Here is a 443,268-nt window from a genome sequence, read left to right on the forward strand (position 1 = left end):
CGCAGCGGCGGTGAAGGTGATCGCGGCCGTCAGGGTGGTCTTGCCGTGGTCGACGTGCCCGATGGTGCCCACGTTCACGTGGGGCTTGGTCCGCTCAAACGTTCCTTTTGCCATGTTCTGTTCCTCCTGAAAGGGGATGCCTCTGGGACAAGCCAGCCTGCACAGCATACCGGCCGGAGCCGGGGGCATGTAACCCGGTGACGTAAGGAAATGCGGCCCGCTTGGTTAAGCAGGCCGCGTTCCCGGCTGGAGCTCTTGGTCGGGATTGAACCGACGACCTCTCCCTTACCAAGGGAGTGCTCTACCACTGAGCTACAAGAGCGGAGAAAAAAGCGGGAAACGAGACTCGAACTCGCGACTTTCAGCTTGGGAAGCTGACGCTCTACCAACTGAGCTATTCCCGCGTGTGGTGGGCAGGGGCGGATTCGAACCGCCGTACACTTTCGTGAACAGATTTACAGTCTGTCGCCTTTAACCACTCGGCCACCTACCCGTCCTGCTCGTCCCGGCCCTGATTGTCACAGCCTAAGCCGTGTGGAGCCACCCAGGAGAATCGAACTCCCAACCTTCCGATTACAAGTCGGGTGCTCTACCAATTGAGCTAGGGTGGCAGCCCTTCCCGGAACCGGTGGAGACAGATTTCTGCCCCTGAGTGCGGAGGTTTCGCGCTTGCCGCGCTGACTTCCGGCTGTGAATAGTAGCACCGGCCCCGAAAGGTGTCAACACGACCTCTAAGGTGCCGCTGGGTCCAGGTTCTGGCGCTCGTTTGGACAAGCCCTGCCGGTGAAGCCAAGCTGAAGGGCGGCCCCACCCGACCTCCGCCATATCGCGCATTTGCCGCCAGGCCCATCGGCGTAGACTGACGGTTCTCCGGCCCATCTGGGTTGCCGAATTTGCCCGCCCTTCCGGCTTTTTCGTCCCTTTCTCCCTTAGAGGTACCCCTCCCTTGGACAGTTTGCGAACCCTCTGGCCCTACCTGCGGCTGCACCGCCGCCAGTACGTGATCGGTTTGATCGCGGTGGTGATCGCCAACAGCGTGAACCTGCTGCCGTACTACTTCATCCGCCTCACCATCGACGGGGTGACCGGCCAGACCGACGCGGACGCGGCGACGGCGGGCATCACCGCGACGCAGGTGGGCCTCTATGCCCTGGGCATCGTGGTGGCCTCCGCAACGGCAGGCTTTTTCATGCTGGTTATGCGCCGGATGATCGTGATCGCCTCGCGGCAGACCGAGTATGAGATCCGCCGCGACATCTTCGGCCACCTCCAGACCCTCGACAAGCCGTACTACGACCGCGCCCGCACGGGGGACCTGATGAACCGCCTGACCGGGGACCTCGGGGCCGTGCGGGAAATGCTGGGCTTCGGGGCGTGGCAGATCGTCAATATCGTGTCGGGGTTCATCACGGCCTTTGCGGTGATGTTCAGCCTGAGCTGGCAGCTCACGCTGATCGTGCTGGCGCTGCTGCCGATCATCGTGGGGCTGCTGACCTACATGGCGCGGCAGATCAACAAGCGGCACACCCACGTGCAGGAGCAGAACAGCCTGATCGCCGCCAAGGCGCAGGAGAACTTCAGCGGGGCGCGGGTAGTCAAGGGCTACGCCATCGAGGACCGCGAGATCGAGGACTACCGTGCGATGAACCTCGAACTCCTGAAGCGCAACATCTCGCTGATCAAGGTAGATGGGCCGCTGCGGTCGGTCATGAACCTGCTGCTCGGGATCGCGTTCGGGCTGATTCTGCTGGTCGGCGGGCGGCTGATCCTGAATGGCGACGGCTCCTTCACGGTGGGCATGTTCACCCAGTTCGTCGGGACGTTGGAGCGCCTCGCCTTTCCCATGCTGATGGTGGGGTGGATCACCGGAATCACGCAGCGCGGCCTGTCGTCGTGGTTGCGTCTGCGCGAGCTGTTCGACGCCCGCGCCCTGGTGCGCGACGAGCGCGGTCGGGTCAACCCCGGCATCCAGACCCTGCGGGGCGACGTGGAGTTCGACCACGTGACCCTGCGCTACGGCGAGCGCACCGTGCTGGAGGACGTGAGCCTGAAGGTGCCCGCCGGGACCTTTCTGGGCATCACCGGGCCGACCGGGAGCGGCAAGACGGTGCTGGGACAACTGCTCACCCGCTCGATGGACCCCACCTCGGGCGTGGTGCGGGTGGACGGGCACGACGTGCGGACCATTCCCTTGCGGGTGCTGCGCGACCACATCAGCGTGGTGCCGCAGGAACCGTTCCTGTTCAGCGACTCCATCGCCAACAACATCGGCTTCGGGCTGGGGAACCGTGACCTGCCGGAGGTGCCCACCGGGGTCAGCGTGGTCGGCGCCCCACCGCCCCCCGACATTCCCCCGAACCCCGACATGGACCGGGTGCGCGACGCCGCGCGGCTCGCGGGCCTCGCCGGGGACGTGGAGGACTTCCCGCAGGGCTACGACACGGTGCTGGGCGAGCGCGGGGTGACCCTCTCGGGCGGGCAGCGGCAGCGCACGGCGATTGCGCGGGCCATCGTGCGCGACCCGGCCATCCTGATTCTGGACGACAGCCTCTCGGCGGTGGACACCGAAACCGAGCGGCGCATCCTCGACGGGCTGCGCGAGGTGGCCCAGGGCCGCACGGTGATCCTGATCGGTCACCGCATCAGCACCCTGCGGCACGCCGACCAGATCATCGTGCTGGACAGCGGCCGACTCGTCGAGCAGGGCACCCACGACGACCTCGTCGCCGCTGGGGGCCACTACGCCGAGATTGAGCGGCTCCAGCGTCTCGCCTCCGATCTCGACGCCGACGACGAGCCGATCCGCGACGCGGAGGTCGCCGCCGACGTGCTCGAACACCAGCCCATGCCCCAGGAGGCCGTGAAGTGACCGCAGGTGCTCCCCTTCCCCCCGAGCCGAATAAGGCGGCTTTCGACGCCGACCTCACCCGGCGCATCTTCCGCTACCTCAAGCCGTATCTCGCGCTGGTGGTGGGTGCGGTGCTGCTCTCGCTGGCCTTTTCGGGCATTCAGCCGCTGTTCGGCCTGATTCAGCGCTACGCCATCGACAACGCGCTGACGCCCTTCGTGAACGGCGTGACCGCCGATCGCGAACCGCTGCTGCAAACGCTAACGGTGGCGGCCCTGACCTATATGGGTCTCAAGGTGCTGGAGTTCGCCGTGCAGTACGGCTCGATCATGACCATCGGGTACCTGGGCCAGAACGTGCTGCGCGATATCCGGGCGGACGTGTTCACCAAGCTCCAGCGGCTGCACCTCGCCTTTTTCGACCAGAATCCGGTGGGCCGCCTGATCACCCGCGTGACGAGTGACGTGGACGCGATCAACCAGTTCCTGACGGGCGGGCTGGTCAGCCTGATTCAGAGTGCGTTTCTGATCGTGGCCTATGCGGTGATCATGCTCAGCGTGGACTGGCGGCTGGGACTGGTCAGTTTCGGCGTGCTGCCGTTCATGTACCTGGCGTCCAACTATTTCCGTGGGCACCTGCGCGACGCCTTCCGCAGCAACCGCTTTCAGCAGGCGGTGGTGAACTCCAAGCTCAACGAGAACATCACCGGGATGACGACCGTCCAACTGTTCGGGCGGCAGCGGCGCACGGCGCTGGACTTCGACCACGCGAACCGGGCGCTCCTGACCGCCAACGAGAACTCGGTGAAGTGGTTTTCGCTCTTCATGCCCGTGATGGCGGTGCTGGGGCAGATCGGCATCGCGCTGGTGCTGTACTTCGCGGCCACCCGCCTGCTGAATCAGGACGCCGCCGGGGTCGCCGCCACGACGGGCGTGACGGTAGGCACGCTGGTCGCCTTCATCGGCTGGACGACCAACCTCTTCCAGCCCATTCAGGATCTCGCGGACGTGTTCAACAACCTGCAAGCGGCGATGGCGAGCAGCGAGCGCATCTTCGAGGTGCTCGACACCGACGAGAAGATTCAGGACAAGCCAGGCGCGGCGACGCTGGAGCCTTTCGAGGGCCGGGTGACCTTCGACGGCGTGTGGTTCGCCTACGACCAGGAGGTAACGGCGAACACGCCCGACAGCGACGACCGCTGGATTCTGCGCGGCATCGATCTCGACATCCATCCCGGCGAGAGCGTGGCGCTCGTGGGGGCGACTGGAGCAGGCAAGACGAGCGTGACGGCACTGGTCAGCCGCTTCTACGACGTGCAGCGCGGGGCGGTACGGGTGGACGGCCATGACGTGCGGGACCTGGAACAGCACGACCTGCGGCGGCATGTGGGCGTGGTCTTGCAGGACGTGTTCCTGTTCGCGGGGACCATCGAGGGCAACCTGACCCTGAACAACCCGGCCATCTCGCACGAGCGGGTGGTGGAGGCGTGCAAGTACGTGGGCGTCCACGACTACATCGTCTCGCTGCCCGAGGGCTACCAGACCGAGGTGCGCGAGCGCGGCGCGACCCTCAGCACCGGGCAGAAGCAACTGCTGGCCTTTGCCCGCGCCCTGATTCAGAACCCCGACATCCTGCTCGTGCTGGACGAGGCGACCGCCAACGTGGACACCGAGACGGAGCTGCGGATTCAGCAGGCGCTGCTGAAGGTGATGGAGGGCCGCACCTCCATCATCATCGCCCACCGCCTCAGCACCATTGAGCACTGCGACCGGATCGTAGTTATGCGCAAGGGCCGCATCGTGGAGCAGGGCAGCCACCGGGCGCTGCTGGACAAGGGCGGCTACTACGCCCGGCTGCACCGCCTGCAATACGCGCAGGGGGACGCGGCGGACTGAGGAGGAACGTGGGGTGTGGAGCGTGGATCGTGGGAGGAGAGAAACCCTCTACGATCCACGTTCTACGCTCTTGACCTTCCGCTGACACGCCGGTGACGCCGCCCTGACGTGGGGGGGGCACCCTGGGGCCATGCAGAAGACCTTTCTCCTGGGCCTCGCCCTGGTCATGACCGGAACCGTCAGTTCCGCCGCCGCGCAGAGCCTCACCGGGGCGGGGGCCTCCTTTCCCTACCCCCTCTACTCCAAGATGTTCGCGGAATACCGCAAGGACACCGGCGTCAGCGTGAACTACCAGTCGGTGGGCAGCGGCGCGGGCCAGAAGCAGATCACCGAGCGCACCGTGGACTTTGCGGGGTCGGACAACCCCATGAGCGACGAGGCGATGAAGGCGGCCCCCGGTCGGCTGCTGCACGTCCCCACCGCCATCGGCGCGGTCGTGCCCGCCTACAACGTGCCCGGCGTGACGCAGCCCCTCAAGTTCACGGGGCGGGTGCTGGCCGACATCTACCTGGGCAAGATTCGCACCTGGAACGACAAGGCGATCACCGCCCTGAACCCCGGCGTGACCCTGCCCGGCCTGCCCATCACCGCCGTGCGCCGCAGCGACGGCTCGGGCACCACCTACGTGTTCGCGGATTATCTGAGCAAGGTCAGCAACGAGTGGAAGAACAAGGTGGGCGTGGGCAACAGCCTCCAGTGGCCCACCGGCACGGGCGCCAAGGGCAACGACGGCGTGGCGGGCGTGGTCAAGAGCACTCCCGGCGCGATCGGGTACGTGGAGCTGGTGTACGCCAAGCAGAACAAGCTCCCCTACGGCAGCGTGCGCAACCGCGCGGGCAAGGATGTGCTGGCCGACAACGGACCCGCCGCCGCCGCCGCGCAGGGCGTGGTCATCCCCGCCGACACTCGCGTCAGCCTGACGAACAGCGCGAACGCGGGCGCCTACCCCATCGCCAGCTTTACCTACGTGATCTTTTACAAGGAGCAGAAGTACGGCAACCGCACCCAGGCTCAGGCCAAGGCCCTTAAGAACCTGTTGAGCTGGATGGTCACCACCGGCCAGGGCTACAACGAGGCACTGGACTACGCGAGGCTGCCTTCCACGGTGGCGAGCAAGGCGCGGAACATCATCAACTCGATGACCTACGGGGGCGGCAAGCTCTGATCGTCTGACCTTCAAAGCGGGCGGCCCTCCGAGGTGGGGCCGCCCGCCGCCGCTGCTCTGTGCTCCGCGACCCTTCCCGCCCGTCCCGGCCCTGACGTGGCCCTGACGCCCCCGCGCTGAACTGTCCCCCAGAGGTCATGACCCCATGAGTGAACCCCTGCGTCCCCGTTCCTCGCCCCGCGCCGCCCTGTCCGGCCGCAGCGACCGCACCTTTCAGGGCCTGATTCTCGCGCTCGCCTCGGTGATCGTGCTGGTGTTCGTGCTGAGCGTGTACCAGCTCGGGCGCGAGTCGTGGCCCGCCCTGCGCGAGTTCGGGCTGAGCTTCTATACCGAGCGCACCTGGAACCCGGTGACGGGCGAGTTCGGGGCGGCCCAGATGGTGATCGGCACGCTGGTGACCAGCCTCGCCGCGCTGGTGCTGAGTGTGCCGCTGGCGGTGGCGAGTGCCCTGTTCGTGGCCGAGTACGCCCCGAAGTGGCTGGCGAACCCGGTGGGCTACCTGATCGAGCTGCTCGCTGCCGTGCCCAGCGTGGTGTACGGGCTGTGGGCCTTGTTCGTGATCGCGCCGATCCTGGGCCGCTGGCAGCAGGGCTTCTTCGCGGACCCGGCCAATCTGGAGGTCTATACCCGCTGTCAGGACATCTGGAACAGCGGCCAGACCACCCTGCAATGCTTTTTCGTGCCCAGCGCCTTCGACGGGCGGGGGCTGGCGCTCGCCATCCTGATCCTGACGGTGATGATCCTGCCCTACACGGCGTCGGTGGCGCGGGACGTGATCCGGCTGGTGCCGCAGGACCAGCGCGAGGCGATGTACGCCCTGGGCGCGACGAAGTGGGAGGTCATCTCGCGGGCCATCCTGCCCTATGCCCGCGCGGGCATCCTGGGCGGCGTGATTCTGGCGCTGGGCCGGGCGCTGGGCGAGACGCTGGCGGTGGCGATGGTGATCGGGGACAGCCAGGACATCATCAAGAGCCTGTGGGGTGGGGCCAGCACGATGGCTTCCGTGATCGCCAACCAGTTCGGTGACGCGCAGGAGAGGCTGCACCGCTCCAGCGTGGTGGCGCTGGGCCTGGGCCTGTTCTTCCTCAGTGTGCTGGTGAACTTCATCGCCCGTATGGTGATCGCGCGGCTGACGCCCAAGGGGATTCAATGACCGCCCGCAGCTCGGCCCTCCCTGCCCGCCCCCGGCCCCGGCTCAGCCCGGCCCGCCGCGCCCGCAACCTGATCATGGGCGCTTTGATCGGCCTCTCGACCGTCATCGTGGTCGCCCCCCTGATCCTGATCTTTGCCTACCTGCTGCGCGAGGGGCTGGGAGCGATGAATCTGGAGTTCTTCACCCGGACGCCCGCGCCGGAAGGGGAGACGGGCGGCGGCCTTCTCAACGCGATTGTGGGCAGCCTCCAGATGCTGCTGATGGCGAGCGTACTGGGCGTCGGGGTGGGGGTGGCGGGCGGCATCTTCCTGGCCGAGTATCCCCGGCACCCGCTGATGCCCACCGTGAGGATGCTCAGCGACGTGCTCGCGGGCATCCCGGCCATCGTGATGGGACTGGTGGCTTACGGGCTGATCGTGCTGTATTTCGGCTTTTCCGGGCTGGCGGGCGCCATCGCGCTGGGCTTCCTGATGATTCCCATCGTGGTCCGCACGACCGAGGAGGTCCTGAAGCTGGTGCCCGTCACCGTGCGCGAGGCGGGCCTGAGTCTGGGGCTGCCGCAGTGGCTGGTCATCCTGCGGATCGTGCTGCCCGCCGCCGCCGGGGGCATCGTGACAGGCGTGATGCTGGCCCTGGCGCGGGTGGCGGGCGAGGCCGCGCCGCTGCTGTTCACCGCCTTCGGCAACCCGCTCGTGAACCTCGACCCCACCAAGCCCATGAGCGCCCTGCCACTGGAAATCTACCGGGGGGCGACCAGCGCCTACGACGAGAACCAGCGCCTCGCCAAAGCGGGAGCGCTGCTGCTGATCCTGATCATCTTCGCCACGAGTCTGCTGGCGCGGTGGGCGAGTCGGCGGCGCTAAGCCTCCCCGCCCCCGTCGCCTGTCCGTCCAAGGAGTCCCCACCCATGTCCACCCCCCTCCTCACTGCCCAGAACGTGAGCATCTATTACGGCGACAAGCAGGCCGTCCGCGATGTGGACCTCAGCGTGCAGCGCGGCACCGTGAACGCCCTAATCGGCCCTTCCGGGTGCGGCAAAACCACCTTCCTGCGGGCGATCAACCGGATGCACGACCTGACGCCGGGTGCCCGCGTCACGGGCCGCATCGTGCTCGACGGCGAGGACGTGTACGCCCCCGGCGTGGACGCGGTCGCCATGCGCCGCCGGGTCGGAATGGTCTTCCAGAAGCCCAACCCCTTTCCCACCATGAGCGTGTTCGACAACGTGGTGAGCGGCCTGAAGTTGACCGGGGTGCGTGACCGCGCCCGCTTGATGGAGGTGGCCGAGCGCTCGCTGCGCGGGGCCGCCCTCTGGGACGAGGTCAAGGACCGTCTCAAGACCCCGGCGACGGGCCTTTCGGGCGGTCAGCAGCAGCGGCTGTGCATCGCCCGTGCCCTGGCCGTCGAGCCAGAGCTGCTGCTGATGGACGAGCCGACCTCAGCGCTCGACCCCGCGAGCACGGCCCGCATCGAAGACCTGATGACCGGACTCAAGCAGGTCACCACCATCCTGATCGTCACGCACAACATGCACCAAGCGGCCCGCGTGAGCGACACGACCTCCTTTTTCCTGAATGGCGACCTCGTGGAGCACGGCGTGACCGATCAGGTCTTCACCAGCCCGCGCGACGAGCGCACCGAGGCGTATGTGACGGGCCGCTTTGGTTGAGTCTGGCCGTCCGGTCGCCGCCGGAGCCGATACTGGGGCCATGACGGTGGGTGGAGTGGGGGTCGAGGGGGCGGGCAGCGTGACCGCCCGCTTTCTGCGGATGCTTAGCCTGGCGCTGGAGGAACTGGAGGCCGTCCGCGACGCCGCCCGCCGCGCCGAGTACGCCGGACTGACCGCCCGCGCCGGGAGGCTGGAGAGCGAGACGAACGCGCTGGAGCGCGAGCTGGAGGACGCCTGCCTCGCCGCCTTCGCCCGCCCGCTGACCCCGGACGACCTCGCCTTTCACCTGCTGGTCTTTCGCAGCCTGACCAATCTGGAACGGGTGGGCGACTACGCCTTCGGGGTGGCCCGCGACCTCGAACGGCTGGCCCCGCGCACCCGCTCGGCCACCCTACAAGACGTGCTGCCCCTGATCGGACTGCTGACCACCATGCTCGACCGCCTCGCCTACGCCTTTGCCGAGCGCGACGCGGCAGCCGCCCGCGAGGTCATCCGGCTGGACGCGGAAGAGGTGGACGTGCTGTACGAGCTTTTGCAACGCGCCAGCCTGACCCGCCTGCATGAGCGCCCAGACGACGTGGAGGTCGCGCTGGCCGCCAACCGCATGGCCCGCAGCTTAGAACGCCTGGGGGACCATCTGGTCAACGTGGCCGAGCGGGTGCTGGCGCTGGTGGAGGGGCCAGGGGCGGCGAGAACGGTGGCGGAGTCCCCCTCATAAGCCATCTGGCCGAGGTCCGTCCCCGGCCCCTCGCCTGCTAGCCTCCCCCCATGACCACCACCGAATCCCGCGAGCTGCCCCGCTGGCGCACCGACGATCTGTACGCGGGTCTGCAAGACCCTCGCCTCGCCGCCGACTTGGCTGCCGTGCGAGACGAGGTAACCGCGCTGGAAGCGACGTTTGACCGTTACGGGGTTCGCAAGGACGGCGACACCACTTCCCCCGAGAGTTTGGAAGCCGTGTTGGGGGGCCTGAACGCGCTGATGACGCGCCTGACCTCGCTGCGGGGCTTCATCTCCGCCTTCGTGACGACCGACAGCCGTGACGCCCTCGCCCAGCAGAAGATGGGCGAGCTGACCACCCTGACCCTTCCGCTGGGGCCGCTGCGCTCGCGCCTGACCGCGTGGCTGGGCGGGCAGGACGTGGAGGGGCTGCTGGCCGCGTCCGAGGTCGCCCGCGAGCACGAGCACCTGATTCGCCGCAGCGCGGAGCGGGCGCGGTACCAGATGACCCCGGAGGAAGAAGACCTCGCCGCCCGGCTGCGGCCCAGCGGGGCGGGTGGTTGGTCCAAGCTGCACGGCAACGTCTCCAGCCAACTGCGCGGCGAGTTCCGGGGCGAGTCGCTGCCCGTGACCGCCCTGCGTGCCCTGGCGACCGACCCCGACGAGGGCGTGCGCCGCGACGCCTACGAGGCCGAGCTGAAGGTCTGGGAGGGCGCGGAAGTCGTCCTCGCCGCCGCGCTGAACGGCGTCAAGGGCGAGGAAGGCACCCTCGCCGCCCGCCGGGGCTTTCCCGACGCGGTGGCCCCCAGCCTGCTGACCCACGGCATCGACCGCGAGACGCTGGAGGCCATGCAGGGCGCGGTCGTGCGCTCCTTTCCCGACTTCCGGCGCTACTTCGCGGCGAAGGCGCGGGCGCTGGGCAAGCCGAAGCTGGACTGGTGGGACCTCTTCGCGCCCGTGGGCCGTTCGCAGACCGAATGGACTTACGAGGCCGGGACCCGCTTCGTGGAGGAGCAGTTCCGCTCGTACTCGGACAAACTTGGCGACTACGCCGCCCGCGCCTTTACCGAGAGCTGGATCGATGCCGGGCCGCGCGACGGCAAGCGGGGCGGGGCCTTCTGCATGGGCTGGCAGGGCGACGAGAGCCGCATCCTGATGAACCACGACCCCAGCCTCGACAGCGTGTCCACCCTCGCGCACGAGCTGGGGCACGGGTACCACAACCTCCTCAAGGCGCCGCGCACCCCCCTGCAACGCGAGACGCCGATGACGCTGGCCGAAACGGCGTCAATCTTCTGCGAGACGATCATCCAGAACGCGGCGCTGGAGCAGGCGACGGGCGAGGAGCGCCTGTACGTGCTGGAGACGCAACTGCTCGGACACGCGCAGGTCGTCGTGGACATCCACTCGCGCTTCCTGTTCGAGCGGGCCGTCTTTGAGGGGCGGGCGCAGCGGGACCTGACGCCGCAGGAGATCAATGACCTGATGACTTGGGCGCAGCGTGAGACCTACGGGGACGCGCTGGCGAGCACCCACCCCTACATGTGGGCTGTGAAGCCGCACTACTACAGCCTCAGCTTCTACAACTACCCGTACACCTTCGGGCTGCTGTTCGGCCTGGGGCTGTATGCCCAGTACCAGGCGGCCAAGGAACGCGGCGAGGCCGCCGACTTCCAGCGCAGCTACGACGAGCTGCTGTCGGGCACCGGCCTGGCCGACGCCCGCACCCTGGCGGCTGGATTCGGTATCGACCTGCACGCGCCCGATTTCTGGGAGGGCAGCCTGAACGTGATTCGGGAACAGATCGCGGCGTATGAGGCGGCGCTGGCCTGACGCTCAGCCGAGAGTGGAAAGGGAGAGGCGGCGCGGAATGGCCGCCTCTCCTCTTTGCCCTGCTTGATCTTGACTACCTGCGCTCAATCTGCACGTCCGTCAGGGTCACGGGCACCCCGACCCGGAGCGTGTTCTGAATCTCGGCGACCCGGTCGGTGTGCAGCAGCAGCGCCTGCACCTCGGCCTCGTCGTGCGGCGCTGCGACCCGGACGCGGTAGGTTACGTTCCGGGCGGGTTCACCCTCGGCCCCAAAGTCGCCCGAGACTTCCACCTCCACCCGCTCCACCGTCAGGCCGCGCTTGGCCGCCTCCCGGTACACGTCGTTGCAGTAGCAGGTTGCCAGCGCCAGAAACAGCAGCTCGCCGCCGTTGACCCCCGAGCCCACGCCACTGGGCCGGGGCGGGACGGCGAGGGCCTGAATGTGCCCGTCCGTCCGCAGGGTGACCTCGTGGTGGCCTGCGCTGCTTTGCACCAGGGCGCTGATTTTCATGGCGCACCTCGGGCGCGGGTTACCGCACCTTCACGTCCTGATCAAACCACGTCAGCACCCGCTCGCGGCCGAAGGGCCACACGGACACGCGGGCGGCGTCGGCGGCTTCCTGCGCGAACTCGGGGAAGGGGCCAGTCTTGGCGGGGGCGGCATTCCAGGCGGGGGCATCGTGGGGCAGGCCCGCCAGCTCGCGGGCACGTGCCAGGCCGGTTTGCAGGTCGCCCAGCTCGTCGATCAGCCCCAGCTCCAGCGCGTCCAGCCCGCTCCAGATGCGGCCCCGGCCGATTTCGTTGACGCGCTCGGTGGTCATCTTGCGGCCCTCGGCCACCCGGCTGACAAAGCGGTCGTAGACCTCTGAGATGCCGCGCTTGACGTGCTCGCGCTCGTCTTCCGAGAAGGGACGCGAGGCCGTGTACATCAGCGCCCGCTCGCGGCCCACCGCCTCGGGCTTCAGGCCGTGGCGGGCGTTGAAGTCGCGCAGGACGGGCTTGCCGCTCACCACGCCGATGCTGCCCGTGAGGGTGTACGGGCTGGCAACTACATGTTTGGCATGGGTGAGGACGTAGTACCCGCCGCTCGCCGCGTACTCGCCCATCACGGCGACGACGGGCTTGTCGGAGGTCGCCACCTCGCGCCAGATCAGGTCGGAGGCCAGGGCTGAGCCGCCGCCGCTGTCCACGTACAGGACGATGGCCTTGGTCGTCTTGTCCTTCTTGGCGTGGCGCAGCGCCGCGACCACGGTGTCGGACCCCGCCTGCGGGCCGCCCAGCAGCGGCAACGGGAGGGGGTTGGTCTTGCTCTTCCCGGTGACGATGGTGCCCACCAGGGGCACGACCGCGACCCGCCCGGCCTTGGGGTTGCTCGGCTTCCTGGGCATCAGCAGGTCGAGGACCGCCGCCATGGGCCGGGTGCCGGGACCAATCAGGTCGTCCTCGTAGGCGACGCGGTCGATCAGGCCCGCGTCCCGCGCCGCGTGGGCACTCGTGAGGTCGCCCGTGAGCCAGGTGCGGGCCACGTCCTCGCTGACCCCCCGCGCCGCTGCCAGGTCACGCGCCCAGGCCGACTCCAGCCCGTGCAGGTAGGCGGTGAGCTGCTCGCGGTTGGCGTCGTCCATGTGGTCCTGCGAGTAGCGGGTCAGGGCCGCCTTGTACTCGCGGATGCGCAGGTTCTCGAACTCGATGCCGCTCTTGCGCAGGAACTCGCCCAGGAAGGTCTGCTCCAGCCCGAAGCCCGGCACCATCACGTCCGCCGACTCGGGCGAGACGAGTTCGCCCGCCCCGCTCGCCGCGATCAGGCCCGTCATGGTGAGCTGCGGCAGAAAGGCCACCACCCGCTTTTCCGCCGCCAGCCGCGAGAGGATGCCCCGGATCGCGTGCGCGGTCGCGGGCGAGGCCGTGAACTCGGAGAAGCGCACGAGGACGCCGTGCAGCCACTCGGCGCCGCGCAGCTTCTCGGCACGGGCCTCTAGCGCCTCCAGCGTCTCGGTGCGGCTCAGCAGCGCCTGAAGTGCGCCCGCAGGTTGCCGCGCCGGGTAGCTCCCGTGCAGGTCGAGGACCACCCAGGTCGGCCGGGTCACGCCGTCCGGCAAGGGATCGCCTGAGCGGGGCAGAAAGGGAATGTTGACCATACCCCCTAGCCTACGCGCCCGGAGCGGGGACGGTTCCCCAGCCGCTCCCCCATCGCCCCGGCACGGGCCAGCAGGAGGTCGGCGGCTTCCGGCGGGAGGTGCGCCCGCGCCGCCTCTCCGAACAGAGCCAGCCAGCGCTCCAGATGCGCTCCCCGGATGCCCAGCCCCGCGTGAACGTGGTTGAGGTTGCCCCGCCACGCCGGACCGCCCCCCAGCATCGTGACCCAGAAGGCCGTCACCCGTTCCAGGTGGGCGTCCCAGTCGGTGACGTGCGCCGCGAAGGTCGGCCCCAGCACCTCGTCCGCCCGTGCCCGCGCGTAGAAGTCGGCCAGCAGGGGGCGCAGCGCCGCCTCCCCGCCGACCGCTTCCAATGGGTTGGCTGGGAGACGGGGAGGAGCCTCTTCCAACACCGCCAGAAACGCCGCTTTGCGTTCGGGCGGGAGGGTCGGCCCGGCCCAGGCCGTCAGGGAACCGTGGGTCCAGTGGAGGGGCAGTTCTCCCTCCCAGGCGTGGACGACCGCTCCACGCGGCGCCTCTGTCCAGTCCCCGGCGGGGCCGCCGTGCCGCACGTGTGCGCCCAGCACCCGTCCCGCGAGCGCCGCGCCCGTGCCCCAGGCGAGGGTGGGCACCCCGCGCCGAAGGGCCTCCGATGCCAGGGTCAGCCGCGCCCAGCGGTCGGGCCTCTCCCGCACGTCGGCCACCGGCTCGCCGTCGTGGGGGAGCAGCAGGCCCGCCGCACCCGGCAGCGCCTCCGGGGTGGCCAGCTCGGTGCGCCAGTCCGGCAAAGGGAGGGGGGAGAGCAGGGCATCCGGCATGGGGCCAGCATAGGGAAGACCCCCGGCGCACGGGGTCCGGGGGTCACCTTCAGGTGTGGGATTACTCGTTCGTATCGGTCGGGGGGGTAGGCGTCCCCTCGTCCGCGCCGCCGCCCTCTCCCTGCTGCCCGCCGGTCTGCTGCCGGGGCGGCGCCTCGTTGTCGTCGCGGTTCTCGCCGCCCAGCGTGTCGGCGATGTCGGCCGCTTCCGAGTCCTCGACCGTGGGGTTGGCCGCGCTGGACTTCTCAACGTTGGAGGCGCCGGTCTGGCCCACCTCGGTCTGCTCGTCGCCGCCCTCGGGCGCGGTGGGGGAGGGCACGCCACTCGTCTCTTCCTGGCCGCCCACGCCGTCCCCCTCGGGGGTGGACTCCTCGGTGCCGCCGCTCTCCTGACCAGCGGGGGCCGCCACCGCGCCGTTCTCGCCGGACTGCTCGCCGCCCAGTGACTCGGGGCGGGTGTCGCCCTGCGGCTGGGTGAGCTGGTCGGAGCCCTGGGTCGCGGCGCTCTTGGGCGAGGGGGCGTCCTCGCTCTTCACGTCCTGCGTGGTGGGGTCACCGATGCCCTCGGCGCCCGCCTTGGCTTCCTCCTCCTCGGCGTGGTGCGGGGTGGTCGCGATGCGGTACCCGGCATACGAGCCGCCCAGCGTGAGCGCCAGCAGCAGCGTCATGGTGACGGCAAAGGTGTTCTTCATATCACCCCAGCCTACCATGCGGTCAGGGGCCTTTGGCCCGCGCTCAGCGGGAAAGCGGTGAGGATTGGCCCGCGCCGCCTTCACCCTTTTTGGGTGCGGCCCTCCCGTCGGCTGAAGGTGCTGGGCGGGACTTTGCCTGGGCTACCCTGGGGCGTGCGCCTCGCTTCCCTGACCGCCTCCAACTCGGACATCCTCGCGGCCCTGGGCGCGGCGGGACAGGTCGTCGCCGTGGACAGCCACAGCGACGCGCCCGGCCTGGAGGGGGCGATCCGGGTCGGCCCCGACCTCGATATAGACGTGGCGGCGGTCGCGGCAGCGCGGCCCGACCTCGTGCTCGCCAGCCTCAGCGTGCCGGGGATGGGACGGGTGGTGGAGGGGCTGGAGCGGGAGGGGCTACCCACCCTGGTCCTCGACCCGGTGAGTGTGGAGGACACCCTGGCCGACATCCGCACCATCGGGGAGGCAATTGGCTACCCGGAGCGCGGCGCGGCGGTCGCGGGGGCGCTGAGTGCCGAACTCTCCCGCCTCGCCCGCCCCTTCGCCCGGCCTCCCTGCGTCCTCGTGGAGTGGTGGCCTCGGCCCATCATCGCGGCGACCCGCGACTCGTGGGTGACCGACCTGCTGGCCGGGCTGGGGGCGGTGAATGCGCTGGGGGAGCGGGCGGGCCGCAGTTCGCCCCTCACGCTGGAGGAGGTGCGGGCGGCGCGGCCCGACCTGATCGTCTGCTCGTGGTGTGGGGCGAAAAAGCTGCGCCCGGAGGTGATCGAGGCGCGGGGGCTGGGCGTGTCGGTGGTCGCCGTGCCCGAAAGCGGGCTGGGGCGCCCCGGTCCCCGGCTGCTGGAGGGAGCGCGGCAGATCGCGGCGGCGCTCGCGGTCCTCAAGCTGGGGGAAGCCACCCCAGCAGCGCCCGCAACCCCCGCAGGCACTCGGCCCGGTACGCCTCTAGGTCAGGCTCCGGGTCGGCCAGAAACCGCACGCTGAGGCCCTCCACGAGCGCCCGCAGCAGCCGCGCCCGTTCCTCAGCGTCCTTCTCCCCCCCCAGCCGCGCGAGTTCGAGGTCGAGGGCCAGCGTTTCGCGCAGGAAGTCGCGCTGAACGGCCATCAGCTCGGGGTCGCGGGTGGCGGCGGCGAGAAAGTCGAGCGACACCGTGTAGAAGCGCCGGGTGTTTTCCACCCCGTAGAACTGGTTGTCCACGTACGAGCGCAGCTTGGCCTCGGGGGAAGGGGCCTGCCGCAGCGCCCGGCGGGTGGCGACCGTGACGGTGCGGGTAAAGCGGCGCATCACGGCGGCGAGCAGTCCCGCCCGGCTCCCGAAGTGGTAGGCCAGCGTGCCCTTGCTGACCCCCGCGTGCCGGGCGATATCGGCCAGCGTCACGCCCGCGTATCCGCTTTCGTAAATGGCAAAGTACGCGGCCCGCTCCAGGGCAGCGCGGCGGGCGCGGTCCTGAATGGGGTTGACGCGGCGGGCCATGAGGGGCAGGGTAGCGGGTCCGGCCGGGTGGACGCCCCTGCCCGCTACTTTGCCCCGTGCCGCAGGAACTCGCGCATCTCGTTCACGCAGGGGCTGGCCTCGTGCTGGGCGCTGCTGCCCGTCACGGTCCGCAACAGGCCCGCGTCGCTGAGGTAGAGCTGGCTGATGCGGTAGGCCACCCCGTTCGCCTCGTGGGTGTAGGCGGCGAGCACACTCCAGGTACCGTTCCGCTCCACCGGCTGGGTCACCACCTCGGACACCGTCTTCTGGCCGCCCAGCGTGCGCTGAAGCCGCACGGCAAAGGTGCGGGCCGCCGCCTGGGTGCGAAAGGTGGGCAGCGCCTGACCGTGCCGTTCCTCGCGGATCAGGCACGCGCCCGAGGCGTCGGCCCAGACGTTGGCATTGCCGTTCACCGGGGTCCAGCCTTTCATCGGGACCACCAGGGCCAGGGCGGGGAAGGCACTCAGGGCGAGGGCCACGCCGAGCACGCGCAGGGGGGCAGGCATGCGTCAGTGTACCCGCACGGCCCTCACCGCGAGGCCAGCCGCGCCTCCAGCCCCGCCCGCACCTCCGGCCACTCGCCGCGCAGCACGCTGAACATCACGCTGTCGCGGGCAAAGCCGTCGGGGCGCACCTGGTACTGCCGCAGGATGCCCTCACGCACGGCGCCCAGCTTCTCCATCGCCCGCAGGCTGCGGGTATTGCGGGCGTCCACCTTGAACTGCACGCGGTTCGCGCCCAGCACGTCAAAGGCGCGGCTCAGCAGCAGCAGCTTGGCTTCCGGATTGGCGGCGGTGCCCTGCGCGGCGGGCACCAGCATCGTGCCGATCTCGACCCAGCGGTCAGCGGGCCGGACCTCGCTGTAGCTGATGCGGCCTGCGGCGCGGCCCCCCACCAGTACGGCCCAGTTCAGGCGGGCGGGCAGGGCGTTCAGCCGGGAGATGTACTCCGCCCAGCCCTCCACCGTCTGCGGGTCGGGGCCGCCGCGCGACAGCAGCGCGTAAGTCCCTTCGTCTGCCCCGGCGTGGAGGTCGGCGGCGTGCGCCTCGGTCAGCGGCACCAGCGTGACGTGCCGCCCGGAGAGGGGCACGGGCCGGAACCACTCGTCGGTCGGGGCGGGCGTCACCGGGGCGTCCATCCTCCCACCGTACCCGGTCCAGAGGAAAACCCCGCCGGAAGGGTCCGGGCGGGGCAGGGGCGAGGCGGGTCAGAAAGGGGCAGGAGACGGCTCGGGTCCTTCGTCCTCGGGCTTGCGGGGTACGGGCGGCGCGGCCTCGCTCACCCGGCGCCGTCCGCTGAGCGCCCGGCCCAGCGTGACCTCGTCGGCGTATTCCAGCGCCCCACCGACCGGGAGGCCGTAGGCGATGCGGCTCACGACCGCGCCCAGCGGTTCGAGCAGCCGTTGCAGGTACAGCGCGGTGGCGTCGCCCTCCACGGTGGTCCCGGTCGCCAGGATGACCTCCATGCCTTCCCCCACGCGCGGCAGCAGGGGGCGGATATGCAGGCGCTCGGGGCCGACGCCGTTCATCGGACTCAGAACCCCGTGCAGCACGTGGTAGAGGCCCCGGAACTCGCCGCTGCGCTCGATGGCGATCACGTCGCCGGGTTCCTCGACCACGCAGATCACGCCCTGGTCGCGCGAGGGGTCGCTGCACACGTCACACCGCTCGGCATCGGTGATGTTGAAGCAGACCGGGCAGGTGTGCAGTTCCCGCTTGGCCGAGAGCAGCGCCCCGGCCAGCCGCTCGATGTCCTCGCGCGGCTGCTCGAACAGGTGAAAGGCCAGCCGCTGGGCACTCTTCGGCCCGATGCCCGGCAGACGCGACAGCTCGCGGATCAGGGCGACCAGACTGGGCGGATACTTCATGCCTCACCCCGCGGATGGCGGATGGCGGAAGGCGGAAGGCTCCCCATCAGAAGCCGGGCAGCCCCAGCCCGCGCGTCGCGTCCTGCTGGAGGGCGTCGGCCTTGGCGCTGGCGTCTTGCAGCGCCACGAGCAGCAGGTCTTCCAGGGCCTCCACGTCGTCGGCGTCCACCGCTTCGGGCTTGATCTTCAGGGCGGTCACCTTGCCGTGCCCGTTCATGGTGACGGTCACCAGACCGCTCGCGGTGCCCTCCACCGACTGCGCGGCGAGGTTTTCCTGAATCTTGGCGGCGGCGACCTGCGCCTGCTGCATCTGCTTCATGAGCTTCTTCATGTCCATAGCTGTGGTCCATTGTACCGGCGGGGGTCGCCGGGGACCGTGCCCGGTAGGGGATAGCGAGGTGCCCGGAGTGGAGCGAGCGGTGCTGGAGGGTCACGGCACCTTGTCACAGCCCTTCCCGTCCCCGTCCCGGTCGCGGCTCTTGTTGTAACTGGCCTCACCTGGTTGCAGGTCGCGGAGCCCCACGGCGATCAGCTCCGCGCAGTTGCCCTTGCCATACACCTGAGAGCGGGGGACGTATCCAGTCTTCTTCTGTGCGGTGACCTGGCACCAGCCTTTCAGTCCGGCCGTGCAGGTGCGGATGTCGAGCGGCGTATCGGCTTTCAAGGTCAGCAGCACCGCGCTTCCCGCGTCCGGCTTGGCATGGAGCCGAGCCACAGCCCGCGTCTCGCCAGGAAGAGCGAGAGCAGATGGAAGGAGGAAAAGGGTGGACAGGGCAAACAGCGTTTTTCTCATGGCCCAGCGTACTGTTTGCACCCGTGACACCAAAAGCCCCCGGTCTTCCGCTTCCAGGCCCCTGGTCCTCACAGCGCCGCCGCCCGCGCCCCCTTCGCCCGGCGGTAAAGCTGCGCGGGCCGCCCCACCCCGCTGCGCCGCTCGCCGCTGGCGACCAGCAGCCCCTGCGCCAGCAACCGCTTGCGGAAGTTGCGCTTGTCGAGGGGCCGGTCGAGAATCGCCTCGTGGACCCGCTGAAGCTCGGGCAGGGTGAAGGTGTCGGATAAGAACTCCAGCGCCAAATGCGCGTATTCCAGCCGCACCCGCAGCCGCCCCAGCGCTCGCGTCAGAATCGCGGCGTGGTCGAAGGCGAGCGCGGGCGGGCGGTGCGCCGGGAACCAGCCCGCCCCCAGCGTGTGCCCACCGCCCGTCACGTCCACCGCGCCGTGCGCGAGGACCGCCAGATGCGCGACCGACACGATGCGCCCGCGCGGGTCCCGGCCCGGTGCCCCGAAGGTATAGAACTGCTCCAGATGCCGGGGCTCCAACGTCACTGACGTCTCGGTCCGCAACTCGCGCAGGGCCGCCTCGTGCAGATCCTCGCCGGGGTGGACGAAGCCGCCGGGCAGTGCCCACGCGCGGGCGTGGGGCAGCTCGCCGCGCTGCACCAGCAGCACCTGCAACTCGCCCCCGTGCATGGCGAAGGCCGCCACGTCCACCGCTAGGCCGACCTGGGTCGCCTGGGGCGGCAGGGCTAGTGTCTCCATGACACGAACTGTAGGCCCTGGATAGGGGACCGTCAAGGACATAAGTGTGTGCGGGGGGAGGCCGTCCACCGGGTGTCAGACGGCCTTTCCGCCGGACTTAGGGGCCAGATGCCTCCCGCTCCGCCCGCGCCACCGCCACGTGTGCCCGCAGCAACTCGGCCACGCTCCAGGCCTGGAAGGGGCAGCCGCCGGGCCGCAGGCTGCCGCCGGAGAAGACCTCGCTGACGTGGCCCACGCCCGCCTCCCCCACATGTCCGGTCAGCCCCCGCAGCGCGGCGCGAGCACGGTTCACCTCGCCCCGTGAGAGCAGCAGGTCGATATAGGCGCCCAGCGGCCAGGGCCAGACGGTGCCCTGGTGGTAGGCGGCGTCGCGCACGAGCTGGTCGCCGCCGTAGTTGCCCCGGAAGCGCGGATCGAGCGGACTGAGGGTATGCAGCCCCAGCGGGGTCAGCAATTCGGCCTCGGCCCGCCGCACAGCGGCGTCTACCTGCGCGGGCGAGGCGGGCGTACCGGGCAGGGCCAGGGCGATCAATGCATTCGGGCGGATGCTGGGGTCGGGTTCGCCCTGCGGGGAGAGGGCATCGGCGGGAAAGCCATCTGCCAGGAACGCCGCGAAGCTGGCCCGCGCCTGGTTAAGCAACTCACCGTATTCGGGTGGCTCGCCCAGCAGACGCGAGAGCCGCCCCTCGGCCCCCAGTGCCGAGAGCCACAGTCCTTGAATTTCCACCGGCTTGCCGTGGCGGGGGGTGACTACCCAGTCGGCGATCTTCACGTCCATCCAGGTGAGCTGCACGCCCGGCTCCCCGGCAAGGAGCAGGCCGTCCCCTGGGTCCACCCGGATGCCGTGGTCGGTGCCGCGCACATGCCACTCCAGCAGCTCGCGCAGGCGGGGCAGCGCCTCCCGCGCGAAGGCGAGGTCACTCGTCGCCCCCACGTACCGTTCCAGCGCCACGGCCAGCCACAGTGCCCCATCCACCGTGTTGTACCCGGCGCCCGTGCCGTCCTCCAGAAAATTGTTGGGAATCAGGCCCCGGCGCAGGGTGGTCAGGAACGTCTCCAGCAGGGCGCGGGCCTCCGCATGTCGCCCGGTCGTGAGGGTCAGCCCGGTCAGCGCGATCATGGTGTCGCGTCCCCAGTCCGCGAACCACGGATAGCCCGCGATCACGCTCAGCCCCGCCCTCCCCCGCCGCACGAGGTAGGCGTCGGCAGCCACGGCGAGGGTGGCGACCAATTCGTCCCCATGCAACCCCGTCGCCTCCCACGCCTGGTTCACCAACCCCAGACGCCGCGCCGCTTCCGCGTCGTGGGCGGCCCAGGGGTCGGGCACGTCCCCCTCCAGGCCCCCCACAACCAGGGCGACCTGTCCCCCGCCCGGCGGCAGCGTCACCTGCCACAGCGCCGCCCCCACCCCCCGCTCGTGGTCCGGTTCGCCCCGTGCCTCGTCGTGACGGAAATAGACGCGCTGGGTAAAGGGCTGCGGGGTCAGGCCCTCCACCGCCGCACCGGGGGCGTGCAGGCTCACCCGTGTCTCCCGCGTGCCGCGCACCTTGGCCCGCGTCCCTTCCACCCCGAAGGTCAGCTCCGGCGCCCGCCTGTGCGCGTGGTGCGTATCCCGGTCAGCGAAAAAGCCGCCCAGAGTCAGCGTGACCGCCTCCCGTGCCTCCACCTCGTACAGAAAGGCGACCGCGCCCGAGTGCCGGGGCATGAAGGTCCGTCGCCGCACCCGCACGTCGCCCACGAGTTGCTCGCGTTCGGGCAGCAGGTCGCGCAGGGTCACCCCGACCAGCCAGGTCAACCCGTCTCCCTCGAAGACATTGGGCGCCAGCTCCAGCGCGTGCAGGGTCACCTCGCCCCGGCCCGTGCTGACCCTCTCCAGCGGCGAGACGAGGTGCTGCCAGCGGCCCACCGGGGGCTGGTGACTCACCGCCAGCCCGGAGTAGCAGCGGGTGGGCACCCCGGCAAGGCTGCCTAGCGCGAAGCTGCCCAGGCCGTCGGTGAGCAGCACTTCGAGGTCGGGGTCGCGGGCCTGAAGAGGACCATAAGACTGGAGGGTGGCCGGTGAGGATGACATGGGCCTCAGCATGCCGGGCGCGGGGGGGCCGCGTGGTAGACTGATCTGTCACGCCGGACAGGTGGACAACAGCCGTTTTCTCGCCAGCGTGTGGGAAGGCGTGCGGAGGTGATGAAAATAGCGAAAGAACACAAGGTCAACGAGCAGATTCGCGTCCGCCAGATTCGTCTGATCGGCGCGGAGGGCGAACAGATCGGGATCATTGACACGCGCGACGCGATGGCGATGGCGCGCGAAAAGGGCCTCGACCTCGTGATGGTCAGCCCGCAGGCCGTGCCGCCCGTCTGCCGCCTCCTCGATTATGGCCGCTTCCGCTACGAGCAGCAGCAAAACGAGAAGGAAAATCGCAAGCGTGCCCGTGCCCAGGAAGTCAAGGCGATCAAGTTCCGCGTCAAGATCGACGACCACGACTTCAACACCAAAGCCGGGCACGTGCGCCGCTTCCTCGAAGAAGGCCACAAGGTCAAGGTCACCATCATGTTCCGTGGCCGCGAGCGCACCCACCCCGAACTCGGCGAGCGCATCCTGCACCGCGTGGCCGATACGCTGGCCGACGTGGGCACCCCCGAGGGCATGCCCTCCATGATGGGCATGGACATGAACATGATCATGGCCCCCAAGGCGGCCCCCAAGGCCAAGCCCAGTGAGGGCCGCTCCGAGGACACGCAGGCCGCCGAACCTCCGGCCCCCGCCGGGGAAGCTCCGGCCAGCCCGGCCCCGAGCGCGTAACCTCTCCCGCCTTTCCAGCGGCCTGCCTTCCGGGGTGGGCCGCTGCCTTTTGCCGACTGGAGCCAGGGTTGAGGGCCGGTCCACCTTCTCCCGGCCTCAAACGGGCTAGGCTACGGCCCATGATCAAGATGTACACGACGAGCTGGTGCCCCGATTGCGTGGCGGCCAAGCGGGCGCTGACCCAGAAGGGAATCGCCTACGAGGAAATCAACATCGAGCAGGACGAGGGGGCAGCCGAGTACGTCATGAGCGTCAACGGCGGCAAGCGCAGCGTGCCCACGCTCGTCAGCGGCGACGTGGCCCACAGCCTCAGCGGCTTCCGCCCGCAGAAGCTCGACGCCTTCCTGGCCGAAGCCGGGTTGTAACGTCTGCTCCGGGTGATAGGGGGAGGGGTCCGCGCGGCCGCCTCCCCATGTTCGCAGCCACGGCCCCGCGCGGTTGCCCCCGGCCCACCCCGCCCGCTATCCTGCCTCCCATGAGTCTCCTTGCCCGTCACTCCGGTCTGGTGATAGGGGCAGGAGCGTCCCGGCGACCGCCGATGCCCGGCCCAGTCACGCGAACTCCCAGCGCCTGAGACCCCACGCGGCTCTCAGGCGCTCTGCTGGATTCGCGGCCAGACCGGGTCTTTTCTTGCCTTTTGCCAGGCTTATTACAAGGAGTTCTCTATGCACGTCACCCTGCCCGATGGAAAACAACTCGATCTGCCCCAGGGGGCCACGGCCCTCGACGCCGCCCGTGCCATCGGCCCCCGCCTCGCGCAGGACGCTTTGGCCGCGACCGCCAACGGCGACCTCGTGGACCTGATGTCCCCGCTGCCCGACGGCGCGAGCATCACGCTGATCACCAAGAAGAACCCCGCCGAGGCCGCCCCCCTCTTCCGGCACTCGCTGGGGCACGTGATGAGTCAGGCGGTGGGCGAGTTCTACAAAGCGAAAGGTTACGGCCCGCAAGACATCAAGCGCGGCGTCGGCCCCGCCATCGAGAACGGCTGGTATCAGGACTTCGACCTGCCCGAGCCGCTGCGCGAGGAAGACCTGCCGGAAATCGAGCGCCTCATGCGCGATATCCTCTCGCGTGGGCTGGACTTCTCCCGCCGCGAGGTCAGCAAGGACGAGGCCCTTGCGCAGTTCCCCCACGACCCCTACAAGGCCGAACTCATCCGCGAACTGCCGGAGGGCGAAGCGATCACCCTCTACCAGCAGGGCGACTACGTGGACCTCTGCCGGGGACCGCACTTCCCCAACACGGGCAAGCTCCCCGCTGCCTTCAAGCTGATGAGCACGTCGGGCGCGTACTGGCGCGGCAACGAGAAAAACCCCATCCTTCAGCGGGTCTACGGGGTGGCCTTCGCCACGCAAAAGGAGCTCGACGAGTACCTCGAACGGCTGGAGGAGGCCAGGCGCCGCGACCACCGCAAGCTGGGCCGTGAACTCGAACTGTTCACCATCGACCCGATGGTCGGCAAGGGCCTGCCGCTGTGGCTGCCCAACGGCACGGTGCTGCGCGAGGAACTCAGCCGCTTCCTGCGCGAGCAGCAGTTCCAGCGGGGCTATCAGGGCGTGGTGACACCGAACATCGGCAACCTCGACCTGTTCCGCACGTCGGGCCACTACCCGTACTACGCCGACAGCCAGTTCAACCCCATCGACGTGGATGACGAGCAGTACATGCTCAAGCCGATGAACTGCCCCTTCCACGTACGGATCTACGCCAGCAAGCCGCGCAGCTACCGCGACCTCCCGGTGCGGCTGGCCGAGTTCGGCACGGTGTACCGCTACGAGATGAGCGGCGAACTCAACGGCCTGACGCGCGTGCGCGGTTTTACTCAGGACGACGCGCACATCTTCGCCCGGCCGGACCAGCTCAAGAAGGAATTCCTCGACGTGCTGGACCTCACGGTCCTCGTTCTGAAGACCTTCGGCATGGAGGACGTGCGTTTCCGGGTGGGCGTGCGCGACCCCGAGTCCGACAAATACGTGGGTGACCCCGCCCAGTGGGACCGGGCCGAGGCGCAGATCATGGAGGCGGTGGAGGAGGTCGGCTTGCCGTACACGGTGGAACCCGGCGACGCGGCCTTTTACGGCCCCAAGCTCGACTTCGTGGTCAAGGATGTGCTGGGGCGCGAGTGGCAGCTTGGAACGATTCAGGTGGACTACAACCTGCCCGAGCGCTTTGACATCTCGTACACCGGTGAGGACGGGCAGGACCACCGCCCGGTGATGATCCACCGTGCTCCCTTCGGCAGCCTGGAGCGCTTCGTGGGCATCCTGATCGAGCACTACGGCGGCGACTTCCCGCTGTGGCTCGCGCCCCGGCAGGTCATGATCATCCCCATCGCCGACCGCCACATTCCCTACGCCGAGACGCTCGCCAACGAGTTCAAGGCCGCCGGAATGCGGGCCGAGGTGGACGGCTCCGCCAACCGCATGAACGCCAAGGTCCGCACGGCCGAGCTCTCCAAGATCCCCGTCATGCTCATCGTCGGGGATCAGGAAGAGGCGCGGCGCGAGGTCAGCGTGCGCGAACGCACCCCGGAAGGCCACAAGGAGCGCAAGGGCGTGGACTTCGCGGCGCTGCTGGCCGAGTTGCAGGAACGGGTGCGGACGCGGGCGTAAGGATAAGGAACAGGCAGGGGAGAGGGGCCGGTTACGTCCACCGGCCCCTCTCCTCTTGGTCAGCGGTTCGCCGCTTCCTCTGTCAGTACCGTTTTCAGCAGGTCGGGCCGGTCCGTGATGATCCCGTCCACCCCCATCCGGATCAGGCGGCGCATCTCGGCGGGGTCGTTGATCGTCCAGATCTGCACGGCCACGCCCCGCGCATGCATGGCCCGGACGAACGCGGGCGTGACCACCTCAATATTTCCGGCTCGCACCGGCACCTGCGCGACCCGGCCCGGCAGCGGTGCGAGGGCTGAGAGTCCTACCTTGCCCAGCAGCACGGGCAGGCGCAACTCGCGCTCGGTCATGCTCGTCATGACCTCGGGGCAGGCGGCACGGAACTCGTTCAAGGCCCGGTCGCTGAAGCTCGCGGCGATGACCCGTCCGGTCGCGCTCGCGTCACGCAGCGCCTTGCAAAACGGCGCGGCGATGCTGGGCGACTCCTGCTTCAGCTCGATGACCATCGGCAGGTTGGGAAACTCGGTCAGCACCTCCGAGAGCAGGGCGACCTGCACGCCCTGACCCCGGTAGGGGAAGGTCTGGCCCCCGTCGGGCGAGAAGGCGTACCCCGCGTCGGCGGCCTGCACCTCCGCCAGCGTCAGGTCGGCGATGCGCCCCCGCGTGTTCGTCAGGCGGTCAAGCGCCGCGTCGTGCGACAGCACCAGCACGCCGTCCCTGGTGGCGTGCATGTCCATTTCCAGCAGGTCCACGCCGAGTTCAGCGGCGTGGCGGTAGGCGGGGAGCGTGTTGCTGGGACGCAGAAGTTCGCCGCCCTGGTGGGCAATATTGAGGGTGCGGCCCTGCACATAGGGGTTGGCGGGCGGGGAGCTGGGGGCGCAGCCGACGAGAAGCGCGGCCAGCAGGCCGACGGGCAGCAATCTGGGCATGGTGCCTCCTACTGTAGCCTGCGCCGCCGTGCGCTTTACAGCCTGGGGGGGCCGTGCTAACATTCCTTCCGCTGGGAGAGGAGTGCCCTCCAGCCCCGCCCCAAGGCGCTGTAGCCAAGTGGTAAGGCAGAGGTCTGCAAAACCTCCACCACCGGTTCGAGTCCGGTCAGCGCCTCCAAGTTTTACCCCGCAGTCCTCACTGCACGCAGAACCGTAGCTCAGGGGTAGAGCACTACCTTGACACGGTAGGGGTCAGGGGTTCAAATCCCCTCGGTTCTACCAGATGGCCCTCGCTCCGGCGAGGGTTTTTCCTTTGTGTGACCGCACAACAAGGCCCCCGGTACAGGTCCGGGGGCCTCGGCAGTTGGGCGGCTTACTCCTTCACACCCCCGGCCACGGTCCCACCCACAAAGTAGCGCTGGAAGCCGTAGAAGAGGGCCACGATGGGCAGCGCCCCCAGGGTCGCGGCGGCGGCAAACACGCCCCACTGGGTCGAGAACTGGCCCTGGGTGAAGCTCAGCAGCATCACGCCGACGGTCCACTTTTCCACGCCGGTCAGCAGCACGTTCGCCAGGATGAACTCGGCGTAGGTGCCGATGAACTGGTTCAGGAAGATAAAGGCCAGCATCCCGCCCGAGAGCGGCAGCACCACCCGGAGGAAAGTCTGCCAGCGGGTCGCGCCGTCCACCATCGCCGCTTCCTCCAGCGACTCGGGCAGGCTCTCGACGTAGCCCTTGAAAATCCAGGTGTTGAAGGCGATGGCCCCGCCCGAGTAGGCCAGGATCAGCCCGGTGAAGGTGTTGGTCAGGCCCAGCGTCACCATCAGCGCGTAGACGGCGACGAGCGCCAGAAAGACCGGGAACATCTGGATAAAGATGTAAAAAAGCAGCATCTGGAAGCGGCCCGGAAAGCGCAGCCGCGCCATCGCGTAGCCGGAGGTGGTCGAGAGCAGGATCGCCAGCACCCCCGTCAGGCCCGAGACCAGCATGGTATTGCGCACCGACAGCACGAAGCGGCTCTCGTTGTCGGGGCCGGTGAACTGCGCCGGGGTCATGAAGATCACCAGCAGCGCGAGCGCCCCGATCAGGGCGTACATCGCCCACGACCGGGCGCGGCTCAGGCCCGCGTTCTCGCGGCCCAGGCGACCGGCCAGCGCGAACAGCAGCACCGCCGCCAGCGCCGCCCCCACGATGCCTGCCAGCAGCAGTTGCCAGCCCGGCAGCGTGATGCCGTTAAAGAGCCGGGTGAAGTTCTCCAGGCTCAGCACGTCCAGGTTGGGCAGCAGGCCCGAGCGGTAGAGAATGTTCGGGTTCTCGAAATCCGGGAAGGCGAAGAGGCTGTTGCGCGGATCGAAGGCGGCCAGCAGCACGTAGAAGAGGGGATAGATCGCCACCAGCACAACCAGGATCAGGAACAGGTGCGTGAGCTGATCGCCCAGCACGGCGAGGTAGCTGATGCGGCGCCCGGTGCGGGCCTGCCCGATACGTTGCCCGATCAGGCTGGTCAGGGCCAGCACGCCGCTCGCCGCCAGCAGGAAGAGCAGGAAGCGCACCCAGCCGTTTTCCACGAAATAGATCGTGAAGCTGCGCTGCCGGTCTTGCATGCTCTGCACGAGGTAATAGGCCAGCACGCCGAAACCGACTAGCAGCGCGGCCAGCGCCAGCCAGGGCAGGGCGCGGCGCAGAAAGCTAGGCTCCTTATGGACGTAGCCGCCGGGCGGCAGATTCTGGTCACGGGGCGCCGTGGTCATCGCCGGGCCTCCTCAAAGACCCCAGCCGCCTTGAAGTTCACCAGACTGATGGCGAGGGTCAGGAAAAAGACGATCAGCGCGATGGCGCTGGCCAGGGCGTAGTTTTGCCCCCCGCTGGCCGCGAAGGCCGTGTTGTAGCCCCACGACAGCAGAATGTCGGTGCTCTGCGCCGTGGCGTCACGGCCTTCTTGGGTCGGCCCGCCCTGGGTGAGCAGATAAATGATGCCGAAGTTGTTGAAGTTGAAGGCGAATCCCGACAGCAGAATCGGCGTGAACGAGTTACGCAGCAGGGGCAGCGTGATGTTCTGGATCTGCTGCCAGCGGCTCGCGCCGTCGATGCTGGCCGCCTCGTAGAGATCGTCGTTGATGGTCGCCAGCGCACTGATGGTGGCCGTCATCATGTACGGAAAGCCCAGCCACAGGTTGACCAGCAGCACGCTGATCTTGGCCCACAGCGGGTCACCCAGCCAGGGAATCGCCGCGATGCCCAGCAGGCCCAGCGACTTGTTCACGATGCCGAACTGCTGGTTGAGCAGCGCCTTCCACATCTGCACGCTGATCACCGCTGGAATCGCCCAGGGCAAGAACAGCAGCGTGCGGTAGATGTTGCGGCCCTTGAGCCGCTTGTTGTAGAGCAGGATGCCCAAGATCAGCCCGGCGATGGCATTGATCACCACCGTGGAAAAGGCGAACACCACCGTCCACACGAAGACCGGCCACAGCGCACTGCTCGCCCGTGCGAAGATCTCGCGGAAGTTGGCGAGCCCCACAAACTCGTAGCGGTTGAGGCGCGTCACACTGACGGGCTGGAACGTCTCTGCGACGGGGGCGGTCAGGGTGACGCTGCGGCCCTCCACCGAGGCGATCTGTGCCCGTACGGGCGTGGAGGCGTCCTCGTCGTACAGCACCGCCGTGTCGCCCACACAATTGGGGTTGGCGCAGCGCAGGAACTCCGCCAACGAGTCCCCCTCGGGAATCTCGGCCAGCGTCAGGGTCCGGCGGTCCGGCGAGAGCGCGGCTTCCGTCCGCACGCCGGTGTCCGGGTTGCCGCTGTTCTGCCCGCTGTAGTTGGTAAAGGCGTAGTTCACCGTCAGCACGATAGGCAGCACCGTGAAGGCCGCCAGAAACACCAGCGACGGCACCAGGTAATACCAGCTCACCATCCAGGGAAAGAGCCGCGCGACCACCGGCATGCCCAGCAGCAGCGCCCCCACGGTGAACACCAGGATCAGGTAAGGAGGCGCTTCCGGGAAGAAGCGGGCGGTCAGGCCCGAGAGCAGCCAGCCAATCAGCACGGCCCCGCCCAGCAGCACGGCCAGAATCAGGATCGCCAGCAAAAAACCGCGCACGCCGTCCGGGGGAGCGGCGCTGCGCGGGCGGGAAGGAGCAGCGGTCAAGGTCATAGGGTAAGAGGCCTCCTCGCAAACAGGGGTGGGGCGGGTCAGAACCGCAGGCGACGCAGCAGGCAGGTGGTTTCCACCATACTCCTCCACGCGAGCGGCGGACGAGCCCGCTGCCCGTCCGCCGAAGTCCAGCAGAAGAGGAGAGGCGCGGTGCGGCTCGCCTCTCCTCTTCTGGAATTACTTGATGTTCTTGTTGATCTCTTGCACGGCCCGGTCAAGAATCTGGCTGTAGTTCTGGTTGGGCTTCTGCACGCTCTGGCCGATGGCATTGGTCCAGGGACCCCACACAGCACCCATCTCCACGACGTTCGGCATCGGGGTGCCCATGCTGATGGTCTTGCCGAAGCCGACGACCACCGGGTCACTCTTGAGCTTGGTGCGGGCCGAGAGGCTCACCGGGATGCGGCCACCCGCCTTGTTGAAGGACACCTGCGCGTCGCTCTTGACGATCTCGCGGGCGAACTGCGCCGCCGCCGCCTTGTTCTTGCTGTAGGCGTTGAGCATCACGCCCTGCACGCCCACGAAGGGGCTCCACTTGCCGCTCGCGCCGGGAGGGGTGGGGAAGGGGGCGATGCCGAAGTTGATGCCCGCCTTCTTGATGTCGCCCATGTTCCAGGGACCCGTGACGATCATGGCCGCCCGGCCGTCCAGGAAGGCGCTCTTGACGGCGTCACCCGTCACCCCCTCGGGAACGAGGTTGTACTTGTAGCGCAGGTCGTTCAGGAACGCGCTGGCCTTGTCGGCACCCGCGTTGGCCAGGCCCACGTCCTTGGGGTTCAGCGTGCCGCCCGTGTTCCTGAACACGTAGCCGCCGTAGGCGCTAATGATGCCGTAGTTGCTGTACGCCTCGCCGATGTCCGTCAGGAAGCCGAAGCGGCCGCTGCCGGTGTTCTTCTGGGCGACGCTGAGAAACTGCGACCAGGTGGTGGGGGCGTTGGGAACCAGCTTCTTGTTGTAGACCAGCGCCACCGACTCGGCAGACATGGGCATACCCATCAGCTTGCCCTTGTAGGTCATCGCCGAGAGGGCCGTCCGGTCAAAATCGCTGCGGCTGGTCACGTAGCGGTCCATGGAGTCAATCACGCCCGCCGCAGCAAGCTGCCCAAGGCGGTCTTGCGGCAGGGTCAGCACCAGATCCGGCCCCTGACCCTTGGGAGCGCTCTGGATGAGCTTGTCCGGAATCTGATCGAAGGGAACGCTGACAATCTGGATGTTGTGACCCGTCTTCTTCTTGAAGGCGTCGGCCTGGCTACGCAGCCAGGTCAGCTCGGGGCCACCAAAGTGAGTCCAGACCGTCAGGTTGGCCGCGCTGGCGCTTCCCAGCAGGGCGAGGGACAGAACCGTCAGAGCTTTTTTCATGGAATCTCCTGGGGAAGCTGGTGTCTGAACCGCTTCCAGCGGGGGAACGTGCGTTCGGGCCACCTGGGAGGTCGGGCAGAGCCGGGACAATTTTCAAACTTTGCTCCGGTGGCTGAGAATCAGTATAGGCAAGAAGGCCTAAGTTGACAAGGGTAGACTCAAGGTTGCGTTTTAACGCTCTGGTCAGAAGAAAATCACCTTTCTTGTACCGACTTCAAGGGCCGTGGTGACGGTGCAGTGGGGGTCATTTGGTCCTGACCGACCGGTCAGGGGTGGTGCTAGAGTGCGCCCATGACTGCCGCCCCCGCCCGCCCACGCGGCCCGCTCTCGCCCAAGCTGATCCTGTTCCTGACCATCTTCGTCGCCATGCTGGGCCTGAGCGTGCTGTTTCCCATCATCGCGCCGTTGGGGCGGGAACTCGGCCTCTCGGTGACGCAGATCGGCTGGTTCTCGACTGCCTACAGCCTCGCGCAGTTCGTCTTCTCGCCGATCTGGGGCAGCCGCAGCGAGCGGGTGGGACGCAAGCCGGTGCTGATTCTGGGATTGGTTGGCTTCTCGCTGAGCTTCGGGCTGTTCGGGGTGCTGGCGGTGCTGGGGGCGCAGGGGGTGCTGGCCGGGGGCCTGCTCTTCGTCCTGCTGGTGCTCTCGCGCGTGGTGGGCGGCGTGCTGTCGAGCGCGACCCTCCCCACCGCGCAGGCGATGATGGCCGACCTCAGCAGCGAGAAGGACCGCGCCGCCGCCATGGGGCTGATCGGTGCGGCGTTCGGGCTGGGCGTGGTGTTTGGTCCGGCGCTGGGAGCGGCCCTGTCAGGGTTCGGACTGACCACCCCCATCTTCTTCAGCGCGGGGTTGGGGCTGGTTACGGCGCTCGCCGCGTGGCGCACCCTCCCCGAGACGCGCCGGGCGGACGCGGCTCCGGCCCCGGCTGGGGAACGACGTGCCCTGTTGGGGCGGCCGGGCATCCTCCTCTTTCTGGCGGTGAGTGCGCTGTACACCCTGGCGAGCGTGGGCATGGAGCAGACCATCGCCTTTTACGTGCAGGACACCCTGCGCCTGACCCCGGAGGGTACGGCGCGGACGGTGGGGCTGATGCTCGCGGTCTTCGGGCTGCTCGCGGCGGCGGTGCAGGGCGGGGCCATGCGGCCCCTGAGCCGCAAGTTCGCGCCGGGACCCCTGATTTCGGTGGGGCTGCTGGTGATGGGAGCGGGCATGTTCCTGCTCCCGCTGGGACAGAGCTTCTGGCCCATCACGGCGGCGCTGGCGGTGATCGGGGTGGGCAGCGCGGTCCTCGGCCCCAGCCTGAGCGCGGCCCTCTCGCTGAGCGCGGGGGCGGGGCAGCAGGGTGCGGTGGCGGGATTGAACAGCAGCGCCCTTGCCCTGGGCCGGATGACCGGACCCCTGATCGGCACCGGGCTGTACCAGGGCGTCGGCCACGCGGCGCCCTACTTCCTGAGCGGCGGCATCCTCCTCGCCCTGCTGCTGTGGACCCTGATCGCCCGGCCCCAGGTCCGCCCGGCGCAGGGGGCGAAGATCTGATCCTGCCAGCCGGGACGGAGCGCACCCCCCAGCCCGCTCTATGCTGCCCCCCATGACGGCTCCGCGCCCCATCTTCAATCCGGCCCGAGCGCTGGCTGTTCGCGTCCTGATGCGCGTGCTGGCAGGCGAGACGTTCGCGGCCCCCGCGCTGGACAGTGCGCTGGCCGCTGCCCGGCTCCCGACCCGCGACGCAGGCCTCGCCACGCACATCGTCTACGGCACCCTGCGCCACGCGCCCACCCTAGAGGCCGCGCTGACACCCCTGCTGCGCGGCGAGACGCACCCCAAAACGAGGGCGTTGCTGCTGGCCGGGGCCTTCGAGAAGCTCGTGCTGGGCACGCCTCCCCACGCGGTCGTCAGCGAATACGTGGGGCTGGCGCGGGGGGCACGGCTGGCTCCGTCCGGCCTCGTGAACGCGGTGCTGCGGCGGATGGACCTTCCCCCCGTCACCGAGGAGACGCGCTTCGCCCTGCCCGGCTGGCTGATCCAGATGTTCCGGGCCGCTTACGGCGAGCGGGCCGAGGCGGTGATGGCCGACCTGCTGACGCCCCAACCGCTCTGGCTGAGCCTCTCGGAAGAGGGGGTCAGGGCGCTGGAAGCCGAGGGCAGCGCCGTGGAGCCGGGGCCGAACGGGGTGGACCGGGTCACGCTGGCGCGGCCCCTGCGCGAGAGTGGCGCCTATCAGCGGGGGCAGGCGCAGCCCATCAACCCAGCCAGCCTCGCGGTCGTGGACGCGCTGGGCGAGGTGGCGGGGGCGAGGGTGCTGGACCTCGCCGGGGGAGCGGGGATCAAGGCCGCCATGCTCGCGGCGCGGGGGGCGCAGGTCACCAGCGTGGACGTGGAGGGGCGCAAGCACGCCGCCGCCCGGCAGAATCTGGCGCGGCTGGGGCTGAGCGCCGACTTCGTGACCCACGACCTGACCGGGCCGCTGAGCCTGCCCCCCGCGCCCCTCGTGCTGCTGGACGCGCCCTGTACGGGGACGGGCACCCTCCGCGCCCACCCCGAGATCAAGCTGCGGCTGACCCCAGAGGCGATAGGGGAGATGGCGGCCCTCCAGAGCCGGATGCTGCCGAACGCCGCCGCGCTCGTGCAGCCGGGCGGTCTGCTGGTCTACAGCGTGTGCAGCGTCGCGCCGCAGGAGGGGGCAGAGGTCGTGGCCGACTTCCTCGCCGCACACCCGGAGTTCTCGCCCGAGCCGCTGCCCGATCTGGACTTGCCCACCGCCCCGGCCGGAGACGGCATGTTGACCGTCATGGAGGACGGTATAGACGGATTTTTCATCGCCCGGCTGCGGCGGAAGCCGTAGGAACCGTCCCAACACGAGAGGGAGGCGAGCGCGTTGGCACTCGCCTCCCTCTCGTGTTGGATTACTCCCGGTCTTACAGCCCTAGTGCGGCGTCCAGCGCCACCTCGATCATCCCGTTGAACGTCATCTGGCGCTCCTCGGCGGTCGTTTCCTCCCGCGTGACGAGGTGATCGGAGACGGTCAGGATGGTCAGCGCCCGGACCCCGTGTTTGGCGGCGAGGGTGTACAGCCCAGCGGCCTCCATCTCCACGCCCAGCACCCCGAAGTCGGCCCAGATTTTGTACTGGTCGAAATCGTCGTGGTAGAAGGTATCGCTCGACATGATGTTGCCGACGTGCGAGGTGAAGCCCCGCTCCTGCGCGATCTGGTAGGCCCGGAGCAGCAACCCGAAGTCCGCGATGGGCGCGTAGGTCTTGGCCCCGAAGCGGATGTTGTTGATGTTCGAATCGGTGCAGGCCGCCTGCGCGAGGATCAGGTCGCGCACATGCACGTGCGGCTGGTACGACCCGCAGGTGCCCACCCGGATCAGGTTCTTGCAGCCGTAGCCGGTGATCAGTTCGCTGACATAGATCATCGAACTGGCGATGCCCATGCCGGTGCCCTGCACGCTGACGCGCTGGCCCTTGTAGGTGCCGGTGTACCCGTGCATGCCGCGCACGGTGTTGTGCAGCTCGGGGTTTTCAAAAAACGTCTCCGCGATGTGCTGGGCGCGGAGGGGGTCGCCGGGGAGCAGCACGGTTTCGGCGATCTGGCCTTCTTTGGCGTTCAGGTGAACCGTCATCGGGGACAGGGTAACAGAGTCAGGTGCCCACCCACTCGGCCGCGAGCCACCCGGCATGGGGAAGGCCGCTGGCGAGAATGCCCTGCTGCACGGCCCGCACGTCGTAGGGCACGGTGCGGAAAGTGACCTGCCCGTCTGCACCGAGCAGCAGGTAACTGGCCTGGGCGAGGTTGACATAGCGGTCGCCTCGCCGCTCGTAGGGGAGGCCGATGCTTCCCGGATTGAGGAGAGTCCAGCCGTCCAAGGTTCGCAGCAGAGGCTTGTGGGTGTGGCCCCCGACCCAGATGGGGTGCTGCCCAGAGGCGGTCCGCAACGCTTCCAGCCGCGCGTCTGGAGTCTGTGCGCTCAGCGTCTCGTCGTCGCGCTCGGGGCTGCCGTGAAATCCCAGGAGGCCGGGCAGCTCCGCGACGGGAAGATAGGTTTCTACAAGGCGGCGGTCGGCTGGCGTGAGTTGAGCGTGTCCCCAGGCGTCAATCTCGTGCAATTTCTCCTCGTCCGGGAAGCCGCGTGGGGAAAAGGGTGAGACAGGCTCCAGCAGCATCCGGTCGGCATTGCCGCGCACCACGGGGCAGCCCAGCGCGGCGACCTCGGCCAGACAGTCACGCGGCCAGCCGCCGCCGAGGGCCACGTCTCCCAGACAGAGGAAAGCGTCGGCCCCCTGTGCCCGCATGTCGGTCAGAGCGGCGTGGAGGGCCGGGAGGTTGCCGTGGATATCCCCGAAGACGGCGAGGCGCATGGGTCAGGATAGCCAGGCCCACAGCAAAGGGGCCGAGGCGTTGATGCCCCGGCCCCCTCCCTCTGTCCTCAGACCATCTGCAACGGGCTGCTCAGCGCCGCCGCTTCCGGGTTGAAGCGCGGCAGCTCGGGCAGGTCCTGACCGTCTTCCCCGATCAGGCGGCCATACAGCATGTGCGGGGTGGCGTGTTCAATGCGGGCGCGGTAGAGGCCCGCCCCCGTCGCCCCGAGCGCCTTGGGCACCACCGTGGGGTGGTTGCCGCGCGTGTGACCCTCCAGAAAGCCCGAGTCGTGGGCGTCGCCGCGCAGCAGCAGTTCCTGAACGGTGCCCACCTTTTCCGCGTTCTTGCGGGCGCTCCATTCCTTCTGCCGCACGATCAGGCGCTGCAATCGCTCGGTCTTCAGCTCGCGCGGGAGGTCCTGAAAGTGTTTGTAGCTCGGCGTGCCGGGGCGCGGCGAGTAGATGAACATATAGGCCGAGTCGTAGCCCACCTCGTCGTAGAGGCTCAGCGTTTCCTGAAAGTCTTCCTCCGTCTCGCCGGGAAAGCCCACGATGATGTCGGTCGCCAGGACCGCGTGCGGCAGGTGCTTGCGGATGGTGGCGATGTGCGAGAGGTACTTCTCGCGAGTGTACTCGCGGGCCATGCGGCGCAGCACCCGGTTGGAGCCGCTCTGCACGGGTAGGTGCACGAACTCGCACACGGCGGGCGTCTCGGCCATCGCGGCGGCCACGTCCTCCGTGAAGTTCATGGGGTGGCTGGTCGTGAACTTGACCCGGCGCACGCCCGAGCGCCCCACCTGCCGCAGCAGGTCGGCGAAGGAGGGGTATCCGGCGAGCCTCGCCCCCTGGTCCACCCCGTAGGCGTTCACGTTCTGGCCCAGCAGCGTGACCTCCTGCACCCCGGCGGCGAGTTGCAGGTCCAGTTCGCGCAGGATGTCGTCGGGGTGGCGGCTGACCTGCGGCCCGCGCGTGGTGGGCACGATGCAGTAGGTGCAGTGGTGGTCGCAGCCACGCATGATCGTGAGGTGCGCTTGCAGCTTGCCCGTGGGGGGCGGCGGGATGTGCTCATGCAGCTCGTCCTTGAATTGCAGGCCCCAGAAGCGCTCGTTGCTCTCCAGCGCCTTGCCGATATCGAGCAGGCTGCCCGGCCCCAGCAGCACGTCCACCTCGAACTTGCGGGCGATCTGCTGGCCTTCTTCCAGCTGCGCGAGGCAGCCCATCATGCCGACGACGAGGGGCCGCTGCTGCTTTTGCTTGCGCAGGTCGCCCAGCACCGAGCGGACCTTGTCCACGGGTTTGCCGCGCACCGCGCAGGTGTTGATCAGGACGAAATCGGCCTCGTCCACGCTGGCGACCATGTCCGCGCCGAAGCTGACGAGTTGCGACTCGACCAGATGGGTGTCGTACTCGTTCATCTGGCAGCCGTAGGTGATCAGGTGTGCCTTCACGTTCATTCTCCTCGGCCTGACGGAGGGATTCCGGGGCCTTCTGTGGTGCGCCACGCTGCACTGAGCGCGGGCCGGGCGCGAGTCTAGCAGGGGTGGGTACGCCCGTGACTCAGGGCTGCTCCGACTCCTTCAGCGGGTAATTCGTACTTTCAGCCACCCGCACGCGGCCCTCGGCGGGGGCGTAGGTGGCGTCGATCAGCTCAGGGCGGTGCTGGCGAAACCAGTCGCGCAGGGCGGAGGATTTGGCGAAGACCCGCGTCCGCAACACCTCCTCGGCCTGGGCACCCTGTCCGGCCAGGATCATGTTGGCGTAGTAGCCACCCAGCCGCGCTTTCAGGTTGGTGAGGTGATCGTCCTTGCTCAGCCCGGCGAGCAGGTCGCCCAGGTTGCGGGCCGCCTCCTGCGCGGGGACGTAGGCGTAGGCACGGGTGCGGTCGGCCAGCCGCACCCCGTCCCAGGCCAGCACGGTCAGCAGGGCAGGACTGGCGGCATACGGCCAGTCGTAGTAGGCGAGGCTGTCATTCGCAAACAGCAGCTCCTTCGTGCCGTCGCCGCGAAGGTCCACAAAGCGCAGGCCGTAATTGCCCCCGTCGATGATGGCGAGGTTCTCCACCCGGCCCGCGTCCTGGGTAAAGGCGTAGTACACCGAGCAGCAGTGCGCCCCGCCGGAGAAGGTGGTCAGGACGAGTTCGGGCAGGCCGCCGGGCCGCAGGGGTTGCAGCTCGGCCGCCACGTTCCAGCCGCTGACGGTCAGCACGGTGCGGCTGCCGTTGCGGACCACTGCCCGCGCTTCTCCCTCCACCGTCCCCTCCGGGCGGGGCGTGACCGTCACGGTCAGGGTGCCCCACCGCAGGACTTCCGCGTGGGCGGGGGAGAGCAGCGTGAGCAGTCCGGCCAGCGCGAGGCACGTCTTCATGCCCCAGGCTACTCCGGCGGGGGTCAGGGGCTCTGGGGAGAGGCGGGCGTGGCCCCGGTCGCCTGCCTCTCCAGCGTGAGGTTGTAGGTCAGCAGTTCCCGGCCCAGCAGCACGGTGCGGAGGGTGCCCGTCACCTTGCCCGCCCCCAGCTCGGCCCGCAGGGTGCCGCGCAGGGCGTCGCCGCCCTCGTAGAGATTCACCTCGATGCTGCCGCCCGCCGTGCCCACCCGCTGAAAGGTGCCGCTGACCGCGTACGCCTTGCGGCTTTCCAGATTGGTCAGCACGCCCGTCGCGCGGCCCTCGCGCTCCTGCACGCTCAGCAGCAGGCGGTAAGGGACCCGGCCCGTCAGCCCGGTGCCGGTACCCTCGTACACGCCATTCATCGCCCGCTCCAGCGCCGTGCTCGCGGCGATATTCGCCCCCAGCGCACAGCCGGGAAGCAGCAGGGGGGCGGCCAGCAGCGGCAGAAAATGAAGGGCACGCATACCGGCGAGCTTAGGCCGCTCTCATGAAGGGGAACTGATGGAGGGGCATGAAAAAAGCTCCCACGTGGGGAGCCTTTCTGGGGTGCCGGGTGGCCTCAGGCGACCTTGACGCCCTGGCTCTTGAGGAGGCGGCGGGCGGTCTGGGTGGGCTGGGCGCCGACCGAGATCCAGTAGGCGGCCCGCTCGGCGTTGACCTTGAGGTAGGTCTCGCTGGTCTTGCGGGGGTCGTAGTGGCCCAGGTTCTCGATGTAGCCGCCGTCACGGGGGCGGCGGGAGTCGGTCACCACGATGCGGTAGTGGGGGTTGTGGGCAGAACCGAAACGGGACAGGCGAATCTTGACCATGACAAAAAACCTCGGGTTGGAGTGGTGAGGGTGGGGCTACCCGCCTAGGTCGCGGGATTCATGCGCCCGCAGCAGCCAACCGGAAGCGCACCGAAGGAGAGTAGCAGAGGGCGGGGGGCTGTGGGAAGGGGGGCTCAGAAGGGCGGGGGCACCGGCCGACGCGACGCCCCCGACACCTCGTTGAGCTGAAAGGCCATCCGGCCGGGGCCGAAGATGGGACTGCCGCCCACGGTGCCCAGAGCCGTGCCCGCGCCCACCCGCGCCCCGATCTCGACGGCGGCGTCCTGAAGGCCGAAATACGCGGTGACCTTCGCCCCGTGGTCGAGCAGCACCACCCAGCCCAGGCTGGCGTAGTAGGTCGTGGCGATCACGTTGCCCGGCAGCGAGGCGACGGCCTGGGTGCCCTCGGCGGCTTCCAGCACGCTCCACTGGGCGCCGTTCGAGCCGTAGGGCTGGCTGACCCGGCCCCCCGGCAGCGGAAACCCCAGCGGGCCGGGCGAGGCGGGCAGCGGCGCGAGGGCCTGGGTCGTGGCCGCGACCGCCTGCTGGGTCTGCCCCTGGCGCTCGCGCAGGGCCGCCTGTTCCTGGGCGACCCGCCCTTCGCGTTCGCGCTGGGCCGCGAGCGCCGCCTCGCGCTCGGCCTGTTCGCGGGCACTCTGCTCGGCCTCGCGGGCACGGGCCTCGGCCTGGGAGCGGGCGATGGCGTCAGCCTGCTGGCGGGCGCGGGCGGCGGCTTCGGCCCTGGTGCGGGCTTCGGCGGCGGCCCTGGCCTGGGCCTCGGCGCGGGCCTTCGCTTCGGCCTCGGCCCTGGCCCTCGTGCGGGCTTCAGCTTCGGTTTTGGCGCGGACGGCCGCAGCGGCCTTTGCCTGAGCTTCGGCCCTGGCTTTCGCTTCAGCCCTGGCGCGGGCGCGGGCGGCGGCCTCTGCACGTGCTCTGGCTTCCGCTTCCGCCTTAGCGCGGGCGGCAGCCTCGGCGCGGGCCTTGGCCTCCGCACGGGCGCGGGCTTCGGCACGGGCTTTGGCCCTCGCCTCGGCCTCGGCTCTGGCTTTCGCTTCGGCCTCGGCGCGTTCGCGGGCGATGCGGGCCTGCCGCTCCTGCTCAGCGCGGATGCGGGCGAGGCGTTCGGCCTCCAGCCTTGCGCGTTCCCGTTCCTCGCGGATGCGGCGCAGCTCGGCCTCGCGGCGGCGGCGTTCCTCCTCCAGCCTGCGGCGGCGCTCGGCCTCCAGCCGGGCCTTTTCCTTGACGACCGCGCCCACGAGTTCGTCGATGGTGCGGGCCGTCTCGGCCTGCTCGGCGCGGGTGCGGGCAGCCAGGGTGCGCTGGCCCTGCTCGTCGCGGCGCAGCTCGGCCAGCAGTCGGCCCGTCTCGGCGCGGCTCTCCCGCAATTCCTCCAGCCGGGCGAGCTGGCGGGCTTGCAAGCCCTCCAGGGTCGCCTTTTGCGCGGCCTGCTGCTCGCGCTGGGTCTCCAGCGTGCGGACCTCACCGCGCAGGTCTTCCAGCACCGTGACGTGCTGCTCGCCCGAGAGGTTGGCGTAGCGCAGCCGGATCAGCAGGTCGGAGAGGCTGCCCGACTGCGACAGCAGCCGCAGGTATTGGCCGCTGCGCTCACGGTAGAGGGCCTGAAGCAACTCACGCAGATCGGCCTGAAGGCGGGTCACGCGGGCCTGGGTCACCTCACCCGCCGCCGTCGTCTCGGCCAGCACCCGTTCGGCCCTCTGCACCTGCCGGGCGAGGTCGGCCGTCTCGTTTTCCAGCTCGGCCACCCGCCCGGACAGGGTCTCCAGCCGCTCCAGCGTCTCGCGGCCCTGCGCGGACAGACGGGCGATGTTGCGGCGCAGGTCGGCCAGTTCGCGGCCCTGCTGAACACTGAGCCGCCGCTGCTGCGAGAGTTCGCGCTGAAGCTGCTGGAGCCGCTCACTGGTCTCCTGCGCTCCGGCCAGCAGCGCTGCCGAGAGCAGAACAAGAGCGGGCCAGCGCGGGTTTCTCCTCACTCCAGCTCCCGCAGGTAGCGCCGGGTGGCAAAGAGACTCCCGGCCAGCCCGGTCAGGATGCCCAGCATCGCCACCGCGCCCAGCAGGGGCAGCAGCGTGTCGAGGTCGCGCACGACCGGAAAGACAGGCGCAAAGGTCGCCACCCGCTCGGCCAGCGCGAGGTAACCGGGCGCCAGCACCGAGAGCGCGAGCACCGAGGACAGGGTGCCCAGCAGCACGCCCTCGATCACGTGCGGGGTGCGGATAAACCCGCGCGTGGCCCCCAGCAGCCGCATCACGCTGATCTCCTTGCGCCGGGCGTACATGGCGACCCGCACGGCGTTGAGGATGCTCAGCAGCGTACCCGCGAACAGCAGCGCCACCAATCCGTACCCCGCCGCCCGCACGGTGGTCAGCGTCCGCACGGCCTGGTCCACGTACCCGGCCCCGTACTCCACGTCCTCCACACCGGGCAGTTTCGCCACCGCCTCGGCCACCGGGCGCGAGTCCTCCACCCGGCCCACCCGCACCCGCAGCGTGTCGGGAAAGGGGTTCCCGACCAGCCCGGCAGCCTCGGCGGTGGAGGGGTAGTCGCGGGTCATCTCCGCGAGGACAGCCTCGCTGGACACCAGCCGGGCCTCGCGCACGCCGGGAAGCCCCTCGACCTGCCCCAGCAGGGCCGCCCCGTTCGCGCCGCTCTCCAGAAAGGCCGCGACCTCCACCTGCGATTCCAGCCCTTCCAGGGTGCGGTTCACGTTCAGCGTGAGCAGCAGCACGCCGCCCAGCATCAGCAGCGTCAGGGTCATGGTGGTCAGCGTGCCCAGCGTGGCGGTGAGGTTGCCGCGCATGGCGAGCAGGGCCTGGCGGAAGTGGTAGGTCATGGGCAGCCCCTCACAGCGCGTACCCCCCCGCCGGATCGTCCCGCACCAGCCGCCCCTGGCGCAGGGTCAGCGTGCGGTGACGGAAGGTCTCCACCAGGTCGCGGGCGTGGGTGGCGAGAACCACCGTGGTGCCGCGCAGGTTGACGTGTTGCAGCACCCGCAGCACCTCGCGGGCGTGGTCGGGGTCGAGGTTGCCGGTCGGTTCGTCGGCGAGCAGCAGCGGCGGGTCGGCGACGATGGCGCGGGCGATGGCGACCCGCTGCTGCTCGCCCTGCGAGAGCTGCACCGGGTGAGCGTCGGCGCGGCCCTCCAGCCCCACCGTCCGCAGCGCCGTGCCCACGCGGGCGGGCCACTCGCGGGCCGGAACGCCGGTCACGCGTAGGGTAAAGGCCACGTTGTCGTAGGCGCTGAGGTGCTCGAGCAGCAGGTTGTCCTGAAAGACGGTCCCGATGCGGCGGCGCAGCAGCGCGGTGCGGCGGCCCCGGTAGCGCGAGAGCGGCTCCCCGGCGACCTGCACCTCGCCCCGGCTGGGCAGCGCCCGCTTGATCACCAGATTCATGAAGCTGCTCTTGCCCGCGCCCGAGTGCCCCACGAGGTACACGAACTCGCCCTTGTGGACGCGGACATTCAGGTCGTCGAGGGCCAGCGCCCCGCTCGCCGGGTAGGCGAGGCTCACGTTGCGGAAGACGATCACGCGCCGCAGCCTCCGGGAGCGCGGCCACGGGGAAAGGTGGGCAAGTTGGTCATGCTCGCGGCCCAGCATAGCCCAGCCTGTCCCCACGCGGAAAAGTCCCCCTGGAGGGCCAATGGGTGAGGTCGCCCTCAAACCGCCTTCACACGGCGCACTATCCTGCGCGGGTGAACCGGAAACGCATGATGCTGGTGGCGGGGTCCCTCGCCGCGACCGCTGCCGTCGGCTACGCGCAGCTCGGCGGCTATACCCAGGCCGACCTCACCCGCACGGACACGGGCCGGGCCTTCTTGCAGGTGCTGGGTGAACTCCAGCGCTCGTACCTGTACCCCATCGACCAGGAAAAGGTGCTGCGCGGCGCGATTAACGGGGCGCTCGGCAGCCTGGACGACGAATTTACTTACTACTCCGAGCCCGCCGACACCGCCATCGACGCCCAGAACCTCCAGGGCGAGTTCGGCGGCATCGGCGTGACGCTGACCGCCGCCAACCCCGACGGCACCGGCGGCAAGATCGAGAACGTGTACAAGGGTCAGGCCGCTGCCGACAACGGCGTGCAGATCGGGGACGTGTTCGTCAAAATTGGGGACACCGACGTGATGACCGCCAAGCTCAATGAGATCGTGCGGTTGGTGCGTGGCCCCGTGAACAGCACGGTCAATGTGACCTTTGCCCGCAACGGCAAGCCCTACACGGTCAAGATGGAACGCCGTAAGGTGACCATCGTGGACGTGGAGCAGACCATCCTGCCCGGCAACATCGGCTATATCGCCCTGAACACCTTCTACAACGAGAAGGTCAGCGACCAGTTCCGCGCGGCCATCGCCTCCATGAAGGCCAAAGGCGTGCAGAAGCTGATTCTGGATATGCGCAACAACGGCGGCGGCCTGCTCAACGCGGGCGTGGACGTGGCCGACCAGTTCCTGGGGTCGGGCAACATCGTGAGCCTCAAGGACCGCTCGGGCCGCGCCCAGGTGTATGGCCGCGCCGCCAACCGCCCGACCGATTACACCGGCAAGCTCGTCGTGCTGGTCAACAAGAACAGCGCCAGCGCGAGCGAGGTCGTGGCGGGCGCCCTGCAAGACATGAAGCGGGCGACCGTGATCGGGGAGCAGACCTTCGGCAAGGGGGTGGCGCAGATCCCGGTGGACACGGTGGACGGTGGCAAGGTCGCCATCGTGAACAGCGCGTGGCTGACCCCCTCGGGCCGCGAGATTCACAAAAAGGGCATCACGCCCGACATCGCCGTCAAGGACACCCTGAACGCCACCCCCTTCAACTTCAGCGGCAGCGGCCTGGCCCCGGACGCCAAGGTCACCCTGACCGTGGAGGGCAAGCCCGTGACCGTCACCGCCGACAAGGACGGCAAGTTCACCTACACCGCCGAGGTCAAGCGTCCGGTGCGCTCTGCCGTGCAGGGCGAGGCGACGGTGGACCTCGCCGGGGACGCGATCCTGCGGCGAGCGGTGGAGACGCTGAGGTAGAGCGGCCAGCCGCCAGCTTCCAGCGACCAGCGCAGAGGGCCTCAGCTTCGGCTGGGGCTTTTTGCCATGTGGTGCTGTGCTGGCGGCTGGCCGCTGGAAGCTGGCTGCCCCTAATCCCACTCCCACTCCCGCCAGTCGCTGGGTTTCGCCTCGCGGCTGGCCGCTTTCTTCTCCTGCGGGGCCGGGTACCAGGGATAGGCGGCGGCGAGGGCCGTATGCAGGCGTTCCAGCAAGCGGGCGCGGAGTTCGGCTTCCTCACGTGGGGTGACCTTCTCTATCTCACGCATCAGGCGCGAGAGGGTGTCTTCCAGCCCCGGCAGGTACGGCTCACGGGCCTTGCGAACCGACCCCTTTCGCAGCGGTTCCGGGTGCACGGCGGGCACGTAGCTCTCGGCGGCGGCGTCCAGCAGGGCGGCCCGTTTCGCGGCCCGTTCCTCGCGGGCACGTTCAGCGCGGGCGCGGGCATCGGCAGCGCGGGCCTGACCGACCAGAAAGGGCTCCTGGCGCTCGGCGTCCAGCACCCGGTCCTCGCGATAGAGCTTGACGGGGGGGAGGCGACGGCGTCCCATCTTCAGCCCGTTGGGGCGGGTGTCGTCGTGCTCACCGAGAAACTTGCGAATCAGGCCCGGCGTCCAGCCGCGTTCCTTGAGGTCCTGGGTCGCCAGGAAGCCGGGCGGCGTCAGGGGTTTCTCGCGGGTGGGGCGGGGCTGTTTCTTCGTCATGGCCGGGCACTCATGGCTGGGGCAGCCCGCGCCACTCCCCGCGCAGCAGGTCCAGTTGCACGCTGTCGTAGCGCACGCCCTCCCACAGCCGCGCCTGCCGCACGCGGGCGCACTCGCGGAAGCCGAGCCGCTTTCCGAGGCGCAGCATCCGCTCGTTGCCGCCCCAGGTGGTCACGGTCAGGACATGCGCGTCGGTCCAGTCCAGGGTGTCCTGCACCCACAGCCCCAGCGCCCGCGTGCCCACGCCGCCGCCCCAGTACGCCGGGTCGTAGATCAGGATGCCGAGGTCCCACCAGCCGCCGCCCTCCGGTTCCTCCTCCGAGCGGTTGACCATGCCGACCACCACGCCGTCCACGTCAATGACCTGCTCGTCGGCGTCGGGACCGTGGGCCGCGAGGTAATCGGCATACGCCTCCATCGTGCGGGTGGTGCCCGCCGCCGGAAAGTACGGCGCGTCCCAGCGCCGCCACTCGGCCGCCGGGTCGGTCAGCCAGCGGGTCAGGATGGGCAGGTCACTGGTCCGGCGGTCGCGCAGCGTGACCGGGAGAGAGGGCAGGGCAGGGGTCACGGCGCGGAGTATAGGGTGAGGTGTCGTCAGGCGTCAGGCTGCCGGGCCAGTCGCGTGTACGGGTGCCCTGCGAGGTTCTGCCGTCCCACCGCCACGAAGCCGCTGCGGGCGTAGAGCCGCGCCGCCGGGTTGCCGTCCTCCACCAGCAGGGTCAGCGGGAGGCCGAGTGTTCGTGCCCGTTCCGCACAGGCGGCGATCAAGGCCGCGCCCACCCCCCGCCCCCGCGCCTGGGCGACCGTGGCGAGGGTGTCGAGGTACAGCTCGCCCGCCCCTGCCTCGGTGGGAATGGCCGGGTCTAGCCCCAGCGAGCGGCGGTGCTCGCGGAAGGGCGCGTCGAGGGCCTGCGCGAACTCGCCCGGATAGAGCACGGCGAGGCCCACCGGACGGCCCCCCTCCCCCTCCGCGATCAGCGTGTGCGTGAAGCTCAGCCGGTTTCCCCGCGCCATGAAGAATTCAGCGATGACGTGCGCGGCGTCCTCGTCGGTCGTGGTGCCCGTCAGGTGGTGGCCCACCCGCCCGATGGCCTCCTGAATCAGCGGGGCGGCGAAGGCCGCGTCAAAGGTCTGGGCCGGGCGAATGCGGGGGGGCATGCCGCCCAGTCTCCCACCCGCGCCGCAACTGGGCGAGTCGCACGCTGTCCCAGCGCTGTCCGTGCCACGCCCGCGCCTCCGGCACCCGCCCGCACTCGCGGTAGCCCACCCGCTCGGTGAACTCCGCCAGCGACAGGGGAGAGGCAGGGCGGGCGGCGTGGAAGTACGGCGCGTCCCAGCGTTTCCATTCCGGGTCGGGTTCGGCGTGCAGCCAGCGGTGGAGGGTGGGGAGGTCGGCAGGCGAGCGCTCGCGGAGGGTGAGGGTCGGCATTCGCCCCAGGCTGACAGGTGGCCCCCCGTCCGGGCATCCGCCGCATGGCCTGTGGGCAAGCGGTGAAGAAGCCCTGACTAGCGCCCGCCCCCCGTGCCGCTTACGGTAAACCATGCCCCTGAAACCCGAGATCGATCACCCCGAGTCCGAGCGCCGCCGCGTCGGGTACGCCATCGTCGGCATCGGCGAACTGACGGCCGGAGAACTCATTCCCGCCGCCCGGACCAGCGACCACGCCTATGTCGCCGCCCTCGTCACCAGCGAGAAGGACAAGGGCGTGGCCTTCGCGCGGGCCTATGACCTGACCGAGGAGGACGTGTACAGCTACGAGGACTTTGAACGCCTCAAGGAGCGCGAGGACGTGGAGGCCGTCTATATCGTCCTCCCCAACTCCCTGCACCGTGAGTACGTGGAGCGGGCCGCCCGGATGGGCAAGCACGTCCTGTGCGAGAAGCCGCTGGGCGTGAATGCCGGGGACGCGCAGGCGATGGTGGACGCCTGCCGGGAGGCCGGGGTCCTGCTGATGACCGCCTACCGCTGCCAGTACACGCCCCAGCACTGGGCTGCCCGCGACGCCGTGCAGGGCGGCAAACTCGGCCCGGTCAAGTTGGTGGACGCGATTCACGGGCAGGTCGAGGACGACCCGGAGGCGTGGCGCCTGAAGCGCGACCTCGCGGGCGGCGGGCCGTTGCCCGACGTGGGCATCTATTGCCTGAACACCATCCGCTTCGTACTGGGGCAGGAACCCGAGTGGGTCTTCGCGGCGCTGCACCAGCCGCAGGGCGACGAGCGCTTCCGCGAGGTGGAGGAATCGCTCAGCTTCATGCTGGGCTTTCCCGGCGGCGTGATCGCCAACGGCCTGACGAGCTACGGCACCCAGAAGACCGCCACCCTGCGCGTGCTGGGCGAGAAAGGCACCGTGCTGATGGACCCCGCCTACACCTATCAGGGCCTGGAGCTGACCATCTCGGACGGCGAGGGCGACTTCCAGCCCAAGCTCCCCGACGAGGACCAGTTCGGGCTGGAGATGGACCACTTCGCCCAGCGGGTCCGCGACGGCAAGGAGCCCTGGACCCCCGGCGAGGAGGGCGTGCAGGACCACCGCATCATGGACGCGATGTACGAGAGCGCGAGGACCGGGCAGGTCGTGCGGCTGGAGCGTGTGGAGGGCAAGGACGCCTTCCGGGGCACCGAGCCGCAGGTGCCGGGGCGGAAGTGAATCGGGGAGCGGGTGAGGTCAACGTCGTTTGGCAGGGCCTGAACCCTGGCCGTCCCAGCCTCGAACACCTCCGGCTGATCCCTTGGGTAGAGGCGACAGGAACGGTCGTCGGCGTCAGTGAGGGACGACCTTTCACCCTGCTCTACAGACTTGATCTCGGAGGAGACGGTTCTCCCATACGCCTGCGTTGCCATCTTGATGGTGGGCAACATCTGGACCTCTCCCGGTCGGGAGAAGGCGAATGGACCACCGCCGAGGAAAAGCCGCTCCCGCTCTTGCGAGGCTGCACCGATGTGGACCTCCGCGTCACACCGTTCACCAACACCCTCCCCCTGCGCCGCCTGAACCTGCGCTTTGGGGAGGGCCAGGAGGTGCATGTCGTCTGGGTCGATGTCCCTTCACTGGATGTGCAGGCGGCTCGCCAACGTTACACGCGGACGGACGAGCGGACCTATCGATACGAGAATATGGACAGTGGGTACAGCAATGAGGTCACCGTAGACGGAAAAGGCTTAGTGACGCTCTACCCGGACGCCTTTGAGCGGTTGGCCTAATCCTCAGCCGCAGCGGAAGGGAATCGGAATCGGCCCGATGCAGCACACGCCGCGCGTCTCCACACTGGACCCTAGGGCGAGCGGAGAGCCGCCGTGAATGACGTTATGCGCCTCCCGGCACGCCCCGAACCGGGCGACAATCCGGGGCCGTCCCCGCACCAGACCGTCCTCCCGCACGATGCGGGCCACCGCCGCCGAGCACGACTCGCCCCCGTGCAGCGCGGCGTGGGCGCAGCGAAAGCCCTTGCGCGGCGAGAGCTGCCGCTGGTAGAGGCGAATGCCGGAGAGGGTCAGGCGGTCAAGGGGAGTGGGCATGGGGGGAGCGTAGGCGGTCGCGGCGGGCTTCCTTGCCGGAACGTATGAAGACGGCTTGGGCCTTGAGGAGCCGTCCCCGACCCGCAGCATTCCTTACAGCCTGCCCCGACCCCGCCAGACCAGAATGCCCGCCATGTCGCCGGGGCCGCAGGATGTGTGCATCGTGGGGGGAGGCCCGGCGGGCATGATTCTGGCGCTGCTGCTGGCGCGGCAGGGCATCCCGGTCACCGTGCTGGAGGCGGCGGGCGACTTCCAGCGCAACTTCCGGGGCGATACCCTCCACCCCGCCATCATGGAACTGCTCGCCGGGCTGGGGCTGGCCGCGCCCGTCCTGGGGTTGCCGCACACGCGGGCGCACCAGGCGCGGCTCGTGCGGGCGGGAGACGTGCAGGTCATCGCGGACTTCTCGCGGCTGCGGACGCCGTACCCCTTTCTCACGGTGATGGCCCAGTCGCGCTTCCTGACCTTTCTTGCCGCCGAACTGGGGCGCTTTCCTCACGCGCGGGTGCTCATGGGCGCTCGGGTGGAAGGGCTGCTGGAGGAGGGCGGCGAGGTCCGGGGCGTGCGCTACCGCCGGGCCGGGGCGCTGCACAGCCTCCCCGCCGCGCTGACGGTGGGGGCCGACGGCCGCTTTTCCAAGGTGCGCGACCTCGCCGGGCTGAGGTTGCGGCGGCTCGCGCCGGGGCAAGACGTGCTGTGGTTCTCGCTGCCCCGGCACGCGGACGATCCCGGCGGCACCATCGACCTGCACCTGCGCGGCGAGCACTGCATCGTGACCACCGACCACGGCGAGCGCTGGCAGGTGGGCTACTCCATCCGCAAGGGGGGCTACGCCGAGGCGCGGGCGGCGGGCGTGGCCCCCATCCGCGAGGCCGTCGCCGCCACGATTCCCTGGCTGGCCGGGCGGGTGCAGGCCCTGACCGAGTGGCGCGACCTGCACCTCCTCGCCGTGGAAGTCGCCCGCGTGCGGCGCTGGTGGCGCCCCGGCCTGCTCCTGATCGGGGACGCGGCCCATCCCATCTCGCCGGTCGGCGGCATGGGCATCAACATGGCCGTGCAGGACGCGGTGGCCGCCGCCAACGTGCTGTGCGGCCCCCTGCGCTCGGGGCGGCTGCGGCCCCGGCACCTCGCCCGCGTGCAGCGCCAGCGGGCCTGGCAGATCGCCGCCTTGCAAACCCAGCAGGTGATCGAGGAGCGGGAGGTCGAGGGGCTGGACGGTGCCCAACCGCTGCATGTGCCCAGCCTGCTGCTGCGGCTGCTTCAGGGGGTGCCGGGCCTCCAGGGGGTGCCGGGGTATGTGACCGCCTATGGCCTGCGCCCCGAGCGGTTGCGGGCGCGGTGGCGGACGGCGCGGCTGTAGCCTGCGCCATGGCCCGACATGCCCGCTATGCCCAGGCGCAGTTCGCCCTCTGGCCCGACGAGGGGTTGCTGGAGGCGGTGCGGTCGTTTCCCGGCGACTGGATCAACATTCTCCGCACTGACCTGAACCATGCCCAGGGCTCGCTGACCGTGGACCTCGCGGACGAGTTCTACCGGGCTTCGGAAGCGGACGGCTGGCAGGTGGGACCGGACGGGAAGCGCGACCCCCGGCACCACAGCCGCCTGCTGCGCCTGACCTGGGAGAGCCGCTGGGAGGGTCACGTCCACTTCCCTAATCAGGTCTTCGCCCTGGAAAGCTACGATGAGTTCTACGCCGGGCCATACGGCACCTTCCACCCGATGCGTCAGGGCCTTCCGCAGTCCTGGCTGTACGAGGTGATCAACGACCCCAGCCCCTGGATCACGGAGATGCTGGAGGAGAACGACGACACCGACGTGTTCCCGATGTACGGCGTGCCCGTCGCCGTCAGCGAGCGCGAGCAGAAGCTCAACCCCCACCTGAAGCCGACCGGCCGCTTTTTCCCCGAGGACGCGACGCCCGAGGACACCGGCCGGGGCACGGATTTCGTTCTGCTTCGTCCGCAACCCCCTACCCCGGAAGAGTTGGCTGAGGCGCAGGCACAGTTCAGGCAGGTTCAGCGGGCGCAATGGGAGGCCACCCGCCGCCGCCCGCGCTACCGCCATCTCCTGATCGCGTCCAACAGCCACATTCTGGAAGTGCTGTGCGAGAGCCTCCCCACCTGGGAATGGGTCAGCGGAAGCTGAAGCCCTCGCCATCTGCGTCCACCGTCACCGCGCCGCCGCCGCTGAGCCGCCCGAACAGCAGCTCGTCGGCCAGGGGGCGCTTAACCTGTTCCTCGATCACGCGGGCCAGGGGCCGTGCCCCCATCTGCGGGTCGTAGCCCAGCAGCGCGAGCCGGGCGCGGGCGGCGGGCGTGACCGTCAGCGAGACGCCGCGCTCGGCCAGTTGCCCATCCAACTGCCGCAGGAACTTGTCCACCACGTTTCCCATAATCTCCCGCGAGAGGGACCGGAAATGAATCACGGCGTCCAGGCGGTTGCGGAACTCGGGGGTGAAGGTGCGCTTGACCGCCTCGGCCTCCTCGCCCATGCGGCCCTCGCGCGAAAAGCCCAGGGCGGGGCGGCTGGCGTCGGCGGCGCCCGCGTTCGTGGTGTAGACGATCAGCAGGCCGCGCCCGTCCACCTTCTTGCCGGTGTGGTCGGTCAGGGTGCCGTGGTCCATCAGTTGCAGGAAGAGGTTGTACACGTCCGGGTGTGCCTTCTCGATTTCGTCGAGGAGCAGCACGGCGTGCGGGTTCTTCGCCACCGCGTCGGTGAGCAGGCCGCCCTGGTCGAAGCCCACGTAGCCGGGAGGCGCCCCGACCAGCCGCGCCACCGTGTGCGCTTCCTGATACTCGCTCATGTCGAAGCGCAGCAGCTCCACCCCCAGGCGGTCCGCCAGCGCCCGCGCCAGCTCGGTCTTGCCCACCCCGGTCGGCCCCGCGAAGAGGAAAGCCCCCTGCGGCTTCTGCGGGTCGCGCAACCCGGCGCGGGCCAGCTTGACGGCGCTGGCGACAGCGTCCACGGCGGCGTCCTGCCCGAACACGCGGGCCTTCAGGTCGGCGTCCAGTGTGGCGAGCGAGCGCACCTCCTCGGCCTTCACCGCGCCGACGGGCACGCGGGCCATTCGCGCCACCGTCGCCTCGATGTCCGCCTCCCCGATCTCGCCGCCCCGCCCCGCCGAGGACCGGGCCGCGCCCGCCTCATCCAGCACGTCGATCGCCTTGTCGGGCAAGAAGCGGTCGCGCAGGTGCCGGGCCGAGAGCCGGACGGCGGCCGAGAGCGCCGCGTCGGTGTACGTCACCCCGTGGTGCGCCGCGTAGCCCGGCGCCAGCCCGCGCAGAATGGCGAGGGCGTCCTCCTCGGACGGCTCGGGCACCTCCACCGTCTGAAAGCGCCGCCACAGCGCCCGGTCACGTTCGAGGTGGCGCAGTTCGGCGGGCGTGGTCGCCCCCAGCACCCGCAGCTTGCCCCGCGCCAGTGCGGGTTTGAGGAGGTTCGCCGCGTCCACGCTGCCGCCCTCGGTGGCCCCGGCGCCGACCAGCGTGTGCAGCTCGTCGATAAAGAGGACCGCGTTCTGCCCGTCCAGCGCGGCCAGGACCGCCTTGAGCCTTTGCTCGAAGTCGCCCCGGTACCGGGTTCCGGCGAGCAGCGCCCCCAGGTCGAGGGCGTACACCGAGGCGCCCCGCAGGAAACCCGGTGCCCCCCCATCGGCCACCCGCTGCGCCAACCCCTCGGCCAGCGCCGTTTTGCCCACGCCGGGCTCGCCCACCAGCACGGGATTGTTCTTGGACCGCCGCGCCAGGATATGCACGGTGCGCTCCAGCTCGGCCTCGCGCCCGATCACCGGGTCGAACTCCCCGGCCCGCGCCTGCGCGGTGAGGTCGGTCGCGTAGGCTTCCAGCGGGTTCTGCTCGGCGGCCTCCGCTTCCGGCGCCTCGCCGTCCACCCCGGTCACTCGGCGCTCGCGCTCGCGTCCGGCGACCTTCGCGGCCCCGTGGGACACGTAGGCGAGTACGTCCAGCCGGGTCACCCCCTGCGCCTCCAGCGCAGCGCGGGCGGGCGAGTCGTCCTCCTCCAGCAGCTCGGCCAGCACGCGGGCGCCGTCGGCCTGCTCGTGGCCCTTGCCGCTGGCGTGCAGTTGCAGCACCGCGCCCTGCACCACCCGGTGCACGCCCAGGGTGAAGTCGGGTTCGGCGTCGTCCACACTCTCCAGCCCGTCGAGCAATTCCTGAAGGTCGTCGCGCAACCGCTCCACGTCTGCGCCGACGGCCAGCAGCGCTTCCCTCGCCTCCGGGTCGTGAGTCAGGGCCAGCAGCAGATGCTCCAGCGTGACGTATTCGTGCCCGGCCTCCCGCGCGTAGTCGGCGGCGCGGCCGAGGGTGACTTGGAGATGATCCCCGATCATTCGCCCGCCTCCGGTTCGGCCACCAGCCGCAGCGGATAGCCGTGCTGCCGGGCCTCGGCGGTCACCTGCGCCACCTTCGTCTCAGCCACGTCGCGGGTGTACACCCCGGCGACGCCCTGCCCCTTGTGGTGGACCGCCAGCATGATGAGCTGCGCCTCCTGCTCGGACTTGCGAAAGTGGCGCTCCAGCACCATCACCACGAAGTCCATCGGCGTGTAGTCGTCGTTGAGCAGCAGCACCCGGTAGAGCCGGGGCCGCTGGGTCTGCGTGCGCTCCAGCGTCTGCGTGCGCCCCTGCGTGGTGGGGTCGGCGTCCCTGCGCGTCATGGGGCCGAGTCTAGCGGGGGCAGGGGAGGGGAGCCGGGGCGGGGCTCACGGTCAGGTGGAGAAAAAAGAAGACCTCCCCGCGTGGGGAGGCTTCTCGGGGTCCCAGGGGGACGAATTACATCTTGCGGTTGGCGTCCTTCACGTCGCTGCGGACCTCATCGGAGGCCTTCTTCGTCTCGTTGAGGGCCTGCTGCACGAGACGCTGCATATCGCTGGCGCCCTCCTGAGCGTCGGCTTTGGCTTGGGCTCCGGCCTGCCCGGCGCCCGCGCCCCGGTCGGCGGCGGCGTCACGCACCTCGGCCTTCATCTGTTCGGCGCCCTGCTGTGCGTCGCGCTTCACGTCCTGGGCCTTGTCCCGCGCCTGCTCGGCGGCGTTCTGGGCACCCTGCTTGACCTCCTGGGCCGTGCCCTTCATCTGGTCCGCGGCCTGGTTGGCTCCGGCCTTCATGTCGGCGGCGGCGTCCTTGGCGTCGGCCTTCACCTGGTGCGCGGTCTGCTGTGCGTCGCGCTTCAGTTCCTGGGCCTTGTCCTGGGCGGCCTCTTTGGCCTGATTCACGGCCTGCTTGGCGTCGCGCTGGGCGTCCTGGGCCGCGTCTTTCAGCTCGCCGCCCACGTCCTGGCCCTCGCGCCCCACAGTCTGGGCCACGTCACGGGCGGCGTCCCCAGCCTCGGCGGCGGCGCCCTTCACGGCGACCCCGGCCTCGCCCGCGACTTCCTTGGCCCTGTCCACGGCAGCTTGCACGCCGCCCTGCTGCGCGGCGTCCCTGACCTCCCCGGCTTTGTCCGCGATCACGGCTCCGGCACTGGCGGCGGCGTCCTTGGTCTTCTCCCAGCCCTGGCTGACCTTCTCGCCGACATTTTCGGCGGCGTCCTTGAGGCCAAGTTCGGCCAGCTTGGCGTCTAGCGCCTTGCGGTTTTGTTCGCGGCTGAGGTAGTAGGCCCCGGCGCCAATCAGGGCTCCGAGCAGCAGGAGACGTTTGGTGGGAAGGTGACTGTTCTGCGACATGAGATCAGCCTAGGCCGCCTTCTCTCATGAGCGGATGAGGGGGGCCTCAGCCCGGATTCACCCCGCCGCGCTGCTGAGCAGCCCCAGCCGCCGCGCCAGCCCTTCCTCCAGCAGCCATTCCTCGGGTTCCTCGGTGCCGGTCACGCGCACGAGCACGCACCCCCGGTCGAGGTAGAAGGCGACGATCTTGGCCCAGGCCTCCTCCTCGTCTCCCGCCGTTTCCTCGATGTCTTCCAGGGTGCCCCACACGTCGCCGTCCACCTCGGCGCTGCGCAGGGCCTCGGCGTGGGCGCTCAGGACGTAGGCGTCCACGTCTTCCTCGGGGGGGTAGGGTTCGCCGGGGGTGCGCAGGTCCAGCCGCTCGCCCCGCTCGTAGAGGCGGGCCAGGAAAGCGTCCCAGTTGTCGGGGGACAGGGTGAGGGCGGGGGGGGCAGAGGCGTTCATGGGGGCAGTGTAAGGGGGAGGCGGACGCCACGGGTTCGCCCCTCGTCCTAGACTGCGCCCATGCCGAAACAAGCTGGGCCGAACCAGGCAGGTCTGTTTGCCGCCAGAAGCTCCTTGCGGGCGGCGCTCCCCTTCGCCGCGCTGCTGCTCGTCATGGTCGCCGCGCTCGTGCTGCTGGGCGAGGCGGCGGCGCAGTCGGGCGGCGGCTTCGGGGGCAGCAGCAGTGGGGGGGGCTTTGGCGGAGGAAGCAGTGGCGGCGGCAGCTTCGGTGGCGGTGGGGGATATGGAGGCGGCTACGGTGGGGGGTACGGCGGTGGGTACTCCGGCCCGATCATCATCGGCGGGGGCGGCTTCGGGCCAGGCTATATCGGCGGCGGGGGCGGTTTCGGAATCATCGGGCTGCTGCTCTTCGGCGTGGTCGTGATGGGTGTGCTGGGCTTCATGCGCAGCAGCATGGCGGGTGGGGCGCGGGGGCTGAGCGGCGCGGGCAGCCTCAGCGGGACCGCGCAGGCCGTCAGCGTGCAACTCCTGCTGGCCGAGGGCGACGAGGTCAAGCGCGACCTGCAGCGGGTGGCCCGCTCGGGCGATCCCGACACCAACGAGGGCCTCGCCCGGATGCTGCAGGAAGCCGCCCTCGTGCTGCTGCGCCATCCCGAGCGCTGGGTCTACGGCGAGGTGCAGCGGGCACAGGGCTCGGCGGGCTCGGCCGACAGCCAGGTGGGGGCCTGGGCGACCGAGGCCCGCGCCGCCTTCACCGTGCAGACCACCAGCAACTACCAGAACCGGGACGTGAACACGGGCTTCGAGCAGCGGGGCGACTACACCTTCCAGCCTGACGGCACCGACCTCTACCTCGCCGTGACGATCGCGGTCGCCGCCCACACCCTGGGCAACCTGCCCCCGGCGGGCGTGACCACCGCCGCCGAGGCCCGCGCGGCCCTGTCCGCCATCAGCGCGGTGGCCCCCGGCGACCTGATTCGCGCCGAAGTGGTCTGGAGTCCCGACGCGGAAGGCGAGTTCCTCTCGGAAGACGAGGCGATTCGTAAGTATCCGGGGCTGACCAAGCTGTAAGTGGAGAAGGGGCTGGAGGGAGTGGGGGCGGGGGCACATGCTCCGGCCCCACTTTCCTTTTCCCCCTCGCCACCCTCGTAACGCCCCACCCGTTCCCCCGGCGTCAGGGACGGCATCATCGGCGGGTGGCCCGACGCCGTCCCGAGTCCAACTGGCCCCCGCCGCCCCGCGCCCCCGAGGTCTGCGGCCTGTGCGGGCGCGAAACCCCGGTGCTGACCGAACACCACCTCGTGCCCCGGTCGCAGGGGCGGCGGCAGGGGGTCAAGATTCACGAGCTGCCCACCGTGATGCTGTGTCCCGCCTGCCACAAGTTCCTGCACCGGACCTTCAGCAATGCCGAACTGGCGGGCGAATATTCCAGCATGGAGGCCCTGCTGGCGCACGAGGATGTGCGCCGCTTCGTGGCGTGGGTACGCGGGCAGCCCGCGAGCAAGGCGGTGCGGGTGCGCTGAGGGGCTTTCAGGGCATCCGGCTCACGTATTCGGCCAAAGCCCGCAATTCGTCGTCGGTCACGGGGCGCAGGGCGATGCGCATGGCCTCCGGGTGGATGAGGCCGCCAAAGGACGGCGCGTTCTTGAGTTCGCGCAGCACGGCCAGGGCGTAGCCCGGCGACTGGTGCGTCACGCTGGCGACCCCGAGCCGCTCGTTGCCGCGTCCATCCGCTCCGTGGCAGATCGCGCAGGCGATGACGTTGCGGGGGGCGTCTCCACGCTGGAAAAGGGCCTCGCCCCGCGCCCGGAGCGCCGCGTCGCCGCCGGACCACGCCGGGCCGACGGGCTGGGCCGCGAAGTACGCCGCAAGGTCGGCGATGTTCTGGTCGGTGAGGCGTGCGGCCACGCCCTGCATCACCGGGCTGGGCCGCAGCTTCGCCCGGAAGGCGGCGAGCTGGAAGCGCACGTAGCCCGCGTGCTGACCGGCCAGCCGGGGGGTGTCGGGGGTGGTGCTCACGCCCCGCGCCCCGTGGCAGCCCTGACAACTCGCCGCGAGGGCCTGCCCCCGCGCCGCGCTGGGGGCGCTGTACTTCAGTTCCAGGGCCGCCGCCGGGGACGCTCGGGGCGGGGCCTGCTGGGCCACGGCGGCCAGCACGGGCGCCGCGACCGCCAGGGGTGCGGCGAGCCACAGCAGGGGCCGAACAGGCGACGGGCGGCGGGGGGGGCGTCCAGTGGCGGAACCCTTCATGGTGACCTCCTGAACGGAGAGAGGAGTCTCTCAGTGTACGCCTTCCGGGGGCCTGCCGAGGCGCGTCCAGCGTGGGCCTCTAGACTGTCCGCATGTCCACCCCTGTGCCGCTGGCCCCCGCCGAGGCCCCGCCCGCGCTGCGCCTCGTGACGCTGGGCGTGCCGCTGCTGCTGGCGGGAGCCGCCTTTCTGCCCGACGAGGGCCGCCCGCCGCCCCACCCCGAACTTCTCGCCGTGGCCCTGCTGACGGGCCTGGGCTTCTGGCTCGCGCCGCGCCGGTTGGGCTACGGGCTGACGGGCGACGGCCTCGTCATTCAGACGCTGCTGGGCCGGACCCTGCTGCCCTATGCCGGACTGCGGGCGCGGCGCTCGGCGGGGCGGCTGGGGCTGCGGACCTTCGGCACCGGGCTGCCGGGGTACCTCACCGGGCACTTCACCTTCGGGCCGGACCCGGCGGTGCGGAACGTGCGGGCGGCGGCCACCCGCACGGGCGGCGGGGTGCTGCTAGAGTCCGGCGGCCGGACCTACTTCCTGACGCCCGCCGACCCGGAGGGCTTCCTGGCCGCCTTGGCCCGGCGCGGCGCCCGGGTGGAGCCGTGAGCCTCGTCCTGCTGCCCGACCTGGGCGACCTGCTGCGGCTGCACCCCCAGCTCAACGCGGGCACGCTGGTGGAGGCGCTGCGCTTTCTGGCGGTGCGCGGGGTGCTGTGGGCCAGCGGCTCCGACCCCGACCACCCGCTGCGCGACGCGCTGCCCGCCGCCGGATTCGGGGTGGAGGACCTTCCCCTGCCCGATTCCGCCCCGGCCGCCGCCGAGCACGGGCAGCTCGTGGGCTTCCTGAACCAGTACCCCCAGGGCCGCGAGCGTTTGCGGGCGGCGGGCCGGGCCGAGGCCGAGTTCACGGCGGTGCTGACTGCGCCCCTGACGTTGCCTGGGGTGCTGGCACCGAACATGGAGGAGGTCGTCACCCGCTACCACGCCGCCGTCCGTGACGCGCTAGACGAGGGACCGGGCACCCGCTGGCGCGAGCGGCGGCTGGAGGAGGTGGCGCGGGAGCTGGCGGGCCGTTCCGGGGCCGTCCTGGTGCCGCTGGACGACCTCTTCGCGCTGCGGGACCGGGTGCCGGGGGCCGCCCTGCCCGACCTCAGCGGCTTCGCGCCGGGCGAGACGTCGCGGCGGCGGGCGCTGGCCGACCGGGCCTGGCAACTGCGCGAGGAGGACGATCTGGAGGCCCTGCTGTCAGCCCTGGACCGCGAGGAAGGGGACGCGGTCACGCCGGGAGCCGAGCTGCTCGCGGCGGGGGCGGGCCTGTGCCTCGCGGTGGGGGACCTGGACGCCGCCCGCACCCGGCTGGAGCGGGCCGCGCACGCCCTGCGCGGGGACGAACCCCGCAGCCTGCCGGGCCTGGTGCTTGCCCGGCTGGGCCAGGTCCGCGACGCCCAGGGGGACCGCGAGCTGGCCGAACGCACCTACCGCGCCGTGCTGGCCCTCGGCTACGCGCCCGCCGTGGCCCGCGAGACGGCGGAGGCGGGGCTGCGCGAGCCTTTCCGCATCGAGGTGTAACTCAAGGGGGTGGGCCGGGAGGGCGAACCCGCGCCCCTCCCGGCCCACCCCGCCCCACGTCGGGTTACGCCCGCTTGCGCCGACGCAGGCGCTCCATCGCCGATTCCAGGCTCAGGCGCATGCGCTCCAGGGCCTGCGCGAGGTCGCCGATCTCGTCGTTGCGGTCGGCCCGCACCGGCTGGGCGAGGTCGCCCATGCTGATGGCCTCGGCGGACTTCACGAGGCGTTCGATGGGCTGCACGATGCGGCGGGTGGCCCGCAGGGTCAGGGCGGCGGCGGCCAGCGCGGCGAGCAGTGAGATCCCCAGCACCAGCAGCAGGGTGGTCCGCAGCCGCTGGTTTGCCTCGGTGCTGTCCACGCCCACCGCGATGCGGTAGAGCAGGTCGCCCGGGCGCTCGGAGGCGTCCACCGGGGTGCGGACCCCGTCCCGGCCCTCGACCACGCCCAGGCGGCTCACGATGAACGTTTCGTTGCCGCCGCGCTGGTTCTCCTCGTCCCCGGCCAGGGCACGCAGCTCGCGGGCCTGGGCGGATTCGCCCGCGCCGACTTCCTCGAGTTGCGCGAGCTGCTCGCGGTAGGCATCGGCCGGGGTGCCCCGGTTCACGAAGGTGCCCGTCTGGGGGTTGGCCTTGATGAAGTCGGCCACCCGGCCCTGCAGGCTCCCGTCCAGGCCGGGATTCTGGCTGCGGAAGTAGACGGTGCCGTCGGGCAGCTCCACCTCCACGAAGCCCACCGCCGAGCGCCTCAGCAGGGCGTCGAGCTGCGCGTTCACCGTCTCCTGGTCGCGGGTGTCGAGGCTGGTGCCCACCGCGACTGCCACGGCTTCGGCGTTCTGGCGGATCAGGCGCTGCTGCGCGGCGGGCAGCAGCACGGCCAGCGAGAGCAGCGAGAGGCCCGCCGCCACGCCCAGCGGCGCGACCGACGCCACGATGAGCTGCTGCGCGAGGCTGCGCCGCCGCCCCGCCGGAGCCGCACTGCCCTCGGCCGCCACCGCGCTCAGGAACTGGTCGGTGTCTGCCCCGGTCCCCGCCGCCGGGGTCTGGGTGGCCGGAGCCGCCGGAGTTCCGCCCACCGTGAGTGCCCCGGTGAAGTCCGTCCACGAGTCGTCCCCGGCGGACACGGGAGTGGAGGCAGGCGTGGTGTCCCCACCCGTCACGCGCGGGGCGGGCGGATCGGGCGAGAAGACAGTCGTGCTGCCTCCCAGTCCACCCAGGCCCACGCCGCTGAGCGCTCCGGCCCCAGCCAGCCCGGCCGCCGCCAGCACCGGCTCGCGGGCCGCCTCGGCACCGACGGGCACGGGCACCGCGAAGGGGTCGGCGTCGAGGCCAGGAATGCCGCCCAGCCCGCCAAAGGGGTCGGCCGCGCCGCCCAGGGGTGCGGCGGGGGCGAGTTCCACGTCGTCCATTGCCCCGGCGCGGGGCGCGGGGGTCAGCGGGGCCGCCCCCTCGAAGGGGCTCACGTCCAGCCGCGTCTCGTCGCGCACCTCCTCGAGGGCCACGGCGGCGCCGACCTCCTCGAAGACGCGCAGCAGCAGCTCGGCGCGGGGGCGCCCGCTGGGTTTCATCAGGCGGCCCGAGCGCCGGGACGCGAGGCGGGCGGCCTGCTCGGGCGAGAGGCCGAAGCGGGAGACGAGCTGCGCTTCGAGTTCGGGGCGCACCCCGTCGGGAACAGGCTGGCGAATCACGACCGTGTACTTCATGGGAGTCCCTTCCGGGCCGCGCCCCAGGCGGGCCACCGGTGCCGCGTGGGCAGGAGAGTGGGCAGAGTGAGGGGGGTGGGCATGGGCAGAGGAGAGGAAGTCATGCGAGGTCCCGCGCCCGCAGGTGGCGCACGAAGACCGGCACCTGCGCCTCGCCGAGTTGCCGGGCGAGAGCGGAGAGCAGGGCGCTGAGGGCAGGGCTGTCGCCCAGTTCGTCCAGCACGTCGTCCACCATGAATTCGCCCATCGGCCCGACGGCCGCGATCACGCAGGCGGTCACGGCGTCCAGCACCTCGTCCGTGACGGGCTGGGTGCGCTGCGCCGCCCGGCGAACCCAGGCGTCGGCCTGCGCCACGGCCGCTCCCACATCGGGCGCGTTCACGCGGGCGAGCGCGGCGACCTCGGCCGCGGTGCGCACGCCGTCAATGTGGTGCAGCACCCGCCACAGCACGAAAGGCAGCGGCAGCTCGTCGCGCAGGCCCTCGGGCCAGGTCGGCACCCCCGCCGGGGCGCTGCCCGCCAGCGACGCGGCGGTCACGCGGCCCCCAGCCCGGCCGCCTGCCACTCGGGCCGGTCCGGCAGGGTGCCCAGCGGCAGATCATTCAGCGGCTGCCCCAGCCGCGCGAGGCTGGCACGGAAGGCGGTCAGCAGGGCCGGGTGCAGTTCGTGGGCGGGCACACCAGGTTCCACCATCAGGTGGCCTCCCTGCACCGTGACCTCCCGCGCGAAGGGGTCGAGGCAGGCGTGCTCGGCCGCGAGCCGCACGCACACGCTGCGCCACGCCTCGTCCAGCGGCGCGTGGCTGTGGGTCGCCGCGATCAGGTCCTTCCAGAAGACCAGCATCGCCGCATCGGAGGGCGCCTGCCTCAGTTCGCCCAGCAGCTCGCACGCGGTGCCCGGCTCCGGCAACGCCCCGCCGAGGAGCCGCCCGCCCTGCCAGTAGCTGCACGCCCCGTTCGCGAGCAGCACGCCCGAAAAGCGGCCCCCCTCCAGTCGGGCACGGCCCCCCGGCCAGCCCTCCTCCAGCGGCTGCGGGCTGTGGGTATGGGCCGCCCAGAGGGTCTCGGCGAGGGCGGGGGGCAGCGGCGTCAGGGTGACCTGGGCGCGGGGCAGCCCGGCCATCGCCTGCGGCCACCCCACCTCGCCACGGGCGGTGAACCCGCCGCGCAGCGCCCCGCCCACCCATACGAAGCGTGCCCAGTGCGGCCCCTGCTGCGCGTCGAACACGGCGCTCAGGCCCTGGCCCTGACGGGTCAGCAAATCGGTCGTGACCTCGGTCCAGGGATAGTGGTCGGTGTGCAGGCCGCTGTATACGGCGGGTTCAGGCGGAAGGGGAAGCCGGGGCTGGGGCATGGGGGGTCACCTCGGAGACAGGAGAAGGGCACGTGGAGGGTCACGCTCAGGTCCCCATCACACCTCAGTCCCTCTTACCGTTCGCTTACACCCCCCTCATCCGGCGGGCAGAGCAAACCCGCCCGGCGTGGCGACCGGGCGGGCGGAAAGGGACGGCTTAGCCGAGTTCGTTCAGCAGTTCCTGGACACGGCCGCGCAGGTCACCGCGCTCCTGGGGGGCGCCGAGCTGGTGCAGGCCGCCGTGGTAGGCGTCGGGGTCCCCGAACAGGCGCGAGAGCAGCTCGAACTCGCGCTGGCTGCGCAGGGAAGCGTCGTCGCGGAAGAGGGTCACATACTGGTCCTGGAAGGCCCACTCGTTCAGTTCGCCGTTCAGGAAGGCCCGCATCAGGCGGCGGTAGGGCTCCACATTGTCGTCGGTCGCCACCGTGCCCGTGCCCTCGCGGGCGGGCACCTGCTGGCTGAACACGGGTCCCAGGGCTTCCGGCGTGATGTCCCAGTTGTTCACCTCGAACTGCGGCTGGCCCTCGCGGAACAGGATGAACTGCGGGCTGTGGTGCTGAATGCCAGTCAGCTCGGCCACATGGTTGCTCGCCGGACGCCAGTCCACCACCCGGATAAAGCCCACGGGCAGCTCGTGGCGCTGGAGAAAGGTTTCCACCACCCCGAAGCCCTGCATCGTCTTGTGGCAGGTCCCGGCCTTGAAGACGGCGGCCAGCGGGTACTCCCGCAGGAACTGGTCCACCTCTTCGGGCGTCGTCAGGGGCACGAGCACCTGGGTCTGTTCGGTCGCGTTTGCAGTCATGGGGACAGGATACGCCCCACTTTGGAAAACGAAGTGACCCGGTCCACAAGGGAGGAGGAAAGTAGGCTGCGGCATGGAAAAGGCCACCGAGTTTCTCAGCTTCACCCTCGGCAACGTGACCCTCAGCGGCTTCGTGACGCCGGAGGAACTCGCCCGCATCGAGTCGGGGGAGGTGGTAGATGTGCTTCTGCGTGGGGTCATCGCCGTGCATGGCGATGTGGGCGAGGATGTGCCGCTGGGCGACGTGGCCTGCACCTTTATCGGCGGAGAGCTGTCGCCCTTCGCCCCACCGCGCGGGGGGTGACACTCAGTCCAGCGCCCACACTCCGGCCTTGAGGTGAACCGCGCCGGGGTAGTCCTCGCCCGCCCCCAGCCGGGTAAGGAGTTGACCCCGCCGCCCGGCCTCCGCCAGCCCTGCCGCGACCATCCGCTCGAAAGCCGCGCCGCTCAGTCCCGCGTGGTTCGTCACGGCGAGGACCCGGCCCCCCGGTGCGGTCACTACGGCGGCCAGCGCCGCCAGCCGGGCGTAGTCGCGCTCCACCCGCCACACGCCCGCCTTGCCCCTGGCGAACGACGGCGGGTCCAGCACCACGAGGTCGAAGCGGTCGCCCCGTTTCCGCAGCCTGCCGAGCCATTCGAACACGTCCCCGTACAGGAAGTCCGAGTCGGGGGCCGGAAGGCCGCTCAGCGCATAGTTCTCCTGCCCCCACGCCAGCACCTTGCGCGAGAGGTCCACGTTCTTGACCGTGCCCGCCCCCCCCAGCGCCGCGCTCAGGCCGAAGCCGCAGGTATAGGCGAAGGTGTTCAGCACCCGCCCACCCTCCGGCACGTGCGCCCGCACCCAGGCCCGCAATGGCCGTGCATCGGAAAAGAGGCCGATGCTGAGGTCGCCGCCCGGCCGGATCAGGAAGGGCACGCCCGCCTCCAGCGCAGTCACCTCGGGCCGCGCGTCGCCCCAGACCGGCCCCGGCGGCGAGAGCTGCTCGCGGGCCACGTTCGCCGCGTGCCGGGCCTCCACCGGACGGCGCTTGAGATACACGCCCGCCACGCCAGGCAGGGCACCGCAGGCCGCCGCCAGTCTCGCTTCCTCCCCCGCCGACAGGTCCGCGTACAGGCTCAGCACCGCCGCGTCCCCCGCTAGGTCCAGCGCGAAGAGGCCCCCCGTCTCGGTCGTGTGGGCCGCCCGGTAGACGGTCGTGCCCCCCGCAGGCAGGTGGGCGCGGCGGGCGAGGAGGGCCGGGAGGTCGGGCAACTTCACCCGGCAAGTGTAGAGGGAGGCAAAGCAGGAGGCGGAAGCCGTCGCCTCCGCCCCTCCGGGTTCTTTCTATTCCCTACGGTCTGCCGCCCAGAATCCACCACACCGCCGCCGTCGCCACCGCCGTGACCACCCAGAAGCGGGTGGTGACGTGGGTTTCAGGCCAGCCGACCATCTCGAAATGGTGCTGAATCGGACTCATCTTGAAGACACGCTTGCCCCGCGTCTTGAACGACACGACCTGAATCACCACGCTGAGCACGGCGACCACTGGGATAATCGCGGCGAGGGGCAGCAGCCACACGTCCGCGTACAGCACGTAAGCTCCCGCTGCCACCGCCCCGATGGCGTGGCTCCCCATATCGCCCATGAAGACCCGCGCCGGGTGCGCGTTGAACCACAAGAAGCCCAGCAGCACCGCCACCATCAGCGCCGAGACGGGCGACACCGCCAGCAGCGGCAGCAGCACGATCATGGCAACGCCCGCCAGCAGTCCGTCCAAGCCGTCCGTGAAGTTAAAGGCGTTCACTGCCCCCACCATCACCAGCGTCAGCAGGATCACGTCGAGGACTGGCCCTAGGCTGGGCAGGACCTCGTGCGAGGAAAGGGGCGCGGCGAAGAAGGCGAAGACCAGCCCCACCAGGAATTGCAGCGGAAACTTCTCGCGGGCCAGCAGCTCCTTTTTGCCCCTCCCGCGCATGCGTGAGACGATCTTGAGCCAGTCGTCGATGCCGCCGATCACGCCCATCGCCAGCGCCGCGAGCATGATCAGCAGCTCTCGCTCGCCGCCCGCGTTCCCGGTCAGGTACAGCGGGAAGAAGACCAGCGCCAGCGCCAGCACAAAGGCCACGCCGCCCGCCGTGGGTGTCCCCTCCTTTTTCAGGTGCGTCTGCGGCCCGTCGGCCCGGATGGGCTGGCCCCACCCCCGCGCCCGGCTGACCCGGATAAAGAGGCCCACGAGAAACCACGAGAGGAGGGCCGCCACGACGGTCATGGGCGGCTCCGGCGGGGGGCAGGGGACAGGCAGGGGCGCGGCATCTCAACCGGGGAGGGTAGCACGGAGGGGCGCGGCGTCCGGCCGTCAGGGGTGGACATACATCAGGCAAAGGCGTTTTGGCCCCCTTTGAAGGGAGCTGGCCTCGAAGCAGAGGGAGGGGTGCTTCTCATCGGCGGCAGACTCCACTGCACTTCGCCCCCGCCATGAGAAGAGGCCGGACCCGTCCTGGCATCCGGCCCCTTTTCTGCGCAGCCTTACAGCCGTGCGATCACCGCGTCGGTGAATTCCTTCGTCCCGGCGGTGCCGCCGAGGTCACGGGTGCGCGGCCCCTCGGTAAGCACGGTGTTCACGGCCTCGTCGATGCGGCGGGCCACGTCGTGCGCCCCGATGTGGTCGAGCATCAGCACCGAGGCCAGCATGGTCGCGGTGGGGTTGGAGATGCCCTGCCCCGCGATGTCGGGGGCCGAGCCGTGCACGCTCTCGAAAATGCCGAACTGGTCGCCCACGTTCCCGCTCGCGGCGATCCCCAGCCCGCCGACGAGCCCGGCGGCAAGGTCGGAGAGGATGTCCCCGAACATGTTCGTCATGACCATCACGTCGAACTGCGAGGGGTTGCGGACAAGCTGCATCGCCGCGTTGTCCACGATCATGGTGTTCGTGCTCAGGCCGTCCACGCCCTGCGTCTGCTCCAGCACGCTGTCCATGAACAGGCCCTGGGTCACGGGCAGCACGTTGGCCTTGTGAACCACCGTGAGCTTGCCCCGGCGCTTCAGGGCGAGGTCCACCGCGAACTTGCCGATGCGGTCGCTGGCCTCCTTGGTGATCACGGTGTCGGCGATGGCTGTGTCGCCGTAGCGCCGCTCCTGCTCGACATAGAGGCCCTGGGTGTTCTCGCGCACGATCACGAGGTCCACGTTCTCGTAGGCGCCGGGCACCGGGCGGGTGCGGGTGGGGCGCACGTTGGCGTACAGGTTGTACTTGCGCCGCAGGTGGCGGATCGCGCCGAAAAAGCCGTCGGGCTTCTCGCCGCTGGGGCTGGTCGCCGCGCCGAACAGGGTCGCGTCGGTATTCTCCACGGCCTCGTAGGTGGCCCCCGGCACGCTGGTGCCGTGGTCGAGGAAGTACTCGTAGCCTGCCTCGGCCGTCACGTACTCGGCGTCAAGGCCAGCGGCTTCCAGCACGCGGCGGGCGGCAGGGATGACCTCGTGGCCGATGCCGTCTCCCTCAATCAAACAGATGCGGTACTTCGCCATAACCCCGCCAGTGTAAGCGGTGGATGTGCCCCCTGTTACCTTGCCCCCATCCTCAAAACGTCACCCGCGACGTGACGCGCCAGCAGCGGCCCCAGCAAAAAGCCCTTGCTGCCCAGGCCGGAGAGCCGCCACACGCCGTCCGGCTGCCGCCCTGCCACCAGCCCAGAGAGCCGGGTGCCGCTCCAGCGCCCGGTCACGTGCACCCCACGCAGGTCGGTCAGCGTGTCCCCCCGGTTCAGCAGCCAGCGGAGTGAATCGGCGGGCAGGGTCGGGTCCTGCCACGTCGGCGTCGGGGCCTCGAACGTCGCCCCCAGCACGCCTGTCCCCCCCGCCCCCGGCGCGAGGTAGGCTCCGAAACTCACGGGGAGGGTGGTCGCGGGGCAGTCCAGCGTGAGCAACGTGCCCGCCCGGTGGGTTCCCGCCTCGCCCGCCCGGCCCGACCCCACCGCGCCGCCGCACCACACCACCGCATCGCCCTGCCGCCGCGAGCCGTCCTCCAGCGTGACCGAGTGGGTATCCCAATCCGTTGCTCGCCCCCGCACGACCTCTGCCCTGCTCGCGTTCAGTAGCGCCGCGCAGAAGGCCGCGCCGTCCAGCCAGCCCCCTTCCGGGATGAGTAGCGCATGCGGCCAGCCAGGGGAGAGAGGGACCGGGAACTCTCCCGGCATCAGCCAGCGGTGGGGGAGGGCCGGGGGAAGGTTCCGAGCGAACTTGGCCCGCGTGCGCTCGTCGGGCACCGGGCGCAGCACGCCCTCTTGCCCGTGGGGAATGGACCAGCCTGCTGCCTCCAACTCGCGCACCAGCGCCCAGGTCAGCGCGAGGCCCTCTACTGCCCGGCCGTCCACCTGGCCCGATTGCCCGCGCACCGGGTTGAGCAGCGCGGAAGGCACGTGGCTCGCCGCGTGAACCCCGGCGTCCATCACCGTCACCTGCGCCCCGCCCCGCGCCGCGAAATACGCCACCGCCGCGCCCGCGACGCCGCCCCCCACGACAAGCACCCTCACCGCCGCACCGCCCGCAGGTGCTCGCGTTTGCCGGGGGGACCGGGACGGCGTTCGACCTCCAGGCCTGCCCCTGTCAGCGCCCGGCGCACATGCCCGGCGGCGCTGTAGGTCGTCAGCACGCCCCCCGGCGCGAGGGCCGAGGCCAGCCGCCCCACCACCTCCGGCGTCCAGACCTCCGGGTTGCGGGCGGGTGAGAACCCGTCAAGGTAGAGGGCGGTGGCCCACTCCCGAGGAAGCTGCGCCGTCCGGATGTCCTCGCACCGGACAGTGAGGGAGAGGCCGGGCACCCGAACCGTCAGAGGGGCCGGTCCACCCCATCCCGCCAGCAGCTCCTCCCAGGCGGAATGCTCTGAGCCTTCGCCACCCTCGGCCACCTCCCGCAGCAGGTCCACGGGCGCGGGGTCGAATTCGTAGGCCACGTATTCGAGCGGAGCGCCGCGCCGCGCACACTCCGCCAGCGTCGCCCGGAAGTTCACGCCCAGCCCGAAGCCCACCTCCAGCACGCGGGGCGTGGGGTGTGCGTGCGTCCCGCTTCCCTCCACGAACACGTGCCGGGCCTGCGCCGCCGCCCCGTGCCGCGAACCGTACGCCTCGCCGTAGCGGGCACTCACGGCGGTGCGCGAGCCGTCGGGCGTGAGCAGGATGGCCCCGGCGGGGGAAGGGTCGGCGTCGGTCATCGGCCCGCAGGATAGGGCCTGTCCCCACGGCAAACCGCCCCCGGTGGAATCCGGCGGGCGGCAGGGGAACGGCGGGTCAGAGCGTCGGGTCTGGATCGAGGGGCGAGGGCATCGTCCGCTCGCGCACCAGCCCCTGGGGGTCCTCCACGGCGAGTTCCTCTCGGCGCAGGGTGATTTCCTGGGTCTGGGTGTAGACGCGGGCTTCCTTGGCGATTACCACGTCGTTCAGGGGGTAGATCTGCTTTTCGACCAGCGCCCGCTCCTCGTACAGCGGAAGCTCGTAGACGCGGCCTACCTCCAGCACCTCGCCGTTGAGGGTGGCCTGCCCCCCGGTGTTCTCGCGCACGGTGATTTCGAGGTGCTCGCGGTGCAGGGTGATGGGCACGTTCTCCTGCCGCTCGGTGACCACGCGGCGGATGGTGACGGCGCCAACCGTCTCGGGCACGACTTCCACAAGGGCGCGTTCCTCGTGCAGGCGCAGGCGCTCGATCAGTTCGCGGCGCTCCTCGCGCTCGCGCAGGGCCGCGTCGGTCAGGTGGTCTTGGTCAGGTCTGTGGTCGTCCATGAGGGGTCCTTTCCGGCCTGGGAAGCCTGGTGGGATGAGCCAAGAAGGAGGCGGGGTTGCCCCCGCCTCCGCCCCCGCACCTGAGTGGCGGAGGGTCCTGGCTGCTCAGCGGCGACCGTTGTTGCGGTCGGTGTCGGTCATGGTCGTGCTGGTGGTGGTGTCGCCGTCCTGCAGGCGCACTTCACCCGTCTTGTTGACGTCCAGCACTTCACGGCCCACGGTCTCGGTCACGGTCTGGGTGTCGGTCACGGTGCGCTTGCCGATCTCGACTTCCTCGACCACGTAGGCCTGCTTGTCGACGTTGGCCCGCTCGGCTTCGAGGTCCACACGCACCGTCGCGCTGTCGGCGCCCAGCACCGCGCCCTCGACGGGACGGGCCTCGGTCACGGGGTGACGCTCGATGACGACTTCCTCGCGCTGCAGGCCCACGTTGACCTGCTCCTGACGGGTCTCGACATGCTTGCCAATCTCGACGGCCCCGGCCTTGAAGCGCTCCTTGTTGACGACCAGGCGCTCTTCGAGCAGCTGGAGGCGGTCAGGCGTGCGGTAGGCCCGCTCGCGGTAGGTCGTCTCGTCGGTGTCGGCGGCGCGGAGCACGCGCTCGTTGTTCTGCTGGAAGGTGGTGTCGGTGTAGGTCTGGTCGTAGCGGTACTCGTCGAGGTTCTTGACCTGTTCCTTGGTCAGGTTGTCGAAGTACACGCCGTTGTCGTCGAAACGGGCGTCGCCCACGGGCACGACGACTTCCTTGGAGGAGAACCAGCCGCCCACGTCGAGGATCAGGTAACGGATGCGGCCGCTGCTGGGGTCCACCAGCGCGTCGCGGACGGTGCCGATCTTCTCGTTGTTGTACCCGTAGGCGGTGTTGCCGCTGGGGTTGTAAACGCCCGCGTTGTCGTACATGTTGTCGCGGCTCAGGTCGGACAGGCGCATCAGGTTCATCTGGGTCATGGGGTGCCTCCGTGAATGAAGTGGTGTTGCTCGGCGTGCAGGGCGAGGGGTTCGCCCCTACCCGTAGCAGTTTCGCTGGGGGCCTTCCGGCGCGGCTGAGGACCGTCTAAAGCCGCCCCTGGGCAGACCTTGAGCTGAACGTTATGTTCGTCACGCTGCGGGTGTATGCTCGGCCCATACAGAAGAAGAGATGGTCGCGGTGGCCGTTCGCCCGCCTGTTCGTGCGCTCCTTCTGCTCGCCAGAACGCGCCCTCCGAACGAAGGTCAGGTGGTTTGTCCGTGCAAGACGGGAGACAGGACATGCCGGTCCGTGTGGTCAGCTTGGTGGGCCACAGCGGATCGGGCAAGACGACGCTTTCCGAAGCCCTGCTGGTGCGCAGCGGGGCTTTGTCGCGTGCGGGCCGGGTGGAGGACGGCACCACCCAGAGTGACCACACCGACGCGGAAAAGGCCCACGGCTTTTCCATCACGACCGGGGTGCTGCGCCTGACCCACGCGGGCACCGACCTCACGCTGCTGGACACGCCGGGCTATGCCGACTTCGTGCGTGAGATCCGGGGCGCGATCCGGGCCGCCGACTCCGCCCTGGTGCTCGTGAGCGCGGTCAGCGGCGTGGAGGTCGGCACCGAGCGGGTGTGGGCCACCGCCGACCGCTTCGCCATGCCCCGGATCGTGCTGATCTCCAAGATGGACCGCGAGCGGGCGAACTTCTCGGCGGTGCTGGCGGACATCCGCGCCAGCCTGAAGGGCAACGTGGCGGCGGCCTTCCTCCCGGTGGGCGAGGGGCCAGACTTCCGGGGCGTGGTGGACGTGCTGGGGACCGACCCGGACCACCCCGATCTCCCCGCCGAGGTCCGCAGCGCCCTCCCCGAGGCCCGCGAGGCGCTGATCGAGGCCATCGCCGACACCGACGACGGGCTGATGGGCCGTTACCTCGAAGGTGAGGAGTTGACCCAGGAGGAACTGCGCTCGGCCTTCCTGCGGGCAGTGCACGCGGGCACCCTCTTCCCGGTGCTGCCCGTCTCGGCGGCGACGGGGGGCGGGCTGGACGAGTTGCTGGACCTGATGGTGCGCGGCCTGCGGAGTGCCCAGGAGCGCGGCGTCCTGACCGGGGTGGACGGCCAGACCCGCGAGCCGACGCCGGATGCGCCCTTCAGCGCCCGGGTGTGGCGGGTCAGTGTGGACCCCTTCGTGGGCAAGCTGGCCCATATCCGGGTCTGGAGCGGCACGCTGCGCCCCGGCGACCCCCTGCGCAACACCACCCGCGGCGCGGACGTGAGGCCCGCCCACCTCTATGTCATGAGCGGCCACGACCTCACCGAGGTGCCCGAGCTGCGGGCCGGGATGCTGGGGGTCCTGACCAAGCTGCCCGAACTGCACACCGGGGACACCCTCGCCGATCCCGCCCAGCCCATCGAATATGACCCGCTGGTGCTGCCCGACCCCGCGCACACGGTCGCGCTCGTGCCGCGCACCCGCCAGGACGAGGACCGCCTCGGCGCGGCGATGACCCGCCTACTGGACGAGGACCCCACCCTGCGCTTCTCGCGCGAGGAGCAGACGGGCGAACTGCTGCTCGCGGGCATGGGCGACATGCACACGACCATCGCGGTGGAGCGCCTCGCCGCGCTAGGGGTCAACGTGGACACCCACCTGCCGCAGATTCCCTACCGGGAGACCATCCGGGCGTCCGCGCAGGCGCAGGGCAAGCACAAGAAGCAGTCGGGCGGGCATGGGCAGTACGGCGACTGCCATATCCGCCTCTCGCCGGGCGCAGGCTTCTCCTTCCGCTCGGAGGTCGTGGGCGGCGCGATTCCCGGCAAGTACCTCCCCAGCATCGAGAAGGGCGTGGCCGACGCGATGGAAAAGGGACCGCTGGCGGGCTACCCCATGCAGGACGTGCAGGTGGCGGTAACCCACGGCTCCTACCACGACGTGGATTCCAGCGACCTCGCCTTCCGCACCGCCGGGGCACTCGCCTTCCGGAGCGCGGTGGAGGAAGCGCGGCCCACCCTTCTTGAACCCGTGGTGCTGCTGCGGGTGCGGGCTCCGGCGCAGTTCACCGGGGACCTGATCGGGGACCTCCAGACCCGCCGCGCCCGCGTGCAGGGCATGGAGCCGGAGGGCACTGTCATCACGGTCACGGCGGTCGTGCCCCAAGCCGAACTCCAGACCTACAGCGCCGACCTGCGCTCCCTGACCGGGGACCGGGGGGCCTTCAGCGTCAAGCCTCAGGGGTATCAGGACGTGCCTGAGCATCTGGCGAAGAAGATCGTGGAGGCGCGGAAGGCGGCGGCGGGGTAGGAGGGCGAAGGGGAGGCCGGAAAGGAAGTTGCGACCGCGCACCGCGCCCGGCCTCCCGCGTACCATTCTCCCCATGACCGTCGCCCCTCCCCGCGTCCTGGCCGACCTCCGTTCCGACACCGTCACCACGCCCACCCCCGAGATGCGGGAGGCGATGGCGCAGGCCCCGGTGGGCGACGACGTGTACGGCGAGGACCCCACCGTCAACGCGCTTCAGAGTGAACTCGCCCGCCTCGCCGGATTCGAGGCGGGCCTGTTCATGCCCTCGGGCACCATGACCAACCAGGTCGCCATCGCCCTGCACACCCGCCGGGGCGAGGAGGTCATCTGCGCCGAGGGGTCGCACATCTACGAGTGGGAGCTGGGCATGATGGCGACCTTTTCCGGCGTGGTGCCCCGCTTCGTGCCCGCGCCACTGGGCGTGCCCGACCCGGAGGCGGTGCGGCTGGCCGTGCGCCACAGCGTCCACCAGTCGCCCACCGGACTGATCAGCCTGGAAAACACCCACAACAAGGCGGGCGGAACGGTGCTGCCGCTGGAGGTGCTGGCCGCCATCCGGGGGATGGCCGACGAGGAGGGGCTGCCCCTGCACCTCGACGGGGCGCGGGTCTTCAACGCGGCGGCAGCGCTGGATGTGCCCCTCTCTGAGATCACCCGGCACTTCGACACCGTGAGCATCTGCCTGAGCAAGGGCCTGGGCGCCCCGGTCGGCAGCGTGCTGCTGGGCAGCGCCGCCGCCATGAAGCAGGCCCACCGCTACCGCAAGATGATGGGCGGGGGGATGCGTCAGGCCGGGGTGCTCGCCGCCGCTGCGCTGGTCGCCGTGCGCGACGGCCCCGCCCGCCTCAAAGAAGACCACCGCCGCACCCGCCGCCTCGCCGAGGCGCTGCTGGACGCCGGATACAGCGTGAATATGGCCGCCGTGCAGACCAACATCATCTATGTAACCCTGCCCGACGCGGCGGCGCAGGTCGCTCGCTGGGCCGAGGCGGGGGTGCTGGCGAGTGCGCTGGGGCCGGACTCGGTGCGCTTCGTGCTGCACCACCAAGTCGGGGACGAGGCGCTGGAGGACGCGATCCGGGTGCTGACCGCCTGAACCCGCCTGGGCGCGGCATACTGCCCCTCATGACCGCCCCGGACCGGCCCGTTTCCCCCAGCATCCCGGAGGCTCCGGGCATCCGCGCCGTGGACGGCAACCGCGCGGCTCTGACCCTCCTGATCGCGCAAAACGTCTTCTCGGCGCTTGCCATCGGAGCGGGCTTGCCGCTGGGAACGGCGCTGCTGCTGTCCTTCGTGGGGAATGCGGCGCTGGCCCTGACCGTCTTCCGGCGGCCCATGCAGGCGCTCTTCCGCGACTCGCGCTGGCGTACGCCGCCCTCGTGGGGGTTGTCGCTGGCGGCGTTCGTGCTGGCATTTCTGGCGTCGCGGGCCTTTGTGCTGGTGTACGTGACGCTGGTGCCGCAGTCGGCCGACGCCATTCCGCAGTTCGTGAGTCAGGGACCGGACCTGTGGGTGTTGCTGCTCGCCGCCGGGCTGCTGATCCCCTTCGCGGAGGAGGTCGCCTTCCGGGGGCTGATGCTGCGCGGGCACGAGCGGGCGGCGGGCTTCACGGTGGCAGCGGTGACGACCTCGCTCGCCTTCGGGATCGCGCACGGGGTTCCGGCGAGCGTGGTGGGTATCATTCCGCTGGCTTACGCGCTGGCCCGCCTGACCCAGCACAGCGGCAGCCTGTGGAACGCGGTGATCGTCCACGCGATCAACAACACGCTGGCGGTGGCGCTGGGCAGCGTGCTCGCCGGGCGACTTCCCGAGAGCACCGAGCAGGCGAGCGACCTGCTGAGCAATCCCGCGCTGGCCGTGCCCGTGGCCGTGGGCGCGGGCCTGTTCGGGATCGCGGTGATGGTTGTGCTGCACCTGTGGCTGACTCCAAAAGCCGACCCGCAGGAACGGCAGGCGCGGGGACCGTGGCTCAGCGCGGCGTATGTCGGCGTGGTGCTGTTTGGGGTGGTGGCCGCCGCCCTGACCCTGCCCGCCGTGCAGCAGACGGTCGCTGACCTGCGCGGGCTCATGCCGTAGCGCGGTGTTGGACCGCCCGCGAACTTTGGCCCGGTGGCTGAAAGCCGACCTGCTGGCCCCGCCCGTTCCCGCCTCCGCGCTCAACCCGGTGGACCTGATTCCTGGCCCCCTCCCGGTGTCGAGCCAACTCGACGACCTGCTGCCCCTCCCAGCGGGGCTGTGATTGGCTCTATGTCACCTGCGCTATGGGGACTCTGGCACCTGGGGTCACCCGTTCCGGCTCAGGGGGCTAAAGTGCCCCCGATGGCCCGCTCGCGCCCCACACCTCCCCCACCGCCCCCTACGGCCCCCCTCGCTGCTGAATTGCTGAGCGGCCCAGCGGCCTTTTTCGAGCGGTTGCGCCAGGTGCCGCCCCTGCCCTGGCGCTACGCCCTGCCGCCCGTGCTCGCGGCCCTGCTCGGCGGAGTGGTCTACGCCCTGCTGCTGCGGCCCGTGGTGGGGGCGACGGCCGAGGGGGCGGCAGCCTTTGCCTCGTACGCGGTCAATGTCTTTGGGACTTTCTTCCTGACCGTGGTGGGCGCGGCGCTGATGACCGGACTGGGCCACCTGGGAGCCGGGCGCGAGGGCCGTGCGCCGGAAGTCTACGGCGTGTCCTTCGTGCTGCTGCCGCCGCTGTATCTGGCGTTGACGGTGCTGCTGCTGGTGTCGGGAACAGACGTGGCCGTGACCTCTGCGGACGCCCTCTCCCAGCGCGAACTGCTGGTAGGGGCGATGCAGGGCAGCCTCGCCCGCGTTACCGTCCTGCTGCTGCTCCTCGCCCCGCTCGCGCAGTTCTTTCTGGCCTACCGGGGCTTCCTAACCCTGACTGGCGACCGCCGCCGGGCGCTCCTTGGAACCTTGCTGCCTCTCCTCCCCGTGCTGGCGGTGACGGCGTTGGGGCTGGCGCCGCTGCTGGCGGCCTGGTAAAGCCGTCAGCAGAAAGGCCGGAGCCTCTGCCCCGACCCTCCTGAATTCCCGCTCAGCCGAAGATGCTCTTGCTGGGGTCCCAGAGGCGCGACAGCTCGTAAATCCCGATCAAGAGGTGCAGCACCAGCTTGGCGGCGATCCCGGTGAGCAGCCCCAGCAGGGTGCCCCAGGCAGCGCGGGTCGCGTCCAGCACAGGCTTTCGCACGACGAACAGTTCCGCGATCAGCGCCCCGGCGAGCGGCCCCACGATCAACCCGACCGGAATGAAGATGCCCACCAGCCCGCCGATCAGCGCTCCCCACCCCGCCTGCTTGCTGCCGCCGTAGCGCCGCGCCCCCCACGCCGAGGCCACGTTGTCGATCATGGAGATCAGGAAGGTGATGACCGCGAAGGTCAGCAGAAAGGGCAGGTCCGGCCAGGGCTGAAACCCGTCGATGAAGGTAGCAGCGACCGTGCCCGCAAAGATGATCAGCGTGGCGGGCAGCGCGGGCACGAAGGTGCCGACCATGCCGACGAGCCAGGCGACCAGAAAGACCAGAAAGGCGAGACTCATACGCCCCTGGGATACGCGGGGCGGAGAAGGGGAGTTCCCCGGCGGTAAGCTGTCCCCATGACCACAACCCAGCCGCCCACCGACGAGCGCCGTATCTCCTACCTCCCCGTCCCCGACGCCTCCGGGGTGCCCGAGGGCGTGAGCAAGCTGTGGGCCAAGGCTGAGGCCAACATGGGCTTCGTGCCCAACGTCTTCCGCGCCCAGGCGGTCAACGGCGAGCAGTTCCAGGCATGGTGGAACTACTTCAACCTGCTGCTGAACAAGGAGGGCTACCTCTCCAACGCTGAGCGTGAACTCGTCGCCGTGGTCGTGAGCAGCGTCAACCGCTGCCTGTACTGCGCCGTCTCGCACGGGGCGGCCCTGCGCCACTTCAGCGGCGACCCGCAAAAGGCCGACGCGGTGGCCGTGAACTGGCGCCACGCCACCCTCACCGAGCGCGAGCGCGTCCTGTGCGAGTACGCCGAGAAACTGACCCTGCGCCCCGCCGAGGTCACCGAAGCCGACCTCCAGCCCCTGCGCGGGGTGGGACTGGACGACCACCAGATCATGGAACTCGTGCAGGTGATCGCCATGTTCAACATGACCAACCGCGTGAGCAGCGCCCTGGGATTCCAGCCCAACGCCGAATACTACGCGCAGAGCCGCTGAGGAGGCCCGCCATGACGAAGAACGACGAAGGCCGCGACCGCAGGCCCCAGCCGCACGACGAGGAACACGAGCAACTCTCCGAGTCGGCGCAGGACACGCCCCAGCCCTCCCCGGAGGACGAGGCGAGCGGCGACGGCAAGCATGGCCGCCCCAGCGACGACTCCGATCCCGGCCACAGCTAGCAGCCAAAACAGGAGGAGCCAAAGCACTCGCCCCGGCTCCTCCTTTCCCATAGGCGCTCAGTAGCTGTAGAAGCCCCGCCCGCTCTTGCGCCCCAGCAGCCCGGCCTGCACCATCTTCCGCAGCAGCGGCGAGGGTCGGTACTTGTCGTCCCCCAGCCCCTGGTGCAGCACCTCCATGATGGCGAGGCAGGTGTCCAGCCCGATAAAGTCGGCCAGCGTCAGCGGCCCCATCGGGTGATTCATCCCCAGCTTCATGATCTGGTCGATGGCTTCCGGCTCGGCCACGCCCTCCATCACGCACTGGATGGCCTCGTTCAGCATGGGCATCAGGATGCGGTTGGAGACGAAGCCGGGGAAGTCGTTGCACTCCACAGGCGTCTTGCCCATCGCCCGCGCCGCTTCTGTCACCTTCTGCGCCGTCTCGTCGCTGGTGGAGTAGCCGCGAATGACCTCCACGAGCGCCATCAGCGGCACCGGATTCATGAAGTGCATCCCGATAAACCGCTCGGGCCGCCCGCTCACCGTGGCAAGGCTGGTGATCGGGATGGAGCTGGTGTTGCTCGCCAGAATGCCGTCCGGCTTGACGATCTCGCCCAGTTGCCGGAAGAGCTGCGCCTTGATCGCCTCGTTCTCCACGATGGCTTCCACCACGAGGTCGCAGTCGGCAAAGTCGGTCAGTTCGGTGGTGAACTGGATGCGGCCCAGCACCTCGTCCGGCGTGCCCATCAGCCTGCCCTTCTCGTGCAGCTTGGCGAGGCTCTTTTCAATGACGGCTCGGCCCCGGTCCAGAAACTCCTGCTTCACGTCCTGAACGACCACGGTAAAACCGCTCTGCGCGGCGACCTGCGCGATGCCGCCGCCCATCTGACCTGCTCCGATGACTCCGAAGTTCATGGGTTCTCCCTCTCTCTGTCGTGTGATTTAAGGTTCAAGCCATTTGCGGTGAGGGAGGCCTGCAACCGTTGCATGACCCGAGGCCCCACGCCGTGCAGGGTCCGTATCTGCGCGGGCGTGTAGGCCGTCAAATCTTCCAGCCGGGTAATGCCGAGGTCGCTGAGGGCACGTCGGGCAGGAGCGCCCAGCTTGGGCAGCTCGGTCATCCCTCCACCAGCGGCACGCCGTCCAGCATCAGCGCTCGCCCCCGCTTGACGGGCGTAAACGGCGTGTAGCTGTACTCCGAGCAGCCCTCCAGCACGAAAGGGTCGTCCCGGAAGACCTCCTCAAGCTGCTCCTGGCTCTCCGCCTGCGCGAGCAGCACGCCGCCCGTGCCGTCCACCTTGCGGCCCGACACGAGGAAGAGGCCCGAGCGGTAATGCTGGTCCAGCCACTCCCGGTGCCGGGGCGTGACGGCGGCGAGGTCGTCTCCGCTCTTGAGGTAACGGCTCTGAATCACCCACAGGGTCGGCGTTTGCGTCATGAGGCCCAGCTTACGAGAGCCGCTTGACCGACAGCGCGAGGCCGTTGCCGCCGCCCATGCACAGGGTCGCCACGCCCGTCTCCTTGTCCTGCTGCCGCAAGGCGTGCAGCAGCGTGACGAGGATGCGGGCGCCGGAAGCGCCGATGGGGTGCCCCAGCGCGACCGCGCCGCCGTTCACGTTCACCCGCTCCGGGTCCAGCCCCAGCTCGCGCTGCACGGCGAGGCTCTGGACGCTGAAGGCCTCGTTCAGTTCCCACAGGTCCACGTCGCTCACGCTCAGGCCGCTCTTTTCCAGCAGCTTCTTCGTGGCGGGAACGGGCGTCATCATCACCCACTCGGGGGCAAGGCCGCCCGTGGCGTAGGAGGTGATCTCGGCCATCGGCGTCAGCCCGTGCGCCTGCGCCGCTTCCTCGGACATGATCAGCAGGCTGGAGGCGCCGTCGTTCAGGCCGGGCGCGTTGCCCGCCGTGACGGTGCCGTCCTTCTTGAAAGCGGGCTTGAGGCGGCCCAGCGTCTCCGGGCTGGTGTCCGCACGCGGCCCCTCGTCGGTGTCCACGATCACGTCGCCCTTGCGGCCCTTGACGGTCACGGGGGCGATCTCGTCGCGGAAGCGTCCGGCTTCGGTCGCGGCGATCGCCTTCTGATGGCTGCCCGTCGCGTAGGCGTCCTGCGCCTCGCGACCGATCTCGTACTTCTCGGCCACGCGCTCGCCGGTCAGCCCCATGCCCTCGCCGTTGATGGAGCACCACAGGCCGTCCTGGGTGTTGGCGTCCAGCACCTGCGCGTGCCCCAGGCGGTAGCCCTTGCGGGCGCCGGGGAGGAGGTGCGGCGCGTTGCTCATGGACTCCATGCCGCCCGCCAGCATGACTGTCTGGTCACCTGCACGAATCGCCTGCGCCGCCAGAATGACGGCCTTGAGGCCCGAGCCGCAGACTTTGTTGACCGTCAGGGCGCCGACCTCGTTGGAGAGGCCTGCCTTCAGCCCCGCCTGCCGCGCCGGGTTCTGCCCGCTCCCCGCCTGCACGACCTGCCCCATAATGACTTCCTCGACGAGTTCGGCGGGAATCCCGCTGCGGCGCAGGGTTTCGCGCAGGGTGATGGCTCCCAGCTCCACGGCGGTCACGTCCTGCAAGGCCCCCAGAAATTTGCCCGTCGGCGTGCGCGACGCCGAGACGATCACAGCTTTGGTCATGGGGGAGAGGATAGCGCGGGGCGACTAACGGGCGTTAGGTTCGCGGCCCGGCAGCTCCAGCCAGACGCACCCGGCGAAGCCCCCACGCTCTGCGGCCTGCTGCGCCCGCAACCGCTCCAATTCCTTCGGCGTCAGGCCATGCCAGGCCGCCAGCGCGTGCAGCACCTCCAGCACGTCTGCCAGTTCCTCCATCGTGCCGTCCGAGAGGTACTCCCTGACCTCCTCGGTCAGCTTGGCCCGCAGCGCCTCCCCGTACTCGGCGGCGTCCAGCACACGGTAAGTGCTTGTGGGGAAGAGGCGCGGAATACCGTCGCGGACGAGTTTGCCCCTGGGGACGGGCGGCACGAAGTCGCTCACGTCCCCATGCTAGCCTCGACCCATGTTTGAGGCGCTCGGGAACAAGTTGCAGGACATCCTCGACCGGGTGGGCCGCGAGAGCAAGCTGACCGAGAAACAGGTCAAGGAGGCCATGCGCGAGATTCGCATGGCCCTGCTGGAAGCCGACGTGAACTTCACCGTCGCCAAGGACTTCGTGGCCCGCGTGACCGAAAAGGCGGTGGGCCAGGAGGTGCAGGGATCACTGACCGGCGGGCAAACGGTCGTCAAGCTCGTCCACGACGAACTGATTCAGACCCTCGGCGGCGAGACGCAGCAGCCCACCCTGAAAAACGAGGGCAACGTCTGGTTCATGGTGGGCCTTCAGGGGGCGGGCAAGACCACCAGCACGGGCAAGCTCGCCGCCTTTTACAAGGGCAAGGGCCGCCGCGTGCTGCTCGTCGCCGCCGACACCCAGCGCCCCGCCGCCCGCGACCAGCTCGAAGTGCTGGCGAATCAGGTCGGCGTGCCTGTGCTAAAGGTGGCCGACGGCGAGACGCCCCAGGAAACCAGGCGCCGCCTCGACGAGTACCTGAAGACCGACTTCCGCGACCTCGTGATCGTGGACACGGCGGGCCGCCTCCAGATCGACGAGGCGCTGATGGACCAGCTTGCCAACCTCCAGACCGAGTTGGCGCCCACCGAGACGCTGCTCGTCGTGGACGCGATGACCGGGCAGGAGGCGCTGAACGTGGCCCGCGTGTTCGACGAGCGGGTGCACCTTTCCGGCCTGATCATCACCAAGATGGACGGGGACGCCCGTGGCGGGGCGGCCCTCAGCGCCCGCAGCGTGACAGGAAGGCCGATCTACTTTGCGGGCGTGAGCGAGAAGATCAGCGGCCTCGAACCCTTCTACCCCGACCGGGTGGCGGGCCGCATCCTGGGCATGGGCGACGTGCTGGGGCTGATCGAGCGGGCGCAGCAGGCCGATCTCAAGGCGATGGAGGTCAAGAAGCCGGGCGACTTCGACCTCGAGGACCTGCTGCTGCAACTGCGCCAGATTCGCAAGATGGGACCGCTGGGCGACCTTCTCAAGCTGATTCCGGGGATGAGCCGGGCGCTGCCGGAGGGCTTCAACGTGGACGAGAAGCAGATCCAGCGCATTGACGCGATGATCTCGTCCATGACGGTGAAAGAGCGGCGCAACCCCAAGATCATCGACGGGCGCCGCCGCAAGCGCATCGCGGCGGGCAGCGGCTCGACGGTGCAGGACATCAACCGCCTGCTGAAGATGCACGAGCAGATGAAGGAGATGATGAAGGTCTTGCAGCGCATGAGCGGTCCCGGCGGCATGGGCAAGGGCATGAAGCCCCCCCGCATGCCCCCGATGCCGCCCGGCATGAAGCGCTGACCTCGCGGCCCGTCTGATTGCCCGGCGTTGACGTGGGTGGGGGGGCTGCCTATACTCAGGCCCGCTGCGAACCCCGCAGCCCCCGCCTCCCACGCGGGTCGTTAGCTCAATCGGTAGAGCAGCTGACTTTTAATCAGCGGGTTCCGGGTTCAAGTCCCGGGCGACCCACCAAGGAAAACCCCGCCTCCGCGCGGGGTTTTCTCGTCGGCTCCGCCTAGCGGCCTTCCCGCGCGTCTTGCATGACCTCGCCCGCCAGCGTCAGGGCCGCCGGACCCAGGGGACTACGCGTTACCCCCAGCAGGGTGCCCAGCTTGTCGCGGCGCGGACTGCTGAGGTAACTCCAGCGCTCCAGGTCCGTACGGTGCAGCCGGGCCGCCTCGTCGCGCAGGAGCCGCACCGCGCCGTCGTAGTAGCCCGATTGAAAGGCGGCGCGGGCACGCTTTTCGTGTTCGACCATGCCCAGACCCCGTGTGGCGAGCAGCACCCGGCGGGCCTCTTCCTCGCCGCCGAAGCCGTAGAGGCTGTCGAGGTGGTGGATCGCCTTGGGGAAGCGCAGGCCCGCCGCTGCCCGCCACGCGTGGGGCAGCCGCAGCGGGAACTCGGGCCAGCCGTGGATGTGGGTGAGCAGCGCGGGGTACAGCAGTTCGACGGCCACCGTCCGCGCCTCGGCCAGCGCGAGCAGTTGCTCCTGCACGCCGTGGCCGGGGCCAGTCAGGGTGCGGCGGGCCGTGTCTAGGCGCTCGGCGGCGCGGCCCAGCAGGTCCTCGCGGTGCCCGGCGAGGCGCTCCTCGTTGAGGGTCCAGAGGGTGCGCTGAATGCGGCCGTAGTGCCCGGTGGGGTCGTAGACCACCCGGCTGGTCGCCAGCAGCGCGACTGGGGCTTCCTCGCGGGCCACGTCCCAGTCGCGCCAGGCTTCTAGCTTCTCATAGGGGTAGCGTTGCAGGGTCACGCCCGCCCGCGTCTCGCTCTGTGCCGAGAGCAGGCCGCGCTCGAAGGCGACCAGTGTCGGCTGGCTGCCCGCCCAGGCGTCGTCGGTGCCGTAGCTGCCCGCCTGGGCGACCGCCCGGACCTTGCGGTCGGCGACCAAGCGGTCCTGAACTTTCTCGAGGTCCTGCAAACATGCCTCCAGGGCCAGCATAGCGGCGAAAATGGGGGATTCGGATCCGGGCCGTCCCTGGGGCTGCGCCCGGTTCCTTAACCCCGGCGGTCCGGGTCGGGTCAGGGGGCCGGGGGAAGGTCCAGCAGCAGCCGGGGCCGGAACCGCAGCCCGTCAGCCGCCACCAGGTGCGCCGGAATCCCCGCCCAATGGCGCAGCGCCCGCTCGGGGGGGACCCCATGCAGGTGTCCGTACACGATCAGGTCGGGCCGGGCGGCCTCAATCACCTCGGTGAGGGGGTTGGGTGGGTAGGGCGGGCTGGCGGGGGGGTAGTGCAGCATCAGGATCAGCACGTCGCCGGGCTGACGCAGCCGCGCCGCCGCCGCCGTGCTCAGGCGCAGGCGTTCGGCCTCGCGCCGCAGGAGGCGGTCGTCCTCGGCCCCCAGCGGCTCGTAGCCTGGCGTGAGCCAGCCGCGCGTCCCGCACACGACCACCCGGCCCACCCGCAGGGCGTCGTTTTGCACGGCCAGCATTCCCGGTGGCAGCGCCGAGCGCAGTTTCGACAGTCCCGGCCACCAGTAGTCGTGGTTGCCGCGCAGCAGCACCTTCGTGCCCGGCAACTCGGCCACCGGCGCCAGATCGGTCAGCGCGTCGGGCAGCCGCATCGCCCACGAGAGGTCGCCCGGCAGCAGCACGAGGTCCCCTTCCCGCACCACCTCGCGCCACTGCGTAAAAATCGCCTCCGGATGCCCCGCCCAGTTCGGCCCGAAAACCGTCATCGGTTTGGGCGTGACAGAAGCGAGGTGCAGGTCAGCGATGGCATAGACGCGCATGAGGGGCTCCGGGGCGGGGGACAAAGGGGGAGAGACAAGAAAAAAAGGAGCCTCCCGGTGGGGAGGCCCTTCATCGTGGTCGGGGCGAGAGGATTCGAACCTCCGACCCCGTCGTCCCGAACGACGTGCGCTACCAGGCTGCGCTACGCCCCGCCGAACCACGGCACCTGGGGCCTGAAAAAGCCCGCTTTCGGTGCGCCCGGTAGTCTACGCGGGGGGTCAGGGGGTGTCAAGCGAGCGGGAACCGCCCGGAGCTACTCTGCGGCGGCGTCTTCCGGCGGGTCCTGCTGCGATACCTCGCGGATGGCGGCCCAGATCGCCGCGCCCCCGAAGCCCCGCCGGGCCAGAAAGGCGTAGGCACTCGCGCGGGGGTCGCGTTTGCGGGCCAGGGCGGGCCAGCGCCGTTCCAGCAGCTCGCGGGCTTGCTCAGCTTCCTGGGCGGGGTCGCGGGCGGCAAGGGTCTCCTCGATCAGTCCCTCGGACACGCCCCGGCGCTTGAGGGTCTGGCGCACCCGGAAGCCGCCCACCCCCCGGCGGTTGCCCTCGGCGCGGGCCACGGTGTCGTCGTTCTGGTAGCCCAGTTCCTGCACGCGGGCCAGGACCTCGGCGGCCAGCGCAGGGTCGTCGGTGCGGCGGGCGAGGCGGGTCCGCAACTCGGCTTCCGTGAGCGCCCGGCCCGCCAGCGCCCGGAAGGCGTAGGCGAGGAGGTCGTCCCGCGCCTTCTGCCGCTCGGGGTCGGGGGGGAGGAGCGCGTCGTCGGTCACCGGCCCAGTATGCCGCTTGCGCCGGGGTGCCGGGGGGCGCTAAGCTTCCTAGGTTGCCCCCATCCTTTTCGGGGTGGGGCGGCCCCGGCCCCGTCATCGGCGGCAGGCCCGGGAGCGCCGAGGCCCGGCGCGTCGAGTTCCCCGCGTGAGACTCACGGGTGGGGACCGCCCCGCGAGAGCGGGAGAACAAGGAGAATCCTCATGGCCCTACGTCACAAGTCTGCCCAGAAGCGTCACCGCCAGAGCCTCAAGCGCCGCATGATCAACCGCAGCCGCAAGAGCACCATCAAGACCTTTACCAAAAAGGCCATCGCCGCCGTGACCGCCGGTGAGGACGTGGCCGCCGCCCAGAGCAAGGCCGAGAGCCTGATCGACAAAGCCGCCAAGGGCAGCACCCTGCACAAGAACGCCGCGGCCCGCAAGAAGAGCCGCCTCGCCAAGGCCATCAACCGGGCCAAGGCCGCGCAGCAGGCCTGAGTTTTCCCTTCCAAAGCCGCCTCCCGTGTGGGGGCGGTTTTGTTGTGGACGGTGCTACTCCCGCGTCTCGGAGAGATCGAGTAGCCCGGTGTAGGCGTCAAGATCCACCACGAGCTGGTAGCGCCCCGGCTGCCCCCCGCCCACGAGGTGCAGGGTCCACTCGCCCCGGTCACCCACCTTCTGACAGGTGCGCCCCACGAGTTGACGGCCGTCAGGGGCGAGGAGCCGCACCACGGCCCGCCCGCTCTGCACCTCGCAGCGGCCCCGGTAGCCCACCCGCTGCCCCTCGTCGTAGACCTCCATCACGTAGCGGTTCTGGCCGTTGGCATTGAGCAGCCAGGTCGGGGTCAGAGTCACGTACCCGAAGCGCAGGCCCAGGGTCACGTACAGCAGCGCCAGGGCGGCAACCAGGGCAATCAGCAGGAGGCGCACTCCGGTAGTGTAATGCGGCTCACCGGGAAGTGTCGACGGAGTTTCTCGCGTTCGGGGCCATCGCCCGTGCCAGCCGCCCCACGCCTGCCCGCAGCCGCTCGGGGGTCAGGTGCGCGAAGGCGAGCAGCACGGCGGGCGGACGCGGCAGCTGTGCCAGTGGCCCGGCCGGAGTCAACGCGACCCCGGCAGCGGCGGCCTGCTGAATGACCTCCGCCTCGGGCAGGCCGGGGGGCAGGGTGAGGTGGACATGCAGCCCAGCCCGCGCCGGGGTGACCCTCCAGCCGGGCAACTCGGCGTCCAGGGCCGCGAGCAGCACCTCGTGGCGGTGCCGGATCGCCTGCCGCGCCCCCCGCAGGTGCCGGGCATAAGCCCCCGAGGCCAGCACGTCGGCCAGGGCGCGGGCGTCCAGCGTGGCGGGGGCGCGGTCGGTCAGGGGCCGGGTGCCCGCCAGCACACGGACCACCTCACGCGGGGCCACGAGGTAGCCGCTCCGGGTCACGGGGGCGAGGCTCTTGGAAAAGCTCCCCAGCAAGATCACCCGCTCCGGCGCGAGGCCCTGCATCGCCGCTGGGGGCCGCCCGCCGTGGTGCAGGTCGGCGGCGTAGTCGTCCTCCAGCACGAAGGCGCCGGAGCGGGCCGCCCACGCGACCACCTCCGCCTGCCGCGCGGCGGGGAGCAGCGCCGTCGTGGGGTACTGCGCTCCCGGCGTGAGGTACAGCAGCGTAGCCTGCCTGGGCAGGGCGGCGGGGTCCAGCCCCTGCTCGTCTACCGGCACGGGCCAGAGGGTCGCCCCCGTCGCTCCCAGCGCGGCGCGGGCGCCGGGGTAGGTGGGGTCTTCGAGCGCAGCGACCCGCCCCTCCTCCAGAAAGACGCGGGCCAGAGCGTCCAGGGAAGCCTGGGTGCCCCCCGTCAACATCACCATGTCGGGGGTCACGCGGGCTCCGCGCTCGGCATTCAGGTATGCGGCGAGTGCCCGGCGCGTCTCCAGCGGGCCGAGTTCGGCGTCGGGGTCGGGGGGAAGGGCGTATTCGGCGGCGCGGGCCTGCCGCGCGAGGGCCTGCGCCCAGGCACCCGCCGGGTACAGCTCGGGCACGGGTTGGCCGACCCGGAAGTCCACCACATAGTCCCCGCCCACGTCAGGCACGGCCCCCGCGAGGGCACGGCTGGCCCACGCGCTGAGGGGCAGGGGAGAGGGTGGGGCATCGGCCGGGGGCGGCGCGGGCACGGCCACACGGGTGCCGCTGCGCGGGCGGGTCTGGAGGTAGCCTTCGGCCTCCAGTTGCTCCAGCGCGTCCACCAGCGTGTTGCGCGACACCCCCAGCCGCCCGGCGAGGGCGCGGTGGCCCGGCAGGCGGGTGCCCTGCGGCAGTGTGCCCGCCACGATGGCCCCCCGCAGGGTGCGGGCCACCCGCGCGTGCAGCGCCTCGCCGGGCAGGGGCGGGGGCAACTCGGTGGGCAGCCCGGCGTCGGCCCTCACGGCCGGGCGAACTCCCGCTCCAGCCAGGCCGGGTCGCCCCCCTCGGCGGCGAGGGCCTGGCCCGCCAGCGTCAGGAAGCGGCCCACGGCCTCTTCCGCCTCCTCGGGCGTCACCCCGTGCGCGGCGGGGTCGGCCCGCACCTCGCGCAGCAGCGCGAAAACGGGCGCGTCGGGGTGCCGGGTGCCCGCGACCGTCACGTCGGTTCGCCACTTCAGGAGGTAGTCCAGCGCGTAGGGGCCGGGTTCCACCACGCAGCCGCCGGGATAGGGGATGCGGCCGGGAGCTTGAAAGGTGATGGCGGGGGAGGGCTGGGTCATGACTGCATGATGCACCGCTGATCTGCGCCCCGGCCGTGACGCCCGGCGCCTATCATGGCCCCCATCATGGACAGCGAGCTGCTGCGGGCCTACGAGGTCAACCTGCCCCATTACGAGCAGTTGCGGGACGCGGTGGTGGCGCACACGACCCGGCTGCTGACCGAGCGCGGCCTCAAGATTCACCATGTCACCGGGCGGGTCAAGAAACGCGCGAGCCTCGCGGACAAGCTGCGGCGCAAGCCGGGGCGCTACCGCACGCTCGCGGACGTGACCGACCTCGTGGGGGTGCGGGTGATCACCTACTTCGCCAGCGACGTGGACGTGGTGGCCCGGTTGATGGAGGAGCACCACGTCGTCGACTGGCACAACTCCAACGACAAGTCGCGGATGCACGACCCCGACCGCTTCGGGTACCTCGGGGTGCATTACGTGCTGCGGGCCGAACCCGACCTCGTGCCCGAGCTGCCGGGGCTGACCTACGAGGTGCAGATTCGCTCCATCCTCCAGCACGCCTGGGCCGAGATCGAGCACGACCTCGGGTACAAGAGCCGCGAGGCCGTGCCGCGCGAGGTCCGGCGCCGCTTCTACCGTCTCGCCGGGCTGCTGGAGATGGCCGACGAGGAATTCATGGCGCTGGACCGCCTCAGCCGCGACTACGCCGCCACCCTGCCGCGCCGGGTCGGGGAAGCGCCCGACAGCGTCTTTATCGACGCGCCCAGCATGACCTACCTCCTGGGTGCCCCGCCGATCCACGACCTGGACACCCGGATTGCCGCCGCGCTGGGGGTGCCGCTGCTCTCAGGCTGGCCCGACCCCGAGCGCCCGCAACGACTGGCAAGCCTGCTGCACCATGTGGGGGTGCATTCGGTGGGCCTGCTCCAGAAGGAACTCACGCGGAGTGGGGACGACGTGGTGCGCTTCGCTGCCGCCCTGCTGCCGCACCTGCGCGAGCTGTGGCGTCCGGCGGGCGGCCTGCGCCCCGGCAGCAGCGTGGTGAACTACGGCCTGCTGCGGGCCTGCGCCAACCCCGACACCGACCCTGCCGAGATCGTGAATCTGCTGGACCTCAGCGGCTCGGCGGCGCAGATGGCGGACACGGTGCGGGCGGTGTACGCGCGGGAGATGGTGGGGGAGCCGTCAGCGACCCAGACGAGAAGTGCCGAGGACTAGGAAGGCCAGTGGATGACCACAGCGGTTGGTCCATCTTTCTTCTGAGGACACCCGGCCTCCCCTCAAGGCAGAAGGGCAAGGCTTTCGGCCTTCTGCCCTACCGCCGCTCGCGGTACCACCGAATCAGCGCATTCGTGCTGGAGTCGTGCCGCAGCTCCGGCTCCGAATCGGCTGTCAGCTCCGGCACGATCTGCCCGGCAAGCACCTTACCGAGTTCCACGCCCCACTGGTCAAAGGAGTTCACGTTCCAGACCACGCCCTGCACGAAGACCTTGTGCTCGTAGAGGGCGATCAGGGCGCCTAGCAGACGGGGGGTGAGGCGCTCGGCCAGCAGGGTGTTCGTGGGGCGGTTGCCCTCGAAGACGCGGTGGGGAGCTAGTTCCTCCGGCACGCCCCCGGCCAGCACTTCCTCCCGCGTCTTGCCGAAGGCGAGCGCCTCGGTCTGGGCGAACACGTTGGCCGTCAGCAGATCGTGGTGGCTCGGCCCCTGCGCGGTGGGCAGGGGGTTGAGGCTCTGCGCGAAAGCGAGAAAGTCGCAGGGAATCAGCGTCGTGCCCTGGTGAATCAGTTGGTAAAAGGCGTGCTGCCCATTCGTTCCCGGCTGTCCCCACACGACGGGGCCGGTGTCGTAGTCCACGTCTTGCCCGCTCAGCGTGACGTGCTTGCCGTTGCTCTCCATGTCAAGTTGCTGGAGGTAGGCGGGGAAATACGCGAGGTACTGGTCGTAGGGCAGCACCGCGTGCGTCTGTGCCCCGAAGAAGTTGCGGTACCACACGCCCAGCAGCCCCAGCAGCACCGGGAGGTTGTCCTCCAGCGGCGCCGTCCGGAAGTGCTCGTCCATGTCGTGAAAGCCCGCCAGCAACTCGCGGAACTGCCCCGGCCCCACCGCGATCATCAGGGAGAGGCCGATCGCGCTGTCCAGACTGTAGCGCCCGCCCACCCAGTCCCAGAAGCCGAACATGTTGGCGGGGTCGATGCCGAACCCCTGCACGGCGTCCGCGTTGGTTGAGACGGCGACGAAGTGGCGGGCGACCGCGCCCTCGTCCCCCAGCCCCTCAATCAGCCACGCCCGCGCACTCGCCGCGTTCGCCATCGTCTCCTGGGTGGTGAAGGTCTTGGACGACACGATAAACAGCGTCTCGGCGGGGTCGAGGTCACGCGTCTTCTCCACGAGGTCGGTGCCGTCCACGTTGGAGACGAAGCGCAGGGTGAGGTCCCGGTCGGCGTAGTGCTTCAGTGCCTCGTAAGCCATGACTGGGCCGAGGTCCGAGCCGCCGATGCCGATATTGACGACATTGCGGATGGGCTGGCCCGTCGCGCCCCGCCACTCGCCGGAGCGCACTGCCTCCGCAAAAGTCGCCATGCGGTCCAGCACCTCGTGGACGCCGGGGACCACGTTCTCGCCGTCTACCAGCACCACCGCGTCCTGTGGTGCCCGCAGCGCGGTATGCAGCACGGCCCGGCCCTCGGTCACGTTGATGCGCTCGCCCGCGAACATCGCGTCCCGCCTCTGCTCCACCCCCACCTCCCGCGCGAGGTCCAGCAGCAGGTCCAGCGTCTCGTCTGTCACCCGGTTCTTGGAGTAGTCCAGCCGTAGCCCGGCGCCCTGGGCCGTCAGCCGCTCGCCCCGCTGCGGGTCAGGAGCGAAAAGGTCGCGCAGGTGCAGGCCCGCGACCTCGGCGTGGTGGGCCGCGAGCGCCTGCCACGCGGGAAGTTGCGTTCTGGAGGGAGCCGGGCGGGGGGCAGGGTCGCTCATGGCGGGAGCATACCAACGGCCTTCGGCAGTCTGGCAAAGCCGCTGTTGGGCGAAGGTTGGGGGACTGGCACGGCCAGAGGTGGACCGCACGACCTGGCAAGTGGCAAGCACTCCGCTGTCCGGCCCTCCGTTCCCGGCTGGAAATCGCCCCGCCTTCCGCGCTTGAATGGCGGGCGATTCGTCCGCTGTTCCTCTTGCTCCTCTCCGAAAGGAAGTGCCCCTGCATGTCCCCAGCCTCCCCAGCCCAACCCTTGCAAGACCGCGATGTGGTCATCGTCTCTGCCGTCCGCACGCCCATCGGGGCGATTCGCGGCTCGCTCTCTACCGTTCGCCCTGACGACCTCGCCGCGCAGGTGATTCGGGAGGCCGTGGCGCGGGCGGGCGTGTCTCCCGACCTGATCGAGGAGGTCATCCTGGGCTGCGCGAACCAGGCGGGCGAGGACAACCGCAACGTGGCGCGAATGGCCGCGCTGCTCGCCGGATTGCCAGACACGGTGGCGGGACTGACCGTCAACCGGCTGTGCGCCTCGGGCCTGTCCGCGATCAATACGGCGGCCCGCGCCATCCGCAACGGGGACGGCGACGTGTACGTGGCAGGCGGGGTGGAGAGCATGACCCGCGCCCCGCTCGTGATGGGAAAGGGCGCCCAACCCTTCGCCAACGGCAACGTGACCGCCTACGACACCACGCTGGGCTGGCGCTTTCCGAATCCCGCGATGGAGGCCCTGTTCCCGCTGGAGGCGATGGGGGAAACGGCCGAGAACATCGTGGAGCGCAGTCGCGCCGGGGGGGTCGCGGGCGGTGAGATCACCCGCGAGGAGCAGGACGCCTTCGCGCTGGAGTCGCAGCGGCGGGCGGTCGCGGCCCTGAACGCGGGCACCTTCCGGGGGGAGATCGTGCCGGTCGAGGTCAAGGGGCGAAAAGGCGTGACCGTATTCGACACCGACGAACATCCCCGCTACAAGCGCGAGGGCGACACCTTCTCCCTCGCCACCGACGAGGCGACGCTGGCGGGGCTGAAGCCCGCCTTCCGCAAGGGCGGCAGCGTGACGGCCGGGAACGCGTCGGGCCTGAACGACGGCGCGGCGGCCCTCGTCCTGATGAGTGCGGGGAGGGCCCATGAACTGGGGATTCAACCGCTCGCCCGCTGGGTGGGCGCGGCGTCGGCGGGAGTGGACCCCCGCGTGATGGGCCTCGGCCCGGTGCCCGCCACCCGCAAGCTGATGAAGCGGCTGGGGATGGAATTGGCCGACGTGGACCTCGTGGAACTCAACGAGGCGTTCGCGGCGCAGGCTTTGGGCTGCATCCGTGAGCTGGGGTTGGACTCCGAGCGAGTCAACGTCAATGGCGGCGCCATCGCCCTGGGCCACCCCCTGGGCATGAGTGGGGCGCGGCTGGTGACCACCCTGACGCACGAGCTTCGGCGGCGCGGCGGTCGCCTCGGGCTGGCGACCCTCTGCGTGGGCGTGGGCCAAGGCGAGGCGGCCCTGATTGAGCGGGTGGAGGCGTGAAAACGGTCCCGGTCCTCTCCCTGGAGGAAGCCGCCCGCCTCGTCAACCCCGGCCAGACCCTCCTCGTCGGCGGCTTCGGCATGACGGGCAACCCGGTCCACCTGATGCACGCGCTGGCGGAAACAGGCACGGGCGAACTCACCTACGTCGCCAACAACGTGTCCGAACCCGGCCTCAGCGGGGGGCGGCTGCTGCGGAATGGGCAGATCAGGAAGGCCGTCGGTTCCTACTTCACCTCCAACCCGGAAGCGGTCAAGGCATATCAGGCGGGTGAGCTGGAGGTCGAACTGCTCCCCCAGGGCACCCTCGCCGAAGCGCTGCGGGCGGGCGGGGCCGGAATCGGTGGCTTCTACACGCCGACGGCGGCGGGAACAGTCATAGCAGAGGGGGCCGACGTGCGCGTGCTGAACGGACGCGAGATGGTCTTCGTTCCGGCCCTGCGCGGTGACGTGGCGTTGCTGCGGGCGTGGCGGGCGGACCGGGCGGGAAACCTCCAGTACCGCCTAACCGAGCAGAACTTCAACCCGCTGATGGCGACCGCCGCCGACCTCGTGATCGTGGAGGTCGAGGAGATCGTGGATGTTGGCGAAATCGCGCCCGAACACGTCCACACGCCGGGGCTGTACGTGGATTACCTCGTGCAGGCCAGCCTGACTCCCGACGACCTGGGCAGCAGCGCCGACGTGAAGGGCGGCGCGAAGAAGGTGGACGAGTCGCGGTTGCATATGGCCCGCCGTGCCCTGCAAGAACTGCGCCCCGGCGACGTGGTGAACCTCGGCATCGGGATTCCCACGCTGGTGGCCGACCTGATCACCCCGGAGCATGGGGTCATCCTCCACACCGAGAACGGCATGCTGGGCGTCGGCCCGGCCCCCGAGGGCGGCGGCGCGATGGAGTACCCCGTCAACGCGGGCAAGATTCCGGTGACGGCGCTGCCCGGCGCGAGCTACTTCGACTCGGCCGCCTCCTTCGGCATGATCCGGGGCGGGCACGTGGATGTGGCGGTGATGGGCGGCCTCCAGGTGGACGAGGCCGGGAACCTGGCGAACTGGGCGGTGCCCGGCAAGCCGCTGCTGGGCGTGGGCGGCGCGATGGACCTCGCCAGCGGCGCCCGCCGGTTGATCGTCACCATGACCCATACCGAGCCGGGCGGCGCTCCCAAACTGGTGCCCGAATGCACCCTGCCGCTGACCGCACGGGGCCGGGTGGACATGGTAATCACCGACAAGGCGGTCTTTGAGTTCGTGGACCGCCAGCTCACCCTGACCGGGTTGATGCCGGGGGCCACGCTGGAGGAGGTCCGGGCGACGACGGCGGCGCGGTTCGTGGAGCGGGTGGGCGAGCTGACGCCCTAAACCGTCGTGTCATAGGAGCCGTCTGGGGCGTTTCCCTGGACGGCTTCTGGCTACCTGCCCGCTCCCAACTGCCCCGCCAGCCACTCGGCCCCCTCGTCCACTGCCCCCGACGGCACCGCGTGGCCGCCGTCCCACCAGCGCAGGTCCTTTGGGCCGGAGACAGCGGCATACAGCCGCTCGGCCTGTTCAGGCCGGATCACCGGGTCGTGCCGCCCGTTCAGCATCAGCAGGGGGCGAGGTCCCAGCTTGCGGGCCGCCCGCAGGGGGTCGGCCACCGTCCGCGCCACCGCCGTGAGGGGGGTGCCGCCGGGCAGGTCGCCGCCCGCCGCGAGGACCACCGCCGCGACCTCCGGGCGTCCGGCGGCCAGCACGACCGACAGGAACGAGCCCAACGAGTACCCGACCACACCCACCCGACCGGCCTCGCCCCGCAGGAAGTCCACGCCCGCTCCCGCCTCCCGCAAGGCGAGCCGCCACAGCCGCGCGAGTTCCAGCGGGTTGCGCAGCGCCTGAAGCTCCAGCGGATTCCCGCGTGTGCCGTGCAGGGGGAGGTCGGGGGAGAGGGACGCCACTCCCCGGCGCAGCAGCGCCCGGCCCACCGCATCTGCCATCACGTCTCCGCGCGATGAAAAGCCGTGCAGCAGGAGGGCGGCGGGCTGGCCGGGGGCGGGTGCGCCGGGCCGCAGCCAGACGGCGGGCACCCTCTCGCCCCCGGCAGGGAAGGTCAGGCGGGTACGGGTGCCATCGGGAATGGACGTGGCGGCGCTCACCCGCCGAGGCTAAGGCCCCGGTCGCCGCGTGTCCGTGACCCCATTGCCCGAGTGGGTGGGCGGCGCGAGCACGTCCCCGGCGCTGACGCCCGGCGCAAGTGCCCCGTGCAGGATCAGGCTGAAGCGGTCCTGCCAGTCGCGCAGCACCTCGCGCTGGTCGCGGTGCCCGCCGTGCAGCAGCGCGAGCAGGCAGGCGTCCACCAGCAGGGCTCCCGCCATCCGGGTGTCCACCCCGTCACGCAGCACGCCCCGGTCGCGCATGGCGATCAGGACGGGTTCGACGAGGGCCACCAGCGTGACCGCCGTGGTCATCGCGTCCCGGTCGGCCTCCGCCTGGCCGTTCGCGGGCGGCCGCGCCCCCAGCACCGCCTGCCCCACCGCCCCGACGAGGTGGCGGTAGCGCACTCCCAGGTCGGCCATCCGGGCCGTGACCTGCGCCCACACCTGCTGCGGATTGGCCCCGGCCCGCAGGCGGGCGACCGCGTCGTCGCGGCTGGCCTGCACCGCCTTCTCGAAGTGGGCGAGCAGCATATGTACCTTGGAGGGGAAATAGCGGTAGAGGTTGGTGCGGCTGACATACGCGGCGCGGGCGATGTCCTGGGCGCTGACCTCGTCCAGCCCGCCCCGCGCGAACAGCTCGAACGCCACCCGCGCGATCCGCTCGCGCCGGGCTTCGTCCTGCTCGTGGCGGTCGACTTTCACGTCCCCCAGGGTAGCGTGCCCAACCTGACGGCGCCGTGTCGGGGCGTACCGCCACGCTGAGGGGGTCTTCATCTGGCTGGGGTCACCCGGCCCCCATTCCGCGCGGGCCGATGCACTATCCTGCCGGGCGTGCAGGTCCCCCCCGACAGCGGCCACGACGCCCTCAGTCCGGACGAACAGCGTCCGGTGTCTGTGCCCCGGCTTGCCCCCGACACGGACGACCACGGCATGTCCGAATTGCGGACCTTGATCGCCGACCGCCCCGAGGCCGAGCGGGAGGCGGTCGAGCGGGCCTACGTCTTCGCGCGGGACGCCCACGCCGGGGTTTCCCGCAAAAGCGGCGAGCCGTACATCACCCATCCGGTCGCGGTCGCGGTCATCCTGGCGCGGCTGGGCATGGACACCGAATCCCTGATGGCCGGACTGCTGCACGACACCGTCGAGGATGTGGACGGCGTGACCTTCGAGATCATTGAGCGCGAGTTCGGGGAAGGGGTGCGCCGCATCGTGGAGGGAGAGACGAAAGTCTCCAAGCTCTCCAAGCAAGGCAGCCAGCAGGCCGAGGTGCGCGACACCGGCCGCGACATGCAGGCCGAGAACCTGCGCCAGATGCTCGTCGCCATGACCGGGGACATCCGCATCATCGTGGTGAAGCTGGCCGACCGCCTCCACAACATGCGGACCCTCGGCTCGATGAAGCCCGAAAAGCAGGTCCGGATCGCCCGCGAGACGATGGAGATTTTTGCCCCCCTCGCGCACCGCCTCGGCATCGGGCAGATCAAGTGGGAACTCGAAGACCTCGCCTTCCAGTACCTCCAGCCGGACGCCTACGCCTACCTCCAGACCCGGCTGCGGACCCGGCAGGAGGAGCGGCAGCAGCTCATCGAACAGGCGGTCGAGCAACTGCGCGAGGCCCTGGAAGACGACCTCGAACTCCCCGAGTGGGTCAGTGACATCGACATCGCGGGCCGCAGCAAGCACCTCTGGAGCATCCACAACAAGATGCAAAAGGAGGGCAAGGCGCTCGAGCAGATTTTCGACCTCCTCGCCATCCGGGTGATGCTGACGCCAAAAGAGCTCACCATCCCCCCCGGCACCGACGAGAAGAGGCGCGAGCGGGCCGAGGAAACGCGCGAGAAACGCATCTGCTACCACACCGTTTCCATCGTGCATTCGATGTGGACGCCGCTGCCGGGCCGCTTCAAGGACTACATCGCGGTGCCCAAGCCCAACGGCTACCAGAGCCTGCACACCACCGTAATCAGCCAGAGCGGCCAGCCTATCGAGGTGCAGATTCGCTCCCGCCGGATGCACGAGGTCGCCGAGTACGGGGTCGCCGCCCACTGGATGTACAAGCAGGGGAGTGCCCTGGCGCAGCGCGACCGCGAGAACTGGATCGCGCAACTGCGCGAACTGCAAAACGAGATCAACGACGCCTCGGACTACATGGACGCGGTCAAGACCGACATCCTCTCGCAGCGGGTGCGGGTCTTCACGCCCAAGGGCCTGGCGATCAGCCTCCCAGCGGGCAGCACCCCGGTGGACTTCGCGTACCACATCCACACCCGCATCGGGGAGACGACGGTGGGGGCGCGGGTCAACGGCTCGATCGTGCCGCTGTCGCACAAGCTGCAAAACGGCGACATGGTCGAGATCGTGACCTCCAAAAACAGCAAGCCGAACCAGGGCTGGCTGAACTTCGTGGTGACGCGCTCGGCCCGCGCCAAGATTCGCCACTACTTCCGGCAGCAGGAGCGCGACGAGGCCCTGGAGCGCGGCCACGACCTGCTGGAGCGCTACCTGCGCAAGCGGCACCTGCCCGTGCGCCAACTGATGCGGACCAAGCTGCTCGAAGACGCCGCGCAAAAGCTGCTGGGCACCCGCAACCCCGACGACCTGTACCTCGCCCTGCACGCGGGCAAGCTGACCCCCAGCGTGGTGGGGCGGCTGCTCTCGCCCAGCCTCGCGCAGGAGCAGGCCGACGCGGTGGCCCGCCGCGCCGCGCCCTCGCCCCGGCCCCCCACGCCCGGCGGCGTCTACGTCGAGGGCCTGAGCACGACCACCAAGCTCGCCAACTGCTGCAATCCGATCCGGGGGGACCAGATCATGGGCTACCTGACGCGGGGGCGGGGGGTCAGCATCCACCGCATCGACTGCCCCAACATGATCCGGCTGCTCAAGGACGAACCCGAGCGCTGCGTGGCCGCCTCCTGGGATTCGGGCACGCCTGGAGGCACCATCGTGGACCTTGACGTGGTGGCCCCCGACCGGCAAGGCCTGCTGGCCGACGTGCTCGGGGCGATCGCCGCCGAGAAGCGCAGCCCGATGAAGATCGAGGCGGGGGTGGGGGCGGACGGCGTGGCCCACATCCTGCTGCGGCTGGCCGTGACCGGGCAGGCCGATCTGGAGACGGTGCGGGAAGCGGTTCGGCGGGTGCCGGGCATCACCGATGTGGTGAGGCTGGGGAAAAGTGGGGGGCGTGGCCGGGCGAGTGCTTGAGGCCGATGTGGTGAAGCATTTCAATCGGCTGCGACTGGGAAAGATGGCGATTGGAGCAGAATGGACCCCTCTCCTACAGGGAGAGGGGCGTTGCGAAGCAACGGGGTGAGGGGGCGTGTGACCAAGCTCTTCGCAATCAAGCCCCCGCTGACCGCCAATCACGGACGGCTGAGGGCCACCCCTACGCCCGCCGCAGCCAGCGCCCCAGCAGCAGCGGCGCTCCCTCGGCCGCGACCCAGACCAACGCGGCGTAGCGCAGCGCCCGCACGAGTGGCAGGTCGCTCAGACCCCCCAGCAGCGCCGCCAGCCCGAAATACACCGCGAAGACGATCAGCAGGCCCAGCAGGGCGACGATCAGCCGCCCGGCCCAGTCACGCGGCGGCTGGTAGGTCGGCCGCACGAACCAGAACCCCGCCGTGAGGCCCAGGGCGACCGCGTACTCGCGCGGCGTCCCGGCGGGCAGCAGGGCCGTGACCCCCAGGAACAGTGCCGGAATCAGCCAGCGGGCGGCCCCCGGCTGCGCGAAGTGCCCCCGTGCCGCGAGCGCCGCGAACGCCGCGCCCAGCCCCAGGCCGACGATCACGTCACTCGGGTAATGCACGTTCAGCGCCAGCCGCGAAAAGGCGATCAACCCGATCAGGACCAGGGCGACCACCCAGGCGCCGGGTCGGCCCATCTGCGCGGCGATGCCGCCCCAGAGGGTCGCCGCCATCTGGGTGTGCCCGCTGGGTAGGCCGGGGCCGCCCGCCGTGGCCCGCGCCGCCTCGCTCGCTGCCGCGCCGTTGTCAAAGGGGCGGGGCAGATCGAAGCCGAACTTCAGGGCCGTATTGACCAGATACGACAGCGCGAAGGCGACGCCCAGATTCCGCCCGCCCCAGGGATTGACCAGCCAGGTATAGAGCGCGAGGACGACGATAAAGACCTCGTCACGGCCGAGGTTCGTGACAGCCAACCAGAATGCTTCCATGCCCGCCTATTGTGACGCCTGCCGCGTTCCGGGGGGGCGGGGTCCGGGCCGCTACACTGGGGGTATGACGGTCTCCTCCCCCGACGTGCTGCACGCCGCGCCGCACCGCTCCGAGTCCGCGCTGGAGCTGCGCGGGATCACCAAACGCTTTCCCCTCGTGCTCGCCAACGACAACATCTCCATGAACGTGAAGTGGGGCAGCGTCCACGCCCTGTGCGGCGAGAACGGCGCGGGCAAAAGCACGCTGATGAAGATCGTGTACGGCGCCCAGCCCCCCACCTCCGGCGAGATCGTCGTGGACGGCGAGGTCGTGAACTTCACCGATCCCTCGCAGGCCATCGCGCGGGGCATCGGCATGGTGTTTCAGCACTTCATGCTGGTGGACACCCTGACCGTCACCGAGAACGTGATTCTGGGTGCCGAGCCGACCTCGGGCGGGGCCATCGACTATGCCTCGGCGCGGCGGCGGGTCGCGGAGCTGATCGCGCAGTTCGGCTTCGCGCTCAACCCCGACGCGCTCGTGGGGGACCTCCCGGTGGGCCTTCAGCAGAAGGTCGAGATTCTCAAGACCCTGTACCGGGGCGCCCGCATCCTGATTCTCGACGAGCCGACTGCCGTGCTGACTCCCAGCGAGACGGACGAGCTGTTCGACTTCCTGAAACACCAGTACGCGGCGAGCGGCAACGCCGTCATCTTCATCAGCCACAAGCTGCACGAGGTGCTGCACATCTCGGACACCATCTCGGTCATCCGCGACGGCAAGATGATCGGCACGATTCCCGCCCAGGGGGCCACCACTGAGACGCTCGCGCAGATGATGGTGGGCCGTGAGGTCAGCCTGCGCGTGCAAAAGGCCCCCGCCCAGCCCGGCGAGGTCGCGCTCGACGTGCGCGGCGTGAGCGTGGCGGGCGAGCACGGCTTCGCCGTGAAGAACGTGTCCTTTCAGGTTCGCGCGGGCGAGATCGTCGGGATAGCGGGCGTGGAGGGCAACGGCCAGAGCGAACTCGTGGAGGCGATCACCGGCCTGACCCCGGTCGCGGGCGGCGAGATCACCTACCTGGGCCGCCGGGCACACGGGGTGCGCGAGGTCGAGGCGTCCGGCCTCTCACACATCCCCGAGGACCGCAACGAGCGTGGGCTGGTGCTGGACATGACCACCGCCGAGAACTACATCCTGGGCGAGCACGACCGCGCCCCCTTCGCCGGGCCGATGGGTTTCCTGCGGCTGGACGTGATCGAGGAGAACGCCAGGCGCCTCAGCGAGCAGTACGACGTGCGCCCCCGCAGCCCCAGCCTGCGGGCCGGGCAGTATTCCGGCGGCAACGCCCAGAAGCTGATCGTGGCCCGCGAGATGCGCAAGGGGCCGAAGATTCTGGTCGCCTCGCAACCCACGCGCGGGGTGGACATCGGCGCCATCGAGTTCATCCACGCCCGCATCGTGGAGGCACGGGACCAGGGCCTCGCCGTGCTGCTGATCAGCGCTGACTTGGGCGAGGTCATGAACCTCTCCGACCGCATCTTGGTGATGTACGAGGGCGAGGTCGTGGGCGAGGTCCCCGCCAGCGAGGCCACCGAAACGGGCCTGGGCCTGCTGATGACCGGCAGCGGCGGCACGAGCGGCCGCAGCGGCGAGATCAGCGAGACGTTGCAAACGGGCGAACGCTAAGCGCGGAGGGGAAACAGAAAAAGGGCCGTCTCCGGAGTGGGGGTGGCCCTTCAAGTTCTCCTTACAGGCAGTCTACTACAGGGAAAACATAGTTGGACATCTGCACGCTGCCCAATACGCCTTGCGCATTCGTCGCTTGTACTCCCAGACGGGTATATCCCTTAATGGTCACATTGTTGACTGGAGTGACAATGATGGATTGGGGTTGGACACCGTTCAGGCTTTGTGGTGCAGTGAATCGGTTGATGGTGAATGGCAGAGTCGCACTTCCACCCGTGTTGGGGTTAACTTGATAGGTAGCAAGATTGCGGCCCTCGCCGTAATACTCGCCATAGGCCAGCAGATTCAAAGCACTCGTCCCAGCCAGCCAGTTAACATTCAGTTCCACATCAGTGTCCCGATTATCACAAATGACATAAGTACCTTTCGGAAGGGTACGTCCAGTCTCTGTGTCTCTCACGTCTGTTGCTAGTTGAAACTCGCTGCGAATTCCCCGATTGTTGTCAACTGCAGCCCCCCCACAACTCGCCAGCACCACGCTCATGCCGACCGCTCCCAACAGCATCTTTTTCATGCCTCTCACTCTCGCCTCCCAAACTGACTCGGGGGTGACTTTCTCTTGAGGGAACGTGAGGGCAGCACAAATCTTGGCGGGCGGGGTGACAGACGCCCCTGCTGAGGCCGTCAGGATGAAGCCATGAGCGATCTCATCCGTCCGCTGACCACCGCCCTCGCTGCCGCTGCCCTGCTGGCTGGGGGCGCGGTGGCCCAGACCGAACCGGCCCAGGCGGCCCCGGCACAGCCCGCTCAGGTCACGGCCGCCTCGGCCCCCACGCTGAGCCTGAGCCCAGCGGTGTCCGGCGAGCGCCGCTTCCTGACGCTGCCGGGCTTCGGGCGCGTGGCGTACTACGCCGACCCACGTGGCACTGGGCGCCCCCTGATCCTGACCCACTCGGTCAATGCGGCGGCGAGCGCCTATGAGATGAAGCCGCTGTGGGACGCCTACGCAGGCACCCGCCCCCTCTACGCGCTGGAGTGGCCCGGCTTCGGGAGCAGCGACCGCCCCGACATCGCCTACACCCCCGAGCTGATGGCCTCGGCGCTGACCGCACTGGTGGCGGAACTCGGGCAGGAGGTGGACGTGGTGGGCCTGAGCCTGGGCAGCGAGTTCGCGGCGCGGGCGGCCCTCGCAGAGCCGCGCATCCGGACCCTGGCCCTGATCAGCCCCAGCGGGTTGGGCGAACCTCGCAACGGCACCCAGGAGGCCAGCGAGCGCGACGGCGGCACCCGCCTCTACCGCACCCTGGACGCGGTGGGCACGCCCCTGTACGCCCTGTTGCGGACCCGGCCCAGCATCGAATACTTCCTGAGCCGCTCCTTCCGGGGGCCGGTGAACGAGGGGCTGGTGGCCTACAGTCTGGAAACGACTCGCCAGCCGGGAGCCAAGAACGCGCCCCTCTACTTCATCAGCGGGGTGCTGTTCACGCCGGACGCCTACCGCGACCTGTACAGCAAGCTCGGGGTGCCCGTGACCGTGCTGTACGACCAGGACGGCTTCGTGAGCTTCGAGCGGCTGCCCCTCTTCGACGCGCAGCCGAACGTGACGGCGGTGCGGATCGAGGGCACCGACGGCCTGCCGCACTTCGAGAAGCTGCCCGAGGTCCGGGCGGCGCTGGACGCCTTCTGGGCGGTGACCCGCTGAGCGGCAAGTTCGCCCACAAGCCCTCCGAGGACGTGTCACCATGCCCTCCATGACCGATGATGCCCACGCCCAGGCCAACGCCGATCAGGTCCTCCTGCTGCGCGAAGCCCTGGCGGTGGAGCTTCCCTCCATCCCTGCTGGTGCGGTGCCCGAGGAGTCCGCTCCCGCAGACGTTCCGGTCACCGCTCCGGAAGCCTCGCCTTAAGCAACCCGTTAGGGCCGGGACCTGCCCTCCGCCGGGGCCGTATGCTGCCGGGCAAATCCACCCCAGGAGGCCCCAGCATGACCCGAGACGAGCGCAACGACGAGAGCGGCACCAAGCAGAACGCGACCGGCGACATCCAGCCCGATACCGGCACGGACCTTACCGATCAGGAGGCCGCCAAGCTGAACGCCAACCCCGGCCGGGGGGCGCGGCAGGAGCCCGGCGCTGAGCCTTCTGACGAGTACGTCGAGGAACACGTCGAGCGGAGGGCGAGTGGCACGCCGGACATCCCGGACATTGACCCTGGCACCGGCAAGCCCTGAGTTCAGCCAATCCAAAAGGGAAGGTCCCACCCCGCCAGACGGCACGGGTGGGACCTTCCCTTTTGGAGTCAGGCTTCTGCTTGTCCGTCCAGAATCAGGGCATTTTTGACTGCAAAGAGGTAGTCCTCCTCCGAAAGTTCGTCCTTCTGCCCTTCCTCAATGAGTTGCCGCAGCCGGGCTTTCCTGACTTCGAGGTCTTCGTTGCTCTGGGGCGCGGTCTGATTCTGGGTGTCCATACGGGCATTGCAGCAGCGGGAGGTGAGGCGGGGGCGGCTGCCAGCCCAAGCGGCCTTGAGAAGAAGATGACGTGCATACAAGAAGCGGCCCCGCCCTTGCCTGTTGGGCGGGGCCGCTGTACTGGGCCTTACTTCACGACGATATTGATGATCCGCCCCGGCACGTAGATCTCCTTCACCGTCGCCTTGCCCTCCACGAAGCGGGCCACTTCGGGGTTGGCGCGGGCGGCGGCCAGGGCTTCTTCCTGGGTGGCCGTCTTGGAAATCTCGACCTGACCACGCACCTTGCCGCTGACCTGCACGCCGACCGTCACGGTATCGCGGGTGGCGGCGGCCTCGTCCACCTCGGGCCAGGACTGGACATGGACGCTGCCCGCCCCGCCGCGCTCGGTCCAAATTTCCTCCGCGATGTGGGGCACGATGGGGGCCAGCATCCGGTTAAAGATATCCAGCGCCTCCTCCCAGGCAGGGGTCCCGAAGACGGGCGAGCGCTTGGCCTTGACCAGCGTGTTCGTCAGTTCCATCAGCGAGGCGACGATGGTGTTGAAGCTCAGGCGGTCGAAGTCGCCCGTCACCTTTTTCAGGGTGGAATGGACCCCGTAGCGCAGGTCGGCTTCGGTGACCTTCTCCTCCGGCCCGACCGCCTTCTCGTCAAAGTACAGCGCCCAGACGCGGCTCAGCCACTTGGCGGGGCCGTTGATGCCCTGCGGGTCCCAGGGGCCGCCCAGCTCCCAGGGGGCGATGAACATCAGGTAGGTGCGGACCGTGTCCACGCCGTACTCGCGCACCAGGTCGTCTGGGTCGACCACGTTGCCCCGGCTCTTGCTCATCTTGTCGCCGTCCTCGCCCAGGATCATGCCCTGGTTGCGCAGCCACTTGAACGGCTCGCTTTGCGTGGTCAGGCCCATGTCGCGCATCACCTTGGTCCAGAACCGCGAGTACAGCAGGTGCAAAATCGCGTGCTCGATGCCGCCCGTGTACAGGTCGACGGGCAGCAGCCCGGCCTGGGCGGGGTCGAAGGGATGCGCCTCGTCGTGCGGCGACAGGTAGCGGTACATGTACCAGCTCGAATCCACGAAGGTGTCCATCGTGTCCGTGTCGCGCTCGGCGGGGCCACCGCACACCGGGCAGGTCGTGGCCGTCCACTCGCGGTCCAGCTTTAGCGGACTCTGGCCGGTGGGGGTAAACTCGACATTCTCGGGCAGCCGGACGGGCAGCTCCTCCGCCGGGACCGGCTGTGCCCCGTGCTCGGCGCAGTAGACGATGGGGATGGGCGTGCCCCAGTAACGCTGGCGCGAGACCAGCCAGTCGCGCAGGCGGTAGGTCGTGCGGGCCTGTGCCACGCCCCGAGCCTCCAGCCGCTCGATAATCTGGCCGATGCTGGCCTTACCGCCCGGCAACCCATCAAACTCGCCGGAATTCACGATCAGGCCCTCCCCGACGTAGGGTTCCTGTGGGTTCTCGCCCATGCCCTCCCCGCCCTCCGGCCGGATGACCTCGCGGATGGGCAGCCCGAATTTCTGCGCGAAGGCGAAGTCGCGCTCGTCGTGGGCGGGCACGGCCATGATCGAGCCCGTGCCGTAGGTCACCAGCACGTAGTCCGCGACCCAGATGGGCAACGGCTCGCCGCTGACGGGGTGGGTCGCGTAGCTTCCGGTGAACACGCCCGTCTTCTCGCCCTCCTGCTGGCGCTCCACGTCGGTCTTGCGGCCCGCTGCCTCGACGTAGGCCCGCACGGCGCCCTCCTGCTCGGGGGTGGTCAGCGCCCCCACCTTGGCGTGCTCGGGGGCCAGCACCAGGAAGGTCGCGCCCATCAGGGTGTCGGGGCGGGTGGTAAAGACCGTCTCCGGCCCGGCAGGGGTGGGGAAGGTCACCTCCGCGCCCACCGACTTGCCGATCCAGTTGGTCTGCATCAGCCGGACGCGCTCGGGCATGTCGGTGTCCGAGAAGTCCAGCAGTTCCTCGGCGTAATCGGTGATCTTCAGGTACCACTGGCTCAGGTTGCGCCGCTCGACCGGGGTGCCGCAGCGCTCGCACGACCCGTTCACGACCTGCTCGTTCGCCAGTACAGTCTGGTCCTTGGGGCACCAGTTCACCAGCCCGCCCTTCTTGTAGGCCAGGCCGCGCCGGAAGAACTCGGTGAAGAACCACTGGTTCCAGCGGTAGTACTCGGGGTCGCAGGTGGCAAAGCTGCGGCTCCAGTCGATCATCGTGCCCATGCGCCGGAACTGCCCGGTCATGTGCTCGATGTTGGAATACGTCCACTGCGCCGGGTCGCGCCCGTGCTTGATCGCCGCGTTCTCGGCGGGCAGGCCGAAGGCGTCGAAGCCCATCGGAAACAGCACGTTGTAGCCGCGCATCCGCATCCAGCGGGCGCGGGCGTCGGGGGCGACGTTGGCGTACCAGTGACCGATGTGCAGGTTCCCGGAGGGGTAGGGGAACATGGTCAGCGCGTAGTGCTTGGTCTTGGAAGGGTCCTCGCGAAAGGTGTACAGCCCCTCCGCCTCCCACCGCTCCTGCCACTTGGGTTCGGCGGCGTGGGGGTTGTAACGCTCGGCGCGGGGTTCCTGAATGTCGGGTTTCTGGGTGGGTTCGGTGGTCATGGACAGGCTCCTTGGAAGGCGGTCAGGCCAAAAAATCGCCCCGGCTCAGACGCAGCCGGGGACACACGCGCAAGCTTTGGGCTAGGCGAGGTGTCCCCAGAGGCTAAGCGCAGAGCGGATCATGGGGTCAGTGTAATACGGATCGGGCCTCCGGGGGCCAGAGTCACGGGGCCAGCCGCGCCACCATATCCACCCGGTCCAACCCCGGCCCGTACCCGTCCGGCACCCGCCGCACCTCCCGGAAGCCGGAGCGGGCGAAGAAGGGGGCGCTGTGCTGCGACGTGTCGAGGTGGATTTCGGTGGCCCCCAGCGCCCGCAGCCGCTTCAGCCGAAACTGGAGGAGCGCCGAGCCGTACCCCCGGCGGTGGGCTTTCCGCGCGACCATGCCCCAGCTCAGGCCCGCCGGACGCCCGCTGTTCTGGGGATCCAGCCACACGCCGCCGCAGGCCATGACCTGCCCCCGGTGCTCCAGGACGAAGTATTCCCCGTACTCGCCGGAGTCGAAGGGCTGCCCCAGCCATTGCCCGAACTCCGCCCGCTCGTGCGGGAGAAAGAACTCGGGCATGTTGGAGTCAAAGAGAGCCAGGCAAGCGGCGCGGTCCTCCGGTTGAAAGGGGCGGATGGACATTTCGGCAGCGTAGGTCACCCCGCGCCCCGTCAGTACTGCCGCCCGAAGATCACCCGCTTGTCATACGCCCCCGGCTGCCCGCAGCGCACGCAGGGGCCGCTTTCCTTCTCGGCGAAGAACTCCGCGTCGTCGAGGGGCACGTTGCGGGCGGTCGCCTTGGTGTCCTCCTTGATCGCCTTCTCGCACTCGGGCTGCCCGCAGTGGTGCGCCCGGACCCAGTTCCCGTCCTCGATGGCCTGCCGGAAGGTGCCGTAATCGTCCGCCGTCACCGTGTGCGAGAGCATGAAGTCGGTCGCGCGGGTGAGCAGCCAGTCGTGGACGGCGTCCAGGCGGGCCGCCATGCCCGAAACCGCCTCGGCGCGGCTCAGCGTCTCCTTCTCCTCGCTGTGGCGGTTCTTGACGACGACCACGCCCGCCTCCAGGTCACGCGGCCCCAGCTCGATGCGGACGGGCACGCCCTTGAGTTCCCAGTCGTTGTACTTGAAGCCGTTGGTCACGCCGTCGCGCTTGTCCACCTTGACGCGCAGGCCCCCGGCGCGAAGTTCGGCCGCCAACTTCTCGCCTTCCTCCACCATCTGGTCGAAGTTGTCCTTGCGGCCCACCGGAATCACCACGACCTGAATGGGCGCGATGCGCGGCGGCATGATCAGCCCAAAGTCGTCGCCGTGCGTCATGATGATCGCCCCGATAATCCGGCTGGAAATCGCCCACGACGTGGTGTGCGCGTACTCCTCTTTTTGCTCGCGGGTCTGGAACTTCACGTCGAAGGCCCGGGAGAAGTTTTGCCCCAGGTAATGGCTGGTGCCCGATTGCAGCGCCTTGCCGTCGCGCATCATCCCCTCAATGGAGTAGGTGGCGACCGCCCCGGCAAATCGCTCGGAGGCCGTCTTCTCGCCGCGCACGACGGGGAGTGCGAGCACATCGCGGCAGAACTCGTGGTAAAGGTCAAGCTGCTGGCGGACCTCGGCGCGGGCTTCCGCCTCATCCGCGTGGGCGGTGTGCCCCTCGTGCCAGAAAAACTCGGAGGTCCGCAGGAAGGCCTTGGTCCGCAGCTCGGCGCGGAACACGCTGCCCCACTGGTAGTGCAGGAAGGGGAGGTCGCGGTAGGAGTTCAGCCACCCCGCCCACATGTGCCCGATGATGGTTTCACTGGTGGGGCGCATCACGTAGGGCTCGGCCAGTTCCTCGGTGCCGATCTTGCTCACGGTGAACAGCTCGGGTGCAAAGCCCTCCACGTGGTCGGCTTCCTTGGTGATAAAGCCCATCGGAATCAGGGTAGGGAAGATCAGCGACTCGTGCCCGGTCGCCTTGAAGCGGTCGTCGAGCCAGCGCTGAATGTTCTCCCACAGCGCCGTGCCGTAGGGCCGCACGACCATCGCGCCCGCGACGGGGGAGTTGTCGGCCAGGTCTGCCTTCTTGACGACCTCATTGTACCAGTCGTTGAAGTCTGCGCTCTGGGGCGTCACGCCGTATTGCTGCGCCTTCTTGTCCTGCTTGCCGCCGTCTTTCGTCATCGCCCGACAGCATAGTGGGCCGGGGCGTATGCCGCAGAGGGCCAGGTGGCCTAGAGCGGGACCGAGTGGAGGGAGATGTGGCGCTGGACAGTCCTCACGGCCCCCACGCGGCCCGCCCGGAGGTCTTCCAGCGCGGCTTGCGCGTCGGGCAGCAGGGGAGAGGGCCATTCGTCCAGCGCACACCACGCCAGGGTGCTGAGTTCCTGTGGAGCGGCCAGGGTGGGTTCACCGGAGACGATCCGCCCCGCGAACACATACGCCTGAATGTCCGGCCAGCCCCCGCCCTGAAGCAGGTAGAGGCCCACGACCCCCTCGAGCGCGACCTCCATCCCCACCTCCTCCTGCGTCTCCCGCATGGCGGCCCCCAGAGGTGTCTCGCCAGGGTCCACGACGCCACCGGGCAGGCCCCAGAACTGGCCCCCGTAGGCCTGCCGGACCAGCAGCGCCTCGCCCCGCCCGTTGGTGAGGAGGACGGCGGCGCACTGTCGCGGCTGAGGGTGGCTCATGACGGCGAGCATACCGGGGTCGCCGAATGACGGTTCGCCCAATGTTCGGTGCCCTGGCATGCACCGTCCTGTCATGTGCCGCGCACGGCGGACGGCCTACGCTGGCCCCATGACCCAGAACGACGCCGGAGAGATCACCCGCCGCATTGAGCAGGACCTGCGCGAGCGCCTGGAAGCCCAGGGCGAGCATATGCAGGTCAAGGACGTGAACGGCGAGCATGTCGGCACCGTGGACCACGTGGAGGGCGACCAGCTCAAGCTAACCCGCACCGACAGCCCCGACGGGCAGCACCACTACGTTCCCCTCTCCCAGGTGGAGAGCATGGACGACGTGGCGGTGTATCTGAACGTCGAACGCAGCGCCGTGCAGTAAAAGCATCTGTCACCTGGGGCGGTGGGGACGACCTCACCGCCCTGTTTCCCAACCTGCTGGAATCGGTTCCACCCTGACCCTATCCTGGGGGCGTGCCTGCCCCCGGTTTCCCCACTCTGCCCCTCGCCGCCTTCACCGACGAGCGCGACGCCGACACGTTCTCGCTGCGGCTGGAGCGGTATGGGGACGATCTGCTGGCGAGCCTGCGGGCGGTGTATGGGGACGACCTGGGCGATCTCCCGGCGCGGCTGCTGGAGGTGCTCACACGCGGCTTCCGGGACCGCCCTACCGACCTGCGGCGATTGGACGAGGCCCGGCTGCTGCGCCCCGACTGGCTGCAAGGGCCGGAGATGGTGGGCTACGTCGCCTACGCGGACCGCTTCGCTGGAACGCTGGCGGGGGTGGGCGAACGGCTGGACTATCTGGAGGGCCTGGGCGTCCGCTACTTCCACCTGATGCCGCTGCTAAGGCCCCGTGAGGGCGAGAACGACGGCGGCTACGCGGTGGCCGACTACCGGGCGGTGCGGCCCGACCTGGGGACGATGGACGACCTCGCCGAGCTGGCGCGGGGGCTGCGGGGCCGGGGCATCAGCCTCGTGCTGGACCTCGTGCTCAACCACGTCGCCCGCGAGCATGACTGGGCGGAGCGGGCGCGGGTGGGCGAGGAGAAGTACCGCGCCTATTTCCACATCCACCCCGACCGCACCCTGCCCGACCTCTACGAGCGCACGCTGCCGGAGGTCTTTCCCGACTTCGCGCCCGGCAACTTCACCTGGGACGACGGGGCGGGGGGGTGGGTCTGGACCACCTTCAACGCCTACCAGTGGGACCTGAACTGGGGCAATCCGGACGTGTGGCTGGAGTTCGTGGACCTGATCCTGTTCCTGGCGAATCAGGGGGTGGAGGTCTTCCGACTGGACGCCATCGCCTTCCTGTGGAAGCGGCTGGGCACGGCCTGTCAGAACGAGCCGGAGGTCCACCACCTGACGCGGGCGCTGCGGGCGGCGGCCCGGATCGTGGCCCCGGCGGTCGCGTTCAAGGCCGAGGCCATCGTCGCCCCCGCCGAGCTGATGGGGTACCTGGGGCGCGGCGTACACCACGGGCGCGTCTCGGACATGGCCTACCACAACAGCCTGATGGTGCAGCTCTGGTCCAGCCTGGCGAGCCGCGACACCCGCCTCTTTGCCGAGGCGCTGCGGGCTTTCCCGCCCAAGCCGACGAACACGACCTGGGGCGTCTATGTCCGCTGCCACGACGACATCGGCTGGGCGATCTCCGACGAGGACGCCGGCCGCGCGGGGCTAGGTGGTGCAGCACACCGCCACTTTCTCTCTGACTTCTACAGCGGCGAGTTTCCGGGGTCCTTCGCGCGGGGGCTGGTCTTCCAGCACAATCCGCAGACGGGGGACCGCCGCATCAGCGGGTCAGCGGCCAGCCTCGCCGGACTGGAAGCGGCGCTGGAGGCCGGGGACGCGGGCCGGGTGGACGACGCGGTGCGGCGCCTGCTGCTGCTGCACGCCGTCATCCTGGGCTTCGGCGGGGTGCCATTGCTGTATATGGGGGACGAGCTGGCGCTGCTCAACGACCACGGCTACGCCGACGTGCCCGACCACGCCGCCGACAACCGCTGGGTGCATCGCCCCCGCATGGACTGGGAGTTGGCGGAGCGGGTGCCGAGCGAGCCGGACACCCCGGCGGGCCGGGTCAATGCGGGGCTGCGGCACCTGATCGCCACCCGGCAGAGCCTGCCCCACCTGCACGCCAGCGTGGAGAGCGGGCCGATGCCCAGCCCCGACCACCGCATGCTGCTGCTGCGGCGCGACCATCCCCTCGGCGTGATGGTGCAGGCTTACAACTTCAGCGAGGCCGAGGTCGTGTTGCCCGCCTGGGCCTTGCGCGAGGTGCTGGGCGCGGAGGCGGTGGACGCGCTGACCGGGAGTCGCCTGCACCTTGACCGTCCTACGCTGCGGCTGGAGGGGTACCGGGCGCTGTGGCTGATGGCGACTTGATAGAGTCGGAAGCACCATGAAAACGCGGCCGAAGGTTCCTCGCAGCGGGGTCGAGGCTGCTCTGAACGCCTCCCGCCGGGTGGCCGAGCGTCTCGCTCACCTTGCCCGTGACCCGGAGGTTCGCCGGGAAGCCCAGGCGACGGCGGAAGCCCTGGGACGGCTGCTGGGGGCCGTCCGCCGTGCAGGGTCTGGCCGGGCGGGGCAAGGGTCGGCCGGGTGAAGGAGTGGACCTCCCCTGATGCTCCTGCCCGAAGACCTGTCGCCAGGGGCAGACTTCCAGCAACGCCGACCACCCTGCGGCCCTCCGCACCTTTGACATTGCAGCGCCGCGTCAAGGTCTAACAATGGAGCTTCTCCTGTTTGTCACGGCATTGCTGGGGGGCCTGCTCTGGTTCGTGGGAGCACGATCAAAGCAAGTGAGCACCCGTGTCGGCGGGCAATTCCTGGCCTTTTTCTCCCTGTTGGGACTGATCGTGCTCTACGGAATGGCCTACTACTACGGGTCCATTTACAGGTAGCTGCTGGAACTGGATCACTTGGAGGCCGAGTGGCTCAGGTTTGGAGTCGTCCAGCCCGAGCTAGGCCGATTGGCCTGCTCACGGCAGATCGGCCAGAGGGGGCGGGGGCCGTCGCGTAGGCTGCCCGCATTCCTGCTGCACCCCCGGAGGTCTCCATGACACGAACTGCCCCTACCGCCCACGCCGGACCGTCCACCCGCCCCTCGGTCACCGCGAGCCGTCCCTGAGTTCAGCGCTGACGCCCGCCTGGTGACCTGCCGACCGAGGTCACCCCTTGAACACGTACACGATTGAAACGCCCACGCTGGACACGCTCTCCGACTATCTCGCGCTGCACCCCGACCCGCTGGACGTGGCAAAGCGTCTCCCCATCCTGCGCGAGAACGTCGCGGCGGGCCGGGTTCGGCTGGAGAATGTGCTGGTCCTGTGCTCCGAACGGGGCATAGAGGGCACGGCCCTGATCTCAGCCGCCCCACAGGTGCCCGTCTTTCCCCGCTTTCGCCCGGACGTGGCCCCGGCAGGGATGACAGCGCTGGCCCACGCTCTCCGCGAACGCGCCGAGCCGGAGCGGAAGCTGCTGCTTCAGGACGACCTCGCGCCGCTGCATCAGTCTGATGCCGTGCTGGTGGCTGGCTGGGTCAGTGATGCCCCCGTCCATATGATGTACGAGACCGACCTCCAGGCCCGTCCCTACTCTGTTGTTTCGGGGGCGGTGGAGGGTGGCGACGAGTTACGGCAGCGCCCTGACATTGCCGCGCTGATGGACACCCTCGGCCACTCGGACTGGGAATGGGCAGAGGGTTGGACACTGGTGGCCCTCTCCGACGCTTCCGGGCAGCCCATCGCCCTGGGAGCTTTCGGCCCCAGCACCCGCCCCGGCCGGGCCAACCTGAACATGATTGGCGTCCACCCCAGCGCACGCGGCCAGGGGTATGGCACCCGCCTGCACGCGCACCTGCTGGCCCGCGCCGCCGAGTCATTTGCCATGCATGGGGGCGGCACCGAGCAGGGCAACCACGCCATGCGCCGCATCTTTGAGAAAAACGGCAGCCGCCACGTCGCCACCCAGATGTATTTCCGGCCTGCCTGACCCCTTGCCCCGCCCCGCCCGGCTCGCGTATAGTGCTCCCTTGGTCAAGTGGGGCAGGGCGACCAACAGTTTCTGAAAAGGAAACGGCCCGCACCCCAGACGGAAGCCCTGCCCAGGCAGGCGCGACCGGACTAAGGAGAGCAGACATGCCCAAGATGAAGACCAAAAAGAGCATGACCCGCCGGGTGAAGGTCACGGCCACCGGCAAGGTCATGGCGTTCAAGAGTGGCAAACGCCACCAGAACACCGGCAAGAGCGGCGACGAGATTCGCGGCAAGGGCAAGGGCTTTGTCCTCGCCAAGAGCGAGTGGGCCCGCATGAAGCTCGGGCTCGTTGCTGGGAGGAAGTGAGTTAGATGCCACGCGCCAAGACCGGAACGATTCGCCGCCGCCGCCACAAGAAGGTGCTCAAGCGGGCCAAGGGCTTCTGGGGCAGCCGCTCCAAGCAGTACCGCAACGCCTTCCAGACGCTGCTCAACGCCGCGACCTACGAGTACCGCGACCGCCGCAACAAGAAGCGTGACTTCCGCCGCCTGTGGATTCAGCGCATCAACGCGGGCGCCCGCCTGCACGGCATGAACTACTCCACCTTCATCAACGGCCTGAAGCGGGCCGGGGTGGACCTCAACCGCAAGAGCCTCGCGGACATCGCCGCCCGCGAACCCGAAGCCTTCCGCGCCCTCGTGGACGCGGCCAAGGGTGCCCGCAGCCAGTAACCCCCAGGGTTGATGAGCAAGCCGCCTCCCGCGTGGGGGCGGTTTTTTTGGCTGCCTTCCCCGGACAGCCTCCCGCTCTTTGTTACCCTGTATCCCATGAGCGTGATCCTGGGCATCGATATCGGCGGCAGCGGCATCAAGGGTGCGCCCGTGGACACGCGGACGGGGCAGCTCACGGCCGAGCGGCACCGCATTCCCACTCCTGCGGGCGCCCGGCCCGACGACGTGAAGGAGGTGGTGGCCGAACTCGTGCGGCACTTCGGGCATGAGGGGCCGGTGGGCGTGACCTTTCCCGGCGTCGTGCAGCACGGCAAGACCCTGAGTGCGGCCAACGTGGACGACGCCTGGATCGGGCTGGACGCCGACGCCCTCTTTACCCAGGCCACCGGGCGCGACGTGTACCTCGTCAACGACGCGGACGCCGCCGGAATCGCGGAAGCGCAGTTCGGGGCCGCGCGGGACGTGCCCGGTGTGGCGTTCGTGCTGACCTTCGGCACCGGGATCGGCAGTGCGCTGATACATAACGGGGTGCTGGTGCCCAACACGGAACTTGGGCACCTGCGGCTCAAGGGTGACAAGCACGCCGAGAGCTGGGCCTCCGACCGTGCCCGCGAGCGCGACGACCTGAACTGGAAGAACTGGGCCAAGCGCGTCAGCACCTATCTTCAGCACCTCGAACACCTCTTCTCGCCCGAGCTGTTCGTGATCGGCGGGGGGGTCAGCAAGCGGGCCGAGAAGTGGCAGCCCCACCTCCAGACCGCCCGCACGAAGGTGGTCCCCGCCGCCCTCCTGAACGACTCCGGCATCGTCGGCGCGGCGATGATGGCCGCCGGGCGTCACCACGGGGAGCTGACCCCGGAACCCTCCTGACCCCCGCCCCGTACTGTGACCCGTATGGGATTTCTGAAACGGATGATGGCGGCGGTCGGCGTCGGCGGAGCACGGGTGGACGCGCGGGTGCAGAACCCGGCGGTGCGGGTGGGTGAGAGTGTCTCGGGCGTGATCCTGGTCGAGGGCGGCAGCATCGAGCAGAAGATCGAGCGCCTGAACCTCGGCCTGGCGACCCGCTACAAGAGCGACGACAGCTACGTCACGCACACCCTCTTCTCGCAGCCGGTGGTGCCGGGCTTCATCCTCCAACCCGGCGAGCGCAAGGAATATCCCTTTCAGCTTCCCGTTCCTGCGGGCACCCCGCTGACCCTGCGCGGCACGGCGGTGTGGCTGGTCACCGACGCCGACATCGCGGGAGCGGCCGACCCCGGCGACACCGACCAGCTTCAGATTCTCCCCAGCCGCGAGATGGAGGCCGTGATCGGGGCCGCCGAGCGCCTGGGCTTCTCGCTGGCGGGCAGCGAGGTCGAGTACCACCACGGGCGCATCGTGCAGGAGCTGAGCTTCCGGCCCCCCTACGGGCAGTACCGGATTCAGGAGCTGGAGATGATGATGCTTCCGGGTTCGGGCGGCGGCCTCGACGTGATTCTGGAGGTGGACCGCCGCGCGACCGGCCTCGCCAGCCTCTTTACCTCCGAGTTCGAGCAGCGGGGGAGATGGCACGTGCCCGCCGCGCTGCTCGCCGGGGGGCCGGACGCGGTGGCCCGCGAGCTGGCGGTGCGGGTGCAGGCGCTGGCGTAGGTGGGGAGGGGCGCGGCACAATGCCCCCCATGTCTGCCCCCGCCGACCCCCACCTCCCCGAGCTGCTCACCGCCGACGTGCTGTACACGGGCGTGGGGGGCGGGCACGCGCCGGGCGGGGTGGTGGTGTCCGGGGGGGTGATCGCGGCCACCGGGGACCCGGTCACCCTGCGGGCCAACTTTCCCCATGCCCGCGAGCGCCGGGCCGGGGCCGTGATCGCGCCGCCGCCGGTCAACGCGCACACCCACCTCGACATGAGCGCCTACGACTTTCAGGCGCTGCCCTACTTCCGCTGGCTGCCGGAGGTCGTGATCGCGCAGCGGCACAAACGCGGGGTGGCGGGGGCGCTTGCCGGAGCCGCTGCCCTCGCCCGGCAGAGAACGGGGGCTGTCGGCGACATCGTGTGGGCCGCCGATGTCATGGACGCGCTGCTCCCGCGTGAGGACCTGACCGGGGTGCTGTATTTCGAGGTGCTGGGCACCTTTCCCGAGCGAGCCGACCTGATCTTCGCGGAGGTGCGCGATCGGGTGGAGCGTTGGCGGCAGCTGGAGCGCCCCGGCGGGCTGCGGGTGGGCCTGACGCCGCACACGCCCTTCACGGTCAGCCACCGCCTGATGCGGCTGACGACCGAATACGCGGCGAGTGAGGGCCTCCCCCTCCAGATTCACGTCGCCGAGCACCCCGCCGAACCCGAACTTTTCCGCACCGGGGGCGGACCGCTGTGGGAGCACCGCCTCCCGGCCCTGTACCCACGCACCTTCGCGGAGGTGATCGGGCGGGAACCGGAGCCGGATCTGACTCCGGTGCGGTACCTCGACGGCCTCGGCGTGCTGCGGGCGCGGCCCACCCTGATTCATATGGTGAACGTGACCCCGGAGGACATTGCGCGGGTGGCCGCCTCGGGCTGCGCGGTGGTGAGCTGCCCGCGCTCCAACGCGCACCTCGACTGCGGCACCTTTCCCTGGGCGGCGTTCGCGGCAGCGGGGGTGGAGATCGCGCTGGGCACCGATTCGGTCGCCAGCGGCGGCAGCCTCAACGTGCGGGACGAGGTGGCCTTCGCCCGCACCCGCTACCCCACCCTGGACCCGCGCGTGATCGTCCGGGCCGCCGTCAAGGGGGGGCACCGGGTCACCGGCACGCGCCCGCCCCTGCTGCGGCGCGGGGACGCCTGGGACGAGCGCTTCGTCTGGTGACGTGCTATGCTTCTGCGGTTGCCCGTCACGCACAACGACGTGACGGAGGAGGTTCAACATGAAGAAAGACATCCACCCCAAGGCCGTGCCCACCAAGATCATCTACCAGGGCAAGGTCGTTATGGAAACCCTCAGCACCCGTCCCGAGATTCACGTGGACGTGTGGAGCGGTGTGCACCCCTTCTGGACCGGCGAGGAGCGCTTCGTCGACACCGAGGGCCGCGTGGACAAGTTCAACAAGCGCTTCGGCGACAGCTACCGCACCAAGAAGAAGTGATCGCCGCCCCGAACGGGGCCAAGCAGAGCGAGCAGCACATGACCCCCCCAGGCCATCCTGGGGGGGTGCTGTTTTTGCTGTTGGTTGGGTCGCCCTGCCCGGCGTGGTGGGTATGCTCCCGAGCTGGGCTCAGGGCGTCAGGGTGAAGGGCAGAAGCTGACCCCCGATCAGCCACCGGTACTGTCCGGGCTTGAGGTGACTCATCTTCGTGAGGGGGAAGCTGGGGAAAGTCAGCGTCTGGCCCGGCAGGATCAGGGCCGAATTCAGTTCCTCGGTGCAGCCCACGCCGCTGTGTTCGGGAATCACACGGCCCGTGCGGTCAGCCACCTGGACCGGGAGGCTGCCGCCGCAACTGAAGGTGAAGAGGAGCGGTGCCCCGGTGGGATTCGTGACGCGGACCTGGAGGCGTGGGACGGCCTGAGAGGGGTCTTTCGCCGCCCGGACTGCCGCGAGGCTCACCGCGCGGGGCTGCACGTCGAAGCGCACGCGGGGCGCCCTCGCGTACTCGTAGGCGGATTCGACGAACCTCTCCACGCCCGCCGCCCTCGCAATGGACCGCAATACACCCGCTGGGGCGTACACGGTGACCCGGTTCAGGGTGGTGTTCACCCGCACGGTCAGGTCCGGGCGGCGTTTTTTCAGGGCCTGCGCCGCCTGAACGAGCTGCACGCCGCTGTAGGGCACAGGCTGGACCCCGCGCATGACCCCCAGCTTTCCCGCCCCGACCTTCTTCCAGAAGGGGTCTGCCTGAAGCCAACGCCGGGCCTGTTCCTCCCGGCCCGGATTCGTCAGGGCGGGAACCAGCACCCTGGTCCCCTCGACCGGAACGAACGCCAGCCCCGCGAATCCGGGGACGGCTCGCGCGGCCCGCAGCAGGTGGGGCCACTGGTCCGGGGCCAGTTCGTCCACGCGGGACTCGGCGTGCGCCGCGCCAGCGAGCAGAAGGGACATCAGGAGGAGGGCGCGGCGCTTCATGCCCCGAGGCTACCCCGCACCCCTGACCTGCGCATGACCCTCTGACCTTCCCGGCCCTGCCGGGTGGCATACTTCCTCCCGTGCTGAAGTCCCCCTACCACGGCGGTCACCTCGAAGTCATCGTCGGACCGATGTTCAGCGGCAAGAGCGAGGAACTGATCCGGCGGGTGACGCGGGCGGTGATCGCCCGGCAACGGGTGGCGGTGTTCAAACCCGCGCTGGACAGCCGTTACCACACGGCGCACGTCGCCAGCCACGCGGGTCGCAGTCTGGAGGCGGTCGCGGTGCCCGGCGCGGCGGCCATCCGGGCGCACCTGCTGGGCGAGGGCGACCTGCTCTCCGACCCCGGCCTGACCCTGCCCGACGTGGTGGGGATCGACGAGGCGCAGTTTTTCGGGCCGGAGCTGGGGCCGCTGGTGCTGGACCTTGCCGACCGGGGGGTGCGGGTGATTCTGGCCGGGCTGGACCTCGACTTCCGGGCCGAGCCCTTCGGGTGCATGCCCGACCTGCTCGCGCGGGCCGAGAGCGTGGAGAAGCTGACCGCCATCTGCACCGTGTGCGGCGCCCCGGCGACCCGCTCGCAGCGCCTGATCGCGGGAGAGCCCGCCCGCTCCGACGACCCGGTCGTGCTGGTCGGTGCCCAGGAAGCCTACGAAGCCCGCTGCCGGGTTCACCATGCGGTGCGGCAGGCGGCCGCGTCCCCGGCGTCTTCTCATGAGTCGGGGGTGTGCCGAGATTGAGCCCACGGGTTGCCAGGCCGAGTCTGACTGAAGCTCAGCCAGCTCTCTAAAGGCACGCGGACCAGCAGAAACCGCACAATAAGCGCACAGGACACGTTGCCCACCTACCCCCTGTCCCCGGTCTTCTGGAGGGCCTGCATGAGCCAACCCGGTTCCGATCCCGCCGACCCGCTGGCCTGGGACCACACGGCGCGGACGCAGCGGCGGATGTTCGGGCAACTGGCCTGGGTAGGCACACTCGCCTGCCTGGGAACGCTGGCCTTCCAGTGGCCGAGCCCCACCCCGCGCGACCTGATCGCCCTGCCGCTGCTCACGGCGCTGCTGCTGGGGCTGCTGCTGTGCGTACGGCGGCGCTGGATCGGTCTGATTCCGGCGGCGCGGGGGGCGCTGCTGGGGCTCACGGTCTACTTTCTGGTGGGACTGTGGCCCTGGCCGGGCAGTGGGGGCGGGTACCTCTCGCTGCTCAGCGAGAGCACCTACTGGTTCCCGGTGCTGTACGCCGGAGCCTACCTGCTGTTCGCGCCCCGCGAGGCGCTGCAGTGGTCGGCGGTGACGTACCTGTTGGCGCTGGCGATCTGCCTCTACCGCCTCTTCTGGGGTCCGGAGGCCCGCAGCGTGGACCTCGCGGCCTCAGTGATGCAGTTTCAGATCGTCGGGCTGATCATGATCCTGATGCAGGCGACCTTCGGGGCACAGCGCGGGCAACTGCTCGCGGCGCGGCAGGCGGCGCGGCAAGATCCCCTGACGGGCCTCGCCAACCGGCGTGCCGGGGAGGAGCGGTTGGCGGAACTCGCTCACGCGGGGCGGCCCTTCATTCTGGTGGTTTTCGACCTCGACCATTTCAAGGCTGTCAACGACACCCACGGCCACGCGGTGGGCGACCGGGTTCTCCAGATGACGGCCCGGCTCTCGCGTGAACTGCTGCCCCCCGGCGGCGTGGCGACCCGCTGGGGCGGTGAGGAGTTTCTGCTTATCCTGCCGCCGCTGGAGCCCGGAGCACTGCGGACCCTGCTCGCCGCCCTGCGCACGCGGCTGGCCCAGGAGCGGGTGGACGGGGTAAGGGGGGTCACGGCGTCGTTCGGTGTGGCCGTCTCCATGCCAGGAGAGGCGCCCGAGCGGGTGGTGGCCCGTGCCGATGCGGCCATGTACGCGGCCAAGGCTCATGGCCGTGACGGCGTGCAGCACGCGGAGCCGTCGCCCGCGGGGCAGGTCGGTGCAGGCCTGGACGCTTGATCCAGGGGGCGGACGGCCCAGCCGGGGACTGCCCGGTCCGGGAGTGGAGGGGGACGGGACTACGCCGAGCCGCGCACGACCAGCCGGGGCTCGAAGCGCCGGGCGCGGGCCGGACCCCGGTAGCCGCCGAGCCGCCCGAGGAGCAACCCCGCCGCCTCGAACCCCATCGCCTCGACCGGCTGGTGCAGGGTGGTCAGGTCGCGGGCCGCCGCCCACGGCTGGTCGTCGAAGCCGATGACCCGCACGTCCTCGCCGATCTTCAGGCCCCGTGCGTGGACCTCGTCGAGCAGGGCGCCCGCCAGCAGGTCGGCGGAGGCGAAGACCGTGCAGGGCAGCGCCGCCGCGTCGAGCAGGCCAGCGGCGACCGTCCGGGCCGCGAGAGGATCGAAGCTGGCGGTGAATTCGCCGTGCAGGGGGCGCCCCGCCGCCGCGAGCGCCTGCACGAATCCGCTGCGGCGGTCCTCGAAGACGCGGGTGGTGAAGAGCTGGTCGAGTTCGGTTTCGACCCAGATCGCGTACAGGTCGCCCGGTAAGGTCGCCGCGTACTCCCCGGCGAGGCGCCCGCCCGTCCGGTTGTCCATGTAGGCGCAGTCCACTCCCTCGGCATAGGCGTCGACCAGCACGGTGGGCTGCCCGGTGCGGACCCGCCGTTCGGCAAGCAGCGAGGTGAGGTTGTAGGTCGCCATCACCAGCCCGTCGGCCTGGTACGCCAGCGTGTGCGAGCCGAGGTAGCGCTCCAGCCGCGAGCGGTCGAGCAGCGGAAAGATCGCCACGTCGTAGCGGGCGGCCTGAAACGCGTTTTCCAGCCCGTCGAGCAGCCGCACATAGAACTCGGTGGTCACGACGGGCAGCAGCACGCTGATGGTGTAGCTCTTGCCCCCCGCGATCCGGCGGGCGTGCGGATTGGGCGTGTAGTCGAGGTCGGCGATGGCCCGCAGCACGCCCTCGCGGGTGGCGCCGCGCACCGACGGATGGTTGTTCAGCACGCGCGACACGGTGCCGACCCCCACCCCGGCCTGCCGGGCCACATCCTGAATCGTGGGTTTGCGCGTCACGTTGCCTGCCACCATAGCGCAGCCCGGTCACTCCTCCCGCGCCCATATCGCGCCCATGTGCCCCCCGGAGGCGGGGACAAAGGGCCGACCCCCCCACCCTAGACTGCGGGCATTGCTGGCCCCCCGCTTCCTCCCGCGCCCTTTTCCGGAGGCCCCCACCCCCCATGTCCAGACCGACCCCCCTGCTCCTTTCGCTGGCGCTCGCCGCCGTCGTGATTCCCGCCGCCGCGATTCGCAGCCAGGCGGGACAGGCTCCTTCCTCCCCGGCCCACTCTGGTCATACGGCGGCCGCCCCGGCCTCCAGCTCCACCCAGCGGCTGCCCCTCGGCGTGCAGGGGGCCAGCGTGATCGCGGTGCCGCCCGGCGCGACCGAGACGAGCGCGGGCATGACCCTGCGGAACCCCGGCAAGACGCCGGTGGTGCTGACCGCTGCCCGCAGCAGCGCCGCCGGACACGTCATGCTGATGACCACCCGGCGCGACGCGCAGGGGCGGGTCGGCATGAGCGGGGTGAAGAGCCTGACCGTTCCGGCGGGAGGCCAGCTCGTTCTGAAACCGGGCGGCGACCACCTGATGCTGATGGACCTGAAGCGCCCGCTGAGGCTCGGCGAGCGCGTTCCGCTGGTGCTTGTGGCGCGGGATGGCCGTACTCTGAGCGTCTCCGCCACTGTTCGCCTGCCCTGACCCCCCGAGGACTCTGCCCATGACTGACCCCACCCCACTGCCCATTGCCCCCCGCCCGCGTCCCTGGTACCTCTCGGCGCTGCTGGCGGCCCTGGCGGTGGCGCTGGTGCTGGGGGGCGCGTGGGTGTACGCCCGTGTGCAGAGTCCCTTCCCCTACTACGGCACGGCCTACACGCCTCCGGTGGCGGCCGCCACCTTCCGGGGCACCGACCAGAACGGGCAGCCCTGGACCTTCACGCCAGGGGAGTCGGGCCGGGCGACTGCTCTTTTCTTTGGCTTCACCCACTGCCCCAACATCTGCCCGCTGACGCTGGCGTACCTGGAGCGGGCGCGGCAGGCGCTGCCCGAGGCGGACCGTGACCGGGTGGACGTGGTGCTCGTCAGCGTGGACCCCCAGCGCGATACGCCCGAGCGCCTGAAGGCCTACGTGGAATACTTCGGGAAGGCGACCGGGGTGCGCGTGCCCGCGCCTGCCCTGCCGGAGGTCGCCCGCGCCTACGGGGTGGGCTACCAAAAGGCCGATGTGAAGGGACCGGACGACTACCAGATCAACCACACCACCGCCACCTACCTGATCGACGCGGGCGGACAGCTCCGCGTGCTGTGGGACTATACCCAGCTCACCGATGTGGAGCGGGTCACGCGCGACCTCACCCACGTTCTGGAGAACCCGCTGCCATGACCCTGCCCCTGATGGCCCCCCTTTCCATGACCCTGGCCCCCGCCGACCTCAACCCCGGCCTGGCCGAGCTGCTGGCGCTGCGTTTCGACCCCCTGGTGTGGCTGCCCGTGCTGGCAGTGACGGCGCTGTACTTCTGGCAGTACGTCCGCGCCCGCCGCACCCCGGAGGGCCGCTCGAACTGGCCGGTGTGGAAGACGGTGCTCTTCGGTCTCGGCATGGTGCTGCTGATTCTCTCGACCCAGTCGGCGGCGACGAACTGGACCCTGAACAGCATGGCCCTGTACATGGCCCGGCTGATGGTGCTGGCTGAGGTGGTGCCCCCGCTGCTGGTGCTGGGGCTGCCGCGCGGGATTCAGATTGACCCGCGCCGTCCCTTCGGGCGATTCCTGAGCGTGCTGCTGGACCCCTGGGTGGCGCTGGCAGTGTGGAGTGCGGTCATCATCTTCTGGAATGTCCCGGCAGGCTTCAACGCCTCGGTGGTCACGAATACGGCCGCCGCGCTGCTGCCCGCCCTCTACCTGCTGAGCAGCCTGCTGGTCTGGAGCGTGGTGCTGCGTCCCCTGCCCACTGTGCAACCCGCGCATATCGGCTCGCGCGGGTGGTTCGGCCTGCTCGCCGCCCTGCCCATGATGGCGGTCGCCAGCGTGTGGCTGTACTCGCGGCAGGTCCTGTACACGCCCTACGTGGGGGCGCTGTGCCTGTGGGACCTCAGCCCGCTGCAAAACCAGCAGATCAGCGGCTGGATTATGATGCTGGCCGGACTGCCCGCGATGGCTCTGGCGCTGGTGCAACTGATGATGTGGCTGATCAAGCTCGCCGACGGGGAGCAGGGGGGGACGCCGCCCGCGGTGGGGGACTGAGCGGCCAGCCGCCAGCAACGACAGAAGCCCTGGCCTGTGCTGGGGCTTCGCTGCTGTGGCTGGCCGCTGGAAGCTGGCTGCCCTACCGCCCCGCCCGCTGCCCCGCCACGAACGCCAGAAACTCGGCCTGCGAGAGCGTGTTCACCACCTGCGCCGAAGTCAGCCCCGCTTTCCTCGCCATCGCCACCCCGTAACGGGTGTCGCCCAGGCCGCCGGGGACATGGGCATCGGTGTTCACCGCGAAGGTCAACCGCTCGCGCCACCGCAGCACGTCCCGCCAGTCCAGATCCAGGCGGTAAGGGTTCGCATTGATCTCCACAACTGTCCCGTTCGCCGCGCACGCCTCCAGCACCGCGTCCAGGTCCAAGGCGTAACCGGGGCGGCGCAGCAGCAACTTCCCGGTGGGGTGCCCCAGGATCGTCACTAAGGGGTGCGAGGCCGCCTGCACCAGCCGCTCGGTCTGCCGGGCCGGGTCCAGGGTGAAGTGACTGTGGACGCTCGCCACCACGTAGTCCAGGGTCAGCAGGTCCTCGTCCGGGTAGTCCAGCGAGCCGTCGGCCAGGATGTCCACCTCTGCCCCCGCCAGGATGGGCAGCCCCGCGCCCTGGAGGGCACGAATCTCCTGCACGTAGGCCCGCAACCGCTCCAGGCTCAGGCCATTCGCGTAGCTCGCCGCCCGCGAGTGGTCCCCGGTGCCCAGGTAGGCGTGCCCCAGCGCCTGCGCCGCCGCCACCATCTCCGGCAGGGTCGCTGCCCCGTCCGACCACACCGAGTGGGTGTGCAGCATGCCCTGAATGTCCGCCACCGCGACGAGTTCCCCCGGCGGCGGCAGCGTCTCCCATACCGCGTCGTGTTCCGGCTCGCGGTACTCGGCGGGGCGCAGGGGCAGGCCCAGTTCGCGGGTCACGTCTTCTTCTGTCGGGGTGGGGAGGAGGGTGTCGCCCCGCCGCAGCCCCCGCCCGCTGAGGTCGAAGCCCTTCGCCTTGGCCTCGGCCCGCAAGGATTCGCGGTAGGCGGTGCTTCCGCCCAGCATCAGGTCGAGGGCGCCGCGCACCTCGGCAGGCGCGTAGCCGACTTCCACCGGAACACCGTCCACCCGGCCCGCCAGGAGCGGCTTGCCCTCCAGCGGGGCGAGGCCCTCGACGACTTGCTCCAGCCGCGCCCGCACATCGTCGGCCGTGCCCGTCACCGTCACCCGCGCTGTCCGCACCGTCTCCAATCCCCGGCGCACGTCCCCAGCGGGGCGGGGGTCGAGGCCGCCGAGCCGGGCAATCAACCCCTCCACCACGGCCTGCCCAGTGGAGAGGTGCTGGCGGTCCTGGGCGCCCAGCGCGAACTCCACCGCCTCCAGAATGGTTCCGGCACTCTTGGCCCCGAAGCCTTTCAGCGCCGCGACCCGGCCGTCGCGGGCGGCCTCGCGCAGCCCTTCCAGCGAGTCGATTCCGGCGTCCCACAGCGACCGGATCTTTTTCGGCCCCAGCCCCCGCACCCGAAATAAGCCCAGCACCCCGGCAGGCACCTGGCTCGCGGCGTCCTCCAGCGGCCCGAAGCTCCCGCCCCCGGCGTAGGCGATCAGGTCGGCGGCGATGCCCTTGCCCACCTTTGGGACGCCCTCGAAGCCCGACGCGAGCAGCGTGGGCACGTCGGTGTCCAGCGCCTCCAGGCTGCGGGCCGCTCCCCGGTACGCCTGTGCCCGGAAGGGCTCCTCGCCCAGCACGTCGAGAAGGTCAGCGGTGGATTTGAGGGCCGACACCAGCGCCTTGCGGGTGACTTCAGCCACGGGCCTGCCTCCCCTGGAAGGTGACGACGCGCCCTCCTGCTTCCGTAATCTGCGCCAACGCATCCCCGAAGCGGAACCCCACCTCACCCGGCGCGTGGGCGTCCGACCCCAGTACAAAGGGGATGCCCCGCGCGGTGGCCTCCCGCGTCAATTCGGGCGAGGGATACGCCTCCGCGACCGGCTTGCGCCACCCCGCCGTATTGAAATCCAGCGCCAGCCCCAGCCCCGCCACCACGTCCAGCACGCGCAGCAGTGCCGAGTCGTCGGGGGCGCGGTGTCCGAACTTCTTGGGCAGGTCGAGGTGCCCGATGGCGTCGAACAGGCCCGTCCGCGCCGCTCCCTCCACCAGCGCGGCATAGTGTCGGTAAAGCTGCCCCAGGTCGCGGTCGTCATACTCGGCCAGGAACTCGGGATTGTCGAAGCCCCACGCGCCCAGGTAATGCACGCTCCCGATCACGTAGTCCCAGTCGTGCGCGGCGAGCACCCGCTCCACGAAGCGCTCGGTGCCGGGGTGGAAGTCGGCCTCCAGGCCCAGCCGCACGTCCAATCGCCCGGCAAACTCGGCCTGCACCTCCCGCACGGTGTCCACGTACTCCGAGAGTTGATCCAGCCGCATCCGCCACGGCGCGTCGTACCACGCGGGCATGGGCATGTGATCGGTGAAGCACAGCCCGGCGAGGCCCGCGTCCAGCGCCGCCTGCGCGTACTCGCGGGGATGCCCGGTCGCGTGCCCGCACAGCGGCGTGTGCATGTGCGAGTCGTAGAGGCCAGAGGGAAGACTCATGGAGGACAGGGTACGCGGTCGGCAGACGGTCCTACCGCACCGGGCGCACCGCCAGCCGCGCCCCCACCCGGCCCCCCAGCACATGCAGTACCAGCCCCGCCAGCACCAGCCCGGCTCCCAGCAGCTTGAGCGCGGGAAACGCTTCCCGGTAGAAGACGGCGCTCGCCAGCATCCCGAACACCGGCACCAGCAGCGAGAGCGGCGCGATCCGGGCCGCCCCATGCCGCTGGATGAGCCAGCTCCAGACCCCGAAGCCCAGCACGGTGTTGCCCAGCCCCATGAACAGGACGGCGGCCCAGAACGCGGTCCCCGACCCCGTCAGCGTGCCCACCACTGCGCTCCAGCCCTCGGTCAGCACGGCCAGCCCCGCGAGCGGCAGCGGCGCGATGAGGCTGCTCCAGACCACCAGCGCAAAGACGTTGGCCCCGCCCGACGCCCGCACGAGCAGGTTGCTGATCGCCCATCCCAGCGCCGCCACCAGCGTGAGGCCCAGCCCGACCAGGGTCACGTCCCCCCCTGAGGCCGTCCCGATCACGGCCATTCCCCCGAAGGCCAGCGCCATGCCCAGCATCTGCGGCGGCGTGATGTGTTCGCCCAGAAAGCGGGCGGCGAGCAGCGCCGTGAAAAAGGCCTGCGTCTGCATCAGCAGCGACGCCACCCCCGCACTCATGCCGAGCTGCACCGCGAGGTACAGCAGCCCGAACTGCACCACCCCCACCGCGAGGCCGTAGCCCCACAGAATCCGCCCCGGAACCTGCGGGCGCCGCACGAACAGCACCGCCGGAAACGCGGCCACCGCGAAGCGCAGCGCGGCGACGAGCAGCGGCGAGGCGTCCGAGACCGACCACTTGATCACCACGAAGTTCACGCCCCAAATGAAGGTGATCAGCAGGGCCAGCAGCAGGCTGCGGAGGGGCAGGGGAGAGGGGGCAGGGGGCATCGGCTCCGGAGTGTACGGCGTAAGGAGACGGAGAGGCCCCGAGTCTGCATCTTCTTGCAGGGGCGCGTATACTTACTCGCCATGACGCCGGACGCCCCCACCCGCCTGACCCCCGACACGTTGCCCGCCCCGGTGATGGCCGGGCGCGACTTTCTGAGCAACCTCGACATGACGCCGGGGGAGCTGCGGGCCGTGCTGGACACCGCCCACTCCATGCGCCGGGGCGAGTGGCGGGACGTGAAGCCGCTCGCGGGCCTGAGCCTCGCGCTGATCTTCGAGAAGGCGTCCCTGCGGACCCGCACCACCTTCGATGTGGGGATGTATCAGCTTGGCGGGCACGCGATCACGCTCAGCAATCAGGAGATCGGCCTCGGGACCCGCGAGCGCGTGAGCGACGTGGCCCGCAACCTCGAACGCTGGGTGGACGGGGTGATGGGCCGGGTGTACCTCCAGCAGACGCTGCACGAACTGGCCGACCACGCCGCCATTCCGGTCATCAATGGCCTCAGCGACATGCTGCACCCCGCGCAACTGCTGGCCGACTACCAGACCATTGAGGGGGAGTTCGGCACCGACTTGCGCGGCCGCCGGGTCGTGTATATCGGCGACGGCAACAACCTCGCCAACAGCCACATTCACCTCGGCATCCTGACGGGCACGGACGTCACCATCGTGACCCCGGTGGGCTACGAGCCGAATGCGGGCGTGCTGATGGACGCGGTGAAGGCGGGCGTGAGCGTCACCCTGACGAACGACCTTGCCGCCATCGAGGGCGCCGATGTGCTGTACACCGACGTGTGGATCAGCATGGGTCAGGAGGCGGAGGCCGACATCCGCCGCCGCGCCTTCCGGGGCTATCAGGTCACGCCCGCGATGCTGGAGACCATCGCCCCGCACGGCATCTTCCTGCACTGCCTGCCCGCCCACTACGGCGAGGAAACGGTGCCCGAGGCGACAGAGCACCCCAAGAGCCGCGTTTTCGACCAGGCCGAAAACCGCCTGCACGCGCAAAAGGCGCTGCTCTACCACGTCATGGGGGAGATGAAGCCCCGCTGGTGAGAGAATCGGGCGCATGAACGACGTGGAATGGCTCGACCTCGTGAATGAACGCGACGAGGTGATCGGCAGCGTGACCCGCGACGAGGCGTGGGCGCGGAGCCTCCCCGTGCGGGGCGTCAACGCCTTTCTCGTCAACTCGCGCGGCGAGCTGTGGATTCCGCGCCGCACCCCCACCAAGCGGATGTTTCCGGGATGCCTCGACATGAGCGTGGGCGGGCACGTGGAGCGCGGCGAAAGTTACGAGGCCGCCTTTCGCCGTGAAACCCAGGAGGAGCTGAATCTCGACGTGGACACGCTGCCCTGGCGGGAGATCGGGGCCTTTACTCCTCGCGACGCGGGCCTGAACATCTTCATGCGGGTCTATGAACTCCGCACGGATGCGGCCCCGGCCTACAACCCCCACGACTTCAGCGGGGCCGAGTGGCTGACGCCTAACGCCCTGCTCGCCCGCATCGCCGCAGGTGACCCGGCCAAGAGCGACCTCGCGCCGCTGGTGTGCCTGTGCTACGGAGACCGACTGACATGACCCCCCGCATCTTTATCGACGGCGAGGCTGGAACCACCGGCCTGCAAATCCGAGCCCGGCTGGAAGGCCGCACGGACCTCGACCTCCTGAGCATCGACCTCGCCCGCCGCAAGGATCCGGAGGCCCGGCGCGAACTGCTGAACAGCGCCGAGGTCGCCATCCTATGCCTGCACGACGACGTGGCGCGGGAGGCCGTGGCGATGATAGAGAATCCGGCCACGCGGGTACTCGACGCCAGCAGCGCCCACCGCACGGCGGAGGGATGGGCCTACGGCTTCCCCGAACTGACCAGACAGAGCCGCGACGAGATTCGTGCCGCCCGCCTCGTCAGCAATCCCGGCTGCTACGCGACGGGGGCGATTGCGCTGCTGCGTCCGCTGACGAACGCGGGCCTGCTGCCGCCCGACTTTCCCCTCAGCGTGCAGGGCTTCTCCGGGTATTCGGGCGGGGGCCGGGCGCTGGTGGACGCGCACGAAGGCCGGGGAGAGCATCCGATGGCCGGGCCGTTCAAAAGCTACGCGCTCTCGCTCACCCACAAGCATCAGCCCGAGATGGCGCGGCACGGTGGGCTGACCCAGCCGCCCCTCTTTACCCCGCACGTCGGCGGGTGGCGGCAGGGGATGCTGGTGCAGATTCCGCTGCATCTGGGACCGCTGGGTGTCACGGCGGCGCGGCTGCACGAGGCCCTGGCCGACCACTACGCTGGGGAGCGCTTTGTCCGGGTGAGGCCCTTCGAGGGCGGCCAGCCCGCTGACCCCATCCTCGACCCGCAAATCCTGAACGGTACCAACGAGCTGGAACTCTTCGTGTATGCCAGCCCCGGCGGGGAACACGCCCTGCTCGTTTCGCGGCTGGACAACCTCGGCAAGGGCGCGAGCGGCGCGGCGGTGCAGAACCTCGACGTGATGCTGGGGTTGGAGGGGGCAGGGCACAGCTACGGGGTGCCAGAGGGGGTCTGACGGGTCAGTCTTCCGCGAGGTGCGACACCACCTGAATCTCGCCATAGCTCCCCTCCTGCTCTACGCTGAAGGCCCCCTCCTTCACGCCCTCCAGCAGCGCGGCGAAGTAGGTCGTGCGCTCACCCCAGTCCTGGGTCGGGACGCCGCCGAACGTGAAGGTCCGCAGCCGCCGCCCGAAGGCCCGCAGCGCCCCCAGCGCGTCGGCCAGGGTCAGGCGCTCGCGCGACAGCAGCGGTACCTCGACCTGCCGCACGGCGTTCTGCGCGGCCTTGACCAGCCGGGCGAGGCTGCGAGCAGGCTGCGCGGGACGCTCGCGCCGGGGGAGGTTGAGCGGGACCGGGCGGGCCGGAATCAGCCCCTCGCGCTCGCGGCGGCGGGCGGCCAGAAAGCCCACCAGCGCGTCGAGTTCGGCCAGCGCCTCTACCCCTTCCACGAGGCCGTCCAGTGGGTCCGTGTCCCAGTCCCCGTCGGGCGCGGGGTCCGGCTCGGGGGAGGGAAGCAGCAGCCGCGCCTTGAGCGCGATCACACCCGCCAGCGCGGGGAGAGCCTCCGGGTGTCCCTCCACCCCCTGCGCCCGTGCCCACCCCAGGACCTCGCGGGTGAGGTGCAGCAGGCCCACCTCACCTGGTTCGACCCGGGCCGTCCGCAGGGCCGAGGCCAGCTCCGCGAGGCTGCCCTCGAAAGCCGGGAGCCGCACGACGAAGCCCGTCGGCGTGGGCGGGGCCAGGATCGTCACGGCTCTAGCGGGCCTTCAGGAAGCCGACCTTCTCGCGCACTTCCTCCATGACCGGGCGGGCGATGGCGCGGGCTTCCTTCGCCCCCTGCTCCAGCGCGTCGCGCACGAGGTCGGGGTCGGCACGGAGGTCGGCGGCCCGTGCTTGCAGCGGCTCCAGTTCGCGGCGCACTCCCTCCATCAGCATCTTCTTGCAGTCCACGCAGCCGATTCCGGCGGTGCGGCAGCCCGCGTAGACCGTCTCGATGGTGGGCCGGTCGGAAAAGAGCTTGTGGTAATCCCCGATCAGGCACTTGTCGGGGTCGCCGGGATCGGTGCGCCGCACGCGGGCGGGGTCGGTGGGGGCCACCCGCACCTTCTGCCAGATGGAGTCGAGCGGTTCCAGAATGCCCAGCGTACTCGTCTCGCCCTTGCTCTTGCCCATCTTGCCGTGGCCGTCCACGCCGGGAATCCGCAGGGCGTCCTTGGCGTACACGGCCTTCGGCTCGGGAAAGGTGTCGCCGTAGGCGTGGTTGAACTTGCGGGCGATCTCGCGGGTCAGCTCGATGTGCTGGGTCTGGTCCTCGCCGACGGGCACGGTGTCGGCCTTGTACAGCAGGATGTCGGCGGCCATCAGCACCGGGTACATCAGCAGGCCCGCCGGAACACTCTCCAGTTGCTCCGACTTGTCCTTGTACTGGGTCATGCGCTCCAGCTCGCCCACCGGGGTTAGCGCCGTGAACACCCAGCTCAGCTCGTGATGCTCGGGCACCTGCGACTGCACGAAAAAGGTGACCTTGGCGGGGTCGAGCCCGGCCGCGAAGTTGGCAACCGCCATCTCGAAGGTGCGCTCGGCGAGTCGGGCAGGGTCGTAGGCGGCGGGGTTGGTGATGGCGTGCAGGTCCACCACGCAGTAGATGGAGTCCTTGCCGTACTCCTCGCCCAGCCGCACATAGTTCTTCATGGCCCCGAAGTAGTTGCCGATGTGGGGGTCCCCGGTCGGCTGGATTCCTGAAAACACGCGCGGCATATCGGGAGGGATTCTAGCGGGCGGGAGCCGGGCGCCGCCTGCGCTGTCTGGCGGAGTATGGGAAAGGGGCGGCCCCCCTACGGAGAGCCGCCCCGGTTGCTGTGGGTGCGAGGGATTACTCGGTGGCCGGTGCCCCGGTTTCGGCGGGGGTGTCGGTCTGCGTCTCGCCCTCAGCCGGAGCTTCTGTCTGCGCGTCGGTGCCCGCAGCGTCGTCGGCGGGAGCAGCCGCATCTTCGGCAGCGGCGCCTTCGCCCTGGGCCGCGTCCTCCTCGCTGCCCCCGGTCTGCCCGGCGGGGGCGGGGGGCGGAGCGGCGGCCGCCACGCGCTTCTCCTGCGCGTCCAGCACGGCCTGAAGGTTGTTCTCGGGCTTAAGCTTGGCAACCTCGTCGGTCAGGAACTTCTGCCCGGCCTCCGAGCGCTTGGTCGCCAGCACCTGCTCGCGGATCTGGTCGCGGACCTCGGCCAGCGGCAGCACGACGGCGGGCGTCAGGCCCGTCACGTGGGCGACCACGTAGCGCTCGCCCACCTTGACCACGTCGCTGACGCGGCCCTGTCCAGCGGCCTTGAGGTTCTCGGCCCCGAAGACGGCAGCCTCGACTTCCTCGCCCAGGGTGCCGCTTCCGGCGCTGACCTCGCCGCGCTCGGAGACGGCGCCGCCCGCGCGGGCCGCCGCCTGAACGGGATCGCCACCCGCGAAGCTCTGGCGGAAGGCGGTGGCCTTCGCCTGATCGGGGAAGCTGACTTCCGCGACGGTGGCGCTGGCGGGGGTCTCGAACTGCGAGCGGTTCTGGGTGTAGTACGCCCGGACCTCGGCGTCGGTCACTTCCACGTCGCGCCCGCCGTAGGCGACCAGTCCGGCGGCCTGCTCCTGACGGGTGCCGGTCAACGCGAGCTTGAGGTTCTGCGCGACCTGCGGGGCGGCGTAGGCCTGAATCAGCTGGTCGGTGATCTGCGGCTTGAGCAGGCTATTGACGAGTTGCCCGGCCTGTTCGGCGGGGACCTGCCCCAGCAGCGAGGTGAACTGCTCGTTTTGCACGACCTGTTCGACCACCGCCGAGTAGGGAATCTCCTGCCCGGCCACAGCCGCGACCGTGGGGTTCTCGGTCTTCCAGTTGGGGTCGGTGACTTCCACCTTGATGTTCTTCTCGATGCCGCTGAACCATTCCTCGACGGCGCGGTTCTTCTTCTGCTCGGCGACCGTCTTCTGGGCGTCGGCCTTGGCCTGCTCGAAAGGCTTGACGGCGGGCGCGAGGTAGTCCTCGACCTGCACGATATAGAACTTGCCGCCGCTTTCCACCACGTCGGTCACGCCGCCCTCCGTGAGGGCGAAGGCCGCCGCGCCCACCTCGCTGGGCAGCGCGACCTGCGCGACCGGGCGGGGCTTGCCGTTCTCGACCGGCCCCAGAGCGCCGCCCCGGTCCTTGAATTCCGTGCTGTTGGCGCTCGCCAGCCCGGCGAAATCGGCCCCGCCGCGAATCTGACGCAGCAGGTCTTCGGCCTTGGCCTTGTCGGACACCACGATCTGACGGCCCACGATGCGGGCGTCGGTCTGGTAGCTCTCCGGGTTCAGGTCGTAGTGCAGCCGCACTTCGGCGTCCGAGGGGGCGGGGGCCGCCGCCTTGATCTCCTCGACCTTGCGGTTCACGGCGAGCTGGTCGCGGACCTGCTCCCGGAAGGTGGCGTCGGTCAGGCCCAGCCCCTGCAGGGCGTCGGTCCAGGCCTTATTGTCGGTCAGGCCGTTGGACTCGCGGATCTTGTCAACCTCCGCGTTCACGTCCGCGCGGCTCACGTCAATGTCCTGGGCCGCCTGCCGCAGCGCCACCTGCCGGGCCTGTTGGGCGACCACGTAGGTCTTGAAGTCGTCGGCCAGCGTGCCGCCCTGGGCGCTCGACAGCACCGGGTTGCTCTGGCGCAGCGCTTCGAGGTCCTGGACGGTCACCGTCTCGCCGTTGACGGTCATGGCCGGGGTTCCCTTGTCCCCGCCGCCGAACAGCGAGCCCACGTTGGGCGTGAACTGGTAGGCCATCCCGACCACCAGCAGCAGCGCGAGGACGCCCAGCAGGACGTTGAGGGCTTTTTTGTTCTTCACTTGATCTCCTTGTACGAAGGTGCTAGGTTACCTGGGCTATGCACTCGTAGCTCAGGTGGATAGAGCGTTGGCCTCCGGAGCCAAAGGCCACAGGTTCGAGTCCTGTCGAGTGCACCACAACTGCCCAGCACCCTGCGGGCATCCAGACGCCACCCTGTGGGGTGGTGTTTTTGTTGTAGCCCGGTCCGGTTAATCCGGCGGGAGAAGGCGGAGGTCCGGAAACACACGCGGGCGAGTCTAGCATGTTTGATTGAGGTCGCATGAAGCCGAAAACGCCGCTGTGGGCGACGTTTTCCCGCCGCCTCTCATGCCCGGTGTACCCTGGGGGCATGGACCTGCTTTCCCTGCTGACCCGCCTGCCCGGCTCTTACGCCGGACCCACCCAACCCGAACCCGGCCCGCACGGCCTGATCGGGGTGGGGGAGGGAGCACTCGCCGCGCACCTCGCGGCCACCCTGATTCCCGGCACCCTGACCCGCACGGGAACGCAGTTTGTCGTCTCCAGCGCCGACACCGCCGATGCCGCCCGCGACTACGCCGACCTCGCGGAGGTGGCGGGGGCCGGGGTGCGCCGGATCAGCACCGGGGGCGTGCCCGACGACGTGGACGTGCTGGTGCCGGGCGGCCTGCCCGCGACCTACCACGCGGCCCAGTACCTCGCCCACGCTTCCGGCCACGCGCAGGAGGCCGCCGAGGCGGAGACACTGCTCGCCACGCTGCGCGACCAGTGCGCCCCGGAGGTCACGGAGGGCAACCCCGCCCGCGACCTCGCGTGGTCGCTGTGGGGCCGCACGCCGCTGCTGCTCGCCGCCCCCGACGCCGAGGCGCTGCCGCACGCCTGGCAGTCGCTGCTCGCACGGGCAGGCAAGACGCTCGCCGTACCCGTGCTGGGCGACCCGCTGGCGGTGGCGACCGGGGCCTTCGAGGCCCAGCACGAGAAGGGCGACGCCAAGGTGGCCCTGATTCTGGGCGACCCCGACCCCACCCTGCATGTCGTGCGCGAGGTGCTGGAATCGCGCATCGACGAGGTGCTGCACGTGCCCTTCCCCTACGGCGAGGGCGGCGCCCCTCCCAGCGGGTACGCGGGCAGCCTCGCCCTGTGGTACTTCGGGGCCTGGGTCGCGGCCTACCTCGCCGAGCGCTACGGCGTCCAGCCCGCCGACCCCCCCGTCCTGGCCCGCGCCCAGTCGGTCCTGGCCGGGGAGGAAGACCCCGCCGCCCTCGGCCTGGGCCGCCCGGAGGACGTGCGCCGCACCCGCGTGGAGGACGACGAGGACTTCGCGGAGGGATTCGATGACGAGGACGACCTGGACGGGGAGTAAAGGCCGTAAGAGACAGGGGCGGGGTGCTGGAGAAGGCCCCGTTCCCCTGTTTAGAGCATTGGGCAGGATTGCGGCCCCCGGGGAACAGCGCCCCAGGTGCCTCCCCAAACGCCCAATGCTTTCCCTGAATACGCTCGCTCTGCCCAGCCAACGAGTGCGGGACACCACCCCATTCTTACGGCAAATGCTCTAGTCGGCGGCGGCGAGTTCTGCCGGGGCGGCGGCGGCCGTCGTTGACCGCCCGGCCAGGCCCAGCAGGTGGTGCACGGCGGCACTCCATCCCCCGTCATCCAGCACCCGGTAGAGGTGCGCCCACTGCCAGCGGCGGTAGGCGTCGGCGGCTTCGGCCATTCGCGTCTCGTCCGTAACGGGTTGGAGGTGCCGGGCGCTGAGGCTGCCTTCCAGTTCGCCCAGCGTTTTAGGACCGAGGGCAAAGGCGACCTGGCCCCCCTTTACCCAGGCCCGCAGGCTGGCCTCGTCGGGGAGGGCATAGAGGATCAGTTCACCGCCGGGGTGCGGCTGCCCGGCCTCCACCAGACTCAGCCCCGGCACCTGACCCGCCAGGTACGCCGCGACCGGGCCGTCGGCATAGGCACTCGCCCCAGTTCGCAGGTGGTTCATTGCCTCGCGGGGGTCGAGGCGGGGGACCGGGGTGGGAGCGGATTCACCGTCAAGGCCCAAAAGGCCGGGGGGCCGCAGCGCCTGCCCCTGCCACTCCAGCCGTGTCCGCCCGCGCCACTCGTCTTGCGACAGGTGCGTGGCGAGGTCGTGGTCGCCGTCCGCCGCCCGCGTCTCCCCGTGCTTGATGCCCCGCAGGCCCCCCGCCTGGAATTGCAGGCTGGTGCCGCGCCCGCCCACCAGCCGCGTGCCCGAGAGCGGCGAGCGCACATGCCACAGCGGCGGTGTGTGTCCGGTCCCGAAGGGTTCGAGGGCCGCCGCCTGCTGCGCGAGGTCCGGCGTCGCGGCCAGTGGCGGCAAGGGCGCGTCCAGCCGCCAGGCCGGAACCGGGCGGGGAAACTGGCGCACGTAACCGTGAATCCGGTCCCGCAGCGCCGCGAAGTTCGCCTCGTCCAGAGAAAAGCCCGCCGCGCCGGGGTGACCGCCGAAGCGCCTCAGCAGGTTCTTGTTCTGGGAGAGCCCCTCCACCGCGCTGATCCCTGGCGTGGAGCGCACCGAGCCCTTGCCCTGCGCGACGATATACACCGGGCGGTAAAAGGCTTCCACCAGTTTGCTCGCCACGATGCCCATCACGCCCGCGTGCCAGTCGGGGTGCGTGAGCACCAGCGCGGGATCGGCGGGGTCAGCGAGCGCGAGGGCCTCGGCGTACATGCGGTCTTGCAAGACCCGGCGCTCGCCGTTGCGTGACTCCAGGTAGGTCGCCAGCGTCTGCGCCTGGTGCTCGCTCTCGGTGGTCAGCAGCTCCAGCGCGAGGTCCGCTTCGCCCAGCCGCCCCGCCGCGTTCAGCAGCGGCGCGAGCAAAAAGGCCACGTCGCGGGCAGTGGGGCGCTCGACCTTCTTGGCCTGAAGCATGGCCCGCAGCCCTGGAATGGCCGAATGCGCCAGTTCCTCCAGCCCGCGCCGGACCAGTGCCCGGTTCTCCCCGACCAGGGGCGCCACGTCCGCCACCGTTCCCAGGGCGGCCAGCGCCGCGAGGGGGGTCGGGGCGGGCAAGCCCAGTTCCTCGTGCACCGCCCACAGCAGGTGATAGGCCACGCCCGCCCCGGTCAGGTTGTGGACCTCCGGGTCATAGTTCGTCGTCTCATGGGGGTGAACGACCAAGGTCGCGGGGTAGCCGGGACCCGGCGCGTGGTGGTCGGTCACGATGACCTCCACGCCGAGCGCCAGCAGCGCCCGCACCTCCTCCAGATTGGTGACCCCGCAGTCCACCGTGACCAGCAGGTCGCAGGCGGCGGCGTGTTCCTCCACCCGGTCTGGGTGGATGCCGTAGCCCTCGTTGAGGCGGTGGGGAATAAAGCCGTGGACCTCGGCTCCCAGCGCCCGCAGCCCCCGCACCAGGATGGCGGTGGCCGTCACCCCGTCAGCGTCGTAATCCCCGTGGATGCGGAGGCGCTTCCTGACCCGCACCGCTCCCACCACCCGCCGGGCCGCTTCCCGCAGCGCCGGGTTGGGGGTCGGCCGCAACGCCGGGTCCAGCCGGTCGGGGGTCAGGCCGCGCCCATGCAGCACCTGGGCCAGAGGCGCGGAGACTCCCCAGGTCCGCATGGTGCCCAGCAGGGCCTCGCGGCTCGCGGGCGGGGCCAGCAGCCAGCGGGCTTCCGGGGGAGTGGGGGCTGGGCGGCTCACGTATCCTCCGGGGCCGGGGTAACCGGGGGCACGGTTCCCAGCCGGGCTTGCAGGGCGGCCGTCAGGCGGCGCTCCAGCAGTGCCCTCTCGCGGCGGCCCCGGCGCCCCCGCCACGCCGAGCTCCACAGCGGGGGCAGCAGCAGGAGGGCCATATAGGCGGCTCCCAACGCGGCGAACAGCACCACCGCACTTCCCAGCGGCAGCAGTGCCTCGCCCTGGCCCAGCGGCAACGGAAGCCGCACGGGTACCGGATTCTCCAGCGCGACGAGCAGCAGGTACCCTCCCAGCGCGAGCAGCAGCAGCACCTGAATCAACTGCACGAGTCGCATACCCTCAGAGTCTACCGCGCGGCCCGGCCACACACGGCAATGAAAAAAGGTCCCCCGCAGGGGACCCCGTTCAGCGGTGGCTGGATTAGAAGTAGAACTTCAGACCGGCGCGGACGGCGGGCACGAAGCCCCGGTCTTCCACGTTGTCGCTGCCCTGCACTGCACCCGTGCCGTTGTTGCTCAGGTAGTAGCGGCCATTTCCTTCCACGAAGGCGGCGATGGAGTTGGTCACCTGGAAGTCCACGCCCACAAGCGCGTTGACGTAGGTGTCGGTCGCGTTGGAGGTGGGGTTCGGGGTGGCCGTGGTGGGGCGGGCAGTGCTGCTGGTCAGGCCCAGACCCACGCCCGCGTAGGGCTGGATGTTCGTGCCGGTGTTCAGGCCGATGGTCGCGTTCACGTCCGCCGAGATGGCGTTACGGCCCGGCTTGTAGTCGGCCGAGACGCGGGCGCCGAAGGGACCGATCAGCGAGGTGGTGCCCACCATGCCGCCGAAGCTGGCGCAGTAGTTCACCGCGCGGCCGTCTGCGTTGGGGATGTAGCAGGGCGCGTCGCCCGCCGTGCTGGCACCCACCGAGACACCCGCGTACAGATTGCCGCGCGTGACGCCGTTGGTGGTGTCAGTGGGCGTCTCGCCGATCACGACGGTGGTGGGGGGCGTCACGATGGTCGTGGTGCCGCCCGTGGTGGTGTCGGGCTGGGCCGCGCGGGCTTCCAGGGCCGCGATGCGGGCTTCCAGGGCGGCGGTGTCGGCCGCCGCTCCGGCGGGGCCAGCGGGGCCTGCCGGACCCGCGGGACCCTGAGGACCGGCGGGGATGTTGCGGATCGCCGTTTCCAGCGCGTCGATGCGGGCAGTCAGGGCGGCCGTGTCGGCGCCTGCGGTCCCGGCCGTGCCCAGCGCGTTGATGCGCTCTTCCAGGGCCGCGATGCGGGCCTGCTGCTCGGCGTTCAGGCGCTCGAGGTCCGTCACGCGGGTGCTGATGGCCGCCAGCTCGGTGGCGACTTCCTGCATCCCGGCGGTGATGGTGGCGAGGTCGCTCTGGCTGAGGGTGCTGTTACTCAGCGAGCCGGACTGCAGCAGGCGGAAGAAGATCAGCGCCGCCTCGTAGCGGGTGATGTTCTGGTTGCCGCGGAAGGTCCCGTCCGGGTAACCCTGAATCAGGCCGCGCTGCACGAGGAGGTCGACCGCGTCCTTGGCCCAGTGCCCGGCAGGCACGTCGGTGAAGGTCACGACCTGGGCTGGGGCAGCCGTCGTCGTGGTGGGGGTCGTCGTCGTATCGGTCTGGGCGCTGGCGGCACCCAGGGCCAGGGCCAGGGTCGAAGCGAGGGTCAGGGACTTGCGCATAGTTCTCCTTTGAAACGCGGGTAAAGCGGCTGATCCGCCCCGCTGCACGGCCTCACCGTAGGAGGATGCCGTGAGGACGCCATGAACTGTAACCCCTCCCGCCATCCATGACATGACTGTTTCTTCTCAGAAACCTCAAGGGGGCGCCCTCGCTAAATACCGTGTGAGAGAGAGGCGTCCTCCGATGAGGAATCTGACGGGGTTCTCAGGGAAGAGGAGGGATGGGGCGCCCTGGCCTCTCCCGGTCCGCCGACCCGGACCGGTTGTTCGGGGGCGCCTCCCTATACTGCCCGCCATGAGTCAGATTCACCTGCGGGCAGAACCGGGCGACGTGGCGGAGTACGTGCTGCTTCCGGGCGATCCGGGCCGGGCGCGGCGCATCGCCGAGACGTATCTGGAAGATGCCCGCCTCTACACTGAGCACCGCCAACTGCTGGGCTTCACCGGCACCTATCAGGGCGTGCGCGTCAGCGTGCAGACGACCGGGATGGGCTGCCCCAGCGCGGCCATCGTCGCGGAGGAACTCGCGCGGCTGGGGGCGAGGACGCTGATCCGCGTCGGCACCCTGGGCGGCGCGACCCCCCGCGTGCAGCCCGCCGACCTCGTGGTCGCCACCGCCGCCGTGCCCAACGACGGGACCACCCGGCAGATGCTGGGCGGCGCCCCCTACGCCCCCGCCGCCAGCTTCGAGGTCGTGGAGGCGGCGGTCGCCTCGGCCCGCGAGCTGGGAGTGCCCCACCACGCGGGGCTGATCATGACGGAGGACGCCTTTTACGCGAGCACGCCCGAGCACGCCCGGCTGTGGGCCTCGCGTGGAGTGCTGGGCTTCGAGATGGAGGCCAGCGCCGTCTTCCTCGTTGCCGCCCAGCACGGCCTGCGGGCGGGGTGCCTGACCGCGTGCAGCAACGACATCGGGGACCCGCAGCTCGTGCCCGACGAGGTGCTGGCGCAGGGGGTCGACCGGATGGTGCGGGTGGCGCTGGACGCGGTGGTGCGGCTGGCCGGGGCCGAAGCCCACTGACCCCGGCTGCCGGGCGTGGCAGGATGAGCCCATGACGATGCTCGACGAGATTGAGTTCAACCATATCCAGCTCGACCAGCACGGTCCGCTCGCAGTGCTGACCGTCAACCGCCCGAAGGCGCTGAACGCGCTGAACGCCGATACCCTGGCCGAGATCAGCGTGGCCCTCGACGCGGTCGTGGACGTACCCGAGATCGGCGCCCTGATCGTGACCGGGGGCGGCGACCGCGCCTTCGTGGCGGGGGCCGACATCAGCGAATTGGCCGAACTGGAGGACGTGTATCAGGGCCGCGAACTCGCCCTCGCCGGGCAGGACGTGATGCAGACGGTGGCGAACCTCCCGATCCCGACCATCGCCGCCGTGAACGGCTTTGCCCTGGGCGGCGGGCTGGAACTCGCGCTGGCCTGCGACGTGCGGGTGGCCTCACCGGGGGCCAAGCTGGGTCTGCCCGAAGTGTCGCTGGGTCTGATTCCCGGCTTCGGGGGCACCCAGCGCCTCGCCCGGCTGATCGGAGCGGGTCCGGCCCTCGACCTGATGCTCACCGGGCGGCAGATGGCTGCGGAGGAGGCCCTGCGCCTGGGACTGGTGAACTACGTCGCGGACGATCCCCTGCAAAAGGCCCGCGAGGTTGCCGAGCAGATGGTGCGGCACGCGCCCATCGCGCTCTCGCTGGTCAAGGAGGCAGTGCGCCGGGGGCTGGACACCTCGCTGGAGGCGGGGCTGGAGATTGAGGCCGACCTCTTCGGGATGCTGGTGGCGACCAAGGATTTCCGCGAGGGCACGTCCGCCTTCCTGGCCAAGCGCAAGCCGGAGTTCCAGGGTGAGTGACCCCCGGACGCCGCCTGAACCGGAACGCTCCGGCCGGGAGCGGCTGGAGCATGGGGCGGGCGACTCCAAGTTCACCCTCAGCGTGGCGGGGGGGCACCTTCAGGACGTGGAGGGCCGCCACAGCGAGGGGGCTGAGGGAACGCCGGACGCTCCGCCGCCCCCACCCGCCGACGTTCCGGCCGACGGGCGCGTTGTCGAGTTCACCACCCCCCGCGCCAAGCTGATCGCGGAAGCGCACGGGGCAATCCACGCCGATCTCCAGGCCTATCCCCGTGCGCTGGCCGCCTACGAGGCCCTGCGCGGCGATCCCGAGGCCCTGGCCCACTGGGACATGGCGAACTACATCACCATGCGCAAGCTGGGCTACAACGACCACGGGCGGGTCCATTCCTTTATCACGGGCGCGGCCAGCATGGCGATCACCGAGCTGCTGCTGGAGGCCGGGGTGCGCCCGGACATCATGGAGTCGGGGGTGGGCGACGCCGACGACGTGTTCCTGGCGGTGATCCTGGGCACCATGCTGCACGACATCGGCAACCAGATTCACCGGGTGGGGCACGAGGCGCACGGCGTAGCCCTCGCGCTGCCGATTCTCGACCGCATCCTGGGGCCGATCTACCCCGACCCCTTCAAGCGGACCAAGGTGCGCTCCTTTATCCTGGGGGCGATCAACTGCCACGACCTCAGCCCCGTGCCCTTGACGCTGGAGGGCGGCATCACGGCGGTCGCGGACGGCACCGACATCACCAAGGGGCGCGGGCGCAAGGCCTTTGCGCTGGGCAGCGTGGACATCCACTCCATCAGTGCGCTGGCCGTCGATCAGGTCGTGATCGAGCGCGGGCGCGACAAGCCGGTGCTGATCAATGTCACCATGAACAACTCCGGCGGCATCTTTCAGGTTGAGGAGGTGCTGGCCCCCAAGGTCATCCGCACGCCCATGAGCCGCTACGTGGAGCTGCGGGCCACCACCCGCGCGGAGGGGGACGAGCAGATTCTGCGCCGGGTGCGGCTGGACGGCGACCACTTCGTGATGGACCTGGAAGGGGGCGAGCGGGTGGTCACGCCCGTGGTAGACCGCCGGGAGCAGGTGGCGCAGGCCGTGGCCGAGGTGCTGGACGCGGGAACGCAGGGACCTTAACCGTTCCCCGCCCCCACATCTGCAGCCCGGCCCCCGCCGCTACACTGACCGCGTGACGAGGGGTTACGCCATCGCTGTTTCTGCCGCCGCCTTGCTGGGCGGCGCACTCGCTATGGGCCTCGCTGCCGGGGACACCGGACGCCTCGCGCCGGGGCTGGTCGTGGGGACCGTGCCCGTCGGTGGCTTGACCCCCGCCGAGGCCCGCGCCCGGCTGACCGGGCAGCCGGTGGCCGTCCCGCAGGTGACGGTGCAGGCTGGAAAGAAGACCTGGACCGTCCCCGCCACCCGTCTGGGCTGGAGCGTGGACCCGGCGGCGAGCGTGGCGGCGGCGGTGCGGGCGTCCGGGGACCGCGACCTGTGGCAGAAGGTGCGAGGCATGGTGGGGCAGGCCCCCACACAGACGTTGCCCCTGGTCACGCGGGTGGATGAGGCGCGGGCGCGGGCGGCCCTGGAAGCCCTGACTCGCGACCTCGCCACCAACCCGAAGAACGCGGCCATCTTCTTCGACAAGACGGCCCGGCGCTACGCCCTGAAGCCCGACCAGCCCGGCCGCCGTCCCAATGCGGCGGCAGCGGCCCGGACCTTTGCTGCCGACCCTGGCCAGACGCGCCTCTCGCTGCCCATCACCGAGTGGCCCGCCCAGCACACCGCCGCCAAGCTGCGCCCCCACGTCGAGCGCGGCAACCGCCTGATGCGCCCCCTCGCTGTGAAGTTGCAGGGCACCGACCGGGGCGGGGCGCTGACGGCCCTCCAGGTGGCCGATCTGTACTGGGTGCGCGAGAGCGGCATCGAACCCGACGAGAAGACCCTCCGCGCGGCCTTCGACCGCCTGACGGGTGCGGTGGACCGCCCCGCGCAGAACGCCCGCTTCCGGCTGCAGGGGGGCAAGCTCGTGAAGGTGAAGGAGGAGGCGGGCCGCGTCACCGACCGCCAGGCCGCGCTCGCCGCCTTCCGAAAGGCGGTGCTCGACCCGGCGGCGACCTCGGTGGTGTTCGCGTCCAAGGCGAGCCGTCCCAGCCTGAAGCTGGCCGGCCTCCCCATCCCCGACCAGCTCGAACTGGTCGCCTCGGGGACCAGCACCTACCACGGCAGCAGCGCCGAGCGCCGGACCAACGTGGCCGTGGCCGCCGCGAACATCCACGGCTACGTGGTGCCCGAGGGAGGTGAGTTCAGCTTCCTGTCGGCGCTGGGCAGCATCACCCCCGAAAACGGCTTTGTCGGCGGCCTGATCATCAGCGGGGGCCGCACGGTGGAGGGCCTGGGCGGGGGCGTGTGCCAGGTGTCCACCACGGCCTTCCGGGCGCTGTACCAGGCGGGCCTGCCCGTTACCGAGCGGCACCAGCACTCCTACCGGGTGGGGTATTACGAGCCGGAGGTGGGGTACGAGGCCGCCGTGTACGATCCCGGCCTCGACCTGCGCCTGAAGAACGACACGGGCGGTCCCCTGTTCATCAAGGCGGTCAACGACAACGCGAGGAGCCGTCTGGAGGTGCAGGTCTGGGGTATCAAGCCGGAGCGCACGGTCACGGTGAGCCCCGCCGTCATCCACCGCTACACGCCGCACCCGCCCGCGCAGTACGTGGTCAACCGCACCCTCGCCCCCGGCGCCGTGCGGCAGGTGGACTGGGCCAAGGACGGCTATGACCTTTCCATCACCCGGACGATCAAGGACGGGAAGGGGACGCGCACCGACCAGACGAGGACGAGCTACAAGCCTTGGCGGGCGGTGTACGAGGTGGGACCGCAGTAGGGGGAGAGGTTTCCCTTCCTACAGTCTCTCCCAGAACCCCCGCAGGTCCGGCGCGAGCGGCGCCTCCGCCGCGAATTGCGTGCCCCCCCAGGGAAAGGCGATGCGGGCCGCGTGCAGCGCCTGCCGGGGCAGCAGCAGCCGCGCGGTCAGCTCGGGCGTCTGCCCCCCCTCCATGAAATCGAGGAACGCCTGCGGGTCGCGCCCGTAGATCTTGTCGCCCACCATCGGCAGCCCGAGGTGCGCGAGGTGGGCGCGAATCTGGTGCAGCCGCCCAGAGCGGGGATAGGCCTCCAGCAGGGTGAAGCCGCCCCGGCGCTCCAGCACCCGGAAATCGGTGATGGCAGGCTTGCCGTCCGGCACGACCGCCTGTCGAATCACGATGCGGTTCGCGCCCCCCAGCCCCAGATCGCCCAGCGGGGCGTCGAGCGTGGTCCGCTCCCACTCCGGCGAGCCGTGGACGATGGTCTGGTAGGTCTTGCCGACCAGATGCTCCTTGAACAGGGTGAAAAAGCGCCGCGCGGCGTCCGCGTCGCGCGAGAGCAGTTGGGTGCCGCTCGTCTCGCGGTCGAGGCGGTGCGGGGGCGCGAGGTCCGGCTCGCCCGTCTCGGCCCGCATGAAGCCCAGCACGTCGGGCACGTCCACCCGCGCCCGCACCGGATGGGTCAGCCACAGCGCGGGCTTGCGGATCACGTAGAAGTCGGGATGCTCGACGAGCACGCGCGGCTTCTCGGTGGGGGGGAGGAGGGGGGCACGGGCCGCCGGACGGGTCACGGTCAGACCTCCCACACCGAGCGGTAGGTCCGTCCCCGCAACCGCTGAGAGAGGTCCACCGCCCGCTCCACTACGCGGGTCAGCCGTTCTGCCAACCCCTCGCCGGGCACGCCGTCCCCCACCCAGTCGGCCCCGGTCGCGTACACAAAATGCGGATTGACCACGCAGCGGAAGTCGGTCATCAGCCCGAAGGCGAAGGCCCCGTGGCTGAGGTACCCGTGCGGGAGGCCGCCCGACACCAGAAAGGTCACCGGCTGGTCGAACCACGCCCCGTGCAGGCCCCGGTCGGGATCGGTGCTGCCGGTCAGCTCGACGAGGGCCTTGGCGCCCGACCCCAGCCCCCAGTTGTAGACGGGGACGGCCAGAAAGATCCCGTCCGCCTCCCGAATGGCGCGGTGGTAGACCTCGGCGTTCGGGTGGGTGTAACAGGTGTCGTTGTCGAAGGGCGGTAGGGGCGTCCCCCGCAGGTCGAGCAGGGTGACCTGGTGGCCCCCTGCCCGGAGCTGCTCCGCCGTCAGGCCCGCCAGCCAGCGGCTGCGGCTGACGGGGTCGAGGCTGGTGGAGAGGACCGCGAACTTCACGCCCGGCAGGCTAGCAGAGGGTGAGGGACATTCCGGAGGGGGCGGGGCGTAGGCTGAGGGCGACGGGGCGAGGCCAGCCGACCGCGCCCCTGTGAGGAGGGGTGCGAATGCGCTTACAGGACAAGGTGATCGTGGTGACCGGGGCTGCCTCGGGGATGGGGCTGGCGATTGCCCAACTGTTCACGCGGGAGGGCGCGAAGGTCGTGGCCGCCGACTGGAACGGCGAACGGCTGGGGACGGCCGTGGAGGGCATCCGCGCCTCGGGCGGCGAGATCACCCCGTCGCAGGGGGACATCTCCGACCAGGCGAGCGCCGAGGCCCTGGTCGACCTCGCGGTCTCCACCTACGGGCGGCTCGACGTGCTGGTGAACAACGCCGGGGTGATGGACTACATGGCGGGCGTGGGCGAACTCACCGACGAGGTGTGGACACGGGTGCTGGGCATCAACCTCAACGGCCCGATGTACACCAGCCGCCGCGCCGTGCGGCAGATGCGGGAGCAGGGGGGCGGCTCCATCGTGAACGTCGCGTCCACGGCGGCGCTCAGCGGGGGGGCGGCGGGCGCGGCCTATACCGCCTCCAAGCACGGGCTGATCGGCCTGACCCGCTCGACGGCATGGATGTACGCCCAGCAGGGCATCCGTTGCAACGCGATCTGCCCCGGCGCGACCAAGACCAACATCGCGGAAACCATGCCGCAAGACCGCCTTGACCCCGCCGGGGCCGCCCGCGCGGGGGCCTTCGCCGCGCTCGTTCCGGCCTACCTCGACAGCCTGGACATCGCGCAGCTCGCCCTGTTCCTGGCCTCCGACGAGTCGCGCTACATCAACGGAGCGATCATTCCGGCGGACGGGGGGTGGATGGCGCTCTAGAACCTGGGTTCCGGTGACGGTGGCGTACCCGCGTGCCGGAATCTGGAAGTCGTCCGGTAGGCTGCGGGGCGGAGGTCTTCCCTCATGGTGTCCCGCTTTCGCGCCGTGCCCGTTCACGTCCGCCTGTCGTGGCTGTTGCCGCTCGCCTTTGTGCTGGCCGCGCTCGCCCTCGCCGTCACGTCGCCGGGCGAGCCACGCGCCCGCTTCGCGCACCTTGCCCTGGTGGACGCCACGGTCAGCACCGCGCTGATCGTCCTGCTGGTCACGCCCGCCGCCCAGCGGGGCTGGCACAGCCTCCTTGGCGTGGGGCTACGGGGCGTGGCCCTCACCGCGCTCGTCTTTCCGGAGGTGCGGGCATACCTGTGGCTGGACCTGCTCGGCCTCCTGGTGGGGGGCGTGATGCTGCGGCGGGGCTTCCGGACGCCGCTTCCGGAAGGCTACGCCGAACTCGACGACCTGGAACGCCTCTACGCCTTCTGGGGCCGGCTGAGCCGCAGCCCCAGGCTCGCCCGCCTTCCCCTGTACGACCTGCTGCTGTTTCGTCACCTGGTGGTGCGTCCGCGTCTGCCGGAGGGCCAGCACTTCGGCACCCGGCGGGGGGCGACCACCGGGGCCACCTTCACCCTGCTCGTGTTCGGGAGTGGGGTGGAGGGGCTGCTTGCGCACGTCCTGCTGGAGCGGTGGAACACGGCGGCCGCTTGGATCTGGACGGGACTCAATGGACTGGGCCTGCTGTGGCTGCTGGCTTATGGCCGCGCCCTGGCGACCCGGCCCGTCACCGTGGGGCGTCGGCGGCTCTACCTGCGTTCCGGCCTGCACTGGACCGGCAGCACGCCACTGGCGAATGTCGAGGAGGCCGTGCCCTACGACGCAGAGCGGGATGCCGGTGCGCCCTGCATCGCCATCGACGTGAAGTCCAACGTGACTCTGCGTTTTGCTCAGCCCGTGCGGCTGTACGGCGTTTACCTCACCGAGCGCGAGGTGGAGCGGGTGGCGCTGCATCTGGACGACCCAGCCGCGTTTCTGAAGGCCCTGGGCCGTTAAGCCAGCCCCAGCCCCGCCCGGATCTGAGCCTCGTCCGCCTCCGCGCCCACCAGCACGCGCTCGACCTGCCCACCGGGGCCAGTCACCAGCAGGGTGGGGAAGACGTTGACCCCGTAGGCCCGGCGCAGCGTGCCGTCCCGGTCCAGCAGCAGGGAGCCGCCGTAAACCTGTTCGGGCACCTCACCCCGCCGGGCGTCCACCACCCGCAGGTCGAGGTCAGAGGACGCCGCCAGCTGCCCGATAAAGAGGTCGATGCCGTCACAGGGGGCGCACCCCTCGCTCTTGAAGTACAGCAGCGAGCGCCGGGTCAGCCCCAGCGCGGGCGGCGGCGCGACCGTCTGCCCGGCCTTCACCGCCGAGCGGGTCAGCAGGCTGCCGAGGGCGCGGCCGAGAAAGGCGGGAAGCCGCAGCCGAATCTGCCGGGGTGGAGTGGACATGGTGCCGGGAGGTACGGGGCGGGCGGGGCCGGGGTTCCCCAACCCTCCTCTAAGCCACAAGGCCCACGTTCCCGCTCCCCCACCGTTGTTATGCTCCTCCACGACATGCCGTTCGACTCCCGCGCCCTGACTGCCCTCGATTTTCCGCGTATTCGTGACGCCCTGTCACAGCGCAGCGCCACGTCGCTGGGGGTGGAGCGGGCGCGGGCGCTCTCGCCCTCGGACGACGCCGGGCGCATCGCCCGCGAACTCGACGAGGTCGAAGACGCCCTGTTCGGGGTCAGCCTCAGCCTGGGCGGGATTCAGGACATCCGCGAACTGCACGCGCGGGCGGGGGAAGGGCGCGTGCTGGCGGGGCAGGAACTTCTGAACGCCGCCTACTCGCTCGACGGCGCGATGACGGTCAAGCGGGCGATCAACACGAACTCGCGCGGTCCGCTGCGCGACGTGGCGCTGGGACTGGGCGAACACAGCGAACTCGTGCGCCGCTTCCTTTCCTCCCTGGACCGCGATGGCGGCGTGCGCGACGACGCCTCGCCCCGGCTGCGCGACCTGCGGAGCCGCATTGACCCCCTCCGCAACCGCATCCGCGAGCGCGTGACCGCCACACTGGAGAAGTGGGCGGAGGTCTTGCAGGAGCACATCGTCACCATTCGCCGCGACCGCTACGTGCTGCCCGTGCAGGCCAGCCGGGTGGGGCAGGTACAGGGCATCATCGTGGACGCTTCGGCCTCGGGGCAGACCTATTTCGTTGAACCCGCCACCATCACGCCGCTGAACAACGAACTCGCCCGCCTGATTCTGGACGAGGAGGCCGAGGTCCGCCGTATCCTCACCGAGCTGTCGGGCCTGCTGGCGCAGGACGCGGATATCCCCATGACCCTCGCCACGGTGGGCGAACTCGACCTGATCGCGGCGAAGGCGCGGCTGGCCCGCGACTGGCACCTCAACCGCCCCGAGCAGGTGGGGGACCACACCTACGACCTGCGGGAAGCGCGGCACCCCCTGATCGAGAACCCGGTGCCCAACGACATCAGCCTGGGCGACACCAAGATGCTGCTGATCACCGGGCCGAACATGGGCGGCAAGACGGCCACCCTCAAGACGCTGGGCCTCGCTGTGCTCATGCACCAGTGCGGGCTGTACGTGGCGGCGGCCTCGGCGCGGCTGCCGGTGGTGCGCGACGTGCTGGTCGATATCGGGGACGAGCAGAGCATCGAGGCCAGCCTGTCCACCTTCGCCTCGCACCTCAAGCACCTCCGGTTCGTGCTGCGGCACGCGGCCCCCGACACGCTGGTCCTGATCGACGAGCTGGGCTCCGGCACCGACCCTGCCGAGGGCGCGGCGCTGGCGCAGTCCTTGATCGAGACACTGCTCGCCCAGGACGCGCGGGGCATCATCACCTCGCACCTCTCGCCCCTCAAGCTCTTTGCGCTGGAGACGCCGGGCCTGAAAAACGCCAGCATGGGCTTCGATCTGGAGGCGCTCGCGCCCACCTACCAGTTGCAGGTGGGGCAGCCGGGCCGCTCCTACGCCCTCGCCATCGCGCGGCGGATGGGCCTGCCGGGAGATGTGCTGGCGCGGGCCGAGGCGTTGCTGGGACCGGACGCGGGCCTGATGGAGCGGATGCTGGAGGGGCTGGAACGCGAACGCTCGGACCTCGCGGGCGAGCTGGAGCGGGCCACCAGTGCCCGCCGTGAGGCGGAGGCCGAACTCGGGCGCGTGCGGCAGGAACGCGAGACGCTGGAACAGCGCCGGAACGAGATGATCGCGGAGGCCGCTCAGAAGGCCGAGACGCTCTACGCCGACGCCATCGAACGTGTCCGCTCGCTGCGTGCCCGCGCCCAGGAGGACAGCGCCCGCCCCCGCGTGATGCAGGAGCTGCGCGAACTGCGCACGGCGGCGCAAAAGGCCCGTCCGGCCCCGCCCGCCCCCCGCGAAGACCGGGGCGACCCCATCCGGGTGGGCAGCCGGGTGGACGTGCCCGCCTACGGGGCGCAGGGGCAGGTGCTGGAGATGCGCGGCGACGACCTCGTGGTGCAACTCGGCGTGATGAAGGTGGGCGTCAAGCGCCGTGACGTGCGCCTCAAGCCCGAGCCCCAGGTCAAGGCCCCCCGACCCACCTTCGCCGGGACCGCGCCCAGCCGTTTCGAGAACGAGCTGCAACTGCGCGGCCTGGGAGTGGAGGAGGCCGTGGAGGAGCTGCGGACCGCGATCAGCGAGGCCCACGCCCTGAAAGAAAGCCCGCTGCGGGTGGTCCACGGCAAGGGGCAGGGCGTCTTGCGGCGACTGCTGCGCGACTACCTCAAGACCGACAAGCGGGTCGAGTCCTTCCACGACGCGGAGGCCAACCAGGGCGGGCACGGGGTCACGGTGGTGAATATCAAGCGCTGACGGACAGAGGCCAGTCAGACTTCCGCCAGCTGTGAGCGGGCACAATAGCGGGGTGAAGTCACTCCGCTCGTGTCTCCTGGGTTCACGTCTCCTGGCCCTGGGTCTGCTCGCCGCCGGAACGGCCGGTGCCCAGTCCTCGTCCTTCATGGGCTTTCAGATTCCGCCCAACTACCTCTCGCGCTTTGCCAGCACCGAACTCGTGATCTCCACCGAGGCCGGGTACGGGGTGCGGGCCTTTCCGCTGCTGTTCCCGCAGGACATCCGCGTGTCGGTGGTCAAGGCGCCAACCTACTGGGACTACAACGTCAGTACGCGGGTGCAGGACACCACGCTCGCGGCGGGCGTCTTTTACAACGTGCCCCGGCTGGAGGTCACGCACGACCCCCCGAAGGGCCTGCAATTCGGCGGGCTGATTCAGGGCGGGGGCAACCTGACGAAGTTTTCGGCGGGGTACGCGCACCTGCTGTGGGAAGACCGGGCGCGGCTGCTGGGCAATGTGGGCGTGGCCTTTGTGGGCGGGAACGGCGTGCCCTACGCCCAGACGGAGGCGACCGCGGGGTATGGCCGCAGCTTCGGCAAGCTCAACACCTACGTGGGCGGCGCGGCGCGGCTCTTCGCTTTCCCGGTGCAGCGGGACGCGCAGGGGAGCGTGGACGCGGTGGTCGTCCTGAACACCACGCCGCTGCCGGGCCTGACCCTGGACGCAACCCACTTCGAACGCTTCGTGACCGGCGAGGTCGCGGTGCCCGCCTTCAGCCTGGGCCGCTACAACGAGACGAAGGCGGGGGTGACCTACCGCCTGCCGGGCGACCCCGCCCTCGGCCTCGGCGCCATCCGCACCCGCCTCTCGCACGCCTGGCAGAGCGACGTGACCACCGTGTGGGGTGACGTGCTGCTGCGGCTGAATGTCCTTCCCAGCCTGGTCGGTCCCTCGGTGGGTTACCAGTGGACCCCGGACGGCAAGGGGCGCTGGCTGATCAGTCTGGTGACTCTGCCCAAGTGACCCCCGCCGAGGCCAGGGCACGTGCTACGCTCCCCCACCGATGAGCGCCGTGCCCGCCCCACCCCGCCTGACCGCCTCCCTGCTCGCGCCGGGGGCGGTCGCCTTTCTGACCCTCGGCGTCTTGCAGGCGATGTATGGAGCCGCCTTTCCCCTCTTTCAGGAGCGCTACGGGGTCGGGGCGGGCGTGGTGGGTTGGGTGGCGAGCGCCCACTTCCTGGGGTCGGCGTCGGCGCCGCCGCTGGTCGGGCTGGCGCTGGGGCGCGTCAGCGTGCGGGCGATGACCGTGGCCGGGGCGCTGGTCCTGGCGCTGGGGGTGCTGGGGGTGGCGGTGGCCCCCACCTGGCCGCTGGTGGTCGCGGCCGCGCTGGTGGGTGGCCTGGGGCTGGGCGCGGTCAGTGCCGCCGTCAACGCCGCCTACGCGAGTATCGGCACCCGCGCGGCGAACCTCGTCAACGCGGTCTTCGGGGTGGGAAGCATCCTCGCGCCGCTGCTGGTGCTGTGGCTGGGCGGCGCGTCGCTGGCGTGGCCCTTCGTGGTGGTGGCGGGCCTGAGCCTGCTGACCATCCTGGCCACCCGCATCTGGGGCGTGCCGGGGCTGCGGCCCCCCGCCGCCGGGACCCAGGCCGCCCGGCCGGGGCCGCTGCTGGTCCTGTTCGCGCTGGTGCTGGGACTGTACGTGGGGCTCGAGGTGGGCTTCGGGGCGTGGCTGGCGCGGCACCTGGGCAGCGTGGGCTTCGCGGCCCCCGCACTCATCCTCAGCGGGTACTGGGGCGGGCTGACGCTGGGGCGGGTGCTGACCGGGCTGGTCGGGGGACGGATCGCTCCGGCGAAGCTGGTGCTGGCCTCCGCCGCGCTGGCGACCCTGGCGGCGTTGGCGGCGACCATTCCAGCCCTGGCCCCCGCCGCCTACGTGCTCGCGGGCCTGAGCCTGGGGCCAGTGTTCGGCACGACGCTGGCGTGGACGGCCTCGCGCCTGCCTGCCCGGCAGGTCCCTTACCTGCTGGTGGCGGGGTCGGCGGGCGGGGTGCTGGCCCCGGCGGGACTGGGTGCCCTCGTCGCCGCCTTCGGCGCGGAGGCCGTGCCGCTCGCGCTCGCCGCGCTGGGGCTGGGGCTCACCGGGGTGGTGGCCCTCACGGCGCGGGTCTCGGCGCGGTCCCGGCCCGCCTGACGGACGCCCCCAGTGGTCCGCGTTGCCGCTCCGGCGGGCCTGTGGCACAATGCCGGGCGATTCTCAGAAATCCCGTTCCCGACATCACCCGTCCCCCACACAGCGGAGGTCCCCAGTGGTTCAGGCACCCCGGCAGGTCAAACTCACCCGCGAAGGCTTTGAACGCCTTCAGCGCACCCTCGCCCAGGAACAGGCCCGGCTCGCCGAGGCCACCCGCATCCTGCAAGAACAGATGGAAACCAGCGCCGACACCGAGGACACCGGCCTCGAGGACGCCAAGCGCGAGAAGATGGGCATCGAGGCCCGCATCGAGGAACTCGAAGAGACCCTCGCCCGCGCGTCGATTATCGAGGACCATGAGAACGACGGCCGCGTCGAACTCGGCGCTGTCGTGACCCTCGCCAACGAGGCGACCAAAAAGGACATGCGCGTGCAGGTCGTCAGCGCCCCCGAGGCGACCGTGCTGGGAGGCGGCCTGCCCCGCATCTCGGAAGACAGCCCGGTCGGCAAGGAACTGATGGGCCGCAAGAAGGGCGAGGCCTTCGTGGTCAACCTCGACAACGGCAAGCAGGTCAAGTACCGGGTGCAGAACATCGAGTACTGAGGGCGGGAGAAATCCCAACGGCCGGAGGCTGGGGCATGTCCCCGGCCTCCCTTGTTGCTCTGCCCCGCGCCCAGCGGCCCTCTGCTACTCTCGCCCCCATGTCGGACCCCGCCCCCACCCCGGACCCCCGCCAGGGCCTGCACGAACAGACCCTCAGCCGCCTGAACAACCTCCAGGCCCTGCAAGAGGCGGGCTTCGAGGCCCATCCCTACAGCTACCCGCGCACCCACCACACCCGCGACGTGCTCGGGGCGCACCCTGCTGAGCCGCTGGAGCCGGGGCAGGAGTGGCCGGAGGAGACGTACGCCCTGGCAGGCCGCGTGACCCTGCTGCGGCACATGGGCAAGGCGGCCTTCGCGGACCTGCAAGACGAGTTCGGCCGCCTGCAACTGCACTTTTCCCGCTCGGACACCGAGACCTTCGAGGGGGTCAAGAAGCTCGATCTCGGGGACATCATCGGCGTGCGCGGTTTTCCCTTTGTCACGAAGACCGGGCAGCTCACCCTGCGCGTGACCTCCTGGCAACCCCTGGTCAAGAGCCTGCACCCCCTGCCCAGCAAATTCCACGGCCTGCAAGACGAGGAACTGCGGGCGCGGCGCCGTTACCTCGACCTGATGGTGACCGAGGGAGCGCGGGAGAAGTTCCAGGCCCGCAGCCGCATCATCCGCTACCTCCGCAACGAGTTGGACACGCGGGGGTTCATGGAGGTGGAAGGCCCGACCCTCCAGGTCACGGCGGGCGGCGCGGAGGCCCGGCCCTTCATGACGCACCACAACGCGCTCTCGCACGACTTCAAGCTGCGCATCAGCCTGGAGCTGTACCTCAAGCGGCTGCTCGTCGGCGGTTTCGAGAAGGTGTACGAGATCGGGCGCGTGTACCGCAACGAGGGCATCGACCGCACCCACAACCCTGAGTTCACCATGCTGGAGCTGTACTGGGCCTACGTGGACTACTCGGCCATCGCCGGGCTAGTCGAGGAGCTGCTCAGCGGGCTGGCGCAGGAACTGCATGGGGACTACCGCTTCGAGTACGGGGGCAAGACGCTGGACTTCACGCCGCCCTTTGCGCGGGTGGACTACGTGGGGGCGCTGCGCGAGCACGTGCCGGGGCTGGACTTCGATCCGCTGGACCTGGACCGCCTGCGCGAGTTCAGCGACGCCCGCTTCCCGCAGTGGAAGGCCGTGCCCGCCTATAAGCTGCTGGACAAGCTGTTCGGGGAGTTCGTGGAGCCGCTTCTGACCAACCCGACCTTCGTCATGGACCACCCGGCGGTGATCAGCCCGCTCGCCAAGGAGCACCGCACCCGCCCCGGCCTGACCGAACGTTTCGAGGTCTTCTGCTCCGGCTTCGAGCTGGCGAACGCCTTTTCCGAGCTGAACGACGCCTTCGACCAGCGTGCCCGTTTCGAGGCCCAGTCGGCCCGCCGCGCCGCCGGGGACGACGAGGCCCACGCCCAGGACGAGGATTTCCTGCTCGCGTTGGAGTACGGCATGCCGCCTGCCGGGGGCCTGGGGATCGGCATTGACCGCCTCGCCATGCTGCTCACCGATTCGGACTCCATCCGGGACGTGCTGCTGTTTCCGCTGCTGCGGCCCGAGGGCACCGGGGGAGCGAAGGTGGACGGGGAGGACGCGGCCTCGCCAGGTTGACCTCTCTCTCCGTGCTTCTGGGGAACCGTGGCTGCCAGGCCCGGTTCCTCTTGTTCTGTCTCAGTGCGGAAGTGAGGCGCGGCAGGAGTTAATTGGTTCATTTGACAAACAAAATTGGGCACGCGCACGATAGACGCCTCAGACAGCCCATTCGGGGTGCCCGCAGGTGGGGCGCCGACTCCTTCACCCCTGCCGGGAGGCGCCGTGCCGTCATCGTTTCATCCCTCCATTCCCCTTGATCTGGCGGCCATCCGGGCACGGCACACCCTGCTGCTGGTCGGGCGGCTGTGGGAGGGCGACCGGGCGCGGGTGGACCTCGCGCGGGAGCTGGGGCTGTCGCGCAGCGCGATCAGCTCCATCGTGGCGGAGCTGATTGAGGCGGGGCTGGTGGAGGAGGCTGGGCAGCGCGGAGGCGGACAGGTCGGCCGCCGGGCCACCCTGCTCGCGCTGCGGGCGGGGGCGGCGGGGCTGCTCGCGGTGGACCTGGGCGCGAGTCACCTGCGGGTGGAACTGCTGGACCTGCGCTGCGAGCCGCTGGCGGGCCGTGAGGTCGCCCACGACGTGCTCGCCGGACCGGGGGCGACCTATACGCGGCTGGCCGACCTCGCCGCCGAGGTGCTGCGCGAGGCCGGGATGCCGCGCGAGCGGGTGGCCGGGGTCGGGGCGGGGGTACCGGGGCCAGTGGACCACGCGACAGGCCGGGTGGTGGCCCCCCCCAACATGCCCGGCTGGGACGGCGAGGACGTTCGCGCTGGGCTGGAGCGGGCGCTGGGGCTGCCCGCCTGGGTGGACAACGACGCCAACCTCGGTGCGCTGGCCGAGACGCGCTTCGGGCAACACCGGGGAGCGCGGGACCTGATCTACGTCAAGGTGGCGACCGGCATCGGGGCCGGGGTGCTGCTGGGCGGGCGGCTGCACCGGGGGGTGCGGGGCGGCGCGGGCGAGATCGGTCACATCAGCATCAACGAGCAGGGGCCTATTGGCCGCAGCGGGAATCCCGGCAGCCTGGAAAGCTACGCGGCGGCGCGGGTGCTGCTGGACACCGCCGAGGCCCTCCGGGCGGCAGGGGCCGTGACCACCCTGCCCCGGCCCCTCACCCTGGCGACCCTGATCGCGGGGGCGGGCAGCGACCCCCTCGCTCGCGAGGTCTGGACCGGGGCCGGGCACCACCTCGGGGTGGCGATCAGCACGGCGCTGAACCTCTTCAACCCGGCGGCGGTCGTGCTGGGTGGGCGGCTCTCGCAGGCGGGCGACGTGCTGCTGCAGGCCGTGCGCGAGAGTGCCCTGCGCCGCACCATGCCCGTCAACGCCGACCCCACCTGCATTGACCTGGGCACCCTGGGCGACCGCACCGGGGTGCTGGGGGCCGGGGCGATGCTGCTCGACCAGCTCCTGACCCCGGCGGGACTGCGGCACCTCTACCGGGTCGCCGCGTGGGGCCGGGGACCGCCCGCCGCGCCGCTGCTGCCCTCGCCCCTTGCATTCTCTGCCCCTGGAGGCTTCCCATGAACCTGTCCCTTGCCAAGAAGACTGCGCTGCTCGCCGCCGCCCTCGCCGCCGCATCGGGCGCCTCCGCCGCCGGAAAACTGGAGATCTTCTCGTGGTGGTCGGGGGACGAAGGCCCCGCGCTGGAGGCCCTGATCAAGCTCTACCGCCAGAAGTACCCCGCGGTGGCCGTGGACAACGCGACCGTCTCGGGCGGCGCGGGCACCAACGCCAAGGCGGTGCTCAAGACCCGCATGCTGGGCGGCACGCCCCCCGACTCCTTCCAGGTGCACGCCGGGCAGGAACTGATCGGGACCTGGGTGGTCGCCAACCGCATGGAGGACCTCAGCGGCCTGTTCCGCACCGAGGGCTGGAGCAAGGTCTACCCCAAAGACCTCGTGACGCTCCTGTCGTCCAAGGGCGGCATCTGGAGCGTGCCCGTCAACGTCCACCGCTCCAACGTGATGTGGTACAACCCCGCCAAGCTGAGGGCCTGGGGCGTCACCCCGCCCAAGACGTGGAACGAGTTCCTGACGACCTGCGCCGCCCTCAAACGCAAGGGCGTGGCCGCGCCCCTCGTGATGGGCGAGAACTGGACCCAGCAGCACCTCTGGGAGAGCGTGATGATCGGCACCCTGGGGGCTCAGGGCTGGCAGGACCTGTGGTCGGGCAAGACCAAGTTCACCGACCCCAAGGTCGTGCAGGGCTTCACCACCTTCGGGCGGGTGCTGGACTGCGCCAACAAGGATGCCAGCGGCCTGAGCTGGCAGCAGGCTTCCGACCGGATCGTGGACGGCACGAGTGCGTTCAACATCATGGGCGACTGGGCCGCCGGATACTTCACCACGACCAAGAAGCTGCGCCCCAGCACCGGCTTCGGTTGGGCCGCCAGCCCCGGCACCTCGGGCACCTTCGTGATGCTGGCCGACTCCTTCGGGCTGCCCAAAGGGGCCAAGAACCGCGCCGAGGCGCTGAACTGGCTGCGGGTGCTGGGGTCCAAGGCCGGGCAGGACGCCTTTAACCCGCTCAAGGGGTCCATCGCCGCCCGCACCGACAGCGACCTGAGCAAGTACAGCACCTACTCCAAGAGCGCCGCCGCCGACTGGCGCAAGAACCGCATCGTGGGCAGCATGGTCCACGGGGCCGTCGCCCCCGAGAGCTTCATGAGCGCGTTCGGGGCCGTCGTGGATCAGTTTGTCGCCAGCCGCAACGCGCAGGCCGCCGCGAACGCGGCCGGGCAGCTCGCCACCCGCTCGGGCATCGGGCGCTGACCCGCAGGACGTGGGGGCAGGTCCGGGTCTTTGTTTTCCGGCCTGCCCCTGGGGCGGCGCTCCGTGACGTTGCCGCGTGTCTTGGGCGTCAACTCCACTCCGCGCCGCCCTTATCACGGGTTCTCACTGCGTTCGACCCCATCCGGAGGTGACCATCCCTTGAAAGGCCTCTCCCGTGACCGGTTGTGGTCCGTCCTCGTGCTGCTGCCCAGCGTGCTGCTGCTGGCGGTGTTCGTGTACGGCTTTATCGGGCGCACCGTCGCCGTGAGCCTGACCGACTGGGGCAACGACCCCGCGCAGGCGCTGGCCCTGAACCCGGTGATTCGCCCGGTGGGGCTGGCGAACTATCAGGAGCTGTTTACCGGCTTCCTGCAGGTCCGCTTCCGGCAGGAACTCGTCAACACGCTGTTTTTCACGGTGTTCTTCATCGCGGGCACGCTGGGCCTGGGGCTGGCGCTCGCGCTGCTGCTGGACCGCAACCCGCGCGGCGAGGGGCTGTGGCGGACCATCTTCCTCTTTCCCATGAGCCTGAGCTTCATCGTGACGGGCACCATCTGGCGCTGGATGCTTCAGCCGCAGGGGGGCCTCAACCAGTTTCCGGCCGTGTTGGGGCTGCCGCCGGGCCGCTTCGAGTGGCTCAGCAGCACCGCGTCAATCTGGGGACTGGACTGGAACCGGGTGCCACTGCTCACGGCGGCCGTGGTCGCGCTCGCGCTGGGCGTGGTGGCGTGGCGGGCGGCCCGCGCGGGCAACCGCACGCGGACGCTGGTGGCGGGGGCCTGTGCCCTCGTGCTGCTGGGCTGGGCCGTCTTCGTGGGGCCAAACGTGCAACTCCTGCCCGCGCCCGAGGTTCACGGCTTCAACCTCGCTCTCGTCGGCATCATCCTCGCCGCCGTGTGGCAGATGAGCGGGTACACGATGGCCCTCTACCTCGCCGGGCTGCGCGGCATTCCCGAAGAACTGCGCGAGGCGGCGCGGGTGGACGGCGCGAACGAGGTCGGGCTTTACCGCCACGTGGTTTTCCCGCTGCTCTCGCCCATCACGCTCAGCGCGATGATCATCCTGGGGCACATCAGCCTCAAGATCTTTGATCTCGTGTACGCGATGACCGGCCCCGACAACACCTACACCTCGGTGCCCGCGCTGAACATGTACCTCACGTCCTTCCGGCAAAACCAGTTCGCGCTGGGGGCGGCCATCGGGACCATCCTGCTGATTCTGGTGGCGTTCGTGATCGTGCCGTATCTGGCGAGTGCCTTTCGCCGCGAGGAGGGGCACGCATGACGACCACCGCACCTCCTGTGACGACCGCGCCGCCCGCCGCCGTGCCGCACCGCCCGCGCCCCCGCCGCGCGGGGCTGTACCTGCTGCTGGCGCTGGCGACCCTCTTTTTCCTGCTGCCCGTTTACCTGCTGCTCGCCACGGCCTTCAAGACGCCCGAGGCGATCTCGCTGGCAACCACGTGGCAGTGGCCGCGTGACCTGAACTGGGCCAGCTTCCGCGAGGCGTGGGCCAAGGTGGGCGGCAACGTCGGCAATAGCCTGCTGCTCGCGGTCAGCGCGACCGCGCTCTCGGCGGTGCTGGGCTCGCTGAACGGCTACGCGCTCTCCAAGTGGACCTTCCGGGGGGCGAACACGCTCTTCGCGCTGATGCTCTTCGGGATGTTCATTCCATATCAGGCGATCCTGATTCCCCTGTTCCAGTTCATCAAGGGGCTGGGGCTGTACGGCAGCCTGGGTGGGCTGATCCTCGCGCACGTGGTCTACGGCCTGCCCATCACCACCTTGATCTTCCGTAATTACTACGCCGAGGTCCCCGACGCGCTCGTGGAGGCCGCGACCATCGACGGGGCCGGGTTCTGGGGCATCTACCGCCGGATTATCCTGCCGCTGAGCGTGCCCGCCTTCGTGGTCGTGGTGATCTGGGAATTCACCCAGATCTGGAATGAGTTCCTGTTCGCGGCGACCCTCACGAACACGTCCTCGCAGCCCGTGACCTACGCGCTCTCGCAGCTTGCGGGCGGGCAGGCAGTGAGCTGGAACCTGCCGATGGCGGGGGCAATTCTCGCCGCGCTGCCCACCCTGCTGGTGTATGTGCTGCTGGGACGCTACTTCGTGCGCGGGCTGCTGGCAGGGAGCGTGAAGGGGTAGGGGAGGAGGTGCCCCTGGTCCCTCTCCTCCGGGGGAGGGCTCTTCTCACGCCTCGCCGTCCCTGCGGCAAATCCGGCAGCGGTTCCGGGGGGGCAGCGGCTAGACTGCCCGGCGAGTCATGACGAGTGTTCTTCCCGTGGTGTTTGTCGTATCGCCCGAGTCCCGGCAGGCGGACGACCTCGCCGCCGCGTTGCCGGGGGCCGAGGTCGTTCATGTGCCGGGCGCCGAGGCCCTGCTGCGCGAGGCCCACGTCCGGCCGCCCGCCGTCGCGCTGCTGCACGACCGCACGCCGGGGGTTCCGCTCTCGGAGGTGCTCCCCCTGCTGCGCCAACGTGCCGAACTCGCCGGGACCCACTGGCTGGCGGTGGGCCAGGCGGGGTTGGGGGCTCTCCTTGCGGCGGGCGCCGACGCCCTGGTGAGCGACGCGACGCCCCCCGCCGGACTGGCCCTGCAAGTCCGCACCCTGCTTGCCCGCGCCGCCGCCCACGCCGAGGCCCAGACGCGCATCACCCGGCTTCAGGGCCGCCTCGACGACTGGGAGCACGAGGAACGGGTGCGCGACCAGCTCGTGCACATGCTCGTGCACGACCTCAAGAACCCCATCACGGCGGTGCTGGGGCTGCTGGAGGTCGTGGAAGACGACGACCGGGTGCCCGAGGACGCCCGCGAACTCGTCAAGATCGCCCGTGACGAGACGCAGCACCTCCTGCACCTCTCGGTGAACATGCTGGATGTCCGCAAGATGCAGGCGGGCAAGATGCGCCTGCGCCCCGAGCTGGTGTTCAGCCCGATGTTCGGGGACGTGATCGCGCAGGCAAGGGGCGATGTGGGCAGCGGATTGCGTGACCGCCTCGTGGACGTGCAGGTGGCCCCCAGCCTGAGCCCCACCCGCGCCGACCCTGAAATCCTGCGCCGGGTGCTCGCCAACCTGATCAGTAACGCGATGAAGCACACCGCGACCGGGGGAAATATCCGCATCCGCGTCGGACAAGACGGCGACCAGACCCACATCAGCGTGGCCGACGATGGGGAGGGCATCCCCGAAGAAGACCTCCCCAACCTCTTCGCCGCCTTCGAGCAGTCGCGCCTGACCCTGCACGGCCGCTTCGACACCGGAATGGGCCTGGCTTTCTGCAAACTCGCCGTGGAGGAGCACGGCGGGCGCATCTGGGTCGAGTCCGAGCGCGGCGTCGGCACCACATTCACCCTGACCCTGCCGCTCGCCGTCGACAACGAGGACGAGGACGACTTTGTCGAGCTGCTGAGCTGAGGGCATGGCAGCGGGCTGAACGCAGGGAACGGGAACGGGTGACAACCCGCAGCCGATGGGTAGGGGAGCTGGGCCAGTGCATTTCAAGCCCCAGCCCATCCAGAGGCGGCCGACCCCCGCCGTGCAGCAATTTAATGTTTCAGACACCAATTTGGGGCGCTGGTTGTCCATACACCGTTCGGAGGTATGGCGGGCATTCCGAGCAGGCTCCGCGCGACGTCTCTTTCCAGGGCCGTTCTCTGGTTCGGGGAACGCTCGCCCCCGCCGTCTTCTGGCTCCCACAGCGTGTTCGCGCACAACCTGACGGCCTTTCTCGTGCTAGAACATGAGGCGTACCACAAGTCGGTTTCGTTACGGTTTCGTCAGGCCCGCTCTCTTTTTTTTGATCTTTTCGTGCGATTTTTCACGAGTAGTTCAGGGATGGGGTGCCGGGCAGAAGGGAGTTTCCCATCGAGTACGCGAATTTCGTGATCATGCTGGTCATCGCCCTGGGCATTGGCGTGCTGGCCGTCATCGTCTCGGCGCTGCTGGGACCGAAGAAGGCCAGCCGCACCAAACTGATGGCCTACGAGAGTGGCAACGACCCCGAGCACGGGGGCGTGGGCACCGGGCACCGCTTCCCGGTGCACTTCTACCTCGTCGCCATGCTGTTTATCGTCTTTGACATCGAGACGGCGTTTTTCTTCCCGCTGGCGGTGGCGTACCAGAAGCTGGTGCCGTTCGCCTTCTGGGAGGCCCTGACGTTCGTGGCGCTGCTGCTGGTGGGGTACTACTACATCCTCAAGAAGGGGGTGGTGGAGTGGACCTAAGAGCACATACTCCTACGCCGATTGGTCAAGAAAGGCGACTTGCAAAGCTGCAGAGCAGAGGGGCCGCCCCCGAGCCTACGGCCACCCGACCTCTGCTTCCCCTTCCCGCCGAGGTGCCCACATGGCCCTGAAAGAACTGTTCGACCGCGACTGGCAGGAGCTGGAGTCCGAAGGCATCCTCTTTTCCAGCCTGGAAAAGCTGGTGGCCTGGGGCCGCAGCAACAGCCTGTGGCCCGCCACCTTCGGGCTGGCGTGCTGCGCCATCGAGATGATGAGTTCCACCAACGGGCGCAACGACATGGCCCGCTTCGGCTCGGAGGTGTTCCGCGCCTCGCCCCGGCAGGCCGACGTGATGATCGTGGCGGGGCGGCTTTCCAAGAAGATGGCTCCGGTCATGCGCCGCGTGTACGACCAGATGCCCGACCCCAAGTGGGTGATCTCGATGGGCGCGTGCGCCTCCTCGGGCGGGATGTTCAACAACTACGCGATTGTCCAGAACGTGGATCACGTGGTCCCGGTCGACATTTACGTGCCGGGCTGCCCGCCCCGGCCGGAGGCGCTGATCTACGCCGTGATGCAGCTTCAGAAGAAGGTGCGCGGCGAGGCCTTCGACGAACGCGGCACTGAACTCCCGATGGTGGAGGCGTGGACCCGATGACCGCCCTCGACAGAAGCCAGGCCATGCGCCAGGCGGTCACCGAGGTGATCACCAACTTCGGCCTGACGCCCGACGACAGCCTCGAACCCACCGTGGTTGTGCCTGCCCCCCGCGTGCGCGACGTGGCGCGGGCACTCGCCGAGCGCGGCTTCATGCTGATGGACACGGTGGGGGTGGACTACCTTGCCTACCCCGATCCCCGTCCGGCCCGTTTTGCGGTGCTGTACAACATCTACCACCCCTACGAACACCTGCGCCTCTTCCTGCGGGTGTGGCTGGAGGACGGCCAGAGCGTGGACAGCCTCTACCCGGTGTGGCGGGCCGCCAACTACCTGGAGCGCGAGGTGTACGACCTGATGGGCATCGTCTTCGACGGACACCCCGACCTGCGCAAGATCCTGACGCCCGACGACCTGGAGGGCCACGCGCTGCGTAAGGACTTTCCGCTGGGCGAGACGCCGACCCTCTTCCGCGAGGGCCGCTTTATCGACCCGCCCACCTTCCGTGCCGGGCTGACCGGGGAGAGCCGGGGCCTGACGGGCTGGCGCGGCGAGCTGCGCCGGGGCCAGGGCGAGGACCGGGTGCCGCCCGTGATGCCGGAGGGACCACGATGACCGTCGAACCCCTACGCCCTGCCACCGAGGCCCCCGCCGAGGGCGGCACGCTGCTGCACACCGAGATCATGTCGCTGAATGTGGGGCCGCAACATCCCTCGACCCACGGGGTGCTGCGCCTGGTGGTGGACATGGACGGCGAGCGGGTGGTGCGGGTCACGCCCCACATGGGCTACCTGCACACCGGCTTCGAGAAGACCTTCGAGCACCGCACCTACCACCAGGGCGTGACCTACGCGCCGCGCACCGACTACCTGCACGCCTTCGGGCACGAGCTGGCCTACGTCCTGAGCGTGGAGAAGCTGGTGGGGGCCGAGGTGCCCGAGCGGGCCAGGGTCGTGCGGGTGATCCTGCACGAGCTGGGGCGCATCCACTCTCACCTCGTCTTCGTGGGGACGGGCCTGCTGGACCTCGGGGCCTTGACGCCGTTCTTCTACGCCTTCCGCGAGAAGGAGTCGGTGCAGGACCTGTTCGAGGCCGTGTGCGGCTACCGCATGAACCAGGGCTACTTCCGGGTGGGCGGGCTCTACCGCGACATCCCGGACGGCTGGCCGGAGGCGGTCGCCCGCTTCCTCGAACAACTCGAACGCGGCGTGGACGAGTACACCACCCTGTTCGCGGGAAATCCCATCTTCATCGACCGCGCCAGGGGCGTCGGCGTGATTCCGGCGGGGGTGGCCCTCGACCTCGGGCTGACCGGGCCGAACCTGCGGGCCTCGGGCGTGCCCCTCGACCACCGCAAGGACAATCCCTACAGCGGCTACGAGGAGTACGACTTCGAGGTCATCACCAGCCCCGACGGGGACAGCCTCGCCCGCTTCAACCTGCGGCTGTGGGAGATGCGCCAGAGTGCCGCCATCATTCGGCAGGCCCTGAAGAAGCTGCGCCCCGGCCCGGTCAAGGACCCCAACCGCAAGATCAGCCTGCCGCCCCGGCAGGAACTCGAAACCAGCATGGAGGCGGTCATCCACCACTTCAAGCTGGTCACCGAGGGCTTTCACCCGCCCAGGGGCGAGGTCTACGTACCCACCGAGTCGGCGCGGGGCGAGGTCGGCTATTACATCGTCTCGGACGGCGGCTCGATGCCCTACCGGGTCAAGATCCGGGCGCCCAGCTTCGTGAACCTGCAAGCGCTGGAATACGCCTGCGTGGGAGCCCAGTTCGCCGACCTGATCACGATTCTGGCGACCATTGACCCGGTGCTGGGGGACGTGGACCGGTGAGTTATGAGCTTTCGGCCGCCCGGGGCCGAGCGCCACTCAGTAAGGAGATGAGGCCCCTTTGAGTTACTTCGCAGACAAACACCCCCTCGTCGCGGACATCTTCTCGCGCTATCCGGACAGCCCCCAGGGCCGCCGCTCGGCGCTGATGCCGCTGCTGCGCGAGGTGCAGGACGCCGAGGGCTTCGTGTCGGAAGCGCGGATGGCCGAGATCGCGGCCCTGTGCGGCACCACCGCCACCGAGGTCCGCAGCGTAATGAGCTTCTACTCGACCTACCACACCCTCCCGACCGGGCGGTACCACCTCCAGGTCTGCTCGACCCTGATGTGCTCGCTCGCGGGCAGTGACGAGCTGTGGGATCACCTCGTGTCCCACCTCGACGTGCAGCCCGGCGACGTGAGCGCAGATGGGCGCTTCAGCGTGCAGAAGGTGGAGTGCCTGGGGTCGTGCGGGACCGCGCCCGTCGTGCAGATCAACGACGAGGGCTACTACGAGAACGTCACCCGGAGCAAGTGCGACCGCCTGATCGCCGCCCTGCGTCAGGACGCGCCGCCCCCACCCGACAACCCCGTGCCCGTCACCGTGCGTGAGGACGGACGGCAGATGATGGCGACAGGCGAGCGCGTGGGCGCGAGCATCCACGACCGGGGGCCGCTGCCCATGCCCGCCGGGGCCGGAGGTGAGGCATGACCGTCGCAGACCCCGCTCCTCGGGCGATCACCAGCGGCAAGGACCCCCGCTTCGCCCCCAGCCTGTACGCACATGTGGGCCAGGATCAGAGCTGGACGCTGGCCTACTACCGCGAGCACGGCGGCTACGAGGGGGTGCGCCGCGCCTTGGCGATGGGTCCCGACGCCGTCATCGACGAGGTGAAGAAATCGGGCCTGCGCGGACGCGGCGGCGCGGGCTTCGCCACCGGCCTCAAGTGGTCCTTCATGCCGCTGAACGACGGCAAACCGCACTTCATCATCTGCAACGCCGACGAGTCCGAACCCGGCTCCTTCAAGGATCGTTACCTGCTGTCCGAAGACCCCCACCAGCTTATCGAGGGGATGCTGATCGGCGGGTACGCGATGCGGGCCTCGGTGGGCTACATCTACATCCGGGGCGAGTATGTCCACGCCGCCGAGCGGATGTGGGCCGCCATCGAGGAAGCGCGGGAAGCAGGGTTGTTGGGGAAAAACGTCCTGGGCAGCGGCTTCGACTTCCAGCTCTACGTGCACCGGGGGGCCGGGGCGTACATCTGCGGGGAGGAAACCGCGCTGATGAACTCGCTCGAAGGCCTGCGGGCCAACCCCCGCCTTAAGCCGCCCTTTCCCGCCGCCGCCGGGCTGTACGGGCTGCCCACGACCATCAACAACGTCGAGACCTTCTGCGCGGCGACCCAGATCCTGAAGTACGGTGCCGACTGGCACGCCTCGATGGGCACCGAGAAGTCGAGGGGCATGAAGCTCTTTCAGATTTCCGGCCCGGTGGCGCGGCCCGGCGTGTACGAGCTGCCGCTGGGCACCACCTTCCGCGAGCTGATCTACGACTGGGCGGGGGGGCCGCTGGAACCCATCAAGGCGATCATTCCCGGCGGGTCGTCGTGCCCGATGCTGCGCTGGGACGACGCCACGCTGGACACGCCGATGGACTACGAATCGGTCGCCGCCGCCGGGTCCATGCTGGGCACGGGTGGGGTCACGCTGATTCCGCGCTCGGACTGCATCGTGGACGTGACGTGGAACCTCGTGCGCTTCTACGCCCACGAGTCCTGCGGCAAATGCACCCCGTGCCGCGAGGGCATCAGCGGCTGGATGGTCAAGATGTACGAGAAGCTCGTGCGCGGGCGCGGCGTGCCCGGCGACGTGGAGCTGATTCTGGACATGTCGGAGAACATCGGGGGCCGCTCCTTCTGTGCGCTGGCCGACGCCTGCCTGGGGCCGGTCCTCAGCTCCATTAAGCTCTTCCGCGACGAGTATGACGTGCTGGCGCAGACCGGCCAGCCGATGTACCCGGCCCGCAATCGCTGGAGGAACGAATGAAAGTCACCATCGACGGCATCCCCGTCGACCTCCCGGCGGGCACCAGCGGCATCGACGCCGTGTTCCACGCCGGGCGCGACGTGCCGTATTTCTGCGCCCACCCGTATCTCTCGCCCGTGGGCGCCTGCCGGATGTGCCTGGTCGAAGCCGGAACGCCTCGCAAGGGCAAGGACGGCCAGTTCGAACTCGACGAGGCGACCGGGCAGCCCAAGATCTTCTGGATGCCCAAGCCGATGGCGTCGTGCACGATGCAGGCCACCGAGGGGATGCACATCCGCACCGCCAAGACCTCGGACGTGGTCGCCAAGGCGCAGGCGGGGATGATGGAGTTCACGCTGCTTAACCACCCGCTCGACTGCCCCACCTGCGACAAGGGCGGCGCCTGCGAGCTGCAAGACCGCGCCTTCGAGTACGGCTACGGGGCCAGCCGCTACGGCTTCGACCGCCGCCACGCCGACAAGCACTACGCGCTCTCGGATTTCATCATCCTCGACCAGGAACGCTGCATCCACTGCAAGCGCTGCGTGCGCTACTTCGAGGAGGTGCCGGGGCAGGAGGTGCTCGACTTCATCGAGCGCGGCGGGCACACCTTCATCGACACCGAAGAGGGTGGTCTCCCGGTCGGCTTCCAGGGCAACATCGCGGACATCTGCCCGGTGGGGGCGCTGCTCGACAACGTGGCCCGCTTCCGGGGCCGCAACTGGGAGTACGAGCACACCCCGACGACCTGCACGCTTTGCCCGGTGGGCTGCTCCATCGTCGTGGATGCCCGCAACGGCCGCCTGGAGCGCGTGGTAGCGGGCGAGAACCGGGACGTGAACGAGATGTGGATCTGCGACGCGGGCCGCTTTGGGCACGTCTTCGCCACCGAGGAGCGCCTGACCCTGCCGCTGGTGCGGGTCGGCGGCGAGTTGCGCGAGGCCACCTGGGATCAGGCGGTGGATGCGATGCGCCAGGGCTTCCTGGGGCACGGCCGGAACGTGGGCCTGTACCTGAACGCCGACTCCACCCTGGAGGAGGGGGCGGCGCTCGTCGCCCTCGCTGAGGCCATCGGCACCCCCTCTCTCGACCACTGGCCGCGCTACGCCCACACCCCGATGGGCACCGCCACCCTGGCCGACGTGGCGACCGCCGACGGGATCGTGGTGCTGGGGGCCGACCTCGGTGAGGAAGCCCCGGTCGTCGAGCTGCGGATTCTGGAAGCCCTGCGCGGCGGCCTGCTGCCCGCCGAGTTCGCGCACGCGCACGGCACCGCCATCGCGGACCTGCGCCTCACCGAGCGCCCGGCCCGCCAGCCCGAGAAACTGGCCGTGATCGGGCGCGAGTCGCGGCTGTGGGCGCACGCGGGCATTCGGGTGTCGGCGGGTGGACCGGACATCTTGACCCGCCTCTCCCGCCCCGATACCCCTGAACTCCAGGCGGCGTTGCGGCTGCTGGAGGGGGCCGAGCGGCCCGTGCTGATCCTGGGCGCCGACGTACTGAACACGGCGGACGCGGCCTTCTCGGCGGCGCTGAATGGCCTCGCCGCGCGGGTGGGCGCGAAGGTGCTCGCCCTTCCCGCCGGGGCGAACAGCCGGGGGCTGGGGGGCCTCAACCTCGTGCCCGGCACCGGGGGGCTGCCCTACGCGCGGCTGGACGGGGTGGGGGCGGCGTTCCTCTCGCGCCTCGATCCCGCCGCGCAGGGGTTGCCGGGCCGCGCCCGGGGCTTCACGGTCGTGCACGACACGCACCTCACCGCGACCGCGCAGATGGCCGACGTGGTCCTGCCCGCCGTCACGAACTATGAGAAGCGCGGCACGACCGTGAACCTCGAAGGCCGGTTGCTGCCGCTCGCGCAAGCTCCACTGCGGGCGGGCGAGGGGGCCGACCTGATTCGCGCCCTCGTCGCGGTGGCCGAGGCGCTTGGGATTCGGCCCCCGGTGCGCGGCCTGCGTGGAGCGCAGACGTGGCTGGAGGGCCGCTACGGACTGCGGCTGGCTGACGTCCCCGAACAGGGGGTCATTCAACCGCCCCGCCCCCCAGGAGACGCGGCCACTGGAGTGTCCTATGCGCCGCAGCTCTGGAAGCCGCGCATGGTGCCGCGCCCGGAGCGCCGGGGCAGCGGCGTTCTGGGCCGCGAAGCCCGCACCGAGCTGTGGGAACTGCCAATGGCGCCCTCGCCGCAGCCGGGAGGAGACGACTGATGCCCGACTGGCTCGCCGAACTGCTGATCACGCTGCTCAAGGGCGTCCTCGTCGCCCTCGCGCTGCTGACCACCTTCGCCTACATGACCCTGATCGAGCGGCGGCTGCTCGCCCGAATGCAGATTCGCTACGGCCCCAACCGGGTGGGACCGGGTGGCCTGTTCCAGCCGCTCGCCGACGCGGTCAAAAGCATCTTCAAGGAAGACCTGCGCGTCACGATGGCCGACAAGCTGGTTTACACCATGGCGCCCATCGTCGCCATCGGCATGGCGCTGACCGCCTTCGGGGGGATTCCCGCTGGCCCGGCGGGCTCGCTGTTCGGGGAAGACCCCTGGGTCTACCAGCTCGACGCGGGCATCCTCGCGCTGCTGGCGATCACGTCCATGGGCGTGTACGGCATCTTCCTGGGAGGCTGGGCCTCGGGCAGCAAGTACCCGATCTTGGGCGGCCTCCGAAGCAGCGCCCAGATGATCTCCTACGAACTCGGCATGGGCCTGAGCATCCTGGGTCTGCTGATGCTGGTGGGCAGCACGGCGTTCGTGAACATCGTGGAGTGGCAGGCCGCCAACGGCTGGATGCTGCTGTTCCAGTCGCTGGGGTTTGCCCTCTTTCTGGTGTCCTCCTTCGCGGAGACCAACCGCACCCCCTTCGACCTGCCCGAAGCCGAGCAGGAACTCGTGGCGGGGTACCTGACCGAGTATTCCGCGATCAAGTGGGCGCTCTTCCAGATGGCCGAGTACGTCAACATGATCACGGCCTCGGCGATCATGGCGACCCTCTTTTTCGGTGGATACCGGGGGCCGGTCTTTCTGGAGGGCCTGATTCCGGGCATCTCGGGCTGGCCGATCATCTGGCTGGTCGTCAAGATCGCCTTTTTCCTGTTCCTGTTCATCTGGGTGCGGGCCACGCTGCCCCGATTCCGCTACGACCAACTGATGCGCTTCGGCTGGAAGCTGCTGCTGCCGCTCGCGCTCGCCAACACCATGATGACCGCCGCCTACCTCGCCTTCGCGCGGGGCCTGGGGCTGTGGCCGCTGGCGCTGCTCAGCCTGCTGGGGCTGCTGCTGCTCTTCGCCATGAGCGACCGGGTGCGCGTGCTGTGGAACAAGCCGACCGGACGCCGGGGCGCGGACGACTCGTGGCCCACGCGGCCGCTGGGAGGGGACTGATGGTCCTCTCCACCCGAAGGAGGAGGAAGCCATGAGCGTGCTCGACATCGCCAAGGGCATGGGCGTGACCCTGGGCAAGCTGTTTCAGAAGCCTGTCACCGTGAGCTACCCGGAAGAGCGGGCCACCCTCCAGCCGCGCTTCCGGGGACGGCACGTGCTGACCCGCCACCCCAGCACCGGGCTCGAAAAGTGCATCGGCTGCTCGCTGTGCGCCGCCGCGTGCCCCGCCTACGCGATCTACGTGGAGGCCGCCGAGAACGACCCCCAGAACCCCACCAGCCCCGGCGAGCGCTACGCCAAGGTCTACGAGATCAACATGCTGCGCTGCATCTTCTGCGGACTGTGCGAGGAAGCCTGCCCCACGGGGGCGGTCGTGCTGGGCAACGAGTTCGAGATGGCCGACTACCGCTACCGCGACCTCGTGTACGGCAAGGAAGACATGCTCGTGGGCGTGGACGGCTCGCTGCCGCAGCGCCGCGAGGCCGCCCGCACCGGCAAGCCCCTGCGCCGGGGCTTCCGGGTGGAGGGCGGCGCCCGCAAGGAACTGGAAGGGGTGGAGTACCCGACATGACCCAGGCGACTGACCTCAACTTCATTCCGGCCGGGGGGCAGCCATGATCGCCTTCATTCTTCTGGGAGCGCTCGCCCTCGTCGGCGCGGTGGTCACCGTCGCGGCCCGCAACGCCGTTCACGCGGCGCTGGGGCTGGTGGGCACCCTGCTGAGCGTGGCGGGGCTCTTTGCCAGCCTCAGCGCGTCCTTCCTGGCAGCGGTGCAGGTCATCGTGTACGCCGGGGCGATTCTGGTGCTGTTTCTCTTCGTGATTATGCTGCTCAACGCCAATCAGCCCATCACCGGGCGCGACCCGGTGCCTTTCGTGCGGGAGCTGGCGGGCCTCGGCGGGGTGATTCTGGCGGGGGCGCTCGCCGTGATCGCCTTTTCCTACCGCGACCCCCGCCCGCTCGCCGAGAGCGCCGAGGCGCTGCGCGGCGGCACGGCGGGCGCGGTGGGCGAAACGCTGCTGACCCGCTTCCTGCTGCCCTTCGAGGCGGTGAGCATCCTGCTGCTCGTCGCCATCGTGGGGTCGGTGGCGCTCGTCAAGCGGCCGGTGCCCCAGCCCGACGGCCTGACTGACGCCGAGGGCGTGGCGCTGCCCGGCGAGGCGCCCGAACGCACCGCCCCGGAAGGCGGGGTGAGGGCCTGATGGACATGGCACCGACCGCCTACTACGTGGCCCTCTCGGGACTGCTCTTTGCCATCGGGATGATCGGGGTGCTGACCCGACGCACGGCGATCATGATCTTCCTCTCGGTGGAGCTGATGCTGAACGCCGCCAACCTCGCGCTCGTGGCCTTTGCCCGGTCGTGGGGCGACCTCGCCGGGCAGACGGCCGTCTTTATCGTGATGACGCTCGCCGCCGCCGAGGTCGCCATCGGCCTCGCCATCATCGTCGCCATCTTCCGCAAGCGTGAGACGACCAACGTGGACGACCTCGCGACCCTGAAAGGCTGAGTCTGCGCGTGCCCCTGTATCTGCTTCCCCTGCTGCCGCTGATCGGCTTCGCGCTGCTGATGCTCTTTCCCCGCCTCTTTCCCGGCAAGACGGGCGGCTGGCTCGCGTCGGGCACGGTGCTGGCGAGCTTCGTCATCGCTGTGATGCGCTACCTCGGCCAGGGAGACGAACCTGCACGCGAGGTGTTGTGGACTTGGCTGCCCAACATGGCGCTCAATGCCAACCTGTCGGTGGGGTTCTGGTACGACCAGCTTTCCGCACTGATGGCCCTGATCATCACGGGCGTGGGCTTCCTGATTCACCTGTACTCGGTGAGCTACATGGGCCACGACCGCCAGTTCACGCGCTTTTTCGCGTTCCTGAACTTCTTCGTGGCGATGATGCTGATTCTGGTGCTGGCCGACTCCTATCCCCTGATGTTCGTGGGCTGGGAAGGGGTGGGGATGGCGTCCTACCTCCTGATCGGCTTCTGGTTCTCGGGCCGCAACTCGGAGGCGTCCGACAAGGATATCCGGGAGGCCAGCGACCGCGAGGGCGTGGCGAACTCCAACGCCGCCCGTAAGGCCTTCATCATGAACCGCATCGGGGACCTCGGCTTCATGCTGGGGATGTTCCTGATCTACCGGCTGTACGGCACGCTGGTCATCCCTGAACTCGCTGAGCGGGTGGAGGGGGCGCAGGTGGCCCTCGCCGGAATCGAACTCGCCTGCCTCTTCCTGCTGGTCGGCGCGGTGGGCAAGTCGGGCCAGCTCCCGCTGACGACCTGGCTGCCGGACGCGATGGCCGGTCCTACGCCCGTCTCCGCCCTCATCCACGCCGCCACGATGGTCACGGCGGGCGTGTACCTGATCGCCCGCAGCCACTTCCTGTATGACCTCGCGCCGACGGCCTCCACCTGGGTGGCCTGGGTTGGGGGTCTGACCGCGCTGTACGGGGCCTTGTCGGCCCTCAACCAGCACGACATCAAGAAGATTCTGGCCTACTCCACCGTCTCGCAGCTCGGCTACATGTTCCTGGCGGTGGGCATCGGGGCGTACTCGGCGGGCGTGTTCCACCTGCTGACGCACGCCTTTTTCAAGGCGTTGCTCTTTCTCTCGGCGGGCGCGGTGATTCACGCGCTGCACGAGGAGCAGGACGTGCGGCGCATGGGCGGGATGCGGAAGTTCATGCCCTTTACCCACATCACGGCCCTGATGGGCGTGCTGGCGATTGCCGGAATCCCCATCTGGAGCGGCTTTTTCTCCAAGGACGCGATTCTGGCTTCCGCCTTTGAAGCCAGCCCGTTCCTCTACGTGATCGGGCTGGGCGTGGCCTTCCTGACCGCCTACTACATGGGCCGCTGGTACTTCCTGGTGTGGCGCGGCGAGTACCGGGGCAACGTGGCGCACCCGCACGAGGCCGACGGGCTGATGAAGGTGCCGCTGGGCATCCTCGCGGCGCTGGCGACCTTCGCCGGGTTCCTGAATGTGCCGACCTTCCTGGGCGGCGGGCACGCCTTCGACGATTACCTGGGCCGGGCGATTCCGGTTCACGCCCACGAGATTCCCGTCTCGACCGAGTGGCTGCTGACGATCCTGGCGGTGGCCGCCGGGGTGGGCGGGCTGCTGTGGGCCTATTCCGAGCATCGCCGCCGCACGCTGGCCTCCGGGCCGCTGGGCGCGGCGAGCACGAACGCGCTGTACCTCGACCGGGTGTATGACGGGCTGGTCGCGGCTCCCAGCCGGGCGCTGGCCGCCGGGTTGGACGCGGTGGACCGGGGTGTGGACGGCACGCTGTCGGGCGTGGCCCGCAACAGCGCGGCTCCTGGTGGTCTGTTCTCGCGCTGGCAGAACGGCTTCGTGCGGACCTACGCAGTGTCCATGCTGCTGGGCACGGCCCTGCTGTTGGGCTACTGGGCGCTGCGGACGATTGGAGGCGGGGCGTGAGGAGCGGTCAGCGTTCAGTCGTCAGCCTTCAGCCGTCAACCGCCCGGCCCCTCGACTCCTCGATCGCTCGACGCCCCGGAGGGCAGCCGTGATTCACCTGATGATTTTCCTGCCCCTGCTGGGGGCGCTCCTGCTGCTGGTCACGCCGCGTACCTGGCGCGAGGAGGTGGCGGGCTTCGTCGCTGCGCTCACCCTGGGCCTGGGGCTGTGGCTGTGGCGTGACGGGGGAGCCGCTCTCTACAGCGCTCCCTGGGTTCCAGCGCTGGGCGCGACCTACTCGGTGGAACTCGCGGGGCCGAGCCTCGCGCTCGCGCTGATCACCGCGCTGATGACGCTGGTAGCCGTGATCTACGCGGCCCGCCGCATCGAGAATCCCGGCACCATGCTTGCCCTGGTGCTGGCGATGGAGTCGGCGTTGCTGGGCATCTTCGCCGCCCGTGACCTCGTGCTGTTCTACGTGTTCTTCGAGGCGGCGCTGCTGCCTTCCCTCCTGATGCTCGCGATCTACGGCGGGCCGGGGCGGATGCGGGCGCTCGTCAAGTTCGCGGCGTACACGCTGCTGGGCAGCCTGCTTATGCTGCTCTCGATCATCGGGGTGCGCTACTACGGGGGCAGCCCGACCTTCGCCCTGCGCGACCTCGTCGCCAATCCGGTGGAGGGCACGGCGCAGACGTGGCTGTACCTCGGTTTCCTCGCGGCGATGGCGGTCAAGCTGCCGCTGTGGCCGCTGCACGCCTGGCTGCCCGACTTTCACGAGCAAAACCATCCCAGCGGCGTGCCCGACGTGATGGGCACCCTGTACAAGGTGGGCGGCTACGGCCTGTTCGCCTTCGCGCTGCCCCTGTTCCCGGACGCCTCGCTGGAGTTGCGCCCGATTCTGATGGCGCTCGCGGCCTTTACCGCGCTGTACGGCGCGTGGATCGCCTTCCGGCAGACGAACTGGAAGCGGCTGCTGGCCTATGCGGGCCTCTCCCACATGGGCATCGTGGGGCTGGGCATTTTCAGCCTGAATGAGACGGCCACCGTGGGGGCGCTGTACCTGCTGGCCTTTCAGAACGTGTATACCGGGGCGCTCTTTCTGGGAGTGGGGATGTTGCAGGAGCGCATCGGCAGCGTGGACACCCGAGTGGGCGGCGTGATGACGCAGGCGGGCGCCCTGAGCGGCCTGACGATGGCGCTGTGGTTCGCCTCCATCGCGGTGCCGGGACTGGCAGGCTTTATCGGGGAGTTCAGCGTGCTGCTGGGGGCCTACCAGGTTGCGCCGTGGCTGGCCTTTATCGCCGGGCTCTCCACCATCGCCGCCGCCGCCTACGCGCTGACGGCCTTCCAGACGACCTTCTGGCAGGGGCGTCCGCTGGGGTCGGTGCGGGTGGCCGACCTGCGGCAGACCGAGTGGCTGGTGCTGGGCATCCCGCTGGCGGTGGCCCTGCTGTTCGGGGTGTACTCGGCCCCGGCCCTGAACCTGATTCAACCCGCCGTGCGCGGGGTGCTCTCTGCCCTGGGAGGAAGCTGAATGCTCACGGCTCCTGATATCGCCCTCGCGCCGCTGCTGCCCATCCTGCTGGTGCTGGCCGGGGCCATTTCCAGCACGGTGCTGGGCTTTCACCTGCCCCGGCGCACGCTGACCTATATCAACCTCGCGCTGCTGGTCCTGAGTGGGATTGCGATGGGCCTGCTGTGGAGCGGTCCCGGTGAGGTGCCCGCGACAGCCTTCGGCGGCGGCCTGCAAGCCGACAACGCGGCCATTCTGCTGGGCCTGACCATCGTGGTGGGCAGCGTCATGACCCTGCTGGTGAGCCTGGACACCGCCTACCGCGCCCGCGTGAGCTTTCCCGAGTTCGACGCGATGCTGATGTACGCGATCACTGGGACGCTGCTGATCGCCTTTTCGGGCGACCTGATCGTGATGCTGATTGGGCTGGAGGTCATGAGCCTGGCGAGCTACGTGCTGGCGACCCTGCAAGACTCGCGCCGCGCCGAGGAGTCCGGACTGAAGTACTTCCTGCTGGGCTCGGCGGGCAGCGCCATCCTGATCTACGGCCTCGCGCTGGTGTATGGGGCGACGGGCAGCCTGAGCTACGCGGGCATCGCGGAGGCGACAGCGGGCCTGACTCCCGGCAACCTCGGGCTGCTGGTGGGGGGGGCGCTGCTACTGCTGGCAGGCTTCGGGTTCAAGGTGGCGCTGGCGCCCTTCCACCAGTGGACGCCCGACGTGTACTCCGGGGCGCCCACCTCGGTCAGCCTGTTCCTGAGCACGGTGGTCAAGGTTGCGGCCTTCGCGGGGATGCTGCGCGTCTTCGGCGGGGCGCTGCAAAACGCGCCCTTCTGGGCCTCGGCGCTCCAGATCTTGATCGCGGCGACCCTGATCATCGGCAACGCGGCCTCGCTCTTCCAGACCAACTTCAAGCGGATGCTGGCGTACTCGGCGGTCGCGCACACCGGCTTCGTGGCGATGACCCTGCTGGGCACGCCGGGACTGGGCGGGGCGGCGCTGGGCTACTACCTCCTGATCTACACCCTGATGACGGCGGCGGCGCTGGCGATTGTGGCCGCGCTGCAACGGACGGAAGCGGGAATGGAAATCAACGACTTGCGCGGGTTGTACTACCGGCACCCTGGCTACGCCATCGCGCTCGCGGTGTGCCTCGCCAGCCTCGCGGGGCTGCCGCCCTTTGCGGGGTTCTTCGGCAAGTATCTCGCGTTCCAGGCCGCGTTCCAGAACGGGTACGTCTGGCTGAGCATCCTTGCGGTGCTGGCGAGCGTGGCCGCGCTGGTGTACTACCTGCGCCCCGCCATGCTGATGTTCATGCCCGACCGCACCCCCGCCCGCGAGTACGCGCACGGCCAGCGCCCGGCGACCAACCTGACGGTCGCGCTGGGCGTCGCCGGAATCACGGTGTTGGGACTGCTGCCCAACCTCTGGTACGGGTGGGTGGCGGACCCGGCGATCTGGGAGCTGCTGGCGGGGCGGTAGAGGAGCGGCCAGCTTCCAGCGACCAACTAGATAGGAGAGCGGATGCTTCGGCACTCGCTCTCTTTTTGCTGGCGGCTGGAAGCTGGCCGCCTACTCCCGCTGCGCCTGCCCGTACTTCATCCGGTAGCGGCTGCGGCTGGCCGCTTCCAGCAGGTCGGCGGGGGTGGAGGTGTCCGGGCTGGTGGTCGCCGCCCCCACCGAGGCCCGCAGGGGGAGGTCGCGGTAGCTCAGGCCGTCCAGCGAGGCCATCAGGCTGTCCGAGAGGCTCCCGATCTCGGCGGGGCCGACGTTGTCGAGCAGCACGGCGAACTCGTCCGGTCCCCAGCGGAAGACGAGGTCGCCCCGGCGCTTCTGGGCTTGGAGGCGGGCGGCGAGGTCGCGCAGCACCTCGTCCCCGGCGCCGCGCCCGTACTTCTCGTTCACGGCCCGGAAGCCGCTGAGGTCCACCAGCAGCAGGCCCAGCGGGCGCCCGGCGCGGCCCGGCCAGCGGTGCTCGACGGCGCGGGTAAAGGCGAGGCGGTTGCCCATGCCGGTCAGGGGATCGCGGGTGCCCAGCGTCCGCAGGGTCCACCAGCGTTCCAGTGCGACGAGGGCCATGCCCAGAATCGCGGCGACCGAGACGGTCACGCCGGGGAACCAGACGTTGACCAGCCACAGCGGGGCCGCCAGCGCCAGCGTGCCCAGCGCGATGCCGAAGCCCCACAGCCCACCCAGCCACGCGGCCAGTGCCGCCGCCGTGACCGCGAGCAGCGCGACCAGCCAGCCCGGCAGCAGGGTGGGCGGCGGCGCGAGCAGGGTGGACACGGCCTGAGCTTGCAGCACGGGCAGGGGAGTGGGCTGCCCGGCGGGGTCGAGCAGGGTGCTGCCGGGCTCGCTGGCCGCCGTCACCCCCAGGATCACCACCCGCCCCTGGAGGTCTCCGAAACGCACGTTGCCGTTCACCACGTCCCGGAACGGGATGGCGGCGAGGCGGCTGGCGTCGCGCCGAAACTGCCGCAGCAGTCGGGGCTGGGGGTCCAGCGGCACCGTCTGCCCCGCACTCACGGCCAGCTGGCGCGAGAAGCTGGGCAGCAGGTCGCCCGAGGGGTCGGGAAGGGCCGTCCGGAAGCGCCGCACCACTCCACTCGGGTCGGGGTCCAGGGTCACCACGCCCGTGGGGAGGCGCTGGCCCTCCAGGGCACCCAGCGGCTCGCCGGGCGTGCTCGACAGCACCACGTTGGGCCGGGCAAACACCCAGGCGAGGTCCGGCGTCCGCGCCAGCGCCGAGAGCCGGGGGTCGAGGCCCACCGTCTGGACCCCCGCCTGATCCAGCGTGTTCAGGGCCTGCGCGTACAGCTCGGGGGGCCACACGGTGGGCGGCCCATAGTCCCGCAGCGACGTGTCGTCCACCCCCACGACCACCACCCGCCCGTCCGGGGGCGCGGGAAGGGCACGGTTGAGACTGTCCCACAGTCGCCCGTTCTGCGGAAAGAGCAGGCCTGCGCCCAGCCCCAGGAGAGCGGCGGCGGGCACGGTCAGCCGGGAGAGGGGCCGTTCCCCACCGCCCCGGCGGCGCTCAGGGGAGGACCGCATACGCCTCGTTTCCAGCCTCGTCGCGTACGGTGACCCGCACCGGGGTGCCCTCCGGTGGGGCGGGCAGGGGGAGGTCCAGCACGGACGCCCCGTCGGGCCCCACTGCCACCCGGCGGGTCTGGGTGTCCGTGCCCAGCCGCAGGGTCAGCGTGAGGCGCCCGGCGCGGGTCTGGGCAGTGCCGAGGTCGCGCAGGGTGCCCGTCACGCGAAGCAGCCGTCCCTCGCGCTCTGCCCGCAGTCCGGTCAGGGTGGGGGCGGTGCGGTCCACGACGACCGTAACCCGCCGGGTGCGCCGCTGCCCGCGCCAGTCGGCCCGGACTTCCACCCGTGCCTCGCCCTCGGGGAGGCTGGCCCCGGCGAGCTGAAAGCGGCCCGGCTGCCCGGCCACAGGTGCGAGCGGCAGCACCCGGCTTCCTACCAGGGCACTCACGGCCGCCCCCGGCTGGGTGGTCACCCCCAGGACGAGGGACCGCGCCGGGCTGCTTACCGGGTCCAGCCGCAGGACGAGGGGCGTCTGCGCCTGCGCGTCCAGCGCCGAGTTCGGCAGGGGGGTCGCTCTATTCCCGGTCGCCGCCGCAAAGACCCCGAAGGTCTTGCGCAGGCCAGTAACCCCCACCGCGAAGGCGCTGCCCCGCAGCGTGCTCCCCACCAGCGCGGGTTGTCCCGCCCCACTGCGGACCACGTTCCAGGCCTGCCCGCGCAGCAGGCCCAGGGTGGTCGTGCCTGCTTCCGGCCCCGCCGTGGCTGTCAGTTCACTGTTCTCCTGAAGCCGCAAGTAGCCGCCACCCAGAAAGCCCACTTCCGCCCAGGCACCCGCCCCGGTGCTCAGGCGGGTGCCGGGGTCCAGGGTCGCCCCCACCCGCGCCACCGTGCGCGTGCCGCCCGCCGTGAGGTACACCGGGCCGCGCGTGGCCTGCACGCTGGCCCGCCCGGTGCCTGTCAGCCGGGGGGCGTACCAGGGAGCCTCCTCCTCGCGGAAGGCGGTCACCCGGCCGGTGCCCACAGCGATGGCCTGTCCCGCCTTCAGCCGCGTGGCCTTGCCCGCGACCGTCACCCGCGCCCCGCCCGCCAGCACCGCAACCCGCTTGAGGCCCCCCACACCCAGGTCGGCCCGTGCCTGCGCCCCGGCGTCCAGCGTGACGGGTTGCCCCAGCGCCGTCAGGCTCAGCGGCCCCAGCAGCAGGAAACGGCCCTCCTGAAGCTCGGCCCGCCCGCCCGTCACCCGCAGCCGCGAGGAAGGGCCGAGGAGGAGTTTGCCCGTCGTCCCATTGCGAAGGGTGGTCCACACTGCGCCGTCGCCTCCCGTCCGCAGGCCCGCCGTGACGGTCGCGGGAACCCGCAGGGGCACCCACCGACCCCCCGTCAGCGTCTCGGCGCGGCCCTGAAGCTGCTCGGCCTTGACGAGGGGGGATGGGCCGGAAGCCGCGTCCGCTGCCGGTCCCAGCAGCGCCGCGAGCAGGGCCGTGCGCAGGGGCAGGGAGGCGCGGGGCACGGGAGGCAGGCTCATACGGATTCCGGTTGAACAGTGACCACCCTGTTCAACCCGAGCAGAGCGAGAAGGAACACAACGGTCGCCGGGAAAGAAGTGATCCAGCCGGCGGTCTCCCGGTTGAATAACGAATTGGACGGGAACCGCATCACCCGGCCAGTCTACCGGGTCGCCCCTGCCGGGCACTCGGCAAAACACCACGAAGGACCGCGCCCATAGGGAGCCCGCCCTATACTGCCCGCCGTGCTTGTCGCCTTGCAGGACGCCACCAAGGAATATGGCCCCCTCACCGTGCTGTCGGAGATCACCTTCGCCGTGCAGCCCGGCGACCGGGTGGGGCTGGTGGGGCGCAACGGGGCGGGCAAGAGCACCCTGCTGCGGCTGCTGACGGGCGAACTCAAGCCCGACGGCGGCACCGTGCGCCGGGCACCGGGTGTGCGGGCGCGGGCCTTGCGGCAAGACCCCACCTTCCCCAAGGGCGCGACCGTGGACAGCGTGCTGGACTCGGCCTTCCACGACCTCGACGCGCTGGAGGCCGAGTTGAGCCAGGCGGCGGCGGCGATGGCGAGTGGCACCCCCGAAAGCGTGCTGCACCACGAGGCCGTGCTGGAGCACTACGTCCGCCGGGGGGGCTTCGAGCGCCGCAGCCGCAAGGAGGCGGTGACGCTGGCCTTCGGCTTCCGGGGCCGTGAGAATGACCCGGTGGCCGGGCTCTCCGGCGGTGAGCGCACCCGCCTGGGCCTCGCCGCGCTGCTCGTCGAGAACCCCGACGTGCTGCTCCTCGACGAGCCCACCAACCACCTCGATATCGTGATGGTGGAGTGGCTGGAGGGCTTTCTCTCGCGCTACCCCGGCGCCGTGCTGGTCATCAGCCACGACCGCGCCTTCCTGGACGCCGTGACGAACGAGACGGCCTACCTGCGCGGCGGCGGGCTGAGCCTCTACAAGGGCGGCTACACCACCTTCCGCGAGACGCTGGCCGCCGAACAGGAGCAGCAGGCCGCGCAGCACGCGCAGGACGCCAAACAGATCGCTTCTCTCCAGTCCAGCGCCGACCGCATGAAAATCTGGGGCCTGGGCATGAGCAAGCTCGCCCGCCGCGCCAAGGCGATGCAGGCCCGCGTGGACCGGATGCAGGCCCGCGCCACGGCCGCCCCGCCCCCGGAGGAACGCTCCACCCGCATCACTTTCCACGCGCCGGAGAGCGGCGACGTGGTGCTCGACGCCCGGCACCTCACGAAGACGTTGGGCGGCCGGACCCTCTTCCGGGACGTAAATGTGCAACTGCGCCGGGGCGACCGGGTGGCGATCATCGGGCGCAACGGGGCGGGGAAAACCACCCTGCTGCGTGCCCTGCTGGGCATGGACCCCTCCGACGATCCGCGCGGGCGGGTGCTGACGGGCGCCCGCGTCAGCGTGGGCTACTACGATCAGGCGCTGCGCGGGGTGGACCCCGGACGAACCCTCTACGACGTGGCCCGCGAGTACGTGCAAAAGGACTTCGAGGCCCACAACCTGCTGGGCACCTTCCTGTTTCCCTACGACCAGCACGACAAGCAGGCCCGCATCCTCTCGGGCGGCGAGCGGGCTCGGCTGGCCCTCCTCAAGCTCGCGCAGGAGGACCACAACCTCCTCGTGCTCGACGAGCCGACCAACCACCTCGACATGGAGATGGTCGAGGCGCTGGAGGACGCCCTCTCGGCCTATTCGGGCACCCTCCTCATGGTGAGCCACGACCGCGCCTTCATCGAGGGACTGGCCGACCGTCTCTGGCTGATCGAGGACGGCGTGTTCTACGAGTACCCCGGCTGGGCCGACTACCGCGAGAAGCACCGCCCTGCCGTGGTGGAGGAGGTCAAGACCGCCCCGAAGCCGAGCGTGGCGCCTGCTCCGAAGGGCAAGGGCCTGTGGCACCTCAAGCGTGAGGTCGAGGCGCTGGAAGCTGAGATCGCCCGCTTGGAGGCTGACTTGGAGGAGGCCCAGGCGGCCCTCGCCGCCGCCGCCCCGGACGCCGATTTCGTGGCGCTGGGGCAGGCCGCGCACGACCTCGAGGTGCGGTTGGAAGCAAAGATGACCGCCTGGAGCGAGAAGCAGGCCGAGGTGGAGGCGCGGGGGGGATAGGGGCCTGACTCCCCCGTGTCGGCGATCAGATATGCGAAGACCTTAGCGTCTCAAGGTGGATATCGCAGGCGAGCAGCGCACAGGAAACGCCACCTTCGACGTTGACTTCCAGTGTCGTCATGGCTGTATTGGTGTGTAGGCCACGCCTCTCGGCCCAGGCTTCGCGGGTGTTCCAGCCCAGCAGGGTGCAGAGCAGCGCTGTGATCGTCACACCATGCGAGACGATGACGACGTGTTCGCCTGCCTGAAGTGACAGGGCGTCGTAAAAAGCGCGTACGCGCCACGCCACGTCATCCATGCTTTCCCCATCTGGCCCGCCCTGAAAAGGCCAGGCTTCAAAAGCGGCTGCGTCGAGCGCAGCGATTTCTGTAAATGTCAGACCTTCCCAGGTGCCGATGTTCATTTCACGTAGCTGTGGTGTAACGACGGCATTGATGTGCAGCGCCTCTTCAATGGGTGCGGCTGTCTGTCGGGCACGGCAAAGGTCACTGGTGTACAGCCGTGTCGGGGGGCGCTCATGCTGAGCCAGTCGTGCAGCGAGCAGGCGAGCCTGCGCGTGCCCACTTTCATCGAGGGGAATATCCACCCAGCCCTGAAAACGTCCTGCGGCGTTATGAGCTGTACGGCCATGTCGCACGAGTGTCACGAGAGCACTCATTGGGGTTGTCCCATGAGGCGTGTGGCAAGGGCTATATGGGGATCAAGGTTCGGGAGCGGCGCTGCGAAGAGGACGGCAAAAAGGTTGCCGCTGCTGATCTGAATGCTCACACGCTGCATCGTAGATCAGCGAGCGCCACCTCTTACAACCCCGCCGGGTAAGTGTCCGGCACCTCCCCTTCCTCCTCCACCCCGGAGGTCGCGTCCAGCGGCACCAGCGCCGTCGTCCGGTCGAAGTGCACCAGGGCGTCGTACATGGCCGCCGGGCGGGTGTGGACGTAGTGGCTCCAGCGCTCGGTCTCGGGGCGGTAGATCACGCCGATAAAGCGCTGCAAGGTTTCCTCGCCCAGCACGTCCGCTACCTCCGGCACCCGCAGGTCCAGCCAGAAGTCGCCGCCGACCGCGTGCAGCCGCTCTTCCAGGCTGCCCTTCATGCCGGGGCGCACCCGTTTGGTGCGGGCGGGTTCGTCCCAGTCGTCCGAGGCGGTCACGCTGCCGTGGTGGGTGGTCTGCCCGAGGATGAAGGTTTCATCCGGCCACCGCTCGCGCACAAGCTGCCCGAGGTTGAGTTCGCCCCGCGCCCACCCCATCTCGCTCGCGCGGGCGTCTCCCAGGTGCGAGTTGTGCGCCCAGACCACGACTTTTTGCGGTCGCCCCCCAGCCTCGCCGTGTTCGACCAGTGTCGCCAGCGTCTCGGCCATATGCGAGTCGCGGATATTCCACGATTCCTCGCGGCCCCGGAACATGGAGCGGTAATAGCTTTCGGCGTTCTTGGCGAGGCGGGCGTTCTGCTCGGCGTAGAAAAGTTCGTCGCCGCCCAACGGCCCGTGCGCGGTGTCCGGCCCGCGGCGCTGGAGTTCGAGGAGTTGGGCGACGGCGGCGTCCTCGCACGGCTCCTGGCGGCCGTATTCGGTGGCGTACCCGTACGCCTGTGGGTTGTCCCCGAAGTGGTCGAAGCAGGCGTAGCGCTTCCGGGCGCGGCCCGCCGCCTCGGGGTCCACTCCTTCCAGATAGCGCACGACCTCCGAGACCGAGCGGTGCAGGCTGTAGAGGTCGAGGCCGTAGAAGCCCGCCTCCCGCCCTGGGTGCCGCACGCCAAAGTCCCGCAGCCAGCGGGCGAACTCGGCCACGTCCTCGTTGCGCCACATCCAGCGGGGAAAGCGGGAGAAGTCGCTCAGGGCCTCTATCGCGTCCCCGTCTTCCCCCTGGCCGCGCACCCAGCGGTTGACCCGGTAGGCGTCGGGCCAGTCGGCTTCTGCGGCGACGGCGGTAAAGCCCTTCTCCTCAATCAGCCGCCGGGTCAGCCGCGCCCGCTCGCGGTAGAACTCGTGGGTGCCGTGTGAGGCCTCCCCGATCAGCACGAAGCGGGCCTCCCCGATCCGTTCCAGCAGGGCGCCGTAGTCGGCAGAGGCTCCGGTCAGGGGCCGGGCGGCGGTCTGGAGGGGGTCGGTCATGGTCACTCCTGAGGGTGGGCGGCGCGGATCAGGGCCTCGCGCACTTCCTCGTCGGTCGTCTGGGCGAAGTCGCGGTAGAACTGGCCCACGGCCATGAAGTCGGCTGGGGTGTGGAGGCAGATCACCTCGTCGGCCTGGGTTGCCAGGGCGCGGGCCGTCTCGGGTGGGGCGACGGGCACAGCCACGACGACGCGGGCGGGGGAGAGTGCTCGCAGTGCCAGCAACCCCGCCCGCAGGGTCGCCCCGGTCGCCACGCCGTCGTCCACGAGGAGCACAGTGCGTCCGGTGACGGGGGCGGGGGTGCGGCCCTCCCGGTACACCTGCTCCCGGCGGGCGAGTTCGGCGCGTTCTCGGGCTTCTACCGCTGCAATCGCGTCCGGCGTCACCCCCGCGCGGTGAATCAGGTCATGGTTCAGGTAGCGCACGCCCCCGGAGGCGACGGCGCCCATCGCCACCTCCTCGTAACCGGGGAGGCCCAGCTTGCGCACCAGAAACACGTCGAGCGGTGCCCCCAGCGCCCGCGCCACCTCCGCGCCCACGGGGACGCCTCCACGCGGCAGGGCCAGGACGGTGGTATTCGGCCAGGCGCCCCGCTCGCTCAGCCGGGCGGCGAGCTGCTCGCCCGCGTCCCGGCGGTTCAGGAAGGGAGGATAGGACATGGTGGACCTCGCCCCGATTGTGGACAGGTGGCCCGGCCCGCGCCACCCCGACTCGCTTTACCCGGCTGGGGCAGTGGCCTCACGCGGGGCGCCCACAGGGGAGAGCCGCACGAGGAAGGGCGCGGCGAGGTCGGTATTGTCCACCAGCACGCCCGCGTGCCGCTCAGGGTCGGCCTCGCGGAAATACAGGCGATTTCCCTCCACGTAACGCCGGTTGGACTCCGCCTGCGGGTTGGGCGAGCCGTACTCCGGCCCCCGCGCCGCCCCACGCGGCACCGACACCTCGAAGGGGACGCGCAAGAAGACCGAATCGTCCCACACGCCCCGCAACTCCGGGCGGTGCAGGAAGAGACCGTCCACGATCAGGACGCTGCCGGGCAGGGTGACCCGCTCCGGCTCCTGTACGGGCGAGTCGGTGGTGTGGTCGAAGATTGCCGTGTGGTAGCGCCCCGAGCCCCCCGGCCCAAGGGGATCAAGCAGCGCCGAGCGCAGGCCCGCAAGGTCGTAGGAGTCCCGGTAGAACCCCTCCGGCGAGGTGCGGCCCCGGCGGTAGCGCACGGCCCTGGGAGCATGAAAGCCGTCTATCGAAGCTCGGATAACGGTTTGGCCCCTCGCCCGCAAAGCCTCCGCCAATTCGTCCGCAAAAGTGGTTTTGCCCGCGCCGTCCACCCCGTCCACGGCCACGCGCAGGACCGGGGCGGCGGGCTGGGCTTCGAGGCGGTCAGCGAGGGCAGCCAGCAGCCCTGCACGGACGCTCACAGCTTCAGGTCGCCCTTCTCCGTCACGTTCAGGCCCTGCGCCACGTCCCGCGCGGCGGTCTGGCGTTCGCGGTCGAGGTAGGTCTGGGCCTGCGAGACCTCGCGCCCCAGCACCTGAATGGTGTCCTTGAAACGGTCGAGGGCCTGGGTGCGGTAGGTGCTGATCGCGTCGAGCGCCCCATACACCTCGCGGAAGGCCTGCTGAATCACCTGCGGGTCCACCGTCGCGCTGCCCGCCTGCCGCTGAATCTCGGTGGACTGCTGCCTCAGCAGGCTGGCGGTCGAACCGATCATCTTGCCCGTCGTGTCGTTGATCGCCGTGACCTGACCCAGCACCGCCTGCTGGGTGCCCAGCGCCTGCGCGACCATGATGGCGGTCCGCAGCGCACTCACCGTCGTGGTGGTCGCCCGGTCCACCCCCTTGATCAGTTCGAGGTTATTGCGCCGCACGAGGTCGAGGGCGAGGTACCCCTGAATCGCCACCGCGAGTTGCGTCAGCAGGTCGGTCACCCGCTGCCGCACCGCGAACAGCAGTTCCTCCCGGACCACGCGGGCCTTTTCGGGGTCGGTCTGTTCCAGCGTGTGCAGCCGCGTGGTGAGCGCCTCGTCCACCGCTGTCCCGACGTGGGCGTACTGGCGCAGCTTCTGCATGGTTTCCCAGAGGTGGACCTTTTCCGTCTCGATGCTGGCGTTGTCCCGGCGCAGTTCGTCCTGCGAGCGGTAGAGCGTCTCCAGAATCCCGTTGAGGTGGCTCTGGGCGCTCTGGTAGCGGTCCATCGCGCCCACGGCCTTGCGGCCGCCCGGCAGCTTGCGCAGGAAGCCCCGCGCGGTCGGCGTGCGGGTGGGGTCAAGGTCTTCCACCGTGCGCCGCAGGTCGGTCAGGCCCTTGAGGATGTCGCTGCCCTCCGCGAGCGAGCCCGCCTTGGTCGCCCGCAGGGGCCGCTCCAGCATCCGGCTGGACACCTGCGCCGCCGCCCGCTGCTCGGGCACGCCGAGGTCATGCACGGCGTCGAGCTTGCGCTTGAAGTCGGGGCTGTGCGTTCCGGCGTGCAGCACGTCCTCGACAAAGGCCCGCGCCATCGTGTCGAGACGGGTCCGGTCCTCGGCCGAGAGGGGCACCATCTCCGGGGCCTCCTGTGCCTGGACCGGGGCCACCGCCTCGGGCGCTTGCAGCAGGGTGTCGGGCGGGGTCAGGGGGCCGGGCTTGTCAGCACTCATGTCCCACAGTACGCCGGACGGGGGCGGGAAGTTGCGTCGGGGAAAAGGTGAATGAGCGGCCAGTCGCCCGTGTGCAGTCGCCAGCAAAAAGCCCCACGCGCCGGAGCGGGTGGGGTCGGAAAGGGGAGGGAATGGTCAGCGGGCCTGACCGGTGCCGGTACCCGTACCGAGCTGAATCGGGCGCCCTGCCGCGTCCACGAGTTGCACGCGGGTGAAGGTCCCCGGCACCCGCACCAGCGTCCATGGGCTGGTGAGGGCCTGGGTGGTGATCGCCCCCGGTCCCGGAGCACGGATGTTCACGGTCAGGGTGAGGACGCCGTTCTGCACGCTGGCCCCGGTGACCTGAACGCCGTAACCCCCGGTGGGCCGCTGCCCCAGGAAGACGCCGACGACTGTTTCGCCAGAGCGCAGGGTGGGCACGGCGGGCGTCCCGGTCTGGTTGCCGTAGGCGACGCGGTACAGGGCATTCAGCGCACTCTGGGTCGTGGCGACCTGCACGGCGGGGTCGGAAACGGCGGCGTTGGTGCCGCTGGCGAGTTCGGTGACGGTCACGCGGCCTCCGGGAACGGGGGTGACGATAGGGTCGGTGGTCCCCACCGGGGGCGTCGTGGCGGGCGGAGTGGTCGGCGTCTCGGTCACCGTACCCGTCGCTCCCGGCGCGTTGGGGGCGAAGGTGACGAGGCCCGTGGGCAGTCCGGCCTGCGTCAGCCGCCCCAGCACGGCGACCCGCTGCACGGCGGTGCCGACGGTGACGCGCACGCGGCCCTGGGTGGGGTCGAGTTCCAGCGCACTCAGGCCGGGCAGCCCCTGGAGCGCTGCCGCCGCCGCCTGAAGCTGGGCAGCCGTGTAGCCCGACGGGTAGGTGGTGCGCTCCGGCGTGGTCTGAACGGGGACCGTCTGGGTGGGGGCGCTCAGGGGTGTGGCGGGAATGGTATTGACGCTTTGCGCGGCGGCGAGGGTGCCCGCGCCCAGGGTCAGGGTCAGAAGGAGGATCCGGGTCATGGTCCCAGCCTCGCCCGTGGCCGCTGACCGTGCATGAGCGCCCGTATACTCGCGTTCATGATTGATCCCGTCAGCTCGGCGCTGCTGGAGCCAGGGGAGGTCGAGCACCTCGCCCGCCTCGCGCGGCTGCACCTCACCCCCGAGGAGCAGGACACCTTGCGCGGCGACCTCGGCCGCATCCTGGAATACTTCAGGCAGCTCCGCACCGTGGACACCGCCGGGGCAGAGGAGATGCAGCGCCCCGTCACCCTCGTCAACGTCCTGCGCGACGACGTGCCTGGCGAGGTCTTCGCGCAGGACATCGTGGCCGCCCTCGCCCCCGAGATGGAGGGCGGCTTCGTCCGCGTCCCGCGTACAGTGGAGACCGACTGATGCTCGACCTCAAATTCATCCGCGAGAACCCCGAAGCTGTTCGCCACGCCATTCAGGTTAAGGGCGTGACTCTCGATCTGGAGGAATTGCTACGGCTCGACCGGGAGCTGGTGGCGATGAAGCAGCGCGTCGAGGCCCTGCAAACCGAGCGCAACGCGAACGCCAAGCTCGTCCCTAAGGCGTCCCCCGACGAGCGCCCCCAACTTATCCAGAAGGGCAAGGACCTCGGGGAGGAGTTGAAGGCGCTGGAACCCGAACTGCGCGGCGCCGAGGAGCGGCTGCGCGGGCTGCTGCTGCGGGTGCCCAACCTCCCGCACCCCAGCGTGCCAGTCGGCAAGGACGACTCGGCGAACGTCGAACTGCGCCGCGAGGGACAGGTGCCCGAGTTCGCCTTCGTCCCCCTCGACCACGTCGAGTTGCTGGAGCGCCAGGGCTGGAGCGACCCCGAGCGGGTGGCGCGGGTGTCGGGCAGCCGCTCGTACCTTCTCAAGGGCGACGCGGTGATGCTGGAGATGGCGGTGCTGATGTTCGCGATGGACTTCCTGCGCGGGCGCGGCCTGACGCCCCTCTCGACCACCGCGCTGGTGCGCCCCGAGACGTTCGTGGGCTCAGGCCACTTTCCCGGCGGCGAGGATCAGGTGTACAAGGTCGAGGGCGACGAGCTGATGCTGGCCGGAACCGCCGAGGTGCCCGTGAACAGCCTGTACGCGGGCGAGCAGCTCTCGGCCGAGCAACTTCCCATCGCCTATGCCGCCATCAGCGCCGCCTTCCGCTCGGAGGCGGGGTCGGCGGGGCGCGACGTGCGCGGCCTCATTCGCGTCCACGAGTTCCGTAAGGTCGAGCAGTACGTGCTGACGCGGGCCGACGAGGAGGAGGCGCTGGGCTGGTTCGCCCGCATTCTGGAGAACGCCGAGGCGCTGCTGCGGGCGCTGGAACTGCCCTACCGGGTCGTGCAGAACTGCACGGGCGACATGGGCGCGGGCAAGGTCCTGATGTACGACCTCGAAACCTGGGTGCCCAGCGAGGAGAAGTACCGCGAGACGCACTCCTGCTCCTACCTGGGCGACTGGCAGGCCCGCCGCACCGGCCTGCGCTACCGCGACGAGTCGGGGCGGCTGGTCTATGCCCACACGCTGAACAACACCGGGATCGCCTCGCCGCGCATCCTGGTGCCGCTGCTCGAAAACCACCAGCAGGCCGACGGCACCATTCGCGTGCCCGCCGCGCTGCGCCCTTACCTCGGCGGGCGCGAGGTGCTGGGGGTCCCCGTGCGGGAGGCCGCGACAGCGTAGGCGGGAGGAGGAGCGAGCCGAGGCTTTCCGCAGAGGAGGCCCCGGCTTTCGGCTACGATGGACGGGTCCCGCTTCGGGACGGGGCGCATGACAACCGGGGAACAGCGAGGGGGAACAACGAGACGGAGCGTGGAAGCGCCCGGACCGTAACTCCGGGCGCTTCGGAAAGGGGGTGGTCGCTTTGCCTAACCAGCAAAAGCGTACCAGAAAACCCCGCCGGTCACCACTGAAGCCTGCTGAGTTCGCCGCGATTCTCGTGGCGTTCGGCACGGCCCTCAGTGGGCTGGCGGCCCTGATTCAAGCCCTGAGATAAGCCCTCTCGCCCCCCGGTCGCGCCTTTCTTGTGATTTGCGGCGTCAGGTCAGGTGGCCTGGCCCTTTTTTGTGTAGCTTGCCAGAGCATGAAAGGGCGTGTGCGGTCGGCGCTGGTTGTCGGGGCGTTGCTGAGTGGGGGCGTACTCGCGGGCGGTGCGGATGCCCCGATCTCCTGGCTGGGCCAGCGGGTAGACGTGGCGCAAACGGCGTTTTGCCGGGCAAACGAGTGCAGGCTGGAGCGGCAGTTCACGCCGATGGGGTGGCCGCAAGGAGTGGGATACGCTTATCGGTTGCCGCGTGGATGGACCCTAGAGGCTCACGTCCAGCCGGGCGGCTGGGTCAGCAATGTTTTTCTGCTGAAGTACGGGGCGCGAGTGGGCACCTCGCTGGACTTGCGTGAGCGTCGGCTGGCCGCCGAGTTCCTGAAGCTGGCGACCGGGCGGCGCTTTACCCCGCAGGCGGTGGCGAGCTGCATTACGGCCGGGCTGGCTGCGCAGAGGCGCGATCCAGACGTGTACGGCCCCGACCAGCCCCTGAGCCGGTGGACCACTCCGGCAGGCTTGCCCTACAAGGCGCGTTGCGGTGTGGTGGGAGCCGGGCCACTCGGCGTCTGGGCCGGATGGAGGCAGCAGTAGGCCGCCCTCACTCCCACCCGTTACCCTGACCCGCATGGACATTCCGCGTGAGCTGCTCGAAGAGACGCAGGCCCGCTATATCCGCCGTGACCCCGAGCGGGCACAGACCCTGGAGCGGCTGAGCGTGGGCGGCCCGATCAAGGCCGACACGGAACCGCGGGTCGAGGCCCGCTTGGCCCGCCTGGGCGTGCCCCTGCCCGAGGCGCGGGCGGTGGCAGAAGGGCAGGCCGACGGGCTGGCGGTCGCCGCGCGGCTCCCCGAGGACACGCGGCTGCCGCTGGAGCGGGTGCTGGGGGCGAACAACCTCGTCGGCGTGGCTTACCTCGACCTCGCGCGGTCGGCGTCGCGGGCGGTGGGGCGCGTCGTGCTGCGCGACAGCCGGGGGCGGACGCGGGGCTACGGCACGGGCTGGCTGTGCGGCCCCGGTGCCCTGCTCACCAACAACCATGTGCTGGAGGACGCGGCCTCGGCCCGAACCGCCGTCATCGAGTTCGACTACGAGCTGCGATCCGACGGCACCCTGCGCGACCGGGTGACGCTGAACCTCGACCCCGACACGCTCTTTCTGACCTCGGAGGCACTGGACTACTCGCTCGTCGCGGTGGGTGGCGACACGTCGGCCTTCGGGTGGCTGCCCCTGTTCGGCAGCGTGGGGAAGGTACTGGTGGGCGAGGCGCTGAGCATCATTCAGCACCCCTCCGGCGAACCCAAGCAGATCGCCCTGCGTGAAAACCGCCTCGTGGACCTGCTGCCCGACTTCCTGCACTATGAGACGGACACCGCGCCGGGGTCGAGCGGCAGCCCCGTCTTCAACGACGCCTGGGAGGTCGTGGCCCTGCACCACAGCGGCGTGCCGCGCAAGGATGCCCAGGGCCGGACCCTGCGGCGCGACGGCCAGCCCGTGCAGCCCGGCGACCCGGACACGCTGATCGACTGGATCGCCAACGAGGGCGTGCGGATCAGCCGCATCGTGGAGGACCTGCGGGCACGGGCAGAGGGCGCCGCCAGTCCCCTGCTCGCGGGCGTGCTCTCGGCGCAGCGGCCCTCGGTGGCGACCGAACGGCAGAGCGCCGGGGACGCGCCCGTCTTCGACCTCGGTCGCGTGACGGTGGGGGCGGATGGGGTGGCGACCGTGCCCGTCACCCTGCGGCTGCGCGTCGGCGGTGGGGAGGAGAGTGGCCCGGCGCCCACTCCCTCCCGCCCCTACCTCGACCCGGCGGATGTGGAGAAGGCGGCGGCGTACTACGCGGGTCTGCCGAAGGGCGGCACTCCCCAGGCCCGCTTTCAGGCCCTCTCCGACCTCGTGACGCGCACCCACACGCGCACGGTGGGCTACGACCCCGCCGACGAACTCTACCCCTGGGTGGACCTCTGGCCGGACGGGAAGTTGCGCAGCCTCTACTCGGCCCGCGAGCACGCGCCCGAGGAGTTCATCGCCGCCGACCGCGCCACCCAGGAGCGCCGCCTGGTTCTGGCTGCCCGCGAAGGGCTGGACGCGGAGGCGCTGGAGGCCGCGCTGCCCTACAACTGCGAGCATGTAGTGCCGCAGTCGTGGTTCGGCAAGCGCCAGCCCATGCGCGGGGACCTGCACCACCTCTTCGCGTGCGAGCCGGACTGTAATTCCTTCCGGGGCAATACCCCTTACTTCGACTTTCCAGATTACGGCGAGGCCCTGAGAAGCGACTGCGGGCGACGCGAGCCCGGCGAGTTCGAGCCCGCGCACGGGAAGGGGGCGGCGGCCCGCGCGACCCTCTATTTCCTGCTGCGCTACCCCGGCGTGGTGCGCCAGTATTCGGAGCGGCACCTGGCAACCCTGCTGGGCTGGCACGCGGCCGACCCGCCCGGCGACTGGGAGCGCCACCGCAACGCGGCCATCTTCGAGAAGCAGGGCAACCGCAACCCCCTGATCGACCACCCGGAGTGGGCGGAGGAAGTGGCCTGGAGCGAGGGGCTGGGGCGCTGAGGGGACGCCGACCCGCTACCCTACCCCCATGACCCGTCCCCCCACCTCCAGCCGCACCGATAAGGGCGTGCGCGGTTTCGACCTCGACCTGCACGTCGCTTTTGCCCAGGCTCTGCCGCGCGAGCAGGCGCTCGCGGTGCTCGCCGCCGCCGAGGGCTTTACGGTGGACCTCTATGCCCGGCACGACCAGCCCGGCGCTCCGGTGCCGTCGGCCCGCCTGACCGGTCCCCTGCGCGACCCCGACGCCTTGCGGACGGTGCTGGCCGCCTGGCTGCACGGCGAGGCCCGCACCGTGGAGGTCGGCCTGCACGGCTACCTGCGTTCGTCTACCGGGCAGACCGAGTGGGTGCCCTGGCGGCGTAACGTGGTACTGCCCCGCACCGAGGTGGCGCGGGTGCTGTTTGAGGAAGGCGTGAAGTACGTGCTGGAGTGAGGGCGTCCGGCCGCCGTCAGGCACTCAGCGGCAGCACCAGCGCCCGCGCCTTCACGGTGCCGTCAGACTCCTGTTGCAGCACGAAGACGTTTAGCCTCACGTCGGGCCGCAGCAGGTAGGGCAGCAGGGTGGTGTCGAGCGTCCGCAGCGCCCGCACGCCGTGGGCCTCGGCCTCGGCCGGGGGCAGGCCGTGCAAGACCAGCACCGCCCGATCTCCGCTCCGGCTGCGCCACAGGTCGGCGCTTCCCAGGCGGTCGACGCCGTGGTGGTCGCGGTACTCGAAGGGGTGGGCCTGCCGGACAAGCTGCATTGTGGAATCACGCTCCAGGAAAAAGGGGAGAGAAGTCGCCCGCCGCATGGGGCCACGCGGTGGGGGGCGGATGGCCGGGGCAGGCCACGACGCTGGGGTACCCCCCCAGGGTACCGGCGGACGTGGGGGCGGGCGAGTGGCCTTTGTCCCGTGGCCTGACCGGGCCGCAGTCTGGCTCACGGTCGGGCGGGAGGGCGGGACGGCACAATGGCGCGGTGACCCCACCCCATTCCGCGACGGGCGGCGTGCCGGAGATGCTGCGCGAGTACCAGGGCTATGTCCTGGCCCACCGCCTGCGCCGGGCGGTCGGGGGGCGGGTGGCCCCGGCCGGAGAGGTGCTCACGCTAGCGGGCTACGCGGCGCGGCGCATTGAGCGGCAGGACCTCGCCCGGCGGCTGGTGCGTGGTGAGCTGCCGCCGGGGGGGATGGGCAAACTCGACGCGCTGTCCGGCGAGCTGATGTTCGGCTTCTGGCTCAATCCGGCGGAGGTGGCCGCCTTTCTGCGGGCGGCGCTGCGGCAGGGCGGACATCCGGCGCTGGGTGATCCCCACGCCTTTGCCGACCTGCTCAGCCCGGAGGAGCGCGAGCGGCTGGGCGAGACGGGCGTGCGGCTGGTGTGCGCCCACCACCTGAGCTGCCTGACCCTGGCCGCCCCCATGCTCGACCCCGACGCGCTCGCGGGCGTCTGGGCACGGGTGGAGGCGACCACGCCGCCCCTGTTCGTGGACGAACTCGCCCGGTTGGGGCAGGCCGGATGACGCGGAGGACCGGGTGACGGGGCTGGGCGACCTGCTGCGGACGCTGCTGCCCCGCCCCTGCCCCGGCTGCGAGGCCCAACTGGGCCGCGAGCGCGGGCTGTGCCGGGCCTGCCGCGCCGCGCTGACGCCGCGTGTGGAGACACATTCGCCCCTCTCGTCCCGGCCCACGCCCCACCTCGTCACCCTGGGGCCGTACCGGGGCGTCACCCGCCGGGGCGTGCGGGCGCTCAAGTTCGGCGGAGCGCGGGACCTCGCGGGGGCGCTGGGGGAGAGGTTGGCGGCGGGCGTGCCGCCGGAGTGGGGAGTGCGGGCGGTCGTTCCCGTCCCACTCCATTCCTCCCGCGAGCGCGAACGCGGCTTCAATCAGGCCGAGTTGCTGGGGCAGGCAGTCGCCGCCGAACTGGGGGTGCCCTGCGTTCCGGCGCTGCGCCGCACCCGTGCCACCGCCCAGCAGGCCCGGCTGCACGCGGCCGAGCGCGGGGCCAACCTCGCCGGAGCGTTCCGGGCCGACATGCGGCGGCTGCCCACTGGTCCGGTCCTCCTGCTCGACGACGTGCTCACCACCGGGGCTACCCTGATCGCCTGCCGCGACGCCTTGCACGCGGCGGGCGCGGGGCCGGTCTACTTCGCGGCCGTTGCCCGCTGATCCGGATTTCGGTGGAGCAGCGGCGCCATACCCGCGGCACCCGAGCGAGCAGGCAAAGCATGGCGTTCAGCAGGGAGGCGCCGGGGTCCGCAGCGGGGAGTGGGCAGAGGCCACCCGCGCCCCCTAGCCGTCCCGGCGCTCGGCCCCCGAGCGCACGAGCACCACCACGGCCAGGCCGATAAGTGCCCCGAGCACTGTTTCGGCCGCGCGGGCGGTGAGCAGTGCCGCCGGGTCCCCCGGTTGGGTGAGCTGGGTCATGAGCAGGGCCAGCGGCGTGACAAACAGCAGGGACACGCTGTAGTTGCGGGTGACGAACACCTCGGCCAGGAATTGCAGCACCACGATCAGCCCGACCAGCAGCCAGGGACTCGGCGGAAGCGCCAGCACCACCGCCGCCACCCCGACGCCGCCCAGCGTGCCCACGATGCGGTGCAGGCCCCGCTGCACCCGGCCCCGGTGGTCCTGCGCGGAAATCGGCGCCACGGCCGCCACCATCGCCCACGCGCTGTGCCCGAAGGGGGAGAGTAGGCCCGCCGCGCCACCCAGTCCTGCTGCCAGAACGTGCCGCAGGCTGTGCCAGCTCAGTCCGGCCTCGTCCAGCGGGCTGGGGGACGGCGGCTGGAGTTCGTCGGGGCGGACCCGCTCGGAGAGCAGCGCCCCCAGCACGCCCAGCCCCAGGCAGAACACAGCGGTGGCGGCGGCCACGCCGAGCGCCTCCCCGAAGGGAGCGGGGCGCGACAGGCCCGCGATGCTGGTCACGGCGAACACGAAAAACAGCGACCCCGCCGGGCGCAACCCCAGCGCGGCGGCAAGGACCGCCCCCACCCCCGACACCAGGGCACCCGCCAGCGTCACCCCCCAGGGACCGGTGCCCGTCTGGGCCAGCCAGATCCCCAGGGCCTCGCAGGCCAGCAGCAGCGCCGCGCTCGTGCTCTGGTGCCGCAGCCGCGTGCCCAGCGGTTCGTGCCGGGCATAGATGCCCGTAAAGGCCGCAAAGGACGCGTAGATGCTCAGGTCCAGCCGTCCCCACCACAGCAGGGTCAGCAGCGGCACCGCCACTCCCAGGGCGATGCGCCCGGCAGGCAGGTGGTCGCGCTGGGCCGGACCCAGCCTCAGCAGTTCACGGATCATGGGTCGCGCACCTCCGGAAGCCCGGTGGCCCCCTGTTTCACCAGGCAACAACGGGACAGTGTACGGCCCCGGGGCGCGTCTCGGGCCGGTCCTCACCCGCCTCCCGCTCCCAGCCCTCACCGTGGGGCATGACCCGCAACACCGATCCGAAGGACCACCGCACCTCCAGCGAGGGCAACGGCCAGGGCAAGCGCAACCCCGGCGGCAACAAGCCCAGCGCCGACGACGAGAGCGGCGGCGGCAAGACAAACAAGAAGGATTCCTGATGCTCCCCACGGGCGCGGCGCTCACCTTGGCCCCTTACGCTGACGGCATGAAGCGTGCCTTGCTCCTTGCCCTCGCCGTCAGTCTGCCCGGTGCGGCGGCGGCCCAAACCCTTACGGCCCAGCCCCTCACCGTCCTTGACGACAAGCGCCTGCCCTTTACCCTGCAACTGCCTAAAAACTGGTACGGCTTCAAGGCTGAAGACGGTGCCCAGGGTGTCAGCGTGGTGTCGGCGCAAAAGCCACCCGCCACCCTGATGCGCTTCCTATTTCTGAACAAGGGCGGCAAGAACGCCGACCTCGGCACCGAATTCCGCAACTTCGAGGCGGGCGTGAAGGGGTCGGGCGGAAGCCTCCGCCTCATCGGCGGCAAGAACAGCACCTACGGCGGGGTGCGCGGTGCCGAGCGCGTTTACGCCCTGGGGCACAGCGGCGGTGAGTTGCGGATGCGGGTGTGGTTCGGCAACGGCGCGAAGAACCTCTATTCCTTCCAGGTCACGGACAGCGCCTCCCGCTTCGCGAAGAGTGACGCCCTCTTCAAGCGGGTGCTGGGCACCGTGCGCTTCCGGTGACCGGGGTGCGCCGCCTGCTGGCGTGTCTGGGCTTGGCGCTGCTGGGCATGGCCGGGGCGGGCAACCGCCTGGATGTGGAGCGGGTCGCCTTTTCCCCCGACGGCACCCGCGCCCTCGTCGTGGAGGCCGGGAGTCTGGACGGCAGCGGCTTCGGAACGGCCCGGCTGTGGGTGCTCAGCACGACCACGGGGGCGGTGCTGCGCCGCGTCCAGGCCCAGGCGGACTCGCCCGACCCCGCCCCGGTCGTGGCCCGGCTGCTGCGGCAGGAGGCCGGAGTGCTGCGGCTGCACGCCCTGAATCCCGCGCGGGTGGCCCGGCCCGTCTATGCCCGGACCTTCCCGGTGATGGCCCCGGTCTGGACCGAGGGGGTGGGGGCGGGGACGGCCCTGATTCGGCCCATTCGGCTCTGGAGCGTCCCGGTTCCCGTCAGCCTCAGCGTGCGCCCGGTGGGATCGAGCTGCCGCTGGGGAGAGATGTTGCCGACCGGGGAAGGGCCTGCCGGATTCACCCTGACCGTGCGCGATCAGGTCATCCACAGTGACCGCACGTTGCCGCCGGGGCGCGAGTGCGCCGCCCGCTACGCCCTCGACCGGGCTTACGTGCAGGGCAACCGCGCCGTGTTCATCGTGCGGGCCTACACACCGGGCTTCGAGGGGCCGAATGCGGACGTGGTGCCGGTGGCGGCGCGGCTGCGGTAGGGGCAGGGAGAGAGGGGGCGCGGAGTGTCTTCTCCCGCGCCCCCTCTCCCTTACACCTGTCCCGCCACCCGTTGCATGATCGCCCGCACCGCGTCCAGTTCGTCCTTGTTGATGGAGTGGCCCAGGCCCGGATACACCCGGTCGTCCACCGCCGCTCCCCGCGAGCGCAGGTGTGCGGCGCTTTCCTGAAAGCGCGAGAGGGGGATGTGGGCGTCGTCGGGTGCCACGCCCATAAAGACCGGGGTGCCTGACAGGTCGCCGGACTGGTCGAGCGTGATCAGGCCGCCGCTGAGGGCCACCACGCCGCCCAGGGGTCGCCCGGAGCGGCTGGCGTATTCCAGCGCGAGGCACGCCCCCTGCGAGAAGCCGCCCAGCACCACGTTCTGCGGCGGGATGCCCTGCGCCTCCAGCTCGGTCAGCACCGCGTCCACCGTCGCCAGCGCCCGGTCGAGGTGGGGCTGGTTCTTCTCCACCGGGGCCAGGAAGGACAGCGGATACCACGTGTTCCCCGGCGCCTGCGGGGCGAGGTACGCGAAGGCGCTCAGGTTCAGCTCGTCCGCGAGGCTCAGGATGTCCGGGGCCGTTCCCCCCCGCCCGTGCAGCAGCACCGCCGCCACCCGCGCTTCCCCAAGGGGCCGCCCGGCGGTGTGCACCTCGATGCCGGATTCTCCCGACTCCGTGACGGGCGCGGCGGCGCTCAGGTCGCGAGAGCCCAGCGTATTTCCGTACTCGCGGTTCACGATCTTCGGGACGTGGGCCTCAATGGTCGCGCGGCGGTCCTCGTACCAGGCGGGGAGCTTGAGGTGCTTGCCGAGTTCCTCCACCGCCTCGTCGTCGGGGAATCCGGGCGCGTCGGTGGCGATCTCGAACAGCACGCCGTTCGGCTCGCGGAAGTAGATGGAGTGGAAATACTGGCGGTCCTGCACGGGCGTGGGGCGGTAGCCCACCTCGGTCAGCCCTGTCAGGTACGCCTCCTGCTCAGCGTCGTCGCGAGTCCGCAGGGCGACGTGGTGAATGCTGCCCGCGCCGAAGGTGCCGCGCGGCTTTCCGGGCCGCTCCACCACGTCCACGTAGAGGCCCACGCCGTCGCCGCTGCCCCGGAAGCGGGTGCGCGTGCCCTCGGGGTCGGCCTCGCTTCCGGCCTCCGTGAAGCCCAGGTGCCCCACCAGCAACTCGCGCACCGCGCCCGTGTCACGCACCCACGCGGTCACCGAGTGGAAGCCGCGCAGCTCGTGTTCGGCGGGGACCGGGCTGGCGGGCCAGGGTTCGACGGGCTGGCCGTCCTCGAACACCAGTTCGACCCAGGTGCCGTCGGGGTCTTCGACCGTCAGGACGGGCTGCCCGAAGCGTTCGGAGCGGGTCGGCGCGAAGCCCTGCTCGCGCAAGCGGGCCTCCCAGTAGCCGTCGCTCCCGCGCGGGGCGCTGTAGGCGGTCGCCACCACCTCGCCGTTGCCGCGCACGCCCTTTTTCGCGCCCGGCCAGGGAAAGTGGGTCATGATCGTGCCCGGCTGCCCGGTCAGGTCGCCGTAGTAGAAGTGGTAGGTGCCGGGGTCGTCGAAATTGACCGTCACCTTGACCAGCCGCTGCCCCAGCGTCTGCGAGTAGAAGTCGATGTTGCGCTGCGGGTCGGAGGCCATCACCGTGACGTGGTGCAGACCCTGCACGGGGGTGGTGCCTGGAATGGGAGAGAACGTCGTCATGCCCCAGTATAGTTCAATGTTGAACGATTTTGGGTGGTGCGAGCCAGATTGAGGCCGGGAGAGGATCAGCGCCGGGCCGTCGGCGTCAGTTCGGCCGCCTCGCCCATCAGCGACCGTCCCAGCTTGCGGGAGAGAGCCGCAAGTTGGCCGAGTTCGTCGGGGGTCAGCCCGGCGAAGACCTCGCGTATGCTGCGGACGTGTCCCGGCAGCACCCGCGTGATCAGGGCCTCACCCTCCCCGGTCAGGAAGACGTTGGTCACCCGGCGGTCGTGGGCATCGCGCTCGCGCCGCACCAGCCCATCGCGCTCGAGGTTGTCGATCACCAGCGTGAGGTTGCCGCTCGAGCGCAGAATCTTTTCGGCAAGCTGGCGCTGGCTCAGCGGCCCGAGGTGGTACAGGGCTTCGAGAACCCCGAACTGGCTCACCGTCAGCCCGTGCTCCGCGAGGTGCCGGTGAGCCGTCGCCTCGGCCGCGTGCGCGGCCCGCCACAGCTTGATGTAGGCGTCGAGCGCGGCGCGGTCTTCGGGGGTTCCGGCATAACGGGTGGGCATCTCCCCGCCATGGTCGGGCATGGGGGCGCCGGGGGCAAGGGGAGGTGCCCCCGGCGCCCAGCCCACCGTCAGGAGGGCTCGCCCGCCGCGCGGCGCTCCTCGGTCGCCAGCCGCACGCACGCCGCGAGGCCCTGCATCGCCACCCGGACCTCCTCCAGCGGGGGGCGCGTCGGCGCGAGGCGCAGGTTGCGCCCGGTGGGGTCCTGCCCGCCCGGATAGGTCGCCCCGGCGGGCGTGAGGCTGACCCCGGCCGCGTCCGCCAGCTCGACCACCCGCGCCGCGACGGGCTCGGCGGTATCCAGGCTGATGAAGTACCCCCCGCGCGGCATCCGCCACGTCGCGTACTCGCCCCCGCTGCCCAGCTCGGCCCGCAGCACCTCGTCCACGGCGCGGAACTTGGGCGCGATCAGGCGGGCGTGGGCCTGCATTAGCCCTTCCAGCCCACCGGGGTAGCCCTCCAGAAACCGGACGTGCCGCGCCTGCTCGACCTTGTTGGGGCCGATGCTCTGGGCGTTGAGGTAGCCCGACAGCCACTTCACGTTGTCCTCACTGCTGCCCACGAAGCCCAGCCCCGCGCTGGCGAAGGTGATCTTGGACGTGGAGGCGAAGACGAAGGCGCGGTCGGGGTGCCCGGCGTCCCGCGCCAGCGTGATCAGATTGACCGGCTCGTCGCGCTCGGTATCGGAGAGGTGGTGCGCCCGGTAAGCGTCGTCCGCGAAGACCGTGAAATCGGGAGCCGCTGCCCGCACCGCCATCAGCCGCCGCGCCTTGTCCGCGCTGATGCTCTCGCCGCCGGGGTTGGAGTAGGTCGGCACGAACAGCACGCCCTTGACCGAGGGGTCCCCCGCCGCCAGCCGCTCGATGGCTTCCACGTCGGGGCCGTCGGGCTGCATGTCCACCGGGAGCATTTCGAACCCCAGCGTTTCGAGGAGCTGGAAGTGACGGTCGTAGCCGGGCACCGTCACGATCATCTTGGGACGCTCGTGAATCCAGCCCCCCTCAGAGCCGCGCAGCCCGTGCAGCAGCGCAAAGGTCAGCACCAGCCCCTGGAGTTCCAGGCTGGAGTTGTTCCACACGACCAGGTTCTCGGCCTTGAGGTCGAGGTACCCGGCGAACAGCGCCCGCGCCGAGGGCAGGCCGGTGGCCCCGCCGGGGTAGTTCCGCAGGTCGAGGCCATCCATCTTCACGTCCTCCTCGCCCAGCGCGGTGAGCAGGCCGTTGGAGAGGTCGAAGTCGGCGTCGGAGGGCTGGCCGCGCTGCATGTTGAGCTTCAGGCCCCGTGCCCGGAAGGCGTCATAGGCGGCGCGGGCCTGCTCCAATGCCGGGGAGGTGGCGTGCTTGGTCATGCCCCCACGTTACCCGCGCGGGGCCGGGGAGGGGAGGGGGTTGGTTAGGAGGCCAGTCCCGCGTAAGCCTGCCTGAGCTGTTCGGCCAGTGCCTCGCTGTCCTCCGGCGCCAGAGGTAGCACCGGGGCGGGGACGGCGTAATGGGCCGGGTAATCCGGGTCCGTGAAGGTTTGCCCCGCGAACTCTCTCGGTCCGCTGTAGCGCGGAATGACGTGCAGGTGAATGTGGCGGTCCTGGTTTTGCAGGAAGGCGTAATTGAAATGTGCGGGCGCGAACACAGTTCCCAGCGCCCCGGTCGCCCGCCTCATCACGGAATACAGTTCATCCCACTCCTCCGGGTGCAGGTCAGGCACGGCCTCGGCGTGACGGCGCAGCACCAGCATCAGCTTGCCCAGCAAGTTCTGGTTGCGGTTCAGCACGACCGTCCAGTGCTCCGCTTGAGCGATGACCGGGCCGAGCGTGGGCGAGCAGAGGAGGCAGGGGGTCGTCATGCCGCACGTTACCGGCAGGGGAGCAGGCTTACACTGCCCCATGAATCTCCGTTCCTCCCTGCGTCTGATGCTGGCCGCCCTGCTCGGCGGCTTCGCGTTCCTGCTGGGCTGGACGGCCTTCCCAATCATTGAGAAGGGCGCGTCTTGGCGGCCCTTTATCGCGGTCGCGGGAGGGGTCGTCGTGCTGGCGCTGATGCTGGGTTGGCTGGTCGCGCGGGGCTGAGCCGGGCGCACGCCTTCAATGATTTGCCCTATCCTGCGGCGGCTCTCCACGTTGGGGAGCGTTGCCCCCGCCCTCTTTTTCCGGCTGTGCCCAACAGGAGACTTCCAATGCAGTACGTCGTATCCCGCCCCCGCGTGGGCGTTTTTATCGATACCCAGAACCTCTACCACTCGGCCCGCGACCTGCTGGAGCGCACCGTCAACTTCGAGACGATCCTGCGCGAGGCCGTCGCCGGGCGCGAACTCGTCCACGCGATCTCGTACACGGTCGAGCGCGAGGGCGAGGCGACCGCGCGGCCCTTCATCTACAAGCTCTCGGCGCTGGGGTACAAGGTGCGGCGCATGAACCTGACCCTGCACCACGTCGCGCAGGACGGCCGCGCGATCTACGAGGGCAACTGGGACATGGGCATCGTGGCCGACATGGTGCGGCTGATGGACCACCTCGACGTGGTGGTGTTGGGCAGTGGCGACGGCGACTTCACCGACATCGTGGAGGTCTTGCAGGAGCGCGGCAAGCGGGTCGAGGTGATCGCTTTCCGCGAGCACACCGCCCAGAAGCTGATCGACGCCGCCGACCGCTTCACGCATCTGCCCGACCTCGACGGGGCGCTGATGCCTGCCCGCCAGAAGAACGGAGCCAAGCCCAGCAGTGACGAGGCCTGACCCCGACGCCGTTCTGGCCCGGCTGCACTTCGAGTTGCCCGAGTCGCGCATTGCCCAGACCGGGGCCGAACCGCGAGACTCCTCACGGTTGATGGCGGTCGGGGAGGGAATCGAGCACCACGTTTTCCGCGAGCTGCCTGACCTCTTGCGGCCCGGCGACCTCCTCGTCTTCAACGAGAGCCGGGTGATTCCCGCCCGTGTGATGGCCCGCAAGCCCGTGGTGAATGGCCTGGGCGGCGGCCAGATTGAAGTCCTGCTGCTGCGCGAGGAGGAGGCGAACGTCTGGTCCGCCTACCTCAAGCCCGCCAAACGCGCCGGGAACGAACTCTGGCTGGGCGAGCACAAGGCCGAGGTTGTCGGCGTGCTGGAGGACGGCGCCCGGCTGCTGCGGTTCGAGCATGACATCAAGCCCCATCTGGACGAGATCGGGCGGTTACCCCTGCCCCCCTACATCGCGGCGGGCGATTCGGACGAGACGTGGCGCGAGCGCTACCAAACGGTCTACGCCCGCGAGCCGGGCAGCGTGGCGGCGCCCACGGCGGGCCTGCACTTCACGCCGGAGTTGCTGGAGCGGCTGGAGGCGCGGGGCATTGAGCGCGTGGCCGTCACCCTGCATGTCGGGGCAGGCACCTTCAAGCCGATTACCGGGCCGGTGGCTGAACATGTCATGCACGCCGAGCGCTACACCCTCGGGCAGGCGACGGCGGAGGCCATCAACCGGGCCAAAGCGGAGGGCCGCCGGGTGGTCGCCGTGGGCACCACCACCGTCCGCGCCTTGGAAAGCAGCGCCCAGGAGGACGGCGCTGTGCGCCCCGGCGAGGGGGACACCCGCATCTTCATCACGCCGGGGACGCGGGTGCGGGTGCCCGACCTGCTCGTCACCAACCTGCACTTGCCCGGCTCCACGCTGCTGCTGCTCGTGGCCGCCTTTGCCGGAGAGGAACGCATCCGGGCGGCCTATGACGTGGCGCTCGCGGAGGGCTACCGCTTCTACTCGCTGGGGGACGCGATGCTGCTGGAGAATCAGGGCTAGCCGCCTCCGTCCAGGCTCCGAATCAGCGTGACCGTCGCTGCCTCCCGGACAAATCCCAGCCGCCCGTTGATGGCGAGCATGGGGCGATTGCCGGTGTGGTTGCTGGTGCGCGAGTGGGTGTAACCCCGCGCGAGGGCCGCCCGCGCCGCCGCCAGCTTGAGGGCCAGCCCCAGCCCATGCCCGCGCCACGCGGGAAGCACCCCGGTCAGGCCGTTGTGCAGGGTGCCGGGCCGGGCGGGGAGGGGCTGGGCCAGTTGGCTGGTGCCGACCCACTCGCCATCTGGGGCGACGGCCACGAACAGGCCCTCACGCTCAATGCCATTCCCAATCCGCCGCTGCCACACCTCGAAGGGCCAGGGTTCAATGGGTCGGGCGCTGGGCACGTCCGCCAGCAGGGCAATGGTGAGGTCGTAATACCGCCGCTGCTGCGCCTCATCCCAGGGGCCGAGGTCGGTCAGGGGGAGGAGTCGGAACCCGGCTTCCCGCACCCTTGCCTCCTCATCCGCAAAGGCCGCGAAGTCCAGCGCCCGCAGGTCGAGGGTCGAGGGCCACATCCGGTCGTGTTCCTGCCAGCCGTGCGCGAGCAGGAAGGGGAGGTCGGGGGTGTCCTCCTTCACGCGGGTGACGGCTACCTCAGCGCCCGCCGCCGTGACGGTCGCCAGCCCTTCCGCCCACAGCGCCTCCCGCACCGCGTCGTCGGGTCGCAGGGTGTGGATGACGAGTTGCAGCCAGCCCTCGAAGCTGTCCATGCGGGGCAACTCGGTTTCCAGGGCGCCCACGATCTCCCCGCCTTCCCACGCGAGGCGCCGGGTGTGGTGCTCGCCGGGAGCGCGGGCGGCGTCGAGGCGGTGCAGATCGGCGGCGGAGATGGGCGTATCGGGGGTCGCGGCGGTGACAGCGGCGGCGAAGGCTTCCGCATCGGCGGGCTGGAAGGTGAGGTGGGTGGGCGGGGCGGCACGTTCCATAGGACAGGACAGCATAGGTGCCGGGCGTCCGCGCATCCGCCGTTTGGCGCAGGGCCGGGTCGGCCAGCCTCTCTATACTTGCCCCCATGACGCAAGCGCCCCCCGCGCCCGTTCAGAGCGACAACCCGCTGCTGAACGTCGGCTTCCGTATTCCCTTCGACCAGATCCGCCCCGAGCACGCCGAACCTGCCGTGGACACCCTGCTCGCGCAGACGCGGGAGCGCCTGGACACGCTGGCGCGGGCAGGCGAGCGCGACTACGCCGACTTCATGGTCGACCTCGACACGCTGACCGAGCAGCTCGACACCGTGCGCGTGATCGTCGGGCACCTCGACAGCGTGGTGACCAGCCCCGAGTGGCAGGCCGCCAAGCGGGCGATTCTGCCCAAGGTGACCGAGTTCTACACCAATCTCAGCCTCCATCCAGGGCTGTGGACGGCGCTGAAGGGCTTCGCGGAAACGGACGCCGGGCGTGGCCTCGACCCCGTGCGGGCGCGGCACCTCAAGCTCACGCTGGACGAGTTCCGCCGCCAGGGGGCCGATCTGCCCGACGCGGAGAAGGCCCGGCTGCTGGAGGTCAATACCCGGCTGGCGCAGATTACCAATGACTTTTCCAAGAACGTGCTGGACGCGACCGCCGCTTTCGACCTCTATGTGCCCATCGAGCGGCTGGCCGGAGTGCCCGAGCGCGTGAAGGAGGCGACCCGCCTCGACGCCGAGAAGCACGGCCAGGAAGGCCACCGCCTGACCCTGCACCTGCCCACCCTGGAACCCATCCTGACCTACGCCGACGACCGCGAACTGCGGCGCGAGCTGTGGCTGGCGCAGAACTCGGTCGGCACGCAGGAGGGCCGCGACAACCGCCCCCTCGTTGGCGAGATTCTGCGGCTGCGGCGCGAACAGGCCCGGCTGCTGGGCTTCCGCGACTTTGCCGACTATGTGCTCGAAGACCGCATGGCGGGCGGCGGCGAACGCGCCCTGACCTTCGAGCGCGACATGGAAGCCCGTGTGCGCCCCTTCTACGAGCGCGAGAACGCCGAGCTGGAGGCCTTCTACCGCGAGCAGGTGGGAAGTGACGCCCCGGCCCTGGAAGCCTGGGACGTGGGCTACTGGGCCGAAAAGCAGCGGCAGGCCAAGTACGCCTTCGACGAGGAGGCGCTGCGGCCCTACTTCGCCATGGACAGCGTGCTGTCGGGCCTGTTCGAAATCTGCCGCCGCGTCTTCGGCATCACGGTGACCGAGGCCGAGGCTCCCGGCTGGCACCCCGAGGTGCGCTACTACGACATCCGCGACGAGGGGGGCACGCACCTCGCCTCCTTCTACACCGACTGGTTCCCCCGTGACACCAAGCGGGCGGGCGCGTGGATGAATGCCTTCCTGACCGGCGGCCCCCGCGAGGACGGCGTCGAGCCGCACCTCGGCCTGATGTGCGGCAACATGACCGCGCCCAGCGGCGATACGCCCGCGCTGCTCTCGGTGCGCGAGGTCGAGACGGTCTTCCACGAGTTCGGCCACCTGCTGCACCACGCGATGTCGAACGTGGAGGTTCGCTCGCTCAGCGGCACCCGCGTCGCCTGGGACTTCGTGGAGCTGCCCTCGCAGATCATGGAGAACTGGGTGCTGGAGCGCGAGGCGCTGGACCTCTTTGCTCGCCACTACCAGACCGGCGAGCGGCTGCCCGACGAGCTGTTCGAGAAGCTGGTCGCCGCCCGCAACTACCGCGCCGCGAACGCCACCATGCGCCAGCTCTCCTTCGGCACGGTGGACCTCGAACTGCACGTCACCTTCGATGCCGACGCGCCGGGCGCCGACCCGGTCACCTTTGCCCGTGACATCATGGCCCGCTTCTACCCCTACGCGCTGCCGGAGGATTACGCCCGCATCGCGCAGTTCGGGCACCTGTTTTCCAGCCCGGTGGGGTACGGGGCGGGGTACTACTCGTACAAGTGGGCGGAAGTGCTCGATGCCGACGCCTTTTCCCGTTTCGCGCAGGAGGGCATCTTCAACCGGGAGACGGGGCGCTCGTACGTGGACACGATTCTGAGCAAGGGCAACAGCAAGGACGCGGCCGAGCTGTACCGGGATTTCATGGGGCGGGACCCGGATGCGGAGGCGCTGCTGCGGCGGAGTGGGTTGGTCGAGGCTTAAACGTCGTTGTTGGCTTTGGGCCTCTGCCTTCGGGTGGGGGTCTTTTTTGTTGGCAGGGGGTCTTGATCCGTCTTGCCCCCACCCCCCAGCCCCCTACCCCCGAGGGGGCAGGGGGAGCGGCGCTGCGCTGGGCAAAGGTCGTCCCCCCATCGTCGGCTCCGCTTGCCCCGCCCCCGTTCCCCCCTCCACGCCATCCTTCCGCCCAATTGGAAGGCCTCGGCGCTGACGCGCCGAACGGCTCGTCTGCCTGGAAAGTGGACTCGTTGGGTGGGGACGCTTCGGGCGGCAGACACAGGGAAAAGAGGGCTTTAGCGAGAACGGCGATTGACCCCTCGCTCCTCGCAGGTGACTCATAGAGCCGCGAAGCAACGGGGTGACTTGCAAAGCTGCGAAGCAGACTGGCACAGCTCCGCAGGAGAGGGGGCGTGCGACCATCCCCATCTCCCTTCCCCCGCCCCCTTTTCCCTCCCATGCCCTACCATCTCCCCGTGACCCTGGACTGGCGCGAACACGCCTCCGCGCGGCGGGCGCGGCCTCCGCAGGTGCGCGGCGCGGTGGCGCGGCCCCGGCTGCTCTCGCTGCTGAACTCGGCGCGGGTGCTGAGTGTGGTGGCTCCCGCCGGGTACGGCAAGACGACGGCGCTGGCGGCGCACCTGCCCGAGCTGGGGCGCTCGGCGTGGCTCACGCTGGACGTGGACGACGCCGACCCGCAGGTGTTCGTGGCGGGGCTGGCGGTGGCGGTCGCCGGGCTGCCGGGCGGCGAGGAACCGGGGGCGCTGCTGGACGCGGGCGCCACCCCCCGCCGGGTGGCCGCGCGGGTGGCGGACGTGCTGGACGCGGCCGGAGCGCTGCTCGTGCTGGACGAGGCCGGGCACCTCGCCGGGCCGCTGGCGGGGGACGTGCTGCGCGAACTGCTGGGGGGGCGGGTGGCGCTGCTCTCGCGGCTGCCGCTGGAGCATCCGGCCCTGACCCGGCTGGAGGCGGAGGGCGACTTGCGCCGCCTCAGCGCCCCCGACCTCGCCTTTACCCGGCAGGAACTGGGAGCGCTGCTCGCCGCGCAGGGGGTGACGGCGAGCGCGGAGGAGGTGCGGCTGGCGCATACCGTCACCGAAGGGTGGCCCATCGCGGCCCGCTTTCTGGCGCAGGCGGCGGCGCAGGGGCGGGTGCCCCTCTCGGCGCTGGCAGAACTGGACGGCGGCGAGGCGCAACTGGCGACCCTCTTCACCTATCTCGCGCAGGAGGTGCTGGGGCCGCTGGACCCCTCGCTGCGGACGCTGCTGACGCGGGGCAGCGTCTTCGAGGAACTCTCGCCGGGCCTGCTGGAAGCCGTGCTGGACGTGCGCGAGGCCGCCACCCTGCTGGGGGCGCTGGAGCGTGGCGGCACCTTCCTGACCCGCACGGGCGAGACGTACCGGGCGCACCCCCTGCTCCGGGCGCACCTGCGCGGGCTGCTCTCGCCGGGCGAGGCGCGGGAGGTCGCGGCGCGGGGGGCCGAGTACTTCGAGCGCACCGGGCGGCCCCGGCGGGCGCTGGCGGCGCACCTCCAGGCTGGGAATGCGGCGCGGGCCGCTGAACTGCTCGCCCACTTCGGCGGGCACTGGCTGGAACAGGGGCGGGTCACGCTGGTGGGCCGCAGCCTGGCGCGGCTGCCGGGGGAGGCGTGGACGCCCGCCCTGCACGCCCTGAGCGGCGACGCCCGGCGGCTCTCCTCGCGCTATGCCGAGGCGCTGGCCGCCTATGCGCAGGCGGATCCCCTCGCGCGGGCACTGGGAGAGGCGCAGGTGGCGCTGGACACCGTGCAGCCCGAGCACGCCTGGGGAGCGCTGGACACGGCGGCGGCCCTGGCCCCCGATCAGGACACCCAGGCCCGAATTGCCCGGATGCGGGCCGAGAACCACCTCAACGCGGGCGACCTCGCGCGGGCGCTGGAGCTGGCTCCGGCCCTGGCCCACGGTGCCCGCTACGCCCTGCGCTCCGGCGACCTCGCGCGGGCACTGGACCTCGCGCTGGAGGCCGCGCGGGGCGAGGCGGGCGGGGCGCGGGCCGCGCAGAACCACCGCGAGGGGCTGCTCCTCGCCGCCTTCCTGCACGCCGCGCTGGGGGAGCCGGAGGAGGCGGCCCGCCGCGCCCGCGAGGGCCTGGCCGAGGGCGAGCGGCTGGAAAGCCGTTTCGTGCAGTCGCTCGCGCAGGCGCGGCTGGGGCATGCGGAGGCCATCGCCGGACGGGAGGACGCGGCGCGGGCGGCGTACACGGCAGCCCTGGCCCTGGCGCAGGACGTGGTGCCCCGCTTGCAGGTCGAACCCCGCCTCGGCCTCGCCTACCTGGAAGGCCGCGCCGGGAACGCGGCCGAGGCCGGGGCGCACGAGGCAGCGGCCCTCGCCAGCGTCGGCGGGGACCGCTACGTGGCGGGGCTGACCCGGCTGGTGGCGGCCCTGGGCCGGTGGCAGGGGGGAGACGCGGCGGGAGCACGGCCCGGTCTGGAGGCGGCCCACGCCACCTTCGCGGCCTGCGGCGACCGCTTCGGGTCGGGGGCGGCGGCGCTCGCCCTGTACGCGGCGACCGGGGAGGGCGCGGAGGCGGCGGCGGGCGCGGTCGCCCACTTCCCCTTCCTGCTCGCGCGGCGTTCGCTGGTGTCCCCGGTCCCCACGCGGGCGGGACGGGCGGCGGTGCTGGCGCGGCTGGGGGCGGCGGTCCCGGAGCGGCAGGCCGAGTTGCGGCCCGTGGCGCGGGCGCTGGGCTACCCCGACCTGCCCCGCCCCGACGCGCTGCCCGGCGTGGATGTAAGGGTGCAGGTTCTGGGCCGCGTGGCCGTCACCCGCGACGGTGGTGCTGCCCGCGAGTGGGGCCGCGCCCGCGCCCGCGACCTGCTCACGCTGCTGGCGGTGTCGCCGGGCGGCTTGCCCCGCGAGGCCGCGCAGGAGGCCCTCTTTCCCGACGCCGACCCGCAGGTGGGCGAGCGCAACTTCCGGGTGACCCTGCACGCGCTGGGGCAGGTGCTGGAGGAGGGGGTGGCGAGTGGCACCTTCCTGGAGCGCGGCGACTGGCTGCGGCTTCTTCCTGGCCCCGACCTGACGGTGGACCTGCACGGGGCGTGGGCCTGGCTGGACGCCTCCCCCGGCACGCCCGGCCGCGCCCTGGCGCTGCTCGCCCTGCCCGGTGGGGTGGCAGGCAGCGACCTCGACGCGGTGCAGGCCGAGGCCGAACGCTACGCCGCCCGCCTCCCCGAGGCCCTGGGCGAGGAAGCCGAGGCCGCGCTGCGGGCCGGAAGTCCCGACCTCGCCGCGAGGCTGGCCGAACGTGCCCTGACCCTGGACCCCGCCTTTGAACCCGCCGCCCGTGCGCTGATGCGGGCCTGGCACGCCCGCGCCCACCCCGCCGCCGCCGCCCGCACCTACGCGGCCCTGCGGACGGCGCTGGCCGAGTTGGGCCTGACTCCCCTCCCCGAGACGGCCGCGCTGCACCGGGCGCTGACCGGGCAGGACCCCTGATACGAATTTCGACCGGGGAGCGCGAGCAAGGAAAACGGGTGCCAGGAAAGGAGGGACCGAACCGGCGCCATCCCGATTCGGTCACGGATGGGACGGCAACCGTATGTGCGCCTGGCGGGGTCGCGCCGACCCACCCTCAGCCTGCCGCCGACTCAGGCGCGGCCTCCGCCCGCTCTGCTGCGTCCAGCGCCGCCCGCAGGTGGCGGTAGACCTCGCGCAGCCGCCCGACGTCCTGCGGGAGTCCGGCTCGCAGGGCCTCCAGTGCGCCGAGCACGTGGGCCGCGCCGGGCGTGCGCTCCTCCTCGGGCAGCGCCCAGTCGGGGAGCCGGGGCGGGTCCACGGGAGCGCGGCGGGCCTCGTCCCAGGCGACCCACATCCGGGGCAGGTCGTACAGGTAGCGCCCCACCCCGAAATGCACGGCGCAGCGCTTCAGGGCGTCCGAGGCGGCGGCCTTGAGGGTTCCGGCCTCGCCCTCGCCCGCCTCGCCCACATCGCTGCGGGTCAGCCCCAGCACGGTCAGGCGCCCACGGGCGGTCGGCGGCTGCCCCGGAAAGAGCTTCACGTCAAAAGCCCACTCGCCCGGACACACGGCGTCCAACCGCTCCATCACCGTCCGCGCGTCCACGAACGCCACCATCAGCGCCGAGGAACGGTCCCGGCTGATCGTCTGGGGCTTCCAGGCGACCCGCGCCGCCGGAAAGGGGGCCGCGAGCAGATCCTTGACCTGTGGATACGTCACGCCTACAGCCTAAAGCATGGTCGTAGTTCTGACATGAACAGAAGGCCGGGCCATCGGGTGGCGGGGTCCGCCGCTCTGGGTGGCACCTGACCTGCAACGGCGTCGTGACGCCCTCCCACTACACTCCGCGCATGACCCATCAGGACTCCCGCGTCGCCCTCGTCACGGGCGGCACCAGCGGCATCGGCCTCGCCATCGCCCGGCGGCTTCAGCAAGACGGGTTGAAGGTGGCTGCCCTTGACCTTGACCGCCCGCAGGCCCGCGAGGTCGCGCAGGAGCACGGTCTGACCTTCATCGGCGCTGACCTCTCGCGCCGGGCCGACTGCCGCCGCGCCGTGGACGAGACGGTCGCGGCGCTGGGCGGGCTGGACGTGCTGGTCAACAACGCAGGCTTTCAGCACATCGATCCTATCCCCGACTTTCCCGAAGACACCTGGGACACCATGCTGCACGTGATGCTGACCGCGCCCTTCCTGCTCAGCAAGTACGCCTGGAGCCACCTGACCCGCTCCGGGCAGGGCCGCATCGTGAACGTGGCGAGCATCCACGGGCATGTCGCCAGTCCCTTCAAGAGCGCGTATATCAGCGCCAAGCACGGCGTGATCGGCTTCACGCGCACGGCGGCGCTGGAGGCGGGCGAGCAGGGCCTCACCGTGAACGCCATCTGCCCCGGCTACGTGCGCACGCCGCTGGTCGAGGGCCAGATCGCGGACCAGGCCCGCACGCGCGGCCTCAGCCCCGAGGAAGTCGAGCAAAAGGTGATGCTGGAACCCGCCGCCATCAAACGGCTGCTGGAGCCGGAGGACGTGGCCGCCCTCGCCAGCTACGTGGTCAGCCCCGCCGCCTGGGGAATGACCGGGGCGGTGCTGGACATTGACCTGGGGTGGACAGCCCGGTAGGGGATAGGTGGATGGCAGATAGCAGATGGCAAAAGGCCGTGGTTGCCTTGGCCTTCGGCCATCTGCTTACCTGGGTTGGCTGCTCAGCACCACCACATACGCTGTTCCGCGTGACCCCTGCACCACGGCGGCCCCCGCGTGCGTGTAGCGGGCATCGGTCAGAATCGCGCAGTGCAGCGGCGAGGCCAGCCACCAGTTCAGGGCGGCTTGCGGACCTGTGCCCATATAGATGATCTCGGTCACGCTGACCGCCTGCACGCCCGCGCTCGCGGCCCGGACGCGCGGTGTGGTCCCCCCCGCCCCCGCGTGTGTGACCCCGGCGCGGCTGCTCATGTACCCCGCCTGATTTCGCGCGGCGAGGGCATGGGCCGGGCTGGGCAGCAGCGGCGCCGCGACGGGCCGCCGCCCACTGGCCGGGCAGGTGACCCCCTGCGCCCGCGCCGCATTCAGCCCCGCCAGCACCTGCGCCTCGGCGGGAGACTGTGCTACTGCCGAAAAGGAAGCCAGCGCCGCGAGCATCTCCGCCGCAATCGTGAGTTTGGCACGAAGCATGATGGCGGCAGCATAAAGAGGGGCCTCACGCGGCGGGGTGAAACAGCAGGCAGACGGGCAAGGGGCCGGGATGGTAAGGAGACATGCGGCTCCCTCTCTTTCACAACCCCAACAGCGCCCCGACCACCGCTGCTCCCAGCACCACCACCGCGCTGTTCACCCGCGTTCGCCAGAGCAACAGGAATGCCGCAACCGCCACCCCCGCCCCCATCCACGACGTGACGCTCGTCTGTCCCAGCACCAGCGCCCCTGCCAGCACCACGCCGCCTCCGAAGGGCAGGAGGGCTTGCCGGAACGCCACCACCCACGGGTTGGCCCGGTGCCGCTCCCACGCCAGGGCCGCGACCGCCCCGATCAGCGCCGTCGGCCCGTAGAACCCCAGCGTGGCGACGAGCGCCCCGGCCAGCCCAGCGGCCGCATACCCGTAGTGCGTGACCGCCAGCATGTTCGGCCCCGGCATGAGTTGCCCCAGCGCGAAGCCGTTCGCCAGCGTGCCCGCGTCGATCCAGCCCTGCTCGCCCACGAGCACCCGCTCCATCTCCGCGACATTGGTGCCCCCGAAACTGATCAGCCCCAGCCGCACATAGGCCAGGAACATCGCCCACAGCTCGGTCACCCGGACCTCCGGGGGCGGTGCAGCAGCAGCCCGGCCCCCACCATCGCCAGCAGCACGGGCAGCAGGTCCAGCCGCAGCACTCCCAGCGCGAGGAAGGTCAGGACCACCACCGCCGGGCCGCCCCGCACCCCCCAGCCCACCCGCACGACCGGCAACGCGGCGGTCAGCAGCACCGCCAGCGCCGCGCACGCCGCTCCCCGCAGCGCACTTTGCAGGGTGGGAGAGAGGTCCCCGGTGCCCCCCAGCGTCAGCACGCTCACCGCCAGCATGACGACTAGGCCCGGCGTCAGCACGCCCACCACGCTGGTCAGCGCCCCCAGCCGCCCCGAGAGCCGTGCCCCCACCATCGCCGCGAGGTTGGCCGCATTCGGCCCCGGCGTGAGCTGCGCCAGCGTGAAGGTCTCCGCGAACCCCTCCTCGGTCATCCAGCCTCGCGCCAGCAGCGCCCGCCGGGTGTGCGCGGGCAGGCCCCCGCCGATGCCCGCCAACGCGACCCCCACGAACAGCCGCGCGAGGGCGAGGGGCGTGGGGGTGCTGTCCAGCGGCGTCATGGGCAGAGGCTACGCCCACGCCGCCCGCCTCTGCCCGTGACTGCGGCGGGAACAGTCCCTCCTCCGCGCTAGCCTGCCTCCATCGTGACCGACCCTGCCCTCTCCAACTCGGCCCCGCCCGACTACATCACCGCCCTGCGCTCGCTGATCGGCACCCGGCCCGTCAACCTGATGGGCGCCGTTGGACTCGTGCTCAATGGGCGGGGCGAACTCCTCCTCCAGCGCCTCGCCGGGCGGGACGTGTGGGCGGTGCCGGGCGGCCTGTGCGAACTCGGGGAGCCGCCGCTGGAGGCCATGCGCCGCGAGGTCCGCGAGGAAACCGGGCTGGAGGTGGGCGGTGCCGAGTTGTTGGACCTCCTGACGACCGGGTACCGCCAGCTTTCCAACGGCGACGAGGCGTACTTCTACACGGCGGTGTATCTCGTCACCGACTGGCACGGCACGCCCGTCCCCGACGGGGTGGAGGGGGTGGAGGTGGCCTTTTTCGGCCCGGACAATTTGCCGCTCATGCGTGGGCAACCTGGTGCGTGGGCGGCCGAGTGGCTACGGACGCGTGGACCGCTTCCGGCCTCCGCCCGCCCCTGAACGGCTCCCACCGGGTCCGGGCGCGTGGGCCAGCCAGATGGTGTGGTGTGCCCCCTTGCCGGGGCGGGCGCGGGCGGTCCGCACGTCCACCCGGAATCCGGCACGGTTCAGCCGGGAGGTAAAGCGGCTGTCCCCGCTCGCCGACCACACCGCGAGAATCCCGCCGGGCTTGAGCGCGAGCCGGGCGGCGCTCAGGCCAGCGGGCGAGTACAGCCAGTTGTTGCCGTGATGGGTAAAGCCCTCCGGGCCGTTGTCCACGTCCAGTAGCACGGCGTCGTAGGTGCTGTGGCCCCCACGCAGCAGCTCGGCCACGTCGCCCACATGGACGCGGGTCCGGGGGTCGTCCAGCGGCCTCCCAGCGCACTCTCCCAGCGGTCCCCGGTTCCACTCCACCACCTCTGGCACGAGTTCGGCCACCGTGACCGTACCCCCCGGCCCCACCCCCCGCAGCGCCGCCGCCAGCGTGAAGCCCATGCCCAGGCCCCCCACCAGCACATGCGGCCTGCTCCGGCCCGCGATGGCCGCGCACGCGAGGTCTGCCAGCGCGTCCTCCGAAGCATGCATGCGGCTGTTCATCAGCTCGCTCGTCTGGGTGCTGAGGTGAATGGAGAACTCGTCATCGCGCCGCGAGAGCCGCATCTCGCCGTCGGTGCCGGGAATCACGGCTCGGCTTAACAGCTCCCAGGGCTTCACGCGGGGGCCTGGGCGGGGGAGGGGAGGTGGGGAAGGCGCATGGGGCCGACTGTAGCGGGTCAGCACAACCTGTGTATGGTTGCCGGATTACTAGCATCCTAGTAAGCTAGCTCTATGGAAGAGGATGACAAGAGGCAGTTCAACATCTACCTCCCTGAATCCCTGATTCGGGAGGTCAAGATCGCCAGCATTGACGCTCGGCAGAGCCTCAGCGCCTATGTGGAGCGAGCCCTGCGCCAGCATCTCCAGATTGAGGCGGAAGCGAGGCGGGCCGGGGACGAGGCCGCCCGGCAGTACGGCGGGCAGGGCGCAGAGTGAGGCGCACCGCACGGGGCTGACCCCGCCATTTCGCGCATTCCGGGCCAGTTCCCCTCGCGTACCCTGGGCACACCTATGACCACACCCACCCCGGACGCCGCCGTGCACGTCCGCGACCTGCGCAAGAGCTACACCGTCCACGAGAAGGAGCCGGGCTTCCTGGGCAGCCTCCGTTCCTTTGTCAGCCGCCAGTCCCGCGAGGTGGAGGCGGTGCGCGGCGTGTCCTTTGACCTCGCGCCGGGCGAGGTGGTGGGCTTCCTGGGGCCGAACGGGGCGGGCAAGACGACCACCCTCAAGATGCTCTCGGGGCTGCTGCACCCCAGTGGGGGCGAGGTGCGGGTAGCCGGATTCGAGCCCCGGCGCCGCCAGGCCGAGTTCCTGCGCCGCATCACGCTGGTAATGGGGCAAAAGCAGCAGCTCATCTGGGACCTTCCCGCACTGGATTCTTTCCTCGTCAATCAGGCCATCTACGAGATTCCTGACCCGCAGTACCGCGCCACCATGCACGAATTCACCGAGGTGCTGGGCCTGGAGGGCATCCTGAAAAAGCAGGTCCGCAAGCTCTCGCTGGGCGAGCGGATGAAGTGCGAACTCGCCGCCGCGCTGCTGCACAGGCCCCGCGTCCTCTTTCTGGACGAACCCACCATCGGCCTCGACGTGAACATGCAGGAGTCGGTGCGGGCCTTTATCCGCGACTACAACGAGCGGTACGGGGCCACCGTCATCCTGACGAGTCACTACATGGCCGACGTGACAGCGCTGGCCCGGCGCATCCTCGTCATCGACCGGGGCCAGCTCGTCTTTGACGGCGACCTCGCCCGGCTGGTGGAGCGGGGCGGCGGAGGCAAGACTGTCCGGCTGCAACTGCGCCGCCCGGTGGAGGCTGCCGCGCTCTCCGCCTACGGCTCGGACGTGAAGGTGGACGGCCTGAGCGCCGAACTCACCGTCCCCCGCGCCGAGGTCAGCCCCCGCGCCGCCCGCCTGCTCGCCGACCTCGACGTGGCCGACCTGACGGTGGAAGACCCGCCCATCGAAGCGGTGATGGCAGAACTGTTCGGGGGGAAGGAAGTGGTTCGTGGCTGATTTCCGCGGGCCAGGGGGCCGCCCATGACCGCCGCGTGGCGCAAACTCCGCGTCCTCTTCTCCACCCGGTTCGCCGAGATGGTGGAGTACCGCGCTGAGGTCGTGATCTGGATGCTCTCGGGCACCCTCTCGCTGGTGATGATGCTGGTGTGGATGGCGCAGGCGGCGTCGGCCCCGGACGGCAAGATCAACGGGTACACGCCCGCCGAGTTCGCCTCCTACTTCCTGGGCATCTGGGTGACCGGGCAACTGCTGGTGGTGTGGGTGGCGTGGGAACTGGACGTGGAGGTGCGGCAGGGGACCCTCTCGCCCAAGCTGCTGCGTCCGCTGGACCCGATGTGGGAGCACTACGCCGCGCATGTGGCCGAGCGGGTGGTGCGCTTTCCCGCGATGCTGGGGCTGGTGGCCCTCTTCGCGTGGCTGGCGGGGGCGAGCTTCAGCACCGATCCGCTGCACTACCTCGCGGCGCTGGGGCTGGCACTGCTGGGTTTCAGTGCCCGCTTTCTGTACGAGTACACCATCGGGTTGCTGGCCTTCTGGACGGAATCCAGCACCAGCTTTCAGGAACTCGTCTGGCTGCTGTACGCCGCGCTGGGCGGGATGTTCGCGCCGCTCGCCTTCTATCCGGGGTGGGTGCAGGCCGTCGCCGTGTGGACGCCCTTTCCGTACATGCTGGGCCTTCCGGCGCAACTGCTCGCGGGCAAGGCGTCCCTGGCCGACGCCGGGCGTGGGGCGCTGGTGCTGGGCGCGTGGCTGGTCGTGTTCTGGTTCGTGCGGCTGGCCGTGTGGCGGCTGGGGCTGCGGAAGTACGGGGCGGTGGGGGCGTGAGGGGGTTAGTGGCCCGTGGTCAGTGGTTAGTGGATCGGTTGCCTGTCCTGTTCCACTGCCTACTCCCCACTTCCCACTTCCTGCGCCGGGGGCGCGAGTGACCCGTTACCTCCGCCTCATGCGCCTCTTCACCGGAGCGACCCTGTCGGCACAGTTGGAATACCGGGCCAACTTCGTCGGGGCGATTCTCGCCAGCCTGGGTGAGGTCGGAGTGGCCCTGCTGGGCATCGGCGTGCTGTTCGGACAGCCGGGCACAGACACGGTGGGCGGGTGGACCTTTCATGAGGCGCTGCTGGTGACGGGCTTTTTCATGCTCACCGAGGGGGTCATCAGCGTGTTTATCCAGCCCAACATGAGCAAGATCGCGGAAGCCGTGCGCACCGGCAGCATGGATTTCACGCTGCTCAAGCCGCTGGACGCGCAGTTCGGGGTCAGCACCCGGCACCTCAACGTGCTGCGGGTCGGCGACCTCCTGATCGGGCTGGGGCTGATCGCCTACGCCGCCTCGCACCTGACGCTGACGCCGGGCGGCTTCGCGGGGGCGGCGGTGCTGTACCTCTCGGCGGTGGTGATCGTGTACTGCATCTGGCTGGCGCTCTCCACGACAGCGTTCTGGTTCGTGAAAACGCAAAACGCGAGCGAGTTATTTAACGGTGTCTTCGGGGCGGCCCGCTTTCCGGTCACGGCCTTTCCGGTGCCCATCCGGGCGCTGCTGACCTTCGTGGTCCCGGTCGCCTTTATCACCACCGTGCCCGCTCAGGCGCTGACGGGCACGCTGACGCCCGCGCTGGCGTTGGCCTCGCCGCTGGTGGCCGCCGCCGCCTTCGTGCTGACGCGGTTGTTCTGGAAGAAGGCCGTGGCGAGCTACACCAGCGCGAGCAGCTAGGGGTGGACCGCTGGGCCGATGCCCTCGCCCGCATGGGGATGAACTGGCCGGGGCCGACCCCGCCGCGTTCGCTGGCGGAGGTCCGGGCGGCTTTCCCCGATATGCAGGACGCCGACCTGCGCCGGGCCGTGTGGACTGCCCTGGGCCAACCCCGGCCCCGGTCGCTGAAGCTCTCGCCCCAGGCCCGTGCCCGCCTCTCGCACCTCACCGAACTGCGCGACGTGTTCTCGCCCGCCGACGCCGCGCGGGTGGGGGCAGAACTGGCGGGGGAAGGTAGGCTGGCCGCCGACCTCCTCGCAGTGCGGCCCTGGTTACCGTCCGGGACTTCGGCCCGCGAGGTGCTCCCCGCCGTGCTGCGGGGCGAGTGGTCCGGCCTCCTCGCCCTGCTGGGGGAGCATGGCCCCTGGGTCTACGCGGCGACGGTGGCCGACCTGCAAGCCCTCGCCCGCTTGAACGGCGAGTTGGTGACAGCCGCTTCCCATGCGGAGGAAGAAACGGTGCTGGACGCGGCGCTGGCCTCCGGGCGCACCTTTCCCGCCTTGCTCGCTCGGCTGGAAGTGACCGATTACCGCCGCCCAACTCCCGGTCCTGCCCCCGACCTCGTCGCATGGGAAGCCGCGTTCTGGCAGGAGGCCGAGCGGCAGGCGCGAACTGCCCACGAGCGCTGGCAGGCGCGGCGGCGTTAGCGGCTTTCCTCCGACGCCCCGTTTTGCCGCGCGTAGTTCCGCAGGTACATCGCGTTCGCCCGCCTCATCCCCAGCCGCTCGTAAAAGGGCACCACGTCGTCGTCGCAGCTCAGGTCCACCGCGTACAGGTGTCCGAGTTGCTCCAGCAGATGCCGCATCAGCGCGGTCCCCAGACCCCGGCCCTGGTGCTCCGGCAGAACTTCCAACAGCGGAATGCAGGCCGTCAGCACCCCGTCGCTGATCGCCTGCGCGAAGCCGACCACGCGCCCGCCCTCGTCCAAGGCGAGCGAAATCCGGTACGACCCGGCGAGGAGGCGGTGGACGTCTCGGGAGAGGGCGGGTTGGGCCAGTCCACGAAAAAGCCCTGCAAGTCGTCGGGCGTGAGGCCTGCGAGTGAGTCGGTGAGACGCATGGCCCCAGCCTGCCCCGGTGGGCCGCCCCCGCGCGTCCGTCATCTGGCCTGGGGCACACGGGCGACCCCGGCGTGGGCTAGATTTTCCCCATGACGACGCCCCCCGCCGACGCCCCGGCTCCCCTGCTGTTCAGCCCCCTGAAGCTCCGCAGCCTGACCCTGAAAAACCGCACCGTCGTCTCGCCCATGTGCATGTACAGCGCTCAGAACGGGGTGGCGAACGACTTTCACCTCACGCACCTGGGGCAGTTCGCGCTGGGCGGCGCCGGGCTGATCGTCACCGAGGCGACCGCCGTCTCACCCGAGGGCCGCATCAGCCCCGAGGACCTGGGCCTGTGGACCGACGAGCAGATCGTGCCGCTGGGCCACATCACCGACTTCGTGCACCGCCACGGCTCATTGATCGGCGTGCAGCTCGCGCACGCGGGGCGCAAGGCGAGCACCTACTCGCCCTGGCGCGGGCGCGGCGCGGTGCCCGCCGAGCTGGGTGGCTGGGAGGTTATTGGGCCGGACGGCGAGCGTTTCCACGAGACATACCCGGTGCCTGCCCCCATGTCCCACGACGACATCCGCCGGGTGGTCGCCGACTTCGCGGCGGCGGCGCGGCGGGCGGTCGTGGCGGGCTTCGACGCCGCAGAGATTCACGCGGCGCACGGCTACCTGCTGCATCAGTTCCTCTCACCGCTGGCGAACACCCGCACCGACGAGTACGGCGGGTCCTTCGAGAACCGCATCCGGTTGCTGCTGGAGGTCGTCCGCGCCGTGCGCTCGGCGTGGCCGATGCACCTGCCCCTCTTCGTGCGCGTGAGTGCCACCGACTGGGCCGAGGGCGGCTGGGACCTCGACCAGACCGTGCAGCTCGCCTCGCTGCTGCGCTTCGAGGGCGTGGACGTGCTGGACGTGAGCAGCGGGGGCCTGACCACCGCGCAGCGCATCACCGTGGGGCCGCTCTATCAGGTGCCCTTCGCCGCCCGTGTCCGGGCCGAGGTGCCCGAGCTGCTCACGATGGCGGTCGGGATGATCGAGACCCCCGAGCAGGCCGAGGGCATTCTCCAGAATGGCGACGCCGACCTCGTGGCGCTGGGCCGCCCCTTCCTGCGCGATCCCCACTGGCCGCAGCGGGCCGCCCGCACCCTGGGCGCGACGCCGCCGCTGCCCGACATGTATGCGCGGGCCGGGTGGTAAGGGGCTTCAGCGCAGCCGCTCGTCTCCGGGCGCGACCGCGAACATGCCCCCCCACGCCCGGTACTGGCTGCTCGTGCGGTCGGTTGTGGTCTGGCCCCGCCGGGTGATGCGGCGGACGATCTGCGTGTTCATCCCGGCGGCAGGCATGTCGAGGCGCCGGGCCTCGCCGGGGCGCAGGGCGGGGTCCGCCACGAAGCTGGGAGCGGGAGCCAGCGCTGTGGTCCGCACCTGCGGCGCGGACACCGTGACCTCGCGGTCGGGGGGCGCCCCGAACAGGTGGACTTCCAGCGTCCCGGCCTCCAGATTCCACTCCACCTGCATCAGCAGCGGCGCGGCGGTGTCGTTGCGCAGGCGCAGATTTTTGGTTGGGGCGTAGACGGTCGCCTCGAAGCCCGGCGGGTCGTAGTAGGCGACGTGGTGCGAGTGCTGGTGGCGCTCGACGACCTCCAGCCCCGCCTGGTACCCCGCCCGGAAGACGGTCGTGCTGACCTGACAGATGCCGCCGCCGGGTTCCATCGTCAGGCTCGCCCCGGTGATGACGTAGCCCGGCACGAAGCCCCGGTCCGCCGCGATGCGCCCCACGGTCCGGTTGAAGTCCAGCACCGTGCCCGGTTCCAGCCACAGCCCCTGAAAGCGCTGCGCCCCCACCCGGATGTTGTGAACCCGGAAGTCGGGACTGCCCGCGAAACTGGACTGCCCGGTCGTCAGGTGCGTGGTTACCCCGCGCGAGTGCAGCCCGGCCACCGTGCGCTCGGGTGGCAGGAGGCGCAGGGCGACCGTCGCCTCCACTTGCCCCGCGAGCAGCGCTGCCCGGACCCGCTCGGCAGTGGGACCCCGCCGCACCGCCCACCCGGTCCGCGCCTGCGCCACCCACGATCCGCCCTCCCGCACGAAACGGGCGTCGCGGGGCTGCCGCGCCTCGATGCGGGCATACAGTCCTTCCAGCCGCACGGCGAGGTCGCCCGTCACCTGACCCTCGCGTAGCCTGCGCCGTTCCTGGGCACTGAGGGTGAGGGTGTGGGTCTGCACGACGTCACGGGACCGGACCACCCCGCCACTCAGGACTGGTTCTGGCGCCACGACCTTCAGGCGCAGGGGCTGGGGCCGCAGCTCCCGGTCCACGCCGGGCGACACCGGGGGGGCCTGTCCGGCGGTCAGCAGCAGGGCGCCTGCGAGGAGGGCCAGCCGCCCGGCCCCGCGCCGCAGGATGAAAGGGGGAGTCATCGTGGCGTCCTCCGGAAGAGCGCGGCGAGCAGGGGGTCAGGCCCGAAGCGGCGACTGACCCCCTCCTTGCCGCACCGGGTCAGTTGGGGGGAAGAAGCACCGTGTCCACGACGTGGATGATGCCGTTGCTGGCCCGCACGTCCGCGCGGGTGACGGTCGCGTCATTGATCTGCACCGTGCCGCCGCTGGCGCTGATGTTCACGTTGGCGCCCTGCACGGTGCGGGCGCTGCTGAGGCGCGTTACCTGCGCGGCGGTCACCCGGCCGGGCACGACGTGGTAGAGCAGCACGGCGCGGAGCTGCGCGGGGTTGTTCAGCAGGGCCTGAAGCTGGTCGGCGGGAATCTTGGCAAAGGCCGCGTTCGTGGGGGCGAAGACCGTGTAGGGGCCGGGCTGCGCCAGCGTTTGCGTGAGCCCGGCGGCCTGCACCGCCGCGAGCAGCGTGCTGAAGTTGGGATCGTTCGAGACGATCGCGGCGATGGTGTTGCCCGCAGGCACGCTCTGGCCGCCTCCCGCGACGGCGGGCGAGGCGAGCAGAAGGATGGTGCTGATCCACATCAGGCGCTGCTTCACGGTAAACCTCCCTGGAGTCCGCTTCCAGCAGGGATGACGCCGGGGAGGGCCTGTCCCTCCCGAACCGGGCGCGTCCAACTTCGTAGGGGTGAATTCCACTGCCTGGAAGGCTCCCGCAGCGTAAGGGGCACCGTCCCCCCGGTGAGGTACGGGGCCGTACAATCCCGCGCCCACAAGAATCCTTAACTGGCACTACAGGGAACCCTCAGGCTGGGAGGGTCAGGAGGCGGGGTGGCCGAGTTCTTCCTGCTCCTCCCCGATTCGCCCGTCGAGCAGGTGCAGCGCCCGGTCTGCCCGCCCCGCCTGCCGCTCGTCGTGGGTGACGAGCAGGACGCCGGAGCCCTCCTCCCGCGCTAAGCCGAGCAGCAGTTCGGCCACCCGGTCGGCGTTCGCTCGGTCGAGGCTTCCGGTCGGCTCGTCGGCCAGCACGACGGCGGGGCGGGTCACCAGCGCACGGGCCAGGGCCACCCGCTGCCGCTCGCCGCCCGAGAGGACGCCGGGGAGGTCGCGCCCCCGGTCCGCGAGGCCGACGCGCTCCAGCAGCCCCCGCGCCCGCTCCTCGCCCCCGTCGCCACTCAGCAGCGCGGGTACCCGCACGTTGTCCAGCACGCTGAGGTCCTCCAGCAGATAATGGTGCTGAAAGACCAAGCCCACCCGCCCGGCCCGCCGCCGCGCCCGCGCCTGGGTGTTCAGCGTGTCCACCCGCTCGCCCGCCCACCACACCTCGCCGCCCTGCGGGGTGTCCAGCCCGCCCAGTAGATGCAGCAGCGTGCTCTTGCCGCTGCCCGACGGCCCCGAGACGGCCACGACCTCGCCCGGCTGCACCGCCAGCGAGACGCCGTGCAACACGGTCTGGTTCCCGAAGCCGTGCCGGACCTCGCGGGCTTCCAGGGCGGGGGGCAGGGCCGAAGGGACGCGGGTCACGCGCGGCACTGTAGCGCAAGGGGCGTGCTCCGGCTGGGGACAACACATCGGCCGGGCCATGCTCTAGCATGGGGCCTGAGATGTCGCTTCTGGACGAGTTGAGAACTTCGCCGCTGTTCCGCGACGTGCCGGAGGCCGCGGTGCACGAGGCCGCCGGAATCGTGACGCCCCGCCTCTTCCGGCGCGGTGAACTGATCGTCGAACAGGACGCCCAGGGCGAGGCGCTGCACCTCATCACGCGCGGGGTGGTGCGGGTCAGCCGCGTCAGCGTGGGGGGCCGCGAGCGCGTGCTGGGCGACCTCTACGCGCCGGGCGTGATCGGGGAGACGGCGGTGCTGGCCCGGCAGGAGCGCAGCGCGTCCGTGCGGGCGCTGGAGGAGGTCCGCACCCTGATGCTCTACCGCAGCCACTTCGAGCTGATCTTGCGCCAGCACCCCGGCGTGCTGTGGAACCTCGCGGAGATGCTGGCCCGCCGGGTCACCCTGCTGAACGACGAGCTGATCGCCTTCGGGCTGAACACGGAGGCGGCCCTCGCCCACGTGTTTGGCAACCTCCACGCGGTCCGGGTGGCGGCGGGCGTGCCGCGCCCGGAGGTGCTGCCCCTGACCACCACCGACATCATGGCCCGCACCAGCAGCAGCCGCGAGACAGTGGTGCGGGTGCTGCGGCGCATGGAGGCTCAGGGCCTGCTCAAGGTAGGGGCGCAGAGCGTGACCCTGCTCAACCCGGCGGCGCTCGATCAGGTGTCGCTGGAGGCGGCGGACGTGGACTGAAGGAGAGGACCACGCGAAAGGCGGAAGGCCACAGATGGGAGCCTTCCGCCTTTCGCGTAGCGCTTACGCCTCTTTCTTCAGCAGCACACTCTTCAGGTACAGGCTTTCCGGCACGCTGAGCAGGTGGGGGTGGTCGGCAGGCTGGTAGGTGATCGCCACGACCTCCGCGCCGCACCCGGCCTCGCCCGCCGCGACCCTCGCCGCGTCGAGCAGGTCGTCCACCCGGATGTAGTGGGCGCAGGTGCTCACCAGCAGGTGACCGCTGGGCCGCAGCATCCGCAGGGCGCGGGCGGTGCCGTCGGTGAAAATGCGTTTGGCGCGGGGCACGTCCTCCTTGCGCTTGGCGAGGGTGGGCGGGTCCAGCACCGCCGCCCCGAAGGTCCGTTTCTCGCGCTCCAGCGTGGTCAGCGTTTCTATGGCGTCTCCCCAGCGCACGCCGACCTGCACGCCGTTCTCGCGGGCCTCGCGCTCCAGCACCCCCAGCGCGGCCTGGTCCTTGTCCAGCGCGACGGGTTTCGCTCCCGCCCGCGCCGCGTGCAGGCTGAAGCCCCCGGTGTACGAATACACGTCCAGAAAGCCCTCGCCGGGCTGAACCAGCGAACGCATCAGCCGCCGGTTGTCGCGCTGGTCCAGAAAAAAGCCCGTCTTCTGCGCGTCAAAGGGGGAGAAGTGCAGCGAGAGGTCATCCTCATGGAACGTCACGCGCTCGGGCACGTCGCCCCACAGCACGCCCGTCCGCAACTCCAGCCCCTCGCGGCGGCGCTCGCCCGTGTCACTGCGCTCGAAAGCCGAGGTCGCACCCGTCTCCTCGCGCAGCGCCCGCAGGATCAGGTCGCGGTGACGCTCCACCCCCGCATTCCGGAACTGCACGCTCAGCACGTCCCCGAACTGGTCGGCCACCACGCCGGGCAGTCCGTCCGCCTCGGCGTACAGGACGCGGCGTGCATCGGTGCCCACGATACGGCCCTCGCGCCGGGCCAGCGCCGCCCGCACCCGCGAGCGGTAGAAGGTGAGGTCGATGGCCTCGCCCGGCGTCCACGTCAGCATCCGCAGCGGCGTCGCCCCCTGCGGGTTGAAATATCCGCGCCCGACCAGCGACCCGTCCGGTGCCCGCACGTCCACGACCTCGCCCGCCCCGATGCCCGGCCCCGCCTCCCCGATGTCCCCCGCGTGCCCGAAGGGGTAGCGCCCCGAGAGGCGCCGCACCGCCCCCGGCTTCAGGGTCACGCTTGCCAACCTGCTCGCCTTCGTCATGGGTGCAGGCTAGCAGGGGCGGGAGGGGTGTCCGCTCTGCCATCATCAGGCGCATGGAACAGTTCGCGGGGTTCGTGGTGGGAGGTCAGCGGGTCTACGGGATGCTGCACGTCCCGGAGGAACACAGCCTGGGGGGCGGACGCCCGGCGCAGGGCTGGCCCAGCGTGGTGATGCTGCACGGGTTTACCGGCAACCGGAGCGGCGACCACCGCCTGCTGCCGCTGTTCTCGCGGTATCTGGCGGCGCGGGGGGTGGCCTCGCTGCGGTTCGACTTCCGGGGCAGCGGTGAGTCGGAGGGGGACTTCTCCGAGATGACGGTCGCCCGCGAGGTGGAGGACGCGGAAGCCGCCTTCGTCTACTTGCGCGGCCTGCCCATGCTCGACCCCGAGCGGGTGATGCTGCTCGGCTTTTCCATGGGCGGCCTCGTCGCGGCCCTCGCCGCCGGGGGGGTGCGGCCCCACCGCCTCGCGCTGTGGGCGCCCGCGCTGCCGGAGCTGTGGCTTCCGCTGCTGCGCGGCGGCTACGCGCCCCCAGTCATCCGCGACTACGGCGGCTGGCCGCTGGGCCGCGAGTTCCTGCTGGAGATGCCCCGCGTGCAGCCGCTGGAGGCCGCCGCCCGCTGGGGAGGGGTGGCCCGCGTCTTTCACGGCGACGCCGACACGGTTTGCCCGCCCGAATTCGGGGTCCGCTACGCCCAGGCCCTCGGCTGCGACGCGGTGGCGATTCCCGGCGCCAACCACACCTTCGACTCGCTGGAGGCGGTGGAGCTGCTGTACCGGGAGACGGGGCGCTTTCTGACCGGCGGATAGGAACAGCGGCGGGGGGCCGATGGTCAGGCCCCGACCTGCGGGCAAAAACGCTCGCACCGCGTGATTCGCCCGGTTCACCCCGTCTGTCGGCGGTTTTCCTGCTCCTCCCGAGGTCTGAATCAGCTCTGAACCTCCACCGTGAAGTCGCGCACCTCGTAGCTCATCAGCATCTCGTTGAAGGTCAGTTCCGGTGTGCCGACGATGCGCAGCGGCAGGCTCAGCAGGCGGTGCAGGAACACGTCGCTCTCGTGGATGGCGAGAAACGCTCCGGGGCAGCGGTGGGCGCCGTCCCCGAAGCTCAGGGCCTGGGCCTGCACGCCGCCCGGCAGGGGGCGGTGCGGGCAGAGCGTGAGCGGTTCCTCGCCGACCACCGCCGGGTCGGCGTTGGCGGTGCGGATGTCCAGAATCATGCGAGCGCCCGCCGGAATGCGGTGGGTCACTCCGCCATGCTCCAGGGTCACGTCCTGCTCGGCGCGGCGCCACAGGGTCGAGGCGACCGGCTCCAGCCGCAGGATCTCGTGCAGGATGCGGTGCCGTTCGGTGCGGTCGCCCGCAAGGTACTCGCGCCGCAGCTCCTCGTTTTCCAGCAGGTGCCACGCCGCCACACTGATGAACTCGCGGGTGGTGACCATTCCGGCCGTCGCGTAGGTCAGGCATTCCACCAGAATCTCGAGGTCGTTGTACCCCTGGCCCAGCAGGTGGCTGATCACGTCCTCCTGGGGTTTCTGGCGCCTGGCCCGAATCGCGGGCCGCACGTCCACGCGGTAGAAGCTCGACATCTTCCACAGGCCCCGTGACTGCTCCAGGGCGCGGCGGATGCGGCCTGCCAGGTCACCGTCGTCTTCTGCATTCACGCCGCCACCCGAGAGCAGTTCGTCGATGCGGCGGTCCATGCCAGGCTGGAGCGAATCGGTCAGGCCCACCACGCGGGCGGCGACCTCGACCGAGAGTTCCATGCTCAGGTCACTCAGGTCGGCCCGGCCCGCCCGCGTCAGCCGCACCATCAGGCGCTCGGTCAGGTGGTCGATGAAGGCGTGGTGCTTGTCCTGCACGGTCTTGGGCGTGAAGAACCGGGCGATAGCGGTGCGCTGCTCGCGGTGCTCCGCGCCGTCCTGAAAGATCACGGCCGGGCGCAACCGGGTCACCAACACGTTGTCGGTGGTCGCCCCCTGGCGTACGCGCTCGCTGTCGCGCAGCACGGCCTTTACGGCCGCGTAGGAGCGCAGGTGCCACACGTCTCCCTGAAGGTCGATCCCAGGGTCGTGCTCGGCACCAAACGCGGTTTTGCGCTCAGGTTCGTGGAAGGGGCAACGGGGTGTGGGGTCGGTCGTCATGGGGGGCCTCCTCGGTCCAGCTCTGAGTCAGGGTGTAGCATAGGAGTCATGAAGTCGCGTGAGCCGTTCAGGAGAGGGGCGGATGCCTGAAGCCACGCCGACCCCTCCCGCCGACCTGCGCGTGCGGCGGACCCGCCGCCTGCTGACCCAGGCCCTGATCGACCTGAGTGCCGAACGGCCCCTGGAAACCATCACGGTGCGCGACCTGACCGAGCGGGCTGAGGTCGGCTATGCCACCTTCTTCCGGCATTACGCGAGTCTTGAGGAACTGCTGCGCGGCGCGGTGGACGACCTGCGCACCGAGCTGTTCGGGCTGTTGCCCCCGCTGGTGGGCGACGCCCCCGAGCAGGCGGGAGCGCTGGTCTTCCGGCATGTTCAGGCCCAGCCGGACCTCTACCGGCTGCTGCTGAGCGCCCACCCCTCGCACGGGTTGCTTGACCGGATTCTCGAGATCGGCGTGGAGGGCCTGCTGGACACCTTCGAGGCGAGGCCAGACGCCCGGGTGCCGGTGGAGGTGGCTGCCCACCACTTCATCCGGTCGTTTCTGAACCTGATCGACTGGTGGCTGCGGCACGGCCAACCCCACAGCCCCGAGCGCATGGGCGAGATCTACCGCGAACTCATCCTGCGCCCCACCGAGGCCGCCGCGCTGCGGCCCCGCCTTTCCCCCAGCACCCGGCGATCACCCCGCGACACGGCCTGAGCTGGAGCCCCCCCGTGGCCCCGGCCCCCGCGCCGTGGGGCTGACCGCGCCCTCCCACGCCGCTTCGGGGGGGCGCGGGGCGTTCCGGCGGCGTCCGTCTCGCGGCCCCCCCTTACGAAAAGGCAGGAGCGCGGGGCGTGGAGGAAATCAGCTTTCCCTCACGCCCCGCGCTCCTGCCCTGGCTACAGCGCCAGATACGCTTCCCGCACCCCTGGGTCCGCGAGCAACTCGGCCCCACTGCCCTCCTTCACGACCTGCCCGTTTTCCAGCACGTAGGCCCGGTGCGCGAGCTTGAGGCTCAGGCCCACGTTCTGCTCCACCAGCAGGACCGTCACGCCCTGCTCGTTGACGGCCTTGAGCGCCCCGAAGACGGTCTGGGTCATCAGCGGCGAGAGGCCCAGACTGGGCTCGTCCACGACCAGCACGCTGGGGCGGCTCATCAGCGCCCGGCCCACCGCGACCATCTGCTGCTCGCCGCCCGAGAGCGTTCCGGCAAGCTGCCCCGCCCGCTCGCTGAGACGGGGGAACAGCTCGTAGACGTGCGTCAGCGTCTGCGCCTGCACCGCCCGCGCCTCCGGGCGCATCGCCGCGCCGAGTTCGAGGTTCTCGCGAACCGTCATCAGCGGGAAGAGTTCGCGGCCTTCAGGGACATGCCCCAGCCCTAGTCCCACGATCTGCGAGGGCGTGGCGCGGGTGATGTCCCGCCCCCCCAGCGTGATGCGCCCCGCCGAGGGTTTCACGACGCCGCTCACCGCCCGCAGCGTGGTCGTCTTGCCTGCCCCGTTCGCCCCGATCATGGCGACGAACTCGCCGGGCGCCACCCGCAGGCTCACGTCCCACAGCACCTGCACCTTGCCGTATCCGGCGGCGAGGTTCTCGATCACGAGATCCTGTCCCTGGGTGCGGCTGGCGGCCGGGTTTGTCTGTGTCGCCGTCATGCGTGCAGCCCCTCTTCCGTTCCTAGGTACGCCGCGACCACCTGCGGGTTGGCCGTAACTTCGCGGTAGGTGCCCTCCGCGAGCACCTGCCCCTGATCCATCACGACCACCCGGTCGGCCAGGTCGCGCACCACCGGCATGATGTGTTCAATAAACAGCACGCTGACCCCACTGTCCCGCACGCTGCGGACGAGTTGCACCGCCTCCTGCGCCTCCCCCGGCCGCAGCCCGGCCATCACCTCGTCCAGCAGCAGCACGCGCGGCCCGGTGGCGAGGGCACGGGCGACCTCCAGCCGCTTGTCTTGCAGCAGGGTCAGCTCGTGGGCCTCCTTGTCGGCGTGGGCGGCGAGGCCGGTGCGCTCCAGCAGGTCGTAGGCCCGCTCCCGCGCCTGCCCCAGCGTCACGCCGCGCTTGCCGAACAGTGCTCCCACCGTCACGTTCTCGTGGACGGTCATCTCGGGAAAGGGCCGCACGATCTGAAAGGCCCGGCCCAGCCCCGCGTGGCACCGCGCCTCCATCGGCTCCTGGCTCACGTCCCGCCCCAGCAGGTGCAGCCGCCCCGACGTGGGCCGGTACACCCCCGAGAGCAGGTTCAGCAGCGTGGTCTTGCCCGCCCCGTTCGGCCCGATCACCGCCAGAATCTCGCCGTCGTACTGGCTGAAACTGACGTTCTGCACGGCGAGGAGGCCGCCGAACCTCTTGCTGAGCCCCTCGGCCCGCAGCACCTCGTCCGCCCGGCTGGGGACTGGCGACTGGTGACTGGCGACTGCTGTCATACGTCCCCCCCGTGCTTGCCCCGCTTGAACAGCCCCATCAACCCGCGCGGCAGCCACAGGATGCTCAGCATCAGCACCAGCCCGTAGACCACCAGGTACCCGGTCTTGATGTAGTTGTGCAGGATTTCCTCGGCCACGCGCAGCACCGTCGCCCCCAGGATCGGCCCCAGCGTGGTGTACAGCCCCCCGAAGATGGAAGTCGTAAGCGGCGCGATGGAGTTGGCGAGGCTGAAGGTTTCCAGCGGGTTGATGAAAAAGGTCTTGCCCGCGTACAGCACGCCGCCCAGCGCCGCCAGGAACGACGAGATGAAAAAGGCCAGCAGCTTGTACTTCACGATGCTGACCCCCAGCACCCGCGCGGTTTCCTCGCCCTGCCGGATCGCGGCGAAGGCGTGGTGCAGCCGCGAGCGCCGGATGGCGAGGCTGACCAGCGCCGTGAACAGCAGGATGCCGAACGCCAGGAAATACTGTGCCCGCGCGTTCCCGCCCAGCAGCGCCGGAACCAGCAACCCGTTCGCGCCGCCTGCCGTGGCTTCGGGCAGGTTCTGGATGATCGTCCGCACGACCTCGGTGAAGGCGAGGGTGGCGATGGCGAAATACATCCCGCTCAGGCGCATGGTCACCGCGCCCAGAATCAGCGAGACCAGCCCGGCGAGCAGTGCGGCGACCGGCATCGCCAGGAACCAGGGCAGCGCCTTGCTCAGCAGCGCGAAGCCGTAGGCTCCCAGCCCGTAAAAGGCGGCGTGCGCGAGGCTGACCTGCCCACTCCGCGCCAGGATGTCCCACGACAGCGCGAGCACCCCGGCGACCAGCGTGAAGAAGGCGATCTGAAGCAGGTACTCGGCCCGCTCGCCCAGCGGCAGGAACGGGAACACCAGCGCGAGCAGGAAAAAGAGGGCCAGCGGCAGCAGCGAACGCAGCGGCACGTCGGGACGGCGCACGACCGCCCGGCCCCCGTCCATCGCCCGGCTCATCTGGCCCCCCGGTACGAGCGGTAGACCAGCGTGGCGAAGATCAAGAGGAAGAACACCGCGTCACTCCAGCCGCCGCCGCCCGGCACGTAGGTCTGCACCAGCGCCTCCGAGACGCCCAGCACCACCGATGCCCACAGCACGCCGGTCAGGTTGCCCAGCCCCGCCATCACGATGATCGCAAAGGCCTTGAGCGCGAAGACCAGCCCCACCGACGGCGAGGCGAACAGCAGCACGGCGACGAGCACGCCCGCGACCGCCGCCAGCGCACAGCTCACCCCGAAGGCGATCAGGTACACCCGGTCCACGTTGATGCCGATCAGTTGCGAGCCCCGGCGATTCTGCGCCACCGCCCGCATCTGGCGGCCCAGGGTGGTGCGGTAGAGCACCGCGTACAGTGCCCCCAGAATCAGCACCGCCAGCCCGAAGGCGATGGCCTTGGGACCGCCCACGCTGAGGTCCCCGATGGAGAGGCTGCTGCCCTGGTAGCCCGTCGTCACCGTGCGGGTGTTACCCCCCAGCCAGATCAGCGCGAGGTTTTGCAGCAGGATGCCCAGCCCGAAGGTCAGGAGCATCTGGTTGAGTTCGGGGGCCAGCAGCACGTGCCGGATGCTGACCCGGTAGGTCAGCGCACCGACACCGAAAACGGCGAGCGCGGCAAAGGGCAGCGAGATCAGGGGGTCCACGCCCAGGTAGGCGCTCAGCGCCCAGGCGAGAAAGGCCCCGATCATCAGGAACTCGCCGTGCGCGAAGTTCACGATGCCCACCACGCCGACCGCCAGCGCCAGCCCCGACGCGACGAGCGCGTAGATGCCGCTTTGCAGCAGGCCGTTGAGCAGGGTTTGTAAAAAGAGTTCCATACAGGCTCCGTAGGGGAGAGGGAAAAGGGGGGCAAAAGGGGAGCCGCCCCGGTGGTGGCGGGCGGCCCTGGCGGGGGAGTCGGTGGCCGGGCTCTAGGTCAGAGGGCCAACCACCGGCCCCGTCAGGCTCACTTGCCCCAGACCGTCGTCTTCTTGGCGAACTTCAGCGGGTAGACGGGTGCGCGGTCGTCGCCGAGGTACTGGAAGCTCAGCCAGCTTCCGGCCTTAAAGCCCTGATAGCGGGTCTTGTTGCTCTTGGTAAAGGTCAGCGGGCCGAAGGGGGTCTGGGTGTTCGTCGCGGCGAGGGCGGCGGCCACCTTGTCCTTGTCGGTGCTGCCCGCCTTGTTGATGGCGGCGGCGAGCGTCTTGAGGTTCACGTAGGCCAGCGGCGCGAAGTACTCCTCGGTCACGTTGCCGAACTTCTTGCGGTAGGCGTTGACAAAGGCGCGGCTCTGGCTGTTGGGGCTGGTCGGCAGCCACAGGCTCAGGCCCGCCACGTTGTCGGCCAGGCGGTTTTTCTCGAAGCCGACGGGCCACGAGGGAGGCGTGCCGTAGATCAGGCCCACGTTCAGGTTCTGCTGCTTGATCTCGGTCGCCAGCGGCAGGGCGTCGGTGTCGTAGCCCACCCAGTAGAAGATGTCGGGCTTGGCGGCCTTGGCCTTGGAGATGATCGGCCCGAAGTTGCCGCTGCCCGTCTTGAACTTTTCGGTCATGACGACGTTGAAGCCCGCCTTCTTAAAGGCCGCCACGGTGTCGTTGATGCCCGCCGACCCGAAGGGGCCGTCCTCGTAGGCAATGGCGATGTTGCGGGCCTTCTTGGTCACGCGCAGGTGCTTGAAGTAGTCGAGGATCGCCTCGAAGTTGTAGTAGCTCCAGGGGTGGTAGTGGAAGAAGTACCTGTGGTCCGCGAAGGCGTCCTCCACGGGCACCGCCGCCGCGCCGATCCAGGCCATGAAGGTGTTGTACTGCTTGGCCGGACCCGACACGGCGATGGAGGTAGCGCTGCTGACCCCGCCCACCATGAAGTCCACCTTCTCGACCGTGACCAGCTTGACGAACTCGGGCACCGCCTTGGCCGGGGAGGAGCCGTCGTCGGCGAATTCCAGTTCCAGGGGCCGCCCCAGCACGCCGCCCGCCTTGTTGATCTCCTCCAGCGCCAGCAGGTAGCCGTTGCGGGCCGCCTGCCCCGACACGCTCCCCGCTCCCGAGAGGGGAAGGAGTGCGCCCACTTTGACCGCGCCCGCGCCGGACAGCGCGAGCAGTACGCCCGTCAGAAGCATCTTTTTCATGTTCGGAGTGAGTGTAGGGCAGGAGCGTCACGTCCGCGTTACAGCCGGGAAGCCGGGGCCGGGGGTGTGACCGCCCCGTAACGTGCCCCCCCTACCCTCGGAGGCGACATGCGACAAGGTGAGGACAGGGAGGGCGCGGCGTTCACGTTGGAGGTGGACGCCGCGCTGGGGGGGGTCAGGGTCCCGGTGCGGCTGGGTGGGCGCACCTGGGGCCAGCCCACGGAGGCGCGGGATAACGCCGTGCTGGTTTGCCACTACTACACGGGCACCGCGCAGGCGGCGGGCGAGGCCGCAGACGGCACGCCCGGCTGGTGGGCGCCCCTGATCGGGCCGGGGCGGGCGGTAGACACGGACCGCTATTTCGTGGTGGCGCTGAACACGCTCTCCAATGTGCAGGTCCACGACCCGGCCGTCGTGACGACTGGCCCCGACACCCCGCACCCCGACGGTCAGCCCTGGGGCAGCCGGTTTCCGGCCTGGGACTTCGCGGACCTGCACGCGCTTCAGCTTGAACTGCTGCGGCAGCTCCGCCTGGAGCGCTGGCACGCGGTCATCGGCCCCAGCTTCGGGGGGATGCAGGCCCTCCAGTGGGCCGCCCGCACGCCGGACCTCGCTCCCCGCGTGGCGGCGGTGGCGACCAGCCCCTGCGCGGGGCCGGTGCTGCGCGGGGCCTTCGGGCCGCTGCTGCGCGACGTGGCCCCGACCGGCGGGCTGGAGGGGGCCTTGCGCCTGATCTCCTTTTTCGGCATGGGGTCGGACGGGCTGGAGGAGACTTTCCGGGAGGCCGACTTCGGCGAGTACCTGCGTTCGCGCTCGGGCACGGCCAGCCTCGCGCACATCCTCGATATCGCGAGGGTGGTGCAGACGCACGACCTGCACGACGTGGCCCCCCGCCCCGAGCTGTTCGCCCGCTGGCGGGACGCCGGGCTGCGGCTGCTGACCGTGAACCTCCGGGGCGACCAGTTCTTCCCCGCCCACGAGATGCGGGCCTTTGCCGAGGCGGGCCGGGCGGCGGGCGTGGCGCACACCCACTTCGAGTACGACTCGGCCTGGGGGCACCTGGGCTGCGTGCAGGAGACGGCCCCCTTCGCGGGCCTACTCCGGTGCCTATTGGACGACACCCTGCCCGCCGCCCTGCCGCTCCCCGACCTCGCGGGCGCGGGGGAGGTACCCCATGCCTGAGCGCACGCTCGTCGCGTTGCACGGCAATTTCGCCTCCTCCGCGTGGTGGGCGGACCTCCTCGCTGCTCCACCCCAGGGCTGGCGCGTCCTCGCCCCCGACCTCCCCGGCTTCGCGGGGACGGCTCATGAAGGCGAGGTCGGCATCGCTGCCTACGCCGACTGGCTGGAACACTGGCTGACCGCGCAGGGCATCACTCGCTCGGTGCTGCTGGGGCACTCGCTGGGGGGAGCGGTGGTGCTGGAAGCGGCGGCCCGTCGCCTAGATGCCTACGCCGGGTTGATTCTGGCGGCGTCGGCTCCGCTGTCTGGCCTGGTGACTCCCGAGGAGAATTACCCCGTGCTGGAGCTGCTGCGCGACAATGCGGGGTTGCGCGAGATGAGTCTGGGGGCGCTCTTCCCGTCGCGCCGCCCCGACAACTTCGGCACACTGCTGGAGCACGCGGGCCAGATGGCGCCGGGACACTACAGCGGCAATGCCCGCGCCCTGGCCGCGTGGAGCGTAGAGCCGGGGCGCCTCGCCGGGCTGCCCGTCCTCGTGCTGGGCGGCGAGCTGGACAGCCTGATTACCCCGGAGCTGGTGCGGGCGCAGGCGGCGGCGCTGGGCACGGAGGCGACCCTCCTGCCCGACGTCGGCCACGGCTTTCCGCAGGAGGACCCCGCCGCCTTCCGCGCCCTGCTGCAACCGTTCCTCGACAAGCTGTCCTGAATTAGTCTGGAGCCGACATGAACAAGGTGTATCCGAGCGCCCGTGAGGCGCTGCAAGATGTGGTCGCGGACGGCCAGACCGTCGCCGTGGGGGGCTTCGGCCTCTGCGGGATTCCCGAGCAACTCATCCTCGCGCTGCGCGACAGCGGCGCCCGTGGCCTCACCGCCGTGAGCAACAACGCGGGCGTGGACGGCTGGGGCCTGGGGCTGCTGCTTCAGACCCGCCAGATTCGCAAGATGATCTCCTCCTACGTGGGCGAGAACAAGGAATTCGAGCGCCAGTACCTCGCGGGCGAGCTGGAACTGGAGTTCACCCCCCAGGGCACCCTCGCCGAGCGGATGCGGGCCGGGGGCGCGGGCATTCCCGGCTTCTACACGAAGACGGGCGTGGGCACCGTCGTCGCCGACGGTAAGGAACACAAGGACTTTGACGGCGAGACGTACATCCTGGAGCGCGGCATCCGGGCCGACCTCGCGCTTGTCAAGGCGTGGAAGGCAGACAAATCCGGGAACCTCGTCTACCGCAAGACGGCGCAGAACTTTAACCCGATGGCCGCCACCTGTGGCCGCGTGACCGTGGCCGAGGTGGAGGAGATCGTGGAGGTCGGACAGCTCGACCCCGATGAGATCGACACCCCCGGCATCTACGTGCAGCGCGTGGTGCTGAACGCCACCCCGGAAAAGCGCATCGAGCAGCGGACGGTGAGGAACTGATGCCCTGGACCCGTGACGAGATGGCGGCCCGCGCCGCCCGCGAACTGCAAGATGGCTACTACGTGAACCTCGGCATCGGCCTGCCCACGCTGGTCGCCAACCACATCCCCGAAGGCGTCTCCGTGATGCTGCAGTCGGAAAACGGGCTGCTGGGCATCGGCCCTTTTCCCACCGAGGATGAGGTGGACCCCGACCTGATCAACGCGGGCAAGCAGACAGTGACGGCGCTGCCCGGCGCGAGTTTCTTTTCCAGCGCCGACTCCTTCGCCATGATCCGGGGCGGGCACGTCAACCTCGCTATCCTGGGGGCGATGCAGGTCAGTGAAAAGGGTGATCTCGCCAACTGGATGATTCCCGGCAAGATGGTCAAGGGGATGGGCGGCGCGATGGACCTCGTGGCGGGCGTGCAGCGCGTGGTCGTGCTGATGGAACACGTCGCCAAGGGGGACGCGCACAAGATTCTGCCCGACTGCACCCTGCCGCTGACGGGTCAGGGCGTGGTGGACCGCATCATCACCGATCTGGGCGTGCTGGACGTGACGCCGGAGGGGTTACGGCTGGTGGAACTCGCTCCCGGCGTCACGCTGGACGAGCTGCGGGCCAAGACGGGCGCGGCGATTCAGGAGTAGGGGAGAGGGGAGTGGGCCGGGCGCTTCTGCGGAGGCGTCCGGCCTCTCCCTTGCCTATGCTGCCGGGTGTGAACCGCGCCGCCGTCCTGACCCTGCTGGCCCTGCCGCTGGGCTACCTGCTGGGGTGGCTGCTGTACGGTGTCCCGGAGGAGATCGTGCTGCTGGTGGTGTTGATAGGCGCGGCGGCGTTCGCCTACGCCGTGCGGCAGGACCGGGGCGTGATCGCCTTTTTCACACTGTTGCTGACGCTGGGACTGGGAGTGGGGCTGGTTCTGGGAGTGATCGCCGTTCCCATCCTCGCTGGAAACAGTGAAACGCTGGTCGCCGCGCCGCTGATTGCCGGGCTGCTGCTGCTGGCACTCGTAGGGCTGGGGGTATTTCGCCGCCGTGTAGGGGTTGCCTTGCGCCTCGCCCTTACCACACCGCTTGCGCCCTGGCTGTGGATGGCAGGAATCCTCCTCTTCGCTTTCTTTCCCGCTGTGCGGGTGGACTGCCGGGGACTCCAGGCCGACCCGTGGATGGACTATGGGGGCGGCTTCACCTACGGCACGGTCGGGAAGCGATTGTGGGCGGCGCAACCTGGCCTGATCCCCGACCGTGCCGAACTGCCCGACGACTTCGTGGTGGATGACGTGCGCTCCAGCGTCACGCGCTGCTTTCAGGACGCGCAGGGCCGCCCGCGTCCCCTCTCATTCCGGGCGAGTGCGCCGCTGCTCGTCGTCCACCTGACTGGACCAGTGCAGCCGGGGATGGACGCCTACGCCGCTGTCTTCACGCCGGGAGATCACCGCAAGCTCACGCCCTGGGCGCGGACGGAGACGCCATATTCGGAGATGACGAAGCATTACCCCTACCTTTACCCCGGCTGGGTAGTCTTTCCCTTCCTGCCCGAACTGCCGCCCGAGTTGGAACGGGCATTGAAGCGGTAACCTCTGCCCATGCCCCCGGCCTCGTTGCGCCTCCTCTCCCGGTTGTCCGTTCTGGCGGTGGTAGTGTGCTCCTTCGGCGTGCTGGCGGGCCTTCTTCTGGCCTTCAGCCCCTTCGCCTCCGAGTTGCCGATTCAGCGCGAGGAGGCCCTGGGAGTGGCTGGGCTCGCCGGGCTCGGTCTGGTCCTCTCCGGCGCGGCCCTGTGGTGGCTGGGGCGAGAACTGGACCGCGCCTGACCTACTCCTGAACCGCTGACGCCGCCCGCACCTGGCCCCGCACCGCCCCGTCCGGCTTGAGGGTCACGCCCGCGACGAGTCCGGTCGGCCCACCCCCCGGCACCTCCAGATCAAAGTCGCGCAGCACCAGCGCCGCGATCAGCCCCGCCTCCATCAGCGCGAGGTGGTTGCCGATGCACATCCGCGCCCCCGCGCCGAAGGGCAGGAACGCCTCGGGCGTGCGGCCCCCCTCCAGCCAGCGCTCGGGGCGAAAGGCGTCCGGTTGCGGCCAGAAGCGGGCATGGCGCTGAATCAGGAAGATGTTCACGCTGACATTGCCGCCCTCGGGCACTTCCACTCCTGCGACCGTCACGGGGGCCGTCGCCTGCCGGGGCACCAGCCATGCCGGGGGGTAGAGGCGCAGCGTCTCCTGAATGCAGGCGTTCAGCAGAGGCAGCCCACGCAGGTCGGCGGCGGTGGGGGTGTGGTCTCCCAGCGCCGCCCGCACCTCGGCCTGGACCTCCGCGCGGACCTCGGGATGGCGCGACAGGCTCAGGAGCAGGAAGGTCAGCAGCGTCGCGGTCGTCTCGTGCCCGGCCAGGAAGAGGGTCATCACCTCGTCGCGCAGCTCGGCGTCAGTCAGGCCGCCCCCGCCGTCCTCGTCCCGTGCGGCCAGCAGCATCCCCAGCAAGTCCCCGCCCCCCTCCCCGGAGGCCCGGCGCTCGCGGATGATGCGGTCAACGATGGCGTCCAGCGCCTCGCCTGCGGCCTGCTCGCGGCGGCGGGCGGGGGTGGGCAGGTCCCATTCCACCAGCGAGCGGATGCGGGCCGAGGTCCGGTCCAGCAGCGGCGGCAGCTCCCTCTCCACCACCGCCAGCTCGCGGTCGTCCAGCCCGGTGCCGAACAGCACGGCGGCCACGGCCCGCAGCGCCACGTGCAGCATCTCGGAGCCCACGTCCACTTCCTCCCCGGAGCGGGCTGCCCCCTCCAGCCGGGCCAGCAGCGGCGCCGCCGCCCCCACGATGTCCCCGGCCATGCCCTCCAGTGCCGCGCGGTGAAAGGCGGGCTGCATCAGGCGGCGGTGCAAGCGCCACGTCTCGCCCTCGGCAGTCAGGAGACCCGTGCCCAGAAACGGCTCCATCTTCTGAATACCGCGCCCCTTGCGAAAGCTCGCGGCCTTCGTGACCAGCACCTCGCGGGCGGCGGCGGGCTCGGCCACCACCAGCACCTCATTACGGCCAAACCGGATGGGAAATACGTCCCCGTAGGCGGCCCGCGCATGGCGTAAGAAGCCCAGGGCGTCGCGCCGCAGCTCAGGCAGGTGCCCCAGGACGGGGTGGGGCCGGAGACCGGCGGGGCGGGAGAGGGTGGCGGTCATGGCCCATGATCTCACGGCCTCAGGCCCAGGAACTCAGCGTGCCGGGGGGTCCGGCAGATCGGTCAGCACATTCATGGGCACCCGGTCTTCCTGCACGTACCGCTCGTTCAGGCCCACGACCGCGAACACGTACTTTCCCTTCCGATACCCGAACGCCCAGGACCCTCGGCTCGGCAGGGTCGGCAGCTCTCTCACCTCCCCCCAGCCTTCCGGCAGAAGATGGGCGTCGTAGTGCGCCTTGAGGGAATCCACGCGCGTCCCCCTGGGCAGCAGATAGAACTTCAGTCTCAGGCGCGGGTGCCGGGGCTTGAGATGGTCAAACACCCTCGTCCAGGCGGCCGTATCCAAGCTGCCCGTCGCAGTTCCAAAATACAATTCGTCGGGCGTCGGCAGGACGACGGGAGGCAGGGGAGGCAGGCTGGGGGCCGGGGTACAACCCACGAACACCCCGAGGCTTCCCAGCAGCACCAGCGGCAGGCCCACGCGCATCCTCTGTCCAGCTTAGCGGGAAGGCTAGGAGCAGCGGCGGTGCCCACCTCTCCACCCCAAACGGCCGTTTGTTAGACTGGCGGGGCAGATGACCCAACCAGACACCCGCGCCCCGGCGCCGCCGCCGTCCACCCCGCAGGGGGCCTGGGCCGAGGCCCTCGCCCGCCTCGCCGCCGATCAGCAGCAGGTCCGGGCGGGCGGCGGTCCCAAGGCCCAGCAGCGCCAGCACGACAAGAACCGCCTGACCGCCCGCGAACGCATCGCCCGCCTGGTGGACGAGGGGACGCCCTTCGACGAACTGATGACCTTCGCCGGATACGGCATGTACGAGGAGGTCGGCGGCTGCCCCAGCGGCGGCACCGTCACCGGCATCGGCACGATTCAGGGCCGCCCCTGGATGATCATCGCCAACGACGCCACCGTGAAGGCGGGCGCGTTCTTTCCCATCACCGCCAAGAAGGTGATTCGGGCGCAGACCATCGCCTTCGAGAACCACCTCCCCGTCGTCTACCTCGTGGACTCGGCGGGAGTGTACCTGCCCATGCAGGACGAGATTTTCCCCGATCAGGACGACTTTGGACGGGTCTTTTACCTCAACGCCCGCATGAGTGCCAAGGGGATTCCGCAGATCGCCGCGATCATGGGCAACTGCGTGGCGGGGGGCGCGTACCTGCCCGTCATGTGCGACACGCTGATCATGACCGAGGGCTCGGGCCTCTACCTTGCCGGACCCGCGCTCGTGAAGGCGGCCATCGGGCAGGTCGTGGATTCCGAGGAACTCGGCGGGGCGGACATGCACGCCTCCATTGCCGGAACGGTGGACTACAAGGAACCCGACGACGACGCGGCGCTGGCCCGCATCCGCGCCCTCGCCGACCTGTACGCGCAGGGCGATCCGGCCCCCTTCGCCCGCCGCCGCAAGGAAGCCGTGCCCGCCCCGGAGCGCGACCTCACCGAACTGGTGGGTTTTGACGGCTCCAAGACTTACGACGTGCGCGACTTGATCACGTCGGTCGTGGACGGCGGCGAGTTCCACGAGTTCAAGCCGGAGTACGGCGAGACGCTGGTGTGCGGCTTTGCGCGGGTGGGCGGCTTCCCGGTCGGCTTTGTCGCCAACCAGCGCACCGTCATCAAGAAGAAGCTCAAGTCGGGTGGCGAACCCGGCATCCGCACCCGCATCGAGGTCGGCGGCGTGATCTACGGCGACTCGGCGGACAAGGCGGCCCGCTTCATTCTGGACGCGAACCAGGCGGGCGTGCCGCTGGTGTTCCTCTCGGACGTGACCGGCTTCATGGTGGGCCGCGACAGTGAACAGGAGGGCATCATCCGCCGGGGCGCGAAGCTGGTGAACGCGGTGTCCAACTCCGTCGTTCCCAAGATCACCATCATCACGGGCGGGTCCTTCGGGGCTGGGAACTACGCGATGAACGGCAAGGCGTACGCGCCGCGCTTCCTCTTCGCGTGGCCCAGCGCCAAGTACGCCGTGATGAGCGGCAACGCGGCGGCCAAGACGCTGCTCGACATTCAGCTCGCGGCCCTCAAGCGCAGCGGCCATGAACCCGACGATGAGGAGTTGCAGCGCCTCTACGACGACGTGAAGGCCAAATACGACACCGAACTTGACCCCCGATACGCCGCCGCCCGCCTGTGGGTGGACGAGATCATCGAGCCGAACGACACCCGTGACCGCCTGATCCGCGCTCTGGAAGCCTGCGCCCAGAATCCAGTGCAAGAAGAGTTCAAAGTGGGTGTGTTTCAGGTTTGAACAGTTCTCCCTCTCCCCCCGTGGGAGAGGGCCTTGCGAAGCAAGGGGTGAGGGGGCGTGTGACCATCTCCAACGTCGGCAAGACGTTTTGCCACCCCTTCCGAGCCCGTCGGAGGACGTGACGGCCCACCCCCTCCCAGCCTCCCCCCTGAAGGGGGAGGAGCAAAAGAAGCCATCGTCCCCTCTCCCGGAGGTTTCCACCATGACCAGCACCCTCGACCGTCCCGCCAACCCCAACACCGCGCCCCTCAACGACGACCAGCGCACCATCGTCTCCGCGCTCAAGAGCTTCCTGAAGACCCGCGTGGAACCCGGCGCCGCCGAGCGCGACCAGACCGGCGAGTTTCCGTTCGAGATCGTCAAGGAACTCGGCGAGATGGGCATCATGGGCGCCCAGACGCCTGAGGAATACGGCGGCTCGGGCCTGGATACGGCCACCTTCGCCATGATCATCGAGGAGATCGCGGCGGTGGACGGCTCGCTGTGCCTGACCGTCGCCTCGCACAACTCGCTGTGCCAGGGCCACATCCTGATCGGCGGGACCGAGGCGCAAAAGCAGAAATTCCTGCCCGACCTCGCCTCCGCCAAGAAGCTGGGGGCCTGGGGCCTGACCGAACCCGGCAGCGGCTCGGACAGCGGCGGCATGGTGTCCAACGCCAAGGAACAGCCCGACGGCTCGTGGATTCTCAACGGCTCCAAGAACTTCATCACCCAGGGCAGCGTGGGCGGCACCTACGTGATCCTGGCCCGCACCGACGCGCCGCGCCCCGGCAAGGGCAAGAACGACGGCATCTCCGCCTTCGTCTTCAACCGCGACGAGGTGCAGGGCTTTTCCATCGGGCGCAAGGAGGACAAGCTGGGCCTCAGAAGCAGCGACACCGCGCAGCTCATCTTCGAGGATATCCACCTTCCCGCCGACGCGCTGCTGGGCGAGCGCGGCAACGCCTTCAAGGACGTGATGAAGGTGCTCGACGGCGGGCGCGTGGGCATCGCCGCGATGGGGCTGGGGCTGGGCCGCGCCGCCTATGAGTACGCCGCCCGCTACACCGCCGGGCGCGAGCAGTTCGGCAAGCCCATCTCGCACAACCAGGACATCGCCTTCCGCCTCGCGGATATGGACACCAAGCTGGAAGCGGCCCGGTTGCTGATCCGCAAGGCCGCCGACCTCAAGGACGCGGGCATGAACTTCACCGTGCCCGTCGCCCGCGCCAAGCTGTTCGCCACGACCGTGGGCGTCGAGGCCTGCGACGAGGCGATCCAGATGCTGGGCGGCTACGGCTACATCAAGGAGTACCCGGTCGAGCGCTACTGGCGCGACAACCGCCTCACCCGCATCGGGGAAGGCACCGACGAGGTGCAGCGCCTGGTCATCAGCCGCGACGTGCTGAAGCGGTTCGCCGAGTAAGAACGCGGTTCATGGTCACCGGCCCCAGAGAAGTCGCTCTCCGGGGCCTTGTCCATGAGGTGTTTGGCCGTCCCCGGTGAAGTTTTCCGCAATGGGGGTATCGTAAGCGGGGGCGCATCTGTCCCCGGCCTGAGCCTCTAGACTCTTGCCATGAAGGGCCTGCGTGAATTTATCGACTGGCTGCGCGAGGCGCTGAAGGGTGCGCCGCAGCCCCAGCCGGTGCCCGTTCCGGTCCGCGTGCGCGATCGCCGCTGATTGGCCTTGGTTTCGCCGCATCCCGTCCACCCCTCGCGGGTGGGCGTTTTGTTGTTCCGCGGCGGTGGGCGGCTCACCCCCTCACCATATCCCACCCGGCGGGGCGCGGCTGTAATCTCCTCGCCTGACGGATACCTGACGGCTGGCCTAGAGTGCGGGTGCCCGGAAGGCCGATTCCCCTTCCGGAGAACCGAAACGAGGTGAACGTCTGTGCATATCTACGAGTTGTCCGGCCGGAACGTGGAGGTTACCGATGCGATGCGCGATTACGTGGAGGAGAAACTGACGCGCCTGGACCGCTTCAGTGACCAGATTACCGACGCCCGCGTGGTCCTGACGGTCCGCGACGTGCGGGACGCCGGACGGCGCAACCGCGTGGAAGTGCAGCTCAACGTGCCGGGCGGCATCGTCCGCGCCGAGGAACACCACGCCGACATGTACGCGGCCATCGACCGCGCCAGCGACGTGCTGGAGCGCCAGCTCCGCAAGTTCAAGACCCGTTACATGAAGCACCGCCAGGACGCCGCCCCCCTGCCCGAGCCGGGGCTGGCCGAGGCCGACGTGGACGCGGGGCTCGACGACGTGACCGAGTTCCGCCCCGAGATCGTCCGCACCAAGCGCTTCGACGTGCGCCCCATGAGCCCCGAGGACGCCATCACCCAGATGGAGGCGCTGGGCCACGACTTCTACGTCTTCCGCAACATGGACTCGCAGGGCGTCGGCGTGGTCTACCGCCGCCGCGACGGGCACTACGGGCTGATCGAGCCGAGCTGAGGCCGGGCAAGTCGGGGGGAGGGTGATCGTCCAGGGGGTCTCCCTCCCCTCCCCTTTGCCACAGGTTGCCCCCTTTGCCTGACCTGACCTGAAAGGAGCCGCATGACACCTTCCCCCCGAAGCCGGTCCCGCCCGCGCCACGCCCGGCGCTTTTTGCTGGTCGCAGGAGCGCTGGTCCTGCTGGGGACCGTCGCCTCCCGGTCCCTTCGCCGCGCCCGCCGGGAGACGGACGCCCCGCCGGAGAGAGCAGCCATTCCCCTCGACCCACGCATGAGGCGTGTCGGGGAGTGGCTGCGCCAGGCCCCCATCCCCTCGGTGGCCGAGATGACGGCCGAGCAGGCGATTCAGGCGAGCCGCATCCCCCACACCGGGCCACTCGTGCGGGGCCTGACCGGATGGCCCCGGCGCGGCGTGCGGCGGGAAGACCGGACGATTCCGGGGTCAGATGGGAAGATTCCTGTGCGCGTCTATACGCCGGGTGGCCCGGCCGCTCCCGGCAGGCCGCTGGTGGTGGCCTTTCATGGGGGCGGGTGGGTCCAGGGCAGCCTGGAGATGGGTGACTGGATGTGCAGCACGGTGGCGGCGGACCTGGGCGCGGTGGTGGTGTCGGTGGACTACCGCCTCGCCCCGGCCCACCCGTTTCCGGCCGCCGTAGAGGACTGTTTCGCGGCCCTGACCTGGAGCGCAGCGAACGGGGCGGCCCTGGGTGCCGGGGGGCGCACCGGGGTGATGGGGGAGAGCGCGGGCGGCAACCTCGCGGCCGTGATGTGCCTGCTCGCGCGGGAGCGGGGTGGACCAGCCATCAGTCACCAGGCGCTGATCTATCCGGCCACCGACCTCACCCGCGAGACGGAATCGCGGCGAAGGCACGCCCATCAGATTCTGCTGAATGCCGCTGAGATGGAGGCCTATCAGCGTTTCTACGTCCCGGAGGGCACGCCGAAGGACGACTGGCGGCTCTCGCCCCTGCTGGCCCCGGACCACACCGGGCTCCCACCCGCGCTGGTGCAGGTCGCCGGATACGACGCGCTGCGCGACGAGGGGATTCGCTACGCCGAGGCTCTGCGGGCGGCCGGGGTCCCGGTCGTGCTCACCGAATACCCCTCCATGCCGCACGGCTTCGTGAACTTCCCGTACCTCAGCCGCGAGGCGGCCCCGGCGCTGCGGCAGATCGTGGCTGAGCAGCGCCGGTACCTGCTGACGCCGCCGGACGCCCGCCTCCCTGCCTCCCCGGTCGGCCTCCAGCCCTGAGCGGACCTGCAGCGACCCCTGGCCGTCCCGGCGGCAGGCCGGGGCATCTGCTAGGCTGGGGTGTTCATGATCGCGCACGTGGTCAACCCCGGAACCAGCAGCGTCAAGCTCGCGTGCGCGGCCATCTCGCCCAGCGACAACCCGGCCCTGCCGGGACAACTGCGCCTGAGCCTGGAGCGGGCCGAGGTGCCCTTGGCCGCCGGGCACACCCCCCAGGAGTTGATGACCGCCATTCTGGACGCCACGGCGGGCTGGTCCACCCCCGACGCGGTGGTGGGACGCGGCGGCTGGCTGGGGGCGGTGGCGGCGGGCACCTACCGGGTGACGCCCTCGCTGGCCGCCTACGCCGCCGAGCCGGGCCGCGACGGACTGGGGGCGGCGCTGGCGCTGCGGCTGGGGCAGGCGCGGGGGGTGCCTGCCTACGTGGTGGACCCCCAGAGTGTCAATGAGCTCCTCCCCGAGGCCCGCGAGACAGGCGTGCCCGGCGTGACCCGCGAGCCGCGTTTTCATGCCCTCAATGCCCGCGTGGTGGCCCGCCGCGCCGCCCATGAGGTCGGGCTGCGCCTGCAAGACGCGCGGGTGGTCGTCGCGCATCTGGGGGCCACGACGAGCGTGACTGCCTTTGACCGGGGCCGCGCGGTGGACACCACCGGGAGCGGGGCGGGCGGCGGGCCGATCGGGGCGCAGCAGGCCGGACCCCTCCCCGCCCCCGCGCTGCTGCGGCTGGCCGAGGGTCACCGCCCCGACGAGGTGCTGGCCCGGCTCGCGTCGGGCAGCGGCTTCCTGGCCCTGACGGGGAGCGCCAACCTGCGCGACCTCGAAGCCCGCGCGGGGGAGGACCCCGCTGTGCAGGCGGCGGCCTCGGCCCTCGTGCATCAGGCGTGCAAGGCGGTGGGCGAGCAGTGCGGGGCGCTCTCCGCCCGGCCCGACGCGCTGGCGCTGACGGGCGGGGTGGCCCGCTGGGAGGCCCTGGTGGACCGCATCGAGCGCCGGTTGAGCTGGATTGCCCCCGTGATCGTGGTGCCCGGCGAACTGGAACTCGAAGCCCTTGCGGAGGGCGTGGGCCGGGTGCTGCTGGGCCTGGAGACGCCGCGCGAATGGACCCCGCCCCACGCGGGGGCGCCCGCCTGAGATGGCCCGTCGGCGTCCCCTCCGTTCAGCCCCCGAGCCTATCCGCGCCACAAGCATGTGGCGGGTGGATCAGGTGTTCCTGGCCCGCCGGGGCCAGCGCATCGAGGTGACCTGCTCGCTCGTCAACGACCGGGGCGGCCTGCGCAACCTGCGCGTGGTGGCGCCCACCGACGATCCCGGAGACGCCCTGCGCCACGCTGCCCACTTCGTCGCCGGGCAGGGCAACGTCAGCACCGCCCGCGAGGTCCGGGTGCGCTGGACCCGCGAGCAGACCACCACCCTGCAAGACGAACTGATCCGCGACCGCGTGCTGGAGGACGTGTTCGACGACGCCTTCGAGGACACCTTGCAGGAAGTGCGCGACCGGATGCGCTAAGGCGGGTGGGGGGGAGAGGGACACCTCGCGGGCGCCCATCCAACAACGAACAACCCCCACCGAAGTGGGGGCCTTCTTCTTTGGTTGCAGGGACAGGATTTGAACCTGTGACCTCCGGGTTATGAGCCCGACGAGCTACCAGACTGCTCTACCCTGCGTCATCTGCCTCCTTCGGAACCTCGGTTCTTCCGGCGCTCAGGAATAGTAGCGCCGACCCGCCAATGTGTCAAGGCGTGGAGGTCAACACGTGTGGGCGCCCCGACCGTTCCCGGCCAGCCCCGACGGGTAGGCTGGCCGGGTGACCGAGAGCGGGGACATCCAGACGCGCAAGCTGCGCCACCTCGACGCCTGCCTGCGCCCCGAGAGCCAGTACGCGGGGGTGTCCACCGGCCTTACGGCGGTGCCGTGGCCCTACCGGGCGCTGCCGGAGCTGGACCTGGGGGGGGTGGACCTGGGCACGTCCTTCCTGGGTCGCCCGCTCGCCGCCCCCGTCCTGATCGGCGCGATGACGGGCGGGGCGGAGAGGGCGGGGACGATCAATCGAAATCTGGCGCGGGCGGCCTCGCGGCTGGGCCTGGGGATGATGCTGGGCTCGCAGCGGGTGATGCTGGAGCGGCCGGAAGCGGCCGTCAGCTTTCAGGTGCGGGACGTGGCGCCCGACATCCTGCTGGTCGGCAATCTGGGGGCGGCGCAGTTCGGGCTGGGCTACGGCGCCGCCGAGGCCATCCGGGCCGTCCGCGAGGTAGGCGCTGATGCCCTCGCCATTCACCTCAACCCCTTGCAGGAGGCGATGCAGGCGGGGGGCGATACCCGCTGGGCAGGGCTGGCGGCCCGGCTGACAGAGGTGGTGCCCTCTTTGCCCTTCCCTGTGGTGCTCAAGGAGGTCGGGCACGGGCTGGACGCGGCGACGATTCGGGCAGTGCGGGGCGCCGGATTCGCCGCCTACGACGTGGCCGGGGCGGGGGGCACGAGTTGGGCACGGGTCGAGCAGCTCGTGCGCTTCGGGGAAGTGCGCTCGCCGGAGCTGTGTGAGCTGGGGGTGCCCACCGCGCGGGCGCTGCGGGAGGCCCGGCGGGAGGCGCCCGGCACGCCGCTGATCGCGTCCGGCGGCATCCGCACCGGCCTGGACGCGGCCCGCGCTCTCGCGCTGGGAGCACAGGTCGTCGCAGTGGCCCGCCCCCTGCTGGAGCCTGCGCTGGAGAGCGCGGAGGCGGCCGAGGCGTGGCTGGCGGGCTTCATCCACGAGCTGCGGGTCGCCCTGTTCGTGGGCGGGTATGCCAGCGTGGAGGCGGCGCAGGGAACGGCCGTGTTCCTGGACTGACCCCTACGGCGCGGCGCGGCGCTCCACCCGTGCCCCTACGCCGGTCAGCACCTCGTATTCGATGGTGCCGCCCCACGTCGCCACGTCCGAAACCGTGATCTCGCCCGCGCCCCAGACCTCCACCCAGTCGCCCACCCGCACGGGCAGCCCGGTCACGTCCACCATCATCTGGTCCATGCAGATGCGGCCCAGGACCGGGCGGCGTTCGCCCGCGACGAGGACCTCGGCGTGCCCGGTAGCATTGCGGGGGTAGCCGTCCGCGTAGCCCACGCCGACGGTCGCCACGGTGGTCTCGCGGCTGGCCCGCCACAGCCCGCCGTAGCTCACGCTCTCGCCCGCGTGGGCGGTGTGCACGTGCGTCACCCGCGCCCGCAGGGTCATCACCGGGGTCAGCGGCGCCCGGTCCCGCAGGTGGGGCGGCGCGTAGCCGTAGGCGGCGAGGCCGGGCCGGGCCAGCCCCATACCGGGGAGCGGCCCGAAACTCAGCACTCCGCCCCCGTTCGCCGCGTGCGCGAGGACCGGGGGCAGGGCAGCAAGCACCGATGCGAACCGGGCAAGCTGCTCGTGCGCGAAGGAGAGGTCCGGTTCGTCGGCGGTGGCAAAGTGGGTGTAGGCGCCCTCCAGCAACCCCCGCTCGGCGAGGCGGCGGCCGATCTCCACCGCCTCCTCCGGCCTCGCGCCCAGGCGGTTCATCCCGGTATCCACCTTGAGGTGAGCGCGGGCGTGGTCGGGCAGGGCCTCAGCCTGGGCGAGCGAGGCGACGGGCAGGCGCACGCCGAGGTCCGCGAGGGGCCGGACCTCCTCCGGGGTGGGGGGGGTCAGCAGCAGGATGGGCTTGCCGGGGGCGAGGTCCGCGAGGGCGGCGGCCTCCTGCGGCACCGCGACCGCGAATCCCCACACGTCGGGGTGCCGGGCGGCCACCGCCACGACCTCGGCCAGGCCGTGCCCGTAAGCGTTCGCCTTGACGGGCAGCAGCAGCGGCACCCCCGCTCGCCGCGCGAGGGCCGTGAGGTTGCCCGCGAGGGCAGATTCGGACATCAGGGCCACGGCGCGGGACTGCATCACCGCGCATGCTAGCGGGTTTCGACCCGCCCCCGCTTCCCGGCCCACCTGCCTTATCCACCCCCGCCCTCGGCCCTTTATTCTGCCTTCATGCCCCGCCTCCCCACGGCCGCCCTCCTGCTCTCCACCCTGCTCCTCGCCGTGTCCGCCGCCGCCCAGACCACACCCACCCAGACCGCCCCCACCCCGGCCCCGCCGAGCCCCGCCGCGCCGGGGCCGAGTGCGACCGGGGGCATCCTCCCGCTGGTGTCGGTGGGCGAGCGCTGGCCGCAGGCACAGGAAACGTACGTGATCCGGGTCGCGCCGGGGGACGCCGGGAAACCGCTGGGCCTGGAAGCGTACAGCCCCGGCTTCAACCTCGCGGACTACGTGGACGGGCGGCGGGGGGCGGGCTATTTCGGGGACGAGCTGTACAAGAAAAACGAGCCGTTCGAGAGCACCTTCACCCTGACGGGACCCGGCGGCACCGTCGTGGAGCGGCGGTACGCGGCGGGGCGTGAGCACACCTGGGACAGCCTCTATGCGGGGGGGCTGCCCGCCGGGACCTACACGCTGCGGGTGAGCAGCCGGGGCGACGGCAAGAACTCCTTCGCGCTGCGGGTGGCCGAGCCGTTCAGCCTGGAGACGAGCGACTTTTCCGTCAACGCCCGCGACACCGAGCAGACGCCGCTGCTCGCCGCCCGGCTGACCGTGCCGCAGGCCTGGGTGGGGCAGACCCTCAGCCTGCTGAACTACGACGTAGACGGCCCGCAGGAGGCCGAGACCTGGGTGGTGCAGCCTGGCGGAGCGCGGGTCAATCTCACGCCCAGCGCCAACGGGCAGGCCGCGACCGACCGCTTCACGGTCACGCCGGAGCTGGTGGGCGAGTGGCAGGTCTATCTCCGGGTGCTGCCCACCACCAAGCAGTATTCCAACGCGGTGCGCTACTCCTTCCGGTTGGGCAACCAGGCCGTCACCGCCCGCGTGGGGGGCTTCGCACCGCCGACCGGAGCGCGGCTGGACAACCAGCTTCTCGTGGAGGTCGTGGATCCGCAGGGCCGGGCCATTCCGGGGGCGAGCTACACCCTGATCGGTGAGCGGGTGGTGCGGCCCAGCCTGCCGCCGGGCTACCTGCCGGTGGGGGGCAGCATCGTACAGGGGACCGGCAACATCGTCTCGCCCACCGAGATTCGGTACCAGCCGGGCTTTACCAAGGTGCGTTTCGTGGCTCGCCCGCCCGAGGGCCAGCTCGCGGTGGAGGCGGTCGCGGTGTACGGCGACCAGCGCATTCCCCTCAGCGGCGTGGCCTTTGAGGTCGCGGGGCAGACGCTGACCGCCCCGGCCACCCTGCCGCTCGCGCCGGGCGAGTACCCGGTCAAGCCGGGCACCCTGGCGGGCAGCACGGTCACGGCGCCCGCTCCCGGCCGGGTCGCGGACGGCGGCACCGCGCGGGTGATCCTCGAATACGTGGTCCGGACCGAGTTGACGCTGGTCACCGCTCCCGACGTCCTGAATGCCTGCGACGTGACCCAGTTCACCGCGACCCTCAAGACCGACTTTCCCCAGCGCCTGCCCGCCCGCGTGCGGCTGAACCTCCCGGCCGGGTGGGCCAGCGACTACCCGCTGGAGGTGCCGGGCGAGGTGGGGGCTGGGCAACCCCTGCGCCTCAAGGTCCCGGTGCGGGTGTGCCGCACGGACACGGCGGAGGCGGTGGCCGAGCCCCTCGACCTGCGGGCGACCGGGCAGGCCCGTGTGCGCAATCCGGGCGGGGCCAACGTGACGCGCACCGTGCAGGGTGGCGGCCGGGCCACCCTCGCCAAGACTGTGGAGGCCGCCCCCCAGGGCTACGCCGTCACGCTGACCCTCACGGTGGACCGCACCCTGGAGAACATGCGCCTGATCGACCCCCTGCCTGTGGCCGAGGGGGGCACCTCGGCGGTGCGCGGGCCGCTGACCGTCCAGGGACCTAGCCTCGCGGGGGTGGCGGCCCGCGCCGAGGGCGACAGCATCGTGCTCGCGCGGGTGATTCCGGGTACCTACACGGTGAGCTACACCCTGCTCACGGACCAGCCCGCCGACGCGGTGGTGACGGCGCCGGACCTGGCCTGGTGACAGGCGATGTGAACCAGAACGGAGACGGCGGGCGCCCCTTGCCCTCGCGCGGATGAGAAGAAAGGGTCCGCATGCCCTCCCTGTTGGCCGACGCTGGCGGACGGCGAGGCGTGAGGATCGTGACAGGGCACGCCCCCAGGACCCACTTTGGGTTAAGATGAACTCATGAAGCGTGCGTGGTTTCTGGCCCCGGTCCTGGCTGCTCTGACAGCCTGCGGCACGCTGGGCACGCCCCCGGCCCCCACCACCGGGGACCTGCTGGGGGCGCCCACGTCGCTGCAACTCGGGACCCAGCGCCTGAAGGTCGAGGCCGCCCCACAACTCGGCGGCGACACACTGCGGGTGCGCGTGCGGGTTCAGGGGCAGCGCGGCGCCGAGGCTCTGCCCCCCCTCACGGTGACGGGCGTGTACGTCGTGACCCGCGAAGGGATGTGGTCGGCCCCGGCGGCACGGGCCAGCCGCCAGGGCTGCGGCGAGCGGCCCTGCCTCCAGACCAGCGGGAGCGGGGCGGCGGGCAGGCTGTCGGCGGGCGAGGGCGTGCAGGTCGTGGTCAGCCTGGAAGACCCACGGGGCCGTGTCCTGTGGCTGCGGGATGCCCGCGTGACGGTTCAGGACGAGTAGCGGGGACCACAGAGAGGGGGCGAGGCTGGAACAGTCCACCTCGCCCCCTCTTGCGTGGGCGTGGCTTACACCCTCACGCCTTCTTGCTCCGCCGTCACTGTCCCGTCGCGGACCCGCAGCGTGTGGTCGGCGAGCGCGGCCACGTCGCGGTCGTGGGTGATCAGGACCACCGTGCGGCCCTCGCGGGCGGGAGCGGTGAGCAATTCCAGCACCCGCTCGCCGGTGCGCGTGTCGAGGTTCCCGGTCGGCTCGTCGGCCAGCAGCACTTCGGGGTCGTTTGCCAGGGCGCGGGCAAGGGCGACCCGCTGCGCCTCCCCGCCTGAAAGCTGCGAGGGCAGGTGCGAGGCCCTGGCCCCCAGCCCCACCCGGTCGAGCAACGCCCGCGCCCGGTCGCGCCGCTCGCGGGGGGGCACGCCCGCGAGCGTCAGGGGAAACTCGACGTTTTCCAGCGCCGTCAGGATGGACACGAGGTTGTGGTTCTGGAACACGAAGCCGTAGTGCGCCAGCCGGAAGTCGGCCCGGCCCGCCTCCGGCAGCGCGTGCAGGTCGGTGCCGTTCACGACCACCCGCCCGGTGGTCGGCGTGTCGAAGCCCGCCAGCAGGTTCAGCAGCGTGGACTTGCCGCTGCCCGACGGCCCCACCACCGCCGTGATGCCGGGCGCGAAAGTATGGGTGAAGGGGGCGAGGGCGGTCACCTGACCCTCGCCGCTGGGGTAGACCCGCGAGAGGGTTTCGACGTGCAGGGTGCTCATCAGACCCTCCCCAGCGCTTCGGTGATGTTCAGGCGGCTGGCACTGCGGGCCGGAAGCAGTCCCGAGAGCAGCCCCAGCAGCAGGCTGATGGCGAGGGCCAGCAGCGTGAGCCGGGGCGTCAGGGCCGCCGCGTCGATTCCCGCGAGGTCCTGGGTATAGAGGTTCACGCCCCAGATGCCCACCAGTCCCAGCAGCAGCCCGCCCACGCCGCCCGCCAGCGAGAGCAGCAGCGACTCGGCCAGCACCAGTCCCCGCACGAAGCCCGGCCGCGCCCCGATGGCCCGCAGCGTGCCGAACTCGCGGGTGCGCTCGAACACGCCCATCATCACCGTGTTCGCCACCGCCAGCCCGCCCACGATCAGCGCGATCAGGCTGATGCCGAATCTGACGGCGTCACTGATGCGCAGCGCCCGGTCCACAAAGGACACGAAGTCCGACTGCGTCTGCGCCTCCACGTCCAGCCGCTCGGTGATGGCGTCGGCCACCGCGCGGGACTGCCGGGGGTCTTCCAGCTTCAGCGCCACCGTAGAAACGCGGCCCTCGGCCCCCTCCGCCGCCTGAAGCGTCTCGATGGGCAGGAAGATCAGCGAGTCCACCAGCCCCGACTCGGGCGCGAGGACCCCGACCACCTCTACCTGGCTGCGGCGGTTGAGGTTCAGGGTGCTGCCCAGCCCGAGGTTCAGGTTCTCGGCCGTCTTGGACCCGATGACCGCCACCTGCCCGGCCTGATCGGCCCCTGTGAGCGCCCGGCCCTGGGCCACCCGCGCGTTCGGAAACACGTTACCCATACCGCCCCCGGCAGGCACCCCGTACAGCACCGCGCTCTGGGTCACGTCAAGGCTGCCGCGCACCGTCACCACGATCGGGGTCACCGCCGTGATGCCCAGTTCGTCCGAGAGGCCGCGAATCTGCCCCACCACCTCCTCGGGCAGGTTGGGTGAGGGCGCGAAGCCCTGCGAGAAGCCGCTGAGGCTCACCTGCACGTCGGGGCCGATGCCGCCCAGTTCAGCGGTGAACACCTTGCGGATGCCTTCCCCCAGCGACAGGAACACCACCATGCTGGCGACCGCCACGGTGATCCCCAGCGCGGTCAGCAGCGTCCGCACCGGGCGGCGGGTCAGGCCGCGCCACGCCAGGGTCCATAAGTCTTTGCCGTTCATTGGCTGACAGGCTACGCCGCCGGAATGGGGGAGAGGGGGGGAAGGGCTGCGATATGGGGGTGGGGGGCTGCTGGCGGCCGGGGCACAGCGGGGGTGCGGTGGGCGGGCCGGGGCATCTTGATTCGGCTTACCCCTCCCCCCCAGCCCCCCTCTCCAGAGCGAAGGAACGAGCAGCGCTGCGCTAGGCAAAGGTTGTTCCCCCATGTTCTGCCCCTGTCTGCTCCGCCCATTGTTCCTCCTACGCGCCATCCTGCCGCCCAAGTGAAAGGCCTCGGCGCGGACGCGCTGAACGGCTCGTCTGCCTGGAAAGTGGAATTGAAAGGCAGGGACGCTTCGGGCGGCTGACACAGGAAAAAGAAGGAGGAGCTTCAGCGGGTGGGGGGGTGGGGGTGGAGCCATCCACATGACCACGACCCGGATGAACGGACTAGGTCAGCCGACAGGGGCAGGTGCCTGGGCAGCGGGCTGGGCAGGCAGGTCGATAGGTCGGATGCGTTTTCTTCATAGCGAAGCGTCTTCCGCTCCCCCTTCCCTCTGGGGACTCGGAGAGCTGCGCCGCAGAGGGGGCTGGGGGGTGGAGTCGTCAAAGAATCAAGCCCTCCTGCCCCCATCCACCGCTCTCAAGGCCGCCCCTGGCCCGCCCCTCACCTCTGGCCCCTACCCTGCCCCCATGCCCCGCTCCCTGCCCCTTCTCGCCTTGCTGCTCGCGGCCCAGGCGGGTGCCCAGACCCTCCTCCCGCTCGACTCGCGCCCAGCTACGCACGTGCTCCCTGCCCTGATTGCTGGACTGCGCGGCGGCGACGTGCGGGTGCCCCCTGCCGAACTGCTGGGCACGGCGGCGCGGGGAGCCGACCCCGCCGCTCTGACCGCGTGGCTGGAGGCGCAACCTGCCGGGGCGCCGCTGGTGGTGGCGCTGGACGCCATCGCCTACGGGGGCCTCGTGCAGTCGCGCACCAGCCCGCTGACGGCAGCGGAGGCGCTGGCCCGCTTGGAGCCGCTGCGGACGTGGGCGGCGCGAACCGGGAGTCCGGTCTACGCCTTCATCACCCTGCCGCGCGAGCCGGACGCCACCGACCGCGAGCGCAACCTCGCCGTGGTGCAGGAGGTGATGCGCTGGGCAGGGGAGGGGGCCTTTCGCGAACTGCACGTCACCTGGGACGACGCCCTGCCCGGCAGCCCCGCCCCGGCCGAAGGCGCGGCGCTGGCGGCCCAGGCTCCGGCCAACGTGCGCGTCTACCCAGGCGCCGACGAGGTGCTGAGCCTGCTGGTGGCCCGTGCCCTGGCCCCGGCCGAGCGGACCGTGCGGGTGGAGTACAGCGACCCGGTGAAGGCGCAGGAGGTCATCCGCTATGAGGGCATTCCGCTGACCCAGAGCGTGCTCAATCACGCGGGAGCAAGCGGTTTCCGGGTCGTGGAGGTGGGACGCGCCGACCTGACCCTCTACGTCTACAACGGCGGTGACCCCCGCTGGGCCGCCCTGCGGGTGAGTGCCCTGCTGCGCGGTGGGCCGGTCGCGGTGGCGGACGTGGCGCAGGTGAACTTGGGCAACGTGCGGCTGTGGCGCGACCTTGCCACGTTGCGGCAGCACGCGAACCTGCGCTCGCTGGCCGCCTGGGGCACACCCGGCAACAACGTCGGGACGGCGCTGGCCCACGCCCGCCTCAGCCTGGAGGGTGCCAACCCCATCCGGCAGGACGCGCTGCTGGCCCGCGAGTATGCCAACGACGTGATCTACAGCGCCGAGGTGCGGGCCGCCCTGAGAAGGGCCGTCCCGGAAGCCGAACTGAACACCCCCGCCGCGCAGGTACGGCTGCTGGAAATCGCCCGCGAGTATTTCCCGCTGCGGGTCGGCCTGACCTACACGCTGGAGGACGCCGCGCTGCCCTGGGGCCGCTCCTTCGAGTGGGACTTCCGCCTGGAGGGGAAGTAAGGTCGCGGGGCCGTCACTTTTGGCGTGTTCACCCGGTGGGCGTAAGGCAGACTGAGGCGTGGCCGCTTTCACCCTCTTCGGCGCCTGGTCAGGGGTCAGTTGGGTGCTGCCGGTGCTGTTCCTGAGAGGTGCAGTTCTGATAGGCGTGACGTATCTCGTGCCGCGCCGCTGGTGGCCCTGGCTGCTGCCCACCGGCTGCCCCGTCCTCGCGCTGTGGCCGCTGGCACTCGCGGTGCTGGCCCCGTGAGGCGCGGGCCTCTGCTCGGTGGGGTGGCCCTGCTGAGCGTGGGCTTTGTGGTCTGGGGCTTCATGGGGTCGTCATTCCCCACGGGGACAACGGTGCTAGTGGCGTTGGGAGCCGTGTCGCTGGGGCTGGCCGTCTTTGCCCGTGTACGGCGGGGACCACCGGGCCGGGGTGTGGCGGCCATCGTGGGCACCCAATTTCTCTACCTCGGCCTGTGGATCGCCGGGGGGCTGCCGCTTTTCGCCTCACCCGCTGGGCTCAGCCTGCGGGAACTTCAGGGACAGTGGACACGGAAGAACGGGCAGATGTACGAGGTCCGGGGAAGCTGGCTCTGCCCGGCAGCGGAGGCTGAGCCCAGCGCCTGCTCGCGCCTGGAAGAGAACGGGCGGGGCCGCGTTTCCTGGCTTATGGACGACATGTGGTTGCCGACCGGGGCCTAAAGTGCGTCTGAAAACCGTCAGGGTGGGCCTTTGGCCAGGCGACGCACCATCAGCCGAATCATGACCTGGTAGACCAGGTTCTCGGCAGTTTCGACGAGTGCCTCGTAATCCTTGGCCATGCGCCTGGACTTTCCCAACCACGCGAACGTCCGCTCCACCACCCAGCGGCGCTTCAGCACTACAAACCCTTTCGGCACCTCCACGGGTCGTGGAGGTGCGTCTTTGGGCGCCCAGGTGCCCTGCCAGCCAGCCCAGGGATGCTTGATGATCTCCAGCGTCCAGCCCAGGTGCGTGTGGATATCCCCAGCGAGCTTCCCGGTATAGCCGGCATCGGCCCACAAGTGTCCCATGCGCGGAAAGACGTTCGGCAGATCCCGCAGGAGCAGGACCGCACCGGTGCGGTCCTGGATGTCCGCTTCATGCACCTTGATGGCCATGACCAGCCCCAGCGTGTCGACGAGCAGGTGACGCTTGCGGCCACTGACCTTCTTGCCGCCGTCATACCCGCGGGGTCCACCAGCCTCAGTCGTTTTCACCGATTGGCTGTCGATAATCGCGGCGCTGGGGGTCGCCTCGCGACCTTCCCGGAGACGGACCCATTCCCGCAGTGTGGTGTGCACGGCTTCCCAGACGCCCTACAGCCTCCCCAGCCGGTGATAGTGGTAGATCGTCTGCCAGGGGGGAAAGTCATGGGGCATCGCCCGCCAGGCGATGCCTCCACGCAGCAGGTAGAAGATGCCATCCAGGATTTCCCGCAATGCCCACTTCCGGGGGCGGCCAACTGGGGCGTCTGGAGGGAGTAGCGGACGAAGGACGTTCCACTCGGCATCCGTGAGATCGTTTGGGTACGCAGGCCGGGTCATGGGCGCACCACCTCCGCCTCATCGTGCGCGTTCGATCACGCGGGAAAACCATGCGCCAGCACGGTTTTCAGACGCACTTTACTGGCGCTGGGGTCGGGAGTCCCTGATTTTGGAGCCGTGGTCCTGAACCTTCTCCCGTCCTGTCCCCGGACGCTGACCTTTACGGCGTGGCGGTCGCCGCCTCGGTCGGCTTCCCCCCGCCCACGCTCAGCACCAGCGCGGCCCCGATCACCAGCGCCGCGCCCACCAGCGCGACGGCCGAGAGCCTCTCCCCGAACAGGGCGGCGGCGAGGCCAGCGGCCACCACGGGCTCCAGGCTGGCGATCACGCTGGCGCGGGTGGCGGGCAGGTGTTTCAACCCCGCGCTGTAGGCGAGGTAGGCGAAATAGGTGCTCAGCACCGCGATTCCCGCGAGGCTGGCCCACGCGGCGGGCGTCTTGGCGCCGAACTCCACGAAGGGCAGCAGCCCTAGCGCTCCCACCGGCAGGGCGACGGCGTACAGGGCGGCCGGGGCGTAGCGCCCGAAAAAGGCCTTGCCGTACAGGTAATACAGGCTGTAGGTCAGCCCCGAGAGCAGCCCCCACCCCAGCGCGGCCCCGGTCACGGTCACGCCCTGGCCCCCGCCCAGGCTGATCAGGGCGATGCCCCCCAGCGTGCCCGCGACGGCCAGCGCCTCCCGCCCCCCCAGCCGCTCGCGCAGCAGGCCCCAGCCCAGCAGCGCGACAAAGGCGGGCGCGGTGTACAGCAGCACCGACCCGAGGCTGGCCCCACCCGTCCGCACCGCCAGCTGGTACGCCCCGTAGAACACGCTCACCCCGACGAGACCGAAAAGGACGGTGGCCCCCAGATCCCGGCCACGCGGCAAGTCGGCGCGGGTCAGCCCGGCGTGCAGCGCGAAGAGGCCGCCCCCCAACGCGGCCCGCCAGAAGGCGACCTCCAGTGCGCCCACCCCCGCCCCCTGAGCGCCTTTTCCCAGAATTCCCAGCAGGCCCCACAGCACGGCGGCGGTCAGGATCAGCCCGGCGGGGGAGAGCTTCACGCCGGGGGCCGCCGCGAGCGCACGGTCGCCACCACCACCGCCAGGAGGCCCAGCCCGCCCAGCCCCGCCAGCGTCAGGGCACGGTTGTCGCGGGCGCGGCCCACCGGGGCCAGGGTGCCCCGCGTGAAGGGCGTCACGTCTCCTGCCGGGGCCAGCACGTCCACCGGAACGGGAGCCCCCGCGCGGCCCGCTTGCAGCACGGCCAGACCCGGAGCGGTGACCGGGCGCAGCACCCCGGCCGGGGTCAGGGGCGAGTACACGCTGGAGGTGACCCAGTAGGCGTACTGACCCGGCGGCACGGCCGCATCTATGACCAGCCGGTTGCCCTCCACCCGCACGCGGGGATCCTCCAGAGGCGTCGGCTCGTCACCAGCTTCCGCCACCCGCGTGAGTTGGCTCCCGAAGCCGGTCACCCGCAGGTGGTAGGTCCAGCCTGGCCCCCCGGTATTCAGCCGCAGGTCGGCCAGTTCTCGCTCGCCCCCCACGCTCCCGCCCACGAAGATGTCGGTCACGTTCGCGGAGAAGCCGGAGGGCGCCTGCCAGGGATTGTCCAGCCGCTCCAGCCCCACCGTGAAGCGCATCCCGTCTCCCGCAGGCCCGGCCTGGAAGGAGCGCAGGTCAAAGGCCGCCTCGGACATGGCGGGGCGCCGGGGCAGCACGTAGCCGCCGTCCCCCCGCGCGTCCCCGGCCGGATCGGGAACGGAAAGCAGCGTCCCCGTGAGCAGGGTGGCCGTCAGCAGCGTGAGCACGGGCGCCAGCATAGCTCAGGGGGTGCGGCTTTCAGAGCGTCACCCGTCTCGGCGTCAGGGCCACCAGCGCCTCGGCCAGCGCGTCGGGGTCGTGCCGGGCCTGCTCGCCGGGATGCAGCAGGGGCGCGTGGCGCAGCCGCCCGCGCAGGTCGCTCCCCACCGCGCCGGGGTCCAGCACCTCGGCTCCCTCCCCGGCGTAGCGGGCACGGACGGCAGGCGGAACCGGCGTGCTGTTCACCAGGACCCAGTCGGGCGTGCGCCGCAGGTGCCCCGTGACCGCGCCCACGTGGTCCCCCAGACCCAGCCCCGTCGTCTCGCCGGGTTCGGTCATCAGGCTGGCGACGTACACGACCGGGGCCGCCGACTCGCGAATCGCCCGCGCCACGTCCGGCACCAGCAGCGCGGGCAGGATGGAGGTAAAGAGGCTCCCCGGCCCCAGCACGATCAGCTCGGCCTGACGAATCGCGTCCAGCACGGCGGGCAGCGCGGGGAGGTCCGGGGGATCGAGGCGCACCGCCTCCACCCGCGCCTCGCCCACCTGCGCGGCCAGCCCGCTCTCGCCCCGGACCTCGCGCCCGTCCGAGAGCCGCGCCACCAGCGTGCTGGGCGTGGTCGTGGCCGGAAAGACCTGCCCGCGCACCCGCAGTACCTCGTGGACATCGCGCATGGCGTCCTGGAGGCCCCCCTGTTCCTCCGAGAGCGTGGCGAGCAGCAGGTTGCCGAAGGTGTGCCCCGCCAGTCCCTCGCCCCGGTCGAAGCGGTGCAGCAGCAGCCGCGCGAGCACCGGGCTATCCGAGAGCGCCGCGTAGCAGTCGGTCAGGTCGCCCGGCGCGATCATGTCCAGCGCCTCGCGCAGCCGCCCGCTCGACCCCCCGTCGTCCGAGACGGTCACGACCGCCGTGATGTTGCTGGTGTGCGCCTTGAGGCCGCTGAGCAGGTTGGACAGCCCCGTCCCACCCCCCACCGCCACGATGCGCGGGCCACGGGCCAGGGTGCGGGTGGAGTAGATCACGTCCAGCGCCTGATCGGGCGCGGTGCCCGTGGAGCGCAGCATGGAGCGGCTCAGCATCATGATGCTCAGCAGCGCCCCGGCCAGCGCCAGCGCCATCACGGTCATGCCGCCCACGTACAGGGGCATCACCTCCGGCGAGGTCAGCGCGTTGAGCCACAGAATCCAGCGCGTTGCCACGAAGTGCAGCGGCCCGGTCCAGGTGAAGTGCAAGAACCCCACCGCCCCGATCAGCGTGCAGATCACGAACAGCACCAGCCAGCGCTTGACCCCCAGCCCCGGCGCCAGCCACATCCGGGCGCGGCGGGCGCGGCCCGTCCGGGAACGCCGCCGCTCAGACTGGGGAAGAGGCGTCAAGCCTCCCCACCCACCCGCATGTCGCGGTGGTCGGCCACCTGGGCGCCCAGGTCCGCGAGGTCTGCTGCCAACCGCGCCGCCACCGCCACCGAGCGGTGCTGCCCCCCGGTGCAGCCGACCGCCACCGTGTACCCGTGCCGCCGTGCCGCCCGTGCCCGCTCGGCACTCGCCCGCACGAAGTCGCGCACCTCCTCGTAAAAGCGCTCGGATTCCCCGTCCTGAAAGACGTACCCGGCCACGTCCGCCTCCAGCCCAGTGCGGGGCCGCAGTTCGGGGACATAGTGGGGATTGGGCAGCGAGCGCACATCCACCACCAGGTCGGCGTCGCGCGGGGGCGTGTGCTTGAATCCGAAGCTCAGGAGCCGCAGGGCAAAGTCCTGTTCCAGACGGCAGGCCCGCAGCACCCGCTCCGAGAGCTGCGCCGGGGTAAGGGTGGTCGTGTCGATCACCGTATCTGCGATGGCCCGCAGGGGCGCGAGCAGATCGCGTTCGCGCTGAAAGTCCAGCATCAGGTTCTCGCCGAGCGGGTGTTCCCGGCGCGAGAGGTTGTAGCGCCGCAGCAAGACCTCCGAAGTTGCCTCCAGAAACAGCACCCGCAGGTCCTCGCGCCGCCGCGAGAGCCGCACGTAGCTGTCTTCCAGCGCACTCAGGAAGTCGCGGGTCCGCGCGTCCGTGCTCACCGCCACCCGCTCCAGCCCCCGCGCCGTGGCCAGGTCGTGCATGGATCCCCACAACTCGGGCGGGAGGTTGTCGGTGACGTAGAAGCCTGCGTCCTCCAGCGTCCGCAGCGCCGTGCTTTTGCCACTTCCCGACAGGCCGGAGACGATCACGAACATGCGGGCAGTCTAGGGCGTGGGGAGCAAGGCAGAGGGGCAGCAGGCTCTCGCCCCTGCCCCTCCCGTGCTCATCACCGACGCTTTACCGGACCTTCGTTCCGCTGGGCAGTTCCAGCCGCGTGCCCACCAGATCGAGGTTCCCGTGCTCGTCCTCGGCGGCGAGGATCATGCCCTGGGACTCGATCCCGCGCAGTTTGGCGGGCTTAAGGTTGGCGACCAGGATCACCCGGCGGCCCACCAGGTCTTCCGGCGCGAACCACTGGCGGATGCCGCTGACCACCGTGCGCGTCTCCTCACCCATCCGCACCGTCAGCTTGAGCAGTTTGTCGGCCTTGGGGACCGCCTCGGCCTCCACCACTTCCGCGATGCGGAGGTCCACCCGCGCGAAGTCGTCGATGGAGATCAGGTTCTCCGTGGGCGCCGCCGTTGCGGTGGGCTGGGCGGCGGGCTGCGGGGCGGGCATCGTTTCTGGAGTCTGGGTCATGGATGTCTTCTCCTTCTTGGGCTTGGCGGGGGGAGGGGTGGGGGCCGCGTCGCCCCCCGACTGCGGTTCCGGCTTGGGAAAGAGGACCGGGCCGCCGGGCACCTGGGTCCCCGCCGGAATCAGGCCCCAGGCCGACGCGAGCGGGTAACTCTGCCCCGCCAGCCCGAGCTGCGCCCGGAGTTCCTGGGCCTTGGCGGGAATTACGGCCTCCAGCGCCACGCTCGCCACCCGCAGGCCCTCGGCGGCGGTGTACAGCACGGTGTCGAGCCGCCGCTGCGTGTCCTCCGACTTCGCCAGCGTCCACGGGGCACTTTCCGCGATATAGCGGTTGAGGTCGCGCACGAAGTTCATGGCGGCCTCGATCGCCATGTTGATCTTCAGGTCGTCCACCAGCCGCAGCACCTCGCCGGGCAGGGCCAGCGCCGCCGCCTCGATCCGGTGCTCGCGCTCGCCGCGTTCCTGCGCCTGCGGCAGCACGCCGCCCCGGTACTTCTGAATCATGCTGACCGTGCGCGAGAGCAGGTTGCCGAGGTCGTTGGCGAGGTCGGAGTTCAGCCGCGAGACCAGAATCCCCTCCCCGTAGGGACTGTCGGCCCCCAGCGACGCCTCACGCAGCAGCGTGTAACGGATAGCGTCGGCGGGGTACTTCGCCACCAGTTCTTCCGGGTCGATGGCGTTGCCCAGGCTCTTACCCATCTTGCGCCCGTCCTCGGCGAGGATATGGCTGTGCACGACCAAGCGGCGGTACACGGGCAGCCCCGCCGCCCGCAGCATGGTGGGCCAGAAGACCGCGTGCGGCTTGAGGATGTCCTTGCCGATCACGTGCCACGCGGTCCCGATGGTCTGTTCGCCCATGCCGAGGCTGACCGGCCCCGAGGCGTAGCTCAGCAGCGCGTCGAACCACACGTAGGTCACGTGGTCGGGGTCCCAGGGCAGCTCGACGCCCCAGGGCACCCGGCTTTTGGGGCGCGAGATGCTCAGCGGCCCGATGGGTTCGCGCAGCATCTCCAGCACCTCGTTGCGGTACCCGGCCGGGCCGATAAAGTCGGGGTGGGTCTGGATGTGCTCCAGCAGCCACGCCTGATACTTCTCCATGCGGAAGAAGTAGTTGGCCTCCCGGCGGTGCTCCGGGGGGTCCTTGTCGCCGGGGAAACGGCGCACCCCGTCTGGCCCTTCGACCAGTTCCTTGTCAGTCACGTAACGCTCGGCGCCCACCGAGTACAGGCCGTCGTACTCGGCGAAGTAGATGTCGCCCGCGTCGTACACGCGCTGCAAAATCTCCTGCACGTAGCGCTTGTGGCGGTCTTCCGTCGTGCGGATAAAGTCGTCGTAGCTGATCTCCAGCCGGTCCCACAGCCCCCGGAAGCCCCGCAGCGCGAGGTCGTCCACAAAGGCCTGCGGGGTCTGCCCGCTCGCGGCGGCGGCCTTGGCGATCTTCTCGCCGTGCTCGTCGGTGCCGGTCAGGAAATGCACCCGGTCCCCGGCGAGGCGGCGGTAGCGGGCGATGGCGTCGGTCAGGATCTTCTCGTAGACGTGCCCGATGTGCGGCAGACCGTTGGCGTAGTCGATGGCGGTCGTGATGTAGAAGGTGGGCGGCTCGGCCCCCGTTGGTCTGGTCATGCTCGCTCTCTCCCCGCCCGGCACGCTCTGCTCTCACAGAGGGGGGCCGGGCAACCCCGTCAGGATACGGAAAATGGTCGGCATGGAGGAGGGGCGGGGCGGACTCTCGCGTCTCACCCCGCCCCTCCTGACCGACCTCAGGCGCGGGAGGGCATTCGCATGATCATGGTGAGGGCAGCGGTCATGGCCCCAGAGTTCCGCCTGAACGCTCCAGACAGTGTGAGTGGGGTCACAAGATAAGCCGATTCAGGTGCCTGCCCCACCCGGAGTTGACTTCAGGGTGATGCTGCGGGAGACCTGCCTGAAGCGCGGCAGCACGGCCTCCCGCATCTCGGCAGGCGCGAGGCCGACCACCCGCAGGTAGGGCCTACCGGGTGCCCCGTAGAGGATCGCCTGATAGACGAGCAGCTCCGCGCCCGACACGCTCAGCCCCCGCCCGACCGTCTCGTGCCACAGGTTGAGTCCCTGCCGCACGGTGGCCGTGCCCTCCACCTCAATGTCCGAGGCGAAGACGATGAACTCCAGCGCCCGCCGCGCGAACGCCTCGCGGCCAGCCGTAGCAGGGGAGGGGCTGGCCGAAACCACCATGCTGAGGTACGGTCCCCAGACTTCCAGGTCCTCCCCGAGAGCGTCGGGGTCGTCCCCGAGGACCAGAATGTCCAGGTCCGTGACATACAGCGGCTTGAACCCCGCCCGGTCCCCAATACGGTAGGGCTGGGCGGCGACCTGCGCTTCCAGGCTGGGGGGAGGGGCCGTCTGGGCGGCAGTCCCGCTTGAACCCAGCCCGGCGGCGAGGGTGGTCGTGAGGACGAGGGAGACGGCGCGGGCGAGCGCAGCGGACGAGGGCGGGTGAGGGCGTCTAGGCATGGGGGACCTCCAGGGGTTCAGGGGATGGGCGCCTTGGGGAGAAAGGAGAACGTTAGCGGGCCTTCCCCCGCCCTCCCGGTCTGCCGAGGGGCAGAGGGGTCCTTCCAGCGGTCATGATCGACACCTACTTCCCGTCTTGCAGCGTGTAGTCGCGCCCGCCGACGCGCAGGAGCCCGGTGGACACCTTGCCATCCTTCGGGCTGTCTCCCAGGAAGGCGAAGGAGCGCACCACCCGGCCGTCCGCGTATTTCAGCTCCAGCGTGTTGCCCACGAAGCGGTAGGTGCCGCCGCTGCTGCGCGAACTGGTGGTGGTCACGCCGCCCGTGGTGGTTCCCAGGGAATTTCCCGTGTCCGTGAAGGTGGCGCTGAAGCCCCCCGACGCCTCCCGCGAGAAGCGCCCGTCGGGGCTGAAGCGCAGGTAGGCTTCCGAGTAGCCGCTGTTCAGCCCGCCAATGGCGACCGAGGCGGAGAAACTGCGGTACGGTCCACTCAGCTTCAGTCCGGTCACCGGGCGAATGGCGATCAGGGTGGTGCCGCCCAGGTCGTAGTCGCCGTTCGCCTTCTTCTTCAGCGGCTCGGCCTTCTCATTCCCAATCTTCAGCATCCCGTTCTGGAAGGTGTAGACCTCGCACACGGGCAGGCCGTTGGGGTGGGTGCGCGAGCAGTCGGCGTCCTCCAGCCCGGTCTCGGGTTCGTCGGTGTAGACGTAGCCGTTCTTGTCGAAGATGTAGAAGTCCCAGCACAGGCCGCCGCAGCCCCCGTACCCCAGCGGGTCCACATTCCAGCTCGCGTAGGCCCCCGAGAGGCCGCCCGAGCCCTTCGGCGGGACGGGGGCCTTCGCCGTGCCGTAGCGGGGGATGGGCGTGGGCTTCACGACCACCCGGCACGTCAGCTTCTGGACGCCGCTGAAGCTCCGCTCGCCGTCCTCTTCCTCGCTGTACAGGGCGCGTTCGTCATCCCACGGGCCGCCCACGAAGTCCACGTCGCTCCAGCTCTCGTCCTGATCGCCCAGCAGGTTCACCGTATACCGCCCCTCGCCGCCGCCGAAGCGGTAGCGCTGCCCCGGCAACAGCTCCAGCGTCCCGGCGCTGCGGCCACTGCCATCCGTGGTCACGCACGGATACTGGCCGACCTTGGGCGTCTTGAGGGCGAATTCCAACTTGGCGAGGTTCTCGCGTGCCCCCGCCTGGTAGCACTCGTAGTCGCGTTCCTCGTCCCCCACGCCGACATCCATCAGGCTGAAGTCCTGCCCGTGGTCGCCAAAGACGAGGTACGGCTCGTAGGTATCCTCCAGCGGGCCGCTCCGCCACTTGATCCGGGAGAGACTGCCGTCCTTGCGCGTGCTGAAGGTGCCGCTTCCCAGCGCGGTGCGGTACTGGCCGCCCGGCAGAATCTGCACGGTCAGGTGGGGCCGCGCCACGTCGTCCCCCCCGCGTTCCTCGTAGCAGCGGAACTCGCCGGGAATCAGGGTCGCGGTGGGGTCGCCGCCCGCCTTCACGAACTCGGCGGCGTTCAGGGTCTTGACGGCGGGGAGGGCGGCTGCCTGAACGGGGGCGGCGAGGTTCACCGAGTCGGTCAGGGCGGTCAGGCCGGACTGATACCGCTCCACCAGCGCCAGACTGGACGCCTGAAACACCACGAACACCGCCCGCCGTTCCCGCCCCTGCCCCAGCTCGCCCGCGACGTAGAGGCGGTACTGGGTCTCGCCCGACTCGCCCACGACCACCGCCCCCTGCGAGAGCACCGTGGAGCCGCCCGCCGCCTGGTCTATCCCGGTCGTGGAGATGACCTTCAGGCCCTGCTGCACGCCCGCCACCCGGTCCGCGAACCAGTCGCGCAGGCTCCCGCTCAGGGGCACGTCGGGGGCCAGCAGCATATAGGCGGTCTGACCGGCGGGCAGGTTGCCGGGGATCAGGGCGACGATGCCCCTGTCGGTCTGCGCGGTCCAGCCGGGCGGCACCCGGTAGGTCAGGTTGCCAAGGCGCGGCGCGGTCTGGGCAGACGCGGCGGCCCACAGCCACAGGAGACACAAGCTGCACACCAGCCACAGCGAACGCACGGTCAAAGGCATCCTCTTTTCCTCCAGAAGTGTGAGCGGTGGGTCAACGGTACGCGCCGCCCCCGCCCACGGGATGAGAGGGCCGGGGCGGCAGGCCGTACACTGAACGGGCCTCCCCGACCTCTCCCCGCGAGGGCACCATGAACGAAACGGGCCTGAATGGGCTGACCGACCCTCCCGCTCCCCTCTGGTCTGGGTGCTGCGCGTGCTGGGGGGACTGCCGCTGTTCGCCTATCCCGCCGTGCTCCTCGCCAGCGTGATGCTGCTGGGCACGGACGACCCGAACAACCCGCCCGCCGCCCTCGTCGCCGTGAAACTGGCGTTCGGCTGGGGCACCGTCGCGTCCCCGCTGGTGTACTTCGGGAGTCTGGCGCTGGGGGAGCGGGCGGCCCGGCGGGGGGCAGACCGGGCCGACCTCGCCTGGAGTGCGGCGCCGCTGGTCTATCTGCTGGTACTCGTGGCCCTGGCCGTGCTGTGGGGGCGGCTGGATGGAACAGGGTGAAATCAGGCTCCCCGCCTGAGGCGCCGTCCCGGTCACCTTTCCCCCGGTTCTATGAGGGGCGGCCCCCTAAAATCAGATGTGTGATTGCCTACCTGAAAGGCACCGTGCGCGAGGTGCGCGACGCGAGTGCCGTGATCGTCGCCGGGGGCGTGGGCTACGAGGTCCACTGCCCGGCCTCCGCCCTGGGCAAATTGAGCGTGGGCGACGAGGCCGAGCTGAATATCCGCCACGTCGTGCGCGAGGACGCCCAGCTTCTCTTCGGCTTCAGTGACGCCGACAGCCTGCGCCTCTTCGACCTGCTCACCGGCGTGAGCGGGGTGGGGCCGAAGCTGGGGCTGGCGCTGCTGTCGGCCATGCCGGTGAGTGCGGTGGCGCAGGGCCTGCTCACGGGCGACGTGAAGCTGCTCTCCAGTGTGTCGGGCGTGGGCAAGAAGACCGCCGAGCGGCTGGTCCTGGAACTTCAGAACAAGGTGCCGGAGCATCTGGCCGCCGGGCCAGCGGGGGGCGGCGCGGCGCGGGCGGCGGCCCCCCCCACGACCGCCGGGCGCGACGCCATTGAGGCGCTGCTGGCGCTGGGCTTCCGCGAGGGGCAGGTGCGCGGGGTGGTGGCCGAGCTGCTCGCCGCCGACCCCGCCCAGAGCGCCGACGCCCTGATTCGCAAGGGCCTGGGCCGGTTGCGGTGACCCACGGCGAACCCAGCAGCGTCACCCTGCAAGACGGTCCCAGCGCCAACGAGCAGGCGGCCCCCGGTACCCCCGGGGAGCAGAAGGTTACCTGGCTGGAGCTGTTCTTCGACCTTACCTTCGTGGTGGCCTTTGACCAGCTCGCCAAGCGGCTGGGCGACGCGCCCTCGGGGATCAACCTCGTCAACTTTCTGGTGATGTTCGGGGCGGTGTGGTGGGCGTGGGCGGGCAACACCACTTTTGCGGCGCGGCACGGCAATCAGGAGCGGGTCTACCGCTGGGGCACGCTGGCGCAACTGCTCACCGTGGCGCTGATGGCGCTGTCCGAGCGGGGCGAACTCGCGGAGAACGGGCCGGTCTTCGCCGCCGCCTTCGCCGCCAACCGCCTGATTCTGGTCGCCATGCACGGGCTGATGATCCGCAAGAACCCCGACGTGGCCGCATTCGCCCGCCCGCTGATGACCGGATACGGGCTGGCCGCGCTGCTCTGGCTGGGCAGCGCCTTCCTGGGCGGCACCACGCAACTCGTGGCCTGGGGGGTGGCGCTCGCCGTGGACCTCGTGACGCCGCTGCTGATCAAGGACCGTCACGGCCACGCGCTGCCGCATCAGGAGCACCTGCCCGAGCGGGTGGGCCTGCTCCAGATCATCGCGCTGGGCAACATCGTGACCGAGCTGGTGGCGGGGGGACGGCAGCGGCCTCTGACCGTGCCGGACCTCGCGCCCTCCCTGTTCGCGCTGCTGGCGGCGGTGGGGCTGTGGCGGCTGTACTTCGATCAGGCCCGCGCCCTTCCGGTGCTGGAGGCGCACCGCCGGGGCCGGGTGGGGTCGTTCCTGATGTGGCTCTACGGGCACATCCCCTTCACGCTGGGGCTGGTGATGCTGGCGGTCGGGATGGGCCACGGCATCAGCGACACCGAGAATGTCCGTGACGCGGTGAACCTGCAACTCGTGGTGTGGTCGCTCTTCTCGCTGCTGTTCTCGCTCGCGCTGCTGCGCTTCACGGCGCTGCGGCTCTCGCACCGCCGGGTCGGGCGCGACCGCAGCCTGGTCGCGCTGCTGGGGGCGCTGGCAGTCACGGCGGGCCTCTCGCTGACCGACCTGGGCAGCCTGCCCCTGCACGCGGCGGTGGCCGCCTTGTGCCTGGGGCTGGCGGCGATCACCGCGACCGACCCCGCCACCGAGCACCTCGGCGACCTGGAGGAGCGGCTGGGGGCGGGCGGGTCGCCGCTGTAACCCGCCCTATTCGACCAGCACCGCGCCGCCCAGGTCCTCCAACGCCCGCACGAGGAGCACCTGGGCGCCGGGGAGGTTCAGGACCAGCAGGTCGGCCAGTTCCTGTTCCGCGTCTCCGGGCGGCTGCACGATGAGGGCACCCAGGCCGGGGCGCACCTCCAGCTCGGTTCCGGCGGCCCGCAGGATGAGGTGGGGGTCGCGGGGCAGCCGCAGCCGGGTGCAGGTGCCGTCCCCTGTGAGCGTGGCCTCGCCCCCGGCGACGGGCTGCGCGGCGCGGGGCAGAGGCTCGCGGGCCGCGAGGACGGCCCCGCGCAGCCGGAGGGCGGCTTCTTCTCCCAGGTCCAGCCGGGCGCGGGCCTGTTCCAGCACGGCGTCCAGCTCGGCGGGGGAGAGGCGGGCGGCGCGGGCGTGCAGGGCGGCCGCCCCCTTGCGGGCCAGGGTCAGCAGGGCACCCGGCGGGGCGGCGGCGTAGCGGGCGGCGCTGCGGGGTCCCAGGGCGTCCAGATCGACCGGAGCGCCGCGCAGCACGCCCGCGACCGCACGGGCGAGGCGCAGGCCCGCGTAGCCCTCGTCCGGGCGCAGCAGCGCGGCCACGATCCGCACCTGCGCGGCGAGGTCAGCCAGCCCCGGCCCCGGCGGCGTGAGCCAGTCCAGGGTCAGGTACGCCCCGCTGAGGCTCAGCCGCAGCGCCGCCTCCCCGGGGGCGAGCGGCCCCAGCGGCAGGGTCTGGACCCGCTCGGCGGCGGGGCGCTCGGGGTGCAGCAGGGCCACCGTCCGGCCGCCCGGTCCCTCGACGAGCAGTTGCCAGCCTGCCCCCACCCGCTGCCAGGTGAGGTCCAGGCCCTGCCAGGTGGCTTCGCGCCCCCCCGCGAGGTGCAGGGTCAGCGAATTGGCCCCCGGCGCGGGAGCCGCCAGCGCCGCGCGGGGCGTGGCCGCGTACAGGATCGCGCCGCCGGGCAGATCGGTGCCGGGGGCCAGGCTGGGCGAGGGGGCCGCCTCCATCAGGGTGTCCAGCCGCCGCCGCACCTCGGCCGCCGCCTCGCGCAGCACCGGGCGTTCGTGGGTGCCTTGCCCGGCGGGGTGGGCTTCCCGCAGCGCCCGCACCAGCTCGTCCCGCGCGGCCGGGGCCAGCGGCTCGCGCTCGGCGGCCCGCAGATGCGCGGCGAGCACGTCCGCGTCGGCATGGCGGGGCAGCGGCTCGGCCTCCAGGACCAGCAGGGCCGAACGCAGCCGCGCCCAGCCGGAGTGGGTGCCCATCAGCGCGGCCACCCCGTGCAGCAGGTCACGGGCGACGGCGGGGCGGTCCAGCGACACCAGCGGGTCCCCGGCGGCGGGCACGGCGGCCCCGCCGCTCTGGCCCTGCGCGGCCCGCTCGGCGCTCTCGGCGGCGGCGTGCAGCACCCGCAGCCCCGGCTGTCCCCGCTGCGCGAGCCACTCGCGGCCCATCCGCTCCAGCCCGGCCCGCAGCTCGCGCTCCCAGCGCAGGCCACGCAGTTCGGCCCAGGCGCGGACCTCGGCGGGGTCGGCGGGGGCCGACTCGTCGGGGGTTCCCACCGCCCGTGGGGCAGGTGCCCCAGCGGGCAGGGTCGACGGCGCGGGCGCGTCCTCCCCTGCCCGGTAGGCCCGGTAGAGGCGGTCGGCGGCCCGTAGGCGCCGGGTCAGACCGGGGTCGAGGGGGGCAGCCTGAAGGCGGGTGCGCAACTCGCCCAGCGCCCGCAACCCCCCCCTGGGGCGGCCCCCCGCCCGCACGTCGGCCACCCGGTACTCGTACAGCTCGACGAGTTCGGCCCACACGGTCTGCTGCGTCACGCGGCCCACTGTAGAGGCGGGACTCTGACAGGATTCGGACCCGGCTCCCCCCCCATTCGCGCTGCGCCGCGCCGCCGGGGTTCGCTATAACGGGGGTACCGATGTTGCCCTGCCCCGCCGCCCCGCTCCCCCTCCCGCCCGCCCGGAGCCTCCGTTGACCCCCGACGCGCTGCCCGGCGGGAGCCTGCCCAACCTGCTGCTGCTCGCGGGGCTCTTTGCGGCGGGGCTACTGCTGTTCGTGCGGCTGCCCGAGCGGGCGCTGGCGGTACTGGCCGCCGTCCTCGCGGCGGGGCTGGCGGTGGGCCTGCTGGTCCTGGGCCTGGGGGCCGGAACCCCCGAACGGGCGCAGGCGGCGCTGGTGGCGGCGGCCGTGCTGCTGATGGGTGCCCCGCTGGTGGTGTCGGGCGGAAGCGCGGCCCTCTTCCGGCGGCGCCCGGTGCGGGTGCAGCGCACCGAACGGGTGGCCCCGCCCCGCTCGGCCACCCCGCTCCCCGACCTGCACTTTCAGGACTACGAGGTGCTCGAACGGGTGGGCATCGGCGGCATGGGCAGCGTCTACCGCGCCCGGCACCGCTCAGACGGGCGGACGGTGGCGCTGAAGGTCCCGCAGGACAAGTACCTCGCGGACACCAAGTTCGTGCGCCGCTTCTACCGGGAAGCCGAGGTCCTGAAGCGCTTCAACCACCCCGGCATCGTGCGGGTCTACGACTTCCGGATGGAGGATCCCGAGCACTACATCGCCATGGAGTTTCTCGACGGCGAGAGCCTGGAAACCCTGATGGACCGCGAGCGGCTTCCCTTCTCCGAGGCCGTGCAGGTCGTGCGGGCGCTCGCGGACGCCCTGCGTCACATCCACATGCAGAACGTGATTCACCGTGACATCAAGCCCGCCAACGTGATGGTCCTGAAGGGCGCTTTCCGGGACGGGCGGCTGCGCGAGGGCGGCGTCAAGTTGATGGACTTCGGGATCGCGGTGGGCAAGGTCCTGACCCGGCTCACCATGACGGGAGCGCGGGTCGGCACGCCCATCTACATGGCCCCCGAGCAGGCCAAGGGGGGCCGGGTGGACGCCCGCAGCGACGTGTACTCGCTGGGGCTGCTCGCCTACGAACTCGCCACCGGAGACACTGCCTTCAAGGGCAGCTACGAGGCAGTCGTGCACCAGCAGGTCTTCGAGGCCCCCAAGCCCCCCAAGCAGGTGCGGCTGGAGGTGCCCGGCAAGCTCAGCGACCTGATTCTGCACATGATCGAGAAAGACCCCGCCCAGCGCCCTGGCCTCGACGAGGTGATCGCCCGCATCGACGCCGGGGTGCTGGAGGACGAAACCTTCAGCGACCCCTGGGCGCTGGCCCTCGGCGTGGAGGAACGCCGGGGCACCCTGCGGCTGCTCGACCTCTCGGGCAAGCTGCGCCTCAGCCTGCGCGACGGGCCGGGGAGCCCCTCCCTGGCAACCGGGCAGGAAGCTGCCGCGCCCGGCCTTCCCGCCGCGCCGCGTGCGCTGGCCGCCGACGACGCGGGTCACCTCTATGCCGCTGTCCTCGACTATGGCCGGGCGGGCACGGCGGGCCTGATCCGGCAGCTTGCCCCCGACGGCACCGAGCTGCGGAGCTTCGGACGCTACGGCCTGGGCGACGGCGAACTGCTCGACCCCGTCAGCCTCGCCTGGGCGGGGGGGCAGCTCTATGTCCTCGACGGCGAGGCGCTGCGGGTCAATGTGTACAGCCCGGCGGGCGAGTTCCGGGGCTCCTTCGGCGGGCGTGGGACCGGGCCGGGCACCTTCGAGGCCCCGCGCACCGTGGCTGCGACGCCGGGCGGCGAGGTGCTGGTGCTGGACATGGGGCGGCGCGAGGTGGGCCGCTTTTCCCCCACGGGCGAGTACCGGGGCCGCTACGCCTTCCGCCTCGACCGGGGCTCGGAGGGCCTGCGCGAGCTGGAGGGGCTGGCGGCGGGGGCCGACGGCACCGTCTATATCGTGGACGGAGTGGCCCGCAAGGTCCGGCGCATCGACCCCAGCGGCACCCCCAGCGGCGCGTTCTCCCTCGAACCCCTGGTGGGCGAACCCGCCTCCGCCCCGTGGCTGCTGCAACCCGGCCCCGAGGGGCAACTCTACGCCGTGCGGCAGGGCGGCCAGATGCTGCGGACCTTCAGCGCGGCGGGCGACCTCGTCTCCACCCGCGACATGTACACCCCGGTCCTCGCGCTGACCCTGCTGCCCCGCCCGCCGGGAGAGAATCCGGCATGAGCCGCCTGCCGCCGCTGACCCTCTACACCCGCCGGGGCTGCCGCCTGTGCGAGCAGGCCGAGGAGCGGCTGCGGTTGCTCGACTTCGCCTACGAGCCGGTGGACGTGGACACTGATCCCGCCCTGCGTGCTCGCTACGGCGACGACGTGCCCGTGCTCGCCGCCGGGGAGCGCGTGCTGCTCAAAGGCGTCTTGAGCCGTGCTCGCCTGAGCGGGCTGAAGCTGCGGCTGCTGCGCGAGGTGGGCGGCAGGGGGTGAGTCAGGGCCAGTTCTGGTCGCCCCCCCGCGCTATCGTGCCCCCATGAGTTGGCTAGACCGCCTGCGCCAGGGCCTGAGCAAGACCCGGCAGCAGATCAACGACACCGCCGGGAACCTCGGCACCGACCTCCGCGAGACCCTGACCACCCGCCTCGACAGCATCGAGGACCTCGAATACGCCCTGATCGCCGCCGACGTGGGCCGCGCCGCCACCGAGGAAATCCTCTCGGACATCCGCGCGAGCAACAAATCCAACCTGCAAGACGCGCTGATGGAGGCGCTGACCCTGCAACTCGAACCCGACTTGCGCCGGGCGCAGTTCCGGCAGCTCGGTTTCACGCCCGACGCCCGCCGCACCGTCGTGGACCCGCGCGGGCACGTGGTCATGGTGGTGGGGGTCAACGGGGTGGGCAAGACCACCACCATCGCCAAGCTGGGCGAGTACTACCTCGGGCGGGGCCGCAGCGTGATGTTCGCCGCCGGGGACACCTTCCGCGCGGCGGCGGGAGCACAGCTCGGCGTGTGGGGCGAGCGCCTGGGCATCCCGGTCGTGCAGGGGCCAGAGGGTGGGGACCCCGCTGCCGTCGCCTATGACGCTGCCGCCGCCCGCGCCGCGCGGGGCACCGACCTGCTGTTCGTGGACACCGCCGGGCGGCTGCACACCAAGCACAACCTGATGGAAGAGCTGAAAAAGGTCCGCCGTGTCATCGACAAGGCCGACCCCGGCGAACCTGCCGACGTGTGGCTGGTGCTGGACGCCGTGACCGGGCAAAACGGCCTCGCGCAGGCCAAGAAGTTCCACGAGGCCACGCCGCTCACCGGGGTCATCGTGACCAAGCTCGACGGCACGGCCAAGGGCGGCATCCTGGTCCCCATCGTCCGGGAACTCGGCGTGCCCATCAAGTTCATCGGGGTGGGGGAGGGGGCGCACGACCTCCAGCCCTTCAATCCGCAGGAGTTCGTGCGGGCGCTGTTCGATGTGGACGTGCCGAGGGACTGAACCGCTCTCCGCCGTCAGCTCCCCTATCCCGCCCCCACTCGCTCCCGGCCCCGCGCCGTAGCATGGCTGCCTATGCCCGCCCACCGCACCGCTGCCGTGACCCGCACGACGGGGGAAACCGACCTCACGGTCACGCTGAACCTCGACTCGCCCGCCTACGACGCCCCCGCGACCGGGCACCCCTTTTTCGACCACATGCTCGACGCGCTGGCCCGGCACTCGCGCCTGGGCCTGAGCGTCAAGGGTCAGGGCGACCTGCACGTCGAGCCGCATCACCTGATCGAGGACACCGGCATCACGCTGGGGCAGGCGCTCACCCAGGCGCTGGGGGACCGCCGGGGCACCGAGCGCTACGGGTCGGCCTTCGTGCCCATGGACGAGACGCTGGCGCACGTGGTCGTGGACCTCTCGGGGCGGGCGCACCTCGCCTTCGAGCCGGAGACGCTGGACGTGTGGGGCACGGCGGGCGGCATGACCCACTACCACCTGCGCGAGTTCCTGCGGGGGTTCTGTAATCACGGCGGCGTGACCCTGCACGTGCGCCTGCTCGCGGGCCGCGAGGCCCACCACGTCATCGAGGCGGTCATGAAGGCGCTGGCGCGGGCGTTGCGCGACGCGGTGCGGGTCACGTCAGACGACCTCGCCTCCACGAAAGGAGTCCTGTGAGCCTCCCCGAAGTCCTTCTCCTCGACTACGGCGCGGGCAATGTCCGCTCGGCCGCCCGCGCCCTGGAACGCGCCGGGATGCAGGTTCGCGTCTCCGACGACCCCGCCGACGTGCCGCACGCTCCCGCGCTGGTGGTGCCCGGTCAGGGCCACTTCCGGCAGGTCATGGAAGCCTTCGACCGCCATGGCTTTCACGGCCCGGTCACCGAGGCGGCGCGGGGCGGTGTGCCCCTGCTGGGCATCTGCGTGGGCATGCAGATGCTGCTCTCGGGGTCGGAGGAGGCGCCCGGCTTGCCGGGTCTGGACCTCGTGCCGGGCACCGTGCGCCGCTTCGATGTGTCACCCGGCCAGAAGGTCCCGCAAATGGGCTGGAACAGCCTCGACAAGGTGGGCGACTCGCCGCTCTTGCGTGACCTCGCCTGCCCCGCCTACGCCTACTTTGTCCACTCGTACTACGTGCCCCTCGACGTGGAGGTGGATGCGGGCGCCCTGACCGAGTACGGGGTTCCCTTCTGGTCGGCCTTCAGCGCGGGCAATCTGCACGCGACCCAATTCCACCCGGAAAAGAGCGGCGCGGTGGGGCTGGCGATTCTGGAGCGTTTCCGGCGGTATGTGTTGGAAGGGGCCTCCAGCGACCAGCCACCAGCGGCCAGCCCGTCCTGAGCCTCTGCTCAAGCCTTCATGGCGGGCGACTGGAAGCTGACCGCTGACCGCTCCCCCCGCTACACTCCCCCCCATGAGTGCCCCCCGCCCGCCCCTGCCCCTCGACCACGAGCACCTGCAAAAGCTGGTCACTGCCGACCTCGTGCGGCCCGACCACCTGCTGGGGGCGCATCCGGTCACCGAAGGCGGTGTGGAGGGCGTGCGCTTCGCGGTGTGGGCGCCCAACGCCGGGCACGTCAGTGTGGTGGGCGACTTCAACGGCTGGAACGGGTTCGACCACCCCATGCAGCGCCTTGCCTTCGGCTTCTGGGGCGTGTTCGTGCCGGGAGCCATGCCAGGGCAGCGCTACAAGTTCCGGGTCACGGGCGCGGACGGGCGGACGGTGGACAAGTCCGACCCCTACGGCCTGCACATGGAGGTCCGGCCCGACACCGCCAGCGTGGTCTGGCAGCCCGCCTTCGAGTGGACCGACAGCGACTGGATGGCCGCGCGGGGCGTGGGCTATGACCGCCCGGTCAGCATCTACGAGGCTCACGTCGGCTCGTGGGCGCGGCGGGACGACGGCGGCTTCCTGAACTACCGCGAGCTGGCGCACCGGCTGGCCGACTACGTGACGTGGCTGGGCTACACCCACGTCGAGCTGTTGGGCGTGATGGAGCATCCCTTCGACGGGTCGTGGGGCTATCAGGTGACCGGCTACTACGCCCCGACCAGCCGCCTGGGCACGCCCGACGACTTCGCGTACCTCGTCAACCACCTGCATGAGCGGGGGGTCGGCGTCCTGCTCGACTGGGTGCCGGGGCATTTTCCTACCGACGAGTCGGGCCTGGCCCGCTTCGACGGCGCCCCACTCTACGAGTACGCCGATCCCCGCAAGGGCTTTCACCACGACTGGAACACGTACATCTTCGACTACGGCCGCAACGAGGTCGTGATGTTCCTGATCGGCTCGGCGCTGAAGTGGCTTCAGGACTTCCACGTGGACGGCCTGCGGGTGGACGCGGTGGCCTCCATGCTGTACCTCGACTTCTCGCGCACCGAGTGGGTGCCCAACATTCACGGAGGGCGCGAGAATCTGGAGGCCATCGCCTTTCTCAAGCGGCTGAACGAGGTCGTGCACCACATGGCGCCCGGCGCCGTGATGGTCGCGGAGGAGAGCACCTCCTTTCCGGGTGTGACGGCCCCCGCGCCCTTCGGTCTGGGCTTTGACTATAAGTGGGCGATGGGCTGGATGAACGACAGCCTGTTCTACTTCGAGCAGGACCCGCTGTGGCGCAGGCACCACCACCACAAGCTGACCTTTTTCAATGCCTACCGCACCTCCGAGAAGTTCATCCTGGCGATCAGCCACGACGAGGTGGTGCACCTCAAGAAATCGCTGGTCCTGAAGATGCCCGGCGACTGGTACGCGCAGCGGGCGGGCTACCGCGCCTTTCTGGCGCTGATGTGGACCACGCCCGGCAAGAAACTGCTGTTCATGGGCCAAGAGTTCGCGCAGCCGACCGAGTGGAACCATGACGTATCGCTGCCCTGGCACCTCGCCGAACACCCGGACCACCGGGGCGTGCTGGAGCTGGTGCGGCGGCTCAACGGCCTGTACGTGGGGCGGCCCGACCTCCACACCGGGGACATGCTGGACGAGGGAATGCTGTGGGTGAGCGCGGACGATACAGAGGCCAGTGTGTACGCCTTTGTTCGCCGCGATCCGCAGGGCACCGCGTGGAGCCTCGTCGTCGCCAACCTCACGCCCGTCTACCGGGAAAGCTATCCAGTGGGCGTGCCCCAGGGCGGCGAGTACCGCGTGGTCCTCTCCACCGACGACGGCGAGTTCGGCGGGTTCGGTACCCAGCAGCCGGACCTGACGGCCCATGAGGAGGGCTGGCACGGGCAGACGCACCACCTGCGGCTGAACCTGCCGCCCCTGAGCGTGCTGGTGCTGGAGCCGGACCCCGCATGAGCGGCCCGCGCCCCGGCCCCGACCCCCTGACCGCCGTGAGCCTGCTGCTGCTGGTGGGGGTGGCTGTGCTGCTGCTGGTGCCGCTGCTGGGCGGGCCGCTGCCCAGCCCCTACCTCGTGGTGGGGCTGCTGCTGGCCCGGCTGGTGGTTCAGATTCTGCGGGCACAGCGGCGGCCCGAACTCAAACGCCCGGCGGCGTGGGCGTTTGACCTGCTCCTGATTGGGCTGCTGCTGTGGGTGGCGGCCAACCGGGGCTAGGGATGTTCCGGCGACCCCACCGCCTCCGCAGCGTCTACGAGCGGATGCTGGGCACCGAGCTGGAACTCCAGATTGTCGCGGGCACCCGCCCCCAGGCTGAGGCCGCCGAATGCGCCGCGCTGGACGAGGTGGACCGACTCGCGGGGATGCTCAACCGCTTTGACCCGGCGAGCGAGTTCTCACGCTGGGCGGCGACCGAGGGGCTTCCCACTCCCCTCAGCCCGGAGTTGCGGCAGGTGCTGGAGCAGGCCGAGCTCTGGCGGGAACGCTCGGGCGGGGCCTTTCACCCCGGCGCGGACGCTCTGGGGGCGCTGTGGGCGGCGGCGGCGGCGAAGGGCGAGCGGCCCGACCCCCAGGCCCTGGCGAACGTGATCGCCGCCCTGCGCTCGCCGCTGTGGACCCTGCACCCGGACGGCACGGCGACCCGGCACGGCTCCCTGACTTTTGGCCTCAATGCGCTTGCCAAAGGCTTCATCGTGGACCGGGCGGCGGAGACGGCGTACGGCGCTCCGGGCGTGCGGGCGGTGCTCGTCAACGTGGGCGGCGACCTGCGGACCCTGGGGGGGCGGGGGCTGACGGTGGCGGTGGCCGACCCCTTTACCGCCCGCGACGACGCGCCGCCCCTGGCACGGGTCAGGGTGAGGGATGGAGCACTCGCCACCAGCGGCGGGGCACACCGGGGCTACCGCATCGGCCCGGCGTGGCACTCGCACCTGCTCGACCCCCGCAGCGGCCAACCCGTGTCGGAGGTGCCCGGCGTGACCGTCACCGCCCCCGACTGCCTGACCGCCGACGCCCTCGCCACCGTCCTGAGCGTGCTGGACGTGGGCGCGGGCCTCACCCTCGTGGACGCCACGCCGGGCGCCGCCGCCCTGCTGGTGACGCGGGAGGGGAAGCGGCACGCGAGCGGGCGCTGGGGGAAGGGATAAGCGGGCCTCCTGTGGAACAGCCCTGTGCGGGGTGCAGGGGAAGGGGCCGGGCACCTGGACAGGTTGGCGTCTCTGGTCTGGCGGCAAGCTCTATCCTTGACCGACATTTCAACCTCTGCCGCGTACCCTCGCAAGTCCACCGCCATCTGGCGGGGGGGCCTCTTCCGTCCGCTCTGCTCGTCCCTCATCCCCACCTCTAACCGTGCATTAACCGGGTCGGCCCAAGCTCCCGGAATCCTTCATTCCCCCCACATCCCCGGAGGTTTCCTATGTCCACCCTGCCCCCTGACCCCACTCCCGCCGACACCCGCCGTTCCTTTCTGGGCAAGCTCGCCGCTGCGGGCGCGGTGTTGACCCTGGGCCGCTTCTTTCCGGCGGGAGCCGCCGCCGCGACGCCCGCGTGGGTGAAAGGCATGGCCCTGGACATCACCTTCAGCGTGGCGACGGCGGCGAGCGGGCGGGTCAAGCGGCCCTACGTGGCCGTGTGGATCGAGGATTCGGCGGGGAAACCCGTAAGGACCCTGAGCCTGTGGGTGCAGACCACCGGGCGCGGGCCGCGCTGGATTCCCGACCTGCGGCGCTGGTACCGGGGCAACTCGGACCTGCTGGACACCGTGAGCAGCGCTACGCGCAACCCCGGCACTTACGCGGTCGCCTGGGACGGCAAGACCGACCGGGGGGCGGTCGCTCCGCGTGGCGACTATTACGTCTGTATAGAATCAGCCCGCGAACACGGCCCCTACAGCCTGGTGCGCGAGAAGGTCACCCTGGGCGCGAGTGCGTTTAAAAAGGACCTGGGCACCGACGGCGACATCGGGGCGGCGCGTGTCTCTTACGCCAGGGCCTGAAGCCGCCTCCGCCCGCCCCGCCCCGCGTCCGCGCTCGGCCAAGGCCCGCGCCAACGCCTGGGCACGCACCCTGCACACCTACACTTCCATGATCAGCCTGCTCGCGGTGCTGTTTTTCGCGGTCACCGGGGTCACGCTCAACCACCCCGACTGGGCTTTCGGGAGTGCCGAGACGCGCCGCGAGGTCACGGGTACCCTCCCGGCAGGCTGGATTCAAGGCGGGGAGGTGAACTGGCTGACCGTCGCGGAGGAACTGCGGGCACGCCACGGCTTGCGCGGTCGGGCGGGGGACACACGGGTGGACGAGACGGAGGCCAGCCTCAGCTTCAAGGCCCCCGGCTACGGGGCGGATGCCTTTATCGATACGGCGACCGGGCAGTACACCCTCACGGTGGACGCCCAGGGGGCGGTGGCGGTCCTCAACGACCTGCACCGGGGCCGCGACTCCGGGCGGGCCTGGGCGTGGCTGATTGACGTGAGCGGCGCCTTGCTGGCGCTGGTGGCCGTGACCGGGCTGGTGATTCTCCTGTACCTCAAGAAGACGCGCGGCAAGGCCCTCGCGGTGATGCTGGGCGGCACCGTGCTCACCGGGCTGCTGATGTGGCGGGCGATGGGCTAGCCCTCCGCGTGTGCGGCCCGCCCCACCACCGCGTACAGCGGGTCCGAGCGCCCCGGCCGGGGACTGCGGTCCAGCCCTACGATGTCCCGGAAGTTCCCCGCCATTCGCAGCAACTCCTCCACGAGCGCGACGTGCCCGGCGTCGTCCAGCGCGTGCCAGACCGCGACCGCCTTGGTCGGAAAGCAGCGGTTGGAAAAGGTGATGACTACTGGCGCTCCCGGCTTCAGCACCCGCCCGACCTCGCGCAGCACAATCACCGGGTCGGTGAGGTAGTCAATGGAGACGCAGATGCCACAGCCGTCAAAACTCGCCGTCTTGAAGGGCAGCCTGGGGTCCGTGTTGAGGTTCTGCACCACCCGCCGCGTCAGCCGGGGATTGCGCTCCAGTTCGGCGCGGTTGAGGCCCACTCCGGTCACGCCCGCATACTCGACCTCAGGCGGGAGGTGACTGACCCAGGAACTCATCAGGTCGAGGATGTGGCCGCCGGGCGGGAAGTATTCGCGGTAGAGCCCCGTGACGGCGGCAATCGCCGCGTCGTCGATGTGGGTCACGAAGCGGGGCTGGGCGTAGAAGCGCTCGTCGGGCGTCTCGTCCACCCGGCGGAAGGCTTCGGGCGGCAATTCGGGTCGGGGGCGGTCGGGCATGGCCCAGACTGTCATCCCGCCGCCCGGCAGACGGCAAGCGGGGGCACAGGCCGGAAGTTGTCTACACGCCTCCCCGCGCTCAGAGCCTGTGTGGGCGCTATCCTCCCCCCCATGACCTCCTTCGGTGCGTGGTGGTGGCCCAGTTTCACCTGGGTCTGACGCGCCGTATCTCCATAGCCCCCGACGCGCCCAGGTGGAACTCCCACCGGGCGCTCTTCTGTTGTTCCCAGGAGCCCCATGACCCAGACGCATCCCAAACCCCTCGCCGTCGCCGTGCAGGAGCTCAACGCCGACCTCGACACGCCCGTCACCGCCTACCTCAAGGTGGCGCGGGGGGAGGCGGTCAGCTTCCTGCTGGAGAGCGTGGAGGCGGGCGAGAAACTGGGCCGCTATTCCTTCATCGGAGTGGGGGAGGCGGGGCGCTTCACGTACCGGACCGGGCGGGTGACGAGTTCAGGCGTGTTCGGCAGCTTTGACGGCCCCGAAACCGACCCCCTCGCCCGGCTGTATGCGGCGGCGACCCGGCCCGCGCCGCTGCCCGAGGGGCTGCCCGCCTTTATCGGTGGCGCGGTGGGCTACGCGGCCTACGACGTGGTACGGGCCTACGAGCGATTGCCGGACGGAAACCCCAACGAGTTGAACGTGCCCGACGCCCTCTTCGTCGCGCCGCGCGGCATGGTGATTTTTGACCACCTGCGCCACCGCCTAACCGTGGTGGCGACCGCCGAGGCCCAGGCCGACGCCGACGCGGTGGTCGCTGACCTCGCCGCCCGGCTGCGCGGTCCCCTCTCCGACGTGCCCGGCCGCGACCCGGCCTCCGCGCCCCATTTCACCAGCAACTTCACCCCGGAAGGCTTCATGGACGCGGTAGAGCGGGCACTGGAATACATCCGCGCCGGGGACATCTTTCAGGTCGTGCCCTCGCAGCGGTTCAGTGCGGAGTTGGGCGACCTGCACCCCTTCGCCCTCTACCGTGCCCTGCGGCGGGTGAACCCCAGCCCGTACTTGGGCTACCTCGCGCTGGGGGACGTGACGCTGGTGGCCTCCAGCCCCGAGAGCCTGCTGCGCTCGGACGGCCACGCGCTCGTCACCCGGCCCATCGCCGGGACGCGGCGGCGCGGCGAGACGCCGGAGCAGGACGACCGCCTGGCTGCCGAACTCCTCGCCGACGAGAAGGAGCGGGCCGAGCACCTGATGCTCCTCGACCTCGGGCGCAACGACCTCGGGCGGGTCAGCCGCTACGGGACGGTGCGGGTGGAGGGGGCCTACTCGGTCGAGCGCTACAGCCACGTCATGCACATCGTCTCGACCGTGACGGGCGAGTTGAGGGAGGGGCAGACGCCGCTGCACGCCCTGGCTTCCGTCCTGCCGATGGGCACGGTGTCGGGAGCGCCCAAGATTCGCGCGATGGAGATCATTGACGAACTCGAACCTGTGCGCCGGGGGCCGTATGGGGGGGCCTTCGGCTATATCGCCCTCGATGGAAGCCTCGACATGGCCCTCACCCTGCGGACGATGGTGATTACAAATGGGAGGGTTCACATTCAGGCCGGGGCGGGCGTGGTGGCCGACAGCGACCCCGCGAGCGAGGAGGCCGAGACACGGGGCAAGGCAGCGGCGCTGATGCGGGCCGTCGAGTTGGCGGCGGGCGGGCTATGAGACCGGAGTCGCCTTCCCTGACCCCTCCCCGCCCCCTCCCAGGAGACTTCACCGTGACATTCAACTTCCCCCTGTCCGTCCTGCTGATCGACAACTACGACTCTTTCACCTACAACCTCGTCCAGTCCCTCGGGGAGCTGGGGTGCGAGGTCACCGTATGGCGCAACGATGCCTTCACGCTGGACGACGTGTGGGCGCTGAATCCCGACGCCATCGTCGTGTCGCCCGGTCCCTGCACTCCGCGCGAGGCGGGGCAGAGCGTGGCCGTCATCCGTGAACTGGGGCCGCAATTCCCCACCCTCGGCGTATGCCTGGGGCACCAGAGCATCGGGGAGGCGTTCGGGGCGCGGGTCGAGCGGGCGCGGCGGCCCGTGCACGGCAAGACCAGCCCGGTGCGGCATGAGGGCACGGGCCTCTTCGCGGGGTTGCCGGAGGAGGTGCCCGTCACCCGCTACCATTCGCTGGTGGTCCGTGACCTGCCCCCCGAACTCGTGCCCGTCGCCTGGACGACCGACCCCGAAGAGGAGGTGCTGATGGCCCTGCGCCACCGCGACTACCCGGTCTACGGGGTGCAGTTTCACCCCGAGTCGGTCGCCACCGAGGGCGGGATGGCCCTGCTCGCCAACTTCCTGACGCTGGTGCGGGAATACCGGGCCGGGGCGGAGGTGAACGCGTGACCGCCGCCAGCGACCCCCGCACCCTGCACCTGCGCCTGATGAACGGCGAGGCCCTGCCTCAGGCCGACGCCGCCGCCTTCATGCGCGAGGTGATGGAGGGCAGCGTGAGCGGGGTGCGCCTCGCCGCCGCCCTGGCCGCCCTGCGCGTGCGCGGCGAGACGCCGGAGGAAATCGCGGGCTTCGCGCAGGCGATGCGGGAAAACGCCGTCCAGGTGCAGGTCGAACCCCGCGACGTGCTGCTGGACGTGGTGGGCACGGGCGGCGACGGGGCGCATACCTTCAACATCTCCACGACGACCGCCTTCGTGGTGGCCGCCGCCGGGGTCCCGGTCGCCAAGCACGGCAACCGCGCCGCGAGCAGCCGGGCTGGAAGCGCGGACGTGCTTGAAGCGTTGGGCGTCAACCTCGATGCCCCACCCGAAGTCGTCGCGGACGGCATCAACGGTCTGGGCATCGGCTTCATGTTCGCCCGCAACTACCATCCGGCCCTGCGGCACGCTGCGCCCGTCCGCGCTGAACTCGCCGCCCGCACCGTCTTCAACATCCTGGGGCCGCTCTCCAACCCGGCAGGGGCCACCCACCTCGTTGTGGGGGTCTACCGCCCGGAACTGACGCACACGCTGGCCGAGGTGCTGCGGCTGCTGGGTGCGAAGGGGGCCACCGTGGTCTACGGTGACGGCCTCGACGAGTTCACCGTCTGCGGCCCGAACACGGTCACGGGGCTGCGAGACGGCGAGGTGATCGACCGGGTGGTTCCGGCGGCCGAGGCGGGCGTAGAGGAGCACTCCCGTGCGGCCATTGTGGGCGGCAGCCCCTCCGAGAACGCCGAGATTACCCGCTCTCTCCTCACGGGCGGCGGCACTCCGGCGCAGCGCGACATCGTGGCGCTGAACGTGGGCGCAGCGCTGAGGACCGCCGGACGGGTCGCCAGCATCCGCGAAGGAGTAGCACAGGCCCGCGAGGTCATGGCGAGCGGCGCGGCGTGGGACCTGCTCCAGCGGTACGCGGCGCACACGCGGCAGTAGGGGGGGCACGCCCCGGCCGTGTGGCACCCTGGGGCATGGACCAGCATCGGCCAGTCGGGAGTGTGGAGGAGCGCGAGTGGGGCCGCACCCCCCAGGGCGAGGCGGTCACCCTCTACACGTTGAGCCTGCCGAGCGGCATTAAGGCCAGCCTGACCAACTATGGCGGCGTGCTCGTGCGCCTGCTGACCCCCGACCGCGACGGAAAGCTGGACGACATCGTGCTGGGGTACGACTCGCCAGAGCCTTACTTGGACCGCGCCACCGCCTCCTTTTTCGGTGCCCTGATCGGCCGCTTCGGCAACCGCATCGCCGGGGGCCGCTTTAGCCTGGACGGGCACGCCTACCAACTCGCCCGCAACAACGGCCCCAACGCCCTGCACGGCGGCGAGCGCGGTTTCGACCAACGGCTGTGGCAGGGCGAGGCGTCGGTGGGCGAGGACGGCCCCCAGGTCGTCTTCACCCGTGTGAGTCCCGACGGCGAGGAAGGCTATCCCAGCACCCTCAGCGTCCGGGTGACGTACGCCCTGCGGCCGGAAGGTGCCCTTCAAATCGACTACGAGGCGACGACCGACGCGCCCACGGTTCTCAACCTCACCAACCACAGCTACTGGAATCTGTCGGGCGACGCCCAACGCGACATCCTGGGCCACGAGCTGACCGTGGCGGCCGACCTATTCACCCCGGTGGACGAGACGCTGATTCCCACGGGCGAGCGCCGGGCGGTCGCGGGCACCCCCTTCGACTTTCGCACGGCCCAGCCCATCGGCGCACGGGTGGACGCCGACGACGAGCAACTCCGTTTCGCCGGGGGCTACGACCACAACTTCGTGCTGCGTGGGGGAGAGGGGCCAGCGGCCATGCTGCACGACCCGGTCAGCGGGCGGTGGCTCACCGTCCACACCGATCAGCCGGGAATGCAGTTTTACAGCGGCAACTTTCTGGACGGTTCGCTCGTCGGCAAGGGCGGGCGGCGCTACGGCCACCGCTGGGCGGTCTGCCTGGAAACCCAGCACTTCCCGGATTCGCCCAACCAGCCGGACTTCCCCTCCACGGTGCTGCGCCCCGGCGAGCGCTTCACGTCGCGGACCGTATACAGCTTCTTGGCGGACTAGACCTCATGCGGGCGGCAGCAGCACCTTGCCCTCCAGCGGCGTGCTCAGCACGATGGAGGTCGCGCAGGTAAAGCCCATCGCGATCAGCTCGCCCAGCAGCCCCTCCAGCGCGGCCACGTCAGGTACGGCGACCTTCAGGATGCAGGAGTTGTCGCCCGTGACCGAGTGGCACTCCAGCACGCCGTCGTGTTTCTTGGCCCAGCGGATCAGCGTGGGGTCATTGCGCCCGCTGTCCTGCACGCCGATAAAGGCGGTGATCGCCCGGCCCAGCGGCCCCGTGGCGACCCGGATGCCGTAGCCCAGGATCACGCCCGCGTCTTCCAGCCGCCGCACCCGCTCGGTCACCGCTGGGGCCGAGAGGCCCACGCGGCGGCCGAGTTCGCGCATGCTCAGGCGCGAGTCGGTTTGCAGTTCTCCGAGGATGCGGTGGTCAAGGGGATCAAGCGGGCCGCCGTGCTGCTTCATGAGGTCATCTTAACGTTTGCCAGGTCGGACATGGCGTTTGTCAGTTTGGTGTGGGCGGCCGAGGCTGCGTCAGCCGTTCCACGCGCCTTCCAAACCGTCTTTGGGGGCGTCAGACTTTTGGGGACCGCACTCACGTTTCATCACCCCCAGGAGGTCTCATGCCCAGTCCCACTCCCCTGCACCCGCAGGCGACCGTCCGGTCCCAGCAGATGCTGCCCCGCAACCACCGCGCCCCCAAGTGGGCGGACGTGCCCGACGAGCAGTGGTACGACTGGAAATGGCAGCTCAAGAACCGCATCAACTCCGTCGAGGAACTTGAAGAGGTCATCCGCCTCACCGAGTCCGAGCGGGCGGGGGCCAGCGCCAAGGGCATCTTCCGGCTGGACATCACGCCGTACTTCGCCTCGCTGATGGACCCGGAGGACCCCACCTGCCCGGTGCGGCGTCAGGTCATCCCCACCCACCACGAACTCGAACCCTTCACCGCAATGATGGAAGACTCGCTCGCCGAAGACAAGCACAGCCCCGTGCCCGGCCTGGTCCACCGCTACCCCGACCGGGTGCTGATGCTGGTGACGACCCAGTGCGCGAGTTATTGCCGCTACTGCACCCGCTCGCGCATCGTGGGGGACCCCAGCGAAACCTTCAATCCCGCCGAGTACGAGGCGCAACTGAACTACCTGCGGAACACGCCCCAGGTGCGCGACGTGCTCCTCTCGGGCGGCGATCCGCTGACCCTCGCGCCCAAGGTGCTGGGCCGCCTGCTCTCCGAGCTGCGGAAAATCGAGCACATCGAGATCATCCGCATCGGCACCCGCGTGCCCGTGTTCATGCCCATGCGCGTGACCCAGGAATTGTGCGACGTGCTGGCGGAGAATCACCCGCTGTGGATGAACATCCACGTCAACCACCCCAAGGAGATCACGCCGGAAGTCGCAGAGGCGTGCGACCGCCTGACGCGGGCGGGGGTGCCCCTGGGCAACCAGAGCGTGCTGCTGCGTGGGGTGAACGACCACCCGGTGATCATGCAAAAGCTGCTGCGCGAACTCGTCAAGATTCGCGTGCGGCCGTACTACATCTACCAGTGCGACCTCGTACACGGGGCGGGGCACCTGCGGACCACCGTGAGCAAGGGCCTGGAGATCATGGAGAGCCTGCGCGGGCACACCTCGGGCTACTCGGTGCCCACCTATGTGGTGGACGCACCCGGCGGCGGCGGCAAGATTCCGGTCGCGCCGAACTACGTGCTCTCGCACTCGCCGGAAAAGCTGATTCTCCGTAACTTCGAGGGCTATATCGCCGCCTATTCCGAGCCGACCGACTACACCGGCCCCGACATGGCGGTGCCCGAGGACTGGCAGCGTAAGGAGCCCGGCCAGAGCGGCATCTACGGCCTGATGGAAGGCGAGCGCATCTCCATCGAACCCAAGGAATTCAGCGAGAGCCGCAACCGCCCCGGCGCGACCCAGCACCGCCTGAACAGCCGCGAGGACAAGTGGGCGGCGTATGGGGTCGGGGGTGCGGGTGCAGTCACCGACACCGCCCCCGACGGCATGGTGCAGACGCCTTACCCGGTAGAGGGCGAAGCGCAGACCGTCGGCGGCGACTGAACGGCCCCACCCCTCCCCAGAGGCCGGGTTTACTCCGGCCTCCTTGCTGCCCCCGAAGGAGTCCCCATGACCACTGCCACCCAGCCCCGCCAGCCCCTCCTCAAGACCGCCCTCCCCGGCCCCAAGACGAAGGCCATCATGGAGCGCGATTCTCAGCACCTCTCGACCTCCTACATGCGCCCCTACCCTTTTGTGCCCGACCACGGCGAGGGCGTGTGGCTCACCGACGTGGACGGCAACACCATGCTCGACTTCTTCGCGGGCATCGCGGTGAGCACGACCGGGCACGCGCACCCGCATGTCGTGAAGGCCGTGCAGGAGCAGATCACCAGGTTTGCCCACGTCTGCCTGACCGACTACCCGCAGGAGATCACCACCAGCCTCGCCGAGCGGCTCGTCGCGCACATCGAGCGGCCGGGCGAGAAGTGGCGCGTCTTTTTCGGCAACTCCGGCGCGGAGGCGGTCGAGGCGGCGGTCAAGCTGGCCCGCAACCACACTGGGCGCACCCACATCATCTCGACGCTGGGCAGCTTCCACGGCCGCACCTACGGGGCGATCACGCTGACCGGGTCCAAGACGAAGTACAAGCGCGGCTTCGGCCCGCTGCTACCCAATGTCAGCCACGTCCCCTACCCCAACCCCTTCCGCCCGCCACTGGGCAGCACGCCCGAGACTTGCGGGCAAGCGGTCCTCGACCATATCGAACTGCTGTTCAGCACCGTTATTCCCGCCGACGAGGTCGCGGCCATCATCATTGAGCCCATGCAGGGCGAGGGCGGATACATCGTGCCGCCCGCCGACTTCCTGCCGGGGCTGCGGGCGCTGTGCGACAAGTACGGGATCATGCTGATCTTCGACGAGGTGCAGGCCGGGATGGGCCGCTCCGGGAAGATGTTCTCCTTTCAGCACTTCGCTGTGCAGCCCGACATCGTGACGCTGGCAAAGGGTATCGCCTCGGGCCTGCCCATTTCCGCGATGCTGGCGAAGGAAAGCGTGATGACGTGGCCGGTCGGCTCGCACGGCTCCACCTTCGGCGGCAACCCGGTCGCGGCGGCGGCGGCGCACGCCACGCTCGACCTGCTCGAAGGCGTGGTGAAGCACCCCGGCTGCGGCGAGAGCCTGATGGACAATGCCCGCGAGGTCGGCGGCTATATTCTCGCTGAACTGCGGAAAATGCAGGCCGAGTTCGGGTTCCTGGGCGACGTGCGCGGCGAGGGCCTGTTTATCGGGCTGGAGTTCGTCAAGCCGGATGGCTCGCCCGACGGGGCGCTGCGCGACCGCGCCAGCATGGCGATGTTCGAAAAGGGCCTGCTCAACCTCGACTGCGGTGAGGCCGTGATCCGCATCAGCCCGCCCCTGATCCTGACCCGCGAGGACGCGGAAACGGGCCTGAAGATCATGCGGGAGGCGCTGGCCGCCCTGTAAACCCTGGCACCCCGAGGCTGGGCCGTGGAGAGAGGTTCTCTACGGCCCGCCTTTCATGGTCGCGTGTTACGCTGTCATCAGAAAGGAGCGCTGCCCATGACCCTGACGGACTCGCCGCTGAAAATCGCCGATCCCCTGCGTACCGGCTACGCCGCCGAGGTCGTGGCGAACGCTTTTCTGGAGCTGGCACGGGCCGAGGGCCGGACCCTCACGCAGATGCAGGTGCACAAGCTGGTGTTTATCGCCCACGGGTGGACGCTGGCGCTGCTGGGGCGGCCGCTGATCTACAACACGGTCCATGCCTGGCAACACGGCCCCATCGTGCGGCGGCTGTGGGACCACTGGGGCGGGCGGGGCCGCGCTCCCATCGCGGAGCCGCTGGCCGTGTCTGCCGGTGAACCCGACCTGAATGATGATCCGGCGGCGCTGGAGGTCATTCGCAGCGTGTGGGCCACCTACGGTCAGATGAGCGGCGAGGAACTCTCGCGCCTGACCCACCTGGAGGGCAGTCCCTGGCGGCAGGTCTTCGGCCACGCGACCGACCTGATTCCCAATGAGGTCACCCGCGAGTACTACACGGCGCTCGCCCGCAGCGCCTGAGCCGGGGGCGGGCGCATGACCAAGCCCCCGAACCCCGAGTTCCTGACCCCCCTGAGTGCCATTCAGGCCCGCGTCGAGGGCGGCCTGGAAACCGAGCGCCGCCAGCGGGCGGACGAGGACTACCTGCGGCAGCGCCAAGCCCTCACCCTGCGGGAGGTCCGGGCACAGCAGCGGTGGCGCGGGTGGGCGGGCTTCGCCGTGTTCGCGCTGGCGACCGCGTGGCTGATCGCGGACGTGGTCCTGACCCTGGCGGTGGGCTGGGGCACGTTGGGGGGCCGCCCTTTCTGGTTGGAACCGGGCGTGATCATCGCCTTTCTGACCACCAGCACGGCGACCGTGATCGGCCTGTTCCTGGTCTTCTTGCGCTGGCTCTATCCGCAGGAGCCCGTGCGCGAGAGCGAGGTGGTCGTCACCCAGAGCCGCGAGAGCCGGGGGCGGTAGCCCGGCGCGGCCTACGCCGTCTGCCGCAGGTGCCGCAGCACGTCCGCCGCGTGGCTCATGGGGTTGACCGTGCGCCAGTGGTGGGCAACCTGGCCTTCCGGGTCGATCAGGAAGGTCTGCCGCCCCGCCAGCCCCACCAGCCCGCCCAGGCCGCCCATCACCCCGTAGGCGCGGCTCAGGGCGCGGTCGCCGTCGGGAAATCAGGGGAAAGGACAGGTCGCAACTGTCGCGGAACCGGGCCTGCCGCGCCTCGGTGTCGGTGCTCACGCCGATGACGGCAGCGTTCAGGCGCTCGAACTCGGGCAGGGCGGCCTCGAACCGCTGGGCCTCGACCGAGCAGCCGGGCGAACTCGCGCGGGGGTAGAAGTACAGCACCACCCAGCGGCCCCGCAGGTCCGCGAGCCGGACGGGCTGGCCGTCGTCGCTGCGGGTGTCGAAGTCGGGGGCGGGCTGGCCGACGCGGGGAGACATGCCCCCGATTGTAGCGGGCACCCCGCGAGTGGCCGGTGATAGACCGTGCTCCTCGCCCCTACAATGCGCCCGTGTGCTCCTGCCCTTTCCGTCCTGGTTGCAGTTTGGTCGGCCTGTGCGGCCGGACCGACGCGGACGGCCCAGCGGCGTGCGGCCGCGCCGATCCGGGGCAGCGGCGCGAGTGGGCCTGGGGACCGGAGGGGGCGTGAGGCTGCCCCCGGCGCTGGGCCGTCCGCTTCAGCCCTTCGCCGGGCAGACGGTCGTGGTGGGGGTCTCGGGCGGGGCCGACAGTGTGGCGCTCTTGCGGGCGCTGGTGCTGGCGGGGGCGCGGCCCGCCGTGGCCCACCTCGACCACGCCCTGCGCGAGGACTCGGCCCAGGACGCGGCCTGGGTGGAGGCGCTGGCGGGGCGACTCGGGGTGCCGTTTCGCGGAACGCGGGTGGACGTGGGCGCGGTCGCCGCCCGGCGCGGCTGGAACCTGGAGGACGCGGCCCGCCGGGTGCGCTACGAGTTCCTGTCGCGCACGGCGAAGGCGGTGGGGGCTTCGGCCATCCTGACCGCCCACACCCGCCGCGACCAGGCCGAGACGGTGCTGCTGGAGCTGCTGCGCGGCGAGGCGGTCCTGGGCGGCATCCCCCCGGTGCGGGGCCGCGTCCACCGCCCCTGGCTGGACCTTCCCCGTGCCGACGTGGAAGCCTTCCTGCGCTCGCTAGGCCAGGACTGGCACGAGGACCCCACCAACGCCGACCTCACCCGGACGCGGGCGTGGCTGCGCGGGGAGGTCGTGCCTCTCCTGACCGCCCGCTTTCCCGGCCTGGAATCCGCGCTGGACCGTCTCGCCCGGCTGTCGCGCGAGGATGACGCGGCACTGGACGACCTCGCCGCCCGGCTGACCGGGCACGCGCCCCGGACCCGGCAGCCCGCCGCTGTGCTACGCCGCCACGTGGCGCGGGCGCTGGAGGACGCGGGTTTTCCCTACCACGCTGAACACGTCGAAGTCCTGGCCGCCGCGCTGGGGGCGGGGGAGACGGCCCACGTCACCCTGCCCGGCGGCCGGGACGTGACTGCGACGGGGGAGCGGCTGCACCTGCGCCCGCTGTCGTGGCCCGGCCCCGATTTCATGCCCCCACCCGGCTGGACCCTGCGCCCCCGGCAGCCCGGCGACCGGATGCGCCTGCCCGGAGGCACCCGCCTGCTCAGCGACGTGCTCACCGACGCGAAGGTGCCCCGCCCCGAGCGCGACCGCGTGCCCCTCTTGGCGGTGGGCGGCGAGGTGCAGTGGGTCGGCCTGCATCCTCCCCTGTGGGCGGTGGGGGCACGAGAGGCGGCGGGCGTCCCTGAGGACCCCCTCCACGCGGCGATGGGCGAGGCCCTCGCGCTGGCGGGCGAGGCAGCGCGGCACGGCGAGGTCCCCGTGGGGGCGGTCGTCCTGGGGCCGGATGGCACGGTTGTCGGTCGGGGCCGCAACACCAGCCGCGAGCACGGCGACATGACCCGCCACGCCGAACTGGGGGCGCTGCGGAAGGCGACGGCCACCCTGGGCACCCCCTACCTCACGGCCTGCACCCTGGTCGTGACGCTGGAGCCGTGCCCGATGTGCCTGGGGGCGGCGCTGGAGGCGCGGGTGGGCCGGATCGTGTACGGGGCGGCCAACCGGGGGGCCGGGGCGCTGGGCGGTGTCAGCGACCTGCTGGCGCACCACTGGGGCCACCGCCCGGAGGTGACAGGCGGCGTGCGGGCGGGGGAGGCGGCGCGGCTGCTGCGCCAGAGTTTTCGGGCGGTGCGTCGGCGGGAGCCGGAGAAGCGCGGCTCCTGAGCCTCACTCCCCGCCGCAGCCCCCGCCCCCGTCGAAGCCGCTGTCGGTACTGCACCCGCTCGCAGTGTCCCAGATCAGGAATGTGGCGGCGGTGCCGTCGGAGCTGGGAGAGGATGAACGGCGGCTCGCCCCCGAAGTCCCTTTGCCCGAGAACAGCAGCAGCAGCGCGGCGAGGGCGACGACCCCACCCGCCACCCAGCTCCAGGCCAGTCCGAGAACGACGAAGGCGACGGCGACCAGCGACAGCCTGAGCACGGGGTGAACTCGCATACAGCCTCCAGAGCAGGAGAGAAGGGCGTAGGGACGCCTCCAGTCTCGACGTTCCGTGTCAGCCCTTGGTCACGAAAGGGGCCGGAGCTGCTGCCCGGCCTCCCTTCCGCACCCGCCCTTACACCTCCAGCGGCACGTCCACCCCGAGTTCGGCCAGCACGGTGCGGATGGCGGCCGTGTCCATTCCGGCGCGGGCGTGGACGCTCTCCACCGTCGCGTGCTCCTGAAACTCGTCGGGAAGGCCCAGCACCCGCACGGGCACGCGCAGGCCCATCCCGTTCAGCGCTTCCAGCACCGCGCTTCCGAACCCGCCCACGACCGTGTTGTCCTCCACGGTGATCAGCGCCCGCGCCTTGGCGGCCACCTCGCGCAGCATCGCCCCGTCGAGCGGCTTGACGAAGCGGGCATTGACCACGCCCACGCCGGGCAGGCCCTCGGCGGCCTTGCGGGCGTAGTCCAGCGCCTTGCCCCCGGCCAGAATCACCACGTCGTCGCCCTCCCGCACGCGCTCCCAGGTGCCCCACTCCAGCTCGGGCCAGGTGCCCTCGGGCACGCGCCCCACGTTGCCGCGCGGGTAGCGGATGGCGAAGGGGCCGGGATGCTCCTGGGCGTACTTCAGCATGCCGCGCAACTCGGCGGCGTCCTTGGGAAGCCCGATGCGGACCCCCGGAATCGAGCGCAGGTAGCTCAGGTCGAAGACCCCGTTGTGGGTGGCCCCATCTGCCCCCACGATGCCCGCCCGGTCGATGGCGAAGGTCACGTTCAGGTTCTCCAGCGCCACGTCGTGCAGTACCTGGTCATAGGCCCGTTGCAGGAAGGTCGAGTAGATCGCCACGACCGGCCGCATCCCCTGCAGGGCCAGGCCCGCCGCCGCCGTGACGGCCACGTCCTCCGCGATGCCCACGTCGAGGTAGCGGTGCGGGTGAACCTGGCTGTAGCGCACCAGCCCGCTGCCCTCGCGCATGGCGGGCGTGACCACGAAGGTGCGAGGGTCCTGGGCGGCCAGCTCGGTCACCGCGTCCCCGAAGGCGCTGCTCCACGAGTAGGCGTTGCTGGGGGCATATTCCCCGGTCGCGGGGTCGAACTTGGCGGGGCCGTGCCAGAAGATGGGGTCGGCCTCGGCATAGCTCAGGCCCTTGCCCTTCTTGGTGACCACATGCAGCAGCGTGGGGCCGTCGAGGTCCACGAGGTGTTCGAGCAGCCACACGAGTTCCTGCACGTTGTGCCCGTCCACCGGGCCGACGTAGCGCAGGCCCATCGCCGCGAAGGGGTTCACGCTGGCGGGGTCGAAAAAGTGCCGGGTAGAACTCTTGGCACGGCTCATCAGGTCGGCCAGCGGCTTGCTCAGGGCCTCCACGGCCTTTTTGCCCGCGCCTTCCCCCTCCTGGAACCACTTCTGGACCTGCAGGCCGCGCATGAACTTGTTGATGGCCCCCACGTTCTCCGAGATGCTCATCTCGTTGTCGTTCAGGACGATCAGCATGGGCCGCCCCAGGTCGCCGATGGTGTTCAGCGCGGCCAGGGCCATCCCGCCCGTGAGACTGCCGTCCCCGATCACGGCGGCGATGCGGTGCTTTTGCCCCTGCGCGTCGCGGGCGAGCGCCATGCCCAGGGCGTTGGCGAGGCTGGTGCTCGCGTGCCCCACCGTGATCGCGTCGTGCTCGGACTCGCTGACCTTGGTAAACCCGCTCAGGCCCCCCTCCTTTTTCAGGGTGGGCATCTGTGCCCGGCGCCCGGTGAGCATCTTGTGGGCGTAGGCCTGGTGCCCCACGTCAAAGAGGATGCGGTCGCGCGGCGAGTCGAGGACGTAGTGCAGCGCCACGATCAGGTCGGTGGCTCCCAGCGAGGAGGCGAGGTGCAGCCCCCCCACCGAGCAGACTCGCACGATCTCGTCTCGCAACTCGGCGGAAAGCTGCGGCAGGTCCTCGCGGCCCAGCCGCTTGAGATCCTGCGGGCTGTGGATGCGGTCAAGCAGGGGAGTCTGCGGGTCAGTCATGGGACGCCTCCTGGCGAGTGGGCACGGGACCGGTCATGGCCCCACGGTAGTGGGTGGGGACGATCACGGCTTCCCCCCAAAGTTGCGGGCGGTCAGCAGCAGGCCCTCCGGTGTGCGGACCTCACCCACGAAGGGCGCGAACCAGAGCTGCTGCACCTGCGGCGAGAACAGGCCCCCCACGTCGTCCCCGATCTGCCGGGTCACCACCCAGACCTCGGAGGTTCCGGCGGGGGTGCTGACCCGGCGGCGGTCCTGCACGTCGTAGCGGTAGCGCAAGGTGCCCTGGGCCTGCACCTTGCCGTCGTCCCCGGTCAGGGTCACGCGGCTTTGCCCCTCCCAACTCAGGCCCACCCGCCACGCGCCCTCGGCGGGGGCCTCCAGCCACGCGGGGTCGAGGCGCACGCTGACGCCGGGTTTGCGAAAGCCCAGCAGCCGCACGCCCTCGGCGCCGATCTGCCGGAACCACGTCTGTTGGGCGCCGCGCCCGGTCAGCTCGAAGGCCAGCGCCGTCTGCCCGGCGAACACGGTCGGCCCCAGCGCCCGCAGGGTGTAGGGCTGCCCGCCCGCCGCCTCGCCCTCAGGCTGGTAGCTCCAGCTCAGGCCCGTCTCCAGCGGGTAAAAGGAAACGCGGCTCACCGGCGTGCTCGACGCCACGGGCGCCCCCTGCGCCTGCGGGGTCGCGGCGGGAGCGCAGCCCGCCAGCAGGGCCGCCCCCAGCAGTGGCGGAGCGAGGAACCTTCGGAACTGGCCGGACATGGTGGACAGGGTAAGGCGGAGCATCTCCTCCATTCTGTCAGCCATCATGAAGTTGCGCTGATTTTTGGAGACTCTGGGCTTTCTCCGGTGAGGTTCTGCATCTTCCCTGTCTCCCTGAGTGCTCCCTGCATGAAGGCCATGGCCTCCCTCGTCAGAGTGGGGGTGCCTCACCCCGTTCTGCAAGCAGCTCTGCGAATCTCCCAGGGAGAAGGCTTTGTTCACCCCTCTCCCACGGGGAGACTGGTACAGCCGCTTGCGGAGGGGCCTCGCGCAGCGAGGGGGTGAGGGGCCTCCCCGTCAAACGCTTCAAGAAGCCAAAAAGGGGACACCCCTACGGTGCCCCCTCCCAGATCGTCCGGCCTCAGCTCTGGCTGCCGCCCTGCCCCGAGCTGTTCTGGCCCCCCTGCACCCGGGCCTTGAGCGCGGCGAAGGCGTCGTCGAGTTCGCGGTCGCGCCCCAAGTCCGCGAGCTGGGCGTCGAGGTCGCCCTCCTGCCGCAGCTGGGTCATGGCCTGGTTGCGGTCTTCCATCTGAAGGACCTTGCGCTCCATGTCCTCGAAGGCGTCCATCGCCCCGCCCGCCTTGCCGAAGCCGCTGACGCGCTCCAGGGTGGCCCCCGCCTGCGCGGTCTTCTGCCGGGCGGCGAGCAGCGACTTGCGCGACTCCATCTCGTCGATCTTGGCTTCCAGCGCCCGGAGCTGGGTCTTGAGCTGGTCCACGGTGGCCGTCTGGGTGCCGACCTGCTCCTCGAACCCCTTGGCGAGGTCCTTATGGTTCTGCGAGCGGCGCAGGGCCTCACGGGCCAGCTCCTCGTTTCCGGCCCGCAGCGCTTCTTCGGCCTTCTTCTCGTACTCCTCGGCAAGTTTGCGGTTGGTGCCCGACTCGCGGGTCAGGCGGGCGTTCTGGCTCATCGCGTCGGCGACCTCGGTGCGGGCCTCGGCGTATGCGGAGCGCATGTCGAGCAGCGCCTGGTCGATGATCTTGGCGGGGTCCTCGGCGCGGCTGATCAGGTCGTTGACGTTGGCGCGGAGCAGGCGGGACAGACGGTCGAGAATGCTCATGGGTGGTTCCTCCTTGCGGTCATGATTACGCAGGGGGGGCGGCGCGGGTTGCGACCGTGCCGAAGCCTCAAGGGGACGTGAAGTGCTGGATGAAGGTGAAGATGCAAAGAAAAAGGGAGGTCAGCCGGATCGCTGCCTCCCCAGGGAGTGGGGCCGAACTCAGAAGACGATGGGGCGCAGGCCCACGCTGGCCGTGCCGCAGGCGACCGTCACGTTGCTGCCCGCCGGGGTAAAGGTGCAGCCCAACGCCCGCAGACCTGCGAGCGGGAAAATCAGGTTGCGACCGTCGGTGGCGGGCACCAGCGGCAGCTGCACGGTCCCCGAGCCGAGCTGCGCGGGCTTCTGGCCCACCGTCACGGTGAGGGGGTCGGTCCCGCTGCGGGCCAGCCGGAACTTGCCGCCTCCCAGTGAGGTCACGTTGACCACGCCCACAAGGTCGCTGCCCAGCACGTAGGGCTCGCCCTTGACGACGCCTGCCGGGGTCGCGGGGCGGGGAGCGGCCGCCGTGGCCGTCGCCTGCGCGGCGTCGACGACCAGCAGCGTCTCGGTCGTGGACAGGGGCGCCATCAGCAGGTAGGCGGCCACCGGCCCGTTGGCCGTGCCCGACACCAGCAGTGAGCTGGCCTGGCTGTTCGCGGGAGTCTTCCAGTCGCCCAGGGCGCGGGCGCCGAGCTTACCGCGCACGAGCGCCCGTGCAGAGGCGGGCGAGGTCTTGACGTACAGGCACACCGCCGCCGCGCTCACCTTGAGGCTGCCGGGGCAGCTCACGATCTGGCCCTTCACGGCGCCGCTGATCTCCACGGCGAGGCTGCTCGCGGCGCGGGCGGTCGCGGCCGAAACCGTGGCCCTGGGAGCCGCGGCAGGGGTGGCGGGAGCCGTCTGCGCGGCGGCGAGGCTGAGAAACCCGCTGAAACCAAGGCCCAGCAGGGCAGCACTGGAGAGTTGACGCATGAACGGCATCTTAGCGGCGGACCATGAGCCGTTCACCCCGCTGCCCACATGAAGGCGTCAGCTTCTTCATGAACAGGCGGTGCCGGCGTGCGTTCCGCCGGGCGGGGGGCCTCGGGTACACTCGGGGCCGTGTCTGCCTTTCGCCTGCTGCTGTTGCTGCTGGGTCTGCTCGTCGGGTGGGGGGCCGGGCAGCTCCTCGCCGCGAGTACCGGGGATGACGGAACCGCCTGGGTCAACACCCTCAGCCTGATGCTGGCCGGTGCGCTCGCCGCCCTGCTGCTCGCGCCCCGCGCCGAGCGCACCGCCGCCCGGCTGTGGGACCGGTTGACCCGCTGGTACGGGGGCCTCTCGCCCCGGCGGGTGGCGGCAGCGACCTTTGGGCTGATGGTCGCGCTGCTGCTCAGCGTGCTGCTGGGACCGCTGGTGCGCTCGCTGCCGTTCTATGCCTGGCCGCTGAGCCTGCTGGTGACCGCCGTGCTGGCCGCCTTTTTCGTGCCGTTCGCGGTGCGGCACGCGGATGCGTTCGGCTTTCTGGACGTGGCCCCGGTGCGGCGGCGCACCGGCGGCAAGATTCTGGACTCCAACGTGATTATCGACGGGCGGGTGCTGGACCTGGCCCGCAGCGGCTTTCTGGAGGGCGAGGTGATCGTGCCCGGCTTCGTGCTGCGCGAGCTGCAACTGCTCGCCGACAGCCAGGATGCCCAGAAGCGCATGCGCGGCAAGCGGGCGCTGACCCTGCTTGAGGACCTGCGCTCGGTACGTCCCCTGCGGGTCGAGGACTGGGACGACCCCGCGCTGCCCACCGTGGACGACAAGCTGGTGCGCCTCGCCCGCGAGACGGGGGCGAACCTGCTGAGCAACGACGCCAACCTCGCCCGCGTCGCCCGGCTGCACGGGGTGGAGGTACTGAGCCTGCACACGCTCGCGCTGGCGCTGCGGCCCCAGGTGCAGGCGGGGGACGTGCTCACCATCACTGTCACCAAGGGCGGTCAGCAGCCCGGCCAGGGGGTCGGGTATCTGGAGGACGGCACGATGGTCGTCGTCGAGGGCGGTATCAAGCTGCGCGGCAAGCCCGCCCGCGTGCAGGTCGTGAACAACGTCCAGACCGGGGCGGGACGCATGATCTTTGCTCGCCCGGAGGACGCGGGGGCGGCCTGACCCGCCCGCACAAGGCGACCGCATTGCCCCGCACCCGGCTGGCGACAATACTGGGAGCATGGACCCCGCGCCCGGCCCCGATGCGCCGCCTCCCGCCCTGCCGCCTTCTGCCCGTCGGGCCAAGCGGCGGCGCAAGGAGGACCCGCTGGGCCTGATCGCCCTCCTGATCCCGATTTTTGTGCTGAGTCAGGTCTTCTCGCGGGGCAACCCACTGCCGGGGCTGGCGGTGCTGCTGCTGGTGGCACTCACGCTGCTGCTGCTGTTCGGCAACCCCCGCACGGGCGCGAACCTGCGGGCCGTCTTCGCCCGGCCCCAAGCGGCGGCGGTGCTCGCCCTGATGATTCCGGCGGTGGCGGTCAGCGGTGTGTTCGGCGGGCCGTGGCTGATGCTGGCGGTACTGTCGCTCGCCTTCGTGGCGCTGGGGCTGGCGGCCTTCCGGGGGGCAGACCTCATTCACGAGGCTGGGCTGACTCCGGCCCCATCCATTCCCACGGTCCCTCAGCCTGCGCCCGCCGCTCTCCCCGCCCAACCCAGCGCCGAGGTGCTGCCCCAACTCGACGTGCGCGAGCTGTGCCGGGGTCTGCCGCCCGCGCTGGCGGGGGAGGTGCTGTCCACCGTCGACCACCTCGAAACCGTGGCGGTGCAGGCCCGCGAGGGGGGGGACACCCGCCGCGCCTTCGACGCCCGGCAGGGGCTGGGCGACTACCTTCCCGGCACCGTCCAGGCCTGGAAAGCCCAGCCCGAGGGCGAGCGCGACCCCGCCGAGCTCGAACGCGCCCTGGGACAGATTCGCCGCATCGCCGGGTCGGACACGTCCTCCCGCGAGAGCGCCCGCCGTGCCTGGGACACCCAGCAGCGCTTTCTGGAAGCCCGGACGGACAAGAATCACGGCGACCCCGAGTGACCGACCCTGGGTGACCCGGCCGGGGGCTTGAACCGGACGCAGCGTCAGCCCTTACGGTGGGGGCCGGAGGGAAGCGGTGAAACTCAGAATCGGTGAACTTGCCCGCCGCAGCGGCGTCACGGTGCGGACCCTGCGCCACTACGACCAGATCGGCCTGTTGCGCCCCGGCGAGCGCACCGACGGCGACCACCGCCTCTACTCCGGGCGCGAGGTGCGGACCCTGCACCAGATTCAGTCCCTGCGGACGCTGGGGCTGTCGCTGGACCAGATTCGCGGGGCGCTGCACGACCCGGCCCACGACCCCGCTGCGGTGCTGGCCGCCCAGATTCGCCTGCTCGAAGAGCGGCTGGAGCGCGAGCGGACGCTGCTGGAGCGCCTGAAACGCCTGGACCCGCGCGGGGCGACCTGGGCCGAACTTCTGGAGGTGATTCGAATGAACGAGAAGGTGGAGAAGATGATGGACACGGCCCGTCAGGTGGGCGAGCAGCCCAAGTTCGACGACGAGCAGATGCGGTATCTGGAGGAACGCCGCGAGGCCGTCGGCGAGACTCGGATCAAAGAAGTCGAGGCCGAGTGGCCGCAACTCATGGCCGAGGTGCTGCGCGAGATGGAGGCCGGAACGCCGACGAACGACCCCCGCGTCCTCGACCTCGCCCGGCGCTGGCAGGGGCTGGTCGCCGAGTTCACGGGTGGGCGGCAGGATATCGGCGGCACGCTCAGCGAGTCCTACCAGCAGCACATGACCCCCGAGATGCAGGCGATGTGGAACTACATCGGGGAGGCGATGGGGCACCTGAAGTAGGCGCACAGACCCCTCCCCCCGCTGCTGACGCGGCGCCCCTCTCCCCTCAGGGTTTCCCGACCCCTCTACCAGGGGGAGAGGGGCCTCGCGCAGCGAGGGGGTGAGGGGTCTTTCCCCCAAGACGCTGGAAGCGGCGGCCCGCACAGGTGGGCCGCCGCTCCGCTGTGCGTCGCTCAGTCCTTGACGAGCTCGACTCCCGCCAGTTCGTCCACCGGCAGGCCCCACTCGTTCATCGCGGCGATGAAGGGGTCGGGGTCAAATTCCTCGACGTTGTAGACGCCGGGCTTCATCCACGTCCCCCGCAGCATCAGCATCGCGCCGATCATGGCGGGCACGCCCGTCGTGTAGGAGATGCCCTGCGCCTGCACTTCCTTGTACGTCTCGGCGTGGTCGGTGACGTTGTAGACAAAGTGGACGCTGGGCTCGCCGTCCTTGCCGATCCCCTTGGCCTGCACGCCGATGCAGGTCTGCCCGGTGTAGTTCGCGGCCAGCGACTCGGGCGCGGGCAGCACGGCCTTCAGGAACTCAATCGGGGCGATCTTCTGGCCCCGGAAGTCGATGGGCTCGATGGAGGTCATGCCGATGCCCTCCAGCACGTTCAGGTGCTTGATGTACTGCTCCCCGAAGGTCATCCAGAACCGCGCCCGGCGGATGGTCGGGAAGTTCACGACCAGCGACTCGAGTTCCTCGTGGTAGAGGACGTAACTCTTGCGGGTCGCCACGTTGGGGTAATAGATGTCCTGGCTGATCTCCAGCGGCTCGGTTTCCACCCACTCGCCGTTTTCCCAGTAGCGGCCATTGGCGGTGATCTCGCGGATGTTGATTTCCGGGTTGAAGTTGGTGGCAAAGGCCTTGCCGTGGCTGCCGTTGTTGCAGTCCACGATGTCGAGGTAGTGAATCTCGGAGAAGTGGTGCTTGGCGTGGTAGGCGGTAAACACGTTGGTCGCGCCGGGGTCGAAGCCGCAGCCCAGCAGCGCCATTAGCCCGGCCTGCTCGAAGCGCTCGCGGTAGGCCCACTGCCAGGAATACTCGAACTTCGCCACGTCCCTCGGCTCGTAGTTCGCCGTGTCGAGGTAGTGCACGCCCGTCTCCAGGCAGGCGTCCATGATCGTGAGGTCCTGGTAGGGGAGCGCCACGTTGATCACGAGTTCGGGGCCGAAGTCGCGGATCATGGCGGCGAGTTCGGGCACGTTGTCGGCGTCCACCGCCGCCGTAGTGAACTTCGTCTTGCTGCCGGGAAAGTGCTCGTGGATTTCCGCCACGATCTTGTCGCACTTGCTCACCGTGCGGCTGGCGAGCAGCACTTCCGTGAACACGCTGTCGTTCTGGGCGCACTTCTTGGCGACCACGTTGCCCACGCCACCCGCGCCGATAATCATGACCTTGCTCATCGGGGGTCAGTGTACCCGTTGGGGCCTGTGTACCCGCCCCCGGCTGCTAGCCTGCCTTCCGTATGCGGACCTTCGGCCTGATCCTGCTCGCTTTCGTGACTGGCGTGGGCCTGATGGTCGCTGCCCTGTCCTGGCAGGGCCGCGCCGCCCGCGAGTACGCGGCGGAGGCGGTGCGGGCCGCCGTTCGCGCAGGCATCACCCAGGAAACGCCCTGCGCCGCCGTGCTGAGGCGCGAGCCGCCCGCCACCGTGCAGAACTGCGTGGTGGGCGTGGAGGACGGCGAGCTGACCGCTACCGTCACGTTAGAAGGCGGGCGGGTGTCGGTGGCGCGGCCCTGAGCGCTCCCAGAACTATTGCCTGGCCCCAGATGGGGTACGGTCAGGGGATGTTGACTCTCCAGGGAACGTACCAGGTCGCGCCCAACAAGCGCCTCACCATCCTCGCCGAGCCCCAGGGCACGCACGCGCAGATGCCGCTGCTGCGGGACGACGCGCAGGCCCTCCGGGCCGCCTGCGAGGTGGGCGAGGGCCGCTGCGAGGTGCAGGTGCAGACCCAGCACGGCCCCATGCGCGGCACCCTGGTGGAAAAGCGCCCCCGCAAGTTCTCCATGTGGCAGTTTGAGGGTCACCTCGGTTTCGTGCCGCGTGACGAACGGGCCTGACCCAGAACCTCTGACTCAGGAACGCGCCCGAGGCTCCGTGCTCGGGCGCGTCTTTTCTCTCGGCTCACTCCGCGAGGTGGTCGTCCGGCTCGTCGCCTGCCTGCCCGCCCGCCTGCACCCAGGCGTCGGGAGGAGTCCCGGCGGCCCGGCGGGTCACATGCTGGCGCAGCGGCCCCATCAGGGTGGCGAGGTGGCTCAGGGTCACGGGCAGGGTTACCACGCCGCGCAGGTACAGCGGGTTGAGGCTGTGGGCGTCGGGACGCTGAACGTCCACCAGCAGGACGGTGAAGGTGCGGCCACCGCGCACGAACTGCACACGGTCGCTGGTGCCGGGTACCCAGCGCAGCGTGAGGGTACGGGGTGGGCCGGGAGGAGTCTGGCCTTTCGGGGACGTGGGCATCGGAACCTCGGCTTTCGGTGGGCGCTCGCCCCTCGCTGCCGCCTGGCGAGCAGGGGCGCCCCTCCGTGCAGCCTGACACGGGCAGATGATGGCCAGGTGCGGTGGGCGTTCCTTTCGGCCGCGCGGATGTGGTCTGCTGGTCCCATGACCACCCCTCTGGCTGACCTCTACCTCTCCGACGTGCGGACCCGGATGCGCGGCGTGAAGGCGCTGGGCGACGGGGCGCTCGCGCAACTCCGGCCCGGCGAGTGGCACACGGCCCTGTCGGACGGGGGCAATTCCGCCGCCATCCTTGTACATCACCTCGCGGGCAACATGCACTCACGCTGGGGTGGGCTGCGCGGGGGCTACGCGCCGGGCGTGGAGGGGGAGACGCCAGGCCGTGACCGCGACGCCGAATTTGAGGAAGGTGACCGGACGCCCGATGAGTTGCGGGCGGTGTGGGAGGGCGGCTGGACCGTCTTTCTGGACGCCCTCGACCATCTCCAGCCCGCCGACCTGACGGGCACGCTGACCATCCGGGGGGAGCCGCACACGGTGCTGGAGGCCATTCAGCGGCAGGTGGCCCACTACAGCGGCCACGTCTATCAGATCGTGCTGCTGGTCAAGACCCTGCGGGGCGCGGACTGGCAGACCCTCAGCATTCCGCGCGGCGGGTCGGCGGCGTATAACGCGCGGCTGGAAGCGGAACACCGCTGAGCGTCAGCGGTTGCTCTTGCGAAACAGCCCGCCCTGACCCGCCGCCGCGTCCCGCACCGCCTCCTCCATCAGGGTGACGATCTGCGACACGGGGAGGGTGAAGAAACCCGCCTCGCCCCGTGCATGGGCGGCCCGCCAAGTCTCGTACCCGCCGCCGTCGGCCGGGACGCCTTCCTCCAGCAATTCGGTCACGCTCTGGCGCACCTCGGCCTCGCGGATGGGCAGGTGGCCGATGGAGGTGGTCAGGCCGCTCTCGGTCAGCGGGCTGGGAATTCGCAGGCCCTGAAGCTGAATGTGCAGCAGAGCCTCGCCGCCCACGGTCTCGCGGCGCAGGACGACCAGGGTGGAGCCTTCCTCGCCGGGGCGGGTGCGGTAGGCCCAGCGCTGGCCGGGGGCAAAGGTGGGGGCAGGATCGGTCATGGTCCCAGGCTAGCCGACGCCCCCGCACCCCCACCACTGGGGCGCTAGCCTCCCTCCCATGAGTGGTGACGGCCTGCCCGAACGGTTTGACGTGATCGTCCATCCCGCCCGCGAACTGCGCGGCGAGGTGCGGGCGCAGCCCAGCAAGAACTACACGACCCGCTATCTGCTCGCGGCGGCGCTGGCCGGGGGCGAGACGCGGGTGGTGGGGGCCGCCACCAGCGAGGACGCGGGGGCACTGCTGGCCTGCCTGCGCGACTGGGGCGCGGGGGTAGGGCGGGTGGGGGAGGACGTGGTGGTGCGCGGCTTCGGGGCACACCCCCGGCCCGGCGTGACCCTCAACCCCGGCAACGCGGGCGCGGTGGCCCGGTTCCTGATGGGGGTGGCGGCGCTGACCACGGGCACCACCTTCGTCACCGACCATCCCGACTCGCTGGGACGGCGGCCCCAGGGCGACCTCCTCGCGGCGCTGGAGCGGTTGGGGGCACGGGTGACGAGCGTGGGCGGGCGCCTCCCCGTGACCATCTCCGGCCCGGTGCGTGGCGGCGCGGTGGAGGTGAGCGCCGAACGCTCCAGCCAGTACGCCTCCGCGCTGATGTTCCTGGGGCCGCTGCTGCCGGAGGGGTTGGACCTGCACCTCACGGGCGAGATCAAGAGCCACGCCCCGCTGCGGCAAACGCTGGACACGCTGGCGGCCTTCGGGATTCAGGCGACGGCCTCCGGCGACCTGCGCCGCGTTTCCATTCCCGGCGGGCAGGCGTACCGGGCGGGCCGGGTGCTGGTGCCGGGGGACTATCCGGGCAGCGCCGCCCTCCTCGCCGCCGCCGCCGCGTTGCCCGGCGAGGTGACGGTCACGAACCTGCGCGAGCACGACCTTCAGGGCGAGCGTGAGGCGCTGGACGTGCTGCGCGAGATGGGGGCCGACTTGACGCGGGAGGGCGACCGGGTCACAGTGCGCGGTGGGCGGCCCCTGCGGGCCGTGACCCGCGACGGCGACGGCTTCACCGACGCGGTGCAGGCCCTGACCGCCGCTGCGGCCTTTGCCGACGGCACGACGACCTGGGAGAACGTGGCGACCCTGCGCCTCAAGGAGTGCGACCGCATCAGCGACACCCGCCGCGAACTGGAGCGGCTGGGGCTGACCGTGAGCGAAACAGCCGACAGCCTTAGCGTGACGGGGACCGGGCGCATCGCCGGAAGCCTCACGGCTGACGGACATGGCGACCACCGCATGATCATGCTGCTGACCGTGCTGGGATTGAAAGCCGACGCGCCCATTCGCATCAGCGGGGCGCACCACATCCGCAAGAGCTACCCGGCCTTTTTCCGGCATCTGGAGGAGTTGGGAGCGCGGTTTGAATATGTGGAGGCCACGCGGAACTGACCGCCGTCACGGTGAGGCCTCACGCCCACGTGGTCTTCTGCCCCCATGCGAAACCGATTGCTGATGGCGGGCGTGCTGGCCCTCGCGGGTCTGGCGGGCGCCCAGACCCCCACGCTGAAGGCCCCGGACGGCTTCAAGGTCACTGTGTACGCGGACGGGTTCCAGCAGCCGCGCTTCATGGCGGTGGCCCCGAACGGCGACGTGTTTCTCTCGGACTCGCGGGCGGGGACGGTCGTGGTGCTGCCCGACCGGGACCGCAACGGGCGGGCGGACCGCCAGATCGTCTTCGCGTCGGGGCTGAACCGCCCGCACGGGCTGGCCTTCCACGGCGGCTTCCTGTACGTGGCGAACACGGACGGCGTGGTGCGCTTCCGGTACGCGGGCGGGCAGACGAAGGCGAGCGGGGCCGCGCAGCGTGTCGTCCCCTTGCCCCCCAACGGCGGCCACTGGACCCGCACGGTGGCGTTCGGTCCCGACGGGCGGATGTACGTGTCGGTCGGTTCCAACTGCAACGTCTGCGAGGAGACCGACGACCGCCGCGCCGCCGTGTGGGTCTACGACGCCGACGGCAAGAATGGTAAGCCCTACGCGACGGGCCTGCGCAACGCGGTCGGGCTGGAATGGTTCGGCGGCACCCTCTACGCGACCAACAACGGCCGCGACATGCTGGGCGACGACCTCCCGCCCGAGGGCTTTTACAAGCTCCGGGCGGGCGGCTTCTACGGCTGGCCCTATTGCTACACGGTGAAGGCAGGCCAGGCGCAAGTCTGGGACCGGGACTTCGGGCAGCGGTCGGCGCAGACGTGTCAGTCGGCCACCCCCGCCTTCGCCCTGACGACTGCGCATTCCGCGCCGTTGGGCCTCGCCTTCTACTCCGGCACTACCTTTCCGAATCAGTACCGGGGTCAGATGTTCGCCGCCCTGCACGGCTCGTGGAACCGCACGGAAAAGAGCGGGTACAAGGTCGTCACCGTGAACCCGCAGACCGGGCAGGTGCGTGACTTCCTGACCGGCTTCCTGCGCGGCGGCGAGGTGCTGGGCCGTCCGGTGGACCCGGTGGTGGCGCGGGACGGGGCGCTGCTGGTCACCGACGACGGCGAGGGGCGGGTCTGGCGGGTTCAGTACACCGGAAAGTAAATCCAGCTTCACACGTCCTCATTTCTTGCACATCACCCGGCCGGGGGGCGGTAGGCTGAGGGGAGCCGGGCTGCGTTGCCGTCTGGTCATCCCTGTCCGTCCCTGGAGGCCCCATGACGATGAACCGTCCCCTTTCTTCCGGCGAACGCGCCCTGATCTTTTTCGGCAACCTGTGCATTACCCCCCTGCTGGGCCTGATCCTGTACCTGGTCTGGAAGGACCAGTCCCCGCTCAAGGCCCAGCAGACCTGCACCCTCACGCTGATCTCGCTGGCCGTGTGGCTCGTGCTGTACGGGGCGCTGTTCGTCCTGGGCGTGCTGGGCAGCATCGTGGGGGGCAGCTAGGCTTTTCCCGTGCTGCTGGCCTGCCACGGCATTCCCGAACGCTGCTTCCGGGTGCGCGGGCGGCCCATGCGCATCTGCGCCCGCTGCACCGGCATCTACCTGGGCTACCTGGCGCTGGTGGGCTTCGCGTGGCAGTTCTGGCAGGAGGGCACGCTGCCCCGGCCGTGGCCCATGCTGCTGCTGCACCTGCCCCTGCTGGCCGACGGCTTGACCCAGGCGGCGGGTTGGCGGCAGAGCACCAACGCCCTGCGGCTGCTCACGGGGGTGCTGGCAGGGGTGGGACAGGTCGGCTTGCTGGCCTGGGCTGCCCTGAGCAGCGGGCGGTGGTTTGCCGGGGTGGTCCTGGGGTGACGCGCTCCCTGGGCAGAAGTTGCCCCCAGCCCACCCGCTCTCCGTACACTGACTCATGACCACCACCCTTCCGGCTGCTCCCGCGCCTGCCGCCGCGCCCCCCCGCGCGACCCCGGCGCAGAACCTCGTCACGCTGGGGCTGGGGTGGTGGCTGACCACGGGCATCTTCGTGGACGGCTGGGCGCACAACCGCTACGGCGAGAGCCTGGAGACCTTTTTCACTCCCTGGCACGCGCTGTTCTACTCGGGGTTTCTGGCCGTGGCGGCCTGGGTGCTGTGGCTGGGGTACCGGGGCTGGCGGTCGGGGCGGCGGGGCCTCGCTGCTTTCCCGGAGGGGTACGCCCTCGCCGCGCTGGGGGTGCCGATCTTCGGGCTGGGGGGGCTTGGGGACATGACCTGGCATACCGTCTTCGGGATTGAAGTCGGTATTGAGGCGCTGCTCTCGCCCACGCACCTGCTGCTGTTCGCGGGTGCGTCGTCCATCCTGGCGGCCCCGCTAGTGAGCAGTTGGCGGGTGCCCACGCCCCGCGCGGCCCCGGCGGGGGTGGTGTGGCCCGCTGTGCTGTCGGCCACGGCGCTGCTGAGCTTCACGTCCTTTATGCACATGTACCTGTGGGGCCTGCTCGCCGCCCCGCAGGGCCTGGGCTACGTGCAGACGCGCGGCGAGCTGAGCAGCATCCTCCTGACCGCCCTGATTCTGGCCGCGCCTCCCCTCCTGCTGTTGCGGCGCTTCCGGCTGCCTTTCGGGGCCATGACCCTGATGTACGGGCTGAACACCCTGCTGATGACCCTGATGCTGGTGCCCGGCGAGTGGCGCGTGCCCCTGCTGATGCTCGCCGCCGGGCTGGTGGCCGACGCGCTGCTGCTGCTGCTGAACCCATCCCCGGCGCGGCCTTGGGCGCTGCGGGCCTTTGCTTTTCTGCTGCCGCTGGCCGTGTGGGTACCGTACCTGGGCGGCCTGGTCGGGCTGGGCCTGACCAACCTCAGCCTGGAACTGTGGCTGGGCGTCGCGGTCATGGCCGGGCTGGGCGGCCTGGGCCTGAGTGCGCTGGTGGTGCCGCCGCCCGTGCCGGTGGAGGCGGGCGGCTGACCGCTGAAGGCTGATACCTTTCCCCCATGACCCCCCGCACGCCCGAGGAAGTCCGGGCCTTTTTCGACGCCCACCGCACCGTTCGCCAGTACGTGACCGGGGAGGACGGCTCGCCCCTTCCCATGCCAGAGGAGCATTTGGACGTGCTGCTCCATGCCGCCCAGCGGGCCCCGACCGACGCGACCGCGCAGCTCTATTCCTTCGTGCGGCTCGTCTCGCCGGAGGTGCGGGCGCGGGTGGCCGAATTGACCACGAACGCGCACGTTCAGACGGCTTCCGAGGCCTTCGTGGTCTGCCTGGACGTGCGGCGGGTGGGGCAATTGCTGCGGGTCGCCGGGCACGAGGTCGGGCACTGGCCCGCCATCGGGGTGCATTTCGGCATTGGAGACGCGGTGATGGCGGGGCAGAACCTGTTGACCGCCGCCGAGCTGCTGGGCTATCAGGGTTGCTGGATCGGCGGGGTGATGAACGGCCTAGAGGGGCTGCTGGACGTGCTGGCGTTACCGGAAGGAGTGCTGCCCTTCGCCGCCCTCACGGTGGGCCTCCCCGCCGAGACGCCGCCCCAGCGCCCGCGCGTGCCCCGGTCCCTCGTTGTCCACGAGGACCGCTACCGGGACGGCACCGACGAGGAGTTACGCGGGGCCATTGAGGTTATGAATCCCATTGCGGCGCGGGGAGACCAGCCCGGCGACTGGGCGCGGCTGCTGCGGGCGTACTGGGCACCGGGCGGTGGGATGGAGAAGCGCGAGCCTCACCTCGTTGCGGCGCTGAAGCGGCAGGGGCTGTGGGCGGGGGAGGAGGAAGGGGCGACCGTGCCTCCAGCCGAGGCTGCGCCTGCCCGCGAAGGGTGAGCGGCTAGATGGTGGGTGGGCTGGAACTGGCCGCCAGCCTGATGCTGGGATTGGCGCTCGTGGGGTTCCTGCTGACGTTTGTCCGGTGGATGCGGTCGGCGCCTCTGGGTCGGCTGAGGATGGTCTGGGGGCTGGCCGCCTCGGTTGCGGCGCTCACGCTCGTGATGCTGTGGTGGCACCTGCGAATACCGAATGCCGAGTGGCAGCTTCTCGTGAGTCCGGGGCCGCCCGTCTCCGTGCCGTTCGGGAAACGTACCTTCTCCGGTCTGTTCTGGGGGTCGCAGCTTTATCTGGCCGGAGTCGCGGGCGCCATCGTGTGGGCCACCCGGCCCCCGGCCATGCTGGAGCGGCTCAGCGTCGGGCAAGTCGGGATGCTGATGGGAATGGCGATTCTCACGTGTGTGGCCTGGTTCCTGCTGCTATGAGCCTTATGCTCCCTCCATGCCCCGCTCGCCGCTTGACCTCACCACCCTCGCCGCCCGTGCGGGGGAAGAAGCCCGGCCCTCCGGCTCCGTCCCGCTGGCTGAGCCCATCTACCAGTCCACCGTGTATGCCTTCCCCGACCTGGAAGCCCTGGAACGGGCGATGAGCGGCGAGGAGATCAACCCCTTCTATTACCGCAACGGCACCCCGAACGCGGGCACGCTGGAGCGGGCACTTGCGGCTCTGGAGGGGACCGAGGCCGCCCTCGTCGCCGCGAGCGGCATGGCGGCGATCAGCGCGGCGCTGCTGGGGGTCTTGCAATCGGGCGACCATGTGGTCGCGGACGCCCGTGTCTACGGGGTGAGTTACGCGCTGCTGGCCGAAGAACTCCCCCGGCTGGGCATCCACACCACCTTCGTGGACGCCTGCGACCTGGAGGCGGTGGAGGCGGCCTTCCGCCCGGAGACGCGGGTGCTGCACGTCGAGAGCCTCACCAATCCGCTGATGACGGTCCCCGACGTGCCCCGGCTGGCCGACCTCGCGCACGAGCGGGGAGCGGTCCTCAGCGTGGACAACACCTTCGCCAGCCCCGCCGTGTTCCGGCCCGCCGAGCATGGCGCCGACCTGGTGACCCACAGCGTCAGCAAGTACCTCAGCGGGCATTCCAATGCCTTCGGGGGCGTGGTGTGCGGGCGGGCGGACCTCGTGGCGGCGGCGCGGACGCGGTTGACCCGGCTGGGGGGCACCATGAGCGCCTTCGATGCGTGGATGACGCTCCAGGGCCTCAAGACGCTGGGCCTGCGGATGCGGGCGCACTCCGGCAACGCGCAGGCAGTGGCCGACGTGCTGGCGAACCACCCACGGGTCCGGGCCGTGTACCATCCCGGCCTGTCGGATCACCCGCAGTTCCACCGGGCGATGGAGCTGTACCCGAACGGCTTCGGCGGGATGCTGAGTGCGGACATAGACGACGCTCCCGCCTTCGTCCGGGCGCTCGCGGGCCGGATTCCCTTGGCCCCCAGCCTCGCGGACGTGGTGACCACCCTGTCGTGGCCCTGGGGCACCTCGCACCGGGCGCTGCCGGAAGCCGAGCGCCGCCGTCTGGGCATCACGCCGGGGCTGCTGCGCCTGAGCATCGGCATCGAGGACATCGGCGACCTGCTGGGCGAACTGGAGGAGGCGCTGGAGGGCTGAGGGCGGGCCGGGTGTTCTCTCACGCCATCGGCTTCGACGACGCCCCCTTTGCCCGCGAGCACCGGGGGGACGTGGCGGTGTTCGGCACCGTCTATGCGCGGCGCACCCTGCACGGGGTCGTCAGAGGGCGGGTGCGCCGCGACGGGCGGAACAGCACCGCCGAACTCGCCCGGCTGGTGGGGGAGAGCGGGGCGCAGGCGCACCTGCACCTGATTCTGCTGCAAGGGGTCGCCCTCGCGGGATTCAACGTGGTGGACGTGCCCACGCTGGGCCGATTGACCGGGCTGCCCGTCCTCGTGGTGGCGCGGCGCCCTCCCGATCTGGGGCGTATCCGCTCGGCGCTGCTGACGCGGGTGCCGGGCGGGGCGCGGAAATGGCGGTTGATCGAGGCGCTGGGGCCGATGGAACCCTGCCGGGGCGTGTGGGTGCAGCGGGTGGGCCTGAGCCTGCCGGAAGCTGAAGCCGCCCTCGGCGTCCTGACCGTCACGGGCCGCGTCCCCGAACCCCTGCGGGCCGCGCATCTGATCGCCGGGGGCGTGACGCGGGGGAGCAGCCAGGGTGGGCGGGTTTAGCGCCCCTCTGCCTCAATCTCCCGAAGATGTTCGATCCGCCCCGCCGTCCCCGGATGCGTCTCCAGCAGGTCGCCCAGGCCGCCTTCCCCGGCCTCCACGTCCGACTCGTCGGTGTTCCGGCGGCCCGTTTCCAGCCGGGCGAGGATGTCGCGCAGGGGCTTGGTGGTGCCGTAGGCTTCCATCAGGTAGGCCCCGGCGACCCGGTCCGCTTCGGTCTCGGCGGCGCGGGAGTAGCCGCCGCGCAGCAGGGCGGCGGGCACGGCGGCGGCGAACGTGCCCGCGCTGACCACGTCGCCCGTCACGGCCACGGTCAATAGGGTCAGCCCCAGCCCCTGGTACACCGCCGCCAGCCCGTGCCGCCCGGTGACGTGCCCCGCCTCGTGCGCGAGGACGCCCACGAGTTCGCGGTCACTTCTGGACAGGGCGACGAGCTGGTCGGTCATCACGACTGTCCCGTTCGGCAGCGCGAAGGCGTTGGCTCCCAGCGTGATGGGACTGTCTTCCGGGAGTCCGTCACGCAGCAGCAGGCGGTAGTCGTAGCCGCCGCCCGCCGCCCGCGTGACCCGCCGGAAGGCCGCCTGAAGTTCGGCCTGCCGCGCCCGGCTCAGCCGCGTGGGACCGAGGTAGTCGCCGTCCAGAAACTCGGTGGTCTCCCGGTCGAAGGTCGCCAGCACCGGGCGGGGGGTCGCCGCCGCCGCGCCCCGTGCGAGCGCGGGAAGGCCAAACACCACGAAGGCCGCGACAAGCGCGAGCGTCACCCCGAGCGCTCCCAGGGCCGTCCCCCAGCGCGACTCCAGCCGCCGCACCCTGCCCAGGCCCCGGTTGCGGCCTAGCCGGGCTTCCAGCGCGGAGACGGCCGCGTCGTCGCGCGTCTCGAAGCGCGAGCCGTCCGGGAACTTCAGCACACGCGGCAGCCCCGGCACGGGCGGTTCGATCTGCATCTGCGCGGGCGTCCAGGGCGTTTCCGGGCCACCCTCCAGCCGCAGCGTCACGCCTCCGCCCCGGACTTCCAGCGTCGCGGGGTGGGGGCGGCTGCTGCGCCCGTCGAAGACGCGGCCTTCCAGCATCAGGTCGGGAGGCGTCATCAGAACCCCAGGTCGATGTCGAGAAGTTCGGTGGCGGCCTCGCCCAGCGCGTCCTCGCCGGGGGTCACGTCCGCCGTGAAGGAGTCCAGCGGCACCAGCGCCCGCACCTGCATTCCCGAGAGCACGTACCGCGCCCGCCGCACCGCCGCCCAGGGGGTCGCCAGCCCCAGCGTCAGGGCCTGCACGACCGCATTCGACACCCCGATCCAGACCAGCCGCCACGGGCTGAAGGTGGCCCCGGTGCGGACCACGCCCCCGACCTCCACCCGGTTCAGCACCAGCCGCAGGGTGGCCGCCCGCACGTACTGCCACGCGATGCCGTACAGGGCCAGCACCAGTAGGTAGCCGACCGCCAGGGCAATCAGAAAGGTCGGGCCGAGCCAGTCGTCCTCGGTCTGGGGCACGTCCAGCACGCCCGCCCCGAACAGCACGCCCAGCAGGGGCACCGCCAGCAGCACGCCGCCCACCAGCGTGAGGGCCAGCCCTGTCAGTCCGATCAGGTAGAACTCGCCCGCGTCGCCCCGGAACCTCGCCCGCGCGGTGCCGTAGGCGGCCCCGTCCACCTGGTAGCGCCGTTGCAGGAACCACGCGAAGGGCAGCGCGAGCCCCCCCGAGAGCAGCGCGGCCCCGTTCCCCAGCCCGTAGCTCGCGTAGGCTCCGCCCGCCCGCCCGTGGTGCCGGAACTTCAGGCCCCGGTGGGTGGTGCTGACCGCCAGAAAGCGCAGCGACTTCATCACCAGCCAGGGGTACAGCGCGAGAAACAGCACCGCGATGGTGCCCGCCACGTACTCCCAGCCGCTGAATTGAAACTGAGTCGCCAGCGTGTAGGCCAGGAAAAACGCCCCCACGACCAGGTACCCGCGCAATAGGGCGACCGGCCGGGCGGTGTACTCGAAGTTCGCCCCGTCCAGCCAGGTGTGCCCGTAGAAATACTGCCGCTGCCGTACCCGCGCCCAGGGGAGGTACAGCCCCAGGGTCACGATCGTCAGCGCCGTGTTCACGATCCAGATGCGGAAGTACTCGCCCGCCTGTCCGGTAAAGGAAAAAGCGTGGGTGGTGACGGAGGTCACCGGCACGTCCGCCGTCTCCGCCGGGAGGAGACTGCCGGGCAAGGCGGCATGGCGGCCCAGCGACACGGAAGGCGGCACGTCGGTCATGCCCGCATGGTACGGGGCGGGAAGGCGGGGGAGGGTGGCAAGTCCTGCATCCCCGCCCGCAGAGCAAAAGGGCGGACGCACGCGGCGCCCGCCCCTGAAGGAGAGGCTCCCGCTTACCAGCGGTTCCCGCCCCGGTTGCCGCCACCGTAGCTGCCCTGCCCGCCCATGGGGGCAGGCGCGGCGTTGGTCACGACGACGTTCTTGGCCTGGGGACCCTTGTTGCCCTGCCCGGCCTCGACCTCGAACTCGACCTCGTCGCCTTCGTTGAGCTTGCGGAAGCCGCCGCTCTGGATGGCGCTGTAGTGCACGAACACGTCGGGGTTGCCCGGATGTTCGAGAAAGCCGTAGCCCTTTTCCACGTTAAACCACTTCACACGACCTTGCGCCATAGCACTCCTTGCATCTTCACCAACGTCACCCGGGCGAGCGGCCCTCTGGGCGGCTGCCGGTGGTGCAGGGTAAGTGGGGAAGACGGGCCGATTATCGCACGGCCCGGCCCCGGTGAGAGCCGGAGGTGCGCCGCCCCCCGCTCGCCCCGGCCCCTATACTCGGTCCAGACGTTTTCCGCCTGCTCCCCGTGTTCCCGCTCCCCGTCCCGGAGGCCCCATGCCGCTCTACGCCCTCGCCGACCTCGTGCCCGACCTTCATCCCAGCGCGTTTGTGGCGCCCAGCGCTGACCTCACGGGCGCCGTGTCGGTGGGCGAGGAGGCCAGCGTGTGGTTCGGGGTGGTCGCTCGGGGTGACATCGAGGCCATCGTGATCGGGCCGCGCTGCAACGTGCAGGACGGTGCCGTGCTGCACACCGACGAGGGCCACCCCTGCATCCTGGAAGAGGGCGTGACGGTCGGCCACCGCGCCGTCGTCCACGGGGCTGTGTGCGGGGCCGGAAGTCTGGTCGGCATGGGCGCCGTGATGCTCAGCGGATCGCGGCTGGGGCGCGGCGCGGTGCTGGCAGCGGGGGCCTTGTTGCGGGAAGGCCAGAGCGTGCCGGACGGGATGCTGGCGGTGGGCGTGCCCGCCCGCGTGGTGCGCCCGGTGGGACCGCCCGACAACGCCGCCCGCTACGTGGAGCAGGCCGCCCGCTACCGCCGGGAGATCCGCCCCCTGCCCGACCCCGCCGGAGGCAGGCGGTGACCACCCCCGGCGAAGTGCCCCAGGAAGGCCCCGAGGAGGTCGTGCCGGAACTCGCCCCGATGTTTCCGGGGGCCGCCCCCTTTCTGGCCCGCTTCCTGCCGCACTCGCCGCCCACCCACACCGGGCTGAGCGTCCCCTTCTGCGACCTGCACGCGCTGCTGCGCCACTTCCACGACCAGGGCTGGTACGGGTACCTGCACGCGCAACTGGGCGACCAGCACGCCGCCGTGCTGCTGTACGAGGGCCGGGCGGTGACGGCGGCGTCGGTCAGCGGGACGGGCGAACAGGCGCTGGGCGACCTGCTGGGGCTCTACGAGCAGGGGGCGGTGCTGAGTGCCCATCCCCTCACCCCGCCCCTGGCCCACGCCCTGAGCGGGGTGGGCAGCCGGGCCTGGAAGGTGGACGTGACGGGCGACTTCACCGGGCTGCACGTCTGCGCGTCGGGGGCCACCTTCTACGCGGGGGGTGGCGCGGTCGCCACCCTCCCCGTGACCCTGCCCTACGAGGGAGCCTTTCCCGCTCCGCTGCGGCCACAGACCCTGATGCTGCCGCGCAGCCTGGCGGGGTGGGCGCACCATTCCTACACCCTGACCCTGCGGGGCCGCGACGCCCTGCATCCCATCACCGACGTGCACCGCACCTTCCGGCTGGGGCACGGGCCGCTGGGGCTGGGCTTCCTGCGGGCGCTGCGCGAGGGCCTGACCCCCGCCGAACACGCCCTGCGCGGCGACCTTACCCTGCACGATCTCGAACCCCTGCTGCGTGACTTCGTGGCCGAGGGACTGGTGCGCGGCGAGTGACGTGTGGGCCGGTGACATTGAGCCCAGTGACGTTCGGCCCCGTTTCCGCCCTCCTCCTGTGCTGGAATACGGGGCGTGACGCTGCCCTCCCGGCCCCCTTCCTTCCCCTCTGACCCGGCGCTCGCTGCGGGCCGCACGGCCACGCTGGCGGTGCTCGCGGGCCTGTTCATGCTGGCGACCACGCCCTTCCTGGGGCGGCTGGTGCAGGGGCAGGCAGACCATCTCTTCCGCAACGTGCTGTACGCGCTCGCCACCGCCGTGCTGCTCTGGCAGGTGTGGCGCGGCAGCGTGTGGGCGTGGCGGCTGACGGTGGGCTTCAGCATCTTCTCGGGGCTGCTGGTCTTTATCGTGGGCATGCTGGCGGGCGTGAGCAACTGGCAGGGCTGGATCATCAGTGCGGCGGGGCTGGGGTTCATGGTGCTGGGGCTGTGCCTGGTGTCGGTGCCGGGCATCCGCGCCTTTCTGGACTCGCGCTGGGCGGCGCGGGGTGGGCGGGCGTGAGCCGCCGTTTCACCGTGCAGGGCACGAACAACGCTTTTGCCTGTGCCCACTGCGGCGCAGCGGTGCTGCCTCTGCAAAACGGTTCGGTCCGCAACCACTGTCCCGAGTGCCTGCACTCGCTGCATGTGGACATCCTGCCCGGCGACCGCGCGAGCGACTGCCACGGCGTAATGGAACCCGTGGGTGTCGATCAGAGCAGCAAGAAGGGCTGGGTAATCTTGCACCGCTGCCGCACGTGCGGGTACCAGGGCCGCAACAAGGCCGCCCTCGACGATCCGGGGCAACCGGACTCCTGGGACGCCCTCGTGGCCCTCAGCCGCCGGGCACGGGAGTAGGGTCCAGAAAGGGAAGCGGGCCGGAGGCGATGTGCCCCGGCCCCCTTTTTCCCCGCAGCGCTCAGCCCTTGCAGCGCACGTCCTTGCCGAAGTGCTTGGCCGACAGGAAGGCGTAGCTGTTGGTGGCAAAGTAATTCTGAATGGCCGCGTTCAGCGCGAGGCGGGTCGAGTCGTTGTCCTCGCGCACCATGAAGCCGATGGGCACGCTCCACAGTTCCGGCCCGAAGTGCAGCTTGACCTTGGGGAAGGTGCGCTTGGCGGCCGGTTCCATCACCGTGTAGGCGAAGCTGGCGTCCACCGCCTTGGAGATCACCGCGTACATCAGGTCGCCGGTGGACTTGTAAACCTTGACGTGCTTCTCGAAGGGGAGTTTTTGCACGTACGAGTGCATGACCGACCCCGCGCCCACGCCGATGCTCTTCCCCGCGAGGTCGGTGTGCTTTTGCAGGGCCGGGTTCAGCGACACGACCGACACGCCCGCGCAGGCGGTGGGCGACGTGAAATCGACCTTGTTCTCGCGGGTGCTCGTGACGGCCAGGGCGCCCACCGCCACGTCGGCGCGGTCGTCTTGGAGGGTTTTGATGAGCTGATCGGCCGCCACCTTCTGCACCTCGACCTTCAGGCCCAGCGTGCCCGCCACAGCCTGAAGCAGCTCGATCTCGTAGCCGGTGAAGCGGGGGCCGTCGGCCACCGTGAAAGACGGCAGGTCGCCGGGGGAGGCGACGCGCAGCACGCCGCTCTGCTTGATCTGCGCGAGGGTGCGGGCCTCGGCCACGTTCAGGCTGGTCAGGCCCGCCGCGAGGGCGAGGGTGGACAGGAGAAACCGTCGGGTGGGAAACATGGGCACGTCCTTTGCGGGGGGCCGCCGGGGGAGGGGCGGCCCGTGAGGGGTGAACAGGGGGGTGTGGGGCACAGCTCCGGCAAGCGGAAGTGGTGGCCCCTGGGGTCCGCGTGCAGGCAAGGTAAAGGGGCCACCCTGTCAAAATCCTGACGGCGCGGCGGGAAGCGGGCGGCAGGGGCCGTCCGTATTACACTCGCCGCATGGCTCTGTGGCTGGTGGTGGCTTTTATCGTGCTCAGCGCGTCGCTGATCCTGGCGCTCTCCTACGGCCCGTTGCGAACGGCGGCCAACGTGCGGACCGTGCGGACCTTCGCCGCCGTGCAGTACCTCGCGGCGGCGGTGCTGGCGGGCGCCCGCCTGATGGGGCAGGCGTGAGTGCCCCCGCTGCGGGGCTCGCCACCCCCAATGCCTGGGTCATCGACCTGCGCTTTCAGGATCAACCCGGCGTGATCGCCTCCTACGCCCTTGACACCGGGGACGGCCTAGCACTGGTGGATGTGGGACCGGGCAGCACCCTGGGAGCCCTGGAAGCGGGACTTTCGGAGCGCGGCGCCTCCCTTTCCGACGTGCGCCACATCCTGCTCACCCACATCCACCTCGACCACGCGGGCGCGGCGGGCACCCTGCTGGAGCGGCTGCCCCGCGCCCGCGCCTATGTCCACGAGCGCGGCGCGGCCCACCTCTCGCGCCCCTCGCGCCTGCTGGCGAGCGCCGCCCAGATCTACGGCGACCAGATGGACCGTCTGTGGGGGGAGATGCGGCCCATCGACCCTGACCGCCTGACCGTCCTTTCCGGGGGGGAGGGCCTGCGCCTGGGCCGTTTGGAAGGTGAAGCCCTGTCTACCCCCGGCCACGCGGTCCACCACCTCGCCTACCACCTCGGAGACGACCTGTTCGTGGGGGACGTGGGCGGGATTCGTCTCGACGCCCGCCAGACCCCCCGCGCTCCCACTCCGCCGCCCGACATCGACCTTCCGGCGTGGCGGCGCAGCGTGGAACTTCTCCGCGCGCGCGACGCCCGCACCCTAGCGCTGGCCCACTTCGGCACCTTCCTGCAGGAGGCGGCCCACTGGGACGGCCTGCTGGGCACCCTGGAGCGCGACGCCGCCGTGGTGGGGGAGGGGCTGGGGGCCGGGCAGGGGCTGGAGGAGATTACCGAACGCTTCACCGAGCACCTCTTCACGGACCTGGAGGCGGAAGCGCCCGGCCTCTCCGAGCGCTTCGGCTTCGCCTGCCCGCCCTGGATGAGCGTGCAGGGCCTCGCCCGCTCGTGGAGCCGGGCCGCCGTGCGGGGTGGAGGCGAACGCACTCGGGGCGAGGCGGGCTGATGCGCGTTCTCATCGTGGGCAGTGGGGGCCGTGAGCACGCCCTCGTGGACGCCTGCGCCCGCTCCGGCCATGAGGTGCTGTGCACGCCCGGCAATCCCGGCATTGCCACCCAGGCGCGGGTGATCGCCAGCCCGCAGGACCCGGAGGCGTTGGCCGACCTCGCCGTCCGGGAGGCGGTGGACGTGGTGATCGTGGGGCCGGAAGCCTACCTCAGCGCCGGACTCGTGGACGCTTGCCAGGCTCGGGGCGTTCCCGCCTTTGGTCCCACGCAGGCCGCCGCCCGTCTGGAAAGTGACAAGGCCTGGAGCAAAGCGTTCATGGCCCGTCACGGCATCCCGACGGCCGCCTACCGGGCGTTCTCGGCACTGGAGGCGGCGCTCAACCATCTGGAGACGCAGCCACTCCCTCTCGTGGTCAAGGACGCAGGATTGCGGGCGGGCAAGGGGGTCACGGTGGCCCACACCCGCGGGGAGGCGGAGGCCGCCCTGCGCGACATCTTCTCCCAGCCGGGCGCGCAGGCGGTGACCGAGGAGTTCATGACCGGGCAGGAGGTCAGCGTCCTGGCCCTCACCGACGGCGAACGCTACGCCCTGATGCCCCCCAGTCAGGACCACAAGACCATCGGCGAGGGTGATCTCGGCCCGATGACAGGTGGCATGGGCGTGATCTGTCCCTTCCCGCTGGCGGAAGCGGACCTGGAGTTCATCCGCCGCGAGATCGTGGAGCGCACCCTGGCGGGCCTGCGGGCCGAGGGCCTGCCCTTTTGCGGAGTGCTGTACGCCGGGCTGATGCTCACGCCGGGAGGGCCGCGCGTGGTCGAGTTCAACGCCCGCTTCGGCGACCCCGAGGCCGAGGCGGTGCTGCCCCTGCTCGTCTCCGATCTCGCCCGGCACACGCTGGAGGCGGCGCAGGGACGGCTGGACCCCGGCCAGGTGCATTTCCGCGACGGAGCCAGCGCTGTCGTGATTCTGGCGGCCCCCGGCTATCCCGCCGACCCCCGGCGCGACATTCCCCTGGAGTTGCCTGAGACTGGCCCCGGCGAGGTGATCTACCACGCGGGCACGGCCCTGCGCGGCGGCAGGCTGGTCAGCGCGGGCGGACGCGTGCTGGCCGTCACCGCCACCGCCCCGACGTTGGAGGCCGCGCTGGGCTACGCCTATGCCCTCGCAGACCGGGTGGAGTTTCCGGGCGCCCAGCTCCGCCGCGACCTGGGGTTCCGGCTGGGATTGCGCCCCGCCGTCGCCACGCGCTAGCATCCCGGCTGGCCCACCTATCCGGGGCCGCAAGCCGATGTGGCGGAATTGGTAGACGCACTCGACTCAAAATCGAGCGGGCAACCGTAGGGGTTCGAGTCCCCTCATCGGCACCACTGTGTATCGGCAGCCCTTTCCTGCGCTGCCCTGGCAGCCGCTCTCCCCGAGGTTCCCCCATGATCCTGACCCTCTTTATCATTCTGTTTGCCCTGGTGTGCGTGGGGCTGGTGTTTTTCGTGCTGTTACAGGTGCCCAAGCAGGCCGGACTTTCGGCCAGCATGGCCTCTGGCGGCTCCCTGCTCGGCGGGCGCGGTGTCGAGGGCGGCCTGATCCGGGTGACAAGTGTCCTGGGCGGCCTGTTTATGCTGCTCGCCCTCCTCATCAACGTGGTCTCCCGCTGACTGTTTCCTGACCTTTTATGAGCCACCTGAGTGCATAGGTGGCTCTTTTTATTCATATACTTGACCATAGAGATGGCGTATTGTCGGCTGACATTGAACGTACTGACGAGAGATTTGTTCGCCAGGACGAAAAGTTCACAACATGACAATGGCTGACTCTGCTGTGAATAAGCTGTGATTGGACATTCATCGTTGCGCGGCTGGGGCTTGACCTTGAGCAAACCTTGTCGCTAGAGTGACCGCGCTGGAATCCCTCAAATGGCTTAGGTCGAACGGCTCATCTGGTGCTCTGCCAGATGGTGTTCACGTACCCAGATTTCCAGAAGCAGCTCCCTTCAGGAGGCACCACATGAAGAAAGCCCTTTTCGTTGCGCTCGCCATGACCGTCGGCTCCGCCGTCGCAGCTCCCTTTGTCTGGCCCGCCGCCTGGACGGCCGAGCAGAACACCGCCAACAAGCGTGGTGGCGAGTACCGTTACTACTCCCTGTCGGACTACAAGACCTTCAACCCCTTTACCAGCGCGGAAGCGGATTCCATTCCCACGCTGATTGCGGCGGGAACCGGCCTGTTTGCTCAGGACCCCCGCAACGACGAGTTCATTCCCTACATGGCGGACGCCAAGCCCACCGTTAGCAACAACGGTAAGCGCTTTGTCGTGAAGATCCGCGAAGGCATGAAGTTCAGCGACGGCCAGCCCATCACGGCCGACGACTTCGTGACCACGATGCGCATCCACATGGACGACAAGGTCGGCAGCAACAGCTTCGACTCCTTCCGTCTGGCGGGCAAGCCCATCACCATCAAGAAGATCGACAACTACACCGTGCAGTTCGACTTCCCCCAGGTCAGCTCCGGCGCCTACGAGCGTATGGCCTTCACCCCCTGGCCCGACCACGTGTTCGGCAAGGCTTACCGTGAGGGCGGCGCCGAGGCGATCAAGAAGATGTGGACGCTGGGCACGAACCCCAACCAGATCGTTTCCCCTGGCATGTGGACCCTGGGCAGCTACCGCGCCGGTGAGCGTGCGGTGCTGGAGCGCAACGAGCGCTGGGGCGAGTGGAACAAGGACAGCCGTGGCAACGCGCTGCCTTACCTCGCCAGCGCCTCCTACCGCATCGTGGGTGACGCCAACGCGGCGCTCGCCGCTTACCTCGCCGGTCAGATCGACAGCGTCGCGGTCCGCAACGCCGACGACCTCGCGCAGATCAAGCGGGCGATGGACGCTGGCCGTCTGAAGGCCACGTTGATCCCCAACGTCAGCCCCCAGGCGACGAGCCAGTGGATCACCTTCAACTGGAACAAGGCGGGCGATCCCTTCAAGCAGAAGCTCTTCCGCGACGTGCGCTTCCGCCGCGCGATGAGCCACATCGCCAACCGCAAGGCGATGGTCGACCTCGCGCTGGGTGGTCTGGGCACCGAGACGTACTACAGCGTCTACCCGATCTTCCGCCAGCAGATCGCGGCGGGCGCCAGCGCTCCCAAGTACCCCTACAACCTGCAAGCGGCGACCAACCTGCTGCGCCAGATGGGCTTCACCAAGAAGAACGCCCAGGGTTACCTGGTCGACAACAGCGGCAAGGTGCTGGAATTCAACCTCTCCACCAACGCAGGCAACACTGTCCGCGAGCAGCTGGGCCGCATCTTCGCCGACGAGGCCAAGAAGGTCGGCGTGAAGGTCAACTTCACCCCCATCGACTTCAACAACCTCGTCAACCAGCTCACCTCCAAGGGCGAGAACCGTCCCTTCGACGCGATCCTGCTGGGGCTGGCGAACGGCAGCAACGTGTGGCCCTTCGGGTCCAACGTGACCCCCTGCGGCGGCAACCTGCACAGCTATAACAACAACTCCAAGGGCACCTGCCTGACCTCGCAGGAAACCCTGATGACCAAGCTGTACTTCCAGGGCGACGCGACGCTCGACGACGCCAAGCGCCGCGCCATCGGTGGGCAGATCATGAAGGCCGAGGGCGAGCTGCAGCCCGTGATCTACCTGGTCGGCGGCAACTACCACGTGACCTTTAACGAGCGTCTCGGCGGCGAGTACCCCCGCACCATGATGGACGCCTACTACGGCAGCCGCGACCTCGCGCTGACCTTCGTCAAGTAACCTCCCGCCCGCACGTACACGGGGGGTGGCTCGCACACGCGGGCTGCCCCCCACTCGCGTGAACTCTCAGGAGCGCCCCATGATTCCATTTCTCCTGCGGCGGGTGGTCCAGTCCATTCCGACGCTGCTGCTCGCCAGCGTGCTGATCTTTTTCGTGATCCAACTCGCGCCCGGTGATTTTTTGACCCCGGCCCGACTTAACCCCAACATCAGTCCTGAGCAGCTTGAGAATCTGTCCCGGAACTTCGGGCTGGACCGCTCGATTCCAGAGCAGTACCTGCGCTGGATGGGCAACATGTTCCGGGGCGATTTTGGGCTGTCCTTTCAGTACCAGCAGCCTGTGCTGGATGTGGTCTGGCCGCGCATCAAGAACTCGCTGTGGCTGGTGCTGCTGAGCACGCTGCTGTTTTATGCCATCGCCATCCCGGTCGGGGTCTATGGGGCTGTGCGCCAGAACTCCCTGGGCGATAAGTTCATCAATGTGGTGCTGTACTTTCTGCTGGGGTTCCCGAGCTTCTTCCTGGCCCTGATCATCATTTACTTCATCCTGCTGGCGCGGGACGCCACCGGCCTGGATATTCCCATTGGCGGCATGACCAGCAACAATTACGAGCAGCTCTCAAGCCTGGGCCGCGTCTGGGACATCGTCAAACACCTGATCATTCCGGCGGTGGTGCTGGCGATCTCGGACGCAGCGGGGCTAACCCGCGTGATTCGTGGGCAGATGCTGGAAGTCATGCGCTCGGACTACGTGCGAACGGCACGGGCCAAGGGTGTCAACGAGCGGAGCGTGATCTGGAAGCACACCTTCCGTAACGGCATCCTGCCCATCGTGGCGAACATTGGTGGATTGCTTCCGGCGGCAATCAGCGGGGCCGGATTCATGGAAGTGGTGTTCGCCTATCCTGGCGTCACGCCCATGCTGCTGACTGCCATCAACACCCAGGACCTGTACCTGATTGCTGGATTCACGGTCATCACGACCATCCTGCTGGTGATCGGGAATGCGATCAGCGATCTACTCCTCGCCGTGGTTGACCCACGCGTGAAGGTTGCCTGAGGAGTCTTCTGATATGACTACGACTTCTCCCACCACCAAGGCTCCCCGCGCCAAGGGCCAATCCCAGCTCTCGGTTGCCTGGGCACAGTTCCGCAAAAACCGCCTTGCCCAGATCGGCGGAACATTCCTGATCCTGCTGTATCTGATGGCGGTCTTTGCACCCTTCCTTGCACCCGATGGGCTGTCGAGCTACTCGACCACCAACATCACCCGTTTCCACCCACCCACGCCGATCCAGTTCCGCGATCCGGAGACGGGCGCGTTTACCCGGCCCTTCGTGTATCAGTACACGCAGCAACTTAATCTGGAAACCTTCGTCAACGAGTACCAGCCCACCACGACACGCTGCCCCATCTACTTTGGGGTGCGCGGCGACGAATACCGGCTGCTAGGGCTGATTCCGGGCAACATCCACCTGTTCGGCACCGGACAGGAGAATCCGGACTGCAACGTGTACCTGATGGGTGGCGAGGGGTTGGGCCGTGACCTCTTTACTCGCATCATGTATGCCTCGCAGATCTCGCTGACCATCGGTGTGGGGGCGGTCCTGATCTCCACGATCATCGGCCTGCTGATGGGCGCGATGGCCGCTTTCTTCGGGGGTGTGGTTGATACCATCATCATGCGTCTGGTCGAGGTGCTCGCCAGCATTCCGACCCTTTTCCTGCTGATTTTGCTGCGTTCGGTGTTTCCCCAGGATATCAACCCGATCTTCGCGCTGTACATGATTCTGGGCCTGGTGGCATTTATCGGCTGGGGCGGCCTGGCCCGTGTGACCCGTGGACAACTGCTCAGCGTGCGGGAACTGGACTTCGTGTCGGCGGCGCAGGCGCTCGGCGCGGGCAACGGCCGCATCATGTGGCGGCACATGCTGCCCACCATGACCACTTATGTGATCGTGAGTCTGAGTCTGGGGATTCCGGGCGCGATCCTGACCGAATCGGGACTGAGCTTCTTGGGCATAGGGGCGGTCGAGCCGTACGTGTCGTGGGGCAGTCTGCTGACCCAGGCGCAGGAAGGCGGCTTTTCCAGCTTCACCCAGCGGCCGTGGACGCTGATTCCTGGCTTCTTCATCGTGTTTACGGTGATGGCCTTCCAGTTGCTGGGCGACGGTCTGCGCGACGCCTTCGACCCACGCAAGCGGTCGTGAGCGCTCTGGCTTCGTAAGCTTTCTGACGGCGCCGCCCCATGCACGCGGGGCGGCGCAACTTATCCCCCCGGGATGCCTGTATGATGACGGGCGTGTTCCGCAACGTGGCGCAGGAGATGGAGGAAAGATGACCCATCAGGGTGAGGTTCTGCTGGCCGTCAATGGCCTGAAGACGTACTTCAACACCGACGACGGTGTGGTGAAGAGTGTGGACGGGGTAACCTTCCACATCAAAAAGGGCGAGACGCTCGCGGTGGTGGGGGAGTCCGGCTCGGGCAAGAGCGTGACCAGCCTGTCGATCATGCGCCTGATTCCGATGCCGCCCGGCCAGATTGTGGACGGCGAGATTCTGTTCACCGGCAAGGACGGCGTGCAGAAGAACATCGTGAATCTGCCGGAAGCCGAGATGCGCCGCATTCGCGGCAACGACATCTCGATGATCTTTCAGGAGCCAATGACCAGCCTCAACCCGGTGTACACCATCGGGGACCAGATCGGCGAGGCAGTCATGCTGCACCAGGGCAAGAACAAGCGCGAGGCCCTGGCAGTCGCTACGGAGATGCTGCGGTTGGTGGGCATCCCCGCGCCGGAAAAGCGCGTGAACGAGTACCCGCACCAGATGTCGGGCGGGATGCGTCAGCGCGTGATGATCGCGATGGCGCTGTCGTGCAACCCGGCCCTGTTGATCGCAGACGAGCCGACCACGGCGCTCGATGTGACGATTCAGGCGCAAATTCTGGACCTGATGCGCAAGCTGCAGCAGGAAATCGGCATGAGCATCCTGTTCATCACCCACAACCTTGGGGTGGTCGCCGAAATGGCCGACCGGGTCGTGGTGATGTACGGCGGGCGCGTGGTCGAGGAAGGCGACGTGGTCGAGATTTTCAAGGCGCCTCGCCACCCCTACACCATGGGACTGCTGAACTCGATTCCCCGCGCCGGGGACGCCGCGCACGTGCCGGGTCAGCCCAAGCAGCGGCTGGAGGCGATTCCGGGCAACGTGCCCAATCCCCTGAACCTGCCTCCCGGTTGCCCCTTCGAGCCGCGCTGCAAATTCGCGGTGGAGGCGTGCAGCGAGGCGGTGCCCCCGCTGTTCGACACGGGCGGCGGCCACGTGGCCCGCTGCATCCGCTGGCAGGAGTTCGAGCAGGCCCAGCATGAGGTGAACGCATGACCCGCACGGTGATTACCGCTGACCCCGGCGACGTGTCCGTGGCGGCCCAGACGCCCGGTATGGTCGCGGCGCCCCAGACCGCCGAGACGCTGCTGGAGGTCAACAACCTTCAGAAGTACTTTCCCATCCGGGGCGGCCTGCTCTCACGCGTGGTGGGCAACGTCAAGGCCGTTAACGACGTGTCCTTTAAGCTGGGGCGCGGCGAGGTGGTCGGGCTGGTGGGCGAGTCGGGCTCGGGCAAGACGACCGCCGGACGGGCGATTCTGCGCCTGATCGAGCCCACGGGGGGGCAGGTCATCTTCAACGGGACCGACATCACCCAGCTCTCCAAGGGCCAGATGCGCGACTACCGCCGGGAGATGCAGATTATCTTCCAGGACCCCTTTGCCTCCCTCAACCCGCGCATGACGGTGTCCGACATCATCGGCGAGGCGATGCAGATTCATAACCTGCACCCCGGCCGGGACCGCATCGACCGCATCGCGGAACTGCTGTCCAAGGTGGGCCTGCGCCCCGAGCACATGCGCCGTTACCCCCACGAGTTCTCGGGCGGTCAGCGCCAGCGCATCGGGATTGCGCGTGCGCTGGCGGTGAACCCCAGCTTCATCGTGGCGGATGAGCCGGTGTCGGCGCTCGACGTGTCCATTCAGGCGCAGGTCGTCAACCTGCTGCAAGACCTTCAGGAAGAACTGGGCCTGACGGTGCTGTTCATCGCGCACGACCTCGCCGTCGTGGAGTACATCTGCGACCGCATCATCGTGATGTACCTGGGCCGCGTGATGGAAATCGCGCCCAGCCGCGAGTTGAACACTAACCCCAAGCACCCCTACACGGAGGCCCTGCTCTCAGCCGCGCCCGTGCCTGACCCCACCGTCAAGCGCCAGCGCATCATTCTGGAAGGTGACATTCCCAGCCCGATTAACCCGCCCTCGGGCTGCGTGTTCCGCACCCGTTGCCGCTACGCGATCGACGACTGCGCCAAGATCGTGCCCGAGCTGCGCGAGGTGGGGCCGGGACACTTCAAGGCGTGCATCCGGGACGACATTCTGTAATCGCCGCCCCGCAGGGGCCGAGCGAAGCGAGAAACGAGAGGAGCACCGGGGCGCCCCGGTGCTCTTGCCGTCGTGGGCGGGAGGGCCTGAGCTTCTGCTGGGGCGTCCGTTTTTGCTGGGGGCTGACCGCTGACGACTGACCGCTCTCCCTCTCACACTTCATCAGCCCCCGCCCGCCAAGCTGCTCTCATGAGACAGCTTCTGACAGCGGCACTTGCGGCGGCACTCGGCACGGCCTCGGCGGCAGACCTCCGCATCTATCCCAGCTTCACGGAGGTGCGCGAGCCGGTGCGGGCGACGGGCACCACCCTGACGGTCACCCTGCCGGAGGCGGCCTGGGCCGGGCTGATTCCGGGCACGCTGGACCTCGACGGGCTGCCCTTTACCTCGGCGGTGCAGCGGCAGGAGCCGAACTGGCTGGCCTCGCTGGAGGGGAAGACGGTGTTCCTGAAGCGGGAAGGCGAACCTACGCAGCCCGTCACCCTGATCCGGGCGCGGGACTTGCTGGTGCGCGACGCCCAGGGACGGTACCTGACCGCCCGCTATGAAGATCTCAGCTTTGATGTGGCGCCACCCGTCAACGCCCTGTCGCCTATCCAGACGCTGACCTTCACGCTGCCGCAGGCGGGCGCGGGGACGCTGGCCTACCTGACGCGGGGGGTGACCTGGGCGCCGCGCTACACCCTGCGGGCGAGCAACCAGGGTGCTCAGCTCTCGGCGCTGGCGGACATTCGCAACGGCACCGACCTCGCCTACGACGTGAAGGCGACCGAGCTGTACGCCGGGGACGTGGAGGTGCGCGGCCAGCCGGTGCCCTTCCCGCAGGCGGCCTTCCGCAACGAGGCGGCCGATGCGGCAGAAACGGTGACGACTGCTGCCCCCACCATCAACTCCCAGGGCGAGCTGCGCGGCCTCTACCGCTACGCCCTCTCCGCCCCCTTCACCCTGCCCGCCAACAGCGTGGTCACGCTGCCCTTCCTGACGCCCAAGCTGACGGGGTTCGAGCGCTACGCAGGCCTGAACACCTACTTCACCCCGCAGAACACGTCGGGCACGCTGAGCCGCTTCTACCGCCTCAAGGCCGACGAGCGCCTGCCCGGCGGATTGATCACCGTGCGCGAGGAGGGGCGGCTGGTGGGCCAGACCAGCATTCCCGAGACGGCGCAGGGCGCCCAGATCGAGTTTAGCCTCGGCAACGACCCCGACGTGCGGTATACGCGGGCGGTGCAGACCGTGAGCAGCGAGCGCAACGCCCAGGGCAACCCGGTCAGGACGACCTACCGGGTGACCTACACCTTCGAGAGCAGCAAGGACCGCGCCGTCCGCGCCGAGGTCACCGAGATCGTGGGGGGCCGCCGCATCGTGATCGACTCGGCCCCGGCCCGCCAGAACCAGGCCCGCGCCGAACTGCGGGTGGACGTGCCCGCGAATGGCCGGGCGACCAGGAGCTTTACAGTGGTGGTGGATAACAGCTAGCCGCCAGCACAAGGGCCTTTGCTTAAGCAGAGGCCCTTTCTTGCTGGTCGCTGGAAGCTGGCCGCTCTACACGATTCCTCCCAGATACGCCCGCGCGTCCGCCTTGACCGGCATGAAATAGGCGTGCTGGCGCCTCTCCCGCGCGAAGGCGAGCAGCTCGGCGGCAAAGGTGCGATTCCACTCCAGCGTGGGCGCGAAGGTGCGGGGGAAGACGGCGTGGTTGCGTGCCCGCCAGTAGTTCAACGAGGAAAGGGTCAGCACGCTCGTCGCGCCCCACCAGACCTCGGCCTCCTGGGGAATCAGGTCGGCGTAGGCGGCCAGCAGCCGCAGGTCGAAGAAGGGCTGGGTGAAAAAGCCACAGGCGCCCGCCTCCAGCTTGCGCTCCAGGTAGTCACGCTCGCGGGCGAGGCTCTGGCGGTAGGGGTCCAGCCCCGCGTAGACACGCACGTGCGGCAGCTCTCGCCGGAAACGCCGGATCGCCCGCACCGCGTCCACGTCGTACACGCGGGCGCTCATGTCGGCGGGGGCGTCCCCGGTGACGATCAGCACCTCGTCGATGCCGAAAGTCGCCAGGGCGTCCACCATCGCCAGCGGGCCGTCCGGGTCAAGGTCCACGGCGCGGATGTGCGGAATGGCGCGGTAGCGGGGCCGGGCAAAGGCGCACCCCTGCCAGGACCGGGTCGAGTAGCGGGTCAGGTCCACCACGTTGACGGTGTCCACGCCGGGGAGGTACTGCGCCACCGCCTCCAGTTCCGCACGCAGGCCACTGCGCGAGCGGGGGACGAGTTCGACCGAGATGCGGCTCACTGGCCGCCTCCGGCGGCGGGTCGAGGGGTCAAGGCGTCGAGCGGTCGAGGGAGATTATCCGGTCTCGACTTCTCGACCTCTCGACCCGCCGCGTCATAGCCCAGAATCGGCCCCAGCCAACGCTCCGCCTCCTCCACCGTCCAGCCTTTCCGCCTCGCGTAATCCTCCACCCCATCGCGCCCGATGCGGCTCACGGCGAAGTAGCGGGCTTCGGGGTGGGCGAAGTACAGGCCGGAGACGGCGGCGGCGGGCGTCATCGCGCACGACTCGGTGAGTGCGAGGCCGATGTCTTCGGCGTGCAGGAGGTCGAAAATGGTGCGTTTCTCCGTGTGGTCGGGTTGGGCGGGGTAGCCGGGCGCGGGGCGGATGCCGACATAGCGCTCGCGGATGAGGTCGTCGTTGCCTAACGTCTCTTCGGGCGCGTAGCCCCAGTAGTGCGTTCGCACGTCGCGGTGGAGCTTCTCAGCGAACGCCTCAGCCAGCCGGTCCGCCACCGCTTTGGTCAGGATGCTCATGTAGTCGTCGTGCTGCCGCTCGAACTCGCGGCTCAACTCCTCAGCCCCGTGGATGGCGACCGCGAAGGCGCCGATGTGGTCGCCGCGCAGTCCCACGAAGTCGGCCAGGGCCGTATTTGGTGTCGTTTGATCGCGCTGTTGGCGCAGGGTGTGGAGCGTGATGGTCGAGAGGTCCAGGGGTCGAGAGGTCGAGTCGGGACTGTCCTCGACCCCTCGACTCCTCGACCACTCGACTACGATGTCGTCCCCCTCGCGCCAGGCGGGCCACAGGCCGATCACGCCACGCGCCGTCATCAGGCCCTCATCCACGACTCGTTTCAGGAGTGCCTGAGCGTCGCCCAGCAGTTTCCGGGCCTCCGCGCCGCGCAGGGGATCGGTCAGGATGTTGGGGTAAATTCCCTTCATCTCCCAGGCGATGAAAAAGGGCGTCCAGTCGATGTATTCGAGGAGTTCGGCGATGGGGTGCTCAACCACCGTCCGGCCCAGGATACGCGGCGTGGGTACGGCGGCGGGGGAGAGGCGGGGCGCACGCTCGCGGGCTTCGTTCAACGGGATCAGCCGGACCTGCCGCTCGCCGTGCCGTTCGCGCAGGGCCTCGTATTCGGCGCGGGTGCGTTTCTGCACGGCCTCCGGGTCGCTCAGCAGGTCACCCACCACGCCGACCGCGCGGCTGGCGTCGAGGACGTGGACGACTGTGCCGTCGTAGGCCGGGTCAATCTTGACCGCCGTGTGGGCGCGGCTGGTCGTGGCGCCGCCGATCAGGAGGGGTGTCTTCAGGCCGCGCCGCGTCATCTCCCGCGCCACGTTCACCATCTCGTCGAGACTGGGGGTAATGAGGCCGGAGAGCCCGATCACGTCTGCGCCCATCTCCCGCGCCGTGTCCAGAATCTTCTCGCCCGGCACCATCACGCCGAGGTCGGTCACCTGGTACCCGTTGCAGGCGAGCACCACGCCCACGATGTTCTTGCCGATGTCGTGCACGTCGCCCTTCACGGTGGCGAGGAGGACCTTGCCCTTCCCGCTGCTGCCCGTCTGCTCGGCCTCCAGGTAGGGGGTGAGGTGGGCGACGGCGCGTTTCATCACGCGGGCGGACTTGACCACCTGCGGCAGGAACATCTTCCCGGCCCCGAAGAGGTCACCCACCACGTTCATCCCGTCCATCAGCGGCCCCTCGATCACGGCCAGGGGCGAGCCGAGGAGATGATACGCCTCCTCCGCGTCCTCCGTCACGTAATCAGTAATGCCTTGAACGAGGGCGTGTTTCAACCGCTCAGCAACCGGAAGTTCACGCCACGCGCTCTGGGCGCTCGCTTCCCGCTTCACGTCCTTGTAACCCTCGGCAAGCTGAATCAGCCGTTCGGTCGCGTCCGGCCTCCGCGCCAGAATCACGTCCTCCACCGCCTCGCGCAACTCCGGCTCGATGTCGTCGTACACGGCGAGCATCCCCGCGTTGACGATGCCCATGTCGAGGCCCGCCCGGACCCCGTGATACAGGAAGACGGCGTGCATCGCCTCGCGGACGTGGTTGTTGCCCCGGAAAGAGAAGGACACGTTGCTGATCCCGCCCGACACGAGCGCCCCCGGCAGGTTCGCCTTGATCCAGCACGTCGCCTCAATGAAGTCCAGCGCGTAACGGTCGTGTTCCTCCAGCCCCGTCGCCACGGTGAGCACGTTGGGGTCGAAGATGATGTCCTGGGGCGGGAAATGCGCTTCTGCGGTCAGCAACTTATAAGCGCGGGAGGTGATTTCAATGCGACGCTCCAAGTTGTCTGCCTGCCCCTCCTCGTCGAAGGCCATGACGACGGCGGCGGCCCCGTAGCGGCGCAGCAGCCGCGCCCGCTCCAGAAACTTTGCCTCCCCGTCCTTGAGGGAGATCGAGTTCACGACCGCCTTGCCCTGCACGCGCTTGAGGCCCGCTTCGAGAATCTCCCACTTGGAGGAGTCGAGCATCAGCGGCACGCGGGAAATGTCCGGCTCGCCCGCGAGGAGGTTGACGAACTTCACCATCGCGCCTTCGCCGTCCAGCATCCCCTCGTCGAAGTTCAAGTCCACCAGTTGGGCGCCGTTCTGGACCTGCTGCCGAGCGATTTTGAGGCCCGCGTCGTAGTCGCCCGTAAGGATCGCCTTGGCGAACTTGGGGCTGCCCGTAACATTCGTCCGCTCGCCCACGTTCACGAAATTCGTTTCAGGCGTGACGGTGAAAGCTTCCAGGCCGCTCAGGCGGAGGTAGGGCGGGAGCCTGGGAGCGGTTCGGGGAGGAAGACCGTCTACCGCCTCCCTGATCGCACGGATGTGCTCGGGCGTCGTCCCGCAGCAGCCGCCCACGATGTTGACCAGCCCCTCCTCGGCGAAGGAACGCAGGACGGCGGCCGTGTGCCCCGGCGTCTCGTCGTACTCCCCGAAGGCGTTGGGCAGGCCCGCGTTGGGGTGGACGGAGACGAGTGCTTCCGTGTTCGCCGCAATCGCCCGCAGGTGGGGCCGCAGCAAATCCGCTCCCAACGCACAGTTCAACCCCAGGCTGAAGAGGTTCGCGTGCTCGGTGCTCACCGCGAACGCTTCCGGCGTCTGCCCACTCAACGTGCGCCCCGAGGCGTCCGTAATCGTCCCCGACAGCATGATGGGGAGGGTCTTCCCGGCCCTGGCGAACACCTCCTCGCAGGCGAAGAGGGCCGCCTTCGCGTTCAGAGTGTCGAAGACGGTCTCGATCAGGAGGAGGTCGGCGCCGCCTGCCAGCAGTCCCTCGACCTGCTCCGCATACGCGGCGACCAGATCGTCGAAGGTGACGTTGCGGAACTCGGGCCGCTCCACGTCGGGGGAGAGGGTGGCCGTGCGGTTCGTGGGACCGACCGACCCGGCGACCCAGCGGGGGCGACCGTCGCGGGCCTCGAACTCGTCGGCGACCTCGCGGGCCAGCCTCGCCCCGGCCTCGTTCATGTCTCGCACCAGATGTTCGGTGCCGTAGTCCGCCTGGGAAATCGACGTGGAGTTGAAGGTGTTCGTGGAGGCGATGTCTGCGCCCGCCTCGAAGTACACGCAGTGAACGTCCCGAATCACGTCGGGCCGCGTCAGTTGCAACAGGTCGAAGTTGCCCCGGTACATCCGCAACGGGTCGGCCTCATCCCAGCGGAAGTCGCCCTCCGTCAGCCCCGCCCGCTGGAGCATGGTGCCCCAGGCCCCGTCGAGCACCAGAATCCGTTCCCGCGCGTGTGCGCGAATGTCGCGTGTGTCTGCCGCCATGAAATCACCCCGGTCGAACAACGGGCCGCCCGTCTGTGCTCAGCAGCCCGTGAAATCTCGAATGCGCCCTCTAGCGCCGCCTCTGGGCCATCGCCTCCCGCCGCGCCATCGTTGGCCGCGTGTGGCGGGAGCTTTCCCGGATGGGCACCGCTGCCGTGATGGGGGCCGGTTGCCGCGCCGTCCCTGGGCGGGAAAAGCCCTCGGGCGCTCTGGATGGCCGTGCTCAAGCGGGCACGACTGCGGGGAGGATAGCGTGGGGACTCCGGGGCCAACTGGAGTGGAATGGACAGGTGCGGCCTCAGCCTGTCTCGACTCCTTTCCGCAATCGCCAGCGCTGCACCTTACCGCTGGGGGTGCGCGGCAGTTCGGGCAGGCGGGTGAAGGTTAGCGGGCGCAGGCGGCGGGGGAGCGACTCGCGCAGGGCGGCGTGCCACTCGGGGTCGCCCGGCGCGTCCGGTTCCGGCACCACGAAGGCGTGCAGGGCCTGGCCGTATTCGGCGTCGGGAACCGGGTACACCGCGCACTCGCGGACGCCGGGCAGCGCGGCGATCCGGGCCTCGACCTCCGCCGGAAAGACATTCTCGCCGCCGATCAGCAGCAGGTCGTCCGCCCGGCCCGTCACGAAGAGGCGGCCCTCCGCGTCCCATCTTCCCAGGTCGCCCGTCGCCCGGCCACGCCCCACCGCGATCTCGCCCCGGTCCCCCTCCAGCCGCACCCGCACGCCGGGAAGGGGGCGGCCCACCGTGCCGGGCGCCGCGCCGAGGTCGGCGGGCGTGGCGAGGGAAATCAGGCCCGCCTCGGTCGAGCCGTAGAGGTTGAACAGTACGTGGCCCAGCCGTTCCCGCGCCCGCACCGCCAGCGCCGGGTCCAGCGGGGCCGAGCCGCACACGACGGTGCGGAGGGCCGGGGCCGTCCCGTCGGCTTCCGCGAGGAGGCGGTGCAGCACGGTGGGGACCAGCACCAGCACCTCGATTCGCTCGCGCTCCAGCGTGGCCCACAGCTCGCGGGCACCCCGCCCCGCCGCGAGGTGGACGGGTGCCCCCATCCCCAGCCCCAGCGCGAGGGCCGCCAGCCCATGCCCGTGAAAGAGCGGGAGCGGCAGCAGGGTGGGCGCTCCCGCCCGCAGGTTCAGCGCCTCCAGCAGCGCCCCCGCGCTCGCCAGCGCCGCCCCCGGCGACCACGAGCGGCGCACGACCCGCGCTTCGCCCGTCGTGCCGGAGGTCAGCAGGACCGGGCGCCCCGCGTGGGGTGGGAGTGGCCTGCGGGGGCGCGGAGACAGGAGGTCGTCCAAGCTCCACACCGGCACCCCGCCGCACCAGTCCTCCCCCAGCGGAGCGTCCACCAGCAGTGCCCGGAGGCCGTGCGCCCGCACTAGCACTCCCAACGCCGTCTCCGACTGCGCCGGGTTCAGCAGGGTCACCCGCAGCCCCAGCCGCAGCGCCCCCAGCAGGGCGGCCACCGCGTTCGCACCCTGCCCGGCCCGCAGCCCGACCGCCTGACCGGGGCGGAGGTGGGGGGCCAGGGCCGCCGTCACCCGGTCCGCCCGCTCCCGCAACTCCCCGAAAGTCACCGGGCCGTCCCCGTCCACCAGCGCCACCCGACCCGGCTCCCGGCCCGCCCACCACGCGGCCAGCGCGTAGAGGCCCGGTCCCTCGCGGGTCAGGGTGCCCAGCAGCCCCGCCAGGGTGGACGCGGGAGTGGGGGAGAGGAGGCCGCTGCGCCGTACCGCTCGCCAGACGGCCCTCACCGCCGACTCCAGCGCCGCTCGGCTTCTTCCAGCCGGGCCAGCCCACTCGCCAGCAGCCCCGGCGCGAGGAGGCCCGCGACCTCTACCGGGCGCAGCCACCAGGGGGCGACCCGCAGCACCGGGCGCACCAGCGGCAGCAGCGCGGCGTGGGCGGCCTCGTCCGCGCTCAGGGCGGGCAGGAAGCGGTAGGCGCGGGTGGGGGCGCTCATGGGCGTCTGCACCAGGGGAAGGTACACGCTGGCGACCCGCACGCCCTGGCCCCGGACCTCGGTCCCCAGGGCGTGCAGCCACAGGTCGAAGCCCGCCTTGCTGCCCTGGTAGGCCCCCCAGCGCGGCGCCCCCACATGCCGCGCCGAGACGCTGGAGACGTTCACGATCACGCCGCCCCGCCGCACCAGCCCCGGCAACAGCCCCAGCAGCAGCGCCGCCGGGCCGCTGAAATTGACCGCGAGCAGCCGCCCCAGATCATCCCGCGCCGCCCCCTCCAGCGCCGGGCGCCGCACCGATTTCCCCGCGTTGCTGACCACCGCCCACAGGTCCGGGTGCTCGGCCCCGATTCGCGCGGCGACCGCCCTCACCGCCTCGGGGTCGGCCAGGTCGGCGGGGTAGACGTGTGCTCGGCCCCCTCTCGCGCAGATGTCCGCCGCGACTTCCTCCAGCCGCTCCGCCCGCCGCGCGAGCAGCAGCACCTCGGCCCCCGCTGCCCCCAGTTGCCGCGCCGCCGCCTCCCCGATGCCCGACGACGCCCCCGTCACGAGGACTGGGCGACCCGCGACCGCCGCCCGCAGCGCCTCCGGGTCACGGCAGGCGGGCGGGGAGAGCAGCAGGCGGGAGAGGGACATGGGCCGATGCTGGCATATGGGGGCGGGGGCAGCCGCCACACGGTGGGCCACCTCCAGTCCTCTTCCCTCCTGCCCCTGGGCAGCGACGCTTCGGGCGGGCGCCGCCCCTCACCCCACCGTCTCCAGTGCCCTCGGATAGCTCCCGATGATCTTCGCGTAGCTCGCCTTCCTGAGCACCCCGGCGAGGGCCTGCGCCACCTTCGGGTCGTGGGCCGAACCCTCGATGTCCACATAGATCAGGTAGCTCCAGGCCCGGTCGCGGCGCGGCCTCGACTCGATGCGCGAGAGGTTCAGGCCGCGCAACTCGCTGAGCGTCTCGACCAGAAAGCCGGGCGTGTGGCGCACGGCGAAGACGAGGCTGGTCTTGTGCGGGGCGTCCGAGGGCTCGGGCTCGCGGCGTGAGAGCAGCAGGAAGCGGGTGAAATTAAACGGTTCGTCCTCGATCTCGCGGGCGAGGATGTGCAGACCGTACAGCTCGGCGGCGCGGGCGGAGGCGATGGCGGCCTCGTCCCTCGCGCCCCGCGCGGCGAGGTCTTGGGCGCTGCCCGCCGTGTCGTGCGCGGCGACGGGCTGCCACCCGTGCTGGCGAATCAGCCCGGTGCACTGGTCGAGCGCGGGCTGCTGCGAGACGACCCGGCGGATGTCCTCCAGGGGCACACCCGGCAGCGCCATCAGGCAGTGAGAGACGCGCACGACGACCTCGCCCACGACGTGCAGGTCCGTCTCGGCCAGCAGGTCGGTGGTCTGGTGAATCGCCCCCATCAGGCTGTTCTCGACCGGGAGGACCCCGTAGTCGGCCCCGCCGCCCTCCACCGCCGCCGCGACCTCGTGAAAGGTGGGAAAGCCGCGCGTGCCCACGCCCGTGTGGCAAATCCCGGCGCTTCCCAGCGCGTGCAGGGCCGCGATCTCGCCGTAGGCTCCCGGATTCCCCTGAAAGGCCACCACGGGAAGGGACCGCGTCCCCGATTGACCTGCTGTGCCTGGCCCGTTCATGGGAGGTAGGCTAGCGTGCCTGCCCCCGCGCCGGTGGGGCGTACACTGCCGGGGTGCTTCCCCTGATGCCCGATCCGGTGCTCGACCTCGACGCCGCCGCCCTCAGCGCTGCCACGCGCCGGGGCGACCTCACCGCGCTGGAGGTGACCCGCACCTACCTCGCCCGGTTGCGGGCGCATAACCCCCGTCTGCGGGCCGTCATCACGGTCAACGAGGCCGCCGAGGCCGACGCCGAGCGCCTCGACGCCCTGCCTCCCGAGCGGCGCGGACCGCTGCACGGCCTGCCCCTGCTGATCAAGGACAACATCGACGTGGCGGGGCTGCCCACGACGGCCGGAAGCCTGCTGATGACCCGGCACGTGCCCCGGCAGGATGCGCCGCTGGTGGCCCGGCTGCGGGCGGCGGGTGCGGTAATCCTGGGCAAGGCGAACCTGACCGAGTGGGCCAACTTCATGACCCTGGGGATGACGAACGGCTACTCCGGGGCGGGCGGCCAGACGGTGAATCCCTGGGGCGAGGGCATCGACACGGGCGGATCGTCAAGCGGGAGCGGCGTGGCGGTCGCGGCGCGGCTGTGCGTGGCGGCGGTCGGCACCGAGACGAGCGGCAGCATCCTCAGCCCGGCGCAGCAAAGCGGTGTGATCGGCCTCAAGCCCACCGTCGGCCTGATTCCGCGCACGGGCGTGGTGCCCATTTCGCACAGCCAGGACACCGCCGGGCCGATCACCCGCTCGGTGCGCGACGCGGCCCTGCTCGCCGGGGTGATGGCCGGTCCCGACGAGGCGGACGAGGCCAGCCGCCGTTTCCCGGTGCCGGGGCTGGACCTGCCCGAGGGGGCGCTCGCGGGCACCCAGATCGGCGTGATGCGCGAGCCTCCCGGCGGCCCCCTCTCCCCGGCGGAGACGGCCGCCCTCGCCCGCGCCGAAGCCGTGCTCACTGAGGCCGGGGCCACCCTGCGCGACGTGACGCTGGCGACCGCCGGGGACCTGAGCGGCTGGCGGCTGGAAGTTCTGGTGTACGAGTTCAAGCATGACCTGAACGCTTACCTCGCCGGGGTGCAGGACGGTCCCCGCAGCCTCGCGGAGGTGATCGCCGGAAACGACGAGGACCCCGAACGCTTCCAGCGCTACGGGCAGACGCTGCTGCATGCCGCCGAGGGGACGCGTGGCGACCTCTCGGAGCGGGCGTACCGCGAGGCACGGGCACGTGACCTCGACCTCTCGCGGACGCGGGGCCTCGATCCGCTGTTTGCGGACGGCTTCGACGCGCTGCTGTGGCCGGGACTGCGCGGCTACGCGGTGGCGGCCAAGGCGGGCTATCCCAGCGTGACGGTGCCGACCGGACTGCACGAGGGCGCCCCAACCGGGGTGCTGCTGACTGGCCCGGCGGCGAGCGACGGGCGCGTGCTGGCGCTGGCCGCCGACCTCAACCTGCGCCTGGGTGGGGTGCAGTTTCCGCCCGACCCAAGCTGATTATCCGGAAGGACCGTGTGGGGGCGGCTTGACCCCCCGCCCCGCTCCGCCTTACCATGCAGCGGCCCCAATTTACGGAGGCTCGGGGGCGGTTAGCTCAGTGGTAGAGCTTTCGCTTTACACGCGACGGGTCGGGGGTTCAAATCCCTCACCGCCCACCAACAACGCCGTCCAAGACGGCGTTCTTTTTTTCACCCCTCTCACCTCTAGGAGTGACAGACAACTGACAGACAAGTGTTCAGGCGCCGCGCCGCGCTGAGGCACCGATGGGCCCAGGTTCCCAGTGGAGCGCCCATCAAGTGGTCCCTCCGGAACAGACGCGAAGGCCTCTGCTCTAAGCAGGGGCCTTCCTTGTCGTCATTCAGGCCACCTAGCCTAGGTCAGGCTGTCCCCGGGTGCGCCGTGAGCCTCCTAGGTCAGCCCCATCTGCTCTTTGGCTACCTGGATGACCTGCGCCTGGCGCTCTTGGCTGCGCTGCGCGTAGCGCAGCGTCATCAGGGGCGAGGTATGGCCCACCACCTCCTGCAGGTCTTTCAGGCTCAGCACGCGGCTCACCAGGGCGCTGGTGATGAACGAGGCCCGGATGGAGTGAAACTCCCGGTCGTCCACCCGCGCCCTCTCCAGCACCAGCGCCCACTCGCGCCGCACATTCCGGGAGCTGAGCGGCGTGCCGTGGCGGGTCGGGAACAGGGGCTCGTACGCCTGGGCGGGTGGCGGGGGCGGCATCCAGCCTTCAGGCAGTCCAGAGACCGAGCGTGCCTGCGCCGCCCGCCGCTGCTTCTCGCGTACTTCGTCAGGCACGGCGCGGCGCTGCCCCCACAGCGGTGGTGCCATGAACAAGAAGCTCCCCTTGGACGCAGGCGAGACCGTTCCCCTGGCCATGCTCGCCATCGCTCAAGCGCGGGTGGGATTCAGGCGAAGGGTCCTGAACCATGAGGCGAGGGCCCCCTCAGGATCCGCCTGGCAGCAGAAGCACCACACCGCCCAGCACCAGCAACCCGGCGGGCACCAGCCAGCCGCCCAGAGTGCCGCCCAGAAGCACCGTCAGGAGGGCCGGAGCGGTGCCCGCGGCGAAGCGCAGCCTGCCGTTCCCGCTCAGACTGGCCGGCCCCGCCTGCCCCAGCCACGCCAGCAGTGTCAAGGCCACGCCCGGCATCAGCAGGGCCGAGAGCACCAGCCCCGCTGAGCCCCAGCCCATCCAGGTGGCGCCCAGCGCCCCCAGGCCCAGCAGCAGGCCCAGCGTGACGCCCGCAGGCAGGACCCGGGCCAGCCGCCCCTGCCAGCCGGGCAGCGGCAAGGTCGCGGGCACCACCGGGCCCAGCACTACCAGCAGCGGGGCGAGCATCTGCCCGAAGAGGAGCGGCGCGGCGCGGGTCAGCATGGGGTCCAGCCCCAGGGTCGGAGACAGGCTGGCGGCCAGGACGCCCAGGGGCAGGGCGAGCAGCAGGAGGCCGGGCGTGCGGGTCAGGTGCAGCCCGCTGCGCCACAGGGAGGCCTGGAAGGCGCCCGTGCCCCGCAGGGGCCAGGTCCACCGGCGCGGGGCCCGCGTGCCGTCCGGCCGCACGTCCGGCACCGGCAGGCCCAGGCGCCGGGCGCCGCGCCGCAGGTCCTCGACCTGGGCGTGCACCACCAGCGTGGCGGGAACGTCCCCGCTCCAGAAGCCCCGCCAGAGCCGCCCGAGGATCAGGACGCCGACGAGCAGGGAGAGCGGCAGCACCGCGGGATGCAGGCCACCCAGGAGGGGCAGCAGGAAGAGGCCCACGAGGCGGGCCCGGACCACCCGGTCTCCACTGACCCCGCTGTCATACCAGAGGGCCTGGGCCAGCAGGCGGCCGATGCTCAGCAGCGGCAGGCTGACCGCGACCACCCACCAGGTGGGGAACCAGGCCCACAGCAAGAGCCCCAGGGCCAGACTCTGCAGCAGAGCGGGTCCCAGCCGGGCGAGCAACGGACCCAGCCAGGCCTGCCACGGTGGGGCGGGGGTTCGCAGCAACAGGGCGTCCGTGGGGCTCAGGGTCAGGACCGGGCGCCGGACCAGCGCGGCCGACCCCCACCAGGCCGCCATCAGCGCCCCCACCACCACCGGGTCGGGCGCGGCCAGGGGCACCCGGGAGGTCTGCCAGAGGCTGACCAGCCCCACCAGCAGGGCGGCCCCGAGATACGCGCCCATCAGGAGCAGGCCCGATGTTCGCCAGCTCTCCCAGGTGCGCCGGGCGCCGCGCCGCCACCTCAGCGTCTGGAGGGCCCACAGCCCGGCGTCCTTCACGCGACGGACTCCGCGCCGCGCAACTCTCCCTGGTGGAGGTCGAGGACGCGGTGGGGCAGGCCATCCAGATCGGTGCCGTGGGTGGTGAGCAGCACGCTGCCCCCGGACTGGACGCGCTCTCCCAGGGCCTGCCGCAGGACGTCCCGTGACCCGGCGTCCAGGGTGCTGAAGGGCTCGTCGAGCAGGGTGAGCGGGAGCGTCAGTCCCAGGAACAGGCTGAGGGCGACCTTCTGGCGGGTGCCGCGCGACAGGTCTGACGGCCAGGCGTCCAGCCAGGGGGAGAGCCCGAACGCGCGGGCGAGGTCGAGGACCGGCTCCGGCGACCGGATCCACGCGGCGGCCATGAACTGGAGGTTCTCTTCCACCGTGAGGTCGTCCAGCAGGGTGGGTTCGGTGGAGACGAAGGCCGTCTGGGCGCGGGCGGGCCGGGAGCCGGGCGGGTGGCCGTGCAGGTCAAGGGTGCCCTGATAGGGCAGGTCCCCGGCGAGCGCGCGCAGCAGGGTGGTCTTGCCCGCGCCGTTCTCGCCCCGCAGGTGGGTCAGCTCGCCCGGCCGGAGGCTCAGGTGCGGCACGGTCAGGATGAAGCGGCCCGCGGCCGTGAGATGCACGTCCTGGGCGGTCAGGAGGGGGCGGGCAGCCTGGGGGGGGACGGTCATCGGGTCCGGGTACGGGGGCGTTGACGCGGAAGTTCCAGCCCCGAGGCGTACTTTGCCTGCCAGCCGACCCTCCCTGGCTCAAGTCCGCGCGAGGCTGCGCTCCCGGTCGGGAGACGAAGATCAGGCCCGGCCGGGTCCGGGGTTGACCTCATGGGTGCAGGTGTTCGGCCAGGTGCCCTGCGGGCGGCGGAGCGTGATGGTGAGGAACGGCTCGAACGTCTCCATATTCAGCTGGCGGGCATAGGCCACGCTGAGCCCCCCGATGGTCGCAGGCCCGGCAGCGTCCGCACCGGTGTGGTTGGCCCCCAGCCAGCGGCTCAGGGCCTGCACGTCGCGGGGCGTGCTGCCCAGGCACTGCTGGGCGACGGTGCCCAGTTGACGGTCCACCTGCGCGAGTTGCCGGTCGGTGAGGGGTCCGCCGCGCATGGTGAAGGTCACGTCGCGGATGGGGGTGCCGGGCACCGTGCGCGTGCTGAGGGTGTACTCGAAGGGCACCGCTGCGAGGTCACTGATCAGCAGGCCGTTCGCGCCTGTGGCGCGGATATGCCCGCCCCCTTGCAGGGCCACCTGCTTGAGGGACAGGGGGGCGGCCAGGGCCGACAGGGGAGTGAGCAGCACCATCAGGGCAAGCCAGGTCTTCATGGGAGTCTCCAGTCCTGGGATAGCACAGACCACCTTTCCAAGCGGCCCACTTCAGCGGGGCGGCCAGGATTCACCCTCCATACGACCAGTTGACATAGACCAGTCTGCAACGCAAACTATACCCATGACACAAAGCACTTTTTGCCCCCGACTTCCCCGTTCCTGTTTCATGGGCGCGGCCGAGGCCCGCGCGGCGATGCTGCCCCTGCTCGTGCTGGCGGCGTTCACGGTGGCCGAGCGGCTGCCGGCGGTGGGCTGGGGACCGGGGCTGCCCCTCGCCGTCGCGCTGACGGTAGCCGCCCTGGTGCGGCCCCGGCGCGCGGCGCTGGTGATGGCCCTGGGGGTCGGCCTGGTGGCGCTGGGCGTGGGCTCCGGGGAAACGGCTCCGGCGCTGGCGGGTCTGCTGGTCGTCCTCCTGTCGCCACTCGCGGCTCGGCGCTGAGCGGGAAGGGACACCGCCATGACCATGAACCTGCCCAACCCCGCCGACCACGCCCGGCTCCAGTCGCTGACCCAGGCCTACTCCCGCTTCTCGCACAACGCCCTGGGACTGGGGCACTTCTACGGGGCGGCCGTGCTGCCGCTGACCCTCTGGCTGGGCCGCACCCTGGACCAGCCGCGCCTGCTGAGCCTCTGGACGCTGGTGGTGGCGGTGGGCTTCTACCTCGTCATCAAGGCAGCGCAGGCCCGCTACCAGACGCTGGGCGAGGTCAAGGAACGGCCGGCCTCCGACCGGTTCCTGATGGGTCTGCTCAGTGGGGTGGGCGTGATGGCGCTCCTGAGCGCGGTGCTCGTCGGGGCCGGGGTCTTCACTTGGGCGGAGCTGATGCCGGCCCTGGCAGGCGACACGCAGGCCACCCAGGCCGTCGTGCTGCTGCTCGCCGCCCTGCCCGCCCTGGTCCGGCTGGTCAAGACCGCCCGCACACCCACGATGGGACTGGTGCTGTATGCCGCCGTGCTGGTGGGCAGCCGGGCCGATGACCTGGCTGCCTGGCGGGTCGGGATGCAGTGGGGAGCCGTGGCTCTGGTGAGTGCTTTTCTGGTGTATCTCGCCGTTCGGCAGCACCGTGAAGGCCAGCGCATTGCCACCGAACTGCGCGAGATGCGGGCCCGACTGGGCCTGACGGTGACTGCGTGAGCGCCCAGGACCCCCCGGGTCCGCCCGACCCCCTGCATGCGCTGCTCGGCCTCGACCGGGTGATTCACGAACCGGTGCGCCTCGCCATCCTGTCGCTGCTGGCCGGCGCCCAGGAGGCCGAGTTCAAGTTCCTGGAGTCCGCGCTGGGGCTGAGCAAGGGCAACCTCTCCAGCCACGCGGCCAAGCTGGAAGACGCCGGGTATATCGAGGTGCACAAGGCCTTCCGCGGCAAGCTGCCTGTCACGAGCTACCGCATCACGGAGGCGGGCCGCGCCGCGCTGGACGCCTACTGGGCGGCCCTGAGGGGGGCGGCGCCGGGCGGAAGCTGACGGGCGTCCTGACCAGCACCGCCCCCCGCACGTTCCGTTGCGGCGGCGCAGGCCACGCCCGGCGATGGCCACTTACGCCCGTCCCGTCAGCACCGCCGCCCCTGCCGCGAGCCGCCGCGCCGTGCTGGGGTGATCGTGGAACAGCACCTCCGTCAGGCGGGAGACGTTGGGGTCGCTCAGGTTGTCGTGGCCCAGGCGCTCCAGCACCCGGCGCATGGCGTCCAAGTCGCCCGTGAGCCGCAGGGCGTCTGCGTCGGCCCGGTACTCCATGTGCCGTTTCAGGGCATTGCCCAGCAGGTCGAGCGCCTTTTGCGCGACCATGAAGGTGGCCGCCAGCAGCGGAATCGCCGCGATGTCACCGGCGCCCTGCAAGCCCGCCCAGCCCCCCAGCGCCCCGAGCAGCGTGGCGGCCGCGCCCACCATGGTCATTAGGGACAGCCACTGCCAGCCCAGCAGCCGCCACAGGTCCCGGCGCCGGAAGTGCGCGAGTTCGTGCGCGATCACGAAGCGCAGGGCGTCGTCATCCGCTCCGGCGAGCAGGGTGTCGCTCAGGATCAGCTCCGCCCCTCTCGGCCCCGGCTGCACGAAGGCATTGGACATGCGGGTGTCGCCCGAGACGTGGGCCACGCTGACCTGCCGCAGCCGGACCCCGGCCTGCGCGAAGACCTCCCCCGCGATCCGCTCCACGCGGGCGTCCTTGGGTGGTTCGATGCGGGTGAGGCGGCGGCTCAGCCACGGCTGCGCGAGCGCGAGTCCCCCCAGCAGGGCCGTGATGACCCCCGCCGCGCCGGGCAGCCAGGCGGTCGGGGCGGCGCGGAACACCGTATTCAGGCCCAGGTAGATGCCTGCCGAGACGGTGTCGCCGATCAGGGTGCGCTGACCCCACTTGCCGAGCCACTTCCCGGGCGAGAGCCGCAGCAGTCCGGCCCGCCGGTCGGGGAGGTAGCCCAGCGCGTAGCTCAGCGGCAGGAACGTCAGCGACAGGCCCAGCGAGTAAACGCCCACGAAGGCCGCCCGCTCGAGAAAGGCGTCGCCCCCGCCCAGTGCCTCGCGCAATCCGGCCGCGCCGCCGCTGCCCACCAGCAGCAGATTCAGCGTGACATTGACGAGGGGCAAGAGGGTGGCCCGCGTGGTCTTCAGGCGTTGGTGATCGCGCTGCGCTTCGGGCGTCACGGCGGTGGGGGCAGGAGCGGTGGGGGCGGTCTGGGGCAGGGTCGTCATGGTGGGGCCTCCTGGGGCGGGCAAAGGGCGGGGACGGCCGGGGCGCGGGGCACTCCGGCGGGGGCGGACGGGGGAGGGTCAGGTCAGGGGATCACTCGGTCTGCGCGGCGTACAGGGCGCCGGGAAACAGCAGCCGGACGGCGGTGCACACGCGGCGCTCCGGGGCGGGGCCGTGGGCGGCGTAGCGGGCGAACAGCGCCCCGAGGTCGCGTTCGAAGTCGGCGTACTGCTCGGCGCTGAGGCTGAGGGTCTGAATATTCGCGATCAGGGCGTAGCTCAGGAGTTCGGCGGGTGGGGGGTCGGCCTCGAAGGGCGTGACTTCGCCGAGCCGCAGGGTAAAGGCCCCCTCCAGCCGCTCTTGGCTCAGCTCCTGGGCACGCTCCCGTACGGCCGCGGTAAAGCGGCCTTCCAGTTCGCGGAAGAAGGGCGCAAAGGTATCGGACACGTCGGCAGCGGCCGTCAGGCGGTAGGGCACCACGAAGCTCCGCGCCACCACCTGGTACCGCGTGCGCTTGCCGGGGCCGGGAACGCCGCGCAGCAGCTCCAGGTCCAGCAGCCGCCGCACGTGGTAGGTCGTGCGGTTGGCAGGCTGACCGAGCTGCCTCGCTGCCTCACTGGGGGTGGCAGGCTCGGCAAAGGCCCCCAGCACGCTCATGGTCTGCGGGTCCAGCAGCGCGCGTGCCTGCTGCGGCGTCTGGGCGGTGTGGGCTTCGGTCATGCCCCCATGATGCGGGCCGTCCTTTTCAGGTGGGAGGGCCAAATCTGAAAAGCTGCTGGGCGTGCGTGCGCCTCTCCGGGTGGGATCAGGCTGAGCGGAAGCGCCAGTCGCAGGAACAGGCTGAGGGCGACCTCCGGCCACTTGCCCAGGTGATGCTTGACGCTCATCTCCCAGATGCTGGCCGCGCTCACCACCAGCGTGTTGCCCGGATGGCGCAGGATCTGCGTCACGGCGGCGCTAAGGTACTCTGGCGCCCCTGCCGGATCACCGCCCCGAATCGGCCCAGCCCCCGTCGGGGCCGTCACGGCCCGACCGGCTCGCTGGGAGGAAAACGCTGAAGCGGGCGCCCCCCAGGGGAGAGGCCGCCGCGCTGGCCTGACCGCCGTGCGCCCCGGCGAGGGCCTTGACGATGGCGAGGCCCAGGCCGCTGCCGCCTGTGTCGCGCGTGCGGCTCTCGTCCAGGCGCGTGAAGCGGGCGAACACGGCGCGGCGCAGCGGCTCGGGAATGCCGGGGCCGTCGTCGTCAACGTGCAAGACGGCCTGCCCCCCGCCGGAGTCCACCTGAAGCTCGACCCGGCGGTGGGCGTGGCGCAGGGCGTTGTCGACCAGGTTGGCGGTGACCTGCCGCACCCGGTCCCGGTCGGCCAGCAGGGGCGCGGGGCGGGCGCTGAGCCGCAGCTCGATGCCCTGGGCGGCGGCCCGGTCGCTCAGGTCCCGCACGACCTGCGCGGCGATCTCGGCCAGGTCGACCGGCTGGGGGTGCAGGCCCAGTTTGCCCGCGTCGGCCAGGGTCAGCGTGCGCAGGTCGCCCACCAGCCGGGTCAGCAGCTGCACCTGACCGCTCAGCAGCGCGATCTGCCCGGCCTCCAGTGGATAGATGCCGTCCTCGAGGGCGTCGAGCCGCGCCTGGATGATGGCGATCGGCGTGCGCAACTCGTGTGCGATGTCGGCGATGGCCTGTCGGCGCTCACGTTCGAGGGCTTCGAGGTTGCCCGCCATCTCGTTGAAGGTGCGGGCCAGCTCGGCCACCTCGCGGTCGCCGCGCAGCAGGGGTGCCCGGGCCGAGAGGTCCCCGGCCGCGAGCCGGGTCGTCGCCGCCGTGACCGCGCCCAGGGGCCGGGCCACCCGGCGGGCCAGCCACAGGCTCAGCAGGGCCGCGAGTCCGGCAGCCACCAGGCCCCCCTCGACCAGGCTGCCCTGCACGTCGCGCACGAAGGAGCGGTTGCGCGGGTTCAGGGCAGCGGGCAGTCCGGCGGTCCTGGTCCGTCCCCGAACCGGCCCGTCCACCGCGCCGGGGTCAGGCGCCGCCTCGCCCGTGCCCGGGGCGGGAGCTGGCACCCCGGCCCGGCTGGGGAGGGGAGGGGGCGGCGGCGGCTCCTCGCCCCGGCGCTCCGCGGCCTGGCGCTCCCGCAAGTAGGCCTGAACCTCGGGGGGCAACCGGGCGACCTCGCGCTGCACCGCCAGATTGGAAAACAGGAACATTGCCCCCACCGCCAGCGCCGCCCTGCCGGACCTGGGGACGCTGGTGGCCCGGGCACGCGCCAACACCGCGGAGGTGATTCAGGCCCAGAACGCCCTGGCCGCCGCGCAGGAATCGCTCGAGGAACAGCAGCGCGACGTGCGGTTGCCGGACCTCACCGCCAGCGTGCGCTACGGCCCCAGCAGTGGCGGCGGCCTGAGCGCGAGCCTGAACATCAAGGAGGGCAGCGCGGGCCTGGGCTACTCGCTGCCCTTCGGGGGAACGGCGCCGGCGGGGGTCACCCAGGCCGAACTCTCGCTGCGGGTGGCCCAGCAGAACGCCGAACTGAACGTCCGCACCCTCTACAGCGCCGCCCAGAGCGCGGCCCTGACCGTGGCCTCGCAGCAGACCGCCGTGGAGGTCGCCCGCTCCGCCCTGAGTGCGGCGCAGGCCCGCCTCACGGCCAGGACCGGCACCGCCGACGACGTGACGGCCGCCGCCCTCGGTCCCGCGCAGGCCGAGCGCGACCTCGTGCAGGCCCGCGCGGCCCAGCAGACCGCCCTTCTTCGCATCGAGAACGCCGCCGGAGGTTCCCTGTGATTGTCCGCCCTGTCCCCCCGGTCGTGGACCTGCTCGGCGTGCGCAAGACCTACGCCCAGGGCGACGTGGTGTTCGAGGCCCTGTCCGGCGTGAGCCTCCAGATTCATCAGGGGGAGATGGTCGCCCTGATGGGACCCTCCGGCAGCGGCAAGACCACCCTGATGCAGATTATCGGGCTGCTGGACCGCCCCAGCAGCGGCACCTACCACCTCGCCGGGCGCGACGTGACCACCCTGACGGAAAACGAGCGGGCCGAGGCCCGCAACCGCGAGCTGGGCTTCGTCTTTCAGGCGTTTCACCTGCTGCCGCGCCAGACGCTGCTGGAGAACGTGGAGGTTCCCATGACCTACGCCGGGGTGCCCCCCCGCGAGCGCCGGGAGCGGGCGCTGGAGCTGCTGGCCGAGGTCGGGCTGGCCGACAAGGCGGGCAACCGGCCCACCCAGATCAGCGGCGGGCAAAAGCAGCGGGTGGCGATCGCCCGGGCGCTCGCGGGGCGGCCCCGGCTGCTGCTCGCCGACGAGCCGACCGGCAACCTCGACACCCGCACCTCTGAAGAAGTCATGGGCCTGTTCGCCCGGCTGCACGCCCAGGGCACCACCGTCATCCTGGTCACCCACGAGGCCGACATCGGCGCGTATGCCGAGCGGGTGGTGCGGGTGCGCGACGGCCTGATCGAGCGCGACGAGCGGCAAAGGCCCCACCGCCCCCCACCGCCCCCCGCCGCCGCCGCCGCCGAGACCCCCTCCAGTGAGGCGGCGCCATGACCGTGGCCGGGCAGCCGGGCGAACAGCCGGGGACAGGTCAGCCGCAGCCGGGGCGACCCGGCACCGACCCCCGCGAGGTCACGGGAGCGCCTCCCCAGGGCCGGGGCGGCATCGGTCTGGGCGGGGCCTTTGTGATCGCGTGGCGGGCCATCGTAGGCACGCCCATGCGCTCGTTTCTCACGGCACTGGGGGTGATTATCGGGGTGGCGGCGGTCATCGCGCTGACCGCCATCGGGCAGGGCAGCACGGCGGGCGTGACCCGGAACCTCGAGTCGCTGGGCACCAACCTCCTGACCGTGCAGAGCGCCCGCGGCCAGCCGGGCGGCTCGCTGGTGCGCGGCGGCCCCCGGCAGACGGTCACGCTGGAAGACGCCGAGGCGCTGGCCGGGGCCTTTGGCACGCGGGTCGCGGGGGTGGCCCCCACCACCCAGAGCAGCGTGCAGGCCAAGGTCGGCAGCGTCAATACCCAGGTCACGCTGCTGGGCACCTGGCCCGCCTACGAGACGGTCCGCAACAGCCCCGTCCAGAGCGGCAGCTATTTCACGGACGCGGACGTGGAGGGCCGCAAGCGCGTGGCGGTGATCGGCTCGCAGGTGGCGACGGACCTCTTCGCCGACGGCAGTGACCCGGTGGGGCAAAAGATCCGGCTGGGCGCCGTGACCTTCACGGTGGTCGGCGTGCTGCCCGACAAGGGCGACAGCGGCTTCGGCAACGCCAACGCGCAGGTCCTGATTCCGCTGAGCACCTACCTGCGCCGCTTTTCCCGCACCAACAGCGCGAGCGGCGAGCCGACCGTCAACAACGTCTACCTCCAGGCCGCCGACAAGGACGACCTGACCCCCCTCCAGGCCGACGTGACCGCGCTGATGGCCGAGCGCCACGAACTGGCCGACCCCGAAAGCTACGACTTTCAGGTGCAGAACCAGGCCGACTCGCTGGCGAGCCTGAACAGCGTGACCAGCACCCTGACGCTGCTGGTGGGCGCCATCGCGGGCATCAGCCTGCTGGTCGGCGGCATCGGGATCATGAACATCATGCTGGTCAGCGTGACCGAGCGCACCCGCGAGATCGGCATCCGCAAGGCGCTGGGCGCCAAACCGCGCGACATCCTGACCCAGTTTCTGGTCGAGGCGGCGCTGCTCTCGGTCGGCGGCGGAATCATCGGGCTGGCGCTGGGCATCGCCGCGGCCCACGCGGGAAGCGCCTTTGGCATCGCCCCGGTCTTTTCCGCCGCGCCCATCGCCGTGGCGTTTGTCTTCAGCGCCTTTGTCGGCGTGTTCTTCGGCTACTACCCGGCGGCCCGCGCCGCCCGGCTGGACCCGGTCGACAGCCTCCGGCACGAGTGAGCCCACGAGTGGGCCGGGTTCCGGCCGCACCTCCGCCCCCTCCCATTCCCAAATTCAAGGAGACCCCCATGCCCCGACGCCTGACCTCCGGCCTGATCCTCACCCTCGCCCTCCTCCCGGTCGCCGCTGCCCAGACGGGCACCCGGCAGCCCAGCGCCCAGGCCCGCGCCCGCATGGCGCAGATGCAGCCCGTGATGGACCTCGCGCAGACGGTCCGCCTGCTGCCCGAGCTGGAAAAGAACCGGGCCACCGCCGTGACGAAGACGCAGGCCAGGTCCCTGATCACCATCCTGACGGCGCTGCAAAAGCCTGGGGGGGTGGCGCCCAACACTGCCGGAAGGTACCTGACCCAGATCGAGGACAGGATTCTGACGGCCCGCCAGCTCACGGTGCTCGACGGCCTGCTGATCAAGGCCGAGCAGGAGCAGGCCGCCCGGCGGGCACAGGTGCAGAGCAGCCAGGGTCAGGGCCGGACCGGCGTGAGAATTCCGGGCATACCGGGCCGCATCGGCGGGGCGCAGGGGCAGGGGCGCCCCGACACCTCCGGCGCAGCCTCCCGTTCGCCCCAGGACAGCGCGTTTAACCCCTTTGCCCAGGGGCCAGCGGCAGACGCCCTCAAGAGTTACCTGGCCGTGCTGCGCAAGAAGTAGGCGCGGAAAGGCGGTAGGGGGGGCGCCGGCGTGTTCGCCCGTTCGCCCCTCATCCCTCCCCGGCTGAGCGGGGGGTGACCAGGATCACGTCCGGGGGCGGCACGATTAGCACCTGGTCAATGCGCGGGCCGTCGAGGTCCACGACCTCCAGGGTCCAGCCGCCCACCTGGGTCCGCGCCCCCACCTGCGGGAACTCGCCCAGGGCTTCAAGGACATAACCCGCCAGGGTGCTGAACTCCTCCGGGTCCTGCCGGGGCAGGGGGAGGGTGGCCCGCAGGTCGTGCATGGGCACGCCGCCGTCCACCAGAAAGGAGCCGTCCTCGCGCCGCACGATCATCTCCTCCTCGCCGGGGGCGTCGACCCCCGCCAGCTCGGTCAGGAGGTCGGTGGCGGTCAGCAGCCCGGAGAACAGGCCGTACTCGTCCACCACGATGGCGAGGCGCTGATGCCCGCCCTCAGTCAGGCGCGAGAGCGCGTCCTCAGCCCAGGCGGTTTCGGGCACGAACAGCACGGGCTGCATCAGGTCGGTGAGCGACTCGCCCGTGCGCGACGCCCGCAGCACGTCCACCACCCGCACCTGCCCGATCACCTCGCCGGAAGCGGTGGTCAGGGGGTAGCGGTCGTGCGGGGCGGCGAGCACCTGCTCGATGCTCTCGGAAACGGGCGCGGCGGCCGAGAGCAGCACCACGTCGGCGCGGTGGGTCATCAGGTCGCGCACCCGGCGGTCGTTGAAGCGCAGCACGTGGTCGATGCGCTCCGTCTCGCCCGCTTCCAGGCTGCCGCTCTCGGCGGCTTGCAGGGCGAGCGCCTTGACGTCCTCCTCGGTAATCTTTTCCTGCGGCTCGCCGCGTAGCCCCAGCAGCCACAGCAGGCCGCGGGTGGTGCCTTCCAGCAGCCACACGACCGGCCGCATCACCCGCGAGAGCACCGTGAAAAAGGGGGCCACCCGCGCCGCCAGCCCCTCGGGGTCGCGCAGGGCGATGTTCTTGGGGGCGAGTTCACCCAGCACGAGCGAGAGAAAAGTCACCAGCAGCACGACCGCCACCGACGCGGCCGACCCCGCCGACTCCCCGAACAGGGGCCGCAGCGCGGGTTCGAGGTACTGGGTCAGGCTGCCCCCTGCGAAGACGGCGCTGATGGTGCCGATCAACGTGATGCCGATCTGCACGGTCGCCAGAAACGCGCCGGGCCGCTCGGCGAGGGCCAGCGCCCGCGCCGCGCCCCTGTGCCCGGCGGTCGCCCGCGCCTGAAGCCGCGACTTGCGGGCCGACACCACGCCCAGCTCCGACCCCGAGAACAGACCATTCACGATCAGCAGCAGCACCAGGATGCCGAACTCCAGCCAGGGATTGCCCACGGGGGGCAGTGTACGGGAGCGGGGCCAGGACACGCGGCGGCAGCGTGCCCCCGCCCGGCCCCCGATATGCGAGGATGCCCGCCGTGTCTGCCGCGCCCGCCGTCCCCGTGCCTGCCCCGCCCCGCACCCTGGGGGCCGGGCTGCTGCTGACCGTCCTCGTCGTGGCCTTCGAGTCGATGGCGGTGGGCACCGTGCTCCCGCGCGTGGCCGACGAGTTGCGGGGGCTGGCGCTTTACGGCTGGGCGTCGAGCGCCTTTTTGCTCTCCAGCCTGTTCGGGGCGGTGCTGGGCGGCGTGCTGGGCGACCGCCGGGGCCTGATGTGGAGCGCCGGGTTCTCGCTGGCGGTGTTCGCGGCGGGGCTGCTGGTGGGCGGACTGGCCCCCACCATGACGGTGTTCGTGCTGGGGCGGCTGATTCAGGGGCTGGGGGCCGGGGGGCTGGGGGCACTGCCCTTCGCGGTCATCACGACCCGCTACCCGGAAGCGCAGCGGGCGCGGATGCTCGCCGCCGTCTCCTCGGCGTGGCTGTTGCCCGCGCTCGTCGGTCCCCTCATCGCCAGCCTGATCGCGGACCTGTGGTCGTGGCGCACGGTGTTCTGGGGGTTGGTGCCTGTCCTCGCCCTCGTCGCGCCGCTGTGCCTGTGGCCGCTGCGGGGTCCGGCACCCCGCGTGGGGGGACGGGCCGAGTCGCAGACCGCCCTGCTGTGGCCCGCCCTGGGGCTGGCGGCGTCGGCGGGAGCGCTGGTGGAGGGGCTGCGGTCGCCGGGACTCCTCGGCGGTGGACTGGTGGCGCTCGGCGCGGCCGGGACCGCGCTGACGGCCCGCCGCCTCTTTCCGGTGGGCCTGCTGCGGTTCGCGGGCGGCCTGCCCACGGCGCTCGCTGTACGGGGGCTGGCGGCGTTTGCGCTGCTGGGGACCAACTCCTTTCTGCCACTGGCGCTGAACGAGCTGCGCGGCCTCTCGCTGACGGCGGCGGGCTGGGTCCTGAGCCTGGGGGGAGCCACTTGGACGCTGGGGTCCTGGGTGCAGGCGCAGGTCGAGCGCCGTCTGGGCGCCGAGTCCCGGCCCCTGCGGGTGCGGGTGGGCCTGGGACTGATGGCGACCGGGCTGCTCACCAGCGCCCTGGCGGTGCTGGGGGGGTTGCCGCTGTGGGCCGTCTACCCGGCATGGGTGCTGGCCTGCCTGGGGATGGGGGTGGGCTACAACAGCAACAGCCTCTACGCGCTGGCCGCCGCCGACCCCGGAGAGTCGGGGCGGCTTTCCGGGCAGCTTGCCAATATTGAGGTGCTGTGCGTGGCGGTCGCCGCCGGTGTCGGCGGAGCCTTGATCGCCCGGCTGCCGCTGGAGCGGGCCTTCACGGTTGCCTTCGGGGTCACGCTGCTGGCGGCGGTGCTGGGGTGGCTGGCGGCGGGACGGCTGCGGCGGGGGTAGGGTGCCGCGGCTCCCGCAGTGGAGTCTCATGGAATCTTGGGTCAGGCATCAGACGGTCCTGACATCCCGGAGGCATGCTCAGGTATGAACCACGACGACCGCGACGTCCTGCCCGTCAATCCCACCCTGCGGGTCCGTACCCCCCTGTCCCCTTCCGATGACAGGCCTGCCGCGCAGGGTCCGGCGCCCGCCGATCTGGCCGACCGCGAGGCCCCACCCGTTCCGACCCCTGCCCGCGAGCACCTCAGCGCCGAGGAGGTGGAAGCCCTGGTGGGTCCGGACACCGGAGCAGGGGACACCGACCGCCCGTTGCAGCTGGCCGGGAACCTGAACCCCGACATGGAGGACTGACACGAAGTCCCGAAAAGGCAGGGCTGGGGGCACTGAAGCGCACGGGCCGTACAGCGTGTCTGCGCTCCCCATAATCCCCCCTGTGCCCTGATGCGGCGAAAGGCCACGGAGGGAGCTCCGCCAGTTGGCCTGACCCCGAATGGCGATCATTCCAGCAAAGCGAGCCGTCAAGAAGACGGGTTGCGGCGATGGCCGACCCTATGGCGCCCTCCCAGATGTCTGGGCTTCAGAGCAATCCCGTAGGACCCTCAGCGCACGAACACAAGCCGCCAGGGAGTAAGCCCCGGCGGCCTGCTGGCCTGAAACATTCCCCTCCTCAAATAAACAGCGGCGCGTCGGGGTCGTCCGGGAGGGGGCGGTCCTTGCGGGCCAGGAGCGCGGCCGCCGTGCCGATTCCCACCAGGGCGCCGAGCGCCAGGAGAGCGAAAACCCAGGTTATCGGGGCGTGGCTGCCGCTGCTGCGGTCTGAACTCATGCGGGCAGCATAACAGCCGCGTCCGGCGCTCCTCTCCCCCCCACGGGAAAGGCCGCCCTCACGGGAACATTTCCTAAAGGCGGCCACAGCCCAGGTCCCGTGGCCTCCCACACCTCCTTGCGCCCGGTGCCCTAGAACGGCCAGACCCGGGGAATGACCAGCAGCGACACTGCGAAGGTGACCGCCGTAAGGCCCGAACCGACCCGCACGAAGTCGAGGAAACGGTACCGACCCGGTCCATAGACCAGCATGCAGGACGGCTCCAGCGGCGTGATAAAGGAGTTGCTCGCCGCGATGGTGATGCCGATGACAAAAGGGCGGGGATCGTACCCCAGCGCCGTGGCCGTGCCGATGGCGAGGGGCAGCATGACCAGCGCCGCCGCCTGGTTGCTCATGGGCTGGGTCAGCGCCACCGTCACCGCGAAGAGGGCGGCGAGCAGGCCGTAGGGTCCCAGCGGCTCCAGCACCCCGGAGAGGGCGCCGGTCAGGACCCGCGCGGCCCCGGTGTCCTCGAAGGCCGTCCCGAAGGCCAGCATGCAGGCCACCAGCACGATCACCGGCCACTCCACCGAGCGGTAGGCCTCCTCCGGGGTGACCAGCCGCAGCGCGAGGGCGAGCGCCACCGCGATCACGACCGCCACGCTGAGAGGCAACACGCCCAGGCCCCCCAGCACCACCGCGCCGCCGAACAGCCCCAGGGCGAGGGGAGCGCGGCGCAGGTCCCGCTGCGCTTCGGTGAGGTCGCCCAGCACGGTGAGGTGGTCACCCAGCCCCCCGATGCGGTCGGGGGTGCCCTGAATCAGCAGCACGTCGCCGACCTGCACCCTCAGCCCGCCCAGACGCTCCACCGTCCGGGCGCGGCGGTGCAGGGCCAGCACCGAGAGGCCGTAGCGCTCGCGGAAGCGGGCCTCGCGCAGGGTGCGGCCGATCAGGAGGCTGCCGGGCAGCACCACTGCCTCCACCAGCCGCACCGGGGCTGAGCCCTCCACCTGCAACTTCTGCTCGCTCTTGGAAAAGACGCCCAGGGTGCTCTTGCCCGCCAGGATGCGCTCCGGCGGCCCCTCGACCGCCAGGGTGTCAAGTTCCTGTATCTGGAAGTCGGGGCCGGGGGCATAGATCGTCTGCTCGCCCCGGCGCACCGCCACCACCGTCAGGCCGTGGTCGCGGCCCAGCCCCGACTCGCGCAGGGTCTGCCCGGCGAGGGGACTGCCGGGCGCCACCGTCAGGTCCGCGAGGTAAGCCCGCAGCGAGGCTTCCAGCTCAGCCTCGCGCTCGGGAAGCAGCCGGGGCGCCACGAAAAAGAGGTACAGCAGGCCCACGACCGCCACCGGAATCCCGACCCAGGCCAGCTCGAAAAAGCCCAGGGGATCGAGCCCCGCTCCCGGCAGCGCCCCCGACACGACGAGGTTGGTGCTCGTCCCGATCACCGTGACCGTCCCGCCCAGGATGCTCGCGTAGGCCAGCGGCAGCAGTACCCGGCTGGGGGCGATTCCCGCCCGGCGGGCCAGCCCGGTCACCAGCGGCAGGAAGACGGCGGTGGTCGCCGTGTTGCTGGTAAAGGCGCTGACGCCCGCGACCGTGCCCAGCATGCCGCGCACCATCCCGGCGGCGTTCCGCGCCCGGCGGGCCAGCGCGGTGCCGATCCACTCGATCACCCCCGCCCGCAGCAGCATTTGCGTGAGGACAAAGAGGCCCGCGAGCGTGAGGACAGTGTCGCTGCCGAAGCCCGCGAAGGCCTCGCGGGTGGGGATCAGGCCCAGCACCAGCAGGGCCGCGAGCAGCAGCAGCGCCGTGACGTCGACGGGCAGCCACTCGGTGGCAAACAGCAGCAGCGCCAGCCCGAACAGCAGCAGCAGGATGGTCACGGGGTCCATGACGGGCTCCAGGCGTGGGGCTTGGAGGGGCTCAGGCGTCCGGCGTGCGCGGCTGTTCCGCGACCGCGCGGGCCAGCGTGACGATCAGCCGGGTCACGTCCGCGAAGATGAACAGGGCCACGCTCCCCACCCCGCCCGCGATCAGGGTCCAGAAGCCCTGGAACGCCTGCTCGTTCAGGTACTGCACCGCCGCCAGCCCCACCGCTGCCAGCCCCAGCACGACCGCCAGCACCCGCAGCCGCCCAACGAGCGCGTGCACCGCATTCGCCCGCTCGGCCAGCATGGGGAGGGCGGCGAGGGGGGCGGTGGGCTTGGCGGGGCGGTCTTGCGCCGACATTAGTTCTCCCGCTCCGGGTTCTGCGGGAGCGTTGGTGGAAGCGGGAGTCACGGGGACTTCCGCCTGCCTGGCCTCAGACGCGGGTGGCGGCGGAGCTGGGGAGACCGGAACGGGCGTGGCCGTCACCGTCGTCACCCGGCGGTTGGCCGGGTCTTTCGCGGCCACGCCGGACAGGCTGGAACCGGGGGCGGGCGAAGGCGCGGGGGTGGTCCCGAAGGTCTTGAAGCCGCCCGCGGCGGGCAGGGGCGCGGACGGGAGGTCCTTGGCGCGGGCCGTCGCGTCGCGGACCTGCGGGAAAAAGGCCTGCACCTCGGCGGGGTCAAAGCCCAGCAGGCTGGCCGTCAGGGCGGTCCCGGCAGGCGTCTCGACCCTGAGGAGGCCGTCGCCGTCGCTGTGGATGCGGTTGAGGTCGCGCAGGGTGACCCGGCGGGTGCCGCCCGCGTCCTGATAGATCAGCAGACCTTCCAGCAGCACGAAGAGGGCGTCTTCTTTCTCCAGGGTCGCCAGGGGCGTTCCGCCGATTCCCAGGCCCCGCAGGGCCGACTGCACTCGCTCGCTCATCACTGTGTCCTCACCTTGCCCGGCAGGATAGCGGCTCCGGGGCGGGAAGCAGGCAGGCGGCCACGGTTTTAACGCTCCCCTACCCCTTCCTCACCCGCCGCAGGCCCGCCTGCCTCCACACTGACCCATGACCGACAACCGATATGGAGACGCTCCGCTGGGCCGCAGCGTCGAGGAGATCGAGCAGGAGAGCGGCAACCTGGTCAATTCCTCACTGCCCGGCGAGACGGTCCGCGACAACGACACGGCCGCCGTGCCCGCCATCGTGAACAGCAACCAGAGTGCCAGCCCCGCCGTGGTCAACCCCGAGAACATGATGGTGAGTGGCGGCGGCGCGGACGACGGCACCGCCCATACCCACCGCGACGGCGGCGAGGAGACGAGCTGAGGGCTCGCCCCCTGCTTGATTCTCCCGCCTCCCGGCTCTTGGTCCGGGAGGCGACTTCATGCCCACGTCCGTCTCAGGCGGAGCCAGATGCTAGACGAGGTCACGGGGCCGGTAGGTGACGGCCTCCGCAAGGTGGGCTTCCGAGATGTGCTCCTGCCCGGCGAGGTCGGCCACGGTCCGGGCGACCTTCAACACACGGTCGAACCCGCGTCCCGTCAGGCCCAGTTGCCGGGCTGCCGCCCGCGCAAAGGCTTCCGGACCCGGCCCCAGGTGCGCGTGCTGCCGCAGCGCCTGCCCGGCGAGGTCGCTGTTGCGGCCCCCCTGCCGGGCGAGCATCCGGGCACGCGCGGTGGCCACCCGCTCGCGGACGACGGCGCTGGATTCGCCCTCTGGAGCGCGGGACAGCTCGTCCACAGTAAGTCTGGGTACGCGACACAAAATGTCCACGCGGTCGAGCAGCGGACCACTCAGCCTCCCGGCGTAGCGGGCACGTTCGGTCGGCGTGCAGGTGCAGGCCCGCTCGGGGTCGCCGAAGTGGCCGCACTTGCAGGGGTTCATTGCGGCCACAAGTTGGAAGTTGGCCGGGTAGGTGACGGTCGCCCGCGCCCGGCTGATCGAGACCGTGCGGTCTTCCAGGGGTTGCCTCAAGGTTTCCAGCGCCTTGCGCGAGAACTCCGGAAACTCGTCCAGAAAGAGCACGCCCCGGTGCGCGAGCGACACCTCGCCGGGGCGGGGGACGCTCCCGCCGCCGATCAGTCCGGCGTCGCTGACGGTGTGGTGCGGAGCGCGGTAGGGCGGCCGCCCCACCAGCCCGCCCCGCGTGGTCAGCAGCCCGGCCGCCGAGTGGATGCGGGTGACCTCCAGCGCCTCTGCGCGGGTCAGGGGCGGCAGCAGTCCCGGTGCCCGGCGGGCCAGCATCGTCTTGCCGCTGCCGGGCGAACCGATCATCAGGAGGTTGTGCCCGCCCGCGAGCGCAATTTCCAGCGCCCGCTTGGCCCCGCTCTGGCCCTTGAGGTCCGCGAGGTCGAGGGGGGTGTCCTCGTCGAGCGGCGTCTCGGGCGGCGAGGCGGGCGTGAGGGGAAGCTCTCCATTCAAGTGACGTACGGCCTCCAGCAGTGTTCCGGCCGGAAAAACCGTCACCCCGTCGATCAGGGCGGCCTCGGCGGCATTGGCGCCCGGCAGGAGCGCGGGCACTTCCTCCTGCGCGGCGAGGAGGGCCACGTTGACGGCCCCGGCGATGGGCCGCAGCGACCCGTCGAGGGCAAGTTCCCCAGCGCACACCAGTCCGCGCAGGGCCTCCGGCGGCAGCAATTCCTGCGCGGCGAGCAGCCCCAGCGCGATGGGAAGATCGTACAGCGGACCTTCCTTACGCAGGTCGGCGGGGGCGAGATTCACGGTGATGCGGGCGGCGGGAAAGGGCAGTGCGGCGTTGCGGACGGCCGCCCGGACCCGCTCGCGGGCCTCGCTGACGGCCTGATCGGGAAGGCCGACCACGGTGAAGGCAGGCAACCCAGGCGAAACATCCACCTCGACCTCGACGGGCACGGCGTCCACGCCGATCAGGGCCACGCTGCGGGCGCGGGCGAGCATCAGGCGGGCTCCAGCGGGGGCACGCCTACCAGCCCGACGGTCCCCGGCCCGGCGTGGACCAGCAGGACCGCCGTGATCTCGCGAGTGGCCCGCACCCGGACGTTGCGCAGGGCGAGTTCCCCGGCGAGCGTTCGGGCACCCTCCGGATTCCCGGCGTGCAGCACGGTGGCCTCCAACCCTTCCGGAAAAGAGCGGGCCAGTTCGCGCAGCGCCGCGTGGAAGCCCCGGATGCGGGCGGCGGCCTCGACCTTTCCGGCCTCCGCACGGATCACCGGGTGGACGTTGAGGAGTCCCGCCGCCGCTCCCGCCACCCGCGAGAGCCGCCCCCCCGCGACCAGCCAGCGCAGGCTGCCGGGCACGAAGCGCAGGAAGACCCGGTTCCCGAACCCCGCCAGCCGCCGGGCGACCTCGCCGGGGTCGGCTCCCCCGTCCAGCCAGACCCGCGCCTGACGCACCGCCGCTCCCAGCCCGAGGCTGAGGGTGCCCGTGTCCACGACCTCCACCTGGCCTCCGAATTCCTGGGCCGCCGTCACCGCCGAGGCGAAGGTGCCGCTGAGGTGAGAAGCCACCGGGAAGCACAGCACCCGCTCGGCCCCGGCCTCCAGCGCTTCCGCGTAAGCCTGCCGGAAGTCGCCGGGCACGGCCTGGGACGTGCGGGGCGCCCCGCCCTCCTCCATGCGGCGCACCAGGGTCGCCGGGTCCATCACGGGGAGACCGGGGCGGCGCACGGTGCCGGGATCGCTGTACAGGGTTCCGCCCACCTCCAGCGTGAGGCCGACCACCGAGACCCGGAGCTCAGCCCACTCGGCGGGAGTCAGGTCGGCCGTGCTGTCGGTCACCAGGGCCACGCGGCGGGGAGCCACATTCGACGGGGTCACGCGGCCAATCTAGCAGCCGAGCCCCGGCTGCCCACCCCGCGTTTGGGGGTGGGCGGCCGGGGCTCGCTGGGGGGAAGCTCAGGGGCGGGGGGGCAGCACGTCGGAGGCGGGGCGGGGCGCGGCCTCGGCGGGGGGCGCGACCGGGGGCACCACCGCCTGCGCGACCACGGTCTGGACCGGGGCAGGCTGCACTGGGGCGGGGCCAGCGGCGGGCGGGGTTTCGCGCAGGCTGCCCTCCAGCTCTTCCTTGAGGCCCTGGGTGCTGCGGCGGAACTCGCGGATGCCCGAACCCAGGCTCTTGCCGAGTTCGGGAAGTTTCTTGGGGCCGAACACCAGCAGGGCGATCACCAGAATGACCAGGAGTTCAGCGGGTCCGATATTGGGCATAGGACGACCTCCAGCGGCCAGTGTACGCTGGGCCGGTTAAGGCAAACGTCATAGGGACGGGGTTGACCGGTGGACGTAAGCTACACCCCCTCCTCCCCCTCCCGGTAGGCCCGCAGCGTCCCGTTCATGAACGCGACGTAGAGCGTCCCAGCGGCGGCCAGCGGCGTCGCCTGCACCCCTTCGCGCTCGCGGCGGCGCCAGCGCACGGCCCCGGTGTGAATGTCAAGCGCGGCGAGTTCGCCCTCCTCGGACGCCAGGAAGACCAAGCCCGCGCTCACGACCGGGCTGGCGGTGACCCGGCCCTCCAACGCAAACGCCCACACGTCCTCCCCGTCCGAGAGGCGCAGCGCCCGCACGGTCCCCCCCCAGCCCGCGACCAGCGCGAGGTCGGCAGTCAGGGCGGGGGCGGCCCAGATCTCGTCTTCCAGGTCGTAGGTCCAGAGGGTCGGCTCGGGGCTGTCGAGCACGGCGCGGCCCCCGTCGGCCCGGAGCGACAGGGCGTGGACCTCGCCGGGCCAGGTGGGGACGAGCAGGGTGGCGCGGCCCGGCGCGGTGGGGCGCAGGGCAGGGGTGGCGTGGACGGTGCCGACCTCGACCTTCCACAGCGGGGTGCCGGTGCGGGCGTCGAGGGCGTGCAGCCAGCCGTTCTCGTCGCACAGCAGCGCGGCGCCCGCCCACACGACCGGCGAGGCGGCGACCGGCCCCCCCGCCCGGTACGCCCAGGCGAGGTCCCCGGTGCGGGCGTTCAGCGCGTGCAGGTGACCGTCGCGGCTGGCGGCCAGGACCCGGCCCCCCCACAGGGTCGGTGCCCCGGTGAACTCGGCGCGGGCCTGGTGCTCCCAGACCTGCTCGCCGCCGCGCAGCCGCACCCGCCGCAGGGTGCCGTCCCACGCGCCGTACAGGATGTCCCCGCCCACGAAGGTCGCCGGGGCCGTCACCTCGTCGCGGGCGGCGTGGGTGGCGTAGGGCCGTCCCGACGTGTGCATCAGCACGAGCTGCCCACCCCGCGTGCCCACCGCGAGGAGGTCGCCCTCGCCCACCACGGCGGCGGGCCAGGTCACCTCGCCGGGCAGGGGCACGCTCCAGGCTTCGGTCAGGTTGCCCACGCGGGCCGGGCCGTCGGGATGCTCGCCCGTGCGGGTGCGTCCGCCCCGGTACTGGCCCCGTGCATGGGCGGTCCAGACCTCGCGCCGGGCCAGCGCCCACAGGTGCGCGGCGGCCTCGCCACTCTCGGGCCGCTCCTCCGGGTTCTTGGCGAGCAGGGCCAGCAGCACCCGCGCCACCGCGTCGGGCACGGCGGGGTTGAGGTCGCGGGGGTCGGGCGGCGGTTCGTAGACATGTTGAAAGAGGACGCTCTGGTCGCTGTCTCCCACGAAGGGCGGCGACCCGCAAGCCACCCGGTACAGCACCGCACCCAGCGCATAGAGGTCGCTGCGCGGCCCCACCCCCGACCCCCGCGCCTGCTCGGGGGCCATGTACGCGGGCGTGCCCAGCGTGACCCCGCTGCGGGTGAGGTGGCGGCTGTGTTCGGACAGGGCCACCAGCCCGAAGTCCATCAGCCGGGGCATCCGGGCCTCGTCCAGCAGCACGTTTCCCGGCGTGAGGTCGCGGTGGATGATCCCCTGCGCGTGAATAAAGCCCAGCGCCCGCGACGCGAAGCCCGCCGCCGTGAGGAAGGGGGTCAGCGACGCGGGAGAGTCCTCCAATGGCCCCAGCGCCGTGATTGGCCCGGCCAGCAGCGGCATGGTGAAAAAGGCGCGGGCGGGGCTGCCTCCCTCCCCCGGCACCTCCCCCAGGTCGAGGACGGGCACCACGCCGGGATGCGAGAGGCGGGCGAGCGTGCGGACCTCGCGCAGGAAGCGGGCGCGGTCGCCGTCGGGCAGGTGGGGATGCAGCACCTTGACGGCGACCTCGCGGCCCAGCAAGGTGTCTTCCGCGCGGTAGACCTTGGCGCTGCCGCCCTCGCCGATCAGGGCGTGCAGGCGGTAGCGCCCTCCCACCTCCGCGCCGACTTCCATCAGGGGGAAGCATAGCGGAGGGCGGGGGGGGAACTCCTTAACCCCGCCGTCCGCTTCGCGGCCTGCTCCTCAGTAAAGCCTCCAGAGCCCACGGAGGGCAGGTGCCCTGAAGAGGCGGGCTCGCGCTGCGAAGCAGAGAGGGTATCCGGGAGTTCCGCGCGGCACACTCAGAACGTGTAACTCTTGGGCACCACCACGACGCCGTTCTCGGTGACCGTGAAGCCGCGGGCGCGGTCCTCCTCGGGGTCCACGCCGATCCGGGTGCCGGGCGGGATGGTCACGTCCTTGTCCACGATCACCCGGCGCAGGTGCGAGTGCCGCCCCACGACCACATTGTCGAACAGCACGCAGCTTTCCACGAGCGAGTACGAGTGGATGTGGACATTGCGGCTGAGGATGGAGTCGCGCACGGTCCCGCCGCTGACAATCACGCCCCCGGCGAGGCTGGAGTTGAAGGCCTGCCCCTTGCGGCCCTCGGACTCGTGGACGAACTTGGCGGGCGGGGAAAATTCGCTGCTCGTGCGCAGCGGCCACTGCGGGTTGTAGATGTCGAATTCCGGATTCACGCTGACCAGATCGAGGCTGGCGTCGAAGTAGGCGTCGAGCGTCCCCACGTCGCGCCAGTAGAGGTTCGGCCCCTGCTGACCGGGAATCGGGTTGCGGTGGAAGTCGTAGGCCTGGACCGAATAGCCGTCGGCCAGCGCACGCGGAATCACGTCCTGTCCGAAGTCGAAGCCGTCCTCCTGCCCGCTGATGGAGGTGTGCAGCAGTTCTTCTAGCGCCCGGCGCGAGAAGATGTAGTTGCCCATGCTCGTCAGGGTCATGTCGGGGTCGCCAGGCATGCCGGGCGGGTCGGCGGGCTTTTCCAGAAACTCGGTGACCCGGCCTCGGTCGCCCACATGCATCACGCCGAAGCGGTGCGCCTCGGTGCGGGGCATCGGGTAGGCGGCGATGGTCACGTCGGCGCGGGCGTCGATGTGCGACTGGAGCATGTGCTCCACATTCATCTTGTAGATGTGGTCGCCCGAGAAGATCGCCACGTAATCGGCCTCGAAGTTGTCGACAAGGTGCAGGTTCTGGTACACGGCGTCGGCGGTGCCCCGGTACCACACCGCGCCGAGTTCCTCGTAGCGGTACATCTGCGCGGGGACCAGCGTGATGAAGTAGTCCTGCAGAAAGGTGCCGAAGCGCCAGCCGCGCTGGATGTGCTCGGTCAGGCTCTGCGCCTTGTACTGGGTCAGCACATAGATCGAAAAGACGCCCGAGTTGATGAAGTTGTTGATCGCAAAATCGATGATGCGGTACTTGCCGCCGAAGGGCACGGCGGGCTTGGACCGCTTGAGGGTCAGGGGCGTCAGGCGCGAGCCCTGCCCCCCAGCCAGAATCATTCCCAGAACGCGTGGTTTCATGGCAGGCCTCCTGCGGGTCCAGAGGGGACGGAGCGAGAAATGTCGCGCTCAGTCTAGCCGCCCCGCTGGGAGGAGCCGACTTTAGAGGACCTCCACGTCCAGGTGCCGGGCCAGGGCCGCCGCCGTTTCCTCCGGCCCGCCGACCTCCGCGCCAAGCTGCGTCCGTATCCAGGTGAGCTGCCGCCGGGCGTAGCGCCGAGTGGCGAGGGTAATGCGGGCGGCGGCCTCCTCCGGGGTCAACTCGGCCCGCGCTGCCGCGAGCGCTTCCGGGTAGCCCAGCGCCTGCCAGACGGTGGGGCGCGGGCCGGTGTCCGGCGGCACCTGTTCGGCCAGCCACGCCGCTTCCTCCGGCCAGCCTCCCGCGAGCATCTCCTCCACCCGCCCCGCGATGCGGGCTTCCAGCTCTGGCCAGGGGCGGGTGAAGGCGAACACCTGATAGGCAAAGCGCGGCGGGCTGTACCCGAACTCGCCCGGAAAGCGCCCGGTGCGGCGGTAGACCTCCAGCGCCCGGACCACCCGGCGCGGGTTGCCCTGCATCCGCCCGGCCTCCTGGGGGCTGACGCGGGCGATCTCGGCCAGCAGCGCCTCCAGGCCACGCTCGGCCAACTCGCCCTCCACCTCGGCCTGCACCGCGCGGTCGGCGGGCGGGGTCAGGGGCAAGCCGCGCCGCAGGGCGGAGAGGTAGAAGCCCGTGCCCCCCACGACCAGCGGCACCCGGCCCCGCGCCTGGATGTCCGCGACCGCCGCCTCCGCTTCCCGCACGTAGCGGGCCACGTCGTAGCTCTCGGTCACGTCGGCCACGTCGAGAAGGTGGTGGGGCACGGCGGCCCGGTCCGCGGCCCCCGGCTTGGCGGTGCCGATATCCAGCCCCCGGTAGACGGTGAAGGCGTCGGCGGCCACGACCTCGGCCGGGCGGGGGACCGCGAGCGCGAGGGCCAGGGCGCTTTTCCCCGCCGCGGTGGGGGCGGTGAGAATGGGGACGGCAAAGGGCGGGGCGGACGTCACAGTGCTTCTCGCTTCGCTCGGGTTCGTCGACGACTCACCGCACAGGGTTTCACACGCGCGAGTTTACGGCCCGGTGCTACCGTGGGAGGCATGAACGAACCCGTCCTCGCCCGGTTGCAACAGCTGATGACCCTGCGGGAGGAGGTCGAGACGCTGGGCACCCTGGGCAGCCCCTGGACCCCGCCCGCCGACTGGGTGGACGAGGACACCCACCTGCGGCTGTTGCTCGACGTGCCCGGCGTGGACCCGGAGAGCCTGGAGATGCACGAAGAGGGCGGGGCCGTGACCGTCGCGGGCCGCCGCGAGGTCCCTGCCCGGCTGCTGCACGGCGAGCGCCCCGGCGGAGCCTTCAGCCGCACCCTGCCCTTTCCGGAGGCCACCGTGCCCAACTCAGGCGAGGCCCAGCTCGCGGCGGGCGTCCTGAACGTGCGCTTCGAGAAGCGCCACCCGACGATCGACGTGAGATCGGAACAGGGGTAAGGATGCTGTTCTTCGCCGTTCTGGACGATGTTTTCCCCCCTTTTCGCGAGCCCTAAGCGCAATGCCAGGAGGTTGAGCGGGGCTGCGCTGGGGACAGGTCGGAACGATGGTGGGCTTGCGGCTGAAGGTGGCCCTGAACGTTCTGGCCCACACCCTCAAATTCATTGACCTCAACCCATGACGTGCGGCTTGTCAATCCCTCTGCGCGGTGTATCAGTCCGCGGCTGCCGGGGCCGCACCGGGCGCAGGCTCCGGGCGGGGAAGCTGCCGGGGCAGCCGCCTCCACAAGAACAGCAGGCTGAGGCCCCCCAGCGCGGCCAGCGTCAGCAGGCCCACGCGCGGCCCCAGCGGTCCTTCCTTGCCGATCAAGAAACTGGCGATCAGGGCGCCGGGCGGTCCCATGCCGACGAGCACGAAGGAATACAGGCTCATCACCCGCCCGCGCAGATGATCCGGGATAGAGAGTTGCACCGCGCTGTTCGCGCTGACGAGCAGCGAGAGCATCCCGAAGCCGCACGCGGCCAGCACGGGTCCGGCGAGCAGCGGTCCCGGCGTCAGGGCCAGCGTCGCTGCACTCGCCAGTAGAATCACGCCGCCCAGCCGCAGATTCCGCAGCGGATTGGGTTTGCTGGCCTGCCACAGCGCCCCCGCCATTGCCCCCAGACCGAACATCGCCGAGAGGGTCCCGAAGGCCGCCTCCCGCGCCCCGAACACGACCCGCGCGTAGTAGGGGATGATGACGTTGAAATTGATGATGGTCAGGCTCATCAGGCCGACGAGCAGCATCACGTTCCGCACCGCCGGAGTGCGCCGCACGTAGGCCAGCCCTTCGCGGATGTTCTCGCCTACGCTGCCCTGTGGAATTCCCTCTCGCGGCGGAAAGGGGAGGGTGGCGATCACGAACAGCACCACGAAAAATGACGAGACGTTGAGGTAGAAGGGCAGCGCCAGGCGCGAGATGTCGTCCGGGTCCCCGGCCGCGAGCAGCGAGACGCCCAGCGCCGCGACGATGCCGAAGAGGGCCTGCCCCACCGTGCGCGAAACGTTGAACGAGAGGCTGTTGAGCGCGACCGCGTTGGGAACGTCGCTACGCGGCACGAAGTCCACGACCATGCTCTGACGGGCGGGCATGTCAAAGGCGTTGGCGATGCCGCCCACAAAGGCGATCGCCATCACTAGCGGCAGCGTGACGATCCCGAGGTGCGTGGTGACGGCCAGGGTCACCGCCGTGAACAGCAGCGTGATCTGGGTGGCGAGCAGTACCCGGCGCCGGGGCACCCGGTCGACCACCGCCCCCGCGAACAGCGAGAGCAGCAGGCTGGGCAGAAACTGCGCGACCGTCACGTACCCCAGGGCCGCGCTGCTGCCCCCCGTCAGCTCCAGCACGAGGTACTGCTGGGCAGTCGCCTGCATCCACGAGCCGACCAGCGAGAGCAGTTGTGAAAACCAGTAGCGGCGGTAGTTGGGATGCCGCAGGGCGCTGAACGTCCGGGCACTCCACCCGGAGAGGCTGGCTAGCATCTCCCCAGCATAGGCCCCCCGAAAGGGGGGCGTTCCGCCCGAGAAGACACCTCCGACCTTCCTGACCGCCACCTGATCCGATGAAGGCTTTGCAAATGTGACCTCTGTCTGGTACAGTGCGCCTGTTTCAAATTTCTTCGGGCGGTTCTCATGCTCGCCCCATTCAGTCCGCGCCTTGCTGACTGCGCCGCCTTACTGTCTTTCGCGCCCTGTGAGCCTCCCCATGCCTGCACCTGCCCTGCCTGCATCGCGCCTGCCCGCCGTTCGCGCCGCCCTAGTGTTCGCTACCCTGAGCCTGTCCGGGGGCCTCGCTCCGGCGCTCGCCGCCACCACCAACACCACCTCCGCCAGCCCGGTAAGCCCAGCGCTTCCGGGCAGCGCCATTTCTGGCGGCGTAGTGACGGTGCAAAAGGGCGACACGGCCTACAGCCTCGCGCGGGCGCACGGCCTGAAGGTGGATGAGTTGCTGGCACTGAACGGGCTGAACACCCCGGACCTTCAGGTCGGTCAGGTGCTGCGGGTGCGGGCGGCTGCCGCGTCGCACACGGTGCAGCCCAAGGAAACGCTGTACGGCATCTCCCGGCAGTATGGCCTGAGCGTGGACGCGCTGCTGGCGGCGAATCATCTGCCCCCAGCGGCGGTGTTGGAAATCGGGCAGGTTCTCCAGATTCCGGGTGCCGCTCCGGTGGCCGCGCCGCGCGTGCTGGCGCAGTCGCTGCCCGTGCTTCCCGCTCCTGCTGCGTTCCCCAGCGTTCCTGCCAGCCCTTCTGCGACCGATGACGACTGGCGCGGCACGGCGATGGCGCTGCTGGGGGTGCCCTACGTTTACGGCGGCACCAGCCGCAGCGGGCTGGATTGCAGCGGGTTCGTGCTGCAGGTGTTTGCGCCGCTGGGCATGGATCTGCCGCGCACCAGCGCTGCCCAGGCGCGGGTTGGCCAGCCGGTCGAGGTTGGGGACCTCCAGGCCGGGGACCTCGTCTTTTTCGACACGGTCGGGCGCGGCGAGGTCACCCACGTGGGCATCTACCTGGGCGAGAACCAGTTTGTCAACGCCAATTCCTACCGCAAGCAGGTCGCGGTCGACCGCTTGCAGGGTGACCCCTACTGGGAACCCAAGCTGATGGGCGCCCGCCGGGTGCTGCCGCCCTTGATGTACGGCTCGGCCCGCGCCCGTTGACGGGCGGGAAGCACGGCACCAGCCCCTGGAGAGCTCCCAGGGGCTCCGCTTTTTTGTTTGCCCCGCCAGTGCCTCCTACCCGAAGGAGCCGAGGAGGCTGCCTTCGGCCTGAATGGGGTGTTCTCAATGGTGGGGACGATTCTGGTGCTGCACCCTCCCAGCGTGGCGCGATCAGAGAACCGCAGGGAGAACGCAAAAAGGCCTTCCACCCTCGCCGGGAACTGACACAGCTCCGCAGGAGAGGAGGGAAGGCGGCACCGCCGTTCCAGCACGGTGAATCCCGGAGAGTTATGAAGCTGTCCGCGCCGTTGGTCATAGGGACTCGGGAGCATCCGTTGCGGCAGTCCGCTTCGCGGCGGCGCTTCCCCGCCTCTCCGTCACCCCTGTTCCTGCTCTCCCTGCTGGCGCCGCTCGACGAGTTCAGTCGGGACTTACCGTTCTGCCCTCCCTGTTCAGGTGGGAGCTGTGCTAAACCTTATCGTCGGCCACGTTCTCATCGGCCAGCAGGTTGCGGTACTCGTCGACATGTTCGCCCTCGCCGAGTTCTCGGGCGATCCGCTCGATGGCGAGACGGACGACTTCGCTCTTGCTGATCAGGCGCTCGGGGCTGGAGAGTTCGTAGGCCGTGCGGGTGAGCAGGGCGTCCTGCTCCTCGCTGATCACGACTTGGAGGCGTTTGCGTTCCTTTTTGGGCATGGTCCTCTTCTGTCCTCTCCACCGGGTCCGCGCCCGGCCACGGGCTCGGGCGGAAGTGTGCGCGGGCAGCGTAGCACGCATGATAAGACACCTCAACATCATCCGCCCTGGAGATACAGGTGGCGTAGACGTCCCGAGAGCATCATGTGTAAGATGCACCCGTCTTCCGGCGTTTTGCCGGATCTGCTGCCCATACCGACCTCCGGGCTCCCGCGCCCGTGCCCGAAAGGAATGACCTCATGGATCTGACGCCGCTGCACCTCGTAGGAGGCCGGGACCTGTCCGGCGAAATCGCCATCCAGCACAGCAAGAATGCGGCGCTGCCCATCATCGTGGCGAGCCTGCTGAGCCGCGAGCCCATCACCCTGCACGGCATTCCCCGGCTGTCGGACGTGGACACCATTCTGGAACTCATGGCGCACCTGGGCACGCGGGCGGCCTGGACCGGCCCCAACAGCCTGACCCTGCACACCCCCGAAATTCTCAGCACCCACGCGCCCTATGCGCTGGTGTCCAAGATGCGGGCCAGCTTCATCGTGCTGGGGGCAATCCTGGCGCGGGCGGGGGAGGCCACCGTGTCCATGCCCGGCGGGTGCGCGTGGGGACCGCGCCCGGTTGATCAGCATGTCAAGGCGCTGCGGGCGCTGGGGGCGCACCTCACCGAGGAGGGCGGCGACTTCGCGGCGACGCGGGCCGGGAGCCTCTCGGGCACCTTCGTCTTCGAGATGCTGACGGTGGGCGGCACCCACAACGCGCTGCTGGCCTCGGTGCTGGGGGACGGCGTGGTCACGCTGGAGAATGCCAGCATCGACACCGACGTGGTGGACCTGGTGCATTTCCTGAACGCGCTGGGTGCCCAGATTGAGGGGGCAGGCACCAACACGCTGACGGTCCGGGGCGTGCCCGCCCTGCGCGGGGGCGAGTACACGGTGATTCCCGACCGCATTGAGGCCGGGACCTTCATGATCGCCGCTGCCGCCACCCGCAGCCGCCTCACGCTGACCAACGTGCGCCCCGACCACCTGCGGGCCGTGAGCGCCAAGCTCAGCGAGATGGGCGTGGACATTCTGGAGTCGGGCGACTCCCTGATCGTGGACGCCCGGGGCCGTGAGCTGCGGCCCGTCAACCTCACCACCCAGAGCTACCCCGGCTTTCCCACCGACGTGCAGCCGCAGATGAGCGCCCTGCTCGCCACCGTGCCGGGCACCAGTGTGGTGCAGGACCCGGTGTACCCTGACCGCCTCACCCACGTGGCCGAGCTGCACCGCATGGGCGCCAACATCACCGTGAGCGGGTATACCCAGGTGATCCAGGGCGGGCCGCTGCATGCCGCGCCCGTCAAGGCCGCCGACCTCCGTGCTGGGGCTGCCCTCTTCATCGCCGCAATGACCTGCGAGGGCGAGACGGTCATCGACGGCGTGCAGTACCTCAACCGGGGCTACGAGCGCCTCGCCGAGCGGCTGCGGGGTATCGGCGTGCAGGCCTGGCAGCCCCAGCCCATGCTGGCGAGCGCGATGGACTGAGCCAGAAGCAGGAACGGCGCCCACCTCGCGGTTGCGGGTGGGCGCCGTTCTCTGGGTCTCTGTTGGACTCTGACCGCTCCCGCTAGACCTCCCCGCCCCACTCGCCGCCGTGTTCTGTCCAGGCCGCCCCGATCTGTGCCAGAAGGTCAGCGGGCAAGGGGCCGCGCTCGACGATGGCGGCGTTGCGTTCCAGATTCTCCACACGCGCTGTGCCCACGATGGCGCTGGACACTCCAGGCGCGAAGGCTGAGAAGCGTAGGGCGAATTCATCCCACTCCAACCCGCCGGGATCCAGGCGCAGCGCCCGCAGCCGCTCCCAGTAGACCTCGGCGTACTGGCCGACCGGGCGCTCGGTGAACTGCCACGCGGCGTTGGCGATGGGCCGTTTGGCAATCACCCCCAGGCCCCGCGCCGCCGCTTCCGGCAGGACGTGGTGGAGGCTCCACTGGTCGGCCACATTTACGCTCGTCTCGACGCTCCCGAAGCGTCCGGACTCCGCTACCCACGCCAGCGCCTCGTTCTCGCCACTGTAGGCCGCCACCCGGATCAAACCTGCCTCCCGCGCCCGGTCGAGTTCGGCCAGTAGGTCCTCGCGCCGCAGGGTGCCCAGCGGGCACGAGTGCAGGTGAAAGAGGTCGATCCGGTCGGTCCGCATCGTCCGTAAGGCCCGCTCGATGCCGTGGCGGATGGCTCCTGGCGTCCAGTCCTCCACGCCTTCCACCCCGTAGCCGCCCTTGGTGCTCAGGACGAACTCGTCCCGTCGCCCGGCGAGGTGGCGCCCGACGCGCTCCTCGCTCAGGCCATAGCCCCGCGCGGTGTCGATCAGGGTGACGCCGAGGTCGAGCGCCCGGTTCAGGAGGCGACCGGCCTCCCGGTCATCCAAACTCTCCGCGCCGACCTGCCCTGCTCCCAGCCCCAGGACGCTAACTCGGAGGCCCGTCTTGCCAAACTCGCGCTGCTTCATGCAGCGGAGCATATGCTGATGGCGGGCTTCGCGCCGCCCTTGACCGTTAGCCCCCCATGCCGGGCACCAGTTCGGCCCGCTCCTCCTGCTCCTTGCGGAACTGGAGTTCGTACAGGTCGCGGTACAGGCCGCCTGCGGCCATCAACTCCGCGTGCGGGCCGTCTTGCACGGTCCGGCCCCCCTCCATCACCAAGATGCGGTCGGCGTTGCGGACCGTGGAGAGGCGGTGGGCGATCACGAAGGTGGTGCGGCCCCGCATCAGCGTTTCCAGCGCCTGTTGCACCAGCGCCTCGGACTCATTGTCGAGGGCGGAGGTGGCCTCGTCGAGAATCAGGATGCGCGGGTCTTTCAGCAGGGCGCGGGCGATGGCGACCCGCTGGCGCTGGCCGCCGCTGAGGCGCACGCCGCGCTCACCCACCACGGTGGCGTACCCCTGCGGCAGCGCGGTGATGAAGCCGTGCGCGTTCGCGGCGCGGGCGGCGGCCTCAACCTCCTCCGGCGAGGCGTCGGGGCGGCCGTAGCGGATGTTCTCCTCGATAGACCCCGAAAAGAGCAGGGTTTCTTGCGGCACCAGCCCCACCTGTGCCCGCAGGTCGGCCAGCGCGTAGGCCCGCACGTCCTCGCCGTCCACCCGCAGCGTTCCGCCCGTCACGTCCCAGAAGCGCGGAATCAGGCTCACCAGCGTGGTCTTGCCTGCCCCACTCGGTCCCACCAGCGCCACGACCTGTCCGGCGGGCACGTCGAAGCTCAGGTCGTGCAGCACGGGCGCGTCGCCGTAGCTGAAGCTGACACGCTCGAAGCTCACCCGGCCCTCGGCGCGGGCCAGGGGGAGCGGGCGGGCGGGTTCGGGCAGGTCGCTGCGCTCGTCGAGCAGCTCGAAGATGCGCCCCGAGGCTCCCAGCGCCTCCTGAAACTGGCTGAACAGCCCCGACATCGCCGCGACGGTGGCGCCGACCTGAAGGGCGTAGATCAGGAAGGTGACCAGTCCGCCGGGGCTGAGATCCCCCCCCATGACCAGCCGCCCGCCGTACCACAGCACCAGCGCGAGCGAGGCGAAGGTCAGGAAGCTCATCACGCCGCCCATCAGGGCTTGCAGCCGTGCCCGCCGCAGCGAGGCGAGGAAGGACGCCAGCACGCCCTGCCCGTAGCGCCCGCGTTCCGTGTCCTCGGCGGTGAAGCTCTGCACCACCCGCACCCCGCTGATCGCCTCCTCGGCGCTGGCGTTGGCCTCGGCCACGCGGTCTTGCACCTCGCGGCTGACTGTGCGGATGCGCCGCCCGATCACGATGGCCGTGCCGATCACCAGCGGAATCACCGCCAGCGTGAGCAGACTCAGCCGGGGACTGGTGACCACCAGTAGGGTCGTGGAACCCACGATGTTGAAGGTGAGTGCCGCCGCCTGCGCGAGCGCCGTGCTGGTCACGGCCTGGACCGTGCCCACGTCCGCCGTGAGTCGGCTGGTGAGTTCGCCCGTGCGGTGCTCGGCAAAAAAACGCGGTGAGAGCGTCATCAGGTGCGAAAAGAGGCTGCGGCGCAAATCCGCCACCACCCCTGCCCCCACCTTCGCCAGCAGGTACGACTGCGCGGCCCCGAACAGCGACGACAGCGCGAAGATGCCCAACAGCGCGAGCACCGTGCGGTCCAGCGGCCCGGTGTCGGTCGCCCCCACCCGCAGGAAGGAGGCGTCAATCAGCCGCCCGAACAGCAGCGGGAAAATCAGGTTCAGCCCGCTGGAGATCAGCGTGGCGAGGAGCCCGAAGACCAGCAGCCCCCGGTAGGGCCGTGCGTAGGCCAGCACCCGCCGCAGTTGCCGGGGGTCACGCGGCGGACGCGCCGGGGCGGGGGTCGCGGGGGCGGAGGCCGGGCGGCGGCGGGACAACATGGGGCCAGGGTACGGCATGGCGGGGGACCACAACGGAAGCGGCGGCCCCGCACGTCCGCGAGTCCGCCACCCCCCTCCAGCCTCCGGCTTATGCCAGCACGGCCTCCGGCTCGTCGAAGGCCAGCTCGAAAGCCTCCGCGACCCCCTGGTAGGTCAGCTTGCCCGCGTGGGTGTTCAGGCCCAGACGCAGCGCCTTGTTGCGCGAAAGGGCCGAGACGCCCTGCTCGGCGAGTTGCAGGACGTAGGGCATGGTCTGGTTGGTGAGGGCGAAGGTGCTCGTGCGCGGCACAGCGCCCGGCATGTTCGCCACGCCGTAGTGAATCACGCCGTCGACCACGTAGGTGGGGTCGTCGTGGGTGGTCGGGTGGATGGTCTCCACGCAGCCGCCCTGGTCCACCGCCACGTCCACGATGACGCTGCCCTCGGGCATCAGGGCCAGCATGTCGCGGGTGACGAGGTGCGGGGCCTTGGCGCCGGGAATCAGCACCGCACCGATCAGGAGGTCGGTGTCGGGCAGCAGGGCACGGATGTTGGCCTCGCTGCTCATCATGGTGGTCAGGCGCCCGAAGAACACGTCGTCGAGGTAGGCCAGGCGCCGCTGCGACACGTCGAGGATGGTGACCTTGGCCCCCAGGCCCATCGCCATCTTGGCCGCGTTGGTGCCCACCACGCCGCCGCCGATGATGGTCACGTGGCCGGGCTGCACGCCGGGCACGCCGCCCAGCAACACCCCGCGCCCGCCCACTGGCTTCTGGAGGTGGTAGGCGCCCGCCTGCACGCTCAGGCGCCCGGCGACTTCCGACATCGGGGTCAGCAGGGGCAGGCTGCCGTCGTCGAGCTGCACCGTCTCGTAGGCCACGCCCGTCGTCCCTGAGGACAGCAGCGCGTCGGTCAGTGGGCGGTCGGCGGCGAGGTGCAGGTAGGTGAACAGCAGCAGGTCGTCGCGCAGGTAGCCATATTCACGCTCGATAGGCTCCTTGACCTTGACGACCATCTCGGCAGCCCAGGCGTCAGCAGCGCTGCCCAGGGTCGCGCCCGCCGCCTCGTATTCGCCGTCCGCGATGCCGCTGCCCACGCCCGCACCGCGCTCGACCGTGACCGAGTGGCCCCGGCGCACCAGCGTCGCCACGCCGCCGGGCGTCAGCGCCACGCGGTTTTCCTTGACCTTGATTTCCTTGGGGAGTCCGATCTTCATAGTTCCTCCGCGGGGCCGCGCACCCCGCCGGGGCCGCCCGCCTGCCATGATGCTGAAGTGGCGCAATGCTAGCAGGAGGCCCGGCGCGTCCGATTGCCCGCAGGTCTAACTGGAAACGTATCGGCGCAACGGGGTTGCGTCAAGCCTGCTACCTTATGGGCATTCATGTCAAAGCCGGACCTCGACGCCACCGACCGCCGCATCCTGACCATTCTCCAGCGCGACGCCCGCATCCCCAACACCGAACTGGCCGACGAGATCGGCCTGACCCCGGCCCCCACCCTGCGGCGGGTGCGGCGCTTAGAGGAGGAAGGCATCATCAGCCGCTACGTGGCCCTGCTCGACCCCAAGCGGGTGGGGCGCGACCTGATGGTCTTCGTGAGGGTCACGCTGGACAAGCAGACCAAGCAGGGCTTCGAAACCTTCGCCGAGCGGATGCGCGGGCGGCCCGAGGTGCTGGAGTGTTACCTCTGCCTGGGGGACACCGACTACCTGCTCAAGGTGGTCGTGCCCGACCTGGACAGCTACCAGACCTTTCTGGTGGACGTGCTCGCGGCCATTCCCGGCGTGCGGAACACGGCGAGCACCATCGTGGTGAAGGGAGAGAAGTACACGACGGGGCTGGCGGTGGAGTAGGGGCGGGGGGAGGCTGCGGGAGAAGGCTCTGACATACTGCGTCCATGTCCTCACCTGCCTTCCGCCGTGCGGCACCTACCTTGCTGGCTTCCTTGAGCCTCGGCCTGATGGCGTGTGCGCCCGCCACTCAGCCCCAGGCTTCCGCCCCGCAGCCCACGGCTCCTGCGCCCGCCCCCGCGACCCCGACCTTCGTTCCGGTTCAGCCTCTGAGTGCTACCCGAGTTACTACCTTCCCCTCCGCCGCCCAGGTCACCGACCCGGCACGGACCTACCGGGCGGTGCTGAACACGACCAAGGGGCCGATCACGCTGGAGCTGTATGCGAAGCAGGCTCCGGTCGCTGTGAACAACTTCGTGTTCCTCGCGCTGAATGGCTTCTACGACGGCACGCGCTTTCACCGCGTCATTGAAGGCTTTATGGCCCAGGGCGGCGACCCTCAGAGCACGGACCCGGCCCTCCGCGCCCGCTGGGGTACGGGCGGCCCCGGCTACAACTTCCGGGCGGAGGTGGGCAACGGTCTGCGCTTTGACCGCGCGGGCGTGCTGGGCATGGCCCGCGCCGCCAGCCTGGACTCGCAGGGCAGCCAGTTTTTCATCACGCTGGCTCCGGCCGACTTCCTGAGCGGCGGATACACGGTCTTTGGGCAGGTCGTCTCCGGGCTGGACACCTTGCAGCGCCTCACCCGCACGGCCACCCCGAACGGCGAGGTGCCCATTCCCGGCGCCCAGCCCGACCTCATCCAGAGCGTGCAGATTCTCGTCTCGCGCTGAGGCTTACCCCAGCAGCGCCACCACCAGCGTGACCACCAGCGCGGCCAGGCCCATTCCGATGGAGCTGGCCGCGCCTGTCGTCTCTCCCTCCTCGCGGGCACGGGCGGTGCCCACCCCATGCGCCACGCTGCCGATAGCGATGCCCCGCGCCAGGGGATGGCGCACGCCCAGCCGGGTCAGCATGGGGGGAAGCACCAGCGCCCCCACCAACCCTGAGAGCACGGCGAGGGTGGCCGCCAGCGTGGACGGGGCGCCCGTGAAGGCCGCGAGTTGCAGGGCCACCGGGCTGGTCGCCGGGGCCGTCAACAGGGCAGCCCGCGCCGCCGGGTCCAGCCCCAGCAGTCGGGGCAGCGCGGCGTCCGCCCCCATGCCCACCAGCGTGCCCGCCACGCCGCCCAGCCCCAGCGCCCGCCACTCCCGCGCCAGCAGCGCCCGCAGCCGGTAAAGCGGCACCGCCAGCGCCACCACCGCCGGACCGAGCAGGAAGGAGAGGGGCCGCACCTCCGCCGTGTAGTCCCGGTAGGGGGTCGCGGTCACGAGCAGTCCCCCGGCCACGATCACCGTCGCCACCAGCGTCGGATTGACGAGCGGATGCCGCACCCGCCACTGCGCGGCCACCCCCAGGGCGAAGGCGAGCAGGGTGAGGGCGACCCAGGTCACGCGGCGCCCCTCCACGGACGGCCCCTCACCCGCGCACCAGCCGCCCCGCCACCAGCCCCGCCGTTCCCGCGCCCAGCAGCAGCCCCGCCAGCATCACGAGCAGCCACAGGCCCCACTCGGCCCCCGCCGACAGGAACTCGATAAAGCCCACCGTGGCGGGCACGAACAGCAACCCCAGGATGCCCAGCAGCCCGTCGGCGGCGGCCTCCAGCCACGAGAGCCGCACCACCCCCAGCGACAGGGCCGCCCACAGCAGGGCCATCCCCACCACCGAGCCCGGCAGCGGCCAGCCCAGCCACGTCACCAGGGCCGTCCCCAGCGCAGCAAAGGCCGTCAGCAGCCCCAGCCCCAGCACGACGCGCACCGGGGGCGAGAGAATCGGCGCGGCCGAGGTCACCCCTGGGCGGCTCCGAGTCGGGCGAGCATGCCGCGCACGACCTGTTTGGCGTGCCGGGCCACCAGCGGCATGAAGGTGCGGTAGTCCACCTGCGCGTCGTGGTCGGCGGTGTCGCTCACCGAGCGGATGACCACGAAGGGCACGCCCGCCTTGGCGCACACCTGCGCGACTGCCGCCCCCTCCATCTCGGCGCAGGCGGCCCCGAAGCCCGTCCACAGCCGCCCCACCCCCTCGCGTGAGGCGATGAACTGGTCGCCGCTCGCCACCCGGCCCTCCAGCACGCCCACGCCTTCCACCTCGCGGGCGGCGGCCAGCGCGACCTCGCGCAGTTCGGAGTCGGCCTGCCACGCGGCCGTTTCGCCGGGCACGGTCCCCAGCGGGTAGTCCAGCGCCGTCACGTCCACGTCGTGCTGCACGAGGTCGGTGCTCACCACGAGGTCGCCCACCCGCAGCTCGGGGTGCACGCCGCCCGCGACCCCGGTGAAAATCACGCGGGTGGCCCCGGCGTTCAGCAGGTGCGTGGCCGTCATCGCCGCGTTCACCTTGCCGATGCCGCTCCTGGCGAGGAGAACGGGCACGCCGTCCAGCACGCCCCGGTAGAGGGTCACGCCGGGGGGCGTCAGGGTTTCAGCGTCCTGGAGGTCCGCCCTGAGCAATTCAATTTCTTCGTCCATGGCACCGAGAATGGCGAGCATGGGGGCCATGTTAGGGCTTGAGGGCGAGGGGTTGACCTTGTGGGGGCCGGACGATCTCGGGGCCGCCCAGATCCCACTTCCCCTTGACCCAGGTCATGGTCTCCGCCCGCCCCTCCCTGCCATCCTGCCCGTATGCCTCACGTGATTGTCAGCTCCTGCATCGGCGTCAAGGACCAGGCCTGCACCGAGGTCTGCCCGGTGGAGTGCATCTACGACGGCGGCGACCAGTTCCTCATTCACCCCGACGAGTGCATCGACTGTGGTGCGTGCGTGCCCGCCTGCCCGGTCAGCGCCATCTTCCCCGAAGAAGACGTGCCCGCCGGGGAAACCGAGTTCATCGTCAAAAACCGCGTCTTCTTCGGGCTCTGAGCTGTGCCTATGGATATGGCGCTGCTCTCCGGTCTGAACATCCTCCTAGTGGGGATGTGGGTGGGCATGTACCTGTTCACGACCTTCGTGGTCAGCCCCGCCTTCACCGAGTTGTTTCCCGACCACGAGGCCCGCACCGGGCACCGCCGCGCGGTGGGGCGGCACTACGCGCGGGTCAATGGCCTGCTGACGGCGGCCCTGTTCGCCGTGGTCCTGGCCCTGGGGCTGACCTCCGGTTTCCGGGCCGCACTCTGGCTGGAACTGGGCCTGTTGGTGCTGATCGGCGGGCTGGTCGCGCTGCACGTGCGGCGCGGGCAGGCCGAGACACGGCCTCCGGCGTGGATCACGAACCTGACCCTCGCGGCGAGCGTGGGCCTGTGCGGGGCGGCGGTGCTGGCCTGAGCGCCGTATTTGGTGGGGCGCTGGAGGGTCGGTGCCTCCCGCTGTGGCAGCATCGGGGCACGTGCCGACTCCAACTGCTCTGAATCCGGCCGACCCTGCCCGCGCCCTGGAATTGCTGAGCCGCTCGCCCGTCTTTAGGGGGGCCTCGCCCGCCGACTTGCAGCCGCTGGCCGCGCTGGGGACCTTCCGGACCCTGCGGCGCGGCGAGGTTCTGTTCCGGGCCGGGGACGCGCTGGACACCCTCTTTCTCGTCAGCAGCGGCAGCGTGCGGGTCTACCGGGTGGTGCGCGGGGGAACCCGCGAGCTGACCCTGCATGTGGAGGGACCGCGCCAACTGGTCGCGGGCGTCGGAGTCTTGGGCGGCAGCGACCCCGCCCCCGCGCACGCCGTCGCCCTGCAGACCCCCACCGAGGTGCTGTGTCTGCCCGCCGCCGCCGTCCGCGAGCAGGTGTTCGGGACCCCGGCGCTGGCGGCGGCCGTCATCGCGGCGCTGGCCCGGCGGCAGGCTGAACTGCTCGCCCGGCTGGAGGGGCTGGTGTTCAGCGAACTCGGGGAGCGGCTGGCGGCCTACCTCCTGGAACACGCCGCCGACGACCCCCACGCCCTGCCCACCAACAGCGACCTTGCCGCGCTGCTGGGCACCGTGCCCGAACTGGTCAGCCGCAAGCTGGGTGAGTTCTACCGCCTGGGTCTGATTCAGCTCGAGCGGCGCCGGGTGCGGGTCCTCGACCGCCCCGAGCTGGAGCGGCTGGCGGGACGCACGGGGGGAGAGGGGAGGGCCTCAGACCCCCGGTAGTCCCAGGAACGCCTCGACCACGCGGGGGTCGAGCTGCCGCCCGGCCTGCGCCCGCAACTCGGCCCGCGCCTCCTCGCGGGTCCAGGCCCGCTTGTAGGGGCGCTCGCTGACCAGGGCGTCATACACGTCAATCACGGCAAAGATCCGTGCCAGGGGCGGGATTTCCTCCCCGGCGAGGCCGTCGGGGTAGCCGCTGCCGTCCCAGCGCTCGTGGTGGTGCCGCACGAGCTGCAGCGCGGCGGGCGGCACGAAGCCCAGCGCCCCGGCCAGCCGCTCGCCCTCGGCCGAGTGGACCTCCATCTCGCGGCGCTCCTCCGGGGTGAGGCGGCCCGGCTTGAGCAGCACCCGGTCGGGAATCGCCACCTTGCCGAGGTCGTGGAGGTAGGCGCCCAGCCGCAGGGCCGCCCGCTCCTCGGGGCCGAGGCCCAGGGCGGCGCCCAGCCGCGCCGCGTGGGTCATCACCCGGTCGGTGTGGCCCTGGGTTTCGCGGTCGCGGGCCTCCAGCGTGAGCCCCAGCGCCCGCAGCGCCGCCTCGCGGGTCGCCAGGGCCTCCTCCTCGGCCCGCTTCTGGTGCTCGATGTCGGTGCAAGTGCCCACCCAGGCGAAGTCCTGCCCCTGGGCGCCCCTCACCCGCACCCCCTGGGTCAGAAACCAGCGGTAGGTGCCGTCGTGGCGACGTACCCGGTACTCGACCCGGTAGTCCTCACCCCGCGCGATGGCCCGTTTCCAGCACGCCACCGTGGGCGCGAGGTCGTCGGGGTGCAGCGCTTCCTCGAAGCCGAAGCCCGCACTCGCGCCGGTCAGCCCGGTGTAGGCGGCCCAGCGGCGGTTGACGTGCTGCCAGACTCCGGCGGCGTCGGCCGTCCACAGCATCACCGGCATCCCGTCGAGCAGGCGAAGGTAGACGTGGTTGGCGTGCAGCTCGCGCAGGGGGTCGAGGGACGTGTCCGGGGACATATGGCCGCCATTGTCGGAGTGGGACGGCTTCTGGGCAAGCCCGGCCGTCGGTGTGGGTCTACCCCCCCAGCGCCGCGTCCTGCACGTGTCTGCGCCCCACACCGGAGGCCGGGGATGGCTTCACGCTTTCTTGCGTTGCCGGGTGATACGGTTTCCGTCCCATCCGTTGCCGGACCCGGACAGGGCCGAGAGGGGCACTGCTCTCCCGGCCACCGTTGTGTTACCGCTCGCGCTGCTCTGCCGCTGTGCAGGCCCGCTCGGGTTGAACCGTTGTTCTGCCTGTTCAGCCGCAGTGCCTGTTAAGGGGGCGCCAGACCCGGGCAGGTTCCCATCCGCGAGGTACCCGTGATCCCCAGCACGCGCACGGGCACTGGGCCTCTGCCCGCCGGCCTCACGGTTGTCCGCCCCCGCACCTGCTAGGCTCCCCGGCGGTATGACCCAGGCTGCACCCACACCCGTTCCTGCGCCCCCCACCCCGGCCCCTGCCCCGCGCGTGCTGTGCGCGATGTCGGGCGGGGTGGATTCCAGCGTGACGGCGGCGCTGCTCAAGGAACAGGGCTATCAGGTCATCGGCGCGATGATGCGCTTCTGGCCCGACGACAAGCGCGTGGACACCTTCGACTCCTGCTGCTCGCCCGACGCGGCCTTCGAGGCTCGCCGGGTGGCCGAGCAGGTCGGCGTGCCCTTTTACCTGCTGGACTACCGCGAGCAATTCCAGCGCCACATCGTCGGCCCCTTCGTGGACGAGTACGCGCGGGGCCGCACGCCCAACCCCTGCGTGAACTGCAACACCAAGGTCAAGTTCGACGAACTGGTGAAAAAGGCGCGGATGCTGGGCTGCCAGTACGTCGCCACCGGGCACTACGTGAAGCGGGTGGAAAATGAGCGCGGCGAGGTCGAGTTCTGGCGGGGGGACGACCCCCGCAAGGACCAGACCTACTTCCTGTGGGGCACCCCGCGTGACGCGCTGCCGCACATTCTCTTTCCGGTGGGCGAGCTGGAAAAGCCCCGCGTGCGCGAGCTGGCCGCCGAGCGCGGCCTCCTGACCGCCAGCAAGCCCGAGAGCCAGAACATCTGCTTCGTGCCCGGCAAGGTGCAGGACTGGGTGGCCGAGCAATTGCCGCAAAGTCGGGGCGCCATCCGCGAGATTGCCACGGGCGAGGTGGTGGGCGAGCACCTGGGCACGCAGTTCTATACCCTGGGGCAAAAGAAGGGCTTGGGCCTGTACCAGTCGCACCGGGTCCGGTACGTCGTTCACCTCGACCCGGCCACGAACACTGTGTGGGTGGGCGACCACGAGGACTGCCTGTGGGACGGCCTGCGGGCCGAGGGCGCCAACTATCTCCTCGACCTCGCCGAGTTGCCGGATGAAGTGGAGGTGCAGGTGCGCTACCGCACCAAGCCGGTGCGGGCCACGGTCGTCCACGCCGACGAGCACGGCTTCGAGCTGAAGTTCGCCGAGCCGCAGTTCGCGGTTGCCCCCGGCCAGAGCGCGGTGCTGTACGCGGGGCCGCGCCTGCTGGGGGGCGGCCTCATCGCGGACCACGTGCGGGAGCTTCCAGCGCTGGGCTGAAGCGGCTTTCCCCTACGAGCCGCGCAGGGGGTGGGGCTGCCGCAGGGCCGGGTCACCCAGGTCGATCTCGTAGAAGTCGTAGCCCTCCTGACCGGATGGAGCAGGCTGATGGCCCATGGCCTGATAGGCCAGCCCCGCCTCGCGCTGATTCGCGTACCAGAAGACATAACGCAGGGGGCGGGACCGGGCCCACGCTTCCACCCCCTGCATCAACGCCCGTCCGACTCCCTGGCGGCGGACACGCGCGACCGTGTAGAGGTCATTAAGTTTTGCGGTGCGGTGCGAGTTGCCCGAGCGCAGGTGGGGGCCGTACTCCTGCACCTAGGCATACCCCAGCAGTGCCCCGTCCTCTCCCTCGGCCACCAATAGCAGGGAGTCAGGCGCGGCGCAAAATCCGGGGAAGCGGGCTTCCAGCGCGGCCTCGTCCTCCACAAAGCCCATGTCCAGCAACATCGGGCGGAGCCGGGCGAAATCGTCGGGACGGGCCTCACGCGTCAGCATGTCGGGGAGCCTGGCACGTCTCCCGCTGGGGCGCAGCCGCCGGATGGACGGGGGAGGCGGCCCCAGGCGCCCGCGTTCTTACAGCGCCGCGCGGGGTCGCCGCGCCGCCGCGACCGCCCCCAGCACGACCAGCACGGTGCCCACCGCCACCCCGAGCACCACCGCTGTCACGTCCGGCCGGGCGGCGTAGACCCCGTAAAAGGACCACAGCAGCACGGCGGCGTAGGCGTAATCGCGGAAGCGGGTCAGGAAAAAGGCCCCCAGGCCCGCCGCGATCAGGACCAGCACCGCCGACCACGCAGGGGCCCCCAGGCCCGTCAGCCCCGAGGTCACGCCCTCGCTCACCAGCCACGCGGTCACGTTGGCGATGGTCGCCACGCTGACCCAGCCCAGGTAGAGGCTGGTCGGGAGCATCAGCGTCAGCCCCTCGGCGCCCTGGGGGGGCAAGGCCCGCACGTTCAGGTACAACCAGATCAGGCTGCCCAGCAGCCCCAGCATGATCAGGACGCTGAGCCCAATATTCAGGCTCTGGAAGGCCAGCAACCATCCCACGTTCAGCAGGTTGCTCAGCAGGAAGGGCCAGAACAGGCGGTCGAGCCGGGGTCCCCGCTGGGCGGGCAGCGCCTGGTAGACCGCGAACACCAGCAGCCCCAGGAAGATCACGCCCCAGATGGCAAAGGTCAGCCCCGCCGGGGTAAAGGCGTTGGGCAGCGCGTCACTGACCTCCGCGTTAGAATTGCCGAAGAGCGGCAGCGCGTTGCTGAGGTAGTTCATGACCAACGTCAGCACCGTAGCGGCCAGCAGCGTCACTTGGCGGGAGAGTCCAGTCATGCTCCACCTTAAGCAGTTGGCCCCAGATCAACCTGTCAGGGAAGTGACGGTTCTTGAGTCCCCACTCAGGTCGTGTATTCCGCGTTGATGCTCACGTACTCGGCGCTGAGGTCGCAGCCCCAGGCCTCGCCGCTCGCCCCGCCCACGCCGAGGCCCACCTCGAAGACGACCTCCTCAGCCCGCATGGAGGTGCTCACCGCCGCCGCGTCGTAGGCCAGGGGCCGACCCGCGAAGACGGGGGTGCCCTGCACGCGCACTGTCATCTCAGGAAGGTCCACCGCCGCCCCGCTGCGCCCCACGGCCATAATCACCCGGCCCCAGTTGGGGTCGTTGCCGTGCACTGCGCTCTTGAGCAGCGGGCTGACGCAGCAGGTGCGGGCAGCCGCCAGCGCTTCGGCCTCGGTGCGGGCACCCGACACGCGCACGGTGAGCAGCTTGGTCGCCCCCTCCCCGTCCGCCGCGATCTGCCGGGCGAGGTCGCGCATCACGCCCTCCAGCGCGGTCAGGAACTCGGCCGGGTCCACCTCGCCCGCCCGCCCGTTCGCCAAGACCAGCGCCATGTCGTTCGTGCTGGTGTCGCCGTCCACGGTCACGGCATTGAAGGTGCGGTTCACAATGGCGGGAAAAGCTGACCGCAACACCTCCCCGTCCACCCGCGCGTCCGTGAAGGCGAAGGCGAACATGGTCGCCATGTCGGGGTGGATCATGCCGCTTCCCTTGGCGGTGCCGACAATTCGGGCGCCCGTGCTCAGCCGCGCCTCGGCGGTCTTGGGCCGAGTGTCGGTCGTCATGATGGCGGCGGCGAAGGAACCGGCCTCGTCCGCGAGGGCGCCGGGCAGCCGCGTCAGCCCTTCCCGCACCCGGTCCATCGGCAGGGGGTGCCCGATGATCCCGGTCGAGGCCGTGAGCACCGCGTCCGCCTCCAGCCCGAGATGCCCAGCCAGCTCCGCCGCCATCGCCGCGTTGTCGGCCTCGCCCTGCGGCCCGGTGGCGGCGTTGGCGTTGCCCGCGTTGACCACCAGCGCCCGCACGGGCCGCCCCGCCGCGTACAGCTCGCGCCCCCGCGTCACGCAGGCGGCGGCGGCGGAGCTGCGGGTCCCCGCGTAGGCCCACGTGCAGTCCGCGTCGCTGACCACGCTGCTCAGGTCGGTCCGGCCGCTGGGCTTGATGCCCGCCGCCGTAGTCGCCGCGAGGAAGCCCTGGGGAAAGGTGAGCGGGGAGGCTGTCATGCGGGCCATGCTAGAGCAGGCCGGGGCGCGGAGCGGGCGGCGGCGCACCTGACCTTCTGATGATGCTCCCGCCACGATCCTCACCGGGCCTTCATGGGTGGGCGGCCTCCCTGCGGATAGGGTGAGAGACCATGAAGAAGTCCCTGCTGACCCTGATGGCGCTGGCCCTGCTGGGCACCCCGGCCGCGCTCGCCGCCCCGCTGAAGCTCCAGAACGTGCCGGTCACGGTGGAGACGAGCCCCAAGCTGTACGTCCTGAACGATGCGGGCATCGCCAGGGCCTTTCCCTCGGCGGCGGGCCGCCCCGAGGCCGTCTTTCTGACCGAGGACCGCAAGGTCACCATGGCCTTCGACTGGCGGGAGGCGAAACTGGCCCCCGCCGGAGTCGCCGCGCTGACCAACGAATTCGTGGCCGGGCTGCGCGGTCAGGTGCCCAACCTCAAGACCATCCGGTCGGCGGCGGTGCAGGTGGGCGGGCACCCCTGGGGCCAGATTATCTTCACCACGCCGGGGCAGGGCGACGACCGCCGCTTCGAGATGCTGCTCACCAGCGCGGGCGGGCGCCTGCTCGTCGTGACGGTCGCCAGCAACGTCAAGGACTACAGCCGCAACGAGAACGTGGTCCGCAACTTCGCCAGCAGCCTGCGGGTGAACTGAGGCGGGGGAGGTGGGCCACGGCGCCGAACCCGCCCCGCCTCCCTGCGTAGAATGCCTCGCGTGCCCCCGCTGTCTCAATCTCTGCACGCGCCGAGGTGGTCGACCATGATCTCAAGCCCGAGAATGTGCTGCTGTGCAGCGGCGGGCCGCAGACGGGGACGGTTCGGCTGGTCGACTTTGGGCTGAGCTGCGCCCGATTTCGGCCAGACTCCCGCAGCGTGGAGGCACGGCTGGGCACCCTGCACGGCTGCCCCCCGAGCAATTTGCGGGCGTGCGCGGCGACCCCCGCCGTGCCCTGTACGCGGTGGAGGAGTCCTGTTCGGGTGTCTGGCCGGGCAGCCTGCCCAGGGGGTCAGCAGAGGGCGGCTGCCCGGCCCTCCCGCGCTGGAGGCGGCCTTGTGCCGTGATCCTGCCGGGCGCCCTTCCGACGTCTTTGCCCTCCGGCAGCAGCTTGACTGGGCTGCCCATGAGTTGGAGTTGCCATGCCCCTGATCGCCTTTACTGGAAACCGATTCCTGGCCGAGGAAGCCATGCGCGATGCCCTGACCGCCCGTGGCCTGCCCCTGCGCGACCTGCCCCGGCTGGTGGGCGAGGAAGTGACGGCTGAGACTGTGGCGCCGCTCCTCGCCCCCAGCCTCTTCGGGGACGGCGGCGTGGTGGTGGACCTCGCCGGAGTCAAGCCCGACAAGGGGCTGCTGGAACTGCTGGCCTCCGCCCCCGTCACTGTCGCGGTCCTGGACGAGTCTGCCTCAGCAGGCCGCGTCAAGCTCTACGAGTCGCGCGGCGAACACATCGCTTCCCCGGCTCCCCAGAAGACGGGCGACGTGGCCGGGTGGGTGGCGCAGCGGGCGAAGAAGACAGGGTTGAAACTGGACCGGGATGCGGCCCTCTACCTCGCGGAGGTCTTCGGCCCTGACCTGACGGGCATCGCGGGCGAACTGAACAAGCTCGCGCTGCTGGACCCGCCGTACAGCGCCGACCTCGTGCGGCGGGTGGTGGGCCGCGAGCCGCCCGGCGATTCGTTTGCCATGCTGGGCGCGGCGACCACGGGCAAGCCCGGCGAGGCGGTCACCCAGCTCCGGCGCCTGCTCGCCTCGGGCGAGGACCCCTTCAAGCTGATGGGCGCGGTGGTGTGGCAATACAGCCTCGTCGCCCGCTGCGTGGCCCTGCTGCAAGAGGAAGGTCGTGTCACCGAGGCTCTGGCCGCTCAGCGCCTCGGGGTCAAGCCCTACCCCGCGAAAAAGGCCCTGGAAGTCGCCCGCCGCCTGAGCGAGGCCAAGATCCGCGCCCACCTCGCCCGCATCCTCGACGCCGACCTCGCCATGAAGCGCGGACTGGACCCGGCGGTCACGCTGGAGCGGCTGATCGTGCAACTCAGCGTGTAGGGCTGCCCGTCCCGCCGCCTTTCCGAGCGGTCAGGTAGGATGCGGGCATGGCGACCGTGTACCTCGTTTTACTGACCCTTCACAACCTCACCCGCTGGCTGGTGCTGATCGCGGGCGTGTGGGCGCTGCTGCGGGCCTTCCGGGGCGTGGGCGCGGCCCGCGAGTTCACCGCCGCCGACCGCCGCCCGGTGGCGATCTTCGCGGGAACCGTGCACCTTCAGGTCGTGCTGGGGCTGCTGCTGTTCGGGCTGCTGGGGTCGCAGGGGGCCGGGGCCTTTTCGGATGCCCGCCCGTCGTTCCAGTGGGAGCACGTCGGACTGGGTGTGGTGGCCGCCGTCTTCGCCACCCTCGCCTCCGCGATCAGCAAACGGGCGGCCACCAACCAGGCCAAGTTCCGCGCGGCGGCGCTGTGGACCACGCTGGCCCTCGTCACCGTGCTGGTGATGATTCCGTGGTGGCGCCCGCTGGTGCGGCTGTTTTCGTAAGCGGTCACGGAGAGGGGGAGCAGAAGCCAAGCGCCTCTGCCCCCCCTCTCCATGTTCCGTCCGTCAGCGCCCCGGCTCGATAATCACCTTCCCCGTCGTCTTGCGGTCCAGCAGGTCCTGGAAGGCCCGCGCACTCTCGGCCAGCGGGTAGGTCGGCCCGACCTGGGGGACCACCCGGCCGCTTCTGACCAGCCGGGTCAGCGCCTGCGCCGCCTCGCGGGTGGCCTCCTGATCCATCATCAGCGAGGTCAGCCACAGGCCCGTCACGCTGAGGTTGCGCTTCATCAGCTCGACGGGGCGCAGGTTCGCCTGCTCGCGGCTGGCGTTCCCGATCACGATGATCCGGCCCCGGTTCGCGGCCATGTCGAGGCTTTCCTGAAAGCGAGGGCCGCCCACAACTTCCAGAATCAGCGGCACGCCGTTTCCGCCCGCTGCTTCGCGCACCTTCTGCACCCGGTCGGGGTCGTCCTGCAGCAGGGTCACGTCCGCCCCGAGGTCGCGGGCGATCTGCAATTTTTCCTCAGTGCTCGCCATCGCCACCACGTTCATCCCCATCGCCTTGGCAAGCTGGATGGAGGCCGTGCCCAGCGCTCCCGCCGCTGCCTGCACGAGGACCCACTCGCCTTCCTGCCCGTGTCCCAGCGTCTTCAGGCCGTGGTAGGCGGTGAAGTACGACACTGGAAAGGCGGCGGCCTGCGCGGCCGTGAAGCTCTCCGGCACCGGAATCAGCGCGGCGGCAGGGGAGAGGGCGTACTCGGCCAGGCCCCCGCGCCCACCCAGCGAGCCGACCCGCTGGCCGACCTGCACGCCCGTCACGCCCTCGCCCAGCGCGTCCACCACGCCCGCGAACTCCATGCCCGGCGTGTAGGGCACCCGCGTGCGCGTGAGGTACTCGCCCGACACGGCCAGCGCGTCCGCGAAGTTGATGCCCACGGCCTCCACCCGCAGCCGGACCTCGCCGGGGCCGGGCTGGGGCACGGGCAGCTCGCGCAGCTCCATGACCTCGGGGGGACCGAGGCGCTCGACGACGATGGCCTGCATGGTGTCGCTCATGCGGCCCAGTGTACGGCCTGTCTCCCGCGAAGTGAACGTCCACGTACATTCTGAACGCGCACGTATTTGACCCGGCTTCCCCGGCATGGAAGCATGGCCCCACACCAAAGGAGGGCACCTGCATGAGCATCGTCGACCAGACCCGCGAGGGGGACATCCTCGTCCTGACCATCAACAACCCGCCCGTGAACGCCTTCTCGCCGGGCGTGCCCGAGGGCCTGCACGCGGGCCTCGACGCCGCCGAGGGCGAGGAGGGCATTCGCGGGGTCGTCATCATTGGCGGGGGGCGCACCTTCGTGGCGGGGGCGGACATCAAGACCTTCGACCTGCCCCGCGAGCAGGCGCCCGACCTGCGCGGTTTTATCTCGCGCCTGGACGCCTTTCCCAAGCCCACCGTCGCCGCCATCCACGGCACGGCGCTGGGGGGCGGCCTGGAAATTGCGCTCGCCTGCAACTACCGCGTGGCGACGAAGGACGCGAAAATGGGCCTGCCCGAGGTCAAGCTCGGCGTCCTGCCCGGCGCGGGCGGCACCCAGCGCCTGCCCCGCGTGGTGGGAGTAGAAAAGGCGCTGGAGATGATGCTCTCGGGCAACCCCATCAAAGCGATGGAGGCGAAGGAACTCGGTCTGGTGGACCACCTCGTGGAGGGGGACCTGCGCGAGGGGGCGGTCGCCTTCGCCCGCGAGCACGCCAATGCCCGCCCCTTACCGCGCATCAGCGAGCGCACGGTGGAGGGCGTCAGCCCGCAGGTCTTCGCCGCCGCCCGCGAGGGCATTAAAAAGACCCACCGGGGCCAGCTCTCGCCCGGCTTCATCATCGACCTGGCCGAGATGACGACCACCCAGCCCTTCGCCGTGGGCTGGGAGGAAGAAGCCCGCCTCTTCATGGCCGCCAAGGACTCACCGCAGTCGCGCGGCCTGCGTCACATCTTCTTTGCTGAGCGCGAGGCGGGCAAGATTCCAGGGCTGACGAAGGACACGCCGACCACCGAAATCAAGTCCGCTGGAATCATCGGTGCGGGCACGATGGGCGGCGGCATCGCCATGAACTTCCTGAACGTGGGCATTCCCGTCACCATCGTGGAAACCCAGCAGGAGGCGCTCGACCGGGGCCTGTCCGTCATCCGCCGTAACTACGAGAACACCGCGAAAAAGGGCCGCCTGACGATGGAGGACGTGGAGAAGCGCATGGCCCTCCTCACGCCGACCCTCAACATGGAAGACCTCGCGGACGCCGACATCATCATTGAGGCCGTCTTCGAGGACATGGGCGTGAAGAAGGACATCTTCACGCGGCTCGACGCCATCGCCAAGCCGGGCGCGATTCTCGCCACGAACACCTCCACTCTGGACGTGAACGAGATCGCCGCCGTGACCGGGCGGCCCGAGCAGGTCATCGGGCTGCACTTCTTCAGCCCGGCGAACGTGATGAAGCTTTTGGAGATCGTCCGCGCCGACAAGACCAGCGACTCGGTGCTGGCGACAAGCATGGCCCTCGCCCGGCGCATCGGCAAGGTGGGCGTGGTGGTGGGTGTGTGCGACGGCTTCGTCGGCAACCGCATGATCCACCGCTACGGCGACGAGGCCCGCAAGCTGGTGGAGGAGGGCGCCAACCCCCAGGACGCCGACGCCGCGATGAACGCGCTGGGCCTGCCGATGGGACCGTTCCAGATGAGCGACATGGCCGGGCTGGACGTGGGCTACCTCATCCGCCAGCATCAGGCGAAGGTGCGCGGGGCGCCCAAGCCCGACGGCTGGCTCGACCGCATCGTGGAACGCGGACGCAAGGGCCAGAAGACGCAGGCGGGCATCTACGACTACGGCGAGGACCGGAAGCCCAAGCCCAACGCGGAGGTCGCCCAACTCATCGAGGACTACCGCGCCGAAAAGGGCTTGGAATCCCGTGAGCTGACCCAGGAGGAGATCACCGAGCGGCTGGTCTACTCGCTGGTCAACGAGGGCGCCCAGATTCTCGACGAGGGCATCGCGCAGCGGGCCGGGGACATCGACGTGATCTACATCTACGGCTACGGCTTCCCCGCCCACCACGGCGGGCCGATGGGCTACGCCGACGAGATGGGCCTGGGGAACGTGGTCGCCGCCCTGGAAAAGTACGGCCAGACGCCCGCACCGCTGCTCAAGCGGCTGGCGGAAGAAGGCGGGTCGTTCGCGGGATGGGACAAGGCCAAGGCGAGCGCCTGAGCCCATGACCGCCGAGGTGCGCGTGCTGGGTCGGGAAGAGGCGGACGTGCTGCAAAACGTCGCCCCTGGCGTCTTCGACCATGACCTCCGGCCCGACTCGCTGGCCGCCTTTTTCGCCGACCCCCGGCATCACCTCGCCGTGGCCCTCGACGGCGGGGTGGTCGTGGGCATGGCGTCGGGCTTCCATTACGTCCACCCCGACAAGCCGCCCGAACTGTTCATCAACGAGGTCGGCGTGGCGGACGAGTACCAGGGCCAGGGCCTCGGCCGCCGCCTGCTGGACGCCCTGCTCGCCCACGCCCGGACGCTCGGTTGTGTGGCTGCCTGGGTCCTCACCGAAGAGGACAATCCCATCGCCCGCCGCCTCTACGCCTCCGCCGGTGGCGAGGAGCAGCCCGGCGTCGTCATGAGCCTCTTTTCCCTTTAAGGAGTTCCCCCATGCGTGAAGCTGTCATCGTTTCCACCGCCCGCACCCCCATCGGCAAGGCCTACCGGGGCGCCTTTAACGCCACCCCCTCGCCCACGCTGGCCGCCCACGCTATCCGCGCCGCCGTGGAGCGGGCGGGGGTTCAACCCGCTGACATCGACGACTGCATCATGGGCGCCGCCATGCAACAGGGCGTGCAGACCACCATCGGGCGCAACGCGGCGCTGCGGGCCGGGCTGGGGGTGGAGGTCGCGGGCATGTCCATCGACCGCCAGTGCGCGTCCGGCCTGATGTCCATCGCCACCGCCGCCAAACAGGTCATCGTGGACCGCATGGACGTGGTGGTCGCGGGCGGCGTGGAGTCCATTTCGCTCGTGCAGACGCCCGAGATGCGCGTCGGCCCCGACCCCGAACTGCTCTCCATGCACAACGGCATCTACATGCCCATGATCGACACGGCCGAGGTGGTCGGCCAGCGCTACTCGGTCAGCCGCGAGCGCTGCGACGAGTACGCCCTCCGGTCGCAGCAGCGCACCGCCCGCGCCCAGGCCGAGGGGATTTTTGACGCCGAGATCATCCCCGTGACCACCAAGATGAACGTGACCAACAAGGAGACGGGTGAGGTCACCCTGCGCGAGATCACGATCACGAAGGACGAGGGCAACCGCCCCGACACCACCCTGGAGGGCCTGCGCTCGCTGAAGGCCGTGCGCGGCGAGGGCAATCAGATTACGGCGGGCAACGCCTCGCAGCTTTCCGACGGGGCGTCGGCCAGCATCGTGATGGACGCGGAGATGGCGCAGGCACGGGGCCTCAAGCCGTTGGGCCGTTACCTGGGCATGGCCGTCGCAGGCACCGAGCCCGACGAGATGGGCATCGGCCCGGTGTACGCGGTGCCCAAGCTGCTGAAGCGCTTCGGCATGACCGTGGACGACATCGGCCTGTGGGAACTCAACGAGGCCTTCGCCGTGCAGGTGCTGTATTGCCAGGACAAGCTCGGCATCCCCGACGACAAGCTCAACGTCAACGGCGGCGCCATCTCCATCGGCCACCCCTACGGCATGAGCGGCGCCCGGCTAGTGGGTCACGCTCTGCTCGAAGGCCAGCGCCGGGGCGTGCAGCACGTCGTCGTGACCATGTGCGTGGGCGGCGGCATGGGGGCGGCGGGGCTGTTCGAGGTGCTCTAAGTCGCCAGTCACCAGCAGCCAGTCGCCAGCGAGAGTGCCTAGTCTTGCTCCTCCCCCCTTGCGGGGAAGACTGGGTGGGGGGTGGACGGCGCAACCGTCCCATACCGTGATGAACACGCTGAACACCTTCTGATGAACCCTCCAACGCCCCCTCCCCCGGTTCCCCGTGACCGGGGGTTTCTCTGCCTTGTCCTCACAATCGTTCAACATTAAACGATTAGAATGGACCCATGACAACCTCTCCTCTCATCCCCCACGGGCTGCATCACGTCACGGCGGTGACGGCGAATGCGCGGGCCAACCTCGACTTTTATACGCGGGTGCTGGGGCTGCGCCTCGTCAAGAAGACGGTCAACCAGGACGACGTGAGCGCCTACCACCTCTTTTTCGCGGACGGGGCGGGCAGTCCGGGCAGCGACCTGACCTTTTTCGAGTGGCCGGTGCCGCCCGAGACGCGGGGCAACAACTCGATCACCCGGACGGGCCTGCGGGTGCCGGAGGGCAGCCTGGAGTGGTGGGCCGAGCATCTGCGCGGGCAGGGGCTGGAGGTCACCCCGGTCACCCGTGCGGGCCGCGCCCACCTCGACTTCGCCGACCCCGAGGGCCAGCGCCTCAGCCTGCTGGAGGGCGGGCCAGCGGGCGTGCCGTGGGAGGGCAGCACCGTTCCCGCCGAGCACCAGATTCTGGGCCTCGGCCCCACCGAACTCACGCTGCCGGGCCTCTTTCCCACCGAGCGGGTGCTGACGCGGGTGTATGGCCTAGGCGCGGCGGGCACCTACCCCGACCCCGAGGACTCCTCGCGGACCATCCATGTCTACGCGATGGGGGAGGGCGGCCCCCACGCCGAACTGCACCTGCGCGTGGACCCCTCGCTGCCCCCGGCCCGTTCCGGCGCGGGTGGCGTCCACCACCTCGCCCTGCGGGTACGCGACGAGGACTATCACGCCTGGGCCGAGCATCTCGCCGGGCTGGGCCTGCGCACCAGCGGCGAGGTGGACCGCCACTGGTTCCACTCGGTGTACTACCGCGAGCCCCAGGGCATCCTGATCGAACTCGCCACCGACGGCCCCGGCTTCGCGGTGGACGAGGACCCCGCCCACCTCGGCGAAACGCTGGTCCTGGCCCCCTTCCTCGAACCCCGCCGCGCCCAGATTGAGGCCGGATTGACCCCCCTGTCCTGACCCAGAACAAAGGAGGTGGGCCATCCCGGTTGGGGCGGCCCACCTTCTCTCTTGCTGGTCGCTGGAAGCTGGCGACTGGCCGCTTAGACCAGCACCGGCTCCACGTACTCCCCGTACACCCGCTTCAGCGTGTCCATCTGCTCGCCCAGCGTGGTGTAGGCGTGGGCGCACTCCAGGAAGGCGGGCATGGTGTTCGCCCCGGTGACGGCCGCCTCGCGCAGGGCGTCCAGGGCCGCCTCCGCCCGTTGGGGGTCGCGCTCGCGCCGCACCTGCGCCAGCCGCGCCTCCTGCACGCGCTCGACCTCCGGGTCGATCAGTTGGATGGGCACTTCCACCGCGTCCTGCACGAAGTCGTTGACGCCCACGATGATGCGGTCGCCGGTCTCGACCTCGCGCTGGTAGCGGTAGGCGGCCTCGGCCATTTCGAGCTGGAAAAAGCCGTTGTCGATGCCCGCTTCCACCCCGCCCATCGCGCGAATCTGCTCGATGTAGCCCATCGCGGCGGCCTCGATGTCGTTGGTCAGCTTCTCGACGTAATAGCTGCCCGCCAGCGGATCGATCACGCCCGCCACGCCCGTCTCGTAGGCGATGATCTGCTGGGTCCGCAGGGCGATGGCGGCGCTCTGCTCAGTGGGTAGGGCCAGCGCCTCGTCGTAGGCGTCGGTGTGCAGGCTCTGGGTGCCGCCCAGCACGGCGGCGAGCGCCTGAATAGCAACGCGGGCGATGTTGTTCAGCGGCTGCTGCGCGGGCAAGCTGACCCCGGCGGTCTGCGAGTGCGTCCGCAGCATCCACGACCTCGGGTTTTTCGCCCCGTAGTGGTCGCGCATCTGCCGCGCCCAGATGCGCCTCGCGGCCCGCATCTTGGCGATCTCTTCGAAGAAGTCGTTATGGATGTCCCAGAAAAACGAGATGCGCGGCGCGAACTCGTCGATGTCCAGCCCGCGCTCCAGCGCCTTTTCGACATAGTGGAAGCCGTCGGCCAGCGTGAAGGCCAGCTCCTGCACGCCCGTCGCCCCGGCTTCGCGGATGTGATAGCCGCTCACCGAGATGAAGTTGAACCGGGGCACCACCTTCGGCCCCCACTCGAAGGTGTCGATCACCAGCTTCACGCTCGGGGCGGGCGGGTAGATGAACTCCTTCTGGGCGATGAACTCCTTGAGGATGTCGTTCTGAATCGTCCCGCCGATCTTCGTCAGGTCCTTGCCCTGCTTCTGTGCGTTGGCGATGTACATGGCCCAGATCGCGTTGGCGGGCGAGTTGATCGTCATGGAGGTGGTGACCTGCTCGGGGTCGATGCCCCGGAAGAGAATCTCCATGTCTGCGAGGCTGCTCACCGCCACGCCGCACTTGCCGACCTCGCCCTTGGAGAAGGGGTGGTCGGAGTCGTAGCCCATCAGGGTGGGGAGGTCAAACGCCGTGGAGAGGCCCGTCTGCCCGGCCCCCAGCAGCGCGTGGAAGCGCTCGTTGGTCTGCTCGGCGCTGCCGAAGCCCGCGAACATCCGCATGGTCCAGAGCTTGCCGCGGTAGACGCTGGGCTGCACGCCCCGCGTGTAGGGGAACTCGCCGGGATACCCGAGGTCGCGCTCGGCGTCCCAGTCCCCCAGATCGTCGGCCGTGTAGATCGGCTCAGGGTCCATGTCGGAGAGGTTCTTGAAGTTGTACTTGCGCTCGGGAAACTTCTGCGTGGCGGGCTGGTAGACGCTCTGCATCCACTCGTTCTTGGTCTTCATGGTTTACCTCCGGCCGGGAGCCGAATCGAACGCTCGTTAGGTCGCGCCCCAGGGTAGCAGACGGGCCGCGCCGGGCCGGTGTCCTGGCTGCCTCTGCTGGACAGAGCTTGAGCGTCCTCTCGGCCAGCGGCCATCTTCGCGCGGCAGGCTGGGGCCATGACCCAGGGACGACTGCAAGGCAAGAACATCGCCATCCTCGCCACCGACGGAGTGGAAGAGATCGAACTCACCAGTCCGCGTCAGGCGCTGGAGCAAGCCGGAGCGACCGCCCACCTGATCAGCCTGGAGCCGGGCGAGATTCAGGCCATGAAGGGCGACATCGAGCCGAAGGGCAAGTACGCGGTGGACCGGGTGGTGTCGGAGGTCCGGGCCGCGGACTACGACGGCCTGCTCCTGCCCGGCGGCACGGTCAACCCCGACACGCTGCGGATGGACGAGGGAGCCATGCGCTTCGTGCGCGAGATGTACGACGCGGGGAGGCCTATCGCCGCGATCTGCCACGGTCCCTGGAGCCTGTCCGAAACGGGCATCAGCCAGGGCCTGAGGATGACGAGTTGGCCCAGCCTGAAGCGCGAACTGATCCTCTCGGGCGCCGAGTGGGTCGACGAGGAGTGCGTGACCGACAAGGGCGTGGTGACCAGCCGCAAACCCGACGACCTGCCCGCCTTTAACCGCAAGATGATCGAGGAATTCGCAGAGGGCGATCACAGCAGCCGTCGGAAGTAACTTCGGCGGCTCAGCGGGGGAGCCCTGCTCAGGCTTCCCCTTCGTCTGCTTTCCGCCATCTGGCCCATGCCCAGGCCCATGCCCAGTCCCGTGCCACGCCCTAGCCTGGGGCCGATGCCCGATGTCCTCCCCACCGCCGCCGACCTCGCCGTCTTCTCGCTCGCCGCGCAGCATCCCGACACGCGCGGCTGGGTGGGCGACCCCGCCCGCCTCGCCTTGCTGGGAGAGGAGCACGCCTTCGACCTTCAGCTCGCCACCGACCTTGACCTCGCCGCGAAACGGGCCGAGTTTCTGAGCGTGGGGCAGCCTGCCAAGGCGTTCCTCAACCGCTGGGCCGAAGTGAGGCCGGACCTGGGCGCCATGCTCTCCATCCGCTTCGAGGGGCTGGACTGGGAGAAGCCCTTCGTGGACGCCAGCGTGACGACGCGGCCGCTGATGCCAGATGACCTCCCCGCGTTGCGGAAGGTGGCCCTGGACATTTACGGCGCGTTCCGGCCTGGACGCCTGCGGGTGTGGAGCGCGGCAGAGATGGGAGCGTTCCCCGACACGCGCCCCGATATGCGCGTCCTGGCCGCGCCGCTAGCGGACCTGCGTGGGGCAGAGCTACCAGACGGCCTCACGCTCATCCCCACCCGCGATACCTCGCACCATGCCGAGGCAGTGGCCGCCTACGCCGACGTAGACGCCGAGCATCCCGGCCATGTCGGACAAGCCCGGATGCTGAGCGAGGATGATCTGGCCGCAGCCATCGCGGCGGGAACCATGTTCGACGTGCTGTGGAAAGGCCAGTGGAGCGGCTACGCGGGCACGCTGCCCGAAACCCTTCTCGGTCTTCCCGCCCAGGTCGTGCAGGAACTCCTGCTCGCTCCCCACGCCCGTGGCCACGGCCTCGGCCCCCACCTCTCCACCCTGCTGGCCCGTGCCCTCCCCGACGATGGGCGGGTGCTTCTTGGCACCATCCACGGCGAGAACCGGGGAGCGCGGGAGGCGGCGCTGCGGGCCGGGCGGCGCGATATCGGTGGGTGGACCTGGGTGCCCCTGCAAGGGTGACCCTCGCCCGACCTCACCCCCCGTCCCATCTGCTAAAATCCCCGTTTGGGTATCCCGCCCACCGTCCAGACCGGACATGTGGCGGGCTTTTTTATGCAGATGAGCTGAGAGCTGAAGGCTGACCGCTGAGAGCTAACGGCTCCGCACAAAGGGAGCTGACATACATGGAATACCGCAATATCGCCATCATCGCGCACGTCGACCACGGCAAGACCACGCTGGTGGACGGCCTGCTCAAGCAGACCCTCAAGCTCGGCCACGGCGAGGAAATCGCCGAGCGGGCGATGGACTCCAACGACCTCGAACGCGAGCGCGGCATCACCATTCTCGCCAAGAACACCGCCGTGGAGTACAAGGGCGTCAAGATCAACATCGTGGACACCCCCGGCCACGCCGACTTCGGGGGCGAGGTCGAGCGCGTGCTGGGCATGGTGGACGGTGCCCTCGTGCTGGTGGACGCGGCGGAAGGGCCGATGCCCCAGACCCGCTTCGTGCTGCGCAAGGCCATCGAACTGGGCCTCAAGCCCATCGTGGTGGTCAACAAGATCGACCGCCAGGACGCCCGCCCGGAGGAGGTCGTCAACCTGACCTTCGACCTGATGGCCGAACTCGGCGCCAACGACGACCAGCTCGACTTCCCGATCCTGTACGCCATCGCCCGCGACGGCAAGGCGTTCAAGGATCTGGACAACCCCCAGGACGACATGCACGAGCTGTTCGAGATGGTGCTGGAACAGATTCCCGCGCCCGCTGTCGATCTGGAAGCCCCCTTCCAGATGCTGGTGACCAACCTCGACTATTCCGAGTACCTCGGGCGCATCGTGCTGGGGCGGGTGCAGCGCGGCAAGGTCAAGAAGGGCGAGTTCGTGCAACTGATCCACAAAGACGGCACGATGACCAAGACCCGCGTGGTGCAGCCCTTCACGCACCTGGGCCTGCGCCGCATCGAGGCCGACGAGGTGGGGGCCGGGGACATCGTGGCCCTCGCTGGAATCGAGGACGCGCAGATCGGGGAAACCATCGCCGACCTCGCCGACCCCGAGGCGCTGCCCATCATCACGGTGGACGAGCCGACCGTCTCGATGGTCTTTCAGCCCAACACCAGCCCCTTCGCAGGCAAGGAGGGCAAGTACGTCACCTCCCGCCACCTCAACGACCGCCTCAAGCGCGAGGTCATGACCAACGTGTCGCTGCGCGTCGAGGAAATCCGCCCCGACGAGTTCAAGGTGTCGGGCCGCGGCGAGCTGCACCTCTCGATCCTGCTCGAAACCATGCGCCGCGAGGGGTACGAGGTGCAGGTCGGGGCGCCGCAGGTCATCATCCGCGAGATCGACGGGCAGAAGCACGAGCCGATCGAGCACCTCGTCATCGACGTGCCTGAGCAGCACTCCAGCACCGTGATCGGCGTGCTGGGCGCCCGCAAGGGCCAGATGGTGAACATGGAGCCGCAGGGCAGCCGCGTGCGGGTCGAGTTCAAGATTCCCTCCCGCGCCCTGTTCGGCTTCCGCACCCAGTTCCTCTCCATGACCCAGGGCGAGGGCATCATGAGCCACATCTTTGACGGGTACGCGCCGTGGGCCGGGGACCTCAAGACCCGGCAAAACGGGTCGCTGGTCAGCATGGAAGACGGGGTGGCCTTTGCCTACTCGATCTTTAAGCTGCAAGACCGGGGCACCTTCTTTATCGACGCGGGACAGGACGTGTACGTGGGCATGATTGTGGGCGAGAACGCCCGCGAGCAGGACATGAACGTCAACGTCTGCAAGAACAAGAAGCTCACCAACGTGCGCTCGGCGGGCGCCGACGAGGCCCTGACCCTGATCCCGCCCCGGCGCCTGAGCCTCGAAGACGCGCTGGAGTACATCGCCGACGACGAACTCGTCGAGCTGACCCCCCAGAGCATCCGCCTTCGCAAGAAGGTTCTCAACCCCAGCTTCCGCAAGTAATCGCCGCCCAGCAGGTCGTGCGATTCACCCCCAGGACGGCCTGGGGGTTTTCCTTTGGTCCACTGCTGAACTCACGGTCCAGAGGGCGCCGGGCGGGCCGCAACCTTCCGGGGTCCGGCAGCGTAACGGGGGCATGTTCGGGCTCCCTTCCGCCCTGCTGGGCCGCTCATGCTAGAGGCCTTCGCCTGGATCGTGCATCCGCTGGCGGGCCTCGCGCTGGCGCTGTGGGGGTCGGTGATCTTCTCGGGCCGGGGCAAGCACGCGGCCGAGGTGGGCCGGGCCGCCGCCCTCATCGTGTTGATGGCGGTGCTGGGCGCCACCTGGGTGGTCCATCCGGCGGCGGGAATGCTGCTGGGCTACCTGGGGTCGCGGGGCTTTCACCGCTGGCAGCGGGACTGGCGGGCACTGCTCGTTGGAGTGCTGGCCGGACTGGTCTTTATGGCGCTGGGGGCAGACTGGCTGGTCTTCCCCCTGATCGTGATGGGGCTGATCTGGGTCTTTTCGGCCCCGGCGTCCCTGTGGACGGCCGGGAAGTCGCCGCAGGCCATTGGGGACGCGCCCGCTTCTGCCGCCCTACCCGAGCAGGCGGGCGGCCTGCCGCTGGGCGACCTCACCTCCCGCGAGCGCGAGGCGGTGCCGGTGGGCGGGGCAGCAGCGAACGCGGCGCGGCGAGCACAGGCGGCTCCCGCTCCCGACGACGAGGACGCACTCACCGCCCTGACCCGTGACGAGCGGTTGCCCGGCGAGGCCCGCGCTCAACTCGTGGCGCTGGACCTGCGGACCCGCGAGGCCCTGCGCCACCTGGAAGCCCAGGGGCAGGGGGGCAGTGAGGGGGCTTACCTGGCCCGCGCGGTGCGGCGTGAGTATGCACCGGCCGCCGCGCACGCTTACCTCAAGCTGCCGCCCACCCTGGCAAACACCCAGCCGTTGGAAGACGGCAAGACGGGACGGGACCTGCTGCGCGAGCAACTCGACTTGCTACTGGGCGCGGTGGCCGAGGTGCTGGATGAGGCCCTGCGTACGGGCGGCCAGGAGCTGCTTACCCACGGTCGGTTCCTGCGCGAAAAGTTCCGCAAGGCGCCGGGGGACCTTGAGCTGTAGCCCAAGCACGGCCTCGCGCCCCGCCCGGTCACTGACACGGAAAAGATTACCTGTCAAAGTTGCGACAAACTAATGGTCACTGCCGTTGGCAGGTGATTCTTTGCGGATGCATGACCCTGGACGCGCGAGGTCTATTCCTTGGGCTTTTCTCGACGCTTCACCACCAGTTCCAATTCCGGTATGGCTAACAGGAGTGCACATTTCTGGAATGGACATTAAAGACCTTCCTGACCTTAACCAGAGGGCAAGGTCGTGCGTGCCGCATTTCCAATGGCCTCCATAGAGGGGCACTGATTTCAGGGTAATAACGCGTTGTAGCGGTGAATGTCTCGAGATGGGATTGCCGTCGGCTAAAGGACAGGGAACGCCTCACCAAATGGGCCAGACGGGCACGCAAGGCTGCATTGAAGCGCCCAACGTGTAGGGTTCCGCCAATCTGGTGTAGTGCCCCGAACTCTTGTAGACCGACAAGCCGTCGGCAGGCACACCGCGTCCAGATAGAGGGTTTCGAGGCTGTGCCACAGGCCATACGCCCCCAAGGTGTCGCGGTCCATAAGGAAGCACCCGACGATCCGTCGGGTGTGGCGGCCCATCGCCAGCTAGATTCACCGCACACGACTTTGGCTGCTCACGAAGTGCATAACTCGTCGCACTCCAGCACCTGCTCGGGAGGCGCTCAGGCTTTTTTTGCTCCTCCGCTGAACTCATCAAGGCCGTACGGAACGTCCCGGCCCAGCTGCTTGAGGTGCGGGCAGAACCACGACCGACTGACGCCCGTCACCCCGCAACTCCCCCGCGGGGAGGGGCGTTCGGTGAGCAGACGATCTATCAGGGCGATTACTCCGCTGGGATTCGGTGACAGGTGGGGTTGAGCGTGAACTGAAAGCCGCAGATGCAGCACAAGTAGCGCTGCTTCCCGGTGTGGGCATGACCGTTGTTGACGATGCGGACGGCGCCGCACTGCGGACACGTCAGACCGTTCATGGTTCATTCAACATCCGTCATGCCCAGAAGTCCACGACCGCCTACAGAACGGCAAATGCGGGGCCTGAGCGTGTACAGATGTGTGGGAGCGGTGGCCGAGGCTGTGTGGGATCAGCCCTTCTGGTATGCCGCTCGCGCGTCGAGGAGCACCGCAAACCCCGTCTCGTCTGCTGCGATGATGATCCGACGGTTGTATGCCTCATCCACGGCGCGTAGGGCAGTCCTCAAACGGAGGTTCTCGTCTGCCTGAACGAGGTAGGCCTCAGCGATCAAGGATGCCTGCTCGTTCAGCGCCCCATCCGCCAGCAGTTGCTGGATATGCTCCGGTGTCAGGTTTCTCACAGTGCTTGAGTATGAATGTCAGCGGGTGACGAGACATGCCCCCGCCGGGGGTCACGTGCTGAGGGTCACCTGCCACTGCCGACTCGCTGGGTCGATCGCTGCCGCCGGCGCGTTGACCAGCCGCAGCGTGATCTGCCCCGCCGCGCTTCCCCACGCGCCCCAGGGCACCGATCCGGGCCACGCTCAATCCCTGCCCGACGGCCGCTCCAGCCGCCCCCATGGTTTCCACGCTGCTGTGCGCCACGATGTCATACCGGTTGGCGACGGTGGCCCTCCCGCTTGCTCCGTTCCCGCGCTTTGTTGACCCGCCGCCGCAGCGTGCGGACCGGGATACCCAGCTTGGAGACCAGTTCCCCGGCCGTCCATAGCATGGTCTGGCGCTTGGGGCTGTAAGCCAGGGTCATGGCCGCTTCGAATGCGTGGGCGCTGGCCCCGAGCAGTTCGACGAGTTGAGCGGTGAGGCTGTGTTCGTGGAAGCGCCCTTCGCCAAGGGCCGCGATCTGGCCGCGTTCAAGGTCTGTGGCGGCAGCATGGCCGGTGGAAGGCGCCCGACTTACGACGGCGACGTGGTGATCGTGCACCGCGAGCTGGGTGGGGGGATCAGTCAGCCGGTAGGCGCTCGCCTCGAGGACGATGGGTTCGTGGTCAAACGCCTGCGACCGAACGGCATCCTCGACCCCGGGCTGTCCCTCATTCCAGCTGAGCGGGTCGCCCAGGTACTGGGCCGTGTTGTCCGGGTCGTCTGAAGCGTGCCGTGAAGATGGGGATTGAATTTACAGCAGATCACCCCCGGCGCCAGGAGGCTCACGGGAGGTTCTATTGAACGCATGGCACTCAAAGGGTCGGGGATGGAACGAGCCGGGCGATTTCGGGGGAGAGCCGGTATGCCAGAACGGGAAAGGAAGAGGCACGGCCAGCACGGCCGAGGCGTCACTCTAGGTTTAGGCTGGCTCCGGTTGTTCCACGAGGATTGAATTTGAGTCAGGGCGAGGGGTTGAGCACAGAGAACAGCACCCCGTTCCCCGCCCGGTCACACCGACGGCGACTTGCGTCCCTGTTCATGGGAGCTCGGGTCCGTTAACCTGAGCTTCAGAGTCAGGATTATGACGACGACCCCCATCCCCGCTCCCCTCCAAACGACCGCGCCCTCCGGCGACCTCCGCATTCCCTCGCTGCTGCTGGCGGCGGAGGCGGTGCTGGCCCACCTGCACCCCCGCGCTCCCCTGCGGGTGGAGCGGGTGGCCCTGGGCGAGACGCCCGGCGTGACCTACGCCCTCGCGCCCGATCCCCAGGCCCTGGCCCTGAACCGGGCATTGCGCGAGGAAGTCGCCCTGGTCGGTCTGGCCCGCTCCGCGATGGCGCGGCTGCTGGGGCTTTCGGCCGACGCGGGGAAGGGTCCCGCCTGCCGTGACCCCCGCGCCCTGCTGACCGCTGCTCTCACCGACCCCGAGGAGCTGGAAGTGCTGGACGCCCAGCTCGCCGTGCTGGAGGCCCGCGCCCGCGCCCTGCTGCGCCGCTCCTGGGCCGAGGTGGAGGTGGTCGCGGCGGGCCTGCGCGACCACGGCGAACTCGATGCGCGGGAGGTCGCCCACCGGGTCGCCTGTGCCCAGGGCATCCGGGGCACGCTGCTGAACTGACCTTTACCGAACGGGGGTCGTTGCTCGATTGGGTGTGCTGGACGTGACCACTTCCTGTCCGTCTAGCACACCCTTTTTCCCAAACTGGGACAATCCTGCTCGGATCAGTCGGGATTGTGTGCCAGTCTTCATTTTGCGGCCGGAGCTACGTTCCTGAGCATCGGCCCGGCGCACCCTGCGTTCAGGAGGCAGCACCATGAACGACATGCAACAAGGCCGGAATATGGGAGAAGGGCAGAGCGTCGTGAGCCGCTGCGGGGCCACAAACTGCCGTTACAACGAGGGGGAGAACTGTACGGCGGGCCAGATCGAGGTCGACTTCAGCGGCCAGATGGCCCAGTGCCTCACCTTCAGCCCGCAGGACGGTCAGAGCGACTCGGCGCGGATGGGCGAGGGCACCCGCTGAACGTTCAGCTCCCTAACATATGGGCCGGGTGACGCTTCCCCGGCCCCCCTTCATTTCCCGCATGTCACACCACCACGACCCCGTGGTGCTTGGCCTTATCGGGCGGCTCCACATGGATGGTGACGGCCACGCCGGGCAACTCGGCAAACAGCGCCTCCTCCAATCGGTCGCAGATGGCGTGGGCGTCCTGCACGGTCATGGCGCCGGGCACGACGAGGTGGAACTCCACGAAGGTCATGCGGCCCGCGTGCCGGGTGCGCAGGTCGTGGACCTCCAACGCTCCGTCGGCGTGGGTGCTGAGAAGCTGCCGAATGCGGTTCTCGGTGTGGGGGTCCACCCCCGCGTCCATCAGGCCGCCCACGCTCTCGCGCACGAGGTGCCAGCCGCTCCACAGGATGTTGACCGCCACCAGCAGTGCGAGCGCCGGGTCCAGCCAGCTCACCCCGGTCAGGGCGGCGAGCGCGACCCCGGCCAATACACCCACGCTGGTCACCACGTCGGTCAACACATGCCGCCCGTCGGCCAGCAGCGCTGGGGACCGGACGGCACGTCCCGTCCGCAGCAGCACACCCGCCCACAGCCCGTTGAGCAGGGTTGCCCCCAGGTTGATCGCCAGGCCGTTCCAGGGGGCCTCCAGCGTGCGCGGATTCTGGAGGGCCGGGATCGCCTCCCGGATGATGCTGAAGGCCGCCAGCACGATCAGCACGCCCTCGGCCACCGCACTGAAATACTCGGCCTTGGAATGACCGTAGGGGTGCGTGGCGTCAGCGGGCCGCGCCGAGACGCGCAGGGCGATCAGGGCGGCGGCGGCGGCGGCCACGTTGATGATGCTTTCCAGCGCGTCCGAGTACAGGGCCACGCTGCCCGTCACCTGATAGGCCAGAAACTTGAGCGCCAGCACGGTGAGGGCGACCACCACGCTGCCCAGGGCGATTCTGGCCGAACGGTCCACCCGGCGAGCGTAACAGGATTGAATGAGGCAGGAGGCGGCACCCGGCCGGGGACACCCCCACCGCCCGCCGTTCTGTCCTGGGCGTAACCCGCTCTGCTACACTCCCCCGGTGACGACCGTGCCGGACCTGCCCGATTCCCCCCTGCTGTCCCAGCTCAACCCCAACCAGGCGCAGGCCGCCAACCACCACACTGGCCCGGCCCTCGTGATCGCGGGGGCGGGTAGCGGCAAGACGCGCACGCTGGTCTACCGCATCGCCCACCTGATCGGGCACTACGGGGCCGACCCCGGCGAGATTCTGGCCGTGACCTTTACCAACAAGGCCGCCGCCGAGATGCGCGAGCGGGCCAAGCACCTCGTGCAGGGGGCCGACCGACTCTGGATGAGCACCTTCCACTCGGCGGGCGTCCGCATCCTGCGGGCCTACGGAGAACACATCGGCCTGCGGCGGGGCTTTGTCATCTACGACGACGACGACCAGATGGACATCCTCAAGGAAGTCATGGGGTCCATCCCCGGCATCGGGCCAGATACCAACCCGCGTGTGCTGCGCTCCATCCTCGACCGGGCCAAAAGCAACCTGCTCACGCCCGCTGACCTCGACCGCTCGCATGAACTCTTTATCAGTGGCATTCCGCGTGAGGCCGCCGCCGAGGCCTACCGCCGCTACGAGGCCCGCAAGAAGGGGCAGAATGCGATCGACTTCGGGGACCTCATTACCGAGACGGTGCGGCTGTTTCAGGAGGTCCCTGCCGTGCTCGACCGGGTGCAGGACCGGGCGAAGTTCATTCACGTGGACGAGTATCAGGACACGAATAAGGCGCAGTACGAGTTGACGCGTCTGCTGGCGAGCCGGGACCGGAATCTCTTGGTCGTGGGTGACCCCGACCAGTCGATCTACAAGTTCCGCGGCGCCGACATCCAGAACATCCTCGATTTCCAGAAGGATTACCCGGACGCCAAGGTTTACATGCTCGAACATAATTACCGTTCGAGCGCCCGCGTCCTGAACCTCGCCAACAAGCTAATCGAGAATAACTCCGAGCGGCTGGACAAGACCCTGAAGGCGGTCAAGGAGGACGGCCACCCCGTCGTCTTCCACCGTGCTCCGGACCACCGGGCGGAGGGCGATTTCGTGGCCGAGTGGATCACCCGGCTGCACGGCGAGGGGCGGCCCTTTACCGATATGGCGGTGCTGTACCGCACGAACGCGCAGTCCCGCGTGATCGAGGAATCGCTGCGCCGGGTGCAGATTCCGGCCAAGATCGTGGGGGGCGTGAGCTTCTATGACCGCCGGGAAATCCGGGACATCCTGGCCTATGCCCGCCTCGCCATCAACCCGGATGACGACGTGGCGCTGCGCCGCATCATCGGGCGGCCCCGGCGCGGGATCGGGGACACGGCGCTCGAGCGGCTGATGGAGTGGGCGCGGGTGAACGGCACGTCTCTCCTGACCGCCTGCGCGAACGCCCAAGAGATGAATATCCTCGACCGGGGGGCACAGAAGCCCGTCGAGTTTGCCGGACTCATGCAGGCCATGAGCGAGGCCGCCGACAACTACGAACCGGGGCCGTTCCTGCGCTACGTGATCGAGAACAGCGGCTACCTCGACCTGCTGCGCCAGGAGGGCCAGGAGGGGCAGGTCCGCATGGAAAACCTCGACGAACTCGTCAACGCCGCCGAGGAATGGTCGGGCGAGAACGAGGGCACCATCGCGGATTTCCTCGACGACGCCGCGCTGCTCTCCAGCGTGGACGACATGCGCTCGCGCACCGAGAACCGCGACAAGCCCGAGGAAGCCGTCACCCTGATGACCCTGCACAACGCCAAGGGGCTGGAGTTCCCGGTGGTGTTCATCGTGGGGGCCGAGGAGGGCCTGCTCCCCAGCAAGAACGCGCTGATCGAGCCCGGCGGTATCGAGGAGGAACGGCGGCTCTTTTACGTGGGCATCACGCGGGCGATGGAGCGGCTCTTTCTGACCGCTGCGCAAAACCGCATGCAGTACGGCAAGACGGTCGCCGCCGAGGACAGCCGCTTTCTGGAGGAGTTGGGCGACGGCTTCGACACCGTGGACCCCTACGGGCAGGTCGTGGAGTACCGCCAGAAGAGCTGGAAGGATTACCGCCCGACCGTGCCCACCCGTCCCAGCGCTGTGAAGAACACCAGCCCGATGACGGAAGGCATGGCCTACCGGGGCGGCGAGAAGGTCAAGCATCCCAAGTTCGGGGAGGGGCAGGTGCTCGCGGTGGCGGGCGTGGGGGACCGGCAGGAGGTCACGGTGCACTTCCCCTCGGTGGGGACCAAGAAGCTGCTGGTGAAGTTCGCCAACCTGTCCCCGGTCTGAGGGCATGAGCAGGAGGGCGGCTCCCGGACCATCGTCCCAGGAGCCGCCCCATTCTGTTTCCCGCCTCAGCGCTTGCTGAGCTTGACCGGCAGGGTGGTGCTGAGCTTGACCTTGCCGCCGCCCACCTTCATCACGTACAGGGTGGCCGCCTGACGGTCCCCCACGCTGTTGAAGTTGACCCGGCCCGACAGCAGTCCGCTGAAGGTGCCCCCCCGGATGGCCGACTCGACCTGCTGGCGGGTGGGGGCCTTGTTGCCGTTGGCCTTGGCCGCATTCAGGATGCCTTGCAGCACGACCTTGGCGGCGTCGTAGCCGAAGACGGCGAAGCCCTGCGCGGGCTGCTTGAAGGTCTTCTGGTAGTTCGCGGCGAAGGTCTTGGCGGCGGGCAGCGCCTCGACCGGGGCAGCGGCAGTGGTGAAGTAGACGTTCTCGCCACCCTTGCCCGCGATCTTGAGCAGCTCGGAGCTGTCAAGCCCGTCGCCGCCGACGACCGGCGTGGTGACTCCGGCCTCGCGCAGTTGCTTGAGGAACACGCCGACCTGGTTGTAGATGCCGCCGAAGTAGATCGCGTCCGGGCGCTGAAGCTTGATCTTGGCGATGATGGAGGAAAAGTCGTTCTTCTCTTCCGTGCCCTCGTTGGCAACGACCTGGGTCCGGTTCGCCTTCAGCGCCTTTTCCACCTCGTTGGCGAGGCCCTCGCCGTAGGCCGTCTTGTCGTTCAAGATGTAGATTTTCTTGGCCTTCAGCGTGTTCGTGAGGAACTGCGCCCCGGCCGGACCCTGCGCGTCGTCACGGGCCACGATGCGGTTCATGTTGCTCAGGCCCCGGTCAGTCACGTTGTTCGCGGTGCTGGCCGAGCTGACCATCGCCACGCGGCTGGGGGAGAGCACGGCGCTCACCGGAATGGTCACGCCGCTGTTGAGCGCCCCCACGACCCCCAGCACCTGACGGTCGGCGGCGATCTTGCGGGCGGCGGCCGTGCCGGTCGCGGGGTCGGCCTGGTCGTCGAAGGGCACGAACTGCAAGGTGAAGCCCAGCTTCTTGAACTGCGGCTGGTACTCGGTCACCGCGAGCTGAATGCCGTTGCGGGCCTGCGTCCCGATGGCGCTCTGGCCGCCCGACAGGGGCGCGAGGCTGGCAAGCTTGATGGTCGTCTGGGCGCCTGCGGTACTCAGGGCGAGGGCAGCCATCACAGTCACGGTCGTTTTCATTCAGCCTCCTGATCCACTCCGGCGCCGGGGCCTGGGGGAGCCCCTGGAGCTTCCGCCGCCGGGTGCGGGCAGTATCCCGGAGGAAGCTGAGACGACCAACCCACCTGGCCCGACTGGGTGGACAGGCGGGGCGGAGGTGGGTCTACGCTCCCGCCACCTCCGCCCGCACGCTGGGGTCGGGGTCAGCCCGCAGCCGCTCGCGCACCCCCTCCGGCAGATCGTTTCTCCCCGCCACCGCCAACCGCACCCCCTCGTCGGGATCGGCGGCCAGTGCGGGTAGGAGGGCAGGAGAGAGGGCCAGGTGCCGGGCGGCGGCGCGTCGCACCCCGATGTTGGGGTCGGTGGCGAGGACGGTCAGCACCGCGTCGCCGGGCGCTTCAGCGTGGGCTACCGCCCGGCGCACCTCCGGGTCGGGGTCGGCGGCGAGGCGGGCGAGGCGCTCCGGGCCGAGGTCAGGCCGCACGGCGAGGAGGGTCCGCACCGCCGTGTCCGGGTCGTCCAGCAGCACGTCCAGCACCGCGCCACTGAGCCCCTCGGCACTCGCCACATGCAGGCGGATGTCCTGCTCCGGGGCACGGGCGAGGGCGAGCACGGCATCCTCCGGCAGATCGGTGCGCTCCAGCACGGCGCGGCGGACCTGTTCGGCCTCGTCGCCCGCCAGCCGCACCAGCAGCTCCGGTGGGGCGTCGGGGCGACGGGCCAGGGCCGCGCGGACCTCGTCCTCGGCGTCGTGCTCGGCGCGGTCGAGGGCCTCCGGCGGCACGGTCCAGGCTTGCAGGGCCGCTGCCCGCACGCTGGGGTGCTCGTTCGCCGCCAGCCATTCCCGCACGGTGCGGGGCAGGTCCACCCGTCGCGCCAGGGTCGAGAGCACGTCGGGGTCATCGTCGGTCGCCAGCGTGAGCAGGCAGTCCAGCGGCAGGTCCAGCCGTCGCGCGACCGAGGCCCGCACGAAGCCGTGCGCGTCGGTCACCAGGGTCCGCAGCACGTCGCCGGGGAGGTCGGGGCGGGCAGCCACCGCCTTCCGCACGTCGTAGTCGTCATCGGCGGCGAGGTGCCGCACCAGCACTTCGGATAGATCGGGCCGCCGCGCCACCGCCTCGCGCACCTGCCAGCCCGCGTCGGCGGCGAGGGCCTGCACCCGCTCGGCCCCCAGCCCCGGCCGGGCGGCGAGGGCGGTCCTCACCCCGAAGTCCTCGTGCCGCGCCGCGCCGTCCACCACCCAGGCGGGGGCTTCCGGCAGCGCGAGCAGGGCCGTGACCCCCTCGGCCGGAAAGAGGTTCAGCAGCCCCGGCCGGGCGAGACGCATCAGCGGCAGGCCGGGATTTTGCAGCACCTCACGCGGAAAGGCGGGAGCCAGCGTCCCCAGCACCTCGGCAGGCGTGTTGGGATGCCGCGCGACCTGCGAGCGCACCCGCGCGTCGGGATGCCCGGCGAGGCCCGAGAGAGTCCCCGCCGTCGCGCCGGGCGCCTGCGCCGCTGCCAGCGCCGCCTCCGGGGACAGCGCCGCCAGCGTGCGCGAGTCGGGTTCGGGAATCGTCATGGGGCGATGATGCCAGATGCCGGAGTGGGAGGCTGTGCCACCATACCCCATGCGCCTCGCCATCCTGACCGACGTTCATGGCAACCGATTCGCGCTGGAAGCGGTGCTGGAGGACCTCCGTTCTGCGAGTCCCGATGCTGTCCACAACCTAGGGGACACCGTCTGGGGCATGGCAGACCCGGCGGGGGCGTGGTCCATGCAGCGCGAACACGCGCCGCCCAGCGTGCGGGGCAATACGGACGAGTTCTTTCTGGCCGACCCCGCCGAGTTGGAAGCCGAGACGCGGGCCTACCGCGAGTTCTTGGAGGGACAGCTCGGCGGCACGCCTGCCGAACTCTCCGCCTTACCGTTGACCGCAACTGTGGGAGAGGGGGAGGTGCTGCTCGCCCACGGCAGCCCGGCAGACGCGTGGGAGGCCCTGTTCGCCCTGCCGGAGGGGGAGCGGCTCGCGCGGGTGCGCGACTGGCCGGGAGTGCGGGTCGTTGTCGTGGGCCACACCCACACCGAGGCGGTCTGGACGCGGGGCGGCGTCACCTTTGTGAATGCGGGCGCCGTGTCCCGCCAGAAGGACGGCGACCCCACCGCCCGCTGGGTGCTGCTGGAGCGCCGCGCGGGGGTCTGGAACGTGACCTTCCGCCGCGTGCCCTACGACACCGGGGCCGCCGCGGAGTGGGCGGAAGCGCACGCCCCGGACGGCGGCGCCGAGGCCTACATGGTGCGGACTGGCCTCAGGCCGTGAAGCCCTCGCCCTCCTCCGCCAGCCGCAGCACGTCCCCGAAGGGAAAGCCCTCGTCCTCCAGCCCGCCGGGGGGGACCACCCAGAGGGTCGGCATCCGGGGTGGCTGGGTCGGAAAGTCGCCGTAGCCGTCGGTGAGGTAGATCAGCACGTCTGGCTCGTGCGTGTCTGCCAGCGCGAAGATCGGCCGGAAGTCGGTGCCGCCGCCGCCCTGGGGCTGGGGAATGGGGTCGCCTGGGCGTAATTCAAAAGGACCGTAGGCCTCCGTGTCGGCGTAATAGAGCGTCGCGCGGACGTGCGGGTACGCGCCCAGCACCCCCTGCACCTCGGCGACCAGCGCCCGCACCGCCGCGTCGTCCACACTGCCGGAAGTGTCCACCGCCACCAGCGCGGTCAGCGACTCGTCGTCCAGCGCCTCCAGATACAGCCCCCGCCCCACGAAGCGGCGGTCGAAGCCCCCGAAGTCCACCGGGGTCCGCGCCAGAAAGCGCCACAGTTGCGCCCGCCAGTCCAGCCGCGCAGGCGAGAGCCGGGCGAGTTCGCGGTGCATTCCCACGGGGTCGTGCCCCTGGCCCGCCATCGCCTCCACGCTGCGGGCCTGCGCGAGGGCCTGCTGCCACTGCCGCGCCGCCTGCCCCCCCGGCTGGCCCTCACGCGGCGGGGCGTCGGAGGGCGGGCCGTCGAGTAGGTCGTCCGCCTCGTCCTCCCCCTCTTGCCCCTCGCGGCCCTCCAGCGAGGTGTAGACCTCCTCCACGCTGAGGCGCTCCAGATGCTCGTCGCGGGCGGCCCCCGGCGGCAGCGGCAGCCCGGCGGCGGCGACCATCCCGTTCACGATGGTATCGGCGGCGCGGTTCCAACGCTTCTTCTCACGCGGTCCCCGGCGCGGCACGTGCGAGAGCGCGGCGTGCAGCACCTCGTGCAGCAGCAGGCCGTCCAGCACGTCGGGCGGGAGGCTGGCTGCCACCTCCGGGTTCACGTAGACCCGCTCGCCGTCCGTGCCCGCCGCCGCGACCTCGCGCGAGGGCACGAACTCGGCGTGTAGCAGCAGCGTGGCGAAAAAGGCGGACTTGCCCCGCAGCCGCAGCCGCGAGCCGGAGACGAGGGCCTGGAGGTCGGGCGGGGTCACGGGACGGCCCTCATCCCCCCGCCAGCTCCAGCGTGCCCGCCACCAGCCCCGCCAGCCGCTCGTCGCGGGTCAGCAGCCCGGCCAGCTCGCCGAGTTGCCCGATGGCCTGGAACTTGCTGACCAGCGTAGCGACATACAGTTGCAACCACTCCGGCCCGGCGGCGTCGGCCAGCCAGGTGAAGGCGTGATAGGCCTCATCTGCATTGGCGGCGCGGGCGGCGAGGCCCACCACGGCGGCGTAGCGCACGCTGGGTTCGGCGGGCAGTCTCAGCCCCGCGCCCTGCCCGCGTAGCACCAGCCCCAGGTCCGGCAGGCCCTCGTACAGCCGCACGAAGGCGGCGAACTCGGCTCCAGCAGCCTCCCCTACAGCGGGCGCGGCGTCCAGCCCGGCGCGGTGCAGTTGCGCGGCCATCTCCCACGCACGGGGGCTGGGCCACGCGGGTTGCGTGGGGTCCAGGCGGTGCAGCAGTTCAGGCCGGAAGGTCAGGAAGGCGATGACATGCTCATGCAGCCCCTTCCCCAGCGCGTAGGAGCGCCACGAGTCGAAGTCGGGCCGCACGCCGAGGTGCAGGAAGCGGTTGGCGAGGGGCGCGGGCATGTCGAAGACCGAGGCGCGGTCCTCCTTGCGGTTCCCCGCCGCCCACACGAACCAGCCCTCCGGCAGCTCGTAACTCCCCACCCGGCGGTCGAGGATGAGCTGCTGCGCCATCCCCTGCATGGTGGGCGGGGCCATGTTCACCTCGTCCAGAAAGAGGACGCCCTGGCCCGCACGCGGCAGAAATTCGGGCGGATACCAGCGGCTCACGCCCCCGCCGTGGCCGTCGGCCTCGGGCACGGGCAGGCCGCGCAGGTCGGTCGGCGCGAGCTGTGAGAGCCGCACGTCCACGAAGTCCAGCCCGTGCGCGGCGGCCACCTGCGCGACCACGCTGCTTTTGCCCACGCCGGGCGGCCCCCAGATCATGGTGGAGAGCTTGAGGTTCCCCGTGACTAGCGCGGAAAGGTACGACTGCAACTCGGCGGGGGTGAGGGTCACGGGGGAGAGGGTAGCGCGTAGGAGGGGCTTAGCGCGGAGAGGGGGCGGACAGTTCGCCCCGCAAGCGCTCGCGCAGTTCCCCGGCCGAGTACGCCCGCGAGGGCAGGCGCACCAGCCGCAGCCCCGCCGACCGGAACGCCACATCCTTGACCGCGTCCCGGTGCTGCTGCTTCTCGCTCCCGTGCGAGGCCCCGTCCAGCTCAATGGCGAGCACCGGGCGGTAGGCCGAGGCGCCGTCCACGATCAGAAAGTCCACGTGCTTGTCCCGCAGCCGTGCGTAGGTCGCCTGCCGCCCCTCCTGCACGGTGATCTTGAACAGGTCGTTCAGCCGCACATTGGGAAAAACCCGGTAGGAGGTGCCCACCAGCGCTTCCTCCAGCGCCCCGAAGAAAGCGTGCTCGTCCCGGCTGAAGAAATACCGCTTGACCTCCATGGGGAGGCGGTCGGGTACGGTGCCTGACGGGGATGGCGGGGCGGGGTGGGGGCGGGGCGTTTCCCGAACACCGAAGAGGCTGGCGAGACAACCAAGAGGGGCCATGCGGCTGAGCCTAGCGGCCAGGTGTAGGGGAAGGGGACGCATCTTCGTTGCCCCGCTGCCCGCGTACACTGGGCCGAAACGCCCATCTCCCCTTATCCCCTCCCGCTATACTTCCCTCCAATTCTTTGACCCGGTTCAATTTGCCAGTGTCCACTCCCTCTGCCGCGCCCATCTCAGGAGGCCCTGCCCTTGCTGCCGCTCGAACATAAGATTCTGTTTTTCCTCTTTGCCCTGGTCGCCGGACTGTACGGCCTGTGGGGGTTTTACCGCCTCTACCTGCGAATCAAACGGGGCGCTCCCGCCTCCGAGGTCCGCTGGAACCAGATGGGCTCGCGGCTGTGGTACTCGGTCAAGACCTCGCTGACGCAGGAGCGCACCTTTCGCGGCCGTCCCTGGGTCAGTGCGCTGCACTCGCTGATCTTCTACGGGTTCGTGTACTACCTGCTCGTCAACGTGGTGGACGGGCTGGAAGGCTTCATTCCCTTCCACATCTACTCGGACAGCTTCCTGGGCGCGACCTACAACCTGCTGGCGGACGTGCTGAGCTTCTTGGTGCTTGTCGGCGTGGTGAGCCTGGTGGTGCGCCGCCTGTTCCACCCGTCCAAGCGGGACTTCCGCTTCACCGAAAAGACGCTGCTGCACCCGCGCGTCAAGAACAACTTCATCAAGCGCGATTCCCTCATCGTGTCGTCCTTCATTTTCTTCCACGTCGGCAGCCGCATCCTGGGCAACGCCGCCAAGATGGTGGAAGAGGCCCGCGACCTGGGCCGTTACGACGCCTTCCAGCCCATCTCGTCGGCACTGGGGTCGGCGCTGTTTTCCGGCCTGAGTGAGGGCGCGATTCAGGGCTGGCGCATCTTCGGGTTCTGGGGGGCGCTGGGCAGCGTGCTCGCGTTCCTGGCGTACTTCCCGTACACCAAGCACATCCACATCTTCATGGCGCCGATCAACTACGCGCTCAAGCGTCCGGTCGGCTCGGGCGTGCTGCCCCCAATGAAGGGGCTGGAAGAGGCGATGGAGGCCGAGGAACCCCGGCTGGGCGCGGAGAAACTGGAAGACCTGGAATGGCCCCGGCTGCTGGACGCCTACGCCTGTATCCAGTGCAACCGCTGCCAGGACGTGTGCCCGGCGAACGCGACCGGCAAGGCCCTGTCGCCCGCCGCGTTGGAAATCAACAAGCGCATGGAGCTGAACGACCTGACCTCTGGCGGGCAGAGCGGCGTGCTGCTGGGCGGCCCCAGCACCCTGGGCTTTGCCGCACAGGGCCTCGCGGCTCCGGCGGGCGCTCCGCATCCCAGCCCCTTCGTGCTGCGGCCGACGGCGTTTGAGTCGGGGGCGAGCACTGCGCACCCGCTGCTGGAGTTCGCCATCAACGAGGAGTCGGTGTGGGCCTGCACGACCTGCGGCGCCTGCATGCAGGTCTGCCCGGTGCAGGACGAGCAGATGCTCGACATCATCGACATCCGCCGCCATCAGGTCATGGTCGCGGGCGAGTTCCCGCCGCAGCTTCAGACGGCCTTCCGGGGCATGGAGCGGGCCAGCAACCCCTGGGGCATCTCCCGCGACAAGCGCATGGAGTGGGCCGAGGGGCTGAAGGTTCCAACGATTGACGAGAACCCCGAACCCGACGTCATCTACTGGGTGGGCTGCGCGGCCTCCTACGATCCCGGCGCCCAGAAGGTGTCCCGCGCCTTCGTGCAACTGCTCGACAAGGCAGGGGTGAACTACGCCGTCCTCGGGAAGAAGGAAGCCTGCACGGGCGACTCGGCCCGCCGCGCCGGGAACGAGTTCCTGTATCAGCAGCTAGCAGCGGAAAACGTGGAGACGCTCAACTCCGTGCGCCCGAAGCTGATCGTCGCCACCTGCCCGCACTGCATGAACGCCATCGGGCACGAGTACAAGCAGCTCGGCGGCCACTACCAGACCATCCACCACACCGAGTATCTGGAGACGCTGGTCGCGGCGGGCAAGCTGCCCCTCGCGCAGCTTCAGGAGCATGTCACCTACCACGATCCCTGCTACCTGGGCCGTCACAACGGCGTGTACGACGCACCGCGCCAACTCATCACCCAGATGGCCGGGCAGGTGCTGGAGCTGGAGCGTAGCCGCGAGGGGTCCTTCTGCTGCGGGGCGGGCGGCGCCCAGTTCTGGAAGGAGGAGGAGGAGGGCCGCGAGCGCGTCTCCGACAACCGTTTCCGCGAGATTCAGGCCCGGCTCGACGGCGCGGCGCAGGCGGTCACCGAGTACGAGGAGACGGGCAAGGTCGTCGCCGTGGGCTGCCCCTTCTGCAAGTCGATGATGAACTCGACGCCCGAGAAGGCGAAGCACGACGACATCGTGGTCAAGGACGTGGCCGAGCTAATGCTCGAAAGCGTGCAGCGGGCGACCGGCGAGTGGGTGGCCCCCACCGCCGCGCCGGACAGCACCCTGGAAGACTCGCCGCAGCCCACCGTCCCCAACGCCGAGACGCCGATGGCCCGCACGGGCGCGGCCCCCAGCGTGGGCCTCGGGGACGACGTGGTGGGGACCACCAGTGCCGACGTGCTCAACGCGCAGCCGGGCAGCCCGGTTGGCAACGCGGATACCCAGCCCGAGCCCCAGGCCGCCGCCCCCAGCCCGCTGACCTCCAGCTCGGCGGATTCGTCGCCGCGCAAGGCGTGGAAGCCGGGGGGAGCGGCCAGCAGCCAGCAGCCAGCGGCCAACGAAGAAGCGGCCCCCGCACCCGCTCGTAAGAGCTGGAAGCCGAAGGGGAGCGGGGACGATGTGAGCGCCGCACCTGTCGCGGAAGCAGCCACCGTTCAGTCGCCAGCCGCCAGTGAGGGAGCGGCCCCGGCTCGCAAGGCCTGGAAACCCAAGGGTGGGGACGACGTGAGCCCCGCGCCGATCGCGCCGGAAGTGCAGGCGGAGGCCCCGGCTCAGCGCAAGGCTTGGAAGCCGAAGGCCAGCGCCGACACTCAGACTGCCGAGGCCACCTCGGAGTCGTCCGTCACGGTCGCGTCTCCCGTGCCTGAAACGACTGCCCCCGCAGGCGAGCGCAAGAAGTGGGCACCGAAGGCAGCCCCGTCCCCCACCCCCGAAGCGGCCCCGGTCGAGGCGTCCGCACCGACCGAACCCACTCCCGCAACGGGCGAGCGCAAGAAGTGGGCGCCGAAAGCCGCCGCAAATGTCGCCCCCACCGAGTCTCCCGCCGCTCCGGTGGAGGTCGTGACTGTCACGGCCGAGCCTGCCGCCCCTGCTCCCACCGAGCGCCCCAAGTGGCAGCCCCGGCCGAAAGCGGAAGCGGCGCCCCAGCCCCCCGCCGACGCCGCGCCCATTACCGAGCACGTCCAGCTCGACCGCGTGGGCGAGAACCTGCTGGAGGAGGGCACGCAGGCCACCTCCGAGCCCGGCTCCGGCGGCCGCAAGAAGTGGCAGCCGAAGAAGAAAGACTGATTCCGTCCCCTTCCAGAGCGCCGTCCTCGGTGGGCGGCGTTTTGCTGTGCGGCCTGCCTGGACGCGAAGCAGCCTCAGCCCGCGTTAAGATGCCCCCCATGACCATCGCCATCGTCACCGACTCGACGAGTGACCTCAGCCCGCAGCTTTGCACCCAGTACGGGATTCGCAGCGTGCCGCTGTACGTTCACTTCGACGGCCAGATGTACAAAGACGGGCTGGAAATTACGCCTGCCGACCTCTTCGCCGGAATCAAGGCGGGCAAGAAGACCCCCAGCACGTCCCAGCCCAGCCCCGCCGAGTTCGCCGCCGTGTACGAGGAGGCGCTCCAGTCGGCCGACGAGGTCCTGAGCCTCCACATCAGCGGGCAACTGTCGGGCACGGTGGGCAGCGCCCGGCTGGCCGCGCAGGACTTCGGCGGGCGCGTCACGGTGATGGACAGCCAGTCGGCCACGCTGGGCCTGGGCATGCAGGCGATCCGGGCGGCGCAGCGGGCGGGGGAGGGGCGCTCCATGACTGAGCTCGTGAGCGAGCTGGAGCGGGTCGCACAGAAGACCGACATCCGCTTCACGGTGGATACGCTGGACTTTCTGCGGGCCAACGGGCGCATCGGCGGGGCGACGGCGCTGCTGGGCGGCCTACTGAACATCAAGCCGATCCTGACCGTGCGCTCGGGCCGGGTGGAGGCCGCCGGGCGCGTGCGCGGCAGCAAGAAGGTCGTGCAAGACCTCGTGGACCACATCCGCAAGTATGCGGAGGCCAACGGCGGCGCCCGCGTCACCTTCCTCTCGACGCTGGGCGGCGAGGCAACCCTGGCGGAGATTCGCGCGGGGGTGGCGGGCGTAGCGTTCGAGGATCTCGGCGACCACTACATCGGCGCCGTGATCGCCACGCACGTGGGGCCGGGGACGGTCGGTGCGGCCCTGGAGCCGTTGACGGCCTAGGCTGTGGCGCCACCCCCCGCCCTGCGCAACAAGGGGCGCTACGTGCTGCTGGCCCTCGCTCTCGCGGGGGCCTGGGCCGCGTGGCATCCCGATCCGGCTCCAGCTGCTGCTCCGCCCGACCTCGTGCCCGTCTCCGCTTCGGCGGAGGCGCCCGCCACGCCCTGCCTCGGTCCCGCCCCCGCCGCTGCACCGGCCCCCACCCCGCCCCAGGCCCTCAGCGGTCGGCTGGGCCTGTGGGTCGCCGAGATCGACCCCGCCACCCTGCGCCCGCTGCGGGCGGTGGCCCAGGTTCCCGACGGGGTGTTCCCGCTCGCCAGCACCTACAAGCAGGCCGTGCTCTGGGCGGTGCTGCGCGAGGTAGACGCCGGGCGGCTCTCGCCGGGCGAGCGCTTCAACGTGACGCCCGCCAGCCAGAGCCTCGGCGACTACCCCTATGACGGCAGCAATGTCCGCGACCTCACCGAGCGGATGATTCGCCACAGCGACAACACCGCCACCGACCTGCTGCACCGCCGGGTGGGGCTGGGCGCGGTGCAGGCCCTCGCCGACGACCTCGGCCTGTGCCGCACCCGCCTGATTCTGCCCACCAAAGCGTGGTGGACGGCGCAGACGGGCTCGTCCCCTGCCTTTCTCGCGGGCACAGGCTGGGACAAGGCCACGGGTACCGAGCGCGCCCGACTGGCGACGGCCATCGACGCGGACGCCCAGCGCCTGCGGGCCGACGTGCTCCAGAACCGGCTGAACATCTACTTTGATGGCACCCCGGACCCGGCCGAGGACCTGCGGGTGCACAACCTCAGCACCCCCTACGAATTTGCCACGCTGCTCGCGCATCAGCACCTGCGCTCCGGCCTCTCGCCGGACAGCCTCGCCTGGCAGCGCGAGGTCGCGGCGATGGGCTACGGGCGCTCGGCCCTGCCCCCGGCGGTCGTCGGAAAGGTGACCACTTTTGCGGGCAAGGGCGGCAACGGCTGGCGGCTGCTGACCTACAGCGGCTACCTGCGCACTGAGGACGGGCGCCACGTCGTCTACGCCTTCATGCAGCACGGGGCCGATCAGACCTACACCATGCCCAACACCCGCCACGCCTTCGCCTGGATCGGGGCGGGGCTGAGGGCGGTGCTGGAGGAGCCGTAGGAATCTGGGATGAACAGGAGCCGCCCGGAGCATCCTTGCCGGGCGGCTTTCCCCACGAGCTTCCGGGGTCATGCGGTGGCTGTCCCATTCATTCTCGAACCGGGAAGGCGCCCGGAGGGAAACTTTCCCCCGGCCCCCGTCGTGGTCCTGCTCGCTCTGCAGCGCCGCCCCGCAAGTCCGCTCGGATTGAACAGAGATGGTCCCTGCTGGGCCGGAATCCGTATCAGCCGCCCAGGCCCACCCGCTCCAGTTCGGCCGTGACCGCCGCGTCCAGCCGCTCGCGGGCCTCGGCGTACGGCCCCGTCAGGGTCGCGCCCGCTGCCGGGACGTGGCCGCCCCCACCCAGCGCTACCGCGATGTTCTGGGCGCTGACGCCCCCGCGCGAACGCAGCGACAGCTTGAGCCGGTCACCGTAGTCCTTGACCATCACGGCGAGGACCGAGCCCTCCGCGCCGCGCAGCAGGTTGACGTAGGACTCCACGTCCTCCCAGGTGGACCCGGCCCGCGCCAGCATCGCGTCGTCCACCCGGGCGAGGACCACCCGTCCTCCGTGCAGGAACTCCATCGTGCTCAGGACCTCGCGCAGCAGCAGGTAGTAGGAGCGCGAATTCTGGTTCAGGTTGTCGTTGATCCAGCCCAGCCGCGCTCCATGCGCCAGCAGCCGCGCCGCCGACTCGAAGGTTTGCGGGGTCACGCTGTCGTAGCGGAAAGACCCGGTGTCGGTGTTCAGCCCCAGCATCAGCGGGGTGGCGATGGCCTCGGACCAGGGGGTACCCAGCGCGTCCACCACGTCGGCCACCATCATCGCGGTGGCGGGGAGGCTGGGGTCCACCAGCAGGGCGTCGGCCTGGCGGCGATTCGTGCCGTGGTGGTCGATATTCACGACTGGGCCGTCAAAGGCCGTGAGGTCCGCCCCCGCCACCCGCGCCGGGTCGTTGTTGTCCACGTCCAGCACGGCGGCCAGCGCCCCCTGCGGCCACTCGGAGAGCGCGGGGACGATCTCACCCTTCTCCACCAGAAAGCGCAGGTAGCGGGGGATCTCCATCGGCGCGGTGACTTCGCGCCCCAGTGCCCGCAGCGCCCGCGTCAGGCCCAGCACGCTGCCCAGCGCGTCCCCGTCGGGGTTCTCGTGCGACAGCACCACGATGGGGCCAGGGTGCGCCCGCAGGCGTTCGGCCACGGCCTGCACAGCCTGCGGATAGGAGGGGGTCGCGTCGTTCATGCCCGTCATGGGGGCGAGTATAGGTGGGGCGTCTGAACCCGGAGGCAGGGGGGCTTGCGCCTGGCTTGATCGGTGGCTGCCCACTCCCCCTGCGCCACAATGCCCCATGACCCTTCTGCATGGCCCCGCCGCCCGTCACGTCGCCTTCGACTGGGGCGGCGTCTTCACCGTCGGCACCTTCGACGGCCGCTCGACCGCCCGCCTCGCCGAGCGGGGCGGGATGCCCGTCGAGCACGTGCGCCAGAGCTACTTCCGGCATGTCCACCACCTGGAGGTCGGTGCCTGGACCCTCCCAGACTTCTGGGAGGTCCTGGCGGCAGAGACGGGCCTCACGCTGAGCTACCCCGAGTTCGAGGCGCTGTACCTCGGCAGCGTTCACGACAACGCGGCGATGTACACCACCCTGGCCCGGATTCCGGCGGGGGTGCGGGTGGGCCTGCTGAGCAACAACTACCCCGTGGTCAGCGACCACCTGCGCCGCGACCCCCGCTTCGCGCGCTTCGACGCCCTGGTCTTCAGCAACGAGCTGCGTCAGAAAAAACCCCACCCGGACGCGTTCGCCGCCCTGCAAGGCGCGATGGGCGTCCCCGCCGCGCACACCGCGTTCGTGGATGACGTGGAGGAGAACATTGAGGCAGCGCGGGCGGCGGGCTTTCACGGCCTGCTGTACCACCATGAGCACCACGCCGCGTTCGAGCGGGAGCTGGCGGGCTGGCTGGGCCTGCCTGTCCCCTCCGGTCCCTGACCTGCGGGTGGTGTACCTCCCGCACTGGTGTACTTCCGTGTCCCTCAGGTACACCACCTCTCGCGCCGGGTCATGCGGCCCACAATGCCTCAATCACCGCACGAGGAGGCATGGCCGCATGACACAGACGATCAAAACCTCCATCACCCATGAAGCGCACCCACAGGCCGGGCGCGTGCTCACGCCGGGGGCGCTGAGCTTTCTGGAGGAACTGCACACCCGCTTCGGCGCCCGCCGCCACGAGTTGCTGGCCGCACGGCAGGAGTGCCAGCGGCGGCTCGACGCGGGCGAGCTGCCTGACTTCCTGCCGGAGACGGCCCACATCCGCGCGGGTGATTGGACGATCAGCCCGCTCCCTGCCGACCTTCAGGACCGCCGGGTGGAGATCACCGGGCCGGTGGACCGCAAGATGGTCGTCAACGCGCTAAACAGCGGCGCCCGCATGTTCATGGCCGACTTCGAGGACGCGAGCAGCCCCACCTGGGCCAACGGGCTGGAGGGTCAGGTCAACCTGATGGACGCGGTGCGCCGCACCATCTCGCTGGACTCGGGCGGCAAGAGCTACCGCCTGCAAGAGACGACCGCCACCCTGCTGGTGCGCCCGCGTGGGCTGCATCTGGAGGAAAAGCACGCCACGCTGAAGGGCCAGCCCCTCTCCGGCTCGCTGTTCGACTTCGGGCTGTACGCCTACCACAACCTGCACGAGCGGCAGCGGCAGGGCGTGGGCACCTACTTCTACATTCCTAAGCTGGAGTCGCACCTTGAGGCGCGGTGGTGGAATGACGTGTTCACCTTCACCGAGGACACCCTGGGGGCGCCGCGCGGTACCATCCGCGCCACCGTCCTGATCGAGACGATCCTGGCCGCTTTTGAGATGGACGAGATCCTGTACGAGCTGCGCGAGCACTCGGCGGGCCTGAACTGCGGGCGCTGGGACTACATCTTCTCGTACATCAAGAAGTTTCGCGCCCATGAGGGCCGCATCCTGCCCGACCGCGCCCAGGTCACCATGAGCACACCGATGATGCGGAACTACTCCCGCCTCGCCATCCGCACCTGCCACCGCCGGGGTGCTCCGGCCATCGGGGGCATGAGCGCTTTCATCCCGGTCAAGGGCGACCCGGAAGCCAACGACCGCGCCTTCGCCCAAGTTCGCGCCGACAAGGAACGCGAGGCGGGCGACGGCCACGACGGCACCTGGGTCGCGCACCCCGGCATGGTGGCGCTCGCGACCGAGGTCTTCGACCGCCTGATGCCGGGGCCGAACCAGATCGACTCGGGCAAGCAGATGGACTTCACGGTCACCCCCAAGGACCTGCTGACCCCCCCGGAAGGCACCATTACCGCAGCGGGCGTGAACCTCAACGTGGACGTGAGCCTCCAGTACATCGCCGCTTGGCTGGACGGTCGGGGTGCGGTGCCCATCCACAACCTGATGGAGGACGCCGCCACCGCCGAGATTTCCCGCGCCCAGCTCTGGCAGTGGGCGCACCACGGCCAGCGCACGGAAGACGGCACGCCCATCACGCCGGAGGGCCTGACCCGCCTAATCGCCGCCCACCGGGAGCGCCTCGGCCGCGAGCAGCCGGAGCGGGAGGCCCGCTTCGGGGAGGCCGCCGAGCTGCTCACCGCCCTCGTCACCGCCGACACCTTCGAGGAGTTCCTGACCCTGCCGGGCTACCAGCGCCTCCAGTAAGCCGTCCGCTTTCAGCCATCAGCCACCGCGCCCCACCGGGCGAGGGCCGCCTCTCATACCCCAAGGAGATCACCATGACCCCCACCCCCCGCACGCACGCCGAGATTCTGGAAAAGACCTGGAAGACCGAGGAACGCTGGCAGGGCATCCGGCGCAACTACTCCGCCGACGACGTGGTGCGGCTGCGCGGCTCGCTGCCGATCGAGTACACGCTGGCGCGGCACGGCGCCCAGAAGCTGTGGCGGCTGATGAAGGAAGAACCCTTCGTGAACGCGCTCGGGGCGCTGACCGGCAACCAGGCGATGCAGCAGGTCAAGGCGGGCCTCAAGGCCATCTACCTCTCGGGCTGGCAGGTCGCCGCCGACGCGAACAACGCCGGGCAGATGTACCCCGACCAGAGCCTCTACCCCGCCTCCAGCGTGCCCGACGTGGTGCGGCGCATCAACAACACCCTGCGCCGCGCCGACCAGATTCAGCACGCCGAGGGCAGCGGCGACGTGGACTACTTCGCGCCCATCGTGGCCGACGCGGAGGCCGGCTTCGGCGGTCCCCTGAATGCCTTTGAGCTGATGAAGGCGATGATCGAGGCGGGGGCGGCGGGCGTGCACTTCGAGGACCAGCTCGCCTCCGAGAAGAAGTGCGGCCACCTGGGGGGCAAGGTGCTCGTCCCCACGTCGCAGTTCATCCGCACGCTCAACGCCGCCCGCCTCGCCGCCGATGTGTGCGGGGTGCCCACGGTCCTGATCGCCCGCACCGACGCGGACGCGGCCAACCTGCTCACCAGCGACGTGGACGAGAATGACCGGCCCTTCACGACGGGCGAGCGCACCCCCGAGGGCTTCTACTACGTCAAGCCCGGCATCGAGCAGGCGATCAGCCGCGCCCTGGCCTACGCCCCCTACGCCGACGTGATCTGGTGCGAGACCTCGGTGCCCAACCTGGAAGACGCCCGGCGCTTTGCCGAAGCCGTTCACGCCCAGTTTCCCGGCAAGCTGCTCGCCTACAACTGCTCGCCCAGCTTCAACTGGCGCAAAAACCTCGACGACGAGACCATCGCCCGCTTTCAGGTCGAGTTGGGCAAGATGGGATACAAGTTCCAGTTCATCACCCTGGCGGGCTTCCACGCGCTGAACATGGGCATGTTCGACCTCGCCTACGGGTACGCCCGGCGGCAGATGAGCGCCTTCGTGGAATTGCAGGAGCGCGAGTTCGCCGCCCAGGAACGGGGCTTCACGGCCGTCAAGCACCAGCGCGAGGTGGGCACCGGGTACTTCGACCTCGTGGCGACGGCGGCCGGCGGCGGCCAGAGCAGCACGACGGCGCTGGCGGGGAGCACGGAGGCCGAGCAGTTCGTGGGGGCGCACGACTGATCCAGAGCCGGAGAGGGGACCTTATGACAGCCGCGCGGGGGAGAGCCAGCAGGGTTTTCCCCCGCGAGATTGGGTATACGCTGAGGCATGTTCGCTCTTCTCGCCGACGGTCCCCAGCCGCCCAACCCCGCGTTGGTTCGGTCGGTCGAGGTCGCCTTTCCGGGCGGACGGGTGGTGCGCGTTCCGGGTCCCGAGCCGATGGCCGACTTTCCGGCCAGTCCCGCCCAGACCCTGCTCTCCCCCCGGGGGGACGCGGCGGCGGCGCGCTTTTGCTGGGACCTTCCCAAGTACGGCTCGTGTCAGGTGCGGCTGGTGCGGCCCAGCGGCGCGGTGCAGGTGCTGAAGAACAGCAATGTGCGGCGGCTGCTGTGGACCCCGGACGGCCAGTACCTGATCGGGGCCGGGGTCAACACGGTGCGGCTGTGGAATCTGGTCGGCCGGGTGCGAACGGCGGTACCGACACCCGGTGAGGTTTACCCCCAACCCTTCCGGCGTCTGTCGCGGATTGCCGGGCTGAGCCTGTGGGGCCGCGACCTGTGCGTGCAAACAGAAGATCAGTGGTTCACCCCGACGGGGCAACAGGCGGGCCGCAGCATATCGGCCACCCGCTATACCCTCCCGACCCTGCGTTCACTGCAGGTGCTCTCGTTTGTGGCCGCAGAGGGACAGCAAGCCCCGTGTGCCCTCCCTGTCACCGAGCCGTGAAGGTGGCAAAACAAAAAAGGCGGATGACTCCGCCCCTTTGCCGTTCAACGGCTTTTACTCCGCCCCCACCTCGTGCCCGTCGTCCCTGTCCTCCAGCCGGAAGCCGTGCGGCAGGAAGTCGCGGACCAGCCCGCTCACCACTTCGCCGTGGTGGTTGACGCAGACCACCTGTGCGTCGGGCGCGAACTCGAAGAGAATCTGACGGCAGGCTCCGCAGGGACTCGCGGGCGGGCTGGCCTCGGAATAGACCACGAGGTCGGTGAAGGTGCGCCCTCCCGCCGTCGCCATCGCCTGCACCGCCGACTGCTCGGCGCAGCGGGCCAGGCCGTAGGAGGCGTTTTCCACGTTGGCGCCGAAAAAGACCCGGCCGTCGGGGGTCCGCAGGGCGGCACCTACCCGGAACCTGCTGTAGGGGGCGTAGGCCTGCCGGAACGCGGCTTTCGCTCCCTCCAGCAGTTGGGAATCGGCGGTGACGGGCTCAGGCGTCACGGGCGGGCTCCTCGTAGGTCTCGAAGACCATCGTCTCGGGGGCACGTTCCACGTGGACGCGGGTCACGCGGCGCTGATCGGCCTCTTCGACCGTGAAGACCCAGCCGCCATGGACGAAATGCTGTCCGGGTTCCGGGATATCGCCGAAATGGTTGGTCATGAACCCCGACAGGGTATCGTACTCGCCGTCACCGTCCTCCAGATTGGTGCCCAGGCGCTCTTCGACCTCGCCCACTGTCAGGCTGGCGTCCATCAGGTAGCGGCCCTCGCCCAGCACCTCGATCAAGGGCAGTTCCTCCTCGTCGGTCTCGTCGTAGATCTCGCCCACGATCTCTTCGAGGGCGTCTTCCAACGTGACCAGGCCCGAGGTGCCGCCGAACTCGTCCACCACGATGCTGAGGTGCGACTTCTTTTCCCGCATCTTGGTGAGCAGGTCCTTGATCTTCATGCCTTCGGGCACGAAGAAGACGGGGCGCATCACGTCGGCGATCCGCACGGTGTCGAGTTCGTGCAGGTGCGCGAGCAGGTCGCCCGTATGCACGATGCCCACGATGTTGTCGGCGGTGTCCTGATACACCGGGACCCGCGAGTACCCGTGAATCGCGTTGAGGTCCAGCAGGTGCCGCAGCGGGCTGGACCCGTCCACGACCACCATGTCGATGCGCGGGGTCATGATCTCGCGCACGGTGGTGTCCGAGAGGTCGAAGACGTTGTAGACGAGTTCCTTCTCGTCGTCCTCCAGCACGCCTTCCTGGCTCGACGCGCCCACGATCATGCGGATTTCCTCTTCCGAGTAGGCCGCGTGGTGTCCGGCGACGCCGCGCAGCCCAAAGAGGCGCACCACGCCGTTGCCCATCGCGTTCAGGCCCACGATGGCCCACTTGAACACCGCCGTGAAGATCAGCAGCGGCCGGGTGACCAGCAGCGACACCTGCTCGGAGCGTTGCAGCGCCCACGACTTTGGCGCGAGTTCCCCGAAGACGATGTGCAGGATGGTGCTGATCGCAAACGCGAGGCCGAAGGAAATCGCGGTGATCTGGCCCTCGCTGAGCCCGGTGTCCCCCAGCAGCGGGTGAATCAGGTGCTCGATGGCAGGTTCGGCGACAAAGCCGATGGCGAGGCTCGCCATGGTGATGCCGAGCTGGGTCGCGGCGATGTACAGGTCGAGGTTTTGCAGCGCCCGCTGGGTGGCCTTGGCGGTGCTGTTGCCCTCGTCTGCGAGCTGGTCGATCCGGGTGCGCCGCACGCTGACGAGGGCGAACTCGGTCGCCACGAAAAAGCCGTTCATCAACACGAGCACGACGAGGGCGAGGATTCCGAGCAGATCATTCATGGGTGGGCGCACTCCATTTGCGCCTCGGCACGCCGCATGGCACATGCTGCCCGCCCGCCCACGCCGGAAGGGCGTGAGCGGCACGTCGGTTGCCGGTCGGGGGACCACAGTAAAAATGCCGCCCGCAGGCGGTCTTCACCGGGCGTCAGGGCAGAGCCAGAACTGGGAGGCTCCATAACTCTAGGCAGTCTACCACAGACCCGGCCCAGCCTCCGCGCAAGTCTCGTGCCCAGGGGATGCTCAGGGCCGCGCCCGCCGCCCACTACCCCGTCAAGAGTCGCAGCAGGGGCGGCCCCAGCACGGCCAATCCGACCCCCAGCGCCCCCAGGCTGGCGACCAGCACGGCCCCCGCCGCCGCGTCTTTCGCCACCTTTGCCAGCGGATGCCACTCGGGCGAGGCGAGGTCCACCACCGCCTCCAGTGCCGTATTCAGCAGCTCCACGCTCAGGACCAGCCCGCAGGCCAGCAGAATGGGGGAGAGCGGCACGCCCAGCCCCAGCGCCAACCCCAGCGCCAGCACGCCCGCCCAGACCTCGATGCGGAAGTTGGCCTGCGTGCGGTAGACGTGCCGCACCCCGGCCCACGCAAAGCCCGCCGAGCGCCACCAGCGGCTGGGGCTGAGAGCCGAGCCGTCCGACCTCACGTCAGGCTTCAGGCGACGGAGCCTCGGGCGGCAGCGCCTCGCGGGCGGCGGCCCAGGCGTCGTGGAAGACCTGCCACTCCTCGCCAGTCGCCCCTTCCTCGAAGCCCAGGCCCTCGGCGTGGGGGTGGTCATGGCCGACGAGGTGGGTCAGGCCGTGGCTGGCGAGCAGGGCGACCTCCCGCGTCAGGCTGTGCCCCCGCGCCTGCGCCTGCCGTCCCGCCGTGTCCAGGCTGATGATGATGTCCCCCAGGTGCGGCGGCATGAAGGGGTCGCCGGGTTCCCAGGTCGGAAAGCTCAGCACGTCGGTGGGCGCGTCCTCGCCCCAGTGCTCGCGCTTGAGCTGACGGATGGTCCGGTCCCCGACCAGCACGACCGTCACCTCGCGGTCCTCCACCCCGAAGTGCCGCATCGCCGCCCCCAGCGCAGAACGCAGGGCGGGGCGCAGGCCGGGCGGCGGGGTCTTGCGGGCGACGAGGTCGATCACGGGTCAAGGATAGGGCAGACGGACGGCGGGCCACGGCTGGCTGCGGGCCAGAGGAAAACCTCCAGCGTGGCTCTGGAGGTCTGGATTCATGGGCGGGTGGCCGTCAGGGTGTGTCGGGCACGGCGGCTGGCGGACTCGGCGCGGTCCCCTGGTCCGACTTTAACCGCACCGGCCACCACGAGCGCGGCCCCAGGTCGTAGGCCAGCGCGGGCACCAGCACCGTGCGGACCAGGAAGGTGTCCAGCAGCACCCCGAAGGCCACGATAAAGGCGAGTTGCAGCAGGAACAGGATCGGGATGACGGCCAGTGCTGCAAAGGTCGCCGCCAGCACCAGCCCCGCCGACGTGATGACGCCCCCGGTCACCGCCAGCCCCCGCAGGATGCCGGGCCGGGTGCCGTGGTGCAGGGCTTCCTCGCGCACGCGGGTCATTAAAAAGATGTTGTAGTCGATCCCCAGCGCCACCAGAAACACGAAGCCGTAGAGCGGTACCGAGGGGTCGGCCCCCGGCAGGTCCAGCACGCCGTTGAAGACCAGGGCCGATACCCCCAGCGCCGTGGCGAAGGACAGCACGGTGGTCGCCATCAGCAGCGCGGGCATCAGCACGCTGCGCAGCAGCGCCACCAGAATCACGAAGATCACCGCCAGGATCAGCGGGATGATCAGATTGCGGTCGCGGATGGACGTGTCGGTCGTGTCGATGGCGACGGCGGTGCTCCCTCCGATCAGCGCCTCGCCCGAGAGCCGCTCCCGCAGCGCCCGCACGGTGGCCTCGGCCCCTGGGCTGTCGGCGGGGTCGTCCAGAGTGGCCTGAAGCAGCACCTCGCCGCCCCTCACCGTCGGCGCCGGGGCCGGGGTGCCGGGAGGTCCGAATGCCTGGATGCCGTCCCCCGTCACCGGGGCCGACCCCGAGGGCGAGTCCTCGCTCAGCACCGTCACCGACGCCACGCCGTCTTCGGCGAGCAAGGTCGTGGCGACCTCCTCCAGACGCTCCTGACTGGTCAGGACATAGGCCGGGTTCCCGGAGCCGCCGGGGAAGTGCTCGGCCAGCGCCCGCTGCCCGTCGCGGGCGTCGGACGTGCCCAGCACGAGTTCGCTCTGGGCCACCCCGTCGGCCCGCAGGCCCGGCGCGAAGGCGGCGCCCAGCGCCAGCAGCGCCGTCGCCCCGATCCAGGCGGCGCGGGGGCGGCGGGCGATCCAGCGGCCGATGCGGGCGTAGACCCCCGCCGAGGTCTGCGCCTCGTCGGTGCGCGAGGGGTCGTAGACCGGGCGCTGCGGCCAGTAGGCGCCCCGCCCCAGCACGTACAGCAGCGCGGGCAGCAGCGTCAGCGCGGCCAGCATGGAAAAGATGATGCCCACCGCCGCCACCGGCCCCAGCGACTGGTTGGACCCCAGGTCGCTGAGCAGCAGGCACAGCAGCCCGGCGATCACGGTGCCGCCCGACGCCAGCACCGGTTCCAGCGAACCCTTCAGCGCGGCCAGGGTCGCCCCGTACTTGTCCGCGTGGCGGCGCAGTTCCTCCGCGTACCGCGCCGTGTACAGCAGCGAGTAGTCGGTCGCCGCGCCGATCACCAGGATGAACAGGATGCCCTGCGTCTGCCCGGTCAGGGTAAAGACCCCCCATTTCGCCAGCCACCAGTTCACCAGCAGCGCCACGCACAGGGCAAAGAGGCTGGTCAGCAGCACGACCACCGGCAGCAGCACCGAGCGGTATACGGCGAGCAAAATCACCAGCACCGCCCCCAGCGCCACGAGGAGCAGCAGGCCGTCAATCCCGCCGAAGGCCGCCGTGAGGTCTCCGGTGAATCCGGCAGGTCCCGTCACGTGGGGGGTCACGCCCGCCGGCACCGCCTCCCGCAGCTCGCCGCGCACCTCTGCCACCACCTCCGCGATGTCCGAGTCGGCGTTGATGGGGAGGAAGGCCTGGGCCGCCAGCCCATCCTCGGAGGGAATCAGGGGGGAGACGCCCTCGACCGCCCCCAGCTCGCCCAGCGCGGCCACCGCCTCCCGCAGCGTGGCCAGGGCCTCGGCGGTCAGCGGCTCCTCGGCCGTGAAGACGGCGATCCCCGGAATGGTGCGGTCCCCCAGAAAGTCCGGCAGGCGGGCGGCGACCTGGGTCGCGTCCGCGCTGGTGGGCAGGAAGGTGGCCTGGTCGTTGGTGGATACCTCCTCCACCCGGCCGAAGTAGGGGCCGCCGATTCCGGCCGCGCCGAACCAGACCAGGATGAGGAGCAGCGGCACCAGCAGCCGCATGAACCGTGGTGGAGATGACGAAGCCATGAAGCCAGGGTAAACCCGCCGGGCCGCCACCCGTTACCGACGTGGCTTACACTCCGCGCTCTGTTCCTCCCACGGTGATGGCCCCGTACGCGCCCTCGCGCTGCACCCCCACCTCCTCCTCGATGGCGAGAATGATCCGGTTCACCCGGTTGGGCGTCTCCCCGAGGTCGCGGGCGAGGCTGCGGGCGGTGTAGCGGCCGGGCTCGGCCTGAAGCCGCAGCAGAACGCGCACGGCGAGCCGTTCGAGGCTCAGGCCACTGGAGCTGGCGGGCATGGGAAACCTCCTCTTGGCTGGGAAACGAAAACCCCGCTCCTAGTGGGCGGGGTCTGGGGAGGGGCGGCTCAGCGCGGGTCGCCCTCGTTCTCGGGGATGGAGGCGAACTCGCCCCGGCGGGCGGCGCGTTTGTCTTCCTCGGCGTCCTCGGCCTTCTCGTAGGCGCGGATAATCTGGCCGACCAGCGGGTGACGCACCACGTCCACGTCGGTGAACTCGTGCCACGCGATGCCCTCGATGCGGCTGAGCACGCGCTTGGCGACCGCCAGCCCGCTGGTCACGTGCCGGGGCAGGTCGATCTGGGTCACGTCGCCCGTCACCACGACCTTGGAGGAAAAGCCCATACGGGTCAGGAACATCTTCATCTGCTCGCCCGTGGTGTTCTGCGCCTCGTCCAGAATGACAAAGGCGTCGTTGAGGGTGCGCCCGCGCATAAAGGCCAGCGGCGCGACCTCGATCACCCCGCTCGTCAGGTACGACTCGAACTTCTCCTGATCGAGCATGTCGTACAGGGCATCGTACAGGGGCCGCAGGTAAGGGTCGATCTTGGCCTGAAGGTCACCGGGCAAGAAGCCCAGCCGCTCGCCCGCCTCGACCGCCGGGCGGGTCAGGATGATGCGCTTGACCTTCTTGGCTTTCAGGGCCTGCACCGCCATCGCCACCGCGAGGTAGGTCTTGCCGGTCCCCGCCGGGCCGACCCCGAAGGTGATGTCGGAGGCGTCAATCTTCTCGAGGTAGACCTTTTGCCCCGGCGTCTTGGCCTTGAGGCCGCGTGGCAGGCTCAGGCCTGAAACCTGCGTCTCGGCGGCCAGACTGCGGCCCTCGTCGCTGAGGCGGGCGCTGCGCAGCAGGCTCTCGGGGGTGAGTTCGCCGCCGCCCCTGACCAGATCGAGGGCGTCGCGGACCATGCGCTCGGCGGCCTGCACGACCTCGGGCGTTTCGCCCGTGATGGTCACCGTCTCGCCCCGCGCGATGATCTTGGCGGGGGTCAGCTCGCGCATCCGCCGCAGGTTGGCGTCGCCCGCTCCCAGCAGGGCGTAGGCCTCGCGCTGGTTTTCCAGGTGCAGGGTGGCGGTGGGGGCTCCCCCCTCGGGGGTGGGTTGACCGGGAGTACGTTCTGTCAAATCGGCTCCTGATGATGGGGTGTGCGGCCACGCGGCGCACTCTCCCCCCAGAGCAGGCTGGCGGGAGTGGGAAGGGAAATCGGCATTTCGGACGCCTCCATTCTCTGGCCCCGGTCCCCTGCCGGACGTGGGGGGAGGCACAATTGCTCGCGGCAAAGGCCCCAGAAGGCGAACGGTACACTGGGCCGCGTGACCCTCGGCGTCTCCGACCTTCCGCCCGACTCTGTCCCCGCTCGCCCCCGGCGGGCCTACCTGTACGCCGACCCCGCCGCGCACTCGCGCTCGCCCGCCATGCACCGGGCCGCGTTCGCCCACGCGGGGCTGACTGGCACGTACGAGGCGGTGCGGGTGCCCGCGCCCGAGCTGCCCGCCGCCCTGGCGCGGCTGCGCGAGCCCGGCGTGCTGGGGGCCAACCTCAGCCTGCCGCACAAGGAAGCGGCGCTGGCGCACCTCGACAGCCTGACCGAGGCGGCGCGGGCGGTGGGGGCGGTGAATACGGTGGTGAACCGGAAAGGGCGGCTCGCCGGAGAGAACACGGACGCGCCGGGGTTGCTCGCCGCGTTGGAAGAAGCAGGTGTCTCTCTGGGAGGCCTGGCCGTGGTCCTGGGGGCGGGCGGCGCGGCGCGGGCGGCAGTGTGGGCGCTGCGCTCGGTGGGGTATGACGTGAGGGTCGTCAACCGCACCCCGGCCCGCGCCGGGGCCTTGGTGCGTGATCTGGGCGGCACAATGCAGGTCACCGGAGACGTGCCCTGGGCCGACGCCACCCTGCTCGTCAATGCGTCGAGCGCCGGGCTTGATGCTCCCGACGAGACGCCGCTCCCCGGCTTCGATGTCTCCTCCCTGCACCCGGAGGCCCTCGTCTACGACATGGTCTACCAGCCGCGCGAGACCCGGCTGATGCGGGAGGCCCGCGCCGCCGGACTCCGCGCCGAGAATGGCCTGTCCATGCTCGCGCACCAGGCCCGGCTCGCCTTCCTCGCCTGGACCGGGGTGGACGTGCCCGTGTCCGTCTTCCGGGCGGCGGCGGGCGGCGAGGGGGGGCGTCCGTGACGGGCACCCGGCCGCTGGATCGCCGCTGGCCGCTGGCGGCGTTCACGCTGGTGCTGCTGCTGAGCGTGGTGGCGGCGGCCTTCCTGTACCGCTTCGTGCAGGAGCAGCAGCGGGCACGGTTCGAGCGGGAGGTCAATGCCCACGCGAGCCTCCTGCGTGACCGCCTCAACGAGTACGAGACGCTGCTGCGGGCCACCCGGTCTTTCTGGCTGGTGGAGGACGAGCCCGGACAGCCCGAGTACGGGACCTACGTGGACAGCCTGGACCTGCGGGGGCGCTTTCCGGGCGTGCTGGCGGTGGGCTTTACCCGCTGGCGCGAGGGGGCGGGCGGGCGGCCCCAGGCGGTGATCGAACGCATCGCGCCCGCCGACGCGGTCAACCGCGAGGCGCTGGGGTTCGACATGCTCACGGAGCCGTGCCGCCGCGCGGCGATCCTGCGCACGCAGCAGACCGGACGCAGCCAGATCAGTTGCCCGGTCAAGCTGGTCCAGCAGGGACCGGACGGCCAGCCTCTGGACGGCCTGGTGCTGTTTTTGCCGGTGGGGTCGGGCGAGCGCTTTCAGGGGGTGGTGTACCTCGCGCTCGACACGGTTTCGCTGCTGCGGGCCTTGCAACCCGAGGGAGCGCTGCCGGGCGTGGCCGTGGAAACCCGGCTGAATGGGGTGCGGCTGGGCGGCGAGCGGCTGGCCGTGCCCGCCGCTTTCGAGCGCACGGTGCGTCAGCAGCAGGTCGGCGGCGTCTGGAGCCAGACCCTGCGGGCTCCGGTGAGTTTCGGGCGCGACGCGGCGGCGATCGTGCCCGCCGTGGTGTTGCTCGCGGGAATGCTGGTGGCGGGCCTGACCCTCTACCTGATGGAAGCGCAGGTGCGGGCGCGGCGCCGGGCCGAGGACGCCCTGACCTCGCTGGCCCGCTCCAGGGCACAGCTTCAGCAGTCGCAGGCTGAGTTCGAGGCGATCTTCCACGCGATTCTGGATTCGGCGGTCTTCACCGACGGGGAGGGCCGGGTGCTGCGGGTCAACCGGGCGCTGGAAGAGCAGTTCGGCTACGCCCCGGCCGAGTTGCGCGGCGAGGGCCTGGGCAAGCTGCACCTCGACCGCCGCCTGGAGGGCCGCGCCACCTTCGACCTGATCACCACGCCCTACCGCCGGGGGGACGGCAGCGTCTTTTCGGGCGAGGCGCAGCGCAGCGCCGTGGTGGGGCCGCACGGCGAGAGCCTGGGCTTTCTGGAGGTCATCCGCGACGTGACCGAGCGGGTGGAGGCCGAGCGGGCGCGGCAGGCCGAGGAGCGGCGCTCGCGGGCGATTCTCGACGCGATCCCGCACATGCTGTTCGTGAGCGACCCGGTCGGGGCCGTGACCTATGTCAACGCCCAGCACCGCGAGCGCCTGCACGGGGCCGCGCTCGAAGGCCAGATTCACCCCGAGGACCGCCCCGCCTACGCCCGCATGTGGGCGGAGGCCACCCGCGAGGGCATCCAGGCCGAGTGCGAGGTGCGGCTGCTGATGGGGAGCGGCGCGGAGGGCCGCTGGTTCGTGGTGCGCGTCGCGCCCATCCGGGGGGAAGGGGGCGAGGTGACGGAGTGGGTGGCCTCCGCGACCGATATCCACGACCGCCTGGAAGCCGAGCGCCGCGCCCAGCGCGATGAGGCCCGCTACCGGGGCGTGCTCGAAGGCGTGCCGCAGATCGTGTGGCTCAGCGACGCGGGCGGGCAGATCACCTACTTCAACCGCCGCTGGCCGGAGTACGTGGGCCGGGAACGGGCGACCGAGCCTTTTGCCAGCCTGCTGCACCCGGAAGACCGCGCCGAGTACCTGTTGCGCTGGCGCGAGGCGCTGCGGGCGCGGCGGCCCTTTGAAGCCGAGCACCGCCTGCTGGGGCAGGGGGGCCTTTACCGCACCTTCGTGACGCGGGCGCTGCCGCTGGGCGACGGGGGGGACAGCGAATGGGTGGGAACCAGCACCGACGTGGACGATCAGGTGTATGCCGAAGCCTCGGCGCGGCTGCTCGCCACGGTCTCCGAGCACCTCTCGGCGCGGGCGGACGATCCCCTCGCCTCGCGCTCGGAGAATTACCGCGCCGCCCTCGACCTGATCACCGGGCGGCTGGCCGAGAGCGCGGGGCTGTGGACCGCCGCGCCGGAGCTGCGGCTGCTGGCCGCCTCGCGCCTGACGCCGGGGCAGATCAGCGCCGAGATTCGCAGGGCCATCGGGGAAGCGCTGGGGCGGGTCAGTGGGGCCGAGCGGCCCCTGCACCTCGACGCCGGGTCCACCCCGTTGCTGTACGAGGTAGGCGCGACGGGCGCGGTGTTCTACCCCTTGATCGGGCGCGACGGGGCGCCGCGCGGGGTGCTGGCCCTCACCTACCGTCAGCCGCCCAGCGACCGCGACCACGACCTCGCCGCCGAACTCGCCCAGCGCTTCGCCACCGCCCTCGACAACGACGCCCTGCGGCTGGAGGCCGAAGAGGCGCACGCCGACCTCCAGACCCTCAACCAGTCGCTCGAAGAGCGCGTGCAGCAGCGCACCCTGGAGTTGCAGGACGCCAACCGCGAACTGGAGGCCTTTTCCTACTCGGTCAGCCACGACCTGCGTACCCCGCTGCGGCACATCGTGGGCTTCGGCGACCTGCTGCGCAAGGACGCCTCGGCGTCGGGGGGCCTCTCGCCCAAGAGCGAGCGCTACCTCGGCGTGATCACCGACGCGGCGGGGCGCATGAGCCGGCTGATCGACGACCTGCTGGAGTTCTCGCGGATGGGCCGCCAGGAACTGCGCCGGGGACCGGTGGACCTCGGCGCGGTCGTGCGCGAGGCCTGGAAGGACCTCGAGCCCGACCGGGCGGGCCGCGACGTGGTCTTCGAGGTGGGCGAGCTGCCCACCGTGCAGGGGGACGCCGCGCTGCTGGGGCAGGTCTTTGCCAACCTGCTGTCCAACGCGCTGAAGTACTCGCGCACGCGGGGGCAGGCCCGCATCACCGTGAGCGGGGTGCAGGGCGGCGGGGAGGTCACCGTGACCGTGCGCGACAACGGCGTGGGCTTCGATCCCCGCTTCGCGGATAAACTGTTCGGCGTGTTTCAACGTCTGCACCGCGCCGAGGAATTCGAGGGCACCGGGATCGGGCTGGCAAACGTCCGGCGCATCGTGACCCGCCACGGGGGCCGTGTCCGGGCCGAGTCGGTGCCCGGCGAGGGGGCCGCCTTCCACGTCACCCTGCCGCTGCGGGGGCCGGACCCCGCGGAGGCCCAGCCGTGAGCGGCGAGCACGCCCTGCCGGAACCCGGCCAGCCCCTGCGCCTGCTGCACCTCGAGGACAACGAACTCGACCACGAACTCGTCGTCATGCACCTGAGCGACCTGCCCTGGCCGGTCGACGTGTTGCGGGTCGAGGACGAGGCGGGCTTCGTGGGCGCCCTGGACTCGCACGCCCCGCACCTCGTCCTGAGCGACTTCGCCCTGCCCGGTTACGACGGCCTGTCCGCCTTCCGCGCCGCGCACGCCCGCGCCCCCTTCCTGCCCTTCATCATTGTGACGGGCGCGATGGGCGAGGAAACGGCGGTCGACACCCTGCGCGAGGGCGTGACCGACTACATCCTCAAGCAGCGCCTCGAGCGCCTCGGCCCCAGCGTGCGCCGCGCCATCGCGGAGGCCGACGCCCGCGACCGCCGCGAGCGGGCCGAGCAGGAGGTGCGCGAACTCAACCTCTCGCTGCAAGCGCGGCTGGAGGAGGTCGAGCGGCTGCGGGCCATCGCCGAGGGGCAGCGCCAGCGCCTCGAAACCCAGGCCAAGCAGCTTGAGGAAGCGCTGAACCTCCAGAAGACCTTCCTGGCCGAGACCAGCCATGAGCTGCGCACGCCCCTGACTGCCCTGCTGGGCTACCTGCGCCGCGCCGAGCGCGAGGCGGGCGGCTCGCAGACCCTGCAAGACGCGCAGCGCGTCGCGGAGAACATGACCCGGCTGGTCAACGACCTGCTGCAACTCTCGCGCGGCGAACTCGTGCAGGGGATCGAGATGCATTTCGTGAACCTGGGCAACCTCGTGCGGCAGGTCGGGCGCGACTACGGGGTGCGGGCCGAGGCGCCCGACCTGGAGATCGTGGGCGATCCGGGGCGGCTCACCCAGGTCTTCGTGAACCTCGTGAGCAACGCGATCCGGGTCTGTGGCAGCCCCGACCTCGTGCATATGGAAGCGGAGCAGGGCCGGGGCGGCCAGGTCTGCGTGCGGGTGATTGACCACGGCCCCGGCATTCCCGACGCCGTCAAGCCGCGCATCTTCGACAAGTTCTACCGCGGCAAGGAGGCCGGATCGACGGGCCTCGGCCTCACCATCGCGCAGCAGGTCGTGAACTCGCACGGGGGCCGCATCGAGGTGGAAGACACGCCGGGCGGCGGCGCGACCTTCGTGGTCTGTTTGCCCCCGCCCGAGGAGGATGAGGACGACTTCCTGCCTCAGCCGGGGGGCGAGGCTGCGCTAGGCTAGGCCCATGAGCGACGTCAAGACCATGCAGGTGACCTGGCTGGGCGAGCAGCGTTACCTCGGCGTGAGCGCGAGCGGACACCAGCTTCTGATCGACAACAGCGCGACCAAAGTCGGCGTCTCGCCCATGGAGGCGCTGCTGGGAGCGCTGGCGACCTGCACCGCCTACGACATCGTGCAGGTGATGGGCAAGAAGCGCATCAAGCTCACGAGCTACCGCATTGAGGCCGAGGGCGAGCGGGCCGACGAGCATCCCCGGCGCTACACCCGCATCGTGGTGCGCCACATCGCCAGCGGCGAGGGCCTGACCCCCGAGGCGCTGGAACGGGCCGCGCACCTCAGCCACGAGAAATACTGCTCGGTCGCGGCGAGCCTGAATAGTGAGATCGTGGTGGAAACGCGGGTGGAGGCGGGCGAGACGGCCAGCGTATAAGCCAGGGGCAGGGGAAGGGGGAGGCGCCGATCACGCCTCCCCCTTGCGCTGTCGGGTGGGCTCACTCCCCCCAGACGCGCACTCCCGCCTCACGCAGCAGCCGGATGACCAGCCCCAGCGGAAAGCCCACCACGTTGGAGTAGTCCCCCTCGATCCGGGCGACGAGAGCCATCCCGATCCCCTGAATGCCGTAGCCCCCGGCCTTGTCCAGCCCCTCGCCCGTGACGGCGTAGTGGGTGACCTCGGCGTCCGTGAGGGCGCGAAAGGTCACGTCGGTGCGCTCCACACCGCCCCGTTCCACACTGCCGCGCTTGCCGTCCGGGGCAAAGACGCTGACCCCGGTGTAGACCTGATGGGTGCGGCCCGAGAGCCGCCGGACGAAGGCGCGGTTCTCGGCCTCGTCACGGGGCTTGGCGAGCAGTTCTCCTCCCAGCGCGACCACCGTGTCGGCCCCGATCACCACCGCGCCGGGGTGCGTCCGGGCCACCGCCGCCGCCTTCTGCCGGGCAAGACCCTCCGCGAGCCGGGCAGGGTCGCGTTCCTCGCTGGCCTCGTCCTCGCCGCTGACGACGACCCGGAAGGGGACGCCGAGGTTCGTCAGCAGTTCGCGGCGGCGCGGGCTGCCCGAGGCCAGAATGACTTCCGGGGCCTCAGTAGCCAGAGCCGTTCCCCCCGCCGCTGACCAGACCCACTCCGCCCGACGTGCCCAGGCGGGTCGCCCCGGCCTCGATCATCGCCCGTGCGTCGTCGGGGGTGCGGACGCCGCCCGCCGCCTTGATCTCGGCGCGGCCCGCGATGACCTCGGCCATCAGCCGCACGTCCTCCACGGTCGCGCCGCCCGTGCCGAAGCCGGTGCTCGTTTTTACGAAGTCTGCGCCGCCCGCGACGGCGGCCTCGGTCGCGCCGCGCTTCTGCTCCTCGTTCAGGTAACACGTCTCGATGATGACCTTGAGCACGCGGTCGGGAATCGCCTTGCGGACGGCCCGCACGTCCTCCTCCACGGTCTGCCAGTTCCCGGCGAGCGCCGCGCCGATGTGGATGACCATGTCCACCTCGTCGGCCCCAGCCTCGGCGCTGAGGCGGGCTTCCACGGCCTTCTGCCCCGGCAGGATGGCCCCCAGCGGAAAGCCGCAGACGGTGGCGACCTTCACGCCCGAGCCCTGGAGTTCGGCGGCGGCGAGGGGCACGTAGACAGGATTCACGCAGACGGCGGCGAAGTGGTGCTCGCGGGCCTCGGCGCACAGTATCCGGATGTCGTCCGGGGTCGCGGTGGCCTTGAGCAGCGTGTGGTCGATGTAGGGGGCGAGGTCCATGCCCCGCAGGATAAGGGCTGACCGCGCTACCCTCGTCCCATGACCGACCTGGACACCGCCCCGGCCCGGCTTCAACCCGGCGAGGCCTTTCCCGACTTCGCCCTGCCCGACGCGGAGGGCCACCTGCACCGCCTCTCCGACTACGCCGGGCGGTACGTGGTGCTGTACGTCTACCCCAAGGACGACACGCCCGGCTGCACTAAGGAAGCCTGCGACTTCCGCGACAGCGCGAGCCTGAAGGCGCTGGGCGCCGCGATTCTGGGCCTGAGCCGCGACGACGCGGCGAGCCACAGCGCCTTCGCCGAGAAGTACAGCCTGCCCTTTCCGCTGCTGTCCGACCCCGGTGCCGAGTTCCTGAAGGCCCTCGGGAGTTACGGCCCCAAGACCCTTTACGGCAAAGTCACCGAGGGAATCAAGCGCCAGACCTTCCTGATCGGCCCGGACGGGCGGCTGGTCAAGAGCTGGCTCGCGGTGAAGGTGGACGGCCATGCCGACGCGGTGGCCGCCGCCATCGAAGCCGACCGGGGGGAGCGCGGCAATGGGTGACCTGGAGACGCTGAAAAAAGAAGCCGCCCTTCGCGCCGTCGCCCTCGTCGAGAGCGGGATGCGGGTGGGGCTGGGGACGGGCAGCACGGCCAAGTACGCCATCGAGGAACTCGGGCGCAGGCTGGCGGCGGGCGAGCTGCGGGACATCGTGGGTGTGGCGACCAGCGAGGCGTCGGAGGCGCTGGCCCGCGAGGTCGGCGTGCCCGTGCAGCCATTGGACCCCCGGCCGCTGGACCTCGCCATTGACGGGGCGGACGAGATCGACCCGGACCTGAACCTCATCAAGGGGCTGGGCGGGGCGCTGCTGCGCGAGAAGCTCACCGAGGTGCAGGCGCGGCGGCTGGTCATCATCGCGGACCACACCAAGCTGGTGACGCGGCTGGGTGAAAAGGCACCGCTTCCCGTCGAGATCACGCGCTTCGGCTTCCTGTCCACGGTCGAGCGGCTGCGGGCGCTCGTGCCGGGCGGACGGTTGCGGCAGCCGGGAGCGCAGCCCTACGTGACCGACAACGGGAATTACATCTACGACGCGCAACTCCCCGCCGCGTTCGAGCCTCTGGAGCTGGAGCGGCAGCTCAAGGGCACGCTGGGGGTGGTGGAGACGGGCTTTTTCCTGGGCATGGCGGACGTGGCGTTCGTGGCGACCCCAGAGGGAGTCCGGGAGATTCGGCGGGGGTAGGGGGTGTCGGACGTGCTGGTGGTGGGATCGCGCCAGAGGGCTCACCTCCGGGGGCTGGAGCGCAGTCGCCTGGGCTTCCGCGTCGTGGAGGCGGCGCCCTGGGTCTACGCCTTCAAGCTGGTCCAGAAGGGGGATGGTCTGCTGGAACCGTCCCGCTCCGGGCGGCGGCGCCTCACGCCAGGGCTGGCGAACCTGGTGCGGGCCATACCGGGCGAGGTTGTGCTGCTGCTGACCCGGCTTGAGAACGGGCAGGGCGAGGACGACCTTCCCCGCCTGATCCATTCCGCGTCCGCGCCAGCCCATTCCACGCAGCCCTCGGAGAAAGCCACGTTCACCGAGCTGACTCCCGGCACGCCTCATTACCTGGCCTGACCGGGGGTCAAGAGCCCGTGGGCAACCGCTCCAACTGTCCCGCCAGCACCTCCGGGTCCTTCGTCGGCAGATCGCAGGCGTGGCCGACACACACGTAAGCGGTACCGCCGCCCGGCCGACCCTCCAACACGGACAGCCCCTCGCCCTGCTCGGCGGGCGCGAGGGCCGCAAAGGGGAGGGGGAAACGGGCCAGCACCCGCTCCAGCGCGGCGCGTTCGGCGGGGGTGCCGATCAGGGCGACATCAACGTGGGGGGCTTGCAGGAAGGCCGCCGCCTGCCATAGTCCCCCCATGCCGTGCGGGGCGGCGAGCATGTCGGCGGCGTAGGTCTGCACGGTGCGGCGGGCCAGGCGCTCCGCCTCCTCGTCCCCGAAGTAACGGCCCATCCACAGCCCCAGCAGGGCGGCGGCGGCGTTGTCGCTGAGGACCGCCGCGTCGAAGGCCTCGGCCTGACGGGTCAGCAGGGTTTCGGCGTTGCCCCCGGTGGAGCGGAACAGCCCCGCCTCCTCGTCCCAGAAGTCGCCCTGCACGACCTCCCACAGCTCCCGCGCCCACTCCAGATGGGCGAGGTCGCCGCCCGCCTGGTACAGCGCGACGAGGCCGAGGGCGTAGAGGGCATGGTCTTCCAGCAGCCCTTCCACGCGGGCCACCCCGTCCTTGTAGGTGTGGCGCAGGGTGCCGTCCGGGAGGCGCATCTGCTCGCGCACGAAGTCGGCGTTGCGACGGGCCACCTCCAGATAATGGGCCTCGCCCAGAATCCGTCCCGCGTCCGCGAAGGCGGCGAGGGCCAGCCCGTTCCACGAGGTCAGCACCTTGGTGTCGGTGCCGGGCTGGGGCCGCCGCTGCCGGGCTTCAAACAGGTGCATCCTGGCGGTGTCCAGCCGCTCCAGCAGGGCAGGCACGTCCTCTCCCAGATCGCGGGCCAGCGCTTCCGGCGGAGTGGGGACGTGCAGCACGTTGCGGCTGCCGTACTCCGGGCGGTGCGGGTCTAGGAAGTTGCCTTTCTCGGTCACCCCATACACCCGCAGCACGAGGTCCGCGTCCGGGCCGTCCCCCAGAACCTCCCGAATCTCGTCTGGCGTCCAGGTGAAGGTCAGGCCCTCCACCCCCTGCGTGTCGGCGTCCTGGGCGGAATAGAAACCGCCTTCCGGGGCGAGCATCTCGCGTTCCAGATAGGCCAGCGTCTCGCGGGCGAGGCGGGCGAAGGTGTCATCCCCGGTGTACTGCGCCGCCCGCAGCAGCGTGCGCGTGAGTTGCGCGTTGTCGTAGAGCATCTTCTCGAAGTGGGGGACCAGCCACTCCGCATCCACCGAGTAGCGGTGAAAGCCGCCGCCAAGCTGGTCGTAAATTCCGCCCGCCCCCATGCGCCGCAGGGTGTGCAGGGCCATGTCGCGTCCGTCCGCTCGCGTCAGCAGGAAATCCAGCGTGGTCGTCCCCGGAAACTTGGGAGCACTCCCAAAGCCCCCCCGGTCGGCGTCGTACACGCGGCGCAGGTTCTCCACCGCGCGGGTTAGGAAGTCTGCCGGGAGGTCGTCGGCCGTCCCGCGCGGGCGGCTCGCCTCGCGGATATGGCCGGTCAGGGCCTCGGCATTGCCCAGCAGCTTGTCCCGGTCCTCCTGCCACGCCCGCGCCACGGTCGCCAGCAGTCGGCGGAAACCGGGCATCCCGTAGCGGTCCTCCGGCGGAAAGTAGGTGCCCGCGTAGAAGGGTTCGCCGCCGGGCGTCAGGAACACGGTCATGGGCCAGCCGCCCTGCCCGGTCATAAGTTGGGTGGCTGTCATGTACACCCGGTCCACGTCGGGCCGTTCCTCGCGGTCCACCTTGATGTTCACGAACCCTGCGTTCATCTGGCGGGCCGTCGCCTCGTCCTCAAAGCTCTCGTGGGCCATCACGTGGCACCAGTGGCAGGTGGAGTAGCCGATGGAGAGAAGCACGGGCACGTCGCGGCGGCGGGCTTCCTCGAAGGCCTCTGGGGACCAGGGCCACCAGTCCACCGGGTTGTCGGCGTGCTGAAGGAGGTAGGGGCTGGTTTCCTGGGCGAGGCGGTTCATGGGGGGTAGCGTAGTGCGCGGTGGGTGAAGGTTCGGGTGAGGGAGGAGGGGGGAGGCTTCATGGGTGTTTGGGGCGTGGCATCTTGATTGCGGTTTGCCCCTCCCCCCCAGCCCCCCTCCCCAGAGGGAAGGGGGGAGCGGCGCTGCGCTAGGCAAAGGTCGTCCCCCCATATTCCGTCCCGGTCTGCCTCGCCGCCGTTTCCCCCTCCACGCCATCCTGCCGCCCAACGTAAGGCCTCGGCGCTACCGCGCCGAACAGCTCGTCTGCCTGGAGAGTGGACTCGCAAGGCAGGGACGTTGAGATTGGCGGACACAGGAAAAAGAGGGCTTCAGCCAGAGCGGGTCAGTGTCTGCTCCTCCCCCCTTGCGGGGGAGGTTGGGAGGGGGGTGGCAGGCACCGCCTGCCCTCGCTGACCGCCCCCTACACCCCCGCCAGCAGCCGCTCCACATCCTCCAGCGTCGTGTAGTGCGCGATGCTCGCCCGCACCACCCCCTGCGGGTAGAGGCCCAAGTCTTTGAGGGGCTGCACAGCATAGAAGTGCCCGGCGGCCACGTCCACCCCGGCCTCGCTCAGGCGGGCGGCGGTGGCTTCGGGGGCCTCGCCCTCCACGCGGAAGGCGACGGTGCCAATTCGGGCGGCGGAGGCGGTGGGGCCATAGACCGTGACGCCGGGCGCCTCCAGCAGCCCCGTCAGTAGCCGTTCCCCAACCGGGCGTTCCAGTTCCCCGATGCGGGCGGAGGCAGCTTCCAGCGCCTCGCGGCTCAGCGTGTCGTGGCCGCCGAGTTCTCGCAGGTAGTCCAGCGTGCCCAGCCACCCGGCGAGCAGCTCGAACTGTGGGGTGCCGTGTTCCAGCCCGGTGATGTCCCCCTGCGGCACGAAGCTGAGTTTGGGCCAGGCGAGATGCGGGCGGTGTTCGGGCGAGATCCACAGCGCTCCCAGGTGCGGCCCCCAGACCTTGTAGGGGCTGAACATCACGAAGTCGGCGCCCCAGGCCCTCACATCGGGAAAGGCATGGGGCGCGGCGTGAACGGCGTCCACGACCGTCCAGGCCCCCGCCGCCCGCACCTGGGCAGTCACCGCCGAAATGTCCACTGTGACCCCCAGGGCGTTGCTCGCCGCCGTCACCGCGACCAGCCGGGTGCGCGGCGAGAGCAGGTCCGCGAGGTCGTCGGCGTGCAGCCGCATGTCGGGCTGACGGGCGTGCCACACCTTGACCGTCACGCCCACACGCTCCAGCTCGCGCCAGGGGCTGGCGTTCGCCTCGTGCTCCAGGCCCGACAGAATCACCTCGTCCCCCGGTCCCCACCGCCGCGCGAAGGCCGCTGCCAGCCGGAAGGCGAGGGCGGTCGCGCTCGGCCCCAGGGCCACGTCCTCCGGGTGGGCGTTCAGGAAGAGGGCGGTCCCCTCGCGGGCGCGTCCCTTCAGCGCCAGAATCTCCTGCCCCGGCCGGTGCCCTGGCATCGCGTTGGTGGCCCCGTAGCGGGTGAGGTGCCCGGTGATCGCGTCGATGGAGCGCTGCGGCAGCAGCCCGCCCGCCGCGTTGTCAAGGTAGGCCCGCCCAGAGGCGAGCGGCGGGAACTGGGAGCGGATGGCGTCGGGGGTCATGGAGGGAAGTGTAGGACGTGAGGCTGCTCGGCCTACCGTCGTCCCTTCACCCACAGCACCGCCCCTCCCAGCACCAGCCCCCACACCGCGCTCCCCACCCCCAGCAGGGTCACGCCGCTCGCGGTGACGGTCAGGGTCAGGAAGGCGGCCTCGCGCCCGTACTCGTCGTGGAGGGCTGCGGTGAGGCTGGAGAGGGTGGTCGTGACCAGCGCCAGCCCTGCCAGTGCCGCGACCACGGGCGGAGGAACCGCCGCGACCGCGCCCACCACCCAACCCGCGAAGACGCCCAGCATCAGGTAGAAAAAGGCCGCGCTCAGGCCCGCCACCCAGCGACGGGCGGGGTCGGGGTGCGCCTCCTCACCCGCCGCGATGGCCGCCGTGATCGCTGCGAGGTTGGTGGTATGCGCCCCGAACGGCGCCGAGAGGAGGCTCGCCAGCCCCGACCCCGTGATCAGCGGCGAGGTGGGCACCCACCCGTACCCGCAGGCCCGCAGCACCGCCACGCCGGGAAGCTGCTGCGAGGCCAGCGTCAGGATGGTCAGCGGCAGCGCCAGCGTGACCGCGCCCCGCAGGGAGAACTCGGGGGTGGTCCAGACCAGCGTGCCCAGGCCGCCCCCGGTGAGCGGCCCGACCGCGCCGACTGCCAGCGACAGCCCTGCCCCCGCCAGCAGCGCCGCCGGAACCGCCCAGCGGGAGAACCACACCCGGCCCGCCAGAAAGACGAGCAGCATCCCGCCCACCGGCACCGGGGCCTGCGGCAGTGCCCGGAACGCTCCCAGCACGAAGGGGAGCAGCACTCCCGCCAGCAGCGCGTTCGCCAGCGCCGCCGGAATCCGCGAGGTCAGGCGCTCGAAGGCCCCACTCAGGCCCAGCGCCGTCATCACCCCGGCGGTCAGGACGTAGGCGCCCAGCACCTCCGGGTAGCCCAGGTCCCCCGCCGCCGCGAGCGAAGCCACCAGCGCCAGGCCCGGCGTGCTCCAAGCCATCTTGATCGGCGCCCGGTACTGCCAGCTCAGCCACCCGCCCGACACGCTGATGGCGAGGTAACAGGCCAGCACCCAGCTCGCCGTCTGCCCCGGCGTCAGCCCGAAGTCCCGCGCCGCGCCCACCAGCAGCCCGATGCTGCTCGCCGCCCCGACCACCACCGCCACAAAGCCCGCCACGACCGCCGACCCGGAAGCGTCGCGGGGCAGGTCGCGCAGGGTGGGCCGGGAGGAACGGGGCAGGTCAGCGGTGGGAGGCATCGCCCCGCATTCCAGCACGGCAGGGCCTCGGCAGACGCTCAAGCCGCCGCTCATACCGGCACGGCCCCGGCGGGCGTAGGGTGCCCCCATGACCTCCTCCCCCCAGCCCCACCAGCGGCCCCTGGGCCGCACTGGCCTGCACGTCTCCGAGATCGGCTACGGTGCCTGGGGCATCGGCGCCGACATGTGGAAGGGCGCCCAGGACGACGAGAGCCTCGCGGCCCTGCGGCGCTACGTGGAACTCGGCGGCAACTTCATCGACACGGCGATGGGTTACGGGAGCGGCCACAGCGAGCGCCTGGTGGGGCAGGTCGCCCGCGAGGTTCCCGGGACCCTCGTCGCCACCAAGGTCAGCCCCAAAAACGGCCAGTGGCCCGCCGCCCCCGGCACCACCGCCGACGAGGCCTTTCCCGGCGAGTACGTCGTGCGGATGACCGAAGCCAGCCTGGAACGCCTGGGCCTGCCCGCCATCGACGTGCAGCAGCTTCACGTCTGGAACGACTCGTGGCTGGGACAGGGCGACTGGCAGGAGGCGGTGTCGCAGCTTAGGCGGGACGGCCGGGTTCGCGCCTTCGGCATCTCGGTCAACGACCACCAGCCTGACAACGCGGTCAGGGCGGTGGAGTCGGGCGCGGTGGACAGCGTGCAGGTCATCTACAACGTGTTCGACCAGTCGCCGCAGGACCGTCTGCTGGACGCCTGCCACGCCAATGGCGTCGGCGTGATCGTGCGGGTCGCGCTCGACGAGGGGAGCCTGACCGGCACAGTCACCCCGGAGACCACCTTCCCGGAGGGGGACTGGCGGCACACCTACTTCGGCGGCGACCGCAAGGCCGAGTTGCAGCCCCGGCTGCGGGCCATCGAGACGGACCTGGAGATCAGCACCGCGCAGCTTCCCGAAACCGCCCTGCGCTTCGTGCTGAGCCATCCGGCTGTCAGCACCGTCATCGTGGGGATGCGGAGTGTCCGCAACGTGGAGCGCAACCTCGCCCTCGCCGATGGGCGGGGCCTGCCCGCCGAACAGGTGCGGAAGCTCCACGCCCACCGCTGGGACCGCAACTGGTACCTCCCGGCAGGGGACTGAGGCCTGCGCCGCCCGGCTTGCCTAGACCCGGCCTCTGCACGTAGACCCCCCGCTGGGGCAGGCTGAGGGCTTGGCCGGGGCCAGGTCCCGGCGTAGGTTTCGTCCTGTGTCCAGTGTTGCCCTGCCGTCCACCCGCACCCACCTGCCGGACATCCTGCGGCTGGCCCTGCCCGCAAGTGCCGAAGCCGTCATTCAACTGCTGTTCAACTTTCTGGCCCAACTGATCGTCGCCACGTTGGGGGCCACGGCGGTGGCGGCAGTGGGCCTGTCCAACAACGTCACGATGGTCCTGATGTTCACCCTCGCCACCCTGGGGTCGGGGGCGGGGATCCTCGTCGCGCGGGCGCACGGGGCCGGGGACCGGGACGCGGTGAACCGGACGGCGGGCACCGCGCTGCTGCTCGCCCTGGGGGTGACGACCCTGCTTGTGGCGGGCCTCTACACCTCGGCGGGGCCAGTGCTGGGGCTGCTGGGCGCCCCGGCGAACCTCCTCGCGGCGGCCACGCCTTTCTTCCAGGTTGCGCTGCTGAGCGTGCCCCTGATCGTGCTGAGCGTGGTCGCGGGCAATGTCCTGCGCTCGCTGGAGCGGCCCCGCATCCCGATGGTCGCCACGCTGATCGCGGCGGCGGTCAACGTGGGAGTGGGCTATGCCCTGGTCCACGGGGCCTTCGGGCTGCCCCGGCTGGGATTGGTCGGCGCGGCGTGGGGAGCGCTGGCGGGGCAGGCGGTGCGCGTGGGACTGCTGGCGGTCTTCCTGTATGGGCCACGCGGTCCCATCGCCCCGGCGTGGTCGGGGGTGGGGGCCGGGGGCCGCGTGCTGGTGCGCGACCTGCTGAACTTCTCGCTGCCGCTGGCCGCCACGCAGCTCGCCTGGAGCGGGGGGAACCTGCTGTACGTTCTCTTTCTGGCGCGGCTGGGCACCGAGGTGCTCGCGGGCGTGCAGATCGGCTACACGCTGGAGGGCATCTTCGTGGTGGCGTCCTCCGGGCTGGTGCCGGCGGCCACGGCCCTGATCGGGCAGGCGGTCGGGCAGCGCGACGCGGCGCTCGCCGCTGAGCGGGCGCGGGCGGTGGAACGCTTCGGGCTGGTCACCGAGGTCGCCTTCGGGGTGCTGTTCGCGCTCTCGGCGCTGGTGCTGCCGGTTCTCTACCCCAGCGTGGGGGCCGAGGTACGGGGCATCGCGCTGGCGACCATCCTGGTCAACGCTGCCGTACAGGTTGTCAAGGTCGCCAACATGGTGCGTGGGGCGGGCGTGCTCCCCTCGGGCAGCGACACGCGCGGCGTCCTGATCGGGGACGCCATCAGTGCCTTCGCGGTGGGACTGCCGCTCGCGTGGCTGCTCGCCTTCCCCCTGGGGCTGGGGTTCTGGGGCGTGCTGGTCGCCCGCGTGCTGGAGGAGGTCGTGAAGATCGCCATCTTCACCTGGCGGCGCCGCAAGCTGTCGTGGGGCCAGGTGATCGCCGGGCAGACGGCCCTGAACGCGGCGACGGACTGAGCGGCGTCAGTCGGTGGCCGTGGCAGGCCGCCGCTGCATCAGCGCCGTCCGTTTGCACCGCGCCACCACCTCGCCGCGCTGGTTGATCGCCCGGTGCTCCACCACCACAATGCCCGCGTCGGGGCGGCTGCGGCTCTCGCGGACTTCCAGCACCTCGGACTCGGCGCGGATGGTGTCGCCGTGAAAGACGGGTTTGGGAAAGACCACCCCGTCCAGTCCCAGATTCGCCACCAGCGTCCCCAGCGTCAGCTCGTGGACACTCAGGCCGACGAGCAGGCTCAGCGTGAGCAGGCTGTTGACCAGCGGCTGCCCGAACTCGGTCGCGGCGGCGTACTCGTGGTCAAGGTGCAGGGGCTGTGGGTTCATCGTCAGCGTGGTGAAAAAAACGTTGTCGGCCTCGGTCAGCGTGCGCGTGACCCGGTGGCGAAGGACGGTGCCGGGCGTGAGTTCTTCAAAGTAGCGGCCCTGGGGACGCAGCAGGTCTTCATTCATGGCAACCTCTGGGGAAGTGGGAGTCAGTTCGCCTGTTCGCGGGCGTGGAGGATGGCGCGGGCCTTTGCCAGCATCGGCTCATCCACCATCTGCCCCTCGAAGCTGAAGGCCCCGTGCCCGGCGAGGGCGGCCTCGTGCGCGGCGTCCAGCAGCCTGCGGGCACGCTCGGCCTCCGCGTCAGTGGGGCCGAAGAACTCGTGGGCCAACGCGACCTGCGCCGGGTGGATGCACAGCTTGCCGCCGTACCCCACGGCGCGGCCCTGCGCGGCGTCGGCGCGAAAGGTGTCGGGGTCGTTCAGCGCCGTAACCACGATGTCCAGCGCGTGAACCCCGGTCAGCCGGGCGGCGAGCGCAACATGCGAGCGGGCATACAGGACTTCCAGATTCCCAGGAGTGCGGCTGCCCCCCAGGTCGGTCGTGTAGTCCTCTGCCCCGAAGTAGGCCCATGCCACGCCCTCCTCGGCCAGAATCTCGCGGGCATTCCAGACGCCTGCGCCCGTCTCCAGCCCGGCGAGGAGGGGGAGGTCCAGCCCCCGCGCCGCCAGCGCCTCCCGCACCCGCCGCACGTCTGTCGTCGCCTCCAGCTTGGGCACGACCACTCCCGCGAGTTCGGGGGTCAGCACGGCGAGGTCATCCTCAAAAAAGGGCGAGTGCGGCGCGTTCACCCGCACGAAGACGGCGAGGTGCGGCGCGGCGGCCACGAGGTCGCGGGCGGCGTCGCGGGCGACCGGGCGGGCGGCGGCTTTGGCTTCCGGGGTGGCGGGCACCGCGTCTTCCAGGTCAATGACCACCGCGTCGGGCGCGGAGCGGGGCAGCTTGGCGATCAGGTCGGCGCGGCCCCCCGGCGCGAACAGGACGCTGCGGGGGCGCAGGCTGGGGTCAGGAGCAGGCACGTGCCATAGGATACGCGGCCCCCACTACATCCCCTCCACCCCCACACGCTGCAGGCCTGTGGCGAGGTCCTGGCGCGTGAGTTCGCCGTGCGTGATCTGCTGGACCACGCCCTGCCGGTCGATGAAGTAGGTCAGCGGCGTGCCGAAAAGCTGATAGGCCCGGGCTGCGAATCCCTCGCGGTCGGAGAGCGACGGGTAGGTCATCCCCAGTTGCTCCGCGAGGTTGCGGGCCGCGCCGTCTGGAGTCCAGTGGGCCACCACCCCCAGCAGCTTGAGGTCCTGCCCCCGCTTCTGCTGAAGCTCGACCAGCAGTGGCACCTCGCGCTCGCAGGGCACGCAGTTGGACCCCCAGAAGTTCAAGACCAGCGGTTGCCCGATCAGCCGGGCCGAATCGACCTCCTCACCCTCCAGGGTGCTCAGCAGGAAAGGGGGCGCGAGTTGGCCCACCTGGGTCCCGAACTCCCGCCGCTCGGCCGGGCGGAGCAGGGCACCCAGCACTCCACCGACCGCCAGCAAGCCCAGCCCCAGGGGAAGGAAGCGGCGGAGCACGGGCGCGGTCCGGGAGGGGAGGGTCATGGCCCATTGAACCGCAGGAGTGGCCCCCCGGCAACTCCCGCAACGTGACCCGAACAGGGGCACCCGCACGGCAGGCCAGGCAGAGTAGGCCCATGACCACCCCCTTTCAACTCGGCCTGTACTCCTTCGGAGACTTCACGCCCGACCCCGCCACCGGGGTCACCCTGAGTCCCACCGAGCGCCTAAAAAACCTGATGGAGGAAGCCGAACTCGCCGATCAGGTCGGCTTGGACGTGTTCGGCCTGGGCGAACACCACCGCCCCGACTACCTAGTGTCCTCGCCCGCGACCGTCCTCGCGGCGATGGCGGCCCGCACCCGCACTATCCGCCTTACGAGCGCCGTGACCGTGCTGGGCACCGACGATCCCGTGCGGGTGTACCAGCAGTTCGCTACCCTGGACCTGCTCTCCGGGGGTCGGGCCGAGATTATGGTGGGGCGCGGCTCCTTCGCGGAATCGTTTCCGCTGTTCCTGGGCGGAATGCCCGCTGACTACGACGCCATCTTTGCGGACCGGCTGGAACTGCTCTTGCAGGTGCGCGACCATGAACACGTGACCTGGCAGGGCCGCACCCGCCCGCCGCTGGGGGGTCAGGGGGTCTACCCGCGCCCCGAACAGCCCCTCCCGGTCTGGCTGGCGGTGGGCGGCACGCCGTCCTCGGCCCGCCGCGCCGGGACGCTGGGGTTGCCGATGGCGCTGGCGATCATCGGCGGGGCCTACGAGCGCTTCGCTCCCTTCGTGCGGCTCTACCGGGACGCGGCCCAGACTGCCGGGCACGGCGAGCTGCCACTGGGCATCAACGGGCACGGCTTCCTGGCCGACACGTCGCGGGGGGCCGCCGACCTCGCCTTTCCCGCGCACAGCCTCGTCATGAACCGCCTGGGCCGCGAGCGGGGCTGGGCGCCGATGGGCCGCGCCCACTTTGACGCCGAGCGCGGACCGGGCGGAGCGCTCTTCGTGGGCGACCCGGAGGAAGTGGCCGCGAAAATCCTGCACCAGCACGAGCTGTTCGGCCACACCCGCTTCCTGATGCAGATGAGCGTGGGCACGCTGCCTCACGCGGCGATGCTGCGCTCCATTGAGCTGTTCGGGACTAAGGTCGCTCCGCTTGTCCGGGAGGAAGTCGCGCGGCGTCAGCCCACGCCCAGCTCGTAACGAACCACCCGGAAACCCTTCACCGTCACCTCGTCCACCGCCCGGAAGCCCGCTGACTCGTACAGGGCGCGGAGCTTGGGGCGGGTGGCGGCGGTGTCCAGCCGCAGGAAGGTGCCCCCGGCCTCCTGGGTTTCGCGGGCGGCCTCGGCCAGCAGCGCCTGAGCCAAGCCCCGTCCCTGCGCCGCCGGATGGATGCCAAGTTTATGGAGATAGCGGGCCTGCCCCGGCGGGTCCTCCGGCCAGAAGAGGGGGTCGGCGTCCAGCAGCACGTAGGTGCCCACCGCCTCGCTCCGGAGCCACGCGACCCGCCAGCCCTCCGTCGGGTAGTGGCGGGTCAGCCGTTCCGGGGTCAGGCTGGGCAGCGGCCACAGCGGTTCGCCCCGCTCCAGCAGCCGGGCGGCGGTGGCGGTCAGGACGGCGGAAGCGGCGCTGAGATCGCCCCGAGTAAAGGTCAGGTCCACTCAGCCCCCCAGCGGCGGCGCGGGCTCAATCCCCGTCGCGTAGAGGTCGCCGCCCCGAGCCTCCAGCCGCACGCGTGGCAGTGGCCCGCTGGCCTTCCCGAAGACGGCCTCGCCCGCCTTGAGGGGGTCAAAGACGCTGTAGTGGCACGGGCACCCCAGTTGCGGGTGCTGGTCTTCCCTCGGCGGGCGGTAGTTGTAGGCGAAGGCCAGCACCTCCGGGTCGCGCACGAGGACCACCGGGCAGCCCAGGTGGGTGCAGATGCGGCTGTAGGCGGCGTAGTGGCGGCCGTCCACGCTCAGACCACCGAGGACCGGCTCCGGCACCCGCAGGGCCACGCAGGGGCGATCAGCGTAGGTGAAGGTGACTTCCGCCCACTCCTGCGCCAGGTGTCCCGCCGAAGCGACCCACACCGCCGCTCCCGGCTGAAACTCCGGCTCGCCCGCGTCCCGCTTGCCCAGCGTCACCCGCGAGGCGTACCAGCCCATGTACCCGAAGGTGCCCAGCGTGCCCGCGACAGGTAGCACCCACCAGTTCTCCAGGACCCGGCGGCGCGTCAGGCGGCGTGCCTTGGGCCGCTCGCCCGTCACTCGCCTTCCTTCTGCCAGCGCTCCAGCACGTCCAGCAGGGCGTTCAGCTCATCGGGTTTGAGGTCGGGATAGGCGGGCATCGCCCCCTTGCCCTGGAGGATGATCTGCCGCAGCCCGTCCCGCGAGAGGTTGGACACCCGCAGGCTGGGTCCCAGCGCCCCGCCGCCGCCGTTCGCCCCGTGACAGCTCGCGCAGTTCGCGGCGTACACGCGCAGGCCGGGGTCCGCCTGGTTCTGGCGGGCACGGATGGCGGTGATGGTCTCGTCGGCGTCGCGGCCGGAGGGGTTGAGGGTGCGGTAGCGTTCCAGCGCGGTCAGGGCGGCCTCGTCCTGCCCGAACTGGGAGAGCGCGAAGCCCAGGAAAAGTTGCGATTCGGCGTCGTCGGGCGCGAGCTGCGCGGCGGTGCGGATCAGCAGGAAGGCCTGCCCCGCTTCTTCCTCGCTCAGCTCCCCGCCGCCCCGCGCGGGCCGGTTCAGCAGCAGGATGCCCAGCCGCCGCAGCGCCTCGGGCTGGCGGGGGTCCAGGCGCAGGGCCGCCGCGTACGCCCTCGTCGCCTCGTCGTAGAGGCCGGAGTCGAAGGCCGCCTTACCCCAGGCGAGGGAATCGGCGGCGGACTGGCTGGCCTCAGCGCGGCGGCGCAGCTCGGGCAGCGCGAGCGAGTTCTGCACAGTCTGCGCCTCACGCGGCGAGAGGGCCGCGAGCTGCCAGCGAGGGACGAAGGTCACCGCTCCGGCGACCGTCACCAGCGCGGCCAGCCCTACCCCGGCCAGCGCGAGGCGGCGGGTGCGGCCCGCCCGGTTCGCCGGGGGCGGTGCGGGCGGCAACGCGTCCAGCGCCCGCAGGGTCAGCGCGGCGCGGCGTTCCAGGTCGGGCCGCCGCCGCTCGTCGGTCAGGGTATCCAGCTCCCCATACAGGCGGTCGCGCTCGGCCGTCAGCCGCTCCCGCTCCGGGGCGTCGGGGTCGCCCGGCACGCCCGCCCCCAGCGGCGAGAGCACCAGCCACAACGACACGCCCACGATCAGGGCCAGCAGGACGAGGCTCAGCATCACGCCCCCTCCTTGCGCCGCGTCTGGCGCTGCACTTCCGCGAGGTAGGGGTCAAAGGTGTCCCCCTCGGCCTCGGGCGTGGCAGCAGCGGCGGCGGTGGGCTTGCGCCGCAGGAAGCGCCACAGCACCAGCCCCCCCGCCCCCAGCGCCGCGAGCGGAGCGCCCCACAGCAGCATCCCCACCCCGTCTTTCGGCGGGTCCAGCAGCACGAAATTGCCGTACCGTGCCGCGAAGTAGCTGTAGATCTCCGCGTCGCTGCGCCCCGCCGCCACCTGCTCGCGCACGTCGCGCAGCATCTCGCGGCTGATGTCGTTCGTGCTCTGCGTGATGGGCTCCCCCGTGCAGATCGGGCAGCGCAGGTTGTCCCCGATGGCCTCGGCGCGGAGGGATTGGTCGGGCGTCAGAGCCAGCGAAGTGGAGAGCAACAGGCTCAGGGCCAGAGGCAGGAGCCGTGCCCGCGCTGGCGACTGGCGACTGGCGACTGGCAACTTCAAATCCCCTCCACCCCGATCTTCTCCAGCCCCACATTCAGCCGTTCGCGGCTCAACCCACCCCGGTCCACGTGGCGGATCACGCCTTCCTTGTCGATAAAGACCGTCTCGGGAATCCCCGCCACCCCGTAGTCGATGCCGGTCTTGATGCCGGGGTCGCGCAGGTTGGGATAGGCGAGGGCGTACTCGCGGATGAAGTCGCGGGCGTTTTGCTCCTTGGTCTCCTGAAAGAGGATGCCCAGGATGGCGGGGCCGTTCTCGCCGCTCCGCTTTTCGCCCAGTTCGCGGAAGAGAGGCGCCTCCTCGCGGCACGGCTCGCACCACGAGGCCCAGAAGTTCAGCACGACCGGGCGGCCCTGCAGGGCGGCGAGGCTCACCTGCGCCCCGTCCAGGCTCTCCAGCGTGAACTCGGGCGCGGGCTTGCCCACCAGGGGGCCGCCGTCGGTGGCGTTGCGCGAGGGGCTGAGCAGCGCCACGCCCAGCACCGCGACCAGCGTGGCCGCCAGCACGGGCGGAAGCAGCCGCCGCCACAGGGGAGCGGGCGTAGGGGCCGGATTGGAAGAGGGGGAGAGGTCAGTCATGGTCAGTCACTCGCTGTTGCTGCTCCTCCCGCCCTGTGGGGGAGGTGGGGACTCGTAGGGCTGCGAAGCAGAGGGGGTGGCAAGCGCCAGCCTGCCCTCTTTGCCGTCCAGTCAACGTCATGCGGAAAGCCCCTTCAATCCGTCGCCGGGGCCACCTGCAACGCAGGCGCACGGGCCGGGGCGCGGCGCGGCGCCACCAACGTCAGCCCTGCGCCCAGCACCACGATCAGGGTGCCCCACCAGATCCACGACACCAGCGGGCTTTCAATCAGCCGCACGCTGGCCCAGCGCCCGTCCTCGCCAAAGGCCGTCACAACGAGGTAGGTGTCGCCCCACATCCCGTAGCGCACGGCGGGCGCCGGAAAGGGCGTGTCGCCGCCCTGGATATAGGTGTTCATGCGCGTCTCGAAGGGCACGCCGTCAATACGGACCCGCGCGATGGCCGACTGGCCGTAGGGCTTCTCCTCCACGCGGGTACTTTCCAGCGCCAGCGTCTCGTGCAGCAGGGTGACGGGGGCC

At 70.3% G+C, this 443,268-nt stretch carries 449 protein-coding genes, 12 tRNA genes and 3 pseudogenes (1 of these 464 only partly in view); 246 read left to right on the forward strand and 218 right to left on the reverse strand.

Features of this window, described 5'->3' with window-relative positions:
• The 5 genes from F8S09_RS00005 to F8S09_RS00025 all read right to left on the reverse strand — a co-directional run.
• Positions 1-114: GTP-binding protein (locus tag F8S09_RS00005; RefSeq protein ID WP_152867881.1), on the reverse strand; the 114-nt coding region annotated here is incomplete at its 3' end.
• A gap of 133 nt (positions 115-247) precedes the next feature.
• Positions 248-322: transfer RNA gene (locus tag F8S09_RS00010), tRNA-Thr, on the reverse strand.
• A 9-nt stretch (positions 323-331) separates the two neighbouring features.
• A tRNA-Gly gene (locus F8S09_RS00015) sits at positions 332-404 on the reverse strand.
• A gap of 3 nt (positions 405-407) precedes the next feature.
• Positions 408-493, reverse strand: a tRNA-Tyr gene (locus F8S09_RS00020).
• Between the two features lie 42 nt (positions 494-535).
• Positions 536-611: transfer RNA gene (locus tag F8S09_RS00025), tRNA-Thr, on the reverse strand.
• A gap of 335 nt (positions 612-946) precedes the next feature.
• Here F8S09_RS00025 and F8S09_RS00030 point away from each other — a divergent pair.
• The 8 genes from F8S09_RS00030 to F8S09_RS00065 all read left to right on the forward strand — a co-directional run bounded on the left by F8S09_RS00030 (position 947) and on the right by F8S09_RS00065 (position 11,283).
• A complete protein-coding gene (locus F8S09_RS00030) occupies positions 947-2,869 on the forward strand; it encodes an ABC transporter ATP-binding protein (protein ID WP_152867883.1) in 1,923 nt (640 codons plus the stop codon).
• A complete protein-coding gene (locus F8S09_RS00035) occupies positions 2,866-4,743 on the forward strand; it encodes an ABC transporter ATP-binding protein (RefSeq protein ID WP_322618367.1) in 1,878 nt (625 codons plus the stop codon). Before F8S09_RS00030 ends, F8S09_RS00035 begins: the two co-directional genes overlap by 4 nt.
• A 130-nt stretch (positions 4,744-4,873) precedes the next feature.
• Positions 4,874-5,908 (forward strand): phosphate ABC transporter substrate-binding protein PstS, encoded by a 1,035-nt coding sequence (gene pstS, locus F8S09_RS00040; protein ID WP_152867885.1) that lies wholly within the window; start codon positions 4,874-4,876, stop codon positions 5,906-5,908.
• A gap of 145 nt (positions 5,909-6,053) precedes the next feature.
• Complete coding sequence (gene pstC / locus F8S09_RS00045) at positions 6,054-7,061, forward strand: phosphate ABC transporter permease subunit PstC (RefSeq protein WP_152867887.1); 1,008 nt, start codon at positions 6,054-6,056, stop codon at positions 7,059-7,061.
• Entirely contained in the window at positions 7,058-7,924 is an 867-nt protein-coding gene (gene pstA, locus F8S09_RS00050) for a phosphate ABC transporter permease PstA (protein ID WP_152867889.1), read from the forward strand. The genes pstC and pstA overlap by 4 nt, the downstream gene beginning before the upstream one ends.
• A gap of 44 nt (positions 7,925-7,968) precedes the next feature.
• The gene (pstB, locus tag F8S09_RS00055) at positions 7,969-8,730 is read left to right on the forward strand and encodes a phosphate ABC transporter ATP-binding protein PstB (RefSeq protein WP_152867892.1); all 762 of its coding nucleotides are present in this window, start codon (positions 7,969-7,971) and stop codon (positions 8,728-8,730) included.
• 40 nt (positions 8,731-8,770) lie between these two features.
• Complete coding sequence (locus F8S09_RS00060) at positions 8,771-9,448, forward strand: phosphate signaling complex PhoU family protein (protein ID WP_227978415.1); 678 nt, start codon at positions 8,771-8,773, stop codon at positions 9,446-9,448.
• Between the two features lie 50 nt (positions 9,449-9,498).
• On the forward strand, positions 9,499-11,283 hold the full coding sequence (locus F8S09_RS00065; RefSeq protein WP_194165169.1) for a M3 family oligoendopeptidase: 1,785 nt from the start codon (positions 9,499-9,501) through the stop codon (positions 11,281-11,283).
• Between the two features lie 73 nt (positions 11,284-11,356).
• Here F8S09_RS00065 and F8S09_RS00070 read toward each other — a convergent pair whose 3' ends face one another.
• From F8S09_RS00070 to F8S09_RS17840, 4 genes are all read right to left on the reverse strand, one after another.
• Complete coding sequence (locus F8S09_RS00070) at positions 11,357-11,773, reverse strand: OsmC family protein (RefSeq protein ID WP_152867894.1); 417 nt, start codon at positions 11,771-11,773, stop codon at positions 11,357-11,359.
• A gap of 19 nt (positions 11,774-11,792) precedes the next feature.
• Entirely contained in the window at positions 11,793-13,400 is a 1,608-nt protein-coding gene (locus tag F8S09_RS00075; RefSeq protein WP_152867896.1) for a S49 family peptidase, read from the reverse strand.
• 5 nt (positions 13,401-13,405) lie between these two features.
• Positions 13,406-14,215 carry a group III truncated hemoglobin gene (locus F8S09_RS00080; protein ID WP_152867898.1) on the reverse strand — a complete coding sequence of 270 codons (810 nt, stop codon included), beginning with the start codon at positions 14,213-14,215 and terminating at the stop codon, positions 13,406-13,408.
• A gap of 61 nt (positions 14,216-14,276) precedes the next feature.
• Positions 14,277-14,906: a hypothetical protein gene (locus tag F8S09_RS17840; protein WP_227978416.1), complete on the reverse strand. Its 630-nt coding sequence runs from the start codon at positions 14,904-14,906 to the stop codon at positions 14,277-14,279.
• Between the two features lie 153 nt (positions 14,907-15,059).
• Here F8S09_RS17840 and F8S09_RS00090 point away from each other — a divergent pair, with 153 nt between their 5' ends.
• Entirely contained in the window at positions 15,060-15,887 is an 828-nt protein-coding gene (locus tag F8S09_RS00090) for a helical backbone metal receptor (RefSeq protein WP_322618368.1), read from the forward strand.
• Here the strand turns inward: F8S09_RS00090 and F8S09_RS00095 are convergent.
• From F8S09_RS00095 to F8S09_RS00130, 8 genes are all read right to left on the reverse strand, one after another.
• Positions 15,784-16,377, reverse strand: a complete 594-nt coding sequence (locus F8S09_RS00095) for a TetR/AcrR family transcriptional regulator (RefSeq protein ID WP_152867900.1) — start codon at positions 16,375-16,377, stop codon at positions 15,784-15,786. The two genes, F8S09_RS00090 and F8S09_RS00095, sit on opposite strands and share 104 nt — an antisense overlap.
• 44 nt (positions 16,378-16,421) lie before the next feature.
• Complete coding sequence (locus F8S09_RS00100; RefSeq protein ID WP_152867902.1) at positions 16,422-16,883, reverse strand: hypothetical protein; 462 nt, start codon at positions 16,881-16,883, stop codon at positions 16,422-16,424.
• Between the two features lie 23 nt (positions 16,884-16,906).
• On the reverse strand, positions 16,907-17,515 hold the full coding sequence (locus F8S09_RS00105) for a GNAT family N-acetyltransferase (RefSeq protein ID WP_152867904.1): 609 nt from the start codon (positions 17,513-17,515) through the stop codon (positions 16,907-16,909).
• Positions 17,516-17,584: 69 nt separating this feature from the next.
• On the reverse strand, positions 17,585-18,244 hold the full coding sequence (gene recR / locus F8S09_RS00110; RefSeq protein ID WP_152867906.1) for a recombination mediator RecR: 660 nt from the start codon (positions 18,242-18,244) through the stop codon (positions 17,585-17,587).
• A gap of 46 nt (positions 18,245-18,290) precedes the next feature.
• Entirely contained in the window at positions 18,291-18,581 is a 291-nt protein-coding gene (locus F8S09_RS00115; protein WP_152867908.1) for a YbaB/EbfC family nucleoid-associated protein, read from the reverse strand.
• A gap of 93 nt (positions 18,582-18,674) precedes the next feature.
• Positions 18,675-19,037 carry an SH3 domain-containing protein gene (locus F8S09_RS00120; protein ID WP_152867910.1) on the reverse strand — a complete coding sequence of 121 codons (363 nt, stop codon included), beginning with the start codon at positions 19,035-19,037 and terminating at the stop codon, positions 18,675-18,677.
• 68 nt (positions 19,038-19,105) lie between these two features.
• Positions 19,106-19,783, reverse strand: a complete 678-nt coding sequence (locus tag F8S09_RS00125) for an NUDIX hydrolase (protein WP_152867912.1) — start codon at positions 19,781-19,783, stop codon at positions 19,106-19,108.
• A 97-nt stretch (positions 19,784-19,880) separates the two neighbouring features.
• On the reverse strand, positions 19,881-21,854 hold the full coding sequence (locus F8S09_RS00130; protein ID WP_227978417.1) for an amylo-alpha-1,6-glucosidase: 1,974 nt from the start codon (positions 21,852-21,854) through the stop codon (positions 19,881-19,883).
• 108 nt (positions 21,855-21,962) lie between these two features.
• Between F8S09_RS00130 and infC the strand changes: the two genes are divergently transcribed.
• From infC to thrS, 3 genes are all read left to right on the forward strand, one after another.
• On the forward strand, positions 21,963-22,583 hold the full coding sequence (infC, locus tag F8S09_RS00135; protein ID WP_322618369.1) for a translation initiation factor IF-3: 621 nt from the start codon (positions 21,963-21,965) through the stop codon (positions 22,581-22,583).
• A gap of 119 nt (positions 22,584-22,702) precedes the next feature.
• Positions 22,703-22,948 (forward strand): glutaredoxin domain-containing protein, encoded by a 246-nt coding sequence (locus F8S09_RS00140; RefSeq protein WP_152867918.1) that lies wholly within the window; start codon positions 22,703-22,705, stop codon positions 22,946-22,948.
• A 300-nt stretch (positions 22,949-23,248) separates the two neighbouring features.
• Positions 23,249-25,198 (forward strand): threonine--tRNA ligase, encoded by a 1,950-nt coding sequence (gene thrS / locus F8S09_RS00145; protein WP_152867919.1) that lies wholly within the window; start codon positions 23,249-23,251, stop codon positions 25,196-25,198.
• Between the two features lie 59 nt (positions 25,199-25,257).
• Here thrS and F8S09_RS00150 read toward each other — a convergent pair whose 3' ends face one another.
• A complete protein-coding gene (locus F8S09_RS00150) occupies positions 25,258-26,127 on the reverse strand; it encodes a glycerophosphodiester phosphodiesterase (RefSeq protein WP_152867921.1) in 870 nt (289 codons plus the stop codon).
• Positions 26,128-26,231: 104 nt separating this feature from the next.
• Between F8S09_RS00150 and F8S09_RS00155 the strand changes: the two genes are divergently transcribed.
• Both F8S09_RS00155 and F8S09_RS00160 read left to right on the forward strand, forming a co-directional pair.
• Positions 26,232-26,305: transfer RNA gene (locus F8S09_RS00155), tRNA-Cys, on the forward strand.
• Positions 26,306-26,334: 29 nt separating this feature from the next.
• Positions 26,335-26,409: transfer RNA gene (locus F8S09_RS00160), tRNA-Val, on the forward strand.
• Positions 26,410-26,500: 91 nt separating this feature from the next.
• Here F8S09_RS00160 and F8S09_RS00165 read toward each other — a convergent pair.
• The 3 genes from F8S09_RS00165 to F8S09_RS00175 all read right to left on the reverse strand — a co-directional run bounded on the left by F8S09_RS00165 (position 26,501) and on the right by F8S09_RS00175 (position 30,639).
• Positions 26,501-27,877 (reverse strand): sugar ABC transporter permease, encoded by a 1,377-nt coding sequence (locus tag F8S09_RS00165; RefSeq protein WP_152867923.1) that lies wholly within the window; start codon positions 27,875-27,877, stop codon positions 26,501-26,503.
• Entirely contained in the window at positions 27,874-29,280 is a 1,407-nt protein-coding gene (locus F8S09_RS00170; protein ID WP_152867930.1) for an ABC transporter permease subunit, read from the reverse strand. Before F8S09_RS00170 ends, F8S09_RS00165 begins: the two co-directional genes overlap by 4 nt.
• A gap of 177 nt (positions 29,281-29,457) precedes the next feature.
• Entirely contained in the window at positions 29,458-30,639 is a 1,182-nt protein-coding gene (locus F8S09_RS00175) for a sugar ABC transporter substrate-binding protein (protein ID WP_152867931.1), read from the reverse strand.
• Positions 30,640-30,930: 291 nt separating this feature from the next.
• Between F8S09_RS00175 and F8S09_RS00180 the strand changes: the two genes are divergently transcribed.
• Positions 30,931-32,175, forward strand: coding sequence for an MFS transporter (locus F8S09_RS00180; protein ID WP_152867933.1), 1,245 nt, complete (start codon positions 30,931-30,933; stop codon positions 32,173-32,175).
• Between the two features lie 52 nt (positions 32,176-32,227).
• Positions 32,228-33,481 (forward strand): RsmB/NOP family class I SAM-dependent RNA methyltransferase, encoded by a 1,254-nt coding sequence (locus F8S09_RS00185; protein WP_152867935.1) that lies wholly within the window; start codon positions 32,228-32,230, stop codon positions 33,479-33,481.
• Positions 33,482-33,554: 73 nt separating this feature from the next.
• Here F8S09_RS00185 and deoD read toward each other — a convergent pair whose 3' ends face one another.
• The 9 genes from deoD to ftsE all read right to left on the reverse strand — a co-directional run bounded on the left by deoD (position 33,555) and on the right by ftsE (position 41,736).
• Positions 33,555-34,262, reverse strand: coding sequence for a purine-nucleoside phosphorylase (gene deoD / locus F8S09_RS00190; RefSeq protein WP_152867937.1), 708 nt, complete (start codon positions 34,260-34,262; stop codon positions 33,555-33,557).
• 19 nt (positions 34,263-34,281) lie between these two features.
• Positions 34,282-34,998 (reverse strand): metallophosphoesterase family protein, encoded by a 717-nt coding sequence (locus F8S09_RS00195; RefSeq protein WP_152867939.1) that lies wholly within the window; start codon positions 34,996-34,998, stop codon positions 34,282-34,284.
• A gap of 68 nt (positions 34,999-35,066) precedes the next feature.
• Positions 35,067-36,446 (reverse strand): tRNA (N6-isopentenyl adenosine(37)-C2)-methylthiotransferase MiaB, encoded by a 1,380-nt coding sequence (gene miaB / locus F8S09_RS00200; RefSeq protein WP_322618370.1) that lies wholly within the window; start codon positions 36,444-36,446, stop codon positions 35,067-35,069.
• Positions 36,447-36,555: 109 nt separating this feature from the next.
• On the reverse strand, positions 36,556-37,362 hold the full coding sequence (locus F8S09_RS00205; protein WP_152867943.1) for a hypothetical protein: 807 nt from the start codon (positions 37,360-37,362) through the stop codon (positions 36,556-36,558).
• Positions 37,363-37,385: 23 nt separating this feature from the next.
• On the reverse strand, positions 37,386-37,847 hold the full coding sequence (locus tag F8S09_RS00210) for a hypothetical protein (RefSeq protein ID WP_152867945.1): 462 nt from the start codon (positions 37,845-37,847) through the stop codon (positions 37,386-37,388).
• A 95-nt stretch (positions 37,848-37,942) separates the two neighbouring features.
• Positions 37,943-38,191, reverse strand: coding sequence for a 30S ribosomal protein S16 (gene rpsP, locus F8S09_RS00215; RefSeq protein ID WP_152867947.1), 249 nt, complete (start codon positions 38,189-38,191; stop codon positions 37,943-37,945).
• A 134-nt stretch (positions 38,192-38,325) separates the two neighbouring features.
• Positions 38,326-40,182, reverse strand: coding sequence for a peptidoglycan DD-metalloendopeptidase family protein (locus F8S09_RS00220; protein ID WP_322618371.1), 1,857 nt, complete (start codon positions 40,180-40,182; stop codon positions 38,326-38,328).
• The gene (locus F8S09_RS00225; protein ID WP_152867949.1) at positions 40,179-41,042 is read right to left on the reverse strand and encodes a cell division protein FtsX; all 864 of its coding nucleotides are present in this window, start codon (positions 41,040-41,042) and stop codon (positions 40,179-40,181) included. Before F8S09_RS00225 ends, F8S09_RS00220 begins: the two co-directional genes overlap by 4 nt.
• Positions 41,043-41,052: 10 nt before the next feature.
• Entirely contained in the window at positions 41,053-41,736 is a 684-nt protein-coding gene (gene ftsE, locus F8S09_RS00230) for a cell division ATP-binding protein FtsE (protein ID WP_322618582.1), read from the reverse strand.
• Between the two features lie 164 nt (positions 41,737-41,900).
• Between ftsE and F8S09_RS00235 the strand changes: the two genes are divergently transcribed.
• Positions 41,901-43,217, forward strand: a complete 1,317-nt coding sequence (locus F8S09_RS00235; RefSeq protein WP_322618372.1) for a S41 family peptidase — start codon at positions 41,901-41,903, stop codon at positions 43,215-43,217.
• A 110-nt stretch (positions 43,218-43,327) separates the two neighbouring features.
• Here F8S09_RS00235 and F8S09_RS00240 read toward each other — a convergent pair whose 3' ends face one another.
• Genes F8S09_RS00240 through F8S09_RS00255 form a run of 4 tightly spaced genes read right to left on the reverse strand, consistent with a single transcriptional unit; the run spans position 43,328 to position 45,368 of the window.
• A complete protein-coding gene (locus tag F8S09_RS00240) occupies positions 43,328-43,939 on the reverse strand; it encodes a hypothetical protein (RefSeq protein ID WP_152867953.1) in 612 nt (203 codons plus the stop codon).
• Positions 43,940-43,949: 10 nt separating this feature from the next.
• On the reverse strand, positions 43,950-44,507 hold the full coding sequence (locus F8S09_RS00245; protein WP_322618373.1) for a GNAT family N-acetyltransferase: 558 nt from the start codon (positions 44,505-44,507) through the stop codon (positions 43,950-43,952).
• Positions 44,508-44,533: 26 nt separating this feature from the next.
• The gene (locus F8S09_RS00250; protein WP_152867957.1) at positions 44,534-45,097 is read right to left on the reverse strand and encodes a GNAT family N-acetyltransferase; all 564 of its coding nucleotides are present in this window, start codon (positions 45,095-45,097) and stop codon (positions 44,534-44,536) included.
• Complete coding sequence (locus tag F8S09_RS00255; RefSeq protein ID WP_152867959.1) at positions 45,063-45,368, reverse strand: hypothetical protein; 306 nt, start codon at positions 45,366-45,368, stop codon at positions 45,063-45,065. Before F8S09_RS00255 ends, F8S09_RS00250 begins: the two co-directional genes overlap by 35 nt.
• Positions 45,369-45,480: 112 nt before the next feature.
• On the opposite strand from F8S09_RS00255, the gene F8S09_RS00260 reads away from it, so the two are divergent.
• The gene (locus F8S09_RS00260) at positions 45,481-46,587 is read left to right on the forward strand and encodes a Gfo/Idh/MocA family protein (protein WP_152867961.1); all 1,107 of its coding nucleotides are present in this window, start codon (positions 45,481-45,483) and stop codon (positions 46,585-46,587) included.
• Positions 46,584-47,141, forward strand: coding sequence for a putative glycolipid-binding domain-containing protein (locus tag F8S09_RS00265; RefSeq protein WP_152867963.1), 558 nt, complete (start codon positions 46,584-46,586; stop codon positions 47,139-47,141). Before F8S09_RS00260 ends, F8S09_RS00265 begins: the two co-directional genes overlap by 4 nt.
• A 3-nt stretch (positions 47,142-47,144) precedes the next feature.
• Here the strand turns inward: F8S09_RS00265 and yidD are convergent, their stop codons facing one another.
• On the reverse strand, positions 47,145-47,456 hold the full coding sequence (yidD, locus tag F8S09_RS00270; protein ID WP_152867965.1) for a membrane protein insertion efficiency factor YidD: 312 nt from the start codon (positions 47,454-47,456) through the stop codon (positions 47,145-47,147).
• A 133-nt stretch (positions 47,457-47,589) separates the two neighbouring features.
• Between yidD and F8S09_RS00275 the strand changes: the two genes are divergently transcribed.
• Both F8S09_RS00275 and F8S09_RS00280 read left to right on the forward strand, forming a co-directional pair.
• Entirely contained in the window at positions 47,590-48,816 is a 1,227-nt protein-coding gene (locus tag F8S09_RS00275; RefSeq protein WP_227978418.1) for an FAD-dependent oxidoreductase, read from the forward strand.
• An 8-nt stretch (positions 48,817-48,824) separates the two neighbouring features.
• Positions 48,825-49,601 carry a hypothetical protein gene (locus F8S09_RS00280; RefSeq protein ID WP_152867969.1) on the forward strand — a complete coding sequence of 259 codons (777 nt, stop codon included), beginning with the start codon at positions 48,825-48,827 and terminating at the stop codon, positions 49,599-49,601.
• Here the strand turns inward: F8S09_RS00280 and F8S09_RS00285 are convergent.
• The 4 genes from F8S09_RS00285 to F8S09_RS00300 form a co-directional block, all read right to left on the reverse strand.
• Positions 49,588-51,804, reverse strand: a complete 2,217-nt coding sequence (locus F8S09_RS00285; RefSeq protein ID WP_152867971.1) for an AAA family ATPase — start codon at positions 51,802-51,804, stop codon at positions 49,588-49,590. The two genes, F8S09_RS00280 and F8S09_RS00285, sit on opposite strands and share 14 nt — an antisense overlap.
• Positions 51,801-52,130: an ATP-dependent Clp protease adapter ClpS gene (clpS, locus tag F8S09_RS00290; RefSeq protein WP_152867973.1), complete on the reverse strand. Its 330-nt coding sequence runs from the start codon at positions 52,128-52,130 to the stop codon at positions 51,801-51,803. The genes F8S09_RS00285 and clpS overlap by 4 nt, the downstream gene beginning before the upstream one ends.
• A 115-nt stretch (positions 52,131-52,245) precedes the next feature.
• The gene (locus tag F8S09_RS00295) at positions 52,246-53,136 is read right to left on the reverse strand and encodes a YtxH domain-containing protein (protein WP_152867975.1); all 891 of its coding nucleotides are present in this window, start codon (positions 53,134-53,136) and stop codon (positions 52,246-52,248) included.
• Positions 53,137-53,193: 57 nt separating this feature from the next.
• Positions 53,194-53,580, reverse strand: coding sequence for a hypothetical protein (locus tag F8S09_RS00300; protein ID WP_152867977.1), 387 nt, complete (start codon positions 53,578-53,580; stop codon positions 53,194-53,196).
• Between the two features lie 153 nt (positions 53,581-53,733).
• On the opposite strand from F8S09_RS00300, the gene F8S09_RS00305 reads away from it, so the two are divergent.
• Entirely contained in the window at positions 53,734-54,651 is a 918-nt protein-coding gene (locus F8S09_RS00305; RefSeq protein WP_227978455.1) for a DUF1517 domain-containing protein, read from the forward strand.
• Between the two features lie 125 nt (positions 54,652-54,776).
• Complete coding sequence (locus F8S09_RS00310; protein WP_322618374.1) at positions 54,777-55,103, forward strand: HNH endonuclease; 327 nt, start codon at positions 54,777-54,779, stop codon at positions 55,101-55,103.
• A gap of 7 nt (positions 55,104-55,110) precedes the next feature.
• Here the strand turns inward: F8S09_RS00310 and F8S09_RS00315 are convergent, their stop codons facing one another.
• A complete protein-coding gene (locus F8S09_RS00315) occupies positions 55,111-55,830 on the reverse strand; it encodes a cytochrome c4 (protein ID WP_194165170.1) in 720 nt (239 codons plus the stop codon).
• Between the two features lie 92 nt (positions 55,831-55,922).
• On the opposite strand from F8S09_RS00315, the gene F8S09_RS00320 reads away from it, so the two are divergent.
• Positions 55,923-56,429, forward strand: a complete 507-nt coding sequence (locus tag F8S09_RS00320) for a PH domain-containing protein (protein WP_152867981.1) — start codon at positions 55,923-55,925, stop codon at positions 56,427-56,429.
• Complete coding sequence (locus F8S09_RS00325) at positions 56,426-57,391, forward strand: hypothetical protein (protein WP_152867983.1); 966 nt, start codon at positions 56,426-56,428, stop codon at positions 57,389-57,391. Before F8S09_RS00320 ends, F8S09_RS00325 begins: the two co-directional genes overlap by 4 nt.
• A gap of 64 nt (positions 57,392-57,455) precedes the next feature.
• On the opposite strand, the gene F8S09_RS00330 is transcribed toward F8S09_RS00325, so the two are convergent.
• The 4 genes from F8S09_RS00330 to F8S09_RS00345 form a co-directional block, all read right to left on the reverse strand.
• Positions 57,456-59,090 (reverse strand): HAMP domain-containing protein, encoded by a 1,635-nt coding sequence (locus tag F8S09_RS00330; protein ID WP_152867985.1) that lies wholly within the window; start codon positions 59,088-59,090, stop codon positions 57,456-57,458.
• Positions 59,091-59,190: 100 nt separating this feature from the next.
• A complete protein-coding gene (locus F8S09_RS00335; RefSeq protein ID WP_322618375.1) occupies positions 59,191-59,628 on the reverse strand; it encodes a hypothetical protein in 438 nt (145 codons plus the stop codon).
• Positions 59,625-60,443, reverse strand: a complete 819-nt coding sequence (locus tag F8S09_RS00340) for a hypothetical protein (protein WP_152867987.1) — start codon at positions 60,441-60,443, stop codon at positions 59,625-59,627. Before F8S09_RS00340 ends, F8S09_RS00335 begins: the two co-directional genes overlap by 4 nt.
• Before the next feature lie 157 nt (positions 60,444-60,600).
• Positions 60,601-61,245, reverse strand: coding sequence for a monothiol bacilliredoxin BrxC family protein (locus F8S09_RS00345; RefSeq protein ID WP_152867989.1), 645 nt, complete (start codon positions 61,243-61,245; stop codon positions 60,601-60,603).
• A gap of 73 nt (positions 61,246-61,318) precedes the next feature.
• Between F8S09_RS00345 and F8S09_RS00350 the strand changes: the two genes are divergently transcribed.
• The gene (locus F8S09_RS00350) at positions 61,319-61,549 is read left to right on the forward strand and encodes a hypothetical protein (protein WP_152867991.1); all 231 of its coding nucleotides are present in this window, start codon (positions 61,319-61,321) and stop codon (positions 61,547-61,549) included.
• Positions 61,550-61,552: 3 nt separating this feature from the next.
• On the opposite strand, the gene F8S09_RS00355 is transcribed toward F8S09_RS00350, so the two are convergent.
• The 7 genes from F8S09_RS00355 to F8S09_RS00385 all read right to left on the reverse strand — a co-directional run bounded on the left by F8S09_RS00355 (position 61,553) and on the right by F8S09_RS00385 (position 67,944).
• Positions 61,553-62,497 carry a class I SAM-dependent rRNA methyltransferase gene (locus F8S09_RS00355; protein WP_152869792.1) on the reverse strand — a complete coding sequence of 315 codons (945 nt, stop codon included), beginning with the start codon at positions 62,495-62,497 and terminating at the stop codon, positions 61,553-61,555.
• A gap of 79 nt (positions 62,498-62,576) precedes the next feature.
• The gene (locus F8S09_RS00360; RefSeq protein ID WP_152867993.1) at positions 62,577-63,494 is read right to left on the reverse strand and encodes a phospho-N-acetylmuramoyl-pentapeptide-transferase; all 918 of its coding nucleotides are present in this window, start codon (positions 63,492-63,494) and stop codon (positions 62,577-62,579) included.
• 257 nt (positions 63,495-63,751) lie between these two features.
• A complete protein-coding gene (locus F8S09_RS00365; protein WP_152867995.1) occupies positions 63,752-64,750 on the reverse strand; it encodes an isocitrate/isopropylmalate dehydrogenase family protein in 999 nt (332 codons plus the stop codon).
• A 35-nt stretch (positions 64,751-64,785) separates the two neighbouring features.
• Complete coding sequence (locus F8S09_RS00370; RefSeq protein WP_322618376.1) at positions 64,786-65,754, reverse strand: NAD(P)/FAD-dependent oxidoreductase; 969 nt, start codon at positions 65,752-65,754, stop codon at positions 64,786-64,788.
• Positions 65,751-66,431 carry a tRNA (5-methylaminomethyl-2-thiouridine)(34)-methyltransferase MnmD gene (gene mnmD / locus F8S09_RS00375; RefSeq protein ID WP_152867997.1) on the reverse strand — a complete coding sequence of 227 codons (681 nt, stop codon included), beginning with the start codon at positions 66,429-66,431 and terminating at the stop codon, positions 65,751-65,753. Before mnmD ends, F8S09_RS00370 begins: the two co-directional genes overlap by 4 nt.
• Positions 66,432-66,507: 76 nt before the next feature.
• Positions 66,508-66,996 (reverse strand): YsnF/AvaK domain-containing protein, encoded by a 489-nt coding sequence (locus F8S09_RS00380; protein ID WP_152867999.1) that lies wholly within the window; start codon positions 66,994-66,996, stop codon positions 66,508-66,510.
• A gap of 105 nt (positions 66,997-67,101) precedes the next feature.
• Positions 67,102-67,944 (reverse strand): PRC and DUF2382 domain-containing protein, encoded by an 843-nt coding sequence (locus F8S09_RS00385; RefSeq protein WP_152868001.1) that lies wholly within the window; start codon positions 67,942-67,944, stop codon positions 67,102-67,104.
• 300 nt (positions 67,945-68,244) lie between these two features.
• Here F8S09_RS00385 and F8S09_RS00390 point away from each other — a divergent pair, with 300 nt between their 5' ends.
• The 5 genes from F8S09_RS00390 (at position 68,245) to F8S09_RS00405 (ending at position 73,230) form a co-directional block, all read left to right on the forward strand.
• The gene (locus F8S09_RS00390; RefSeq protein ID WP_152868003.1) at positions 68,245-70,248 is read left to right on the forward strand and encodes an elongation factor G; all 2,004 of its coding nucleotides are present in this window, start codon (positions 68,245-68,247) and stop codon (positions 70,246-70,248) included.
• A 73-nt stretch (positions 70,249-70,321) separates the two neighbouring features.
• Complete coding sequence (locus tag F8S09_RS00395; RefSeq protein ID WP_152868005.1) at positions 70,322-71,344, forward strand: threonine aldolase family protein; 1,023 nt, start codon at positions 70,322-70,324, stop codon at positions 71,342-71,344.
• A gap of 29 nt (positions 71,345-71,373) precedes the next feature.
• Positions 71,374-72,324 carry a CPBP family intramembrane glutamic endopeptidase gene (locus F8S09_RS00400; RefSeq protein WP_152868007.1) on the forward strand — a complete coding sequence of 317 codons (951 nt, stop codon included), beginning with the start codon at positions 71,374-71,376 and terminating at the stop codon, positions 72,322-72,324.
• Positions 72,325-72,349: 25 nt separating this feature from the next.
• On the forward strand, positions 72,350-72,487 hold the full coding sequence (locus F8S09_RS17520; protein ID WP_227978419.1) for a hypothetical protein: 138 nt from the start codon (positions 72,350-72,352) through the stop codon (positions 72,485-72,487).
• 80 nt (positions 72,488-72,567) lie between these two features.
• Positions 72,568-73,230, forward strand: coding sequence for a YIP1 family protein (locus F8S09_RS00405; RefSeq protein WP_152868009.1), 663 nt, complete (start codon positions 72,568-72,570; stop codon positions 73,228-73,230).
• Between the two features lie 52 nt (positions 73,231-73,282).
• Here the strand turns inward: F8S09_RS00405 and F8S09_RS00410 are convergent, their stop codons facing one another.
• Positions 73,283-73,783 carry a DUF456 domain-containing protein gene (locus F8S09_RS00410; protein WP_152868011.1) on the reverse strand — a complete coding sequence of 167 codons (501 nt, stop codon included), beginning with the start codon at positions 73,781-73,783 and terminating at the stop codon, positions 73,283-73,285.
• Positions 73,784-73,840: 57 nt separating this feature from the next.
• On the opposite strand from F8S09_RS00410, the gene F8S09_RS00415 reads away from it, so the two are divergent.
• Positions 73,841-74,431, forward strand: coding sequence for a peroxidase-related enzyme (locus F8S09_RS00415; protein WP_152868013.1), 591 nt, complete (start codon positions 73,841-73,843; stop codon positions 74,429-74,431).
• Between the two features lie 11 nt (positions 74,432-74,442).
• Positions 74,443-74,613 (forward strand): hypothetical protein, encoded by a 171-nt coding sequence (locus F8S09_RS17525; RefSeq protein WP_194165172.1) that lies wholly within the window; start codon positions 74,443-74,445, stop codon positions 74,611-74,613.
• A gap of 57 nt (positions 74,614-74,670) precedes the next feature.
• Here the strand turns inward: F8S09_RS17525 and F8S09_RS00420 are convergent, their stop codons facing one another.
• Genes F8S09_RS00420 through F8S09_RS00440 form a run of 5 tightly spaced genes read right to left on the reverse strand, consistent with a single transcriptional unit; the run spans position 74,671 to position 77,579 of the window.
• Positions 74,671-75,507: a 3-hydroxyacyl-CoA dehydrogenase family protein gene (locus tag F8S09_RS00420; protein WP_152868015.1), complete on the reverse strand. Its 837-nt coding sequence runs from the start codon at positions 75,505-75,507 to the stop codon at positions 74,671-74,673.
• On the reverse strand, positions 75,504-75,713 hold the full coding sequence (locus tag F8S09_RS00425) for a helix-hairpin-helix domain-containing protein (RefSeq protein WP_152868017.1): 210 nt from the start codon (positions 75,711-75,713) through the stop codon (positions 75,504-75,506). Before F8S09_RS00425 ends, F8S09_RS00420 begins: the two co-directional genes overlap by 4 nt.
• Complete coding sequence (locus F8S09_RS00430) at positions 75,710-76,030, reverse strand: YciI family protein (protein WP_152868019.1); 321 nt, start codon at positions 76,028-76,030, stop codon at positions 75,710-75,712. Before F8S09_RS00430 ends, F8S09_RS00425 begins: the two co-directional genes overlap by 4 nt.
• Before the next feature lie 10 nt (positions 76,031-76,040).
• Positions 76,041-77,222, reverse strand: coding sequence for a thiolase family protein (locus F8S09_RS00435; RefSeq protein ID WP_152868021.1), 1,182 nt, complete (start codon positions 77,220-77,222; stop codon positions 76,041-76,043).
• Between the two features lie 24 nt (positions 77,223-77,246).
• Positions 77,247-77,579 carry a nucleoside triphosphate pyrophosphohydrolase gene (locus F8S09_RS00440; protein ID WP_194165173.1) on the reverse strand — a complete coding sequence of 111 codons (333 nt, stop codon included), beginning with the start codon at positions 77,577-77,579 and terminating at the stop codon, positions 77,247-77,249.
• Between the two features lie 22 nt (positions 77,580-77,601).
• On the opposite strand from F8S09_RS00440, the gene ffh reads away from it, so the two are divergent.
• Both ffh and F8S09_RS00450 read left to right on the forward strand, forming a co-directional pair.
• Positions 77,602-78,948 carry a signal recognition particle protein gene (gene ffh, locus F8S09_RS00445; RefSeq protein WP_152868023.1) on the forward strand — a complete coding sequence of 449 codons (1,347 nt, stop codon included), beginning with the start codon at positions 77,602-77,604 and terminating at the stop codon, positions 78,946-78,948.
• 95 nt (positions 78,949-79,043) lie between these two features.
• Positions 79,044-79,119, forward strand: a tRNA-Lys gene (locus tag F8S09_RS00450).
• Positions 79,120-79,162: 43 nt separating this feature from the next.
• On the opposite strand, the gene F8S09_RS00455 is transcribed toward F8S09_RS00450, so the two are convergent.
• From F8S09_RS00455 to recX, 4 genes are all read right to left on the reverse strand, one after another.
• Positions 79,163-80,065, reverse strand: a complete 903-nt coding sequence (locus F8S09_RS00455; RefSeq protein ID WP_152868025.1) for a hypothetical protein — start codon at positions 80,063-80,065, stop codon at positions 79,163-79,165.
• Positions 80,066-80,166: 101 nt separating this feature from the next.
• Positions 80,167-80,877: a metallophosphoesterase gene (locus tag F8S09_RS00460; protein ID WP_152868027.1), complete on the reverse strand. Its 711-nt coding sequence runs from the start codon at positions 80,875-80,877 to the stop codon at positions 80,167-80,169.
• A 76-nt stretch (positions 80,878-80,953) separates the two neighbouring features.
• Positions 80,954-81,030, reverse strand: a tRNA-Pro gene (locus tag F8S09_RS00465).
• Between the two features lie 101 nt (positions 81,031-81,131).
• Positions 81,132-81,641 carry a regulatory protein RecX gene (gene recX, locus F8S09_RS00470; RefSeq protein ID WP_322618377.1) on the reverse strand — a complete coding sequence of 170 codons (510 nt, stop codon included), beginning with the start codon at positions 81,639-81,641 and terminating at the stop codon, positions 81,132-81,134.
• A gap of 201 nt (positions 81,642-81,842) precedes the next feature.
• Here recX and rpsT point away from each other — a divergent pair, with 201 nt between their 5' ends.
• On the forward strand, positions 81,843-82,118 hold the full coding sequence (gene rpsT, locus F8S09_RS00475; RefSeq protein ID WP_152868029.1) for a 30S ribosomal protein S20: 276 nt from the start codon (positions 81,843-81,845) through the stop codon (positions 82,116-82,118).
• 54 nt (positions 82,119-82,172) lie between these two features.
• Here the strand turns inward: rpsT and F8S09_RS00480 are convergent, their stop codons facing one another.
• Genes F8S09_RS00480 through F8S09_RS00490 form a run of 3 tightly spaced genes read right to left on the reverse strand, consistent with a single transcriptional unit; the run spans position 82,173 to position 84,344 of the window.
• Positions 82,173-82,550 (reverse strand): hypothetical protein, encoded by a 378-nt coding sequence (locus F8S09_RS00480; protein ID WP_322618378.1) that lies wholly within the window; start codon positions 82,548-82,550, stop codon positions 82,173-82,175.
• A gap of 19 nt (positions 82,551-82,569) precedes the next feature.
• A complete protein-coding gene (pdxR, locus tag F8S09_RS00485; RefSeq protein ID WP_152869798.1) occupies positions 82,570-84,054 on the reverse strand; it encodes a MocR-like pyridoxine biosynthesis transcription factor PdxR in 1,485 nt (494 codons plus the stop codon).
• Positions 84,024-84,344: a hypothetical protein gene (locus tag F8S09_RS00490; RefSeq protein WP_152868031.1), complete on the reverse strand. Its 321-nt coding sequence runs from the start codon at positions 84,342-84,344 to the stop codon at positions 84,024-84,026. Before F8S09_RS00490 ends, pdxR begins: the two co-directional genes overlap by 31 nt.
• 66 nt (positions 84,345-84,410) lie before the next feature.
• On the opposite strand from F8S09_RS00490, the gene F8S09_RS00495 reads away from it, so the two are divergent.
• The gene (locus F8S09_RS00495; protein WP_152868033.1) at positions 84,411-85,514 is read left to right on the forward strand and encodes a GTP pyrophosphokinase; all 1,104 of its coding nucleotides are present in this window, start codon (positions 84,411-84,413) and stop codon (positions 85,512-85,514) included.
• Between the two features lie 97 nt (positions 85,515-85,611).
• Here F8S09_RS00495 and pgi read toward each other — a convergent pair whose 3' ends face one another.
• Positions 85,612-87,270: a glucose-6-phosphate isomerase gene (gene pgi, locus F8S09_RS00500; RefSeq protein WP_152868035.1), complete on the reverse strand. Its 1,659-nt coding sequence runs from the start codon at positions 87,268-87,270 to the stop codon at positions 85,612-85,614.
• Positions 87,271-87,494: 224 nt separating this feature from the next.
• Here pgi and F8S09_RS00505 point away from each other — a divergent pair, with 224 nt between their 5' ends.
• The gene (locus F8S09_RS00505) at positions 87,495-88,781 is read left to right on the forward strand and encodes a thiolase family protein (RefSeq protein WP_152868037.1); all 1,287 of its coding nucleotides are present in this window, start codon (positions 87,495-87,497) and stop codon (positions 88,779-88,781) included.
• Positions 88,778-90,136 (forward strand): 3-oxoacid CoA-transferase, encoded by a 1,359-nt coding sequence (locus F8S09_RS00510; protein WP_322618380.1) that lies wholly within the window; start codon positions 88,778-88,780, stop codon positions 90,134-90,136. The genes F8S09_RS00505 and F8S09_RS00510 overlap by 4 nt, the downstream gene beginning before the upstream one ends.
• A gap of 50 nt (positions 90,137-90,186) precedes the next feature.
• Here the strand turns inward: F8S09_RS00510 and F8S09_RS00515 are convergent, their stop codons facing one another.
• Both F8S09_RS00515 and F8S09_RS00520 read right to left on the reverse strand, forming a co-directional pair.
• Positions 90,187-90,906, reverse strand: a complete 720-nt coding sequence (locus F8S09_RS00515) for an alpha/beta hydrolase (RefSeq protein WP_322618381.1) — start codon at positions 90,904-90,906, stop codon at positions 90,187-90,189.
• A gap of 9 nt (positions 90,907-90,915) precedes the next feature.
• Positions 90,916-91,608 (reverse strand): TetR/AcrR family transcriptional regulator, encoded by a 693-nt coding sequence (locus F8S09_RS00520; protein ID WP_322618382.1) that lies wholly within the window; start codon positions 91,606-91,608, stop codon positions 90,916-90,918.
• Between the two features lie 228 nt (positions 91,609-91,836).
• Between F8S09_RS00520 and F8S09_RS00525 the strand changes: the two genes are divergently transcribed.
• Positions 91,837-94,107 carry a RelA/SpoT family protein gene (locus F8S09_RS00525; protein WP_152869805.1) on the forward strand — a complete coding sequence of 757 codons (2,271 nt, stop codon included), beginning with the start codon at positions 91,837-91,839 and terminating at the stop codon, positions 94,105-94,107.
• Positions 94,108-94,288: 181 nt separating this feature from the next.
• Here the strand turns inward: F8S09_RS00525 and F8S09_RS00530 are convergent, their stop codons facing one another.
• Positions 94,289-95,074, reverse strand: coding sequence for a phosphatase PAP2 family protein (locus tag F8S09_RS00530; protein ID WP_152868041.1), 786 nt, complete (start codon positions 95,072-95,074; stop codon positions 94,289-94,291).
• Positions 95,075-95,138: 64 nt separating this feature from the next.
• Here F8S09_RS00530 and F8S09_RS00535 point away from each other — a divergent pair, with 64 nt between their 5' ends.
• A complete protein-coding gene (locus tag F8S09_RS00535) occupies positions 95,139-96,740 on the forward strand; it encodes an ABC transporter ATP-binding protein (protein WP_152868043.1) in 1,602 nt (533 codons plus the stop codon).
• Between the two features lie 61 nt (positions 96,741-96,801).
• On the opposite strand, the gene F8S09_RS00540 is transcribed toward F8S09_RS00535, so the two are convergent.
• Entirely contained in the window at positions 96,802-97,314 is a 513-nt protein-coding gene (locus F8S09_RS00540) for a hypothetical protein (protein ID WP_152868045.1), read from the reverse strand.
• A gap of 123 nt (positions 97,315-97,437) precedes the next feature.
• Here F8S09_RS00540 and F8S09_RS00545 point away from each other — a divergent pair, with 123 nt between their 5' ends.
• The 3 genes from F8S09_RS00545 to F8S09_RS00550 all read left to right on the forward strand — a co-directional run bounded on the left by F8S09_RS00545 (position 97,438) and on the right by F8S09_RS00550 (position 98,970).
• Positions 97,438-98,442, forward strand: a complete 1,005-nt coding sequence (locus F8S09_RS00545; RefSeq protein ID WP_152868047.1) for an alpha/beta fold hydrolase — start codon at positions 97,438-97,440, stop codon at positions 98,440-98,442.
• A gap of 49 nt (positions 98,443-98,491) precedes the next feature.
• Positions 98,492-98,647 (forward strand): hypothetical protein, encoded by a 156-nt coding sequence (locus tag F8S09_RS17530; protein WP_194165175.1) that lies wholly within the window; start codon positions 98,492-98,494, stop codon positions 98,645-98,647.
• A 77-nt stretch (positions 98,648-98,724) separates the two neighbouring features.
• Positions 98,725-98,970: a hypothetical protein gene (locus tag F8S09_RS00550; RefSeq protein ID WP_152868049.1), complete on the forward strand. Its 246-nt coding sequence runs from the start codon at positions 98,725-98,727 to the stop codon at positions 98,968-98,970.
• Between the two features lie 68 nt (positions 98,971-99,038).
• Here F8S09_RS00550 and F8S09_RS17535 read toward each other — a convergent pair whose 3' ends face one another.
• The 5 genes from F8S09_RS17535 to F8S09_RS00570 all read right to left on the reverse strand — a co-directional run bounded on the left by F8S09_RS17535 (position 99,039) and on the right by F8S09_RS00570 (position 104,457).
• Entirely contained in the window at positions 99,039-99,206 is a 168-nt protein-coding gene (locus F8S09_RS17535; protein WP_194165176.1) for a hypothetical protein, read from the reverse strand.
• Between the two features lie 128 nt (positions 99,207-99,334).
• The gene (gene leuS / locus F8S09_RS00555) at positions 99,335-101,809 is read right to left on the reverse strand and encodes a leucine--tRNA ligase (protein WP_152868051.1); all 2,475 of its coding nucleotides are present in this window, start codon (positions 101,807-101,809) and stop codon (positions 99,335-99,337) included.
• Between the two features lie 163 nt (positions 101,810-101,972).
• Complete coding sequence (locus tag F8S09_RS00560) at positions 101,973-102,437, reverse strand: GNAT family N-acetyltransferase (protein ID WP_152868054.1); 465 nt, start codon at positions 102,435-102,437, stop codon at positions 101,973-101,975.
• A gap of 29 nt (positions 102,438-102,466) precedes the next feature.
• Positions 102,467-103,951: a proline--tRNA ligase gene (gene proS / locus F8S09_RS00565; RefSeq protein WP_152868056.1), complete on the reverse strand. Its 1,485-nt coding sequence runs from the start codon at positions 103,949-103,951 to the stop codon at positions 102,467-102,469.
• A 50-nt stretch (positions 103,952-104,001) separates the two neighbouring features.
• Complete coding sequence (locus F8S09_RS00570) at positions 104,002-104,457, reverse strand: NUDIX hydrolase (RefSeq protein ID WP_152868058.1); 456 nt, start codon at positions 104,455-104,457, stop codon at positions 104,002-104,004.
• Positions 104,458-104,566: 109 nt separating this feature from the next.
• Between F8S09_RS00570 and F8S09_RS00575 the strand changes: the two genes are divergently transcribed.
• From F8S09_RS00575 to rpmE, 10 genes are all read left to right on the forward strand, one after another.
• On the forward strand, positions 104,567-104,830 hold the full coding sequence (locus F8S09_RS00575; protein WP_194165177.1) for a DUF2171 domain-containing protein: 264 nt from the start codon (positions 104,567-104,569) through the stop codon (positions 104,828-104,830).
• A gap of 92 nt (positions 104,831-104,922) precedes the next feature.
• Positions 104,923-106,839 carry an alpha-amylase family protein gene (locus tag F8S09_RS00580; protein ID WP_322618383.1) on the forward strand — a complete coding sequence of 639 codons (1,917 nt, stop codon included), beginning with the start codon at positions 104,923-104,925 and terminating at the stop codon, positions 106,837-106,839.
• A 16-nt stretch (positions 106,840-106,855) separates the two neighbouring features.
• Entirely contained in the window at positions 106,856-107,059 is a 204-nt protein-coding gene (locus F8S09_RS00585; RefSeq protein ID WP_152868060.1) for a hypothetical protein, read from the forward strand.
• 572 nt (positions 107,060-107,631) lie between these two features.
• A complete protein-coding gene (locus F8S09_RS00590) occupies positions 107,632-108,447 on the forward strand; it encodes a GNAT family N-acetyltransferase (RefSeq protein WP_152868062.1) in 816 nt (271 codons plus the stop codon).
• A gap of 146 nt (positions 108,448-108,593) precedes the next feature.
• Positions 108,594-108,797 (forward strand): 50S ribosomal protein L35, encoded by a 204-nt coding sequence (gene rpmI / locus F8S09_RS00595; protein WP_152868064.1) that lies wholly within the window; start codon positions 108,594-108,596, stop codon positions 108,795-108,797.
• Positions 108,798-108,802: 5 nt separating this feature from the next.
• Positions 108,803-109,162, forward strand: coding sequence for a 50S ribosomal protein L20 (gene rplT / locus F8S09_RS00600; RefSeq protein WP_152868066.1), 360 nt, complete (start codon positions 108,803-108,805; stop codon positions 109,160-109,162).
• Positions 109,163-109,258: 96 nt separating this feature from the next.
• Positions 109,259-110,032: a polyphosphate--glucose phosphotransferase gene (gene ppgK, locus F8S09_RS00605; RefSeq protein ID WP_152868068.1), complete on the forward strand. Its 774-nt coding sequence runs from the start codon at positions 109,259-109,261 to the stop codon at positions 110,030-110,032.
• Between the two features lie 24 nt (positions 110,033-110,056).
• Positions 110,057-110,794 (forward strand): sporulation protein, encoded by a 738-nt coding sequence (locus tag F8S09_RS00610; RefSeq protein WP_152868070.1) that lies wholly within the window; start codon positions 110,057-110,059, stop codon positions 110,792-110,794.
• Positions 110,795-110,823: 29 nt separating this feature from the next.
• Positions 110,824-111,987: an amidohydrolase family protein gene (locus tag F8S09_RS00615; protein ID WP_152868072.1), complete on the forward strand. Its 1,164-nt coding sequence runs from the start codon at positions 110,824-110,826 to the stop codon at positions 111,985-111,987.
• Positions 111,988-112,045: 58 nt separating this feature from the next.
• Positions 112,046-112,264 carry a 50S ribosomal protein L31 gene (gene rpmE / locus F8S09_RS00620; RefSeq protein WP_034354998.1) on the forward strand — a complete coding sequence of 73 codons (219 nt, stop codon included), beginning with the start codon at positions 112,046-112,048 and terminating at the stop codon, positions 112,262-112,264.
• Positions 112,265-112,393: 129 nt separating this feature from the next.
• Here rpmE and F8S09_RS00625 read toward each other — a convergent pair whose 3' ends face one another.
• On the reverse strand, positions 112,394-113,239 hold the full coding sequence (locus F8S09_RS00625; RefSeq protein WP_152868074.1) for a hypothetical protein: 846 nt from the start codon (positions 113,237-113,239) through the stop codon (positions 112,394-112,396).
• 80 nt (positions 113,240-113,319) lie between these two features.
• Between F8S09_RS00625 and F8S09_RS00630 the strand changes: the two genes are divergently transcribed.
• Together F8S09_RS00630 and F8S09_RS00635 are read left to right on the forward strand one after the other, a co-directional pair.
• Entirely contained in the window at positions 113,320-113,979 is a 660-nt protein-coding gene (locus F8S09_RS00630) for a thymidine kinase (protein WP_322618384.1), read from the forward strand.
• A gap of 138 nt (positions 113,980-114,117) precedes the next feature.
• Positions 114,118-115,212 carry a GGDEF domain-containing protein gene (locus F8S09_RS00635; RefSeq protein ID WP_152868078.1) on the forward strand — a complete coding sequence of 365 codons (1,095 nt, stop codon included), beginning with the start codon at positions 114,118-114,120 and terminating at the stop codon, positions 115,210-115,212.
• Between the two features lie 59 nt (positions 115,213-115,271).
• Here the strand turns inward: F8S09_RS00635 and F8S09_RS00640 are convergent, their stop codons facing one another.
• On the reverse strand, positions 115,272-116,267 hold the full coding sequence (locus F8S09_RS00640) for a LacI family DNA-binding transcriptional regulator (protein ID WP_407643645.1): 996 nt from the start codon (positions 116,265-116,267) through the stop codon (positions 115,272-115,274).
• Positions 116,268-116,431: 164 nt separating this feature from the next.
• On the opposite strand from F8S09_RS00640, the gene F8S09_RS00645 reads away from it, so the two are divergent.
• Genes F8S09_RS00645 through F8S09_RS00655 form a run of 3 tightly spaced genes read left to right on the forward strand, consistent with a single transcriptional unit; the run spans position 116,432 to position 118,492 of the window.
• The gene (locus F8S09_RS00645) at positions 116,432-116,950 is read left to right on the forward strand and encodes a copper chaperone PCu(A)C (protein WP_152868082.1); all 519 of its coding nucleotides are present in this window, start codon (positions 116,432-116,434) and stop codon (positions 116,948-116,950) included.
• Between the two features lie 19 nt (positions 116,951-116,969).
• Positions 116,970-117,632 carry an SCO family protein gene (locus tag F8S09_RS00650; protein WP_152868084.1) on the forward strand — a complete coding sequence of 221 codons (663 nt, stop codon included), beginning with the start codon at positions 116,970-116,972 and terminating at the stop codon, positions 117,630-117,632.
• Positions 117,629-118,492 (forward strand): cytochrome c oxidase assembly protein, encoded by an 864-nt coding sequence (locus F8S09_RS00655; protein ID WP_227978420.1) that lies wholly within the window; start codon positions 117,629-117,631, stop codon positions 118,490-118,492. The genes F8S09_RS00650 and F8S09_RS00655 overlap by 4 nt, the downstream gene beginning before the upstream one ends.
• A gap of 82 nt (positions 118,493-118,574) precedes the next feature.
• Here the strand turns inward: F8S09_RS00655 and F8S09_RS00660 are convergent, their stop codons facing one another.
• Genes F8S09_RS00660 through F8S09_RS00670 form a run of 3 tightly spaced genes read right to left on the reverse strand, consistent with a single transcriptional unit; the run spans position 118,575 to position 121,996 of the window.
• On the reverse strand, positions 118,575-120,272 hold the full coding sequence (locus F8S09_RS00660; protein ID WP_322618385.1) for a helix-hairpin-helix domain-containing protein: 1,698 nt from the start codon (positions 120,270-120,272) through the stop codon (positions 118,575-118,577).
• Positions 120,265-121,056, reverse strand: coding sequence for a histidinol-phosphatase HisJ family protein (locus F8S09_RS00665; protein WP_152868088.1), 792 nt, complete (start codon positions 121,054-121,056; stop codon positions 120,265-120,267). Before F8S09_RS00665 ends, F8S09_RS00660 begins: the two co-directional genes overlap by 8 nt.
• A 31-nt stretch (positions 121,057-121,087) precedes the next feature.
• On the reverse strand, positions 121,088-121,996 hold the full coding sequence (locus F8S09_RS00670; protein ID WP_152868090.1) for an EamA family transporter: 909 nt from the start codon (positions 121,994-121,996) through the stop codon (positions 121,088-121,090).
• A gap of 81 nt (positions 121,997-122,077) precedes the next feature.
• Here F8S09_RS00670 and argF point away from each other — a divergent pair, with 81 nt between their 5' ends.
• Genes argF through argC form a run of 3 tightly spaced genes read left to right on the forward strand, consistent with a single transcriptional unit; the run spans position 122,078 to position 124,540 of the window.
• Entirely contained in the window at positions 122,078-123,055 is a 978-nt protein-coding gene (gene argF / locus F8S09_RS00675; RefSeq protein WP_227978421.1) for an ornithine carbamoyltransferase, read from the forward strand.
• A gap of 13 nt (positions 123,056-123,068) precedes the next feature.
• Positions 123,069-123,581: an NUDIX hydrolase gene (locus tag F8S09_RS00680; RefSeq protein WP_152868092.1), complete on the forward strand. Its 513-nt coding sequence runs from the start codon at positions 123,069-123,071 to the stop codon at positions 123,579-123,581.
• On the forward strand, positions 123,578-124,540 hold the full coding sequence (argC, locus tag F8S09_RS00685; RefSeq protein ID WP_152868094.1) for an N-acetyl-gamma-glutamyl-phosphate reductase: 963 nt from the start codon (positions 123,578-123,580) through the stop codon (positions 124,538-124,540). Before F8S09_RS00680 ends, argC begins: the two co-directional genes overlap by 4 nt.
• A 4-nt stretch (positions 124,541-124,544) precedes the next feature.
• Here the strand turns inward: argC and F8S09_RS00690 are convergent, their stop codons facing one another.
• The 3 genes from F8S09_RS00690 to F8S09_RS00700 form a co-directional block, all read right to left on the reverse strand.
• The gene (locus F8S09_RS00690) at positions 124,545-125,276 is read right to left on the reverse strand and encodes a segregation and condensation protein A (protein WP_322618386.1); all 732 of its coding nucleotides are present in this window, start codon (positions 125,274-125,276) and stop codon (positions 124,545-124,547) included.
• A gap of 4 nt (positions 125,277-125,280) precedes the next feature.
• Positions 125,281-126,282, reverse strand: coding sequence for a tryptophan--tRNA ligase (gene trpS / locus F8S09_RS00695; protein ID WP_152868096.1), 1,002 nt, complete (start codon positions 126,280-126,282; stop codon positions 125,281-125,283).
• A gap of 115 nt (positions 126,283-126,397) precedes the next feature.
• Positions 126,398-128,371, reverse strand: a complete 1,974-nt coding sequence (locus tag F8S09_RS00700; protein ID WP_322618387.1) for a peptidylprolyl isomerase — start codon at positions 128,369-128,371, stop codon at positions 126,398-126,400.
• Positions 128,372-128,411: 40 nt separating this feature from the next.
• On the opposite strand from F8S09_RS00700, the gene F8S09_RS00705 reads away from it, so the two are divergent.
• Positions 128,412-128,488 (forward strand) — tRNA-Arg (locus tag F8S09_RS00705).
• 212 nt (positions 128,489-128,700) lie between these two features.
• Positions 128,701-129,693 (forward strand): SIS domain-containing protein, encoded by a 993-nt coding sequence (locus F8S09_RS00710; protein WP_152868098.1) that lies wholly within the window; start codon positions 128,701-128,703, stop codon positions 129,691-129,693.
• A 189-nt stretch (positions 129,694-129,882) separates the two neighbouring features.
• On the opposite strand, the gene F8S09_RS00715 is transcribed toward F8S09_RS00710, so the two are convergent.
• The 3 genes from F8S09_RS00715 to F8S09_RS00725 all read right to left on the reverse strand — a co-directional run bounded on the left by F8S09_RS00715 (position 129,883) and on the right by F8S09_RS00725 (position 133,668).
• Positions 129,883-131,997 (reverse strand): single-stranded-DNA-specific exonuclease RecJ, encoded by a 2,115-nt coding sequence (locus tag F8S09_RS00715; RefSeq protein WP_322618388.1) that lies wholly within the window; start codon positions 131,995-131,997, stop codon positions 129,883-129,885.
• On the reverse strand, positions 131,994-132,326 hold the full coding sequence (locus F8S09_RS00720; protein WP_152868100.1) for a lipopolysaccharide assembly protein LapA domain-containing protein: 333 nt from the start codon (positions 132,324-132,326) through the stop codon (positions 131,994-131,996). Before F8S09_RS00720 ends, F8S09_RS00715 begins: the two co-directional genes overlap by 4 nt.
• Positions 132,327-132,411: 85 nt before the next feature.
• The gene (locus F8S09_RS00725) at positions 132,412-133,668 is read right to left on the reverse strand and encodes an S-layer homology domain-containing protein (RefSeq protein ID WP_152868102.1); all 1,257 of its coding nucleotides are present in this window, start codon (positions 133,666-133,668) and stop codon (positions 132,412-132,414) included.
• 295 nt (positions 133,669-133,963) lie between these two features.
• On the opposite strand from F8S09_RS00725, the gene F8S09_RS00730 reads away from it, so the two are divergent.
• The 4 genes from F8S09_RS00730 to F8S09_RS00745 are packed head-to-tail and all read left to right on the forward strand — an operon-like array spanning position 133,964 to position 138,406.
• On the forward strand, positions 133,964-134,689 hold the full coding sequence (locus F8S09_RS00730; protein ID WP_152868104.1) for a phosphorylase family protein: 726 nt from the start codon (positions 133,964-133,966) through the stop codon (positions 134,687-134,689).
• Between the two features lie 31 nt (positions 134,690-134,720).
• Positions 134,721-135,518, forward strand: coding sequence for an enoyl-CoA hydratase-related protein (locus tag F8S09_RS00735; protein ID WP_152868106.1), 798 nt, complete (start codon positions 134,721-134,723; stop codon positions 135,516-135,518).
• A 43-nt stretch (positions 135,519-135,561) separates the two neighbouring features.
• Complete coding sequence (locus tag F8S09_RS00740; RefSeq protein WP_152869821.1) at positions 135,562-136,656, forward strand: phosphohydrolase; 1,095 nt, start codon at positions 135,562-135,564, stop codon at positions 136,654-136,656.
• A 52-nt stretch (positions 136,657-136,708) separates the two neighbouring features.
• Positions 136,709-138,406, forward strand: a complete 1,698-nt coding sequence (locus F8S09_RS00745; protein WP_322618389.1) for a VanW family protein — start codon at positions 136,709-136,711, stop codon at positions 138,404-138,406.
• A gap of 18 nt (positions 138,407-138,424) precedes the next feature.
• Here F8S09_RS00745 and F8S09_RS00750 read toward each other — a convergent pair whose 3' ends face one another.
• The gene (locus tag F8S09_RS00750) at positions 138,425-139,177 is read right to left on the reverse strand and encodes an RluA family pseudouridine synthase (RefSeq protein WP_322618390.1); all 753 of its coding nucleotides are present in this window, start codon (positions 139,175-139,177) and stop codon (positions 138,425-138,427) included.
• A 2-nt stretch (positions 139,178-139,179) separates the two neighbouring features.
• A complete protein-coding gene (locus F8S09_RS00755; RefSeq protein WP_322618391.1) occupies positions 139,180-139,758 on the reverse strand; it encodes an NADPH-dependent FMN reductase in 579 nt (192 codons plus the stop codon).
• A gap of 107 nt (positions 139,759-139,865) precedes the next feature.
• Here F8S09_RS00755 and F8S09_RS00760 point away from each other — a divergent pair, with 107 nt between their 5' ends.
• Positions 139,866-140,630 (forward strand): glucose 1-dehydrogenase, encoded by a 765-nt coding sequence (locus F8S09_RS00760; protein WP_152868110.1) that lies wholly within the window; start codon positions 139,866-139,868, stop codon positions 140,628-140,630.
• Positions 140,631-140,714: 84 nt separating this feature from the next.
• A complete protein-coding gene (locus tag F8S09_RS00765; protein ID WP_194165178.1) occupies positions 140,715-141,674 on the forward strand; it encodes a hypothetical protein in 960 nt (319 codons plus the stop codon).
• On the opposite strand, the gene F8S09_RS00770 is transcribed toward F8S09_RS00765, so the two are convergent.
• Complete coding sequence (locus F8S09_RS00770) at positions 141,671-142,111, reverse strand: TlpA family protein disulfide reductase (RefSeq protein WP_152868112.1); 441 nt, start codon at positions 142,109-142,111, stop codon at positions 141,671-141,673. The two genes, F8S09_RS00765 and F8S09_RS00770, sit on opposite strands and share 4 nt — an antisense overlap.
• Positions 142,112-142,216: 105 nt before the next feature.
• On the opposite strand from F8S09_RS00770, the gene F8S09_RS00775 reads away from it, so the two are divergent.
• The 24 genes from F8S09_RS00775 (at position 142,217) to F8S09_RS00890 (ending at position 170,195) form a co-directional block, all read left to right on the forward strand.
• Complete coding sequence (locus F8S09_RS00775) at positions 142,217-144,505, forward strand: endonuclease MutS2 (RefSeq protein ID WP_194165179.1); 2,289 nt, start codon at positions 142,217-142,219, stop codon at positions 144,503-144,505.
• Positions 144,506-144,557: 52 nt separating this feature from the next.
• Positions 144,558-145,508: a hypothetical protein gene (locus F8S09_RS00780; RefSeq protein ID WP_322618392.1), complete on the forward strand. Its 951-nt coding sequence runs from the start codon at positions 144,558-144,560 to the stop codon at positions 145,506-145,508.
• A 40-nt stretch (positions 145,509-145,548) separates the two neighbouring features.
• Positions 145,549-146,676 (forward strand): MFS transporter, encoded by a 1,128-nt coding sequence (locus F8S09_RS00785; RefSeq protein ID WP_152868117.1) that lies wholly within the window; start codon positions 145,549-145,551, stop codon positions 146,674-146,676.
• 115 nt (positions 146,677-146,791) lie between these two features.
• Positions 146,792-147,280, forward strand: a complete 489-nt coding sequence (locus tag F8S09_RS00790) for a GreA/GreB family elongation factor (protein ID WP_322618393.1) — start codon at positions 146,792-146,794, stop codon at positions 147,278-147,280.
• A 98-nt stretch (positions 147,281-147,378) separates the two neighbouring features.
• Positions 147,379-148,929, forward strand: a complete 1,551-nt coding sequence (gene lysS, locus F8S09_RS00795) for a lysine--tRNA ligase (protein WP_152868121.1) — start codon at positions 147,379-147,381, stop codon at positions 148,927-148,929.
• Positions 148,930-149,133: 204 nt separating this feature from the next.
• The gene (locus F8S09_RS00800) at positions 149,134-150,438 is read left to right on the forward strand and encodes an ROK family transcriptional regulator (protein ID WP_322618394.1); all 1,305 of its coding nucleotides are present in this window, start codon (positions 149,134-149,136) and stop codon (positions 150,436-150,438) included.
• Positions 150,435-151,685, forward strand: coding sequence for an ABC transporter substrate-binding protein (locus F8S09_RS00805; RefSeq protein ID WP_152868123.1), 1,251 nt, complete (start codon positions 150,435-150,437; stop codon positions 151,683-151,685). Before F8S09_RS00800 ends, F8S09_RS00805 begins: the two co-directional genes overlap by 4 nt.
• 159 nt (positions 151,686-151,844) lie before the next feature.
• Entirely contained in the window at positions 151,845-152,969 is a 1,125-nt protein-coding gene (locus F8S09_RS00810; protein WP_152868125.1) for a carbohydrate ABC transporter permease, read from the forward strand.
• Positions 152,966-153,835, forward strand: a complete 870-nt coding sequence (locus F8S09_RS00815; protein WP_152868127.1) for a carbohydrate ABC transporter permease — start codon at positions 152,966-152,968, stop codon at positions 153,833-153,835. Before F8S09_RS00810 ends, F8S09_RS00815 begins: the two co-directional genes overlap by 4 nt.
• A 118-nt stretch (positions 153,836-153,953) precedes the next feature.
• Entirely contained in the window at positions 153,954-155,105 is a 1,152-nt protein-coding gene (locus F8S09_RS00820; protein ID WP_152868129.1) for a sensor histidine kinase, read from the forward strand.
• A gap of 473 nt (positions 155,106-155,578) precedes the next feature.
• A complete protein-coding gene (locus tag F8S09_RS00825) occupies positions 155,579-155,914 on the forward strand; it encodes an NADH-quinone oxidoreductase subunit A (RefSeq protein ID WP_152869833.1) in 336 nt (111 codons plus the stop codon).
• Positions 155,915-156,035: 121 nt separating this feature from the next.
• Positions 156,036-156,572 carry a NuoB/complex I 20 kDa subunit family protein gene (locus tag F8S09_RS00830; protein ID WP_152868131.1) on the forward strand — a complete coding sequence of 179 codons (537 nt, stop codon included), beginning with the start codon at positions 156,036-156,038 and terminating at the stop codon, positions 156,570-156,572.
• Complete coding sequence (locus tag F8S09_RS00835; RefSeq protein ID WP_152868133.1) at positions 156,569-157,186, forward strand: NADH-quinone oxidoreductase subunit C; 618 nt, start codon at positions 156,569-156,571, stop codon at positions 157,184-157,186. Before F8S09_RS00830 ends, F8S09_RS00835 begins: the two co-directional genes overlap by 4 nt.
• Complete coding sequence (nuoD, locus tag F8S09_RS00840; RefSeq protein ID WP_152868134.1) at positions 157,183-158,409, forward strand: NADH dehydrogenase (quinone) subunit D; 1,227 nt, start codon at positions 157,183-157,185, stop codon at positions 158,407-158,409. The genes F8S09_RS00835 and nuoD overlap by 4 nt, the downstream gene beginning before the upstream one ends.
• 58 nt (positions 158,410-158,467) lie before the next feature.
• The gene (gene nuoE, locus F8S09_RS00845; protein ID WP_152868136.1) at positions 158,468-159,097 is read left to right on the forward strand and encodes an NADH-quinone oxidoreductase subunit NuoE; all 630 of its coding nucleotides are present in this window, start codon (positions 158,468-158,470) and stop codon (positions 159,095-159,097) included.
• The gene (gene nuoF, locus F8S09_RS00850) at positions 159,094-160,434 is read left to right on the forward strand and encodes an NADH-quinone oxidoreductase subunit NuoF (RefSeq protein WP_152868138.1); all 1,341 of its coding nucleotides are present in this window, start codon (positions 159,094-159,096) and stop codon (positions 160,432-160,434) included. The genes nuoE and nuoF overlap by 4 nt, the downstream gene beginning before the upstream one ends.
• Positions 160,431-162,617: an NADH-quinone oxidoreductase subunit NuoG gene (gene nuoG / locus F8S09_RS00855; RefSeq protein ID WP_152868140.1), complete on the forward strand. Its 2,187-nt coding sequence runs from the start codon at positions 160,431-160,433 to the stop codon at positions 162,615-162,617. The genes nuoF and nuoG overlap by 4 nt, the downstream gene beginning before the upstream one ends.
• The gene (gene nuoH, locus F8S09_RS00860) at positions 162,617-163,786 is read left to right on the forward strand and encodes an NADH-quinone oxidoreductase subunit NuoH (protein WP_152868142.1); all 1,170 of its coding nucleotides are present in this window, start codon (positions 162,617-162,619) and stop codon (positions 163,784-163,786) included. The genes nuoG and nuoH overlap by 1 nt, the downstream gene beginning before the upstream one ends.
• 31 nt (positions 163,787-163,817) lie before the next feature.
• A complete protein-coding gene (nuoI, locus tag F8S09_RS00865; RefSeq protein ID WP_152868143.1) occupies positions 163,818-164,357 on the forward strand; it encodes an NADH-quinone oxidoreductase subunit NuoI in 540 nt (179 codons plus the stop codon).
• A gap of 43 nt (positions 164,358-164,400) precedes the next feature.
• Positions 164,401-164,988, forward strand: coding sequence for an NADH-quinone oxidoreductase subunit J family protein (locus F8S09_RS00870; RefSeq protein ID WP_152868145.1), 588 nt, complete (start codon positions 164,401-164,403; stop codon positions 164,986-164,988).
• 5 nt (positions 164,989-164,993) lie between these two features.
• A complete protein-coding gene (nuoK, locus tag F8S09_RS00875) occupies positions 164,994-165,296 on the forward strand; it encodes an NADH-quinone oxidoreductase subunit NuoK (protein ID WP_104991912.1) in 303 nt (100 codons plus the stop codon).
• A gap of 8 nt (positions 165,297-165,304) precedes the next feature.
• A complete protein-coding gene (gene nuoL / locus F8S09_RS00880) occupies positions 165,305-167,221 on the forward strand; it encodes an NADH-quinone oxidoreductase subunit L (protein WP_322618395.1) in 1,917 nt (638 codons plus the stop codon).
• Between the two features lie 88 nt (positions 167,222-167,309).
• Complete coding sequence (locus tag F8S09_RS00885; protein ID WP_322618396.1) at positions 167,310-168,734, forward strand: NADH-quinone oxidoreductase subunit M; 1,425 nt, start codon at positions 167,310-167,312, stop codon at positions 168,732-168,734.
• Positions 168,735-170,195 (forward strand): NADH-quinone oxidoreductase subunit N, encoded by a 1,461-nt coding sequence (locus F8S09_RS00890; protein ID WP_152868149.1) that lies wholly within the window; start codon positions 168,735-168,737, stop codon positions 170,193-170,195.
• Positions 170,196-170,285: 90 nt separating this feature from the next.
• Here the strand turns inward: F8S09_RS00890 and F8S09_RS00895 are convergent, their stop codons facing one another.
• Positions 170,286-171,767, reverse strand: coding sequence for a GGDEF domain-containing protein (locus tag F8S09_RS00895; RefSeq protein ID WP_152868151.1), 1,482 nt, complete (start codon positions 171,765-171,767; stop codon positions 170,286-170,288).
• Entirely contained in the window at positions 171,751-173,274 is a 1,524-nt protein-coding gene (locus tag F8S09_RS00900; RefSeq protein WP_152868153.1) for a FecR family protein, read from the reverse strand. The genes F8S09_RS00895 and F8S09_RS00900 overlap by 17 nt, the downstream gene beginning before the upstream one ends.
• 225 nt (positions 173,275-173,499) lie before the next feature.
• Between F8S09_RS00900 and F8S09_RS00905 the strand changes: the two genes are divergently transcribed.
• Complete coding sequence (locus F8S09_RS00905) at positions 173,500-175,377, forward strand: ABC-F family ATP-binding cassette domain-containing protein (protein WP_322618397.1); 1,878 nt, start codon at positions 173,500-173,502, stop codon at positions 175,375-175,377.
• A 25-nt stretch (positions 175,378-175,402) separates the two neighbouring features.
• Here the strand turns inward: F8S09_RS00905 and F8S09_RS00910 are convergent, their stop codons facing one another.
• From F8S09_RS00910 to F8S09_RS00935, 6 genes are all read right to left on the reverse strand, one after another.
• Positions 175,403-176,023: a histidine phosphatase family protein gene (locus F8S09_RS00910; protein ID WP_194165180.1), complete on the reverse strand. Its 621-nt coding sequence runs from the start codon at positions 176,021-176,023 to the stop codon at positions 175,403-175,405.
• Positions 176,024-176,177: 154 nt separating this feature from the next.
• A complete protein-coding gene (locus tag F8S09_RS00915; RefSeq protein ID WP_152868159.1) occupies positions 176,178-177,488 on the reverse strand; it encodes an erythromycin esterase family protein in 1,311 nt (436 codons plus the stop codon).
• 2 nt (positions 177,489-177,490) lie between these two features.
• Positions 177,491-178,147, reverse strand: a complete 657-nt coding sequence (locus F8S09_RS00920) for a phosphoribosyltransferase (RefSeq protein ID WP_152868161.1) — start codon at positions 178,145-178,147, stop codon at positions 177,491-177,493.
• A 57-nt stretch (positions 178,148-178,204) separates the two neighbouring features.
• Positions 178,205-178,906 (reverse strand): nucleoside/nucleotide kinase family protein, encoded by a 702-nt coding sequence (locus F8S09_RS00925; protein WP_322618398.1) that lies wholly within the window; start codon positions 178,904-178,906, stop codon positions 178,205-178,207.
• The gene (locus tag F8S09_RS00930; protein ID WP_152868163.1) at positions 178,903-180,123 is read right to left on the reverse strand and encodes a toxic anion resistance protein; all 1,221 of its coding nucleotides are present in this window, start codon (positions 180,121-180,123) and stop codon (positions 178,903-178,905) included. The genes F8S09_RS00925 and F8S09_RS00930 overlap by 4 nt, the downstream gene beginning before the upstream one ends.
• Positions 180,124-180,258: 135 nt before the next feature.
• Positions 180,259-181,125, reverse strand: a complete 867-nt coding sequence (locus tag F8S09_RS00935; protein WP_152868165.1) for a protease complex subunit PrcB family protein — start codon at positions 181,123-181,125, stop codon at positions 180,259-180,261.
• Positions 181,126-181,182: 57 nt separating this feature from the next.
• Between F8S09_RS00935 and gatC the strand changes: the two genes are divergently transcribed.
• The 5 genes from gatC (at position 181,183) to F8S09_RS00960 (ending at position 186,134) form a co-directional block, all read left to right on the forward strand.
• A complete protein-coding gene (gene gatC, locus F8S09_RS00940; RefSeq protein WP_407643646.1) occupies positions 181,183-181,497 on the forward strand; it encodes an Asp-tRNA(Asn)/Glu-tRNA(Gln) amidotransferase subunit GatC in 315 nt (104 codons plus the stop codon).
• Complete coding sequence (gene serS / locus F8S09_RS00945; RefSeq protein ID WP_152868167.1) at positions 181,497-182,789, forward strand: serine--tRNA ligase; 1,293 nt, start codon at positions 181,497-181,499, stop codon at positions 182,787-182,789. The genes gatC and serS overlap by 1 nt, the downstream gene beginning before the upstream one ends.
• A gap of 400 nt (positions 182,790-183,189) precedes the next feature.
• Positions 183,190-183,738, forward strand: a complete 549-nt coding sequence (locus tag F8S09_RS00950; protein WP_152868170.1) for a hypothetical protein — start codon at positions 183,190-183,192, stop codon at positions 183,736-183,738.
• A gap of 34 nt (positions 183,739-183,772) precedes the next feature.
• Positions 183,773-185,701, forward strand: a complete 1,929-nt coding sequence (locus F8S09_RS00955) for an endonuclease (RefSeq protein WP_152868172.1) — start codon at positions 183,773-183,775, stop codon at positions 185,699-185,701.
• A 28-nt stretch (positions 185,702-185,729) separates the two neighbouring features.
• The gene (locus F8S09_RS00960; protein WP_152868173.1) at positions 185,730-186,134 is read left to right on the forward strand and encodes a hypothetical protein; all 405 of its coding nucleotides are present in this window, start codon (positions 185,730-185,732) and stop codon (positions 186,132-186,134) included.
• Between the two features lie 16 nt (positions 186,135-186,150).
• Here F8S09_RS00960 and F8S09_RS00965 read toward each other — a convergent pair whose 3' ends face one another.
• Positions 186,151-186,444 (reverse strand): hypothetical protein, encoded by a 294-nt coding sequence (locus tag F8S09_RS00965; protein ID WP_152868175.1) that lies wholly within the window; start codon positions 186,442-186,444, stop codon positions 186,151-186,153.
• Between the two features lie 215 nt (positions 186,445-186,659).
• On the opposite strand from F8S09_RS00965, the gene F8S09_RS00970 reads away from it, so the two are divergent.
• A complete protein-coding gene (locus F8S09_RS00970; protein ID WP_322618399.1) occupies positions 186,660-187,202 on the forward strand; it encodes a hypothetical protein in 543 nt (180 codons plus the stop codon).
• A gap of 22 nt (positions 187,203-187,224) precedes the next feature.
• A complete protein-coding gene (locus tag F8S09_RS00975; protein WP_152869843.1) occupies positions 187,225-187,848 on the forward strand; it encodes a ComF family protein in 624 nt (207 codons plus the stop codon).
• Between the two features lie 123 nt (positions 187,849-187,971).
• On the opposite strand, the gene F8S09_RS00980 is transcribed toward F8S09_RS00975, so the two are convergent.
• On the reverse strand, positions 187,972-188,979 hold the full coding sequence (locus F8S09_RS00980) for an FUSC family protein (protein ID WP_152868177.1): 1,008 nt from the start codon (positions 188,977-188,979) through the stop codon (positions 187,972-187,974).
• 128 nt (positions 188,980-189,107) lie between these two features.
• On the opposite strand from F8S09_RS00980, the gene F8S09_RS17540 reads away from it, so the two are divergent.
• Genes F8S09_RS17540 through F8S09_RS00990 form a run of 3 tightly spaced genes read left to right on the forward strand, consistent with a single transcriptional unit; the run spans position 189,108 to position 190,512 of the window.
• Positions 189,108-189,245, forward strand: a complete 138-nt coding sequence (locus F8S09_RS17540) for a hypothetical protein (RefSeq protein ID WP_194165181.1) — start codon at positions 189,108-189,110, stop codon at positions 189,243-189,245.
• A 47-nt stretch (positions 189,246-189,292) separates the two neighbouring features.
• The gene (locus F8S09_RS00985; RefSeq protein ID WP_152868179.1) at positions 189,293-189,814 is read left to right on the forward strand and encodes a hypothetical protein; all 522 of its coding nucleotides are present in this window, start codon (positions 189,293-189,295) and stop codon (positions 189,812-189,814) included.
• Positions 189,815-189,819: 5 nt separating this feature from the next.
• A complete protein-coding gene (locus tag F8S09_RS00990; RefSeq protein ID WP_322618400.1) occupies positions 189,820-190,512 on the forward strand; it encodes a DUF2259 domain-containing protein in 693 nt (230 codons plus the stop codon).
• Between the two features lie 50 nt (positions 190,513-190,562).
• Here the strand turns inward: F8S09_RS00990 and F8S09_RS00995 are convergent, their stop codons facing one another.
• The 4 genes from F8S09_RS00995 to F8S09_RS01010 all read right to left on the reverse strand — a co-directional run bounded on the left by F8S09_RS00995 (position 190,563) and on the right by F8S09_RS01010 (position 194,600).
• Positions 190,563-192,212, reverse strand: a complete 1,650-nt coding sequence (locus tag F8S09_RS00995; protein ID WP_152868181.1) for a VOC family protein — start codon at positions 192,210-192,212, stop codon at positions 190,563-190,565.
• A 65-nt stretch (positions 192,213-192,277) separates the two neighbouring features.
• Complete coding sequence (locus F8S09_RS01000) at positions 192,278-192,763, reverse strand: MarR family winged helix-turn-helix transcriptional regulator (protein ID WP_152868182.1); 486 nt, start codon at positions 192,761-192,763, stop codon at positions 192,278-192,280.
• A gap of 68 nt (positions 192,764-192,831) precedes the next feature.
• Positions 192,832-194,109: a PLP-dependent aminotransferase family protein gene (locus F8S09_RS01005; protein ID WP_152868184.1), complete on the reverse strand. Its 1,278-nt coding sequence runs from the start codon at positions 194,107-194,109 to the stop codon at positions 192,832-192,834.
• A gap of 44 nt (positions 194,110-194,153) precedes the next feature.
• Positions 194,154-194,600 carry an HIT family protein gene (locus F8S09_RS01010; RefSeq protein WP_152868186.1) on the reverse strand — a complete coding sequence of 149 codons (447 nt, stop codon included), beginning with the start codon at positions 194,598-194,600 and terminating at the stop codon, positions 194,154-194,156.
• 40 nt (positions 194,601-194,640) lie between these two features.
• On the opposite strand from F8S09_RS01010, the gene F8S09_RS01015 reads away from it, so the two are divergent.
• The 3 genes from F8S09_RS01015 (at position 194,641) to queA (ending at position 196,521) form a co-directional block, all read left to right on the forward strand.
• Positions 194,641-194,823 (forward strand): hypothetical protein, encoded by a 183-nt coding sequence (locus F8S09_RS01015; RefSeq protein ID WP_152868188.1) that lies wholly within the window; start codon positions 194,641-194,643, stop codon positions 194,821-194,823.
• 107 nt (positions 194,824-194,930) lie between these two features.
• A complete protein-coding gene (locus F8S09_RS01020; RefSeq protein ID WP_152868190.1) occupies positions 194,931-195,488 on the forward strand; it encodes a LabA-like NYN domain-containing protein in 558 nt (185 codons plus the stop codon).
• Entirely contained in the window at positions 195,475-196,521 is a 1,047-nt protein-coding gene (gene queA, locus F8S09_RS01025; protein ID WP_322618401.1) for a tRNA preQ1(34) S-adenosylmethionine ribosyltransferase-isomerase QueA, read from the forward strand. The genes F8S09_RS01020 and queA overlap by 14 nt, the downstream gene beginning before the upstream one ends.
• Here the strand turns inward: queA and F8S09_RS01030 are convergent.
• A complete protein-coding gene (locus F8S09_RS01030; RefSeq protein WP_227978422.1) occupies positions 196,518-197,486 on the reverse strand; it encodes a GNAT family N-acetyltransferase in 969 nt (322 codons plus the stop codon). The two genes, queA and F8S09_RS01030, sit on opposite strands and share 4 nt — an antisense overlap.
• A gap of 86 nt (positions 197,487-197,572) precedes the next feature.
• Here F8S09_RS01030 and F8S09_RS01035 point away from each other — a divergent pair, with 86 nt between their 5' ends.
• Together F8S09_RS01035 and F8S09_RS01040 are read left to right on the forward strand one after the other, a co-directional pair.
• Complete coding sequence (locus tag F8S09_RS01035) at positions 197,573-199,633, forward strand: M3 family metallopeptidase (RefSeq protein WP_152868194.1); 2,061 nt, start codon at positions 197,573-197,575, stop codon at positions 199,631-199,633.
• Between the two features lie 488 nt (positions 199,634-200,121).
• The gene (locus F8S09_RS01040; protein ID WP_322618402.1) at positions 200,122-203,121 is read left to right on the forward strand and encodes a BTAD domain-containing putative transcriptional regulator; all 3,000 of its coding nucleotides are present in this window, start codon (positions 200,122-200,124) and stop codon (positions 203,119-203,121) included.
• 136 nt (positions 203,122-203,257) lie between these two features.
• Here the strand turns inward: F8S09_RS01040 and F8S09_RS01045 are convergent, their stop codons facing one another.
• Positions 203,258-203,860, reverse strand: a complete 603-nt coding sequence (locus F8S09_RS01045; protein WP_322618403.1) for a Rad52/Rad22 family DNA repair protein — start codon at positions 203,858-203,860, stop codon at positions 203,258-203,260.
• 131 nt (positions 203,861-203,991) lie between these two features.
• Here F8S09_RS01045 and F8S09_RS01050 point away from each other — a divergent pair, with 131 nt between their 5' ends.
• The gene (locus F8S09_RS01050; protein ID WP_152868198.1) at positions 203,992-204,759 is read left to right on the forward strand and encodes a 3-hydroxybutyrate dehydrogenase; all 768 of its coding nucleotides are present in this window, start codon (positions 203,992-203,994) and stop codon (positions 204,757-204,759) included.
• A gap of 66 nt (positions 204,760-204,825) precedes the next feature.
• Here F8S09_RS01050 and F8S09_RS01055 read toward each other — a convergent pair whose 3' ends face one another.
• The 3 genes from F8S09_RS01055 to F8S09_RS01065 form a co-directional block, all read right to left on the reverse strand.
• Entirely contained in the window at positions 204,826-205,311 is a 486-nt protein-coding gene (locus F8S09_RS01055) for a CAP domain-containing protein (protein WP_152868201.1), read from the reverse strand.
• Positions 205,312-205,411: 100 nt separating this feature from the next.
• The gene (locus F8S09_RS01060) at positions 205,412-205,927 is read right to left on the reverse strand and encodes a chromate transporter (RefSeq protein WP_322618404.1); all 516 of its coding nucleotides are present in this window, start codon (positions 205,925-205,927) and stop codon (positions 205,412-205,414) included.
• The gene (locus F8S09_RS01065) at positions 205,924-206,478 is read right to left on the reverse strand and encodes a chromate transporter (RefSeq protein WP_152868203.1); all 555 of its coding nucleotides are present in this window, start codon (positions 206,476-206,478) and stop codon (positions 205,924-205,926) included. The genes F8S09_RS01060 and F8S09_RS01065 overlap by 4 nt, the downstream gene beginning before the upstream one ends.
• An 84-nt stretch (positions 206,479-206,562) precedes the next feature.
• Here F8S09_RS01065 and F8S09_RS01070 point away from each other — a divergent pair, with 84 nt between their 5' ends.
• The gene (locus F8S09_RS01070; protein ID WP_322618405.1) at positions 206,563-207,063 is read left to right on the forward strand and encodes an NUDIX hydrolase; all 501 of its coding nucleotides are present in this window, start codon (positions 206,563-206,565) and stop codon (positions 207,061-207,063) included.
• On the opposite strand, the gene F8S09_RS01075 is transcribed toward F8S09_RS01070, so the two are convergent.
• On the reverse strand, positions 207,022-207,726 hold the full coding sequence (locus tag F8S09_RS01075) for a spermine/spermidine synthase domain-containing protein (RefSeq protein WP_322618406.1): 705 nt from the start codon (positions 207,724-207,726) through the stop codon (positions 207,022-207,024). The two genes, F8S09_RS01070 and F8S09_RS01075, sit on opposite strands and share 42 nt — an antisense overlap.
• Positions 207,727-207,870: 144 nt before the next feature.
• Here F8S09_RS01075 and F8S09_RS01080 point away from each other — a divergent pair, with 144 nt between their 5' ends.
• The 5 genes from F8S09_RS01080 (at position 207,871) to F8S09_RS01100 (ending at position 211,557) form a co-directional block, all read left to right on the forward strand.
• On the forward strand, positions 207,871-208,074 hold the full coding sequence (locus F8S09_RS01080) for a CopG family transcriptional regulator (RefSeq protein WP_152868205.1): 204 nt from the start codon (positions 207,871-207,873) through the stop codon (positions 208,072-208,074).
• 75 nt (positions 208,075-208,149) lie between these two features.
• Complete coding sequence (locus tag F8S09_RS01085) at positions 208,150-209,157, forward strand: ABC transporter ATP-binding protein (protein WP_152868207.1); 1,008 nt, start codon at positions 208,150-208,152, stop codon at positions 209,155-209,157.
• Between the two features lie 24 nt (positions 209,158-209,181).
• Positions 209,182-209,985 (forward strand): ABC transporter permease, encoded by an 804-nt coding sequence (locus F8S09_RS01090; protein ID WP_152868209.1) that lies wholly within the window; start codon positions 209,182-209,184, stop codon positions 209,983-209,985.
• A 97-nt stretch (positions 209,986-210,082) separates the two neighbouring features.
• The gene (locus F8S09_RS01095) at positions 210,083-210,871 is read left to right on the forward strand and encodes an ABC transporter permease (protein WP_322618407.1); all 789 of its coding nucleotides are present in this window, start codon (positions 210,083-210,085) and stop codon (positions 210,869-210,871) included.
• Between the two features lie 2 nt (positions 210,872-210,873).
• Positions 210,874-211,557 carry a hypothetical protein gene (locus F8S09_RS01100; RefSeq protein ID WP_152868211.1) on the forward strand — a complete coding sequence of 228 codons (684 nt, stop codon included), beginning with the start codon at positions 210,874-210,876 and terminating at the stop codon, positions 211,555-211,557.
• On the opposite strand, the gene F8S09_RS18100 is transcribed toward F8S09_RS01100, so the two are convergent.
• Positions 211,554-211,838, reverse strand: a complete 285-nt coding sequence (locus tag F8S09_RS18100) for a GNAT family N-acetyltransferase (protein WP_265468986.1) — start codon at positions 211,836-211,838, stop codon at positions 211,554-211,556. The two genes, F8S09_RS01100 and F8S09_RS18100, sit on opposite strands and share 4 nt — an antisense overlap.
• Positions 211,839-212,059: 221 nt before the next feature.
• Between F8S09_RS18100 and F8S09_RS01110 the strand changes: the two genes are divergently transcribed.
• Positions 212,060-213,154, forward strand: coding sequence for an NADH:flavin oxidoreductase/NADH oxidase (locus F8S09_RS01110; protein ID WP_152868215.1), 1,095 nt, complete (start codon positions 212,060-212,062; stop codon positions 213,152-213,154).
• A 6-nt stretch (positions 213,155-213,160) separates the two neighbouring features.
• Here the strand turns inward: F8S09_RS01110 and F8S09_RS01115 are convergent, their stop codons facing one another.
• From F8S09_RS01115 to F8S09_RS01125, 3 genes are all read right to left on the reverse strand, one after another.
• Entirely contained in the window at positions 213,161-214,378 is a 1,218-nt protein-coding gene (locus F8S09_RS01115; RefSeq protein ID WP_152868217.1) for a VanW family protein, read from the reverse strand.
• Positions 214,379-214,457: 79 nt separating this feature from the next.
• Positions 214,458-214,949 carry a fasciclin domain-containing protein gene (locus F8S09_RS01120; protein WP_322618408.1) on the reverse strand — a complete coding sequence of 164 codons (492 nt, stop codon included), beginning with the start codon at positions 214,947-214,949 and terminating at the stop codon, positions 214,458-214,460.
• A 219-nt stretch (positions 214,950-215,168) separates the two neighbouring features.
• A complete protein-coding gene (locus tag F8S09_RS01125; RefSeq protein ID WP_322618409.1) occupies positions 215,169-215,882 on the reverse strand; it encodes an ABC transporter ATP-binding protein in 714 nt (237 codons plus the stop codon).
• Between the two features lie 71 nt (positions 215,883-215,953).
• Here F8S09_RS01125 and F8S09_RS01130 point away from each other — a divergent pair, with 71 nt between their 5' ends.
• Entirely contained in the window at positions 215,954-216,646 is a 693-nt protein-coding gene (locus F8S09_RS01130) for a Crp/Fnr family transcriptional regulator (RefSeq protein ID WP_152868219.1), read from the forward strand.
• 63 nt (positions 216,647-216,709) lie between these two features.
• Here the strand turns inward: F8S09_RS01130 and F8S09_RS01135 are convergent, their stop codons facing one another.
• Positions 216,710-217,900: a class I SAM-dependent rRNA methyltransferase gene (locus F8S09_RS01135; protein ID WP_152868221.1), complete on the reverse strand. Its 1,191-nt coding sequence runs from the start codon at positions 217,898-217,900 to the stop codon at positions 216,710-216,712.
• Positions 217,901-217,953: 53 nt separating this feature from the next.
• Between F8S09_RS01135 and F8S09_RS01140 the strand changes: the two genes are divergently transcribed.
• A complete protein-coding gene (locus F8S09_RS01140) occupies positions 217,954-218,709 on the forward strand; it encodes an alpha/beta hydrolase family protein (RefSeq protein WP_152868223.1) in 756 nt (251 codons plus the stop codon).
• Between the two features lie 119 nt (positions 218,710-218,828).
• Here F8S09_RS01140 and F8S09_RS01145 read toward each other — a convergent pair whose 3' ends face one another.
• Complete coding sequence (locus F8S09_RS01145) at positions 218,829-220,043, reverse strand: cytochrome P450 (protein ID WP_152868225.1); 1,215 nt, start codon at positions 220,041-220,043, stop codon at positions 218,829-218,831.
• An 82-nt stretch (positions 220,044-220,125) separates the two neighbouring features.
• Between F8S09_RS01145 and F8S09_RS01150 the strand changes: the two genes are divergently transcribed.
• Positions 220,126-220,746, forward strand: coding sequence for a TetR/AcrR family transcriptional regulator (locus F8S09_RS01150; RefSeq protein WP_152868227.1), 621 nt, complete (start codon positions 220,126-220,128; stop codon positions 220,744-220,746).
• Between the two features lie 182 nt (positions 220,747-220,928).
• On the opposite strand, the gene F8S09_RS01155 is transcribed toward F8S09_RS01150, so the two are convergent.
• From F8S09_RS01155 to F8S09_RS01175, 5 genes are all read right to left on the reverse strand, one after another.
• A complete protein-coding gene (locus F8S09_RS01155) occupies positions 220,929-221,684 on the reverse strand; it encodes an ABC transporter ATP-binding protein (protein ID WP_152868229.1) in 756 nt (251 codons plus the stop codon).
• The gene (locus F8S09_RS01160; RefSeq protein ID WP_152868231.1) at positions 221,681-222,460 is read right to left on the reverse strand and encodes an ABC transporter ATP-binding protein; all 780 of its coding nucleotides are present in this window, start codon (positions 222,458-222,460) and stop codon (positions 221,681-221,683) included. The genes F8S09_RS01155 and F8S09_RS01160 overlap by 4 nt, the downstream gene beginning before the upstream one ends.
• Entirely contained in the window at positions 222,457-223,434 is a 978-nt protein-coding gene (locus tag F8S09_RS01165; protein WP_227978423.1) for a branched-chain amino acid ABC transporter permease, read from the reverse strand. The genes F8S09_RS01160 and F8S09_RS01165 overlap by 4 nt, the downstream gene beginning before the upstream one ends.
• Complete coding sequence (locus F8S09_RS01170) at positions 223,431-224,291, reverse strand: branched-chain amino acid ABC transporter permease (protein WP_152868233.1); 861 nt, start codon at positions 224,289-224,291, stop codon at positions 223,431-223,433. Before F8S09_RS01170 ends, F8S09_RS01165 begins: the two co-directional genes overlap by 4 nt.
• A 128-nt stretch (positions 224,292-224,419) precedes the next feature.
• Entirely contained in the window at positions 224,420-225,580 is a 1,161-nt protein-coding gene (locus F8S09_RS01175; RefSeq protein ID WP_152868235.1) for an amino acid ABC transporter substrate-binding protein, read from the reverse strand.
• A gap of 108 nt (positions 225,581-225,688) precedes the next feature.
• On the opposite strand from F8S09_RS01175, the gene F8S09_RS01180 reads away from it, so the two are divergent.
• The 6 genes from F8S09_RS01180 to F8S09_RS01205 all read left to right on the forward strand — a co-directional run bounded on the left by F8S09_RS01180 (position 225,689) and on the right by F8S09_RS01205 (position 229,973).
• On the forward strand, positions 225,689-226,762 hold the full coding sequence (locus tag F8S09_RS01180) for an alpha/beta fold hydrolase (RefSeq protein ID WP_152868237.1): 1,074 nt from the start codon (positions 225,689-225,691) through the stop codon (positions 226,760-226,762).
• The gene (locus tag F8S09_RS01185) at positions 226,755-227,468 is read left to right on the forward strand and encodes an alpha/beta fold hydrolase (RefSeq protein ID WP_152868239.1); all 714 of its coding nucleotides are present in this window, start codon (positions 226,755-226,757) and stop codon (positions 227,466-227,468) included. Before F8S09_RS01180 ends, F8S09_RS01185 begins: the two co-directional genes overlap by 8 nt.
• 17 nt (positions 227,469-227,485) lie before the next feature.
• On the forward strand, positions 227,486-228,181 hold the full coding sequence (locus tag F8S09_RS01190; RefSeq protein ID WP_152868241.1) for a CoA transferase subunit A: 696 nt from the start codon (positions 227,486-227,488) through the stop codon (positions 228,179-228,181).
• On the forward strand, positions 228,181-228,810 hold the full coding sequence (locus F8S09_RS01195) for a CoA transferase subunit B (protein WP_152868243.1): 630 nt from the start codon (positions 228,181-228,183) through the stop codon (positions 228,808-228,810). Before F8S09_RS01190 ends, F8S09_RS01195 begins: the two co-directional genes overlap by 1 nt.
• Before the next feature lie 68 nt (positions 228,811-228,878).
• A complete protein-coding gene (locus tag F8S09_RS01200) occupies positions 228,879-229,739 on the forward strand; it encodes a hypothetical protein (RefSeq protein ID WP_152868245.1) in 861 nt (286 codons plus the stop codon).
• 9 nt (positions 229,740-229,748) lie between these two features.
• On the forward strand, positions 229,749-229,973 hold the full coding sequence (locus F8S09_RS01205) for a hypothetical protein (protein WP_152868247.1): 225 nt from the start codon (positions 229,749-229,751) through the stop codon (positions 229,971-229,973).
• A gap of 1 nt (position 229,974) precedes the next feature.
• Here the strand turns inward: F8S09_RS01205 and F8S09_RS01210 are convergent, their stop codons facing one another.
• Both F8S09_RS01210 and F8S09_RS01215 read right to left on the reverse strand, forming a co-directional pair.
• On the reverse strand, positions 229,975-231,330 hold the full coding sequence (locus F8S09_RS01210) for a cytochrome P450 (protein WP_152868249.1): 1,356 nt from the start codon (positions 231,328-231,330) through the stop codon (positions 229,975-229,977).
• A gap of 33 nt (positions 231,331-231,363) precedes the next feature.
• Positions 231,364-231,819, reverse strand: a complete 456-nt coding sequence (locus F8S09_RS01215) for a hypothetical protein (RefSeq protein WP_152868251.1) — start codon at positions 231,817-231,819, stop codon at positions 231,364-231,366.
• 88 nt (positions 231,820-231,907) lie between these two features.
• On the opposite strand from F8S09_RS01215, the gene F8S09_RS01220 reads away from it, so the two are divergent.
• The 6 genes from F8S09_RS01220 (at position 231,908) to F8S09_RS01245 (ending at position 238,776) form a co-directional block, all read left to right on the forward strand.
• The gene (locus F8S09_RS01220) at positions 231,908-233,584 is read left to right on the forward strand and encodes an acyl-CoA carboxylase subunit beta (RefSeq protein ID WP_152868253.1); all 1,677 of its coding nucleotides are present in this window, start codon (positions 231,908-231,910) and stop codon (positions 233,582-233,584) included.
• A 202-nt stretch (positions 233,585-233,786) separates the two neighbouring features.
• Positions 233,787-234,989, forward strand: coding sequence for an acyl-CoA dehydrogenase family protein (locus F8S09_RS01225; protein WP_152868255.1), 1,203 nt, complete (start codon positions 233,787-233,789; stop codon positions 234,987-234,989).
• 465 nt (positions 234,990-235,454) lie between these two features.
• A complete protein-coding gene (gene hpf, locus F8S09_RS01230) occupies positions 235,455-236,018 on the forward strand; it encodes a ribosome hibernation-promoting factor, HPF/YfiA family (RefSeq protein ID WP_322618410.1) in 564 nt (187 codons plus the stop codon).
• A gap of 102 nt (positions 236,019-236,120) precedes the next feature.
• A complete protein-coding gene (locus F8S09_RS01235) occupies positions 236,121-237,269 on the forward strand; it encodes an alpha/beta hydrolase (RefSeq protein ID WP_152868257.1) in 1,149 nt (382 codons plus the stop codon).
• 66 nt (positions 237,270-237,335) lie between these two features.
• Positions 237,336-238,400, forward strand: coding sequence for a butyrate kinase (locus F8S09_RS01240; RefSeq protein ID WP_152868259.1), 1,065 nt, complete (start codon positions 237,336-237,338; stop codon positions 238,398-238,400).
• A 1-nt stretch (position 238,401) separates the two neighbouring features.
• Positions 238,402-238,776: a hypothetical protein gene (locus tag F8S09_RS01245; RefSeq protein ID WP_152868261.1), complete on the forward strand. Its 375-nt coding sequence runs from the start codon at positions 238,402-238,404 to the stop codon at positions 238,774-238,776.
• Positions 238,777-238,857: 81 nt separating this feature from the next.
• Here the strand turns inward: F8S09_RS01245 and F8S09_RS01250 are convergent.
• A tRNA-Met gene (locus tag F8S09_RS01250) sits at positions 238,858-238,934 on the reverse strand.
• Between the two features lie 140 nt (positions 238,935-239,074).
• Here F8S09_RS01250 and fni point away from each other — a divergent pair.
• Complete coding sequence (gene fni / locus F8S09_RS01255; RefSeq protein WP_322618411.1) at positions 239,075-240,097, forward strand: type 2 isopentenyl-diphosphate Delta-isomerase; 1,023 nt, start codon at positions 239,075-239,077, stop codon at positions 240,095-240,097.
• A 3-nt stretch (positions 240,098-240,100) separates the two neighbouring features.
• On the opposite strand, the gene alr is transcribed toward fni, so the two are convergent.
• On the reverse strand, positions 240,101-241,159 hold the full coding sequence (gene alr, locus F8S09_RS01260; protein ID WP_152868262.1) for an alanine racemase: 1,059 nt from the start codon (positions 241,157-241,159) through the stop codon (positions 240,101-240,103).
• A gap of 90 nt (positions 241,160-241,249) precedes the next feature.
• Between alr and F8S09_RS01265 the strand changes: the two genes are divergently transcribed.
• Together F8S09_RS01265 and F8S09_RS01270 are read left to right on the forward strand one after the other, a co-directional pair.
• Positions 241,250-243,250, forward strand: coding sequence for a hypothetical protein (locus tag F8S09_RS01265; protein ID WP_152868264.1), 2,001 nt, complete (start codon positions 241,250-241,252; stop codon positions 243,248-243,250).
• A gap of 165 nt (positions 243,251-243,415) precedes the next feature.
• Positions 243,416-243,871: a hypothetical protein gene (locus F8S09_RS01270; protein ID WP_152868266.1), complete on the forward strand. Its 456-nt coding sequence runs from the start codon at positions 243,416-243,418 to the stop codon at positions 243,869-243,871.
• Positions 243,872-243,936: 65 nt separating this feature from the next.
• Here F8S09_RS01270 and F8S09_RS01275 read toward each other — a convergent pair whose 3' ends face one another.
• A complete protein-coding gene (locus F8S09_RS01275; protein ID WP_152868268.1) occupies positions 243,937-244,623 on the reverse strand; it encodes an ABC transporter ATP-binding protein in 687 nt (228 codons plus the stop codon).
• Positions 244,623-245,783, reverse strand: coding sequence for an ABC transporter permease (locus F8S09_RS01280; protein ID WP_152868270.1), 1,161 nt, complete (start codon positions 245,781-245,783; stop codon positions 244,623-244,625). The genes F8S09_RS01275 and F8S09_RS01280 overlap by 1 nt, the downstream gene beginning before the upstream one ends.
• A 670-nt stretch (positions 245,784-246,453) precedes the next feature.
• Here F8S09_RS01280 and F8S09_RS01285 point away from each other — a divergent pair.
• Genes F8S09_RS01285 through F8S09_RS01295 form a run of 3 tightly spaced genes read left to right on the forward strand, consistent with a single transcriptional unit; the run spans position 246,454 to position 248,397 of the window.
• Entirely contained in the window at positions 246,454-247,713 is a 1,260-nt protein-coding gene (locus F8S09_RS01285; RefSeq protein ID WP_152868272.1) for a DUF4127 family protein, read from the forward strand.
• A gap of 58 nt (positions 247,714-247,771) precedes the next feature.
• A complete protein-coding gene (locus tag F8S09_RS01290; RefSeq protein WP_152868274.1) occupies positions 247,772-247,960 on the forward strand; it encodes a hypothetical protein in 189 nt (62 codons plus the stop codon).
• Complete coding sequence (locus F8S09_RS01295; protein WP_152868276.1) at positions 247,957-248,397, forward strand: hypothetical protein; 441 nt, start codon at positions 247,957-247,959, stop codon at positions 248,395-248,397. The genes F8S09_RS01290 and F8S09_RS01295 overlap by 4 nt, the downstream gene beginning before the upstream one ends.
• A gap of 17 nt (positions 248,398-248,414) precedes the next feature.
• Here F8S09_RS01295 and F8S09_RS01300 read toward each other — a convergent pair.
• From F8S09_RS01300 to F8S09_RS01335, 8 genes and pseudogenes are all read right to left on the reverse strand, one after another.
• A pseudogene (locus F8S09_RS01300) lies at positions 248,415-249,260 on the reverse strand (IS5 family transposase).
• 160 nt (positions 249,261-249,420) lie between these two features.
• Positions 249,421-250,299 carry a DMT family transporter gene (locus F8S09_RS01305; protein WP_322618412.1) on the reverse strand — a complete coding sequence of 293 codons (879 nt, stop codon included), beginning with the start codon at positions 250,297-250,299 and terminating at the stop codon, positions 249,421-249,423.
• Positions 250,296-251,048, reverse strand: coding sequence for a glucodextranase DOMON-like domain-containing protein (locus F8S09_RS01310; protein WP_322618413.1), 753 nt, complete (start codon positions 251,046-251,048; stop codon positions 250,296-250,298). Before F8S09_RS01310 ends, F8S09_RS01305 begins: the two co-directional genes overlap by 4 nt.
• A 31-nt stretch (positions 251,049-251,079) precedes the next feature.
• Positions 251,080-252,351, reverse strand: a complete 1,272-nt coding sequence (locus tag F8S09_RS01315; RefSeq protein ID WP_152869870.1) for a gluconeogenesis factor YvcK family protein — start codon at positions 252,349-252,351, stop codon at positions 251,080-251,082.
• A 59-nt stretch (positions 252,352-252,410) separates the two neighbouring features.
• Positions 252,411-253,250, reverse strand: coding sequence for an RNase adapter RapZ (gene rapZ, locus F8S09_RS01320; RefSeq protein WP_152868280.1), 840 nt, complete (start codon positions 253,248-253,250; stop codon positions 252,411-252,413).
• Positions 253,251-253,332: 82 nt separating this feature from the next.
• Entirely contained in the window at positions 253,333-255,354 is a 2,022-nt protein-coding gene (metG, locus tag F8S09_RS01325) for a methionine--tRNA ligase (RefSeq protein WP_152868282.1), read from the reverse strand.
• A 246-nt stretch (positions 255,355-255,600) separates the two neighbouring features.
• On the reverse strand, positions 255,601-256,221 hold the full coding sequence (locus tag F8S09_RS01330) for a hypothetical protein (RefSeq protein WP_152868284.1): 621 nt from the start codon (positions 256,219-256,221) through the stop codon (positions 255,601-255,603).
• A 124-nt stretch (positions 256,222-256,345) separates the two neighbouring features.
• Positions 256,346-258,286 carry a hypothetical protein gene (locus F8S09_RS01335; RefSeq protein ID WP_152868286.1) on the reverse strand — a complete coding sequence of 647 codons (1,941 nt, stop codon included), beginning with the start codon at positions 258,284-258,286 and terminating at the stop codon, positions 256,346-256,348.
• A 190-nt stretch (positions 258,287-258,476) separates the two neighbouring features.
• Here F8S09_RS01335 and F8S09_RS01340 point away from each other — a divergent pair, with 190 nt between their 5' ends.
• The 3 genes from F8S09_RS01340 (at position 258,477) to F8S09_RS01350 (ending at position 260,700) form a co-directional block, all read left to right on the forward strand.
• Complete coding sequence (locus tag F8S09_RS01340) at positions 258,477-258,782, forward strand: hypothetical protein (protein ID WP_152868288.1); 306 nt, start codon at positions 258,477-258,479, stop codon at positions 258,780-258,782.
• An 80-nt stretch (positions 258,783-258,862) separates the two neighbouring features.
• Complete coding sequence (gene ruvA, locus F8S09_RS01345) at positions 258,863-259,465, forward strand: Holliday junction branch migration protein RuvA (protein WP_322618414.1); 603 nt, start codon at positions 258,863-258,865, stop codon at positions 259,463-259,465.
• Positions 259,462-260,700 (forward strand): low temperature requirement protein A, encoded by a 1,239-nt coding sequence (locus F8S09_RS01350; RefSeq protein WP_322618415.1) that lies wholly within the window; start codon positions 259,462-259,464, stop codon positions 260,698-260,700. The genes ruvA and F8S09_RS01350 overlap by 4 nt, the downstream gene beginning before the upstream one ends.
• A 6-nt stretch (positions 260,701-260,706) precedes the next feature.
• Here F8S09_RS01350 and F8S09_RS01355 read toward each other — a convergent pair whose 3' ends face one another.
• Positions 260,707-262,509, reverse strand: coding sequence for a hypothetical protein (locus F8S09_RS01355; protein WP_152868290.1), 1,803 nt, complete (start codon positions 262,507-262,509; stop codon positions 260,707-260,709).
• Between the two features lie 154 nt (positions 262,510-262,663).
• Between F8S09_RS01355 and F8S09_RS01360 the strand changes: the two genes are divergently transcribed.
• From F8S09_RS01360 to F8S09_RS01405, 10 genes are all read left to right on the forward strand, one after another.
• Positions 262,664-264,751, forward strand: coding sequence for a protein kinase domain-containing protein (locus tag F8S09_RS01360; protein ID WP_227978424.1), 2,088 nt, complete (start codon positions 262,664-262,666; stop codon positions 264,749-264,751).
• Positions 264,748-265,008, forward strand: coding sequence for a glutaredoxin family protein (locus F8S09_RS01365; RefSeq protein WP_152868292.1), 261 nt, complete (start codon positions 264,748-264,750; stop codon positions 265,006-265,008). Before F8S09_RS01360 ends, F8S09_RS01365 begins: the two co-directional genes overlap by 4 nt.
• A gap of 43 nt (positions 265,009-265,051) precedes the next feature.
• On the forward strand, positions 265,052-266,008 hold the full coding sequence (ftsY, locus tag F8S09_RS01370; RefSeq protein WP_152868294.1) for a signal recognition particle-docking protein FtsY: 957 nt from the start codon (positions 265,052-265,054) through the stop codon (positions 266,006-266,008).
• A gap of 72 nt (positions 266,009-266,080) precedes the next feature.
• On the forward strand, positions 266,081-266,674 hold the full coding sequence (gene hisB, locus F8S09_RS01375) for an imidazoleglycerol-phosphate dehydratase HisB (protein ID WP_152868295.1): 594 nt from the start codon (positions 266,081-266,083) through the stop codon (positions 266,672-266,674).
• The gene (gene hisH / locus F8S09_RS01380; protein ID WP_322618416.1) at positions 266,671-267,336 is read left to right on the forward strand and encodes an imidazole glycerol phosphate synthase subunit HisH; all 666 of its coding nucleotides are present in this window, start codon (positions 266,671-266,673) and stop codon (positions 267,334-267,336) included. Before hisB ends, hisH begins: the two co-directional genes overlap by 4 nt.
• Before the next feature lie 73 nt (positions 267,337-267,409).
• Positions 267,410-269,293: a 1,4-alpha-glucan branching enzyme gene (locus F8S09_RS01385; protein ID WP_152868297.1), complete on the forward strand. Its 1,884-nt coding sequence runs from the start codon at positions 267,410-267,412 to the stop codon at positions 269,291-269,293.
• Positions 269,290-269,550, forward strand: coding sequence for a hypothetical protein (locus F8S09_RS01390; RefSeq protein ID WP_152868299.1), 261 nt, complete (start codon positions 269,290-269,292; stop codon positions 269,548-269,550). The genes F8S09_RS01385 and F8S09_RS01390 overlap by 4 nt, the downstream gene beginning before the upstream one ends.
• A gap of 2 nt (positions 269,551-269,552) precedes the next feature.
• Positions 269,553-270,479, forward strand: coding sequence for an FAD:protein FMN transferase (locus tag F8S09_RS01395; RefSeq protein WP_152868301.1), 927 nt, complete (start codon positions 269,553-269,555; stop codon positions 270,477-270,479).
• A gap of 269 nt (positions 270,480-270,748) precedes the next feature.
• Complete coding sequence (locus F8S09_RS01400; RefSeq protein ID WP_152868304.1) at positions 270,749-271,327, forward strand: DUF2271 domain-containing protein; 579 nt, start codon at positions 270,749-270,751, stop codon at positions 271,325-271,327.
• A complete protein-coding gene (locus F8S09_RS01405; RefSeq protein ID WP_322618417.1) occupies positions 271,305-271,946 on the forward strand; it encodes a PepSY-associated TM helix domain-containing protein in 642 nt (213 codons plus the stop codon). Before F8S09_RS01400 ends, F8S09_RS01405 begins: the two co-directional genes overlap by 23 nt.
• Here F8S09_RS01405 and F8S09_RS01410 read toward each other — a convergent pair.
• The gene (locus F8S09_RS01410; RefSeq protein WP_152868306.1) at positions 271,943-272,590 is read right to left on the reverse strand and encodes a class I SAM-dependent methyltransferase; all 648 of its coding nucleotides are present in this window, start codon (positions 272,588-272,590) and stop codon (positions 271,943-271,945) included. The two genes, F8S09_RS01405 and F8S09_RS01410, sit on opposite strands and share 4 nt — an antisense overlap.
• A gap of 237 nt (positions 272,591-272,827) precedes the next feature.
• Between F8S09_RS01410 and trpE the strand changes: the two genes are divergently transcribed.
• The 4 genes from trpE to F8S09_RS01430 are packed head-to-tail and all read left to right on the forward strand — an operon-like array spanning position 272,828 to position 277,063.
• The gene (gene trpE, locus F8S09_RS01415; protein ID WP_152868308.1) at positions 272,828-274,249 is read left to right on the forward strand and encodes an anthranilate synthase component I; all 1,422 of its coding nucleotides are present in this window, start codon (positions 272,828-272,830) and stop codon (positions 274,247-274,249) included.
• 53 nt (positions 274,250-274,302) lie between these two features.
• Positions 274,303-274,926, forward strand: a complete 624-nt coding sequence (locus F8S09_RS01420) for an anthranilate synthase component II (RefSeq protein ID WP_322618418.1) — start codon at positions 274,303-274,305, stop codon at positions 274,924-274,926.
• 38 nt (positions 274,927-274,964) lie between these two features.
• Positions 274,965-275,951 carry an anthranilate phosphoribosyltransferase gene (gene trpD / locus F8S09_RS01425; protein ID WP_152869879.1) on the forward strand — a complete coding sequence of 329 codons (987 nt, stop codon included), beginning with the start codon at positions 274,965-274,967 and terminating at the stop codon, positions 275,949-275,951.
• 35 nt (positions 275,952-275,986) lie between these two features.
• A complete protein-coding gene (locus F8S09_RS01430) occupies positions 275,987-277,063 on the forward strand; it encodes an aldose epimerase family protein (protein ID WP_152868312.1) in 1,077 nt (358 codons plus the stop codon).
• A gap of 3 nt (positions 277,064-277,066) precedes the next feature.
• On the opposite strand, the gene F8S09_RS01435 is transcribed toward F8S09_RS01430, so the two are convergent.
• A complete protein-coding gene (locus F8S09_RS01435) occupies positions 277,067-277,528 on the reverse strand; it encodes an Lrp/AsnC family transcriptional regulator (RefSeq protein ID WP_152868314.1) in 462 nt (153 codons plus the stop codon).
• A 158-nt stretch (positions 277,529-277,686) separates the two neighbouring features.
• On the opposite strand from F8S09_RS01435, the gene kamA reads away from it, so the two are divergent.
• The 4 genes from kamA (at position 277,687) to F8S09_RS17845 (ending at position 281,604) form a co-directional block, all read left to right on the forward strand.
• On the forward strand, positions 277,687-279,138 hold the full coding sequence (kamA, locus tag F8S09_RS01440; RefSeq protein ID WP_152868316.1) for a lysine 2,3-aminomutase: 1,452 nt from the start codon (positions 277,687-277,689) through the stop codon (positions 279,136-279,138).
• A gap of 66 nt (positions 279,139-279,204) precedes the next feature.
• The gene (locus tag F8S09_RS01445) at positions 279,205-280,563 is read left to right on the forward strand and encodes an acetyl ornithine aminotransferase family protein (RefSeq protein ID WP_152868318.1); all 1,359 of its coding nucleotides are present in this window, start codon (positions 279,205-279,207) and stop codon (positions 280,561-280,563) included.
• 96 nt (positions 280,564-280,659) lie between these two features.
• Complete coding sequence (locus F8S09_RS01450) at positions 280,660-281,163, forward strand: Panacea domain-containing protein (protein WP_227978425.1); 504 nt, start codon at positions 280,660-280,662, stop codon at positions 281,161-281,163.
• Between the two features lie 15 nt (positions 281,164-281,178).
• The gene (locus tag F8S09_RS17845; RefSeq protein WP_227978426.1) at positions 281,179-281,604 is read left to right on the forward strand and encodes a hypothetical protein; all 426 of its coding nucleotides are present in this window, start codon (positions 281,179-281,181) and stop codon (positions 281,602-281,604) included.
• A gap of 11 nt (positions 281,605-281,615) precedes the next feature.
• On the opposite strand, the pseudogene F8S09_RS01460 reads toward F8S09_RS17845, so the two are convergent.
• Positions 281,616-282,075: pseudogene (locus F8S09_RS01460) on the reverse strand (peroxiredoxin).
• 205 nt (positions 282,076-282,280) lie between these two features.
• Between F8S09_RS01460 and tilS the strand changes: the two are divergent.
• A complete protein-coding gene (tilS, locus tag F8S09_RS01465) occupies positions 282,281-283,891 on the forward strand; it encodes a tRNA lysidine(34) synthetase TilS (protein ID WP_322618419.1) in 1,611 nt (536 codons plus the stop codon).
• A gap of 3 nt (positions 283,892-283,894) precedes the next feature.
• Here the strand turns inward: tilS and F8S09_RS01470 are convergent, their stop codons facing one another.
• The 5 genes from F8S09_RS01470 to F8S09_RS01490 form a co-directional block, all read right to left on the reverse strand.
• A complete protein-coding gene (locus F8S09_RS01470) occupies positions 283,895-284,161 on the reverse strand; it encodes a hypothetical protein (protein WP_152868322.1) in 267 nt (88 codons plus the stop codon).
• 118 nt (positions 284,162-284,279) lie between these two features.
• Positions 284,280-286,157 (reverse strand): 1-deoxy-D-xylulose-5-phosphate synthase, encoded by a 1,878-nt coding sequence (dxs, locus tag F8S09_RS01475; protein WP_152868324.1) that lies wholly within the window; start codon positions 286,155-286,157, stop codon positions 284,280-284,282.
• Between the two features lie 63 nt (positions 286,158-286,220).
• Positions 286,221-286,937, reverse strand: coding sequence for a hypothetical protein (locus tag F8S09_RS01480; protein WP_227978427.1), 717 nt, complete (start codon positions 286,935-286,937; stop codon positions 286,221-286,223).
• 337 nt (positions 286,938-287,274) lie between these two features.
• Complete coding sequence (locus F8S09_RS01485; RefSeq protein ID WP_152868326.1) at positions 287,275-287,973, reverse strand: PspA/IM30 family protein; 699 nt, start codon at positions 287,971-287,973, stop codon at positions 287,275-287,277.
• 159 nt (positions 287,974-288,132) lie between these two features.
• A complete protein-coding gene (locus F8S09_RS01490) occupies positions 288,133-288,924 on the reverse strand; it encodes a hypothetical protein (protein WP_152868328.1) in 792 nt (263 codons plus the stop codon).
• Positions 288,925-289,053: 129 nt separating this feature from the next.
• Between F8S09_RS01490 and F8S09_RS01495 the strand changes: the two genes are divergently transcribed.
• From F8S09_RS01495 to F8S09_RS18240, 3 genes are all read left to right on the forward strand, one after another.
• Entirely contained in the window at positions 289,054-290,082 is a 1,029-nt protein-coding gene (locus F8S09_RS01495; protein WP_322618420.1) for a PIN/TRAM domain-containing protein, read from the forward strand.
• Between the two features lie 58 nt (positions 290,083-290,140).
• On the forward strand, positions 290,141-290,986 hold the full coding sequence (locus tag F8S09_RS01500; RefSeq protein WP_152868330.1) for a hypothetical protein: 846 nt from the start codon (positions 290,141-290,143) through the stop codon (positions 290,984-290,986).
• 76 nt (positions 290,987-291,062) lie between these two features.
• Positions 291,063-291,788: a MerR family transcriptional regulator gene (locus F8S09_RS18240; protein ID WP_152868332.1), complete on the forward strand. Its 726-nt coding sequence runs from the start codon at positions 291,063-291,065 to the stop codon at positions 291,786-291,788.
• A gap of 173 nt (positions 291,789-291,961) precedes the next feature.
• Here F8S09_RS18240 and F8S09_RS01510 read toward each other — a convergent pair whose 3' ends face one another.
• Positions 291,962-293,179 carry a saccharopine dehydrogenase family protein gene (locus tag F8S09_RS01510; protein WP_152868334.1) on the reverse strand — a complete coding sequence of 406 codons (1,218 nt, stop codon included), beginning with the start codon at positions 293,177-293,179 and terminating at the stop codon, positions 291,962-291,964.
• Between the two features lie 62 nt (positions 293,180-293,241).
• On the opposite strand from F8S09_RS01510, the gene F8S09_RS01515 reads away from it, so the two are divergent.
• Both F8S09_RS01515 and F8S09_RS01520 read left to right on the forward strand, forming a co-directional pair.
• A complete protein-coding gene (locus F8S09_RS01515; protein ID WP_152868336.1) occupies positions 293,242-293,517 on the forward strand; it encodes a hypothetical protein in 276 nt (91 codons plus the stop codon).
• A gap of 47 nt (positions 293,518-293,564) precedes the next feature.
• Positions 293,565-293,840 carry a hypothetical protein gene (locus tag F8S09_RS01520; RefSeq protein WP_152868338.1) on the forward strand — a complete coding sequence of 92 codons (276 nt, stop codon included), beginning with the start codon at positions 293,565-293,567 and terminating at the stop codon, positions 293,838-293,840.
• Between the two features lie 64 nt (positions 293,841-293,904).
• Here F8S09_RS01520 and F8S09_RS01525 read toward each other — a convergent pair whose 3' ends face one another.
• Positions 293,905-294,240, reverse strand: a complete 336-nt coding sequence (locus tag F8S09_RS01525) for a hypothetical protein (RefSeq protein ID WP_227978428.1) — start codon at positions 294,238-294,240, stop codon at positions 293,905-293,907.
• A gap of 144 nt (positions 294,241-294,384) precedes the next feature.
• Here F8S09_RS01525 and F8S09_RS01530 point away from each other — a divergent pair, with 144 nt between their 5' ends.
• Positions 294,385-294,939: a DUF1572 family protein gene (locus F8S09_RS01530; RefSeq protein WP_152868340.1), complete on the forward strand. Its 555-nt coding sequence runs from the start codon at positions 294,385-294,387 to the stop codon at positions 294,937-294,939.
• 3 nt (positions 294,940-294,942) lie between these two features.
• Here F8S09_RS01530 and F8S09_RS01535 read toward each other — a convergent pair whose 3' ends face one another.
• The gene (locus F8S09_RS01535) at positions 294,943-295,359 is read right to left on the reverse strand and encodes a hypothetical protein (protein WP_152868342.1); all 417 of its coding nucleotides are present in this window, start codon (positions 295,357-295,359) and stop codon (positions 294,943-294,945) included.
• A 58-nt stretch (positions 295,360-295,417) separates the two neighbouring features.
• On the opposite strand from F8S09_RS01535, the gene aroA reads away from it, so the two are divergent.
• The 9 genes from aroA to F8S09_RS01580 all read left to right on the forward strand — a co-directional run bounded on the left by aroA (position 295,418) and on the right by F8S09_RS01580 (position 302,705).
• Positions 295,418-296,743 (forward strand): 3-phosphoshikimate 1-carboxyvinyltransferase, encoded by a 1,326-nt coding sequence (gene aroA / locus F8S09_RS01540; RefSeq protein WP_152868344.1) that lies wholly within the window; start codon positions 295,418-295,420, stop codon positions 296,741-296,743.
• 45 nt (positions 296,744-296,788) lie between these two features.
• Complete coding sequence (locus F8S09_RS01545; RefSeq protein ID WP_152868346.1) at positions 296,789-297,880, forward strand: PQQ-dependent sugar dehydrogenase; 1,092 nt, start codon at positions 296,789-296,791, stop codon at positions 297,878-297,880.
• A 113-nt stretch (positions 297,881-297,993) separates the two neighbouring features.
• Positions 297,994-298,224, forward strand: coding sequence for a hypothetical protein (locus F8S09_RS01550; RefSeq protein ID WP_152868348.1), 231 nt, complete (start codon positions 297,994-297,996; stop codon positions 298,222-298,224).
• Between the two features lie 9 nt (positions 298,225-298,233).
• A complete protein-coding gene (locus F8S09_RS01555; RefSeq protein WP_152868350.1) occupies positions 298,234-298,575 on the forward strand; it encodes a DUF2085 domain-containing protein in 342 nt (113 codons plus the stop codon).
• A gap of 55 nt (positions 298,576-298,630) precedes the next feature.
• Positions 298,631-299,665, forward strand: a complete 1,035-nt coding sequence (locus F8S09_RS01560; protein ID WP_152868352.1) for a hypothetical protein — start codon at positions 298,631-298,633, stop codon at positions 299,663-299,665.
• 26 nt (positions 299,666-299,691) lie between these two features.
• Positions 299,692-300,516 carry a nitroreductase family protein gene (locus F8S09_RS01565; protein ID WP_152868354.1) on the forward strand — a complete coding sequence of 275 codons (825 nt, stop codon included), beginning with the start codon at positions 299,692-299,694 and terminating at the stop codon, positions 300,514-300,516.
• A gap of 8 nt (positions 300,517-300,524) precedes the next feature.
• Complete coding sequence (locus tag F8S09_RS01570; protein WP_152868356.1) at positions 300,525-300,941, forward strand: hypothetical protein; 417 nt, start codon at positions 300,525-300,527, stop codon at positions 300,939-300,941.
• Between the two features lie 16 nt (positions 300,942-300,957).
• Positions 300,958-302,133, forward strand: coding sequence for a trans-sulfuration enzyme family protein (locus tag F8S09_RS01575; RefSeq protein WP_152868358.1), 1,176 nt, complete (start codon positions 300,958-300,960; stop codon positions 302,131-302,133).
• An 11-nt stretch (positions 302,134-302,144) separates the two neighbouring features.
• Complete coding sequence (locus tag F8S09_RS01580) at positions 302,145-302,705, forward strand: endonuclease dU (RefSeq protein ID WP_322618421.1); 561 nt, start codon at positions 302,145-302,147, stop codon at positions 302,703-302,705.
• On the opposite strand, the gene F8S09_RS01585 is transcribed toward F8S09_RS01580, so the two are convergent.
• The 3 genes from F8S09_RS01585 to F8S09_RS01595 form a co-directional block, all read right to left on the reverse strand.
• On the reverse strand, positions 302,702-303,790 hold the full coding sequence (locus tag F8S09_RS01585) for a M48 family metallopeptidase (protein WP_152868360.1): 1,089 nt from the start codon (positions 303,788-303,790) through the stop codon (positions 302,702-302,704). The two genes, F8S09_RS01580 and F8S09_RS01585, sit on opposite strands and share 4 nt — an antisense overlap.
• Positions 303,790-304,947, reverse strand: a complete 1,158-nt coding sequence (locus tag F8S09_RS01590) for a YjgN family protein (protein ID WP_152868362.1) — start codon at positions 304,945-304,947, stop codon at positions 303,790-303,792. The genes F8S09_RS01585 and F8S09_RS01590 overlap by 1 nt, the downstream gene beginning before the upstream one ends.
• A gap of 113 nt (positions 304,948-305,060) precedes the next feature.
• A complete protein-coding gene (locus F8S09_RS01595; RefSeq protein ID WP_152868364.1) occupies positions 305,061-305,336 on the reverse strand; it encodes a cold-shock protein in 276 nt (91 codons plus the stop codon).
• A gap of 217 nt (positions 305,337-305,553) precedes the next feature.
• On the opposite strand from F8S09_RS01595, the gene F8S09_RS01600 reads away from it, so the two are divergent.
• The 4 genes from F8S09_RS01600 to F8S09_RS01615 all read left to right on the forward strand — a co-directional run bounded on the left by F8S09_RS01600 (position 305,554) and on the right by F8S09_RS01615 (position 307,717).
• Positions 305,554-306,081: a gamma carbonic anhydrase family protein gene (locus tag F8S09_RS01600; RefSeq protein ID WP_152868366.1), complete on the forward strand. Its 528-nt coding sequence runs from the start codon at positions 305,554-305,556 to the stop codon at positions 306,079-306,081.
• Complete coding sequence (locus F8S09_RS01605; RefSeq protein ID WP_322618422.1) at positions 306,078-306,881, forward strand: hypothetical protein; 804 nt, start codon at positions 306,078-306,080, stop codon at positions 306,879-306,881. The genes F8S09_RS01600 and F8S09_RS01605 overlap by 4 nt, the downstream gene beginning before the upstream one ends.
• A gap of 75 nt (positions 306,882-306,956) precedes the next feature.
• Positions 306,957-307,382 (forward strand): hypothetical protein, encoded by a 426-nt coding sequence (locus F8S09_RS01610; RefSeq protein WP_322618423.1) that lies wholly within the window; start codon positions 306,957-306,959, stop codon positions 307,380-307,382.
• On the forward strand, positions 307,379-307,717 hold the full coding sequence (locus F8S09_RS01615; RefSeq protein WP_322618424.1) for an RNHCP domain-containing protein: 339 nt from the start codon (positions 307,379-307,381) through the stop codon (positions 307,715-307,717). The genes F8S09_RS01610 and F8S09_RS01615 overlap by 4 nt, the downstream gene beginning before the upstream one ends.
• Positions 307,718-307,778: 61 nt before the next feature.
• Here the strand turns inward: F8S09_RS01615 and F8S09_RS01620 are convergent, their stop codons facing one another.
• Positions 307,779-308,558, reverse strand: a complete 780-nt coding sequence (locus F8S09_RS01620; protein ID WP_152868368.1) for a substrate-binding periplasmic protein — start codon at positions 308,556-308,558, stop codon at positions 307,779-307,781.
• 200 nt (positions 308,559-308,758) lie between these two features.
• Here F8S09_RS01620 and F8S09_RS17545 point away from each other — a divergent pair, with 200 nt between their 5' ends.
• The 11 genes from F8S09_RS17545 (at position 308,759) to F8S09_RS01670 (ending at position 319,558) form a co-directional block, all read left to right on the forward strand.
• Complete coding sequence (locus F8S09_RS17545) at positions 308,759-308,932, forward strand: hypothetical protein (RefSeq protein ID WP_194165182.1); 174 nt, start codon at positions 308,759-308,761, stop codon at positions 308,930-308,932.
• Positions 308,929-309,885 (forward strand): MBL fold metallo-hydrolase, encoded by a 957-nt coding sequence (locus F8S09_RS01625; protein ID WP_322618425.1) that lies wholly within the window; start codon positions 308,929-308,931, stop codon positions 309,883-309,885. Before F8S09_RS17545 ends, F8S09_RS01625 begins: the two co-directional genes overlap by 4 nt.
• Positions 309,885-311,138, forward strand: coding sequence for a phosphoribosylamine--glycine ligase (purD, locus tag F8S09_RS01630; protein WP_152868370.1), 1,254 nt, complete (start codon positions 309,885-309,887; stop codon positions 311,136-311,138). Before F8S09_RS01625 ends, purD begins: the two co-directional genes overlap by 1 nt.
• Positions 311,139-311,171: 33 nt before the next feature.
• Positions 311,172-311,254 (forward strand) — tRNA-Leu (locus tag F8S09_RS01635).
• Positions 311,255-311,314: 60 nt separating this feature from the next.
• A complete protein-coding gene (gene secG / locus F8S09_RS01640) occupies positions 311,315-311,539 on the forward strand; it encodes a preprotein translocase subunit SecG (RefSeq protein ID WP_104990315.1) in 225 nt (74 codons plus the stop codon).
• A gap of 349 nt (positions 311,540-311,888) precedes the next feature.
• Positions 311,889-313,646: an ABC transporter substrate-binding protein gene (locus tag F8S09_RS01645; protein WP_152868372.1), complete on the forward strand. Its 1,758-nt coding sequence runs from the start codon at positions 311,889-311,891 to the stop codon at positions 313,644-313,646.
• A gap of 79 nt (positions 313,647-313,725) precedes the next feature.
• Positions 313,726-314,706 carry an ABC transporter permease gene (locus tag F8S09_RS01650; RefSeq protein WP_152868374.1) on the forward strand — a complete coding sequence of 327 codons (981 nt, stop codon included), beginning with the start codon at positions 313,726-313,728 and terminating at the stop codon, positions 314,704-314,706.
• A gap of 13 nt (positions 314,707-314,719) precedes the next feature.
• The gene (locus F8S09_RS01655; protein ID WP_152868376.1) at positions 314,720-315,856 is read left to right on the forward strand and encodes an ABC transporter permease; all 1,137 of its coding nucleotides are present in this window, start codon (positions 314,720-314,722) and stop codon (positions 315,854-315,856) included.
• A 127-nt stretch (positions 315,857-315,983) separates the two neighbouring features.
• Positions 315,984-317,030 (forward strand): ABC transporter ATP-binding protein, encoded by a 1,047-nt coding sequence (locus tag F8S09_RS01660; protein WP_152868378.1) that lies wholly within the window; start codon positions 315,984-315,986, stop codon positions 317,028-317,030.
• 59 nt (positions 317,031-317,089) lie between these two features.
• On the forward strand, positions 317,090-318,082 hold the full coding sequence (locus F8S09_RS01665) for an ABC transporter ATP-binding protein (protein ID WP_152869897.1): 993 nt from the start codon (positions 317,090-317,092) through the stop codon (positions 318,080-318,082).
• Between the two features lie 189 nt (positions 318,083-318,271).
• Positions 318,272-319,558, forward strand: a complete 1,287-nt coding sequence (locus F8S09_RS01670; protein ID WP_152868380.1) for a DUF4139 domain-containing protein — start codon at positions 318,272-318,274, stop codon at positions 319,556-319,558.
• Positions 319,559-319,624: 66 nt separating this feature from the next.
• Here the strand turns inward: F8S09_RS01670 and F8S09_RS01675 are convergent, their stop codons facing one another.
• From F8S09_RS01675 to F8S09_RS01695, 5 genes are all read right to left on the reverse strand, one after another.
• Positions 319,625-320,365 (reverse strand): methylenetetrahydrofolate reductase, encoded by a 741-nt coding sequence (locus tag F8S09_RS01675; RefSeq protein WP_322618426.1) that lies wholly within the window; start codon positions 320,363-320,365, stop codon positions 319,625-319,627.
• A complete protein-coding gene (gene metH / locus F8S09_RS01680; protein WP_152868382.1) occupies positions 320,362-324,117 on the reverse strand; it encodes a methionine synthase in 3,756 nt (1,251 codons plus the stop codon). The genes F8S09_RS01675 and metH overlap by 4 nt, the downstream gene beginning before the upstream one ends.
• A gap of 298 nt (positions 324,118-324,415) precedes the next feature.
• Positions 324,416-325,864 (reverse strand): class I adenylate-forming enzyme family protein, encoded by a 1,449-nt coding sequence (locus F8S09_RS01685; RefSeq protein WP_194165183.1) that lies wholly within the window; start codon positions 325,862-325,864, stop codon positions 324,416-324,418.
• Positions 325,861-326,706: an SDR family NAD(P)-dependent oxidoreductase gene (locus F8S09_RS01690; protein ID WP_152868386.1), complete on the reverse strand. Its 846-nt coding sequence runs from the start codon at positions 326,704-326,706 to the stop codon at positions 325,861-325,863. The genes F8S09_RS01685 and F8S09_RS01690 overlap by 4 nt, the downstream gene beginning before the upstream one ends.
• A 108-nt stretch (positions 326,707-326,814) precedes the next feature.
• A complete protein-coding gene (locus tag F8S09_RS01695; protein ID WP_152868388.1) occupies positions 326,815-327,699 on the reverse strand; it encodes a prephenate dehydratase in 885 nt (294 codons plus the stop codon).
• A gap of 65 nt (positions 327,700-327,764) precedes the next feature.
• On the opposite strand from F8S09_RS01695, the gene F8S09_RS01700 reads away from it, so the two are divergent.
• The gene (locus tag F8S09_RS01700; protein ID WP_152869901.1) at positions 327,765-329,171 is read left to right on the forward strand and encodes an amidase family protein; all 1,407 of its coding nucleotides are present in this window, start codon (positions 327,765-327,767) and stop codon (positions 329,169-329,171) included.
• Positions 329,172-329,257: 86 nt separating this feature from the next.
• Positions 329,258-329,332, forward strand: a tRNA-Val gene (locus F8S09_RS01705).
• Positions 329,333-329,582: 250 nt separating this feature from the next.
• Here F8S09_RS01705 and F8S09_RS01710 read toward each other — a convergent pair.
• The 4 genes from F8S09_RS01710 to F8S09_RS01725 form a co-directional block, all read right to left on the reverse strand.
• Positions 329,583-330,005, reverse strand: coding sequence for a tyrosine-type recombinase/integrase (locus F8S09_RS01710; protein ID WP_194165184.1), 423 nt, complete (start codon positions 330,003-330,005; stop codon positions 329,583-329,585).
• A gap of 115 nt (positions 330,006-330,120) precedes the next feature.
• A complete protein-coding gene (locus F8S09_RS01715) occupies positions 330,121-331,437 on the reverse strand; it encodes a hypothetical protein (RefSeq protein WP_152868392.1) in 1,317 nt (438 codons plus the stop codon).
• A complete protein-coding gene (locus F8S09_RS01720; RefSeq protein ID WP_152868394.1) occupies positions 331,434-332,093 on the reverse strand; it encodes an ABC transporter ATP-binding protein in 660 nt (219 codons plus the stop codon). Before F8S09_RS01720 ends, F8S09_RS01715 begins: the two co-directional genes overlap by 4 nt.
• 120 nt (positions 332,094-332,213) lie before the next feature.
• Positions 332,214-332,735, reverse strand: a complete 522-nt coding sequence (locus F8S09_RS01725; protein ID WP_152868396.1) for a hypothetical protein — start codon at positions 332,733-332,735, stop codon at positions 332,214-332,216.
• A 124-nt stretch (positions 332,736-332,859) separates the two neighbouring features.
• On the opposite strand from F8S09_RS01725, the gene F8S09_RS01730 reads away from it, so the two are divergent.
• Genes F8S09_RS01730 through F8S09_RS01740 form a run of 3 tightly spaced genes read left to right on the forward strand, consistent with a single transcriptional unit; the run spans position 332,860 to position 334,202 of the window.
• Positions 332,860-333,177 (forward strand): hypothetical protein, encoded by a 318-nt coding sequence (locus F8S09_RS01730; RefSeq protein ID WP_152868398.1) that lies wholly within the window; start codon positions 332,860-332,862, stop codon positions 333,175-333,177.
• Between the two features lie 18 nt (positions 333,178-333,195).
• Positions 333,196-333,873 carry a hypothetical protein gene (locus F8S09_RS01735; protein WP_152868401.1) on the forward strand — a complete coding sequence of 226 codons (678 nt, stop codon included), beginning with the start codon at positions 333,196-333,198 and terminating at the stop codon, positions 333,871-333,873.
• Positions 333,870-334,202, forward strand: a complete 333-nt coding sequence (locus tag F8S09_RS01740) for a winged helix-turn-helix domain-containing protein (protein WP_322618427.1) — start codon at positions 333,870-333,872, stop codon at positions 334,200-334,202. The genes F8S09_RS01735 and F8S09_RS01740 overlap by 4 nt, the downstream gene beginning before the upstream one ends.
• A gap of 72 nt (positions 334,203-334,274) precedes the next feature.
• Here the strand turns inward: F8S09_RS01740 and F8S09_RS01745 are convergent, their stop codons facing one another.
• From F8S09_RS01745 to F8S09_RS01760, 4 genes are all read right to left on the reverse strand, one after another.
• Complete coding sequence (locus F8S09_RS01745; RefSeq protein WP_152868403.1) at positions 334,275-335,423, reverse strand: M48 family metalloprotease; 1,149 nt, start codon at positions 335,421-335,423, stop codon at positions 334,275-334,277.
• 91 nt (positions 335,424-335,514) lie between these two features.
• Positions 335,515-336,141: a helix-turn-helix domain-containing protein gene (locus F8S09_RS01750; RefSeq protein ID WP_152868405.1), complete on the reverse strand. Its 627-nt coding sequence runs from the start codon at positions 336,139-336,141 to the stop codon at positions 335,515-335,517.
• The gene (locus F8S09_RS01755; protein WP_152868407.1) at positions 336,138-336,371 is read right to left on the reverse strand and encodes a PIN domain-containing protein; all 234 of its coding nucleotides are present in this window, start codon (positions 336,369-336,371) and stop codon (positions 336,138-336,140) included. The genes F8S09_RS01750 and F8S09_RS01755 overlap by 4 nt, the downstream gene beginning before the upstream one ends.
• A 34-nt stretch (positions 336,372-336,405) precedes the next feature.
• On the reverse strand, positions 336,406-337,623 hold the full coding sequence (locus F8S09_RS01760) for a HAMP domain-containing sensor histidine kinase (protein ID WP_152868409.1): 1,218 nt from the start codon (positions 337,621-337,623) through the stop codon (positions 336,406-336,408).
• On the opposite strand from F8S09_RS01760, the gene F8S09_RS01765 reads away from it, so the two are divergent.
• The 4 genes from F8S09_RS01765 to F8S09_RS01780 all read left to right on the forward strand — a co-directional run bounded on the left by F8S09_RS01765 (position 337,607) and on the right by F8S09_RS01780 (position 340,960).
• Entirely contained in the window at positions 337,607-338,200 is a 594-nt protein-coding gene (locus F8S09_RS01765) for a TolC family protein (RefSeq protein ID WP_152868411.1), read from the forward strand. The genes F8S09_RS01760 and F8S09_RS01765 overlap by 17 nt on opposite strands.
• Positions 338,197-338,964, forward strand: coding sequence for an ABC transporter ATP-binding protein (locus F8S09_RS01770; protein WP_322618428.1), 768 nt, complete (start codon positions 338,197-338,199; stop codon positions 338,962-338,964). The genes F8S09_RS01765 and F8S09_RS01770 overlap by 4 nt, the downstream gene beginning before the upstream one ends.
• A complete protein-coding gene (locus tag F8S09_RS01775; protein ID WP_152868413.1) occupies positions 338,961-340,310 on the forward strand; it encodes an ABC transporter permease in 1,350 nt (449 codons plus the stop codon). The genes F8S09_RS01770 and F8S09_RS01775 overlap by 4 nt, the downstream gene beginning before the upstream one ends.
• A gap of 68 nt (positions 340,311-340,378) precedes the next feature.
• Positions 340,379-340,960: a hypothetical protein gene (locus tag F8S09_RS01780; protein WP_152868415.1), complete on the forward strand. Its 582-nt coding sequence runs from the start codon at positions 340,379-340,381 to the stop codon at positions 340,958-340,960.
• 49 nt (positions 340,961-341,009) lie between these two features.
• Here the strand turns inward: F8S09_RS01780 and F8S09_RS01785 are convergent, their stop codons facing one another.
• Complete coding sequence (locus F8S09_RS01785) at positions 341,010-342,317, reverse strand: hemolysin family protein (protein WP_322618429.1); 1,308 nt, start codon at positions 342,315-342,317, stop codon at positions 341,010-341,012.
• A 74-nt stretch (positions 342,318-342,391) separates the two neighbouring features.
• Here F8S09_RS01785 and F8S09_RS01790 point away from each other — a divergent pair, with 74 nt between their 5' ends.
• Positions 342,392-343,747 (forward strand): MFS transporter, encoded by a 1,356-nt coding sequence (locus F8S09_RS01790; protein WP_152868417.1) that lies wholly within the window; start codon positions 342,392-342,394, stop codon positions 343,745-343,747.
• A gap of 84 nt (positions 343,748-343,831) precedes the next feature.
• A complete protein-coding gene (locus tag F8S09_RS01795) occupies positions 343,832-344,098 on the forward strand; it encodes a hypothetical protein (RefSeq protein ID WP_152868419.1) in 267 nt (88 codons plus the stop codon).
• 316 nt (positions 344,099-344,414) lie between these two features.
• Here the strand turns inward: F8S09_RS01795 and F8S09_RS17550 are convergent, their stop codons facing one another.
• The 3 genes from F8S09_RS17550 to F8S09_RS01805 form a co-directional block, all read right to left on the reverse strand.
• Entirely contained in the window at positions 344,415-344,573 is a 159-nt protein-coding gene (locus F8S09_RS17550; protein ID WP_194165185.1) for a hypothetical protein, read from the reverse strand.
• Positions 344,574-344,704: 131 nt separating this feature from the next.
• Positions 344,705-346,447, reverse strand: a complete 1,743-nt coding sequence (locus F8S09_RS01800) for an SLC13 family permease (RefSeq protein WP_152868421.1) — start codon at positions 346,445-346,447, stop codon at positions 344,705-344,707.
• Positions 346,448-346,478: 31 nt separating this feature from the next.
• Positions 346,479-347,345, reverse strand: a complete 867-nt coding sequence (locus tag F8S09_RS01805) for a hypothetical protein (protein WP_152868423.1) — start codon at positions 347,343-347,345, stop codon at positions 346,479-346,481.
• A gap of 127 nt (positions 347,346-347,472) precedes the next feature.
• Between F8S09_RS01805 and F8S09_RS01810 the strand changes: the two genes are divergently transcribed.
• A complete protein-coding gene (locus F8S09_RS01810) occupies positions 347,473-347,733 on the forward strand; it encodes a hypothetical protein (protein WP_152868425.1) in 261 nt (86 codons plus the stop codon).
• A gap of 90 nt (positions 347,734-347,823) precedes the next feature.
• Here F8S09_RS01810 and F8S09_RS01815 read toward each other — a convergent pair whose 3' ends face one another.
• The 6 genes from F8S09_RS01815 to miaA all read right to left on the reverse strand — a co-directional run bounded on the left by F8S09_RS01815 (position 347,824) and on the right by miaA (position 355,020).
• Positions 347,824-349,323, reverse strand: a complete 1,500-nt coding sequence (locus F8S09_RS01815; RefSeq protein WP_152868427.1) for a YifB family Mg chelatase-like AAA ATPase — start codon at positions 349,321-349,323, stop codon at positions 347,824-347,826.
• Positions 349,323-350,201: a DegV family protein gene (locus F8S09_RS01820; RefSeq protein WP_322618430.1), complete on the reverse strand. Its 879-nt coding sequence runs from the start codon at positions 350,199-350,201 to the stop codon at positions 349,323-349,325. The genes F8S09_RS01815 and F8S09_RS01820 overlap by 1 nt, the downstream gene beginning before the upstream one ends.
• Before the next feature lie 78 nt (positions 350,202-350,279).
• Complete coding sequence (locus F8S09_RS01825; RefSeq protein ID WP_152868429.1) at positions 350,280-350,588, reverse strand: Sec-independent protein translocase subunit TatA/TatB; 309 nt, start codon at positions 350,586-350,588, stop codon at positions 350,280-350,282.
• Positions 350,589-350,668: 80 nt separating this feature from the next.
• On the reverse strand, positions 350,669-352,606 hold the full coding sequence (locus F8S09_RS01830) for a serine/threonine-protein kinase (RefSeq protein ID WP_152868431.1): 1,938 nt from the start codon (positions 352,604-352,606) through the stop codon (positions 350,669-350,671).
• Between the two features lie 167 nt (positions 352,607-352,773).
• Positions 352,774-354,015 carry a glucose-1-phosphate adenylyltransferase gene (glgC, locus tag F8S09_RS01835; protein WP_152868433.1) on the reverse strand — a complete coding sequence of 414 codons (1,242 nt, stop codon included), beginning with the start codon at positions 354,013-354,015 and terminating at the stop codon, positions 352,774-352,776.
• An 81-nt stretch (positions 354,016-354,096) separates the two neighbouring features.
• The gene (miaA, locus tag F8S09_RS01840) at positions 354,097-355,020 is read right to left on the reverse strand and encodes a tRNA (adenosine(37)-N6)-dimethylallyltransferase MiaA (RefSeq protein WP_322618431.1); all 924 of its coding nucleotides are present in this window, start codon (positions 355,018-355,020) and stop codon (positions 354,097-354,099) included.
• A 90-nt stretch (positions 355,021-355,110) separates the two neighbouring features.
• Here miaA and F8S09_RS01845 point away from each other — a divergent pair, with 90 nt between their 5' ends.
• A complete protein-coding gene (locus F8S09_RS01845) occupies positions 355,111-355,500 on the forward strand; it encodes an Hsp20/alpha crystallin family protein (protein WP_152868437.1) in 390 nt (129 codons plus the stop codon).
• A gap of 76 nt (positions 355,501-355,576) precedes the next feature.
• Positions 355,577-355,681, forward strand: a pseudogene (locus tag F8S09_RS18395) (IS982 family transposase); the annotation flags it as partial.
• 32 nt (positions 355,682-355,713) lie between these two features.
• On the opposite strand, the gene F8S09_RS01855 reads toward F8S09_RS18395, so the two are convergent.
• On the reverse strand, positions 355,714-357,021 hold the full coding sequence (locus F8S09_RS01855) for an MFS transporter (protein ID WP_152868439.1): 1,308 nt from the start codon (positions 357,019-357,021) through the stop codon (positions 355,714-355,716).
• 223 nt (positions 357,022-357,244) lie between these two features.
• On the opposite strand from F8S09_RS01855, the gene F8S09_RS01860 reads away from it, so the two are divergent.
• Positions 357,245-358,198 (forward strand): C40 family peptidase, encoded by a 954-nt coding sequence (locus F8S09_RS01860; protein ID WP_152868441.1) that lies wholly within the window; start codon positions 357,245-357,247, stop codon positions 358,196-358,198.
• A gap of 468 nt (positions 358,199-358,666) precedes the next feature.
• On the opposite strand, the gene F8S09_RS01865 is transcribed toward F8S09_RS01860, so the two are convergent.
• Positions 358,667-358,894 (reverse strand): transcriptional regulator, encoded by a 228-nt coding sequence (locus F8S09_RS01865; protein ID WP_152868442.1) that lies wholly within the window; start codon positions 358,892-358,894, stop codon positions 358,667-358,669.
• A gap of 239 nt (positions 358,895-359,133) precedes the next feature.
• Between F8S09_RS01865 and murA the strand changes: the two genes are divergently transcribed.
• Entirely contained in the window at positions 359,134-360,417 is a 1,284-nt protein-coding gene (gene murA / locus F8S09_RS01870; protein ID WP_152868444.1) for a UDP-N-acetylglucosamine 1-carboxyvinyltransferase, read from the forward strand.
• An 82-nt stretch (positions 360,418-360,499) separates the two neighbouring features.
• On the opposite strand, the gene F8S09_RS01875 is transcribed toward murA, so the two are convergent.
• The 3 genes from F8S09_RS01875 to ald all read right to left on the reverse strand — a co-directional run bounded on the left by F8S09_RS01875 (position 360,500) and on the right by ald (position 364,458).
• A complete protein-coding gene (locus F8S09_RS01875) occupies positions 360,500-361,381 on the reverse strand; it encodes an aldo/keto reductase (protein ID WP_227978429.1) in 882 nt (293 codons plus the stop codon).
• Positions 361,382-361,427: 46 nt separating this feature from the next.
• A complete protein-coding gene (locus F8S09_RS01880) occupies positions 361,428-363,263 on the reverse strand; it encodes an ABC transporter ATP-binding protein (protein ID WP_152868448.1) in 1,836 nt (611 codons plus the stop codon).
• Between the two features lie 88 nt (positions 363,264-363,351).
• Positions 363,352-364,458, reverse strand: coding sequence for an alanine dehydrogenase (gene ald / locus F8S09_RS01885; protein ID WP_152868450.1), 1,107 nt, complete (start codon positions 364,456-364,458; stop codon positions 363,352-363,354).
• Between the two features lie 165 nt (positions 364,459-364,623).
• Between ald and F8S09_RS01890 the strand changes: the two genes are divergently transcribed.
• Together F8S09_RS01890 and F8S09_RS01895 are read left to right on the forward strand one after the other, a co-directional pair.
• Positions 364,624-365,094 carry an Lrp/AsnC family transcriptional regulator gene (locus F8S09_RS01890; protein WP_152868452.1) on the forward strand — a complete coding sequence of 157 codons (471 nt, stop codon included), beginning with the start codon at positions 364,624-364,626 and terminating at the stop codon, positions 365,092-365,094.
• A 44-nt stretch (positions 365,095-365,138) separates the two neighbouring features.
• A complete protein-coding gene (locus F8S09_RS01895; protein WP_194165186.1) occupies positions 365,139-365,864 on the forward strand; it encodes a peptidylprolyl isomerase in 726 nt (241 codons plus the stop codon).
• 3 nt (positions 365,865-365,867) lie between these two features.
• On the opposite strand, the gene F8S09_RS01900 is transcribed toward F8S09_RS01895, so the two are convergent.
• From F8S09_RS01900 to F8S09_RS01910, 3 genes are read right to left on the reverse strand one after another with little or no spacing between them, the layout of a single operon-like run.
• Positions 365,868-366,524, reverse strand: a complete 657-nt coding sequence (locus F8S09_RS01900; RefSeq protein WP_322618432.1) for an LrgB family protein — start codon at positions 366,522-366,524, stop codon at positions 365,868-365,870.
• A gap of 25 nt (positions 366,525-366,549) precedes the next feature.
• Positions 366,550-366,921, reverse strand: coding sequence for a CidA/LrgA family protein (locus F8S09_RS01905; protein ID WP_322618433.1), 372 nt, complete (start codon positions 366,919-366,921; stop codon positions 366,550-366,552).
• Positions 366,918-367,616: a 5'-methylthioadenosine/adenosylhomocysteine nucleosidase gene (locus F8S09_RS01910; protein WP_152868454.1), complete on the reverse strand. Its 699-nt coding sequence runs from the start codon at positions 367,614-367,616 to the stop codon at positions 366,918-366,920. The genes F8S09_RS01905 and F8S09_RS01910 overlap by 4 nt, the downstream gene beginning before the upstream one ends.
• Positions 367,617-367,748: 132 nt before the next feature.
• On the opposite strand from F8S09_RS01910, the gene F8S09_RS01915 reads away from it, so the two are divergent.
• The 3 genes from F8S09_RS01915 to F8S09_RS01925 all read left to right on the forward strand — a co-directional run bounded on the left by F8S09_RS01915 (position 367,749) and on the right by F8S09_RS01925 (position 369,183).
• Complete coding sequence (locus tag F8S09_RS01915) at positions 367,749-367,985, forward strand: ferredoxin (RefSeq protein WP_152868456.1); 237 nt, start codon at positions 367,749-367,751, stop codon at positions 367,983-367,985.
• Positions 367,986-367,994: 9 nt separating this feature from the next.
• Entirely contained in the window at positions 367,995-368,387 is a 393-nt protein-coding gene (locus F8S09_RS01920) for a hypothetical protein (protein ID WP_152868458.1), read from the forward strand.
• Positions 368,388-368,448: 61 nt separating this feature from the next.
• On the forward strand, positions 368,449-369,183 hold the full coding sequence (locus F8S09_RS01925; protein WP_322618434.1) for a Crp/Fnr family transcriptional regulator: 735 nt from the start codon (positions 368,449-368,451) through the stop codon (positions 369,181-369,183).
• Here the strand turns inward: F8S09_RS01925 and F8S09_RS01930 are convergent.
• Positions 369,169-370,140: an HD domain-containing phosphohydrolase gene (locus F8S09_RS01930; RefSeq protein WP_152868460.1), complete on the reverse strand. Its 972-nt coding sequence runs from the start codon at positions 370,138-370,140 to the stop codon at positions 369,169-369,171. The two genes, F8S09_RS01925 and F8S09_RS01930, sit on opposite strands and share 15 nt — an antisense overlap.
• A 433-nt stretch (positions 370,141-370,573) precedes the next feature.
• Between F8S09_RS01930 and mnmA the strand changes: the two genes are divergently transcribed.
• Positions 370,574-371,713, forward strand: a complete 1,140-nt coding sequence (gene mnmA / locus F8S09_RS01935; protein ID WP_152868462.1) for a tRNA 2-thiouridine(34) synthase MnmA — start codon at positions 370,574-370,576, stop codon at positions 371,711-371,713.
• A 12-nt stretch (positions 371,714-371,725) separates the two neighbouring features.
• Here mnmA and F8S09_RS01940 read toward each other — a convergent pair whose 3' ends face one another.
• The 4 genes from F8S09_RS01940 to argJ form a co-directional block, all read right to left on the reverse strand.
• Complete coding sequence (locus F8S09_RS01940; protein ID WP_322618435.1) at positions 371,726-372,034, reverse strand: GNAT family N-acetyltransferase; 309 nt, start codon at positions 372,032-372,034, stop codon at positions 371,726-371,728.
• Positions 372,035-372,214: a hypothetical protein gene (locus F8S09_RS17850; RefSeq protein ID WP_227978430.1), complete on the reverse strand. Its 180-nt coding sequence runs from the start codon at positions 372,212-372,214 to the stop codon at positions 372,035-372,037. It lies immediately after the preceding gene.
• A 78-nt stretch (positions 372,215-372,292) separates the two neighbouring features.
• Positions 372,293-373,045 (reverse strand): TspO/MBR family protein, encoded by a 753-nt coding sequence (locus F8S09_RS01945; RefSeq protein ID WP_152868464.1) that lies wholly within the window; start codon positions 373,043-373,045, stop codon positions 372,293-372,295.
• Positions 373,046-373,110: 65 nt separating this feature from the next.
• Complete coding sequence (gene argJ, locus F8S09_RS01950; protein WP_152868466.1) at positions 373,111-374,274, reverse strand: bifunctional glutamate N-acetyltransferase/amino-acid acetyltransferase ArgJ; 1,164 nt, start codon at positions 374,272-374,274, stop codon at positions 373,111-373,113.
• A 131-nt stretch (positions 374,275-374,405) separates the two neighbouring features.
• Between argJ and F8S09_RS01955 the strand changes: the two genes are divergently transcribed.
• The 3 genes from F8S09_RS01955 to F8S09_RS01965 all read left to right on the forward strand — a co-directional run bounded on the left by F8S09_RS01955 (position 374,406) and on the right by F8S09_RS01965 (position 376,800).
• Positions 374,406-374,930 (forward strand): hypothetical protein, encoded by a 525-nt coding sequence (locus tag F8S09_RS01955; RefSeq protein ID WP_152868468.1) that lies wholly within the window; start codon positions 374,406-374,408, stop codon positions 374,928-374,930.
• A gap of 482 nt (positions 374,931-375,412) precedes the next feature.
• Positions 375,413-376,315 carry a DNA polymerase III subunit delta gene (gene holA / locus F8S09_RS01960; RefSeq protein ID WP_152868470.1) on the forward strand — a complete coding sequence of 301 codons (903 nt, stop codon included), beginning with the start codon at positions 375,413-375,415 and terminating at the stop codon, positions 376,313-376,315.
• Positions 376,316-376,362: 47 nt separating this feature from the next.
• A complete protein-coding gene (locus F8S09_RS01965; RefSeq protein WP_152868473.1) occupies positions 376,363-376,800 on the forward strand; it encodes a hypothetical protein in 438 nt (145 codons plus the stop codon).
• Positions 376,801-376,863: 63 nt separating this feature from the next.
• On the opposite strand, the gene F8S09_RS01970 is transcribed toward F8S09_RS01965, so the two are convergent.
• Entirely contained in the window at positions 376,864-377,853 is a 990-nt protein-coding gene (locus F8S09_RS01970) for an NADPH:quinone oxidoreductase family protein (RefSeq protein WP_152868475.1), read from the reverse strand.
• A 122-nt stretch (positions 377,854-377,975) separates the two neighbouring features.
• Here F8S09_RS01970 and F8S09_RS01975 point away from each other — a divergent pair, with 122 nt between their 5' ends.
• The 4 genes from F8S09_RS01975 (at position 377,976) to F8S09_RS01990 (ending at position 382,849) form a co-directional block, all read left to right on the forward strand.
• The gene (locus tag F8S09_RS01975) at positions 377,976-380,054 is read left to right on the forward strand and encodes a 3-hydroxyacyl-CoA dehydrogenase NAD-binding domain-containing protein (protein WP_152868477.1); all 2,079 of its coding nucleotides are present in this window, start codon (positions 377,976-377,978) and stop codon (positions 380,052-380,054) included.
• Between the two features lie 4 nt (positions 380,055-380,058).
• Positions 380,059-380,481, forward strand: a complete 423-nt coding sequence (locus F8S09_RS01980; protein ID WP_152868479.1) for a GNAT family N-acetyltransferase — start codon at positions 380,059-380,061, stop codon at positions 380,479-380,481.
• A gap of 11 nt (positions 380,482-380,492) precedes the next feature.
• Positions 380,493-381,668 (forward strand): acetyl-CoA C-acyltransferase, encoded by a 1,176-nt coding sequence (locus F8S09_RS01985; protein WP_152868481.1) that lies wholly within the window; start codon positions 380,493-380,495, stop codon positions 381,666-381,668.
• 230 nt (positions 381,669-381,898) lie between these two features.
• Complete coding sequence (locus F8S09_RS01990; RefSeq protein ID WP_152868483.1) at positions 381,899-382,849, forward strand: ring-cleaving dioxygenase; 951 nt, start codon at positions 381,899-381,901, stop codon at positions 382,847-382,849.
• 83 nt (positions 382,850-382,932) lie between these two features.
• Here the strand turns inward: F8S09_RS01990 and F8S09_RS01995 are convergent, their stop codons facing one another.
• The gene (locus tag F8S09_RS01995) at positions 382,933-384,579 is read right to left on the reverse strand and encodes a methylmalonyl-CoA mutase family protein (RefSeq protein WP_152868485.1); all 1,647 of its coding nucleotides are present in this window, start codon (positions 384,577-384,579) and stop codon (positions 382,933-382,935) included.
• A 156-nt stretch (positions 384,580-384,735) separates the two neighbouring features.
• On the opposite strand from F8S09_RS01995, the gene F8S09_RS02000 reads away from it, so the two are divergent.
• The 4 genes from F8S09_RS02000 to F8S09_RS02015 all read left to right on the forward strand — a co-directional run bounded on the left by F8S09_RS02000 (position 384,736) and on the right by F8S09_RS02015 (position 389,402).
• Positions 384,736-385,305, forward strand: coding sequence for a type 1 glutamine amidotransferase domain-containing protein (locus F8S09_RS02000; RefSeq protein ID WP_152868487.1), 570 nt, complete (start codon positions 384,736-384,738; stop codon positions 385,303-385,305).
• A gap of 114 nt (positions 385,306-385,419) precedes the next feature.
• Positions 385,420-386,355 carry a hypothetical protein gene (locus F8S09_RS02005; RefSeq protein ID WP_227978431.1) on the forward strand — a complete coding sequence of 312 codons (936 nt, stop codon included), beginning with the start codon at positions 385,420-385,422 and terminating at the stop codon, positions 386,353-386,355.
• 164 nt (positions 386,356-386,519) lie between these two features.
• On the forward strand, positions 386,520-388,301 hold the full coding sequence (gene typA, locus F8S09_RS02010; RefSeq protein WP_152868489.1) for a translational GTPase TypA: 1,782 nt from the start codon (positions 386,520-386,522) through the stop codon (positions 388,299-388,301).
• A gap of 168 nt (positions 388,302-388,469) precedes the next feature.
• Positions 388,470-389,402, forward strand: coding sequence for a hypothetical protein (locus F8S09_RS02015; RefSeq protein WP_152868491.1), 933 nt, complete (start codon positions 388,470-388,472; stop codon positions 389,400-389,402).
• Between the two features lie 837 nt (positions 389,403-390,239).
• Here the strand turns inward: F8S09_RS02015 and F8S09_RS18400 are convergent.
• The 3 genes from F8S09_RS18400 to F8S09_RS17555 form a co-directional block, all read right to left on the reverse strand.
• On the reverse strand, positions 390,240-390,386 hold the full coding sequence (locus F8S09_RS18400) for an IS1/IS1595 family N-terminal zinc-binding domain-containing protein (protein ID WP_456318705.1): 147 nt from the start codon (positions 390,384-390,386) through the stop codon (positions 390,240-390,242).
• 111 nt (positions 390,387-390,497) lie between these two features.
• Entirely contained in the window at positions 390,498-390,728 is a 231-nt protein-coding gene (locus tag F8S09_RS02020) for a hypothetical protein (RefSeq protein ID WP_152868493.1), read from the reverse strand.
• 248 nt (positions 390,729-390,976) lie between these two features.
• Complete coding sequence (locus tag F8S09_RS17555; protein ID WP_194165187.1) at positions 390,977-391,132, reverse strand: hypothetical protein; 156 nt, start codon at positions 391,130-391,132, stop codon at positions 390,977-390,979.
• A gap of 66 nt (positions 391,133-391,198) precedes the next feature.
• Between F8S09_RS17555 and F8S09_RS02025 the strand changes: the two genes are divergently transcribed.
• From F8S09_RS02025 to F8S09_RS02035, 3 genes are all read left to right on the forward strand, one after another.
• Positions 391,199-391,474 (forward strand): S24/S26 family peptidase, encoded by a 276-nt coding sequence (locus tag F8S09_RS02025; protein ID WP_152868495.1) that lies wholly within the window; start codon positions 391,199-391,201, stop codon positions 391,472-391,474.
• A gap of 357 nt (positions 391,475-391,831) precedes the next feature.
• A complete protein-coding gene (locus tag F8S09_RS02030) occupies positions 391,832-392,365 on the forward strand; it encodes a hypothetical protein (protein WP_152868497.1) in 534 nt (177 codons plus the stop codon).
• A gap of 196 nt (positions 392,366-392,561) precedes the next feature.
• Positions 392,562-392,771, forward strand: a complete 210-nt coding sequence (locus F8S09_RS02035) for a DUF1540 domain-containing protein (protein ID WP_152868499.1) — start codon at positions 392,562-392,564, stop codon at positions 392,769-392,771.
• A 64-nt stretch (positions 392,772-392,835) separates the two neighbouring features.
• On the opposite strand, the gene F8S09_RS02040 is transcribed toward F8S09_RS02035, so the two are convergent.
• Positions 392,836-393,723 carry a cation diffusion facilitator family transporter gene (locus F8S09_RS02040; RefSeq protein ID WP_322618436.1) on the reverse strand — a complete coding sequence of 296 codons (888 nt, stop codon included), beginning with the start codon at positions 393,721-393,723 and terminating at the stop codon, positions 392,836-392,838.
• A 109-nt stretch (positions 393,724-393,832) separates the two neighbouring features.
• Between F8S09_RS02040 and F8S09_RS02045 the strand changes: the two genes are divergently transcribed.
• Positions 393,833-396,067, forward strand: a complete 2,235-nt coding sequence (locus F8S09_RS02045) for an ATP-dependent helicase (protein WP_322618437.1) — start codon at positions 393,833-393,835, stop codon at positions 396,065-396,067.
• 65 nt (positions 396,068-396,132) lie between these two features.
• Here F8S09_RS02045 and F8S09_RS02050 read toward each other — a convergent pair whose 3' ends face one another.
• Positions 396,133-397,278 (reverse strand): branched-chain amino acid ABC transporter substrate-binding protein, encoded by a 1,146-nt coding sequence (locus F8S09_RS02050; protein WP_152868501.1) that lies wholly within the window; start codon positions 397,276-397,278, stop codon positions 396,133-396,135.
• A 142-nt stretch (positions 397,279-397,420) separates the two neighbouring features.
• Entirely contained in the window at positions 397,421-398,818 is a 1,398-nt protein-coding gene (locus tag F8S09_RS02055; protein WP_152868502.1) for a hypothetical protein, read from the reverse strand.
• 49 nt (positions 398,819-398,867) lie between these two features.
• Here F8S09_RS02055 and F8S09_RS02060 point away from each other — a divergent pair, with 49 nt between their 5' ends.
• Positions 398,868-399,557: a metallophosphoesterase family protein gene (locus F8S09_RS02060; protein WP_152868504.1), complete on the forward strand. Its 690-nt coding sequence runs from the start codon at positions 398,868-398,870 to the stop codon at positions 399,555-399,557.
• On the opposite strand, the gene F8S09_RS02065 is transcribed toward F8S09_RS02060, so the two are convergent.
• From F8S09_RS02065 to F8S09_RS02075, 3 genes are read right to left on the reverse strand one after another with little or no spacing between them, the layout of a single operon-like run.
• On the reverse strand, positions 399,547-400,680 hold the full coding sequence (locus tag F8S09_RS02065) for a vWA domain-containing protein (RefSeq protein ID WP_322618438.1): 1,134 nt from the start codon (positions 400,678-400,680) through the stop codon (positions 399,547-399,549). The two genes, F8S09_RS02060 and F8S09_RS02065, sit on opposite strands and share 11 nt — an antisense overlap.
• Positions 400,681-400,690: 10 nt before the next feature.
• Complete coding sequence (locus F8S09_RS02070) at positions 400,691-401,713, reverse strand: ATP-binding protein (protein WP_322618439.1); 1,023 nt, start codon at positions 401,711-401,713, stop codon at positions 400,691-400,693.
• Between the two features lie 28 nt (positions 401,714-401,741).
• Entirely contained in the window at positions 401,742-402,251 is a 510-nt protein-coding gene (locus tag F8S09_RS02075) for a DUF2726 domain-containing protein (RefSeq protein WP_152868507.1), read from the reverse strand.
• A 189-nt stretch (positions 402,252-402,440) separates the two neighbouring features.
• Between F8S09_RS02075 and F8S09_RS02080 the strand changes: the two genes are divergently transcribed.
• From F8S09_RS02080 to F8S09_RS02090, 3 genes are all read left to right on the forward strand, one after another.
• Positions 402,441-405,683 carry a (Fe-S)-binding protein gene (locus F8S09_RS02080; RefSeq protein ID WP_152868509.1) on the forward strand — a complete coding sequence of 1,081 codons (3,243 nt, stop codon included), beginning with the start codon at positions 402,441-402,443 and terminating at the stop codon, positions 405,681-405,683.
• A 98-nt stretch (positions 405,684-405,781) separates the two neighbouring features.
• Positions 405,782-406,627 (forward strand): DegV family protein, encoded by an 846-nt coding sequence (locus F8S09_RS02085; RefSeq protein WP_152868510.1) that lies wholly within the window; start codon positions 405,782-405,784, stop codon positions 406,625-406,627.
• Positions 406,628-406,630: 3 nt separating this feature from the next.
• Positions 406,631-407,764: a serine hydrolase gene (locus tag F8S09_RS02090; protein ID WP_322618440.1), complete on the forward strand. Its 1,134-nt coding sequence runs from the start codon at positions 406,631-406,633 to the stop codon at positions 407,762-407,764.
• A gap of 223 nt (positions 407,765-407,987) precedes the next feature.
• On the opposite strand, the gene F8S09_RS02095 is transcribed toward F8S09_RS02090, so the two are convergent.
• Entirely contained in the window at positions 407,988-408,995 is a 1,008-nt protein-coding gene (locus F8S09_RS02095) for a DHH family phosphoesterase (RefSeq protein ID WP_152868512.1), read from the reverse strand.
• Between the two features lie 97 nt (positions 408,996-409,092).
• Between F8S09_RS02095 and F8S09_RS02100 the strand changes: the two genes are divergently transcribed.
• The 4 genes from F8S09_RS02100 (at position 409,093) to F8S09_RS02115 (ending at position 413,502) form a co-directional block, all read left to right on the forward strand.
• On the forward strand, positions 409,093-409,731 hold the full coding sequence (locus F8S09_RS02100) for an HAD family hydrolase (RefSeq protein ID WP_152868514.1): 639 nt from the start codon (positions 409,093-409,095) through the stop codon (positions 409,729-409,731).
• A gap of 118 nt (positions 409,732-409,849) precedes the next feature.
• Positions 409,850-411,427 (forward strand): malate synthase A, encoded by a 1,578-nt coding sequence (gene aceB / locus F8S09_RS02105; RefSeq protein ID WP_152868516.1) that lies wholly within the window; start codon positions 409,850-409,852, stop codon positions 411,425-411,427.
• Between the two features lie 74 nt (positions 411,428-411,501).
• Positions 411,502-412,797, forward strand: coding sequence for an isocitrate lyase (aceA, locus tag F8S09_RS02110; protein ID WP_152868518.1), 1,296 nt, complete (start codon positions 411,502-411,504; stop codon positions 412,795-412,797).
• An 87-nt stretch (positions 412,798-412,884) separates the two neighbouring features.
• Complete coding sequence (locus F8S09_RS02115) at positions 412,885-413,502, forward strand: hypothetical protein (protein WP_152868520.1); 618 nt, start codon at positions 412,885-412,887, stop codon at positions 413,500-413,502.
• A 54-nt stretch (positions 413,503-413,556) separates the two neighbouring features.
• On the opposite strand, the gene cdd is transcribed toward F8S09_RS02115, so the two are convergent.
• The 7 genes from cdd to F8S09_RS02150 form a co-directional block, all read right to left on the reverse strand.
• A complete protein-coding gene (gene cdd, locus F8S09_RS02120; protein ID WP_322618441.1) occupies positions 413,557-413,991 on the reverse strand; it encodes a cytidine deaminase in 435 nt (144 codons plus the stop codon).
• Positions 413,981-415,324, reverse strand: coding sequence for a hemolysin family protein (locus F8S09_RS02125; protein WP_152868522.1), 1,344 nt, complete (start codon positions 415,322-415,324; stop codon positions 413,981-413,983). Before F8S09_RS02125 ends, cdd begins: the two co-directional genes overlap by 11 nt.
• A 262-nt stretch (positions 415,325-415,586) precedes the next feature.
• Positions 415,587-415,967: a diacylglycerol kinase gene (locus F8S09_RS02130; RefSeq protein ID WP_194165246.1), complete on the reverse strand. Its 381-nt coding sequence runs from the start codon at positions 415,965-415,967 to the stop codon at positions 415,587-415,589.
• A 1-nt stretch (position 415,968) separates the two neighbouring features.
• A complete protein-coding gene (gene ybeY, locus F8S09_RS02135) occupies positions 415,969-416,451 on the reverse strand; it encodes an rRNA maturation RNase YbeY (RefSeq protein WP_322618442.1) in 483 nt (160 codons plus the stop codon).
• A 103-nt stretch (positions 416,452-416,554) separates the two neighbouring features.
• On the reverse strand, positions 416,555-418,729 hold the full coding sequence (locus tag F8S09_RS02140) for an MMPL family transporter (RefSeq protein ID WP_152868527.1): 2,175 nt from the start codon (positions 418,727-418,729) through the stop codon (positions 416,555-416,557).
• Between the two features lie 46 nt (positions 418,730-418,775).
• Positions 418,776-419,003, reverse strand: a complete 228-nt coding sequence (locus F8S09_RS02145) for a hypothetical protein (protein ID WP_152868529.1) — start codon at positions 419,001-419,003, stop codon at positions 418,776-418,778.
• Positions 419,004-419,071: 68 nt separating this feature from the next.
• The gene (locus F8S09_RS02150) at positions 419,072-420,127 is read right to left on the reverse strand and encodes a PhoH family protein (RefSeq protein ID WP_152868531.1); all 1,056 of its coding nucleotides are present in this window, start codon (positions 420,125-420,127) and stop codon (positions 419,072-419,074) included.
• Positions 420,128-420,316: 189 nt separating this feature from the next.
• Here F8S09_RS02150 and aroE point away from each other — a divergent pair, with 189 nt between their 5' ends.
• Genes aroE through F8S09_RS02170 form a run of 4 tightly spaced genes read left to right on the forward strand, consistent with a single transcriptional unit; the run spans position 420,317 to position 426,078 of the window.
• Positions 420,317-421,177, forward strand: a complete 861-nt coding sequence (gene aroE / locus F8S09_RS02155) for a shikimate dehydrogenase (RefSeq protein ID WP_322618443.1) — start codon at positions 420,317-420,319, stop codon at positions 421,175-421,177.
• A complete protein-coding gene (locus F8S09_RS02160) occupies positions 421,174-424,425 on the forward strand; it encodes a PAS domain S-box protein (RefSeq protein WP_322618444.1) in 3,252 nt (1,083 codons plus the stop codon). The genes aroE and F8S09_RS02160 overlap by 4 nt, the downstream gene beginning before the upstream one ends.
• Positions 424,422-425,648 (forward strand): hybrid sensor histidine kinase/response regulator, encoded by a 1,227-nt coding sequence (locus F8S09_RS02165; protein WP_322618445.1) that lies wholly within the window; start codon positions 424,422-424,424, stop codon positions 425,646-425,648. The genes F8S09_RS02160 and F8S09_RS02165 overlap by 4 nt, the downstream gene beginning before the upstream one ends.
• 4 nt (positions 425,649-425,652) lie before the next feature.
• Positions 425,653-426,078: an OsmC family protein gene (locus tag F8S09_RS02170; RefSeq protein WP_152868533.1), complete on the forward strand. Its 426-nt coding sequence runs from the start codon at positions 425,653-425,655 to the stop codon at positions 426,076-426,078.
• A 61-nt stretch (positions 426,079-426,139) separates the two neighbouring features.
• Here the strand turns inward: F8S09_RS02170 and F8S09_RS02175 are convergent, their stop codons facing one another.
• Both F8S09_RS02175 and deoC read right to left on the reverse strand, forming a co-directional pair.
• Positions 426,140-426,739: a Maf family nucleotide pyrophosphatase gene (locus tag F8S09_RS02175; RefSeq protein ID WP_152868535.1), complete on the reverse strand. Its 600-nt coding sequence runs from the start codon at positions 426,737-426,739 to the stop codon at positions 426,140-426,142.
• Complete coding sequence (gene deoC / locus F8S09_RS02180) at positions 426,729-427,391, reverse strand: deoxyribose-phosphate aldolase (RefSeq protein ID WP_152868537.1); 663 nt, start codon at positions 427,389-427,391, stop codon at positions 426,729-426,731. Before deoC ends, F8S09_RS02175 begins: the two co-directional genes overlap by 11 nt.
• Before the next feature lie 39 nt (positions 427,392-427,430).
• Between deoC and F8S09_RS02185 the strand changes: the two genes are divergently transcribed.
• From F8S09_RS02185 to F8S09_RS02195, 3 genes are read left to right on the forward strand one after another with little or no spacing between them, the layout of a single operon-like run.
• Complete coding sequence (locus tag F8S09_RS02185; protein ID WP_152868539.1) at positions 427,431-427,937, forward strand: peroxiredoxin; 507 nt, start codon at positions 427,431-427,433, stop codon at positions 427,935-427,937.
• On the forward strand, positions 427,930-428,616 hold the full coding sequence (gene rpiA, locus F8S09_RS02190) for a ribose 5-phosphate isomerase A (RefSeq protein ID WP_152868541.1): 687 nt from the start codon (positions 427,930-427,932) through the stop codon (positions 428,614-428,616). Before F8S09_RS02185 ends, rpiA begins: the two co-directional genes overlap by 8 nt.
• 3 nt (positions 428,617-428,619) lie before the next feature.
• Positions 428,620-428,988, forward strand: coding sequence for a hypothetical protein (locus tag F8S09_RS02195; protein WP_152868543.1), 369 nt, complete (start codon positions 428,620-428,622; stop codon positions 428,986-428,988).
• Between the two features lie 7 nt (positions 428,989-428,995).
• Here F8S09_RS02195 and F8S09_RS02200 read toward each other — a convergent pair whose 3' ends face one another.
• The 3 genes from F8S09_RS02200 to F8S09_RS02210 form a co-directional block, all read right to left on the reverse strand.
• Complete coding sequence (locus F8S09_RS02200) at positions 428,996-431,038, reverse strand: thioredoxin domain-containing protein (protein WP_152868544.1); 2,043 nt, start codon at positions 431,036-431,038, stop codon at positions 428,996-428,998.
• A 421-nt stretch (positions 431,039-431,459) separates the two neighbouring features.
• Entirely contained in the window at positions 431,460-432,644 is a 1,185-nt protein-coding gene (locus F8S09_RS02205) for a cysteine desulfurase-like protein (RefSeq protein ID WP_152868547.1), read from the reverse strand.
• Positions 432,645-432,676: 32 nt separating this feature from the next.
• On the reverse strand, positions 432,677-433,888 hold the full coding sequence (locus F8S09_RS02210; protein ID WP_152868549.1) for a benzoate/H(+) symporter BenE family transporter: 1,212 nt from the start codon (positions 433,886-433,888) through the stop codon (positions 432,677-432,679).
• A gap of 88 nt (positions 433,889-433,976) precedes the next feature.
• On the opposite strand from F8S09_RS02210, the gene F8S09_RS02215 reads away from it, so the two are divergent.
• Positions 433,977-434,972 carry an aldo/keto reductase gene (locus F8S09_RS02215; RefSeq protein ID WP_152868550.1) on the forward strand — a complete coding sequence of 332 codons (996 nt, stop codon included), beginning with the start codon at positions 433,977-433,979 and terminating at the stop codon, positions 434,970-434,972.
• Positions 434,973-435,078: 106 nt separating this feature from the next.
• Complete coding sequence (locus F8S09_RS02220) at positions 435,079-436,467, forward strand: MATE family efflux transporter (RefSeq protein WP_322618446.1); 1,389 nt, start codon at positions 435,079-435,081, stop codon at positions 436,465-436,467.
• 6 nt (positions 436,468-436,473) lie between these two features.
• Here F8S09_RS02220 and F8S09_RS02225 read toward each other — a convergent pair whose 3' ends face one another.
• The 3 genes from F8S09_RS02225 to F8S09_RS02235 are packed head-to-tail and all read right to left on the reverse strand — an operon-like array spanning position 436,474 to position 438,428.
• Positions 436,474-436,959, reverse strand: coding sequence for a MaoC family dehydratase (locus tag F8S09_RS02225; RefSeq protein ID WP_152868552.1), 486 nt, complete (start codon positions 436,957-436,959; stop codon positions 436,474-436,476).
• 23 nt (positions 436,960-436,982) lie between these two features.
• Positions 436,983-437,852, reverse strand: a complete 870-nt coding sequence (locus tag F8S09_RS02230; protein ID WP_322618447.1) for an HpcH/HpaI aldolase/citrate lyase family protein — start codon at positions 437,850-437,852, stop codon at positions 436,983-436,985.
• 24 nt (positions 437,853-437,876) lie between these two features.
• Positions 437,877-438,428: a TlpA family protein disulfide reductase gene (locus F8S09_RS02235; protein ID WP_152868554.1), complete on the reverse strand. Its 552-nt coding sequence runs from the start codon at positions 438,426-438,428 to the stop codon at positions 437,877-437,879.
• Positions 438,429-438,520: 92 nt separating this feature from the next.
• Here F8S09_RS02235 and F8S09_RS02240 point away from each other — a divergent pair, with 92 nt between their 5' ends.
• A complete protein-coding gene (locus F8S09_RS02240) occupies positions 438,521-439,582 on the forward strand; it encodes an LLM class flavin-dependent oxidoreductase (RefSeq protein ID WP_152868556.1) in 1,062 nt (353 codons plus the stop codon).
• Here F8S09_RS02240 and F8S09_RS02245 read toward each other — a convergent pair.
• From F8S09_RS02245 to F8S09_RS02270, 6 genes are all read right to left on the reverse strand, one after another.
• Positions 439,561-440,043, reverse strand: coding sequence for a GNAT family N-acetyltransferase (locus F8S09_RS02245; RefSeq protein ID WP_322618448.1), 483 nt, complete (start codon positions 440,041-440,043; stop codon positions 439,561-439,563). The two genes, F8S09_RS02240 and F8S09_RS02245, sit on opposite strands and share 22 nt — an antisense overlap.
• Positions 440,044-440,631: a Rieske 2Fe-2S domain-containing protein gene (locus F8S09_RS02250; protein ID WP_322618449.1), complete on the reverse strand. Its 588-nt coding sequence runs from the start codon at positions 440,629-440,631 to the stop codon at positions 440,044-440,046.
• A complete protein-coding gene (locus tag F8S09_RS02255; RefSeq protein WP_152868559.1) occupies positions 440,628-441,677 on the reverse strand; it encodes a c-type cytochrome in 1,050 nt (349 codons plus the stop codon). Before F8S09_RS02255 ends, F8S09_RS02250 begins: the two co-directional genes overlap by 4 nt.
• Positions 441,677-442,171 (reverse strand): cytochrome c-type biogenesis protein, encoded by a 495-nt coding sequence (locus F8S09_RS02260; protein ID WP_227978432.1) that lies wholly within the window; start codon positions 442,169-442,171, stop codon positions 441,677-441,679. Before F8S09_RS02260 ends, F8S09_RS02255 begins: the two co-directional genes overlap by 1 nt.
• Positions 442,168-442,749, reverse strand: a complete 582-nt coding sequence (locus F8S09_RS02265) for a TlpA family protein disulfide reductase (protein WP_152868561.1) — start codon at positions 442,747-442,749, stop codon at positions 442,168-442,170. Before F8S09_RS02265 ends, F8S09_RS02260 begins: the two co-directional genes overlap by 4 nt.
• 134 nt (positions 442,750-442,883) lie before the next feature.
• On the reverse strand, positions 442,884-443,268 hold the final stretch of the coding sequence (locus F8S09_RS02270) for a heme lyase CcmF/NrfE family subunit (RefSeq protein ID WP_322618450.1). It continues 1,610 nt past the right edge of the window; only the last 385 of its 1,995 coding nucleotides appear in the window; the start codon falls outside the window, past its right edge; the stop codon is at positions 442,884-442,886.

It is taken from the genome of Deinococcus terrestris, assembly GCF_009377345.1.
GTDB lineage: Bacteria > Deinococcota > Deinococci > Deinococcales > Deinococcaceae > Deinococcus > Deinococcus terrestris.

Coding starts and splice junctions, on each gene's coding strand:
- F8S09_RS01470 (WP_152868322.1), bottom strand. CDS start 284,161: ATGCGAGTTCACCCCGTGCTCAGGCTGTCGCTGGTCGCCGTCGCCTTC.
- F8S09_RS01995 (WP_152868485.1), bottom strand. CDS start 384,579: ATGAAGACCAAGAACGAGTGGATGCAGAGCGTCTACCAGCCCGCCACG.
- F8S09_RS00070 (WP_152867894.1), bottom strand. CDS start 11,773: ATGAAAATCAGCGCCCTGGTGCAAAGCAGCGCAGGCCACCACGAGGTC.
- F8S09_RS00825 (WP_152869833.1), top strand. CDS start 155,579: ATGCTGGTCATCGCCCTGGGCATTGGCGTGCTGGCCGTCATCGTCTCG.
- nuoK (WP_104991912.1), top strand. CDS start 164,994: ATGGCACCGACCGCCTACTACGTGGCCCTCTCGGGACTGCTCTTTGCC.
- F8S09_RS00650 (WP_152868084.1), top strand. CDS start 116,970: ATGACTGACCCCACCCCACTGCCCATTGCCCCCCGCCCGCGTCCCTGG.
- F8S09_RS01240 (WP_152868259.1), top strand. CDS start 237,336: ATGATCGCGCACGTGGTCAACCCCGGAACCAGCAGCGTCAAGCTCGCG.
- F8S09_RS00830 (WP_152868131.1), top strand. CDS start 156,036: ATGGCCCTGAAAGAACTGTTCGACCGCGACTGGCAGGAGCTGGAGTCC.
- F8S09_RS00295 (WP_152867975.1), bottom strand. CDS start 53,136: ATGTCGCAGAACAGTCACCTTCCCACCAAACGTCTCCTGCTGCTCGGA.
- metG (WP_152868282.1), bottom strand. CDS start 255,354: ATGACCAGACCAACGGGGGCCGAGCCGCCCACCTTCTACATCACGACC.
- F8S09_RS00100 (WP_152867902.1), bottom strand. CDS start 16,883: ATGCCTGCCCCCCTGCGCGTGCTCGGCGTGGCCCTCGCCCTGAGTGCC.
- F8S09_RS01655 (WP_152868376.1), top strand. CDS start 314,720: ATGACTACGACTTCTCCCACCACCAAGGCTCCCCGCGCCAAGGGCCAA.
- F8S09_RS01195 (WP_152868243.1), top strand. CDS start 228,181: ATGCCCTGGACCCGTGACGAGATGGCGGCCCGCGCCGCCCGCGAACTG.
- F8S09_RS00645 (WP_152868082.1), top strand. CDS start 116,432: ATGTCCAGACCGACCCCCCTGCTCCTTTCGCTGGCGCTCGCCGCCGTC.
- F8S09_RS01000 (WP_152868182.1), bottom strand. CDS start 192,763: ATGCCCACCCGTTATGCCGGAACCCCCGAAGACCGCGCCGCGCTCGAC.
- F8S09_RS01970 (WP_152868475.1), bottom strand. CDS start 377,853: ATGAGCGACACCATGCAGGCCATCGTCGTCGAGCGCCTCGGTCCCCCC.
- F8S09_RS01485 (WP_152868326.1), bottom strand. CDS start 287,973: ATGAGCATTCTCGACCGTCTGTCCCGCCTGCTCCGCGCCAACGTCAAC.
- F8S09_RS01980 (WP_152868479.1), top strand. CDS start 380,059: ATGACCGCCGAGGTGCGCGTGCTGGGTCGGGAAGAGGCGGACGTGCTG.
- F8S09_RS01590 (WP_152868362.1), bottom strand. CDS start 304,947: ATGACCGACGTGCCGCCTTCCGTGTCGCTGGGCCGCCATGCCGCCTTG.
- F8S09_RS00820 (WP_152868129.1), top strand. CDS start 153,954: ATGACGAGTGTTCTTCCCGTGGTGTTTGTCGTATCGCCCGAGTCCCGG.
- F8S09_RS01865 (WP_152868442.1), bottom strand. CDS start 358,894: ATGCCCAAAAAGGAACGCAAACGCCTCCAAGTCGTGATCAGCGAGGAG.
- F8S09_RS01180 (WP_152868237.1), top strand. CDS start 225,689: ATGCGACAAGGTGAGGACAGGGAGGGCGCGGCGTTCACGTTGGAGGTG.
- F8S09_RS00395 (WP_152868005.1), top strand. CDS start 70,322: ATGACCGTCGCCCCTCCCCGCGTCCTGGCCGACCTCCGTTCCGACACC.
- F8S09_RS01330 (WP_152868284.1), bottom strand. CDS start 256,221: ATGCCTAGACGCCCTCACCCGCCCTCGTCCGCTGCGCTCGCCCGCGCC.
- F8S09_RS00935 (WP_152868165.1), bottom strand. CDS start 181,125: ATGACCCGGATCCTCCTTCTGACCCTGACCCTGGGCGCGGGCACCCTC.
- F8S09_RS00210 (WP_152867945.1), bottom strand. CDS start 37,847: ATGCGTGCCCTTCATTTTCTGCCGCTGCTGGCCGCCCCCCTGCTGCTT.
- F8S09_RS17540 (WP_194165181.1), top strand. CDS start 189,108: ATGACCCGCAACACCGATCCGAAGGACCACCGCACCTCCAGCGAGGGC.
- gatC (WP_407643646.1), top strand. CDS start 181,183: ATGATTGATCCCGTCAGCTCGGCGCTGCTGGAGCCAGGGGAGGTCGAG.
- leuS (WP_152868051.1), bottom strand. CDS start 101,809: ATGACCACCGAACCCACCCAGAAACCCGACATTCAGGAACCCCGCGCC.
- pgi (WP_152868035.1), bottom strand. CDS start 87,270: ATGAGCGACCCTGCCCCCCGCCCGGCTCCCTCCAGAACGCAACTTCCC.
- rpsP (WP_152867947.1), bottom strand. CDS start 38,191: ATGGTCAAGATTCGCCTGTCCCGTTTCGGTTCTGCCCACAACCCCCAC.
- F8S09_RS00125 (WP_152867912.1), bottom strand. CDS start 19,783: ATGGAGACACTAGCCCTGCCGCCCCAGGCGACCCAGGTCGGCCTAGCG.
- F8S09_RS00570 (WP_152868058.1), bottom strand. CDS start 104,457: ATGAGCCACCCTCAGCCGCGACAGTGCGCCGCCGTCCTCCTCACCAAC.
- F8S09_RS01810 (WP_152868425.1), top strand. CDS start 347,473: ATGACCGACAACCGATATGGAGACGCTCCGCTGGGCCGCAGCGTCGAG.
- F8S09_RS01160 (WP_152868231.1), bottom strand. CDS start 222,460: ATGACAGCAGTCGCCAGTCACCAGTCGCCAGTCCCCAGCCGGGCGGAC.
- F8S09_RS01920 (WP_152868458.1), top strand. CDS start 367,995: ATGGATATGGCGCTGCTCTCCGGTCTGAACATCCTCCTAGTGGGGATG.
- F8S09_RS01585 (WP_152868360.1), bottom strand. CDS start 303,790: ATGACGCCTCCCGACCTGATGCTGGAAGGCCGCGTCTTCGACGGGCGC.
- F8S09_RS01975 (WP_152868477.1), top strand. CDS start 377,976: ATGAGCATCGTCGACCAGACCCGCGAGGGGGACATCCTCGTCCTGACC.
- F8S09_RS01990 (WP_152868483.1), top strand. CDS start 381,899: ATGACAACCTCTCCTCTCATCCCCCACGGGCTGCATCACGTCACGGCG.
- F8S09_RS01385 (WP_152868297.1), top strand. CDS start 267,410: ATGAGTGCCCCCCGCCCGCCCCTGCCCCTCGACCACGAGCACCTGCAA.
- F8S09_RS00415 (WP_152868013.1), top strand. CDS start 73,841: ATGACCACAACCCAGCCGCCCACCGACGAGCGCCGTATCTCCTACCTC.
- F8S09_RS01965 (WP_152868473.1), top strand. CDS start 376,363: ATGGCGACCGTGTACCTCGTTTTACTGACCCTTCACAACCTCACCCGC.
- F8S09_RS01700 (WP_152869901.1), top strand. CDS start 327,765: ATGCCCGATCCGGTGCTCGACCTCGACGCCGCCGCCCTCAGCGCTGCC.
- F8S09_RS01150 (WP_152868227.1), top strand. CDS start 220,126: ATGCCTGAAGCCACGCCGACCCCTCCCGCCGACCTGCGCGTGCGGCGG.
- F8S09_RS01400 (WP_152868304.1), top strand. CDS start 270,749: ATGTCCACCCTGCCCCCTGACCCCACTCCCGCCGACACCCGCCGTTCC.
- F8S09_RS02255 (WP_152868559.1), bottom strand. CDS start 441,677: ATGCTGAGCCTCGTCCTGCTGGCCCTGATCGTGGGCGTGTCGTTGTGG.
- F8S09_RS01790 (WP_152868417.1), top strand. CDS start 342,392: ATGCCCGCCGTGTCTGCCGCGCCCGCCGTCCCCGTGCCTGCCCCGCCC.
- F8S09_RS01795 (WP_152868419.1), top strand. CDS start 343,832: ATGAACCACGACGACCGCGACGTCCTGCCCGTCAATCCCACCCTGCGG.
- F8S09_RS00735 (WP_152868106.1), top strand. CDS start 134,721: ATGACGATGCTCGACGAGATTGAGTTCAACCATATCCAGCTCGACCAG.
- F8S09_RS02055 (WP_152868502.1), bottom strand. CDS start 398,818: ATGACGATTCCCGAACCCGACTCGCGCACGCTGGCGGCGCTGTCCCCG.
- F8S09_RS01520 (WP_152868338.1), top strand. CDS start 293,565: ATGTTGACTCTCCAGGGAACGTACCAGGTCGCGCCCAACAAGCGCCTC.
- F8S09_RS02015 (WP_152868491.1), top strand. CDS start 388,470: ATGCTAGAGGCCTTCGCCTGGATCGTGCATCCGCTGGCGGGCCTCGCG.
- F8S09_RS00550 (WP_152868049.1), top strand. CDS start 98,725: ATGACCCGAGACGAGCGCAACGACGAGAGCGGCACCAAGCAGAACGCG.
- F8S09_RS02170 (WP_152868533.1), top strand. CDS start 425,653: ATGAGCGACGTCAAGACCATGCAGGTGACCTGGCTGGGCGAGCAGCGT.
- F8S09_RS01015 (WP_152868188.1), top strand. CDS start 194,641: ATGAATCTCCGTTCCTCCCTGCGTCTGATGCTGGCCGCCCTGCTCGGC.
- nuoH (WP_152868142.1), top strand. CDS start 162,617: ATGCCCGACTGGCTCGCCGAACTGCTGATCACGCTGCTCAAGGGCGTC.
- F8S09_RS00785 (WP_152868117.1), top strand. CDS start 145,549: ATGAGCGCCGTGCCCGCCCCACCCCGCCTGACCGCCTCCCTGCTCGCG.
- F8S09_RS00920 (WP_152868161.1), bottom strand. CDS start 178,147: ATGTCCTATCCTCCCTTCCTGAACCGCCGGGACGCGGGCGAGCAGCTC.
- F8S09_RS17545 (WP_194165182.1), top strand. CDS start 308,759: ATGGCTCTGTGGCTGGTGGTGGCTTTTATCGTGCTCAGCGCGTCGCTG.
- F8S09_RS00065 (WP_194165169.1), top strand. CDS start 9,499: ATGACCACCACCGAATCCCGCGAGCTGCCCCGCTGGCGCACCGACGAT.
- pstB (WP_152867892.1), top strand. CDS start 7,969: ATGTCCACCCCCCTCCTCACTGCCCAGAACGTGAGCATCTATTACGGC.
- ftsY (WP_152868294.1), top strand. CDS start 265,052: ATGAGTTGGCTAGACCGCCTGCGCCAGGGCCTGAGCAAGACCCGGCAG.
- F8S09_RS00435 (WP_152868021.1), bottom strand. CDS start 77,222: ATGACCAAAGCTGTGATCGTCTCGGCGTCGCGCACGCCGACGGGCAAA.
- F8S09_RS01825 (WP_152868429.1), bottom strand. CDS start 350,588: ATGCCCAATATCGGACCCGCTGAACTCCTGGTCATTCTGGTGATCGCC.
- F8S09_RS01545 (WP_152868346.1), top strand. CDS start 296,789: ATGCGAAACCGATTGCTGATGGCGGGCGTGCTGGCCCTCGCGGGTCTG.
- F8S09_RS00410 (WP_152868011.1), bottom strand. CDS start 73,783: ATGAGTCTCGCCTTTCTGGTCTTTCTGGTCGCCTGGCTCGTCGGCATG.
- F8S09_RS02030 (WP_152868497.1), top strand. CDS start 391,832: ATGACGACGACCCCCATCCCCGCTCCCCTCCAAACGACCGCGCCCTCC.
- F8S09_RS01945 (WP_152868464.1), bottom strand. CDS start 373,045: ATGACTGGACTCTCCCGCCAAGTGACGCTGCTGGCCGCTACGGTGCTG.
- F8S09_RS01175 (WP_152868235.1), bottom strand. CDS start 225,580: ATGAAAAAGATGCTTCTGACGGGCGTACTGCTCGCGCTGTCCGGCGCG.
- F8S09_RS00815 (WP_152868127.1), top strand. CDS start 152,966: ATGACGACCACCGCACCTCCTGTGACGACCGCGCCGCCCGCCGCCGTG.
- F8S09_RS01720 (WP_152868394.1), bottom strand. CDS start 332,093: ATGACCGTCCCCCCCCAGGCTGCCCGCCCCCTCCTGACCGCCCAGGAC.
- F8S09_RS01880 (WP_152868448.1), bottom strand. CDS start 363,263: ATGTTGTCCCGCCGCCGCCCGGCCTCCGCCCCCGCGACCCCCGCCCCG.
- nuoD (WP_152868134.1), top strand. CDS start 157,183: ATGACCGTCGAACCCCTACGCCCTGCCACCGAGGCCCCCGCCGAGGGC.
- F8S09_RS00280 (WP_152867969.1), top strand. CDS start 48,825: ATGGCCCGACATGCCCGCTATGCCCAGGCGCAGTTCGCCCTCTGGCCC.
- aceA (WP_152868518.1), top strand. CDS start 411,502: ATGACCCCCACCCCCCGCACGCACGCCGAGATTCTGGAAAAGACCTGG.
- F8S09_RS02005 (WP_227978431.1), top strand. CDS start 385,420: ATGCCCGATGTCCTCCCCACCGCCGCCGACCTCGCCGTCTTCTCGCTC.
- aceB (WP_152868516.1), top strand. CDS start 409,850: ATGACACAGACGATCAAAACCTCCATCACCCATGAAGCGCACCCACAG.
- trpS (WP_152868096.1), bottom strand. CDS start 126,282: ATGCCGCGCGTGTTTTCAGGAATCCAGCCGACCGGGGACCCCCACATC.
- F8S09_RS01735 (WP_152868401.1), top strand. CDS start 333,196: ATGACCATGAACCTGCCCAACCCCGCCGACCACGCCCGGCTCCAGTCG.
- F8S09_RS00360 (WP_152867993.1), bottom strand. CDS start 63,494: ATGACCGTCGTGGCGGCCCTCCTCTCGTGGTTTCTCGTGGGCCTCTTT.
- F8S09_RS02085 (WP_152868510.1), top strand. CDS start 405,782: ATGACCATCGCCATCGTCACCGACTCGACGAGTGACCTCAGCCCGCAG.
- F8S09_RS17840 (WP_227978416.1), bottom strand. CDS start 14,906: ATGAAGAACACCTTTGCCGTCACCATGACGCTGCTGCTGGCGCTCACG.
- trpE (WP_152868308.1), top strand. CDS start 272,828: ATGACCCAGACGCATCCCAAACCCCTCGCCGTCGCCGTGCAGGAGCTC.
- F8S09_RS01515 (WP_152868336.1), top strand. CDS start 293,242: ATGCGGACCTTCGGCCTGATCCTGCTCGCTTTCGTGACTGGCGTGGGC.
- F8S09_RS00995 (WP_152868181.1), bottom strand. CDS start 192,212: ATGACGACGTTCTCTCCCATTCCAGGCACCACCCCCGTGCAGGGTCTG.
- clpS (WP_152867973.1), bottom strand. CDS start 52,130: ATGACGCGCAGGGACGCCGACCCCACCACGCAGGGGCGCACGCAGACG.
- F8S09_RS01020 (WP_152868190.1), top strand. CDS start 194,931: ATGCAGTACGTCGTATCCCGCCCCCGCGTGGGCGTTTTTATCGATACC.
- F8S09_RS17530 (WP_194165175.1), top strand. CDS start 98,492: ATGACCGATGATGCCCACGCCCAGGCCAACGCCGATCAGGTCCTCCTG.
- rpiA (WP_152868541.1), top strand. CDS start 427,930: ATGGGTGACCTGGAGACGCTGAAAAAAGAAGCCGCCCTTCGCGCCGTC.
- F8S09_RS01315 (WP_152869870.1), bottom strand. CDS start 252,351: ATGTGGCTGGCGCCGGGGCTGGGGGTCAAGCGCTGGCTGGTGCTGTTC.
- F8S09_RS01155 (WP_152868229.1), bottom strand. CDS start 221,684: ATGACGGCGACACAGACAAACCCGGCCGCCAGCCGCACCCAGGGACAG.
- F8S09_RS17525 (WP_194165172.1), top strand. CDS start 74,443: ATGACGAAGAACGACGAAGGCCGCGACCGCAGGCCCCAGCCGCACGAC.
- F8S09_RS00340 (WP_152867987.1), bottom strand. CDS start 60,443: ATGCCCCAGCCCCGGCTTCCCCTTCCGCCTGAACCCGCCGTATACAGC.
- F8S09_RS00420 (WP_152868015.1), bottom strand. CDS start 75,507: ATGAACTTCGGAGTCATCGGAGCAGGTCAGATGGGCGGCGGCATCGCG.
- F8S09_RS00610 (WP_152868070.1), top strand. CDS start 110,057: ATGGGATTTCTGAAACGGATGATGGCGGCGGTCGGCGTCGGCGGAGCA.
- F8S09_RS17555 (WP_194165187.1), bottom strand. CDS start 391,132: ATGACCCTGGCTTACAGCCCCAAGCGCCAGACCATGCTATGGACGGCC.
- F8S09_RS00980 (WP_152868177.1), bottom strand. CDS start 188,979: ATGATCCGTGAACTGCTGAGGCTGGGTCCGGCCCAGCGCGACCACCTG.
- F8S09_RS00985 (WP_152868179.1), top strand. CDS start 189,293: ATGAAGCGTGCCTTGCTCCTTGCCCTCGCCGTCAGTCTGCCCGGTGCG.
- F8S09_RS17845 (WP_227978426.1), top strand. CDS start 281,179: ATGACCAAGCCCCCGAACCCCGAGTTCCTGACCCCCCTGAGTGCCATT.
- murA (WP_152868444.1), top strand. CDS start 359,134: ATGGATCTGACGCCGCTGCACCTCGTAGGAGGCCGGGACCTGTCCGGC.
- F8S09_RS01065 (WP_152868203.1), bottom strand. CDS start 206,478: ATGACGCCGCTGGACAGCACCCCCACGCCCCTCGCCCTCGCGCGGCTG.
- F8S09_RS00115 (WP_152867908.1), bottom strand. CDS start 18,581: ATGGACATGAAGAAGCTCATGAAGCAGATGCAGCAGGCGCAGGTCGCC.
- F8S09_RS01565 (WP_152868354.1), top strand. CDS start 299,692: ATGACCCCCCGCACGCCCGAGGAAGTCCGGGCCTTTTTCGACGCCCAC.
- F8S09_RS00400 (WP_152868007.1), top strand. CDS start 71,374: ATGACCGCCCCGGACCGGCCCGTTTCCCCCAGCATCCCGGAGGCTCCG.
- F8S09_RS01915 (WP_152868456.1), top strand. CDS start 367,749: ATGCCTCACGTGATTGTCAGCTCCTGCATCGGCGTCAAGGACCAGGCC.
- F8S09_RS00300 (WP_152867977.1), bottom strand. CDS start 53,580: ATGAACGCCTCTGCCCCCCCCGCCCTCACCCTGTCCCCCGACAACTGG.
- secG (WP_104990315.1), top strand. CDS start 311,315: ATGATCCTGACCCTCTTTATCATTCTGTTTGCCCTGGTGTGCGTGGGG.
- F8S09_RS00080 (WP_152867898.1), bottom strand. CDS start 14,215: ATGCCGGATGCCCTGCTCTCCCCCCTCCCTTTGCCGGACTGGCGCACC.
- serS (WP_152868167.1), top strand. CDS start 181,497: ATGCTCGACCTCAAATTCATCCGCGAGAACCCCGAAGCTGTTCGCCAC.
- F8S09_RS01595 (WP_152868364.1), bottom strand. CDS start 305,336: ATGGCGCAAGGTCGTGTGAAGTGGTTTAACGTGGAAAAGGGCTACGGC.
- F8S09_RS00225 (WP_152867949.1), bottom strand. CDS start 41,042: ATGACCTACCACTTCCGCCAGGCCCTGCTCGCCATGCGCGGCAACCTC.
- F8S09_RS01660 (WP_152868378.1), top strand. CDS start 315,984: ATGACCCATCAGGGTGAGGTTCTGCTGGCCGTCAATGGCCTGAAGACG.
- F8S09_RS02225 (WP_152868552.1), bottom strand. CDS start 436,959: ATGAATGAAGACCTGCTGCGTCCCCAGGGCCGCTACTTTGAAGAACTC.
- F8S09_RS00320 (WP_152867981.1), top strand. CDS start 55,923: ATGTCCACCCCTGTGCCGCTGGCCCCCGCCGAGGCCCCGCCCGCGCTG.
- F8S09_RS01435 (WP_152868314.1), bottom strand. CDS start 277,528: ATGAAGCAGCACGGCGGCCCGCTTGATCCCCTTGACCACCGCATCCTC.
- rapZ (WP_152868280.1), bottom strand. CDS start 253,250: ATGTTCGTGATCGTCTCCGGCCTGTCGGGAAGTGGCAAAAGCACGGCG.
- F8S09_RS01695 (WP_152868388.1), bottom strand. CDS start 327,699: ATGAACGGGCCAGGCACAGCAGGTCAATCGGGGACGCGGTCCCTTCCC.
- aroA (WP_152868344.1), top strand. CDS start 295,418: ATGAGTGGTGACGGCCTGCCCGAACGGTTTGACGTGATCGTCCATCCC.
- F8S09_RS00665 (WP_152868088.1), bottom strand. CDS start 121,056: ATGAGTCTTCCCTCTGGCCTCTACGACTCGCACATGCACACGCCGCTG.
- F8S09_RS01535 (WP_152868342.1), bottom strand. CDS start 295,359: ATGACCGATCCTGCCCCCACCTTTGCCCCCGGCCAGCGCTGGGCCTAC.
- F8S09_RS01600 (WP_152868366.1), top strand. CDS start 305,554: ATGCCGCTCTACGCCCTCGCCGACCTCGTGCCCGACCTTCATCCCAGC.
- F8S09_RS17850 (WP_227978430.1), bottom strand. CDS start 372,214: ATGCTGACGCGTGAGGCCCGTCCCGACGATTTCGCCCGGCTCCGCCCG.
- yidD (WP_152867965.1), bottom strand. CDS start 47,456: ATGCCCACTCCCCTTGACCGCCTGACCCTCTCCGGCATTCGCCTCTAC.
- F8S09_RS01690 (WP_152868386.1), bottom strand. CDS start 326,706: ATGTCCCTCTCCCGCCTGCTGCTCTCCCCGCCCGCCTGCCGTGACCCG.
- recR (WP_152867906.1), bottom strand. CDS start 18,244: ATGAAGTATCCGCCCAGTCTGGTCGCCCTGATCCGCGAGCTGTCGCGT.
- F8S09_RS01110 (WP_152868215.1), top strand. CDS start 212,060: ATGACGACGCCCCCCGCCGACGCCCCGGCTCCCCTGCTGTTCAGCCCC.
- F8S09_RS01445 (WP_152868318.1), top strand. CDS start 279,205: ATGACCACTGCCACCCAGCCCCGCCAGCCCCTCCTCAAGACCGCCCTC.
- F8S09_RS01115 (WP_152868217.1), bottom strand. CDS start 214,378: ATGACTCCCCCTTTCATCCTGCGGCGCGGGGCCGGGCGGCTGGCCCTC.
- F8S09_RS00805 (WP_152868123.1), top strand. CDS start 150,435: ATGAACCTGTCCCTTGCCAAGAAGACTGCGCTGCTCGCCGCCGCCCTC.
- F8S09_RS02215 (WP_152868550.1), top strand. CDS start 433,977: ATGACCTCCTCCCCCCAGCCCCACCAGCGGCCCCTGGGCCGCACTGGC.
- F8S09_RS00095 (WP_152867900.1), bottom strand. CDS start 16,377: ATGGCCCGCCGCGTCAACCCCATTCAGGACCGCGCCCGCCGCGCTGCC.
- F8S09_RS00260 (WP_152867961.1), top strand. CDS start 45,481: ATGCCCCTGAAACCCGAGATCGATCACCCCGAGTCCGAGCGCCGCCGC.
- F8S09_RS00275 (WP_227978418.1), top strand. CDS start 47,590: ATGTCGCCGGGGCCGCAGGATGTGTGCATCGTGGGGGGAGGCCCGGCG.
- ald (WP_152868450.1), bottom strand. CDS start 364,458: ATGAAGATCGGACTCCCCAAGGAAATCAAGGTCAAGGAAAACCGCGTG.
- F8S09_RS00725 (WP_152868102.1), bottom strand. CDS start 133,668: ATGCGCAAGTCCCTGACCCTCGCTTCGACCCTGGCCCTGGCCCTGGGT.
- rpsT (WP_152868029.1), top strand. CDS start 81,843: ATGGCCCTACGTCACAAGTCTGCCCAGAAGCGTCACCGCCAGAGCCTC.
- F8S09_RS01530 (WP_152868340.1), top strand. CDS start 294,385: ATGACCACCCCTCTGGCTGACCTCTACCTCTCCGACGTGCGGACCCGG.
- F8S09_RS00710 (WP_152868098.1), top strand. CDS start 128,701: ATGGACCTGCTTTCCCTGCTGACCCGCCTGCCCGGCTCTTACGCCGGA.
- F8S09_RS00575 (WP_194165177.1), top strand. CDS start 104,567: ATGACCCAGAACGACGCCGGAGAGATCACCCGCCGCATTGAGCAGGAC.
- rpmI (WP_152868064.1), top strand. CDS start 108,594: ATGCCCAAGATGAAGACCAAAAAGAGCATGACCCGCCGGGTGAAGGTC.
- F8S09_RS01895 (WP_194165186.1), top strand. CDS start 365,139: ATGTCCTCACCTGCCTTCCGCCGTGCGGCACCTACCTTGCTGGCTTCC.
- F8S09_RS01745 (WP_152868403.1), bottom strand. CDS start 335,423: ATGACGACCCTGCCCCAGACCGCCCCCACCGCTCCTGCCCCCACCGCC.
- F8S09_RS01645 (WP_152868372.1), top strand. CDS start 311,889: ATGAAGAAAGCCCTTTTCGTTGCGCTCGCCATGACCGTCGGCTCCGCC.
- F8S09_RS01620 (WP_152868368.1), bottom strand. CDS start 308,558: ATGTTTCCCACCCGACGGTTTCTCCTGTCCACCCTCGCCCTCGCGGCG.
- F8S09_RS00390 (WP_152868003.1), top strand. CDS start 68,245: ATGCCGGTCCGTGTGGTCAGCTTGGTGGGCCACAGCGGATCGGGCAAG.
- pstC (WP_152867887.1), top strand. CDS start 6,054: ATGAGTGAACCCCTGCGTCCCCGTTCCTCGCCCCGCGCCGCCCTGTCC.
- F8S09_RS00425 (WP_152868017.1), bottom strand. CDS start 75,713: ATGACCGAGCTGCCCAAGCTGGGCGCTCCTGCCCGACGTGCCCTCAGC.
- F8S09_RS01560 (WP_152868352.1), top strand. CDS start 298,631: ATGACCACCACCCTTCCGGCTGCTCCCGCGCCTGCCGCCGCGCCCCCC.
- F8S09_RS01050 (WP_152868198.1), top strand. CDS start 203,992: ATGACCCATCAGGACTCCCGCGTCGCCCTCGTCACGGGCGGCACCAGC.
- F8S09_RS01710 (WP_194165184.1), bottom strand. CDS start 330,005: ATGGCACCACCGCTGTGGGGGCAGCGCCGCGCCGTGCCTGACGAAGTA.
- F8S09_RS01080 (WP_152868205.1), top strand. CDS start 207,871: ATGGAAGAGGATGACAAGAGGCAGTTCAACATCTACCTCCCTGAATCC.
- deoC (WP_152868537.1), bottom strand. CDS start 427,391: ATGGACCTCGCCCCCTACATCGACCACACGCTGCTCAAGGCCACCGCG.
- F8S09_RS02235 (WP_152868554.1), bottom strand. CDS start 438,428: ATGACCCTCCCCTCCCGGACCGCGCCCGTGCTCCGCCGCTTCCTTCCC.
- F8S09_RS01510 (WP_152868334.1), bottom strand. CDS start 293,179: ATGAGCAAGGTCATGATTATCGGCGCGGGTGGCGTGGGCAACGTGGTC.
- F8S09_RS00315 (WP_194165170.1), bottom strand. CDS start 55,830: ATGAAGGGTTCCGCCACTGGACGCCCCCCCCGCCGCCCGTCGCCTGTT.
- F8S09_RS02140 (WP_152868527.1), bottom strand. CDS start 418,729: ATGGCTTCGTCATCTCCACCACGGTTCATGCGGCTGCTGGTGCCGCTG.
- F8S09_RS00560 (WP_152868054.1), bottom strand. CDS start 102,437: ATGTCCATCCGCCCCTTTCAACCGGAGGACCGCGCCGCTTGCCTGGCT.
- F8S09_RS01225 (WP_152868255.1), top strand. CDS start 233,787: ATGACCAGCACCCTCGACCGTCCCGCCAACCCCAACACCGCGCCCCTC.
- F8S09_RS00965 (WP_152868175.1), bottom strand. CDS start 186,444: ATGCAGCTTGTCCGGCAGGCCCACCCCTTCGAGTACCGCGACCACCAC.
- pstA (WP_152867889.1), top strand. CDS start 7,058: ATGACCGCCCGCAGCTCGGCCCTCCCTGCCCGCCCCCGGCCCCGGCTC.
- F8S09_RS01235 (WP_152868257.1), top strand. CDS start 236,121: ATGACACCTTCCCCCCGAAGCCGGTCCCGCCCGCGCCACGCCCGGCGC.
- F8S09_RS00655 (WP_227978420.1), top strand. CDS start 117,629: ATGACCCTGCCCCTGATGGCCCCCCTTTCCATGACCCTGGCCCCCGCC.
- F8S09_RS01805 (WP_152868423.1), bottom strand. CDS start 347,345: ATGAGCGAGCGAGTGCAGTCGGCCCTGCGGGGCCTGGGAATCGGCGGA.
- F8S09_RS00720 (WP_152868100.1), bottom strand. CDS start 132,326: ATGCGACTCGTGCAGTTGATTCAGGTGCTGCTGCTGCTCGCGCTGGGA.
- argF (WP_227978421.1), top strand. CDS start 122,078: ATGACGCCGGACGCCCCCACCCGCCTGACCCCCGACACGTTGCCCGCC.
- F8S09_RS01145 (WP_152868225.1), bottom strand. CDS start 220,043: ATGACGACCGACCCCACACCCCGTTGCCCCTTCCACGAACCTGAGCGC.
- F8S09_RS02240 (WP_152868556.1), top strand. CDS start 438,521: ATGACCACCCCCTTTCAACTCGGCCTGTACTCCTTCGGAGACTTCACG.
- F8S09_RS00625 (WP_152868074.1), bottom strand. CDS start 113,239: ATGAAGCGCCGCGCCCTCCTCCTGATGTCCCTTCTGCTCGCTGGCGCG.
- F8S09_RS01875 (WP_227978429.1), bottom strand. CDS start 361,381: ATGAAGCAGCGCGAGTTTGGCAAGACGGGCCTCCGAGTTAGCGTCCTG.
- F8S09_RS00460 (WP_152868027.1), bottom strand. CDS start 80,877: ATGCGCGTCTATGCCATCGCTGACCTGCACCTCGCTTCTGTCACGCCC.
- F8S09_RS01270 (WP_152868266.1), top strand. CDS start 243,416: ATGAAGCGTGCGTGGTTTCTGGCCCCGGTCCTGGCTGCTCTGACAGCC.
- F8S09_RS00495 (WP_152868033.1), top strand. CDS start 84,411: ATGGACAGCGAGCTGCTGCGGGCCTACGAGGTCAACCTGCCCCATTAC.
- argC (WP_152868094.1), top strand. CDS start 123,578: ATGACCCCCCGCATCTTTATCGACGGCGAGGCTGGAACCACCGGCCTG.
- F8S09_RS01670 (WP_152868380.1), top strand. CDS start 318,272: ATGAGACAGCTTCTGACAGCGGCACTTGCGGCGGCACTCGGCACGGCC.
- F8S09_RS00305 (WP_227978455.1), top strand. CDS start 53,734: ATGGTCGCCGCGCTCGTGCTGCTGGGCGAGGCGGCGGCGCAGTCGGGC.
- F8S09_RS00490 (WP_152868031.1), bottom strand. CDS start 84,344: ATGACCCAGCCCTCCCCCGCCATCACCTTTCAAGCTCCCGGCCGCATC.
- F8S09_RS00105 (WP_152867904.1), bottom strand. CDS start 17,515: ATGGACGCCCCGGTGACGCCCGCCCCGACCGACGAGTGGTTCCGGCCC.
- F8S09_RS00505 (WP_152868037.1), top strand. CDS start 87,495: ATGTCCCCAGCCTCCCCAGCCCAACCCTTGCAAGACCGCGATGTGGTC.
- F8S09_RS01410 (WP_152868306.1), bottom strand. CDS start 272,590: ATGCCCGACCGCCCCCGACCCGAATTGCCGCCCGAAGCCTTCCGCCGG.
- F8S09_RS01930 (WP_152868460.1), bottom strand. CDS start 370,140: ATGTCCCCGGACACGTCCCTCGACCCCCTGCGCGAGCTGCACGCCAAC.
- F8S09_RS00770 (WP_152868112.1), bottom strand. CDS start 142,111: ATGTCCACTCCACCCCGGCAGATTCGGCTGCGGCTTCCCGCCTTTCTC.
- F8S09_RS00165 (WP_152867923.1), bottom strand. CDS start 27,877: ATGACCACGGCGCCCCGTGACCAGAATCTGCCGCCCGGCGGCTACGTC.
- F8S09_RS00350 (WP_152867991.1), top strand. CDS start 61,319: ATGGAAAAGGCCACCGAGTTTCTCAGCTTCACCCTCGGCAACGTGACC.
- F8S09_RS01185 (WP_152868239.1), top strand. CDS start 226,755: ATGCCTGAGCGCACGCTCGTCGCGTTGCACGGCAATTTCGCCTCCTCC.
- F8S09_RS00365 (WP_152867995.1), bottom strand. CDS start 64,750: ATGGCGAAGTACCGCATCTGTTTGATTGAGGGAGACGGCATCGGCCAC.
- F8S09_RS01170 (WP_152868233.1), bottom strand. CDS start 224,291: ATGGAACTCTTTTTACAAACCCTGCTCAACGGCCTGCTGCAAAGCGGC.
- F8S09_RS01985 (WP_152868481.1), top strand. CDS start 380,493: ATGCGTGAAGCTGTCATCGTTTCCACCGCCCGCACCCCCATCGGCAAG.
- F8S09_RS00175 (WP_152867931.1), bottom strand. CDS start 30,639: ATGAAAAAAGCTCTGACGGTTCTGTCCCTCGCCCTGCTGGGAAGCGCC.
- F8S09_RS00585 (WP_152868060.1), top strand. CDS start 106,856: ATGAAAACGCGGCCGAAGGTTCCTCGCAGCGGGGTCGAGGCTGCTCTG.
- thrS (WP_152867919.1), top strand. CDS start 23,249: ATGCACGTCACCCTGCCCGATGGAAAACAACTCGATCTGCCCCAGGGG.
- F8S09_RS02115 (WP_152868520.1), top strand. CDS start 412,885: ATGTTCGCTCTTCTCGCCGACGGTCCCCAGCCGCCCAACCCCGCGTTG.
- F8S09_RS01395 (WP_152868301.1), top strand. CDS start 269,553: ATGTTCCGGCGACCCCACCGCCTCCGCAGCGTCTACGAGCGGATGCTG.
- F8S09_RS00205 (WP_152867943.1), bottom strand. CDS start 37,362: ATGAAGACGTGCCTCGCGCTGGCCGGACTGCTCACGCTGCTCTCCCCC.
- hisB (WP_152868295.1), top strand. CDS start 266,081: ATGCCCGCCCACCGCACCGCTGCCGTGACCCGCACGACGGGGGAAACC.
- F8S09_RS01140 (WP_152868223.1), top strand. CDS start 217,954: ATGGAACAGTTCGCGGGGTTCGTGGTGGGAGGTCAGCGGGTCTACGGG.
- F8S09_RS02210 (WP_152868549.1), bottom strand. CDS start 433,888: ATGCCTCCCACCGCTGACCTGCCCCGTTCCTCCCGGCCCACCCTGCGC.
- F8S09_RS01490 (WP_152868328.1), bottom strand. CDS start 288,924: ATGCGTCAACTCTCCAGTGCTGCCCTGCTGGGCCTTGGTTTCAGCGGG.
- F8S09_RS00120 (WP_152867910.1), bottom strand. CDS start 19,037: ATGAGAAAAACGCTGTTTGCCCTGTCCACCCTTTTCCTCCTTCCATCT.
- holA (WP_152868470.1), top strand. CDS start 375,413: ATGCCCCTGATCGCCTTTACTGGAAACCGATTCCTGGCCGAGGAAGCC.
- F8S09_RS01365 (WP_152868292.1), top strand. CDS start 264,748: ATGAGCCGCCTGCCGCCGCTGACCCTCTACACCCGCCGGGGCTGCCGC.
- F8S09_RS01780 (WP_152868415.1), top strand. CDS start 340,379: ATGCCCCGACGCCTGACCTCCGGCCTGATCCTCACCCTCGCCCTCCTC.
- F8S09_RS00255 (WP_152867959.1), bottom strand. CDS start 45,368: ATGCCGACCCTCACCCTCCGCGAGCGCTCGCCTGCCGACCTCCCCACC.
- metH (WP_152868382.1), bottom strand. CDS start 324,117: ATGGCGGCAGACACACGCGACATTCGCGCACACGCGCGGGAACGGATT.
- proS (WP_152868056.1), bottom strand. CDS start 103,951: ATGACGAAAGACGGCGGCAAGCAGGACAAGAAGGCGCAGCAATACGGC.
- F8S09_RS00760 (WP_152868110.1), top strand. CDS start 139,866: ATGCGCTTACAGGACAAGGTGATCGTGGTGACCGGGGCTGCCTCGGGG.
- F8S09_RS02145 (WP_152868529.1), bottom strand. CDS start 419,003: ATGCCCGCCAGCTCCAGTGGCCTGAGCCTCGAACGGCTCGCCGTGCGC.
- alr (WP_152868262.1), bottom strand. CDS start 241,159: ATGCAGTCCCGCGCCGTGGCCCTGATGTCCGAATCTGCCCTCGCGGGC.
- F8S09_RS01030 (WP_227978422.1), bottom strand. CDS start 197,486: ATGGAACGTGCCGCCCCGCCCACCCACCTCACCTTCCAGCCCGCCGAT.
- F8S09_RS00130 (WP_227978417.1), bottom strand. CDS start 21,854: ATGTCATCCTCACCGGCCACCCTCCAGTCTTATGGTCCTCTTCAGGCC.
- kamA (WP_152868316.1), top strand. CDS start 277,687: ATGCCCAGTCCCACTCCCCTGCACCCGCAGGCGACCGTCCGGTCCCAG.
- F8S09_RS01215 (WP_152868251.1), bottom strand. CDS start 231,819: ATGCGCGTGGGCCTGCCGCTGGTGCTGCTGGGAAGCCTCGGGGTGTTC.
- pstS (WP_152867885.1), top strand. CDS start 4,874: ATGCAGAAGACCTTTCTCCTGGGCCTCGCCCTGGTCATGACCGGAACC.
- F8S09_RS01525 (WP_227978428.1), bottom strand. CDS start 294,240: ATGCCCACGTCCCCGAAAGGCCAGACTCCTCCCGGCCCACCCCGTACC.
- F8S09_RS00535 (WP_152868043.1), top strand. CDS start 95,139: ATGACGGTCTCCTCCCCCGACGTGCTGCACGCCGCGCCGCACCGCTCC.
- mnmD (WP_152867997.1), bottom strand. CDS start 66,431: ATGACCGACGCCGACCCTTCCCCCGCCGGGGCCATCCTGCTCACGCCC.
- F8S09_RS01550 (WP_152868348.1), top strand. CDS start 297,994: ATGACGATGAACCGTCCCCTTTCTTCCGGCGAACGCGCCCTGATCTTT.
- F8S09_RS01085 (WP_152868207.1), top strand. CDS start 208,150: ATGACCACACCCACCCCGGACGCCGCCGTGCACGTCCGCGACCTGCGC.
- F8S09_RS00635 (WP_152868078.1), top strand. CDS start 114,118: ATGAGCCAACCCGGTTCCGATCCCGCCGACCCGCTGGCCTGGGACCAC.
- F8S09_RS00285 (WP_152867971.1), bottom strand. CDS start 51,804: ATGATCGGGGATCATCTCCAAGTCACCCTCGGCCGCGCCGCCGACTAC.
- F8S09_RS01775 (WP_152868413.1), top strand. CDS start 338,961: ATGACCGTGGCCGGGCAGCCGGGCGAACAGCCGGGGACAGGTCAGCCG.
- F8S09_RS01955 (WP_152868468.1), top strand. CDS start 374,406: ATGAAGAAGTCCCTGCTGACCCTGATGGCGCTGGCCCTGCTGGGCACC.
- F8S09_RS01210 (WP_152868249.1), bottom strand. CDS start 231,330: ATGACCGCCACCCTCTCCCGCCCCGCCGGTCTCCGGCCCCACCCCGTC.
- F8S09_RS01035 (WP_152868194.1), top strand. CDS start 197,573: ATGACGCAAGCGCCCCCCGCGCCCGTTCAGAGCGACAACCCGCTGCTG.
- F8S09_RS02075 (WP_152868507.1), bottom strand. CDS start 402,251: ATGGCCCCTCTTGGTTGTCTCGCCAGCCTCTTCGGTGTTCGGGAAACG.
- F8S09_RS00900 (WP_152868153.1), bottom strand. CDS start 173,274: ATGAGCCTGCCTCCCGTGCCCCGCGCCTCCCTGCCCCTGCGCACGGCC.
- rpmE (WP_034354998.1), top strand. CDS start 112,046: ATGAAGAAAGACATCCACCCCAAGGCCGTGCCCACCAAGATCATCTAC.
- argJ (WP_152868466.1), bottom strand. CDS start 374,274: ATGACAGCCTCCCCGCTCACCTTTCCCCAGGGCTTCCTCGCGGCGACT.
- F8S09_RS00240 (WP_152867953.1), bottom strand. CDS start 43,939: ATGACGAAGAAACAGCCCCGCCCCACCCGCGAGAAACCCCTGACGCCG.
- F8S09_RS01205 (WP_152868247.1), top strand. CDS start 229,749: ATGCCCCCGGCCTCGTTGCGCCTCCTCTCCCGGTTGTCCGTTCTGGCG.
- F8S09_RS02035 (WP_152868499.1), top strand. CDS start 392,562: ATGAACGACATGCAACAAGGCCGGAATATGGGAGAAGGGCAGAGCGTC.
- F8S09_RS00250 (WP_152867957.1), bottom strand. CDS start 45,097: ATGCCCCCCCGCATTCGCCCGGCCCAGACCTTTGACGCGGCCTTCGCC.
- F8S09_RS01280 (WP_152868270.1), bottom strand. CDS start 245,783: ATGAACGGCAAAGACTTATGGACCCTGGCGTGGCGCGGCCTGACCCGC.
- F8S09_RS01890 (WP_152868452.1), top strand. CDS start 364,624: ATGTCAAAGCCGGACCTCGACGCCACCGACCGCCGCATCCTGACCATT.
- F8S09_RS01190 (WP_152868241.1), top strand. CDS start 227,486: ATGAACAAGGTGTATCCGAGCGCCCGTGAGGCGCTGCAAGATGTGGTC.
- F8S09_RS00765 (WP_194165178.1), top strand. CDS start 140,715: ATGGTGTCCCGCTTTCGCGCCGTGCCCGTTCACGTCCGCCTGTCGTGG.
- F8S09_RS00330 (WP_152867985.1), bottom strand. CDS start 59,090: ATGAAGTACACGGTCGTGATTCGCCAGCCTGTTCCCGACGGGGTGCGC.
- nuoG (WP_152868140.1), top strand. CDS start 160,431: ATGAAAGTCACCATCGACGGCATCCCCGTCGACCTCCCGGCGGGCACC.
- F8S09_RS00890 (WP_152868149.1), top strand. CDS start 168,735: ATGCTCACGGCTCCTGATATCGCCCTCGCGCCGCTGCTGCCCATCCTG.
- ffh (WP_152868023.1), top strand. CDS start 77,602: ATGTTTGAGGCGCTCGGGAACAAGTTGCAGGACATCCTCGACCGGGTG.
- F8S09_RS00170 (WP_152867930.1), bottom strand. CDS start 29,280: ATGACCTTGACCGCTGCTCCTTCCCGCCCGCGCAGCGCCGCTCCCCCG.
- F8S09_RS00140 (WP_152867918.1), top strand. CDS start 22,703: ATGATCAAGATGTACACGACGAGCTGGTGCCCCGATTGCGTGGCGGCC.
- F8S09_RS00680 (WP_152868092.1), top strand. CDS start 123,069: ATGAACGACGTGGAATGGCTCGACCTCGTGAATGAACGCGACGAGGTG.
- F8S09_RS01815 (WP_152868427.1), bottom strand. CDS start 349,323: ATGCTCGCCCGCGCCCGCAGCGTGGCCCTGATCGGCGTGGACGCCGTG.
- F8S09_RS01845 (WP_152868437.1), top strand. CDS start 355,111: ATGAACGAACCCGTCCTCGCCCGGTTGCAACAGCTGATGACCCTGCGG.
- F8S09_RS01430 (WP_152868312.1), top strand. CDS start 275,987: ATGGACCAGCATCGGCCAGTCGGGAGTGTGGAGGAGCGCGAGTGGGGC.
- F8S09_RS01800 (WP_152868421.1), bottom strand. CDS start 346,447: ATGGACCCCGTGACCATCCTGCTGCTGCTGTTCGGGCTGGCGCTGCTG.
- typA (WP_152868489.1), top strand. CDS start 386,520: ATGGAATACCGCAATATCGCCATCATCGCGCACGTCGACCACGGCAAG.
- F8S09_RS01390 (WP_152868299.1), top strand. CDS start 269,290: ATGAGCGGCCCGCGCCCCGGCCCCGACCCCCTGACCGCCGTGAGCCTG.
- F8S09_RS02060 (WP_152868504.1), top strand. CDS start 398,868: ATGCGCCTCGCCATCCTGACCGACGTTCATGGCAACCGATTCGCGCTG.
- F8S09_RS00545 (WP_152868047.1), top strand. CDS start 97,438: ATGAGCGATCTCATCCGTCCGCTGACCACCGCCCTCGCTGCCGCTGCC.
- F8S09_RS01265 (WP_152868264.1), top strand. CDS start 241,250: ATGCCCCGCCTCCCCACGGCCGCCCTCCTGCTCTCCACCCTGCTCCTC.
- nuoF (WP_152868138.1), top strand. CDS start 159,094: ATGACCGTCGCAGACCCCGCTCCTCGGGCGATCACCAGCGGCAAGGAC.
- dxs (WP_152868324.1), bottom strand. CDS start 286,157: ATGACTGACCCGCAGACTCCCCTGCTTGACCGCATCCACAGCCCGCAG.
- mnmA (WP_152868462.1), top strand. CDS start 370,574: ATGACCCAGGCTGCACCCACACCCGTTCCTGCGCCCCCCACCCCGGCC.
- F8S09_RS00835 (WP_152868133.1), top strand. CDS start 156,569: ATGACCGCCCTCGACAGAAGCCAGGCCATGCGCCAGGCGGTCACCGAG.
- F8S09_RS00195 (WP_152867939.1), bottom strand. CDS start 34,998: ATGCGCCTCGCCGTCTTCGGGGATATCCACGGCAACCTCCCGGCCCTC.
- F8S09_RS00380 (WP_152867999.1), bottom strand. CDS start 66,996: ATGGACGACCACAGACCTGACCAAGACCACCTGACCGACGCGGCCCTG.
- F8S09_RS02095 (WP_152868512.1), bottom strand. CDS start 408,995: ATGACGGGCATGAACGACGCGACCCCCTCCTATCCGCAGGCTGTGCAG.
- F8S09_RS02205 (WP_152868547.1), bottom strand. CDS start 432,644: ATGACCCCCGACGCCATCCGCTCCCAGTTCCCGCCGCTCGCCTCTGGG.
- F8S09_RS01130 (WP_152868219.1), top strand. CDS start 215,954: ATGTCGCTTCTGGACGAGTTGAGAACTTCGCCGCTGTTCCGCGACGTG.
- F8S09_RS02100 (WP_152868514.1), top strand. CDS start 409,093: ATGACCCTTCTGCATGGCCCCGCCGCCCGTCACGTCGCCTTCGACTGG.
- rplT (WP_152868066.1), top strand. CDS start 108,803: ATGCCACGCGCCAAGACCGGAACGATTCGCCGCCGCCGCCACAAGAAG.
- F8S09_RS18400 (WP_456318705.1), bottom strand. CDS start 390,386: ATGAACGGTCTGACGTGTCCGCAGTGCGGCGCCGTCCGCATCGTCAAC.
- F8S09_RS01275 (WP_152868268.1), bottom strand. CDS start 244,623: ATGAGCACCCTGCACGTCGAAACCCTCTCGCGGGTCTACCCCAGCGGC.
- F8S09_RS02200 (WP_152868544.1), bottom strand. CDS start 431,038: ATGAACCGCCTCGCCCAGGAAACCAGCCCCTACCTCCTTCAGCACGCC.
- F8S09_RS17550 (WP_194165185.1), bottom strand. CDS start 344,573: ATGAGTTCAGACCGCAGCAGCGGCAGCCACGCCCCGATAACCTGGGTT.
- F8S09_RS01285 (WP_152868272.1), top strand. CDS start 246,454: ATGCCCCGCTCCCTGCCCCTTCTCGCCTTGCTGCTCGCGGCCCAGGCG.
- F8S09_RS00775 (WP_194165179.1), top strand. CDS start 142,217: ATGCCGTTCGACTCCCGCGCCCTGACTGCCCTCGATTTTCCGCGTATT.
- F8S09_RS01245 (WP_152868261.1), top strand. CDS start 238,402: ATGGCCCGTCGGCGTCCCCTCCGTTCAGCCCCCGAGCCTATCCGCGCC.
- F8S09_RS01665 (WP_152869897.1), top strand. CDS start 317,090: ATGGTCGCGGCGCCCCAGACCGCCGAGACGCTGCTGGAGGTCAACAAC.
- F8S09_RS01480 (WP_227978427.1), bottom strand. CDS start 286,937: ATGCTCCGCCTTACCCTGTCCACCATGTCCGGCCAGTTCCGAAGGTTC.
- F8S09_RS01055 (WP_152868201.1), bottom strand. CDS start 205,311: ATGCTTCGTGCCAAACTCACGATTGCGGCGGAGATGCTCGCGGCGCTG.
- F8S09_RS01450 (WP_227978425.1), top strand. CDS start 280,660: ATGACCCTGACGGACTCGCCGCTGAAAATCGCCGATCCCCTGCGTACC.
- F8S09_RS01730 (WP_152868398.1), top strand. CDS start 332,860: ATGACACAAAGCACTTTTTGCCCCCGACTTCCCCGTTCCTGTTTCATG.
- F8S09_RS02185 (WP_152868539.1), top strand. CDS start 427,431: ATGACCGACCTGGACACCGCCCCGGCCCGGCTTCAACCCGGCGAGGCC.
- F8S09_RS01570 (WP_152868356.1), top strand. CDS start 300,525: ATGGTGGGTGGGCTGGAACTGGCCGCCAGCCTGATGCTGGGATTGGCG.
- F8S09_RS00180 (WP_152867933.1), top strand. CDS start 30,931: ATGACTGCCGCCCCCGCCCGCCCACGCGGCCCGCTCTCGCCCAAGCTG.
- deoD (WP_152867937.1), bottom strand. CDS start 34,262: ATGACGGTTCACCTGAACGCCAAAGAAGGCCAGATCGCCGAAACCGTG.
- F8S09_RS01760 (WP_152868409.1), bottom strand. CDS start 337,623: ATGTTCCTGTTTTCCAATCTGGCGGTGCAGCGCGAGGTCGCCCGGTTG.
- F8S09_RS00915 (WP_152868159.1), bottom strand. CDS start 177,488: ATGACCGACCCCCTCCAGACCGCCGCCCGGCCCCTGACCGGAGCCTCT.
- F8S09_RS00185 (WP_152867935.1), top strand. CDS start 32,228: ATGACGGCTCCGCGCCCCATCTTCAATCCGGCCCGAGCGCTGGCTGTT.
- F8S09_RS01010 (WP_152868186.1), bottom strand. CDS start 194,600: ATGACGACCCCCTGCCTCCTCTGCTCGCCCACGCTCGGCCCGGTCATC.
- F8S09_RS01220 (WP_152868253.1), top strand. CDS start 231,908: ATGACCCAACCAGACACCCGCGCCCCGGCGCCGCCGCCGTCCACCCCG.
- F8S09_RS01575 (WP_152868358.1), top strand. CDS start 300,958: ATGCCCCGCTCGCCGCTTGACCTCACCACCCTCGCCGCCCGTGCGGGG.
- F8S09_RS02265 (WP_152868561.1), bottom strand. CDS start 442,749: ATGACTGACCTCTCCCCCTCTTCCAATCCGGCCCCTACGCCCGCTCCC.
- F8S09_RS00670 (WP_152868090.1), bottom strand. CDS start 121,996: ATGCCCCCTGCCCCCTCTCCCCTGCCCCTCCGCAGCCTGCTGCTGGCC.
- F8S09_RS01860 (WP_152868441.1), top strand. CDS start 357,245: ATGCCTGCACCTGCCCTGCCTGCATCGCGCCTGCCCGCCGTTCGCGCC.
- purD (WP_152868370.1), top strand. CDS start 309,885: ATGCGCGTTCTCATCGTGGGCAGTGGGGGCCGTGAGCACGCCCTCGTG.
- F8S09_RS01500 (WP_152868330.1), top strand. CDS start 290,141: ATGGACCCCGCGCCCGGCCCCGATGCGCCGCCTCCCGCCCTGCCGCCT.
- F8S09_RS00525 (WP_152869805.1), top strand. CDS start 91,837: ATGTCCGAATTGCGGACCTTGATCGCCGACCGCCCCGAGGCCGAGCGG.
- F8S09_RS02125 (WP_152868522.1), bottom strand. CDS start 415,324: ATGAATGATCTGCTCGGAATCCTCGCCCTCGTCGTGCTCGTGTTGATG.
- F8S09_RS00530 (WP_152868041.1), bottom strand. CDS start 95,074: ATGGAAGCATTCTGGTTGGCTGTCACGAACCTCGGCCGTGACGAGGTC.
- F8S09_RS17535 (WP_194165176.1), bottom strand. CDS start 99,206: ATGGACACCCAGAATCAGACCGCGCCCCAGAGCAACGAAGACCTCGAA.
- F8S09_RS00075 (WP_152867896.1), bottom strand. CDS start 13,400: ATGGTCAACATTCCCTTTCTGCCCCGCTCAGGCGATCCCTTGCCGGAC.
- F8S09_RS01830 (WP_152868431.1), bottom strand. CDS start 352,606: ATGGAAGTCGGCGCGGAGGTGGGAGGGCGCTACCGCCTGCACGCCCTG.
- F8S09_RS00895 (WP_152868151.1), bottom strand. CDS start 171,767: ATGCGGTCCTCCCCTGAGCGCCGCCGGGGCGGTGGGGAACGGCCCCTC.
- F8S09_RS00345 (WP_152867989.1), bottom strand. CDS start 61,245: ATGACTGCAAACGCGACCGAACAGACCCAGGTGCTCGTGCCCCTGACG.
- F8S09_RS01005 (WP_152868184.1), bottom strand. CDS start 194,109: ATGACCAAGCACGCCACCTCCCCGGCATTGGAGCAGGCCCGCGCCGCC.
- F8S09_RS01855 (WP_152868439.1), bottom strand. CDS start 357,021: ATGCTAGCCAGCCTCTCCGGGTGGAGTGCCCGGACGTTCAGCGCCCTG.
- F8S09_RS00430 (WP_152868019.1), bottom strand. CDS start 76,030: ATGACGCAAACGCCGACCCTGTGGGTGATTCAGAGCCGTTACCTCAAG.
- F8S09_RS00540 (WP_152868045.1), bottom strand. CDS start 97,314: ATGAAAAAGATGCTGTTGGGAGCGGTCGGCATGAGCGTGGTGCTGGCG.
- F8S09_RS00615 (WP_152868072.1), top strand. CDS start 110,824: ATGTCTGCCCCCGCCGACCCCCACCTCCCCGAGCTGCTCACCGCCGAC.
- F8S09_RS01910 (WP_152868454.1), bottom strand. CDS start 367,616: ATGCTCGCCATTCTCGGTGCCATGGACGAAGAAATTGAATTGCTCAGG.
- F8S09_RS00060 (WP_227978415.1), top strand. CDS start 8,771: ATGACGGTGGGTGGAGTGGGGGTCGAGGGGGCGGGCAGCGTGACCGCC.
- F8S09_RS01750 (WP_152868405.1), bottom strand. CDS start 336,141: ATGACCGAAGCCCACACCGCCCAGACGCCGCAGCAGGCACGCGCGCTG.
- F8S09_RS00950 (WP_152868170.1), top strand. CDS start 183,190: ATGAAAGGGCGTGTGCGGTCGGCGCTGGTTGTCGGGGCGTTGCTGAGT.
- F8S09_RS01650 (WP_152868374.1), top strand. CDS start 313,726: ATGATTCCATTTCTCCTGCGGCGGGTGGTCCAGTCCATTCCGACGCTG.
- nuoI (WP_152868143.1), top strand. CDS start 163,818: ATGAGCGTGCTCGACATCGCCAAGGGCATGGGCGTGACCCTGGGCAAG.
- F8S09_RS02050 (WP_152868501.1), bottom strand. CDS start 397,278: ATGAAAACGACCGTGACTGTGATGGCTGCCCTCGCCCTGAGTACCGCA.
- F8S09_RS00405 (WP_152868009.1), top strand. CDS start 72,568: ATGGCCCGCTCGCGCCCCACACCTCCCCCACCGCCCCCTACGGCCCCC.
- F8S09_RS00730 (WP_152868104.1), top strand. CDS start 133,964: ATGAGTCAGATTCACCTGCGGGCAGAACCGGGCGACGTGGCGGAGTAC.
- F8S09_RS00960 (WP_152868173.1), top strand. CDS start 185,730: ATGACCCGTCCCCCCACCTCCAGCCGCACCGATAAGGGCGTGCGCGGT.
- F8S09_RS01165 (WP_227978423.1), bottom strand. CDS start 223,434: ATGAGCCGGGCGATGGACGGGGGCCGGGCGGTCGTGCGCCGTCCCGAC.
- F8S09_RS00150 (WP_152867921.1), bottom strand. CDS start 26,127: ATGCCCAGATTGCTGCCCGTCGGCCTGCTGGCCGCGCTTCTCGTCGGC.
- ppgK (WP_152868068.1), top strand. CDS start 109,259: ATGAGCGTGATCCTGGGCATCGATATCGGCGGCAGCGGCATCAAGGGT.
- trpD (WP_152869879.1), top strand. CDS start 274,965: ATGAACGGCGAGGCCCTGCCTCAGGCCGACGCCGCCGCCTTCATGCGC.
- F8S09_RS00930 (WP_152868163.1), bottom strand. CDS start 180,123: ATGAGTGCTGACAAGCCCGGCCCCCTGACCCCGCCCGACACCCTGCTG.
- F8S09_RS02000 (WP_152868487.1), top strand. CDS start 384,736: ATGACCCAGGGACGACTGCAAGGCAAGAACATCGCCATCCTCGCCACC.
- lysS (WP_152868121.1), top strand. CDS start 147,379: ATGTCGGACCCCGCCCCCACCCCGGACCCCCGCCAGGGCCTGCACGAA.
- F8S09_RS01725 (WP_152868396.1), bottom strand. CDS start 332,735: ATGAAGACCTGGCTTGCCCTGATGGTGCTGCTCACTCCCCTGTCGGCC.
- F8S09_RS00955 (WP_152868172.1), top strand. CDS start 183,773: ATGGACATTCCGCGTGAGCTGCTCGAAGAGACGCAGGCCCGCTATATC.
- F8S09_RS00870 (WP_152868145.1), top strand. CDS start 164,401: ATGATCGCCTTCATTCTTCTGGGAGCGCTCGCCCTCGTCGGCGCGGTG.
- F8S09_RS01135 (WP_152868221.1), bottom strand. CDS start 217,900: ATGACGAAGGCGAGCAGGTTGGCAAGCGTGACCCTGAAGCCGGGGGCG.
- F8S09_RS01090 (WP_152868209.1), top strand. CDS start 209,182: ATGACCGCCGCGTGGCGCAAACTCCGCGTCCTCTTCTCCACCCGGTTC.
- glgC (WP_152868433.1), bottom strand. CDS start 354,015: ATGAAACCACGCGTTCTGGGAATGATTCTGGCTGGGGGGCAGGGCTCG.
- F8S09_RS00385 (WP_152868001.1), bottom strand. CDS start 67,944: ATGACCCAGATGAACCTGATGCGCCTGTCCGACCTGAGCCGCGACAAC.